We start from the raw sequence: 461,373 nt of genomic DNA, 5'->3' as shown, positions 1-461,373 counted from the left end.
GGAGGGCGAGGTCATCGGCATCCCGGTGCGCCCCAGCCTGGCCGCGTCTGCCGCGGATAAGGACGGGAATACCGCCGCGGATGCCCGCACGAAGTGGGACTTGGCGCAGTTGCCCACCATCCTCATTACCGGCGGTTCCCAGGGTGCGGCCAGCATCAATGGCGCCGTGGCGGGCGCAGCAGAGGACCTCACCAAGGACTTCCAGCTGCTGCACGCCTATGGCAAGAAAAATGATCCGCCTAAGCCGCACCCGAACTACGCCGCATTGCCGTACATCGATGACATGGCCGGTGCGCTCGCTGCGGCGGACCTTGTGGTGTGCCGTTCGGGCGCGATGACGGTGGCAGAGGTCTCTGCCGCGGGCCTTCCCGCCATCTACGTCCCGCTGCCACACGGCAATGGCGAGCAAGCGCTGAACTCGCGCGAATTGGTAGAAGCCGGCGCTGCGGTGCAGATTGCCGATGCCGAATTGGGCGCCGATCGCCTCATCGAAGAGGTCCGCGCCATCCTCGATGATCCAGAGCGCCTGAAATCCATGACGCAGGCCGCCGCCCAGTCTAAGGCGGGGGATGCGGCGAATATCATCGCTGACCGCATCGCCACCCGCGTGCAGGACGCAGAACTGCAGGCAGGAAAGAAGGATAAGTAAATGACCGATCCCGCACAGTACGATCTCAGCCGCGTCCACCTTATTGGCATCGGAGGCTCTGGAATGTCGGGTCTTGCCCGCATCCTTGCCGCCCGCGGTGCCGTCGTGACCGGCTCCGATGTGAAGGACTCCACCCCGGTGGAGGTATTGCGCTCGATGGGCGCCAAGGTAGCCATCGGCCACGCTGCGGAAAACCTCAAGCTTTCTGGCGAGCTGCCCACCACCGTCGTCACCTCCTTCGCGGCGATTCCGCAGGATAACCCGGAGCTCGTCGCAGCGCGGGACAATAATATCCCGCTCATTCGCCGCTCGGATCTGCTCGCCGCGCTGATGGAGGGCCACACCCAGGTGCTGTTGGCCGGCACGCACGGCAAGACCTCAACGACCTCGATGGCTGTCAGCGCCATGCAGCACGCGGGCTTGGATCCCTCCTTTGCCATCGGCGGCCAGCTCAACCGCGCCGGCACCAACGCGCACGGCGGCACCGGCGAGGCCTTCGTTGCCGAGGCCGATGAGTCCGATGCCTCGCTCTTGCGCTATAGCCCCGATATCGCCGTCATCACCAACGCGGAGCCGGACCACCTCGATTACTTCCACTCCGCGGATGCCTATTTCAAGGTCTTTGCGGACTTCGCGGACCTGGTCACCCCGGATACCGGTTACCTCGTCGTCTGCGCGGAGGACGAGCACGCGGCCGAGATCGGTGAGCAGGCGCTTAGCCGCGGCATCAACGTCATCGGCTATGGCGGCGCGGAAAAGGCCCGCACCACCTCCGCTCCGCTTGCCGCGACGCTGACCGCGGAGGAAACCACCGCCGCTGGCATGGCGTGTACCGTGCAGCTGTCCCTGCCCGGCGTGGAGGAATCCGTGAGCTACCAGCTGCAGATTCCCGGCCACCACATGGTGCTTAACTCCATGGCGGCGCTTATCGCCGGCGTGTTATCGGGTGGCGAGCCCAGCACCATCGCGGAGGGGCTTGCGGATTTCAGCGGCGTGCGCCGCCGCTTTGAGTACCGGGGCAGTGTGGATTGGCAGGGCGGCAGCGTCCGCGTCTTTGACGATTATGCCCACCATCCCACCGAGGTTGCCGCGGTGCTGCGGGCCGCGCGTGCCAAGGTCGCGGCCGAGGGCAATGGCGGGCGCGTCATCGCCTGCTTCCAGCCGCACCTGTACTCGCGCACCATGGAATTCGACGCCGAGTTCGCGCAGGCGCTTGCGCTTGCCGATGCCGCCGTTGTACTCGACATCTACGGCGCCCGCGAGCAACCCGTGGAAGGCATTACCTCCCGCATTATCACCAATAAGATGCCGGAGGAGATGGAGGTTATCTTCGAGCCAGACTTTTCCGCCGCAGCCAAGGACGTGGTCTCCATCGCGCAGCCGGGCGATATCATCTTGACTATTGGCGCCGGTTCCATCACCCTCGTGGCCGCGGAAATCCTCGATGAATTGCGGGCCCACTAGTGCGGGTGTCGAAGAAACTCATTTTCGGCATCATCGGCGGCTTGCTCGCCCTCGTGCTGGTGGTGGGAGCCGCGGTATGGGCACTGCCCATCTTCAAGGTGAAAAACTTTGAGGTGGAGGGCGTGCACCAGCTCGATGCCGCCCAGGTACAGGAGGCCGCGGGCGTGCCCGAGGGCGAAAACCTCTTGCGGGTGGACGCGCACGAGGCCGCCAGTGGCGTTGCGAGCCTGGACTGGGCGGATTCGGTGACGGTCTCGCGCGATCTGCCCTCGACCTTGACCATTTCCGTGCAGGAACACAAGCCCGTCGCCTTCGTGAAGCGAGACGACACCACCTACCTCATCGATGACAAGGGCGAGGAATTTACTTCCGCAGAGCCGCCTGAAGGTGCGGTAGAACTTACCGGGGACATCGACAGTGGCTCCTCCGAGGCCCAAGACGCGGTGGCTGCCATTGCCGCACTTTCCGATGACGTGCGCCACCAAGTCGCCACCCTCGAGGTCACCGATTCCTATTCTCTGCAGTTCACTACCAAGGATGATCGCCGCATTTTCTGGGGTGCGAGCGATAAAAATAACGATGATAAGGCCCGCGCCTTCGCCACCGTGCTGAAGATGGAGGGCCGAGAATGGAATATTTCTAACCCCGAATTGGTCACTACCCGCGGATAGGGTAGATACCTCGGTGGAGGCTGAGTCAGACCCGAAAATTTCCCTGCCGCGCCGCGCCCGAAGCGTATGCGCTGCAGGGTCTTTTATTTTCTCTTTTAGGTGGTGTCAATGGTGCGGAAGTGGCGGACAAAACCGCAGGCCAGCAACCCTAAAGTGGTACTTGAGAGTCCCGACACGCGTAAAATGAGCATGAAAATTACAGGTGTGTCGTTAAAGATGGAGGGGAACGCGATTCACGCTCGTGAAGCGCATACAATCCTCGTTTAATGCACGTGCAGACTTAAAGTAGCGAAAGGTGAGACCTGCTCACATGATCTCTTCCAACAACAATCTCGCGGATATCAAGGTCGTCGGCGTCGGCGGCGGCGGCGTCAACGCCGTGAACCGCATGATCGAAGAAGGCCTGAAGGGCGTCCAATTCGTCGCCATCAACACCGACTCCCAGGCGCTGATTTTCTCCGATGCCGATACCAAGCTCGACATCGGCCGCGAGGCCACCCGCGGATTGGGTGCTGGCGCCAACCCTGAGGTGGGCAAGACCTCTGCGGAAGACCACAAGTCCGAAATCGAGGATGCCCTGCAGGGCTCCGATATGGTCTTCGTTACCGCCGGAGAGGGTGGCGGCACTGGTACAGGTGCCGCCCCCGTTGTGGCTTCCATTGCGAAGAAGATGGGCGCGCTGACCGTGGGCGTTGTCACCCGCCCCTTCAAGTTCGAGGGCGCGCGCCGTACCCGCCAGGCCATGGCCGGCATCGAGGAGCTGCGCGAGGTTTGCGATACCCTCATCGTTATTCCAAATGACCGCCTGATGCAGCTCGGTGGGGAAGAGCTTTCCATCGTGGAAGCCTTCCGCGCGGCCGATGAGGTTCTGCACAATGGTGTCCAGGGTATTACCAACCTGATCACCATCCCGGGCATGATCAACGTTGACTTTGCTGACGTTCGCTCCGTCATGTCTGATGCCGGCTCCGCGCTGATGGGCATCGGCTCCGCACGGGGCGATAACCGCGCCATGACCGCCGCTGAGCAGGCCATTAACTCGCCGCTATTGGAATCCACGATGGAAGGCGCCAAAGGCGTGCTGCTGTCCATCGCCGGCGGCTCCGACTTGGGCCTGCACGAGGTCAACTCCGCGGCCTCCATGGTCGAAGAGCGTGCCGACGAAGACGTCAACCTCATCTTCGGCACCATCATCGATGACACCTTGGGCGATGAAATCCGCATCACTATCATCGCTACCGGTTTCGACGCCGAGGCCAATGCCGCCCAGGCCGCATCCGCCCAGCGCGCCCCCGAGCAGCGCAAGCCCGGCTCCCTCTTTGATAACCGTGACCGCGAGTCCGGCAACTCCGCCACCCCCGCACCTGCCCAGCCCGCCGCCGATGACTACGCACCGCGCCACTCCTATGAGCCGCGCGCCGGTCAGGGTGGCGTGGAGGACCGCCGCGCTGATGAGCGCCGCGTAGACGATCGTCGCTACGACGACCGCCGTGTGGAAGAACGCCGCCCCGAGGAGCGCCGCACCGAATCCACCGGCCTGTTTACCAACTCCGATCGCTTCCGCGAGGAGCGCCGCGAAGACTACCGCCTGTCCCGGCCAAGCCAGCGCCGCGATGACGATGGCGACGACGATCTCGATGTGCCGTCCTTCATGCGCTAAGCGCAAACCGCTACGCTGGTGTGCATGCCAGTAAACGAGGAACATCGCACCAGCCGCCCCGTCCGCATGGTTTTTACTAGCCGTGCAGGCGGGGCGTCTGCATATCCCTATGAGTCTTTCAATCTTGGCGGCCACGTCGGCGACGAGCCAGCCAACGTCGCGGCCAACCGCGAGCGCCTCTTGCGCGTGACCGGGCTCGAGAACATCGTATGGATGGAACAGCTCCACACCAATACGGTCACCATTATCGACGGCCCGCACGAGTCACCGGTTCCAGCCACGGATGCGGTGGTGACCACGCAACGCCGGCTTGGCCTTGGCGTCCTCGTCGCCGATTGCACTCCCGTGCTGCTTGTCGATGTCCCCGCCGGCGTCATCGCCGCCGCCCACGTCGGCCGGCTCGGTGCCCGCAACGGCATCGTGGTCAATACCGTGCGCGAGATGCAGAAACTTGGCGCTCAGCCGGAGCGAATCCAGGTGGTCATGGGACCCGCCGCATCCGGGAAAAACTACGAGGTGCCAGAAGAAATGGCCAACGATGTCGAACGGCGCCTTCCCGGCTCGAAGTGTAGGACCGCGAAAGGGACGTGGGGCATCGACGTGCGCGCTGGGCTTATCCGCCAATTGATGGGCCTGGGCATTACCAATATCGATTCGGATCCGCGCTGCACCATTGAGGACACGGATTTCTTTTCTTATCGCCGCGAAGGAACCACCGGCCGCCAGGCCGGTGTGATTTGGTTGGAGGCTAATCATGAGTAACCGGAAACAAGAACTGGCAGATAATCTTGCCGCAACGAAGGAACACATCAGCGCCATTGCCGCCGAGCACGACCGCCCATCACCGCAGCTATTGGTCGTGACCAAGTTCCACCCCGCAGAGGATATCGCCCTTCTAGCGGAGCTCGGGGTGGAAGATGTAGCGGAAAACCGCGAGCAAGAAGCCCGGGCAAAGGCGCAGAAACTAGACCAGCTGCGCTTTCACATGATTGGCCAGATTCAAACCAAGAAGGCCAACCACGTCGCGCGGTGGGCCGCCAGCGTGCATTCGGTGGATTCGGTGAAACTGGCCAACGCGCTTGACCGCGGCGTGAGCCTGGCCAAAGAGCGCGGCCAGCGAGAGTCCAACCTCCCGATATTCATTCAGGTTTCTGCCGATGGCGATACCTCCCGCGGTGGAGTAGTCCGCGAGGAGCTGGATGAGGTCATCGAGGCTGTCGAAGCGGCGGAGCACCTAGAATTCGCCGGGCTCATGGTGGTTCCTCCCCTCGATGCCGATGCGCAGGAGGTATTTTCTACGGTGCGCGCAGACGTGGATCGCCTGTCCGAGCGCCTCGGCCGGCAGCTTAAACTATCGGCCGGGATGAGCGCGGATATGGATGCGGCGATTGCCGCGGGGACGGATATTGTGCGTGTCGGAACCAGCATCATGGGAAAGCGCCCAGTAGGTTAAAAATATCGCAAAAGCGCATTTCACAGCGTAAATCACATGAGTCACATCATTCACATTTGCGCGCTTGAACTTGAACAAATTTAGGTCAGAGGGAGACCCAAAAATGTCATTCATTGATAGGACGAAGAATTTCTTCGGGCTTGGTCCGATGGATTTCGAAGAAGACGACGCCTACTACAACGACGAGCCGCGCTACGCGGGCAACGGAGCTGCCACTTCTGCGGCCTACGCCCCGCGCCGCGCCCCGCAGGCTTACGAGCCGGCCCCAGCGCCAGCGCCCGTCGAGGAAAAGTTCGTTCCGACTATCGTGGCAATCTCCCTGACCTCGTTCAACGACGCCGCCAAGGTGGGCGAGCCCTTCCGCGATGGCGATGCAGTGGTCTTTGAGCTTACCGATGCCGAGCGCGGCACCGCCAAGCGCTTCATCGACTTCGCCGCAGGCCTCTGCTTTGGCCTGGAAGGCCGCATGCTCAACCTGTCGAAGGGCATGGACACCCAGCGCAAGGTATTCGCCGTCGTGCCTAAGTCCGCCGATATTGCCAAGCCTGAACTAGAGCGCGCCGCCGGTCTGCGCTAGGTTCGCGGGCTAGGTATAACGACGCACATCCCATTAACCCCCGTACGGTGCGCAATGCGCACGTGCGGGGGACTATTCGATAGGCTGAGTAATCGTGACTGAAATTGGAATTATTCTCATCTTCTTGGTGAGGGTTTATACATGGGTATTGATCGCCCGGATTATTATCGAGATGATTCAATCCTTCTCGCGGCAATTCAACCCGCCGCGCTGGTTTATGATCATCGCTGAGCCCCTTTTCGCCATCACGGATCCGCCGGTCAAGGCGCTGCGCCGGGTCATTCCTCCGCTGCAGATGGGCGGAATCGCGCTGGATGTTTCCGTCCTAGTGCTGTTTTTCATCCTGTCGTTCCTGACGCTTTTCCTGCAGGTAATTTTCTTGTAGGACGACCCCGCATCACCCCGTAACCTGTGGTAGACATTGAGAGTCAGCGTTACGTCCATTATTGTGGACTTTCGGTTACAATAAAATGCGATAATCCGTATCATGAACCACATATAACTTTGTGGGGAAGGTTTAGATAAACTGGAACCGCAGCTCCTAAGGCCCTGGAACCTCCGGGGTTCTATCAACTCGAAGGGGAAGACAAGTCATGCCACTGTCACCAGCTGATGTACACAACGTCGCGTTCAGCAAGCCGCCAATTGGCAAGCGTGGCTACAACGAGGATGAGGTAGATCAGTTCCTCGACCTCGTTGAGGACGCCCTTGCCCAACTGCAGGATGAGAACGAAGACCTGCAGGCGCAGGTGAGCGATCTTAGCTCCGGCGCCAAGGCCGGCGGAGCAGGGGCTGGTGCCGCAGCCGCCGCAACCTCTGGCGCAGATGAAGAAGCTCTGCGCAAGGAGATTGAGGCCAAGCTGCGTGCTGAGTATGAAACCAAGTTGGCAGATTCCAAGTCCGAGGTCTCTCGCGCTAAGGAAGAAACCAAGAAGGCCCAGGAGCAGGTAAAGGCCGCCCAGGCCGAGGCCGCAAAGGCCAAGGAAAGCGGTGCCGATGCCACCGCAGCTGGCGCCACCGCCGCCGCTAATACCGCTGAGCTCAAGGCAGCTCGCGATGAGGCCGCGAAGGCCAAGAAGGAAGCCGAGGAGGCTCGCGCAGAGGCTAAGCAGGCCAAGGAGAAGTTGGAGTCTTCCCAGCGCGAGAACGAGAGCCTGAAGAAGTCCGCTTCCGCCGCTGGTTCCTCCAACTCGGCTGCCTCCAGCGCCGCAGCGGCCGCTGCCGGTGCTGGTGCGGCACAGGGCGCAGATGGCTTGGCTACCCCGGATACGCACATGCAGGCAGCCCGCGTTCTGGGCTTGGCCCAGGAGATGGCGGACCGCCTGACCTCTGAGGCTCGCGCAGAGTCTGAGTCCATGCTGTCTGAGGCCCGCACGGCGGCAGAAAAGCAGCTTTCCGATGCCGACTCCCGTTCCAAGGCACAGCTTGCCGAGGCGCAGAAGAAGTACGACGCTCAGGTGCAGGATGCAGAAGCCCGCTCCAAGAAGCTGGTTTCTGAGGCAGAGTCCAAGGCTCAGCAGACCGAGTCCGATGCTTCCTCTCGCGCCGAGGCCCAGATTCGTCAGGCAGAGGAGAAGGCCGCATCGCTGCAGGCCGATGCCGAGAAGAAGCACACCGAAGTCATGAACACCGTCAAGCAGCAGCAGACCGCCCTGGAGGCGCGCATCTCCGAGCTGCGCACCTTCGAGCGCGAGTACCGCACCCGCTTGAAGACCCTCCTCGAGTCCCAGCTGGAAGAGCTCGAGACCCGCGGAACCGCCGCACCAAACGGCGATGCCGGCAAGAACTAAGTAGCCGGTTGGCAGTAACTAAGCCAAAATAGTTATCCGTAGCGCCCACGCCTCTAGGGGAGTGGGCGCTATTGTGGTTTTATCCACCTCGCTATGATTGTTCCCATAGCTACTTTTAACCCCCTCTGAGAGGAACTGACATGCTCGTTGCTGCCCTCGTCCTTGCCCTTGTGGCCTTCGTGGCTTTGGTGACGTATGTCTTAAACACCGCCGATTGGGCGTTGTACCTCGTTTTTATTGCAGCGGGCTCCGGTATCGTGTTGTTTATTATCGATTGGGCGCGCAAGTACCGTGCGGATAATAACGCCCTTGAAGAAGACCTGTCTCAGGGCTGGAAGCAGAACTAGGCCCAGCGCCGTCCAGGATCGCTCAGCCTCGGTCAGACTGGGTCAGGTAGGGTCAGGCTGGTCTAGATTCGGCCATGTTCCGTCAGAAGTATTAGCTCCCGCCATTGCGGCATGCCAAAGTAGGCGCATGGCGGCGCCTTGTCTAACCGGTGGGTCCAACGCCAGTGCTAACCGCACTAACCGCACCACCCCAATTGCCCGCACCGCCCGTAATCAGCCGCACCATCTGCGGTTTACCGGGTCGCGGTTTCCTCAGTTTCTTCGGATCCCTCAGATTCCCCGTCTGAGTCGTGAATCCCGTTCCTGCGGCGGTCTCCTCCGAGGATCCACCACGAACCCCGTATAACATTTATCTAATCTGGGGGCTCCCACCGGATAGTTCCATGCCGGCGGACGAGGTGCCCGCGCAGTGGCGGGGCATTGGGATCATCGTCGTTGACCCCGTTGTGGTAGGCGCAGGCTGTGGATAAGTTACCTATGTTGGTCAATCCACCGTGCAACCACGGCTCCAAATGATGAATCTGACATTCGTCAGCGGGCTTATTGCACCGGGGCCACGGGCAGATTGGGTTTTCTGCAGCGGCCATCAGGCGTTGTTTCGCATTGGCAAAGCGCTCCGTGCGGTACAGGTTGACCGCTCCCTCATAGGGACTAATAAGCGTAATCAACCCGCGATCCTTAAGCGCGCGCTCGAGGTACTCGGCGCCGGTAAGCGTAGCGCCATTGGTCATTTGGAGTTGGATTTCCTCGCCATCGCCGTTGATGATGCGCACGTAGTCATCCAAGTTGACCAGGACATTGGTCATCACCGTGGTCTTGACGGCGGTACCGCCACCGAAAAAGGTCTGTTCCACCGCCTCGAGCGGCTTTTTGCCGCTCTCTTTTAGCGCGGCATGAAGGTCTGCAATAAGCGTGGAGCGCGCATCGATGGCCAGGGTCCACGGCGCGTTCTTGCGGCGAATGATGCGCACCCCAGGCTTAACCTTCTTCTTTTTCGCAGGTAGCTTAGATTTTGCCAGTTTTTCTAGGTCCGCCGTGCCGGCGTTGGTAGTGCAGAGCTGCTCGCGGAGAAGCCAGGCATCGAAAAGCGTGGGCATCTTGCGGGCATACTTTTCGATGATGGACAACGCCACGATGGAATGACCATTGCGCCGGGCACCGTCCATGGCTCGCCGGCGTCGGCCGGTGAATTTGGTGTTTCCGCAATAAGACTCTTTGAGCAGGATAAGCTCCCGCGCCGTGTGCTCCGGCGCACCATGCGCCCGCAGATCGTCCTCAGACAGGCCAGCGCACCCGGCGACGATATCCATCCCCGGGGCCATAGCTGCTAAGTAATTCTCGAGCGCGGTCATGCTTCATAATCTATGGCCGCGCGCAACCGCGTACAACAGGAAAATTTCTACCTGTGGATAACTTTTGTGCACAGCGTTCTTGTGGCGCTATACTGGCGGGCACATGCGATGATCCGGCCATCACCGGGGGAGCAATTCAGAAGAACGGCCATAAGGCTCAGTAGAACTGAACGGGTGGGACCGTTATCTCCTTCACCGAAACGAAGCGGAGCTTTTAGCTCAAGCAGGGTGGTACCGCGAGCCATTGGCCCGTCCCTGCATCAAGTTACAGCGTGAAGGAAGATAATGGTGAAAAAGGTTTATCCCAAGGTCGATATGACCGGCGGCTCGAGCCGCTTCCCGGACATGGAAGAAGAAGTCCAGAAGTACTGGAAGCAGGACGATACGTTCCAGGCTTCTTTGGAAAAGACCAAGGACTGCCCCGAATACATCTTTTATGATGGCCCTCCCTTTGCCAACGGCCTACCGCACTACGGCCACCTGCTGACCGGTTACGTCAAGGACATCGTGCCGCGCTACCGCACGATGGCCGGAAATTACGTCCCCCGCGTCTTCGGCTGGGACACCCACGGCCTGCCGGCGGAGTTGGAAGCGGAAAAGCAGCTGGGAATCACCGATAAAGCCCAGATCGAGGACATGGGCCTGGACAAGTTCAACGAGTACTGCGCTAAGTCGGTGCTGGAATACACCGATGAGTGGGAAGATTACGTCAACCGCCAGGCGCGTTGGGTGGACTTTGATAATGGCTACAAGACCATGGATATCAACTTCATGGAATCGGTCATGTGGGCCTTCAAGGAGCTGTATGACAAGGGCCTAATCTACAAGGGCTTCCGCGTGCTGCCGTATTCCTGGGCGGAGCATACCTCCTTGTCCAACCAGGAAACGCGCTTGGATGATTCCTATAAGATGCGCCAGGATCCCACCTTGACGGTGACCTTCCCGGTCGCGGGCGCTCGCGAGGGCACCGCGGCGGAGAAGACGCTGGCGGATTACCCCGCGCTTGCCGATGCCTCCTTCCTCGCCTGGACCACCACCCCCTGGACCCTGCCGTCCAACGAGGCGCTGGCGGTTCACCCGGAGGTCTCCTATGCACTGTTTAAGGCCACCGACGGCGAATTCGCCGGCCGCACGTTCATCATGGCCGAAAACCTGCTGGGCACCCTGGAAAAGGAACTAGGTGAGGCCGAGGTGCTGGACACCTTCACCGGCGCGCAGCTCGAGGGCTTTAAGTACGAGCCGATCTTCGGCTTCTTCCCAGACCTGCGCAATGCTTATCAGGTACTGTTGGCGGACTACGTCACCACCGAAGACGGTACGGGTGTGGTCCACCAGGCACCCGCCTTTGGTGAAGACGATATGAATACCACCAATGAATACGACATCGAGTTGGTGGTCCCAGTGAATGAGGACGGCAAGTTCACCTCCCAGGTCCCGCCATACGAGGGTCAGCTGGTCTTCGATGCGAATAAGTCCATCATCAAAGACCTCAAGGCCGCTGGGCGAGTGGTGCGCCACGTCACCATCGAGCACTCCTACCCGCACTCCTGGCGCTCGGGCGAGCCGCTTATCTACATGGCTCTGCCTGCTTGGTTTGTGAAGGTCACCGAATTCCGCGATCGCATGGTGGAGCTCAACCACAACGAGATCGAGTGGTTGCCGGAGCACATCCGCGATGGCCAATTTGGTAAGTGGCTAGAAGGTGCGCGCGACTGGAATATCTCGCGCACCCGCTACTGGGGCGCGCCCATCCCGGTGTGGATGTCCGATAATGACGAGTACCCGCGCATGGACGTCTACGGCTCTTTGGACGAGCTGGAGAGGGACTTCGGCAAGCGCCCGGAGTCGCTGCACCGCCCGCACATCGATGAGCTGACCCGCCCCAACCCGGACGATCCCACCGGTAAGTCCACCATGCGCCGCGTGCCGGACGTACTGGACTGCTGGTTCGAGTCTGGCTCCATGCCGTTTGCGCAAAAGCACTACCCGTTTGAAAACAAGGAGTGGTTTGAAACCCACTCGCCGGCGGACTTCATCGTGGAGTACTCCGGGCAAACCCGCGGCTGGTTCTACCTGCTGCACGTGCTGTCTACCGCGCTCTTTGATCGCCCGGCATTCAAGAAGGTCGTGGCCCACGGCATCGTCTTGGGCAATGACGGGCTCAAGATGTCCAAGTCCAAGGGCAACTACCCGGACGTCAATGAGGTCTTTGACCGCGACGGTTCCGATGCCATGCGTTGGTTCCTGATGTCCTCGCCCATCCTGCGCGGCGGCAACCTCATCGTCACCGAGCAGGGCATCCGCGAGGGCGTGCGCCAGGCGCTGCTTCCCATCTGGAATGCGTATACCTTCCTGCAGCTCTACGCCGAGCAGGAAGCTAAGTTCGATACGAGTTCCACGCACGTGCTTGACCGCTACATCCTGGCCAAGACCCACGATCTTGTGGCCAATGTCGATGCCGCGCTGGCGGGGACCGATATCGCCACCGCTACCGAAGAGGTTCGCCTTTTCGCCGACGTGCTGACCAACTGGTACGTCCGCCGCTCCCGCGATCGCTTCTGGGGCGGCGAGGATGCCAACCCGGAGGCCTTCAATACCCTCTACACCGTGCTGGAGACCACCACGCGCGTGGTGGCCCCGCTGCTGCCGCACGTCGCCGAGGTCATCTACCGCGGCCTGACCGGTGAGCGCTCCGTCCACCTGGCGGACTTCCCGAAGGCCGAGGACTACCCCGCGGATGCGGACCTGGTTTCTGCCATGGACGCCACTCGCGCGGTGGCATCGGCTGCATCCTCGGTGCGCAAGGCTAATAAGCTGCGCAACCGCCTGCCGTTGCCGAAGCTCACCGTGGCCTTCGCGGGCTCGCAGAGCCTGGCGGACTTCGCGGACATCATTCGCGACGAGGTCAACGTCAAAGAGGTTGAGCTTACTGATGATGTCGATTCCGTCGGCACCTTCCAGGTGGTTTGCAACGCCAAGGTTGCTGGCCCGCGCTTGGGCAAAGATGTCCAGCGCGCCATCAAGAACCTCAAGGCGGGCAACTACGAGCGCCGCGGCGATGAGGTCGTGGTAGACGGCGACATCGTCTTGAGCCCTGAGGAATACACCGAGCGTTTGCAGGCTGCGAACCCGGATTCCACGGCCCGCATCGAGGGCTTGGATGGTCTCGTCGTCCTGGATACCGAGGTCACCGAAGAACTCGAGGCCGAAGGGTGGGCCGCCGACGTCATCCGCGGCCTGCAGGATGCCCGCAAGAACTCCGGCTTCGACGTATCTGACCGCATCTCCGTGGTTCTTGCCGTGCCCGAAGACAAGAAGGAGTGGGCGCAGTGCCACGCTGACACCATCGCAGGCGAGGTACTGGCTACGGAGTTCTCCGTGGTCACCGAGCCGCTTGCGGATGCCCACGATATCCTCACCGGAGTCACCGCGACCGTAGCCAAGAACTAAGAGCGTACAGCTCCACCCCGAAGCGGCCCGGCCGGATGCTTTCTACAGCGTTCGACTGGGCCGCTTTGTTCACTTGCGAATCAGTGCGTCCAATAGGACGGAAAGTGAAAACAAGATACGAGGTGGTGTGCCAATTGCTTAGTGCATCGACACTAGGCAGATTGGACCGCCAGCCAAAGATCTTGTTGATGAGCTAACCCAACGCGAATGGAAAGTTACTGAGGAACAGGTCGGTCCAGTGCTTAGGAACATTGCTAGCGGAATCGTAGAGATCTGTGGAAACAGGGATCAGACTACATCCTGCGCATCGAGAGTTTGGGTTAGTTGCCTTTTGGAACCGGGGATGGGGCAATTAACAAATCAACTGCTGAAGATGTGCCATTGGATGGGGGTGACTGGGAGCGAAAAGAGCACCCCTAACAGTGGGGAGGAAGCAAAATTATCGACGAAAAATGCTTTGGGATCATACGCGTTTATGGTTAACTGAGGTCAAGGTTAATAACGCTAATAGCACGATAAATGTCATGCTAAGCCGTATCTGCGGGAATGTGCTTTCTTTTGAACTGTGAACCCACATCGTTGCGTATATGACCCAAAGTCGTCTGAACTCTCTGGAAGATTTGTATGAAACTCAATAAGCGTATTTTTGCTTCTGCCGCTCTGTCCGTATCCCTCGTTGCTCCTGCTGTAGCTCCAGTCGCTTTGGCTGACGAGGCGCCGACTCACACGAAGTGTGAGCAAAGGTTCCAAAAAGGCGCTGATTTCAATGGCGCTCCTGAGATTATTGTAGCTGCGCACCTCAACAAGAATTGTGGCTTGAGTCCTGAGGAAATTGGGAAGTTGAGCCCAGAGGAAGTCAAGACCGTCGCGAAAGAGCTGAAGGACTCCAAAGGAAGGCCGGCTCTAACTGAAGCACAAATTAATAATGTGAAGCAGCCAAATTCGTTTGTTGTCAAGCCGTATTTGGATGGTTTGGCAAATAAGCCGAAAAAGGAACAAGGTTCTGACGAGCAGAGCGTTGAGAAGAAAACTTCAATCTTGGCCAATGACATTGCTGCCGGTGAGCGTGAAGTAACCGGGCAGGCATTCGTCGTTGGTGCCGATAAGCAATCGGTAAAAGCTATCTTCCCAGGCGGCAAGGAAGCGACAGTTGAACTCGGAGACGGAATTGTCCTAGAAGAAGGACTGCGATTGGTGGAATTTACTATCGCTGTTCCAGAGGGTGTTGAGCTGAAGGCAGATGACCAAGTTTCCTTCGTTACGGTTCCATCGAACGGTAAAAGCACGACCATCATGGTTGGTGCCGCCGAAGAGGCTGACAGCAATGAAGAGAGCGCCCCTGATGATGCAGTGGGTAGCTCTAAAATCGGTAAGGTCTTTGGTGTAATTGCAGGCCTTGGTGGCCTGGCTGCTTTGGTTGCAGGCGCTACCCATTGGTTGAACCAGAACCAGGACTTTGCTCACTTCTTGCAGCCACTTCGCGACTTCTTGGCACAGTTCAACATCAAGTTCTAATTCCGTCTGAATTTGCTTGGGCTCATGCCTTGGCTATGATTCGGACAATAGCTAAACCGGAGCTCTCTTTGCGGAGGTGCTCCGGTTTCTTTTGGTTAATAGGGGCAGGGAAGTGGACTTTGGTTGTTTAGCTTCAGCCTCGTGCTATTTCACGTACCCAGCAATCATCCCCTATTGAGCGGAGCTTGCTACTGGCGATTGTTTCACTGCACTACAGGCGCAGCGATTGAGTGATTTCGCGCACTTTTTGGTGGTGGATATTTTGAATGGAAAACCAATATGGTTTACTAATCTTACGTTTAAAAGCGTAAATGGCGCGATAAAGATCGTGTTATCCCACTTTCTACGGAGTCTGTCCATGCTTTCCATTCCTTGAAAGCACATCTTGGCGTATGGGGCCCGTAGCTTGTAGTTCCCCTTGGAAGGTTCGTATGAAACTCAATAAGCGTGTTCTCGCTTCTGCAGCTCTCTCTACGTCTCTCGTAGCTTCTGTTGTCCCCCCAGTTGCCTGGGCTACTGATGGCCATGTCAACTGCGCACAGGATTCCGATGATGGGGGCGATCCTCATTCTGGATTCAATGTCAATGATGCAGATTATCTGCAGCCAAACTGCGAGTTGAGTCAAGGTGAAGCCTCTCAGCCTGGCGTTGAAGAAGAGTTCAAGCAATTATTGCCTTCTGAGGTTGTTGGGGGAGCAGAAGGCAGCGACGTTTCCTTCGGCGATAACGGCGAGAATCTTGCTGATGTCGAACAGCAGTCTGGGCAGCCTCTATCGGTGAATGAAGTCAAAGAGGGGGATAGGGTGATCACTGGCTCTGTATATTTGCTCCCAGGTGAGCAGAAGATAATTCAGGCGCATTATCCAAACCGGACCGTTGCAACTAAAGTGCTAAACTCTGACGAAAAGTCCGGTGAAGAAGGTAAACCTTCTGGAGGTAAAGTTGTCACCTTTACATTCGATGTTCCTGAAGACTTGCAACTAAAAGCCGGAGATGAAATAACAGTTTCCAGGCTTATTGATATCGCAGAAGAGGATGCCAATAAAGATAAACCCGTTAAAGTCATTGTTAAGGCGGCTGACAAGGGTAATGGTCAAGCTCCAGGGGGTGGCGCTGGCAACAATCCGTCAAAGCCGCCGGTTCCAGGTGGTAATGAGAATCCGCAAAAGCCGCCGGCTCCGGGTGGTGGTGAGAATCTGCCAAAGCCGCCGACTCCAGGCGGCGGTGCTGGAGAGGACGGCTCTAACTTTGGCAATATCTTTGGCGTAGTCGCTGGTCTTGCTGGTTTGGCTGCTGTGGTGGCGGGTATCGCTAAAATCTTCCACCCGAACTCAGGTCTCGTTCGCTTCTTGCAGCCGCTGCGAGACTTCTTGGCACAGTTCAACATCAAGTTCTAATCCTGTCTGAGTTACCGGATGAGCGCGGGTCCGGTGTCCTGACCGTGTCTGGGTTAGGAACTGAACCGGAGCCCCCTTCGTGGATGTGCTCCGGTTTCCTTTTGATGAATGGGCCAGGAAAGCGGATCTTGTCTGTTTAGTTCTAGTCTCGCATTATTTGGGGCACTTTGTGATCTGCGATGTGTATGTCGCCCAGGCTGAGTATCAATCTGGCGCGTGTGGTAGGGCCTGAAGTAATCCTTCAACGCCCCTGTTAAACGGGGTTCGCTACCGGAAAAGTTACGCTTTACTACAGGCGCGGCCTTCAAGTGATATCGCACACTTTTCCGGTTTGAACCTTTTGAACGAGAAACCAATATGGTTTACTAATTCTACGTTTAAAAACGTAAATGGCACGATAAGGTTCGTGTTATCCCACTTTCTGCGGTGTCCGCTCATGCTTTTATTCCTTGAAAGTAAAACGTGGCGTATGGGACCCGTGGCTTGTAGTAACCTTGGAAGGTTCATATGAAACTCAATAAGCGCGTTCTCGCTTCTGCAACTATGTCTGTGTCCCTCGTTGTTCCTGCTGTTGCCCCAGTCGCGTGGGCTAATGATACGCATGTAAGCTGCGAACAGAGCTTCCGCCCGGGAAGCGATTTTGACGGTGATGCAAACGCCAAGGTCGCGGAACACTTGAAGCGGAATTGCCATCTGACCGCAGAACAGATTTCTAAGCTCAGCATTGAAGATTTGAAGTCGGTGGCTAAAGAGCTGAAGAGGGCAGACGGTACTCCCGCCATTAGCGTTGAGGAGATTGAGCAGTTGACTACTGGGCAGGTCAACTCTGAGGCACAAAATAATAAAGCTGCTGATGAGGCCGACGAACCCGGCGAAACTCCGGGGAATGGGGCTGGTGGTGAACAGCAGTCTGCGGATACTCTAACGGTGAATGCCGTCAAAGCGGGCGCTAAGACTGTTAGTGGCTGGGTGTTTTTGCTCCCAGGGCAGAAGAAAACAATTGAAGTAAGATTCCCCAACTTCCTCACTGCAACTACCCAAGTGGAACTTCCGGAAAAATCTGGTGAAGAGGGCAAACCCTCTGTAGCCGGATATGTCCCTTTTGAAGTTGCCGTTCCTGAAGGTACTCAGCTTGAGCCAGGCCAAAATCTATTCGTTTCTCCGGCTAAAGACCCCTCCAAGCCAGGGGTCAAAGTAGTTTCCACTAAAGTAGTTGTTGAACCTGCGGATGTAGCTGAAGATGAAGGCCAAGGCCCTGAAAGCCCAGGGGGATCTGACCAATCAGGTGCCGGTAGCGAAGGCTCCGAAACCCCCGAAGACCCAGATTCTGGAGACTCTGTGGACGAATTCCCGGTTGATGTTATCGCGGAAGTAAATGACCTCAAGGAGGGAGACAAGAAGGTCACCGGAAAGCTTCGTTTGCTCCCAGGTCAAAAAGAAGAAATTGAGGCTTATTTCCCGGGCGGAGGTCATCAGTCAACTGTCGTAGAGCTACCGAAAGACCCTGCAAAGAAGGGCCAAGCATCTGAAAGTCAGCTTGTTCCCTTTGGCATCGATATTCCTGAAAGCGTTCAGCTAAAGGCCGGACAAAAGGTAACCGTTTCTCCAGTTCCTACCGTTACGGATCCGGAAACTGGTAAATCCAATAGTGTAGAGGTGGTCGTTAAGGCTGCTGATAAGGGCAGCGAGTCGCGACCCGAGCAAACCCCTGATAACGGTAAGGGCCAGACTCCAGGTAACGACGGTAGTGAGAAGCCGGGTAAGCCACAGGGCCCAGGCAACGGCGGTAGTGAAAAGCCGGGCAAGCCTTCGGTTCCGGGCAACGGCAGCGGAGGGAGCAGCTCTAACTTCGGTGCTGCCTTTGGCGTAATTTCTGGTGTGGTTGCTTTTGTGGCAGGCGTTGCCAAATTCTTCAACCAGTTCTCTGGCATTGCGCGCTTCTTGCAGCCACTGCGTAACTTCTTCTCACTGTTCAAGTTCTAATCACGCCTGAATTGGCGGATGAGCAGAGTAGTGCGGGTATGTGTCCCGGACTAGGTATCAAACAGTGACCAAACCGGAGCCCTCCATGAGGAGGCGCTCCGGTTCTGTGTTTTCGGGCTACATTTTGCGGGACTATGCCTAGCGCACTGGGCCGGGCAGGTGGGCGCGCCAGCCGTGGATCACGTTGATAAGGCAGCATGCGGCGAGCAGGGAACCGATGAGGAATAGCGCCGTGAAGCCGATGTAGGGCGCAAGGGCACTAAAGGCCATGGGGATAAAGAAGCCGGTGTAGGACACGGAATAGAACACGGCGGTAAGGCCGGCGAGGTCATCTTTTCCGGCGATGCGCTGGACCTCGGAAAGGCCGGCGACAAGTGCTAGGCCGTAGCCGGCTCCCATGATGGCGGCGCTGGTAATGCCGAGCGGGAGGGAGAGTGTGCGCGCGGCGATGGCGCCGAAAATGGTGCCGGCGGTAATGACGGCCATGGCAACGGCGGAAGCGCGGGCGGAGCGGTGGGTATCAATGACCTTGCCAAACATTTGGATGCCGACGCCGCAGCCCAGCGTGATGACGGTCATGAGGCCGGAAAAGGCGATGGGGGCATCACCGGCGGAATCGGAAAGCAGCTGCGGCAAGAGGGCATAGGCCGCGCCCGCGCAGCCGAATACCCAGGGGGCTACGGGAAGGACGATGCGGGAAAAACGGCGGTGCGCAGCAGAGGGAATATGCAGCATGTGCAGCATATCGCGGATGCTTAAATCCAAAAACGTGTCTTTGACGGTCGCGCCGCGGGGAGGGCGGGTCTCAGGGGTCTTCAACAGCCACACCGCGGTAATAACGGTGAGAAGGATGTGCAGGACATAGGCCAGGTGGGTGGGCCACGGGCCCCATTGCGCCAACACCGAGGCCAGGGCGGCGCCGATGAGGAAGCCCACGGTAAGGCACATCGATGCCTTTCGGGGACCTGCGGCGGGGTCGCCGCCGGAGCGGGTGATGAGCTCGGAAATCCAGGTGGAGCCGACCGCCATGACGATGCCCAGGGCGAGGCCGCACAGCACGCGGCCGGCGGCAATGATGAGGGGTTCTTCGGGCGCGATGGACAGCAGAAAGGACCCAGCCAGGGAGAGCGGTGCGGCGGGCAGCATCGTCGGGCGGCGGCCGATATAGTCCGACAGCGGCCCGGAGATAAGCAGCGCGGGCACGATGCCAATGACGTAGGCCGCCAGGAGGCCGTTGACGGTGACCTGCGAGAAGTGGGATTGCTCGCGGTACATCACGAGCAGGGGAGTAAATTCATTGCCGCCCCAGGCAACGGCCACCATGCTGCCTGCGACGGGTAACCAGTCGCGATTAGCGGTGTCCTGACTCATAGTTGGTCCTTCGAATTCTTCAGGTGCGAGCGGAGTGCGGAGAGGTAGTCGGGCAGGTTGGCGGTGCGGAGGGCATCGGCAAGCACGCGGTGCTGATCGACGAACGCGCGGGCCCGCGCCACATTGCGCCCAATGGCGGTGGCGGTAAAACGCTGCTGGCGCTCGCGCAGCTGGTGGCCCACGTTGGCCAGCAGGCTATTGCCGGCGCTATCCATGATGATTTGGTGGAATTGGGCATCCAGGCGCGTGTATTCGCGGAGATCCTCGGCATCCAGGGCGGCGTCCTGGGCCGCGATGTTTTCGTGCAGGCGCTTGGCGATGCCCCCACGTTCTGCCTCGTCCAGCTGGCAGATCTTTTCGGCACTGTGGGCATCGACAAGCAGGCGCGCCTCGTAGACCTCCCGGATTTCTTGGGGGCTAATCGGCACGACCAGCGCGCCGCGCTTGGGATAAAGCTGCAAAAAGCCCTCGAGCTCCAGGCGCAGGAAAGCCTCGTGGGCCGGGGTGCGGCTGACTTCAACCTCGGCCGCGAGTGCGGCTTCTGACAGCATCTGCGAGGAATCGATGGTGCCGTCGATGATCCTTTCTTTGACCAATTCATAAACCCGCTCCGCGGCAGGCTGCATGCTTGTATCGCTCATGCATACATCTTGCATACAAGTTAGTTTAAGCGTCAACCTATTCCCAATTCTGGGGTTGGCGTGGCTTAGACTGGAGGGCATGCAACGTTGGGTCTTACACATCGATATGGATGCGTTTTTCGCCTCCGTCGAGCAATTGACCCGACCGACTTTGCAGGGCCGGCCGGTGCTCGTCGGTGGGGTCGGCGGCCGCGGGGTTGTTGCCGGTGCGTCCTATGAGGCGCGCGAGTACGGCGCGCACTCGGCGATGCCGATGTATCGCGCCCAGCAATTGGTGGGCCTGCACGCGGTGGTGGTCAGTCCGCGCCGGGCGGTCTATTCGGCGGCCTCGCGCCGGGTATTTGAGATCATCTCCCAGCACGTGGAGGTGATCGAGCAGCTATCCATCGATGAGGCCTTTATGGAGCCAGAGGCGTTGGTGGGTGCGACGGCGGACGAGGTGCACCAGTGGGCGGACGACCTGCGCGCGCTCATCCGGGAGGAAACGGGCCTGCCGTGTTCCATCGGCGCGGGCTCCGGCAAGCAATTTGCCAAGATTGGCTCCGGCGAAGCCAAGCCCGATGGCACCTATGTCATCCCAGCGGATAAGCAGCTGGAGATGCTGCATCCGCTCCCAGTGGGAAAGCTGTGGGGCGTCGGGCCGGTTACGGAGGCCAAGCTCAAGGGCATCGGGGTGGAGACCATCGGCGCGCTGGCCGCCATGACCCAAAAGGAGGTGGAAATCTCCATCGGCAGCGTCGTCGGATTGCAGCTGTGGCAGCTGGCGCAGGGCATCGACGATAGGGGAGTTGCCCCGCGCGCGATTTCCAAGCAGATTTCTACGGAGCATACCTATCCCAAGGACCTGCTGACGGTACCGGATGTGGACGCGGCGATTACCCGCGCGGCCGAGGGTGCGCACCGCCGCCTGCTTAAAGATGGCCGCGGCGCGCGCACGGTGACGGTAAAGCTGCGAATGGCGGATTTCCACATCGAATCGCGATCGACCACCCTGGCCTATGCCACCGATGACCTGGAGGTATTGACCGCCGCCGCCTTCAAGCTGGCGCGCTACCCGGATGAGCTGGGCCCCATCCGCCTGGTGGGGGTGAGCTATTCCGGGCTGGAAGCCGCGCGCCAAGACGTGCTATTTCCTGAGCTCGACCGCGAAATCGTGCGGCCTGTGCTGCCGGATAGCGACTATGAAACGGGCGTGAGCGATGACTCCCCGCCACCGGCGCCGACCACCGTGGTAGTCGAAGACGATGTGGAGGATCAGTGGCACGCCACCCAGGACGTCTACCACCCGGAATTTGGCCACGGTTGGATCCAGGGCACCGGACACGGGGTGGTCAGCGTGCGTTTTGAAACCCGCGCCACCGGACCCGGCCGCACGAAATCCTTTGCCGCCAGCGACCGGGATTTGGTGCCGGCGGATCCGCTCGAGTCCTTAGACTGGCAGGACTGGTTGGAAACCCAAGACTAGGCTTCGCGGTAGCGCTTGGGGTCAGGGCTTTGCCGGAATACCTCGGCAGGATCCGTGCCGGTGGCCAGCGCCGCGGCCAACAAGATGCGCGCCTGGCTGGGGCGGAAGGCCCCCGCGTTGATCGCGCCCAGGCTGCGGAGGCTCGCCCCGCCGCCATCGCCGCCATAGGACAACGCGGTCGCGCCGTACGGGGTGCGGGTGGAAATAACGACGGGGAGGCCATCGCGGAGGGCATCGGCAAGCGCGCGGCCCATATCCCCACTCATATTGCCCGCGCCCATGGCCTCGATGACGAGGCTGGCGGCGGAAGTGCGGGCGGCATCGACAAGCACGCGCCCCGCGCCGGGGTAGGCAGGGATGATTTCTACCGGGTGCGGCGCCAAGGGCTGCGGCTGCAGCCGCGGGGTGGCATCCGGGACCCGCAGGGACTCAAAAGCGCGCAGGTCAGAGGTGTGCTGCTTGCGGGCCCCGCGCGCAGGGATGGTCATGCCGCCAAAGCGGATGAAGACGCCGGGCTGCCCGCTAAGAGCGAGCTCGCGCGCATCGCGGAGATTGCGCGGGCCGTCCGGGTGCGGGTGATCGTAGGAGCGCTGCGCGCCGGTGAGCACAATGGGCGTATCGTCGGCGCAAAAAATCTCCAGCGCCATCGCCGTCTCCTCCATCGAATCGGTGCCGTGGGTGATGATGACGCCGTCGATGTCCGCGCGGGCGGTTTGCTCATTGACCACCGCGATGAGCTCGTCGAGGTCCGCGAGCGTAATAGAAGAGGAATCGAGCTGGCGAAATTCCACCACTTCGGCGTCGATATCGGCCGCGAGCTGCGCGCCGGTGACGGTAGGGACGAGGGAACCATCCCGCACAGTGGTGCAGGCAATCGTGCCGCCGGTGGCGATGAGGGCGAGGTTAGTCATGCTTCCCAGAATAAAAGAAGACGCGCCGAGGCGGCAGGCGCGGACCAGAAAAGCTGGTGCAAATGTAAACTGATGGGAGTTTATAACCCAGACGTGAGGAGTGAGAAGTGAAATTCCGCAAATTTGGTGCCGCGTGCCTCGCATTGAGCGCGGCGGCCGCCCTGTCCGCCTGCTCTTCTGATGACGAGCAAGAAGACACCACCAAGAACAGCGAATCCAGCGAATCCGCGTCCGCCGACGGCGACTCCGCGGCCCCCGCACTGCCCACCGCCGCCGATTTGAACGCCATCCTGGCCAAGGCCACGGATCCGGAGGCATCGCAGGAAGAAAAGACCGCCACCGTGGAAGGCGGCGAATCCGCCCCGGAGATCTTTGACACCATGGCGCGCTCCAAGGAAGAATCCGGTGCGGAGTTCGCGGTCGTGGATCCGGTTTTGCCTGGCTATGATCCGCAATCCGTGCTGACCACGGTCAATTTCTCCACGGCCGATGGTCAAGAGCAGACCGCGGACCAGGTGGAGTTTATTTATGAGGACGGCACCTGGAAACTATCGAAGACTTGGGCCTGCACGCTGATTCAAAACACTGTGCCGCCTGAGCAGGTACCGGAGATGTGTGCCGATACCGGTGCGGGTGCGCTGCCGGCCGATGAGGGCAACGGAGCACCTGCGCAGGGCGATGCCCCCGCAGAAGGCGCAGAGCAGGCGCCTGCCGAGGCCCCCGTAGAAGCCCCCGCTGAGTAACTCGCCTCCCCGCTACTCGGAAAACGCTAGCTCCGTCAGGCTTGATTGCACGACGCGCAGATCTGAATCGGCGGTGCCGTAGGTTACCTTCGTATCGAAGGACACGTCACCGTCCACGGGGAGCGGTTTCGTCAGGTCTACCGTGATGCTTCCCGAGGAGTTGGTGGAAGAATCCAGCACGTCGAGTTCCTTATCCTTTAACTCCGTGCCCTCGGCTTGGCCCTCGAAGGATAAAGCACCCAGGGTGGGGCGTTGTTCCACCTCGACGGATAGCGTGACGCGGTCACCATCGATGGACTCGACCTTATAGCGGGTCGTCTGCAAGAGCGTGGATTCGCCGGTCACGCGCGAATCCACCGTCCACGTCGCGCCGGTGCCGACCTCTTCTTCCGGGAAGACGATGGGCAGCGCGGTCAGCTTCATGATCGCCTGTTCGACGGTGCCGCGCGCCTCATCGCTCGCATCCTGCGGGGCGGCCAAGCGCAGGGAATTCATCTGGCCGTTGTCTTGGCCGCGCCAGCCAAATTGGAACCCGGACGCAGAAGAGACATCGGTATCGCCGGAGTATTCCGGATCCCCTGCGGTGACAAACGCGTTGCGCGAGGCCGGCAATTGATCCTCGACGTCCTCGGTGGCTTTATCTACGGACGCCGAAAGCGGCAGGGTAGTGGTCTCCTTATCCACGTCGGCGGCCTGGAAATCGGCCGCGGCGGATTTATTCAGCAAGTCCTGCGAAAATCCCTCCGTGGCGCGGTAGGTTACCTCCTGCGAGGAATCGATGTCGTGATATTCCAGCAATTTCTTCTCCCCGGTTCCTGCCTCTTCGACGGTTAGGCGCGGGGCATCGATAGTCAGGCCGACGGGCTGCTCCACGGCGGGGCCGGGGGTCTCATAAGAACAGGCGCTTAGCGCTACGGCGACGGCGGAAAGGGCTGTAAAAACTTTGACTCGAAACACGCTTACCAAAATACCGGACGCTCCTGATTAGAATGGTGTGGGTGAGCCAAAAACGAAGGAGTCAGACAGGTCTTATCGCCGCGGTGGTCATCGCCGTGGCGGTTGTGGATCAAGCCGTAAAACAACTCATGCTGACCGTCCTGACGGAGGGTGTGCCGCACTATGTCATTGGGGACTGGTTCAGGTTTACCCTGCTCTTTAACCCGGGCGCGGCGTTTTCCATCGGTGGCGAGGGATCGACCTGGCTGTTTACCACCATTCAATTGGCGTTCGTCTTAGGCGTTGCCATCGCCGCCCCGCGCATCCACAATACGGGCCAGGCGCTGGGGCTGGCGCTCATTGCAGGTGGGGCATTGGGCAATTTTGCAGACCGCATCTTCCGCGACCCCGGCTTCTGGTTCGGTCACGTCGTGGACTATATCTCGGTCGGCTCGTTCGCGGTCTTTAATATCGCAGATGCGGCCATTACCTGCGGCGTCGTCATCTTCATCGGTGCCATGCTAATTGCGGAACGGAGGGCGGAAAATGAATAGGCAATTGCGCAGTTTTCCCATTCCAGAAGGCTTGGAGGGCATGCGTGCCGATGCCGCGCTTGCCAAGCTCCTCGGCCTCTCCCGCTCGGCCACTGCCCAGCTGTGCGCCGAAGGCGGGGTCACCGTGGATTCGCAGGAGCTGGGTAAATCCGAGCGCCTGGCGTCCGGCCAGGTGGTCTCGGTGCTGCTCCCAGAGCCGGAAAAGCCCCTGCTTCCGCGCGAGGAGCTGGTGGAGGGCATGGACGTTTTATATAGCGACGCCGATATCATCTGCGTGCACAAACCCGTGGGCGTCGCCGCGCACCCGAGCGTGGGCTGGGATGGTCCGACGGTCATCGGCGGGCTGCGCGCGGCAGGGTATAACGTGGCCTCGCTTGGCCCCACCGAGCGCCAGGGCATCGTCCACCGCCTGGACGTGGGCACCTCCGGGGTCATGGTCGTGGCCTCTTCCGGGCGCGCGTACTCGGCGCTCAAGCATGCGTTTAAGCACCGGACCGTGAAAAAGACCTATCACGCGGTGGTCCAGGGCCTGCCCGATCCGATCGAAGGCACCATCGATGCGCCCATCGGCAGGCACCCGAAATCGGGCTGGAAATTCGCCGTGCTTGACGACGGCAAGGCCGCGGTCACCCATTACCGCCTCATCGAGGCCTTTCGCGAGGCCAGCCTCATCGAGGTGCACCTGGAAACCGGCCGCACCCACCAAATCCGCGTCCACATGTCCGCCACCGGGCATCCCTGCGTCGGCGATCCCATGTACGGCTCGAACCCGCAGCTTTCTGCCCGCCTAGGACTCGAGCGCCAGTGGCTGCATGCGGTGCAGCTGGGCTTTACCCACCCCGGCACCGGGAAGTGGTTCGAGGCCCGCGCGCCGTACCCCGATGACCTGCAACAGGCCTTGGAGCGCCTGCAGGGATGAAGAAGTTTTATCGGCGGCGCCGCCTAGCGGCCTTGGCGCTGGTGCTGGTGGCGATCGTGGTGGCCCTGGTGCTTTTTGGCACGCTGGGCACGCAGGCATCCACGCGCGTGCAAGGCGATCAGCTGGGCCCGGATGGGGAGTCCCGCGCGGAGTATATTGAGCGCGTTAATTCCATGGACATCGACCCGGATGCCGCCACGTATGCGCTGGTTACCTTCGATACCGAGCTGCCGCCTGTCGCCGTCGCCGCCGCGCTGACTGATATTCCGCGCATGGACGCCATCCTTATGGGGTCGACCGCGCCCATCGCGGTGCCGGAGCCTGTTGCCGGCGAGGATCGCGCCGCGGTGATTAACCGCACCTTCGATCGCATCGGCGCCTCCTACGGCCAGCGCCCCAGCGCGGTCAGCGCCGCCGTGGTGTGGGGCACGGGCACCCAGCTTGCCGATGTCGCCTCCCTCCCCGCCGTCGCCGCCGTCGAGCCCGCGCCTGCCGATGCCGCCTGGGGCAGCTTCGCCGTGCGCCCACCCAGCTAAATTTGCCATCCTGAACGCTTCGCCGCGCGGGGTGCGGGGGTGGCGGCTTAGCATCGGGGGCATGGAACACATTCGGGCATATATTGCGGCTTTAAACTCGGCGATGGACATCCTCGCCGAGGCCGCCGATATGCCCGCCTCCGAGCTGACCGCCGCCGGAATGCCGGATGCCGCCGCCGCGTCGATAGCCCACCTTTCCCAGATCTATTTCGGGCCGACCAGCTTTACGCGCCGCCAGCGTCGCGCGGTCGAGGGGGCGCGCCGCAATGGGCATTCGCTGCCAACGCTGGAGGTCATCGAAAAGCACGCCCGCCGCGCGCCCACCCAAGCCCGGGCCTGGGCCCTGCGCGCGGAGCTTGCCCAGGTATCGGCCGATACCCAGGCGATGGACAAGCTCGCCCGCAAGAAGGTGCGCGCGCTGCGCCCGCCGCGCGAGCCCAAACCCGGGGTGCGGCTGCGCCGCCGAGCCGCCGGCAAACCATGGACGCTGACGATTACGGGCAGCTCCAGCCTCGTCGCGGAGCTGCATAACCAAGCAGGCACGCTTGCCGATGTCGCCGCCCTCTTCCACTCCGGCGCCTCCACCTCCACCGTGCGCACCAACGTGGTAATCCCGCTGGATAAGCTGAGCGCTATCGCGCAGGGCGATAAAGACGTCACGGTCACCATGACCAACGGAGCGCAGATAAGCGGCGCCGAGCTGGCCCAGCGCGCAATGGCGGAGGAAGGTTTTATCACTCTTCTCCACCCCGTGGAGGGGCCGGTGAACCTGTACCGCATGCGGCGCGGGGCAACGTGGAAGCAATTTATGATGGCCGCCGCCGAAAACCCCATCTGCCCGGCGCGCGGGTGCCACCGCCCAGCCGATGAGTGCCAAGTCCACCACATCTATAGCTGGGCCGGCGGCGGGTGGACCAATGCTAAGAACCTCACCGTAGCGTGCCCGCATCACAACGGCCGCAACGACGACGACCGCGCGGGCCGCCCCCGCAATGGCCGCTTCGAGCGCGTACACGGCGGCGTGCGGTGGATTAAACCCTGGCAGCCGCCACCGCCGGACCTCGTTGATACCGGGCCCAGATAGCCACAGCTTTGAGCCCAAGGCCCGCCCCTCAGCGGCGACTCTTGCGCACCCCTTTCCACACCGGACATTCCTGCGTACCGTTTTCCTGCGCGAGCAACCTTTCGCATTCCCCCGCGCCGCGCACTCTTGCGTGCCGCTTACCTGCGCCGCGCACTCTTGCGTGGCGCGCTTTGGCGAACGCGAATGAGATCCGCAATGTAGATGCTGACCGCTACGCCGATGATGCCGAAACCAATCCACCGGTGCGCGGAAAAGTGCTCTTGGGTGACAAAGAGCGCCCACAGCATCTGCATGATGGGGGTGAGGTATTGGAGCATGCCGATCGTCGACAAGCGCAGCGTCCGCGCGCCTTGGGCAAAGCACAATAGTGGGAGCGCGGTGATCAGACCGGCGCTGATTAATAGCAGCATGTGTGGCGTGCCTTCCGAAGTGAACGTGCCGTGGCCGGCTTGCTCGAGCCACACGATATAGGCGATGGCAATGGGGGAGACCACCAATGCCTCCGCCGCGACCGAGACCGCTGCCGAAACCCGCACCTGCTTCTTGATAAGCCCGTAGATACCAAACGATGCCGCCAATAGCAGCGAGATATACGGCGCCTGGCCGGTAAAGAAGGTCAGATACAGCACCGCGATTGCCGCCACGGCGACGGCGGTCGCCTGCCATGGGCGCAGCTGCTCCTTTAAGAAGATCATGCCGAGCGCCACCGATACCAGGGGATTGATGAAATAGCCTAAAGCGGCATCGGCCACGTGATCGGTATTAATCGCCAGCACATAGGTGCCCCAGTTGACCGTGATAAATACGCCCCCGGCGGCAAGCCAGCCCCACGTGCGCTTGTCCATGCGCACCAATTCGCGCCAGCCGCCGCTGAATATTAAAAACGCCGTGACGATAACCGCGGTCCACAACACGCGGTGGGCGAGGATTTCCAGCGGCGTGGCCGGCAGCAGGAGCGGGAAGAACGCGGGGAAGAACCCCCACATGATGTATGCGGCGAGCGTGTAGATCATCACCGCATAATATCGTCATCTTGACCGCCCCGCTAAGATGACCGCATGGCCAAAAACTCCTCCTTCGTCCACCTGCATAACCATACCGAGTTCTCCATGCTGGACGGCATGGCCAAGGTCGATATGTTGGCTGATGAGGTGGTCAAGCAAAACATGCCCGCTGTGGGCATGACAGACCACGGCAATATGTATGGATCCGACGCCTTTTACAAGCGCATGACCAGCGCCGGGGTCAAACCCATCATCGGCATCGAGGCTTACATGGCCCCGGAATCGCGCTTTAATAAAAAACGCGTGCTGTGGGGTACCCCGGACCAAAAGCGCGACGATGTCTCCGCCTCGGGCGCGTATTTGCACCAGACGATGATCGCGGAAAACGCAACCGGGCTGCGCAACCTGTTCACGCTTTCCTCGCTCGCCTCCTACGAGGGCCAGCTGGGCAAGTGGCCGCGCATGGATGCAGAGCTCATCGCCGAGCATGCCGATGGCATCATCGCCACCACCGGCTGCCCGTCCGGCGACGTGCAGACCCGCCTGCGCCTCGGTCAATTCAATGAGGCGCTTGAGGCCGCAGCCATGTGGCAAGACATCTATGGCAAGGACAACTTCTTCTTGGAGTTGATGGACCATGGGCTGGACATCGAAAAGCGCACGCGCGATGGGCTGCTCGAAATCGGCCGGAAGCTGGACCTGCCGCCGCTGGTGACCAATGACTGCCACTACGTGCTGGAATCCCAGGCTCCGGCGCACGAGGCCATGCTGTGCGTGCAGACCGGCAAGACGTTCATGGACCCGGACCGCTTCAAGTTCGGCGGTACCGGCTACTACATCAAGTCCGCCGCGCAGATGCGCGATACCTGGGATGACCTGATTCCGGATGGCTGCGATAACACCCTGTGGATTGCCGAGCGCGTGCAAGACTACAGCGAGGTGTGGGAGGAACACCCCCACGACCGCATGCCCATTGCCGATGTCCCCGAGGGCCACACCCCCACCTCCTGGCTGACCCACGAGGTGATGGAGGGGCTGCAGCAGCGGTTCCCCGGGCGCGATGTGCCGGAGGAGTATATCGAGCGCGCCAAGTACGAGATTTCCGTGATTGAGATGAAGGGCTACCCGTCCTACTTCCTCATCGTGGCGGAGCTTATTAAGTATGCGCGTTCGGTGGGCATCCGCGTGGGGCCCGGCCGTGGTTCTGCGGCGGGTGCGCTCGTGGCCTACGCGCTGACCATTACCAATATTGATCCGCTGGAACACGACCTGCTCTTCGAGCGCTTTTTGAACCCCGAGCGCCCGTCCGCGCCCGATATCGATATCGACTTCGACGATCGCCGCCGCGGCGAGATGATTACCTACGCCGCCGAGCGCTGGGGCGAGGATAAGGTAGCCCAGGTCATTACCTTCGGCACGGTGAAAACCAAGCAGGCCATCAAGGACTCCGCCAAGGTGCACTTTGGTCAGCCCGGCTTCCAGATGGCGGACCGCATCAATGGCGCGCTGCCCCCGGCGATTATGGCGAAGGACATTCCGCTGCGGGGCATTACCGACCCCGACCACGAGCGCTATTCCGAGGCCGCCGAGGTCCGCCAGATGGTGGAATCTGACCCGGATGTGAAAAAGATTTATGACACCGCGCGCGGCTTGGAGGGCGTTGTTCGCCAGGCTGGCGTGCACGCCTGTGCGGTGATTATGGCCTCCGTGCGGTTGATGGACCACATCCCGATGTGGAAGCGGCCTGCCGATGGCGCCTATATCACCGGCTGGGATTACCCCGCCTGCGAGGCCATTGGCCTGTTGAAGATGGACTTTCTGGGCCTGCGCAACCTCACCGTTATTGGCGATGCCATCGAAAACATCAAGCGCAACCGCGGCGAAGAAGTGCAGCTCGAGCAGCTGCATGCCGATGACCCCAAGGTCTCCAAGGTCTATGACCTGCTCTCGCGCGGGGATACCTTGGGCGTGTTCCAGCTGGACTCCGGCGGAATGCAGGAGTTGCTCAAGCGCATGAAGCCTACCGGCTTCAAAGACATCGTGGCCTCCTTGGCCCTGTACCGCCCCGGCCCGATGGGCGTTAACGCCCACTGGGATTATGCCGACCGCAAGAACGGGCGCAAGGAAATTACCCCGATCCACCCTGAGCTCGAGGAGCCGCTGAAGGAAATCCTGGATGAGACGTATGGTCTTATCGTCTACCAGGAGCAGATCATGCGTATCTCGCAGAAGGTTGCGAATTACACCGCCGGTGAGGCGGACGGCTTCCGTAAGGCGATGGGTAAGAAAAAGCCCGAGGTCCTGGCCCAGCAATACGATAAATTCTGGGGCGGCATGCAAGAAAATGGCTACTCAAAATCCGCCATGGATGCCCTGTGGGGGACCATCGAGCCCTTCGCGTCGTACGCGTTTAACAAGTCCCACGCCGCGGGCTACGGGTTGGTCTCGTTCTGGACTGCCTACCTCAAGGCCTACTACGCGCCGGAATACATGGCAGCGCTGTTGACCTCTGTGGGCGATAAGAAGGATAAGTCCGCCATCTACTTGTCGGACTGCCGCCACTTGGGCATTAACGTCTTGCCGCCTTCGGTCAATGAGTCCGAGGAGGACTTCCAAGCTGTGGGCGAGGATATTCGCTTCGGCATGGGCGCTATCCGCAACGTGGGCTCTGAAGTGGTCGAATCCATCATTGCCTCGCGCAAGGCAAAGGGGGCGTTTAACTCCTTTAGCGATTACCTCGACAAGATCGACCTTGCGGCGTGTTCCAAGCGCGTGACCGAGGCGCTGATTAAGGCCGGCGCCTTTGATGATTTCCAGCAGCCGCGCAAGGGGCTGATGCTTATTCACGAGGACGCCGTGGATGCCGTGCAAACCACCAAGAAAGCGGCGGATAAGGGGCAATTCGACCTCTTTGCCGGCTTCGGCGGTGGCGACGACGCCTCCTCGGAGGGCGCCTTTGCCATTGATGTGCCGGACGACTCGTGGGATCGCAAGCACGAGTTGGCACTCGAGCGAGAGATGCTGGGCCTCTACGTTTCTGGCCACCCACTCGATGGTTTCGAAGAGGCCCTAGCTGCGCAGACCAATACTCCGCTGACCAAGATCCTCAACGATGAGGTACACAATGGCCAAGAACTCATCATCGGCGGCATCATTTCCGGCGTGGACCGGCGCTTTTCTAAGCGCGATGGTTCCCCGTGGGCGATTGTCACGGTAGAAGACCACAACGGCGCGCAGGTAGAGATCTTGGTATTCAATAAGGTCTATTCGCTGGCAGCGCCGCATATCGTGGAAGACAACATCATCTTGGCGCGCGTCAACGTCAAGGTGCGCGATGAGCGCCGGTCGCTGTTTTGTTCCGATATTCGCGTCCCCGAGCTGGGCCCCGGCGGGGGTGCGAGCCTGCCGCTGCGCCTGACCATGCGCACGGACCAGTGCACGATGGAAAATATCGCCCGGCTCAAGCAAGTTTTGGTCAAAAACCACGGTGATTCCGATGTTTACCTCGAGCTTGTCGAAGGCGATCAAACCACCACGATGGTCCTAGGCGAGCACCTCCGCGTGCAACGATCCGGCAACCTCATGGGGGATCTGAAGGCCACCATGGGCGCTGGCATTTTGGGCTAGTAGAATTTGCCTGCCTCGTCCCTGCGCTCCCTCTTTCTGAGGCGAACAGGGATTGAGGTGGCGACGGGCCTCGGGCGAAGCCGCTAGGACACCTCCGCGAAAGGCTGGGCATAAAGAAATGGCCGCCGTGCACATGCAACGGCGGCCATTTTTTGGGAAATCGGAGATTAGTACTTAATTCCCAAGCGGTCAAGCGCAGCCTTCAGCGGTTCGAGGACTGCCGGGTTGAACTTGGCGATGGCGGCGTAGGTCTGCAGAATCGCAGCGACGGCGCCGGCGATGACGGCGGTCCACTGCGAGACCTTCAGGAACTTTTCTGCAGTTTCCTCGGAGGAGCCAAGCTTGGTCAAGCTATCGAGCTGCTGTTGCTGTGCCTCTTTAGTCACGCAATCTGGCTGCTTCGGCATGCCGGCGGTGCCGTAGCCATTGAGCAAGCCCTCGAGGAACTTATTTGGGTTGGACAGGTTGACTCCGCCCTTGCCCTCTTCGATGTTCTTGAGGTGCTCTTGCTTGGCAGCTTCTACTTGGGCCTTGCATTCAGCGCTGAGCCCCTTGCCGGTCTCATCTGCGGAAGCAACAGCCGGGGTGACAAGGCCCGCCGCCACAGCGGTGGCAGCGACGAGAGAGGTGCTGAGTCGTTTACGCATAGGGAAAGGCTCCTTAAAGTTCAGATTTTAGCTTGTTAAAACGTAGCAGCTTTAAGGCTAAAAATCTATGGAAGTAATTGCCGGATGGGTTCAGGAAGCATCTTATAAAATTGATCCGCCACCTGCGGCATGAAGTGCAACACCCCGCTCAACATGGCGCCGAGGGCAATGACACCGGCGATAATCCCGATACCTTTCCCGATGAAGCTGCTGCCAGAACCGTCATCAGGCAGCGACGCCCCGGGAGTATTGTCGCCATTTTCATCGGAGTCGGCGTCGTCGCCTTCAGCCTGGGAGCCGCCCACGAGATCGGCGACGGAGAAGACCGTGGTAGTGCCGGATACCTCGTTGCCGGCGATAAGGAGGGCATCGGCAGTAGGCGAGTCTTCCTTGCTAACGAACGTCAATCCCTCTGGGCCCAAGTCGCCGGCCAAGCTGGTGGCGGCGACATTATCTTCGTCGTAGTCCACGGTGAAATCGCGGTTATTGGTGTAGGTGACGAACTCGGCTTGAGCGGGGTCGGTGACGTCATAGACAAAGATGCCGCCCACACGCTCCATGCCGATGAAGGCATAGGTGCGATCTCCAACTGATCCAATCGTCAGGGCTTCCGGTTCGGGACCTTTATTATTGGAGCGATCGTCGAAGTCGGGGTCTTCGTTATCGGCATTGAAGTTAAGTCCCTCGATGTCTTTGGTGATTTCCTCGAAGTCGGAACCGGAATCGAAGACGACGTTGCCCTCGGCATCGTAAATGCTAAAGGAGCGGGACCCGAAGGAATACAGGCCATCGAAGCAGCCCTTTTCCTCATTCCACCCAGAGGCATTGCTTAACTTGAGGTTACCGGCGTATTTCTTATCCTCGATGCCTTCTGGAAGGTCGACGGAATCACAAACCTGGCCCTCTTCAACGAGCTCTTTCAGTTTGACCTCATCGGTGTAACCGCCCCAGTCGCGGGCATCGCCCTCATTGGCGGTTGCGAAGTAGGTCTGGCCGTTGGTCTGGAAGGCACCGATCGAATCCGGCATGGACAGGCCATGCACAGGGATCGTGCGCAGCTTTGCCTCGCCGTCCTTATTGGAGGGATCGAGGGGGACAACGGAGTGATCCGCGATGTGGGCGGGCAGCACCTTTTCTACGGTGGCGGAGGCGATATCGACCACGCCGATGGCGTTGTTTTCTTGCAAGGTGACATAGGCCTTGCCATCGGCGGAGGAAATATACTCCGGCTCGAAGTCGAGCGAAGGTTTGTTGTGGTGGTTTTCTGGGCCGAAGACGCGAATGGACGGGTCAAGTTCTGCATCAGGGCCGTCGAAAGCGCGGAAATCGGCGGTGCGAACATCGGCAACAGAGGGCGCCGCGACACCATCAGGCAGGGAAATCACGGATACGGTGCCTTCTGGGTCTTTTGCGTATTCGGTGCCGTCGGCGGTGAGCTCATCGGAGGGCTCGCCCTCATTCGCGGTCAAGGCATAGGCGCCGTCTTTAGTGATGTGCACGTTATCTGGCAGCGCGCCGAGCGGCACGCGGCCGAGCTCGTCGCCGGAGGCGGCATCGAAAAGCAGGGCCTCGCCGTTTTCGGTTTTGTCTGCCTGCTGCACGGCGGCGATGGCGAGGCCATCGGGGCGCACGGCCACGGAGTTGATTTCCTTATCGCCGCCGGCAGATACCGAGGCAACCTTATTGGGGTTGGTGGGATCGGAGGCATCCAGGATATCCACCTTGCCCGATTGCGCGTTCACCGTGAGAATGCGCTGGGAGGCGGCGTGGTAGGCCACGATTTCCGCTGCTGATTTGCCCATGACCCCAGCTTCATAGGAGCCAATGGGGCTGAGCTTTACCGCAGCATCGTCGGCGGAGCGTTCCAAAACATTATCGACGATATGCGCGTTGGCGGCCGGGGCGCAGCTGAGCGCAAGGCAGGCAGCCACGCCGATGGATGTGCGCTTAAACATAGAGAGAGTCCTTTCTTGTTGAGCGCTCCATTGTCTCGGGCCCACGTAACAGGCGCGCTACACCGGAATGAAATCTAGGTGAATCGGTCGAACACTAGGTAGGGCGAGTAGACTCTGCAATCATGACTGAATCGACCATCCACGCATCCGATATCCAGCAGGCACAGGCACGCATCAGCTCTGAAATCGCGCCGACGCCGCTGCAGTATTGCCCCCGGCTTTCTGCGGAAACGGGCTGTGAGGTCTATTTAAAGCGCGAGGATCTCCAGGACGTGCGCTCGTATAAGATACGCGGCGCGCTCAATAGCATCTCCAGCCTGTCGCAGGAGGAGCGGGAGAGGGGCATCGTGACGGCATCGGCAGGCAACCATGCCCAGGGCGTGGCGTATGCGTGCCGCACCATGGGGATTCCGGGCAAGATTTTCGTCCCGGAGCCCACGCCCATGCAAAAGCGCGACCGCATCCACGTGCACGGCGGCGATCAGGTGGAACTCGTAGTAGTGGGTGGCAACTTTGACGAGGCCGCGGCCGCCGCGCATGCCGATGCCGCCGAGCGCCACGCCACCTTCATCGAGCCCTTCGATGCCCGCGATACGATCATTGGCCAGGGCACCGTGGCGGCGGAGGTCTTGGCGCAGCTTTCGGCAAAGGGCGCCTCGGTCGATACCATCGTCGTTCCCGTCGGCGGCGGCGGGCTGATTTCTGGCATCACCTCTTACATGGCGGATATGGCGCCGCACGCGAAGGTGGTGGGGGTGGAGCCGGAAGGGGCGGCATCGCTAAGAGCAGCCTTCCGCAACGGCGGGCCGGTGGCACTAGAGAGCGTGGATCCGTTCGTCGATGGCGCGGCGGTCAAGCGCCTGGGCGCGCTGCCGTATGAGATTTTGGAGGCCAACCAATCGCGCCTGCACTGGGACACGGTCTCTGAGGGGGCGGTGTGCACGGACCTGCTCAACCTGTACCAGAATGAGGGCATTATCGCCGAGCCCGCCGGTGCGCTGTCCGTGGCTGGGCTGCAGCGTGTGCCGCTGGAGCCGGGTTCGACGGTGGTCTGCGTGATTTCTGGGGGAAATAATGACGTGTTGCGCTACGCCGAAATCATGGAGCGCTCGCTGGTGCACCGCGGCCTGAAGCACTACTTCTTGGTCAATTTCCCGCAGGAACCAGGCCAGCTGCGCCACTTCCTGTCTGAAATCCTGGGGCCTAGCGATGACATCACTCTATTCGAGTACCTCAAGCGCAATAACCGCGAGACCGGTGCCGCGCTGGTGGGCATCCAGCTAAGCCGCGCCGAAGACCTGGCAGGGCTGAAGGAGCGGATGGCCGAGTCCAAGATCTCGGTGCAGCACCTGCAGCCGAATACCCCCGAGTACGATTTCCTGGTGGCCTAATGCGCGATACCTATCGGCGCCCCACCGGCCAGGTAGAACACGAAATTGAGATCAAGCGCTCGCGGTTTATCACCCTGATCGGCCGGGTCACAAACGAGGAAGAAGCACGGGCGTTTATCGATGCCGCCCGCCAGCGCTTTCCCGATGCCCGCCACCATTGCTCCGCCTATGTCTACCACGTCGACGACGCGAACCCAGTGGAGCGTTCCTCCGATGATGGCGAGCCTTCCGGGACCGCTGGAAAGCCCATGTTGGATGTGGTGAACGGCTCTGGAATGCTCGATATTTGCGCGGTGGTCGTGCGCTACTTCGGTGGCATCAAGCTGGGTGCGGGCGGGCTTGTGCATGCCTATGGCGGGGCGGTCAGCGAGGCCATGGAAAAGGTCGAGGCGGTCACCCGGGCGCGCCGGGAGCTTTATACCGTGGAATGCCCGCACGCCACGGCCGGGCGCCTCGAGGCGGATTTGCGCGGGCGCGGCATCGATATCACCGATACCGAGTACGGTGCAGCCGTAACCTTTACCGTCGCCGTGCGCCCGGGTGGGCTCGATGAGCTCCAGGCGATGCTCGCCGCGCTTTCCCAAGGCGAAATCAGCGCGCGCGAAGCAGGCTCTGCCTGGGTTGAGGTAGGATCTGGGTCATGACTATGCAGCAGCGACCGAATAACCCCATTGCGCAGCGCAAGCAGCAGGTGCGCAAGCACTCCCGCAACGCCGTTATTTCCGTTGCCGGTGGCCTCGGCGCAGGAGTTGTTTTAGGTGTGCTTTCTGCTAATTTGGCCGCTTGGATGGTTTTGGGCCTTATCATCGCCGTGGTGGGTGGCGGATATAACTGGTTGAAGATTCGCAAAATCGTCAACGAGAACCACAATAATTATTAATGCCTACCCCGGAGCCAAGCGGCCGCCCCGTCCGCATTGATGCTTGGGTATGGGCGGTGCGCATGTTCAAAACCCGATCCGCCGCGGCCACCGCAGTGCGCGCCGGGCACGTGAAAATCAACGGTGAAGCGGTCAAACCCGCGCAACAAGTCGTGCCAGGCGATAGGGTGCGCGTGTGGCGCAACCACCACGAGCACGATTTGGAAGTGCTGGCTACCGTCGCCAAGCGCGTGGGCGCGCCGGTGGCGCGCACCTGCTATACCGATCACGCGCCCCCGCCGCCGCCCAAGGAGTTCATGCCATCCGTACCGGTGCGCCCCCGCGGCGCGGGCCGGCCGACGAAGAAGGAGCGCCGTGATATGGAAAAATTCCGCGGCGGGTTCCGCTAGGAGTTGGCGCGCAGCGCCTTAAGGCGCGCGTTCAGGCGGCGCCGGCGGCCGGCGCGGTCGCCGGATTCAGCGGTTGCCTCGATGTGCTGCTTGCCAAACTTATTGAGCAGCAGGTCATCGATAAGGCGCACTTGGCCGGGCCGAAAGCGATAGCGCATGGTGTCGTGGACGTGGGCAATGGCGTCATCGTCAAGCAGCTGCTCCAGCTGGTCCAAGGACCGGATATCGTTTTCCTCCAAGATTTCCGCGAGGAAGCGGTAGTGCTCCGAACGCGAAAGCGGGAAGCGATTGCCCAAAATGATGGCCAGGACGCCAGGCAGGGTTTCCGGAGTAAGCTCCACATCCGTGTCCGCCTCCGTGCGCGGGGCCTTGAGCGCGGCGATTTCATCGAATTGCTGATCGGCAAGTTCGATGAGGCCGGCGGCCAGCGTAAATAGGCGGTCGACCTCGGGCGAGGGCGGGGTAGGGCCCTGCTTATAGCGGATATCGTGCTCGAATTCCGCCCACGCGTGCTGCAGCACGGTGCGGATTTGCACCTCAAAGGTCCAACCCACAAAATCGGCGAGCTCCTCCATGGCCGCCGCGCTATCATCCGTCACGGTGAGCACCAGGTGGTGGGAACCGTAGCCAAAGCCACCGGAAATGCGGGTCTCGGCCGCCTTATCCACAGAGCGCACGACCTTGAAAGATTCGCCCAGCACGTCTAGCGCATTGGGAATGGTGGTGGAGTGGTACAAGGTGACGCGCACGCCCATGACATCGTGGATATCGTCCCACGGGGTGGGGTAGATGAAATCGCCGCCCTCGCCCCGCTTCTTGGCCTTGCGCTTGAGTGAAGACCAGGCCTTGACGCGCGTCGATACCCGGTCAAAGATGATGCCGGCGTCATTGAGCAGGTCCTCGATGGCGGTGCGAAAATCCTCCGCCGCCGTGGGGTGGCTGCGGGTCCAGGCGTGGTACTGATTGCTCAGCCGCGACATCCTGCTTTCCGCCATGGTGCTCCTCTCATAATTCGCGGGGAAATCCGTTAGACCATACTAGCGGGCGCGAATGTAAAACGGTGCGATGGCTTGGAAGTTGTTCGGCGGCGGCGCGGGCGAGGCCGCGGGCATACTCATCGGGTAAGTGGGCGAAGACAAAAACCGTCGCGGAATCCGGCACCAGGTAGGTCAAAGAATGCGAGCGCATGAGGCGGCGCATGTGTTTATCCAGCACGGTAAAGGTTTCCGGGTGAGCCAACCAAGAGGAAATCGGGGCACCGTGGGAGCGGACCTGTAGGCCGCCATAAGGCGTTGCGGCAGGCAGGGCGCAGCGAGCTGGGCGCGTCCAAAAACGCAGGCCCTGCGAGTCGAGCGCGGCGCGCTGCAGGTTCAGCGAGGCACAATTCCACGCCTGACGGGTCGAGACATCCAGGTCCGCGAGGCCGCGGTGGCTGAGCCGGCGAAAGGTGCGCTGCCCGGGAAAGACTAGCGCCATCGACAGGTTGGGGGAGAGCTGGATGGTGGCGAGGGAGTCGCAAAAGCCGTCATCGGAAAGCCGCTGGTGCTTAATCCACGACCGCGCGAATAGCGCCGGCAGCAAATTAGTGGTGGTGGGGCGGGGTGCATCGAGCGTCAAGGTCATGGCGATTTCTCCAGGGTCGTGAGTATCCGCCCTTATTGGACTGGAGAAATAGCTGGGTGGTTCCCTGCGGGTTTAAAAAGGCGGCTCGGCGTCGAGCTCCAGCTCAGAAAAGAGCTGGGCACCGGACCACATGGTGATGTCCTGGCCCTTTTCCTGCAGCTCTTCGGCGCGCTTTTCCTTGGAGGTCTTCTTTGCCCATTCGCCGACGACAAGCAGCGTGGTCTTCTTGGTGACGTTTTTGCCCACTTGCCCGCCGCGCTTGGCGATGCCCTGCCACAGCAGTCCCTTATCGTACGGCTCGAAATCGCCGGTCAGGGTGACGTGTTGGCCGTAGAGTGCGCCTTGAGGATCGGCGTCGAGGTTGGGATCTGGAATGGTATCTGGGGTGGCAACGGCCTGCCACGGCGCCCGGCCGGAAGACGCGGGCTTCTTGTTGGTTCCGGCGGAACGGGTGGAATCGCGGAAATCGGTGCCGGCGCCCAGATCGTCGCCGGAGGTGGGCGCGGTATGCGCGCGCAGAACCGGCAGGATGGCCGAGGATTCGAGCCGGCCGAGGCTAAACTCGCGGGTGGTAAAGAGATCGGTGATGCTTCCGGTATGCCCGAAGCGCTGGGCCAGCCCCGTGATGATGGTGCCGGCGGCGCGGGCGTCCTCGGTGGCATCGTGGTGGGTAAAAGAGGCACCGCCGAGGTGCTTCACGACGGTAGGAAGCTTGTGGTTGGCCACCGAGATAACACCTTGCTTGGAAGCGTCCCGGGACAAAGCGAGCGAGCAGGCCAGCGGGACGGTGGGGACATCGGCGCCGGCGGCCAGCAATCCGGAGCGCAGCGCTGAGGAGTCAAACTGGACATTGTGCGCGACGATGACATCGCTGCCGATGAAATCAAACAGCTCTGCGGCCGCTGTGGCAAAGGGCATTGCTCCTTCGACATCGGCGGCGGTAATACCGTGGATGGAGATATTGACTTCGGCAAAGTGCTCCAAGCCTGGGGGAGGGGTGCACAGCCACGACTGGGACGCGGTTTCCCCGCCATCGCGGTAACGCACAGCGCCGATCTGGCAGATGGAACCCCAATTATCATTGGCGGTTTCTACATCAACCGCGACGAAATCAAGCCCCGGGTTGCCCACGGAGGATTCTTCGCTAGAGGATGGGGCTGCGGCTTCCGCGGGTGCATCGCCCTGCTGCGCCGCCTTAATGGCGCGCGCCACGCTGTGGGGGTCTTGGTGCGGGGCGAAGGCAATGCTGCCGGCGCTGCCTAAGGACAACGAACCAAAACCGGTGGCGGTGGGTTCGTGGGCGCGCAGGTCATCGATGGCATCAAGGGCGATTTCTGCGGTGGCAGGCGCGCCCAAGCTGCGCGAGAGCAGGCTGCGGTGAAGCACGACTTTTTCCGCAGTGACATCGATCAATACGCCATGCGCGGGATACGACACGAAAATGGCCTTTCTTCTGAGGTGACTATCTAGGAGGGCTGCTGCACAGAGATCGTACTCGCTTGTGCTTGGCGGAAATCCGCCGCGGGGGTGAAGCGTTTTAATCCGCCTCGCTGTGCTGCAATCCGGCATTGATAATCCGCACGCCACGCACCAAATCGGCGCGGTAGTCCGCCGCGGTGGTCCCGCCGGTGGTTTCTAGCAGCTGGCGCTGGGATTGCTCGAGCAGCGTGGCGCCCAGGACGAGGTGCACGGCGGAAAGGGCAGCGGCCTTGCGTGCGGCGGCATCGAAATCGGGGCAGGTGGCGGAGCTAAACTGCGCGACGAGGTGATCCCAGGCCTGGGAATCCGGCTGCGAGAGGCCGGCGATGGCTACCTCCGCGCCATCGCGCCGGGCCAGGAGCAATTCGCGCAGGTGCAGGCTAATCTCTTCCAGCGTGGATCCGGCGACGGGGGCGATAATATCTTCGGCAAGAGCGGCGATGAGCGCCTGCTTATTGGCGATGTGCCAATACAGCGCCCCCGGGGCAACGCCGAGGGAGGAGGCGACGCGGCGCATGGTGACATCGGCAAGCCCATACGTATTCAATAGGGTCGTGGCGGCGTCGATGATGGCCTCGCGATGTAGTTGCACAGTGGAAATTGTACGTGTTTCGCCGCGCTAAGGAATAGCTCACAGGTACTTTTCAGACTGCAATAATGTCCCTTGCAAACTTGCATTGTTAGGATTGCGGGGACATAAGAACCCGTCGTGAGGCGGCTTCGCATTCGAAAGATTGATTCAGGAGCTCTCCCTTGTCCTTTTTGACCCCTGCTAAGAAGTCCCTTTTTGCGGTCGCTATGGTTGCCCCGCTTGCCTTAGCTGCATGCAGCTCAGATGACGAGGACGATTCGACGAAGACCGCGTCGTCTTCGTCCGCCTCCTCGTCTACTGAGACCTCCGCAAAGGAATCGGCGAAGAAGTCTGAGGACAAAGACGCCGACAAGGATAAGAAGGAAAAGGAAGAAAAGGATAAGAAGAAGGCCGCCGAGGACCCTAAGGACAAGGGCGAAGAAGGCGGCAATGAGGGCGCTAATACGAACCCCATGCACAACGGGGACGATCCCTTCGCCAACGCCCAGGACATTAAGCCCATTGAAGGCGGACAAGAAGCCAACGATGGCGATAAGCAGGCCATTGAGCAGCTGGTTCGCGGGCAGCATGAGATTGACAACGTCAAGGAATACTTTGGCTACATGCCAGCCCACGCCTGCCGGGCCGTGCGCGAAGGCGAGTCCGGGGATTTCCAGCAGTACCTCAACTACGTCGATAGCCTGCCCAACCAGTCCTTTTCCGAATACGCAAACTCCATGCGCCAGCAAGGCCAGGGCAATCCCCAGATCAACGAATTTGCCAACCAGCTAGAGGCCATTCCTACCTCCACCAAGCTGGAATCGGTCAATGACGTTGTGGTCAACGGCGATGACGCCTCCGCCACCGTGAGCGTGTCAAACTCGGAAGGTACCGATACCTCCACCGTTCGTTTCCGCCGCGAGGACGGCAACTGGACCTTCTGTAACTAAAGTGTCTTCCCGCCAAGCTCGCTTGCCCCGCACTCTCGGTTTTGGTGCGGGGCTCCTCGCGTGTTCCCTGCTCGTTTTCGGCATCTGCGGCGCGCTCTGGGGTTTTATGCGCCCCACGATGACCGGCCGCGCTGTCGAAGGTGGCGGCTATGCCATTGAAGCGGTGGGCAACGCGCAATTCGTTGCGTTTATGACCTTTGCGCTCGCTACGGGTTTCCTGGGGCTGTGCCTGGGGCTAGCCGCATTTGTCCAGCGCCGCGGGCGCGGTCTCGCGATGTTGCTGTGGGTGGGGGCATGCGCCTTCGCCGGTGCCGTGTCCTTCTACGTCTTTGGCGGCATCACCGCGACGCACCCGCCGGAGAACCCAGGCGATGTCGTGGAGTTTGCGCCGAACTTTTCTCCCGCCGTGGTCTGGGCGGTAGCGCCATTTTTGGCCATGTTTTCCTACTGGTGCACCGCGTTTATTAGCTCCGACGCGGACTGGGAAGTTGTGGGGCGAGAGGCTGCGGATGAGCCGCAACGGGAAGTTACGCCCACTTAACCGGGGAGCTGCCGCAAAATTCCCGCGCGATTTCATCGATAGCGTGCAGGATCGCATCGAGGCTCTGGCTTAAAACCCGCTGCAACTGGTCTTGGCTTAGACCCGCCCCAATAAGCGTCGGCACGTCGACGTGGACGTGGAGGCCGTCGTCGCTGGCGCGGCAGTAGGCCGTGGCACTGTGGCTTATCAAGTTCCAGTCATTGCAGATCAAAAACAAACGGGTGAACTCGTGCCCATCCGCATTGAGAGCCCACCGGCCGGTAATGATGAGGCTTGGCCCAGAGTCGAGGGTGAAGGTGCAGGCGATGGAATTGACCAGGGCAAATAGGCAGATGTCACCATCGCTATGAAAGCGGTCGATGCCTATCTGTGGCAGAGCAGCAGCGAGGAAATCCAAGGTGAACGCGGGCGGCGCGGTGGCATCGTCTGGCGCCAGCAGCAGCTCTGGTTCTTGGGCAAGGGCTGGAAATTCGCGCGTCGCGACGCTCATGAGCACCTCGGCGCCGCGGAGCGCGGCGGGCACAAACGCGGCCAATTGATCGTGGGTTGGTGCCGTCCCGGTGGTGAAGTGGCTCTGCCCACACAGCACCAGCGAGCCCGCCTCGTCATAGTCCAGCAGGGCGGTGGGGTAGAGGCAATCGGCATTCCACGTGGTGATGAAGCGGGACAGCTCGGCGGCATCGCCCAGCGCAACCGCACCCCGCGGAGTGGTGTGCAGGTGGATTACCACACCGTCGGCCTGCGACACAGACACCAAGGTGGAGCCCTCCTGCCCATGGGAGATGACGAGTTCTCCAGTAGGTAGCGCCCAATAGGAAAAATCATTCTCGCGGACGATGGCGCGCAGGTGCCGCTCAAGACTGGTGGATTCAAATTCGATCATCATGCACCGCACACTCGCCCTCGCTGGAATTTGCTTTGAGTCTATCGCCCAAGAGGGTGTTCCCGCGGCGCTTTGGGCGATAGTATATTGGTTTGTCTACAGATATAGCCCACGGTGATCAACCAGAAAGTGAGCCAGGAATGCTTCGAACCATCGATCTCCGCGGTCAACAGCTCCGCCCCGCTACGCTGCGCCGCGTCCTTCCGCGCGGCGGCACCGATGTGAATTCCGTCATGGGGACCGTCGTGCCGATGGTCAATAAGGTGCGCGATGAGGGCGCCCAGGCGGCGCTGGATTATGGGGAGCAATTCGATGAAGTGCGCCCGCCGTCCCTGCGCGTGCCTGAGGCGGAACTGCAGCGGGCCGCCGACGAGCTTGATCCCCTGGTGCGCGCGGCCATCGAGGCCTCCATCGAGCGGGTGCGCCGCGTGCATGCGGACCAAAAGCCGGAGTCGCACACCACGCAGCTGGCCCCCGGCGCCACCGTGACCGAGGTATTCCGCCCCATCGAGCGCGTTGGCCTCTATGTTCCCGGCGGCAAGGCGGTCTACCCGTCCTCTGTCATCATGAATACCGTGCCCGCGCAAGAGGCCGGTGCCTCCAGCCTGGTGGTTGCCTCCCCACCGCAAAAGGAGGACGGCGGCCTGCCGCACCCCACGGTCTTGGCCACGTGCCACATGCTGGGCGTGGAGGAAGTATGGGCCGTCGGCGGGGGCCAGGCGGTAGCTCTTTTGGCCTACGGCGATGCGGACGAAGACGTAGAGCCCGTGGACATGATTACCGGGCCGGGCAATATCTTTGTCGCCGCGGCCAAAAGGGCGGTGCGCGGGGTGGTAGGCACCGACGCGGAGGCCGGCCCGACCGAAATCGCCATCTTGGCGGATGAGACCGCGAACCCCGTCTACGTGGCCTACGATCTCATCTCCCAGGCAGAGCATGATCCGATGGCGGCAAGCGTGTTAATTACGGCATCGGAAAGCGTGGCCCAGCAGGTGCAGCAGGAGGTCGAGCGCCGCTATACGGCAACGGAGAACTCCGCCCGCGCCGCCGAGGCCTTAACCGGCGAGCAATCCGGCATCGTCCTGGTGGATTCTCTGGAGGCGGGCATCGCCGTGGCGAATGCGTATGCCGCCGAGCACCTAGAAATCCACACCGCGGATGCGCGCGCCGTGGCAGAGCGCATCAACCACGCCGGAGCCATTTTCGTCGGCGCGTATTCCCCGGTGCCCTTGGGGGACTATTCGGCCGGTTCCAACCACGTGCTGCCCACCTCGGGCACGGCGCGGTTTTCCGCGGGGCTTTCCACCCACACCTTCCTCCGGCCGGTCAACCTCATCGATTATGACCGCGGCGCCCTGGAAGAAATCGCCCCCAACGTCATCGCCTTTGCCAATGCCGAGCGCCTTCCCGCCCACGGGGAGGCCATCCGCGCCCGATTCGAGGAGAAATAAATGGCCCAGCTACATGACCTACCGCTGCGCGAGGAATTGCGCGGCGAGACCGCCTATGGCGCCCCGCAGCTGCGGGTGGCCTACCAGCTCAATACCAACGAAAATCCTTTCCCGCCTTCGCCCGCGCTTGTCGATGCCCTCGTGGACGAGGTCCGCCGCTGCGCCAGCTCGCTCAACCGCTACCCAGAGCGCGATGCGGTCGAACTGCGCACCGAGCTAGCCCGCTACGTTTCGCAGCAAACCGGCGTGGATGTCACCTACGAGCAGGTCTGGGCCGCCAACGGCTCCAATGAGATCCTGCAGCAGCTGTTGCAGGCCTTCGGCGGGCCCGGGCGCAGCGTGCTGGGATTTACGCCGTCGTATTCCATGCACCCGATCCTGTCTGCCGGTACCCACACCCGGTTTATCGAGTGCCCGCGCGATGAGAACTTCGCCATAGATATGGACCGCGCCCTGGCGGCGGTGGCCGAGCACCAGCCTGACGTCATTTTTGTCACCACTCCGAATAACCCCACCGGTGGGATAACCAGCCTGGAGGATATTGCCGCGCTTATCGATGCCGCCCCCGGCATCGTCATCGTCGACGAAGCCTACGCCGAGTTTTCTTCCTCGCCGTCCGCGACGAGCCTGTTGGAAAAATACCCCACCAAGCTCGTGGTGTCGCGCACGATGTCGAAGGCCTTCGACTTTGCCGGCGGGCGCCTGGGCTACTTCGTGGCGGACCCGGCCTTCGTGGAGGCCATCATGCTGGTGCGCCTGCCATATCACCTCTCCGTCTTATCCCAGGCCGCGGCCACTGTGGCCCTGCGCCACAGCGCAGACACCCTCGCCACCGTGGAAACCATCGCCGCCGAACGTGACATGGTGGCAGGGCGCCTGCGCGAGATGGGTTATACCGTCATGCCGAGCGAATCTAATTTCCTTTTCTTTGGCAATTTTGCGGATCAACACCGCGTGTGGGAGCAGTTCTTGGATGAAGAGGTACTCATCCGCGATGTAGGGATCGACGGGTACTTGCGCGTGACCATCGGCCTGCCAGAAGAAAATGCGGCCTTTCTGGCTGCGGCGGAAAAACTAGCGACTACAGTAGGAGCGGATACTTCAAAGGAGTGATTTATGACAAACCGTGTGGGGCGTGCCCAAAGAGCAACATCGGAATCGGACATCACCGTTTCCATCGACCTTGACGGCACTGGGAAAAGCGACATTTCCACTGGGCTGCCGTTCTTTGACCATATGCTTACCGCATTTGCCACACACGGGCTCTTTGACCTGCAGGTTAAGGCCACCGGTGACGTGGAGGTAGACGCCCACCACACCGTGGAAGATACCGCCATCGTTCTTGGTCAGGCCCTGCGCGAAGCAGTGGGGGATAAGGCCGGGATCCGCCGCTTCGGCTCCCAATTACTACCCATGGATGAGGCGCTGGTAGAGGCGGTCGTGGACTTTTCGGGCCGCGCCTACTTCGTGATGAATGGCGAGCCGGACCACCTGCAGTGGCAGGTCATCGGCGGGCACTATGCCACGGTGATTAACCGCCACTTCTTCGAATCCTTGGCCACCCACGCAGCTATTACCCTGCACGTCAACGTGCGCTACGGCCGCGATCCGCACCACGTGACCGAGGCGGAATACAAGGCGGTAGCCCGCGCGCTGCGCGCTGCCGTGGACCACGATCCGCGCCAGACCGGCATCCCTTCGACGAAGGGAGCCCTGTAGCCCGTGCAGTTTATGATCCTCATCCTGTTTCTGGTGGCAGGCCTCTTGGTAGGAGGGGCCTGGTCCGCGTATCAGCAGGGCTCGAAGTTCTTTACGGTCGTCGCCGCGCTTTTAGCCGTTATCACCGCGGCCGCGGCCATTGCCTGGATGGTTGGAGGCTTTAGTAAATGAGCGAATCTCAAGAGACCAATATTTGGAAGGTGCCCGGCTATACGCCGACGATGGTAGCCATCGCCGCCGCCTTTGGCGCTTGGTCCATCCTGCTTCCCGTGGTGCCGCTGGCCGTCATTGACTCCGGCGGTTCCGCGACCCTGGCGGGTGGATCCACCGGTATCTTCATGGCCTTTACGGTTGCCACGCAGATCATATCGCCGTGGCTGTTGCGCCGCTGGGGCTACAGGCGCGTGATGGCGCTGTCCGCCTTTACCTTGGGCGTGCCGGCCTTCGGCCACCTGTTGGGTACCGAGGCCTGGATCGTCTTGCTATTTTCCGCCATGCGCGGGGTGGGCTTCGGCGCCCTCACCGTGTCCGAATCCGCGCTGATTGCAGAGCTCTCCCCGGTGCGTCTGCTGGGCAAGGCCACCGGCATGATTGGTGTATTTACAGGCTTGGGGCAGATGATCTTCTTGCCGCTCGGCCTGTTCATGGCGGATTCCTTAGGCTACGCCTCGACCTATATCACCGCCGGCCTCATTGGCTTCTTGGGCTTTGCCATGTGCCTGCGCATCCCCAAGATCAAGGTCACCTTGGCCGAGGATAATGATGAAGAAGTCAATATCATTCGGGTTCCTACCTGGAAGCTGGTTGCGGTTCCGGCCTTGGCCTTGACCACCTTCTCCATGAGCTACGGTGCCATTTCCTCGTTCTTGTCCCCTGCGATGCAGGAGCTCGATGCCGCAAGGGGCGCCAGCCTCGCCGGTATCATGCTGTCCATCGTGGGCGGCGCGGCGATGATCTTCCGGTACTTCGCCGGCGTGGTGGCAGACCGCACTGGGGCCCCAGGCAGCCTGTACATTCCAAGCCAGATCATGGCGATCATCGGCGTCGGGACGATTTCGCTGACCCTATTTATGGAAAGCTCCATCTGGTGGCTGGTGCTCGGCGCGGTTCTATTCGGCGGTGCCTTCGGTATCGCGCAAAACGAGGCCTTGCTATCCATGTTTGACCGGCTGCCCCGCGAGCGCGTCTCGGAAGCCTCGGCCATTTGGAATATTTTCTACGATAGCGGCACCGGCTTGGGCTCGACCCTGCTCGGCGCCATGGTGGCGGGCTACGGCTACGACGGTGCCTTTGGGGCGGGGGTTGCGATCCTCATCGCCGGTTTGCTCCTTACCACGGCGGACTTCATCCTGGGCCGGACTCGCGTGAGCGAGACCAACGATATCCGCACCCGTTTGCGTCGAATGCGTAAGGTATAGCCCATGACAAAATCGGTGGTGTTATTGGACTACGGCGCGGGCAATATTCGCTCCGCCCAGCGTGCCCTCGAGCGCGTCGGGGCGGAGGTAACCGTCACGGCGGATCCTTATCAGGCCCTCGAGGCAGACGGGCTGCTGGTTCCCGGCGTGGGCGCGTTCGATGCCTGCATGACAGGGCTTAGGGCAGTGAATGGGCCAAGGGTCATCGGCCAGCGCCTAGCAGGGGAGCGGCCGGTCATGGGCATTTGTGTGGGCATGCAGGTGCTTTTCGATGCCGGCGTCGAGCACGGCATCCACTCCACAGGCTGCGGCGAATGGCCGGGGACGGTCGAGCGCCTGCAATCCGACGTGTTGCCGCATATGGGCTGGAATACCGTCGAGATGCCAGATGGCAGCGCCATGTTTGCCGGGCTTAATGCCGATGAGCGATTTTATTTCGTGCATTCCTACGGCGTTCGCCGCTGGGAATTGGAAACTGTCATTACCCGCCCGCCGCTGGTGAGCTGGTCCACACACGCTGGCGATTCTTTCGTGGCGGCGGTGGAAAATGGCGCGCTGTGGGCCACGCAATTCCACCCCGAAAAATCCGGGGATGCGGGCGCGCAGCTATTGGAAAACTGGATGCACACGCTCTAGGTAGGATGAGACCATGACTTTTACGCTTTTGCCCGCAGTCGATGTCGCCGGCGGCAAGGCCGTGCGTTTGGATCAGGGAGAGGCCGGCACCGAAAAGGTCTACGGTGCCCCGCGGGATGCAGCCCTTGAATGGCAGCGCCAAGGCGCCCAGTGGCTGCACTTTGTTGACCTCGATGCCGCCTTTAATCGCGGTTCCAACCACGAGCAGATGGCGGGGATTACCCAAGAACTCGGCATTAATGTCGAGCTTACCGGTGGCATCCGCGATGATGCCGGGGTAGAGCGCGCGCTGGCTACCGGCGCGAACCGCATCAATATTGGCACCGCCGCCTTAGAGAACCCAGAGTGGGTAGAAAAGATTCTTGGGCACTATGGCGAAAAGGTCGCCGTGGATTTGGCGGTGCGCTTAGAAGATGGCGAATGGCGCACGAAGGGCAATGGCTGGGTCTCCGATGGCGGGGATCTCTGGGAGGTGCTCGAGCGCCTCGATGCCGCAGGATGCCAACGCTTTGTGGTCACGGATGTGTCCAAGGACGGGACGCTTTCTGGGCCCAATGTGGAATTATTGCGCGAGGTAGCAATGGCAACCGATGCCAAGGTCACCGCCTCCGGTGGCATTTCCTCCCTGGCGGATGTTAGCGAGCTGGCCCGGTATGAAAATGAGGGCATCGATTCGGCGATCATCGGCAAGGCGCTATATGAGGGAAACTTCAGCCTGGAGGAGGCGCTAGCGGCGGTGGCAGAGGTAGAGCCGCTGCCCGCAGAGGTGCCCATCGATCCTTATGACCCCGAGGAAGGGTAATCAATGATGGATCCGCGCGAGTTGGTGGCCTTCGCGGAGGCGGCCGTTGACCAGGTTGAGCCCATCTTTCGATCCGGCATCGGGGCGCCGCCGGCCCACTTTAAAAGCCGGGGCGATTTTGCCACAGAGGTGGACTTGGCCATCGAAAAGCAGCTGCGCGACATACTTCAGCAGATGACCGGCATCCCGGTGTACGGGGAGGAATCCGGCGGTAGCATCCACGACACCGTGTGGGTTGTCGATCCGATTGATGGGACCGCAAATTATTCCGCGGGCAATCCCATGGCCGGTATCTTGGTGGCTTTGGTTCACGAGGGCCAGCCTGTCGCGGCCATCTCGGATTTTCCCCTCTTGGGCAGGCGCTTGGTTGCCAGCGACGGCTCGCCGCTGCGTTCTGCCGGTGGGCCGTCCGGCGGTTTCGGTGGCGGGGAAGAGTCCCCAGAATTCGATGATGCCCGTGGACACGTGGGATGTTTTTCCAACCTTCCCACTGCGGCATTCCACGAGCTGCGCGAATCCGGCTTGCGGCCGCGCATTACGGGCTCGGTGGGGCTAGATAATGCCTTCGTGGCCCAGGGCGTATTTGATGGCGCAGTGAATTTCTCGCCGCACCCGTGGGATAACGCGGCGGGAGCGCTCCTTATCAAGGCCGCTGGGGGCATCATCACGGATCCGGAGGGCAATCCGTGGACCGTGCAGTCGCGGGGTATGGTCTCTGGTACCCCGCAGGTGCACGAGACAATCCTGGAAATCCTATCTCACCACTCAAATTAACCCTGACCGACTTGTGAAGGAGTAAGCCCCGCATGGCTGTAGCCGTACGCATTATCCCGTGCCTTGATGTGGATCAAGGCCGCGTAGTCAAGGGCGTGAATTTTGCGCACCTGCGCGATGCAGGAGACCCCGTGGAATTAGCCGCGCGCTATGAGCAATTGGGCGCAGACGAGTTGACGTTCCTCGATGTATCCGCCTCCAAACACGGCCGGTCCACCATGCTCGATGTGGTACGCCGCACTGCCGATCAAGTCTTTATTCCGCTTACCGTGGGCGGGGGAGTGCGCAGCGTTGACGATGTCCGCGAGCTCCTGCGCACCGGCGCGGATAAGGTATCGGTCAATACCGCCGCGATAGGCAATCCCGTCCTTCTGCGCGAATTGGCAGAAGTCTTTGGTTCGCAATGCATCGTCCTATCAGTCGACGCGCGGCGCACCGACGCGGCGCACGCGCCGTCAGGATTTGAGGTCACGACGCACGGCGGGACGACATCGGCTGGCATCGATGCCGTGGAATGGGCCCGCACCGGCGCAGAGCTAGGTGTGGGGGAGATCCTTTTAAACTCCATGGACGCAGATGGGACGAAGGCCGGATTCGACCTCGAGCTTCTGCGCGCGGTGCGGGAAACGGTAAACATTCCCGTCATCGCCTCCGGCGGGGCAGGCGCGGCAGCTGACTTTCCACCCGCCGTCGAAGCAGGCGCCGATGCCGTGCTGGCAGCGAGCATTTTCCACTTTGGAGAGGTAGAAATTGGCGAGGTCAAAAAGGCGCTGGCAGAGTCCGGATACGAGGTGCGCCGGTGAGCAATCCCGCAGATTATGAGCTAGACCCGCAGGTTGCGGCGCTGCTCAAGCGCAATGAGCAAGGGCTCGTGCCGGCGGTTGCCCAATCCGATTCCGGTGAGGTATTGATGCTTGCCTGGATGGATGACCACGCGCTTGCCCACACGCTGGCGACGCGCAAGGGCACTTATTTCTCGCGCTCGCGCGGCGAGTATTGGATTAAGGGCGAGACCTCCGGACATACGCAGGACGTGCTCGGTGTGCGCCTTGATTGCGATGGCGATACCATCTTGCTGACCGTGCGGCAGCGCGGCGCGGCGTGCCACACTGGAGACCGGACCTGCTTCGATGCGAGAGTTCTTTTAGGGGATGATTCCTGATGACGAGGCGACTTGGCCCGCTCCTTATTGCGGTGGGCACGGCGGTGCTGTGGTTTTCTTCCCGCAGCACCTGGGTAAAAGCGGTCAGCGAGGACGATAAATCGGGCTCGGCAACCAATGAGATCGTGGGTTCCGCGTGGTCCCTAGAGCTGATGGCATTGACGCTGGTCCTCCTGGCCGGGGTGCTCGCTGGCCTGACCCTGCGCCGAATGGGGCGGCGCATCGTGGCCATTGTGTGCGCCCTCGCCGCGGCCGGCGCCGCGTGGAGCCCCATTAGCCTGCTGACCAGCGGTGCTGACGCCCAGCGCGCGCAAAAAATATTGCAGGGCGCGTCCGCGAATGAGAACGCGGTGGATTCTGCCGCAATCTCCGAGTGGGCGACCGTCATCTCGGTGGAGGTCACCAAACTTGGCCCCATCGTGGCCATTATTGGTGCGGCCCTAGCGTTCTTTGGCGCCGTCCTCCTCGCCCAGAACCCAGGCAAGGACAAGGCCAAGGCATCGAGCAAGTACGAAACCCCCGCCGCCCGCCAAGAAAAGCTGGCGGAAGATTTGGAGACCTCATCCGATTCCGGCCGCGTGATGTGGGACGCGCTCGATAGCGATATCGACCCGACCGATGTGGGCCGCAAATAGCCCCGTTCGCGCAGCGCAATTTCCGGAAACGCCTCGCATAGCGTTAATCTAAGTGTGATCTTAATCGCGCTTGGAGGGAGGTGCTCATGCCCACGCCCATAGCCGTCGATCACCTGGTCGCTGGGGTGCTTGAGGATGTCGCCGCGCGCGAAGCACGCGTTTCCTTCCAAGACATCAAGGCGCGCTCGCGGGACATGGAGCCTCCCCGCGATGCCCGCGCGGCGCTTTTAAAACCAGGGTGTTCGGTCATTACGGAGCTGAAGCGCGCCGTTCCTTATACCGGGGAAATTGCCCACGTGGGCTCGGCCGAGCAGATGGCCGAATGGGCGCGCACCTTTGAAAACTGCGGCGTGCATCTGATGGCCTGCCAAACGGATACGCGGCGCTTTAACGGTTCGCTTGAGGATATGGCGGCCGCGCGCGCTGCTATCGATATCCCGATGATGGCGCGCGACCTCATCGTGGATCCGTACCAGATTCATGAGGCTCGCTGTTTTGGCGCCGATGCAATCCCGCTGCAGGTCGAGCTTTTAGAACAAGCTCGATTGGAAGCCCTTTTGGACCGGGCGGAATCATTAGGGATGACCGCCATCGTGGAGGTGCGAACCTGCGGGGAGGTCAACCGCGCCATTAAGGCCGGCAGCAGTGTCATCGCGATCAATGCGTGGTCCCTTGCCTCTGATGAGATCAACCGGGAGGCCTTCAACGATATCGCCCCGGGGCTGCCGGAATCGCTCCTGCGCATCGCCGTGGGCGGGGTAAATAACGCCCGCAACCTTTTCCACTATGCCTCCCGCGGGGCAGATGCAGTATTGGTCGGTGAATCCGTGATGGCGGCCCAGGATCCAACCGCCTTAGCACGCTCCCTGGTGGCCGCGGGCCAGCACCCGGCGTGTCCGTCGCGTAAAAGTTCCTAGGAAAAGTGACCCCAAACTAGCTCACGGGCACGCCGATAAGGCACACTATCTACGTGCATACTCAGAATCTTGCAAATATCCCCTCCCCGCCGCAGGGCGTGGTGTGGCATCTTGGCTCCATTCCAATCCATGCGTATGCGCTGTGCATCATCGCCGGCATCCTCGTGGGCATGTGGATGACGCTGCGGCGATACACAGCCCGGGGCGGCAATCCCGATACCGTGTGGGATGCGACCATCGTCGTCATCCCCGCTGGCATCGTGGGCGGGCGGCTCTATCACGTCATCACGGATAATCAGAAGTACTTCTGTGAGACCTGCGACCCAGTCGACGCCTTCAAGGTCACCAATGGTGGCCTTGGCATCTGGGGTGCGGTGGCCTTAAGCGCCGTAGCGCTCTGGGTAATGTTTCGAATCAAAAAGATCCCGCTTGCACCATTCGCGGACGCGGTAGCGCCTGGCCTCATCCTTGCCCAGGGCATCGGCCGGTTGGGCAACTGGTTCAATCAGGAGCTCTACGGCCGGCCGACCGACGTTCCGTGGGCGCTGGATATTTACTACCGCGTCGATGAGGCGGGGGAGTACGCCCCAGTTTCCGGGCATTCTACCGGCGAGGTCATCGCTTCGGTGCACCCGACGTTTTTGTATGAGCTCATTTGGAACGTGCTGGTGTGCCTGTTCCTTCTGTGGGCGCACAAGGCATGGAAGCTGGGGCGCGGACGGGTATTCGCCCTCTACGTCGTGGGCTACACTCTGGGCCGCTTCTTTATCGAAGGCATGCGCTCTGATGAGGCCACCGAAATCTTCGGCGTCCGCGTAAACCTCATTGTTTCCGCCGTTGTCTTTATCGCAGGTCTCATCGTCTTTTTCTTACTGGACAGGCAACGCAAGGGCCCCGAAACGCCAGAGGAAGTTGACCCGCGATACTACCGCGAGCAGGCGGAAAACGGCGGCGAGGGCGACGAGAAACGCGTGGCAGCCACGCATGCTAACGGCACCTCGGGCATTGCTACCGGCCGGAAATGACCGGTTATGTGTGATCGTGTCCGATTGCCGTAGTTAAGGCGCCAAAAAATTGTGGCCTGTCGGCGCGCGAGGGAGTAGGTTGGGGGTTGTTCAATTTCCCCGATGGAATAGGCCAATAATGCTGGATAGAAGAACCAAAATTGTCTGTACTCTCGGCCCCGCGGTAGCTAGTGGGGACGGAATTTTGCGCCTTGTAGAAGACGGCATGAACGTCGCGCGCCTCAATATGTCGCACGGCGAGCATGCGGACCACGAGGCCAATTACAAGTGGGTCCGCGAAGCCACCGAAAAGACCGGCCGGAACGTAGGTATCCTGGCCGATCTTCAGGGCCCCAAGATCCGCCTCGGCCGGTTTAAGAATGGCGAAGAGCAGTGGGATAACGGCGAGATCGTCCGCATCACCGTGGACGATGTCGAAGGCACCCACGACCGCGTATCCACCACCTACAAGGGCTTGGCACAAGATGCGAAGCCGGGCGATCGCTTGCTTATCGATGACGGCAAGGTCGCCGTCGTCTGCAAGGAAGTAGACGGCAATGACGTGGTGTGCGAGGTTACCGAGGGCGGCCCCGTATCCAATAACAAGGGCGTGTCCCTGCCCGGCATGAGCATTTCTGTGCCAGCCCTGTCTGAGAAGGACATCGAGGATCTACGCTTTGCCCTGCAGCTCGGCGTGGACTACATCGCGCTGTCCTTCGTGCGTTCGCCTGCCGATGTCGACAAGGTCCACGAGATCATGGACGAGGAAGGCCGCCGCGTGCCGGTCATCGCCAAGCTGGAAAAGCCCGAGGCTGTCGATGCCCTCGAGTCCATCATCTTGGCCTTCGATGCCGTGATGATTGCCCGCGGTGACTTGGGCGTTGAGGTTCCGCTGGAAGAGGTGCCACTCTTTCAGAAGCGCGCTATCCAGATTTCCCGCGAGAACGCCAAGCCGGTCATCGTGGCCACCCAGATGCTGGATTCCATGATTGAAAACTCCCGCCCCACCCGCGCGGAGGCTTCCGACGTGGCCAACGCCGTGCTCGACGGCGCCGATGCGGTGATGCTCTCTGGCGAGACCTCCGTGGGCGCGGATCCGCACAACGTGGTGCGGACCATGTCGCGCATCGTCAAGCGCTCCGAGACTGATGGCCAGGTCCCGCCGCTGGCGCACGTCCCGCGCACCAAGCGCGGCGTGATGTCCTATTCCGCCCGCGATATTGCAGAGCGCCTGAACGCGAAGGCTATCGTTGCCTTCACCTCCTCTGGTGATACCGCAAAGCGCGTCGCCCGCCTGCACTCTGACCTGCCGCTTTTGGTATTCACCCCGGACCAGGACGTGCGCGCCCAGCTGGCGCTGACCTGGGGTGCAGAGACCTTCTTGAGCCCCGACGTCAAGTCCACGGATGAGATGATGGAGGCCATCGATAAGTACCTGCTGGACTTGGACGAGTACGACGAGAATGACTTGGTCGTCGTTGTTGCAGGTACCCCTCCGGGAATCTCCGGCAATACCAACATGATTCAGTGCCACCTTTTGGGAGAGACCATCAAGGACTAGCGCACTGAAAAGCCGCCGCGCCCCACACTCCATTGAGAGAGTGGACGCGGCGGATTATTTTTATGCCAGCAGGAGCCGGAGTTAAACGCCCAGGTACGCCAGCACCGCCGCATGGGCGGCTTGGGTGGAGGCCTTGACCGTCGGCTCATAATCCGGCAGGAAGTTGGCCTGGTGGTTGACCGGGGGATCGGCCAGCTCCGCTTCCGGGGTGCACCCTACGTGCCAAAAGACGTACGGTACGCCCCACGCCTGCGGCAGGTAACAGAAGTCTTCGGAAGCGGTCGAGGGGGAGGCGGTAACGGATGCTTCACCGAAGGTGGCCGTAAAGGCCTCGTCGATGGGCGAATACGCGGCGGCGTCATTATCGGTGACCTCGCCGTGCGCGTAGTACTCAAAGGTGGGGTCTTTTTCGCAGCCGGAGGCCATGCACTCGGCTTTTACCATGCGCTCCAAGGAGGCATAGACCTTTTCCGCCAGGGTTGGATCATAAAAGCGGGTATTGAGCACGAGCTCAGCGGAATCCGGGATGATGTTGTTTTTATCGCCGGAGTGCAGCTCGCCCACGGAGATGACGAAGAACTCGTGCGGGGCCACCTCGCGGCCCACGATGGCCTGGAGCCGGGTAACGATCATCGCCGCGGTATAGGTCGGGTCGATGGAGTTATGCGGCATGGAGGCGTGGGCGGATTTACCAAAGATGCGGATGCGTAGGGAATCGCAGCCGGCCATGATGGGGCCGGCGGTGTGGCGGACGGTGCCGGCGCGGCCGGGCATGATGTGCTGGCCTAAGCAAATATCGGGGCGTGGCACGCGCTCGGTGAGGTTATCGGCGATCATGTATTTCGCGCCCATGGATGATTCCTCCGCCGGCTGGAACAGGGCGAGGAAGGTGCCGGACCAGGTATCGCGGGAGGCATCGAGAAGCGCACAGGCACCGAGTAGGGCCGTGGTGTGCATGTCGTGCCCGCAGGCGTGCATGTAGTCATTGGTCGAGGAATACTCCGCGCCGGTGGCCTCCTTGACCGGCAGGGCATCAAAATCGGCGCGCATGAGGGCGGTGGGGCCATCGCCATTGCGGAAAATGGCGACCATGCCGTGCCCGCCAATGTTTTCTTCTACTTCGCAGTCGAATTCGGCCAACTTGGCGCGGATGCGCGCCGCGGTGCGTTCCTCCTCGTGGGAAAGCTCGGGGTGGCGGTGCAGATCTTCGTAAAAATCCCGCTGCCACGCCAGGTCAGTATCCGCAGAGTGGACCACGGAAGCGATGTTTGTGGAATAAGACATAGTTTTCATCCCTTTGGTTAGGGTAGGGTCAGCTATATGCCGACTATTCAATTCGATGTATTGGTTCCAGATGAGCAAGCGGACCGCGTGGAGGAGATTTTTACCACTGCTACCGATAAGCTGGTAGCGGACGGATCGCTTACCTCCGCCGAGGTTACTCGCCCGGCAGATCCCCAGTTCCCTGAGGGCTTGGAGGAACAACTGCAGCAAAATTACCGCGATGAACACGAAGAGCGCGACTTAGAAGGTGCGCACGCCCACCGCTATAACATCGTGGTGGCGGGAGCGACCGGCTCCGTGAACCAGCTGGCCATGGTGCTGTCGCGTTTGCTCACGCCGCACGCCGTATTGCCCAAGGATCACGTGCTGCTGGAAGATGAATTGGCACATGAGCGCCCGGCCATCTTTCCGTGGACGGTCGAGATTCGCCCTTAGCCCAGCTGCTTGACGATGTCCCTGGCAGCCCTAGCCAGCTGCTCCGGCATCCCACCTTCTTGATCTAGCTCTGCGGTGACGTGCTTGGTGCCCTGGTTGATGGCCCCGGCAACGATGCCGACGGGGGTAGAGGACTCCGCCGCAAGGTCCGCGACGGTGCCGACGACCTTGCCGGTTAAGGATTGCTCATCAAAGGCGCCTTCGCCGGTGATGACGAGGTCCGCCTGAGAAATGGCATCCGCGAGACCAAGGGCCTTCGCCACGTGGGCCCCGCCAGAGACGACGCGGGCGTGCTCATCGGTGCCCCACAGGGTGCGCGAAAGCCAGGTAAGCCCGATGGGGATGCCACCGGCAGCACCGGTAAATTCCGTTTCCGGATCCGTGCCGGTGACCTTGCACAATTGGAGCAGTGCCCCGGCAAGCAGGGCTATTTGTTCGCCCTCTGCGCCTTTTTGTGGCCCGTACATGGTGGCAGCCTGCATGGCCTTAGCCCGGGTATCGGCCAGGAGTGTGAAATCAACCATGCCCGCTTTGATGTTTAATTGCGCGGTATCGATGGAATCGAGCTGCACTAGCGGGGCGCCGCCCTTGGGCAGGGCATAGCCGCGTGCATCGTGGGCGGCAGCGCCGAGGGCAGCAAGGATTCCCGTGCCACCGTCGATGCTGGCCGTGCCACCGAGGCCGAGCACGATGGAGGTGGCGCCGCGGGATTGGGCATCGGCAAGCAGCACGCCCGTGCCATAAGAATCCGCGTGGAGGGGATCGAGCGCGTCGCGGACCGCGGGCAGCCCCGTGGCGGCGGCGACGTCGATGAAGGCCGTGTGCCCAGCGAGGAAATACTGCGCCTCGGTCAAGCGCCCCACCGCATCCGTTGTGGGTAGGGTAATGGTCTGGGTTTCTTGCCCGCCCGCCGCGGCGGCCTGGGCCAGCACTTGGGCGGTGCCTTCCCCGCCATCGGCCATCGGCAAGGTGGTGACGGTGGCGTTGGGGTAGTGCTGGCGGATTCCGTTGGCGATTCCGGCTGCGGCTTCCGTGGCGGAAGCGGTACCTTTAAAAGAGTCTGGCGCGACAACAATATGCATGCCCGCGATTATAAAGCCCGCGACCCGTTCGGCGGCTTTCCGCTAGGAATCCGAACGTTCTACAGAAAATATTTACCTTTATCGTCGCAGGTAAAAGCTGGTAAGTGGGGGAGTGAGAAATAATTGTACTTGCATTATCGGTAGATTGATAGGAAACTGGTTTCTGCTAGTCAAACTCCACGAGAATGGGATTTATACACTATGTCTGTTGATAGTCAGATTTCTGAGTACTACGACAAGCTACTCAAGCGCAACGCCGGTGAACCGGAATTCCACCAGGCAGTGTCCGAGGTGCTGGATTCCCTCAAGATCGTCCTGGATAAGGACCCACACTACGCAGACTACGGTCTGGTTGAGCGCCTGTGCGAGCCGGAGCGCCAGCTCATCTTCCGCGTCCCATGGGTTGATGACAACGGCGAGGTGCAGGTCAACCGCGGCTTCCGTGTGCAGTTCAACTCCGCGCTCGGCCCGTACAAGGGTGGTCTGCGTTTCCACCCCTCGGTAAACCTGGGCATTATTAAGTTCTTGGGCTTCGAGCAGATCTTTAAAAACTCCCTGACCGGCCTGCCCATCGGTGGCGGCAAGGGTGGCTCCGACTTTGACCCGAAGGGCAAGTCTGAGCAGGAAGTTATGCGCTTCTGCCAGTCCTTTATGACCGAGCTGCACCGCCACATCGGCGAGTACCGCGACGTTCCTGCCGGCGATATCGGCGTTGGCGGCCGCGAAATCGGCTTCCTCTTCGGCCAATTCCGCCGCCTGACCACCCAGCACGAGTCCGGCGTCCTGACCGGTAAGGGCTTGACCTGGGGCGGTTCCTTGGTGCGTACCGAGGCCACCGGTTTCGGTGCCGTCTACATCACCGAAGAAATGATGAAGACCCACGGCGAGTCCTTCGATGGCGCCAAGGTCATCGTCTCCGGCTCCGGTAACGTGGCCATCTACGCCGCCGCAAAGGCACAGGAACTGGGTGCTACCGTCGTCGCAATGTCTGACTCCTCCGGCTACATCACCACCCCGAATGGCGTGGACGTTGACCTGCTTCGCGATGTCAAGGAAGTCCGCCGTGAGCGCATCTCCACCTACGCCAAGGAAGCTGGCAACGGCGTGGAGTTCCACGAGGGTGGCAATATCTGGGACGTCCAGGCTGATGTTGCACTGCCGTGTGCGACCCAGAACGAGCTCGACGGCGAGTCCGCGAAGAAACTTGTCGAGGGTGGCGTTCGCTACGTTGCAGAGGGCGCCAACATGCCGTCAACCCCGGATGCGGTGCACGTATTCCAGGACTCCAAGATCAACTTCGCGCCCGGCAAGGCTGCTAACGCCGGTGGCGTGGCAACCTCCGCACTGGAGATGCAGCAGAACGCATCCCGCGACTCTTGGTCCTTCGAATACACCGATGACCGCCTGCGCGGCATCATGAGCAACATCTTCAAGAACATCGACAACACGGCCAAGGAATACGACCGTGAAGGCGACTACGTGGCTGGCTCCAATATCGCCGGCTTCAAGAAGGTGGCTGACGCCATGCTGGCACAGGGTGTTATCTAAACTCCCATAACCAACGGCTCCCCATTTCTCCGCATGCGCGGGGAGGTGGGGAGTTTCTGCATTGCTGCGAAAGGGCGGATTCTAGGGGTCGTTGCAACGATGACGGTTACTTTGGTTTGATACTACCGGTTTGTGTCAGGGCGTTGGTCATGACTTCGGCTGGGGTGCGCCAGTTGAGTGCTTTGCGTGGTTTGTGGTTGTGAATGTTGGCGATCATCTCCAGGTCCTCGGCGCTGTAGATGGACAGGTCACTGTTTTTGGGAAGGTTTCTCCTGAGCCTGCCGTTGGTGTTTTCGTTGCTGCCTCTCTCCCACGGCGATCCTGGATGGCAGAAGTAGATGGGAATGTCAGTGGCCATGGTAAAGGCTTTATGGCCAGCCATTTCACTTCCTTGGTCCCAGGTAATTGATGACCAGATAGCTTTATCGATTCCAGCAACAGCCTTGTGCAGGGCTGTGAATACTTCTTTGCTGGTATGCCTTCCTGGCAGGTGGCCAAGGACAACAAATCGGCTAACGCGTTCTACTAACGTGATCACCGCTGATTGGTTATTTTTACCAAGGATGAGGTCGCCTTCCCAGTGGCCTGGCAAAATACGTTCAGTAACCTCTTCTGGCCGGTCGTCGATGAGGATCATGTCGTCAACGAAGCGTTGCTGGGCCGGTGTGGTGGTGCGTGTTTGGCGTTTCTTGCGTTTCTTTCTGCCGGTAGGCAAGTCCAGGCCGAGGTCTTTGAGTCTTCCTTTGGACTGTAGATAAAAGGCGTCATAAATCGTTTCGTGACTAATGCGCATGTCCTTATCAGTGGGGTAGTCGATGGGCAGGCGATTGGAAATCTCCTCCGGTGACCATTGTGCCCGCAATTGTGTGCATACATAGTCCCATAACCTTTTGTTGGCTAGCAGTTTCGGTATTTTCGGCCGCAGCCTACGCGCACAAGCCTTTAACTGGGCGGTCTCCGCACGGTACGGGCCTTCAGCGCTGTGGTTTCTGCGTACTTCACGCTGAATTGACGAAGCACTTCGCCCTAAACGGCGCCCGATTTCCCGCAGCGGCACATGCTCACGAAGAAGGTCGGCGATAATAACGCGTTCTTCAAAGCAAATATAGCGATCACTGATGCGTTTATACGGATCCACACCGACAGGCAAGGCAGGGGGCCGAAGCCGTCCAGATTCGATGACGTCATGGCGTTGGCGCAGCGCTTTCATGAGTCTTTTATACGTGGTGGCATCCTCGCCGACAGGTATGAACTCTTTACGTGGCCCTCCGGATTTGATGAGACCTTTTTCGAAGTCTAAAGACAATCGACGATCAATTCCTACTGCAGTCCCAGCATCACAAACAGGCAAGCTCGCCAACCGAAGGCGTAAGTATTCCACCCTTAACTGTGTTTGGCGGACTTTCCGGGCATACCTCGTTAGCCGGATATGGCACCCAGCTTCTGTAGCAACGGCATACGCAGCGGTGGGATGCATCCCACATGTTTTGGCGGCTTGGTGTACCGAAAGTCCGTCTTTAACTAGTTCTACAAGCTGTAAAGCCTGGCTACCGCGACGATCAACTCGTTTGGCTTTATGTATGACTGGCAATCCATGAGCATGACAAAAATTCAAAGCATGCGCGTAATGACAGCCAAGCTCACCAGCAGCCGAACGAACACTACGCCCACTGCCAACCAAGGCGACCAAGCCACGACGATCCGACTCAGACAACGAATGAAACGGGCCAACAACTCCAGGCACAACAACACCCTCCTAAGGGAAAGTGTTGCAACGACCCTCTGAACTCAAGAAGCACCGCGGCCGCATGCACCTGTGCCGCGGGTATCTGGAGGAAAATGGGTTAATCGCACACGGGGTGCGAATCGAACTCGGAGAGCATTAGCCCTCGTTGCACCGGCCTGAGGATTCAAGGCGCGCCCTCCACACAATGCGGGGTGCTGCGTTGTAGAATTCCCAGCATGTACCGTGTCTTTGAATCCCTTGATGAATTAGTTCAGCATTTGGAGCAGGCTTCTGGCTTTCCCATGACCTCCAATTGCTTGGTCCCCCGCCATGAGATGCTGGCGCTTCTCGATGACCTGCGCAATGCGCTGCCCGTAGAAATCGACGATGCGCAGGACGTTTTAGACAAGCAAGACGAGATTATCCGCGGCGCCGAAGAGCGTGCGGATAACACCATTAATGAGGCGAATGCGCAGGCCACCGATATGGTCAACCAGGCGCGCCAAGAGGCCGATACCACGATCGCGCAAGCAGAAGAACATGCCCAGCGGCTGATGGCAGATGCCGAGGCGCGCGCCCAGTCCACCGTTGAGCAAGCCCGCGCAGATTCAGACCGCACCATTGCTCAGGCCAACGAGGAATACGAGCGCTCGGTGGCCGAGGGCCGCCAGGAACAAGAGCGTTTGGTTTCCGAATCTGAAGTTGTTCGCCGCGCCAACGAAGAAGCCAACCGGATCGTGGAGACCGCATACACCGAATCCAACCGGCTGCGCACGGAGTGCGATGACTTTGTAGATAGCAAGCTCAGCGAATTTGAAAGCTCCCTCAGCGGCCTCTTGCGCACCGTTAATTCCGATCGCTCCGCCTTGCGCGGTGGGGCCGGCGTGCGCTCTCGCGGCGGCGACTACCTGCCGTCCACCAACGCTGGTTCCTCTCGCGGTGGTGCTAGCGCCCCGCGCTATGGCGACGATGACGGTTACGAGCGCCGTTATACCGAGCGCTAAACGCTTAAACTACAAGGCACGACGCTTAAAAAGTCCTGCTGCACGGGGTACATCGCGAAAATCGCGGCACCGTGTAGCAGGACTTATTGTGCCTGTGGGAGTCTAGACCGAGCTGGGCGAGTTGGAGTGGTGCGGCGTGGGGGAGGAGGGGGCATCGGCAAGCGAGGCATCAGCAGTATTCGTAGCGGGGTGTGGGCGCTGGCTCTGGACCGCCACGAAGGCCACGATTCCCGCGCTGACCAGGCCGGGGAAGAGGAAGGTGACCAAGGCCGTGGTGAAGTAGGACGAGAGCGAGGTCATCGAGCCGCTCATAAAGTCTTGGGGGAAGAACATCGCGCTGAGGCTAATGACCGCGCCCGCGGTCAGGAACATGGCGCCGACGCTAAGCAGTGCGCAGGCAAGGGCTTCGCGCGAAAGCCACGTGATGGCGGCGGCGCTGGCGGAAAATACTAGGGCACCGGTAAGTACTGTGAGGTCGAGTCCGGAAGGGATGACCAAAATCGCGCCGGCGATAAGCCCCGCGCACAAGCTGAGGATGAGGGCGGAGGAAAGGCGCAGGCCCCTGTCGCCGTAGATGCCAGAGTGGTCGGCCTTGGGCAGGCGATGGAGGACTGTCCCAGAGATGACCAAGAAGGTGGCGGGAAGGCAGCACAACACTCCGAATCTAGGAGCGATAGCGCTCAAATCTCCTGAGGTCGCGGCCAAGTGGTAAGTCATGCCTTTAGGCTAAGGCGGCTGCGGCCTGCAGGAAAGGGAAAACCGGCAAGCCATAGCGCTTTATGCCCAAACCTTCAGTTTCTTGCCAGAAAAAGCGGCCGTGCCAGCAACTACGCGGAGTTTGCGAGGCAGGGTAGACTACCAACTGTTATGACATCTCCATTGAAGTTCGATGTGGGCGAATTATTAAACGCCCAAGGCGCTGACGCAATGCCGGAACAACGCACCCAGACGGGACCTGCACCGGAAAGGATTGGCGTGGAAATGATCGCCATCCCTAAGGGTGAAGATCTCACCGTTGCCGCGATCCTAACCCCCCTGGGGTCAGGCGTTCTGGTTGATGCGGATATCTCGGGCGTTCTCACGGGCGAGTGTGCGCGCTGCTTAAAAGAGCTCCACCCACAGCTGGATTTGCACGTGACCCAGGTCTTTGCCGCCGATGAATCTTTTGTCAGCGGCGATGACGCCGATTCTGATGATGCCGGTTCGGGCGATGAAATCCCGGAAATCGAAGACGATGAGCTGGATCTGCTCCAGGCGGTCATCGATGAAGCAGGCCTGAACCTCCCGTTCGCCCCCGTCTGCGAAGACGGTTGCGATATTCAGACCCCAGAGGGTGTGACCACCGGAATTTCTGGGGAAGAAGAGGAAGAGGAGAAGGTAGACCCGCGCTGGGCAGGTCTGGAGAAGTTCCTATGAGCCGCAAGAAGAAGCTAACCGGGCACGAGGCATGGGAGGCCGCCTTTGCGGCGGTGGACCACAGCCCGCTCTTGGAATCGCTCGGCGTTGCCTTGGAGCCGGAAAACCTGCGCTTGGCGCTTACGCACCGTTCCTTTGCCAATGAAAACGGGCACCTGCCCAATAATGAGCGCCTCGAGTTCTTGGGCGATGCCGTCTTGGGGCTCTCGGTGGCCGCGAAGCTATACGTGACGTATCCATCGCGCCCGGAATCCGATATCTCTAAGATGCGCGCGTCCATTGTCTCGCGCTATGGGCTTTCCGATATCGCGCGTGAGATTAACCTGGGCCCGCATATCTTATTGGGCAAGGGCGAGCAGTCCACCGGTGGGCGCGATAAGGATTCCATCCTTGCGGATACCACCGAGGCGATTTTCGGCGCCATTTACCGCGAGCACGGCTTTGAAACCGCCCGCGATGTCATCCTGCGCCTCTTCGCGGAAAAGATCGATAATGCCTCCGTTAGTGGCCGCCACTTGGACTGGAAGACCACCTTGCAAGAGCTGTGCGCTGAGCTAAAGGCACCGATGCCGGTCTATTCGGCTACCGCCACCGGCCCAGAACACGATCAAACCTTCAGCGCGGTTGCCACCGTCGCTGGGCTGAGCGTGGGAAATGGGCAGGGGCACAATAAGAAATTAGCGGAGCAGCAGGCCGCGCAAGAGGCATGCCAAACCCTGCGCGAAACCCCGTTGCTGGTGCAAGGGACCGCTCATAAAGAAGGCTAAATAATGCCAGAACTGCCCGAAGTGGAATCGGTGCGCCGCGGGGTGGAAACCTACGTCGTGGGTAAAGAAATTACATCGGTAGACATTGCGCACCCGCGGGCGAACCGCGGCCAAGATGAACCCCTGGCGGGTCTTGTCGTGGGCAAGGAAATCGCCGCGGTGGCCCGCCGCGGCAAATTCATGTGGCTGGAATTCGTGGGGGAGGACCCGATGGATAGCCACCGCGACGTGCTTTTTATTCACTTAGGCATGTCGGGGCAGCTGCGCATCGGCCACACTGATTCGCCGCACCGCCGCATCACGGTAGTACTTAGCGATGCCACCGAGCTGCACTTCGTGGATCAGCGCACCTTTGGGTACTGGCTGTATGCGCCCTGGTCCACGATCTCGCATATTGGTTTAGATCCCCTGGAACCCGATTTTGATATCGCCAGCGCCGCGCGCCGCCTGCGGAAGAAGAAAACCGCGGTAAAGACGGCGCTATTGGATCAAACGCTGGTATCTGGAATTGGCAATATCTACGCCGATGAAGCGCTGTGGGCGGCGCGCATTTCACCGCGCAAGAAGGCTTCGGCGCTGCGGCAGAAAGATGCCGTGGCGCTATTGAGCGCGGCACAGACCGTGATGTCTGCCGCCCTCAAAGCGGGGGGAACGAGCTTTGATTCTTTGTACGTCAACGTCAACGGTGAATCCGGCTATTTTGCGCGCTCGCTTGCGGCCTATGGCCGTGTTGGCCAGCCATGTTCCCGTTGCGGCACGCCCATAAAGCGGTGCGTTTTAGGGGGCCGCTCGAGCCATTATTGCCCCCACTGCCAATAGGGCTTTACCAGTGAGGTTCACGTTGTGCACCTTCAGGCAGTAAATTAATCCGCATGGAATTTCTCGAAAATGTCGTCACGACATTTAACGATGGCGTGTGGACATACATCCTGCCCTGGCTGCTCATTGGAGCGGGCCTTCTATTCGGTGCGCGCACCGCAGTGGTGCAGATCCGTAAGGTGCCCGATATGCTGCGCGCTGTGGTCGAGCGCCCCAAAACCGACGATGAGGATGAGGGCGCAGGAAGCGGGGGAATCTCCGCATTTAAGGCATTTACCATATCTGCTGCCTCGCGCGTGGGCACCGGCAACGTGGCTGGCGTCGCGGTGGCCATTTCGCTGGGCGGTCCTGGTGCCGTCTTCTGGATGTGGATCATCGCCCTCCTCGGCGGCGCTACCGCCTTTGTGGAATCCACCTTGGCGCAGCTGTGGAAGGTCCGCAATGGCGATACGTACCGCGGCGGGCCGGCCTACTACATGAAGCGCGGGCTGGGCTGGGGCCCGCTCGGCGTTTTATTCTCTATCGCCATCGTCTTTACCTTCGGCTTGGTCTATAACTCCTTCCAGACCAACGCCATCGCTGAGGCCGTGGCCTTTTCCTTCGGCCGCGAAGACGATGCCACCTTTGGCTCCATCATTGGCATCATCATCGCGATTGCCGCGGGCCTCATCATTTTTGGCGGCGTAAAGCGCATTGCCAATATCACCCAGGTGGTCGTTCCGTTTATGGCCCTGGCGTACCTGCTCATCGGCGGCTTCGTGGTCATTACGAACTTTGACAAGGTCCCGGGCATGCTGGGCGATATCATCGGCCACGCGCTCGGCTTTAAGGAAATCGCCGGCGCGGGCATCGGCGCCGCGATGATGAAGGGCATCCAGCGCGGCCTGTTTTCCAATGAGGCCGGCGAGGGGTCTGCCCCTAACGCCGCGGCTACCGCCACCGTCTCCCACCCGGTAAAGCAGGGCTTGGTGCAGACCTTGGGCGTGTACTTCGACACCATCGTGGTCTGTACCATTACCGCCTTCCTGATCCTGCTCGGCCCGGAAGTTGCCTACGGCGAAGAGGCCGAGGGCGTTTCCCTTACCCAGGCGGCCTTGTCCGCCGAGGTTGGCCACTGGGGCATTCACTTCGTCAGCTTCATCTTGTTCTTCCTGGCCTTTTCTTCCATCTTGGGCAATTACTACTTGGCAGAAGCCAACCTGGAATACCTCACCACCAATAAAACGGTGCTGAATATCTTCCGCCTCGTGGTGCTGTTCTTCGTCTGGTTCGGCGCAGTCGGATCCCTGCCATTGGTCTTCGCCCTGGCAGATACCGGTGCGGCGACGATGGTGATTCTGAATATCATCGCCATTGTTCCGCTATCCGGCGTGGCCATTCAATTGTTAAAGAACTTCAACGAGCAGCGCAGTAAGGGCATCGATCCGGTCTTCCACCGCGATATGCTTCCCGATGTCCCCGGTGTGGAGTGCTGGGACGGTTCTGACCCCGTGACCCGCCGCAGCGATGCGGACCGCAAAATCTTGCGCGATCGCGGCGAGGCCGATCGCTACTAATAAGGAAGGTGCAGTGACATGGAAAGAATGACGGCTTTTGTGCACGGTACCGTGCAGGGTGTGGGCTTTCGCTGGTGGACGCGGTCGCGCGCACTGGAATTAGGCCTTTCTGGGCATGCGACCAACCTGGCAGACGGCCGCGTGCAGGTTGTTGCTGAGGGCCCGCGCAAAGACTGCGAGAAGCTCTTGGAACTATTGCAGGAGCAACCGAGCACTACCCGCCGCCCCGGAAGCGTCGATCTCGTGGTCGAGCAGTGGGCGGACGCAAAGGGCGAAAGCGGCTTTGTTGAGCGCTAATAGCCAACCCAATGCTTGCTGCAGCTCGTGTCTTAAAGGCTTGCTACACTATCCCAAATGCACCTGAAATCGCTGACGCTCAAAGGCTTTAAGTCATTCGCGTCGGCGACGTCTCTCAAATTTGAGCCGGGCATCTGCGCCGTCGTCGGCCCGAATGGTTCCGGTAAGTCCAACGTGGTCGATGCCCTTGCGTGGGTCATGGGAGAAGCCAGCGCGAAAACCCTGCGCGGCGGCAAGATGCAAGACGTCATCTTCGCCGGTGCGGGCGACCGCAAGCAATTGGGCAGGGCCGAGGTTACGCTCACCATCGATAATGCCGATGGTGCCCTGCCCATCGAGTACTCCGAGGTATCCGTTACCCGCCGCATGTTCCGCGATGGCGCGAGCGAATACGAAATCAACGGGGCAAAGGCCCGGTTGATGGATATCCAGGAGCTGCTTTCTGATTCCGGCATTGGCCGGGAAATGCACATCATCGTGGGGCAGGGCAAGCTTTCTGAAATCCTGGAATCGCGCCCCGAGGATCGCCGCTCCTATATCGAGGAAGCCGCAGGTGTCCTCAAACACCGCCGCCGCAAAGAAAAGGCCCAGCGCAAGCTGACGGGCATGCAGGCCAATTTGGACCGCCTGCAGGATTTGACCGATGAGCTGGGAAAACAGCTCAAGCCCTTGGCGCGGCAGGCAGAAGCCGCCCAGCGCGCGGCAACAGTGCAGGCGGATGTGCGCGATGCGCGCCTGCGCCTGGCCGGAGATCGCATCGTCGGCCTGCGGCAGAAGCTTTCCGCTGCCGAGCAGACCGCGACGGCCCTATCCACCCAGGTGGAAGAGACCACGGCGCAGCTCGAAGAGGCGACCGAGCACCAAATGGAGCTGGAAACCCAGCTAGAGGAGGTCAATCCGCAAGCGGAAGCCGCCCAAAAACTGTGGTTTGATCTCTCCACCTTGTCCGAGCGCATTGCGGCGACCCAGCGCATCGCGGAGGAGCGGGCGGATAATGCCGGGTCCCAGGTCGCTTATGCCGGCCAGGATCCGGATGATTTAGAGGCCAAGGCGGCGCGCGCGGACGAGGAGCACGAGGAGCTCGTGGTGGCGGCGGAAGAAGCCGCGGAGCGGTTAGAAAGCATCCGGGAGGAAGTGGCGGAGCGTCGGCAAGCATTCGAGGCCGCCGAGCACGAACATATGGCACAGGTGCGTGCCATTGCGGATCGCCGCGAGGGCGTGGTGCGCCTTTTTGCCGCCGAGGAAAAGGCGGCGGGGCAGGTAGCCAGCGCGGAAGAGGAGTTGACGCGGCAGGAAGAGGCCGTGGCTTCGCTGCAGCGCCGCACCCAGAATGCGCAGGCAGAAGCTGCTGAGGTAGCGCAGAAGCTGGATAATTATGCCGCGGAGCGCCAGCCTTTGGAGGAGGCGCATACGCGGGCTGCCAGCGAGTCCGGTGCTGCCGATAAGCGCTTGGATCAGCTCCGCGATGCCCAGCGCGAGCGCGAGCGCAGTGTCTATACGCTGCGGTCCCGCATCGATACGCTGTCTCAGACCATTCCCGAGTCGGTCGAGGTGGGCGAAGAATTCCAGCCATTGGCCGCGTATATTTCCACCACCTATGAATCGGCGGTTGCGGCCGCGTTGGGCACCTTTGCGGAGGCGCAGGCAGGGCAGTTGACCGAGGGCTTGATTGCGGATTTGGAGAAGGGCCCGCGCTCAGCGCTGCTGGATGCGGCGGCGGCAGCGCCTGCGAGCTCGTGGCGCGTCGATGCCGATCTGCCGCCGCAGACCTCCTGGTTGCTGGATCACATAACGGTCCAATCTGCGGTGTCGGCGGCGTTACACAGGCTGCTTGCCGATGTCGTCCTCGTCCCCGATATTGCCCACGGCCGGCGCCTCGTCTCCGAGGATCCGCGCCTGCGTGCCGTGACCGCCTCCGGCGTTGTCATCGGCGAAGGCTGGGTCGAGGTCGGCACCGGTTCCTCGTCTACCGTGGAGGTCACCGCCCGCATCGCGGAGGCTGAAGAAGAGCTAGAGCAGGCAAATCAAGCCCTGCATGAGCTTTCCGGCACCCTGGAGGGGGCAAAGATTGCCGCCGAGGATGCCCGCGTGACGGCCGCGTCCGCCAAGGCCGCGTTGCGGGAGCACGATACCGAAGTCGATGCCTGGAAGCGCGATCATCACCGCCTGGAGAAGCAGTACGAGGCGAATAAGGCGGAGCTGGAAAAATCCGCGCAGCGCGCCACTGAGATCGAGATCCGGCTGCAGAAAGCCAACCAGGAGCTTGCCGATGCCCGCGATAGGCTCGCCCGCGTCGACGCCGACGATCAACCAGACGAGCCCTCGTCCGCCGATAGGGACGCCGCCTCGGCCGCGCTGGAAGAGGTAAAGTCCATGGAAATGGAGGCCCAAGTCGCGGCCCGATCGGCGCAAGAGCGCGTGGGCCAAGTTGCCGGCAAGGCCGATAATTTACGGCGTCAGGCCCAACACGAACGCCAGGCGAAGGCCCGCCATGAACAGGCCATGGCTCGCCGCAAGGCGCAGGGGCAATTGGCATCGGCAGTGGCGCGACACGCACAGGATTTGGCCGCGCGGGCGAACCAGCTTTTAAGTCGCGCCACCTCCGAGCGCGATGAGTTTGTACACGAGCGCAACTCCTTAAATTCCCAATTGCAGCAAGCCAAGCAGGCGGTATCGGCCGCACGCCAAAATAGCGACCGGCTAACCGCGCGGGCGCATGAAGCAGAACTGGCCCGCTCGCAGGCACAGGTGCGCCTGGATGAAGCCGAGAAAAAGATCGGCGAACAGCTGGGCATCGCCATCGCAGACCTCTTGCGCGATTTCACCCCGGGCGAAGATTTCGACCGCAGCGCCGAAAAGTCGCGGCTGCAGCAGGCAGAAAAGGATCTGAACTCGCTGGGCAAGGTCAACCCCTTGGCCTTGGAAGAATATAAGGCGCTGGAAGAGCGATACAGCTACCTGTCCACGCAGCTCGATGACGTCATCCAAGCCCGTCAGGACCTCGCCGGGGTAATTTCGGATGTGGATAAGCAAATCCTGCAGCTATTTACCGATGCCTGGCGGGATGTGGAAGCCGAATTTCCCAAGGTATTCAATACCCTTTTCCCGGGTGGAGAGGGCCGGTTGATCCTTACCGAGCCCGAAGACATGCTCACCACCGGCATTGAGGTCGAAGCCCGCCCGCCAGGCAAGAAGGTCAAGCGCCTATCGCTGCTTTCCGGCGGCGAAAAATCCCTTACCGCACTGGCCATGCTCGTGGCGATCTTCCGCGCGCGCCCCAGCCCGTTCTACGTCATGGATGAGGTCGAGGCAGCGCTTGATGATGTCAACCTGCGCCGGCTCATCGCCCTATTTGAGGAATTGCGGAAGGATTCCCAGCTCATCGTCATCACGCACCAAAAGCCCACCATGGATGTGGCCAATGTCCTCTATGGCGTAACCATGCGCGGCGATGGCATCACCCGGGTCATCTCCCAGCGCATGAATCCAGCCGGGCTCGCGCCGGGAGCCGAGCAAGCAAGCCGGGATGCGATGCGGCTTGGGGTTGATGCGCCGAACTCAGGTGGTACGCCGCAGTCAACGGAATAGAAGTTTTCGCCTCCCTTTTGTGCCGCAAGCCCGAAAGGCTGGCACTATAGAGGCATGAATTCTTTATGGTTATGGATCGGCATAGCAATCGTTGTCATTGTGCTGATTGTCGTCTTTATTGCAATTGGCAAAAAGCGCGGTGAATCCAAGAAGGTTTCTTTCGAGAAACCCAAGGAAGAAGAGCCTAAGCAGCTAACGCAGGAGCAAAAGTCCGGCAATTACCAGGCCAAGTCTGGCTTCAACTTTGCCCCAGCGGGCTCAAAAGAACCCGAAAAGGTAGCGCAGGGGAAGCCGCAGCAGGCCCAGCCACAGCAGGCTAAGCAGGAGCAGCAGCCGGAGTCCTCGGAGAAATCGGAGCAATCGGAGCCGAGCGCTACCGATATCGCCAATGCGCAGCTCAACGGCGAAGAGCCACCGGCGGCCAAGCGACCTGAACCGGCTAAGGATAAGGACGCTGCCTCCACAAAGGAGGCCAAGCAGGAAGAACCGCAGCGCCAAGAACCTGCAGCTGACGAGCAGCCGAAGAAGTCCGCAGAGCCCGCGGAATCCAAGAAACCTGCAGAAGACGGCGACGTACCCAACCAGGATAAGGACACAGGAAAAGCCGACGTCGCTGGCGATGAGGCTAAGTCCGAGTCCAAATCCGAGTCTGCTTCCACTTCGGAAGCGGAGTCCAAGCCTGCCGCGGATAAGCCTGCGGCGGATAAGACTGAAGGTAAGGGCACTGCCGGTACGGCCGCTGCCGCTGCGGCCGCAGCTGGGGGAGTCGGCTCCGCCGCTTCTGCAGCCTCTGGTGACCGCCAGGAATCCGCCGCAGATGATGCGGATAAGGAACCTGCAGATCAGGCAACTGACCAATCTGATAAGCCGGATTCCGCGCAGGCTTCCACACCTGCTTCCGGTGAGGCGGAAGCAGAGGATAAAGAAGCAAAGGGCAGCGAGCAATCCGCCCCAGCTGCAGCCGAGAAACCCGCAGCAGAAGGCACAGACGATCGGCACCGCGGCGAGCCGGACCATGAAGAAAAAGACCCAGAAGACGTTGTATCCGTCGAGGCCGCCGAGGTAGAAGACGAATCGCCGGTCTTCGATGCGGTGGTAGATGATAAAGACGCTGACCACATCGAAGAACGCGTTGATAACCGCGAGGAAGCCGAAGAAGCTGCGGCTGCCGCCGATGCACAAACGGATGCTGCAGAAGCAGCCAAAGAACAAACCCCTGTGCCTGATGGCGAACCTGCTGCGGCGGGCCAGCCCACCGAAGACATCGCTCCGGCAGGCGGCCGTCTCGGCCGGCTGCGCGGTCGCCTCTCTCGTTCCCAGAACGCCATCGGCCAGGGGCTGATGGGAATTCTTTCCGCAGGTGATCTGGACGAAGACGCTTGGGAGGAAATCGAAGATACCCTCATCATGGCGGATCTGGGCACCAAGTCCACGATGAAGGTCACCGATTCTTTGCGTGACAAGATCGCTGAGCGTGGCGTGTCGAGCGAGGAAGAGGCGCGTGCGATGCTGCGTGAATGCCTCATCGAGGCCTGCCACCCAGAAATGGATCGCTCGATTCGCGCGATGCCCAATGACGGAAAGCCCGCCATTGTCATGGTCGTAGGCGTCAACGGCACCGGTAAGACCACCACCACCGGTAAGCTCGCCCGCGTCCTCGTATCGATGGATCACAGCGTCCTGTTGGGTGCGGCAGATACGTTCCGTGCTGCGGCTGCAGACCAGCTAGAAACGTGGGGACGCCGCGTGGGCGCCGAAACCGTGCGCGGCAAGGAAGGCGCAGACCCAGCCTCCGTGGCCTTTGATGCCGTGGCCACCGGCGTGGAACAGCAGGTCGATGTCGTCTTGGTCGATACGGCCGGCCGCCTGCACACCTCGACGGACCTGATGGATCAGCTGGGCAAGGTCAAGCGCGTCGTAGAAAAGAAGACCGAGGTTGATGAGGTCCTCTTGGTTCTCGATGCCACGGTGGGCCAAAACGGCCTGGCACAGGCTCGCATTTTCCGCGAGGTCGTGGATATTTCCGGCGTGGTGCTCACCAAGCTGGATGGCACGGCGAAGGGCGGCATCGTCTTCCAAGTGCAAGAGGAATTGGGCGTTCCAGTCAAGCTTGTGGGCTTGGGTGAGGGCGCCGATGACCTTGCGCCATTCGAAGTTGAAGGATTCGTCGATGCCTTGTTAGGTGAGAAATAGGGTCTTCTCCCTCAACCGTTTTAGATAACTCCCCAGTACCTGGCTGCTCATAAAATGAAGTAGTCGCGGGTGCTGGGGAGTTTTTCGCGCCTATGTGCCTTGCAGGTATGTCCTGCGAGCATGGGGAGCCGTGGATTGCTGTGATCTGCATTGAGCTGGTGAGCAATGGTAATCTGGTAGGGCTGTATTTAGTGATTCGGTGCGAAATTCGCACCATTCCAAGACCAAGGTTCGTGAGGCAAGTATTTCGTGACGCTACTTTTTGCTGTCCTCCTCGCAGCATTGGCAGTGATCTTGGCACCGGTGACCGTAAAGGTCATGGACCGACAGGCGGGCTATCCATTAGCCGTCCTCTTTCTCATCGCAGCGGTGCTCATTGCTAAGGATTTTTCTGCCATTGCAGCGGGGGAGGAACTCAGTTTCCAAGCCACCTGGGTACGCGATTTTATTGCACCGGGGGTTGATGTAAGTTTCGCTCTGCGCGGAGATGCTTTGAGCATCTTCTTCGCCATGTTGGCTCTTGTCATTGGCGCTGTCGTGTTGACCTACTCGGCAGCGTATCTCCCGAAAAATGAGGGAAATACGAGCTTTTATACATTGATGACGGCGTTTACGCTGTCCATCTTGTTGCTGGTTCTGGCCAATGACGTTGTTGTCCTATTCCTCGCCTGGGAGCTTGTCTCCTTGGCTTCCTTCATGCTCATTGCGCGTTCTGGCTCCGGGGGAGAGGCAGGTTCACAGCGTACCTTAATCCTGACGTTCATCGGTGGCCTTACACTATTGACGGCATTGGGTATTGCCGCAGTGACCACCGGTTCGACCACCATTTCTGAGATCCTCGCATCCTCGGTATGGGACGACCGTCCAGGCGTGACCGCAAGCGTTGCCGTGCTTATCGCGGCGTCCGCCTTTACCAAGTCCGCTCAATTCCCATTCCACTTCTGGCTGCCAGAAGCTATGGCTGCTGCGACGCCAGTCTCGGCGTTCCTGCACGCCGCGGCCGTGGTCAAGGCGGGCATCTACTTGCTTATTCGCTTCTCCACGATCTTCTACGATGTCGCCGTGTGGAACTGGGTGCTCATCGTCGTCGGTATGGGCACGGCTGTTATGTCCGCGGTATTCGCGGTGCAAAAGACGGACTTGAAGAAGCTGACCGCTTATTCCACCGTGTCTCACCTGGGTTGGATTGTGGCCACCATCGGTGTCGGTACCCCGTTCGCTATTGGGGCAGCACTGGTGCACACCCTGGCACACGCGCTCTTTAAGTCCTCGCTCTTCATGCTCATCGGCGTCATTGACCATGAAGCGGGTTCGCGCGATATCCGTCGCCTTGGCCCGCTGTGGAATAAGATGCCGTGGACGTTTGGCTCTGTCGTCATCGGCGCCGCCTCCATGGCTGCGGTTCCTCCGCTGCTGGGCTTCGTGTCCAAGGAAGGCATGCTTACCGCCTTCGAGGATGCCCCCATTGGCGGCGCAGGCCAAGCAATCTTGCTTGCCGTGGCGGGTATCGGTGCGTTCTTTACCTTCACCTACTCGGCAAAGATCGTCTTCGGTGCATTCTTCGATGGGCCGCGCTCTATGGACGATGTCCACGAAGCCCCAGTTGCCCTGTGGCTTCCTGCTGCGCTACCGGGCTTTATGTCCCTGCCGCTCGTCTTCGTCCTGGGTATTTTCGATGAGCCTTTGGAGCATGCCGTTGCCGCTGTGGGCATGGAAACGCATTCTCACCTTGCGGTATGGCATAGAATCAACGTGCCATTCATCATCTCGATTCTCGTGCTGGTGGCCGGTATCGCTGGTCTCTTTGCCCGCAAGAAGATGTGGCCGGCTTTCGAGGGCCGGAACTTCATGCCGCGCAGCGGCAACGAGCTCCTGCAAAGCCTGCAGGATGGCTGCGCCAAGCTCGGCCAGGTATTGGGCAAGATGTCCGATTCCCACAACCCGTCCCGGCACATCCTGCCGATTGTCATCGTGATTATCGTCCTCGCCGGTACTACCTTGTTTGGTGAGGGCGTCGACGGCGTACCGCTGCAACCGCGCGTCGATGGTCTCGATAACCCGTGGGACCTGCTGCCGTTGGGCATCATTGCCTTGTCCGTATTCGGGCTGGTTCGTACCAAGAACCGCCTCACCGGCGCCGTCATGATCGGCATCGCAGGTACCGGCGTTACCTTGCAGATGTTCCTCTTGGGTGCACCGGACGTGGCACTGACGCAGTTCATGGTGGAAGCCCTGTCCGTGGTCGTCATGATGATGGTGCTGCGTTACCTGCCGGAGACCTTCCAGCCGGTTACTGATAAATCCCGCAGGGTAGGCTCCATCGTTATCGCCGTGTTGGCCGGTATCGCTGCCTTCCTCGGCGTGTGGGGCCTGATGGGCCGCCACGAACGTTCGGACTTGGCGCTGTGGTACCTCGACGAGGCACCGGATATCACGGGTGGCGATAACGTCGTGGCCACCATCATCGTGGAATTCCGTGCACTCGATACTTTGGGCGAGCTGTCCGTGTTGGGCATGGCCGCCGTCGTTATCGCAGCCATTACCACGACGCTGCCGCGCTTCCCGTTCAGCTCGGGTACGCGCCCAGCGCCATTCGGTCAGTCGCAGCTGAACTCCGTGCCGCTGCGCAAGGGAATCAATATTGTCATTCCTTTGCTCATCATCATGTCCGTCATCGTGTTCTTCCGCGGGCACAATTCCTCCGGCGGTGGATTCCCAGCGGCGCTCATCATGGGTGCGGCTATTGGCTTGACCTACCTGTCCCGCGGCTCCGATGAAATTGTCTTCGGCCGGATGACCCCAGTTCACCTCACCGGAATTGGCATCATAACGGCGCTATTGGCAGGCTTTATTGGCTACTGGCACGACGGCTTTGGCAATGGTGGTTTCCTCACCGCCCTGCACGGTGAAGCCTTTGGCCAGCACTGGACGACGTCCCTCATCTTCGACCTCGGTATTTACCTGGCCGTGTTGGGCATGCTCACGATGGCCATCAACGCCTTGGGCGGCTACCTCAGGCCAGGTACCGAGCGGGACTTCCTGCCGTGGATTCATGACGATGACTCGGCCCTGCCGGCCACGCCGCGCATCGCCGTTGAGGATGCGGACGATCCGTATCCAGACCCAATCAACCCGTCGACGGATCCGCTCGCTTTGCTGAGCCCCAAAGAGGCAAAGACAAAGACAAAGCAACGTCGCCGTTCTAACGCCAACCGAGGAGGGGAGAAGTAATGATTCTCGCGTTAACTATCGCCATCCTCATCGGTGGCGCCGTCTATCTCATTCAGCAACGCGGCTTGGTCCGCATTGTGTTGGGCATGATGGCATTCGGCCACGGTGCCAACCTGACTTTGTTGGCCACTGGCGTGTACTCCTACCGAGGCGAAGCCTTTCCCTCGGAAGTACCGCATGACCAGATGGCAGATCCGCTACCGCAGGCATTCGTGCTGACGGCCGTTGTTATCTCCATGGCAACCTCGACCATCTTGTTGACCATGGCCGCGATGGGTAAAAACGATGACACCGATGTGGTGGAACCCGTCGATGACAACACCATCGATCACGCATTTTCTACCTTGGGCCGCGATGCCCAGAACCGTGCGATTTTGGAAGAATCCGCGAATGAGCTCGATCGCATTGGCCGGGTAGACCACGACACTCCCGTGGCTGAGCGCGGGGTAAATAGGAAGAAGGAGGATGAAAAATAATGGCTGATGTTGTAGCCCAACTTCTTCCACTTTTCCCGGGCATTCCGCTCATTGCCGCGGCTCTTGCCTTGCTGGCGCCGTGGCGCGCCGTCCGCGATGCGATCATGCTCATCATTCCCGGGGTCGGTGTCTTCGCCGGCCTGGGACTGTTGATCTACACCATGAACAATGGGGTAGTGGCGCATACCGTGGGCCTCTACGTAGGCAATGTGGGTATTCCGCTCGTTGCGGACGCCTTCTCCGCGCTGATGATCATCACCACGATGATCGTGGCCTTTGGTGCTAACTGGTTCGCCATCGTGGGCGGGGAGACGAAATCTCGTTACTATCCGTCGCTCACCCTGATCCTTATTACTGGTGTGTGCGGTGCGCTGCTGACCGCTGACCTCTTTAACTTCTTCGTGTTCATTGAGGTCATGCTGCTGCCGTCGTACGGCCTTATCACCATGTCGGGCACGTGGTCGCGCTTGGCGGCAGGACGCGCGTTCGTCCTCGTTAACCTTTTTGCCTCCACGCTGCTGGTGGTTGGTGTCGGTTATATCTATTCCGTCACCGGCTCGGTTAACCTGGCTGCCCTGCAGGGGGCCGCTGCCGGCAACGGCCCGGTCACCGTCGCCGCGGGCATTATCCTTATTGCGATTACCGCCAAGGCCGGTGTCTTCCCGGTGCAGTCTTGGCTACCGCGTACCTATCCAGGCACGTCGGCCGCGGTGATGGGCCTTTTCTCCGGCCTGCACACGAAGGTCGCCGTCTACATGCTCTACCGGCTGTACGTGCAGCTTTTCGATCTTGAGCAGCGGTGGAACGTCCTTATCATCGTCCTCATGCTGATCTCGATGATGATCGGTGCCTTTGGTGGTCTGACCGAAAAGACCATTCGCCGCGTGCTGGGTTACCAGATGCTCAACGGCATGCCGTTCATCTTGGTGATGCTGGCCTTTACTTCGGAGGATCCGAGCCGCGCCCTGGCCGCCGGTATCATGTACACGATTCACCACATGGTGACCGTTGGCTCGTTGATCCTGGCGTCCGGTGCCATCGAAGAGACCTACGGTACGGGTGACTTGACCAAGCTATCCGGCCTCGCGCGCCGCGATACCATCATCGCCTGGATTTTTGCCGCCGGTGCCTTCTCCGTGGTGGGCTTCCCACCATTCTCCGGCATGTGGGGCAAGCTCATGATCGTCTTCGAGGTCGCCCGCAACGGCGGCGCTTGGGCCTGGATTGCTATTGCCGCCATCATCATCGCTTCCTTCGCCGCATTCTTGGCGATGTTGCGCGTCTGGCGCGAAGCCTTCTGGGGACACGATTTGCCCTCGGACAAGGTTCCAGATGAGCTCATCATCCGCAAGAAGCTGATGGCGCCTTCCGCAGCGCTCATCTTGGTCTCGCTGGGCATGTTCATTTTCTCCGGCGTGGTTATTGATGCGGTGGAAACCGCAGCCGAGCAACTGCTGGACACGACGGCTTATACTGACACCATCTTGGGCGATGATTCAGCCGCACTACCTAATATCGATGACATTCAGGAGGGCCGATAAATGCATGCCGTAGCTTATGCACTCTGGCTCATCAAGGAGATTTTCGTTGCTGGGTTCACCCTGGCGATGTCAGCATTTAAGCCCGATAACGAATACCACCCGGTGATCATCCGGTATCCACTGCGCGTTACCAGCGCCTGGGAGATTTTCTGGTTCACCTCTTCCATTACCGCAACCCCTGGCACGCTGTCGTTGGGACTGCGCGAACCACCGCGCAAGGGCTTGCCCCGCATCGTGCTAGTACAAGCGGTACAGGGTTCCGATCCTGCGGCGATTGTGGCTGACTTGGCCGATATGGAAGAGCACTTGGCACCGCGCGTGAAGAGCATCGACTATGGCGTTCCTGGGCAAGGGGATACTACGGAGCTCGATGAGGCTTTCTACGAATTCCCCTTGGATACCCTGGGTCGCTATATGCGCTCGCCGGACCTCGCGCGGGCGGAGGACACTCCGCTTTCGGAGAGCCAGGCGGACGTCGAAAAGCCCAAGCACTTCGCCCGGAAAATTCAACGCAGGAAGGAGACCGACCGATGATTGATTTTGCAACATTGTCCCCATTCGGTTGGGTTGTACTAGTGTGCGTGTTCATCATGGGCGGGGCCGCCTGGTGCGGGGTGCTATTAGCGCTGCGCACCCGCGATGAACTCACCCGCGCGGTGATGTCAGACATCGTCTTTTACGGCATGATCTGCATGTACCTCGGCTGGTCAATGATCAACAATGCCCCCTTGGCCTATGACATTGCCTTGATTGGCGCCATCGCGGCCGGTATTTTGCCGACCTTGTCTATGGCCCGCATTATTTCGAAAGGTCGGCGATAAGTCATGGCTGTTTACGAGATTATTGCTTCGGTCTTGCTCATTGTGGCCACCATCCTCGTGGTGGCAACCGTGGTCTCCTTGTGGCGCGCGCCGGATGCCTTGACCCGTGCCAACCTGATGGGCCCGACCGTGGGTTTGGCGGTACCGCTTATTATCGTCGCCAAGCTCGTGGTGGATTTTGGCCAAGATGGCTTTTCTTTGGGCCTTCTTATCAAGGGCCTCATTGCCTGCTTTGGCGTGTGGATTATCGGCTCGGTGGGCTCGTTCTACCTGGGCCGTTCCATCTATGGCGTTGCGGTTACTGACGTCAAGCACGCGAAACACAATAATGAGAAAATCCAGACCGTCTATGCAGATGAAGACGAAATCTAGGGTTGTTCTTTCCTCATGAGTAGCGCGGGTGCGTACCTTCTCCAAGGAGGTGTGCGGCCCGCGTTTCTTTTGCGCTGCCGCGGTGCTTAGCGCAGCGGGTCCTAGCTTGATTTACCGATTGCCACCGTAATTCGGGCACATTCGGAAGTTGGGCGGGGCTAGACTAGAACGCAGCATATCCGCGCCTTGCTTGGCCGCTGAACTTTACTTTTCTTCAGGAGGATTAAATGAAACTAATTACCGCCATTGTTAAACCGTTTACTCTGCCGGATATCCGGGAGGCATTAAAACAGCAGGATGTCCACGGCCTTACCGTGACCGAAAGCCAGGGCTTTGGGCAGCAGAGCGGGCACAGCGAGGTCTACCGCGGTGCCGAGTACGCCACGGACTTTGTGCCCAAGGTGAAGCTGGAGGTTTTGACCGCTGATGACCAAGTGGAAGACCTCATTGATGCCATCGTGGATGCCGCTTATACCGGCAAGATTGGCGATGGCAAGATTTGGATTACCCCGGTAGAAGACGTCATCCGCATCCGCACCGGGGAGCGCGGCGAGACCGCCCTTTAAGCACACATGGTGACAGCATCCGCTCTTCGTAGGGAGGCTTATGCCGCGGCGGTGCGCGTACTCCAGGATTTGGATCTGCCGCCGCACACGGCGCTAGCAGCAACCGGCTCTGTGGCCCGCCAGGAGATGACTCCCTATTCCGATATTGATGTCATCCTGATTTTCCCGGAGGACCACGAGCCAGACCCCAGCCAGGTAGAAAACTTGTGGTACCCGGTGTGGGATGCCAAGTATCGGTTGGACTTTGCCCTGCGTACCCCGCAGGAGTGCGCGGAGATTGCCCTGCAGGATGCCTCGGCTGGCTTCGCTCAATTGGATCTGACGTATATCGCAGGCGATAAGCCGCTTGTCGATGACGCCCGTCAGCGCCTCCTGCACGCGTGGCGGCGGCAGCTGCAGCGGGGCTTTGATAGCTTCGTCGATATCGCCATTGCCCGGTGGAACCGCTCCGGCGCCGTTGCCACCATGACCAACCCAGACTTAAAAAACGGGCGTGGGGGATTGCGCGATATTCAGCTCCTGCGCGCTTTAGCCCTGGGCAACCTATGTGATCTGCCCGCGCTGGAGGAAGAGCGGCGGCTGCTACTCGATGCCCGGACCCTGCTGCATGTCAAGGCCCGCCGCCACCGCGATATTTTGGATCCGGACTTCGCCGCAGACGTTGCCGATGAATTGGGCTTTAGCAGCCGCTATGAACTCACGGCGGCGTTGGTTACTGCGGCCTCTGCGGTCGACGAGGCGGTAGAGCGTAGCTTGGCCACAGCCCGCGGCGTTTTGGGTAGCCGCAGCGCTGGTCCGGCGCAGGGGCGAGACCGCGTGCGACGTCCCCTCGACGTGGACGTCGTGGCCGATGGCGCCGTTATCTCCCTGGCCCGCACACCCAATTGTGAAGATCCATGGTTATTGACCCGCGTTGCGGCGGCCGCGGCGCGGACGGGCTATTCCGTCTCGGCGGCGACGTGGCGAGCACTGCAAGAGCTGCCGCCCCTGCCGGAGCGATGGCCGCGGGCGGCCGTCGATGACTTTTTCGCCATCTTGTCCTCGCCGGCCCATACCCCACGGGTGGTTGCAGAATTGGATCGCTATGGGCTGTGGGAGCGTTTAGTCCCCGAATGGGGCCATGTGCGCGGATTACTGCCCAGAGAACGCAGCCACATGCATTCCGTTGATTATCACTTGGTTGCCACCGTGACGCGCTGCGCCGAGGTGCGCACATCGGTGGCCCGCCCAGATCTCCTCCTCTTGGCTGCGTTGTATCACGATTTGGGCAAGGGTCATGACCGCCCGCACGAGCAGGTAGGGGCAGAGCTGGTGGCGCGGCAGGCCGCGCGCATGCGGTTTAATCTTGCAGATATTTCCCGCGTGCAAACCGTGGTGGCAGAGCATACGAGCCTGGCGCGATTGGCGGCCACGATGGATCCGCGCTCGGATGCCGCGCGCGATGCCCTATTAAACGCCTGCCATTATGACCAATTGACCATTTCGCTGCTTGCGACCTTGTCCAAGGCGGATGCCTTATCGACGGGCCCTGGGGTCTGGTCCGCCCGCACCGCGCAGGCGCAGGGCCTTATCGTGGCCCGCGCTTTGGAAGCGAATAAGCCTCGCATAGTCACCCGCCCTTTAGTTCGCGTTCCCCAGGACGATTACGGGGTAGGCCTGGCGGTCGATTGGCAAGAGGAAGTGGTCACCGTAACTTGGTCCGGCGCCAATAAGGCAGAGTTTAAGCGCATTTTTGCGCTGATTTCCGCCTTGGGGTGGACGATTGTGCGGGCCAATTTCGTGCGCGGTGATGCTGGTGACTATCAGGCGGAATTTGTCATCCGCACCGTGCAAAAGACGCTGAGAGAGGCCGCGGAACCGGACCGGTTTATCCAGTCCTATAATTCGCGGACATATACCGAGTTTCCTGAGATCGCAGGTGAGCCCACGACGGCGGCGTTTAACGTGGGCGGAATCTTAGAGATTCGCACCGTGGAGAGGATAGGCGCGTTGGGCTATCTGGTGGAGGCTTTGCCGGAGTTTATGTGGCTGCGCCATGAGATCCTGGGTGCCACGATGATTGTGCACGTTTTCTTTGGCGCTTCGGTTTCTCGCGCCCAGGTGGTGGGGAATGTGACCAGGGCCCTGGCTAGGGACTAAGATTGAATAATTGAACTTTAGATCGATCTAATTTAAGGGAGCGCATCCGTAGTGTTTGACTCACTATCAGACCGCCTACAGTCAGCCCTGGCGGGCCTGCGCGGCAAGGGCAAATTAACTGAGGCGGATATCAACGCCACGACTCGTGAGATTCGTTTGGCATTGCTGGAAGCTGACGTTTCTCTGACGGTGGTGCGCGGGTTTATCAAGCGCATCAAGGAACGCGCCCGCGGCGCGGAAGTCTCTGAGGCGCTCAACCCCGCCCAACAGGTGGTCAAGATCGTCAATGAGGAACTCATTGAGATCCTTGGCGGCGAAACCCGCCGGTTGAACCTGGCCAAGAATCCTCCGACCGTCATCATGCTGGCCGGTCTGCAGGGTGCTGGTAAAACCACCCTGGCCGGTAAATTGGCCAAGCACCTCACGAAGCAGGGGCACACCCCCATGCTCGTGGCCTGTGACTTGCAGCGCCCAGGCGCTGTGCAGCAGCTGCAGATCGTCGGCGAGCGCGCGGAGGTCCCGACCTTCGCCCCAGATCCAGGCACCTCCCTGGATTCCAATGACCACGAGATGGGTACCTCGCACGGGGACCCGGTGGACGTCGCCAAGCGCGGTATTGCTGAGGCAAAGCAGAAGCAGCACGATGTGGTCATCATCGATACCGCCGGCCGCTTGGGTATTGATGAAACCTTGATGACGCAGGCGCGCAATATCCGCGATGCCGTCAACCCAGATGAAGTTCTCTTCGTCATCGATTCCATGATTGGTCAAGACGCCGTGCAAACGGCGGAGGCCTTCCGCGATGGCGTGGACTTTACCGGCGTGGTTCTCACGAAGCTGGATGGTGACGCCCGCGGTGGTGCAGCGCTGTCCATTCGTGAGGTCACCGGCAAACCAATTTTGTATGCCTCTACCGGCGAGAAGCTCGATGATTTCGATGTCTTCCACCCAGAGCGCATGTCCAGCCGCATCCTGGGCATGGGTGACCTGCTCTCCCTGATTGAGCAGGCGGAAGCCACCTTGGACCACCAGAAGGCCGAGGAAGCAGCCTCCAAGCTGGGCTCCGGCGAGCTCACGCTGAATGATTTCCTTGATCAGATGCTGATGATCCGCAAGATGGGTCCGATTGGCAACCTGCTGAAGATGATGCCTGGCGGCAAGCAGATGAATGAGATGGCCGCCATGGTGGATGAAAAGCAGCTGGACCGCATCCAGGCGATCATCCGCGGTATGACCCCAGAAGAACGCGAGAACCCAAAGATTCTGAACGCGTCGCGCCGCAAGCGCATCGCCAATGGTTCCGGTGTGAGCGTGTCCGAGGTCAACCAGCTCATCGAGCGCTTCAACCAGGCCAAGAAGATGATGTCCAAGATGGCCGGGCAATTTGGCATGGGCGGTGGCGGTCGCTCTGCCACCAAGAAGAAGCCCAAGGGCCGCAAGGGCAAAAACGGCAAGCGCAAGAAGGGCAAGGGCGGCGGTGGCAACCGCGGCCCCAAGATGCCGGGCGGTATGCCGGGCATGGGCGGCGGGATGCCGTCGATGGAAGAGCTACAGCAGCTGCAGCAGCAAATGGGCGGCGCCGGCGGTGCCGGTGGCCTCGGCGGTGGAAAGATCCCCGGCATGCCCAAGATGCCCAAAGGCATGGAGAATATCGACCTCGATAACCTCAACTTTGGCAAGGGCAAGAAGTAGCCGCGCAGAGTCATAAATAAAAGGTGGCCCCATTACTTCACAGGTAATGGGGCCACCTTTGTGCGTGCCATCGCGGGGGAGCGTTTACACCGGATCGTTTTCCGGGGTATTGGGGTACGGCACCGGGTTGGCGCGCCGCGTGCCACCGGTGGTGGGGGCAGCCGGCGATTCCTCTAACGCTGCCTCCGCCTCTTCGGGGGAGATTTCCGGTGCCTCTTGCTGGACCTTTTCGCCGTTCAAGAAGGGCGTGAGGGCTTCTCGGATCATCGGTATCGCGGAATCCGCGAAGGCATTGGTGATGTGGTGCATATCGCGGTAGACCATGGTGTTGCCAATGACCACCGGGCAATCGCCATTGGCGTCGCAGAACCACGGCGCGGTATCGAGGGACAGCATGTTCTCATACTGCGATAGGACTACAGCGCCTGGATCATAAGGTTGGTAGACCTGCTCGAATCGCATGCCACAGCCCACAGCATCCTCGTTGGCTACGTAGCACTCATCGAATTCGCGCGGCTCCCCGTCTTCATCGAATCCCCACGGGTTATCGCGGAAGCCCAGGAAGGGGATATCGCGCTTGGATAGTTCTTCCCAGAAGGCTTGGTAACCGGCGGGCACCGCATCGGGGCCATGCCCATATTCGTTTTGCGGGCGGGTGGTATTGGAAATAACCAGCGCTGGGTGGGCCTCGGCAATGCGGTCCATGACCAGCTCGCCCCACTCTGCGCACTCGGGGCTGACCGTGACGTCATCGCCAAGCTCGATTGGGCAGCCTTGGCGCAGGAGGGGGACGAGCTTAAAGCCCATCTCGCGGCCCAAGTGGTCGAGGGCGGAGGAGTATTGTTCCGCGTGGGATCCTCCCACCAAATAGACTTCTTTTTCGGAATTGGTATCGCCGAAAATGCACGGCGTCTTGCCGTCCCTGCGCGTTTCAAAGAAGAAATCGGCGGGCTGGCTATCGGGAACAAAGCACCAGTTTGCGGCGACCGGCGGCTGGATGCCCCCGGCCACGATGGGATCAGGTTTGATCTCTACGCCATCTGGCGGAGTGATGTCATTAATGAACGTGGTGGCGCCCGGATATTGCTTGGGGTTGAGAATCTCCGCATCGGCGATATTCAGCGTGCGCAGCCACAGCGGCTGAATGAGAAGCAGTGCGGTGACACAGCTGGCGACCACGACACCGCCGATGGCCCGACCGGCCCCGGCACGGGTGGACAGGCCGGAGATTGCCTTGTGGGCTGGAAGGTCCTCTGCCAAGGGGCGCTTGCGGTGCTGGCGCAAGGGGCGCTCGATGAAGCGGTGCGTGGCATCGGCAAGCAGCAGGGAGATGGCAATGATAATGATGCCCAGCCACCACGACGGGGTCTGCTGACCCAAGTACGAGGTGGACAAAATGAGCAGCGGCCAGTGCCAGAGGTATAGCGGATAGGCGACATCGCCTAGCCAACGCGCCTTTCCAGAAGCCATGGCCTTGGAGATCTTGCCGCCACCGCCCAAGATGATGAGCACGGCGCCGCCCAGAGGCAACAGCGATAGCGGACCTGGATAGGCGGTGGTCTCTGCGATGATGGCGCCGGTAAAGACCAACATGAAAAGGCCGAGGCCGGTAAATAGGTCATAAAAACGGGCCGGAATCTTCCAGGCGGAGCCGTAAATAGCAAGTACCGCGCCGAGGGTCAGCTCCCAAGCGCGCGACCACGTGGAGTAGTAGTTTTCCGGCGTTCCGTGCAGCCCATGGCGCGAGGCATAGGCAAAGGAAGCGATGGTCACCACGATGAGAATGGGACCGGCAATCTGGTTGACCGTGGGGAGGCGGCTGGTACGCAGCGAGGACTCCTGCGGGCGCAGCTTCATTATCGCGGCCAGAATGAGGGCGAAGGCGATGCCCATCAGGTAGAACTGGCCCTGCACGGACATCGACCACATATGCTGCAGCGGGGAAGTATCGGCGGCGGCCGCCGTGTAGTCGGCGTTTTGGCGCGCCAACTCCCAGTTCTGGTAGTACAGCATGGTTGCCGTAATTTGCTGGGTAAATTCGGTGCGCATGAGCTGCGGCGTGAAAAGGCGTACCAAGATGTACGTCACACCGATGACCAAAACGAGGCTTGGCACCAAGCGGCGCAGTGTGCGCCAGATTGGCCACCATGGGTTCAAGGACGCGTTGGGTTTTCCGGCATAGCGCAGCTGGGAGCCTAAGAAGAAATAACCGGAAAGCAATAAAAAGACATCCACGCCGCCAGAGACACGACCGACAAAGACGTGGTAGATAACTACGAGGCCAATTGCGATACCGCGCAGACCGTCGAGGTCATAGCGATATCGAAAGTTGCGTGGGGAATCTGTTGTCATAAAACGTCATTTCGTGCGCTTGTCCGTGGGAGGCACAAACGCGGCGTACTTTTAAGCCTTCAGGGTCAAAGGATTGCATTCGGCTCATAAGGGTACTCTTTAAAGGTCTCGGAAGCATAACGAGCCCAGGCTAAGCGTAGGGAAGCGGAGATTTTAAAATACTGCCTGCACACGCTAAAATGGTTCAGGTTATCGCAGCGGTGCGAATTGCTGCTGATAATGAGACGTTTCATTCTGCGTAACACCGTTCCCGTCTACGGTCGGCCGGTACGTCACGCGCAGATAAAATCCAAGGGTTGAACCGGCGCGCTAAAAGGCGCGTGTCTGAACTGCCCAGTGACTAGAAAAGGAGCCATCATGGCTGTCAAAATTAAACTGCAGCGCGTAGGTAAGATCCGCGCCGCTGAATACCGCGTAGTTATCGCTGATGCTCGTACCCGCCGCAGCGGCAAGGTCATCGAGAACATCGGCATCTACCACCCGAAGGAAGAGCCTTCCCTCATCAAGATCGACTCCGAGCGCGCACAGCACTGGTTGTCCGTTGGTGCACAGCCCACCGAGCCGGTCTTGGCACTGCTGAAGGTCACCGGTGACTGGCAGAAGCACAAGGGCCTGCCGGGCGCAGAGGGCACCCTGAAGGTTGCTGAGGAGAAGAAGTCCAAGCTGGACCTCTTCAACGAGGCATTGGCTGAGGCTAATAACGGCCCAACCATCGAGGCCATCACCGAAAAGAAGAAGGCCAAGGAAGAAGCAAAGAAGAAGAAGGAAGCTGAAGAGGCTGCTGCAGCTGAGGCTGCCGCTGCTGCTGCCGGCGAAGCAGACGCTGAAGCAGAAGCTTCTGAGGAGTCCGCAGAGTAATCTGCTCGGGTTTCTAGCGCCCTCTACCAATAAGAGGGCGCTTGCATAAACTTCATCCCCCACCTGCCATCGTTGCATTGACATACGGTGGCGAGTGGGGGACTTTGCGCGCTTGGCCAGCGCGCGGCCGCCACAGGCTAGTGCCTAATGCTCCCCATCGTGTGGGCGCAGTTCGGGGTAATTGCCATATACATCGTCCGGATCTTCAAAGTCCATTCCGCGGAGGCTGCCTGCGACGACGGGCTTGAAAAGCTTATAGATTTCCTCCCGCGGCAGCTTGGACAGGGGGCCGTCAATGGCCAGCACGGTAAACCCGTGGACGGCGGACCAGGACAGCAAGCTATTGTGCAGGAAATATTCTTTCTTGGGCGTTTGGCCTAGGGCCTGCGCATGGCGCGCCAAGAGATCGAAGTAGCGCTGAATCAGGTTCAGGTGTTCGCTTTTTGGATCATCGGGGGTGGACGGGTCCACGCCGAGCATAAAGCGCAGCGCCTTCCACTCCAGCATGCAGCGGAAGAAATTCGTTTCATCCAAGGCAAAGTCGAGGTAGGCAAAACCTATCTGCACGAGGCGATCGGGGAAGGCGAGGTCACCAGCTTCATTGGTGGTGCGGTGCAGGCGGCGCACGAGCTCATCGGTGGCGAGCTCGGCCACCTTATCGTGTAGCTCTTCCTGGTCCTTAAAGTGCCGGTAAGCGGACGTAGGGGACACTCCTGCCGCGCGGGTGACGGCGCGGATGGTAATAGCCTCAGGACCTTTTTCTTTGCCTAATTGCACGGCGATGCGCAGCAGCTCGTCGTGGAGGTTTTCGTGGTGATAAGGCTTGTTATGAGACTGCGTTGTATCCAAAATCTGTCCTAACCGTGTGTGTATTTCAATTAGCCCGTAAGCATCGTTAAAAGCATCAGTGCAGGCTGCGCGTCCGCCTGTTGTGCGGGCGAATCCGAATTAACATCCGGTTGGGGCGCGGCAACGCTATGTACTGTATAAGCCGGCAAGTGCACCATATTACCCGGGGATAGGGTGACCGTTTTCTCCCCGCAGGTGAAATTCACTTCACCGCGTATTGCCTGCACGATAATCGGGTGGGCGGCCTTGTGATCCGGCAAAGTTTGACCAGGGGCAAAACTAAAAAGGATGAGGTTGGCGCGCTCACCGTTTAAGACCCGCTTGACCCCTGGGCGATTGCGTTCAGGATCGGTGGGCGGTGCCAAGGCTACGAGGTCAAGGTCAATCAAGGGCGAGTGCGGTGCCTCCTGATGTGCACCGCGTGGCTCGGAAGTAGGGTTGGGCGAGTCGTTCATGCCACAAGCCTAATCCTTAGCGGCGGGATTGTGGGGAGCGCAGCAGAAGATAAAGGTAACGGGGCGCATGCGTTAAACTTTGCGCCATGGAATTGATGATTGGGCGCGTCATTAAGTCGCACGGAATCAAGGGAGAAGTGGTGGTAGAGCCCACCACCGATGAGCCCGAGGTGCGCTTTGCAGTGGGAGAAAAACTGCAGGGAAGGCAGGGCCGCAAGGAGCACGAATTGACCATCTCTGCGGTGCGCAGCCACAAGGGCAGGCTTTTGGTGACGTGCAAGGAAATTGCCGATCGCACCCAAGCGGATAGCCTGCGCGGCACCCAATTTTTCGCCGCCCCGTTAGAAGATGATGACGAGGGCTTTTATGATCATGAGCTCGAAGGTTTGCGCGTTATCCGCGACGGGGAAGATATCGGCGCTGTGGTTTCCGTCGTGCACGGGCCTAGCCAAGACCTCTTGGAGGTTGAGCTGGCTTCGGGCAGCTCCGCCTTGGTTCCCTTTGTCCATGCCATCGTCCCAGAGGTCGATGTGGAAGCCGGCACGTGCACCATCGAACCCCCGGAAGGGCTGTTGGACCTATGAGGCTCGATGTAGTGACCATCTTTCCGGAATATCTGCAACCGCTGCGCCACGCCCTTTTGGGCAAGGCCATCGAGCAGGGCCGCCTTGAGGTGGGCGTGCACGATCTGCGGCAGTGGGCCACGGATGCGCATAAATCGGTCGATGACTCGCCCTTTGGCGGCGGCCCAGGAATGGTCATGAAGCCTGAGGTTTGGGGCCCTGCGCTTGACGATGCCGCCCTCGGAACCACCGCCCCCACACTCGACTCCTCCCTGCCGCACCTCAACCGGCCTCGACACGACGAACTAGAGGGCGTCGAAGCTCGGGCCTATGGCGCCGATGCGGCGCACGAGGACGCCAGTGAGGATGGCGATCTCCCGCTGCTTCTGGTGCCCACCCCGGCTGGGGCGCCGTTTACCCAGGCGGATGCCCGGGCATGGTCTACCGAGGAGCATATTGTTTTTGCCTGTGGGCGTTACGAGGGCATCGACCAGCGCGTGGTGGAAGATGCAAAGAAGCGCTACCGCGTTCGGGAGGTATCCATCGGGGACTATGTGCTTATCGGCGGGGAAGTTGCGGTACTGGTGATTGCAGAAGCCATCGTCCGCCTTATCCCCGGGGTATTGGGCAATAAGCGATCACATGAGGAGGATTCCTTTTCTGATGGCCTGTTAGAGGGGCCGAGCTATACCAAGCCGCGGGAGTGGCGCGGGCTTGCGGTGCCGGAGGTCCTGACCTCTGGAAACCATGGGCTGGTGGACCGGTGGCGCAGGGAACAAGCATTGGAGCGCACGTGGCAGCGTCGCCCGGAGTTATTGGACCAGGTGGAATTGAGCAAGGCGGATAAAGCGTATGTAGCGCACTTGCGCGCACGCGAATCTGAAGGCAAGGGGCAATAATGCAGGTGAGCGTGGATCTTTCTGTGCTGATGACCCAGGAAGAATGGGAAGGATGCCAGGAAGATATGCCGCAGAAATTACGCGATGCAGGTTTTACGCCGGTAAATATTTTTGCCACCGTGGTTGCTCCATCGGCGCCGAAAGATAGCCCATTGGCTCAAGAATATGCCTTCAGCAATGGAACCGCGGCGGAAGGAACGCCGCTGTGGCGGGTCATCGTCAATGGCGATACCACAGCAGCCCTGCCCTCCGTCGCGCCCATGGTTGCCAATTGCCTACCGCCCACCGCAGCGTGGTTGGGGAGCACGGAAATTGGCCATACCGAATTCGCATGGTCGGCTGAGCCCGTATGGTGCGCAGAGTCCAGCGAAGAAAACTAGGATAATGCCCTAAGAAGACTTGTATCGGTGCTGGGCAGTGATACTGTAAGTGCAGCACACACTCGCATTTTTACTTGCTCTTCAAGGATTCTCTCGCATGACTTCTCCCAATGGAAATGACTTTGGCGGATACAACCAACAGCCGCAGTACAACCAGTACCCCGCGTATTCCCAGCCGCAACAGAGCCGCGGCGGGAATGGGGCCATGATTGCGGCGATCATTTTGGGAGTTGTGGCGCTATTGGCCGTTGCTGCTGCCGCATTCTTTTTCGTGCAGGGAAATGGCAATAAGTCCAGCGCCACCGCGCAGGAAAGCCAATTCCAGCAAAAGGTTGACTCCACCAAGGTCGATGCCAAGGACGACGGGAAGTCTGGCAGTGAAGCTACCGTGACCAAGACCGAACAGGCTCCCGCGCCCGCACCAGCACAGGCGGCTGCAAGCAGCGGCAATGGGCACTCGTGGGGCGATTACACAAGCTATTACGCGGCCACGAGCAAAACCTCAGAGGCCTTTGCCAAAAACGTCTACAACACCTTCATGAATAACTGGGTGGCCGGTGGCGGAACGAATGCCACCTTGAGCGTTTATTCTCCTACTACCGGTGGTACCTATACGATGTACTGCTCCGGCAGCTCCTCGCGGGTAAGCTGCACCGGCGGCGATCGGGCCGAGGTAGTCATCCACTAAATCGGGGCGTCTTTTACTCCTCTTCTTCCTGCTTGTAGCGTGCGGGAGGGAGAGGATTTTTGTGTGTCCGGCGGTGGCAGGCCGGGGCGGTGGACAAGGCATGCGGTAGATTGGGTGGGTCCCGTACCAAGCTTTGAAATAGAAGTGTGAGGAATCTACGTGAATATTGCGGCCACCATCGCGGCGGAGATCGGCGCTCAAGAAACCCAGGTTTCGACGGCGCTGAAACTCCTTGCGGAGGGAAATACCGTGCCTTTCATTGCGCGCTATCGCAAGGAAGTCACGGGTGGTTTGGATGACGCGCAGCTGCGCACCATCGAAGAGCGGGCCACCTACCTGCGTGAGCTAGAAGAGCGCAAAGAGACGGTCCTTGCCGCCATTGATGAGCAGGGCAAGCTTAGCGATGACCTGCGCGGCCAGATCCTTGCCTGCGATACCAAGGCGCGGCTTGAGGATTTGTACCTGCCGTATAAAAAGCGGCGTAAGACTAAGGCTGATATCGCGCGCGAAGCCGGCTTGGAAGAGCTGACCGACACATTGATCGCGCAGCCGCAGGCCCAGCCGGAGGAACTGGCGCAGGGCTATCTCACGGAAGGTTTCGCAGATACCAAGAAGGCGCTCGAGGGTGCGCGCTCCATCCTCATTGATCGCTTCGCACTCGATGCAGACTTGGTGGGTGGCGTGCGCGAGCGCATGTTTAACCAGGGTGCCATGCAGGCGCAGGTGGTAGAGGGGAAGGAAGCCGAGGGCGCGAAGTTCAAGGATTACTTCGACTTCAACGAGCCTTTTTCTTCGCTGCCTTCCCACCGCATTCTGGCGCTCCTGCGCGGGGAGAACGAAGGCGTGCTGCAGCTGCACCTGGACGCCGGTGATGACGCCGACTACGAGGACCTCATCGTGGATCGCTTCGGTCTGGATCGCAGCTCCGCGTGGCTGGGTAATGCCGTGCACTGGGGATGGCGCACCAAACTGTATGTTTCCTCCAGCCTGGATGTGCGCATGCGCTTGAAAGAAGTAGCAGAAGAAGGCGCCCTCAAGGTCTTTGCCACCAACCTGCGCGATGTGCTGCTTGCTGCCCCTGCGGGCCAGCGCGCGACGATCGGCCTCGATCCGGGCTATCGCAACGGCACCAAATGCGCCGTGGTGGATAAAACGGGCAAGGTGCTCGATACCACCATTGTCTATCCTCACCAGCCACAAAACCAGTGGTCGCAGGCGGTGCAGACCCTGTCCACGCTGTGCGCGCAGCACTCGGTTGACCTTATGGCCATCGGCAATGGCACTGCTTCTAGGGAAACGGAAAAGCTTGCGCACGAGATTGCTGACCTACTCAAGCAGGCTGGGGGACAGCGGCCGACGCCTGTCGTGGTCTCCGAATCAGGGGCATCGGTCTACTCCGCATCGCAGCTGGCGGCGGAGGAATTTCCCGATATGGATGTCTCGCTGCGCGGGGCGGTCTCCATTGCCCGGCGCCTGCAGGATCCACTGGCAGAGCTGGTGAAGATCGATCCTAAGGCCATCGGCGTGGGCCAGTATCAGCACGATGTAAACCAGACTTCGCTGGCGCGCACGCTGGATGGCGTGGTGGAAAGCGCCGTCAATGGCGTTGGCGTTGACCTCAATACGGCCTCGGCGCCGCTATTGGAGCGCGTGGCGGGTATTAACCCCACCATTGCCGCCAATATCGTGGCCTACCGCAATGACAACGGTTCTTTTGCTACCCGCAAGGAACTGAAGAAGGTGCCGCGCCTGGGGCCGAAGGCCTTTGAACAGTCCGCCGGCTTCCTGCGCATTAATGGGGGAGCGGACCCGCTCGATGCGTCCGCGGTTCACCCGGAGGCCTATCCCATCGTGACGCGGATAGCGGAGCAGACGGGGCTGGGCATCGGCGAGCTCATTGGCAATACCCGCGTGCTGGACAAGCTGGATCCCGCCAATTTCGCCGATGAAACCTTCGGTATCCCAACTGTGAGCGATATCATCGCCGAGCTGGATAAGCCCGGCCGCGATCCGCGCCCTGAGTTTAAGACCGCTACCTTTAAAGAAGGCGTGCATAAGGTCTCTGACCTTACCCCAGGCATGGTGCTGGAGGGCACGGTCACCAACGTCGCGGCCTTCGGCGCGTTTGTGGATATCGGCGTGCACCAAGACGGACTCGTCCATGTCTCTGCAATGAGCCATCAGTATGTTTCTGATCCCCATGAGGTCGTGCGCTCCGGCCAGGTGGTCAAGGTCAAGGTGATGGAGGTCGACGTCGATCGCCAGCGCATCGGCCTATCGCTGCGGCTGGATGATGAGCCGGGCCAGCCCGCGCCGAAGCGCCGCGGCGGCGACTCGCAGCGCGGATCCGGCAAGCGCGGCGGTCAAAAGCCTTCGCGCGCAGCGGGGAAGAAGGGCGGACGCAACTCCGATCGTGGAGGCTCCCGCGGGCGCCCGGCAGCCAAGGGGACCATGGCCGATGCCCTGAAGAAGGCCGGCTTCTAGCTTCTCTGTGCAGCGGCCTACCAGCACCGCAGGGTGGGCCGCTGCTTGGGGCCGCGGTGGGGAAAATATCCCCGCCAACCGCGGACGACCCGAAAAATATGACCGCCACATTACAATCGATGCGGACTCCCGCATCCAATAATGGTAAGTTTGGCAAAACTAAATAAATGGCGTCCTTCTTCTCCTGCTTCAGCGAGGTGCTCCTGGGCAGATGGGGGCAAGGGGGACGCTGAACTACTGCCATAAGGAGACAACTATGAGTCGTGCGGCCGATAGCGGTCACGGTGCCGAGGACACCGCAGCGATGCCCTCGATAAGCGGCGAGGAACACAAGGGCCGGGGAGTGCTGGGCTGGCACCGCCTCTTGGACTGGCGCCCACGCAGCGCTTTGTCGCGGGTGCTTATCGTATTCTTCCTCGTTGCGCCCATCATCGTGGCCGGAACCATGATGTGGGCCATGTGGGATCCATCCAAGTACATGCGCAATATTGACCTCGCAGTGGTCAATGAAGACGCCGGCGTGGACAAGCAGGGCAAGCACACCAACTATGGCGACCAAGTGGTCGAGGGCCTGCTAGAGACCGATTACCTCAAATTCTCTGAGGTCAACAAGGACGAAGGCGAAGAGGGTCTGGTCAAGGGCAAGTACTTGATGGTGGTGACTATCCCGAAGAACTTTTCCGAACAAGCCGTCACCATCATCAGCGATAAGCCCGAAAAACCGGAGATCAACTTCGCTACGAATGACTATTACGGCACGAATGGCTCGGTCATTTCCTCCAGCCTTATTCCGCAGGTACAAACCAGCGTGGAAAACGCCATTTCCAAAAAGTACGCCGACCAGGTTATTGAGGGCCTTACTAAGCTCAGCGACGGCCTGGGCAATGCCGCGGACGGCGCGGGGCGCCTCGATGAGGGCGCTGGAAAGCTGCAAGAGGGCGGCGGGCGCGCGGTTGAGGGCATCAACAAGCTCGACAACGGTGCGGGCAAGCTCAATAACGGCACGGCCGAGCTCCTCAACGGAACGACGCGGCTCAATGACGGCGTCGGGCGGTTGAATGATGGTGCAGGCAAGCTGAGTGATGGCGCGGCGCGCCTCGATGACGGTGCCTCCCGGCTTGCCGATGGCTCCGATAAGCTCCTTGCCGGCACCGGCCGCCTCGCCGATGGTGCGGGCCAGATCGATGCCGGGGTCAATCAACTCACCGGCATGCTCATCCCCGTGCTGAAGCAAGCCCAAGCCGTGGTACCTAGCCTTACCCAGCTGGTAGATATCTTGCGCGGGCTCGGTATGACCCAGCAAGCGGATCAGCTCTACTCGTTGGTATCCAGGCTCGATCCCGCCTCTAGTGGAAATATGGTGGGACAGCTGGAGAAGCTTTCCGCAGGCACCGGGCAGCTGCACTACAACCTGTCCGACCCGCAATCGGAATACCTCGGCGGGCTGACCACACTGAACGGCGGTGCACACCGCCTGTCCGATGGCATCAAGGAGCTGCGCGGCGGAGTTGGCAGGCTTAGCGACGGTACCTCGCAGCTGCAGGACGGTGCGACCCGCTTGCAGGATGGTGCCTCCCGCCTCCACGATGGCACGGGTGCGCTCAAGGAGGGCACCGGCCGCCTGGCTGAAGGCGGAGCCGAGCTCAAGGGCGGCTTGGACCGCCTCAAGGAAGGCTCCGGCGAGCTATCTACGAAGCTTGCCGAAGGCGCCGCCAAGGCCCCTACCATTTCCCGCCCAGAGGATTCCGCGCAAAATATAGCGGTTCCCATTAACTTCACCGCATCCAATGTCCATCCCGTGCAGACGGTGGTCAACCCAGCGGACCCGACCGAAAAGAATATTACCGGCGGCGCCTCCATGCTCTTCGTGCTCGTATTCGGCTTCCTCTTCATGCTGCTCTTGGCGATGACGCTGCCGTACTACATGGCGCGCCGGGGAGCCCGCGTCACCAGCCCGGCCCGCAGCGTATTCGGTGCCTTTGCCGCGCTGACCGGCCTGAACTTCCTCATACTGGCGTTTATGGCCCTGATGTCTTCCACCTTGGGGTGGCAGCCGGCAAGCTGGTCCATGATCGCGCTCGTGCTCGCCGCGATTTCCGCCGTGGGTGCGGCGACCTACCAGTTCTTCCTGATTACCTTCGGGCGCAAGATCGGTTCGATCTTTGCCGCCGGTGCGTTCGCCCTGGGCGTGATGGTCTTTGGCGGGGTCTGGCCGGTCCTGGCGATTCCGCGCGCGCTCAGCCTGCTGCACCCTTTCCATCCGATGTCCTACGCCAAGGACGCGTTTACCCGCGCTACCGACGGCATTCATGATGGCACCTTCTGGAGCAGCATCATTATCCTCTTTGGCATCACGGTGGGTGCCGTGGTGGCGTCGTACTTGGTCTTCCGGGCGCGATACCTGGGCACGGCAAAGATCCTCGATGAGCACCACTCCATCCTCCGCTCACCCATGCCTGCCTAAGGCGTGCTGAGTGTCCGGCTCGCCCCAGGTAGGGTAGTAAATCCGCGAAGTTGAGGAATTTGGAATTGGCCGGTTCCTATGGAAAGATAATCCATCGTTCTATGTAACGGGCACGAACCGGTCAGGCCTCCGGCCGCCAGGGTCCTCTGTCCCAAACTGAAAAGGAATATTGGTATGACCAACATTATCGACAAGGTCGATGCAGCGCAGCTGCGCGACGACATCCCGTCCTTCCGCCCCGGCGATACCCTCGACGTCAACGTCAAGGTTATTGAGGGTAACAACGAGCGTGCACAGCTCTTCAAGGGCATCTGCATCCGCCGCCAGGGCTCCGGTATCCGCGAGACCTTCACCGTGCGTAAGGTTTCCTTCGGTATCGGCGTAGAGCGTACCTTCCCGGTTCACTCCCCGAACCTCGAGTCCATCAAGGTCTCCCGTCGTGGCCGCGTTCGCCGTGCGAAGCTGTACTACCTGCGCGATCTGCGCGGCAAGAAGGCTCGCATCAAGGAGCGTCGCTAGTTCTAGCGCCCGCCCTGGGCAGCGCCTATCTCCCTTCCTTTCCTGCATGCACAGTGCCGGAAAGGGAGGGAGATTTTTATTGTGCACTCCTCGAATCATTTCGATTTCCTGTGAATCGCCCCGCAGTCACGGGAGCCAATCCAGATTGCGGGCATGCAGTTGCTAGGATCTGACGGGTGAATAACGAAAGCATCTCGCAGGGCAAAGAAGCGGCCGCGGAGGAAGCAACCACGGAGAAAAAACAAATGCCGTGGTGGCTGGAGACTCTTGTGGTCGTCGTCTCCGTGCTGGTGGTCGTGGGGCTATTCCAAAACTTCATCGGCCGCCAATACGTGATTCCCTCAGGATCCATGGAGCCGACGCTGCATGGCTGTGAGGGATGCACGAATGACCGCATCTTTACAGAAAAGGTCTCTTACTACGGCGATAAGGGCCCAGAGCCAGGCGATGTTGTGGTCTTTAAGGGCACCGACGACTGGAACGGGAGTTACGTCTCCCCACGCTCATCCAATGCCGTCATTCACGGCATTCAGGATGCGCTGAGCTTTATCTCCTTGGCGCCGCCAGATGAAAATACCCTGGTCAAGCGCGTTATCGCCACCGGTGGGCAGACGGTGTCTTGCCAAGAAGGCGATCCCGCCGTCATGGTGGATGGCAAGCCCATCAAGCAGGACTACGTGCAGGATCCGCCGACTTACCCAGTGGATGAATCGACTGGATCGGAAGCCTGCGGCGGCCCGTATTTCGGCCCTGTGAAGGTGCCCGAAGATAATATTTGGGTTATGGGGGATAACCGCACCGCGTCTGCCGATTCGCGCTACCACATGGGCGATAATTTCCACGGCACGATCCCCGTAGATAACGTGCGCGGAAAGGTGCAGTTCGTATTCTGGCCGTTCAACCGCATTGGTGGGGTCGATGACCCAGACATCCAAAGCTAAACCACAGCAACAGCGCCTGCGCACGCGCGATTTCCTTGCGCCGGTCATAGGCGGCTTCGTGCTCCTAGTCTTATTGCAGGCATTCGTCGGCCGGATGTATGTCATTCCCTCCGCGTCGATGGAACCCACGCTGCATGGTTGTACCGGCTGCGATAATGACCGCATCGTGGTGCAGAAGATGAGCTATTACTTCCACGACCCGGACCCAGGCGATGTCGTGGTATTTGAAGGACCTGAGTCCTGGAATACGGAATTTGAGGTGCAGCGCTCCGATAACGTGCTGGTGCGCGGTGCCCAAAACGCCTTGGCGTCGGTGGGGCTTTTGCCCAATGGTGAAAATATTCTGGTCAAGCGCGTTATCGCCACCGAGGGCCAGACGGTCAAGTGTGAGGAGGGCGATTCCGCGGTGATGGTGGATGGTGCACCGATAGACCAGAGCTTCACGTTGGATCCGCCCGAGATCCCGGTTGATCCCGGCTCCGGCTCGCAGGCCTGCGGCGGCCAATACTTCGGTCCCGTGACCGTTCCAGAAGGCAATATGTGGGTCATGGGGGATAACCGCACCAATTCCCTGGATTCCCGCGCGCATATCGGCGATCACCTGCAAGGCACCGTGCCGGTGGACAATGTGCGCGGCAAGGTAGAAGCCGTGGTCCTGCCCGTATCGCGCTTTGGCGGCATTGACGATCCGGATATCCAGGATGCGGCGGCTTAAACAGCAACGCACCTTTGAAGTGGCGTTGGCCAAGGCAGGGCTCGGCCCCGTCGCCGGGGTGGATGAGGCTGGCCGCGGTGCGTGCTGCGGCCCCATCACCATCGCTGCTTGCATCCTGCCCGAGCGCATCGTGGGCGAGTTGGATACCTTAACCGATTCCAAAAAGCTCACGCCCCGCCAGCGCGAAAAACTCTTTCCCATCATCAAAGACAAGGCTGTGGACTGGTCAGTGGTGCATATTGGTGCGGGGGACATCGACAAGCGTGGCATCCAACACGCCAATACCTCAGGCATGCGCCGGGCAGTAGCGCGCCTGGAACAGCGCCCAGGCTATGTGCTTTCCGATGCCCTCTTTATCCCCGGCCTCACCCAACCCCACCTGCCCATCGTTGGTGGGGACGCGGCGGCGCGGTGCATTGCGGCGGCGAGCGTGCTGGCCAAGGTAAGCCGAGATCGCCTCATGCGGGATCTAGACGAGCGCTTTCCGGGTTATGGATTGGCTGGGCATAAGGGCTATGGAACCAAGGCGCACGAGGCCGCGATTGCCGCTTTGGGGGCGAGTCCAGAACACCGCATGAGCTACAGCAATGTGCAGCGCGCGCATGCCCAATTCACTGCGCGTGCCTAGCGAAAATTGTCGTTTCTGCGCGCTAAGCTAGGGCGAGCTATCCCATATTTTGGAGGTCCACAGTGAGTGCAGAGGAACTCGAAAACTACGAGGCAGAGGTAGAGCTGTCCCTTTACCGCGAATATCGCGATGTCGTCAGCCAGTTTTCTTATGTCGTAGAAACCGAACGACGTTTCTACCTGGCCAATGCCGTAGAACTGATTCCCCATACCGCCGGGCCCGATGTGTACTACGAGGTGCGCATGTCCGATGCCTGGGTGTGGGATATGTACCGTTCCGCCCGATTCGTGCGCTATGTCCGCGTCATTACCTACAAGGACGTCAATATCGAGGAACTGGACAAGCCGGATTTCATCATGCCGGACTAGGGCACTGGGCGCCTGTCAACCCGGCGCCCGCTCCATCCCGCCGCAGCTGTGGATAACCCTTCGTGATGCCGAAGTTATTCACATCCGCGGCGGTTTTCTGGTTTTCGGGCTTGTATCCGGCCCGCATCCTGCGGTGTTCTGTGCGTGCAGCACAAACAGCACGAAAGAAAAGGACGCCGCACATGCAATTTGCATCCGATAAACACCTCGCTACGAAGCACCCCCGGCACAGGCAAGAACTGGGAAAGCGGGGAGAATCATTCGCCGCGCGCTACCTCCGCGAGCGCGGTTCCGACATCATTGCTGCCAACGTCTCCTACCGAGTGGGAGAAATCGACCTTATTGCCCGCGAGCCCGATGGCACGATCGTCTTCGTAGAGGTAAAAACCCGCTCTACCGCGAGCTTTGGCACAGCCGAGGCGGTGACCCCACACAAGCTTGCCCGCATGCGCAGGGCCGCCGTCCAGTGGCTAGACGGCAAGCCGCTGGCTACCGTACGCTTCGATGTCATTGCTCTCGTGGTCAATGGCGAGGGTTTTGAACTAGAGCACTTTACGGGGGTCGACGATGGCCCTCGGTAAATGCTTAGCAGTCTCCCTGCACGGCGTGCTCGCCCGCGTCATCAACGTCGAAGCCAACGTAGGGCATGGCCTGCCCGGAATCCATGTGGTGGGGCATGCGGATACCGCGATATCTGAATCCCGCGACCGCATCAAGACCGCCGCCGCGAATTCCCGCCTGCCATGGCCGAAAACCAAGGTCATCGTCTCCATGTCGCCGGCCTCGCTCCCAAAATCAGGCTCCCACTTTGACCTGCCCATGGCCCTTGCGATTCTCGCCGCCCACGTAGAACAGCACGGCGCTGACTACGCGCGCTCTGTGCAGTCACCCAACCGGGTCCTTGAAGAAACCCTGGTGCTCGGGGAACTGGGCCTGGACGGCACGGTTAGAGCAGTCCCTGGCATCATCCCAGCGCTTCTCGCCGCCCGCGAGGAGGGCATTTCTACGCTGGTTATTCCGCCAGGAAATGCGGCCGAGGCCACCCTCGTTCCCGATTTGAATGTGCTGGTTGCAGCCACGCTCTTTGATGCCTTTGCGTGGGCGCTAGGAGAGCGCGACCTGCCCCGCGCGGCCGAGTGCTGCTCTGATCAACCCGCACCGGCGCCCGCACAGGAGCGGCTAGATTTCTGCGATATAGCCGGACAACACCATGCTAAATGGACGGCGGAAGTCGCTGCCGCCGGTGGGCACCATCTGTTGATGATCGGCCCACCGGGCTCAGGAAAATCCATGATCGCCTCGCGCTTGCCCAGCATTCTTCCGGCGCTAAGCCCGGACCAGATGGTAGAAACCACCGCGGTCCACTCGCTCACGGGAACTCCCGGTGAAGTGGTCTCCCACGCGCCCTTCATCGCCCCGCACTCTTCGGTTACCCGTGCGGCGCTCCTTGGTGGTGGAAGCGGTCATCCTCGCCCAGGGGCGGTGAGCCTGGCCCATAATGGGGTGCTCTTCCTCGATGAGGTCAGCGAGGTAAGCGCCCCAGTCCTTGACGGCATGCGCGCGCCTTTAGAAGAAGGTCATGTCCGCCTGGCACGCGCGCAGCGGGAGATTGACTACCCGGCGCGATTCCAACTGATTATGGCTGCTAACCCCTGTCGGTGCGCCGCCGAGGATCCCTCTCAATGCACGTGCAATCCGCATGACCGGCTTCATTATCTATCGAATCTCTCCGGGCCGTTGCGCGACCGCTTGGACATGGTGGTCACCCTCTCCGGACAGTCAGCCACCATCAATGCTGAGGGCGAAGAATCCTCTGCCGCCATTGCCGAGCGGGTCGCCGCAGCCCGCGACCGTGCCCGGGCGCGCTGGGCGGCCGACGGCATTCCCGCCCGCGTCAACGGCGCCGTGCCCTCGTCCTATTTGCGCCGGCACCGCCCCGCATCTGAGTCCGCGATGATCATGTTGTCTGCCTACCTTGCCGAGGGCGAGATTTCGCAGCGCGGCATCGACCGCGTCCTGCGCGTGTCGTGGACCTTGGCCGACTTGCATGGCAGTTCCACACCCGATCTTGCGGAAGTGGGTCAATCCCTCGACCTTCGTTCGAGCCAAACGGTAGGGAGGATTTCGGCATGAGCGATCTTGATTTATCGACTCCACTTGCCACATGGGTATATCTCAATCGCGTGGTGGAAGGCCCGTCCGCCTCCTTGCAGGCCTTGCTGGAACATCATTCGGCCGAAGAGATTGCCCACGGGATTTATCACCGAGCCGATTGGATCGGGCCTCTCTTAGCGCGCACCGCCTCACGGTTTGATTGGGTGCGGCAAAAAGAAGACCTCGCCGCCGCAGAGCGCGTGGGGGCGCGATTGATCACTGCCGATAGCCCCGAGTGGCCAGCCGAGGCGTTTTCTTCTGCCTTCGGTTTCTACCAGAATGGCGCGGACGCGCCGGCCACTTTCGATGAGCAAGCAGTACCGCCGCATAGCTTGTGGGTACGCGGCTCAGCGCTTAAACCCGAGGTAGGGCAGGCCGTGGGAATCGTGGGCACGCGCGCCATTTCGCGCTACGGGTGGCAGGCAACCCAAAGTGTGGTCTCAGGCCTAGTGAACCATCAGTGGACTATCGTCTCCGGCGGGGCTTTGGGAGTAGATACCGTGGCGCATGAGACCGCCTTGCACAATGCGGGGCGCACCATTGCTGTCGCCGCGTGCGGAATCGACAAGAATTACCCGGCCCGCAATGGTGGACTCTTTGACCAGATAGCCGATAATGGCTGCATCGTCTCCGAATTCGCTCCCGAGACAGCACCCAAGCGGCATCGCTTCCTCATTCGCAACCGCCTTGTTGCGGCGCTAAGCCAAGGAATCGTGGTCATGGAAGCAGCATATCGCTCGGGTGCGCTTAATACCCTCAACTGGGCAGAAGCCTTGGGGCGCGTTGCCATGGCCGTGCCGGGGCCAATTACGACGAGTGGCTCGCTCGGGTGCCACCAGCGCATCCAAGACGGGAGGGCCCAGTTGGTCGCCAGCGCCGACGAAGTCCGCGCCCTGGTGGGCCGCGCCGGGACGGTTGATCCGGAGGCGCAGTATGAAATGAATTTTGCGGCGTCGTTAACGCAGCGATTATCGCGGAATGAGCTGCGGGTCTTTGACGCGACCCCGCCGCCAGGAAGCCCTCCGGCTACTGCTGAAGATATTGCCCGGGACGCGGGATTCCGCCTGCCCCTTACTATCCACTTATTGCTTGCCCTAGAGAAAATGTGTGTGATCGTGCGGGAGGGAAATAACTGGGTTCGCTTAGAGATGGGCTGAAAAGCAAGTAAACTCGTGGGGTATGAGTGATAAACGGAAGGCCGCAGAAAGTCGTGGCCCGGTCGGGCAAATGGACGAGGCCATCGAGGACTTTGCGGACTTCCAACTCTGCGTCAAGGGCCGTGCGGAGGCCACGGTGCGTGGCTACCGCGCGGACCTAAAAAAACTGGCCCAAGACATCGATACCTTTGCGGACTTTAACCTCAATAACCTGCGGCAGTGGCTGGGCAACGCGGTCGCAGAAGGAAAGGCGCGCGCAACGCTGGCGCGCAGGACTGCCTCAGTTAAAGCCTTTTCTACCTGGGCGGAAAGGGAAGGCTACCTCACCCGTGATGTTGCGGCACGATTGGTAACACCGAAGGTGGGCCAGCATCTCCCAACAGTCATGGCACCGCAGCAGGCGGGCGAACTTGTGGGCAACGCCGTTTCTGTCGATGAAGCACATTTTCAGCGCGATAGTGCCATTTTGGAGCTCCTTTATGCCACCGGAATGCGCGTGGCGGAATTGGTCCGCCTCGATATAGAAGACGTGGACTTTAAGCGGTCCACCGCACGGGTAACCGGTAAGGGAAATAAGCAACGGGTCGTGCCCTTTGGTGCCGCCGCAACCGATGCCCTGCAGCAGTGGATAGACGGCGGGCGCAAAGAAATGGCGCGGGGAGAAACCCAGGCCATCTTTGTAGGCAGCAGGGGAGCGCGCATTGACCAGCGCCAGGTGCGGCGCATCGTAGACAAAGCCGCCACGGTTACCGGCACAAGCGGCCTAACGCCGCACGGGGTGCGACACCTTGCGGCTACACATCTTTTAGAAGGCGGCGCGGACCTGCGCGTGGTCCAAGAGTTATTGGGACACTCGTCTTTGAGTACCACGCAAATCTATACGCATGTTTCCGCAAAGCGGCTAAAGCAGGTCTATTCCCAGGCCCACCCGCGGGCCTGAGTGATTCTTATAAAGGCTTGAGGCGGATAACCGGCATATCCAGCAGGCTTAATGGGTCAATGTAGCTGTCCTTGGCAATCCGCGCGCCCCAATGCAGTCCTGGTGTGCCGTCTACTGGGTGGCCGAGCTTTCCTATGGTTTGGCCCTCGCGCACTTCTTGGCCTTGGGTGACGCTCGCGTGCACGGGTTGATACGTGGTACGAATGCCATCTGCATGGTCTATCGAAATGACCGGGGGTCCAGCGACGGTGCCGACAAAAGCGACGGTGCCGGATTCGGCGGCGACGACGCGGCCGCCAATTCTTAGGTCCATATCGACGCCGCGGTGGCCAGCGCTCCACTTATGCTCGGGCTTATCAAAGCCGCGCAGCACCCGAACCGGGCGCGGTTTACCCGAGGCGGGATCGACGTATGCGGCAGCGGGTGCCGCGCACAGTAGCACGAGCGCACCAGTGAGGGTGGTGGCGAGGGTGGGGATAAGGGGGCATCTGCAAGCGGCATTATTGCGTGGTCGTGGAAAAAGGTTCATGGGGCACAGTGTGTAGCGCCAGGGCAAATAATGTCCTGCGAAGCGTGGGCTGGCTGTGGATAAACTGGCAGCGGTGGGGCGGAAGAAACCCGAGTGACAATCGAGGCGAAACGTCCAAAGAAACTTGTGGAAAAGTGCTTGTTCGGTTTGGAAAATCTAGCTGGCTGGGATTATTGTCTTTCATAGCAGTGTGTCCGCTGGGAGTTAACCCTCACGGAGGCATTGACTACGCGCGACGAAGTTGTTGCATCCTGCGTTAAGGGTGTGGCGGCCCGGCAGCTGACGTGGTCCTTGGAAACAAGGTGTTGGCAGGGTCTTCGTTGCTAGGGTGCGGAATAAAACACCGCACATTTGGAAAACCGAAAGACAAGTAAAAGAAAGCGAGCGAATCATGGCAGTTGTAACCATGCGCGAGCTCCTCGACGCTGGTGTGCACTTTGGCCACCAGACCCGTCGCTGGAACCCGAAGATGCGTCGTTTCATCTTCACCGACCGTAACGGCATCTACATCATCGACCTGCAGCAGACGCTGACCTACATCGATGAGGCATACGAGTTCGTTAAGGAAACCGTCGCTCACGGTGGCACCATCCTTTTCGTTGGCACCAAGAAGCAGGCGCAGGAAGCAGTTGCTGAAGAAGCAACCCGCGTCGGCATGCCTTATGTCAACCACCGCTGGTTGGGCGGCATGCTCACCAACTTCCAGACCGTGTCCAAGCGTCTGAAGCGCATGAAGGAACTTCAGGCTATGGATGAGCGCGAGGACGGCTACAAGGGCCGCACCAAGAAGGAAGTTCTGATGCTCAACCGCGAGCGCGCCAAGCTTGAGCGCGTTCTGGGCGGCATCTCTGAGATGGCCAAGACCCCGTCCGCACTGTGGATTGTTGACACCAACAAGGAGCACATCGCGGTTAAGGAAGCTCACAAGCTGAACATCCCGGTTGTTGCCATCCTGGACACCAACTGCGACCCGGATGACGTTGACTTCCCGATCCCGGGCAACGATGACGCAATCCGTTCCACCAAGCTGCTGTCCGGCATCGTGGCTTCCGCCGTCGAGGAAGGCAAGAAGGCTCGCGAGGAGCGCCAGCTTGCAGCCGCTAAGGAAGCTGCCGGCGATTCCGCAGAGAAGGAACAGCGCGATGCTGAGGCTGCTGCAGCCGCATCCGATCCTGCTTCTGCAGAAAAGGCTGAGGAAGCCCCCGCAGACAAGCCTGCACAGTAGGCCTGCCTCTTGTGAGGATTCTTTCTTAACTGCACTTAATTGAATACCCCACGCACATCTTGGTGTGGGGCAGCTAGGGAATAATTCCTGTACAAGGCTGTTTACCTAACCCCTACCACCGTGTGCTACGGCGGTGGGGGTTACTTTTATCTATGCTGGAGGCGGCTAAAACTAGCCTCCGTACAATCGCATTGATGAAGGAAACTGGGGTAGATACCCCCACCCAAAGACGGCGCGAGACCGTTTCTTCGGCTACGCTGTTTCAACGAACACTGACTGATTTTCAAGGAGGATCGCCCTAACTATGGCGAACTACACTGCTGCAGACGTGAAGGCACTGCGCGAAGCAACTGGCTCCGGCATGCTCGATTGCAAGAAGGCCCTGGAAGAAAACGGCGGCGACTACGACAAGGCCGTTGAATTCCTGCGCATCAAGGGTGCGAAGAACGTGTCCAAGCGCGCTGACCGCGAGGCTACCGAGGGCCTCGTTGCCGTATCCGGCAACACCATGGTTGAGATCAATTGCGAGACCGACTTCGTGGCAAAGAACGAGGGCTTCCAGTCCTTCGCCAAGAAGATTGTTGAAGCTGCAGCCGCAGCCAAGGCTAACTCCCCGGAAGAACTCAACAACGTAGAGATCGAGGGCCAGAAGGTCTCCGAGTTCGTTGACCAGGAGTCCGCAAAGACCGGTGAGAAGCTGCAGGCACGTCGTGCAGTCACCGTTGATGGCGACAATGTTGCTGTCTACCTGCACCAGCGCTCCGCTGACCTGCCTCCTGCAGTCGGTGTCTTGGTTTCCTACGAAGGTAACAAGGAAGGCGCACACGCTGCCGCTCTGCAGATTGCAGCTATGAACGCTGAGTACCTGAAGCGCGAAGACGTTCCTGCAGAGATCGTCGAGAAGGAGCGCTCCATCGCTGAGGCCACCACTCGCGAGGAGGGCAAGCCTGAGGCTGCTCTTCCAAAGATCGTGGAAGGCCGCCTGAACGGCTTCTACAAGTCCGTTGTTCTGCTGGAGCAGGCTTCCTTGTCCGATAACAAGAAGACCGTTAAGCAGGTTGCAGAAGAGGCCGGCACCATCATCACCGGCTTCGTCCGCTACGAGGTTGGCGCTTAAGCCTCAGCCGCTTTTTAGCCTTTAAAGCCCACGGGAGGTACACCCTCTCGGTGGGCTTTTCTGCTGTCTAGAGGCGATGGGGAAGGGGCGCCTGCCGGGCTGCGGTGCGGTGTGGGGAAGCGGGGACAGTGTAGGTAAGATGGAAAAGAAATAAATCAGCCCGCGCAAAAGGAGACGATGAAGGCGTGACTTCTGCAGACGAGAAGCGAACCGGATACAAACGAGTAATGCTGAAACTCGGCGGCGAAATGTTTGGCGGCGGCAAGGTTGGCATCGACCCAGACGTTGTCGATAACGTTGCTCGCCAAATCGCTGAAGTGGCCGAGCAGGGCATCGAAATCGCCGTGGTGATCGGCGGCGGCAACTTCTTCCGCGGTGCAGAGCTTTCACAGCGCGGCATGGACCGCGCCCGCTCTGACTACATGGGAATGCTGGGTACGGTCATGAACTCGTTGGCCCTGCAGGACTTCTTGAAGCAAAAGGGCGTTGATTGCCGCGTGCAAACCTCTATCAACATGGCGCAAATCGCCGAGCCGTACCTGCCACTGCGCGCTGACCGCCACCTTGAGAAGGGTCGCGTCGTTATCTTCGGTGCCGGCATGGGCATGCCGTACTTTTCCACGGATACCACCGCCGCGCAGCGCGCCCTGGAAATCGGCGCCGATGTCCTCTTCCTGGCCAAGGGTGTTGATGGCGTGTACTCCGACGACCCACGCACGAACCCCGATGCGGAGCTCTACACCCGAATCACTCCGCGCGAGGTTATTGAAAAGGGACTCAAGGTAGCCGATGCAACCGCCTTTAGCCTGTGCATGGACAATGACATGCCGATCTTGGTCTTCAACCTCTTGGAAGAGGGGAATATTGCCCGCGCCGCAAGCGGCCAGGTTATCGGCACGCTGGTGCAGTCCTAATTCTAAAACGGCACAGAACCTGCTACCTTTTATACAGCTACCCCTCAACGTTGAAGGATGATTCAGCCTCATGATCGATGACATTCAGCTCGAAGCCGAAGAACACATGACCGCTTCCGTCGAGCACACCCGCGAGCAGCTGGTGACCATTCGCACCGGCCGCGCGAACCCGGCGATGTTCAACGGACTCATCGCGGAATACTACGGTGCGCCGACCCCGATTACTCAGATGGCTACCATCTCCGTGCCAGAGCCGCGCATGTTGCTCATCAAGCCCTACGAGCAGTCCATGATCCAAGAGATTGAAAACTCCATCCGCAACTCGGATTTGGGTGTTAACCCCACCAACGATGGCCACGTTTTGCGCGTGACCGTTCCGCAGTTGACCGAGGAACGCCGTAAGGAAATGGTCAAGCTGGCCAAGAGCAAGGGCGAAGACGGCAAGATTGCCATCCGTAATATCCGCCGCAAGGCCATGGAACAGCTGAAGAAGCTTCAAAAGGATGGCGAAGAAGGCGAGGATGAGGTCCTTGCCGCAGAAAAGGAAATGGAAAAGATTACCGCTGGCTATGTCGAGCAGGTTGACAAGCTGGTGGAAAACAAGGAATCCGAATTGATGGAGGTCTAGGTCTTTTCCACTGCCGCCGCGCCCACCTCGGCCGGCGGCGCTTTTCTGTACGTAGTATTTTTGTATAGGAAATAGATAAGCCCCGCGACGCGCATACAACGTCAAGTGAAAGGAGCCGGTCACGGTGAGTGACGCCTTGAACCGCCGATTGCCGCAGCCGAAAAATGGCCCAGGCCGTGACTTGCCGGCGGCTATTGGAGTAGGCGTGGGGCTCGGCGCCCTCGTTGTCCTCGCCGTGTGGGCTGGCCCCTTGGCCTGGTATGCGGTGGTTGCCGTCGCCGTCGGCGGGGCCATGTGGGAAGTTCTTACCCGCTTGCGGGAGAACTCGTACTATATCCCGCGCACGCTGTTAATCATTTTGGGCCAGGCCATGGTGTGGATTTCCTGGCCGCTTGGCGCGCCCGGCCTCGTGGCCGTCTACGTTACCGCCGTACTCATTTTGATGTTCGGCAGGCTTTTCCATAACGGGCGGCATCGCCCTCCCATCAATTACCTGCGGGACATGTCCGTCGGCATTTTCGTGCTCACGTGGATTCCGCTTTTCGCGACTTTTGCAGCGATGCTGTCGTTGATTTCTACCCCGGTGGCCAGCGGCGCCGCTTCCATCGTGGTCTTCATGCTGTGCGTGGTCGCCTCCGATACGGGCGGCTATATCGTCGGCGTGATGTTTGGCTCCCACCCCATGGCACCGGCCGTGAGCCCGAAGAAATCCTGGGAGGGCTTTTGCGGCTCCATTGGCTTCGGCGTCATCGTTGGTGCGGTGTCCGTCCATTTCCTCTTGCACCATTCGGCGTGGATCGGCGCCTTGATGGGGCTCGGCCTTGTTATTTGCGCCTCATTGGGTGACTTGGTGGAATCGCAATTTAAGCGAGAGCTGGGCATTAAAGATATGTCCCACATCCTCCCCGGGCATGGTGGTTTGATGGACCGCCTTGATGGCATGCTTCCCTCTGCCATGGTTACCTGGGTGGCCATGAGCCTCATGGCAAACTTCGCGGTCTAAACCGGGTTGCAGCCACCGCGTATAAGGGTGCTGCGCATAAACCGCCCGCTTCCCGCTTCGCCACCGAAAAATCTCGGAGCAGGGAGGAGGGCGGCAGTAGAGCTCTTTTAGCCTTCGGCCTGCTTGCGCAATTGGCGGCGCAATTCAAGCATGCGCCACACACCTACTAGCGCCATGATGAGCGCGCCGCCGATGGTAAACATCAGGTAGGCAATGCCCGCTGGGAACTGCCCCGACCAGCCTAGGAAGTTCATCGGCACTTCTTGCTGGTTTTGCATGATGAAGATGATCAACACGATTAGCAAGAGGAAACCGACAATGAACGCTGCCCAGGTGCTAGCGGCGAACGAACCTTGGGCTTTTTGTGGTGCGGCAGCGGGCTCGGTGGTGCCGGCGCCGGCATCGGTGGAGACTTCCTTGCTTCCGGTTTCGGCCAAAGCGGCATTATCGCTTGCCGCGGTGGCCTCATCATCGGAAGCGGAAAAGTCATCTTCGGGGTATTTCGGAGTGGTCATATGTCCATTATTTCTGTAAACCCTTCCAAAATGCCACTTGGCTATAAATTGAGGCCTTCCCAATTGGAAAAGTACCGGTAAACCGTGGAAAGATGGGCGTTATTATGGCTCAACCAGTAAAACTTAACTTCTCCGCGCCGCGGCGCGGTCTGCCGCCCAAGCACTTTGCGGATCTCTCTGAAAGCGAGCGCATCGATAAGCTCGCAGAAATTGGCCTACCTAAATTCCGTGCTAAGCAAATTGCCAGGCACTACTACGAGCATCTCACCGACGACGTCGAAGAAATGACAGATATCCCCGCCGGCAAGCGCGAGGAGGTCAAGGAGGCCTTCTTCCCTGAGCTTATGAAGCCTATTCGTACGACTTCTACCGACGATGGGGAAACCACCAAGTCCTTGTGGCGCTTGCACGACGGCACCTTATTGGAGTCCGTACTGATGCGCTATCCCGGCCGCGCTACCTTGTGCATTTCTTCCCAGGCCGGCTGCGGAATGGCCTGCCCGTTCTGTGCTACCGGCCAGGGCGGACTAGACCGCAACCTTTCTACCGGCGAAATCGTCGAGCAGTTCCGCCATGCAGCCGCGGCGATGGCGGCCGAAGGCGGACGCTTGTCCAATGTGGTCTTCATGGGCATGGGCGAGCCGCTGGCAAACTACAAGCGCGTGGTCCAGGCGGTGCGCCAGATTACCGGTCAGGATGGAACGGGCTTTGGGCTCTCACAGCGCAATGTGACCGTATCCACCGTGGGCTTGGCACCTGCCATCCGCAAGCTCGCGGACGAAGACCTCGCCTGCACGCTCGCGGTGTCGCTGCACACCCCGGATGATGAGCTGCGCGATAGCCTGGTTCCGGTAAATAACCGCTGGTCCGTTGATGAGGTCCTCGACGCAGCACGGTACTACGCCGATAAATCCGCCCGCCGCGTGTCTATCGAGTACGCCCTTATCCGGGATAAGAATGACCAAGATTTCCGCGCCGATATGCTGGGCCGCAAGCTGCACCAGAAGCTCGGCTCCAAGGTGCACGTCAACGTGATCCCGCTCAACCCGACGCCGGGCTCGGAATGGGATGCAGCCCCCAAGGCGCGGCTTAATGAATTCGTGCGCCGCGTCCAGGCACAGGGAGTGCCGTGCACCGTGCGCGATACCAAGGGCGATGAAATCGCGGCAGCCTGTGGCCAGCTTGCCGCCGATGAACGAGAAGACATGTCGGCCTAAGAGTCCGCTGCCGCACAGCCACCTAAGCATTTTTGAATAAGTGCTTAGGTGGTTTTCTCGTTGGTGCACGCCGCGTTTACGCACCCGCTAAAACCACGAAACCGCCGAGCCCCTCGCAATAAGGAGGCTCGGCGGTTTTCCGTAGCTAGGATTACAGCGCGTGCTTGCCGGAGCTTACCTCGGCAGCGTCGGACGCGGAGTCAACGCGCAGGTGGGCTACGCGGGAAGGCTCGATATTCAACGCGCGCAGCTGGGAGTCGGTCAACTCGGTGTAGGCGCCAGAAACGGTCTTCTGGTCATAAATCCAGTCGCGCTCCAGGTGGTCGGCCGGCTTGTTATTAGAGGTGATGGTGCGCACCTGGTTGAGCTTCGGCTCGAAGGTGAAGATGAGCAGGCCCACAACCAACAGGACGGTCAGGGCGACGAGCCAGACGGTCTCCACGTGGCCCTTGTGGTTACCAAAGTTGAAACCAATCATGAAGATCACGGAGATCCAACCCGCGATTTGCACACCAGAGCGGCTGATGCGGGACCAACCGAAGCCTGCGGATGGAACATCTTCGGTAGAAACACCGTCATAAACCTGCGGTACCGGCTTGTGGGAAGACACTTGCTCTCCTTCGCTATCGCGTGTGTCCATTAATCGAGGGGGCACACCAATGCCATTTGACTGACACCTATTTTAAAACATCGTGGCTGTAAAGGCGATTAAACACCCCCGCCTGCTTGACCGGTTCCACCCCATAGCAGGGCGCGGTAAATGACCGCTAGGGTAGAGGGGTGACTACTCAGCGAATCCTTATCCTTGGCTCCACCGGCTCTATTGGCACGCAAGCATTAGAAGTAATTGCGGATAACCCAGATAAATTCGAGGTCGTGGGCATTGCCGCGGGCGGCTCTAACCCGCAGCAGATCATTGACCAGGCCCGTAGCTTCCACCTTTCGTTTGACCACATCGCCGTTGCCCAGCCTGCAGCGGCTGCGGAGGTTTCTGCGGCTTTAGGCGGCACGGTACTTTCTGGTGAAGGTGCTGCAGAAGAGCTGGTGCGCTCGGTTCCCGCCGATACCGTGCTCAATGCTCTAGTGGGATCCCTCGGGCTTAAGGCCACTTTAGCCACGCTGGACATGGGCGAGTACCTCGCGCTAGCGAATAAGGAGTCCTTGGTTGCCGGCGGCATGCTGGTCACGAAATCCGCGCGGCCAGGCCAGATCATCCCCGTGGATTCGGAGCACTCTGCGATGGCGCAATGCCTGCGCGCGGGCGAAGAGGGCGAGCTGGCCAAGCTCGTTCTCACGGCCTCGGGCGGTCCCTTCCGCGGCCAAACGCGTGAGCAGATGTGGGAGGTTACTCCGCAGCAAGCCGCGCAGCACCCTACGTGGTCCATGGGGCAGATGAATACGCTGAATTCCGCCACCTTGATCAATAAGGGGCTCGAGCTCATTGAGGCGACGCTGCTTTTTGATATTGAGCCAGAGCGCATCGATGTCACGGTTCACCCGCAGTCGGTCATTCACTCGATGGCCACCTTTAAAGATGGCTGCACCATCGCACAGGCTTCGCCGCCGTCGATGAAGCTGCCCATCTCCCTGGCGCTGAATTGGCCCCAGCGTGTGCCAGGCGCGCAGCCGGCACTTGATTTTTCCCAAGCGCATACGTGGAATTTTGAGCCGCTTGATGATGTCTCTTTTCCCGCCGTATCCCTCGCCCGCGAGGCCGCGGCGCAGGGCACTGGCGTGATTTATAACGCTGCCAATGAAGAGGCCGCGGCGGCCTTCTTGTCTGGTCGCATCCACTTCCCAGAGATTGTTGATGTTGTAGGCGAGATCCTCGGGGAGTCTTCCCAGTTTGCTGGTGTAGTCTCTACCCTCGATGAAATCCTCGCCGTAGAAGGCGAGGCTCGCAGGCGCGCGAATGCGCGCATTGACCGTTTAGCTGACTAGAAAGCTTTCTTTAATGGCAAATTTGCTGGGCATAGTGTTTTTCGCCCTTGGCATCGGGCTGACCGTGGCACTCCATGAGGCGGGGCATATGTTTACTGCCCGCGCCTTTGGCATGCGGGTGCGCCGGTATTTCATTGGCTTTGGCCCGCGCGTTTTCTCCTTCCGCAAGGGGCATACCGAATACGGCCTTGCCGCGTTCCCGGTGGGTGGATTTTGCGATATCGCCGGGATGACCGCGCAGGATGAATTCCTCACGGAGGAAGAAAAGCCCTATGCGATGTATAAAAAGCCATGGTGGCAGCGCATCATCGTCCTCGCAGGCGGTATCGGCGTCAACCTGATCCTTGGCTTTGTCATCTTGTATTTTGTGGCGATGACTGCGGGACTTCCCAACCCAGATGCCGATGTGCGCCCGCGGGTGGGGGAGGTAACCTGCACCGCTGACCAAAAAGAAAACCAGGAGCTGGAATCGTGCACCGGGAACGGGCCCGCTGGTAAGGCCGGTGTCCAGGAAGGCGATATCATTCTCGCACTCGATGGCGAGCACTTGGATTCCTTTACGCAATTGCGCGATGAGGTCATGCAGCGCCCCGGCGAGACCGTGACGCTTACCGTAGAGCGCGGCGGTGAGGAAAAAGATTTCTCCATTGAGCTAGAAACGGTCAAGCGCCTGAATCAACAGGGCGAATTGGTCGATGCCGGTTCGATCGGGCTGAGCAATGAGGTCCTCGACATCGTCGAGAAGTACTCAGCAACGCAAGCTCTTCCTGCAACCTGGCATTTCACCACCTATTCGCTCGAGGCCACGGTGGAGGGAATCAAGCAATTCCCCGCTAAGGTACCGGGAGTGGTGGCCTCCATCTTTGGCCACGAGCGGGATGTCAATGGGCCGATGTCTGTCGTCGGTGCATCGCGGGTTGGCGGCGAACTCGTAGAGCGCTCCCTGTGGGCATCGTTCTTCATGATGCTGGCGACGCTGAACTTCTTCCTCGCCCTGTTTAACCTCATTCCGCTGCCGCCCTTTGACGGCGGCCATATCGCGGTCATCTTGTACGAGAAGATCCGCGATGGCATCCGCAAGCTGATGGGCAAGCAGCCGCTGGGTCCTGCCGATTACACCAGGCTCATGCCCATCACCTATGTGATGGCGGCCCTGCTCATGGGGCTTGGCGTCGTTATCATCATCGCGGATGTGGTTAACCCGATCAGGCTATTTGGCTAGGTTTGCCCTTCCCGCGCCCGCCGCGGGAAGTGGGTGGAGAGCTCAACGTATAGTGCACATTTGCAGCGCGAGCGGGAACTTTAGCGCTTAACCATCTAGTGCTAGAGTGGGGACGTTCAACACTTATTGTGCAATAACGTTTAGCAACGAGCCACGAGCTAGAAATAAGGAGCATTCATGTCTAGTCCTATCGGTCTAGGAATTCCTGACGGGCCTCCGCCAGTATTGCACCCGCGCCGGAAGACGCGGCAATTGCACGTAGGCCCGGTGGGCGTTGGTTCTGACTACCCAATTTCGGTGCAGTCGATGACCAATACCAAGACCCATGACATCAACGGCACCCTGCAGCAAATCGCACAGCTTACTGCCTCTGGCTGCGATATCGTGCGCGTGGCCTGCCCTAAGCCGGTGGATGCGGAGGCTCTGCCGACCATCGCCAAGAAGTCCCCGATCCCGGTCATCGCGGATATCCACTTCCAGCCCAAGTACATCTTCCAAGCCATCGATGCCGGTTGTGCGGCGATTCGCGTTAACCCAGGCAATATCCGTGAGTTCGATGGGCGCGTTAAGGAAGTAGCCAAGGCCGCGGGCGATGCGGGGATTCCCATCCGCATCGGCGTCAATGGCGGTTCGCTGGATAAGCGCCTGCTAGAAAAGTACGGCAAGGCCACCCCAGAGGCACTCGTTGAGTCCGCTATGTGGGAAGCTAGCCTGTTTGAGGAGCACGGCTTTGGTGACATCGCCATTTCCGTCAAGCACTCTGACCCCGTGCTGATGGTGGAGGCCTACCGCCAGCTGGCCGCGCAGACCGATTACCCGCTGCACTTGGGCGTGACGGAAGCTGGCCCGAAGTTCATGGGCACCATTAAGTCCTCCGTCGCCTTTGGCGCCCTTTTGGCAGAAGGCATCGGCGATACGATTCGCGTTTCGCTCTCCGCCCCGCCGGAAGAAGAGGTCAAGGTGGGAGACCAGATTCTGCAGTCCTTCAACTTGCGCCCGCGCAAGCTGGAAATCGTCTCCTGCCCGTCGTGTGGCCGCGCGCAGGTGGACGTGTACAAGCTGGCGGAAGAAGTTACCGCAGGCCTCGAGGGCATGGAATTTCCCATCCGCGTTGCCGTCATGGGCTGCGTCGTCAACGGGCCGGGCGAGGCCCGCGACGCAGACTTGGGCGTGGCATCCGGTAACGGCAAGGGCCAGATCTTCGTCAAGGGCGAAGTGGTGCGCACCGTGCCGGAGGACAAGATCGTGGAAACCCTCATTGAAGAGGCAATGCGCATTGCGGATGAGGAAGGCCTCGAAGCCGTGGACGGCGCTAAGGCCGATGTCCGCGTGACGCAGTAAGCTGCGCGCCTCTACGCTAATTATTAATAGACTGCCCTGCACCTCGGTGTGGGGCAGTCTTTTTTGCTGCGTGCGCTGCTAATGTGCCAAAGCATGAAGAAGTTATTCGCACTGGTTGCTACAGTTTCGCTTAGCGCAACTGGTGTGGTTGCTTGCACCCCTAAGCCCGTATCTGCAGAGCCGGTGGCAGAAGAGTTCATTGAAGGCATGGAGAGCCGAAATAACGAGGGCTTGGCGGAGCTTACGGATTCCCCCGATGACGCCACGCAGGCCCTCGATGCTACGTACTCGGGCTTGCAGGCAGAGGGCCTCGATATTGAGCTCGAGGGGGTAAAACAGGACGAAACCGTGGCCACAGCGGATTATAAGGTCACCTGGGATTTGCCCAAGGATCGCAGCTTGAGCTATACCACGCAGATGACCTTGACCAAGGCCGAAGACGAGTGGACGGTGCGGTGGAAGCCCAGCATTATTCACCCGGACCTGGGCGCGCACCAGCATTTGGAGCTGCGCGCCTTGGAAGCCACGCGCGCCAGCGTCGTTTCCTCCAACGGGGTGGAGCTGATGAGCCCCGGGCTGAATTACCGCGTCATCGTGGATACGAGCTCGCTTTCCGATGTCCGCCCCACGGCCTCCAAGGTCAGCAGCGCCCTGGCTGCAGCGCACCGCGAGGACGACTCAATCGCGGAGGTAGACGCCAAGGAGCTCGCCGAAAAGCTTGAAAAGGCAGATTCCGCCTATTCGGTGGGGCTTTATACAGAAGAGCAGGAGTCCGTCATCCGCGCCAAGCTGGAGGGGATGGACGGCGTCCGTATTAATGAAGAGCCCGCGCTGGTGACCCGGGACCGTGGTCTTGCGCCCGATCTCTTATCGCGCGTGCGCTCGGCCGTCAATGACGAGCTCGACGGCGAGACCGGCTGGTCCATCGCCGTCGTCAATGAGAATGGTGCGGCGCTTTCCGATGTCGAAAAGCATGCGCCCGAGGCCGCCCCCTCCATCAAGGTTGGCTTGGATTATGACGTCCAACGCGCGGCCCAAGAAGCGGTGAATCAGCGCTCGGACGCCCAGGCCATGCTGGTTGCCATCCGGCCTTCTAACGGCGATATCCTGGCCGTAGCGCAGACCGAAAAGGCGGACGAGGACGGCGACGTCGCCTTGCAAGGCCAATACCCACCCGGCTCGGTTTTCAAGATCCTTACCGCCGCTGCGGGTGTAGAAAAACAAAACCTGACCACGGATACCATCGTTCCGTGCCCTGGCACGATGGATATTTATGGCCGCGTGGTGACCAACTACAACGCGTTTTCGCTCGGCAATGTGCCGCTAAGCCAGGCCTTCGCCCAATCGTGCAACACCACCTTCGCCGATATTTCCACCAAGCTGGCACCCGGTGAATTGAAGGAAACCGGCAAAAAGTTTGGCTTCGGGGTGGATTATGAAATCCCTGGGCTGACCACCACGACCGGCTCGATTCCTGAGGGCAAGGAAGTTTTGGAGCGCACCGAGGCCGGCTACGGCCAGGGCTACGACCTTGCCAGCCCGTTCGGCATGGCTATGGTTTCGGCCTCTGTGGCGGCGGGAAAGACTCCAACGCCCACCCTTATTGAGGGCCGCGAGACCAAGGCCTCGGATAAGTCGGCGCCGATCCCAGACCACGTGCTGAATAACGTGCGCGGCATGATGCGCCAGGTGGTCACCAGCGGTACCGCCCGCGGGATGCAGGCGGGCGGAACGATTTACGGCAAGACCGGTGAGGCCGAGATCAATGAAGGCTCGCACGCGTGGTTTACCGGCTACCGGGAAGAAGACGATATCGCCTTTGCCACGCTCATCGTATTGGGCGGCGGCTCCGAATCCTCGGTAGCTATTACCGATAACTTCCTGCGGAAGCTGGATGATTACCGCTCGCGCCCCAATGATGGCCCGGCCCCCAAGGTCGAGTAAGCAGCGGACACTGACTGGCCACCCCGATACTGCGTGAGCCGGTATGAGGACTACCATGGGCAATTATGAGTACTCGTGGAAAATTGAAGCCAGGTAAACCAACCCCCATCCGGCCGGTGCCAGAAGATATCGAGCGCCCGGAATATGTGTGGAAAGACGAGGTACAAGAGGCCATCGGTGAGCCTTTTGTGCAGTCCCCCGAAGTGATTGAGAAGATGCGGGAGGCCTGCAAGATCGCGGCCAACGCGCTGAAGGAAGCCGGCAAGGCCGTAAAGCCTGGCGTGACGACGGATGAGGTCGACCGCGTGGCGCACGAGTATATGTGTGACCACGGTGCGTACCCATCTACCTTGGGATACCGGGGATTTCCCAAGGGCAGCTGTGTTTCGCTGAATGAAATTGTCTGCCACGGCATTCCGGATACCACCGTGATTGAAGAAGGCGACATCGTCAATATCGATGTCACCGCTTATAAAAACGGCGTGCACGGCGATAATAACGCCACCTTCTTGGCAGGTGACGTATCAGAGGAGCACCGCCTTTTAGTAGAGCGCACCAAAGAAGCCACGATGCGCGGCATTAAGGCCGCAAAGCCTGGCCGCGAGATCAACGTTATCGGCCGCGTCATCGAGTCATATGCCAAGCGCTTTGGTTATAACGTCGTGCGCGATTTCACCGGCCACGGCGTAGGACCCACCTTCCACAATGGGCTGGTGGTCTTGCACCACGATTCCACCACGTACCGCGATATCTTGGAACCGGGCATGACCTTGACGGTGGAGCCGATGATCAATCTTGGTTCGCTGGATTACGATATTTGGGACGATGACTGGACCGTGCAAAACCGTGATGGCAAGTTCACCGCCCAGTTCGAGCACACCTTGGTCATCACCGATGATGGCAATGAAATCCTGACCATCCCAGATGAGGATTAATCGCTAGGGCCCTTCTTCAAGGCCTAGGAACGGCGAAAGCCGCCTCCTTAACCACTGCGCACGAATCTTAGCGCGTGGCCCGGGGAGGCGGCTTTTGTTATGGAGCCTTAGCTATGTGCCTTAGTCCCATTCGAGGCCCAAGAGGGCGTTTTCTACGACCTCTGGCAGGGCTGGGTGGATCCAGTACTGCTTGCGGGCAAAGTCGCGCAGGTCGATCTCGTAGGCCATTACGGTAATCAGCTGCTGGATCAGGGTGGAGGCCTGCGGGCCCATTAGGTGGGCGCCCAAGAGCTGGCCCGTCTTGCGGTCCGCAATCAGCTTGCAAATACCGGTGGTATCTTCCATGGCCCAGCCGTAGGCCACGTCGCCGAAGTTTTGAATCTTCACGGTGATATCGAAGCCCTGCTCCCGCGCTTCTTCTTCCTTCAAGCCCACAGATGCAATCTGCGGGTGGGTGAAGATGGCGGCAGGAACGTTGTCGTGCGGAAGCTCCTGCAGATCCTCCGGGTGGAGCAGGTTGTGCTGGATGGTGCGAGCTTCAGCGTTGGCGACGTGCTTGAGCATGTAGGGCGAAGAGACATCGCCAAGCGCCCAGACGCCTTCTGCATCGGTAAGGCCATGCGCATCGGTGGAAATGCGGCCATTGTCCAGCAGCTTGATGCCGGCCTTGTCCACATCCATGAGATCGCCATTCGGCTTGCGGCCGGTGGCTACCAGGATTGCGTCTGCCTCAAGGCTCTCGCCATTATCGAGCTCCAGCTTTACGCCCTTGTCGGTTTCTTCCAGCTTGGTGCCGTTAGCAATTCGCACATCGAAACGCTCGCGGGCAATTTCGTTGAAGCGCGAGGAGATATCGGAATCGAGGTGGCGCAGCAGGGTCTCGCTGCGGTTGACCACGGTGACCTTGGTGCCGAGGCCATCGAAGACGTGGGCAAATTCCATAGCGATATAGCCGCCGCCGACGATGATCAGGCTTTCTGGTTGGCGATCCATCCGCATGATGTCTTCGTTGGTGTAGTACTTCACACCGGAATTGGCGTAGACCTCAGGGATTACCGGGCGGGAGCCAGTAGCAACAACGATCTGATCGGCGCTGATGACGTGGTCGCCGGTCTGGATGCTCTTAGGGCCGACGAAGCGAGCGTGCTCGTCGTAGACGGTGATATTCGGGGTCTTGTCGCCGCGACGGTAGTCCTCGCCGCTTTGGGCGATCTGGTCAATGCGGTTGTGGAAGACGCGCTCCACAATGGAGTTCCACTCCACGTCGTTGACCTGGGCATCAATGCCAAGGCGCTCGCCTTCGCGGGCGGCGAGGGCGACATCGGCTGCGTAGACGTACATCTTGGTGGGGATGCAGCCAACATTCAGGCAGGTGCCACCGAAGCGGCCCTTTTCAATAATGGCAATTTTCTTATCGTGAAAATCGCGGTTGGCAATGGAGTTGCCGGAACCGGTGCCGATGATGATGAGGTCGTAGTGTTCCTCAGCGGCCGGAGTATTTGCTGTATCAATTGTGGTCATATCAATACCTTAATCCATGTGTCCAATTCGGGTATTTATGCTGGTGTGGGCGCTTCCACGATGGTGGGAAGCCAGGCATCGCACGCTGCGAACGCCTCCGCTAGGGGGCCGGAGAGGGATAAAAAGACATCGTGGCGCGCACCTTCGATGGAACGCAGCGTGTAGTGCGCATTGAGCTCTTTTGCCCACCGTCGGGTCTGTGCGACATCGATGATGCAATCGGCATGATTGACCGCATCGCAGTAGGGCGTTCCCAATAGCGAGCGGGTAGATTGCAGCGTCAATACGGGGACCCCGGCATTAATGCGGCCGCTGTGAATGACGTCGAAACCGTGGAAGACGGCGGCCAGCCAGCCTATATATTTCTTATGCCCGGCTAATGGTTTCAGGCTGAGGTTGTAGTCCCACTCGCCGTAGAAGTCACTGTGCACCGATTCGCCATAGGCGGTGAGGTTGCCGCCAGGCAAGGCGATCTTGGGTGCGATCTTGGCGGTGGAATATATCGCCGGCTTCAGCGCTGATACGGCCCAGCCGGGAACGCCCATCATGTCCAGCCAGGGGCTATTGAGGATGAGGCCTTTCAGGCGGGAGAAGCGCTCCGCGTCATGGCGGCGTAGAAAGTCCATCCACAGCGGCGCAATCAGGCCACCGGTGGAGTGGGCGATAACGATTACTTCGTCGTTTGTAATGGCATCGAGGGCTGCGGAAAGATCCACGTTATATAAGGACAAGTCCGAAACGTAGTGCCAGGCTTGGCCCGGGCGGTGCGAGCGGCCGCATTTGCGGAGATCGACCGCGTAAAAGTCATAGCCTTGTGCCGCGAAGTGCTGTGCGACGTGCGTGTGGAAGAAGTAGTCAGTCATCCCGTGCAGCCATACCAAGGCCGGGCGGGAAGTGGCAGAAGGTGAAGAAGAATCGGCGGGGCCCGAATCCGTGGAGCCTGCAGCCGAGCCTGGTGCATAGCGGACGAGGGTGGTGACAACGTCGCCCTCGCCATCAGGATCGGGGCCGAGGTTGAGGGTGGCTGATTGAAAATCGGGGCCGAGGATATCGGGCCCCCATGACGGAGTTGCTGTAGCCATGACACGAGTCTAGTCAACAGTTGGTCGTCGCTACGGTAGCTGCGTGACCTGCCATTATTTCGGTGAAATGTGAAGTGTATAACAGGTCGCCCCATATTGTGGTGACCAGGGTGGGGGAGAAAAACCAATCGAGAAAAGAAAAGCGTAAGGTAAGGCGTTAATGCGTGACACATCGGCAGGTTGGCTGTGCACAACAGTCGCGGTGTGGGGCGCAAAGCGCTTAAAATATATGGTGCAGAATGCGCCGATGTATATAAATTTTCAATTCGAAGAGGTTATAACACAGTGTCCTCAGCAAAGAAGACAGCACAAGTTGTAGATGAGGTCGATGTCGCACTGGTCGGTGCCGGCATCATGAGCGCCACCCTGGGCGCTATGCTCCGCGAGTTGGAGCCGAGCTGGACCCAGATGATCTTTGAGCGCCTTGATGGCCCCGCCCTGGAATCCTCCTCTCCGTGGAATAACGCCGGTACCGGTCACTCCGCCCTGTGCGAGCTCAACTACACGCCAGAAAAGAACGGCCGCATCGATATCTCTAAGGCGATTGCAACTAACGAGAAGTTCCAGAAGTCGCGCCAGTTCTGGTCCCACCAGCTCAACAACGGCATCCTGACTGAACCTAGTGAGTTCATCAACCCAGTCCCGCACGTTTCCTTCGCCCAAGGCGAAATCCAGGCGGACTACCTGAAGCGCCGCTACGAGGTACTGAGCGAAAAGCACATGTTCCCCGGCATGCAGTTCTCTGATGATGAATCCACCTTTGCGGAGAAGCTGCCGCTCATGGCGGACGGCCGCGACTTTTCCAATAAGGTCGCTATCTCTTGGACCGAAGTCGGCACCGACGTGAACTTCGGCGCCCTGGCCAAGCAGTTCCTGACCGCGGCGCGCGCATCTGGAACGGAGATCCGCTACGGCCACGAGGTCTTCGATATCGACCGCGACGGAAATGACTGGAAGGTCTATTCCAAAAATAAGCACACCGGCGATATCACCGTGGTGAAGGCGAAGTTCGTCTTCGTCGGTGCCGGCGGCTACGCCCTGGATCTGCTCCGCAAGGCAAAGGTGAAGGAAGTAGCTGGCTACGCCGGATTCCCCATTTCCGGTCTGTGGCTGCGCGCCAAGAACCCGGAGCTCATTGAGCAGCACCAGGCCAAGGTTTACGGTAAGGCAGCAGTCGGTGCTCCTCCGATGTCCGTGCCGCACCTGGATACCCGCGTTATCGACGGCGAGAAAGGCCTGCTGTTTGGCCCGTACGGCGGCTGGAGCCCGAAGTTCTTGAAGAAGGGTTCCTACCTGGATCTTTTCAAGTCCATCCGCCCGGATAATATCACCTCCTACCTGGGCGTTGCGGTACAGGAATTCGGCCTGACCAAGTACCTCATCGATGAGGTGCGCAAGGACTTCTCCGACCGCGTTGATTCCCTCCGCGAATACGTACCAAATGCGAAGGAAAGCGACTGGGAGACCGTGATTGCCGGCCAGCGCGTACAGGTCATCAAGCCTGCTGGTGCACCGCGCTTTGGCTCCCTCGAGTTTGGTACCGCACTGGTCAATAACCAGGAAGGCAATATTGCCGGCCTGCTCGGTGCCTCCCCGGGTGCTTCCATTGCCCCAGCCGTCATGCTGGAGCTACTGGAGCGTTGCTTTGGCGAGCGCATGATTGACTGGAGCGATAAGATTCGCGAGATGGTCCCGTCCTACGGCATGAAGCTGGCCAACGATGAGGATTTCTACAACGAGATGTGGGAATACACCCAGAAGACGCTGAAGCTGGAGCGCTAAAACGCCTTCGGCTTGGGGCTAAGTCCTCGGCCGCAAGCCCTCCGTGCAGAACCTACTGTGCGGAGGGCTTTGTGCTGCGCAATCCCTGAATTCGGGGTCGCAAGCAATTTAGGTACCGCAGTAGGTGAGAAAACCTGCAAGCCCATTCGGGTCGGGCTGTTCGTAGGACGGATGCGGCTGCCACGGGTGGGTCACGGCGTGGAGAAGCTCAGTAAAGGGCTGCATATCGCCTGCCTCGGCGGCGCGCAGCGCGGCTTCGACGGCCATGTTGCGGGGAATGACCCGGGGCATGGCAGCATCCACGGCATCCGGGGCGGGGTGAGTGGCTAGGTAGCTATCTAGGAAGTCTGAATCTGGGAAGAGCTCTTGGGCAGGAAGGGTGTGGTCGCGGGCGGCATCGGCAAGCGCACGGTGCGCCAGCGTGATATCCGGCCGGGATAGCTGCATCGCAGTAAGGTAGGCCGAGGCTACCTCGGTGGTGGTATCGAGGGCCGCGGCTATATCGCTGCGGCGCTGGGTGGCGAATTTCTCCTGGAACCCATTGATGGTCTCTTGCGCGAAGTCGACCCCGGCATTGATATCGGCATCGAAAAGCGGCACGAGCGATTCCGTGAGCCGGGCGAGGTTCCAGCCCAGGATGGCTGGTTGATTGCCAAAGGCATAGCGTCCCTGCTGGTCAATGCTGGAAAATACCGTATCGGGAGAGTAGGACTCCATAAAGGCGCACGGGCCATAATCAATGGTTTCGCCGGAGATGGTGGTGTTATCCGTATTCATCACCCCGTGGATAAAGCCCAAGCGCATCCACGAAGACACGGTGGCAATCTGGCGGTCCATCACGCCCTGGAAGAACTCCCGGTAGTCTGCCCCAGAATAGTGGCGCGCTATGGCATAGTCCGCGAGAGCCTGGAGGTGGCCGGACTGCGCGGCATAGTGAAAAGTACCGACCCGGATGTGGCTGGCCGCCACGCGGACCAGGACGCCCGCCGGCTGCACGTGGCCGCGCTGGATGGGCCGGCCGGTGGAAATCACGGCGAGGGAGCGCGTGGTGGGCACGCCGAGGGCATGCATGGCCTCAGAAATCAGGTATTCGCGCAGCATGGATGAAAGGGTGCCGCGGCCATCAGCACCCAGGCGGGAATAGGGGGTAAGCCCCGTGCCCTTGGCGTGGAGATCCCACAGTTTTCCGTCTTTTTCCACCTCGCCCAAGAGCATGGCCCGGCCATCGCCCATCTGTGGGTTGAAGGAACCGAATTGGAAGCCGGAATAGGCCATGGCATGCCCGCCGTCGCGGCCCAAGAGGAAATCCAGGCCCTCTGCGGAGCGCAGCCAGTCAGTATCCAGGCCCAGCTGCACTGCTAGCTCCTCATTGAGGACCACGAGCTGTGGATCCGGCTGCTCTTCGCCGTGCGTTGCCGACACTAAGTCCGGCAGGTGCTTTGCATAGTCGTGGTGTAGGTGCATTTTAGACCTCCAATTGTCCTTGCACGCGGATGTGGACGCGGCCGCCGACCCAAATATCGGTGCCGTCATCGTGAATAAAGACCTCGCCGTCTCTTCCCAGTTGGCTGCCCTGGCAGGCGGTGTAGCGGGCGGGGACGAGGCCTCGCGAGCGCATGAATTGCGCGGCACCGCCGTTGAAGGAACCGGTGACAGGATCCTCGAATTCTGCGGTAAATGCGCGCACTTCATAGGCAGCGGAATCCCTACCCGCGGTGGTATCCAGCATGCCCACCACGCCCACCTTGGGGCGAGTGGCGGCGGGCTGAACCGCGCGCACGGCCGCGGCATCGCGCAGCTGTATAATCCGCCAACCAGGCCCATTGTCCACCCAAGCGGAATCGATGACATCTTCTTCTGCGATATTCAATCCCGCGCAGGCCTCTGCCAGTTCGGCACTGCTTAATGGCCCGCCCGCGCGCAGCGGAGGGGTGGCAAAAGAATAAATACCTGCGTTCTCGCGCACGGAGACCAACCCCACCCCGCATTCCTGCACTATGGTGCCCTCCTTCTGCGGTTCATTGCCGAGCGCCCGCCAGACGGCGGCGCTGCCCAAAGTGGGGTGGCCGGCGAAGTCGAATTCCTCGTGCGGGGTAAAAATGCGCACGCGATAGTCCGCCGCGGGATCAGTGGGCTGGAGCAAGAACGTGGTTTCAGAAAAGTTGGTCCAGTGCGCGATGGCCTGCATCTGCTGTCTCGAGAGCCCATCGGCATGGGCCACGACCGCGAGCGGGTTACCGGAAAACGCCGAGGTGGCAAAGACATCGACTTCAAAGAACTGGAATTGCATGCCAGCCAGTCTAGTCAGCCCTGAGGATGAGGACGGCAGGCTGGCTTCTGCGCTAGCCTTGCCCTTATGTCTAAGCTTTGGCCGGATCGTCTGCGCGATTGGATTGGCCCGCCGTGGCGAATCATCATCCCCGTGTTCTTCGGCGTGCTCTTGCCCAATGCCGCGAACTTTTTGCACACCGATTCACCCTTCCAGGCCATCGTCGCGGTCTTGTACACCGTCGGCATTCCGCTGGCGCTGTGGCTGCATCCCAAGCTGCAAGAAAAGTCCATTTTCTTCATCGCCGGCACCATGACGCTGTGCATTTTCACGCCCTTGGCCTCCCTGGAGAACTTCCACGCCCCGATTTTCGCCTACACGGCTTTTCTCATCGGCACGCACTCGCGCAAGCGCTTGCGCTATATCTGGCTTGCCTGGATTGCCCTGGGCTCGCTGGCGGGAACCACCGCAAGCCTATTTGGGGAAAAGGTCTTCGCGGGCAGCGATATCGGCTTGGGCGATGCAACCATGAGCCCGCTGCTTGTCTATGCTGGCACGGTCCTGCTCGGCTGGCCGGTCCTCGGCTTTTTCTACCTGCTCGGCACCAATAACCGGAAGCGCCGGGAGGGCCAACAGCTGCTCATCGAGCGCGCGGAGATGGCCGGCGCCGTGGAGCGCAATCGCATCGCCCGCGAGATGCATGACATCGTCGCCCACAATCTCGCCGGCGTCATCGCGCTTGCCGATGGCGCCCGGTTCGCCGCCGCCAAAGACCCCAAGGTAGCAACGGAGGCACTCGATACCATCGCCTCTACTTCCCGCGAATCCTTAAAACAGATGCGCAGCCTGCTTTCCGTCTTGCGCGAAGAAGACGCGCGCGGGGAAACCAAGGCCCCAGGCACCTCAGACATCGCAGGTCTGTTTTCGGAAGCCCGGCGCGCCGGCTTCGATATCACCGTCTACGGCATGGAAAAGCTACCCGCCGATAGCGATGAGCTCTATCAATTCACCATCTACCGCATCGTGCAGGAGATGCTGACCAATATGCTCAAATACTCCAGCCAAAATAGGGGAACCCTGCGCTTTCGCAGCGATAGGTCGGCGCTTGTTATCGAGGGGCACAACCCCATGGCGCAGCCGGACGAGGACCACAGCCCAGGCTATGGGCTCATCGGGATGAAAGAGCGCGTGAAGGCCTATGGTGGCAGTGTGTCCACCAAGGCCGAGGATGGAACGTTTGCAATCATCGTGGAGGTACCGCATGTCTAATCCGGAACAGGAATCTGAGCCCATTCGCATTGCGCTTGTCGATGACCAACCGCTCCTGCGCGCCGGGTTCGCCATGCTGATCGGCTCGCAGGAGGATATGAGCGTGGTCTGGCAGGCCTCCGATGGCGATGAGGTACTGGACCTAGCCCGGCAAGAGCCCGTCGATATCATCCTCATGGACGTGCAAATGGCGCGGGTTAACGGCATTGCGGCCACGGAGGAAGTGCTCCCTGAATTCCCGGAGACCAAGGTCATCATGCTGACTACCTTTGATGATCACAACTTTGTCCACGGTGCAATCTCTGCAGGGGCATCGGGATTTTTGCTCAAAGACGTCGAGCCCGAAGAGCTGCTCTCAGCCATTCGCACCGTGCACTCGGGCGAGGCCGTGCTTTCGCCGCGCATTACCGCCCAGGTGCTCCAACAAGTCCGCAGCGAGGAGGGTGGGGACAGTAGGAAGGCGCACTCGGCTTCGCACACCGCCGCGGCTGCACAGCCAGGCGCCACCACCGCTACGGCCCCGCCGTCCGCGGAACTTACCCCGCGCGAGATGGATATTTTAAGGCTCATGGCGCTGGGGTATTCGAATACCGAAATATCCGAAGAGGAGTTTGTCTCCATGGCAACGGTCAAGACCCACGTGCGCCACGTGCTGACCAAGACTGGGTCCCGCGACCGCGTCCAAGCCGTGCTGTATGCCTATACCCATGGCGTGGTCACCGTAGAAGAACTGCTTTCTCATCCCCAGGGATGAACGGCTAAATCCGCCTCGAGGATGGTTACTTCGCGCCGGGAAAGCGCCAGGATAAAACCATGCTCACAGTCACACAGCTTTCCAAGAAATACGGTTCCTTTACAGCAGTAGACAACCTTTCCTTCGAGGTTCCCGATGGCCAAGTCACCGGGTTCTTAGGGCCCAATGGTTCCGGCAAATCCACCACGATGCGCATGTGCGTGGGGCTAGAAAATCCCACCTCCGGCACCGCCACATTCGATGGCACCCCATTTCGCGAACTACCCGATCCCGCCTCCACGGTGGGCACCCTGCTCGATGCCAACTGGTTCCACCCCGGCCGCAGTGCTCGCGCGCACCTGGGCTATATGGAAGCACTCCAGGGAGTATCGATGAACCACGTCGATGACACCCTGGAGCGAGTCGGGCTCGGAAAGGTGGCGAAAAAGCGCATCGGGGGCTATTCGCTTGGCATGAAGCAGCGCCTGGGCCTCGCCTGCGCCATGATGGGACAGCCCAAGCACTTGCTTCTCGATGAACCCGTCAACGGCCTGGACCCTGAAGGCGTGCACTGGATGCGCGACCGCATCCGGGAATTCGCCGCTGGGGGATGCGCCGTGCTGGTGTCGTCCCACCTGCTCTCAGAAATGCAGCTCACGGCGGACCGCTTGGTGGTCATCGGCAAGGGCAAGCTCGTTGGTGAAGGAACGGTAGAAGAATTTGTCAATGCCTCTGGTGCCTCCACCGTGGAGGTCGTGGTGGATCAACCAGAAGAACTGGCCCGCCTGCTGCACGATTCGCAGGCAGAGACCTCCTTTGATGGGGAGGTTCTGCGCATTACCGGCCTAGACCGCGACGAGGTCGGCCAATTGTGCTTTGACCACCGCATCCGTATCAGCAGCCTTGAGGTGAAGCACCCCTCCTTGGAAGACGCCTTCCTCGGTGCTACCGCAGACCACCTGGATTACCGCTCCGCATAACCCCCGTTATCCGTTATCGAAAGGCAGAGTACGAGCCATGAACACCATCGTTTCTGAATCCCGCAAGATATTTTCCCTGCGCTCAACGTGGGTCTACCTCGCTATCATCACCGTTGGCCTAACCACCGCGAACGTGCTGATGAGAGCTATCCGCACTGACGACAGCGCCCTCCAATCCTCCGACCTAGCCATCGGCGCCATCTTCGCCGTGGTCATCATGATCTTTTCCTCGGCCACGCTCGTCGGCGGAGACCTACAAAAAGGCACCGTCGCCTGGAGCTACCTATCTACCAACCGGCGTTTACAGGTGCTCTCGAGCCAAATCCTCGTCATCACCGTGGCCAACGTCGCCGCGGCGGCCCTGGCGGGCATACTCGGAATGTTATTTAACGCTGCGCTCGGCAGCTCGTATGACTTCTCTAGCTTCGTCCACTACCCGGATAATGCGGTGTTCCTTTTCACCTTCGTGGAATACATCGTCTACACCCTGCTCGCTACCGGCCTGGCATATATCCTGCGCAGCGGCACCTTTGCAGCCATGCTGCTGATAATCGAGTACTTCGTCATCGAAAGCGTGCTGACCTCAATGGATATGGGCTGGGCCAAATACATCCTGCAGATTTTGCCCGATGCCAACCTGCGCACCTTCTTCCAAGGCCAAGACACCTTCGGCCTTATGGCCCCGCAATGGGCATCCGGCGTCATTGTCTTGGCCATGGTGGTAGCGGTCCTCGGCGGGGCCGCAGCCGTCCAGCGCCGCCGCGCCGTGGTCTAGGCTCCCCGCAGGCGCTCGCGCGTTACGGGGATACGACGAGGGTAAGTTCCCGTGAGCCGTGCGGTGGTTCCTCTACCGTCATGCCGGCCGCGCGGGCGATAGCGGCGACATCGGCGGCGCTGAAGGCATCGGCAGGCGAAAGCGCCAGCTCCCGGGCCAGCAGGCCCTTGTAGTGCTTGTTAAAGTGGCTGACCACCTTGCGCGAGCCATCTGGTTGCACGCTTTCTACCCGCACCGTCACCGCCGAAGGCAGCCGGCCCAATTGCTGGTAGGTGCCCGAGCGGAGATCCACAACCAGCTCGTCGATGTTTTCTAGCGCCTGCGTTATCTGCTTGCCCCAAAAAGACTTCATGGTGCGACCGCCCAGCTTGGAACCGCCCGATAAGCGGTAATGGGGGATGGGGTCGTCCGCGCGCAGGAGCCCGAAGAGGGCATCGCCAATAGCAAGGCGGCTCCACGAGGGAAGGGTGGACGCCGAAAGTGCATCAAAAAGCACGCCAGTATAGCGCTCCACCGCTGGCATGGTGGGGGTGGTAAAAAGCTGACTATTGGATTCGGCCTCACCGCGCAGCTTCTCCGAGAGCTTCAGCGCCACCATCGCCTCATCAATGGGAAGAGACTGCAGCTCAGCGGCGATTTCGCGCCGCGTATCGGTAAGTTCTGGAAAAGATAGGTTGGCAAAATCAAGCGGCTTTCCGGTGCCGCCATGGGCCTTGGTTTCTGAAGGAGGGAGGACAATGAGCATATAGCTAGGGTAGCGATGTATATTTTGACCATGATTACCCGCCTTTCTGAACTATTTCTCCGCACCCTTCGCGAGGACCCAGCCGATGCCGAGGTCCCCAGCCACAAGCTGCTGGTGCGTGCCGGTTACGTGCGCCGCGTCGCGCCGGGCATCTACACCTGGCTGCCGTTGGGTCTGCGCACCCTGCGCAAGATCGAAGACGTAGTACGCCAAGAAATGGATGCCATTGGCGGGCAAGAAATGCTTTTCCCGGCCCTGCTGCCGCGCGAGCCCTATGAAAAGACCAACCGGTGGGTGGAATACGGCCCCAACCTATTCCGCCTGCAGGACCGCAAGAATGCCCACTTGCTGCTCGGGCCAACACACGAGGAAATGTTCGCCAACGCCGTAAAGGACATGTACTCCTCGTACAAGGATTTCCCAGTCACCTTGTATCAGATTCAGACGAAGTACCGCGATGAGGAACGACCCCGCGCCGGGGTGCTGCGCGGGCGCGAGTTCGTGATGAAGGATTCCTACTCCTTCGATATGAACGATGAGGGGCTTGATTCCTCCTATGCCCGCCACCGCAAGGCATATCAGAATGTTTTTGACCGCTTGGAAATCGATTACGCCATTTGTAAGGCCACCTCTGGCGCGATGGGCGGGTCCGCCTCCGAGGAGTTCTTGGCGCTTTCTGAGGTGGGCGAAGACCTCTTCGTGCGCTCCACCGAGGGCGATTATGCGGCCAATGTAGAGGCGGTCGTGACCCAAGCGCCCCCAGAAAAAGATATTGCGGGCCAGCCCGCGGCGAAGGAATACCGTACCCCGGATGCCGCCACCATTGAAGCGCTTGTGCACTGGGCGAAGACCGAGGACATCGCCGTCGACGGCCATGAGGTCCGAGCCGCCGATATCCTTAAATGCGTCATGGTGGAGGTAACCCACCCAGCGCTAGAGGAATCTGCAGAGAAGAAGGAATTGGCGGCCGTGTTGATTCCGGGCGACCGCGAATTGGATCCCAAGCGCCTCGAGGCGGCCTTGGAACCGGCAGAGTTCACCCTGGCCAGCGATAAGATTTTTGCGCAATACGATTTCTTGGAGCAGGGCTTTGTGGGCCCGCGCGCGCTGAACTCCAATGGCGTGAAGGTCTTTGCCGATCCCCGCGTGGTCAAGGGCTCTTCCTGGATCACCGGCGCGGATGCGCAAAACTGCTACGTCGTGGGCTGCGTGGCCGGCCGCGATTTCCACGTCGATGAGTTCGTGGAAGCAGCAGAGGTGAAAGAGGGCGATCCCGCACCGGATAACCAGGGCACCTTGGCCTTGCAGCGCGGCATCGAACTGGGTCATATCTTCCAGTTGGGCCGCAAGTACACCGAGGCCTTTGACGTGCAAATCCTCGATGAAAACGGCAAGCGCGCCATCCCCACGATGGGCTCTTATGGCATCGGCATCTCCCGCATGCTGGCCGTGCTGGCAGAACAACGCCACGATGATAAGGGCCTGAATTGGCCGGTGGCGGTGGCGCCGTATCAGGTGCACGTCGCGGTGGCGAATAAGGATGCCGCGGCCATGGAGGCCGGCGATAAGCTGGTAGAAGAGCTATCCCAGGCGGGCCTTGAGGTGCTTTTCGATGACCGCCCCAAGGTCTCCCCGGGCGTGAAGTTCAAGGACGCAGAGCTACTCGGCATGCCGTTTGTGGCCATCGTGGGCCGCGCCTTCAAAGACGGCATCATCGAGCTGCGCATCCGCGGCCAAGAAACGCTGGAGGTACCTGCGGATGAGATCGTGGACAAACTCCTCGAGTTGGTGCGGGCCTAGCTTAAATCACCGCGCTAAAGCCCGGCGCCTATAAGCACCGGCAGGGTAGCGTGGGAAGCATGAGACTTAATAAAAACGTGCTCCCCACAGCCCTTATCACGATGGGCACGCTGCATTTCCTGCGCGCCAAAACCTTCGAATCCATTGTGCCGCCGCAGCTGCCGGGCTCGCCGAGGTTGTATAACTTCGCCTCCGGCGCCTGGGAGATAGCTACCGGTTATTTGCTCACCGATCGCGCCACCCGTGAATCCGGCGGCGCCTCTGCCGCGGCGCTATTTCTTGCCGTGTGGCCGGCGAATATGTATCACGCCTGGATCGAGCGCGATGCGCGATGGCCGAAGAAGCTGTATCACATCATCCGCCTGCCGCTGCAAATCCCGTTGATTCGCTACGCATGGAAGATCGCGCAGGGTAGGGCATAAAACCTAAAAACCGACTCCCCAATTTTCCCGGGAAATAGATCCCAAGTGGAAAATGGGAGAGTCGGTTGCTTGCGTGATGCCGCGCTCAAGGCGGCATCACGCTACCGCTGTATCAGGAAGCCTATTAGCCGGCCACGGGGCCGCCGCAATTAGGCCATGCGCCAGCTCCCTGGGTGGCAAGGACGTTTTCAGCGATTTCAATCTGCTGTTCCTTGGTGGCTTGGTCAGCGGTGGGCGCGTACTGGGTGCCGCCGCTACCGGCCCAGGTTTGCTGCGAGAACTGCAGTCCGCCGTGGTAGCCGTTGCCGGTGTTGATGTGCCAGTCACCGCCGGATTCGCACGCGGCGACCTGGTCCCACGCGCTTTCCGGGGCGGCGTTGGCGGCAGGGGCGGCAATGCCCGCGATGCCCAACGTAGCTGCTGCCATAGTGAGCAAGGTCTTCTTAGTACGCATTGAGAAAGCACTCCTTCTCATTGTTTTGGCTCGTGGAATCTCCAACAAGCACGTAATCCACCAAATTACGTAGGGTCCGGAGGCATTAGCAATGAATATCGGCCTATAACTCGCTGATTTTTCACTGCCCGCCGGCCAGTGAATCTTCAGGCTGGGGGGTATCAGGCAACGCTGGGCGCTATGCGGCCTGGGATTCGGCGGCGATGCCGATAAGCCAGTTCAGCCACTCCTGGTTTGGGCTTTCCTGTTGCGCTGCGGCCACTGCGGCAGCGTGCCACTTATCCGCGTCCTGCTCCATCAAGGTATCCAGGAATGCGGCAGCGGAATCCGCATCGCCGGGAAGCGTTGTTCCACCGGAAGAATAGGCAGGCTCAGGCTGTGGAACCTCGCCGTTTTGGCTAATCGCCTCCTGCAGCTGGTCGATGCGGTGGTGATGGAGGCTTAAGAGCTTATCGATGCGCCCCTCGGCAGCAGGATCGCTATAGGCCCGCGCGAAATCCAGCCCAAAGACCTGCTCGTATTCCCACTGCAGCAAATCGGTGGCGCTTTCGCGCTGGGGTTGGGAGAGCGTGGGGATATCGGGGGCATCGCCAGGCAGCCAGGCGTTGAGCGTGATGGCCTGTTGGGTAACTATCGGCCGCGACTCAGAGCTGACTTCATCGGCGGCTTCCGTGGTGGCCGAGGCGGCCTCCTCTAGCACCTGGGAGGAATCTGTGGCAGGAGGTGCCTGCGTGGGCCGTTCCACCTCACAGCTGTGCGGGACATTGCCTTGGTCATCGGTGCCGCAGAGGCGCGCAATTTCCGCAAACAGCGCATCGGCCTGGGAGCTGCGCATATCCGCGGCTTCATCGTCGACACCTTGGAGGGCGAGGCCATCGCTCGCGGCGGCCACGGCGAGGCGCTCGAGCGCGTCTTCTGGGCGCGGGCCAAAATAGTCGACGACGGAATCGACTGCGGAACAACCCGCAAGCGCGGGCAGGGTGGCAGTCGAGGCTACACAGGTTAAAGCAATACGTCGGCGGTTCACCCAAAAGACTGTACCTCGAAGGACGTAGGCTAGTGGGCATGGCTTTCCCAGATGCACAACAATTAACTGATTTGCTCCAACCTCGCCTTGCAGCCCGCGGGCTCGACGTGGAGGATATTAAAACCACCAAGGCGGGAAAGAAATCACAGGTCATCATCCGCATCGATGGTGATAAGCGACCTAGCTCCGATGTCTTGGAAGAGGTCTCCGACGATATTTCGGCCTTCTTCGATGAGAAAGAGGAAACGGGTGAGCTGAATTTTGGCGCCGGATATACCTTGGAGGTCTCCACCCCAGGCGTGGATCTGCCGCTGACCGCACCGCGCCACTGGCGCCGCAATCAGGGGCGGAAGGTGACCTTTAATCGCGGCGATGACAAGAGCCATACCGCGCGCATCGGTGCGCTCAACACGGCCGAAGATGCCGTTGTCCTTATCACCTCTGAGAAAAACGAGGTGCATACAGAAGTGGAGCGATTGGAAAACATTGCCCACGCAGTGGTAGAAATTGAATTTGCACAGCCATCACAGCGTGAGCTAGACGCCGTGCACCAGCCATTTGCAGAAGCCGAGAGCTAACCGGCAATCGAGAGGACAGACAAGTGAATATTGATCTTGAGGCACTTCGCACTATCGAATCCGAACGACAGGTCCCCGTCAATGATCTGTTGGAGGCGATTGCGAGTGCCTTGTTGTATTCCTACCTGGATTACCGCGAATCCACCGCGGAGGGTAAGGCCGAAGGCACCAAGTCCCGGGTAGACATCGATACCACCACCGGTGCCGTCAGCGTCATCGTTACTGAGCGCGACCCCGAAACCGGGGAAGTAACCAGTGAATACGATGACACCCCGGATAACTTTGGCCGCGTGGGTGCACGCGCCGTACGCGAAGCGATTTTGCGCAAGCTGCGCGAGGCCGAAGCCGAGCGCACCTTTGATTCCTATTCGGAGCTTAGCGGGCGCGTTGTCAGTGGCATCGTCCAGCGCGATGCGCATGCCAATGCCCGCGGCATCGTCGTGGTCCAGCTCGGCTCTGAACTGGAATCGCAGGACGGCATCCTGCTTCCCGCAGAACAAATCCCCGGGGAAAAGCTGCAGCACGGTGACCGCATCAAGGCTTATGTGGTGGGGGTAAACCGCAATGGCGCCAATGTGCAGATCAACTTGTCCAGGACCCACCCGGAGCTGGTGCGCGGTCTTTTTGAACTGGAAGTTCCGGAAGTTGCGGATGGCAGCGTGGAAATGATCGCCATTGCCCGCGAAGCTGGGCACCGCTCGAAGGTCGCCGTCATCGGTCACGCGAAGGGCCTGAACGCCAAGGGTGCGTGCATCGGCCCGCGCGGCCAGCGCGTGAATAACATCATGCGCCAGCTGGGTGGGGAAAAGATCGACATCATCGATTACAGCGAGGATCCCACCGTGTATGTGGGCAATGCTTTGGCCCCCTCGAAGGTGATCAAGGTGACCGTGCTCGATAGCGAGGAGCAGGTGGCGCGCGTCATCGTCCCTGACTACCAGCTGTCCCTTGCCATTGGTAAGGAAGGCCAGAACGCGCGGCTCGCCGCCCGTTTGACCGGATGGAAGATCGATATTCATTCAGACGCGGACGCGAATTAAGGAATTGCGGATATATAGCGTAGGCTAGTAAACGGCCCAGATGCAGAAAGGGACATGAAGACGCAGCGAAAGTTAAGGAGTTCGATGTCGCAGACTCAACGGCTTCGTACTTGCATCGCTACGCGTCAACGCATGCCCGATACGGAGTTGCTGCGGGTGGTCATTGATGCCAATGATCCCCACGGCAGCCGTGCGGTGGCGGATCCATTCCGGCGGCTTCCCGGCCGCGGCGCATGGATTAGCCCCACGCTTTCTGCACTCGAGCTAGCTGAGCGCAAACATGCTTTCAAGCGCGCGCTCCGCACGTCCGCATCCGTGGACACAGGTCAGGTACGTAGGTACTTGGAAGCACAGTGCGAAAATGTACAGGGCGAAAAAGTACCGTGTGCGGAACAACCTGCACAAGATTCGTACACACCAGAGTTAAAAAGGAAGACCGAACACTGATGAGCGCACAACGATGAAGCATCAGCGATGAAAGTCCAGAACGTTTAACTAGGAGTCAGGCCAGTTTTTCGCGGCCTTGGCTCCTAGGCGATACCAAGAGGAGACAAGTGCCCGGAAAGCTACGTGTTCACGAGTTGGCAAAACAGCTCGGAGTAACCAGCAAGGAACTGCTCGCCACCCTGAAGGAACAAGGCGAGTTCGTTAAAACCGCATCCTCGACCATCGAACCACCGGTGGTCAAGAAGATGCGTGCTCACTATGAAGCACAGTCCGGTGGCGATGCCACCGAAGCTAAGGCAGACAAGACTGAGAAGGCTGCCAAGCCCGCTAAGCCCGGCCAGGGCAACGCCAAGAAGTCGGCATCGCCTGCGCCGAAGCCAGGTCAAGGTGCACAGGGCGGCGCGAAATCCGCTGCGCCGAAGCCCGGCGCCCCTAAGCCAGGTGCACAGGCACCGAAGCCATCCGACGCTGCACCGAAGCCAGGCGCAGGGTCCGCTAAGGCTGCCCCCAAGCCAGGTCAGGCAGCACCAAAGCCAGGCGCTGCCGCTGGAAAGCCAGCGCCAAAGCCTGGCCAAGGTGCACCGAAGCCAGGCCAGAACGCAGGTCAAGGCGATGCCAAGAAGTCGGGCGAGCGCCCGACCCCAGGCAACGCCATGCCGCGACCGATGCCTAAACCCGGCGGATCCCGCCGCGTGGCCAATAACCCATTTTCCACGGGTGGCGGAGACAACCGCCCAGGCCCACGCCCCGGTGGCTCCAAGGGCCAGCGCGGTGGCAACCGCCCCGGCAATAACCGTGGTGGAAAGCGCGGCGGCCGCAACGAAGGCGGTAATAACCGTCAGGGCCAGGATCAGAACCAAGGCCAGGGTGGCGGCGGTGGACGTCGTCCATCGCCTGCCATGATGCCTTCGCATCCGAACCCAGCCTCGATGCCGTCCAAGGCACCGAGCGGTGGCGGACGCGGTGGCCGCGGTCGCGGTGGCCACGGCGGACCTGGTGGTCCAGGTGGCCCAGGTGGCGGTCGTCCCGGCGGCTTCCGCGGTGGACGCGGTGGGCGTCGCGGCGGTACCGCCGGTGCATTCGGCCGTCCAGGTGGCGCACCACGCAAGGGCAAGAAGTCGAAGCGGCAAAAGCGCCATGAGTTTGAAGAGCAGCAGAAGCACGTCGTAGGCGGCGTCCGCTTGCCAGATGGCAAGGGGCAGACCGTCCGCCTGCGCCGCGGCGCTTCGCTGTCTGACTTCGCGGAGAAGATCGGTGCCGATCCAGCAGCATTGGTGCAGGCACTGTTCAACCTGGGTGAGATGGTCACCGCAACCGCATCCGTATCGGAAGATACGCTGCAGCTGCTCGGTGACGAGATCAACTACAAGGTAGAGGTCGTCTCCCCAGAAGACGAGGACCGCGAGCTGCTCGAGTCCTTCGACCTGCAATTCGGCGAGGACGAAGGCGGCGAAGAGGCCCTCGAACATCGCCCTCCAGTCGTCTCCGTCATGGGCCACGTTGACCACGGTAAGACCCGCCTGTTGGATACCATCCGTAAGACCAATGAGGCAGCCGGCGAGGCCGGCGGTATTACCCAGGGAATCGGTGCTTACCAGACCACGGTTGACGTGGATGGCGAGCGCACCATTACCTTCCTGGATACCCCTGGTCACGAGGCCTTTACCGCCATGCGTGCCCGCGGTGCGAAGTCCACCGACTTGGCCATCTTGGTTGTCGCCGCCGATGACGGCGTCATGCCACAGACGGTTGAGGCCATCAACCACGCCAAGGCTGCCGATATCCCGGTTGTCGTGGCCGTGAACAAGGTGGATAAGCCGGAGGCCCAGCCGGAAAAGATCCGTGGCCAGCTCACGGAGTATGGCTTGGTGCCTGAAGAGTACGGCGGCGACACGATGTTCGTGGATATCTCTGCTAAGCAGGGCCAGAACATCGACCAGCTGCTGGAGTCTGTCATCCTGACTGCCGATGCCGCCCTCGAGCTCACGGCTAACCCAGAGATGGATGCCCAGGGCGTGGCCATCGAGGCCCACTTGGACCGCGGTCGCGGCCCGGTGGCTACGGTCATCGTCCAGCGCGGTACGCTGCACGTCGGCGATTCCATCGTGGTAGGCGATGCGCATGGTCGCGTGCGCCGCATGCTCGATGAGTTTGGCGAGGACGTTAAGGAAGCCGGTCCTTCCCGCCCGGTACAGGTACAAGGCCTGTCCGGCGTGCCGGGTGCTGGCGATAACCTGCTCGTGGTCGATGATGACCGCGTGGCCCGCCAGATTGCCAACCAGCGCGATGCTCGTAAGCGTTCTGCTTTGCAGGCAAAGCAGCGCAAGCGCGTGTCCCTGGAGGATCTGGACAAGGTATTGCAGGAGACTTCGACCCTCAACCTCATCCTCAAGGGCGACAATGCCGGCTCCGTCGAGGCGCTGGAAGATGCCCTGTTGGATATCAAGACCGAGGACGAAGTCGAGCTCAACATCATCGACCGCGGTGTTGGTGCCGTAACGGAGACCAATATTTCCTTGGCCGCCGCTTCCGATGCCGTCATCATTGCCTTCAACGTTCGCGCGGAGGGCAAGGCCACGGAAATCGCCACCCAAGAGGGCGTGGATATCCGCTACTACACGGTTATCTACAAGGCCATCGAGGAAGTCGAGGCCGCTCTCAAGGGCATGCTCAAGCCGATTTACGAGGAACGCGACACCGGTGCGGCCGAAATCCGCGCCCTGTTCAAGTCCTCCTCGGTGGGTACCATCGCAGGCTGTATGGTCACCGATGGCAAGGTTGTCCGCAACGGCAAGGTTCGCTTGCTCCGCGATAACAACGTCATTACTACCGATGCCAAGATTGAGTCCCTGCGTCACGAGAAGGACGACGCGACCGAGATCAAGGCCGGCTATGAGTGCGGTATGGTGCTGTCCTACCCGGATATCCAGGTAGGCGATATCATCCAGGCTTATGAAGAAGTCGAGGTACCGCGCGACTAGTCGCTGCTAGTTTCGGCCCGCTGTGCGTGCCCACCTTGAGGGCCTTTCTCCACGGAGTTTGGCCATTAGGTGCGGCAGGTAGAACGGGCCGTTTCGCGTTTTCGCATGCGGGATTTTCAAGCGGTTTCCATTGGGTGCGGTGAGTTACTAAACTGGTAGTTTCTGATACCGCGACACGGTAATTTAGGAATAAATTTTTCCCCTTTAGCTTGGAGGTTCTCATGGTCGATCACGCACGTGCGGCGCGGCTAGCAAAACGAATTCAGGAAATCGTGGCTAGCGCGATTGAGCTGCAGATTAAGGATCGCCGCCTGGAGATGGTCACCGTGACCGATGCCCGCGTCACCGGTGATTTGCACGACGCTACCGTCTTTTACACGGTGCGCGGCCACGATATCGAGGCAGAACCCGATTATGACCAGGCTGAGGAAGCACTCAAGCGCGCGAAGGGGCAGTTGCGCAAGATCGTTGGCGATCAGCTCTCCGTGCGCTTTACCCCAACCCTGACGTTTGAGCTCGATACCGTCCCAGAGGCCTCCGCGCACATGGAAGAGCTTTTGGCGCGCGCTCGGGCCCGCGATGAAGAGCTAGCGAAGCTGAAGGAAAATGCCCAGCCCGCGGGTGAGGCCAACCCATATAAGACCTCCGATGAAGACGAGGCTTAAGTGACCCGCAAGGAATATCAGGACGCAGTCGATGCCATCTCCGGCGCGCAAAGCATCTGTATTATCACCCACTTGCGCCCGGATGCCGATGCCATTGGTTCGGCCACGGCACTGCTCTTAGCCATGCAGCAAAGCGGGAAGGATGCCTGCGCGGTCATCGGCCAGGATAAGGACTTTGCGCCTAACCTTTACTCCATTCCAGGAGCGGATCAGGTCAAGGTCACCCGAGAGCTACCGCAGGGCTATGACGTTTATGTCACCGTGGATTGCGGGTCGATCGACCGCACCGGCCTATTTTCCGCAGACATCGCCGAGCTGGCGGCGGCAGGGCGCGTGTTGTGCATCGATCACCACTCATCCAATCCTGGATTTGGCTCCGTGAACTTGGTTGATTCAGAGTGCGAGTCCACCACGGTGGCCATCTTGACCATCCTGGACATGCTGTCGGTGCAGATAGAAAACACCATCGCGCATTGCCTGTACGCCGGCCTTTTGACCGATACGGGTAGTTTCCGGTGGGGCAGGCCCGCCATGCACGATGTGGCCACCCGTTTGATGCACTATGGCCTGGACACCAAGCAGATCGCCACGGATTTACTCGATGCCACGACCCCTGATGATCTGCAGATGGTCGGCCGCGTGCTCGCGGGACTGCGCATTGAACATGCCGGTGAGCTGGGCATAGGTATCCTGATCGCGGGCCTAGCCGATATCGAAGGTCATTCGGACTCCGCAGTGGAATCCCTGGTGGATTTCGTGCGCGCCCTTGAGGGCACGCAGTTGGGCGTGGTCTTTAAGGAGCAGTCGCCCGGGATTTGGGCGGTATCGCTGCGTTCGACGGCGATCAACTGCGCAGCCCTAGCGGCTACTTTTGGCGGCGGCGGGCACGTTCCGGCTGCCGGGTACATGACACAGGGAAGCGAAGAAGCCATCGTTGCGGAGCTGGTGAGTGCCATCGATGAGCACTAGGCAGTCAACCCCCACGACAGTAAGCGCACGCGAGGTCTTTGGCCTCGCGTTTCCTGCGCTTGGCGTCCTGGCCGCGATGCCGCTCTACCTTCTGCTCGATACCGCAGTGGTGGGGCGCTTGGGTGCCCAGGAACTGGCTTCGCTCGCCGCGGCAACCACGATCCATACCGTGGTGACCACGCAGCTGACCTTCTTGTCCTACGGCACCACGGCCCGCTCGTCCCGCCTGTTTGGTGCTGGAAAGCGCGCCGAGGCCGTAGCAGAAGGCGTGCAAGCTACCTATGTGGCTTTAGGCGTCGGCGGGCTTTTGGCCATTATTATGTGGATCTTCGGCGGCGTATTTGCCCAGTGGCTTACCGGAGATCCCACTACCGCGGCAGGCACCGCGCTGTGGCTGCGGATCGCCGCGCTGGCCATTCCCGTAACACTCGTGGAAATGGCCGGAAATGGCTGGATGCGCGGCGTACAAAATACCAAGAAACCGCTCTATTTCACCCTCGCCGGAATGATTCCCGGCGCTATTGCCGTGCCTGCATTCGTGTACTGGTGGGGCCTTGCCGGTTCTGCCATCGCCACCGTAATGGGAATGAGCATTATCGCGAGCCTCTTCGTGCGCGAGCTGTATAAACAGCACGAAGGCTCGTGGGCATTTCGTTGGCACATCGTGCGCGAACAGCTCATCTTGGGCCGCGACTTGATCTTGCGCTCCGCCAGCTTCCAGGTGGCCTTTCTTACCGCCACGGCCGTGGTGTCCCGCGTGGGCACGGCGGCCTTGGGCGGCCACCAAATCATGATGCAGCTGTGGAATTTCATGTCGTTGATTTTGGACTCCCTGGCGATTGCCGCCCAGGCCTTGACCGGCGCGGCTTTGGGCGCTGGTTCGGCGCGCCACGCGCGCAGTGTGGGAAGCAAGGTAGTGATGTATTCCACCATCTTTTCGGCCTTCCTCGCCCTGGTTTTCGCCGCCGGGGCCGGGGTCATCCCGCGCGTGTTTACCTCCTCGCAGGAGGTCATCGATGCCATGAGCCAACCGTGGTGGATCCTGGTTGGCATGGTCATCGCCGGCGGCGTGGTCTTTGCCCTCGACGGCGTTTTGCTGGGAGCCGGGGACGCGGCATTCCTGCGCAGCCTGACCATTGCCTCGGTGCTTTTGGGATTTTTGCCCGGCGTGCTCCTCGCACATGCCATGGGCACGGGCCTTACCGGCGTGTGGTGCGGCTTGGCCGCGTTCATTTCCTTCCGCCTGATAGGCGTGGTCTACCGCTTCTATTCCATGAAATGGGCTGTAATAGCAGAGTAGTACCTGCGCTACAGTGGCTGTAGCGAGTAATAACAGCACTTTAGAAGATGAATGAGGAAGGCGGGTGGGAGCGGCAATGCCAACGTTATGGGCAGTAGCAGACCTGCACGGCGCGATCAGTGACAACTTTGCGCGCATTGCAGAGCTAGCCCCACCAGATCCCGCCGATTGGCTCATTGTGGCAGGCGATGTCGCAGAGCGCAGCGAGCTCATCGTGCGCATCTTGCGCGATTTGGCCGCGCGCTATGACACCGTTATTTGGGCGCCGGGCAATCACGAGTTATTTTCCCGTTCCCAAGACCAGTACAAGGGGCGCGAAAAATACGATCACCTGGTTGCCGCCTGCCGGGAAATCGGCGTTATCACCCCGGAGGACCCTTACCCGGTTTTTAACGGAATAACGATCGTGCCGCTTTTTACCCTGTATGACTACAGCTTCCGCCCACCGGGGACCTCGGTGGAAGAAGCAGTGCAGCAGGCGCGTGCGAAAAAGCTTGTCATGACCGATGAGGTAGCTATCGCACCTTTTGTAGATGTGCGCGCCTGGTGTTGGGACCGCTTGGCGTATTCCATTAAGCGTTTATCCCGAGTGCAGGGCCCAACCATCTTGATCAACCACTGGCCGCTGGTGCAAGAGCCCACGATGGTGCTGCGCTTCCCGGAAATCGCCCTGTGGAGCGGCTCGCGGCATACGCGCTCGTGGCCGCGGCGGTACAAGGCAGAAGCGGTCATCTACGGACACCTGCACACGCCCTCCAAGATGAATGTGGATGGGGTAGACCATATCGAAGTCTCTTTGGGCTATCCGCGCGAGTGGCGTAACCAGCCCCACCGTATCCCGTGGCCATACCCAGTTACCTCAACCTTTGGGGAGGTGGATTAATGCATTATCCCGACCTATTCCCAGAAACTACCCGGTATTGCTATGTGCGCACGGACGCCCGCGAGTCCGACCTGCTCAACTATGAGCACCTCGATCCCAAAGAGCAGTCCATAGTCTCGCGCGCGGTCGATATCCGGAAGTCCGAATTTGGCGATGCCCGCTGGTGTGCGCACCAGGCCCTGCGCGAGCTGGGCTTTACAGGCTCGAACCCGATCCTGCGCGGGGAGCGGGGCATGCCGCTGTGGCCCGAAGGTTTCATTGGATCCATGACGCATACGGAGGGACTGCGCGCAGCGGTGGTGGCCTCAACCTCGGATTTTCGCTCCATTGGCCTTGACGCGGAGCCTGCGCAGCGCCTGCCCGATCACGTCTTGACCATGATCGCCCGAGCCGGGGAAATGCCGCAGCTGCCGCGCCTAGAAAAGGCTGGGGTGCACTGCCCAGACCGCCTGCTGTTTTGCGCCAAGGAAGCCACCTATAAGGCGTGGTTTCCCATGACGCATCGGTGGCTGGATTTCGATCAAGCGGAGATCGATATCCGCGAGGATGGCACCTTCATTTCCTACATCCTGGCCCGCCCCACGCCAGTGCCGTTTATCACCGGCAAGTGGATCCTAGAAGGCGGTTATGTCGTGGTTTCCACGCTGGTTCCGGCCCTTGATTTTTCAGCCTGACCGGAAACCCGCTCAGATCTCCTCGATCAATGCCCTCAGCCACTGACTTAGAGGGTGGACGGCCGCGCCACAAAGACCGTGGCCAACCTTTTTCCCTTCTCCTTAATGAGCGCGATGGCCTGGCCATTGGGGGCTACCGCCGCATGAACCCCGGACAGCCCGCGCGGCTCTAACCATTTGCCCATCGCTAAGGCGGCGGCCTCGTCCTCGGTGACGGGCAGGACGGGGAAACTGCGCTTGAGCGCCTCATCGAGGCTTAAGGAGAGGCGGGGGTTTTCGGCAAGATCGTCGAGGAGGTGGGCATCGGCAAGCGCGAAGGGCCCCACCGTTGTGCGGCGCAGGGCGGTTAAATGCCCGCCGACGCCCAAGGCTTCGCCCATATCGCGCGCCAAGGAGCGGATATAGGTGCCGGAGGAACACTCCACGGATACATCGAGGTCAACGAAATCGCCCTCGGTGCGCAGGTCATGAATGTCAAAGCTGTGGATGGTGACCGGGCGGGCGGGAATATCTACCTCTTTGCCCTCGCGCACCAATTCATGCGCCCTCTTGCCCTTGATCTTGATGGCGGACACCGCGGCGGGCTTTTGCATAATATCGCCGGTCAATCCCGCAACTTCGGCCTCGATGGCAGAACGGTGCAGCGCGGCCGCAGGCTTGCCCCAGCTAAATTCGCCCTCGGCATCATCGGTGGTGGTAGAAGCGCCGAGGCGGATGGTGGCTGAATAAGACTTGGTGGAGGCGACCATGTGCGCGAGGAATTTGGTGCCGCGTTCGATGCCGAGGACCAGCACCCCTGTCGCCATGGGATCCAGGGTGCCGGCATGGCCGACCTTTTTGGTGTGAAAATACCTGCGTAGGCGGCTAACAACATCGTGGGAGGTCATGCCGGCAGGCTTATCAACGATGACAAGTCCGGAATGTGCGAGCGCATCAGTCATAGGGTACAAGTCTATGCTCTACGATGGATTCCGTGGATATTTGTTACGGAATCGATGACATCCCCGCGGATGTGGGGCCGACCTCGGTAACCATTGGCGTCTTCGATGGCTTGCACCGCGGCCATCAGCAGCTCGTTTCTGCCTGCGTGGAGCATGCGCGGGCGAATAATCAGGTCCCCGTCATGGTGACCTTTGACCCGCACCCGGTCTCCGTTTTCTTGCCGGAGCGCGCCCCGCTGTCCGTGGTGAGCTTCGAGCGCAGGCTGGAGCTCGCGGAGGACATGGGCATCGAGATGGTGCTTGTCATTGACTTCACTAAGGAACTCGATGGCGTGGAGCCACGGCCTTATGTGCGCGACCTCTTGGTGGGAAAACTCCATGCACAGCACGTGGTGGTGGGGGAGAACTTCACCTTCGGCGCTGGGGCCAGCGGCACCGCGGAAGCCATGCGGCAGCTGGGCGAGGAGTTTGGGTTTAGCGTCGATATCATCCCGCTGCTGGATGAAGACGGCGTGCAGATTTGTTCCACCTATATTCGCCAGAGCCTGTCCCGGGGCGCTATAGAATCGGCGAATTGGGCGCTTGGCCGCCACTTTACAGTGACCGGTCCCGTGGTTCGCGGTGCCGGGCGCGGCGGCAAGGAGCTGGGTTTTCCCACGGCCAACCAGTACTTTCCAGATACCGTAGCCATTCCCGCGGATGGGGTGTATGCGGGGTGGTTCATTGTGCATTCCGAATCGCCCCTCGACGGGGACATGCAACCTGAAGTGGCCTACGCCGCGGCGATTTCCGTGGGCACGAATCCCACCTTTGGTGATGAAGAGCGCTCCGTGGAGTCCTTTGTCTTGGATCGCGATGCCGATCTTTATGGCTATGAGGCAACCGTGAAATTCGTGGGCCACCTGCGGGATATGGTGAAGTTTCACTCCGTCGATGAGCTTTTGGAGGCCATGGCCCAGGACGTAGCTGCCGCCCGCACGGTGCTGGCTGCCGATGCCCGCGCGCAGGGCTGCAATAGCGAAGACTATTTCTTAAAGGAGAAGTAAATGAAGGCGATCCTCGATCTTGATACCGGTATTGATGATGCCCTGGCCTTGGCGTATGCCCTAGCCCACCCAGAGCTTGAGCTCATTGGGGTGACCTGCACGTATGGCAATGTCACCGTCCCACTGGCGGTGCGCAATACCCTGGCGCTGCTGGAGCTGCTGGATAGGCCCGATATCCCGGTCTTTGCTGGCCCCAGCCCGGATGGTTTCCAGCCCAGCGAGATTTCGGCCTTCATCCACGGCCAGAATGGCGTGGGTGAGGTCGCGCTTAGCCCGTCCGATAAGACCGAGGACGCCCATTCGGCCGCGGATTTCCTCGTGCAGGCCGTGCGCGATTACGGCGATGACCTCGTCATTATCCCCACCGGCCCGTCCACGACCATCGCCCAGGCCATGCTTGCCGATGCCACCTTTGCCACCAACGCCCACATCGTCATGATGGGCGGGGCGCTGACCGTTCCCGGCAATGTTTCCGCGTGGGCAGAGGCCAATATTTCCCAGGACCCGGATGCCACCGATTACCTCTTCCGCCACAGCAGCGATGTCACCATGGTGGGCCTTGATGTCACCCTGCGCACCCTCTTGACGGAAAAGGAAACCGCGCGCTGGCGGGCAACAGGAACGGCCGCGGGCGAGATTTTCGCCGATATGGTGGATTACTATATCCGCGCTTATGCCACCACGGCGCCTCACTTGGGCGGCTGCGGCCTGCACGATCCGCTGGCCGTGGCGGTAGCCGCCGATCCGTCGTTGGTAGAGGTCATTGAGACCAATATGAAAACCGATACCGAAGGCCCCACCCGCGGGCGCACCATCGCGGACGAAACTAGGCTGAGCCAGCAACCGACCGCGAAGGTCGCCTTGGGCGTGGACAACGAGCGGTTTGTCAGTGAATTTGTAGACCGCCTCGAAGAACTTTTCCGCACGGTGGGCGCCAAGTAGTGCAGCGTTTTGATTTGCCACGCTAATTGGCTGTAAGATGACCAGTTGGCTTAGCGACTGTGGTTCACGACAGTTGCGGCACGCGCAACTCGCCACGGCGGCGCTGCGCGTTGAAGAATAGTGTGGACTGAAATAAAGGAGAAATACTCATGGCATTGACCACTGAGAAGAAGGCCGAAATCCTCAAGGAGTACGGCCTGCACGAGACCGACACCGGTTCCCCCGAGGCACAGGTTGCCCTGCTGACCTCCCGCATCAACACTTTGACGGAGCACCTGAAGTTCCACAAGCACGATCACCACTCCCGTCGTGGTCTGCTGCTGATGGTTGGTCGTCGTCGTGGCCTGCTGAAGTACTTGGCAGAAAACAACGTGGATCGTTACCGTGATCTGATTTCCCGCCTGGGCCTGCGCCGCTAATTGCGACGCGGCTGCGGCCGAATTTTTCCCCTTGCCCTGCGGCAAGGGGAATTAGTGGTTTTATACCCTCTTAATCCTTGTAGGGAGCAGGGGCGTTTGTAATTGCCGTAGCTCAAAAGTGCGGAATCTCTGTTAGAATTTTCACCGTTGTCAAAAACAATGTGGAAAAGGCGGCACCGACGATCGCCTAAAACATTCAAGGAGAATTACTAGATGAGCGTTCAGAACTCCGTAGAGTTCAATATCGATGAAGAATTCGGTATTACCGAAGCTATCGCCGTCCTCGACAACGGGGACTTTGGCACCCGCACGGTACGTTTCGAAACCGGCCAGCTGGCCCGCCAGGCAGATGGTTCCGTAACTACGTACCTCGATGATGACACGATGCTGCTGGCCACCACGACTGCCTCGAACCAGCCGCGCGAGAACTTTGACTTCTTCCCACTTACCGTGGACGTGGAAGAGCGCATGTACGCAGCTGGCAAGATCCCCGGCTCCTTCTTCCGCCGCGAGGGGCGTCCCTCCACCGAGGCCATCTTGGCCTGCCGCCTCATTGACCGCCCGCTGCGCCCCACCTTTGTCAAGGGCCTGCGCAACGAAGTGCAGGTGGTCATCACCGTCCTGTCGCAGGACCCAGAAGAGTACTACGACGTCGTAGCCATCAACGGCGCGTCCGCAGCAACCCAGCTTTCCGGCCTGCCGGTCTCCGGCGCCGTCGGCGGCGTGCGCATGGCGCTTATCGCTGATGACAAGCACCCAGAAGGCCAGTGGGTGGCGTTCCCGAACCACGAGCAGCACGAGCGCGCGCTCCTTGAAATGGTGGTTGCAGGCCGCATCGTTACTAAGGGCCGTAAAGAAGACGTCGCCATCATGATGGTGGAAGCTGGCGCCGGCACCAACGTTGCTGAGCGCATTGCCGATGGCGCCCCGGCACCGCAAGAAGCCGCCGTCGCCGAGGGCCTCGAGGCAGCTAAGCCGTTCATCAAGACCCTGTGTGAGGCCCAGAACGGCCTTGCAGAGCGCACCGCCAAGGAGACCCAGGAGTTCCCGCTCTTCCCGGCTTATGAAGACGATGTCTTCGCCGCCGTGGAAAAGGCTGCTTCCAAGAAGCTGGAGAGTTTGCTGACGATCCCGGGCAAGCAGGAGCGCGACGAGGCTACGAATGCACACATGGAGCAGGTCGAACAAGACCTGCTGCCGCAGTTTGCTGACCTGGAAGAGGCAGTGGCCTCCAAGCAGATTCGCGCTGCGTATAACGAGGTCATGAAGGAGATCGTGCGCCGCAAGATCTTGACCGATGGCTTCCGCATCGATGGCCGCGGGCTGACCGATATCCGCGACCTGTCCGTTGAAGTTGACTTGGTACCACGCGCGCACGGTTCTTCCTTGTTCGAGCGCGGTGAGACGCAGATCCTCGGTGTCACCACCCTGGATATGTTGAAGATGGAGCAGCAGATCGACTCGCTTACTCCTATCGAGTCCAAGCGTTACATGCACCACTACAACTTCCCGCCATTTTCTACCGGTGAGACCGGCCGCGTGGGCTCGCCCAAGCGCCGCGAAATCGGCCACGGTGCGCTCGCCGAGCGCGCCCTGCTTCCGGTCATCCCGTCCCGCGAGGATTTCCCGTATGCCATCCGCCAGGTCTCTGAGGCACTCGGCTCCAATGGTTCCACCTCCATGGGCTCTGTCTGTGCGTCCACCCTGTCCCTCTACAACGCGGGTGTTCCGCTCAAGGCGCCGGTAGTCGGCATCGCCATGGGCCTGGTTTCCGGTGAGGTCAAGGGCAAGGAAAAGTTTGTCGCACTGACCGATATCCTCGGTGCCGAGGACGCCTTCGGTGACATGGACTTCAAGGTTGCGGGTACCTCCGAATTCATTACCGCGCTGCAGCTGGACACGAAGCTGGACGGCATTCCGTCTAAGGTCTTGGCTCAGGCGCTCGAGCAGGCCCGCGATGCCCGCGCAACCATTCTGGAAACCATGGCTGAGGTCATCGATTCCCCAGATGAGATGTCTGGCCTAGCCCCGAAGATCACCTCGGTGAAGATTCCGGTCAACAAGATCGGTGAGCTCATCGGCCCTAAGGGCAAGACCATCAACCAGATCACCGAAGATACCGGTGCTGATGTCTCGATTGAGGACGACGGCACGGTCTACATCTCTGCGGTTACCGGCGAAGCCGCAGACGCTGCGATTGAAAAGGTTAACTCCATTGCCAATCCGCAGTTGCCCAAGGTGGGCGAGCGCTTCCTCGGCACGGTGGTCAAGACCGTTCCATTCGGCGCCTTCGTTTCCTTGACCCCAGGCCGCGATGGATTGATCCACATCTCCAACCTGGGTGGGGACGAGCGCATCGAGAAGGTCGAAGATGTCGTCAACGTTGGCGATAAGGTACAGGTAGAAATCGCGGATATTGATAACCGCGGCAAGATCTCCCTGGTGCCAGTAGAGGACTAATCCCTCAGGCGCCCTTTAGAGCAGTGGCCCTGTTTCCCGAAGATGGTGGGAAACAGGGCCATTTTCTATGCCTTCGCCGTGCTTGAGTTCAGAGGGTCGTTGCAACACTTTCCCTTAGGAGGGTGTTGTTGTGCCTGGAGTTGTTGGCCCGTTTCATTCGTTGTCTGAGTCGGATCGTCGTGGCTTGGTCGCCTTGGTTGGCAGTGGGCGTAGTGTTCGTTCGGCTGCTGGTGAGCTTGGCTGTCATTACGCGCATGCTTTGAATTTTTGTCATGCTCATGGATTGCCAGTCATACATAAAGCCAAACGAGTTGATCGTCGCGGTAGCCAGGCTTTACAGCTTGTAGAACTAGTTAAAGACGGACTTTCGGTACACCAAGCCGCCAAAACATGTGGGATGCATCCCACCGCTGCGTATGCCGTTGCTACAGAAGCTGGGTGCCATATCCGGCTAACGAGGTATGCCCGGAAAGTCCGCCAAACACAGTTAAGGGTGGAATACTTACGCCTTCGGTTGGCGAGCTTGCCTGTTTGTGATGCTGGGACTGCAGTAGGAATTGATCGTCGATTGTCTTTAGACTTCGAAAAAGGTCTCATCAAATCCGGAGGGCCACGTAAAGAGTTCATACCTGTCGGCGAGGATGCCACCACGTATAAAAGACTCATGAAAGCGCTGCGCCAACGCCATGACGTCATCGAATCTGGACGGCTTCGGCCCCCTGCCTTGCCTGTCGGTGTGGATCCGTATAAACGCATCAGTGATCGCTATATTTGCTTTGAAGAACGCGTTATTATCGCCGACCTTCTTCGTGAGCATGTGCCGCTGCGGGAAATCGGGCGCCGTTTAGGGCGAAGTGCTTCGTCAATTCAGCGTGAAGTACGCAGAAACCACAGCGCTGAAGGCCCGTACCGTGCGGAGACCGCCCAGTTAAAGGCTTGTGCGCGTAGGCTGCGGCCGAAAATACCGAAACTGCTAGCCAACAAAAGGTTATGGGACTATGTATGCACACAATTGCGGGCACAATGGTCACCGGAGGAGATTTCCAATCGCCTGCCCATCGACTACCCCACTGATAAGGACATGCGCATTAGTCACGAAACGATTTATGACGCCTTTTATCTACAGTCCAAAGGAAGACTCAAAGACCTCGGCCTGGACTTGCCTACCGGCAGAAAGAAACGCAAGAAACGCCAAACACGCACCACCACACCGGCCCAGCAACGCTTCGTTGACGACATGATCCTCATCGACGACCGGCCAGAAGAGGTTACTGAACGTATTTTGCCAGGCCACTGGGAAGGCGACCTCATCCTTGGTAAAAATAACCAATCAGCGGTGATCACGTTAGTAGAACGCGTTAGCCGATTTGTTGTCCTTGGCCACCTGCCAGGAAGGCATACCAGCAAAGAAGTATTCACAGCCCTGCACAAGGCTGTTGCTGGAATCGATAAAGCTATCTGGTCATCAATTACCTGGGACCAAGGAAGTGAAATGGCTGGCCATAAAGCCTTTACCATGGCCACTGACATTCCCATCTACTTCTGCCATCCAGGATCGCCGTGGGAGAGAGGCAGCAACGAAAACACCAACGGCAGGCTCAGGAGAAACCTTCCCAAAAACAGTGACCTGTCCATCTACAGCGCCGAGGACCTGGAGATGATCGCCAACATTCACAACCACAAACCACGCAAAGCACTCAACTGGCGCACCCCAGCCGAAGTCATGACCAACGCCCTGACACAAACCGGTAGTATCAAACCAAAGTAACCGTCATCGTTGCAACGACCCCTAGAATCCGCCGTGATCACTCAGTTTTGGAAATCAAGCACGAGGCGTTTGGGGTTTTGCAAGAAGGTCACGGAATAGGGCGTTTGCTTCTTTAGCCCGATGACCAACTGCGTCTGTGCCTCGAAGGTGGTGGTGTAGTTGATCTCTTGCACGACACCGGCACCTGGGGTGATGCCAGTATCCATAAACCTTTGTTCTAACTCCGGCGTCGATGGCCACGGGGTGCCCTCGATGCCAAGGTTGAGGAAAGTGGCGCCTTTGACCTCGACCGGAAGCCCCGATGCTTGGTGGGCGGGCTGATCCGTATAGGTAGTAAACCACCCTGCTTCTCCGTCTCCTTCAAGATCAACCACGACGCGGGTAAAAGAGTCATGCGCGGCTACCCGGATCCCGGTGGGAACGAGGCCACCCAGGCCAGGAGGCAGGTGGCGCTGATCCTCGAGGGAGGGCGTGCCCATGCCGCCGAAAGCAGGTTTTGGATCATTGCCCTGCGCTTGTTGCTGATGGTGGCTTAACGGGGCGGTGTCTTCTACCGTCTTGGTTGGGTCATCGGCAGTGGTCGTTGTGGAAGGCTCTGACTTCTTTGCCGAAGACGTGGTCGATTCCGCCGTGGAACTGGTTGAGTCCTCCTGCGTAGCGAATGAGGCATCGGCGGCCTCGTCATCGCTGGGGCTAGCGCAAGCAGCCAGCGAGAGCATGCAGCTCATGCCGGCGCCAGCAGCGATAACGCGGGTGAGAGTAGATCGAGACATTCTGACCACTTCCTAGGTTGTCTACCTTGTTGTCTCTTTCAATTCTACCGGTGCACAAGTGGCCCAACTGGGGAAGTGATGCAATTGTTGTACAAGGGAAACTAGCGAAGGCGTGGCCTAACGCTTCAGCTGGACGAGCTGGATAAGGTTGCCCACGGTATCGTCAAAGACTGCGATAATGGAGGGGCCAACGTCGGTGGGCTCCATGGTAAAGTCCACGCCCTTGTCCTTGAGTTCGGCGTATTCTTTCTCCACATCCTGCGATAAGAATTGGGTGACCGGGATATTATCCGCCTTCAGCGCCTCGGTGTACGTCTTAGCGGCAGGGTGGCCCTTGGGCTCAAGGAGTAGTTCAACGCTGCCATCGCCGTCCGCGTTGGTGACCGTAAGCCACCGGAAATCGCCGTGTGTGACGTCATCTTTTACCCGGAAACCTAGGACATTGACATAGAAATCGTGGGCGCGAGCAACGTCATCTACTGGAACGGACGCAATATAAATCTGCATGACGCCCAGTCTAGCAGTGGTATTTTTGCCGTTCGGACGCCCGCCCGCCCCGGATGGGCGAGCGCGATAGGATGGGAAAGAAACAAAGGTTTAACTCAAAGTTGTTAAGAAAGTGAGGCCCGCAATGGCGATCAAAGTAGGAGTCTTGGGAGCGCAAGGGCGCGTCGGCAAGGCGATTGTTGAAGGCGTTAATGCCGAAGATGACTTAGAGCTCGTAGCGGAAATTAGCCGCGGGGATGACCTGCAGCAATTGGTTGATAATCACGCAGAGGTCATCGTAGATTTCACCCAGCCTGATTCAGTGATGGGGAACCTGGAGTTTTGCATCGCGAACGGCATTCACTGCGTGGTGGGCACCACTGGCTTTGATAAAGAGCGCTTGGACCAGGTGGAGCAGTGGACCCGCCAAGAGGGTGCTGGAAACGTGCTGATCGCACCGAATTTCGCCATCTCTGCCGTGATGACCATGGTGCTTGCCAAGCAGGCAGCGAAGTTCTTCGAGACCGCAGAGGTCGTGGAGTTTCACCACCCCACTAAGCTGGATGCGCCTTCCGGTACCGCCATCCACACCGCAGAGGCCATTGCTCAGGCGCGCCGCGACGCCGACCTGGGGGAGATGCCGGATGCGACGGAAAAGTCCCTCGAGGGCGCGCGCGGTGCGAATGTAGACGGAATCCCCGTGCATGCTGTGCGTACCCGCGGCATGGTGGCCCACGAAGAAGTCATTTTCGGCGCGCAAGGACAATCCCTGACCATCCGCCAGGACTCTTACGATCGTTCCTCCTTTACTCCTGGCGTTTTGGTCGGTGTGCGCGAGATTGCGCAGCACCCGGGATTGGTCGTCGGGCTAGACAAGTACCTGGGGCTGTAACGGTATGGCCACTGCAAGTGAGCTAAATATTCAACTGATTGCCGCTACCGAGTTTCACGCACCACAGGGAACGCAGTGGAGTGCTGATGATACGGCGACGGACGGCGAGGCCCTCGTCGAATTCGCGGGAAGGGCGTGTTATGAGTCCTTTGACAAGCCCAACCCGCGCACCGCTACGAATTCCGCCTACCTGCACCACATTATGGAGGTAGGACATACTGCGTTGTTGGAACACGCCACGGCAACGATGTACATCACGGGGCTATCGCGCTCCGCCAGCCATGAATTGGTGCGCCACCGGCATTTTTCCTTCTCGCAGCTATCCCAGCGCTTCGTGCATCCTAATGAGACGCAAGTAGCGCTGCCTAAGCTGGTGGAAGAAGATGAACAATTGCGCCGATTGGTCATGCAGGCGGTGGACGAAACCCGTTTTGTCTACGATGAGCTGCTAGAAGCCTTGGAAGAAAAGCTGGATGAGCCGAATGCGCTCCTGCGCAAGAAGCAGGCGCGGCAAGCAGCGCGCGCGGTGTTGCCCAATGCAACGGAAACCCGGCTCGTCGTTACCGGTAATTACCGCGCTTGGCGGCACTTCATTGGGGCGCGGGCGGCCGAGCACGCTGATACGGAATTGCGCGAAGTGGCGGTGGAGTGCTTGAAGCATTTGCAGGAGCAAGCACCAGCGCTTTTCGATGACTTCCATATCACCACGTTGGCCGATGGAACGCGGATGGCCACAAGCCCTTACGCTTAACACGCAGCCCCCCGATGCGGCCAAAAGGTGCCCTAGCGGGTAACCTTGACGGCTATGAGCACAGGTATGACAGCAAAGACTGGCGTTGACACCTTCGGTCGCATTGGCGTCGCCATGGTCACTCCGTTTGATCGTGACGGTGCGCTGGACGTAGAAGCGGGTCGCCGCCTGGCAGCTCATCTCGTAGACAACGGCGTGGATTCACTCATCTTGGGTGGAACGACGGGCGAGTCTCCTACCACGTCCTTGGACGAAAAGTTGGAGCTGCTCAAGGCCGTAAAAGAGGAAGTAGGAGACCGCGTCCGGATCTGTGCGGGCGCCGGAACGAATAACACCGCAACCTCGATCGAGGTTGCCCAAGCTTCCGCCGCCGCAGGAGCCGATAGCCTGCTCGTGGTGACTCCGTATTACTCCAAGCCCTCCCAAAAGGGCGTCTATGAGCATTTTGCCGCAGTTGCTGATTCTACGGATCTGCCGATTTGCGTCTATGACATCCCTGGCCGCTCGGGCATCCCAGTGGCGTCGGATACGCTCCGCCGCCTAGCGGAATTGCCGACTATCCAAGCCGTGAAAGACGCCAAGGGCGATCTTTCCGCGGCCGCAGAACTCATCCAAGAAACCGACTTGGCGTGGTACTCCGGTGATGATCCGATTAACCTGCCGTGGCTATCCCTCGGCGCTTCGGGTTTCATCTCCGTCATCGGCCACGCTGCACCTCGTGCCTTGGTAGAACTCTATGAAGCTTTCGATGCGGGCGATTTGGCCCGCGCGCAAGAAATAAATTACTCAACGCTTCTTCCACTGACCCGCGCTCAGGCGCGGTTGGGCGGAGCGACATTTGCAAAGGAAGCTCTGCGCCTGCAGGGCTTTGAAGTTGGCGATCCCCGCCTTCCTGTTACCGCCGCGAGCGAGGAGGAACGCGAGGTACTTCGCCGTGATTTGGAACAATCTGGAGTCCTTTAAGAATGACTGAACCCCGTAACCGTTCCCGCAAGGTCACCCGCAAGGCGGGTCCACCTTCGGAAACTGAGACCGCCTCCAATGAGGCGGCTTCGCCCGTATTTCAGGCCCCTGCCAATAACGCCGGCACTGCCGGAAATGAGGAGCAGGGCAACTCTGGCAAGAATAACTCTGCCGATAATAAGAACGACGGCGATAACAACGGCCGCCGCTCGCGTTCCCGTGGCGGCCGCGGCCGTGGTCGTGGCGGAAACGGCAATAATGGCAATGGCCAAGGTGGCAATAACCACGGTGGCAATGGCCAAGGTGGCAATAACCACGGCGGCAATAACAAGAACAACAACGGTGGCAACGGAAAGAACGGCAATGGCAAGGGCCGTGGCCGCAATAACAATAACCGCGGCCGCCGCAACGTGCCGAAGTCGATGCAGGGCGCTGATTTGACCAAGCGCCTGCCGGAACCGCCAAAGCAGGCGAAGGATACCCTGCGCATCTACGCCTTGGGCGGTATCTCCGAAATCGGCCGCAACATGACCGTCTTTGAGTACGGCGATGAGCTGCTCATCATTGACTGCGGCGTGCTCTTCCCATCGTCTGGCGAGCCTGGCGTGGACCTCATCCTGCCGGACTTCGGGCCGATTGAAAAAAAGATCGACAAGGTCAAGGCCCTCGTGGTCACCCACGCCCACGAAGACCACATCGGTGCCATCCCGTGGCTGCTGAAGCTGCGCCCGGATATCCCCATCGTGGCCTCCCGTTTCACTATCGCGCTCATTGCGGCCAAGTGTAAGGAACACCACCAGAAGCCGAAGTTCGTTGAGGTCAACGAAAAGTCCGATGTGACCTACGGCTGCTTCCGCGTTCGCTTCTGGGCGGTTAACCACTCCGTGCCGGATGCGCTCGGCATCATGCTGGGCACCCCGGCCGGGAATATCATCCACACCGGTGATATCAAGCTGGACCAAACCCCGTTGGATAATCGCCCGACCGACCTTCCGGCGCTGTCTCGTTACGGCGACGAGGGCGTCGACCTAATGCTGTGCGATTCCACCAACGCCACCGTGCCGGGCGTATCCGCCTCCGAGGGCGATATCCCAGCCAACTTCAAACGCTTGGTGGCTAATGCGAAGCAGCGCGTCATCTTGGCTTCCTTCGCCTCGAACGTCTACCGCGTGCAGGCTGCCATCGATGCTGCCGTGGCCAATGGCCGCAAGGTGGCCTTCAATGGCCGCTCGATGATGCGCAATATGGAGATCGCGGAAAAGATGGGCTTTTTGAAGGTCCCTCGCGGCACCATCATCCCCATCGATGAGGCCGCGAAGATGGCCCCGCATAAGACCATGCTCATTACCACCGGTACGCAAGGTGAGCCAATGGCTGCGCTGTCCCGCATGGCCCGCCGCGAGCACCGCCAGATTACGGTGCGCGATGGCGATACCATCATCTTCTCTTCCTCGCTCATCCCGGGCAACGAAGAGGCCGTCTTCGGCGTTATCAATATGCTGTCCCAGATTGGTGCCAACGTCATCACCAACCAGGACGTCAAGGTCCACGCATCTGGCCACGGCTACTCCGGCGAGCTGCTCTTCCTGTACAACGCGGCGCGCCCGCGCAATGCCATGCCGGTCCACGGTGAGTGGCGCCACCTGCGCGCCAATAAGGAATTGGCGATTTCCACCGGCGTGGCCCGCGACCGGACGGTCTTGGCGCAAAACGGCGTTGTGGTGGATCTGCGCAAGGGCCGCGCGGAGGTCGTCGGGCAGCTGCAGGTTGGCCACCTCTACGTCGATGGCGTGTCCATGGGCGATGTCGATGCCGATACCTTGGCAGACCGCACCAACTTGGGCGCCGGCGGCGTGGTATCCATTACCTGCGTGATTGATAACCGCACTTCCCGCCTGCTCGAGCACCCAACCGTGGCAACCACCGGTTTCTCCGATGATGACCGCGGTGTTGTGCCCGAGGTTGCGGAGATGGTGGAAAACACCATGAATGATCTCGCCGCAGAGGGCGAGAATGACACCTACCGGATGGTGCAAAAGCTGCGCCGCAAGGTCTCCAAGCTCATGGATTCCAAGTACAAGCGCGAGCCGGTCATTTTGCCCACCATCGTGCCGACGAATTCAGGCACGCTGCTTGCTGATGACGCCGATGTCGACGCCAGCCGCGAGTCCCTGTAGGTTCTGCTACAAAAGGATTTAATTCCGGCATAGTTTCTGTGCCCCAGCATTTCGATGACCTCGGTATGCTGGGGCACATGTCGTTTTCATCTTCCGAACGCGCCAAGATGGTCGCGCTTTTTCATCAGCTAGGTCCAGACGCCCCCACGCTGTGTGAGGGCTGGACCACGCGCGACTTAGTTGCCCACCTGTGGGTGCGCGAAAACCGTCCCGATGCCGCAGCGGGCATGTTCCTTTCGGTCCTGCAGCCCCACCTAGAAAAGGAATCCGCTAAGGTCGCCCGCCGCGATTTCGATGAGCTTGTCGATGCCTGGGGGAGGGGACCAGCAAAGTTTAACCCCGCACGTTTTCTCGATGCCCAGCAAAATTTGGGCGAACATTTCATCCACCACGAGGATATCCGCCGCGCCAATGGCCAGACCGAACCCCGTGATTTTTCTGTGGCCGTGCAGAAGAAGCTGCACCGTTTTTTGAAGATCTGGGCCAAATTGAGCCTGCGTAAATCCACCCAGCCGGTGATCCTGCAGCCGGACGGGATGCAGCGCATCGTCGTGGCAGATAAGCACGGGGTAGCCGATCGCGGCGATCGCGTGGTCCGCGTAAGCGGGGAGGTTGGCGAACTCCTCCTGTGGGCATACGGGCGCGATGTCGTACAAGTCACCATCAATGGCGACGAGTCAGCCATCAAGATGTCAACCCTGTAGGCTAGAAAAAGCCGCTTTTGTGGCCCGTGCTGCACCTTTTTAGCCCGAACTCGGGACATTTCTCGGTTAACTAGCTCTGCCACGCGTGTGGCGTATGTGATTTGTGGGGTTTTCCGGTTAAGGTAAATGACATGTCTGTCAAAAATGCCTCCTCTCGCGGATCGCGCCGGAACCAGACGCGAGCATCAAAAAGCGCGCCTGGCCGGAAAGCGAACCGGTCGCGGCCGTCTGGCCGCAGCCAGTCCAGCGCCGGTGTGCCAGAGACGCTGGAGATGACCTCGTCTGGGCGCGCGGCAGGAACGACGCAAGAGCGTACGGGGAGTGCATTTAGGGCCGTCGGCAAGGGGCTTGGCTCTGCATTTGGTGCCACCGCGCGCGGAATGGGCAATGTTGCCCGCGGCCTAGGCAATGGCCTTGCGGGCTTAAAACCGAGCCAAGATGCACTTGCAGATGGCACGGAGGATTTCGAGAGAACAAGGGAGCCACAGGAAATTTCTGATAGCGCCGGGAAAAAGAAGAAAAGTAAGGTAACTCGCGCGCGCGATATCGCAGCCGAGGAGGAGGCACAGGCTGCCGAGGAGGCGGCGACTCCTTCTCAGGGCGGGTTGCGAGTCAATAATCCGGATGCGGTTGCCCTGGTGCTCATCGGCGTAGCCATCGTCCTCGCCGCCACCGTATGGTTCGGCGTCGCCGGCCAGGTGGGCGCCTGGGTGGGCAACCTGGTGCGCTACGTCATCGGCGCCGGTGCCTGGGTGCTTCCCATTGCGCTCGTCGCGCTGGCCATCTCGCTCATGATGGAAATGGACGGTCCATCCGGGCGCATTAATCCGCGCATTGCAGGTGGCACGTCGATCATCGTGCTGGCGATGCTGAGCCTCATCCACATCTTTGCCGGTAATCCGCCGCTCGGATTTACCACCGATACAGCGGGCGGGGCCGGCGGTGTCGTTGGCTTTGCCATCGGCGGGATTCTGGATGCCGCGTTTACCTCGTATGTTGCAGTACCCCTGCTCTTCCTCGTCATCATTTACGGCGCGCTGCTGGTTACCGGAATCACCATCCGCGAGGCCTACGAGCTCGTGGCGGATTCGCTGCGTTCGGCCTTGTCCCGCTTTGGCGGCAGCGAGGCGGACTACGACGAGGCCGACGATGACGATCTCTACGGCCACGTGTCTGGCGATATCGACGATATTGCACATGGCCGCGAGCGCTCCGAGCGTCCTGCGCCGAAGCGTCGCGGCACGTCCGCCCTGCGCAAGACCGGCAGCTCTTATCCGGTGCAGTCGCTTGACGATGCCCCCGCAGACGACCACACCGTCGCCTTCAACACCCCAGTCCGTGCGGGTTATGAGCCCGTAGACCGCAGCGACGAAGAACTGGGCTATGGTGCAGATTCCCGCATGGGGGATACCGATGCCTTCCCGGCAGTAGACGATGCTGACTACGCTGACGACGCGGAATCCGCCCAACCTGCGCTGCCAGAAAGCGAGCCCACCCGCGTCTTGGGTTCTGCCACTGGCGGGTCTTCTACCGGCCGCAAGTCGCGGGCTGGCCGAGCGGCTGGTGCTGGGGCCGCTGGAGTCGCTGGGCCTGCTGGCGCCGGTGCTGCCGCTGCTTCTGGTGTGGCTGGTGCCGCAGGTGCAGCCGGCAAGGCCAAAGGCGCTGCTGCCGGTGCCGCTGCCGCTGGTGCTGTCAAGGCCGGTTCCGATGCTGTGTCTTCGGCGCACGAGGAAGCCCGGCGCCTATTCCGCGAGCGCTCTGGGCGCGATGCGGCCACCGGCGCAAAGGTGGAATCCACCGCGGCGGCGGAACAGCCTGCCACACAGCCCCAAGCGCCCGCGCCTGCGCAATTTGGCAACGACAACTATGCGGTGCCCTCTACCGATCTGCTAACCCCAGGCACGCCTGCGAAGGAACGCACCGAGATCAATGACCGCATCATCGAGGCCATTACCGATGTCTTCGAAGAGTTCAACGTCAATGCTCAGGTAACTGGCTTTAGCCGTGGCCCCACGGTGACCCGCTATGAGATTGAGCTTGGACCAGGCGTTAAGGTTTCGAAGATTACGAACCTGCAATCCAACCTGGCCTATGCCGTGGCTACCGATAACCTGCGCTTGCTCACCCCGATTCCGGGCAAGTCCGCAGTGGGTATTGAGGTTCCTAACCCAGACCGCGAAATGGTCCACCTGCGCGAGGTCTTGGATGCGCCCAGCATGACGTCGTCCCCGGATCCAATGTTGATTGGCCTGGGCAAGGACATCGAGGGCGAATACACGTCCTTTTCCGTGCAGAAGATGCCGCACTTGCTGGTTGCCGGCGCCACCGGTTCCGGTAAGTCTGCATTCGTGAACTCCATGCTGGTCTCGCTGCTTACCCGCGCCACCCCGGAGCAGGTACGCCTGATCCTCGTCGATCCAAAGATGGTGGAGCTCACGCCGTATGAGGGCATTCCGCACCTGATTACGCCCATCATTACCCAGCCGAAGAAGGCCGCCGCGGCCCTCCAGTGGCTGGTGGAAGAGATGGAGCAGCGGTACATGGATATGAAGGCCGCGCGCGTGCGCAAGATCGAGGACTATAACCGCAAGGTTGTCTCCGGCGAATACCAGGCCCCGGCAGGTTCCGAGCGCGAGGTTCGGCCGTACCCTTATATCGTCTGCGTCGTCGACGAGTTGGCGGACTTGATGATGACCGCCCCGAAGGAAATCGAGGACTCCATCGTCCGCATCACCCAGAAGGCCCGCGCCGCCGGCATTCACTTGGTGCTTGCTACTCAGCGCCCGTCCGTCGATGTGGTCACCGGCCTTATCAAGACCAACGTGCCTTCCCGCTTGGCCTTTGCCACCTCGTCCTTGACCGACTCCCGTGTCATCTTGGACCAAGGCGGCGCGGAAAAGCTCATCGGCATGGGCGATGGTCTATTTATCCCGCAGGGCAAGCGCCCAGTGCGCATGCAGGGTGCATTCGTCTCCGATGACGAGGTCATGGATGTCGTCGAGGCCGCTAAATCTCAGGCCGCCCCGAACTACACCGAGGGCGTGACCGAGGAAAAGCAGTCTGAGGCGAAGAAGGAGATCGACGATGACATCGGCAAGGACATGGATGACCTCCTCGAGGCCGTCGAGCTGGTGGTCACCGCCCAGCTGGGTTCCACCTCGATGCTGCAGCGCAAGCTACGCATCGGCTTTGCCAAGGCCGGCCGCCTGATGGACCTGATGGAATCGCGCGGCGTCGTCGGGCCATCGGAAGGCTCCAAGGCGCGCGAGGTGCTGGTGAAGCCGGAAGAGCTCGACACCATCCTGTGGATGATTAAGGGCGCCGACCCTGCCGATGCCCCCAAGGAAATCCAGGACGAGATGAACCAGGAAGAAGACGATGATGCCGGTGATTCCGCAGATTCCGCTCTTTCCGATGCCCCCGATGCGCCCGATTCCGATACGCGGACGGTGCAAGCGACCTATAACCCATCGTCCGGGGCCTTCTAAGTAGTGTAAGATGGTCACGGTCTTGGAGGGGAGTACCCCACATTCGGCATAGATCGTCAACACGGTAGCTGTGCGCTCCCGGTCGTGTCGGCCCAGCGAGGAATATCCGCTGGGCGGGGGAGACCTCCGGTCACTTTCTTAAAGTAAATTCGACCGGAGGGATCTCGCGATGAACGTCCCATTGTGGGTGTGGCTGGTCACCGGTGCGGTGATTTTAGCCTTTTTTATATTCGACTTTTATTCTCACGTGCGCAGTCCACATGAGCCCACCCTGAAAGAGTCGGGCCTGTGGACCCTTTTCTATATTTGCGTCGCCGTAGTTTTTGGCGGCGTCGTGTGGGCCGTGTGGGGCCACGAGCACGGCATCCAATTCTTTACCGGTTATGTCACAGAGCAGGCGCTTTCCGTGGATAACCTCTTCGTATTTGCGCTTATCATGGGCTCCTTTAAAATCCCGCGCAAATACCAGCAAAAGGTGCTGCTCATCGGCATCATCATCGCCCTCGTCTTCCGCCTCGTATTCATCCTGTTGGGCGCGGCGGTTATCGCGGCGTGGTCCGATATCTTCTACCTCTTTGCCATCTTCCTGCTCTACACCGCCATCAAGTTGGTCATCGATGAGATTCGGGACGCGCCGGAGACCAACCCGAACGATATGGCCATCATCAAGCTCGTGCGCAAGGCGGTAGATGTTACCCCGCAGTACCACGGGGATAAGCTCACCCACCGCGTGGACGATGGCTCTAAGAAGGGCAAGTTCGCCTTCACGCCGCTATTCGTCGCGCTGGTATCCATTGGGCTTATCGATGTCATGTTTGCCTTCGACTCCATCCCGGCAATCTACGGCATTACCTCAGAGGCGTTTTTGGTCTTTACCACCAACGCATTCGCGCTGATGGGCCTGCGTCAAATGTACTTTCTTATCGATGGCCTCTTGGACCGCCTCGTCTACCTGCCTTATGGCCTGGGCATCATCTTGGGCTTCATCGGCGTCAAGCTGCTCTTCCACGCGTTGCACGAGAATAACCTGCCGTTTATCAATGGCGGCGACAACATTGAATCCGTGCCAGAAATCTCCACGATCGGCTCGCTGGTGGTTATCGTTGGAGTCTTGGTCATCACGGTTCTTGCATCGGTTATCAAGAACATGCGCGATAAAACCCAAGGCGTAGTGGCTGTATCCCACAACCACTACGACTGGGACGAGGAAGGAAATAAGATCGTGCGCAATACGCGCGGCGATTACCTGGGCAGGGCCGAGGATCTGTCCAAGGAAGACCTACCCAACTAGGGGGAGAGCCTAGAAGCGGGCTTTAACCGGATTCCACTCGCGGAAGCTGCGGCCCTGGAGGCAGCCTTCTTGATAGAAGGGATCATCGTTCATCAGGTGGATGACATCGGCTACCTCGGTGTCATCATCGTCAAAGCGCACAATGATGAGCGCGCCTCCTTGGGAATCCGTGAACGGTCCCGAGGCCACGATGGTGCCCTCATCAAATAGTTTTCCGGTGAATTCGCGGTGGGCCGGGCGAACCTTCGCTATCTCTGGGTTGGCCGGGTTGTATTCATAATTGACTGCAAAATATTTCATACCGGACAGTATAAATTCTCGGGGGAGTGTGCCGCGAGACCATTACCCAAGCGGGTAGTATGTATAGGGTGAATCAACCCGGAGCACAGTCAGCGCAGTCCTCGGAAGTGAATCCGCAGGTCTCTAATTGGAATCTGCCAAATTTCCTCACCTGCCTGCGTATCGTTTTCATTCCGGTCTTTGCATGGCTGGTCATCGGCGGCCATCAGTGGTGGTCGTTCGGCGTCTTCGCCGCCTTAATGCTCACGGATAAGCTCGATGGCGATATTGCCCGCGCCCGCGGGTTGATTACCGATTTTGGCAAGATTGCCGACCCCATTGCTGATAAAGCGCTCATGACCACAGCGCTTGTCTGCCTCAATATCGTCGATCAGCTTTCGGTCTGGGTCACCGTCATTATTCTGATCCGGGAATTTGGCATCACCATCTGGCGCATGGCCTTGCTGCGCCGCGGAAAAGTTGTCCCAGCCTCTAAAGGCGGCAAGCTAAAGACCGTCCTGCAGTCCTTCGCCGTGGGTCTATATTTGTGGCCGCTTCCCTCGTGGATGGATATTCCTACCTCCTTCATCATGTGGATGGCCGTCGTTGTAACGGTCATTACCGGCGTGCAGTATCTCATCGATGGACAAAAGCAAAATAGCTAAACGCAATGACCTTCACAGAATCTGACCTCGTTGCCCTATTGACAGAGCGCCACGAGACCGTGGCCTTGTGCGAATCGCTGACTGCCGGCTTAGCCAGCGCTACTATCGCTTCGGTGCCAGGCGCGTCTGCCGTCTTGCGCGGTGGCCTTATCACCTATGCCACCGAGGTGAAATCTCACTTTCTGGACAAACCAGTCTCAGAGATCGAGCGCGTAGGCGTCGTCTCTGGCGAAACTGCAGTTGATATGGCTCGCGCCGCTGCTGCGGAAACCGGGGCGGATTGGGGTTTAGGGCTTACCGGCGTCGCTGGGCCCGATAAACAAGAAGGAAAAGAACCCGGCACGGTATTTTTAGGAATCTATTCCGCCGGGCGCATAGCGCAGTCTTTTTGCTTGCGTGACTTGGGCACTGAACGAAACCAAATTAGAAAGGCCACGGTAGGAGCTGCGATCGCCCAACTTGGTGCGATCATCAAAAATTTTCCTACCAGTGGGGAACAAATTTCATCGAAGGAGCGTTAAAACTTACGATGAACATTTCTACAGCAGTCCTCGACCACTCGGCGCAGACTGCCGCGGAACCTGCGGCAGCGGCACCATCGGCGCCACAACCTGCCCGTGCCCCCGAGCCACTATTGCGTGAAGCATTGGGCTTGACTCTGCGCGCATTCCGCGCGGATAAGTCAGTTACCCTGCGTGAATTGGCTAGCGTTGCCCGCGTGTCACCGGGCTACTTGTCGGAGCTCGAGCGAGGCCGCAAGGAAGTTTCTTCTGAGCTATTGGCCTCCGTGTGCCATGCGCTCGACGCGTCTGTGTCTGACGTCTTGATCGAGGCTGCCGGTTATATGGCTCTGCCGTCGATGGATGAAGAGCTCGCGCATACCGCGCCGGCTGCTTCTGAGCTTTAACGCGTGCGGGATTCTGAAAAGAATAGCCGCGGTGGATACCTGCGATTAGTAGCGGCAGAGCCCTAGGCGTTGGGTTACTATGAACACGACAACGCGACGCATTACCACATTCCCTAGAAAGGTCTAGAGCATAATGGCGAATCCATTTGTTAAGGGTTGGAAGTACCTGATGGCACTGTTCGATAATAAAATCGAAGAGAATGCCGATCCGAAAATTCAGATTGAGCAGGCCATCGAAGATGCCCAACGTCAGCACCAAGAGCTTTCGCAGCAAGCTGCGGCGGTTATTGGCAATCAGCGCCAGCTGGAGATGCAACTTAACCGTCGCCTAGCCGAGGTCGAAAAGCTGCAGGGCAATACCCGCCAGGCGCTCGAGCTTGCCGATAAGGCACGCGCCAACGGCGATGAGAGCAAGGCCGTGGAGTACGAGAACGCCGCCGAGGCCTTTGCCGCTCAGCTGGTGACCGCAGAGGAGTCCGTGGAGGACACGAAGAAGCTCCATGACCAGGCATTGCAACAGGCTGAGCAGGCCAAGCGCGCCGTAGAACGCAATAATGCCGCCCTGCGCCAGAAGGTTGATGAGCGTTCGAAGCTGCTATCGCAGCTGGAGCAGGCAAAGATGCAGGAGAAGGTTTCCGAGTCTTTGAACTCCATGAACGAGCTCTCGGCCGGCGGCAACACGCCTTCGCTCGATGCCGTGCGCGATAAGATTGAGCGCCGTTACTCTAAGGCTCTGGGGCAGGCGGAGCTGGCGGAAAATTCCGTCGAAAACCGTATGGCCGAGGTGCAGCAGGCGGGTATCCAGATGGCCGGCCACTCCCGCTTGGAGCAGATCCGTAGCGAGATGAACTCCACGAAGTCCGTAGAAGCTAACCGCACTCAGGCCATCGAGGGCAATAAGGCCTCTGGTTCCGCTGCGGATCAGGCAGCGCAGCCGACCGCGAATGATGACGCCGTCCAGGCTCGCCTGCGCGAGCTGCGCGGAGAGTAACTTCGTCATCCCGGGCTTGCTATAGCGCAAACTGCACACTAGCCTCCGATCTTTCCTTTCCCGTTTCGAGCGGTGGGGGAAGGCGGAGGCTTTTTGGTGCTAGTTGGGCATGTGCCTAAGTTTCCTTAGTCACCGACGCCGCGGGCCTGAAGGGCTTCGCCAATGGCGCGAGCGCGCCGAATGGAGCGGATGATGACGGGCGTGACAAACGCCGAGGGGGAAAAGCCAGCGCCGCGCGCCTTGCGGGCATCGAGAACCTCGTAGACCGTTTCGAACATGAGGGGGATGAGGCGGATTGTCAGGGACATCGCCAAGCTGATGTTTTCTACTGGGACGCCGAAACGATTCAGCGGCTGGAGGGATTCTTCCAGGGATTCCATGATCGCGTCGACCGTCGAGGTAAGCGTTAATAAGAAGGCCAAAATCATGGCGGCCAAGATGTTAAGGAACATCACGGCGGCGTAGTCAAAATCCTTCGCCCACCACTGGAATCCAGCTAGGGGAATGAGGATTATTAGGGGCGGCCAGAGCTGGCTCCAGGCAATCCGTGGGGGAATGCGGGCGATGAAATACGTCAATGCTGCAGCGATCACCGCGCCGCCGGCCCACGGCAAAGAGTTGAAAAAGATGCTGGTAACCAGGATAAATACCAGCAAAATGAGTATCTTCCAGCTGGGCTTCATCCGGTGGATTACCGTCGTGCCCGGAACATATACGGATAGCGGAATATTGGTTCTGCGTCGGGTCATTGGAGGTGGCTTTCTAGAGTGGCCGCTGCGCCATGAGATCTCTGTAAAAATCGATGACCTCCTGGGGAGCGCCATCGGCAGCAACCTTCTGGTCATCGATGCAGATGACACGGTCGAAATCCGTGAGGAATTCCAGATCGTGAGTAACGACGATGAGCTGCTGGTCAAGTTGCGCGAACTCGCGCTTGATGCGGTCGCGATTGCGGAGATCAAGCAGCGTCGTTGGTTCATCGGCGATGATGAGAACCGGGTCGATGACCAGCACTGCGGCTAAGGCGAGCAATTGCTTTTGTCCACCAGAAAGCGTGTGCGGGGAGCGCTCGGCAAATTCTAAGAGCCCGAACCGTTCCAGGGCGGCATCGACTCGCGCAGTACGCTCGGCCTTAGGCAGCTTGAAGCGGCGCAGGGAAAAAGCGATGTCATCGCGCACATTGGGCATAACGATCTGATTTTCGGCATCGGAAAAGACGAACCCCACCTTTTCGCGCACCTTCTTGCCCTGCTCGCTGGGATTTATGCCGTCGACGGTGACGGTACCCGCGGTGGGCCCACCCAGGCCATTGATAAGCCGAGTCAGCGTGGACTTTCCGCCGCCATTTTGACCGATGACGCCGATCCGTTGCTCGCTTAAAGTGAGGTTGATGTCATCGAGGACCACCGTCTCATCGAAGGCTACCGTGACCGAGGAAAAGTCGATGGTGGGCACTAGGAGGCCTTCCTACCCATCAGGTCCGGGAATGCGGAGTGAACACCAACGGCGATGATAATGGCCACGATGAGCTTTGCGGTGTCAACGAGGACGAACGGGCCTTGCGCCGCGATGGCCGGTCCGACGTCTAGTCCGGAGCGAACCATCAAGCCGATCGCGCCACAGGTGTATTGCACGAGAAGGCCTACGATGGCTGAGATAGCGAAAACCACGGTCATGCCGCCCTTTCCGCGCGGGGCGCGATAAGCGATGGCGCCGGCTGCGATGGGGGAGAGCACATAACCGATGATGTATCCCACGGTGGGGCCGGCAAGCGCGCGGAGCGTGGTGCCACCGCCTGCCAAAACAGGCAATGCCAAACCGATAAAGAGGAATAGCAAGCCAACGTAGCCGCCGCGTTTTCCGCCCAAGATGAGGCCGGACAAAATGAGCGCGGCGTTTTGCAAGACGATGGGCACGCCGGCGGTGCCTACGGGGATAGAAACGAAGGCTAAAACGATAACGAGGGCGGTAAATACCGCTACATAGGCAATGGTGGTTGCCACGGAGTTCTTCTGCATGGGAAAAGATTAGCACCTTGGAGAAAAACGCTGTAGACACACCAATTTGAACGTCGTTCAAGAAAGCTAATTCTGGGGTCCTGGTAAAAGTTTTGGAAATATTTCCATGGTGGTGGGTAGGATTGCGCGCATGCGATTGACGGAGTACCACCAATTGGTTGTGGATGAATTTGGCGAATCAAAAGGGGCGTGGATTAGCCATTCGCATGTTTTATCAGAGCTCAATGGAACGCCGGATGAGCTTATCGAACGTGGCGTCGATCCCCGTCGTGTCTGGATAGGGCTGTGCAATGACTTTGATGTCCCTCAAGAACGACGTCTCGGCGTAGATTACCCATCCTTATAGGCCCAAGAGAGCCTGAAAAGGCGTGTCCATTTTCGATATTCGAACAGATGTATGTACTCTAGTTGGGGTGTCGGTGTGGGCGACTACAGTGGGATCGCAATGAGGGCGGAACCATTTAGGGTTCTGCAGCAGTCTAATTAAGTGTTCACGCAGCGTCGTACGAGATAAGGATTTATAACAATGGCAACGAAAAAGAAATCATCCTCCGCCGCGACCAAGGGAGATGACCGCAAAAAGGCGCTAGACGCCGCGATGGCCATGATCGAAAAGGATTATGGCAAGGGTGCCGTCATGCGCTTGGGCGATGATGACCGCCCGCCCATCAAGGCCATTTCTTCCGGCAACACGGCAATCGACGTAGCGCTGGGCATCGGTGGCTTCCCGCGGGGCCGAATTGTGGAAATTTACGGCCCAGAGTCTTCTGGTAAGACGACGGTGGCGTTGCATGCCATTGCCTCGGCACAAAAAGACGGCGGCATTGCAGCGTTTATCGATGCCGAGCACGCCCTCGACCCCCAATATGCACGCCTGCTAGGCGTCGACACCGATAACCTCCTCGTGTCCCAGCCTGATACCGGTGAGCAGGCCCTGGAAATCGCGGACATGCTGGTGCGCTCCGGCGCCATCGACATTATCGTTGTGGACTCCGTGGCGGCGCTGACCCCTAAGGCGGAAATCGAAGGCGAGATGGGCGATAGCCACGTCGGCCTGCAAGCCCGCCTGATGTCCCAGGCCTTGCGCAAGATGACCGGTGCGCTATACAACTCCGGCACCACCGCAATCTTCATCAACCAGCTGCGCGAAAAGATCGGCGTGATGTTCGGTTCCCCGGAGACCACCACCGGTGGTAAGGCGCTGAAGTTCTATTCCTCCGTGCGCTGCGATATCCGCCGTATCCAGACGCTGAAGGATGGCCAGGACGCCATTGGCAACCGCACTAAGCTCAAGGTGGTAAAGAATAAGGTTTCCCCACCATTCAAGATCGCCGAGTTCGACATCATGTACGGCGAGGGCATTTCTCGCGAGTCCTCCATCATCGATCTCGGCGTAGAAAACGGTTTCATCCGCAAGTCCGGCTCCTGGTTTACCTATGAGGGCGACCAGCTGGGTCAAGGTAAGGAGAAGGCTCGTTCCTTCTTGAAGGATAACCCTGACCTTGCCAATGAGATCGAAAAGAAGATCTTCCAAAAACTCGGCATTGGGGAAGAGGCGGCAAATGGTGAAGAAGCTACCGCCATGGATGTCCCCGGTTCCGATGACCCATTGACGGATGAATCCGTAGATTTGGTCCCGAACGTCGACTTCGATGACGATTAAGCCTGTCCACCAACACTCCCACCGCTTAACACCCGCGCTATGAATCAACCCGCCCCTGAAAAGCTAGAGCAACTCCGCCAGGCCCTTGAAGCCTATGAAAAAGGAGAAGCCGGGGGCGGGCTTTTTGATCGGGAGGCCGAAGAGGCAAAGTCAAAGGTTCGGTCCCGCGCATTGGGCTTGCTTGACCAGCGTTCGCGGTCCCGCCAGGAATTGTATGACCGTTTGGTTCAGGCCGAATTCGCCCCTGAGGTGGTTGATGAGGTCCTCGATGACTTGGCCCATGCGGGCCTCATTGACGATGCCGCCTTTGCCGCCGAATGGGTGCGGCAGCGGCATAAGCGGAGGGGGAAATCGCGCAGCGTCCTCGACCGCGAGCTCCGGGAGAAGGGCGTAAGCCAAGAAGACAGAGACGAAGCCCTTGACCAAATTGACGCCGCCGATGAAGAGGCGATGGCCCGAGCCTTGGCGGAAAAGAAGGCGCGCAGCGTGAAATCCGTTCCTGTAGATAGGAAGGAACGGGATAAGGCCCTGCGCAGGATCGTGGGAGTATTGGCGCGCCGTGGATTCAACGAGGGGATGTCTTTGAACATTGCCATTAGCGCCCTCGAGGAACGGTGCGAGGAGCTGTCTTCTCCTTAAATCCGGCGGATGGGGCTTAGTGCCTTGTTGGCTCCAACCTTGTGACTCGCACACGCGCCCCACCCACCGCGGGCCCGCGCCCCGACGCGCCGCACTATGCGCCCATTCTGGCCCACTTGCTGTCACGGGCGCCGAGCAGCGACGGTTATGAGTTGTTCTGGGTGATGGCTAGACTATGCCGACGTGGAGCAGACAATTCCTGAAACCCGTACCTATGAAGTCCGAACCTTCGGCTGTCAGATGAATGTGCACGATTCCGAGCGCATTTCCGGCCTGCTGGAGGAAGCTGGCTACGCGGCCGCAGACGAGGCCACGGAGCCGGATCTCATCGTCTTTAACACGTGCGCAGTCCGCGAAAATGCCGACAAGCGCCTGTACGGCACGCTGGGCGCATTGAAGAAGACGAAGGAGAACCACCCAGGCATGCAAATCGCCGTGGGCGGTTGCCTTGCACAAAAGGATAAGGATACCGTCCTCGACAATGCACCGTGGGTGGATGCCGTCTTCGGAACCCACAATATGGCAGCGTTGCCCACCCTCCTCGAGCGCGCCCGCCATAACGAGGAAGCCCAGGTAGAAATCGTCGATTCGCTAGAGGCGTTCCCCTCCGTATTGCCCGCTAAGCGCGAATCCGCCTACGCGGGTTGGGTATCGGTGTCCGTGGGCTGCAATAACACCTGCACGTTCTGCATCGTTCCCTCCCTGCGCGGCAAGGAAGAGGATCGCCGGCCGGGCGATATTCTGGCCGAGGTACAGGCGCTGGTGGACCAGGGAGTTTCTGAGGTCACCCTGCTGGGCCAAAACGTCAACGCTTACGGCGTGAATTTCGCCGACCCAGAAATGCCGCGCGATCGCTTCGCTTTCTCGAAGCTGCTGCGCGAAGTGGGCAAGATCGACGGCCTCGAGCGCCTGCGGTTTACCTCTCCGCACCCGGCAGAATTTACCTCCGATGTCATCGATGCCATGGCGGAAACCCCGGCCGTCTGCCCGCAGCTGCACATGCCGCTGCAATCCGGCTCGGATAAGGTCTTGAAGGACATGCGCCGTTCCTACCGCACGAAGAAGTTCTTGCGCATCCTCGATGAGGTCCGCGAGAAGATTCCGAATGCTGCGATTACCACCGATATTATCGTCGGTTTCCCGGGCGAGACCGAAGAGGATTTCCAGGCCACCATGGACTTGGTCCGGCGCGCCCGCTTCGCCTCGGCGTTTACCTTCCAGTATTCCCCGCGCCCGGGCACCCCTGCGGCGGAGATGGAAAACCAGGTCCCCAAGGAAGTCGTCCAGGACCGCTTCGAGCGGCTCGTTGCGCTGCAAGATAGCATCCAGGCAGAAGAAAACCAGAAGCTCGTGGGCACTGAGGTGGAGCTCTTGGTCCAGGCAGAGGGCGGGCGCAAGAACGATGAGACTCACCGCATGTCGGGTCGAGCTCGCGATGGGCGCCTTGTGCACTTTAGCCCCATCGACGACAACGGTGCGGATATCTCCGCTGAGATTCGCCCAGGCGACGTCGTGCGCACCAAGGTCACCGGTGCAGGCTCGTTCTTCTTGCTTGCCGATGCCGCCGTAAGCACCCATACCCGCACCAAGGCCGGCGACATGTCGGCAGCGGGCCAAACCCCCACTACCGCTCCCATCGGGGTGGGCTTGGGGCTGCCGGGCATCGGCAAGCCTGCTGGCGCTGCCGCAGCGGATTCTTGCGGCTGCTAACCGGGGAGTAGGCTAGGGTGCCATGAGAGAGCGAAATACCACCACCGCCGCCCAGGAGGCGGCACAGGCGGAGCGCCGAGCAGCACAAACCATGGATCTGCGTGGGCAGAAAGTGACGCTGTGGATCGCTGTGGCGGCCTATATTGTCTACCTCATCGTTCCTTATGCCGGCTCTGCCCACGGGTGGCAGGCCTTAAGCTTTGGCACCACCGACGACGGGGTAAAGATCTCGCTGATGGAAACCGTCTCCGCGTGGCTCGCGCTACTCGGCGTGGGCGTGCTGACGACGGCAACCCTGCTGACCCGCCGCGCCACCCTCGGGCTGATTGCGTGGATGATGGTGACGGTTTCTTTCTTCGTTAACCTGTGGGGCTTTTGGTACCGCGGCTCCACCGCGGACGGCCCGGCCATTGGCATGTGGGTGGGCATGCTGGCGACCTTCCTGGCCTTCTTGGGCTTTAGTCTCGTCGCCCTGCGCCGCAGCCCGGAACAACGCGCGGCAGAAGAAAAGGTTCGCGCCTCGGCGGGCCAGCTGGATGAGGTAGGCAAATTCCAGTCCGATATTGCGTCCCCGCAGCCGCAGGAGATGCTTGTCGATGACCGCCGGAAAAAGGCCGCCGAGCGCCACCGCCACCAGCAGGAGGGCTAAAGGTGCAGCTCCCAGGCTGAAGATTGGGAGATTTCCCGCGCCCCGAGCCGTGCGTATAGCGCGTTCATGGCGGCGTCGCCGGCTGCGACGGAACAATAGCAGCGGCGCACCTGCGGCCACGCTCGGTTGACCTCGCGTAGGGCGGTGAGTTTTGCCAATTGTGCTAAGCCTTGCCGGCGGTGGTCGCGGTCGGTGACGGTGAGGGTCCATTCGCAGACCTCCGGATCTGCGGTCTCGTGCCGCGCCAGCTCGGTAAGCGCCACGATGTCCCCAGCATTATCGATGAGCGCCACGAGCAGCGTATGCCCGCGCCGCGAGCGCAGGCGTTGGTGCGCTTCTTCCAACCGCTGCCGGGACCACACGATGGGCTCGGTGGATAAGGTGCCGGTATCGGCATCCGCGGAGGCGACCGTTAAAAGTCGCATGACATCGTCGATGTGTTTTTCCGGAATGGCATAGTCCTGCCAGACCGCGGCCGAAAGCCCGGGCGGAAAGAGGGCAGCCGCCGGCTGTTCTGGAATATCGATGTCTAGTTGCCGCTCGCTATGGCGCCGCGTAAAGCCCAGGGATTGGTAGACCTCCGCCATTGCGTCATACTCCGGCGAAGTCTCCGGTGGGTGCAGCAGACCCACGTGCGCGACGCTGCGACCGAGCTGTTGGGTGATTTTTAAGGCGGTATCTCCCATCCAGGTAGCCACCTTTTGCCCCTTGGCATCAAGCGGTTCTCCGGGCAGCGGCAGATCGCACAGGACGCACTCGATTTCCGCGGCATTGCGCTCTTCTAAAAGCGGCAGGCTGATGTGGATAAATCCCACGTAGTCCAGCTCGGGGCTCGGTGCGGTAGCGGGAATTTGGGGCAGACCGAGCTCGGAGACGGGCCCGAGCGTCGCCGGGCCATCGACCACCGCGAAAAGGTAAGTCTGCGATTCGCCCGAACCCTGCAGGCGGTGCACCACGCGGCTAGGCGAGGTCGAGGCCGCCGCATCCCCGCTTGCTTCCTGCGCCGCCAGGTTTGCCCAGAAAACAAAGGAACGGATACAATCCGCCGGTTCAGCCTCGGCTACCTGGGTCGGGCGCGCAATCTGAACGAGGTGCACTATTTATCGTTGACGGCATTGGCAGCGGCATCGGCAAATTCCTGCCATTGCTCCGCCTGCGCGCGCAGCTCCGCGGCCTTCTTCTCCTTGCCCTTAGCCTCCGCAGCCGCGGACTGGGCCTTGAAGTCTTCCACCTTGGCCTGGAATTGGGCCACGCGAGCCTGCGCTTCAGGGTCGGTGCGCCGCCATTCGGATTCTTCCGCTTGGGTGACGCGCTTTTCTAGCTGCTCAATTTTAGATTCGTACTCGCGCACCTGGTTGCGGGGCACGAAGCCGATTTCCTCCCACTTTTCCTGCAGTTCGCGCAGCTTAGCCTTGGCCTTGTCCATGCTTTGCGATGGGTCAATCAGGCTATCGTATTCCGCAAGCAGCGCGTCCTTTGCCTTGGCGTTTTCGGCGAACTCGCGGTCTCGCTCGTCGTTGACCGCATTGCGGGCATCAAAGAAGCGGTCCTGCGCCGCGCGGAACTTCGCCCACAGCTGGTCATCGACCTCGCGCGGGGCGCGGCCGGCCGCCTTCCACTCCGCCATCAGATCGCGGTAGGCGCGGGCGGTAGGGCCCCAATCGGTGGAGTCCTGGATGGCCTCGGCGCGCTCGACGAGTTCTTCTTTCTTCTTTCGCGCGGCCGCGCGGGCGCGATCGAGATCCGCAAAGTGCGAACCGCGGCGCCGATTAAAGGAATCGCGGGCGCGCGAATAGCGCTTCCACAGGCCGTCATCGGTCTTCTTATCGATGCCCTTAATCTGCTTCCACTCTTCCAAAATGGCGCGGATGCGGTCGCCGGCGGCCTTCCACTCGGTGGAATTCTCGGCAATCTCTTCAGCCTCGGCGGCGAGCTTTTCCTTCGCCGCAATCGCATCCTGCCGGCGCTTTTCCCGCTCCGCCTGCGCCTGTTCCCCGGCCACAACGGAGTGATCAATAACCGCCGCGAGGCGGCGATCCAGCGCCGCGATATCGCCAATGACCGCAGCGGTAGGCAGGGTCTCGCGGAGTTCGGCGGCGGTCTGCTTGATTCCTGCGGCCTCGCTGGGGTTGGCGCGCAGGCGAGCCTCTAGGAGCTCGATCTCGGTGGCTAGGTCATCATACCGGGCGCCGAAGTGCTCGAGGCCCTCTTGCGCAGAGCCTGCCTGCCATTCCCCAATCTTGCGCTCGCCCTCGGGGGCGGACACGAAGACGGACCCATCGGCATCGACGCGCCCCCACTTGGCCGGATCGTTCTTGCTCGGAGATTGCACGGGCACGGGCTTGGCTGTGGGGCGGGGGCCCTTCTTGGGCATGGAACCTGGGGTAGGGGTGGGAGACATGGAAAGCCCTCCTAGACATATATCGCTGCGCGTCACGGCTGCCGGATGAAATCACTGGTTACATTACCGTGAAAAATCGCTGTGTGCCTAGAATCTATTTAATTACCTCCTCTTGGGTAGATAGTATGGAGGAATAATGTTCAATCTCATGGTTATGCCCGCCTCGCCGGCGCTGACAGTCGAGCTAGCTCCCAACGATGCCGCCTCGCGGGCGCTGCTGGCAGCGGCGCGCACGCTGGCGGTTGAAGCCGCTGCCGCCGGCATGGAGGAGGCAGAAATTATCGGATCCCGCTCCTCCCGGTGGCATACCCGCCACACGGGAAGTCTGCGCGCCTGGGGAGCCCACCAGGTACACGTGGGCGCGGGAGACTACCTGCCAGAAATCATGGCCCACTACGTCCTGTCTACGGTCCCACAGATAACGGTGCGCGATAGCCGCGACCGCCTAGACACGCCAGACCCAAAGGTACTTAGCATCGTGGTTGCGGACGGCAGCGCGGGCCTTACTGAGAGGGCACCGCTGGCGCTTATCCCCGGCGCGCAGGAGGCGCATCGGTGGTGCGAGGAGGTGTTGATGGGGGCATCGGCAAGCAGCGAGGCTGAGTGGCTGAAGCAACGCGGCGTGGAAGAGCCGGCGCTCTGGCTGGAGCTTGCCGGCTGCACGCCCAAGCGCGCGCAGGTCCGGGCGACGGACGCCACCCTCGGGGTAGGCCGCTACGTGGCAGGTTGGGAGGTAACATGCGCCCCATCGCAGTAGTTGGCCCCACCGCATCCGGCAAATCCGCGCTCGGGCTGGCCCTTGCCCATGAACTAGATGGGGAAGTGGTCAATGTCGATTCCATGCAGCTATACCGCGGCATGGATATCGGGACCGCGAAGCTTTCCCCCGCAGAGCGCGAGGGCATTCCGCACCACCAGCTCGATGTCTGGGACGTGACGGAGACTGCTTCCGTGGCGCGCTATCAGCAGGCGGCCTTGCGCGATATCGAGGACATCATGTCCCGCGGCAAGACTCCGATCCTCGTCGGCGGATCCATGCTCTATGCCCAGGCGTTGGTGGATGACTGGCAATTCCCGCCCACCGATCCGCAGGTGCGGGCCAAATACGAGGCCCGCCGCGCCGATATCGGAACCGACGCACTCCACGCGGAGCTCGCGCGCGTCGATCCGGCAGCCGCCGCCATCATCGAGGATAAAGACCCCCGCCGCACCGTCAGGGCGCTCGAGGTCATCGAGCTGACCGGCAAGCCCTTTAAAGCCAGCCAGCCGCCGAAGAACGGCCCGCCCCGGTGGGGGACCAGGTTGCTGGGGCTGCGCACGGATAGCGAGTGGTTGAACCCGCGCATCGAAAAGCGCACGCACCTCATGTTTGAGCAAGGTCTTGTCGAGGAAGTCGAGCGCCTGCAGGATAAGGGGCTTGTGGCCGATTCCACCGCGGGCCGCGCGATTGGCTATGTGCAGGTTCTACAAGCCCAGCGCGGCGAACTGACCTGGGAGGACGCCGTGGAGCGCACGATTACTGGCACCCGCCGGTACGTGCGCCGCCAACGTTCCTGGTTCAACCGCGATAAGCGCATTACCTGGCTCGATGCCGCAGGCGATACCACCGCCCAAGCTTTGTACGTGCTTGGGCGCTAGGGTAGAGGCTATGAAATTTGCCAAAGGCCATGGAACCGAAAATGACTTCGTCATCGTAGAAGACTTCGACGCCGAGGCGCCGCTCTCACCAGAGCGCGTGGCGGCGCTGTGTGACCGCCGGGCAGGAATCGGCGGCGATGGCCTGTTGCGCGTTGTGCGCGCCGGCGCCCTCGTGGACGCGGGCGAGTTGGCGGCACTTCCGGACGGGGTGGATTCCGCCGACTGGTTTATGGATTACCGCAACGCCGATGGGTCCGTGGCGGAAATGTGCGGCAATGGCACCCGCGTCTTTGCCCACTGGCTGCGCTCGCACGACTTGGTGGGCGAGGACGCATTCACCATCGGCACCCGGGCGGGCGCCAAGCAAGTAACGGTGCATTCCTGCGATGCCACCGACGCGAGCGTCACCGTGGAGATGGGCCCCGCGCGCGTGACCGGGGTATCTACCGCGTCCGTGGGCGGTGAGTCCTACGCCGGCCTCGGGGTGGATATGGGCAACCCGCACCTCGCCGCCGTCATCCCAGGCCTGGAACCGGAAGCTTTGGCCGCCAAGGAACTCACGGCGCCGGTCTACGACGAGTCCTTCTTCCCGGGTGGGGTCAACTTTGAGCTGGTGACCCCGCTGCGGGAGGGGCACGTGCATATGCGCGTCTTCGAGCGCGGGGTTGGGGAGACGCAGTCGTGCGGTACGGGCACGGTCGCGGCAGCTACCGCCGCGCTTGCCGATGCCGCCCAAGCCCTCGGCACCGTCCATGTCCACGTTCCCGGCGGCGAGGTCACCGTTGAGGTTTATGAGAACGGCACGCGCTTGACCGGCCCGTCCGCCATCGTCGCGACAGGTGAAACGAGCCTGTAGAAGCCTTAGTTTTCGTCGTCGATCTGCCGCGTGCGGTAATCCGGGCCGAGCCGGAAGGCCGCGCGGCGGGCCGCGAGCCACGATTCTTTCAGCTCGCGGGCGCGCTCATCGGTGACGCGGAGGAGGGCTTCCAAGTCCTGTGTGCGCATGCCGTGGGCGTGGATGCGGATATTGAGGCGGCGGAGGAAGCGGCGCGCCCCAGCCAATTCGTAGTGGAACGCATCGATGGCGGGGTGGGAGCAGTCGAGGTCCAGCAGTGCTGGCCGGTACAGCGTTCGATCCGCCAGCGACTCGGCCTCCGTGGAGGTTTCGAATTCTTCGAATTCGGCGATGACGTCCTGGATATCGTCCGCCGAAAGCGAAATGGAGCTGCGCAGGGCCTTTCTTTCCGCGGTATCGGGGCGCGTGCGCAGCATGAACCAGCCCGCGCCCACCAGCATGGCGGCGATGATGAGTCCGGGCAGTTTTAGCGTTACAACGATCGCGATCGCGCAAAGGACCAGGAGGATAAAGACAAGTGTCCTCCGGTTTTGTGGATCGCTAAGGAAAGGCATGGCCTAAAAAATCTAGTGCCCGCCGCAGCCGCAACCGCCGGATCCACAACCGCATCCGCCATCGCCGCAGCCGCCGGACGGCATGTCAATAGCGGCGGTGAGCAGGGCCGTACCGGATATCACAGAATCCTTGGCCGGCAATTCGCCACGGTCCGCAGGCAGGCAGAGATCGAAGGGGAAAAGCCCGTCCATGACGAGGTGCGCGAATTTCTCGCCGGTGAGTTCATTGGTGCGCCACTCGGCTTCCATCACCCGGGCGGCAAAGGTAGCCGCCGGCGTGGGGGCCTGTGCGCCGGAGCCAGAAGCGATGACGCGGGCGCCCTCGGATTCAAAGAGGGCGGGGTATACGCCGTTTTCGGCCTCGTAGGCAGCCGGGGACTCGTAGGTAGTGATATCAAGGCCCATGGCGGTCAGCGATACCTGCTGCCATTCCTGCCGCGGTTCTTCTGCCAACAGTGGCCCCTGCGCGAGGTTCGCCGTGACCTGGGCCAGCGGTGTGCCGAAGGGATCGATGATGTCCATGATCGCTAGAACGTCATTGAACATCTCCACGTGGGCAAAACCCTGCGTGACCGCATCGAAGCCGATAAAGGTGGCGTAGGGCTCTACCGCCAAGATATTAAGCTGGGCGCCCGAGGGGTCGCCGTATTGAATGAGCTGGCCACCGCGGACCTCGCCGGTAACGGCAAGGCGGTCCGTGGCGATGGCTGCCTCGACCGCGTCCTGCCAGCGTTCGAAATCCAGGCCGATCGCCTGCATTTCGGTATTCTTCTTCTGGGTAGTAGTCGTTGGCCTAGGCTGCGTCGTTTCCATAGCCACCATTGTATCGCTTTGTCCAGTAAGCCCGGAAACCGCAATTCCCGTTTTGCGGCCTAACGTGCCAAAATAGATAGCAATATGAACAAATTTTCCCCGCAGAATTCTGATAGCTCGGCGAGCAAGGACGAACTTCTCGCCCAAGCCTTCCGCGACCACGCGGACACCCCGCAGGAAACCACGCCCACCAGCGGCGATCTAGATTTGGCCGAGCGCAACGCCTTCCGCCGCGTTACCCGCGAGACCTCCATCCGCGCCGAGGACACCACCGATGGCTACGAGGTGGAATACCGAAAACTGCGCCTCGAGCGCGTCATCCTCGTGGGCGTGTGGACCGAAGGCACCGTAGCGGAGGTTGAGGCCACGATGGATGAGCTGGCCGCCCTTACTGAGACCGCCGGTGCCGACGTAGTCGAAATGATTTACCAAAAGCGCGATAAACCGGATCCTGGTACTTTCATCGGCTCGGGCAAGGTAAAAGAGCTCCACGATATCGTCGAGGCCACCGGGGCCGATACCGTCGTGTGCGATGGTGAGCTGAACCCCGGCCAGCTCACGGCATTAGAGCGCGCGCTCAATACCAAGGTCATCGACCGCACCATGCTCATCTTGGACATCTTTGCCCAACACGCAAAGTCCAAGGAGGGCAAGGCGCAGGTCTCGCTGGCGCAGCTGGAATACCTCTATACCCACACCCGCGGTTGGGGCGGCAACCTTTCGCGCCAGGCCGGCGGCCGCGCCGGTTCCAATGGCGGCGTCGGCCTGCGCGGTCCCGGTGAAACCAAGATCGAGACCGACCGCCGGCGCATCCGCACCGAAATGGCGCGCCTGCGCAAGGAACTGCGCGGGATGAAAACCGCCCGCGAGGTCAAGCGCTCCAGGCGCCAGTCCTCCACGATCGCCCAGATCGCCATCGCCGGCTACACCAACGCCGGCAAATCTTCGCTCATTAATGCCATGACGAACGCGGGCGTGCTTGTGGAAGACGCACTTTTTGCCACCTTGGATCCCACCACGCGCCGCGCCTCGCTTGCCGATGGCCGCCAGGTCGTCTTCACCGATACCGTCGGCTTCGTTCGCCACCTGCCTACCCAGCTGGTGGAGGCCTTCAAGTCCACCCTGGAAGAGGTGCTCGCCGCCGATATCATGCTGCATGTCGTGGACGGATCGGACCCGTTCCCGCTCAAGCAAATCGAGGCGGTCAATAAGGTCATCTACGATATCGTCAGCGAGACTGGTGAGCAGGCCCCGCCGGAAATCATCGTGATCAATAAGATCGACCAGGCCGATCCGCTTGTGCTCGCGGAGCTGCGCCACGTCCTGGATCATGAGGACGTCGTCTATGTTTCGGCGCGCACGGGGGAGGGCATCGACGAGCTGAGCGCGCGCGTGGAGCTCTTCCTCAACTCCCGCGATAGCCACGTTAATCTGCAGGTTCCCTTCACCCGCGGCGATGTCGTCTCGCGCGTGCACGCCGAGGGCACGGTGCGCAGCGAGGAATACACCGAGGACGGCACGCTTGTTGATGTCCGCCTGCCCGCCACCACCGCCCGCGAGCTCGCCGAATTCATCGTGGAGGAAGATTCCTAAAATTCGTGCTCCATGGGCCATAATGGTGGTTCGTGAGCATACTAGGTTGGACCGTCCACGGCGACGGTAAGAAGATTGCACCAGGCGCCGTGGTCGCGCCCGAGGAACGACTAAGTTGGGGCCGAACCATTGGCATCGGCATGCAGCACGTGGTGGCGATGTTCGGTGCTACGCTGCTGGTGCCCACCCTGACCGGATTTCCGGTCAATACCACGCTGCTGTTTTCCGGCCTCGGCACCATCCTATTCCTGCTGATTACGCGCAATCGCCTGCCGTCCTACCTGGGGTCGTCGTTTGCCTTCATCGCCCCGCTGACCGCCTCGCAGCAATACGGGATTGCGGCGCAGGCCGGATCCATTCTGGTGACCGGTTTGGTGCTGGTGGCGGTCGGATTCGTGGTCAACGCTGCCGGCAGGCGGGTGCTCGATGCGGTGATGCCGCCGGCGGTTACCGGCGCCATCGTCGCGCTCATCGGGCTTAATTTGGCGCCGAATGCGGCCGAGAACTTCGCCAGCCAGCCCTTGGTCGCAGGCATCACGCTGCTGGTTATTCTCCTAGCCACCGTCGCCGGGAGCGGCATGGTTTCGCGCCTGTCCATCCTCATCGGCGTGGTCGTCGGCTGGGTTTTCGCTGCCCTGACCGGTAATTTGGGCGAGGATGCCAAGGCTGCCATCGATGCCGCACCGTGGGTAGGCCTGCCCGAATTCCACGCCCCAGAGTTCCATCTTTCCGCGATCGCCGTGGCCTTGCCGGTGCTCGTGGTGCTGATTGCGGAAAACGTCGGCCACGTCAAAGCCGTCTCCGAGATGACCAACCGCGATTTGGACGACCTTGCCGGCGATGCCCTGATTGCCGATGGCCTCGCCTCCTCCCTCGCCGGTGGCTTCGGCGGCTCCGGTACCACGACCTACGCTGAGAATATCGGCGTTATGGCCGCCACGCGCGTCTATTCCACCGCCGCGTATTGGGTTGCGGCCCTAACCGCCATCCTATTGGCCTTCGTCCCGAAGTTCGGCGCGCTGATTTTCACCATCCCCACCGGCGTGCTCGGCGGGGCCACCCTCGTGCTCTATGGTCTTATTGGCATGCTGGGCGTGCGCATCTGGATGGATAATGAGGTCAACTTCAATAACCCGGTGAACCTGACGGCGGCTGCGGTGGCTTTGATCGCGGGCATCGGCAACCTGACCCTGACCGTGGGTGGGGTGAGCCTGGAGGGCATCGCCTGGGGCTCTGTCGGCATCATCGTTGCCTATCCCATCATGCGGCGCCTGTACGAAACCGTGGGCGAAGGCCACGATGCTAAATACTAAATTCTGTGGATAACTTTGTTGACCCTGCCGCGAAATAGCGCCGTGGCGGCAAGGTTTACCGCGTAATCCACAGGCCTACGTGCGTGCGGTCGCCTTTGCACCGGGTTGTGCGCTGTACTAGGCGGCATGAACGCACTCGACCGTTATTTAACCGCGCTGGGCCAAGGGATGGACATCATCGCCGCCGCCCAGGGCTTAAGCGAGCGCGATTTGGTGCAGCGCGGCGCCAGCGACGTCGCCGCGCGCGAGGTGGTGCATCTTTGTGATGTCTACTTTGGCCGCTGTGCCTTTAGCGCCAAGCAACGCACGGCCCGCTCGACGACGCACCCGCTCGACGTGCTCAGCCTCATCGAAAAGTTCGCGCTGCGCGCTCGCACCCAGCGCGATGCCTGGGCCGTACGCTCCGAGTTATGCGAGTTCCGCGGAAGCGCCACTGCCTTGCGCAAGCGGGCGCGCGCCCTCTTGCGGGAGCTGCAACCGCCCCGCACTCCCAAGAAAGGCGTGCGGCTCACCCGCCGGCCGCGCGGACCGTGGTCGTTGACCATCACCGGGGAATCCGCCGACGTCGCCGATATGCACTCTGCTCTTGATAACGAGCGCCCACTGGAGTCCGTTAAATCCATCTTCTTCGGCGGGAAGTCCGGAGCGCGCACCACTGCGACTACGCAGGTGGTTATCACCTTGGACGAGCTCGACCGCATCGTCGATGGCGATGGTGAGGAAATAACCCTGCAGCTCACCAATGGCTCGCGCATCAGCGGCGCTGACCTCGCGAGTCGCGTCTTAAGCGATCACGGATACATCACGCTTGTGCATCCCGTTGAGGGGCCGGTCAACTTATACCGCACGTCCCGGTTTGCCAATGCGAAGCAGCGCTTGATGGCGGCCGCCGTCAATCCCGTATGCCCCTGGGAAAAGTGCAATTATCCTGCCGATGAGTGCCAGATCCACCACCTAGACAGCTGGCAGCACGGTGGCAATACCAATGCCGCTAATCTCGCGACCTGCTGCCCGTACCATAACGGCGTCAACGATGATGACCCGCAGGCCCCGCCGCGGCGCGGGCGATTGGCCCGAATACAAGGAAAGGTCCGCTGGCTTCCGCCGTGGGCCACGAACCCCGGCAGCCCGAACGAAAACGACCGGCCGCCATCCTAAAAATCCGGGACACGAGGATTAGCGCAAAAGGATCCGCGCGCCCGTACGGATCCACAGGCTCAGGGCCAAAAATCTAAGCGACCGCGCAAATGCGCCGCGCGACCTGAATAGCCTGCGCAATGGGCACTGGGAAACGGCCTATGGATCGCAAAAGCTCCCCGCCAACAAGGCGAGGAGCATACTAGGCGTGCTTAGGCACTACTAGCGAGCGGCAGCGCTTAGGAAGCGTCGAGATCCTGCTCGATGAGGCCGGCGATCTTCTCAACGGCTTCTTCGTTATCAGAGGTGACTGTGACCTCGTCGCCCTGCTCGGCACCGAGGGCCATGATCATCAGGGAAGAAGCGGCGTCGGTTTCGTTATCGTCATCTTCTTCACCAACGAGGCTCAGGAAGATGTCCTCGTCGTATTCGCCAGCGGCGTCAGCGATGATGGAGGCAGGACGTGCGTGCAGTCCTACAGAGGAGCCAACCTTTACAGTCTTGGAAGCCATGGAAATTATCCTTTCTGTAGTTAATTTATCGTGCTCCAGTGTACGAGCGTTTGGTTTATGCCGCCACGTTCTGGGAAGCGGTTTTGGACCCTGGAGCGGCCTTTTGGGCAGCTTCCTGGACGGTCTTATTAGGCCAGAATTGCTTCATGGCCAAGACCGCGACGGTAGATACCGCCACGCCGGCAAGGATGGCTACCAGGTAGGCCCAGAACGGGTCGATAGCAAAGGCAACGAAGATACCACCGTGCGGAGCGCGCGACTCGACCGACAGCGCCATGGAGATAGCACCCGTCACGGCGCCACCAGCCATCATGGAAGGGATGACGCGGAACGGATCGGCCGCGGCGAAGGGGATGGCACCTTCGGAGACGAAGGACAAGCCGAGCAACCAAGCGGACTTACCGTTTTCCTGCTCAGCAGGGGTAAATAGCGACTTGCGGATGAAGGTTGCCAAGGACAGCGCGATGGGCGGCACCATTCCGGCGGCCATAACAGCGGCCATGATTTGCATGGAGGCTGCATCGCCGGTGGACAACCCGGCGGTGGCAAAGAGGTACGCGGCCTTGTTGACCGGGCCGCCCAGGTCGACGCACATCATCAGGCCCAAGATGATGCCGAGTACTACGGCAGAAGAGCCAGACATGGAAGACAGCCAATCTTGCAGGCCCTCCATCAGCGCGGCCAGTGGGGCGCCCAGCAAAAGGTACATCGACAGGCCAACGACCAGGGAGGTCAAAAGCGGAATGATGACCACCGGCATGAGGGAACCGAGCCAGCGCGGGACTTTCCAATTGCCAATCCACAGTGCGATAAAGCCGGCCAGCAAACCGGTGACCAGGCCACCGATAAAGCCCGCGTCGAGGGTCACGGCGATAGCACCGCCGACAAAGCCCGGCGCAATACCAGGGCGCCCGGCCAGGGCGTAGGCGATGTAGCCAGATAACGCGGCAACAATAAAGCCCATTGCAGCCTGGCCGATGGCAAAGAGCACTGCGCCTATATAGAGCCCGAATCCGGAGTTCTCGAACGACATGGTCTCGCCGTCGACGGTAATCTCATTTCCCGGCAGGTTGGACAGGGAGTAATCCGTGGAAAGCGCCTGCCAGCCATTGGCCATATCGGCGCCGCCGAAGAGGAATCCGAGGGCGAGCAGCAGGCCGCCGGCGGCAACGAACGGCACCATGTAGGACACGCCGGTCATAATCGCCTGCTGGATGCGCTTGCCCCAACCCAGCGATTTTCCTTCTTCTTCGGCGGAGGAGGATGAGGCCGTGCCAGAGACCTTGCGGGCATTCGGGTTCTTCGCCGCCGCGATGGCTTCATCGAGCATCTTGCCGGGCTCGTTGATGGCCCGCTTGACGCCGGATTCGATGACGGGTTTGCCCGCGAAGCGTTCGCGGTCGCGCACTCCGACGTCCGTGGCAAAGATGACCGCGTCGGCAGCGTCGATGGTGGACTGCGAGACCGATTCATTATTGGACGAGCCCTGGGTTTCGACGGTGAGATCGACGTCGTCGCGCTCGCCGGCGGTTTGGGTGAGGGCATCGGCAGCCATGTAGGTGTGTGCGATGCCGGTTGGGCAGGCGGTGATGGCAACGATGCGGGTAGCTTGTGCCGAAGCACCTGTGCTTGCCGATGCCCCTTCCGCAGCTCCAGCTGCAGCCTCCGCGGTGTCCTGCTTTTTCTTCTTCGTTTTTTCCGCGTTGACGACAGCGAGGATTTCCTTGACAATTTCTTCCTTCGTCGACGCGGTGCGCAGGGCCTCTAAAAAGTCCTTGCGCACGAGGGCGCGGGCAAGCTTGGAAAGAATCTGCAGGTGGGCCTTGCCACCGCCGGCGGGGGCGGCGATGAGGAAGACCAACTGGGCATCGCCGTCGGGACCGGAAAAATCCACGCCGCGGGTAAGGCGGGCGAAAGCTAGGGTCGGTTCGGTGACGGCCTCGGAACGGCAGTGGGGGATGGCCACGCCGCCGGGCACGCCGGTGCCGGCCTTGGCCTCGCGGTCGATGGCGGGCTGGGCGAGGCCTGCGACCTCGGTCGCGCGCCCGGTATCGTGCACCAAGGTGGCAAGGTTGGTGATAACGGAGTCGACGCTATCGCCAAAGTCGGCGTCAAGCGCGACAAGTTCTGTGGTGATGAGATCGGATGCCATGATGGAAGGCTCCTTTAGCTATAGAGCAGAGATGGAGGTATGGGCGGTATCGAGTTCTTCGGGGCGGGGGAATTGGGTGCCGGGCTTTGCGGCCGCAGCGGTGCCATAAGCCACCGAGAGTGCGAGGGAATCTGCTGGTCCGTGCCCCTGCGTGCGCCCCAGGAGGTATCCGGCCAATGCGGCATCACCCGCGCCAACCGTGGATTTCACCGTGGCGGGAGGCGGGGTGGCAGCCCATGCGCCTTCTGCGTTTACCAGCACGGCACCGGCGCCGCCGAGGGTGACAAGGACTTCCTTGATGCCGCGACCCACGACATCCCTTGCAGCCTCCACGACCGGGCTATAATCCCCGGCCGCAGCGGCGCGCTCGAGGGGGAGGCCATCCTGGCCGGTTAGCTGCCCTAATTCGAAGCCGTTGGGTTTGATGAGATCCGGGGCGGCGGTAGCGAGCTGCATGGCGATGGCCCTCATCGGCGCATCAGAGGTATCCACGGCGATGCGCGCCTGCGGGGCGGCAGTGCGGATCTCCTTGATGAGGTCGGTATACCAGCCAGCGTCTACGCCCTTGGGCAGCGATCCGGCAAGGGCTACCCAATCGGCAGATTGGGCATGGTGGGTAAGGGTGGAAATGAGGTGGTTTTGGGTGGCATCGGAAAGCAGCGGGCCAGGGCCGTTGACCTTGGTGGTCGTGCCATCTGGCTCGGTGATGGTGGTATTGACGCGGACGCCACCGTCCATGTCCATGTGGGCGTAGGGGAGGTGGACCTCCTGGATGAGGTTGATGAACGGATCGGCCGCGCGGGCGGGGAAGAGGGCGAGGGTTTCTTTCCCGGCGAGGTGCACGGCGTGGGCAACGTTGACGCCTTTGCCACCGGCAACCTGGGTAACACTGGCGGCGCGGTGGACATCGCCTGAGGTTAGTTGCTGATTGAGCGCCAGGGTGGCGTCAATGCTTGGGTTTGGGGTGAGCGTGAGGATCATCGAGAACTTATCCCTTTCGCAGAGTGCGTATATTGGGGGCCACACGCAGTCGGTCCGGTTGAAACTCGCGCTTAAGCCCGCCGTAAATGTTTATTCTTGCCCGATTGTGTTGGAAAGTCAATAGAAACCGTGTGGCATACATTGCATTTCTGTTGGATTTGTGATGATCTGGAAATAAATAAGCCGCTATCTTCGAAGGAAGTATCGCCATGGAAAATACGCTTCAGTCCACTGTTAAAGGAACCGGCGTTGTCGCTGGAGTTGCCTATGCAGAAGCCGTATGGGTGCGCCCCCGCCCGGACCTGCCCACTGAAGGAAGTATTGACCAAGAGGCCAGCAGCGAAGCCGAATACGATCGCTTCCTCGAGGCAGTCGATGTCGTCGCCAGCCGCTTGGAAAACCGCGCCGCAGCCGCCGAGGGTCAAGCATCGGAGGTACTGACGGCGACCGCTGGCATGGTCAAGGACCGCGGGTGGCACAAGGCCGTGCGCAAGAATATTCGCTCGGGCAAGAATGCCGAGTTCGCCACGGTGGGAGCCACGGATAAGTTCGTCACCATGTTTGAGGCGGCCGGCGGCGTCATGGCCGAGCGCACCACCGATCTGAAGGACGTGCGCGACCGCGTCATCGCCCAGCTGCGCGGCGAGCAGGAGCCTGGTTTGCCCATGGTGGAGGGCCAAGCGGTGCTTTTTGCCGATGACCTCGCGCCCGCCGATACTGCCACCCTGGATACCGCGCATATTCGCGCGCTCGTTACCGAGCTGGGCGGGCCCACCAGCCACACCGCGATCATCGCCCGCCAGCTCGATATTCCGTGCATCGTCGCCGTGGGAAATAAGCTGCGGGAGATTGAAAGCGGCACGCTGGTCTTCGTCGACGGTGCGCTTGGAACCGTGACGCTGGGTGCGGACGAGGAAGAATCCACCAAGGCGGTCGCGGAATACCGCGAGCGCGCCGCCCGCGTTGCCGAATGGACTGGACCAGCGCAAACCAAGGACGGCCACCGCGTGCAGCTTTTGGCCAACGTGGCCGACGGCAACGCCGCCCGCATTGCCTCCGACTCGCAGGCAGAGGGGATTGGCCTCTACCGCACGGAGCTGTCGTTTCTGTCCGCGAGCGAGGAGCCTTCCGTTGACGAGCAGGCAAAGATTTACAGAAAGGTCTTCAACGCCTACCCCGATTCCAAGGTCGTGGTGCGCACCTTGGATGCTGGCTCCGATAAGCCGATTTCTTATGCCACGCTGTCCTCTGAGGAGAACCCGGCATTGGGTGTGCGCGGCCTGCGCATTGCCCGCGATAATGAGTCCCTGTTGACGCGCCAGTTGGACGCCATCGCCCAGGCCGCGGAGTCCCGCGGCGACGATGCCGAAACCTGGGTCATGGCACCGATGGTGGCGACGTCGAAGGAAGCCCAGTGGTTTGCGGAGCTGTGCCGGGAGCGCGGCCTGACCGCGGGCGCGATGATTGAGGTGCCCGCAGCAGCGCTGATGGCAGATAAGATCATGCCGCATCTGGACTTCGTATCCATCGGCACCAATGACCTCACCCAGTACACGATGGCCGCTGACCGCCTGTCACCGCAGCTTGCGTACCTCACCGACCCCTGGCAGCCGGCCGTGCTGCGGCTTATCCAGCACACCTGCATTGCGGGGCACGAATACAACGTACCGGTTGGCGTGTGCGGCGAGGCCGCGGCCGATCCGCTATTGGCCTGCGTATTGACCGGCCTAGGCGTCAACTCCTTGTCTGCTGCATCGACCGCAGTCGCCGGCGTTGGTGCCCAATTGGCCGAGCTGACCTTTGACCAGTGCCAACAGCTTGCCGATGCCGCCCTCAACTCCGAAGGCCCATCCGCCGCCCGCGCCGCAGCGATGGAGCAGGTAGAAAAGTTCAACTAACGGCAAAAGGTTTCGCCCTCCCTGCCTAGATGTCAACGTAGGGAGGGCGAAGTCGTGCGCATGCTGGAGCTATTCGCTGGCGAGCACGACATCGATCTCTCGCTCGCGCAGGGCATCGACGAAGGATTCCGGCGCGCCGGAATCGGTGATGACGACATCGATATCTGCAATGGAGGCGAAGCTCACCAAGTAGTCGTTGCCCAATTTGCTGGAATCACACATGACCACGACCTTGTGGGCATTCGTGACGAAGGCAGATTTGATGGCTGCTTCTTGGGAATCGGCCGTCGACAAGCCGTGGTCGAGGGTTAGGGCATTGGTGCCGATGAAGGCGACATCGGCACGCATGAGCGCCATGGTGCGCAAGGCTGTATCGCCGACGACGGCCTGGGTGATAGCACGTACGGTCCCACCGAGGAGCTGGACATCGGGAACGCCGCTATTGGCTAGCGACAGTGCGATGGGCAGGCTATTGGAGACGATATTGAACTGCGCCTGCGGGTATTGCTGGCTGATAAGCTCGGCAAAGGTATTAATTGTGGTGCCGGCGTCAAGGAATATGCTGCCGCCGCCAGGGGGAAGGAAATCGAGCGCGGCGTGCGCGATGGCGGCCTTGGCCCCAGACGCGGAACGTTGGCGGGTATCGAGGGTGAGCTCCGCGGTCTGGAACGCCTGCGAAGCCACGGCGCCGCCGTGCACGCGGTGGACAACGCCCTCACGATCCAGTACGGCTAGGTCGCGCCGAATGGTTTCAGCAGTCACCTCGAAACGCTCTGATAAATCGGTTACGTTAACGCGACCCTCAACTGCAGTTTGGGACGCGATCTGGCGGCGTCGCTCCTCTGCGTACACGGACCCTCCTTGCTCCTCGCCTTCGGCCGGGCGGTTACTCCATCTGCGAATGCAGGCGCTCGGTGAAAGCTAACTGATGTGGGATTTCTCCCTCCATTGTGTCAAAATTCGGCGGTAATCGGACGAAAACAAAAATTAAGGTGTGCGCTGTTGTCTGGTTTGGGATAAAAGCCGCAGGTCAGTCAGCTTTATTTGCCCTAGTTGAAAGCCAACCCTAGTAGCGCTTAACTTACGGATCCGTTATTTCGGGGGTGCTTTCTCAATAAACCCCGCGCGCTTAAGTTGGCTTTTTGGGGCGCGATTGCGAGGCAGAAAGGCGTGGAATGCGTTAAAACTCGTATGGCCCTGCTCCCTATGCGGGGAACAGGGCAGCGTACGAAGTGCAAAGAGCGGGTTTCAAGAAAGCGGGCGCAGAGTGTCGGCGGCGACAACAACCGCAGGCGAACACCCGCGTGCGGCTTGGTTAAAGTAGCTGGCCGGGGCCTAGAGTTTGCGGAAGACGGATACTACCTTGCCCATAATTTCCGCATCATCGCCGTTGATGGGCGGATAGGCATCGTTGTGCGGAAGGAGCCATACGCCAGAGGAATCGCGGTGGAATTCCTTGACGGTGGCCTCGGAGCCATCGAGAAGCGCGGCGACAAACTCGCCTTCCTCAGCCACCGATTGCGACCGGATGATGACCCAGTCGCCGTTGAGGATGCCGGCATCCTGCATGGAATCGCCCACGACCTGCAGCATATAAAGCTCTCCTCCGCCGACGACCTCGTCTGGCATGGGGAAATACGTGTCGATATTTTCCTCTGCAGTGATTGGTGCACCGGCGGCGATGCGGCCAACGACGGGAATATAAGCTACGGCGGCAGACTCTTCAGGGCCGCGGGCAGAGGTATCGGGGACGTCCTTAGCCTTGCGGCCCGGCTTCTTTTCGGCGTCGTCAGTGTTGAGGTGGCGTACGTCGACCGCGCGGGGTTTATTGGGATCGCGGCGCAAGAAGCCCTTTTCCTCCAGTTGCTTGAGCTGATAGGCCACGGACGAGGTGGATTGCAGGCCGGCGGCGTCACCAATTTCGCGGATGCTGGGCGGGTAACCGCGGAGCATCACTGCATCGCTGATGACGTTAAGGATGCGGCGTTGCCTTTCGGAAAGGGAGGCGTAATCGTTCTTTGCGGTGCTTGCTTTCTTGCGGCCCATGTGCGGCTCCTAGCTAAGGGGTCTGAGGTTCTGCGTTCATAGCTTGAAAAGGGACTGGGTGACACCTGCGTGCCATAACTCATTTGTAGCACGAAAAGTACAAGCGTTCGAGATTTACGCGAAAAACTGGACAGGTTTTTGAAGTGGTGCTATAAATCGAACATAGAACCAATCTCGAACACAGGAGCGACATTGAGCTCTTGTTGTGTCAAGGGGCCGCTTTAGACTTACGGCGGTCGTCGAAAGGAAAGCAATGTCTCAACTACTTCACTCTCGCAATAACATGGTCAAACAGCGCGCGGCACGTCCACAGATCGTCCCTTCAGCCGCTATTTGGGATATTGATGATCAAAGCTGGGGCGTGCAGCATTCTCCTTCCGAAAAGGGGGAAATCAGGACTTTAAATTCCGTATATCGAACGAACCGTGAAGGTTATTCGAATACGTGGACTGATGAACGTTCCTTACCTGATTTCGCGAACAGGCCGATGGAAGAAGACGATGCGCATAGTTCGCGCAAGAATTACCTCCTCGGTGCAGTATTTGGTGCTGCCGTATTTTTCGGCACGGTTGCCGGCGGGCTGATGGGTACGAGCGCTGAAACGCCGACTGATCCTGGCGCTTCGGTACAGCAAGTAGAAGCAGCGATCGGACAGTAGTGCTGCGTGTACAAAAGCAGGCACTTCGGGGGTTTAAGGCTTAGAGCCTTTTAGGCAGCAGCTTGTCTTCCCGGCCGCAGATAAGGCCCGCTTGCTTCACGGAGACAGGCACTCGAGTAGGAGGAGTCTGGCGCAATGGTGTCAGGTTTTTGGCTTGGCCGTGGGAGGTAAACTAAACCGAGAAGCTAAATTAGCGAAAGGACTAGTGTGTACTGCCCGTTTTGCCATAACGAACAATCCCGCGTTATTGACTCGCGCGTGGTTGATGCCGGCGCATCGATACGGCGCCGGCGGGAGTGTGCTTCCTGTAAGGGACGCTTCACCACTGTGGAAAAGGCCGTACTGCTGGTTGTTAAGAGAAATGGCCTCGCTGAGCCATTTAGCCGGGATAAACTCATTCGGGGGGTTAGGCGCGCATGCCAGGGTCGCGACGTTAGCGATGATGCCTTAAAAAAGTTGGCCCAAGAGGTTGAGGAAACGGTGCGGGGGCACGGGTCCTCGCAGGTAAACGCCAACGAAATCGGGCTAGCGATCCTTGAGCCGCTGCGTGACCTAGACGAGGTTGCATATCTGCGCTTTGCCTCGGTGTATAAATCATTCGAGAGCGCGGATGACTTTGAATCGGAGATTCGTTTGATGCGGCGGCGCGATCGCGGGGACCTTTAAACTGCGCAGTGTAGGACGATTTCTCAGCAGTTATACAGCCGTTCCTGCGCAGGATCGAAGCAGTCTTAACTGGCCTTTTGGGTGCATCGTTTCGTTAGGGCCTGCCCAATGTTTACGCCGCCGGCGGCCGAGTAAGCAGATTTTTAGCTTAGGTATGGCCGGCCGGGCGGCGGGAACGTGAGGTTGGGGTGACTAGCGCAATTTATCCACTGCCTTTTGGATCCTCCGCAGGGACACCGCGTGCGCCGTGCCGAGGCGCTGGGCAAATAGCGAGACCCGCAATTCCTCGATCATCCAGTGGATGTCCTTGACCTCGCGTGTCTTTTCGCGGCCCGCGGGGAGGTTTCGGAGGCGGTTTGCCAGGTAGGCCTTGGCGTTATCGACCTCGGCCTGGCGGTCGGCATCGCGATCCGGATCGAGCGACTTGTCCTCCAGACGGATGCGCATTGCCTGAATATAGCGGGGAAGGTGGCGCAGGTGCGTGGCTCCGTGCACGGTGATGGCATTCGGTGGAAGAAGGAAATTAAGTTGCTTTTCCATATCTTCGATGGCGGGACCATCCCACTGGGAAAGTTCGGCGCGGAGGTTGGAGTACTCAGCCAAGCCAGGCGCGATCGAGACTATTGATTGCCGCACGCGGCCGGGAACCTGTGGTTTCACGGTATCCTTGAGCTCGGTAAACGCCTCGGGGGAGCGCACGGGGCCGCCGACCTCGAGCATGAGGTCGCGGATCGCCGCGACGCGGGCGTCATTGACCAGGCCGTCGGCGCCGCCATGCTGATAAGAATCCACGGCGACGCGCTGCTGCAAGGGAAGCCCCTTGACCATTTGCGCGGTCGAGACGGAAATTTCGCGCATCAAAAGCGTGAGGGTGGTAGTGACCATGGCGGCATCGGCAGCTGCCTTGGTGGGATGAACCTTAAGCTCAACGCCTTCCTTGGTGGCCACCAACGCTGGGTAAGCGGTGACCTCGTGGCCATCGACGGTGGTGGTGATGGTCTCGTCAACGGTGCCGAGGGTATCGTCGGTCCACTCGCTGACCGCGGTGGATTCTGCGGTGCGGCTTACCCGTGAGACGGACGATTTAATGTGGCCGGCCTGGCGCTCGCGCAGGGCGGCAAGGTCCCTATCGGAATCGATGATGGTGCCACTCTTGTCGATGGCCGCGTAGTTCATCCGCAAATGGTCCGGCAGCTTGTCCGGTTGGAAGTCGGAGGCGTTGATGCCGTGCCCGCCGAGCTCGCGCAGGACATCGGCAAGCTGCTGGGTAAGGGGGCCTTCGAAGGGGATGAGGCGTTCCATGGCGCGCTCGGCAAATTCCGGGGCGGGCACGACGGTGCGCCGCAGGGCCTTGGGAAGGGAACGAATAAGCTCGTTGACGAGCTCGAATCGCAGGCCGGGAACGAGCCAATCGAAGCCTTCGATATCGAGGCCGGCAAGCATGGGAACGGGCACCATGACGGTGACGCCATCAAGGGGATCGCCGGGTTCGAATTTATAAGTCAGCTCGTAATCGATGGAGCCTTTGCGCCAGTGATCGGGGAAGGAGACTTCGGTGACGTCGTGGGAGTCATCGACAAGCGTGGCTGGATCGAAATTCAGCAGATCGGGTTCCTGGCGGCGCTTTTTCTTCCACCAGGAATCGAAATGACGGCCCGTGGTGACCTTGGCGGGAATGCGCTGGTCATAGAAATCAAAGAGGGTATCCTCATCCACGATGAGGCCGCGGCGGCGGGCCTTTTCCTCGTATTCGGCCGCCTCATCAAGGGCCTGCGCGTTTGCCTTGAGGAAGTGATGATGCGCATTCCACTCGCCGGCGATAAGCGCATTGCGGATGAACATATCGCGCGCCGCGACGGGGTCCACGCGGTGATATGGCACGGTACGGTCCGCGACGATGGGCACGCCGTAGAGCGTGGACTTCTGGTGCGCGATGGCGGCCGCGCGCTTGCGGGACCACGTGGGATCGGAATAGTTGTGTTTGAGCAGGTCCGCGCCGAGCTCTTCCACCCACGCCGGATCGATGGCGGCAACGTCGCGTGCCCAAAGCCGAGAGGTTTCGACGAGCTCTGCCGCCATGACGAACTCGGGTGGCTTTTTGGCCAAGGCGGAGCCTGGAAAGACAAGGAAGCGGGTATTGCGCGCGCCGTGGAACTCCTTGGAATTGCCGTCGCGGGCGCCGATATTGGACAGCAGGCCAGATAGCAGCGCGATGTGAATATCGTCGGAGCGGCGTTCGGTGCCTTCTTGGTAATCCCACCCCAGCTGCTTGGAGACGTCTTTGAGCTGGCGGACCAGGTCGAACCACTCGCGGATGCGCATGTAGTGGAGGAACTCCTGCTTCATGCGCTTGCGGAACCTATTGCCCGATTGCTCATTGCGGGTCTGTTTGATGTAATCCCACAACTTCAGCATGGACAAAAAGTCAGAGGTCTTGTCCTTAAAGCGCGCGTGCGCCTGATCGGCTTGCGCTTGGTACTCCAGCGGGCGTTCGCGCACGTCTTGGATGGTCATGGCGGCAACAATGACGATGACATCGTGGAGGCAGCCGTTGGTATGGGCCTCGATAAGCATGCGCGCCATGCGCGGATCGAGTGGGATGCGAGCCAAGTTGCGGCCGGTTTCGGTCAGCGCCGGTTTCTTGTGCTTGTCCTGGAGCGCACCGAGCTCGTGGAGGAGGTTGAGGCCATCGCGAATGGCCTTGAACTCGGGTGGCTGGAGGAAGGGGAATTGCTCGATATCGCCGAGCTTGAGCGAGACCATCTGCAAAATGACGCTGGCCAGGTTGGTGCGCAGGATTTCCGGATCAGTAAATTCCGGGCGGCTTTGAAAATCTTGCTCGCTATAGAGACGGATGGCGATGCCATCGGCGACGCGGCCGCACCTACCGGAGCGCTGGTTGGCAGAGGCCTGCGAAATGGGCTCGATGGGCAGGCGTTGCACCTTGGTGCGCGTGGAATAGCGCGAGATTCGCGCGGTGCCTGTATCCACGACGTAGCGGATTCCGGGTACGGTCAGCGAGGTTTCGGCGATATTGGTGGCCAAAACGATGCGCCTTCCGCGGTGATTGCTAAATACGCGGTGCTGGTCCTGGTTGGATAGGCGCCCGAAGAGGGGCGCGACCTCGACATTTTTCCATTTTTTGGCCTCGATTGTTTCCATGGCATCGCGGATATCGCGCTCGCCCGGGAAAAAGCAGAGGATATCGCCGTCGCCTTCTGCCATGAGCTCCTCGATGGCCTCGGTTAAGCCATCGAGCGGGTCCTGATCCACCAGCTTTCCACCGGCCTCGAATTCGAGGGGGCGGTAGCGGATTTCTACCGGGTACGTGCGTCCAGAGACCTCAATGATGGGCGCGGGGGTGCCATCGGGTTGGGCGAAGTGCTCGGCAAAGCTTTCCGGATCGATCGTCGCGGAGGTAATGATCACCTTGAGATCGGGCCGCTTGGGCAGCAGCCGCTTGAGATATCCCAAGAGGAAGTCGATATTCAAAGAGCGCTCGTGTGCTTCATCGATAATGATGGTGTCGTATTTATTAAGGAAGCGATCGCGCTGCATTTCAGCTAGCAGGATGCCGTCCGTCATGAGTTTTACGGCGGTGGTATCAGAAACCTGGTCATCGAAGCGGATGGCGTAGCCTACCGATTCCCCGATATCTTGGTCCAGCTCGGAGGCGATGCGCTCGGCGACGGTCCGCGCGGCGATGCGGCGCGGCTGCGTATGGCCGATAAGGCCGCGGCGGCCCCGGCCGATGTCGAGGCAGATCTTGGGGATCTGCGTGGTCTTACCAGAACCGGTTTCGCCGGCGATGATGACGACCTGGTTTTTTTCAATCGCGGCGGCGATATCGTCCTTGCGGGCGCTGACCGGCAGGGAATCGGGGTAGGTGAGTGGGGGAACGGCGGCATCGACAAGCGCGAGGCGATCTGCGGCAGCCTGGATATCCTGGCCGATTTCGCGCAGGGCCTTGGGGGCGCGTGCCTTCGATAGGCGGCGCCGGAAGCTGCGGGCCTCGGCGATGGTGACGTTGTCTAATGCTGCAAAAAGTTCATCGCGGCTAGGGGCCTGCGACGTCGTGGTTTCATGCTGTGTCATGGCTAATTTATGAGCTTACCCCGGTTACGTGGAGTGGAAAAAGTTGCTAGTATGAAAATACTTGTCAAACGATACTTTTCTCGTTGCGCCCAACCCGGATACAGAAGGAAGGCACCGCTGATGAATGACAATAAATCCGGTGGAAACGACGATTTTCCACGCTATGAACCGACTAACCACCCAGAGGACCAGCCAAGCTACGGCAACCTGCCCTCCTATGGCGGTAGCCACGAGAGCTCTGGCAATCAAGGATATGCGGGCTACCAAGCACAGGACAACACCGTAAACAACGGCGGGTTTACCGGAAAACCCTCGGCCATCGATTCTATTTCGTGGGCCTTTCGTACGGTATTTAAGAATTGGAAATTGTGGATCCTCGGTAGCTTGCTCGTTGGCGTGATTGCCATCGCTTTCTCTATCTTGGGCGCGGCCGTTGCTCCCTCAGAGGGTGCGGAGGCCTTCGGTGGAGGAGCCATTGTGCAGATCGTGTCCTATGTGTTCGTGGCCGTCATTAGCCTGATGGCGCTGCGACTGGCGCTATTCCAAATCGATGATCCGCGCACTGGGTGGAACTATGTGGGCAAGAATGTGCGGTGGTGGCAGCCGCTAGCGATCATGATCATCATCGGCATTATTACCTGGTTAGTAATGTTCATCTTCGTTGGTGGTTCATTCTTCCTTAGCCCTGATATGGGGACCGGTGCCACAGAGGAAGAGGCGTTGGAATCCATGGCAGGCCTTTTCGGAGTTGTGGCTTTATTGACTCTCATCGGCCTGTTTATTCAGCCGCTTTATATGTTGATGCAGTGGTTTGCGGCCGATGGCGACGGAGTTGGCCAAGCCATCAAGAACGGTTTTAAGGCCGGTAAAGGAAACTACGGCCAGCTTTTGCTGCTAACGGTGCTTAACATGCTGATTATAATTGGCGGCTTCATCGTATTCCTTGTTGGGTTGATTGTTGCTGTACCGGTTACCTTACTGTCTACGGCTTATTTGTTCCGCCAGTGTGCAGGGCGCGCAGCCGGCCAACCTGCGTAATGGCTTTGTCATTGTTTAAGGCCACCGAGGCGGTGCTTCGGTGGCCTTAAACTTATGTGGCGGGAGTAATTGAGCCGAGGGGCCGTGGGGAATCGAAGACGCTTAAGTTTTAGCCCTCCAGCGAGCGGGCGAGGGCATTTTCATAAGCGGCGGTAATCAGGGTGCCGAATTCGCGGAACTCTTCACTGCGTGCGGCAGAGGAGCGGAAGACGAGGCCGACTTCGCGTTCTGCGGTGACATCGGGGGCAAAGTAGGCCACTCCGAGGTTCTTGCCGTGGCATTCGGTGGCCAACGCGGACTTGGGTACGAGGGTACAGCCGAGCCCACCCATGACCAGTTGCATAATAGTGGTCAATGATGAGGCGCGCGTGACGGAATTTGTTGCCTCTGCAGGGTTGACGTGGGCATGCCGGCAGAGATCGACGACTTGGTCGCGGAGACAGTGGCCATCGTCAAGCAGCAGCAGGTCCAAGTCCCGCAGCTCTGCAACTTGCACGTCTGTACGCCCGGCAATGGGGTGATCGGGCGGGCTGACGATGGCGAAGTCCTCGGTGTACAGCGAGCTGTCGACCATGCCCGTGGCCTCCGAAGGCAGGGCGAGGATGGCTAAATCGAGGTTGCCGTTGCGCAGGCGCGCGATAAGGTGCTGGGTTTGCTCTTCCACAAAGCGCGGCTCAAGCTCCGGGTAGGTCTCTGTAATCATCGCCAGTAAGTCTGGGAGGATATACGGGGCGATAGTCGGGATAACGCCAATGGTAAGCGGGCCAGACAGAGTGCCATGGGCGCCCCGGGCATGTGCGAGGAAGGTATCGGCGGCCTCAAGGGTGGATTTGGCGTAGGGCAAAAGGGTTTCGCCGGCTGAGGTTACAATGACCTTGCGGGTGGAGCGCTCGATGAGCTGGACGCCGAGCCCCTGCTCGAGCGCCACGAGGCCCTGGGAGAGGGAAGGCTGAGAGATCTCCAGCTTGGCGGCAGCGGTGCCGAAGTGCTTGTTTTCCGCCACGGTGACAAACGTGCGCAGCTGGGCAAGTGTTGGTCGATACTCTTTATTATGCATGCCTATCACTCTAACATTTATCTATAGGATTAGCTATTGACGTGACCGGAATTAATGGTATTGTCTTTGGTGTTGGGCCGGAGAGGGTCCGGCCCGTGGTCCTCGGCACAGGACTGTCGGAAACTTGAAAAAGATTACCCTTTTAAGAAGGAGTTGAAGAACATGCCTATCATGACCGTTGGCGAAAAGTTCCCAGAATTCGACCTCACCGCCCTGACCGGCGGCGACCTGCACAACGTTAACGCTAGCCAGCCAGAGGACTACTTCGAGCAGGTTTCCTTGGACAAGTACGAGGGCAAGTGGAAGGTCGTCTTCTTCTACCCCAAGGACTTCACATTCGTGTGCCCGACCGAGATCGCTGCCTTTGGCAAGCTGGACGAAGAGTTCCAGGACCGCGACACCCAGGTGCTGGGCGGCTCCACCGATAACGAGTTCGCTCACTTCAACTGGCGCGCAACCCACCCGGACCTGAAGGACGTTCCGTTCCCGATGTTTTCCGACGTGCGTCACGACCTGATCCGCGCACTGGGCGTAGAAAACGCTGACGGCGTTGCTGACCGCGCAACCTTCATCATCGACCCAGATGGCGTCATCCAGTTCGTCTCCGTTACCCCGGACGCTGTGGGCCGTAACGTTGACGAAGTTCTGCGCGTCCTCGACGCCCTGCAGTCCGAAGAGGTCTGCGCCTGCAACTGGGAGAAGAACGACCCAACGAAGAACATCGACAAGATGGACGTCGTTCAGTCCCAGCTTTAAGCATTAGTTATGAGTGATTGCTTTCCCTGCCGTTCAGGCGGGGAGGCATGCACCTTACTTGCAAGTTAAGTTACTGAGAAAAGATTTAGAAGGAGAAAGACCGTGTCTATCGAGAACTTGAAGTCAGCACTGCCTGAGTACGCCAAGGATCAGAAGCTCAACCTTGGTGCGTTGACACGCACGACCGAGCTCAATGAAGAGCAGCTGTGGGGCACCCTGTTGGCTTCGGCGGCAGCTACCCGCAATGACACCGTGATTTCTGAAATCGCGGAAGAGGCGCAAGAGCACCTCTCTGAGGAAGCTACCAACGCCGCTTACGGCGCTGCCACCGTGATGGCAATGAACAACGTTGCCTACCGCGCCAAGAGCTGGTTGGGCGATGACTACGCACAGGTCAAGTTCGGCCTGCGGATGAACTTCATCTCCAAGCCTGGCGTGGAAGACGCTAACTTCGAGCTGTGGAATATCGCCGTGTCCGCCATCAACGGCTGCGAGCACTGCTTGGGCGCCCACACCCAGAAGCTCAACGATACTGGCGCGACCAAGGAGCAGGTCTGGGAGGCCATCAAGGTTGCTTCTGTCATTCAGGCAGTCGCACAGGCCGTCCAGATTGAGGCTGCACGCTAAAAGCGCTGCTTAATTAGCCTTTGGAATAAGCCACCCCCGCGCGCTGCTTCCCTCGGTGTCCCCCATAGGACGCCGGGTACAGCGCAGGGGGTGGCTTTTATCGTTTTAGCTAACCCGCGTGTGATTAATACTCGACGCGCAACTCTGACAGGCGGACTTCGCCGGCTTCATCGGAGGCGTCCAGATCAACCGTGGCGACAAATTGATAGGCGCGATCTCCTGCTGGGTCCTTGATAATTTGCCGCACGGGCCAGCTGCGGGAGCTGGATTCTTCCAACCGGAAGTACTCGGGTCCGCGCGCCTCAGGGCCGGTATCAATGTCGTCGTATTCGTCAAAGTAGTCATCCAAGACGGCGCCAAAATCGGGGACCTCGTCCAGATAATCCAATACCTCGGCCAGGCGGTCTTCTTCCTCCAGCGCGAAGAGCTGCGCGAGGCGGAACATGTAATTGCGCACCATGATGCCAAAGGCGCGTCGGTTAGCGGTAAGGGCTGTTGGGTCTTCGACGCCAAAGGCCAGCTCGCGGTCGAGCGTATCTTGATCGATGGGGGAGTCTTCGCCGGCCATCTGCGCCCATTCATCGACAAGCGAAGAATCCACCTGGCGGATGAGCTCGCCTAACCAGACGATGATGTCTTCAATTTGGGGCGTCGTGTATTCATCGGGGATGGACTGTTTAAGGGTGCGCCAGGCATCGGTGAGATAGCGGAGGATAACGCCCTCAGAGCGGGCTAAGCCGTAAGTGGCCACCAAGTCCGAGAAGGTCATGGCATTTTCCACCATGTCGCGCACCACGGATTTCGGCCGCAGCTCGAATTCCTTTACCCACGCATTGGTTTCCGCAAAGGTATCGTAGGCCTGCTCGAGCAGCTCCTCTAGGGGTTTGGGCCAGGTAATATCCTCCACGATATTCATGCGGTCGGTGTAGTCCACCCCGTCCGCCTTGAGCGCGGCGATTTCTTCCCCGCGCCGCTTCTTCTGCTGGGCCTGCAGCACCTGCCGGGGATCATCGAGGATCGCCTCAAAGATAGAGATTACGTCAAGGTGATAGCTGTCTGCCTCTGGGTCCAACAGGGAGAGCGCGGCCAAGGCAAAGGGCCCGAGGGGCTGGTTTAGGGCAAAGTCTCGCGGCAATTCCCGCACGAGGTGGTAGGGGCGGCCGTAGATATCGAGCCCCTTCGTGGATTTTTGGACCACACCGGAATCTAGCAATCCGCGGAAGAGGTCGAGGGCGGTGAGGATGTCCTTGTTCTGCTTGCTGCGGGGATCGTGATTATCGCGCAAGAGGTGGTGCATATGCGCATAACCATCGCCGTGGCGGGCTAAGACATTGAGCAGCATCGAATTCGAGACCCGGAATTGCGAGGTCAACTGCTCCGGTTCTGCTTCCGTGAGCCGCGCAAAGGTCTTCTCGGACCAGGAGACTTCGCCCTCGCGTGCGGATTTCTTCTTGAGCTTTTTGAGCCGCTTCGGGTCATCGCCAATGCGCCTGCGGGCCTTGGCATTTTCAATCTCGTGCTCTGGGGCCTCGACGACGACGGTGCCTTCCGTGTCATAGCCCGCGCGCCCAGCGCGCCCCGCAATCTGGTGGAATTCGCGGGATTTCAAGATGCGCTGGCGTTGCCCATCAAACTTGGCCAGGCCGGTCATCAATACGGTGCGGATGGGCACGTTGATGCCCACGCCCAAGGTATCGGTGCCGCAAATAACCTTGAGGAGGCCGCGCTGCGCGAGGCGCTCCACGAGCCGTCGGTACTTGGGCAGCATTCCCGCATGGTGAATGCCAATGCCCTTGCGAAGCAACTTTGAGAGGTCCTTACCAAAGGCAGTGGTAAAGCGGAAGCCGCCGATTTCTTCAGCGATGTCCTCTTTTTCCTCTTTGTTAATGATGCCAGACAGCGAGGTCAGGGCTTGGGCCCGCTCGGCGGCCTCGCGCTGGGAAAAGTGCACGACATAAATGGGTGCCTTATTATCGGCGAGCAGCTCTTCGATGGTTTCGTGCACCGCGCTGAAAACATAGGAAAAATCCAGCGGCACCGGGCGGGTGGAGCCGGCCACTAAATTAGTCTCGCGGCCCGTGCGGCGGGTGAGATCTTCCTGCAGCCAGTCGGTATCACCGAGCGTGGCGGACATTAAGAGGAATTGCGCCTTGGGTAGCTCCAAGAGCGGCACCTGCCAGGCCCAGCCGCGATCTGGATCGGAGTAGTAGTGAAATTCGTCCATAACCACTTGGTCGATATTGGCCTCGGCGCCATCGCGAAGCGCGATATTGGCAACGATCTCAGCGGTGGCGGCGATGATGGGGGCGTTGCCGTTTACGGTGGCATCGCCAGTCATCATGCCCACGTTTTCTGCGCCGAAGATTTCACACAGCGCAAAGAACTTCTCGCTAACCAGCGCCTTAATGGGCGCGGTATAAAAACTCCGCTGCCCGCGGGCGAGGGCGATGAAATGCGCGGCGTTGGCCACCATGGACTTTCCGGACCCCGTTGGGGTCGCGAGGATGACGTTATCTCCGGCCAAGATGCCGAGCGAGGCCTCTTCCTGCGCGCGATATAAATCGATTCCCTTGCTGGTGGTCCACGAGTTAAAAGTATCCCAAATGGCCTCATCAATGAGGGACTCGGGGACTTCCGTTAAATCTGGCAGCTGTTGAGATAAGTTCACCCCCACCACCTTAGCGGCGATGGGGGCGGGTTCGTTAGATATCGTCGCCTAAGTCTCTGTCATCGTCATCGTCAGAGTCTTCGCGGTCATCGATATCCGTGTGGATAATCTCCTCGCTATCGGCTTCATCAAGCGAGGCGAGGAAGGCCTCGAACTCCTCGCTGATTTCCTCAGCGCTGGGCACGGCTTCCTCGCCCGGCATGATGGCCTGCGGGTGCTCCTGGCGGTAGCGGTCCATGAAGGCATCGTATTGCTGCTCCAATTGCTGGACCACGCCCTCAATCTCTTCCGAGCCATTGACCTGCTCATCCAGCTGGCCCTCGACGCGGGAAATATCCGCCTCAATGCTGCCCAGCGGAATATTCAGTTGAGCAGCCTTAGCCACGGAGTCAAGGAGCTCCAGGGTGGCCTGTGGGTACGGAGACGCAGCCAGGTAGTGCGGCACGTGAGCGGTATAGCCCGCTACCGTGCGGCCCTTATCCGCCAAGGCCTTTTCGATATACAGCGCCGCGGCGCCAGGAACCATCATGGTCGAATCCATCTTGACCATGCTATCCGTCAGGCGGGAGGCGGTACCGTGCGCGGTGACCACGGTGGGGCGAGTGTGCGGCACGGGCATCGGCGCGGCGTAGAGCATGATGGTGTCTTCAATATCGAATTTCTCCACCAGCTTGACCACCGCCGTGGTAAATGCTTCCCAGCGCATATCCGGCTCTGGGCCAGACAGAAGAAGGAAGGACTTGCCGGAATTATCCCGGAGCACCTTCAAACCCAAATCCATGGGTTCTACCTCGAGGGCCCGGTCATTATCGATGGTGACGGCGGGGCGGCGGGAGCGATAATCGATGAGCTCATCAGAGTTAAAGGAGGCTAGCTGGCGGTTTTCCAGCGCGGCCTTGAGGTGATCGGCGCTCGACTCAACGGCCTGGCCCGCATCGGCATAGCCGTGCATGGCAACAATCATGGTGGGGCCTTTTCCTTCACCGGAATTGTCCTTGACCACCGGAGCGGGGTACTCCAATTCGTACATGCTGCGATCTTCTTCGTGCATGATGTGTTACCTCCTTGGTCTTTTAATCTAGATCAACGACCGCCAGGACCGCACTATTCCCACACGCACTCAGGTCAGTGTTCGCGGAGTAGTTAAATAACCCATTATGCCCTAACGAGGCAACCGGCGCTAGGGCCGGTGCGGTGGGCCTGTGCATAACTGCTTGCCGATGCCCCCTTCCACCCACCTTATCCACAGATTTCGGCCCTCTGCCCGCGATGGGCTTTCGGTACTTGCCGCAGGCCCCGAAGCTAGGAGCCATGAAGATCACAACGCCACAACAGCCCATCCGTACACCCGGCGATATCCTTGCCAATATTCCAGGAATCCTCGGATTCTTCCCAGCAGAATCAATCGTCCTCATCTCCATCGAACCAACCCCAGCAGGCCGCACCATGGGGCCAGTTGCACGCATAGACCTGTCCGATGTCCCCGACGCCCTCCCAGAGATCATGAGCGCCTTTCATTGCGGTAATCCGGAAGTCGTTCTCGGCTTTATCATCTCCCAACGCGAGGAAGTAGAGCTCTGGGAGATGATCGAGGCGCTCTACCACTTCGAAGATGACAAGGGCACCGGAATCGATGCCTGCTGGCTTGTGGAAGAAATCGCTACGTCCACCGCCTACGACCTCGTCTTTGGCTTTGGCACCGGCAATGGCAAGGGCCCTATGCACGCTTGGACCGAAGGAACCATTCCCGCTATTTCCACCAGTTCCTCTATGCGCGCCTGCGTAGAAAACGGTACCTTGCCGGAGCTTTCCCGCGATGAGCTGGTCCAGCAATTTGCCCCGCACAACCCGTACTTCGGGCACGAAGAAATCGTGTCCATGCAGCGCTGCGCCGAGGAATTGTCCCGGCAAATGCGTGCCGGCCACGGGTATGGCTCAACGAATCCAACCCGGGTGGTCCAGCACCTCATCGCGGATGCGCAGTACGTATTAAGCGAGGTAGAAACCTTGGAAGAGACCCTGGATAACGAAGAATTACTCTGCGTGGGGGCAATGTGGATGTCAACGACGTGGATGCGCGACTTGGTCATCCGAGACCTCGTCGAATCCCCGCACGCGGCCGGTACCTTGCTCCTAGCCACGGCGCGCACCTTTGGCGGCACCATCCGCTATAACGCCTTGGCGCTGTTTGCAGCGACCCAGGTGGCGCAGAAATTCGGGCTTTACGCCGGTCCGGCGCTGACCGTCGCCATCGATGAGGCACCGGGCCACAATTTAAGCCAGCTCATCGCTCAGGCCTATCGCAGCGGAATGGGGGAACGCCTCATTACCAGCCTAAGCCGTGGTTGCGACGCGGCGCGGGAAGCAGCGGGGATTGATGCCGATGGCTTTGTGTAGCCCCGCGCTTTAGCGCCGCGCTTTAGCGCCGCGCCGAATGCGCCCGGTCGCCCAGCTGGCGCGTGAAATTCCACGCGTCGGTCACGATGGTTTCCAAGTCAGTGCGCTGGGGATTCCAGTCCAGCTCCCGCTTGATCTTGTCTGAGGATGCAATCAGCGTGGCTGGGTCTCCGGCACGACGCGGGGCGATCTCCGCCGGAATCTCGTGGCCGGTGACCTTCCGGCACATCTCGATGACCTGCTTGACGGAGTATCCCTCGCCGGAACCCAAGTTATAGATCCGGTGGGTGCCGGGGGCATTGCTGTGGAGGGCAAGCACGTGGGCATCGGCAAGATCGCGGATATGGATGTAGTCGCGCACCGGCGTTCCATCCGGGGTATCCCAATCCGTGCCAAACATGAAAATCTTATCTCGGTGCCCCAGAGCAACCTGCAGGACAATGGGGATGAGGTGGGTTTCAATCTCGCGGTTTTCGCCGATGGAGCCGTAGGCACCGGCGACGTTGAAATAGCGCAGGGACGTTGCCGCGAGCCCAAAGGCCTGTGCAAAAGAGGTAATCATGTAGTCGATAGCTAATTTGCTAGCGCCATAGGGGTTCGTGGGCTGGGTCGGCATGTCCTCAGTAATAGGGACCTGCTCCGGCTCGCCATAGGTGGCTGCGGTGGAAGAAAAGACGAGGCTTTTCACATCGTTATTGCGCATGGCGTTGAGCAAGCGCAGCGTGGTCACGACGTTGTGCTGCCAGTATTCGTCCGGCTTTTCCACGGATTCACCGACCAGCGAGCGGGCGGCGAAGTGGAGGACTCCCTCAAAGCCGCCTTCGCCGAGTACCTCTGCGGCCTTGTCGGCCACATCGCCTTCTACCACGCGGGCTGCGGGCGGCACGGCATCCCTATTACCCGTGGAAAAGTTATCGATGATGGTGACATCGTGGCCCTGCTCTACGAGGACTGCGGAACACACGCTGCCGACATAGCCGGCACCGCCAGTAACCAAAAGCTTCATGGCCTAGACCTCCACGCGCACGGCGTGTGCGAGATCATCTGCCAAGGTGATGACCTTACCCGAGGGAGTGGTAAGCGAAATCGTGCCGCCATTATTGACCACGGTGACCTCGGTACCGATGCGGATGCCAGCCTCTGCGAGTTCCCGGAAGGTGGCCTCATCCACCTGCAGGATCTCGTTAATCTGGATAATCTTTGCGGACTTCTCTTCGCCATCGGGGAGATCGATAGCCCGCGTCCCAATCGATGGCTCGGGGACCTGGAAGCCCAGTTCCGCCAGCGCCGGAATGGGGTTGCCAAAAGGCGAGCGGCTAGGGTCATCGAGGACCGATACCATGCGCTTTTCCACCTCTTCGCTCATCACGTGCTCCCAGCGGCAGGCCTCATCGTGGACCTTGCTGATATCGAGCCCGAGGACATCAGTAAGCAAACGCTCCGCGAGTCGGTGCTTGCGCATAACCGCCGTGGCCAATTCGCGTCCCTTTTCGGTTAGATCCAAGCTCCTGTCCGAACGAACGTGGAGGAGGCCATCGCGCTCCATGCGAGCAACGGTTTGGGATACGGTAGGTCCGGACTGCTCTAGGCGTTCCGCAATCCGGGCGCGCAGGGGAGTGATGCCTTCTTCTTCCAATTCATAAATGGTCCGAAGGTACATCTCAGTAGTATCAACGAGGTCCCTCACGTGGGCATACCTTTCTTTGAAAACAGTAATGCGTGCCGTGCGCAAAGCAGACAGCGCTTTTTACATTCTGTATCCAGACTAGCTTAAGTTGCCCTAAGTTTGCTGGAGAGATTTTAAGGAGACGAGTTCGTACTCGCCGCTTGCATAGAGAACGCGACCTCGAAAGCACACTGGAAAAATTCTCGGCGGCACAGTCGAGGTCGCGATTAAATATGGTTCAGGAGGCGAAAAGTTCTACAGCGCGTACTCGCGCAGGCGGTCGGCGCGGTTGCCATCGCGCAACTTTGCCATGACCTCACGCTCGATTTGGCGTACGCGTTCGCGGGAGAGCCCGAACCGGCGACCAATCTGGTCGAGGGTGCGTGGCACGCCGTCATCCAAGCCGTAGCGCAGGCGAATGACGTCCTGCTCGCGCTTTTCTAGCGTATCGATGACACCGCGAATATCGGAGTGGCGCATGGAGGCCACGACGGCGGTCTCAGCATCGGTAGCCTCAGCATCCTCGATGAAGTCACCCAATGGGGCTTCCTCGTCGGTGCCGACGGGCATATCGAGCGAGACGGGATCGCGGGACTGGCGCAGCAGCATCTCGATCTTGTTCTCATCAATGCCGGATTCCTCAGACAGTTCCTCATTGGTCGCCTCGCGGCCCAAGGACTGATACATCTCACGCTTGATGCGGGAAAGCTTATTGACCTGTTCCACCAGGTGGACCGGCAGGCGGATGGTGCGCGATTGGTCGGCCATGCCGCGGGTAATGGCCTGTCGGATCCACCACGTCGCGTAGGTGGAGAACTTAAAGCCCTTGGCGTAATCGAACTTTTCCATGGCGCGGATAAGGCCCAAGTTGCCCTCCTGGATGAGGTCCAATAGTGGCATTCCGCGGCCGGTGTAGCGCTTGGCCAGGGAGACTACGAGTCGAAGGTTTGCCTCCAGCAGGTGGGAGCGGGCCTTCTTGCCTTCGCGGGCCAAGATCTTCAGGTCGCGCTTTTCTGCGCGCGTCAGCTTCTCTGCATTATTGAGCTTGTATTCTGCATACAGGCCTACCTCGATGGTTTGCGCGAGTTCAACCTCGTCCTCGGCGCTGAGCAGGTCGGTCTTACCGATTCCGTTGAGGTAGACGCGTACCAAGTCCGCGGAGGGATTGTCATTGGTTTGATTGCGGCGAGACCCGCGGTCTACTTCCTGTTCCTCATCAGTAGTGGCAGTCGAAGTGCCATTGGCGGTGTTGGCAGATGGATTCGTCATCTTTTCAGCCTCCTGAAATTGTCGCCTGTTTCAAAAAGTACAACGGTGTGAGGACGCATTTAGTTCCCGCCCATCCTGAAATGTTTAAAACAGCGACGTGCCGGCCGCTTTGGTCCACCTTTTTGGGGGCGTCGGCAAGCACAGGCGCCACGTGGATGCAGTAAAACCGCTACATCCACGTGGCGGGGTAGTCTTAGCCGCGGACCTGTACGAGGTAGCGATAGACCGTGGGCTCAGATACGCCGAGCCGGGTGGCCGCCGCGGCGATGCCGCCTTTGAGGAGGAAGAAGCCAGCATCCTCGAGGGAAGCGATGACCTCTAGCCGTTCGTGGCGCTGCATCGACTCGACCGGGGTGGAGTGCGTGGAAATCGCGGAATCCAGCATGGAGTCCAAGAGGTGCTCGACGTTGGAGCGCAGCGATTCGCTATAGGGCGCCTCCGGCTTTTTCTGCGCGGGCGCTTCCGGTGCGGGAGTGGGCTGCGGCGTGGTGATGCCAGGGTAGCCGCCGAAGGCCTTCGCCTTATCGATGGCCGGCTCGGTACCGCCTATCAACGAGTTAGCCGCATCGCGGATCTGGATAAGCTCGGATAATTCCACATTGATGCAAAGCATGCCGCGCATATGGCCGGTGGCATCGCGCAGGAAATAGCTCGAGGAGCGGCAGACTTTTCCCTCGCTATTGACCGCGCGGTACCCGGTCATCATAGGAACGGCCGCGGCGTCGCCCTGTTTCATGAACCAGAGCGCAAAGTCTGTGACCGGGCCGCCTAGTTCGCGGCCGGAGATGTGTCCATTGGCAATGGCGATGATGGATTTATCGGGTACATCGAGATCATGAAGCACGATTTCGGTGTTGGGGCCCATGGCCTGACCGAGGAAATCGACGAGTGGTATGTACTGCTCGAGGAAGTTTTCTTCGGGGGCATGGCTGCTAGAAAGATTCATCAGCTGAAGCATGTCCTTATAATTCCTGTCAGATTATTGATAAGGTACCACAAAGTAACGACAAAGGAGGCGAGTACCCGGCCGTGCCTAAGTACTCGCCTCCTTTAAAGGCGCTCTTTCCGGAGCCTAGGTTGCCGGCATTAACCACATACCGGAATGGGCGGGTGCACCGCTAGGGCTAGGCCGCCCTGTGAGGTCTCCCGGTATTTGGCGTTGATGTCCTTACCGGTGTTGTACATGGTCCAGATGACCTCATCGAGGCTGACACACGGCTTGCTTTCGCGGTCCAGGGCCATGCGTGCGCTGGTAATGGCGTCTACCGCAGCTACGGCGTTGCGCTCGATGCAGGGGACTTGCACCTGGCCTAGGACTGGGTCACACGTCAGGCCCAATTTGTGTTCCATACCGATTTCGGCGGCCACGCACACCTGTTCCGGTGTCGCCCCCATCAGTTGGGCCAGCCCGGCTGCTGCCATGGAGCAGGCGACGCCAATTTCTCCTTGGCAGCCAACTTCCGCACCGGAAATGGAGGCGTTCATCTTGTAGAGCGCGGCGATGTGGTTGCAGGCGAAGATATAGTCCGCGAACATGCTCGGGGTGACTGGCTCGACGAATTCATCGAAATAGGCCAGGACCGCAGGCACGACGCCGCATGCGCCATTAGTCGGCGCGGTGACGACGCGGCCACAGGCGGCATTTTCCTCCGAAATGGCCAGGGCAAACATGTTTACCCAGCTCAAAATGTTGAGGCCATCGTGCGGGTCGGATTGTTCCAGCCTGCGCTTCAGGGCGGCGGCGCGGCGCGGTACGAGCAGGGCACCGGGGAGCGGGCCATCGGTGGTGGAGCCGCGCTTGATGCCGGTGTACATGACATCGCGGACCTTGCGCAGGTGCTCGTCGATGTCCTCATCGCTGTGCAGCGCCCTTTCATTGGCCCGACCGAGCTCAGGCAGCGTCATATTATTGGTTTCGCACAGCGCCAGTAGTTCTTCCGCGCTGGAATAAGCGAATGGGACCTCGACGGAATCCTGGGTGCGCATGGCGAAGTCTTCTTGCTTGACGATGAACCCGCCGCCCACCGAGTAGTAGGTCTTGTGCAGGATGTCTTCCTCGCCGGCAAAGGCGATAAGGCACATGCCGTTTTCGTGCATGGGCAGGTATTCATCGTGGAAGTAGAATCCGCCGTCTTTGGGGAAGCCCACCGTGTGCGTGCCACCGAGCAGGAGCGTTTCGCTCTGGTTGACCTCCTTCATGAAGGCGGAGATGCCGTCGATATCGACGGTTTCTGGTTCTTCGCCGGCCAGGCCCAACAGGATGGCCTTATCGGTGGAGTGGCCCACACCGGTCAAGGAGAGGGAGCCGTAGACGTTGGCCTGGACGCGGGTGACCTTATCCATGAGGCCTTTTTCTTTGAGTTCGTCGACGAAGGCCTTGCCGGCTTTCATTGGCCCAAGCGTGTGTGAGCTTGAGGGGCCGATGCCGATCTTGAACATATCGAAGATACTGATGAACATGGTTTTTCTCCTGGAAAATCCTGAGAAGTGGGTGCTGCTTAGAAAGCCTGCACGATGGAGTAGATGATGGTGGCCAGGGCAACGAGGCCCATGATGAAGACGAAGTAGTTGGAGGCTTTGCCCTTGAAGCGGGCGAGTGCTGGAACCTTGTGGATGGCAATCATCGGGATAAGGAACAGCATGATGGCGATGGTCGGGCCGCAGAGGGTCTCGATCATGCCGAGGATGGAAGGATCCGCCCAGGCAACGAGCCACGCGGTTACCAGCATGAAGACAAGCGTGATGGTGTCGAGCTTGTGGCTGGATTCTGCATCATCTTTATTGGCATTTTTGCTGCCTTTGACCAGGAGGCCTTCAAAGCCTTCTGCAGCGCCGAGGTAGTGGCCCAAGAAGGACTTGGCTACGGCAATCATGGCGATGATGGGGGCAATCCACTGGATGAGGGGGTTGTCAAAGTGGTTGGCCAGGTAAGACAGGATGGTGATGTTTTGTTCCTTAGCCTCGGCCATATCTGCAGGAGAAAGGCTGAGCGCGCAGGAGAAGACGAAGAACATCACGACGACGACCATGAGGATTTCCGCGCGGAGCAAGATCTTGCGGGACTTGTATTCCGCGTACTTGCCGTAGGTTTGGCGGCGGTCGACGGCGAAGGAAGAAATCATGGGCGAATGGTTAAAGGAGAAGACCATGACCGGGACCAAGAGCATCAAGGTAATGCCCATGCTGTGGCCGGAGGCTTCGCGCGCGACGCTGAGGTCGAAGCTGTCAAAGAGTGCGGTATTCCACTTGGGGATGAGGTATAGCGAGAGTAGTACCAGGATGCCGATGAATGGGTAGACCAAGTAGGACATGACGTGGACGACCACGTTTTTACCCATGCGCACGACGAGGATGAGGCCGCCGACGAGAACCAGCGAGGTAAGCCAGCGATCTGGAGGGGTGATACCTAGCTGGTGATCCAGGAAGGAGTTCACCGTGTTGGTGATGGTTACCGAGTACACCAAGAGGATGGGGTAGACGGAGAGGAAGTAGAGGATATTCATCAACACGCCGGCTTTAACGCCGAAGTGTTCTTCCACGACGTCGGTGAGATCGCCGTCTGGCTTTGAGCTGGAGAGGACCAGGCGGGTCATGCCGCGGTGGGCCCAATAGGTCATCGGCAAGGCGACGACCGTCATGATGAGAAGCGGGATGATGCCGCCGATGCCCGCGTTGATGGGAAGGAAGAGTACGCCGGCGCCAATTGCGGTGCCGAATAGGGAGAGCATCCATACGGTGTCTTCCTTGTTCCACGCTGGGGCGCCTTCTTGGCCCGCAAATGGCGTTTCTATGCCGTCAGCGGGTGGCTTTTCTTCTGCGGGTAGTTGTTCCGGAATTTGCGCGTCGTGTTCCGGGTGTTCGACTTGTCCGTGGCGCAAGAGCTTGTGGGACATTTTCTTTCCTCCTCTGCATGGGGTTGACCGAAGCTTGAGGGCTCCTGTCACCCTGGAGTGAGAAAAGATTTTCTCTCACCAGCGTGCGCGGGAAAGGGACTGAAATTATTTTTTCAGCTTGTATCCAGCCCATTCGCTTCGTTGCACGTTAAGTATAAGCCCGCGATGATGCCACGTGATAATAATTTATTGTATTCCGGGTAGGTTAATTATCACTCTGAAAAAGCTTGCGCGGCACCCAGAGATATGCATTGTTGAACAAAGTTGCCCATTGTGCGATCTAGCTCATAGATAATTCTGGGTGTGAGTGGGCGCTCGCGCAGGTAGACGCCGGATGAAGAGAAAATGCAGGAGAGGAAATTAGGTCTCGACCAAAACCGTAAATGGGCCTTCGTTGACGGAAGACACGCGCATCATAGCCCCGAATTGGCCTGATTCGACCGCGATAGCGCGCTCGCGGAGGCGCTCGATGATGTACTCGATGACCGGCTCGGCCTCTTCTCCCGGTGCAGCATCGGCCCACGATGGGCGCCGCCCCTTGGCGGTGCGGCCATACAGCGTGAACTGACTGACCACCAAGACTGGGGCTCCGGCATCTGCAACCGATGCTTCACCGTCTAGGATGCGCAGCTCCGCTATCTTGCGGGCCATCTTTTCCGCGCGCGGTTTCCAATCGGCTAAATCCTCCCGGGAGACACCGACGAGGGCTAAAAGCCCGCCGGTCTCAGGGCAGTCGATGGCGCCGACGGTCTCGCCCGCAACGGTGACAGCTGCTTCGGATACGCGGGTTAGTACTGCGCGCATGCCTGTACCTTCCTTTCCTGGGTGTTCGGAGCTATTCGGTGTGGGCAGCCGGGGAAGCATCATCCTCGAGCAGCAGATCGGCGGGGATGAGCAGGCCGTGGCGAACCATATCGATGATGGCGGGAAGCGCGGCCGCGGTCAGTTCTGCCTCATCGAAGCCGTGCGCCACCGCATACAGGCCAACGGTCTCTCCAAGGTTGAGCCCATGGGGAGATAAGCCAGCTACGATTGCTGCCAAGTGTTCATCGACTTCGTGGCTCCACCGGGGCCCATCGGTACGCGTCAAGCGGATAACCGCCCGGTTAAATCCTTGTTTATTATCCGTATCGGCTACGCTGACTTCTTCCTTGGCCACCTGTGGACGAACTTGGAAGTGCTTGCCTTCTAGCTCACCAGGAACCAAGTCGCGCAGCCAGGCCACGCGGGCGAAGTATTCCTCCACCTCGGGTCCCAATGGGTCACTAAAGTGCTGCGGCATTTCCTCGGCCAAGATATCGGAGGGCGCGTCTTCGGCAATTTTTTGAATGGCGACGAACCCAAACCCGATTCCCGTGACATCGTGGTGATGGAAATGATCCAGCCAGGCCTTTGAGCGCGCCTTGCCCTCATCGCTGCGCACATCAAGCGATTCGTCCTTGAGCCAGGTGGATACGTAGAGGGAAGGATCGGCGACATCCCGCTGAATGATCCAGGCAGCCACGCCCTTATCCGGCAGCCACGAGGCCACGCGCTGCTGCCAAGTCTGTCCACCGGTTTGTACCCAGGCGGCGAGCAAATGCGCGGTTCCGCCCGGGGTGAGGTGATCCACTGCCTGGGATACCACCAATTCGCTAGCCCCATCCAAGTTCAGGCCAGAATCGCGGTAGACATGGCCCACCTCAGGAAGGCCAACGACGAATGGGGGATTGGCAACAATGCGGTCAAAGGTGCGCCCCGCAACGGGCTCGAACCACGAGCCCTCTACAAGCTCTACCTCTGTGTTAGCCCCCGCGGCAGCGACGGTGGCGCCGGCCAAATCAAGCGCGCGCCGGTGGACATCTGTCGCGGTAATGCTGTGTGCGCACTTGAGCTGACCAAGCAACTGCACTCCCGAACCTGTGCCCAGATCGAGCACCGTTGATACCGGGCTTACCGGCGTCGATTGCAAAAGCGAGAGGCTTGCCGCCCCGACGCCCAAGACATGATCCGCGCCGGGGACGTGGCTCACCAGCGAGGCATCGACATCGGAAAAGACGAGGCGGTTGGAGCCGACGATGATATGGGGCCGGATATCGAGGGCAATGTAGATGCTGCCGCGATCATCGGAAAGTGCCACGCCGGCATCCAGGAGCTTGGCGGCAAGGCGGGCCCCGAGGGCATCGGCAAGCAGCGTGGCCGGCAGATGCTCATGCAGCAGGAAGAAGCGGATGAGCGTATCCAGCTGGGAATTACCGGCGGTGCCGCGCGCCACCGCGGCAGGCTCACCGCGGTAGAGGGCCTCCGTAAGCTCCGGACCCAAATGCCCAGCTAAACCATCGGTAGTAAAACTGGCCTGCGAAAAAGCCTCCGCTAATTCTGGGGCAAGATCGCGCAGCGCGGCGGCATCGAAATGAGGGCCAAAGGACGTCATGCTGGGAGAAGATCCTTTCCAGTCGTGCTATTCATGCGGGTTATGCGCCTAATCGGAGGCTGCATCGTCATGGTCAATAACGGAATGCTGAGATTCGATTGCTTTGGAGCCACCGCGGGAAATCTGTTGGTTCTGATACTGCGAATATAGCTGACGATTCATCGCGGGTTTATAGACATTCTTATCCCGCTTGTCCTTCTTCTCACCGCGGCTATTGCCAATGACCACGGCAATCCACGGCAAAGGAAAGGTCACGCCCACGATAATCGCCGCGAGCAACCACCAATGCATGTACAAAAAGACCCCGGCAATGAGCAGAGACGGCACGCGCAGGAATTGGAAAAATCCGTACCACAGCTCCCGGCGCCTGCGATCTTGTGCGGGCGAGAGCTTGGCATCCGTGATGAGAAAACGTTCCTTTTTGCCAAACACTTAAATTACGCACCACCCTGGAGCGCGGCGCGTAACCCTACAACAGGGGAGAGGAGAGCCGGCATTGGAGTGCGTAGAGTGTGCATGTTCTCCAAGGGTAGACGCATGACTCGCAAAGTTCGATGCTGATGCGGCAAAATGGGGTGCGTGACTACGACTACGAAGACAATTGAACGGCCAGATATTCGTGAAGACACTTCGACGACGGATAATGACACGCCGAAGTTCTTCCACTACGTCAAAAAGGATCAGATTCTCGATTCCGCGGTCAACGGAAAATACGTCGTTGCTCTGTGCGGTGAGACCTTCCCGGTAACCAAACAGGCAAAGCCGGGCTCGCCGGTCTGCCCCGATTGCGAACGCGTTTTTAAGGGTCTTCGCCGCAAGTGAGGACGTTTAAGAAGACGAACCTCCGCGCGTGGCAGCAATCAGCCCTCGATAAATTCCTCGCCACCAAGCCACAAGATTTTATGGCCGTGGCGACCCCAGGTGCGGGTAAAACCACCTTTGCTCTGCGCATCGCGACGGAGCTTATGGAAGACCGCACGGTAGAGCGCGTCATCGTCGTGGTGCCTACCGAGCACCTGAAGACGCAGTGGTCTGCCGCCGCCGCGCGGGTGGGCTTGGCCTTGGATCCTGCCTTCACGAACTCCTCTGCGGTCAATCCCAGCATGGATGGCATCGTGGTGACCTATGCCCAAGTGGGCATGCACCCCTTCAAACACCGCGCCGTTGCCTCCGCGCGGCGCACCTTGGTGATCTTGGACGAGATCCACCACGCCGGCGATGCCAAAAGCTGGGGCGATGGCGTGAAGGAGGCCTACGACGACGTCAACCACCGCCTCGCGCTGACCGGTACGCCGTTTCGCTCCGATGAATCGCCCATCCCCTTTGTGCGCTATGAGGACGATGGGGAAGGCCACAAGGTCTCGCGCGCCGACCACACTTACGATTACGGCGATGCGCTTGCCGATGGCGTCGTGCGCCCCGTCGTCTTCCTGTCCTACTCCGGTGAGGCTCGCTGGCGGGACTCCGCCGGGGAGGAGCACTCCGCGCGACTGGGTGACATCATGAACGTGGAACAAACCGCGCGCGCCTGGCGCACCGCGCTCGACCCCAAGGGCGAATGGATCCCCGCCGTGCTGCAGGCGGCGCATACCCGCTTGATGCAGATGCGGCGCAATATGCCGGATGCCGGCGGGCTCGTGCTCGCTTCCGATACCACCACCGCCCGCGCCTACGCGAAAATCCTCAAGCAACTCTCCAATACCCCAGTCTCGGTTATTTTGTCCGATGACCCAGGTTCCTCGGACCGCATTCAAGAATTTGCGGACTCCACCGATGAATGGATGGTTGCCGTACGCATGGTGTCTGAGGGCGTCGACGTGCCCCGCCTCGCGGTCGGAGTCTACGCCACGTCCGCGTCGACCCCCTTGTTCTTCGCCCAGGCAATCGGCCGCTTTGTGCGCTCCCGCATGCCTGGCGAAACCGCCTCGGTCTTCCTTCCCTCCGTCCCCGTGCTGCTCGGCCTTGCCGAGCACATGGAAAAATCCCGCGACCACGTCTTGGGCAAAGAAAAGACCGAGAAAGAAGGCTGGGACGACGAGCTACTCGAGCAGGCAAACCAGAAAAAGACCGAACCGGACATGCTGGAAAAGTCCTACGAGTCTTTAGGCGCCGAAGCCGAATTCTCTGGCCTGCTCTATAACGGCTCGCAGTTTAATACCGGCGACATGACCTCTGATGAGGAGGCCGATTTCCTCGGCATCCCCGGGCTCCTCGACGCCGACCAGGTCAAAGACCTCTTGCGCAAGAAGCAATCTGAGGAGATGGACCGCCGCGAGGCCGAGGAGAAGGCGCGCCGGGCCGCCGAGGCAGAAGAGGCCCACCGCCGCAAGATCTACGGCATGGGTCATGCGCCCGCCGCGAAGCAGCAAGAGTCCGATGCCGCAGAGGATACCGGCGTGGTGGATGAGCTCGGCGCGCTGCGCAAGGAGCTCAACACGGTGGTCTCCATCGCCGCGCAGAGCTCCGGCCGGCCGCACGGTGCCATCCACACCGAGGTCCGCAAGGCCTGCGGCGGACCGCCCACCGCGTTGTGTAGCGCGGACCAATTGCGCGAGCGTATCAATTACCTGCGCAAGTGGTAGCGCGCCTCTCCGTCGCTGGTTGGCTGCTGGCCGGCTCCGGGGTTGGTGCCGCGCTTGTTTCGCGACGCCAGCCCATAGGAGGGAAGTAGGCACATTAAAAGGCCGCACCACCGTGGTGCGGCCTTAATGCTGTGTGAGGCGGGCGAGTTTTCTAGTCGAGGTAATCGCGCAATACCTGCGAACGAGAGGGGTGGCGCAGCTTCGACATCGTCTTGGACTCGATCTGACGGATGCGCTCGCGGGTAACGCCGTAGACCTGGCCGATTTCGTCTAAAGTGCGCGGCATGCCATCGGTAAGCCCGAAGCGCAAGCGGACGACGCCGGCTTCGCGCTCAGACAACGTGGTCAGCACGTCCTGGAGCTGGTCCTGCAGCAAGGTGAAGGACACGGCATCGACGGCGATGACGGCCTCAGAGTCCTCGATGAAGTCACCCAACTGGGAATCGCCCTCATCACCGATGGTCTGGTCCAGCGAGATGGGCTCACGCGCATACTGCTGAATTTCCATCACCTTTTCTTCGGTGATGTCCATTTCCTTCGCCAGCTCCTGCGGGGTGGGCTCGCGGCCCAGGTCCTGGAGCAGCTCGCGCTGGATGCGTCCCAGCTTGTTGATGACCTCCACCATGTGTACCGGGATGCGGATGGTGCGGGCCTGGTCTGCCATGGCGCGGGTAATGGCCTGGCGGATCCACCACGTGGCATAGGTAGAGAACTTGTAGCCCTTGGTGTAGTCGAACTTTTCTACCGCACGGATAAGGCCCAAGTTGCCTTCCTGGATAAGGTCCAAGAAAGCCATGCCGCGGCCGGTGTAGCGCTTGGCCAAGGAGACCACAAGGCGAAGGTTGGCCTCCAACAGGTGGTTCTTAGCCTTTCGTCCGTCCCTAGCGATGCTACGCAGGTCGCGCTTTTCCATGGGGGAGAGCTTGGCAGCCTTATCGCCCTCCGCGCGAGCCTTTTCCATCTCGTCCATGCGGTGCTGTGCGTATAGGCCGGCCTCAATGCGCTTTGCCAAAGAGACCTCCTGCTCAGCATTCAGCAAGGCAACCTTACCGATCTGCTTGAGGTACGCGCGCACGGAGTCGGCGGAGGCGGTCAGCTGTGCATCCTTGCGCGCCTGGCGCAGGGCGACGGATTCTTCCTCATCCCAGACAGAGGACGTATCTTCTACTTCGTCCTCGTCTTCTTCTTCGCCCAACTCTTCCTGAATATCGTCTTCATCGAGGTCAGTGGGGCCATCGAATTCGTCCTCTTCGATGTCCTCATGAGTTGGGTCGAAGTCGACGTCATCCGCAGGGGCATCTTGCTCAACGGAATCGAGCTGATCCTCTGCGTCCTCAGCCTCCGACGGCGCTTTCTCCGCGGAGTTTGCAGGGGAGTCTTGCGGTTCCGCCGCAGAGGCTCGCACGGTCTTCTTGACAGCTTTCTTGGCTGATTTCTTCGCCGACTTCTTGGCGGTTTTCTTCGCCGTTTTCTTGGCAGTCTTTTTCGCCGTCTTTTTAGCTGTCTTCTTGGCGGTTTTCTTCGCCGTTTTCTTTGCCGTCTTTTTGGCGGTCTTCTTTGCAGGAGTAGATGCCTCGACAGACTTATCGTCCTCGCCGAGTGCCTGGTCTGAAGAATCAGTGGCTGCCACGTACGCCCTTTCGACTTACTACTTGATGGGAATAGCTCACCGCACCCGCACAGGGTGGCAATAGCATTAAGAAATGCTAGCGGGTGTAGGCCTTATGCAGGTCAGACACGCCCGAGAGCCATGCAATTTTGGATCGACCGCCCAGTATAGGCGATTTTTGCACAATGCCGGTAGATAGGGTTAATGCAACGGCGATTTTATGGCTCTAGGCCTTCCAATACCGCCATCGCTGCACCTACAATACCCGCACGATTTTGCAACTGTGCAGGCATAACGGGGGTATCAATGGTTAAGTGGGGTCCCCATTTGTGGAATTTGCGAGATATGCCACCCCCGATCAGGAATGCTTGCGGGTTAAATAATTTCTCGTATTCCTGCAGCACTCGATTGAGCCGAGGCGCCCACTCCTTGTACTTCAGCCCTTCGCGTTCCTTGGCGGCGGAGGACGCGATCGCCTCGGCTTCGTTAGTTCCCACCGTGAGGTGGCCAAGCTCGGTATTGGGGAAGAGCTGCCCGTTGAGGAAGAAAGCCGATCCGATACCGGTTCCCAGCGTCAAAAAGATGACTGGCCCGGTTTTAGCCAACTCGTTTCCATACGCGACTTCCGCAAGTCCTGCGGCATCGGCATCATTTAAGACCACAAAGTCAACGTCTAGATAACGCGAAAACAACTCGGTGGTATCCACGCCTATCCACTCAGGTGAGATATTGGCAGCGGAGTGCACCGTGTGGTTCGACACTACCGAGGGCAAGGTGATGCCGACGGGCTTGTCCCACTCTTTTTCGCGCACAATTTGGGCTACTACCGTGGCTACCTCATCTGGTGTGGACGGCTGTGGGGTAGGGATCTTTAGCCGCGAACCCACGAATTCACCGTTTTTGAGGTCGACTTCTGCGCCCTTAATGCCGGAGCCGCCGATATCGATGCCAAATGAGTGGCCAGTATGAGTAGTCATGCTCGCAAGTGTAGAAGAAGGCACAATGGTTAGCATGGATCATGACATAGATTTTCTGCAGTTGCGAGATTTTGCGGAATCTACCGCGATGCACGCGGCGGAACTTATCCGCACGCGCCGCGCCGACTTGGTCGCTGGAGACGGTATTGCGGCACATACTCAGACCAAGTCGAGCGCCGTCGACCCGGTGACGGAGGTCGACACCGCCACTGAGGAATTCATTACGCGCACGATTAAGGAAAGCCGCCCTGGCGATGGCTTATTAGGTGAGGAAGGCGCGAGCTTCGACGGGACGACCGGGGTCAGGTGGATCGTGGACCCCATCGACGGCACGGTCAATTTCCTTTACGGCATTCCGGACTACGCGGTGTCCATCGGTGCGGCATACGATGGCCGCCTGGTAGCGGGTGCAGTGGTCAATGTGGCGCGGAGGCAGGTGTATTCCGCAGCGGCAGGCGAGGGTGCCACGGTTACCACTGCGGATGGCACGCGGTCCTCGCTACGGTGCGGTGAACAAGATGACCCCGCCCTTTCCTTGGTTGCGACGGGATTTGGCTATGGCGCACAGCGGCGCAAGCAACAGGCGGAACTGCTGACCAAGTTGCTGCCGCAGGTCCGCGATATCCGCCGCATCGGCGCAGCCGCCCTTGATTTGTGCCGCGTGGCCGAGGGGAGCGTAGATGCCTATTTCGAGCACGGCATTAACGCTTGGGATTTTGCCGCCGGTGCTCTCATCGCCCGCGAGGCAGGAGCTAAAGTCCACCATCCAGGGCTGGACAAGGGGTCCGCCGATGGTGAATTAACCTGGGCTGCGGGGGTGAATTTGGCACCCGCATTTGAGGAACTTTTGGCAGCACATGGCGCTAAGGAAGCGATGCGGGGGTGAAGGATCTAAGAATTTCTTAGCAGCAGGATGACATATCGGTGTTTGTCCTTTACTATGCGCGATCGATAAACAACTATTCCTAAAGCAACTCGACTTATAGGGGCGTGCAGTATGGCCACCGATTATGACGCACCGCGCCGCGGTGCAGAAGACGAACTTGAAACTGACTCTTTAGAGGGACTGAAAGCAGCTGAACCCGAAAGCAATGGCATGGATGACGATGGCGAAATCGTCGAAGCATTCCAACCGCCATCAGTTGACCTCACCGGCGAGGAACTCAATGTACAGGTCGTTCCCCGCCAAGAAGACGAATTTACCTGTGGATCCTGTTTTTTGGTCCAGTCCAATAAGCGTTATTCGCACGAAGAAGATGGCATGCCTATCTGTAAGGATTGTGCCTAAACAGCCGGTATTGGCCTAGGGCTGTTATGTCCATGAGGTTTTTGGACTTGGAGTCCAGCTACTTTTTGGACTCGGAGTCTAGGGACTTTGTGGACGCGGAGTCTCCCCGCTTTTTGGACGGGGAGTCCACGGAGTTTTTGTACTGGTGCTAGCTTGGCTTCTTCCGGCGGCTTGGCCGTGGCCCAGAGAGGTTGGGTTTTAGCTCTGGGGGTTGTCGGTGCCACATGCCGACAACGTGGTTTATGTTGATTTGACCGCCGGGTGGACGCTGATTCAGTTGGATTGGTAGCGGAATTGAAAACAGTTTCTCACCGTCGTGATCAGTAAAAAATTCCACATAGTCATCGGCTACGCTGCTGTAGATGGCTCGATTTTTGAAGCGCAGCCCGACGTAGAGGCCGTGTCCCATGACGCGTACCACCCCGCTTTTGTTGATCCACAGCTTGTCCGGGATAGGCCAGAGTGGGGTTGCCCGCAAATCGTGGACACGTAGTGGAGCTACCTAGTGGTTAGGCAGCGATTTCTTTTCTGCTGGTGGTTAGGCTGGTGTGATTCTCGAAATCGACGGGGCTGACCATCCCGAGAGCGGAATGCCGGCGTCGACGGTTGTAGACGACTTCAATCCAGTAGGCAACGGCCTGACGCGCAGCATCGCGGGTTGGCCAGCGCTTCCGGTCGTAGAACTCGGTTTTCAGCGTCGACCAGAACGACTCGGCCATCGCGTTATCGAAGCACACCCCGGTACGCCCTACAGATTGAGCAATGCCCAGGTTGCGGCACACCTCCCAGAGCTTCTCGCTGGTAAATTGCGTCCCCCGGTCAGCGTGAAACACCAGCCCGTCAGCAACGTCACCACGCATCGTATGCGCCATCCGTAGGGCCCTTTCGACCAGGGAAGTATCTTGCACGCTATCCATAGCCCAGCCCAGCACCCTGCGGGAATGACCATCGCGGACCGCACATAAGTACAACCAGCCCTCGCCAGTGCGCAGGTAAGTAATATCTGACATCCACACCCGGTTAAGTTCACCGGTATCAAACATGCGCTTGACCAGGTCAGGAAGACTTGACTTACGCTTAGATTGAATCGTTGTCACCGGCACAAAAGCACGCGGTGAAATCCCTTCAATGCCCATCAGACGCATCCGCTTGGCCACAGTCTTACGATTTACACTGATCTGGTAGCGCTCGGCGAGTTCTGCGGTAATCCGCGGGGCACCATAGACCTCATCGGAGTCTTTCCAGATCTGATGAATCTTACGATCAACATCATCGTAAAAAGATGTCCGATCATCTTTACCGGATAAGCGTTGCTGCTGCATATGGGCCCATTTGTAGTATCCAGACCGAGACACTTTCAACAAGCGTGCCATGCGCTTGATACTGAAATTCGCCTTCTCCTGCTGCATCAATTCGAACTTTTCTGATCGCGTTGCTGTGCGGCGAAGAAGGCTGTCGCTTTTGACAAAAACTCGTTATCCATCTTGGCTTCTGCCAGCTCACGACGCAGACGAGCATTCTCAGCACGAAGATCCGCCTCGCTTAACCCATCAGAGGATCCTCGGCGTTGACGCTCATTTTCACCCACCGACCTAAAAGGCCAGGTGCGACACCAATCTCCTTAGCCACATGAGCAATCGGGCGTTCTGACTCGATTACCAGGTTCGCGGCTTCACGCCGGTACTCCGGCGTGTATTTCTGACGTTGTTGACTCACAATGAACATCCTCTCTTACGGACACAAAATCCGCACTAATCGGGTGTCCACTAAACGAGGGTAACCTCAAGAGTGCATTTACACCGGTAGAGCTTGGCATTACGGTTGAGGAATCGGCATGGGGTGTATCTTGCTGGATCGCCTGAGTGTCGTTACTTGGTGCCCTGTCTGAAGCTGCAACTTCAGGCAGGGCATTATCTGTCGCGACCACTGTGTCGGCTGCTAAGGCATCTGCCTGGTTGTCGGGGTGAATCCGGTGATATTGTTTCGCGATTTTTGTCCATAAAACATCTGGGTCAATCGGCTGCGTCGGTGGCTGGGCATGCGAGATAATCTCTCAGGCTTGGGCTGGGGTGATGTGCATCTTGCCCCTGAGAAGTCCTTGGTGGCGACGGCGTGTGTTGTAGAAGTTGCGGTAGTCGACAATCAGCTGTTGGACCTGCGCCAGCGTCGTCGGGGTACGAGCATCCAAAAACCTGGTCATGGTTTGGTGCGATCGCTCGTCTTTGCCTTGCGTCGTGGGAGCAAAGCCCGCACTTGATTGAACTCCCAGGCTGGCGAGCCAGCGTTCGGTTTGCGACAGCCGGCCGCGATGGTAGGTGGCAAAGGCATCACCGTTGTCAGAGAGGACTTCTTGGGGAAGTCCGTAAGCATCAATGGCTCCACTTAGCGTGATGCGGGCATCGGTGCCGTTTTCTGGAGTTCCAAAAGCTTGGGAGCCGACGTCGAAGCGGCTGGCATCGTCGACGACTTGGTAGATAGTCACTTGCGTGTGAGGCACATCGAAGAGTCTGTAGGCAAACGCATCGATCTGCCACAGTTCATTGACTTCGCCCCTGGCAAAGTGCCTGTAGGACTTACGCGGTCGTTTACGTGCATTGATGTCAGCGACGCCAGCCTCGTGCAACCATTGTGCGATTAAAGCTCGTGACGGTGGTTGGTCGTAGCCGAGTTCGTCGAGGAAGAAGTAGAAGATTGACCATGGGGCCGCAGTCTTGGCCGCGGGCTCTTAACGTACCGCGAGCTTGCAGGACCTGTTGTCGAATCTTGTCATCGTAGACCCGTCGCGGGTTCAGCGGTGCCGTGCTGTCGGGCACGATGCCAGCCCGCCCGCGTTCGGCGATACGTGCTTTGATGTTGTAGTACGTCTGCTTCGATACGCCGATGTTCTTGCAGAACTGCTGGACCGTGATGCCCTCACGGATGGGGTCGAAATCCGCTATCTTCTTGCGGAGAGTAATGGGAATTGCCATCCCCAGAGCGTGTCAAGTTGTTTGTGTGTGGGGTCGGATTATAGGTACTTGTCGAAGCGGTCGGGGAAGGCTACGGCCATTTGGTTGATGGCTTGTTTCCAGCCGGATACTCGTGCTCCTTCCACGAGCCTGCTGGCCGTAGCCGAGGCCCGTTTGCCTTGTTTCGCCCGCTTGATAGCTCGTTTGTCTTCAATATTGCAGATCATCAACCACAGCGTCTTTAACGCAGAGTCATCATTAGTAAATTGCACCCGGTTGCGCGTGGCTTTACGCAGCTGGTTGTTAAACGATTCAATCGAATTCGTCGTATAGATAACCTTCCTGGCTGCTGGAGGAAACTGTAAAAATGGCACGAATCTATCCCACGCATCCTCCCAGACCTTGACCGACTGAGGGTACTTCACACCCAGTTCAGACTCGGAAAATTCCTTCAACGCCGCTTCTGCCGTGGATTCATCAGTAGCTGTATACACCTTCTTCAATGCTGCCGATACGCTCTTGCGGTCACCATAAGATACCCACCTGTTGGCAGCGCGAATTAAGTGCACGATACAGGTTTGGACCATTGAATTCGGCCATGTTGCCTCTACTGCCTGCGGCAGGCCTTTCAGCCCGTCACAGCAGACAATAAAGACGTCTTTGACCCCGCGGTTAGATAAGTTGGCACATACGTGTGCCCAAAACGATGCGCCTTCTTCTTTGGCAATCCATAGGCCCAAAATGTGCTTGATGCCATCTAAATCCACGCCGATAGCCATATAGGCGGACTTGTTGACAACCCTGCCACCGTCGCGGACTTTAATGCGCAACGCATCCAGGAAGATAACGGGGTAGAACTCATCTAGCTGGCGGTTTTGCCAGACCATGACCTCATCGAGGACGGCATCAGTTACTGCAGAGATTGTTTCATGAGAGATATCTACCCGCAGTGCAGTAGCCATATGGTGCTGGATATCCCGAATGGTCATTCCGCCGGCATATAAGCTGACAATCATATCGTCAACATCTGTCAGCCGCCTGGAGCCTTTGGGCACCATCGTAGGAGAAAAATGTGCCGTTTCTATCTCGTGGAACATCAATGCTTACTGGCCCGTAATTAGAATCTACGGTTTTCGGATACGTCCCATTGCGGTAATTATCCGTTCCGGCACTAGCTTTAGCTGCTCTATCACCGGATGCATAGCCCAAGTGGGTATCCATTTCCGCGTTTAACCCGCGGGTAATTGAAGCTTGCAACATACCGCGAACCAGGTCATTGGCATCCGTGGTGGAAGTGCCTAATTCGTCAATAAGTTTCGCGATTTCAGGGTTAGCAAGAAGCTTCTTTTCAATCGCATCAATCTTGGCCTTATCAGCCGGATCTCGTCGTGCCACACTAGTCATTCTGGCTTATCTCCTTATGCAGGTTGGGAACCTACACACAAACCATTAGACACTCTCTCCCTGTCTGACAATGATCCGGGGGGGGTGATGCCGCCGAAGACAGTGACATACTCCAGACTGCTAATAGGAACCTGACCCAGCCCAGGTGGTATGAGGTCTCACAGTAATGTGGATGCCAGCGTGAAGTATGTCCGACCAACCCAGCGATGAAGCTCAAATAATCCAACTTCTAATTCATCGCTAGGAGGCATACACCCATGGCCTATGACTTCGTCATTGGCGTGGACGTCGGCAAATACTTCCACCACGCCTGCGTCCTCGATCCCCAAGGCAGGCAAGTCCTGTCCAAACGCATCAACCAGCATGAAGGCTCGCTACGCAAGCTCTTTGGCCAATTCCTCGCTGACGACGCCTCGGTCCTTGTCATTGTCGATCAACCCAACAACATCGGCCGGTTAACCGTCGCAGTCGCCCAAGACATGGGCGTCGACGTTCGCTATCTACCAGGACTTGCGATGCGACAGCTTTCTCGCATCCACGTCGGCAACTCCAAGACCGATGTACGCGACGCCTACGTTATCGCCCATGCCGGTCTTAACCTTCCAGATTCCTTGCGCAGTGTCGACCGCGTTGAGGACGTCTTTATCCAGCTGAAAGTTCTCAACGGTATCGACGAAGACCTCGCCCGGGCCTACACACGCCTGATTAACCAGATGCGATCCGCGCTCGTAGGAACCTATCCTGCATTCGAACATGTCCTGCGCGGACAGATGATTCACCGAAAGTGGATCCTCCACCTACTTGCAAAATACGGTGGCCCCACCAAGATTCGACGCATCGGTAGAACACGCCTGAAAGCCTTTGCACGCAAACACAGGGCACGCAATCCTGAGCCTGTCATCGATGCCATGCTTGCTGCCATCCACGAACAGACCGTATCCATTGCCGGCGCAGAATACGCCGAACTTGGCGTAGCAATGTCCGCCACAGATGCACTAGCCAAACTCGAGCATCGTAAAGAAATCGAAGCGCAGGTACTCAAGCTGATTCAGGACATTCCGCAGACCGAGATTCTTTTATCCATGCCTGGTATCGGCCCGCGTAGCGCAGCGCAGATCCTCATGACTGTTGGCGATATGTCCGACTTCCCCGATGCAGCGCACCTAGCATCCTATGCAGGGCTATCACCGCGGACGAATCAGTCAGGAACGTCTATCATGTCGAATTCGCCTAACCGGGCTGGCAACAAAAAATTAAAGAACGCCCTATGGCAATCGTCTTTTGCATCGATCAGATTCCACGAGCGTTCCCGGCAATTCTATGAACGAAAACGCAAAGAAGGCAAAAGACACAACGCCGCAGTCGTCGCACTCGCACGCCGGCGCCTCAACGTTCTCTTCGCCATGATGCGAAACGGCGAGCTTTACCGAGACATCTCCACAGTCCAGGAGGCCGCAGCAGCCTAGAACCAACAGACCCTCACCTCAAGCCGATTGCACAGCAAGCCCAATCGGCTCCTCACCGTGCCCGAAAACAACATCCACAAGGAAAAGCAGAAACCCTTCACACCCCCAACAAACTCACCCACGGAATTGACAAACTATATAGGAACACCTCCCTGGGCGATGGTGCAGGCGCGGAGAGCGCCGCTGTTGCCGATGCCGCGCCCAACACCGCGACGGTAGTAGAGTACCCGCTGCCGGTGCAGGAGTTTGCGGTGACCCGCTACGATTTGCCCGCCGGCACCACGGTTTCCACGCAGCTTCCCGGACCGGCCATCGCCCTGGCTACTTCTGGTGTGGTCACGGTAAACGACCTGGAGCTAGCCCCGGGCGAGGCCGCCTGGTTGCCGGTAACCGGCGGCGACACTACCCGCCTTAGCGCGGCCGCGGGTAAAGATTCGCAGCTCTTTATCGCGGCGGCGCGCCCTGCGCGGCAAGTAGCGCTACCGCGCCGCTGGGGACGCCGCCGCGCGACAAGTAGCACTGTCGCGCTAACCGGCGCTATTTACGACATGGTGGGGCGGCGGAACGCAGCTGCGGCGGCTAGCAGCACTACGGTGAGTGCTACCATCCAGGCCACGAAAGCCCAGACTGCGGTGCCGGGCTGGCCGGTGGCAAGGATTTCGGCGCTTGGCGTGCCGTCGATGGCGGCGCCGGCGCGGGCGGCGAAGGTAAGCGGATTCCACCGGGCGATGGGTTGAACCACACCAGCGAATTGCTCCACGGGCACGAGGCCGCCGTTAAGTGCCATGGCCGCCATGATGATGGGGGCCGGGCCAATGGCGGCCTCCGGGGTGGCGCACATCGCGCCCACCATGGCCGATAGCGAGGCGGCCACCACCGCGCCGAAGATGATGACTAACAGCACCCAGCCAAACCCGGCCAGCGTGTGAATACGCAGGCCAGAAGCCACGGAAGCCAGCAGCACCGCGCAGCCGGAGATAAGGCTGCGTAAGGAATCGAAACACCAGCGGCCGAAGATCTCCGGGCTGGTGCCGTAGCGCGTGGTCGCGATGCGGGTGGTGATACCGCGTTGGCGTTCCTTAATTATCTGCGCGGCGGCGGAGGTGCCATTCATCAGTTCGCTGGAAAGGATGAGCGCGATGGTAAGCGGTAACGCGTCGAGCGTGGCAGAGCCTTGCGAGGCCGCCATGAGGTCGCCAAACAGCCACCGCATGACCAGGAACATCAAAACGGGACCAGCCACGGTATTGGTAATTACCGCGCTATCGCGGCGGGCGGCGCGCAGGTGCCTTCCAAAATGCGTGGCGACAGTGGACAGCCAGGTGGTGTCGTGCGACACGGTGGCGGTGGTGTGGTTAGTCATGTTTCCTCCCCTGGAAAGCGGTGATAAAGCCCCATACGCCAACGACGGTCATGGCGATGAGCCAGCACAGTGCTTCGACTCCGCGCGCCCCCAGGGCAGCGCCACCTAGTAGGTTGCGGGCGGTGTCCAAGATGGGAGATAGCGGTACGTGCCGGATGATGGGGCCAATGCCGCCGGGCAGCGCATCCGCAGGCACGAATGCGGTGGAGAACATCACCATGACCAGCACGAGGTTTTGGAAGAGCAAGGACGCCGAGGTGGGCTTGGGGGCCAACAGGCAGGAGCCATCGATAAACGCGGAGAGGATGATGGTGAGGGCGGCGAAAAGGGCGATGGTAAGGATAATACGACCCGGTCCGGCAGCGTAGCGGGCACCGAGCAGGATCGTGGTGAGGACGACGATGCTGCACGACCACGCGGCGCGGGTGAGATCTGCCAGCAGCCGGCCGACGACCGTGGCCCAGGCGGGCGTCCCGGTGGCGCGGATGCGGTCGTGGATGCCGTTTTCGGCGTCACGCGTAATCGCCAAGGAGGAGCCCCCGGCGGCGAACACAATCGCCTGAATAACGCCGGCGGGCAGGAGGAAGGCGGCGTAATCGATGCCGAGTTCCGTCGAAGCCTTGGCGAAGGTGGCGTAAAAGATGACCATGAACAGGCTGGGTATTGCCACGGCGGAAACCATTACGGCCTTGTTGCGGACGGTGCGCAGGACATTGCGGTGCCACGAGGCAGCGACTGCTCCGAGCGCGTTCACTGGGAGCCTCCACCGGTGTGGGGAGCCTGCTGCGCGATGTCGCCGGACCCGGCGATAGCGAAGTAGACATCGTCCAAGGAGGGCGGAACCAAGGAGACGTCCGCGACCGAGGTGTCGTCGCCATCCCACAAGGCCAGCGCCCGGACTAGGGTGCGGTGGCCATCGGGCGCATCGACGCGCAATACGGTGTCCTCTTGGCGGCAGTCGATGCGGTGTTCTTGCAAGGTGTGGGTGAGGCGTGCGGCATCGTCCGGGCTAGACATCGTGATGAGGCACACCGTGGTGCCATAGCGGTCCTTGAGCTCGGCGGGGGTGCCTTCGTCGAGCACCTTGCCTCCGGCGAGCACGGCGACGCGGTCTGCGAGCTGGTCAGCTTCTTCCAGGTATTGGGTAGTAAGCAGGATCGAGGTGCCGTCGGCCGCCAGCCCGCGGACGGTATCCCACACGGAGCTGCGCGCGGCGGGGTCGAGGCCCGTGGTCGGCTCGTCGAGGAACAGCAGCGCGGGCGGGACAGTGAGGGAGGCGGCGATATCTAACCGCCGGCGCATGCCGCCCGAGTATGCCGAAACCAGGCGGTCGGCGGCGCCAACCAGATCGAAGCGCTCAAGAAGTTCCGCGGCGCGGGCCTTCGCATCGCTAGCTTTAAGCCCTGCCAGGCGGCCAAAGAAGATGAGGTTTTCCTTGCCGGTAAGCTCCTCATCCACTGCGGCGTATTGCCCGGTCAGCGCGATGGAAGCGCGCACCTTGGAAGGATCCGTGGCTAAGTTGTGGCCATCGATGATGGCGGTTCCGCCCGTGGCGGGCAGCAGCGTGGAAAGGACATTGACCAAGGTTGTCTTGCCGGCACCATTGGCGCCTAGGACGGCGAGGATGCCCCCGCGCGGAATGGCGAGGGTCACACCGCGCAGGATTTCCGTTCGCTTCTTGACTTTTCCCAGGCTACATCGCAGATCTTGGACATCAAGCACCAGGTCGCGGCCTTTTGCGTGGGCGCTGGTTGAGGGGACTGCGGTGGCGCTGGGGTCACCGCTAGCGGTTGCCGTGGTGGGGTTTTCTTTCATGATTCATCCCTGGATATACGTCAACGGTCTATTAGACGGCGCACCGATTCTCCTACCGCAGAAGGAAAACCGATTATTGCCCGCGAACGATGGATTGTGGTCCACGGAGCAAGCGCCTGGGGTAGTGCCAACTAATCCTTAGAAAATGATGTATGTCTAGCGGCACCGGGTCGTGCACAGCGCCCCGCAGGAGAGGGCTGCACAGGTCGGCTGATCGGCGGCGACGCTGCAGGTTGCTGCAAAGTTGAGCATACCATAATTAGGCATGGCATGCTTGACAATTAAGTCGAAGGCCTGTAAGCTACCAAGTGTGAGCTAAGAATCTGGGTATTCCGACTAGTCAGGGTCAAACCGCGTGGCTGACCGTAATTCGTATTGTGGCTCGCGCCTCTCAAGCACAAAGGAGTATCCATGGATTCTCGAGAGCAAATCGAAGATAAGATTCTCTGCGGTCAGCCCTTCCGCCCTATTGAGGACCCGGATTTCTATTACGAGATGATGGAGGCGGCGGAGAAGTGTCACGATCTCAACCAGCTTCGTCCACTTCAAACAGCGGAGAAGCAGGCAGTGATGGCAGACCTGCTTGGTGAACTGGGGGAGCGCTTAATGGTTTTCCTGCCATTTCATGTCCAATATGGCTCGAAAATCAAGGTCGGAGATGGCGTGACCTTCAATCGAGGAACGACGGTACTTGATATGGCCCCGGTGACATTTGGCAATGAGGTCATGGTTGGTCCATGGTGTTCCTTCTTTGCTGGCAATCACGCCTTAGACCCCGTAGAGCGGCAATACATGGTGTGTACCGGGGGTGCGATCACCATACAAGACCATGTGTGGCTTGGTGGCAATTGCACGGTAACTGCGGGTGTCACGATTGGGCATGGTGCAGTAATTGGTGCTGGCAGTGTTGTGACAAGAGATATTCCGCCCATGGTACTCGCAGCCGGTAATCCGTGCCGAGTCATTCGTGATATTGGCCCGGAAGATAAGCTCATGGGGGAGTCTTGGGTTCCTGAGTGGCCTAGTTGGATTACGGATTGAGACGGCTGTGAAAGTTCTCGCGGTCGTCCTGGGTTCTGAGGGTGATATGCTGCCATTTGCGCACCTTGGTGTCGCACTTCGAGATCGTGGCCACCAGTTTGTTTTGGCTGGGTTTAGCGAATTCGGCGGGAGTTTTCGTACAAACGGGGTGGACTACATCGAGTTACCCGGTGATTACCGGGCGTTAATGAAGCGCCTTTTGGGCGATAGTAAAGGCATGATGGACACTGTCTTAGGTATCCGTGAGATGATATCTGACGCCCACGTTTTCGATGTGTTAGAGCATGCCATGGATGGCGTTGACGTGGTCATGTACACCCAATTCAGTGAAGTTGCTCGGTTGTTAGGGGCTGCACGCGGAGTCCCCAGCGTTCGGGTGCAGGTTTTCCCTACCGAACCCTGCCTCCGTTACAGCCTCGTGGATCCGCGAAAACTGGACGGCTCTGTCGGAGCTCTGGTCACCCACTGGATGTCCAATACTCTGATGGCTTGGGCGATGCGCCCAGTGATAGCGGCATGGCGCCGTAGGTTGGGGCTGCGTCAGCGAGCGCTCTCCTCTCCACCAACCACGATCTACCAATTCAGTCCCGCGTTGAGTCCGCCGGCGCCGGAATGGAAAAACCACATTCACGTCACTGGCGAGTGGCTTGACCCGCACCACAGTGAACTCGCCCTAGACCCAGCAGTCGAGGAGTTTGTGGCTGCCGGCTCGGCCCCGGTTCTGGCAAGCTTTGGGAGTATGGTCTCAGATCGCGTTTATGACCTTCAACGATGGACTCGAGACGCGTGCATCGAGCATGGTCTGCGGGCGATAATCGTCGATCCCGATCATGAGCCTGGTGTGAGAGAAGGAATCCTCACCGTCGCCCGGGTCCCGTTCGCGACTGTGCTTCCGTGGTGCCGTGCAGGCATCTGCCACGGCTCACTGGGCACCACCGGGGCGATCCTGCGCGCCGGCAAGCCGTGCCTTGCGGTTGCATTCGGTGGTGACCAACACTTCCATGCCAACGCAGTTTGTCGAAACGGTGCCGGGCCGAACTATATTGACGCCCAGCGAGGCGAACTGAGTGCCCAGTCCCTGGCCTCCGGAATTGCCGATTTGGTAAGTGGAGCATACGACTCCGCAGCCCGCAGGATGCCCGAGTTGCTTGCCACAGACCCGGGTACCGTCGCAGCAGTAGAAATCGTGCTTAATCAGTCCGACCTAGCGAAAGGCGAAAAATGACAGAAATCAGCTGCGAGGGAGTCTTTCCGTTTGTGGCCGGACATCGCACTGGAACCCTCTTGTTTTGCTTCCATCACGCAGGAGGCAGCGCTTCCGTCTATCGTGGATGGGTGGGGGTCAACCCAAGCATTGACGTGGTGCCGGTGGAGCTTCCCGGAAAGGCAACCCGTCGCCGAGAGAAATGGGTAAGCGACTTTGACAAGCTCGCCGATATGTGCGCAACCGAGATAGTAGATCTGGCGGCGGGCGCGCCGATTGCGTTGTACGGCCACTCCATGGGGGCAGCGCTGGCCTACCAGGTTGCTGCCTGCCTGCAGCAGATGCATCGGCCCACTATACCGGAAGCCGTGGTGGTGGCCGCACGGCAGGCGCCCGGAGAAACCGTGCCTGGGGAATACCACTCGTCAATGGGGTTCGGTGCGCTGCGCAGGGAGTTTGAGAAGGTAGGTGGCACACCACCTGAGATCCTTGCCAATGATGATGTGATGAAGCTGCTGCTCGCTGACATTCGTCGCGATTATGTGTTACACGAGGGCTTTCACCATGCAACCACGGTGCTTCGCTCTCCTGTGCTGGCATTGGCGGGGGATAGCGACCCAGCTGTCAGCCCAGAGATGCTTTCCCGGTGGGAAAATTTTACCAGCGGTAGTTTTGAACTGAAGGTCCTGCCGGGTGGGCATTTCTTCCCGCTCGATACTGGAACCGAGTTCCTCGACCTGCTTGCCGGTTTTCTAGCGGGAATTACTGGGAACACTGCCTGGTTAGCGCGGAACAATGCGTGATTGTAACTGTTAAGTAAAGAGGCCCCGATGACCGAACAAAAACCACCCATTACATTTAGGCAAATATCTCAACCTGCCCACCGGCAGATCACGGTGTCGCTGCTATTGGCGGTGCTGGCGGCGTTTTTGTCGCTGGTGCCGGTAATCGTGCTGGTTGAGCTGGTGCGCACCGTAATGCTGTCCTTCCAGGGAGAGCCGATAGATGCGTCAAAGCTGTGGCTGCTAGTCGCGGCGCTCATGGTGGCCACCGTCCTACATGGACAGGCAACCGTGAAGAGCCTCCAGGTAAGCCACCAGGCCGACGGCCTTTTGGGCGAGCACTTACGCCAGCAGCAGATTACCAAGCTGGGTAGGCTCCCGCTGTCTTGGTTTACGCGGACACCTTCGGGGACTGTGAAAACCTACATCGAAGACGACGTCACCAAGATCCACCAGCTCATCGCCCACGCGCCGCACGATTATTCGGCCGGTGTACTCGTACCGCTATTGAGCCTGGGATACATGTTCGTGGTGGACTGGCGGATAGGCCTGCTGGGCCTGGTACCACTGCTGTTGGCAGTGGCCACCATGCCGTTTATGATGCGCGAGTTTCAAGAAAAGGCGGAGAAATTTAAGTCCAGCCAGAAGCAGCTAGACGCCGCCGTCGTAGAGTTGGTGCGCGGCATCCCGGTTATCAAGGTGTTTGTTCCGGAAGGCTACGACGAGAGCATTTTCCTTAGTCGTTCCCGGAGTTTTGGTGGGTTCTATCGCGAGTGGTTGCACGCCACCGTACACCCCACCGCTTTGATGAAGATCTTCACCTCCACCGGGTTTGGCCTGCTGGTGGTAGCCGCGGCCAGCCCGTGGCTCATCACGTCTGCGGGCGTACCAGTGGCCGATGTGCTGGCAGCGTTTTTGTTCATCAACAACATCGCCGCGCCTCTGCTTATGCTTTCGCGCACTAACATCATGTTTTCGGAGGCGAAGGCTGCCGCGGCGGATCTCACCGAGTTCTTCAACATCCCGGTATTGCCGCCCGCTGCTGGCGGCAGGGAGCCTGCAAACGCCGGAATTGAGTTGAAAGATTTAAGCTTCTCCTACGTGCCGGACACCCCGGTGCTTTCCGGCATTAACCAAAAACTTACCGCCGGCAGCATCACTGCGGTGGTGGGACCTTCCGGCTCGGGGAAGTCCACGTTAGCCGCGCTCATCCCCCGGCTATTAGACCCCACGGAGGGGTCGGTGCGCATTGGTGGCGTCCCTAGTACTGATCTCCGATCTGACCAGCTCTACCGTAGGGTAGGGTTCGTCTTCCAGGACCCTTACCTTATGCGGATGAGCGTGCGGGATAACATTCGCCTCGCTCACCCGGAGGCCACCGACGCAGACGTGGTTCGCGCCGCCCGCGCCGCCCAGATTCATGAGCGCATTACCCATCTGCCGCGCGGCTACGACTCGGTGGTGGGAGAGGACGCGCAGCTTTCCGGTGGCGAGCAGCAGCGGCTGGCTATTGCCCGGTCCATCTTGCTCGACGCGCCGATCCTCGTGTTGGATGAGGCCACCGCTTTTGCGGATCCGGACTCCGAGGCCGCGATCCAGCGGGCCATTACCGAGCTGGTGGCCGGGCGCACGCTAGTAGTTATCGCACACCGGCTCCACACGATCACCGACGCTGACCGGATCCTCATGCTGGAAAACGGTGAGGTCACCGAAGCAGGCACTCACGAAGAGTTAGTGGCGGCAGGCAAGGGCTACGCCACGATGTGGGCACGCTACCAAACCGCGCAGGCGGGCATCCAAGGGGAGGAAAAATAATGATCCGCACGCTCTATTCACTGGGCAGTCCGGCTGATCGTCGCCGTCTGGTGCTGGTCCTTACGCTAATTGGGATTTCCGCGGTGGCGTTGGCCATTGGCCTTATCCTCATTGCACTGTTTTTGGACACGCTGTTTAGCGAAGATCCCGCGCAGGCCGCAGCATGGTTGCCCTGGATCATTATCTCCGTCCTCGTCTACGCCGCCGCAGACTGGCCCACTGAGGTTATTGCCCAGGACCTGGGGCATGATTACGTGCTGCGCATCCACCGGCTTATCGCCGATCGCACGGCACAGCTACCCCTGGGCTATTTTGAAGAAGATCGCGCCGGCCAGATCGGTGTTGTAGCCACCAGCGGTGCGCTGTTTGCCGCTAACGCGCCGGCAATGATGCTGCGGCCCATGCTGCACGGTGCTGCCTCGGCCGGTTTGGCTTGCGTGTTTCTCATCGCCGTGGACTGGCGGCTGGGGCTGGTTACCGTTGCAGTGGCTGCCGTGGTGTGGTTCGCCTATAACCGCCTAATGCGGCAGTACCGCGTGGCAGAGCGCCAGAAGGGCGAGCGCAACGAGCACGGCGCCGCGGAGGTGCTGGAGTTCGCCCAGGTGCAGCCGGTGCTGCGCATGGCTGGGCCGGATTCGCTGGGGGAGCGCGCCGTGCGCGCCTCGATTCGAGAGCAGCTTAGCGCCCAGCAGCACACCCAGAAGACAGGTGAGATGATCATGGGTCGTCTGGCTTTAATCATCATGGTCGGTACCGTGGTCATTGATGCCCTGGCCACCGTGCTACTTCTCAACCACTGGCTAGAAGCAGGCACCTACATTGGCGTCATTGTGTTGGTGTTCATCCTGGCTCGCGTTGCTATGTCGGGCATACCCTACGGCGAGGGCTTGGAATCCGCGCGCAATACCTTAGATGAGATCCAAAAGATCCTCGATGCGCGGGTGTTGCCGGAGCCTGCGGTTCCGGCGGCGCCACGCGACTATGGCATCGAGTTCGATGGGGTGGGCTTTGGCTACGAACCCAACACCCCAGTGGTCCGCGACGTGAGTTTCCGCGTGGCGCCCGGAACTACTACTGCGTTGGTGGGTCCCAGCGGCTGCGGCAAGAGCACCTTGCTAAAACTTGCGGCACGCTTCTATGACGTTGACCAGGGGACCATCCGTATCGGTGGTGTGGATATTCGCGATCTTGGCTCCCGGGCGGTGTTGGATTCGCTGGCTATGGTGTTCCAATACGTGTACCTCTTCGAGGACACACTGTATGAAAACATCCGCCTGGGCTGCCACAATGCAACGCGGGAGGAGGTGCTCCGCGCAGCGGAGTTGGCCGGTGTCACCGAGATTGCCCGGCAGCTGCCGCAGGGGTTTGACACCCTGATTAGCGAGGGCGGGCAGAATCTCTCCGGTGGTGAGCGTCAGCGTGTCTCCATCGCTCGTGCGCTACTGAAGGACGCGCGGATCGTGCTGCTTGATGAGGCGACTAGCTCTCTAGACGTGCAGAATGAGCACCTTGTGATGCGCGGTATGAAAACGCTTTCTGCCGAGCGCACCATCGTCGTCATTGCGCACCGGCTGCACACCATCCGCGACGCGGACCAGATTGTGATGATGAGTCCCTCCGGCACCGTGGAGTCTATCGGCAACCACGAGGAACTCATGGAGAGTTCCCCACGCTACCGCAGCTTCTGGGGTGAAAAGAGCGACGCCACCAGCTGGAAGCTGTAGGGACTAGCTGTCGCGGCCGCGTAGATACCGCACCGTGCGCGCCAGTGCGAGATCATCGCACGGTTCGCAGGCGGTAAGGCGGCCTTTTTCCACGCGCAGGAGAAGATCGCAGCACCGCGCCACCAGCTCCATGTCATGGGTTACTACCAAAACGGTCTTGCCCTGCCGGGCTAGGGCGTCTAGCAGGTGGGCCACCCGGTGCATGCGGCACAGGTCCAGCCCGCTGGTGGGTTCATCGAAGACGATTACCTCGCGCTCACTTAGGACTGCTGAGGCGATGGCCACGCGCTGGCGTTCGCCGCCCGAAAGCGACATCGGGTGCCGGGCCCGCTTGTCCGCGAGATCAAGTGCACCAAGCACCTCGGTAAGGCGCGCTTCGTTTTTCCCATCCGGTCCACTGGTGCCGATGATTACGTCGGACTCCACGCTCTCCCCGAAAAGCTGGTGGTTTACGTCCTGCATTACTAAATAGGACTGGCGCAGGCGCTGCCGGGGACCCGAGAGCGAGCGGTTATTGATGTCCACCACGCCGGTGGCCTTAGATTCCAGGCCAGTCAGAACGCGCACAAAGGTAGATTTTCCGGCCCCGTTGCGTCCTACCACGCCGATGACTTGTCCTTGCGGCAACTCCGTGTGGCTGATGCTCAGGGATGGCTCTGTAGCCTTGGGGTAGGTGAACTGTAGCTTTTTGAGCACCATCGTGCCACTTGAAGGGCGTGGCTCGCGGGTCACCTCGGGGACCTGCTGCGCTGAGCGCAAGCCCATGCGGTACAGTTCGGCCTTGTCTAGGGTGCGAAACTCCGAGCCGCTGAGATCATGAGCGATCTGCCCGTCCTGCATAACCAGCACTCGGTCCACGATGTCAACTAGGTAGGAAAGCCGATGCTCAGCGATCAGGACGGTGCGGCCCTGTGTCTTCCACTGCGCGACGATGCGGCGCAGCTCATCGACGGCGGCGAGGTCGAGATTTGATGATGGTTCGTCTAGTAGTAGTACCTGTGGGTGCATCGCGGCCACTGAAGCGCATGCTATTTTTTGTTTCTGGCCGCCGGAAAGTGTGAACAGGTGCCGGTCGAGGAGATGAACCATGCCGAAATCTGCGGAAAGTTCCCCAATACGCTGTCGAATCTCGTTGGGCGCCACGCCGAGGTTTTCGCAGCCAAAGGCGAGTTCGCTGGCTACTTCCAGCGTGAAAAATTGCGACTTGGGGTTTTGGAACACTGAGCCTACGCGTTCGGCGATGTCGTGTGGGTGGGCATGAGTGATGTCTTCGTCGTCCAGCAGCACCTCCCCCGAAATCTGGGCGTCGCAGAACGTGTGCGCCACGCCGTTTATCAGGCGTAGCAGGCTGGACTTACCGCAGCCTGATTCGCCACACACTAGAACTAGTTCGCCCTTCGCCACGGTGAGATTTACGTGGTGCAGCACCGGCTCCGCTGTGTTTTGACCATAGGATAGTGACACATCGTGCAGCTTTATCACGGCAGCATCACTATATTTACCAGTAGTAGGATCAGGGACACGACGAGCACGCTTATGACTATTGCGTCGCCTACGCGGAAGCCTATCTCGCACAGCGTGGTTCGTCGGCGAGGCGAGCCCAATCCGCGGGTCACTGCAGACATAGCCAGCTCGTTGCCGATGCTCACAACGGACGCCAACAGTGGCACAAAGCGGTATTCGAGCATAGCGATCGGGTTGCGCAGGCCCGAGATGCCACGCATCTGCATGGCGGTGCGGATATCGCGGTATTCCTCGAGAATCGTCGGGAAGAACCGGAACATGATGGACGTGGGGATGGTCAGGGCGTCGGGGCTCCGCATGCGCTGCATCGCGGCCATGAATTCGCTGGCCGAGACGGTGCGTAGTAGGTACCAGCAGCACGTGATGCCAGGGAGGATGAGCGAAAGCCCTGCGAACCACGTAGCGCACACGTCCACGATGATGTGGCGCTCGGGCAGGGCCTGTACCACCACCGCAGGAAAGCCGGCGAGCACCGCGAAGGTGAGTGCGTATCGCAGTGCAGCGGCCACCATGCCGGAGGCGAGGAAAAGTGCCCCGGGAACGGCAATGAGCATCCACCGGGCGGTGCTGCCCAGCGCCCCACTGGACCCGGCCGGTGAGATGAGCACCGAGGACACCACGAGGATGACCAGCACCGTGGTGCGTGGGTCCAGATGGAGTCCCGCTGTGTGCGTGCCTGATCCGGGCAAAGTGGGCGACATCAGGCGATTCCTGCTCGCTGGAAGTGCTTGGTGAAGATGCGCCGGCCGAGGATCCCGCCGAGGATCCCGCAGACGAAGGTTACTATCACAATGATGAGGAATAGCCAAGTCATCTGGCCAATAGAGGTGAGGCCATCCGCGAAACTAGCACCATATTTGGTCTGCATGCCGCTGCTCTCTATGTAGCGCCGAGTGGTGAAGAAAAGCGGAATATATGATGCGGTGGGTGACACTGCTATAAAGGCATAGGCGATCACACTGTGTATTGCGCTCGTATACTTGCCGGCGCGCAAAATTAACTCGGCAAACACGGCCATGACCAAGCTGAGCAGCAGTGGCCATATGCCTAAACCAAGCAGCAGGCTGGCGAGGCCGCTGAGAAGAAGGAATATGAAGACCATGCCGGGCTTGTGCACCTTGGCCAAGAACAGCATCATCGGGATGCCCAGGATGAGGGCCTGAACGCTGGTGATCATCACGTAGGTGATGGGGGTGATGCCGATGAAGGCGATGACCACGCCGGCTACCAAGTTGATGACGAAGAAGATGCCGATGTTCATCAGGTCGGTGATGTTCAGCCGTCCTGCTTTTGCATCTTTCGGGGTGGTGTGGGGAGTACTGGGCATGATGTTTCCTTTCAGATTAGGCTGCTTGTGCGTAGCACTGGGGTGGGGGCAAGTGGCTTGTCAGGTGAGTGAAACAGGTGTGGCATGAACTCTAAATTTCGCCTTCTTCTACGTCGCTGCCGACGATGTCGGCGATCAGGTCGGACAATTCTCGGACCGTTGGATGGTTGAATACGTCACGTATGGAGATCTCTACTGACATTTCTCGACGAATCGAGTTAGTAAGCCGCACGGCCGTGAGCGAGTCGGCACCGATGGTGAAGAAGTCATCGTCGATGCTGATCTCCTTGGGCCCGAGGAGTTCTTGCAAGATGGTAATGATACCCGAATCTCGGTGATTACGAGAGCGTTCCCTTGTTTGTGGTTGTTCAAAGGTTTTTCCTTCTAAACTCTTGCGATCAATCTTGCCGTTCCAAGACCGTGGTAGCCCATCAATGCGTGATATCACGCGTGGACGCATATAGGCAGGGAGAGACTCGGCGAGGTGGTTATTGAGTGCTGCCATGTTAAAGCCCTCATGCGTAACAACGTAGAGAACAATGCCATGGTCGTTGACAGCGACGCAATCGCGGAGTTCGTTGAATTTTCGTGCTGTTGACTCGATCTCACCGAGTTCGATGCGGTAGCCGTTGACCTTAACCTGACCGTCCTCGCGCCCCAGGAAGATGATGTGACCAAGGTGATTGTAGAGGGCCTTGTCGCCCGTGCGGTACATTCGTTCGCCGGTGCGGGGGTGGGTGATGAATGATGCTGCGGTCTTCTCTGGGTCCTTCCAGTACCCCATGGCCAGGCCACGTCCGGCAATGTAAAGGTCTCCCGGCACATGCGTGGGTCGGGGGTTCAGGGCCTCATCGAGGATGTACATTCGCTGATTTGCCAGCGGCGTTCCATAGGGAATGCTGGTACGCGAGGCATCATCGACGCCTACCTCGTACCAGTTTGACCATATCGATGCCTCGGTAGCACCCCCAGCAGCGAAAACTGTGCAGTCCCGGAAGAGGGTGCTGACCTGGTAAGCGATATTTACAGGTATCCAATCTCCGCTGAGTAGTGCCGACCGTACGGAGGAACCAATGAGGCTCCGTTCGCGGAGGTGTTCCACGTACATCGAAAAAAGTGCTGGCACAGAGTTCCACAGCGTCACCGAGTGCGTAGTTACGGCATCTGCCCAGCACTGCGGATCACGTTTGTCTGCTGGAGATGGCAACACCAAGGTAGCACCCCGCGCGAACATCCCGAAGATGTCGTATACCGATAGATCGAAGTTTAGCTCTGAAATCCCCAATATCCGGTCGGTCGGAGTCACCCCGAGGCGTTCGTTGACATCGACAATCGTATTGACCGCCGACTCGTGGGTGATGGCTACTCCTTTGGGAGTGCCCGTCGTACCAGACGTGTAGATGACGTACGCAAGCGAGCTGGGTGTCGGACTCGATTCGCTTAAGGCCTGGTCACCTGGCCGATGCCGGGCGACATCGGCCAGAGTGATGACTGTGCAGTGCTCGGCTAACGCAGCGAAATCATCGTCCGGATGGTCCATCGCAACAATGGATGCACCCGCATCGTTGATGATGGAAGTGTTACGCCCCACCGGTTGGTCCACGCTCAGCGGCAAGTAGGCGCATCCGGCCTTCATTGCGCCTAGTACCGCTGCGATCTGTTGTGCGGACTTTTCCATCATGATGCCAACGAGATCACCAGGCGCCGGGTCAGTTGCAGCAATAAGCTGGGCCCACTTATCCGACTGCTCATTGAGTTGCTCGTATGTCCATTGCGTGGTGGCGTCTATCACCGCGAGGTTGTCACCATGCTCGGCAAGTCCCTTCTGATACAGCCCCAGTAGGCTCTTATCCGCTCCGGGGAGTTCCCGGTCTGTGTCGTTGATTCGATCTGCGGTGGGCGCGTTGGTCGTCGGAGCTATGGTACTGGTGGGCGCGTTCCAGAGTTCAGGGGACTCTGCGAGGTGCGAGAGAGTGGCTGTAAGGCTGGTGAAAAGCTCCGCCACCATGTCGTCGGGGAAGATCGCCTCGACCGCGTCCATATTCAGCATCAGGCCACCATCGTGTTCATAGACCTGGAGGTCCATCCATACCTGTGGCGTCTGCGATAGGCCATGATCGATTACGCCCAGGTAAGGACTCTGATCTGACTCGGGGTGCTCCACGACGCCCAGGCCACACGTGAAGACCACCGGCATGGTTACCCGAGCACCGCGTTGCTTAGTAAGCATTCGCTGCACCGACACGCCGGAGACACTGCCGTGATCGAGATTGCTGAACATGCGCCTGTGTAGCGCTGCAGCGCGGTCCCGGAACGATGGTGCACACTGGGTATCCACGCTGAGAATAGATAGGCTGGTGAAGTCGCCAACTATGTGGTCAACCTCGGGGGCGAACCGAGTGCGGTCGAACCGGGTCAGGTTGATGCTAAGTCGCGGCTCATCGCTGTACCTCGCTAGGACTTCGGCGTATACCTCGGCTAGGAATACGGCTTCGGTCATCCCCTCCTCACGTACCCGTTGCTTAATCCGGCGCCACTTCGCAGCGTCCACCAGGGCGTGGTGGCGGCAAAACTGCGAGGTATTAGCGCCGTTTGTGTCGGTCACCGGCAACTGCGGTGCAGGATAAATAGTATCCACTGCCGATTCCCAATAGGCTTGGTCACGCTTATGGATGTCGCTGTGTGACAGTTCAATCGTGGCTTCGACATAGTCTTTAAATGAATAGGGGATTGCCGGATCGAGACTGTCTACGCCGTGGTCGTAGGCCTGCTTCCACTCACGGAAAATGTGGAACATGCTCCAGCCGTCGATAAACAAGTTATCGAAACTTAAAAGCAGTCGACCCGCGTCGGGCTCGGCTACGTAGCGCACGTCAAAGCATGGCCACTGAGTGGGATCAAACTTCTGGCGGGACATTTCCTCTCGGATTTCATCGAGAGTATCCTCATTGTCGGCGTTGCCGGAGCGAATGAGGGCAATGCGGTAGCGTGGTACTTCGGGCAACACACGCTGACTCAATCCGTCCTCACACACGACGGTGCGCAGCATGGGATGGCGTTTAATCAGGGCATTGAACGCGTCTTCCACTCGCTCCGGGTCTAGGCAGGCAGTGGACATTTCAAAGTAACAGTGGCTGGAAACGTCGCCGAGTTCGATGGCTCCAGAGCTGCCGATGAGATAGGACTGCTGCACCTCAGTCAGCGGGAACGGAGCGTACTGTTCAGACCCGTGAACAATCTTGGGAAGATCCGATTGCTGGTGGGGGACTTCGGCTATCTGGTCAATTCGGGCGGCCATGTCGCGCAGCAACGGAACGTCAAAGATATTCTCTAACGGAAATTCCACGCCAAAACACTGTTCGATGGTACGGCGCAGGCGTGTTGCTGTGAGAGAATCACCACCCAAGCGAAAGTAGTCTGAGTTCACGTTGGAGCTGGTGTGCAGCAGCTCATCCCAGATATCGATGAGCCGTTTCTCGGTGGCGGTGTGCGGAAGTTCGGTGACAGCGGGCTCGTTGTCGAAGTATTCCGGCACTAATGCTGTGAGCGCTTTGCGGTCAATCTTGCCGTTGCTGGTGAGTGGAAACTTCGCTAGCTCCAGGATGCGTTTCGGTAGCATGTACTCCGGAAGGCGGGTGGCCAGTAGGTTTGTAGCCTTGGCATAGTCAGAATCGCATAGTGTGACCGATTCGTTGGAACTAGCGCGTTCGGCGATGATAAGCGCCGTCGTTTTAGTGATCTCTACATGCTCTACAGGTTTCCACCCAGTGCGCTGCAGGATTTCTTTCCAGCTGCGGGCGCTGAGTAGTACTGTACCGGTTTCGGCCCGAGCGTCCGTGGTATTGTTGGCAATAAATGCGGCGGTGATATCGGACATCGGGGAGGGGGCAGTGGGCTCTACCACCACCATCGTTGCTCCAGGGGCGCTGAGGCCCCAGGCCTCACAGAGCGTTTTCTCGATGTCCTCGCTCTGGTGCAGCGTCTGGTTGCACAGCACCAAGTCCGCCTTCGTCACTGCCTCCCCAGGAGTCGGTTGGGGCGTGCTAGTGACTCCGAGCTGGCGGTACGTGAAGGTGTTACCAACACGTTGTCCGGCATGTTCGAGGTGATGACGATAGGGATCAGCGAGCACGTATGCGCTCGTCCCCGCGATAGCCGCGTAGTCCGCAGAGGCCTCGGGCCGGCGTGACCCGATCTCAAGAATCTTGAGCTCGCTGGTTGAGTGGGTACTGCATTCACGCACAACCGCGCCGAGGACCCGGTGAACCAACCGACCCAACGGACGGGTTGCGAGGAATTGCTCCACCGACATCGAATCTGGGCTTTGGATGAACTCAGCGATACTGCGCTGCTTCTCCGCCATTACGAAGGCTTGCTCGAAGGGGGTGACAAAACGCTCTAACGCGCCGAACGACTCGTCGTCTAGAAGCAAGTCTGCGGTAGCCGGGTGTTCATCTGCTTTGCCTAGCCATGTCTGCCAGCGATTACGGTGTTCGCGGAGGTGGTTTGGGGTCCCCACGCCGGTGAGTTGCTCCTCCCAGCGTCGCATCACTGAGAAGGCATATGCGGTCTGTAAATGCTCATCGTGCTCGACGGACGTGCGGATGTCGCCCTCGGTCAGCACGTCGTTGACTTTGGCGCGCAATGACGTCGCAAACTGCTCCGGAGTAGTTCGGGCAACATGTGACGGTGTGAACTGAGCAAACGTAACCAAAGATGGTGACGATGATGCACCTTGGTGCGTGATACACACGGCACGCTCTATTGGCAGCAACGCTTCACACGCGGACTCGATCTCGCCGAGTTCGATGCGGTGGCCACGAACTTTGACTTGGTTATCCGAGCGGCCTAAAAACTCGATCGTCCCATCGGCCCAGAACCGGCCCATATCGCCTGTGCGGTACCAACGTGAGTCCTCCGAGATTACGAACTTAGTTTCGGTGAGTCCGGGGTCGCCGACATATTGTGTAGCTACGCCCAGGCCGCCAATCCACAGCTCCCCCACAGAATAATCGGGACAGTCCTGGCCATTGCTGGACACCACCCGGTACATCTGTTTGGCAAGCGGCCGACCATAGGGAATTGAGGTCCACTCGGGTGACACTACATCGAGGTCGAGACCATTGGACCAGATAGATGCCTCCGTCGCACCGCCCATAGCTAATAGGTGTGCCTGCGGGGTAACCGTGCGCATGCGCTCAGGCAGGCTGGTATCAATCCAGTCGCCAGATAGCAGAACATGGCGTATGCTGCTGAGCTTGCCCGGTGTCCGATCAGCCGCAGATAAAAGCATCTCAAACAAAGTAGGCACCGAATTCCAGATAGTTATGCCTAAACTATCCACCAGCGATACCCACTTCTTGGCGTCGCGGCGCGCATCATCTGGGATGGTTACCAGTTCGCCGCCAGCAGAAAGGAGCCCGAAGGCGTCGTACACCGAGAGATCGAAATCAAAGGAAGATACGCTTAGTAGGCGGTCTGTCGGACCAACGCCCAGGCGACGGTTGATCTCGCTAATGGTGTTCCATGCAGCACCGTGGCAAATCTCGACTCCTTTTGGTGTTCCAGTGGTCCCAGAGGTGTAGATTACATAGGCTGGGTCTTGTGGATGCAGCTGCGGAAGATTGGCTGTGCCGGTAGCGCTCGTGAAATCTACTACCTGAACTGCAGTTTCGCTCAGAACCTTATCGGGTCGGTCAGTAATCAGATGCGTTACTTGGCTTGCCCCCAAGAGAGCGGCAATACGAGATTCCGGTTGCTGTAGACTCACCGGTACATATGCTCCGCCCGCCATCATCGCGGCTAGCGCACCAATAATCTGGCGAGGACCACGCTCCACCATCACTGCAATCAAAGCGCCTCGCCCAACCCCGGAATTCACCAAAGCAGAGGCGATGGTGGTGGCTTGCTCTTCCAAATCTTGGTAGGTAATAACGTCGCCGCTTGCACTGCGAATGGCCGTGGCCTGGGGGTGGCACCGTGCAGCGGCAATCACCTCATCGACAAGGGTGGTGTCAGGCAGCCGCCAAGAGGCAACTTCGGCACGTGACGCTCGACGGGCCTGCGCTCCTGGGCTCTCTACCGGGTCTGAATGCGAGAGATCGTCGGTGATTGCCTTGTCAATCTCCATCACTAGGGTGGCGAAGAGATCGTCCAGCATCTTCTCGGGGAACAACTGTTCAACTGCGTCGCAGACGATTAGGAAGCCGTTGACGGTGGTGAAGACTTGGAGGTCAATCCACACCTGGGGGGTCTGGGAGATCATGTAGCTAATCTCTCCGAAGGTATCTATAAACTCTTGGCCAACCAGTGGGTCTCCCAGGTTGCAGGAGAACACCACGGGAGCCAAAACTTGCTCACCTCTGGAAGCACGTAGGTCTCGCAGCACCCGCACCGCCGAATACTGTGAATGTGACGAATCCTCATAGAAAGAGGCCTGTATATCCTTGAGGTCCTCGCTGAAAGTGCGGCGTGTGGACTGATCGATACTGGTGAGTGTCAGGGCGGTAAAGTCTGCGACGACATTCTTTATCGCTGTGTCTGAACCGCGGTTGAACAGAGGTACGGCCATGAGGAATTTTTTATTCTCGCTCCATTGGCCGATGGTGCGGGCGTAGGCGGTCAGCAACACCATTGCTGGGGTAGTAGCGTGGTGTTCACACACCTCACGCAAGCGCGACCAAGTTGCCGAATCGAATGATCGACTGCGGCGTACAAACCGGTGTGCTTGTTCCTCGTTGGTGCCGTGGCTCATCGGCAAGGTTGGGGCACCCGGCAACTCGGAGAGGCGATTGCGCCAGTATGCCTGGTCACGGTCGATATCGGCGACGCCTTCGCGAGCGTGTCCAGCGAGGTAGCGAGCGAAACTCCACGACGGGTCGGCGTCGGGGGCTTCACCGGTGGCGTAATGGTGGGCGAGGTCGTGCAAGATAATTTGGAAACTCTGCACATCGCACACAAGCAGGTCGATATCGAAGTGAATAACTGCTACATCCTGAGGGAGGAGGCTGACTTCTAAAGATACCACATGGCCGGTAGCTATGTCCAACAGTCGGTGCGAAAGGCGTTCGCGCGTGGATAGCAGAGCTTCTTCGCGCGTGGACTCGTCCATCTTGGTGAGGTCATGAACGAGGATGGTGGGGTGGGGCGGCTCTGGCAGCACATATTGCTTGCCATCTTCGGTGTAGCAGGCGCGCAACATCGGGTGGGAACGTAGTAGCGTCAGCCAGCTTTGTTGCAATCGGTCGATATTGATACTGCGGGATTCGACCTCTACGTAGCCGTGGGTGCCCACCCCGCCCAGTTGCTGCGAGGAATTGCGGCCAATCCAATAGGCGTATTGGACATCTGTGAGGTCAAAGGGTACGGAATCGTCGATGGGAGCGGCAAACCCATCTTTGGGGGACTCAATGGCGTCAGTGCTGTGGTTTGGTGTGGATTCTACAAGCATCTTCGCCCACTGCCTTACCGTTGGGGCGCGCATGAAATCTCCAAAGGAGACGCGGTGTCCCTGTTTCATCCAATCAGCGAGCAGACGGACTGTTGGAAGTGACTCCAGGCCGTGGGAGAGCAGGTTGTCGTCGATGCCGATTTCGGCATCTTCGCCGAGGATCTGGTGGAGCGAGGCGAGGAGTTCTTCGCGAATTTGTTCCTCTTTGATCATGGTCTTGTCCTCTCAGCTTTGTTCGGATTCACGGTCAGTAAATTGCGCTGCCGCGAGAGCACGCAGCTTTTTCTTGTCGACCTTGCCGATGTTGATCAGTGGAATTTCGTCGACAGTGATCACCTGGTCCGGCACCTTGTATCGGGCTACGCCTCGGGTGAGGAAATCATCCAGAATGGCGGAGCGGTTAACGCCTGGTTGGGCGACGATGGCTGCAACGGTGCGCTCTCCCAGTGCTCTATCTGGCATTGGGAAGACGGCTGCAGCACTAATGCCTGGAGTTCCAGACAAGAGTGTCTCGACCTCAGAAGGGGAGACGTTTTCGCCCAGGCGATTGATCTGTTCAACCACGCGCCCGCACAGCACCAGGTTGCCGTCCTCGGTAAGGTAGCCACGGTCACCGGTGCGGAAGAAACCATCCTCGGTGAAACAGTCCGGGGTATCGCGGTTTCCTTCGTAGCCGAAGAAAGTATAAGGGCCCTTTTCTAGTATCTCTCCCGGCTCGCCTCCCGGGCCATCGATTACCAACTCGTCAGCATCAGAGATGGGACGACCTTGCGTGCCAAGAATCACCGCTGGAGGGTCATCAATACGCGTGAACGTAGTGATGCCTTCACCCATGCCATAACCCTGGTGGATACGCACACCGAAACGATCCTGTATTGCCTCACCTAAGCCGTCGTTAAGCGCCGCTGCGCCAATGATAATTCGCTCCAAGGAAGAGAAATCTGCGGGAAACCACTCTGCGGCCTCCACCCACACCTGGGCTACCGCAGGAACTAGTGCAGTCAGCGTGACCCCGTGGGTCGCAATGGCCGGAAACGCCTCATCGAAGGCTGCGCTGGTGCACAGAACCACAGTGCCGCCCGAAAGCAAGGTGCCCAGAATCCCGGGCTGAGCTAAAGCGAAATCATGAGAGGTAGATAGAACCGCCAAGTATACCGTATCTGGCCCGACGCCGCAGCACTGTGCCGCCGCACGGGTGTTATATGCATACGCCTCATGTACCCGGGGAATTATTTTTGGCATGTTCGTGGTTCCGCCAGACAAAAGATTCAGCGCAACGCTGCGTGGATCCGGCCACTTAGTAGGCGGAGAACATTTGGTAGAAATCGGGGCAGTGAAGAGACCTGGCAGAACTCGGTACGAGGACTCCTTGTCGTGCGTGGGTCCGTTATCGGCCCACAGTTCTTTGAGTCCGAGCTCGCCGGGTCCCATAGCCTCTACCATGGCTACGGTGTCAAAACCGAGATGGTCGCGGCCACCGATATAAGCAACTGGGTGTAAAGACTCACACAACGCTGCAACTTCGGCCTCTCTATGCGCGGGAAGCAGCAGGGTTGGGATAGCACCCACGCGCATCAGCGCAAGCAGAGTCACCACATACGCTGCGGTGTTTGGCAGTTGCAGTAGCACGTGGTCTCCTGGCGAGAGGCCGCTTTCTCGTAGCTCCTCGGTGAACACACAAAGTGATTGCTCGAGTTGTGCGTAGGTCAGGTGTGCGTCGTCAGCGATGACAGCTACATGGTCCGAATAAATCTCGGATGATTCGAACAGTTCCTGGCACAGGCTTTTTCGGGCCAGGTGGCCGGTGCCTTCGTAATGCTTCAACACACTGTTGCGGTCGATATCGCGCCCTCTCATGCAAACTCCAAATCAATCGTGCCTGTGCCGGAACGGCAGGTGAGGCCGCCGTCGACACCAACGTGCTTACAAATGCTTAATGTCTTCTCACTGGCCGCAAAATCGATGTCGGTTATGTGGGTAATCCCGTTAGGATGCGGGGTGCTGCGATGGGTATCAATGGCAAAGGGGGTCACGAAAAGCGGGATCGCCCAGTCGTCGGGTGACAGACACCAGCAGGCGAGCCGTCTGCCAGCGGGATCCTTGCGGGAGAACGGGATTGTCAGGCTCTTGGTTTGATGAGAATCAAAAATCTCCTTTATGTGGTCAAATTCCTTGCGCTGCGCCTCCAGTACCACCCGTGAGTACCCCTGTGACATGGTGGCGAATCTGTCATAGGAGTCGACGAATTTTCCATTGCCAGTAAGGTGTAAAAGTTGGCGGAAAAACGGTGGTACGTCGGCTCGCTCTCGTATCTCCAGGTAGGGACCCTCGCAGAAATAAATAAGCGCGCTTGCAGCGTTTTTCTGTTGTCCTGGTTCAACGTCAAAGCCGCGCGAACGGAAGTAATTAATTGAGTTCTCTAGGTCGTCTGCTTTATAGATAATGTGTCCCACATTAGCCATTTCGTTGTTCCCTCTCCGTGAAGAACGGAAGTAGTGAGGGTACGTTCTCCTGTAGCAGGCAGGTGGCATGAGAACCGGCCACGGCATGTATCTGCAGGTTGCCGAGCACGGTCGCTGGCCAATCGATGTCTCCGCCTAGGCTCGGGTAAAAACCAGTTACACCTTCGGTAGGCTGCAGTACGACTACATCACCGAAATAGACATCGGGGACGTAGTCGATGGTTCCGAGTAACGAATGCCGGAAGACATCGTATAGGATGTCCAGCATCCCGCGAGTGGACTCGGAGTCTGTGTCGAATTCACGGATGCTTCGGTAGATGAGTTTGCGGCGCGCCCTGGGACTCAACACCGCCATCTTTTGGAAGAATTCCCCGATATCTGCGTATGGGCCTTCAAGGGTACACAGTTCTTCGTCACTGATATTGCGGTTGATGCCATCAAGGGTGTGCTCCAGGGCTGCTGCGAGGGTTTTGAGGTCGAAGTTCGCCCCCATTGCACTTAGGTCAGCGTTGAAAATGCACCCATAGGCGAGCTCACACAGCAGTTCATTAGTGACCCGGTGCGGGCACTGGTGGGTGCTGATGCAAGTTACCTGGCGCACGTCGCGGCCGAGTTCGGTGAGCGCCTTCGCGGTCTCCAGCGCTAACATACCGCCAATGCAGTAGCCGACCAACTGATAAGATTCCATATCCAACTCATCAAGTTCCTGGGCGTAGCTCTGGGCCAGATCCCTGATCAGCGTACGGGTTGTGTAGTCCAGGAATCGATCTGCGTCACCAGCGGTAAAACCAACGTGGGCAATCTCTGGCTGGCGTTGAAGCAGTTCGGGCATCAAGAACTCGTAGTCCTTCAGGCGGCCAGTGCCAGCGTGGATCATCACGCGGCAGAACGTTGCGTCCTTCGGCAATCGGTATACATGCAGATTTGAAGACCCAGTTGGAGAGCCACTGGCTACAGTAGACAGAGCAGTCAGTTCAGGGGAGGTATGATTAGCAGAATTAACGGCTTTTAATGCTTCGGGTTGACAGCTACTTCCTGCAGCCTGTGCTAGCGCGGAAATGCCTGCGATGGTTGGCACCTTGAGTACGCCACGCATAAGGGCGTCCCACGTGTGCTGCTGTAGGCCAGGTATTTCTTGGCGGAGCCGGGTTACCGTTTCGGCCATGAGCAGTGAGTCACCCCCAAGCGCATAGAAGTCATCATTGCGCCCAACCTCCGTGGTGTCGAGGACATCGCGCCAGATAGTCGCTATCTGCTCTTCCGTTTCGTTGCGTGGAGGATCGATCCGGTTGTTGGGGCTTCCCACCGGTTCTAAGCAGAGTTGCGCTAGGGCCTTGCGGTCTACCTTGCCATTTGAGGTTAACGGCAATTCCGGTAGTACATTGACGGAAGCCGGAACCATGTAACCCGGTAGGTGAGCACGCAGGTAGCCCAGAATGTCTTCACTGTTGAGCGTGGGGACATCGTCGTCATCGGCACCAACGATGATGAGTCGTTGCCCGCATTCGCGCAACGGGTCACTAGTGTTTGGGTACTCCGCGATGCGGTGCATCTGGGTATCCCTGAAGACCTGATCCCACTGCGCGTCCTCGATGAACACCTTGTGTGATTCCGCACGGTGGTCCGTGAAATCAACCAGATTCATCTTGATGGACACCGAGATAAGGGCTGCGTAAAGTTCAGTGATCGGCTCTACTATGACGATCACGCCCCCGGGGCGGCGCAGCTGCTTTAAGCGGGTGAATGACTCCTCGATATTTACTGAATTATGCAGTACGTTGGCGCACAAAATGATGTCGTAACCGCCGAACTCTACATCTTGCGATGTGCAGTCTGAGTTCATATCAAACAGGCCATAGGTCATGGCACCACAATGCGCGAACATTTTTTGGGCTTTATGTAGGAAGAATGTCGAAATATCGGTGAAGCGGTATTCGATTACGTTCTCGGGGAGTCGGCTAACAATTTTTTCCGTCGTAGCACCTATGCCAGCGCCGACCTCGAGGATCCTTACCGGATGATCAGCGTGGTGCTCGGCAATGCCGATCACTGCCTCTGCGGCCGCAGCATTCATCGCCTTGCTAATGCGGTTTTCGCCGTAAATGGTGCGGGCGTTATGGGTATCTCCCTCCGGGAAGAACACCTCGGTGGGACTGATCTCTCCGCGCAACTGGGAAAGAAGCGCCTCAGCTGCGTGCCGTTGGTAATTGAATAATTCCTTACTGTTATTGATTTCCGCTTCCATGTTGCCGAACTGATCCCAGGCCTCTCCGAACACGAAGAAGTCCAGGGTCTGTTGGCTGACAGTCCAACCCTCATCATCCTTAGTGGCTAAGCCTTCTCCAGTCAGAATATTGAGCCAACGGGTTATGAGTTCGCGATACTCTTCGGAGGGATGGATCGCCGCGGTGATTTCCGTAAGAGTGTGGTATTTTCCTGCAACGAGGAAAACACCGGCTTGTTGGAAAGCCGCGAGCAAAGCAGCCATCGCGGCTTCGTTTCCCAGCCGCATCCATGTGGCAAATATTCCCGTGTCAAGGCTCGTATCTGCAGGTGTCCAGCGCTGCTCAAGCATTGTACGGAGCTCCGAGTTTCTGATTTGCCCAGCATCCTTGAGCTCATCTTTGTCGCTCTGTGCATCAGTGACGAAAGCATGTAGTTTAATTGGGTCACTGGTTTCCTGGGTGAGTACTATAGCGCGTTCGACGAAGTCGTTGGATTCGAGGACTCCTTCTATCTCGCCGGTTTCCACTCGATAGCCGTTGATTTTTAGTTGATTGTCCCGACGGCCGTGAAACTCGATTACGCCGTCTGGGCGGTAGCTTCCTATATCCCCGGTAGCGTACATACGTGTGCCATGCTTTTCGGAAAAGAAAAATTTCTCTGCTGTGGAGGTTGGATCGTTGAGGTAACCGGTGGCTAGGCTTTCCCCGGAAATATGGATTTGCCCTCGCACCCAGTCCGGACACTCATTGCAGGCCTCGTCGAGCACCCACATTCCTTGGTTGGGTAACGCGGTACCATATGGTATGCTAGTTTCATTTGTGTGACAGGTCATCGGGTGGAAAATCGACCATATTCCGCCCTCCGTGGCGCCGCCGAGGCTGATGAGTTCAGCATTAGGGAAGTGGGGTGCAGCATGCGCTGGGAGAGTGCCCGGGATCCTGTCTCCGGACAGCATAACCAGGTCTAGGCTGAGGATGTTCGGGTGACGGGTCACCTCTACCTCTCGCACAAGCATTTGGAACAGTGCAGGAACAGAGTTCCAGGTATCGACGTTGTTATCAACAAGGAAATCGATCCATTTGCTGGGGTTTCGCGATTCCTCGTCTAACGGCAGGACCAAAGTGCCACCGCTTGCGAAGGTACCGAAGATGTCATACACGGATAAGTCAAAGGATAACTTCGATACCCCCAATACCGTGCGTCTTTTATTTCGGCCGAGGAGATTGTTCACGCTATCTATGGTGTTCATTGCAGCCGAGTGCGTAACGACAACACCTTTTGGAATTCCGGTGCTGCCTGAGGTGAAGATGATGTAGGCGGTTTCGGTGGGGGAAACCGGTGAGGCTATGGTGCCACTGTACTGTATCGGGCTGAGAGTATCGACGTTGATGTTGGAGATATCGGTATTTTCTTCGGAGAAATGAGAATTAGTGATGACGTTGGCAGGACGACACGCTTCTATCATTGAACGTTGGCGGATTGCGGGTTGCTCGTGATCGATCGGCACGTAGGCTGCACCAGTTGATACCACGGCAACAGCGGCAGCTATTTGCCATACTCCGTTACCTAGGACGATGGCAATGTAATCTCCGGGACCGACATCAGAGAGCTCATGCTGTAATGCCCCGACGTAGCCAGCCAGATGTTGGTAGCTGTAGGTTTTTCCGCCACACACCAGCGCTGGCTGGTGTGGGTGCTGCTGGACGTTATCCCAAAACCCGTCGTGGAGGCATCGGGTGGTCTGCTGTACGTGGGTTTTGTGAATGCGGTTACGGATGGCGATCGTCTTATCGGGCAAGTGGACTGAATCAGTTTCCTGCCACGCCGAACCGTCGTCGACCAGGCGATCGAGTAGGTCGGTAAATGACTCCCACATGTCGTCGATCAACGCCGGTTCAAAGACGTCCTCTCGCACGTCCCAGTTGACGTTGCAAGAGCCTCCGTCCTGGAATGCCTGACAGTCAATCCATACCTGCGGCGTTCGGCTTACGCCGGAGACAAGGTTGTAGGCCGGACCATTGTTGTGCGGTGTGTCTGCACCCAACGCGCTGGTGAATACTACCGGGATTACCGCGGGCTGCCCGGTAGTGCGGGCTATATCGCGCAACACGTCAACCCCGGAATACGCAGCGTGTGATAGCTCTTCGGATAGCTGCTCCTGGGTTGCGTGCACGCGCTCACTAAAGGTTCCAGTGTGCGGATGGCAAGCATGTAGGGTCATCTCGGTAAAGTCTCCGATAGTACGGTTGATTCCGGCAATGGCAGAATCTCGGTTCATCGAAGTGACATTGACGCAAAAGTCACTTGTGGAGGACCAACGGCGCAGTACATCGGCGTAGGCGGTAAGTAGCGTCGCCGAAGGAGTGACGCCGTGAGTGCTTGCTGCGTCGGTGAGCTTTGACCATGCTGCTGGCGAGCATCGCCAGGTACGCCGGGTGAAACGCACCGGCATTTCGGATGTGCGATCGGCTGAGGTCAGCGTCGGCAGTAAGGGTTTGCCGGACAACGAGGGGATGATCTCGGACCAGTACTTTTTTGCATTGGTGCGTGCAGCGAAGCCAGCGGCACTCTGGCTGTGGTGGTTACGGGAGGTGATTATATCCCGAAACGTGGTGTCCTCTAGTTCCGGTAGAACGTTACCTGCGTAGAGAGTTAGAAGTTCCTCGACCATCACCCTCACGCTTACAAAGTCGGCGATGATCATGTCCACCGAAAACTGTAGGATGCTGCATTCGTCAAATTGCAAAAGCTGGAATTCGTGCAGTGGCCAGGTGCCCAACGGGTAGCTACGGTTTTCCAATTTTGCGCGGTGACGAAGATACTCGGCGTCCGGGACATCTGGGTTGTGGCCCGCGAGGTCTACAGCTTGTAGCACCGGCAAACTGCGAGATTTAACCACCTGCAGCGAATCCGGTGGAACGACCACTGCAGAGAGCATGTCATGGCGCTGGATGAGTTCGTGCCAGGCCTGTTCAAGGCGGCTGCGATCAAGGCGTTCCGTTCGTATTTCGGCGTAGCTGTGGCACCCGGTGCCACCCAGATCATAGCCTTCGTTCTGACCGGTTGCGTATGCGCGCTGAATATCGGTCATGGGGAAGGGGGCGAACCGTGCTTGCTCATCATGCGGAACGGCCTCCCGCTCACGCAACCATGCCAAAACCTTTTCCTTATTTGACCTTAAGGCCGCGAGGTCTTCCTCGCGCAAGGAACCCTTGGGTGAACGGTAGTTGAGTCGATCGCCGTTCACCCATAGCGCTATACCGCGGGATTCAAGGTCGTTAATCAGCGCTGTGACATCCATGTTATCTCTCCTGTGTTCCGGTGGTTGGGGTTGTTTCGCTCAATGGGGGAGGTATGAGACTCCCCCAGCGGCCACATCAGACTCTCGAGACTGAGTGGTTCGGCATGCATAGCTGCTTGGACGGTACATGTGGGACCCAGTAATTGTCCGGTGCGCGCCCAGACTGCGCACAATGCCAGGAGGTATTCGGCTTCTTGCGCTTCGTTCTTGGAGCACGCCAACTTGTCATATACTTCGTTTAGAAACTCCGCAATGCCTGCAGGCCAGGTATGGTCGTAGAGGGCGACACGGGTAACGCACGGCTCGATAAGGAGATTCTCATGCAACTGTAGAGTGCTCAAACGATCATCGGCAGCAGTGCTTAGCAAGCCAGCTTGATCTCGTGGGATTGGGGTGTTTGGGTGCCAGATGATGGTTCCGTCAGTCTCGGTGAGCACCAGATTTCCGGCGTGCGTGAAAACAGTTATTCGATGCCCCACGTGAGCGAAATCGTCTGGCTTTTCTGGGTCGTTGTGATTAACCACGCGCAAGCAGAGCGGGGTTTTGCGTATCGAACCGGTGAGCGTAGTGAATATTCCGGTAACTTGGGTGTCGTCATCAAAGCTCCATGGGGTAAAACCGCCGGTAATCCTTCCGATGATATCGAGCGTTGAGAATAGAAAATGAATGCTACATTCGGCGTCTATGTGGATGATTTTGAACTGCCTGGTTAGTGTTGTTGCGATTTCCAAGTACCGGGATATGGTTGGATTCCAGCGGTAGAAGGTGTTGAGCTTGAACTGCACGTTATTTTTCGCTGCCATCCGGTAGCAATCTACAGAGTCTTTCTTGTGGATCGGGTGCTCCATCACTACATGCTTGCCACGGCTTAAAAACTCTAGGGCGAGCTGCGTGCCGGAACCGCCAACGACGCTAGATCTGACCACCACACAGGCAAGATCAAAAGCGGGGAGATCTTCGATCTTGGTACACAGAGGTACGCCTAGCTGCTCTGCCAGCCGGCGCGACTGTTCGCTGCCCTGAGATAGGATTGCTACCAGCGAAAATTTATCCGCAAGCTTTTTTATCCCGTTGATGTATATACGGCCAAATGTTGTGCCGCATACGACGACGCGTACAGTGTTCATGCGACGGGCCTTTCTAGGTTCTGAGCCGAAATACCGGGGTTTTTAAATGAAGCCTGCATCGTCGTCATCACTCCATTGAGGTGCGTCGGTAGTTGCTGTAGGGCCGACGATTTTAATGTCGACGTTGTAAGAGGCCAGTGACGAGAGGACAGTTTGAGGGGCCGGCAGCTCATAGCCCCATTTCGGCCCGGTTAGTAGTTCGTCGCGGATAACGCTTTTTGTCGCTTCCGCAACAAAAAGAGCGGTGATGAAGGTGGAGTCCGGTGCGTGGACACTGCCTGAGACGCGAACAGGGCGGCCCCGTAGGGTGCCGTGGACAGTGGCTTGGATGGCAAACCAGTGGTTCTTTCCGGCATCGAGTTTGGTCTTCGCTGCAGCTATGTCTGCGCACAAATTCATGAGCGTGGTTGGGTCTGATATGTCGGTTTGTGAGAGCGCACGTAAAAGTAACTGCTGGGTGTCCCGGTCCGGTATGGCCGTGACCCCTATGAGGCGCGGAATAGAGAAATCTTGGGCCACCTTGCGTAGCTCGTTGGTGACGAACGGGCTTGCTATGAGTCCGTCATCGCTTGGGAAAGGTTCCAGATCTTCAGCGTGGATGCTCCCAGGTTGGTAAGCCACGAGGTCGCCGTCGACAATCATCTTCCCAGGATGTCCGTAGGAGTTGTGGGTACTTAGCACCACATCGACCAGACCCGACAGCCCGCCCCGGTCGCGTCCACCAGTGCAGAGAGTTACCGATTGACAGTCGTCGATTAGGCCCGCCAGGTGGCGTAGTAATAGACCGCTGAGACCGGGGGTAGCGCCGGCGTTGACCACGCACGGACGGTTGGTGGGATAGTTGTCGAATGAGTTGGCTCCGAACGGGTCTATATAGCCCGCTGAGTCTGGTAGTGCCGACGCTACTGAGGTCTTGAGAAGACATGACGGTCCGGCGCAGTTGACGACGACATCAAGGTCACGGGAAAATTTGTTGACAGATTCCTCGTCGTGAGCGTCAACGATAGCGGTGCGCTCATCTGATGTGTGGTGAGACCGATTCCCGCAGTTCACCATATGTCCGCTAGCGCGCAACAGTGCGGCTACTTGGCGGCCTACTTCGCCATGCGAACCGAGAACCCCCACTCTTGCCGTCTCTCCTGTGCGAACCACTCAATGTCCTTTTCTTAGCGAGCACATAACGCCAGATAGCGCCTGTTTAGGTTAGGCTACCCTGCGCGGCAATGAGTTGCAATAGATAGAGGGTAAAACGGCTCTTCCCAATCTAGAGTGCGTAGCAACATAGCTACCTGGCTGGGGGTAGGGGTCGTTGGGCCGGGTCAAAAGGATAGGCAGGGGGTGTTTTGGTGGTGTCGTGGCATAGCAAGAGGCCCTAGACGGTGCAGGACCTGACCCCCATTTGGTGGACACCTGATATCCAGCCTAGTCGGGCTGGCAAGATTGGCAATCTACCACCATGTCCAGGTACTCCGAACAGTTCAAACGCGATGCCGTAGCCCTCTATGAGAACAATGAGGACCTCTCGTTGAATTCAGCATCAGCAGAGCTCGGCATCAATCGAGCCTCGCTACATTTATGGGTCAAAAAGTACGGCACCGGCAAACGTGTCCGCATAAAAGCCGTGCACGATCAATCCCAGGCGACGACTGATTCTGAGCAAATCCGCCAGTGAGACAAAAGAGAACGCGATATTCTGCGTAAGGCTGCTAAATATTTTGCTTCAAGCAGACTCACGGGAGTTCTGCTGCCAGTGTGTCTATGACCACCGAATAGAGTACTCGGCTCACGCGGATGTGCCACGTTGTAAAGCTCAATCGTTCCTCGTTCTATACACGGGTCAGCACCCGTAAAACTGCAGGTTAAAAATGTATTCTGAGGCCGTTATTGGCGCAAGGATTGTTGCGACCGGCTATTTGGTAGCAGTGTTGTGCTTGGGCCTGACTCCTGAGGTATCCACTTTCCGGGGTCAGGCCCATAAACGTCATCGTTGCGACGAACTCAAGAATTTAGCGAGCTTTTGTATGCTGCCCCGGTAGAAAGGCGCGGAGAAGCTGGTCTGGATCTTTCGAGGCTATGAGCCAGTATGGGGTGTCATCTTCAGGATCATTGAGAACCATCATGGCGTGCTCATCAATCCAGGCATGCGAGACCAAGAACGCGGCCGGATCGAATTGCGGGCCCAGTGCGTTATGGCGCGCAGACTTTGGAACGGTAATCGAACGAGAGACAACCTCATTGGGTAGCTGTGCGTCTTTGACGAGCAGCCACCGCGTGCCATCTTCATCTTGTTCTACTTGCACAACGGTCCCAGACCACGTGATGAGCACCCAGATAGCGATGGCTCCGAGCAGGACCGCGGGAATGATGGTCCACCACACAGAGCGGTTGAGTCCGGCCGTAGCTGAGGTTAAAGCCACAACGATTGCTGCAAAAATCCAGAAGTACCACGGCACCCATTGGCGTTCGCGATACAACACTTTCGGGTCAGCGGGTTGAGGAGCAGAAATATCAGACACGTCTAGGCAGTCTAGTCCACTCCAGGCGCAGAATGAACCGGCTGGGGCAGGTAGGATTGGCTAAGTGACTGATTCGAATTCGCTACCGCAGGAACTAACGCCAGTTGGAGACGTCAAAATTAAGCGCCTCGATAAAGGACTGCCGATGCCATTTCGGGCCCATCGGGGTGACGCCGGCGCCGATCTTTATGCTGCCGAGGCGCTTACCCTCCAACCTGGCGAACGCGCCCTCGTTGGCACCGGTATAGCCATGGCCTTGCCGCTGGGCACCGTGGGCTTAATCCATCCGAGGTCTGGCCTAGCAGCTAAACACGGGCTGTCCATTGTCAATACGCCGGGTACCGTGGATGCTGACTACCGCGGGGAGATCAAGGTGTGCCTGATCAACCACGATTCCCACACCCCGATCGAGATCGAGCGCGGCATGCGCATCGCTCAACTCGTGGTACAGCGTGTAGAACTAATGGATTTTAGCGAAGTAGAAGACTTGGATGAGACCGACCGCGGTACCGGCGGCTACGGATCAACCGGGGTATAGGAAGGATTACAAAATGGGTATTTGGCCATTTGGCAAAAAGAAAAACGATGACAACCGGAAGGAAGAGCCGGAGGCCTCACGGCAGTCGCAGCCGCAAGAGCCTGCCGCTGATTCCGCAGGATCGGCTTCGGCTGAATCGAATTCCTTTGCATCCGTAAAAGATACGGCTGCCGATGCCGCCGCAGCTTCGGGACAGGTGCCAACGGAGTTTGCCCACGACGCCGTAAATGGCGAAACCGGCCCCTTCGATGGCGATTCCGTCAATATCGAAGACTTTGACTTTTCTGATTCTTCCATCGGCATCCTTGACCTTGGCTCGATGCGCATTCCGCTGCCCAAGGATTCCCAGGTCCAGGTAGAAATGGGCGAACAAGGCCCGAAGATGCTGCACATTGTCACCAAGGCGGGCCGTATTACTCCCGTTGCCTTCGCAGCTCCACGCAAGCCTGGCCAGTGGGCTGAATCCGTGGAAGAAATCAAGGAAGGCATGAGCCGCGATGGGCTATCCGTCACCACGGAGCAAGGCCCCTGGGGTTTGGAAATCGTTGGCAAAAATGACAACGGTCAGCTCCGCGTCATTGGTGCCGAAGGCCCGCGGTGGATGCTGCGCTTGACTCTTGCAGCACCGACCGGCCTTGAAGAAGATTTGGCACAGATTGCGCGCGATGTACTATCGCGCACCTTTGTCTACCGCGGTGAAGATCCCATTTTGGCGGGCAATGCACTGCCGGTCATCATGCCCAAGCAGCTGGTGGAGCAGGTCAAACAAGCCATGGAAAAGCGCCAGCAGGACCAATCAGGCGCAAATTCCCAGGGGCAGGCGGCCCAAGGTCACCCAGAAAACGGAGTAGGCGGCCCCGATCCCGCAGCTGAGGCGGAAGCCGAACAGCAACTGCGCGATTTGGGCGCGCAGCCACACGAGGGGGAGAATGAATCTCCTACACATGACAAAGACAAGGGGTCTAACCCCGATACCGATAAGTAAGTAAAGCAGAACGCTACGTGAGTAACTCTTTGCCGGAGCCGCAGGCTCCACAGCTAGGCGACGACCAGGACCGCGATACTGAGCCAACTCTGTTGGAACAAATGGGAGGCCTTCCCGGACTGGTTGCGGCCACCTTGCCCATCGTCGTCCTTATTCCAGTTAATAGCCTTTACGGCCTAACCCCGGCGCTCATCTCCGCGCTGGGTGTGGCGGTAGTGATCGCCATATGGCGCATCGTTCGCAAACAGACCATTCAGCCGGCCATCTCTGGCCTTATCGGGGTGGCCATTTGCGCCGCCATCGCCTGGTTTACCGGCGATGCCAAAGGCTACTTCCTATACGGCATTTGGATGTCACTGGCCCTGTTTATCGCCGCGTCGCTATCAATTCTCTTCCGGTGGCCGGCCGTTGGCGTTATCTGGAAGGGCTTGAACGGCGATGATATGGCCTGGCAGAAGGTAAAGCTTGCGCGCAGGGCCTATTCCATTGCCACCGCCGGGTGGGCCGTTATCTTCTTAGCGCGGTTTATTATCCAGCGCGCGATTTATGATGCCGGGGAGACGACCGCCTTGGGCATTACCAGGATCGTCATGGGCTGGCCCTTGACGCTATTGGTGACCGCATTGACCGTGTGGATGGTGCGCCGCGCAGATGCCGCGGTAGAAGCGGCAGAAAATGCCGGGCTTGCCACAAGTTCAGATCGCAGTACACAAGAGTTCGAGGCAGAAAATGAATGAGTCCGCTCTATCTCGCGGAGACACCCTGGAGGTCACCATTGACCGCATGGCCCATGGTGGACTCGGCATAGGCCACGCTCCAGACGGGCGCGTCGTCTTTGTCCCTCGGGCTTTTCCGGGGGACACGGTTCGCGCAACCGCCGGTAAGGTGAAAAAGTCCTTTATCAAGGGCGAACTCGATAGCATCGTCACCGCAGGGGCTCTGCGCGTACCCAGTAGTTGCCCCGCCGCGGAGCTTGGTGCTGGGTGCTGCGATTTTGCAGAGTTGGATCCCGCAGCGGAACTAGACATAAAGATGGACGTTCTCCGCGAACAGCTGCGCCGTAGCGGCATAGAAGGGCTCGAGTCCCTCACTATTGAACAACACGACCTGCCGCCGGTACGGGGCTGGCGGACGAGGGTCAGGTTGGGCGTCGACAAGCAAGGCCGCGCCGGATTGCGGAAGTACCGCTCGAATGAGCTGGTGACTTCTGTCGGTTGTACCCAACTAGCAGATGGCTTGATTGATGGTTTGGTAGGCGACGGCGCGCGGCGTTTTACCCCGGGGGCCGAAATCGTCGCGGTTCTCGATGGCGCGGGTAACCGGCATGTGGTGGAAACGCGCAAGGCACCGCGGGGCAGGCGCGTGGAGACCATTCGCGAGGTCATCGAGGGCTCTGGCACCGTGGTCGAATACGTCAATGGCCGCGAGTTTTCCTTCCCTGCCACGGCCTTTTGGCAAGCGCATGTTGCGGCGCCGGAGATTTATAGCGCTATGGCGGGGCAGTGGCTGGCCGGCCGGAATTACCAGCAGAAGATTGCCTGGGATTTGTACGGCGGCGTCGGTTTATTCGCGCCCGCGCTATCAGAAGCCACCGGCGGAAAAGTCATTTCCGTGGACTATTCGCCCGCGGCAACGGCGACTACGCAGCCGGGGTTGCGTGATATCGATATTGCAGTCAAATCCGCGAAGGTAGAACAGGTTGCTGCGCAATTGCCCCAACCTGGTGCCGTGGTGCTCGATCCGCCGCGAACCGGGGCGGGCGAGCAGGTTATCCGCGCCGTGGCGGAGGCAAAGCCGCAGGCCGTGGTTCATGTGGGCTGCGATCCCGCAACCTTTGCCCGCGATCTATCCCTGTGGCACAGCGCTGGGTACAAGCCTGAGAAAATGGCGCTAATCAATGCCTTTCCTGGCACCCATCACTTTGAGGTTATCGCTCTTATTACCCCAGATAAGGAAGCAGATAAGCCGGCGCAGAGTTCCGTTTAACGCGAAAATACCTCGCCTGAAGTAATGAGCCGATATAAAAGAAAATACGGACCACGGGTACGGTGGATAGGAAGAACTAAGCACAGAAGGAGTTGAAGGCCGCTCCATGACTATCTTGGATACCATAAACTCGCCGCAAGACCTGAAGGCACTGCCTGCAGAAAAGTTGGAGGAACTTGCGGCGGATATTCGCCAGCGCCTCATCGATAAGGTATCGGTGACTGGTGGGCACTTGGGGCCCAATTTGGGCGTGGTGGAATTGACCATTGCGCTGCACCGGGTCTTTGATTCCCCGCGCGAGCCCATCATCTTCGATACCTCCCACCAGTCTTATGTGCACAAAATGTTGACTGGCCGCACGGCCCAATTCGATACCCTGCGCCAAAAGGGTGGCCTGTCCGGTTATACGGACCGCGGTGAGTCCGAGCACGACTGGACGGAATCCTCGCATGCTTCCGCCTCGCTATCGACGGTGGATGGACTGTCTAAGGCTTTCAAGATTCGCGGGGAAGGCCACCGCAACGTCATCGGCATCGTCGGCGATGGCGCGCTTACCGGCGGCATGTGCTGGGAAGCGCTCAATAATATCTCTGAAGATAAAAAGCGCAATGCGGTCATCGTGGTCAATGACAACGGTCGCAGCTATTCGCCCACGATCGGCGGCATTTCTGAAAACCTGGGGCGCATTCGTTCCCAGCATGGCTACGACGAGCTCATGGAGCAGGGCAAGCGCCGCTTGAAATCCATGGGGTGGGTAGGCGAGCGCGCCTTTGATGCGCTCCATGCCATGAAAGAAGGCGTCAAGTCCACGGTCTTGCCCACGGAGATTTTCCCTGAGCTGGGCATTAAATATATTGGCCCCATCTACGGCCATGACATCGATGGTTTGGTGCATGCGCTTTCCTATGCCCGCGATTATGAGGGCCCCATTATCGTGCATGTGGTCACGGAAAAGGGCCACGGGTTTGCGCCTGCGGTCAATGAGCCGAAGGATCAGATGCACTCGACGGGCGCTATCGATCCGGTAACCGGCGTAGCGAAGGGCACCAAGCAGCCGGGGTGGACGGCCGCATTTTCTGAAGAATTGGTCGCGGCGGCGGAAAAGCGCGATGACATCGTTGCAATCACCGCAGCCATGGCGGGTCCTACAGGGCTGGCTCCCTTCCAGGAGCGTTTCCCAGAGCGGTTCTTTGATGTGGGCATCGCCGAGCAGCACGCGATGGCCTCTGCCTCTGGTTTGGCTTTGGGCGGCATGCACCCCGTGGTGGCTGTGTATTCCACGTTCCTGAATAGGGCTGTGGATCAGGTGATCATGGATATTGCCTTGCTCAAGCTGCCGGTGACCATCGTGCTGGACCGTGCGGGCGTGACGGGATCTGATGGCGCCTCCCACAACGGAATTTGGGATATGTCCTTAATGAGCATTGTCCCTGGCATGCACATCGCTGCCCCGCGCGATGGTGCGCGCCTGCGCGAGCTCTTTCACGAATCTCTGGACATTGATTCTGGGCCTTCAGTCGTCCGGTTCCCCAAGGGAAACTTGCTGCCCGATATGGAAGCCGTGGATACGCTTGCCGATGGCGTCGATATCCTCTACTACGGCGAGGCCGATGCCGGTGAGGATACCCCCGAGGTTCTCATCGTTTCTATCGGTGCGATGTCTGCACGGAGCATTAAGGCCGCGCAAGAGCTGGAGAAGCAGGGGCTCAACGTCACGGTCATTGACCCGCGATGGGTCGCGCCAGTGGCAAGCTCCGTCATCGCTATGGCGGCAGATCACGATCTGGTGGTGACGGTAGAAGACGGCCTCATTCGCGGCGGCATCGGGTCCATGATTGCTGAGGCTCTCGGAGCCGCAGAGGTGGATACCCCGGTGCGGCGCCTTGGCGTTCCTGGCTACTTCCCCAAGCACGGTTCCCGCGGCGAGGTTTTGGAAGAGTTTGGCCTAAGCCCAGGGCTCATTGCTGCATCGATTACCGAGTGGGTAGACAACCTCACCGATTAGTGCGGCTGGGAAAATAGGCTCGCGATCAATGCCGGGGCAACGAGGTTGACCTGCCATGACCGCGCGCCTTCGCTTTCTAGGAAGGCGGGCACGTCTTCAGGCTGGCTGATGGTGCCGCTCCCACCAATCGCCGCCCACACGGCAGCGCGGAGGGTAGCGGGTCGCAGTAGCAGCTCCGATGGTAGCCCGAGCTCTTCGGCGATGTCCCCAACGGCGGCGCGGATTTGCTGATACTCCTCCCACAGTTCTGGATACTCCCTGGACCACACCGATTTGGAGGGAACGGTTCTTTCCTCACGGAGCGCACCCGGGCGCCCCCGCGGTGGAATATTCTGGGACTGCTGCACCGCCCGCAACCAGCGCTGCGCGGCGCCTTTGCGCCGGCGCGGAAATCCCCTGATGTGGGTGAGCTGCGGCTGCGTGCTGGGCAGGATCCGGGCAATCTCTACCAGGACCTTATTGGGCAGTACCCGCCCAGGCGCGGTATCGGTTCGCCGGCTAATATCATCGCGCAGGTTCCACAGTGATTGCGCCGCGGCGCGCTGCTTCCCATTCTTTAAGCTCGATACTCCCTTGATATCGCGCCAGGAGCCCGGCTGTGGGGAGGTGTCATGTGCATGCTTGGCGACGATTGCCGCGCACTCCTCCAGCATCCACTCCAGCTTTTCTTGTTCGGCCAAGATATCGCGCAGCGTCGTAGCTAGTTCCAGCAGGAGCTCGACATCGAGTGCGGCATAAGCGCGCATTTCTTCACTCAACTGCGGGATGGACCAGTCATCGTCGCCGTGGCCCTTTTCTAACTGGACATCGAAAAGCTCCGCGATAATGGCGCCCAAATTGGTGCGGTGAAAGCCAGCAAACCGGGCGGCCAATTCCGTATCGAAAAGGGCGCCGGGGAAAAGCCCGAGCCACCCAAGAGAGGGGAGATCCGAGGGGGCGGCGTGAATGATCCAGTGCTGACCATTGAGCACCGGGGCCAGCACCTGGGTTAACTCCGCGCGGTGGCCTTCTGGAGCAAAAAGCATCGTCCCGGCGCCGTTACGGCGAATCTGGATGAGAAAGGCGCGGTCATCGTACCGGTAACCTGAGGCGCGTTCGGTATCGATGGCAAAGGCCCCGGTGCCCGCCTGCAATCGCGCGGCCGCCTCGGCAAATTCCGCCGGGGTGGATAAGACCTTCGGAATACCCTCCTTCGGACGCTTCCGAAATTCCACCATCTTAGCGGCCGAGCTCAGTAACGCCTTCAGGCGGCAGGCCCGCGACGTTGGCTAAGACTTGTGCAAAGGCCTGCACGTGCGGTGCTAAATCTAGTCCCTCCGCGGTCCACGATGCGCGCATTTCAATCTGATAAGCGCGCGGGGGACCGCCGATCTCTCCGAAGCGGACCGAAGCGGTGGAGGTGACGGTGCCGCCGAGGTTGGTAAGCTCCGCGCCCTCTTTTTCTAAGCCTTCATTGAGCCACTGCCAGGCGACGTCCGGCAGCAACGGATCTCCTGCTACCGAATCATCCATATCGGCCTGGATATACGCCACTAGGCGCATCGCGCCCTCCCAGGCCTCTTCCGCGCCTGGGTCATGGAGGAGGATGAGGCGCCCGAAGGCATCGCCATCTGAATCGGTGGCGATAATATCGGGCTCCTCTTCCGTGCCCACCTCAAGGCCAATGGCGTGGCTAAAGGGGGCTAGCCGCTGCGGTGGGCGAATGGACCCGAGGCTAATCTCAGGGCGAAGAGCGGCCGCGTGCATGGACTCTACCGCCTGAGTAAATGCCGGCGGCGTCGTCGGCTCTTGTGCCTCGTCGTTGCGGCGTAGGGAGGTAAAGGCTGCACCATCTCCGGAGTTGCCTCCGGCATTCTTACCGGCGCTGGGCGTGGTCGATTCGGAATTACTCACCTTGATAAAGCTATAGTTTCACCACCTTGAGCTGGCGGAGGCGCGCCGATAGTGGGAGGCACACAGGGGAGAGGGATGACAATCGGTGTAACTCCAACTTATGATGGATATGTCCGAATATTCGAATAAGCTTCTGCAAAGGAGAAGGCAATGGCGAAGCTCGATTTCAAGGAACTCAACGAAGTACAGCAGTACTCCCAACACGCCGTTTTTAAGGTGATTCCAGGCGGTCTGGGCACCGAGCGCGAGGAGATTATCTCCCAAGCCCAAGAATTCTTTGCGGAGCTAGAAAAGGACAATAAGGTCACCGTTCGCGGCGTCTACGATCTGACCGCGATGCGCGATTCTGCAGACTTCATGATCTGGTGGCACGCTGAGGAATTTTCCGATATCCAAAAAGCCTTCGGCGATTTCCGCCGGGAGACCACCTTGGGCCAGGTAAGCGAGGTGACCTGGATTGGAAACGCCTTGCACCGGCCGGCCGAGTTCAATAAATCCCACTTGCCTTCCTTCATCATGGGGGAAGAGCCCAAGGAGTGGATTGCCGTCTATCCATTCGTGCGTTCGTATGACTGGTACACGATGGACGAACAAAAGCGCCGCCGCATTTTGATGGAACACGGCATGCAGGCACGCGACTACCCCGACGTGCGCGCCAATACTGTGCCGGCATTCGCGCTTGGGGATTATGAGTGGGTGCTAGCCTTTGAGGCCGACGAGCTGCACCGCATCGTGGACCTGATGTATAAGATGCGCTATACCGAAGCCCGCCACCACGTCCGCGAGGAAATTCCTTTCCACACCGGACGCCGCGTGAAGGACATCGCAGAACTCATTAAGGTTTTGCCTTAAGATGTGAAACAAAAACAGCGCTGGGAGCACCCTTTACTGGAGCGAGCTCCCAGCGCTGTCATTTGATCTCACTGCGCGTGGTAGTGAAATCCTAGTTTTCCTCGATGGGCTTTTCTTCCAGGTTCAAGGAAATAGAGTTGATGCAGTAGCGCAGGTCAGTCGGGGTATCGTAGCCTTCGCCTTCAAAAACGTGGCCCAAGTGGGACTCGCAGTTGGCGCATAGTACCTCGATGCGGCGCATGCCCAAGGAGTTATCTTCCCGTTCGATGATCTTGTCACCGGCTAGCGGGGAGAAGAAGGAAGGCCAACCACAGTGGGAATCGAACTTCTCGGTGGAACGGAATAGCTCCTCGCCGCAGGCCTTGCAGGAGTAGACACCTTCTGTGGTGGTATCGGTGTATTTGCCCACGTGCGGAGGCTCCGTACCAGCTTCGCGCAATACGTAATATTCTTCGGGGCTAAGGCGCTTTTGCCAGTCGGCATCAGCAATGAGCTTAAAATCAGTCATGACTTTAAGTTTAATCCTTTATTTGCGTTGCACGCCACCATCCGGCAACGCAGGCGAAGATGATGACGATGAGCAGGCTCCATCCCACGGTGCCGGAGAAGAAGTTCATCCACCGCCCAGCATCCGGGTGCGCGTGCGATGTCCATGACACAGGCGCCAAGAACAGGAACGCGGCCACCCATGCGCCCACTGAGTGAAAGACCGAGCGCGGCAGGACTACGGTGAATATCAGCGGGAATAGCCACATTGAATAATATTGCTGTCCTAGCGAGGACAAGAAGAAGATCCCCACCATAATCGCGCCACTCGTCGTCAGCGCCCAAAACACCGGTTCGGATTGTCGCCACCGCAATAGCCCAAGCACTGCGCAGCCGATCAAGGCAGCGAAGATTACCCACACCACCCAGTAGAGGACTGGTCCAAATTCCACATAGGCGCGTAATCCCGCCCAGGAGGAATTGGCATAATCGCGGGTCGTGGACAGATAGGGCACAAGCTTGTCCAGGTAACCGCTTGCACCGGGCACCAGGGGCCACGCGAGGAGGTTAAGCACCACTGGAATCCCCAGCCCCGCGAGGAGGTTGCGCCACTGCAGCTTGACTAGGGGCAAGAAGAGGAGGGGTGCGAATTGGGGCTTAATCAAAATGGCTAGCCCAATGGCTATGCCGGAAACCCACGCGAGCTGCGGGGTGCGCTCAGCCTCTAAGAAAGCCCACAGGAAAAGCACCATGCAGAATAAGAGCACACCGTTGATATTGGTAAACGCCAAAGTATTGGTGACAGATTCCGTGGCGAAGGCTAAAGCGATAGAGACCGGAAACACCGGCGAGGTGAGCTTTCTTCCCACCACGTGGGTCAGCAGTGCTAATGCGGCAATGATGGCAAGGGCATTGACCACGATGAAAAGCCCGCGCGCTGGGCCAAAATCGAGCCACGCTAAAGGCGATAGGAATAGCGTTGCACCCGGGGTGTAGAGATACAACGGATCCACATGGTTATAGGCCTGCTCATACACCGGAATACCGTCGACCATGCGCCTTAGCGCGCTATAGACCGTGGTGAAATCATCAGTCAGCGTCCCATTGCGCGCGACGATGAAAACGCGCTGAATGACGAGGAGAACGGCAATAGGCCATGCGGCGGCGTTTATTCGAGCAGACACGACCTTTTAGTCTACGGGTTCAGACGCGCGCGAGTATCGCAGAAACACCGTGCTATCAGTATCTGCGGCAATATTTTCTAGGTGCATTCGGCGGTGGGAGTGCGTGCCATGAAAGGTAGCCACGGGCTTTTCCACGCCGGTGGACAGGTGGGGATCCAAGGTGAGATACATCTGGTCGATGGCATCGATATGCACCAGCTGGCCGAGCATTCCTGGCCCACCCTCGCAGAGGATGCGCTGAAATCCACGCTCCCGCAATATGCGGAGGTAGTCCTGCATGGTGCCTTCACCTGCATCGATTACCTCTGCGCCTGCCGCCTCAAGAGGACCTTTCCTCGCGGACACCTCCGGGTTCTGCAGCGCCGCGTGGGGGACAAGGAAGAGCGGGGCGGTGGTGAAGTGGGTTAAGAATTTCGAGTCCGGCTCAAACTTCAAGCTTTGCGTGGGTACGGCAATGGGAGCGGGAGGCGAATCGGGAGAGTGTTGCTCTACTCCCGAATAATCTTCTGACCTGACCGTTTGCCCACCCACAAAAACAACGTCCGCCCAGCTGCGCAGGGCCTGGAAAAGCTTTCCATCGGTGTCATTGCCCATGGCCTCAGAGAGGTTGTTGATGGTGGCAGACCCGGTGAGGGTAGAAACCATATTGGCCCGGAGGGCGGGTAGGTGAGTGGGCTCGGGCCCTAAAAGCGAAGCTATGTCCATGTTCTGCCAGTGTAATGGTTGTGCGAGCCTGAAGGGCCCCCGTTAACTACACCAGCCGAATGAGCACAACACCGGTTAAGAGCAGGGCAATGCCAAGGACCTGGCGGGACTTAATGGGGGCGCCGCTTACGCGGTCAATGATGAGCGAGCCCAGCATCGAGCCAAGCAGGCCGGCGACGACGGTGAGGCCAGTACCAATCTGCGGAACGAGGGCGGCGTTGCCGAAGATGAAAAGCGCGCCCAATACACCGCCTATCCACATCCACCACGGGTTAGGTTTTCCTTCCGGGCGCTCGATGCGGGGGCGCCAGCGCAACACGATATTGACGATGACCAGGGCGGTAACGCCGACGGCGAAAGATACCAGCGCAGCACTGACTGGGGAGCCCGTGACTTGGCCCAGATGTCCGTTGATAGCGGATTGGCTAGCGGTAAAACAGCCAAAGATAAACCCGGCGAGCCGCCAGAGCCACAGGGCGGTCGCGGAATCCTCACTACTTGTTGCAGCGCTCGGGGTAGCTACCACCGCAATCACGCCGATAAGCACGATAATGGCACCGATGGCACGCACTGCTGTGAGAGAAGATTGAGGGGACTCGAAGAGCCCGAAGTGGTCAACAATGAGACCCATGATGACTTGCCCGGCAATGGGTAAGACCACAGTCTGTACCGCGCCTAGGTGCGGATAGAGAAGAATATTTCCGGTCAAAGCGACAACGCCCAGCAAACCGCCGAACCAAATCCAGAGTGGCTCGTTAAAAGCCTGGGCAATGCCGTAGTTACCGCCGGTAACGGCGGTGGCCACGATGAGCAGGGTTACCGTTCCTACGGCGAAGGAAATCATCGAGGAGGAAAACGGGGTACCGGTGGAGGCGCGAAGGCGAGTATTAACCAGCGTTTGTATCGGTAAAACCAGACCAGCAAGAATTCCCAAAAGTATCCACAACACGGGTGGACACTTTACTCAGATAAGCCAAAAAGCCTACTTGAATGGGAAAAGCCCATCTAAGCAAACGAAATTAAGCTTAGGTGGGCGGTGGTGGTCCTAACTGGGATTGAACCAGTGACCTTTCCGGTGTGAACGGAACGCTCTCCCACTGAGCTATAGGACCTTGCGGGGGATAAATCTACACCCGGTGCATTCCATTTTCCTAATTGGCTGGATGGAGGGCGCGGAAGGTGGGGTTAAAACGGATATGTCTGGGAAGGTGAGCGCGCGGGTTAAATGACAACCCTGCAATTCACACCGTCGATAAGTGAGTGATTTACGCCGCGCAATAGGTGTGCTGGGCTGGGGATTTGGAAACTAGCAGGGAGCACGATAATGTTTGTTCACGCACCGCAAAGCATTAAGCACTGCGGCGCGATGCGGATGTAGCGCAGTTGGTAGCGCATCACCTTGCCAAGGTGAGGGTCGCGAGTTCGAGTCTCGTCATCCGCTCCACGCTTTTCTAGAGGGTATTATGCCACCAAGGAAAGTGGAACTAAATGAATAGCGCGCGATTAGCTCAGTGGGAGAGCGCTTCCCTGACACGGAAGAGGTCACTGGTTCAATCCCAGTATCGCGCACAAGGACTTTGTCCTAGAAACTGGGCCTGGTTTCGCATGCGGATGTAGCGCAGTTGGTAGCGCATCACCTTGCCAAGGTGAGGGTCGCGAGTTCGAGTCTCGTCATCCGCTCCAACACTGTATTGTGTGAGGCGGTATCGCCACGGTGGAATGGCCGAGTGGTGAGGCAACGGTCTGCAAAACCGTGCACACGGGTTCGATTCCCGTTTCCACCTCAACGTCTTAATGCCTTCGGGCATTAGGCGCGATTAGCTCAGTGGGAGAGCGCTTCCCTGACACGGAAGAGGTCACTGGTTCAATCCCAGTATCGCGCACAAGGGTCACCTTGTGGCCCTTGGTGAATCTTTTGATTTACCTGCGGATGTAGCGCAGTTGGTAGCGCATCACCTTGCCAAGGTGAGGGTCGCGAGTTCGAGTCTCGTCATCCGCTCCATTCAAGCCGCCTTGTTAGCAAGGCGGCTTTTTGCATGCGGTAATCTCAAAGCTTCTGTAGTGATGGAGATCGCAGACTTTTTCGCTTTGGTGCGGAACTATGGGGATATGGTTCCCGACTATTGATAGAGACACCCTGATGACCACGATTGTCACCAAGGCATTCGGTGGGATTAGGATGTCTTTGCATGCACACGCAAAATTCAGAACTGAAGGAGCTGAAAATGAGCCATCGCGTACCTTGGTTGCGCCGCACGGCAGTGGCAGTGGGAGCTACCGCGCTTATCGCGGGCGGATCCGCCCCCGTAGCACTGGCGCACGATTCCGTCGTGGGCGGAACCGTAAAGGAGGGCGACCAGCTCGAGGAGTTTCCTGAGGAAATTACCCTGGAGTTCTCCGGCATCCCTAAAGACCAGTTCAACACCTTTGCGGTAACCAATAAGGACACTGGGGAACAGATCTTTAGCCAGGAGCCGGAGCTCGATGAACGCGATCTGACGATCACGACTCCAGATGATGTCGATCCCGGCCCAGGTAACTACCAGGTGGGCTACAACATCACCTCCTCGGATGGACACGCAACGCGCGGCGGGGTCTCATTTACGGTCACAGGTGGGGGTAGCGATGATGCTTCCTCCACCGACGCTGCAGATGCAGATGGAGCTGCAGATTCTTCAAGCGATATGCCCACCTCGGTGAAAATCATCCTGGGAGTGGGCGGTGTGCTGGCCATAGCGGCCGTTCTGGCTTTGCTGATTGCTAAAACCCGTCGAAACGACTCGAAAGGTCACAACTAATGACTAAGAAAATTTCCCACCTGATTGCCGGCGTATCCCTCAGCGCCCTGGTTCTTGCTGGCTGCTCCCCGGATAACGAGAGCGATTCCAGCAACTCGGAGTCGACTTCGGCCGCTTCTTCGACTGCAGAAACCAGTAAATCTACCGCGGCAGCGGATAAGGACCTGACCTTCGAGGACGCCGTCGTCCGCGCCAACGAAGACAAAGACATGACCGCCATCTTCGGTACGTTGGTCAACCACTCGGATAAAGACATCGAGATTACCGGTTTCTCCACGAGCCTGGACGCAGAGACGAACCAGATTCACGAGACCGTCGATGGCCAGATGCGCGAAAAATCCAGCCCCTTGGTTGTCAAGGCCGGCGAGAGCCACGAGCTTGCTCCTGGCGGTGACCACTTCATGCTGATGGGCATGAAGGAAGGCATCATGCCTGGTGATTCCCTCGAGATGACGGTCACCCTGTCTGACGGCGAGGAGCTTGACCTGGGCACCATCCAGGCCCGCACCATGGGTGCTGGCGATGAGGACTACGGCGACATGGAGGGCATGGACCACGGTCACGCAGGCCACGATCACTCCGATCACGCCGGCCATGACCACTCCGGTCACGATCACTCTGGCCACGACCACTCCGGTCACGACCACTCCAGCAAGGACGACGAGAAAGAAAACCACAAGCACTAATCATGACGGGATTCAGCAGAAGGGGTTTTCTCACCGGCGCTGCAGTGTCTACCAGCGCCATTGCGCTGGTGGGATGCAACTCGGATAAATCAACACCACACGCTGAAGCGGAGGAGAGCACTCCGCTTGCCGATGCCACCGTGGCTTTCGACGGCCCACACCAGGCCGGGATTGACACGCCGGAGCAAGCGCACCTGAACTTGGTGGGCTTTGATCTTAAAGGGGGCATCGGCAAGCAGGGCTTTGCCCGGCTCATGAAGCTGTGGACTGAGGACGCGCGAGCGCTGTGCACGGGCCAGCCGCCGTTGGGGACCTTGGAACCGGAAATGGTGCGCCAGCCTGCGAACCTCACCATTACGTGTGGGCTGGGCGAGCGCATTTTCTCCCTGCTGGGCGTGGATAAGCCGAAGTGGCTTGGCGATGTCCGCGCCTATTCCCGCGACCAATTAGAAGACAAGTGGGGCCAGACTGACATCGTCCTGCAGATTTGCAGCGATGATCCGCTGATGAATACCTATGCGCTGCGGCACATGGTGCGCTCAGGCGAGCACTATGCCGAAGTTAGCTGGCTGCAGCAGGGCTTTATCAACGCCTACGGCAGTCACGAAAAGGGCGAGACCGCGCGCAATATGTTTGGCCAAAAAGATGGCACTGTAAACCCGCGCGGCGATGAACAATTCGCGGACCAGGTCTGGATCGAGGATGGCCCGAAGTGGCAGCAGGGTGGTGCGGCCATGGTGGTGCGCCGCATCCGCATGAACCTCGATACCTGGGAAAAGCTGGACCGCTCCTCCCGCGAAAATGCGGTGGGGCGCAAGCTGGAAAACGGGGCACCGCTTACGGGTGATAAGGAATTCGACGAGGCGGACTTTAAGGCCACGGATGAGTATGGCCTGCCCGTCATTGATAAGAACTCCCACATGGCGCGCGCGACTGCGCCCAAGGACCACCCGGAGCAAAAGATTTTGCGCCGTCCCTATAACTACGAGCTGCCGCCGGATGGCAAGGATGGCCAACTATCCAATATTGGCCAAATCTTCATCTGTTACCAGCAGGATCCCACCAAGCAATTCGAACCCATCCAGGCGCGGCTTGATGAGGCGGACCTGCTGAATGAGTGGCTCACCCACATCGGTTCGGCGATGTATTTCTGCCCGCCGGGAACTAAAGGCAGCGATGGCAAAGAAACGTGGTGGGCGGAATCGCTTTGCACGCATGCTGGCCTGTAGAATGACGATCCGTAAATTTAACTAGTGGATGCGGCCAGGTATGCCGTATCTGCGTGAGCGCAAAAAGGAGCGCGAATATGGCGGAACTTATTCCCGCAGCACCGGTAAATTACGAATCCTTCACCGTGCCGGCCGGGCAAGCGGTTGGTGCGGCCCTCCGCGAGCTGAACCTTCCCAATAAGGGTCCAGAGGCAGTCGTGGTAGTCCGCGGCGTGGACGGTACCCTGTATGACCTTTCGCACACCCCGGATGAGGAATCGACATTTGTCCCGGTAGCCGCCTGTGAGGAAGATGGCCGCGCCGTCATTCGCCACTCCTGCGCCCACGTCATGGCCCAGGCCGTACAGGCCGAGTTCCCCGGCACCAAGCTGGGCATTGGCCCGTCCATTGAAAACGGCTTCTATTTCGATTTCCAGACCGCTGAGCCCTTCACCCCGGAGGATCTCAAGAACCTGGAAAAGCGGATGAAGAAGATCATCAAGGGAGGCCAGCGCTTCGAGCGTCACACCTATGCGTCTACGGCAGAGGCGGAACAGGCCTTGCAGGATGAGCCCTTCAAGCTGGAGCTTATCCAGGACAAGGGCAACGTGGACCCGGATTCCGATGAGGCCGCTGAGGTGGGTGCCGGCGATCTGACGCACTATGACAACGTGAACCCGCGCACCAACGAGGTGGAATGGTTCGACCTGTGCCGCGGCCCGCACGTTCCCACCACGAAATATATCCCAGCCTTTGCCTTGACTCGGTCGTCCGCCGCCTACTGGCGCGGTGACCAGGCCAACGCCGGCCTGCAGCGCATCTACGGCACCGCCTTTGAGTCCAAGGACGCACTGGCTGCCTACCAGACCATGGTGGAAGAGGCAGAAAAGCGCGACCACCGCCGCTTGGGCCAGGAATTAGATCTCTTCTCCTTCCCGGATGAGATTGGTTCCGGTTTCCCCGTATTCCACCCCAATGGCGCGACCGTGCGCATGGAGATGGAAAACCACTCCCGCAACCGCCACGTGCAGGCGGGATACTCCTTTGTCAATACCCCGCACATCACCAAGGGCGACCTCTTCCGTAAATCCGGCCACCTTGATTTCTACTCCGATGGCATGTTCCCGCCGATGCAGCTCGATGGCGAGTATGACGCCGAGGGAAATGCGGTCAAGGAGCCGCAGGACTACTACGCCAAGCCGATGAACTGCCCGATGCACAACCTGATCTTCGCATCCCGCGGCCGTTCCTACCGTGAGTTGCCGCTGCGCCTTTTCGAATTCGGTACGGTCTACCGCTACGAAAAGTCCGGCGTGGTGCATGGCTTGACGCGTGCGCGCGGTTTTACCCAGGACGATGCCCACATTTACTGCACCGAAGAGCAGCTGGAAGAAGAACTCACCCAGGTTCTAGACTTCATTATCTCGCTGCTTGAGGATTACGGCCTGTCCGATTTCTACTTGGAGCTTTCCACCAAGGATCCCAATAAGTTCGTCGGCTCCGATGAGATTTGGGAGCGCTCGACCGCCATCTTGCAGTCCGTGGCAGAAAAATCCGGGCTCGAGCTCGTTCCTGATCCTGAGGGCGCCGCGTTCTACGGGCCAAAGATTTCCGTCCAGGCCCGCGATGCCATTGGACGTACCTGGCAGATGTCCACGGTGCAGCTGGACTTCAACCTGCCGGAGCGCTTCGAGCTGGAATACACCGCATCCGATGGCACGAAGAAGCGCCCGATCATGATCCACCGTGCCCTCTTCGGCTCCATCGAGCGCTTCTTCGGTGTGCTTCTTGAGCACTACGCGGGCGCATTCCCAGCGTGGTTGGCACCGCACCAGGTCATGGGCATCCCAGTCGCGGATGACTTCGTGCCGCATCTGGAGGGCGTCGCCGCAAAGCTGCGCCGCAAGGGCATTCGCGCGGATGTAGATACCTCCGATGACCGCATGCAGAAGAAGATCCGCAATCACACGACGGGCAAAGTGCCCTTCATGCTGGTCGCCGGCGCCCGCGACGTGGAAGCCGGTGCGGTCTCCTTCCGTTTCCTGGATGGCACGCAGGTCAACGGCGTGCCGGTCGATGAAGCCGTTGAGCTCATCTCCACGTGGGTAGCAGAGCGCACCAACGAGCAGCCGACAGAAGAGCTCATTCGTGCCCGGCGCTAATCCGCAGAAGGGGCAAAGCGAGGAAACATTCGTCGATACCGGTGCCGGTGAGCCGGACCGGTTGGAGCGACTGTGGGCACCGTACCGGATGGCCTATATCGCGCAGCGGTCCGAGGATCCCTTCGTGGAAGCCCCGAAGGGCAGCGATGAGGACGGGCTCATCATCGCGCGGGGTGAAACGGTATATGCGCTGCTCAACTTGTTTCCCTATAACGCCGGCCACCTCATGGTGGTGCCGTACCGCAAGGAATCCGAGCTGGAAAACCTCACCGAGGAAGAATCCCACGAGCTTATGGCCTTTGCCCAAAATGCGGTGCGGGTACTCAAGCGTGTGTCACGCCCCGAGGCCATTAACGTGGGATTTAATCTGGGGCGCGCGTCCGGCGGCTCGGTGGGAGACCACCTGCATTTGCATGTGGTGCCAAGGTGGCCCGGGGATAGTAACTTTATGACTGTCCTCGATGGGACTAAGGTATTACCGCAACTACTGCAAGACACTCGTCGTGTGCTGGCAGAGGGTTGGCGTGACATGGAAGAGGAGGACTCGCGTGCTTAGCGTGCATGGGCGAAAGCCCGCCGCCGTGGTGGTGGAACCTATAGCCAAGACCTTTTTAAAGTTGGGATTGACTCCCAACGTGGTCACGGTTGTAGGCACTATTGTGACCATCGCCATTTCGGTGATCCTCATTCCTACCGGCCACCTGTTTATCGCCGCCGTATTATCCGGCCTCTTTGCCGCCTTTGACATGCTCGATGGCACCATGGCGCGCCTGACCGGTAAATCGAGCGCTTTCGGTGCCACGCTGGATGCCAGTTGCGACCGCATTACCGATGGCGCGTTATTCTGCGCCATCGCCTGGTGGCTGGTGTATACCGCAGACGCGTCCAAATGGACCGTGGCGGCCTGCCTCATTACCTTGGTATGCTCCCAGGTCATTTCCTATATCAAGGCTAGGGGAGAGGCCTCCGGTTTCACCATGGTGGGCGGCCTGATTGAGCGCCCGGAGCGCCTCATCTTGGCGCTGGGCGGAATCGGCCTTGAGGGCCTGGGCGTAGAGTACGCCGCGGCGGTATCGCTGTGGTTCTTGGCGGTTGGCTCAATCTTTACCGTGTACCAGCGCATTGCCATTGCAGCGCGCCAAGATGCCGGAGTATAACTTAAGCGACCTTGGGCGCAGCGGGGGACTATCGTTCCGGCTAGTTCGTGGATTGCGCACACACTTTTCTGGAGGATCCGGCCACCATGTGGGATAAAGAAGACGTAGCAGCCGCTGGGTATTTGGCGGGCTGGAAGGTAGTTCGCCGGTTGCCCCAGCCGGTAGCGCGCACCATCTTCCGGTGGGTCGCGGATTTCGCGAGCGATAACGGGCGCGGCATGGATGGACTGCGACGAAACCTCACCCGCGTGGTGGGGGCAGAAAACGTCACGCGCGAATTGGTGCGCGATTCCATGCGCTCGTATATGCGCTATTGGATGGAGGCGTTTCGCCTTCCCGCGATTCATTCCGATCCCCAGCTGCACGAGCGCCTCATGGGCGGCCTGGAGGGCCTTGAGCACTTTGATGCCTCCGCGCAATCTGGCCACGGCGTGATCCTGGCGCTGCCACACTCCGGCAATTGGGATATGGCCGGGGTTTTCCTGGTGGGCCATTACGGGCAATTTACCACCGTGGCAGAGCGGTTAAGGCCGGAGGTGCTTTTTGATGCCTTCGTAGATTACCGCGAGGAATTAGGCTTTGAAGTCCTGCCGCTTACCGGTGGGCCGGCTACGCCCTTTGCGCGGCTGAAGGAGGCCCTTGAGGAGGGTGGAGTGGTCTGCCTATTGGCAGAGCGCGATATCACCCGCAACGGTATCACAGTAGATTTTATGGGCGAGGAAGCCAATATGGCGGCAGGTCCTGCGCAGCTGGCCATCGAAACCGGTGCGGCACTCCACGTGGTGCATTCCTGGTTTGAAGGCGATGGCTGGGGGTTATCGGTGTCGCCAGAAGTAGAGGTCACCGATATTCAGGAGACCACCCAGCGCATGGCGGATGGGTTTGCGGCCAATATCCGGCGCCACCCCGCAGACTGGCACATGTTGCAGCCGCAATGGAATGAGGATGTGGAACGGCGCCGGCAAGCGCGAAAGGAACGTTCCCGTTAATGCGCATCGGTATCATTTGCCCGTATTCTTTTGACGAACCCGGTGGCGTGCAGGCCCATATCCTTGACCTAGCCACCGTTTTCATAGAACAGGGCCACTTTGTCCAGGTCCTTGGGCCCGCCGCGGAGTCCACGCCGCTGCCGGATTTCGTGGTCAAGGGCGGCCCAGCCTTCCCGATTGCGTATAACGGCTCGGTCGCGCGCTTGTCGGTGGGGCCAAAGGTAACCCGCAAGGTCAAGCGCTTCATCCAGGACGGGGATTTCGATGTCCTGCATATCCACGAGCCCAATTCCCCGAGTTTTTCCATGACCGCCTTGGCCGTGGCACACGGCCCGATGGTGGCGACGTACCACGCCTCGGCGGCCAATTCCCTCATCCTCACCTTGGCAAAGCCGCTGCTTATGCCCTTTTTGGAAAAGATTCGCGGCGGCATTGCGGTATCGGACATGGCGCGGCGTTGGCAGGTGGAGCAATTGGGCGGCGATCCCGTCCTGATCCCCAACGGCGTCGATACCTCCGTCTATGCGCTTGCGCGCAAGAAAAGCCAGCCCGCGCTTGCCGATGCTCCACTCGAGGTCGTCTTCCTCGGCCGCCTCGACGAGCCACGGAAGGGGCTGGATATCCTGTTAGCCGCATTGCGCCAGGTCAACAAGAATATCCGCGTTACCATTATGGGCGGCGGCCGCGCCCGCGAGGTTGAGGGCGTGGACTTTGTCGGGCGCGTCAGCGATGCAGAAAAGGCACAGGTTTTAGGCCGGGCCGATGTTTACGTGGCGCCGAATACGGGCGGGGAGAGCTTTGGCATCGTGTTGGTAGAGGCCATGGCCGCCGGTGCCGCCGTCGTGGCTTCCGATTTGGAGGCCTTTCGCGCGGTGTGCAACGCGGAATCTGATGAACCCGCGGGAGCGCTTTTCCGCACCGGCGATGCCTCCGATTTGGCGCGCGTGCTGAACCAGGTCTTGGATGATGGCGATTACCGGCGGCGCTTGGTGCGCAATGGCGTCCAACGCGCCCAGATGTATGACTGGGACCATGTTGCCGCGGCGGTCATGCAGGTTTATGAAACGGTGCAAGATGGCACGAAGGTAAGGGTGAAGCGATGATGGGGATTGAGATAACCATTGCGCTCGTCATCCTCATACTTTTAGGATCGTGGGCCATTTTTACCGCGCAGCGGCTAAACTTCCTGCACATTCGCACCGATGCCGCACTGGCGCAGCTGCAGGCGGCGCTGGACCGCCGGGCGGCGGTAACGGCGGCTGTGTCCCCAGATCTTGCCGCTTTGGCGCAAAAGGCCGAATCCACGGAGCTTTCACATGGGCATTTTGAAGCCCGCACCATGGTAGAACGCGAGCTTTCGGCGGCCATCGTGCGCGATTTTCCGGTAGGCCAGCGCCCGGCCGCCTTGGCGGATGCAGAAGGCCGCATCCAGCTGGCGCATCGCTTTTATAACGAGGCGGTCAGCGATACGCGCGCGCTGCGCCTGCGCCCAGCGGTGCGTTTTTTCCACCTCGGCGGAACCGCTAAATTACCCGAGTACTTCGACTACATGCTGGCAGATTGAAAATCTAGCCGCGCGGCACCTGCGTGGTGACATCGGTGCTCGCGTCAGGATCGGCGTCGGCATCGGCATCGGCGGTGTCGGAGCCCGGAACGTTGATTCGCCCGGTATCTGGTGAGGGCGCGGGCTCTGCGGCGGCTTCCTGGGCTTGCTCCAGGCCGCTTGCTGCCACGATGGCCTTTTCTATGCGGCGCGACAGGCTTATCTCAAGGATGAACCAAATGAGCGCGATGAGGACCATGACGAGGATGAGCACGTTGCGGGCCACGAGTACGTAGACCGGAGTAAGGTCTGCGCCCACGTACTTCCACAGGTAGTCATAGTGGAACGGGTAGACGTAGGTGCCCAGCGCAGCGGCGGCGACCGCGCATACAGCGAGCAGGCCCTGACAAATCTTGATGAGTACGAACCTGGCCGGGAGCTGCTGGCGTACGACCACCGCGAAAAGTGGGCCGAGCCAGATGATGTACTGGGGCGAAAATACCTTATTGGTGGCAATGAGCAGCAGCACCATGAGGGTGAAGAAGGCGACGGTGGTGCGCGAGGTCCACCCTCCGGCGAAGAAACGGTATAGAGCCCAGCCCAAGGCGAATACCAGCATCCCGGCTGTAGCGACGGTGCTCCACATGATGGCGGTATCCACGCCCGGGCCGGAAATCTCGAAGCTCTTGGACGGTGCATAACCTAAATGCCATTTACCTGGGTTGAGGTGCGCCTGCAAGAGCAAGTATGTCGCCGGAATGGATTCGAGTTGGAGCCCGCGCACCCCCTGATAATCCAGCGGGGAAAGGAGCCGGTCCATGCCGGAGGTGACAACCGTTAGCGCTGATAGGGCTGCGACGGAGCCGAAAAAGGACACCAGGCGGAGCCAGGAATTAGCGCTATTAAACCGCCCCACCAGCCCGGCGGCGAGGACGCCTGGCCAGAGCTTCATGGTGGTGGCGAAGCCCAAAAGGGCGGCACCGGTCTTGGGATGAGAAATAAGGAGCGCGGCGGCACCGGCGACGGCGACCGCGGGGAAGATATCGAGGCGCCATACAAAGACGTGTCCTGCGGCCGTGCCGAAGAAGACCCAGAACCAGCTTGCGAGGAAAACACGCTTATTGCGCTGGTGGTGGCGCAGCAGGAGGGCGAGGAAGGTGGCATCGACAAGCAGCGTCATGATGGTAAAGCCGATGTAGAACACGCCGCGGTCCCCACCGGTAAACCAACTTAAGATGATGGTGGGCCACGTTCCCGCATGGGGGTATTCGGTCATTAGCGTGGGATCGTCGCCATAAAGCCCAGCGAAATAATAGGCAACATCGCCGCGTGCACTGTGGTCGAGCTTCAAGAAATAGACCAATACCAAGCGGGCGAGAACCCAGCCCACCCATACTGCAGGAACTGACGCGATTCTTTTCACCCAAAACATTCTAGGAAAAAATTTGGGCAGTGGGTAGTTCGAATCAGGTTGCTAGCCACTGGGGTTGGACCGGCTAGGGAGTAGGGTGGCAAGGCAGATAAGAAGTTACGTGATATAGCGCATAGTAGGCGCATAAGGAAGGATGACTGTGGGCACCATTTCTGAGGTTTTGGCATTAGAAGGCACCCAAGAAGCGGATGTCTTTTCTGGCCCGGCGATTCCCTCGCAGATTGAGCGCACCTTTGGCGGGCAGGTGGCGGCGCAAGCGCTAGCCGCGGCGCAAAGGACTGTAGATAATAAGCAGGTGCATTCCCTCCACGGCTATTTCGTTGGACCCGGTGATACGAAAAAGCCGCTGGAGCTGCGGGTGGAAAGGCTGCGCGATGGCCGTTCCTTTGCCAGCCGGCAGGTTCGAGTCATCCAAGATGGCCGCCTCGTCTTTATCATGCTGGCTAGTTTCCACCGCGATGGTGATACAGGGCCCGAGCATCAGGATATGGCACCGCAGGCACTAAGCCCTGATGAAGCCGCGCGCCGCGGTGGCGGGGCGCCCTATTCCACCCGAATCATCTTGAAGGAGTGGACCGATTGGGATATCCGTTTGGTCCCCGATGAAGGCCGCGATGATGCCGCCGCGGAGGTAACCGGTGCCGGATACCGCCATATTTGGTTCCGCAATACCGGCGAGCTTGGAAGCGACCCCGACTTTCACCGCGCCGCCCTAACGTATATGTCCGATATGACCCTCATACGGTCGGCGCTTATTCCGCACCAGGGGGAGAAGATCCAATTGGCCAGCCTTGACCATGCGGTGTGGTTTCTCCGCCCTTTCCGCGTGGATGAGTGGCTGCTTTATGAGCAGGTATCGCCCACAGCGTCGCAAGGCACGGCTATCGCGCGCGGTAAATTATTCACTGAACAGGGCGATCTCGTTGCGCTGGTCAATCAGGAGGGCTTGACGCGGTTCCTCGATGAGAACCTAGGCAGCGGTTCCGCCCACGGTAATTGGCATAACGTCTAGAAACGCTTGCGTATCCTGGGGGCGCTTTTCCCAGTTCGTGCAGGGCACGTATAATTGTAAACAGATTTAGAACCCAATTAGAAAGGGACTTAATGTCAGGCCACTCAAAATGGGCAACTACCAAGCACAAGAAGGCTGCCAATGACGCCAAGCGCGGCAAGGAATTTGCCAAGCTCATTAAGAACATTGAAGTGGCGGCGCGAACCGGCGGTGGTGATCCTGCGGCCAACCCAACGCTCGATGACATGATTAAGAAGGCCAAAAAGGCCTCCGTCCCCAATGACAACATCGAACGCGCCCGCAAGCGCGGTTCTGGTGAAGAAGCCGGTGGTGCCGACTGGGAGACCATCATGTACGAGGGCTATGGCCCCAACGGTGTCGCAATGCTGATTGAATGCTTGACCGATAACCGCAACCGCGCGGCTACCGATGTCCGCACCGCGATGAGCAAGAATGGCGGCAACTTGGGCGAATCCGGCTCGGTTGCGTATATGTTCTCCCGCACCGGTTATGTCTTGGTGGAAAAGGGCGAGCTGAGCGAGGACGACGTCTTGATGGCGGTCCTCGATGCCGGCGCCGAAGAGGTTAAAGACCAGGGCGAGAAATTCGAGATCATCTGCGCTCCCACGGATGTTCAGGCCGTAAAGGAAGCGCTCAAGGAAGCTGATATCGAGGTCGATGACTCCGATAATGATTTCCGCGCCTCCGTCGAGGTACCTCTTGACGCTAATGACGCGAAGAAGATCTTCCGCCTCATCGATGTCTTGGAAGACTCCGACGATGTCCAGAACGTATATACCAATATGGACCTATCTGATGAGGTCCTAGCGGAGCTCAACGCAGAGTAGGGATACTGCTCTTATTAGGCACTAGCTCGGTGGCGGCTCTTCGCGGATGCGGAGATGTCGGCGCCGGGCTTTTTATTGTGCTTTATTGGGGCCCTAGGTTCTCGCCGTGTTGTAGAACATGTGTGTGTAAGACATAATAGGGAAGCAAGATTAGTAACGACGAGGCCGCGGAACGGGAGTGGGCGGGTGTGAATATCGAAGGCATGCGCGTGATGGGCATCGATCCCGGGCTCACCCGCTGTGGCCTGTCCGTAGTTCAAGCAGGGCGCGGGCGCGCGATCCTTCCCGTCTCCGTGGGAGTGGTGCGGACTCCCAGCGATAAGGATCTGACCGAACGGCTTTTGCGGCTATCCGTGGCGGCCAAGGAATGGATGGACGATTATTCGCCGGATGTGGTGGCCATAGAGCGCGTCTTCGAACGCGGCCAGGTCTCAACCGTCATGCAGACCGCGCACGTCGTAGGGGTTCTGGTACTCGCGGCCGCCGAGCGGGATATTCCGGTGTACATGTACACCCCATCCGAAGTGAAAAAGGCTATTTCTGGCAATGGGCGCGCGGATAAGAAGCAAATGACGACCATGATCACCCGTATCCTGGGGCTTACGGAGCCGCCCAAGCCGGCGGATGCGGCGGATGCATTGGCGCTGGCCGTCTGCCACTGCTGGCGGGCGCCAGCGATCGTGAGAATGGATAGTACCGGTTTAGGGCTCGGCGCAAAGACCAGCGGCGTCCGCGGGCGGGGGAAGGGTGTTCAGCCTTAGCTCGCCACACCCCCACAGGTTAAGTTTGTTCATTATTAGGTCATGTTGAAAGCGCACACAGGTAGGAAGGCACGGTAGAAAATGATTGCGGCATTGCGGGGAGAAGTCCTCCACATTGGTTTAGACCACGGCGTTATTGAATGCGGCGGGGTGGGCTATAAGTTCTTAGCCACCGCAAAGACGTTGGGAACCTTGCGCCGCGGAGAAACCGCCTTTGTGCTCACTACCTTGGTAGTCAAGGAAGACGCGTTGACCTTATACGGTTTTACCAGCGACGATGACCGCGAAATGTTCCAAGTGCTGCAATCTGTATCTGGCTTGGGGCCGAAACTCGCCTTGGCTGCGTTATCCGTCATGGGGGCAGAAGAGCTGGCCGCAGCGATTGGCGGGGAGGATGTGAAGGCGCTGCAGTCTATCCCGGGCGTCGGCAAGCGCATGGCCCAACGCCTTACCCTGGAGCTCAAGGATAAGGTAAAGCGCTTTGCTGGAACTCCCGTGCCCGATGCTGCGTCGGAGGCAACAGGTGCCGGTGGCCCAGTTGTCGATAGTGTCACTGAAGCCCTCTTGGGCCTAGGGTTTACTGAGAAGGCGGCTCGCCCCGTGGTGGAGGCGGCATACGCCGAAGCCCCTGCGGCGGATACCTCAACCTTGCTGCGTGCGGCCCTGGCCCAGTTGGGTAAGCAGGGCTAAAAGAATACGACGTCAAGAAGACACAAAGGCTACAGCATGTCCGATATTGAGCGCACCGAGTTCAATCTCCCAGAGGGGATGAGTAAGGCGCACGAATCCCAGCACAATAGTGATGTGGAAGCCACCGCTCACGCCGAAGAACACGATATCGAGCGCTCCCTGCGCCCCAAGTCCCTGACGGAATTCATTGGGCAGCCCAAGGTAAGGGAGCAGCTCTCCCTCGTGCTCACCGGCGCGAAGAACCGCGGGGTCACCCCGGATCACGTCCTGTTATCGGGGCCGCCCGGCCTGGGTAAGACCACCATGGCGATGATCATTTCGCAGGAACTCGGCACCTCGCTGCGCATGACCTCTGGGCCGGCGCTGGAGAGGGCGGGCGACCTGGCGGCGATGCTGTCCAACCTTATGGAAGGCGACGTGCTGTTTATCGATGAGATCCACCGCATCGCCCGGCCTGCCGAAGAAATGCTTTATATGGCCATGGAGGATTTCCGCATCGATGTCATCGTGGGCAAGGGGCCGGGTGCTACCTCAATCCCCCTGGAGATCCCGCCATTTACGTTGGTCGGGGCGACAACGCGAGCGGGAATGCTTACCGGTCCGCTGCGGGATCGCTTCGGTTTTACCGCCCAAATGGAGTACTACAGCACCGAGGATCTCACCCACGTGATCAAGCGTGCGGCGCATATCTTGGACGTTGCCATCGATGACGATGCCGCCGTGGAAATCGGCTCCCGCTCGCGCGGCACCCCGCGCATTGCCAACCGCCTGCTGCGCCGCGTGCGCGATTATGCAGAGGTCAATGGCACCGGACGCATCGATCTGTCCGCAGCACAAGGGGCGCTGGAGGTCTTCGACGTCGATGAAATGGGTCTGGACCGGCTAGACCGCGCCGTCCTCAATGCCCTGATTAACGGCCACGGCGGCGGGCCGGTGGGTGTGAATACCTTGGCCATCGCCGTGGGCGAGGAACCCTCCACCGTGGAAGAGGTGTGTGAGCCGTACTTGGTTCGCGCCGGCATGATCTCGCGCACCGGGCGGGGCAGGGTAGCCACCGCGGCCGCCTGGCAGCACCTCGGCCTGACGCCTCCCGATGGCGCGATTGGGCTGTTTTAGGCAAGCGTCGGCACCGCGCTGGAGCGGCCGCAGAGGTGGAACCGGCTCATGGTTTTTGTGAACGAAACGGTCTGGCATACTGGAAAGTTATGGAAATCATCTTTCTCATCATCATTGTCATTTTGTTCATCATTCCTTCCTTTATGGCGATGCGTAAGCAACGCCAGCGCCAGAACGATATGCAATCGCTGCAAAACTCCCTACAGAATGGGGATCGCATCGTCACCGCCGGCGGTGTCCACGGCGTGGTGCGGGGAACCACCGATACCAGCGTGGACCTCGAGGTTTCCCCAGGCGTTACCCTCACCTTTGACAAGATGGCGGTGGTGCGCACCGAAAGCGAGGCCCAGAAGCTTGACCGCGGTGGTGCAAACAATGCCGTAGAGGCGCAGCGCGACAACGGTGAGAACAATGATGATGATGGATTCAACGGCGGGGAAGGCGAGCAGCCCTCTAGCCGTTAAGTCCTTGTTACCGCCCGCGCCCTCTGTGGAGGAAGACGCGGGCGTATTCTGTGCATAAGCTGGGGGTTCTCTGAACCTGCAATCGGCTTATGAGAAACGTAGAACCTGACACATTTTCGCTGAATCGCGGACCCCGTTAAGGAAAATGTTGTTCCATGACGTACGATTGTGCGTTGTTAACGTGCCCGCGCCGAATCGGGCGGGCCGTATTTATTGTTTAATCACCCTGGTTTGCAGTGCACAGGAGAATATCGTTGTCCGCATCATCTCGAGGCGCTATGAAAAATAGCAACCGCCAATGGCCCAAGCGCGCCCTCGCGCTCTTTGGGCTCATCGTGGTTGTTATCTATGCGCTGGTCTTTTTTACCGGAAACCGCCAAGCCACCCCAAAGCTAGGTATCGACCTGCAGGGCGGCACCCGCGTTACCTTGGCACCACAAGGTGAAGACCCCACCCAGGATCAGCTACGGCAGGCGCGCAATATTTTGGAACAGCGCGTTAACGGCATGGGTGTTTCAGGTTCCGAGGTTGTCATTAACGGCAATACCCTCGTCATCACCGTGCCGGGCGAGGATGCGTCCCAAGCCCAGGCGGTGGGGCAGACCTCCCAGCTGTACTTCCGCCCAGTGGCACAACCCTCCGCGCCGGATCTGGAAAAGCTCGACAAAGAGCTGGAGGATATGGCTAACCGGTGGGTCAAATACGGCGTCCTAGATAAGGAAGAGGCCAATAAGAAGCTGGAAGACGTCACCAATGCCGTTGCCCAGCAAGAGGCGCAGGCGGAAGGCAAGGAACCGAAGGACGTCAAGGCGCCGAAGGTCTCCGCCAAGCCCTTGGACGAGCCTTCCAACTCCATTGAGCAGACCGAGCGCCGCGACGAAGTCACTGAGATGTTGTTGAAGGACCGCCAATCGGACGATCCGACAACGCAGGCAGCGGCCTCGTCGCTCTTGACCTGCCAAGGCTCCGCCGACCCACTGGCTGGTGCGGATGATCCGTCCAAACCTTTTGTGACCTGTGATTACGACAGCGGCACCCCTTATGTCTTGGAGCCAGCGCCGTTGCTCAACGGCGTTGAGGATGAAGACGGTACCCGTTTGACGGGTAATGAGATTGATACCAATTCCCCGATTAATGGCGGCCTGAACCCGCAGTCCGGCCAGATGGAGATTAGCTTCTCCTTCAAGACCGGCAATGGCCCGAACGGTTCCCAGACCTGGGCTGACCTCACGCGGGAGCACCTGAACGACCAGATTGCCATCACCCTTGACTCGGCCGTCATTTCGGCGCCGGTTATCCAGGGTGCGACCCCGTACGGCTCTGCTACCTCCATTAACGGTGACTTTAGCCAGGAAGAAGCCAATAACTTGGCCAATAACCTGCGTTATGGTGCACTGCCGCTATCCTTTGCCGGAGAGAATGGCGAGCCCGGCGGCACGGTAGAGTCCATTCCGCCGACGCTGGGTAAGGCCGCGCTCGAGGCCGGCCTGTGGGCAGGCTTGGCAGGTTTGATTTTGGTCATCCTGTACTCGCTGTACTACTTCCGCGCGCTCAGCGGTGTGTCCGTCATCTTCTTGCTTGGCTCCGGCCTGCTGACCTACGGCGCCATTGTGTTGCTGGGTCGTTGGATCGGGTACTCGCTCGACCTGTCCGGTATCGCCGGCTTGGTCATCGGTGTCGGTGCGACCGCGGACTCGTTCGTGGTCTACTACGAACGCATCAAGGATGAGCTCCTAGAGGGTAGAACCTTCAGGTCAGCAACGCAGAAGGCGTGGGAGCGCTCGCGCAGCACCATCGTGACCGGTAACGCGGTGACGCTGATTGGTTCTGTCATCGTCTACTTCCTCGCCATCGGTGAGGTAAAGGGCTTCGCGTTCACCTTGGGCTTGACCACGATCTTCGACCTCGTCGTGTCCTTCCTGGTCATGGCGCCGTTGATGCAGATCATCGGCCGCCGCCCAGCGGCAGCCAAGCCATCGATGAACGGTTTGGGCGGAATTTACGCGCTGATTGAAGAGCGACGCGAACGCGGCTACTACGCGGAGTCCCGCGGCGTTGCTACCGCATCGCAGGCGCGCGCCACTGACAATTCGGCATCCGCTAGCGCCGATTCGTCTGAGAGCTCAGCGCCCTCAGCAGCTGCGGAAGATGAGGAGAAATAATCATGGCCGTATCTACTAAACACAAGATTTCGCGTTTGGATCGTCTCTATGAAGACGAGCGTGGCTATGACTTCATTGGCCACACCAAACGGTGGTACGCGATTACCGCCGCGCTCCTCGTCGGCGCCATCGCCGCCATCTTGATTCGCGGGTTCACCCTCTCCCTCGATTTTGAGGGAGGTACCACCTTGTCCATGCCCGCTGGGGACTTGAAAGAGGACGAGGTAGCTACCGTCTTTGAGGACTCCACCGGCGTTGAACCCGAGCAGGTGCGCATCGTCGGCGCCGGCGATTCTGAGACGCTCGAAATCACCTCTGAGCGCCTGAGCCAAGAAGAGGTAGATAGCGCCCGGTCCGCAATCTATGAGGAATTCCAGCCAAAGGATGAAAACGGGGAGGCCACCCCGGACGCCATTGGTTCCTCCACCGTGTCCGAGTCCTGGGGTTCTTCCATTACCCAGCGCATGATTCTGGCCATGGTCGTATTCCTTGTTGCAGCGACCATCTATGTGGCGGTGCGCTTGCAAAAGATCATGGCGTTTGCGGCCATCTCGGCGCTTATTATCGATGGCATCGTCATCGCCGGCATCTACGCCCTCTTTGGGTTTGAAGTTTCTCCCGCCGTCATCATCGGTTTGCTCACCGTCTTGACCTTCTCTATCTATGACTCCGTCATCGTCTTTGACAAGGTCAATGAGAATACTGCGGGTTTGGAAGGCCAACGATCAAAGACCTATGGGGAGCTTGCCAATCTGGCGATTAACCAGACGGTCATGCGCTCTATTTCTACGTCCATCATTTCCGCGCTGCCTATTATCGCGTTGTTCATCATCGCCGTGTGGCTGATGGGCATCGGCACGCTGCGCGATCTGGCGCTGATCCAGCTCATCGGCGTTATCGAGGGCATTTTCTCTTCGATCTTCTTGGCCACCCCGTTGGTGGTGACGTTTGCTAATTGGACCAAGCGCGTCAAGCAGCACACCCAGCGCGTCATGGATTACCGCGCGGGTAAGTCTGAGGATGGTGAACCGGCGCAAGAGGGTTCTGCGAAGCGCAAGGTGGTCACGCCTTTCGATGCCGGGGCCAAGACCCGCAAGGAAGTGGCAGAAGAGCAATCCGATCACGGCAGTAGCGCCTCCGGTCATACCGGTGCTACCTGGCGCCCAGGCCGCTAATCGCCCTGAAGCACGGCATAATCAGGCAGAGTAAAGCTCGGTCTTTGAAGGAGAAAAAGGGGGTTGTGCGTACCGTGGAACGCAGACTAGGCACCACACGGTGGTGGGGTAGCCGTCCCAAAATCACGGCTATTGCGGCGGGGCTTTCCGCCCTTGCGCTGGTAGCGGCCTCGTGCAGCAGCGAGGAATCCGAGAGCGGTGACCAGGCAGCGCCCAGCGATCCGGAGTCCTATAACTACACCGGTTATATGGTCAACTCCCAGTTGGCAACGACGAATGCCGGTACCGCCTTCGGCAGCACCACCTCCGCGGCGCAGCTTTCGACGCGCCTTTATCCCGGCCTTTTCGTGCCAGGTCCCTCCGGACAGCTCATTCCCAACGCGGATTTGGTCGAGACCGAAAAGCTTCCGCCCGCAGCAGATAGCGACCAGGAAAGCGTGCGTTTGACGCTTGCCGATGACGCCACATTCTCCGACGGCGCCCCCGTCACCTGCGATGATTACCTGCTTGCCTATACGGCCGGTACGCACCCGGTGGAGTTTGCCTCGCATATGCCGCTGATGAATGACATCGCGGACATCGAGTGCGCACCGCACAGCAAGGCCTTTACGCTGACCTTCTATAAAGACCAGGGCCACCGCTGGCGCCAGATGTTTGGCCCTGGCACGGTCATGCCTGCGCACGCGCTTGCACAGAAGACGGACATGAGCATGGAGGATCTCAACGCGGCCCTGCACGCAGAAGACATGGCGGCGCTGCAGCCAGTGGCTGAGTTGTGGCGCTATGGGTTTTCCACTGCCAAGGATGATTTTGATCCCGAGCTGCAAGTGTCTTATGGCCCCTTCACAGCAGAAAAGGTCGGCGATTCTGGCGAGGTTTTCTTAAAGGCCAATGAGCAGTATCGCGGCGATAAGCCTGCCTTGGACCGGCTCGTCGTGTGGCCGAGTAGCGCCGACGCGCAGGAGCTTGAGGATAAGGGCGTACTCAAGGTGGCAGATTCCGATACTGCTGCGCCCGACTGGCTGTCCGGGAACGCGGGTGAGGACGCAGAATCCGCGGAAGGCAAAGATCCAGACCACGACTCCGCTGGGGAGGACACCGCGGGCGCAGGCAATAACGAGTTTGAGACGACCACCAAGGTGGGTCTGCAAACCGATACGCTGACGCTGTCACAGGCCGGGATCTTCGCAGAGCCCTCTGCCAGGAAGGCATTTGCCGCCTGCGTGGACCAAGCCTCGATAGCGCACAAGAGCTCCGAAATATCTGGCGTCGACGTCCCGCCGGCGTATGTCCGCACCGTGTCCGTACAGGATCCGGTGGCCCAAACGCTTGGATCGGTGGCGAAGGACCACGAGGGAACGGACATGGCTGCGGCCGGCCAGTTGAAGGGCACCACCATCAAGGTGGGCTACGTTGGCCCGGATAAGCGCTACCAGGCGATGGTCGAGGCGCTGCGCGCCTCGTGCGAACCGGCGGGCATTACCATTGAGGACGCTGCGGACGAACAGCTATCGCAGTTTTATCTCAACCCCAATCCGGAAACAGGTGAGCCCACCATTGATGCCTTCTTGGGCCCGGTCGACCCGCTGACCGAGTACTCTGCGGCAGATTCCAGCATCAAAAACTCCGTGCAGCTCAAGGAACAGGAAGAGCAGCTGTGGGACAGCGTTCCCTCCATTCCTGTTGCTGCGCAGCCGCGCGTGTTCATCGTTCACCGCGACGTGGAGGGTGTCCTGCCGTACACTGGCATCTCGGGTATCGGCTGGAATATGGACCGTTGGCACGTGCCGGCACAAGAACCTGTGGAAAAGGCTTAGCCCTTTTTCCTCTCAAATTATTTCTCGCTATTTATTTCTCAAGGAAGATGATGAGTTCCCAGTACGAATCAGCAGCACAAGCTTTGCACGACAAGGTGCGCCTCGTTCAGGATTTTCCAGAGGAAGGAATCCTCTTTGAAGATCTCACCCCGGTATTGGCCGATCCTGAGGCATTTCAGGCCGTCGTTGATGGCCTAGCGGCCGCCTGCGAGGAGTTGGGCGCGGATCTTATCGGCGGCCTGGATGCCCGCGGATTCCTGCTGGGCTCAGCCGTGGCATACAAGTTGGGCTTGGGCATTTTGGCCATTCGTAAAAAGGGCAAGCTTCCGCCGCCGGTTTATACCGAAGAATACGAGCTGGAGTACGGCTCGGCCGCGTTGGAGATCCCCGCCAGCGGCGTTGATGTGAAGGGCAAGCGCGTGGTGCTTGTCGATGACGTCCTGGCCACCGGTGGCACCCTCCACGGCGCCAAGCTGCTGCTTGAATCTGCCGGCGCCGAGGTTGCGGGTAACGTCGTGGTGCTAGAGGTTAAGGGCCTGAACGGCCGGGAGCGCTTATCGGGCCCGCCGCTTATTGTGCTAGATGACGCTGACTAAGATGGTGTGTCTAAGCTAGATCACACGATCTGGAAAGGCGCCGCAGCCAGCACTATAGGCTGTGGCATTGTGAAGGGCGGTAGAGATGGCCACTGATAAGTCAGCAAAACGCCAGGCTAATAACGGGATGCGGAGCATGTCTGCCCGCCTTGCCCGGTCACTGACCGGCGGGCGGGTCAAGATTAACCCGGTGCTCGATCCCCTCATGTCCATTCACCGGAAATTCCACCCCAAAGCGGATGCGGAATTGCTCAACGCTGCCTATAACACCGCAGAAAGGCTGCATGAGGGAGTATTCCGTAAGTCGGGCGAGCCGTATATTACCCACCCGCTAGCCGTGGCTACGATCGCCGCGGAAATCGGCATGGATACCACCACCATCGTTGCAGCACTCTTGCACGATACGGTGGAGGATACCGAGTACACGCTGGAGGATCTGACTCGCGACTTCGGGCCCGAAGTGGCCCGGCTTGTTGATGGCGTGACCAAGCTGGACAAGGTGGCCCTGGGTGCTGCGGCGGAAGCCGAGACCATCCGGAAGATGATCGTCGCCATGGCCAACGATCCGCGCGTGCTGGTCATCAAGGTCAGCGACCGTCTGCACAATATGCGCACTATGCGCTTTTTGCCGCCGGAAAAGCAGGCCAAGAAGGCGCGCCAGACGCTAGAGGTCATCGCCCCCTTGGCCCACCGGTTGGGCATGGCGAGCGTGAAATGGGAGTTAGAGGATCTGTCTTTTGCCATCCTCTATCCCAAAAAGTACGACGAAATCGTGCGCATGGTGGCAGAGCGCGCGCCCTCGCGCGATCGCGCCTTGAAGGAAATCATCAACCAAGTCAGTGCCGCCTTAAAGGAAAACGGCATCGAGGCCGAGGTAATGGGCCGGCCGAAGCACTACTGGTCCATCTATCAAAAGATGGTCGTGCGCGGCCGCGAGTTCGCGGAGATCTTTGACCTAGTGGGCATCCGCGTACTGGTGGATGACATCAATAGCTGTTACGCCGCCATTGGCGTCGTGCACTCCATTTACCAGGCCTTGCCTGGGCGTTTTAAGGATTATATTTCCTCCCCGCGCTTCGGCGTCTACCAGTCTCTGCACACCACGGTGCTCGCGGACGGCGGAGCAACACTGGAGGTACAGGTCCGCACGCACGAGATGCACTACAACGCCGAATTCGGCGTCGCCGCGCACTGGCGCTATAAGGAAACGAAGGGCAAGAATTCTGGGCACCAAGAAGAGGTGGACCAGATGGCTTGGATGCGTCAGCTGCTGGATTGGCAGAAGGAAGCGGCAGACCCCAATGAGTTCCTCGATTCATTGCGCTATGACCTGACGGCGCGCCAGATCTTCGCCTTTACCCCAAAGGGCGATGTGGTGGATTTGCCGACGGGTTCCACCCCGGTAGATTTTGCCTACGCCGTGCACACGGAGGTTGGCCACCGCTGCATTGGCGCCAAGGTTAACGGCAAATTGGTGGCGCTAGAATCGCCGCTGAAATCCGGCGACAAGGTAGAAATCTTTACTTCCAAGGATCCCAACGCCGGCCCATCGCGCGATTGGCAGGAATTCTTGGTCTCGCCGCGGGCCAAGGCGAAGGTGCGCCAGTGGTTTGCCAAGGAAAGGCGCGAGGAGCACCTCGAAGCCGGGCGCGATGCCTTGGCCTCTGAGGTGCAGCGCGGCGGCTTGCCGATGCACCGCCTGTTTACCGCCAGCTCCATGAAACAGGTCGCAGAACAGCTGCACTATTCCGATGTCGATGCCCTGTACACAGCTATCGGCGCAGGCCACGTCTCCGCACAGCACGTGGCCAACCAATTGGTGGCCATGTTCGGCGACCGCGATGATGCCGTAGATGCCCTTGCTTCCCGCACCCCACTCTCGGAGCTCGAGCAGTCCCGCGCGCAGCATACCAAGGACTCCGCCTCCGGCACGGGCATCTTGGTGGAGGGAAGCCCCGATGTCATGGCTAAGCTTGCGAAGTGCTGCCAGCCGGTGCCTGGGGACGCCATTTTTGGCTTTGTCACCCGTGGCGGGGGAGTATCCGTACACCGCGCGGACTGCGCCAACGCGGAAAAGCTCAAATCTGAGCCGGAGCGCATGCTGAAGGTGGAGTGGTCCTCTGGCACCTCTTCTACCGGCGCCTTTTCCGCCACGCTGCAGCTTGAGGCGTTGGACCGCCAGGGCCTGCTGTCTGAGCTAACGCGGGTATTAAGCGATCAGAACATCAATGTGTTGACTATGAATTCGAACCGCGGCGAGGACCAAATTGCCACGATGCGTTTTACCTTCTCCGTATCGGATACCAAACAGCTGGGGTCCTTGATGACGACGTTGCGTAATACCGAGGGCGTCTTTGACGTCTACCGCGTGACTGCCTAACCGCCTTCCCGCGCGGCTACCTCCCTGTGCGGTTGCTTGATAGAGCAACGCGCGGGCTACGCGCACGTGACGATTGCGTGAACTCTTGGCGGAGGAAAGGTAAAAGCCCAGTTCACGGGCTTTATGCTTCCTGCGAATTCGTTAAGAAAGCGGTATATATTGTCTGAATGCTTTCTACGACACAGGAGTAATTATGCAGTTCCGTCGCATTGGCCAGTTGGTGGCCGCTACCACCGTTACCGCCGTCGCGCTTTCTGGCACACACGCCCTAGCGCAGGAGGATACGACCACCATCTCGGTCACCAATATCACTGACCTGCACGGCCACTTGGAAGATGGCCTGAGCGACCCTGCTAAGGCGGGCGATGAGATTGGCGTGGCCCGCCTGCAATCGCTTATCAAGCAGGTCAACGAAGGCCAAAAGTTCAACCTCACCTCTTCGGGCGATAACGTGGGCGGTTCTGCATTCGTCTCGGCCATCTCGGATGACAAGTACACTCTGGAGGCGCTCAATGCCATGGGGATGAAGGTCACCGCAGTGGGCAACCACGAATTCGACAAGGGCACCGAGGACCTAACGGACCGTATTGAGCCAGCTTCTGACTATCCCATCCTCGGCGCCAATGTATTAAAAGACGGCAAGCCGCTCTTGGATGCCTCTCATGTGGAAGAAATCGACGGCGTGAAGGTCGGCTACGTCGGCACCGTCACCCAAAACACCAAATTCAAGGTATCTGCGGCAAAGATTCCGGGCGTTACCTTTACCGATCCCGTTGAGGCAACGAACAAGGAAGCCACCCGTTTGAAGGAAAGCGGCGAGGCGGATGTCGTGGTTTCCCTCTTCCACGAGGATGCGGAGGAATACGCACAGGGCTTTAATAAGGACGTCGATATCCTCTTTGGTGGCGATACCCACCAGACCACCCAGGGCACGGTTGAGCGCGAGGGCGCGCTGCCACTGCAGTGGGCGCAAGGCTACGAGTACGGCAAGCTGCTTAACGATGCCGATATTACCTACGACAAGGCCGCCCGCAAGGTAAAAAGCATTGAGCTCAAGCAGTACGATGCGACTGCTGCCGCGCAGGTAGAGCCGGATGCTGAGATTGCGGGCATCGTTAAGAAGGCACAGGATGAGGCCGAGGTAGAAGGCTCGAAGACCGCTGGCACAGTCGAAACCGACTTGTTCCGCGGCTCCGATGAGGGGCAAAAGTCAGGTTCCAACCGTGGTGTCGAGTCCACCCTGAATAACTTCATCGCGGAAGGGCAGCGTTATGCCATGAGCAAGCAGGTGGGCGAGGACATCGACCTCGGCGTCATGAATGCCGGTGGAGTGCGTGCCGATCTAAAGGGCGGGGACGTAACGTACAAGGACATTTTCCAGGTCCAGCCATTTGGTAATTCCGTGATTACCGCGAAGGTCTCCGGTAAGGACTTCATTACCGCCCTGGAAAACCAATGGCAAGATGGCAGCAGCCGGCCGCGCCTGGCCATGGGGCTGTCCAATAACGTCCAGGTGGTCTATGACCCAAAGGCCTCCCACGGTGAGCGCGTCAAGTCCGTCACCGTCAATGGCGAGCCCCTCGACCCGAACAAGGACTATTCCATCGCGCTTTCTTCCTTCCTCGCTTCCAGCGATACCGAGAAGGGCGGCGATGGTTACTTTGAGGCGGGCTCCATCAAGGACAAGAACGATGTGGGATACATGGACGCTCAAGCCATGATCGATTACATCGCGTCCGGCAAGTCCGAGGTCCGTAAGGGCCAGAGCCAAATTGGCGCCCATATCGATGGTGACATTGTCCCCGGCAAAGAAATCACCGTCGATCTATCCAGCTTGAACTACACCAGTGAGGGCGAGCCAATGGCTAAGACCGTCACGGCCAAGTTGGGAGATGAAGAAAAGACCGCCGATATCGATAATTCCAAGCAAGAAGGCGATGACCAATTTGGCGAACGCGGCCGTGCGCAGGTGACGCTGACCGTTCCAAAGGGCCTGACTGGCTCCCAGAACTTGGAAATAACCACCGACGCTGGCACGCAGGCGATCCTGCCATTGGAAGTGGGCGAAGCTGACGGTGACGAGGACGATTCCCCTAAGGCTCCGCAGGGCTCGTCCTCCGGTGGTGCAATCCTTGCCATCGTGACGGCACTAGCGGCAGGAATCGCTTTCATTGGTTTAAATCCCCAGGTGCTTCCGGCACCACTGCGGGCCATCTTTGATGACCTGCGCAAGACCTTTCACATCTAAATAGGAATCCAAATCCTGCGGATACACTAAAAGCGCTTTTCCTCGCTTACAGGGGGAAAAGCGCTTATTTTTCTGTGCTGTGTCTTTTAGCCTAGTAATCTCAAATGCCGTGGATATCTTTGAACGGTTTTTACGCGAGGCTACTTTTCAACTAGGAATCGAGCTGCATCGAGTTCCTGTGGTCATGTTGTCTACCTTAGGCATCTACCTTGCCTTCATGGTCTTGGTAAAGCTCTTTGGCTCCCGCGTATTGACCTCCATGACGGCCTCTGACGCGATCATCATCATTATGTTCGGCGCCGTCGCAGGCCGCGTGATCATCGGCGTTCCGCCCACATTGGCGGCGGGTGTTATTGGGCTGACAACGCTCATGGCCCTAGAAGCCGCATTCGGTACCATCCGCAAGGTGGTGAAGTGGACGCGGTTTTTGGACCGGCGGCCCGTTCTCATCGTCTTTCAGGGCGAGATGATTGACGATAATCTCACCGTTTCCCACATCACTCGCTCGGACGTATATTCCGCAGTGCGCAAGTCTGGCCTCGGCCGCATGGAAGACGTCCAGGTCATGGTCTTAGAGCCCACCGGCCACATCTCCGTAATTAAGAATGGCCAAGAAATCGACCCAGAGATATTCAATGACCTCGTCGGCTCTGGATACATCAGGCGGGCAAAGGAATCTTAAAGGGTTCTGAGCAGGGGGCGCAGAACCGGTGCGAAGGTCCATCTGGGTAGTGCTCTGGCTGCCCCAGAATATGCGAAACCGCTGTGCCCAGATTTAGGGCACAGCGGTTAAAAGCGCTTAAGAAGCGTGAAAGATTAGAAAGGAAGCTTGAAGTTCTTCATGAAGTCGTCGATGTTGAGGTACTTGTTAGCGAAAGCGAAGAGAGTACCCAATGCGCCGATAGCAGCGGTGAAGACGCCGATCCAGGCCTGGACTTCCGTAGCCTTCTCCTGAGAAGTCTTTTCGGGCTGAGGCTTCTTGTTAGCATCCTCGTTGGCGTCACCGGTGCCCTTGCCGTTAGCGTACGGCTGCGTTGCTGCGCCCTTCTCGATGGAGGAGGACAGGGTGGTGGGTACCTCAGCAGCGGTGGCCACGGCGGTGCCAGCGAAGGTGACGGACAGGGCGGTTGCGCCGGCAACGAGAGCCTTGCGGGAGATAAGCTTCATATCTTGCTTCCTAACGAGCTTGTGGTGTTCAAAGACTCCTTAGATATTAGACAGCCGTATTACGGTCTGCAACAGATCGTGCAAACTTTTATTAAAAAAGATTGTCAAAACGTATCGGGCTGTGTGGTAGTTGACGCTTAATGTTGATGGGGTGAATGGCTAGGGGAGATATTCGATCCTTAAGCGCAGGTAGAGGGTTATATTGAGCGGAGAAATGGGCCTGAAAAAATCTTCAACGTTGAGCACTGAAATGATCCGTGCACGACGCTGGGGAGTTCCCACTAACCCCTAAATGGGGTTAGTAAGTGAAGGATGCGGGAGGCAGTAGGGGGTGTTCCTATATAGTTTGGACCTGACCCCTTTTTGGTGGACACCTGATATCCAGCCCAGTCGGGCTGGCAAGATTGGTAATCTACCACCACGTCCAGGTATTGAGAACAGTTCAGGCGCGATGCTGTGGCCCCCTATGAGAACAATGAGGACCTCTCACTGAACTCAGCATCAGCAGAGCTCGGCATCAACCGTGCCTCGCTGCATTCTTGGATCACCAAGTACGGCACCGACAAACGCGCCCGCATAAAAGCAGTGCAGGATAAAGCCCAAGCAGCGAATGATTCGTGAGACGGATCCGCCAGTTAGAAAAAGAAAACGCAAAACTGCGCGAAGAACGTGACATCCTGCGCAAGGCCGCCACATATTTTGCTTAAAGCAGACTCACCGGAGTTCTGCTTCCAGTGTGTCTATGACCACCGAACCGAATACTCGGCTTATGCGGATGTGCCAAGTTTTAAAGCTCAATCGCTCCTCGTTTTATAAATGGGCCCAAACCCGTAAAAATCGCAGGTTAAAGATGTGTTCCGATGCCCTTATTGGTGCAAGAATCACAACCATCTTCGATGATGAGCACGGGCTTTATGGGGCTAAACGCATCGCTGCAAGCCTTAAGGAAGACCTGGCGTATACCCCGGTCAATCACAAGAAAGTTGCACGAATCATGAAATCCATGGGGCTAAAAGGCTTTACCAAACGCCGCCGATGCATCACTACCAGGCGTAAGCCTGGCCACCGCGTCATGCCAGATTTACTAGGCCGCAAATTTACAGCCAACGAGCCGAATCGCGTTTACGTCGGCGATATTATCTACCTTCCGTGTAAGGGAGGCACAAACATGTATTTGGCCACAGTCATTGACACTTCATTCACACAAACGTGCAGGTTATGCACTCGCAGACCACATGCGGGTCTCACTGGTCATCGATGCCCTAGCCCACGCACACGGTGTACGCGGCAGTCTTGACGGGGCTATTTTTCATTCCGATCCCGGCAGCGTGTACACCTCACAGACCTTTAGAAACTATTGCTCGTCGTTGGGTGTGCGCCAGTCCATGGGAGCGGTAGGAACGAGTGCTGATAGAAGCCCTAGCAGAATCGTTTAACGCCACCTTAAAGCGGGAAGTCTTGCGCGATAGGAAAGTTTTTGACAGTCCGATCTCCTGTCGTCAGGAAGTCTTCCGGTGGTGCATGCGCTACAACACGCGCCGGCGGCACTCCTGGTGCAATCTTGTAGCGCCGGATGTCTTTGAAGCCGAGACCTCAGCTACACTGACTAAAGCAGCATAGCTAACCCCCGACGTGTCCACTTTCCGGGGGTAGGCCCGGCTCAACAATTAGGGAGTGGAATGTACATGCTGAAACCCCTGGAAAGCATCACAATTTTTTCGGTCCTCATGGCCCTCGCGCTCTATGTATTTATTAGCATTATTGCTGCTTCGAATGACGGCTTTCCGTTTCTTGTTGGCGCATTATTTCTTCTGGCCACCGCTATCGCGGTTGTGCTTATCGGGATAAATATTTCGCTCTGGAGCCATAGGCGAGCGCGGTATTCTACATCCACGATAGGAAAAATCGGCGCGTGGATAGTTACCGCCGGAATTGTTATTGCAGTTGCTGCCGTTATCACTCAGCTGTTTCGTGCCGGTGGTTTTTGGGAACCGTTGTTTAGTGAGCTTTTATGGGTAATAACTGCAGCCACCGGATTACTTTGGCTGGGATTTATTCTTCTTATGGTTTCCGGGAGAACTCGCTAAGCCAAAACGGTGCCCCGCGAGATAAAAACGCCATGAAAATGGCCGTGTCCGGCACGTAAAGTGCGTGGGCACGGCGTTCATGTAAGCCGCAGCGATGATGGTGCGGCGGAAGGTTTACTTCTTCGCTGCTGCGAAACGCTCTGCAACGTCGTCTCAGTTGAAGACGTTCCAGACGGCCTTGACGTAATCAGGCTTGACGTTCTTGTATTGCAGGTAGAAAGCGTGCTCCCACATATCCAGCATCAGCAGTGGGGTGAAGTTCACGGAGGTGTTGCCCTGCTGGTCGGTCAGCTGCTCAACGAGCAGGCGGCCAGCAATGTGGTCGTAACCCAGCACGGCCCAGCTGGAACCCTGCAGGCCGAGTGCTGCTGCGGAGAAGTGCGCCTTGAACTTCTAGAAGGAACCGAAGTCGCGGTCGATAGCCTCCGCGAGCTCACCGGTTGGCTCGCCGCCACCGTTAGGGCTCAGGTTCCTATTAGCAGTTTGGAGTATGTCACTGCCTTCGGCGGCATCACCCCCCCCGGATCATTGTCAGACAGGGACGAAAATAAGCCATACCGAAGCCAGCGACTAGTTCCACTGCTCCTCAAAAGAAAAGCAAAAGGAACGCAGACAAACATAACCTGCCCCTGTACAGGGGCAGAGTTACGAATTCTGGGCTCCCTTAAGTGGAACTGCTAACAACGTAATGGGCATCGGCAAGCGCCGATGCCACAGACTAAGCCTTTACCGTAGCCTTTTTAATCTTTACCTCTTCAGCAGGCTTGCCGTCTTCTTGGCCTGGGTGACCGCCCTGATCGCCGGTGTCTACGCCGGCCTCGGCAATCTTGTCAAGGGTCTTCAGGCCTTCTTCGGAAATGGTGCCAAAGTAGGTGTAGTTAGGGGCAAGCTCCGAGTCGTCATAGTTAAGGAAGAACTGGGAACCGTTGGTATCTGGGCCGCTATTGGCCATAGCGACGGAACCGCGTGGGTAGACAACGGGGTTCTGTGCGTCCTTGGCATCGGTTTCATCGGCGGGGTATTCATCGGCAAACTTGAAGCCTGGGCCGCCGGAACCGGAACCGGTGGGGTCGCCGCACTGGAGCACGTTCAACACGCCAGAGGTCATGCGGTGGCAGACGGTGTCATCGTAGAAGCCGGATTCAGCCAGTTCCGAGATGGCGTGGGTGGTGCACGGCGCAGCGGCGCGGTCCAGGTCCATCTCAATCGGGCCCTGGGTGGTATCGAAGGAGACGGTGACGGTGCCCTCTGTGGAAATATCCTTGCCGTCGGGCTTCTTCGCGCCGTGGCCATCCTGGCCATTGTCCTCGTAGTTGCACTGGACGGTGGCTGGCAGGGCTTCCGCGCGCTTGCCGCTCAAGGGTTCAGCCTTGGGGGCTTCCTGCGTGGTCTGTGCCTCAGAGGTATCTTCTGCCTGGATGTCGCCCTCAGAGCCATCGCGGGTGGACAGGAAGTAGATTCCTCCGGCGATGCCAAGGATGACGACGAGCGAGGCTGCGGCGACACCAAAAGGACGAGTCTTTTGCTTGCGGTCACGGGACTTTAGCTCACGATCGAGCTTGTGCAGCGCGTCTTCTCCGCGCTTTTTATTATCTGGCACCGTGGGACAACCTTTCTAGCGATTATCGGTGACGTGTCTCAACTTGGACGATTTTAGCGGCTTTGCGGACACGGGGCTGACTTGGCTCGGGGATTGGGTTGAGCAATAAACGGTGAGCTATAGCGGCGAAGCAAAAGTATCAGTACGCTCGGGGCCATGGCTGAAGTTAAATTTTCTGACGAACCTACCCAAACCGCTGGTGAACTTCCCGCAGTAGGGGAGTCCATCCCAGAGTTCACCCTTGTTGGCACCGACCTTTCTGAGGTCACCAATAAGGATTTCGAGGGCAAGCGCCTCGTTATCTCGATTTTTCCTTCCATCGATACCGGCGTGTGCCAGCAGCAGCTGCGCACCTTTAATGAAAAGGCTGCGGGCTTGGACAACACCGTTGTCTTGTCTGTCTCCCGCGACCTGCCCTTCGCGCTGGATCGTTTCTGCGCCGCAGAGGGTATTGAGAACGTAGAAACCGCGTCCGATTTCCGCTCCGATTTTGGTGAGAAGTTCGGCGTGACCCTGCAAGGCTCCCCGCTCAAGGGCCTATTGGCACGCTCCGTTGTGGTCACCGACGCTGACCACAAGGTTATCTACAACGAATTGGTGCCAGAGGTAACCACCGAGCCGGACTACGAGAAGGCTCTTGCCGCCCTGCAATAAAGCTTGAAGCTAGCAGGTTAAATAAAACCAGCACCCAGCTTTTCCCCATAACCCACCGTGGCTGTGGGGTGAAGGCTGGGTGCTTTTTGCATGCTCGTAGGGCCTTGAAGTCAGAGGGGTGTTGCGTTCGGGGAGCGCTATGGATGTTGGTCTCGTTAGACTTAAAGCATGGAGATTCAAGGATTTACCGCGGGCCCATTTCGCACGAATAGCTATATCGTGGCGGAGGGAAAGCGCGCCTTCATCGTGGATCCAGGCATGGATTCCATGTCGCAGGTCCTAGCGCACGACTATGACTATGAAGCCATTGTGCTCACACACGGGCACATCGACCACACCCGCGAGGCCGGGGACTTGGCCCAGGAGCTTGATATCCCCGTTTATATTCATCCCGCAGATAAGTTCATGTTGGATTCTGGGGAGGGTGTTTCCGCCCAGGCACAGGAGTTATTCCAAGCTTCGAGAATGGTGCCCATTTCCGATCTCTGCGAACTCCACGGTGGTGAAGAACTGGAGCTAATCGGGCATGCATTTACTCTTCAGCACGCCCCTGGGCATTCGCCTGGGTGCGTATTGATCATTTCGGATACTTTTGCCCTTACCGGGGACGTCCTTTTTGCCGGGGGAATGGGGCGCGTCGATCTGCCGGATTCTAATGCCCAGGCCATGCTGGATTCACTGGCGGGCCCGGTGTGGGATTTGGACGATAAGCTGGACATTCTTCCCGGCCACGGGCCAACCTCGACCATGCGTCAGGAGAGGGCGACCAACCCGTTCCTGCGGAAATCCCATGGGGTAGTCTAGTGACCATGAGCGAAGAGAAGCGGTTCCAGGCACTGTCCGCACCGAAGGGTGTGCCAGATTATTACCCACCAGAGTCTGCGACTTTTTATAAGGTCCGCCAGACCATGGTGGAACAGGCGCATCTTTCCGGCTTTCAGCACATTGAATTGCCCATTTTTGAAGATACCGCGCTCTTTGCCCGCGGCGTGGGTGAATCTACCGACGTGGTCTCTAAGGAGATGTACACCTTTGCAGATCGCGGCGATCGCTCTGTGACCTTGCGCCCGGAGGGAACTGCGGGTGTGATGCGCTCGGTCATTCAACACAATTTGGACCGCGGTCAGCTCCCGGTAAAGCTGAACTACAGCGGCCCGTTCTTCCGCTATGAGCGCCCGCAGGCAGGCCGCTACCGCCAGCTTCAGCAGGTTGGCGTGGAGGCCATTGGCGTCGACGATCCAGCACTGGATGCGGAGGTCATCGCCTTGGCGGATCGCTCCTATAGGACCCTGGGGCTTTCCGGGTTCCGCCTGGAATTGACCAGCCTGGGCGACCGCAATTGCCGGCCCGCCTACCGCGAAAAGCTGCAGGAATTCTTGTTTAAGCTGGACTTGGATGAGGAGACCCGCCGCCGCGCGGAGATCAATCCTTTGCGCGTCTTGGATGATAAGCGCCCGGAAATGCAGGAGCAGCTTGCCGATGCCCCCTTGATGCTCGACTACCTCAACGCCGAGTGCCGCGAGCACTTTGAGACCGTGACGGGCATGCTGGATGATATGGGCGTTGCCTACGAAATTAACCCGCGCATGGTGCGCGGCTTGGACTACTACACCAAGACCTGCTTTGAATTCGTCCACGATGGCCTGGGTGCCCAATCCGGCATTGGCGGCGGTGGCCGCTACGACGGGTTGATGGCGCAGCTGGGCGGACAGGATCTTTCGGGCATCGGCTATGGCTTAGGCGTTGACCGCGCCATCCTCGCCCTCGAGACGGAGGGCATCACCTTAGAAGGCAGTGACTCCCGCGTGGATGTCTACGGCATTGCCTTGGGCGCTGCGGCCAAGCGCCGCATGACCGGCATCATCAATGACCTGCGGAAGGCGGGAATCGCAGCGGACATGTCCTTTGGTGATCGCGGCCTTAAGGGCGCGATGAAGGGTGCCGACCGCGCGGGCGCGCGCTTTGCTTTGGTCTTGGGAGATCAAGAACTAGAAAACGGCACCGTTGCCGTGAAGGACTTGGCCGCCCACGAGCAGCGCGACGTAGAGCTATCGCAGCTGGTTGCCATTCTGGCACGGGATCTAGAAGGCTAAGCGCAGGATCAAAAAGGAAGCACCGAGTAAATTCGGTGCCTCCTTTTTGTATGTGTTCAGCTGATTAGCACTCCACCTGGGAAACGCTAAAGCCCATCGTCTTGGCCAAGCCGCCGAGGGAGGTCTCCTTGTACTTGGAGTGCATATCGCGACCCGTATCCGCCATGGTTTGCACGGCGTTATCGAGGGTGACGTGGTGGGTGCCTTCACCCATCATCGCCATGCGGGCGGCGTTAATGGATTTCACCGCGCCAATGGCATTGCGCTCAATACACGGGATTTGTACGAGGCCGCCGACCGGATCGCAGGTGAGGCCGAGGTTGTGCTCAAGGGCGATCTCTGCCGCATTTTCCACCTGGGCTGGGGTAGCACCGAGGAGTGCCGCCATTCCCGCAGCGGACATGGACGAGGCGGAGCCGACCTCGCCCTGGCAGCCCACCTCGGCGCCGGAAATGGAGGCATTCTGTTTGATGATCATGCCGATGGCGCCGGCGGTGAGCAGGTAGCGGCGTGCTGATTCGCGGCAGAAGCCACCGTGGAAGTCGCGCGCATAGTGCAGCACTGCGGGAATGATGCCGCAGGCGCCGTTGGTGGGCGCGGTAATAACGCGGCCGCCCGCAGCGTTTTGCTCGTTGACCGCTAAGGCGAAGAGATTGACCCATTCCATGGCGGAAAAGCCAGAGTGTGGGTCATTTTTCTGCTCGAGCAGCTGCGCATACATCTTGGGGGCGCGCCGCGGCACGCGGAGGCCACCCGGCAGCAAGCCCTTGGTGGAAATGCCATCGGTCACGCATTCGCGCATGATGTCCCATACGAGGTCCAGATGGCGCAGGACATAATCCGCGCCGCCGTCGTCCTTGTGGAGCACTTCCTCATTGGCAAGGACGATTTCCCAGATGTCCTTGTCGTTGGCCTCGCACTGGTTGAGTAGTTCTTCGCCGGTGGTGAATTCATAAGGCACGGTATCTTCGACGGTTGCTGCGGCAACGCCGGCGGGTACTTCGTGGCTATCGGCCATCTCTGCGTCGAGCTCTTTGCGGGAGAGGATGAAGCCACCGCCGACAGAGAAGTACTGTTCGTCTTCAGCAAGGATGTTGCCCTCTGCGTCCCAGGCCTTAAAGATCATCCCATTGGGGTGCTGGGGTAGTGGCTCGTTATCAAAGGTGATTTCGTAGTCGACGGTGCCAGACGGGCCAGAGATGGTGCCTTCGCTGGGGATTGTGCCGCCGGCTTGCGGCTCGGCATCGATGGGAACGGTCAGCGGCTCCCAGCCGGCGAGTCCTAGGATGACGGCGCGGTCAGAGGCGTGGCCGCGCCCGGTGGCGGACAGCGAACCGCGCAGCTCAGCGGACACGCGGGCCGGATGGGAATCGAGAGAGTCGAGGAATTGCTTTGCGGCGCGCATCGGCCCAACCGTGTGAGAGGAGGATGGACCAATGCCGATGGCGAAAATGTCAGTAACGCTAATAGTCATGGTGAAAGCCTTAAGAAACCTTTCTTCGTAGCAAGAGAGTTATCAGTCCAAGAGCGTGAAAAAGAGATTTTCTCAGGCGCGGGGATTCGGATCGAACATTCTAAAATTCAAGCGTAGAGAAATATGTGACATGTATCAATTTTAGAATATGCGATAGGTATTGCGGCGCTAGTGCTTTCCGTCGTATTGGGACAAAATTTCCTCGAAAGGCAGAAATTCCTCGTCCACTCCGATTCCGGTAGGGCGGGAATGGGGGCTGGGTTTGGGGACATCGGCAAGCCCGGCGACCCGATCCGTCGGGCGGATCATCTGATCCGCAAGCTGCGTTGCGGCGCGCTCGATACGGCTGCGAATGCGCGCGCCCTCGGCGGTGCCCAGATCCTCTGTTGCCTGGAAAATGCCGGTCGGAACGACGTGGGCGTGCAGGTAATTCAACAGGGGGCGCAGCGCATAGTCCAAGATGAGCGCGTGGCGCGGGGAACCGCCCGTAGCTGCCACGATGGTGGGCAGCTCCTCCAAGGCGTGGGCATCCAAGACGTCAAAAAACATTTTGAATAGCCCGGAGTAGCTGCCTTGGAAGGCAGGGGTGACGGCAATAAAGCCATCGGCCGTGGAAAGCAGCTCTTTTGCTTCATCCAATTGGGGCGTTGGAGCCGCCCAATTGGTCATGGCTGTGGCCAATTCAGAAGCAAGGGTGCGTACCTCAATAATGTGGGTGTTTACGCCTTCACCGCGCGCGGAAATCTTCGCCTCGGTGGCTTCTGCAATGGTCTCAGCCAATTGCCGGGTAGATGATGGTTCCGAGAGCCCGGCCGTGAGGACAACCAAAGAGCGCATTGCTTAGTCCTCCTTTCCAGGGCTTACGCGAAAGTGCGGGGAATCTGGGTGCTGCTTGAGCGTGGCATGCGTTGGCGGATCCGAGGGTACATGCTCTGGTCGTCGCTGCTCAAAGCGCCGACGAAGCTCCGGTACTACTTGTGTGCCAAGAATTTCTATCTGCTTGAGCACCACTTCTTGTGGCAGCCCGGCGTGATCGATGAGGAAGAGCTGGCGTTGGTAATCGCCCACGTAGTCCGCAAATTTCAGGGTGCGCTCAATAACCTGTTCTGCAGTGCCCACGGTCAGCGGGGTGTAGTCAGTAAATTCCTCCAGGCTCGGTCCGTGCCCGTACACGGGTGCGTTATCGAAGTACGGGCGGAAGAACTTCTTGGCTTCCTCTTCAGTATCGCCAATGAATACCTGGCCGCCGAGCCCCACGATGGCTTGGTCTGCTCGGCCGTGGCCATAGGAGGCAAAGCGACGCCGGTACATGTTGACCATCTTGGCCGTGTGTTCTTGATTCCAGAAAATATTATTGTGGAAAAACCCGTCGCTGTAATAGGCGGCTTGTTCTGCAATCTGCGTAGAACGAATGGAGCCGTGCCATACAAACGGCGGGATGCCATCGAGGGGCGCCGGGGTAGAGGTAAACGCCTGCAACGGGGTGCGGAATTTGCCCTCCCAGTTGACGCTGTTTTCCCGCCACAGGCGGCGCAGCAAGTGGTAATTTTCCACGGCCAACGGGATGCCTTGGCGGATATCTTTGCCAAACCACGGGTAGACGGGGCCGGTATTGCCGCGCCCCATCATCAGATCCACCCGGCCGCCGGAAAGGTGTTGCAAAAAGGCGTAATCTTCGGCGATCTTTACCGGGTCATTGGTGGTAATCAGCGTCGTGGAGGTAGAAAGCTGCAAGCGCTCGGTCTGCGCTGCGATATAGGCTAGGTGGGTCGTCGGGGAGGACGGAACGAAGGGCGGGTTGTGGTGCTCGCCTGTGGCGAAGACATCGAGGCCCACTTCTTCTGCCTTGAGCGCGATTTCCGTAATATTGCGGATTCGCTCCGCCTCTGATGGGGTTTCGCCCGTCGTTGGATCGGTGGTCACATCTCCGACCGTGAAAATGCCAAATTGCATGGTGTCCCTTTCTACCCTTGCTGCGTACCTGTAATCATTGTACGTGACATGTCAACAATACGGGCAGGGAGATTATTCCCAGCGGGGTAAAGAGGGGGCCGGGAGTTAGCTGTAGACCCCGCGCCCCAAGGTGTCGCACTCAGCCATCCGGCCGGAATTATAACCAGCAAGGAAAGCTCGCTGGCGTTGCTCGGAGGAACCGTGCGTCCACGCATCGGGTTGGACCTGCCCGGTGGAACGGCGCTGGATATTATCGTCACCCACAGCCTGTGCCGCGGTGACCGCATCCGCAACTTGCTGTTGGGAAATCGGCTCAAGCAGAGCATCCTCGCCCTTATCCGCGTGGGAAGCCCAAATACCGGCGTAGCAATCTGCCTGTAGCTCAATCTTTACCGCGTTCGAATCCGCACCGGGGTCGTTATAGTCAGATAGCTGCAGCGTGCCCTCGAGCTGCTGAATGTGGTGGCCAAACTCGTGGGCAACGATGTACATCTGCGCAAACGGGGCATTGTGCGCACCATAGTTGCTCAGCGAATCGAAAAACGTGGTATCAAAATACGCCGATTGATCGGCGGGGCAATAAAACGGGCCAGTGGCTGAAGATGCGGTGCCGCAGCCGGAATTGGTGGAGCCATTGAAAATGACCCGGCCAGGGTTGGTGTATTCGATGCCGGCTTGCTCGGGTAGCTCGGTGGTCCAGACATTATCCACGCTCATGGCGGTAAACATGACCCGGCAGTCATCGTATTTATTGCCGTCTTCTGCCGTTTGGCAGTGATCGAAGGCGGAATCATCGGCACCGGTGTGGGTGCCGGATTGGGACTGTTCATTGCCCAACAGGGCACCAATATCGGAGGGGTTTCCTCCTAATAAGAAGTAGAGCCCGACGAGCACGACGGAGCCGATGCCGCCGCCTATAGCGAGGCCGCCGCCACCGCCGGAGGTTGCGCGCTGGCCATCGAAATCGGCACCAGATTTAAAGGTCATGTCTAGATAGTGCCACACCTTGTCGGCCGCGGCAGTGCGCAGCAGCCCATTTATTTCCGGCAGGGTTAGCGGTGCCGGGGCCGCGTGCCTGCGCGGTGGCTTAAGTGGGCTTAATAGGGGCGAAAGTGGCGGTGGGATGTAGAATTGGCCAAGTTCCTAGTCTTGTGCTTGGTTGGGCGCGCGCTGTTTACGCGTGGCTGGACCCGCAAGTAACACCATTTCAGAAGGGATTGAATTATAGTGCTGCGTACCCATTTGACCGGTGAGCTCCGCAAAGAACTGGCAGAAGAGACCGTAACCCTAACCGGTTGGGTTTCTCGTCGCCGTGATCACGGCGGCGTGATCTTCATCGACTTGCGCGATCGTTCCGGCATTGCCCAGGTGGTCTTCCGCGAATCCGATGTGGCAGAGCGCGCCCACGACCTGCGTTCGGAATACTGCGTCAAGGTAACCGGCGTGGTGGAGCCGCGCCCAGAAGGCTCCGAAAACCCGAACCTGCCTTCCGGAGACATCGAGGTCAACGTGACCGACCTGGAGGTGCTCAACAAATCCGCAGCGCTGCCCTTCCAGGTAGATGATCCTTCCGCCTCTGGCGAGGTAGGCGAGGAGACCCGCCTGAAGTACCGCTACTTGGATCTGCGCCGCGAGCGCCAGGCAAAGGCACTGCGCCTGCGCTCTGCTGCCAACCGCGCGGCCCGTAACGTGCTGGATAAGCACGATTTCGCCGAAATCGAAACCCCTACCTTGACCCGTTCCACCCCAGAGGGCGCGCGCGACTTTCTGGTGCCTGCCCGCCTGAAGCCAGGCTCTTGGTACGCGCTGCCGCAGTCGCCGCAGCTGTTCAAGCAGCTGCTGATGGTGGCCGGCATGGAACGCTACTACCAGATCGCGCGGTGCTACCGCGATGAGGACTTCCGCGCCGACCGCCAGCCGGAATTTACCCAATTGGACGTGGAGATGTCCTTCGTGGATCAAGACGATGTCATTGCGCTTGGTGAAGAGATTGTCAAAGAGCTGTGGAAGCTCATCGGCTACGACATTCAGACCCCAATCCCGCGCATGACCTATGCCGATGCCATGAAGTACTACGGCTCCGATAAGCCGGACCTGCGCTTTGACATCAAGATTGTCGAGTGCACGGAGTTCTTCAAGGACACCACCTTCCGGGTCTTCCAGAACGAATACGTCGGTGCCGTAGTCATGGACGGCGGTGCTTCGCAGCCGCGCCGCCAGTTCGATGCATGGCAGGACTGGGCCAAGCAGCGCGGCGCCAAGGGCCTTGCTTACATCACCGTCGCAGAAGACGGCACCCTGGGCGGGCCTGTGGCCAAGAACATCACCGACGCGGAGCGCGAGGGCATCGCCGAGCACGTTGGCGCAAAGCCCGGTGACGCCATCTTCTTCGCCGCCGGCGATACTAAGTCTTCCCGCGCGCTGCTGGGTGCGGCCCGCGGTGAAATCGCCAAGAAGCTCGACCTCATCAAGGAGGGCGACTGGGCCTTTACCTGGGTCGTTGACGCCCCGCTCTTTGAGCCTTCTGCCGATGCCACCGCGTCCGGTGACGTGGCTTTGGGCCACTCCAAGTGGACCGCGGTGCACCACGCCTTTACCTCGCCGAAGCCGGAGTGGATCGATTCCTTCGACGAGAACCCGGGCGAGGCCACGGCCTATGCCTACGACATCGTCTGCAACGGCAACGAGATCGGCGGCGGTTCCATCCGTATCCACCAAGAAGATGTGCAAAAGCGCGTCTTTGAGGTCATGGGCATCGGCGATGAGGAAGCACAAGAGAAGTTCGGCTTCTTGCTCGACGCCTTCTCCTACGGCGCACCGCCACACGGCGGCATCGCCTTTGGCTGGGACCGCATCGTGTCCCTCTTGGGCGGCTTTGACTCCATCCGCGACGTGATTGCCTTCCCGAAGTCCGGTGGCGGCGTGGATCCGCTTACCGATGCCCCCGCGCCCATCCCCGCCGCACAGCGCAAGGAGACCGGCGTGGACTTCAAGCCGGAGAAGAAAAAGAACGGCGAAGAGGCTAAGGCCGCGAAATCAGAGCAGGAGAACTAGCTCTTAGGCTCGCTATCACGACACCATTTTTAGGTTAAGCGGGGCGCGCGCCCTCGCCGCAGCGGACACTTGTGCGGCGAGGGTGTAGCCCCCGCTTTGTGTTGGCGGGCATACTGGATAGAACTATGGTTGATACACAGACAGTGCTTTCGGCCGATGAGGTCATTGGTGCCGCATCGGAAATGTTGTCGCGCCGCTTTGGTGGCACGCCGGAAATGTCAGACATTGAGGATTTAGGCGGATCTGGCAATGCCTTAGTCCTGCGCGCGAAGGTTGCCCCTAGCGCATTTTTGCCGCATCGCTCTGTGGTCATCAAATACAATCCGGTCACCGGCTACGGCGTGGATGACGCAGCGATGCTGCGCGAGGTCGTGGCCTACCAATTCACCACCGCCTTAGCAGAAGACGTGCGCCCTGGACCCGTGCTGCTCGCCCACGATTTAGACCGGCGCATCATTGTCCTGACGGATTTGGGTGAAGCCGAGACCCTTGCGGATGTGCTCTTAGAATCCGGCGATGAGGATCGCATTCGCATCCTGCGTTCCTTGGGCACGGCATTGGGGCATATCCACGTGGGCACCGCAGATCACGAGCAGGATTTCGAAACCCTGCTCAACCGCACCTTGCGCCATAACCCGGAATACGCCGATCACCAATCCGTGCGCGATCAATCCTTGTATCGCTCCATCGGCATTGGTCTCAATCTGCTGGATGAGGCGGGGCTTGAAGCCCCCGAAAGCTTCCGCAGTTTGGCCGATCAAGCCGCGGAATCCCTCGCCTCTGGCAAGGATAGGGCCTTTACTCCCTTCGATCTTTCGCCGGATAACATCATCGTTTCCAAGCGCCTGCACTTCTTGGACTATGAATGGGCGGGCTTTAGGAACGTGGGCTTTGACGTCGCGTGCGTTATCGCTGGCTTCCCGCAGTTCTTGTTTTCTAAGCCAATTACGGATAAGGAAGCAGATATATTTCTTGCCGCATGGTCGCGCGAGGTATCTGAGGTGTGGCCGCGCTTTGCCGATGAAGACGAATTGCACGGGCTTATCGTCGCTTCCCTCATCGGCTGGGCCTTGTCGAGCGTGACCACGATGCACGCCGGGGGAATTGAAGGATTGGTTGCACTTGCTAGCGGGGAAGCGGAGGTTGTCCATGACCCAAAGCGTTCGATCCTGCGCCCGCCGGAAAGCGGGCCTTTTAATGAGGACGAACTTTTGGTGCGCCAAGACCTCTATGAAACCTTTGACGCGCTCGCGCGCTACGCCGCCCAATGCGGGACCGCACCGTGTACGGCCATCGCGGAGTTTGGCAACTTGGTTGCCCGCCGCGTCCACGACGACTAATCACTACACCTTTTTGGGGAGCTAAAACCACATGAGCCAGGATTCTCTCTTCGGCGCCTCTCCCAATGCCGGCGGCAGCATGGGAGGCGATGGCTCGGCATCGTCTTTTCCCACGGCCAATCTCTTTGCCACGCACTCCGGTTCGCCCTTGGCCGCGCGCATGCGCCCGCAGACTTTGGAAGAGGTCGTGGGCCAGGACCACCTCCTTGGCCCCGGCAAGCCGCTGCGCCGCTTGGTCGAAGGATCCGGCGAGGCTTCGGTCATTTTGTATGGGCCGCCCGGTACTGGCAAGACGACGATTGCCTCGCTGATAGCCAGCCAGATGGGCCAAAACTTCGTTGGTCTCTCCGCCCTTGATTCAGGGGTGAAGCAGGTGCGCGAAGTCATTACCCACGCCCGCCAAGAGCTTATCCATGGCCGCCGAACGGTCCTTTTCATCGATGAGGTGCACCGCTTCTCCAAAACCCAGCAGGACGCCTTGCTGGCGGCGGTGGAAAACCGGACGGTTCTGCTCGTTGCAGCGACGACCGAAAACCCGTCATTCTCGGTCGTTTCGCCGTTGCTTTCCCGCTCGCTCCTACTGCAACTGCACTCGCTGAGCGAGGCGGACCTCAAAGGCGTAGCGCGCCGCGCGTTAGACAGCGATCGGGGGCTAGGCGAGCGCGACTTAACCATTACTGATGAGGCATTAAACCAGCTCGTCGTGCTTTCTGGTGGTGATGCCCGGCGCAGCCTGACCTACCTTGAAGCGGCCGCGGAAGCAGTCGACGATGGCGGCGAGATCACCGCGACCACGATTACGGATAACGTGAATCGGGCGGTGGTGCGCTATGACCGCGACGGCGACCAGCACTACGACGTGACCTCCGCCTTCATCAAGTCCATCCGCGGCTCCGATGTCGATGCCGCGCTGCACTACCTAGCGCGCATGGTGGAAGCCGGCGAGGATCCCCGGTTTATCGCCCGCCGCCTGATGGTTCACGCCTCAGAAGATATTGGCATGGCAGATCCCACGGCCTTGCAAGTCGCCGTCGCTGCCGCAGAGGCGGCGCAACTGATCGGCTTGCCGGAAGCGCGCATCCCATTGGCGCAGGCAACGATTCACTTGGCGACGGCGCCGAAATCGCCGTCCGTTATCGCTGCCATTACTAAGGCGCAGGCCGATGTCGCGGCCGGCAAGGTGGGCCACGTGCCGCCGCACCTGCGCGATGGGCACTATGAGGGCGCCAAGCGGCTGGGAAATGCGACGGGGTATTCCTATCCCCACGATGATCCGCGCGGGGTAGTGGAGCAACAATACCTGCCCGATGAGCTCGAGGGCACCGTATATTATGAGCCCACCGAACACGGCGCTGAGAAGCGAATCTTTGACTATATTGGCCGTTTGCGCAGGATACTTCGCGGCAAGCGCCGCTAAGTGCGAACCGGCATGGCCGGTTTTGGCCCCACCGATGGGCACAGCCTGCCCACCAGTAGGTAAAGTTGGGTGGGTTAGAAAGCTTCTTGATGGAAGATAAAAGCTTAGACAGTTAGGATTATTGCTCGTGAAGACTCATGAGATCCGGGAACGGTTTACCCAGCACTTCGTCAATTCTGGTCACGAGGTTGTCCCCAGCGCCTCTTTGATCCTGGATGACCCTAACCTGCTTTTCGTTAACGCGGGCATGGTGCCCTTCAAGCCCTATTTCTTGGGCCAGCAGACCCCACCATTTTCGCAAGGCCTTGCCACCTCTATCCAGAAGTGCGTGCGCACCTTGGATATTGAGGAGGTGGGCATTACCACCCGCCACAACACCTTCTTCCAAATGGCGGGTAACTTCTCCTTTGGCCAGTACTTCAAGGAAGGCGCCATTTCCAATGCATGGAACCTGCTGACCAAAGACGTAGAAGACGGCGGGTTTGGCTTGGACCCAGAGCGCCTATGGGTCACCGTGTACCTCGATGACGATGAGGCAGCGGAAATCTGGCGCGATAAGATCGGCGTGCCAGAACAGCGCATCCAGCGCCTGGGCATGGAAGATAACTACTGGTCCATGGGCGTGCCGGGACCATGTGGGCCCTGCTCGGAAATCTATTACGATCGCGGGTCCGAATACGGCAAGGACGGCGGCCCGATTGCGGATGATAACCGCTACATGGAGATCTGGAACCTCGTGTTCATGCAAAATGAGCGCGGTGAGGGGACCGGAAAGGGCGATTTTGAGATCGTCGGAGAGCTGCCGAAGAAAAACATCGACACCGGCTTGGGCATCGAGCGCGTCGCTTGCCTGTTGCAGGGAGTAGACAACGTCTACGAAACCGACCTGCTCCGCCCGGTTATTGACGTTGCTGAGGAGCTTACCGGCGCCACCTACGGCGAGAAGGCAACGCAGCAGGATAATATCCGCTTCCGCGTGGTGGCTGACCACTCGCGCACCGGCATGATGCTCATCTTGGATGGCGTTACCCCAGGTAATGAGGGCAGGGGCTATATCTTGCGCCGCCTGTTGCGCCGCATCATTCGCTCCGCAAAGCTGCTGGGGGCCGAGGGCGCTACCATGGAGCGCTTCATGAATACGGTCATGGATACCATGACCCCGTCTTATCCTGAGATTGCGGATAACCGCGAGCGCATCCTCCGCGTGGCCATCAATGAGGAAAAGGCGTTTTTGAAGACGCTGGAATCTGGCACCAAGCTTTTCGATGAAGCCGTGGAGGACCTGCGCTCCACCCACCGCGCGAAGACCCAAAAGGTGCTCTCCGGTGATAAGGCCTTTGAGCTGCACGATACCTACGGTTTCCCCATTGACCTCACCCTGGAAATGGCGCAAGAGGCCGGGCTCGACGTGGACATGGACGGCTTTAATGCCGCCATGGGCGAGCAGCGCCGCCGCGCCAAGGCCGATAACCAGGCCAAGAAGCACGGTCACACCGACCTCTCCTTGTACCGCGACTGGGTGGATAATAACCCCACCGTATTCACCGGCTATGAGGAACTGGTCTCGGGCGCGAACGTCATCGGCCTGGTCAAAGACGGCCAGAAGGTCAACGAGGTACACGAGGGCGATGAGGTTGAGGTCATTTTGGACCACTCGCCGCTCTACGCTGAGTCCGGCGGACAGATGGCTGACCGCGGCCGCATTTCTGCGGGCGAATCCCTCCTGGAGGTCAATGACGTCCAGAAGATTGGCAAGAAGCTGTGGGTACACAAGGCTTCCGTTACCGCCGGCGGGCTCGACCTTGGCATGTCCGTTGAGGCTTCCGTCGATGAGAAGTGGCGCCACGGTGCAACCCAGGCCCACTCGGCCACCCACCTCATTCACGCAGCCCTGCGGCAGGTGCTGGGACCCACCGCAGTGCAGGCAGGCTCCCTTAACCGCCCGGGCTACCTGCGCTTCGACTTCAACTACACCGAGCAGTTGAGCCAAGAGCAAATGGAAGAAATCGCCCTGATTACTAATCAGGCGATCGACTCCAATATGGCCGTCAACACCATCGAGACCTCGCTGGAAGAGGCCAAGGCGATGGGTGCCATGGCCCTGTTCGGTGAAAACTACGGCAACCAGGTGCGCGTGGTGGAAATCGGCGGACCATTTTCCATCGAGCTCTGCGGTGGTACCCACGTTGGTTCCTCGGCAGAAATCGGACCCGTTTCCGTGTTGGGTGAGTCCTCAGTGGGCTCCGGTGCCCGCCGCATCGAGGCCTACTCCGGCATGGATGCCTTCCGGTACTACTCCAAGGAAACCGCGCTGGTAGAGGGCGTTTCCCGCGAGCTGAAGGTGCAGTCTGAGGAACTGCCAGAGCGCATTTCTCAGCTTTCGGAGCGCCTCAAGGCCGCCGAGAAGGAAATCGAGGTCCTGCGCAAGGCGCAACTGACCGCGCGGGCCTCTGAATTCATCGACTCGGCTACCGATGTCAATGGCATCAAGACCATTACGCTCCAGCTTCCCGATGGCACTTCTGGCGGCGACCTGCGCACCGTGGCCACCGATATCCGTAACCGGATGAAGGATACGGCCGCGGTCATCGTGCTCGGTGCAGTGGATAAGGGTAAGTTCCCGTTCATTGCTGCCGCTACGGGCAAGGCGGTGGACGAGGGCGTGAAAGCAGGGGACATCGTCAAGCGCCTCGGCGGATACGTCAACGGCCGCGGCGGCGGCAAGCCAGACATGGCGCAGGGCTCTGGTACCGCGCCGGAAGGTGCGCAGCGCGGCTTTGAGGCCGTCAAGGATCTGTTGCAGTCGCGATAAGGATTCATTGTGGCAAAGGTTGAACCAGATTCCCCCGGAGTGGATGACCCAGGCGAGGGTCGCCGGTTAGCACTCGACGTGGGCACAGTGCGAATTGGCGTCGCGGCATCCAACCGCGAGGCCACCCTCGCTACCCCTGTGGAAACCGTTCCCAGGAAGACCGGCTTCAAAGACCGCGATCAAGAAGACATTGATCGAATTCTCGAGCTTATTGGGGCATATTCCGCGGTAGAAGTCATTGTTGGTTTGCCGCGTGATTTACACGGAAATGGGTCAAAAAGTGTAAAACACGCGAAAGAAATTGCGTTTCGGATTCGACGCCGCTTGAATCAAGATGAAAATATAGATAAAGTTCCACCACCAGTACGCTTGGCTGATGAACGTTTGACGACGGTAGCGGCAACCACCGCGCTGCGCGCGTCCGGCGTGTCCGAAAAGAAGGGCAGAAAAATCATTGACCAAGCTGCAGCGGTGGAAATACTACAGTCCTGGCTGGATGGGCGTGCTAACGCGCTCCGCTTGGATGATGCAGTAGCCCAGCCTTCAAACTCAGGAGACTAAACACGTGAGCCGTAACCAACAACGCCTCGGGCGATCGATGGATGATAAGTACGTCAAGCGGCGCCAGCGCGGCATCGCCGTGGTGGTCGCATCCGTCATCGTTATTCTAGGAGCTCTGATCTACATCGGAGTACGCATCGGCACTTCTTCGGCCGACTACGAAGGGGCCGGTAACGGCACCACGCAATTGGTGGAGGTCCCCGAAGGATCCTCCATGTCCGAGCTGGGACCCACGCTCGTGGAAAAGAATGTGGTCAAGACCCAAGAGGCATTCGACTCTGCGGCATCGATGAACCACAGCGCCAGCCAGATTCAACCTGGTTTCTACCGCCTGCAAGAAGAAATGAGTGCGGCGAATGCGGTAGAGGCATTGCTGGATGAAAACAACCGCGTGGACATGCTCGAGGTCCAAGGTGGTGCGACCCTGGAGGATGTCAAGGTCGTCGGCGGTGACGTGCGCTTTGGTATCTACTCCTTGATCGCCCAGGTTAGCTGCGATGACGGCAATTGCTTGGAGAAGGAAGAGCTGGAGAAGGCAGCAGCGGAAACCGATCCTAAGGAGCTCGGTGCGCCCGATTGGGCACTGGATGCCATTAAGAAGCGCGGCAATGACCCGAAGCGTATTGAGGGCCTGATTGCCCCTGGTCAGTACGTGCTCGACCCGAATATGAGCGCCAAGGATATCTTGAAGGACCTCATTACCCGCTCTGCCAAGCGCTATGAAGAAACCGACATTGAAAACCGTGCCAAGGCCATTGGTCTTTCGCCGTACGAGCTTTTGACCTCTGCCTCCTTGGTGGAGCGTGAGGCACCCGCCGGCGAATTCGACAAGGTTGCCCGCGTTATCCTGAACCGCTTGGATGAGCCGATGCGCCTGGAGTTCGACTCCACCGTGAACTACGGCCTAGAAGACGTTGAACTTGCCACCACCGATGAGGCGCGTGCGGAGAAGACGCCGTGGAATACCTACGCCAAGGAAGGCCTGCCGGATACGCCGATTTCCTCGCCTTCTGATGAGGCAATCCGCGCCATGGAAGAACCGGCCGAAGGTAACTGGAAGTTCTTCGTCACCGTGGATAAGGACGGCACCACCGTGTTCTCTGATACCTACGATGAGCACCTGGACCGCGTGGACGATGCCATCCGCTCCGGCGTCCTCGACTCGCAGCGCGAGGGCGAAGGGGCAGGTGCCGGCAACGGCGATGCCGCCTCAGATCAACCGGCTGAGTAGGCACTAGGCCGCAGCCAGAAAGGTAGTTGCTTTCCCATGCCGCGCGCCGCAGTACTCGGTAGCCCCATCGCACACTCGCTCTCGCCTATCCTGCATAACGCGGGGTATGCCGCAGTGGGGCTCAAGGAGTGGTCCTATACCCGCTTTGAGGTCACGGCCGATACCCTTGTCCCATTCTTGGAAGAATGCGGCCCCGAGTACCGCGGCTTTTCTGTCACCATGCCCGGTAAGTTCGCCGCGCTCGAGGTTGCGGAAGAACGAAGCGATAGGGCGCAGCTTATCGGGTCCGCCAATACCTTGGTGCGCACCGAACATGGGTGGCGCGCGGATAATACCGATACCGAGGGCGTGCGCGGCGCCCTGCAAGAACTCATTGGGCTCCGCCCCGTGTCTCAGGCCCTTATCATCGGCGCGGGCGGAACTTCCCGTCCAGCGCTGTGGGCTCTGGCAGAACGCGGAATCGACCAAGTCACCATCTTGAACCGCTCGAACCGCCAAGCAGAACTCCAGCCCTTGGCCGAGCGGCTCGGGCTCAATTTGCAGTATGCAACCTTTGACGATGACCTCGAGGACCTTTCCCGCTCCGCGGATTTGATTATTTCCACCGTGCCTTCGGCGGCGTTAGAGGATTATCGCTTCCAGCTTGCCCACGCCCCAGTACTCGATGTGATTTATCATCCGTGGCCTACGACGCTCGCCGCCTGCGCCGCCGCGAATGGCTACTTCACCGTGGGCGGGCACGTCATGCTGGCGCATCAAGCATTTAGCCAATTCGAGCAATTCACTGGCCTTACCGCTCCGCGCGAAGAGATGGTTGCGGCCCTGCAGGAAGAGCTTCGCCTGCGCAACCTATAACCACGCTGGGAATACGCCCATGTGCGCCGTCTTGCCATGAAGAGCGGCAAGGCGGCGCTTAGCCTTATGCCATGGGTATTTTCGGGGGAATAGTTTATGGTCTGTGGGCAGCCGCCTTGAGCTGGTGGGATATTCGCGAGCGGCGCTTGCCCGATGCGCTGACCATCCCAGCAGGGGTTCTATCGGTCACTGTTGTTAATTGGGGCGGGTTATTCTGGCCGGTGCTGTACCTCCTAGTGGCGCTGCGGGGTGCTGGCATCGGCGGGGGAGATATTAAATTGGCCCTGCCGCTGGGCATGCTCGTTGGTGCTGCGGCAGGGCCCTTGGCCGTCCTCATCGCTTGTGGTAGCGCTGCTGTGTTCACGTTGCTTGCAAGCGGTGTCGTACGTGCCAAGGGCGGCGTGCCCCACGGGCCCTCGATGCTCGTGGCCGCCGGGCTGGTCATCGCCGTGCATACCCTCTTTGAGGGGGAGGCGAATATATTGGGGTGCCTAGTTATTCCCTGTGTATAGGTGCCGTGCGATAATACCCGCATGCTTCGTTGGACTACCGCTGGTGAATCCCACGGCCAGGCACTGATCTCCATGCTGGAGCACATGCCGGCCGGAGTGCCCATTACCCGTGCTGATATTTCCCATCAGCTTGCGCGGCGCCGCCTTGGATATGGCCGCGGTGCGCGCATGAAGTTTGAAGCGGATGAGGTCACGCTGCTGGGCGGCGTACGCCATGGGCTGACCATTGGTAGCCCCATTGCCATCATGATTGGCAATACCGAGTGGCCGAAGTGGACCACCGTCATGTCCGCAGATCCCATCGATATGGACGATGAGGACGTAGCCAAGGCGATGAATTCGGGCCGGGGTGCGCCCTTGCAGCGCCCGCGGCCAGGCCACGCCGATTTCGCCGGCATGGTGAAATATAACCACAGCGAAGCCCGCCCCATCTTGGAGCGTTCTTCTGCGCGGGAAACCGCCGCACGCGTTGCCGCCGCGACTGTAGCGCGCAACTTCCTGCGGGAAACGCTAGGCGTTGAAGTCTTCTCCCAGGTGATTTCCATCGGCGCATCGCAGCCCTATGTGGGTGCTTCCCCGAGCTTTGCGGATATCGAGGACATCGACAACTCGCCGGTGCGCGCCTTTGACAAGGACGCCGAATCCGCGATGATTTCAGAGATTGAAGCCGCCAAGAAGCAGGGCGATACCTTAGGCGGCATCGTCGAGGTAATCGTCGATGGCCTCCCCATTGGCCTCGGTTCACATATCTCGGGCGATGACCGCTTGGATGCGCAGCTGGCCGGAGCATTGATGGGCATCCAGGCGATTAAGGGCGTTGAAATCGGCGATGGCTTTGAAGAGGCGCGTCGGCGCGGCTCCGAAGCCCACGATGAAATAGTCCGCACCGAGGACGGCGTGACTCGCCTGAGCAACCGTGCCGGCGGCTTGGAAGGCGGCATGACTAACGGGCAGCAATTGCGGGTCCGCGCCGCCATGAAACCGATTTCCACGGTGCCGCGTGCTTTGCAGACGATCGATATGGAATCGGGTGCCGATGCCACCGCAATTCACCAGCGCTCAGATGTTTGCGCCGTGCCGGCAGCAGGAGTTGTGGCTGAGGCCATGGTCTCCCTCGTGCTAGCGCGCGCAGTTTTAGATAAATTTGGCGGGGATAGTTTGAGCGAAACCTCCCGCGCCATTGCTGCATATGAAGAATACGTTTCGCAGCGACTCGCCTTTAACCAGGAGTAAATGATGACAACGCCAACCGATGTAACGGGACAACCGCATCCTTGCGTCGTATTGATTGGCCCGCCCGGGGCGGGAAAGTCCACGATTGGCCGCCGGCTTTCGCATGCGCTGAATTGCGATCTGGTGGATTCGGATCACCTGATCGAAATGGCCGAGGGAAAACCCTGCGGCGAGGTCTTTAGTGAGAAAGGCGAACCGGCGTTTCGCGAGCTCGAGGCCGAACATGTCGCTGAAGCCCTGCAGAAGGGCGGGGTAGTAAGCCTTGGTGGGGGCGCGGTGATGACGGCCTCTACGCGCGAGCTTCTGGAGCGCCACACCGTCGTCTTCCTCGATATTTCCGCAGAAGAAGGCGCGCGCCGCACGGCTGACGATCGCAACCGTCCGGTATTAGCGGCGGATAATCCGGTTGAACATTATCGTTCCATCGTGGAAACGCGTAGGCCCTTTTACCTGGAGGTAGCCGATTTTCGCGTGCGCACGGATGCTCGCTCCCCGCAGCAGGTCGTGGGCGATATCCTGGGCTTTTTAGAAACCCTCTAGGCGGGGCAGTTACACCTATCCGCGCAATCCTGCAGGCTGAAGCTCCGTAGAAAGGACACCATCATGCCTACCATCGCCGTTAACGGACCGAGCCCGTATGAGGTCCGCATTGGAGCGGGTCTTAGCGAAGATATCGCGCGGCGCTGCGCGGACACGGGGGCTGATAAGGCAGCAATCATCTTCCAACCGGCCCTGCGCACCGCAGCAGAAGAGCTCGCGAAATCCGTAGAAGGACAGGGCGTCACCCCCGTCTTGTGCGAGGTGCCGGATGCTGAGGCGGCCAAGCAACTGAGCGTGGTGGGAGGCGTATGGGACCGCCTTGGTGAGGCCGGCTTTAGCCGCAGCGATATCGTCATTGGTGTAGGCGGCGGGGCAACCACGGACATGGCAGGCTTTGTCGCCGCCGGATGGATGCGCGGCATTAAGGTCATTCAGGTTCCTACGACCCTTCTCGCCATGGTTGATGCCGCGGTGGGCGGGAAAACCGGAATCAATACTAAGGCCGGGAAGAACCTCGTCGGCGCCTTCCACGAGCCGGATTCTGTATTCGTCGATCTGGAGCGCCTAGAGACCCTCCCGCAGGCGGAGATCGTGGCTGGTTCCGCTGAGATCATCAAGACCGGGTTCATTCATGATCCGGTCATCGTGCAGCGCTACGTGGAGAATCCAGCGGCTTGCCTTGACCCAGGCGGTGTCCTGCCCGAATTGATTGAGCATTCCATCGCGGTGAAGGCAGCTGTGGTGGGAGAGGATCTTAAGGAAGCCGGGCTGCGCGAGACCCTCAATTATGGGCATACCTTTGGCCACGCCATAGAAAGGCAGGAAAACTATGCGTGGCGCCACGGCAATGCGGTAGCCGTAGGCATGATGTTCATTGCCCATCTTTCCCATCAGCGGGGCCTGATAGATGCGGAACTCGTGGAATTGCACCGCAGCATCCTGACCAATATCGGCCTGCCTACGACGTATCAATTCGGGAAATTCGCGGAACTATATGAGGCGATGACCCACGATAAGAAAAACCGCGACGGCAAGATCCGCTTCGTGGCGCTAACCGGAATCGGCGCGACGACGCGGATAGAGGGTCCGACGCGCGAAGAACTAGAAGCGGCATATGCCGCTATCACGGAGTAGATATGAAAATCGTTGTTCTCAATGGCCCGAACCTCAATAGGTTGGGCAAGCGCCAACCAGACGTATACGGTTCTACGACGTTAAGCGATGTTGAAAAGCTCGTGTCCGAGCGTGCGGCGAAGCACGGGGCAGAGGTCGAGTTTTTCCAGTCTAGTTTTGAAGGCGAGCTCATTGAGAAGGTCCACGAGGCCGCCGATGCCGGAAGTGCAGTCATCATTAACCCAGGTGGGCTGACACATACCTCCGTCGCCCTGCGCGACGCCCTGGCAGAGATTGCCGATGGCGCCGGTTTCGTGGAGGTGCATATCTCCAACGTGCATGCCCGGGAAGAATTCCGCCATCATTCTTATCTAAGCCCCATTGCCCGCGGCGTCATCGCCGGCCTAGGGGTCTTTGGATACTGCGCCGCGGTGGACTATCTGTGCCAATAAGCACCGGCCAGATCCATGCCCCTCGGGCGCGGATGGAAAGAAGGCTTCGAACCTAGCCACCTGCGCCGCGGAAATAGTTATAGTGGAAGAATAAATTTTTTTAAGCTTCACTACGTTCCCGCAAAGGATGATTTTATGGCACTTGCAGATACCCGTTTCAGCGATCGCCGCCGGAAGCTAGCCGCGGAATTAGCCGGTCAGCGCATTGATGCGGTATTGGTAACCCACTTGATCCACGTCCGGTACCTGTCCGGATTCTCCGGCTCCAATGGTGGGCTTTTGCTGCGCAAGGATCTCTCCGCGCTCATGGCTACCGATGGCCGCTATACCACCCAGATTGCCCAGGAAGTCCCGGATCTTGAGGCGGTCGAGGGCCGCGCTGTGGGTAAGGTGCTCCTGCAGCAATTCGACAAGGATGAGACACCGGTTCGCGTCGGCTTCGAAGCCGACTACATGTCCGTATCGGAACTGGAAGATCTGAAGGATTCCGCACCGGATGGGGTCACCTTGGTGCCGATTTCTGGAATCATCGAGGACATCCGCATCACGAAGGATCCGGTAGAGCTAGAAAAGCTCGAGGAGATTGCGGCGCTTGCTAACCAGGCGTTGGAAGACCTCATTTCCGCCGGCGAGTTGCGGGCGGGCCGTACGGAGCGCGAAGTTGCCGCCGACCTGGAATTCCGCATGCGCATCCTGGGTTCTGAGCGAGTGAGCTTCGATACCATCGTGGCCTCTGGCCCGAACTCCGCCATGCCGCACCACGGCGCGGACGACCGCGTGATCGAGGACGGGGACTTGGTCACCATCGACTTCGGCGCTCACCTGCGCGGATTTAATTCTGACTGCACCCGCACCTATGTCGTGGGTACGGCAAATGACTTTGCCAAGGAGATCTACGATGTGGTGCTGCGCGCCCAGCAGGCTGGTGTCGAGGCTGCGGTAGCGGGCACCTCGCTTTCCGATGTCGACGCCGCCTGCCGCAACGTTATCGCCGACGCCGGATACGGCGACTACTTCGTCCACTCCACCGGGCACGGCGTGGGCTTGGACGTGCACGAAGCACCCTTTGCTGCCACGACCGGTAAGGGTGAGCTGGCGCCAGGGATGACGCTGACCATCGAGCCGGGCGTGTATGTGCCGGGCAAGGGCGGCGTACGCATCGAAGATACGCTGATTATCACCGATGGAGCCCCGAAGATCATTACCGCCGCCTCCAAGGACTTTACTGAGCTGCCCGCATAGGTAGGCTTGGCCCCTGCGACTCCTCCCTTTCCGGGGAGGAGATTTTAGGGGGTACCGGTGGGCCAGCGGGTGCGGGCTATCCGGTAGGCTTATACCTTGCTTTCAACCTTTCAACCACAATATTCGGGAGTTTAACCGCAATGGCTGATACTACTGATTTCAAGAACGGACTCGTTCTCAAGATTGACAACAAGCTGATGCAGATCACCGAGTTTCAGCATGTGAAGCCGGGCAAGGGCCCAGCATTCGTGCGCACCAAGCTGAAGGACGTTGTCTCCGGAAAGACCGTGGACAAGACCTGGAACTCGGGCGTCAAGGTAGAAACCGCCACGGTGGACCGTCGCGATATGACCTACCTGTACAACGACGGCACCAGCTACGTCGTCATGGATGAAAAGACCTTCGAGCAGTTTGAGCTTTCGCCGGATAAGTTTGGCGATGCCGCACGTTTCCTGCTGGAAAACATGCGCGTGCAGGTCTCCTTCTACGAGGATGAGGCATTGTTCGCGGAGCTTCCTATCTCCGTCGACCTCAAGGTAGAGCACACCGAGCCAGGCCTGCAGGGTGACCGTTCCTCCGGCGGCACCAAGCCCGCCACGCTGGAGACCGGCGCCGAGATCCAGGTGCCGCTGTTCATTGAAATCGGCAATGTACTAAAGATCGATACCCGCACCGGCGAGTACCTGTCCCGCGTCAACAACTAGGGCCTTATCTTGTCTGATAACACTGCTAAGCGGGATATCAATCATAAACGGCATACCGCGCGCTACCGGGCGCGCCGGCGCGCAGCGGATATCATCTATGAAGCGGAGAACAGGGACGTTGATCCCGTTGCCATCGTTGAGGACCGCGTTGCCTTGGCGCGCGAGGATCGCCACGCTGTAGCCCCCATCGCGGACTACACCAAGGTCATCGTCCAAGGTGTCGCAGAAGAGCTAGACGCTATCGATGACACGATCTCGCGGTACCTTTCCCAGAACTGGGAGCTGCACCGGATCCCCGCCGTCGATCGCGCAATCTTGCGCCTTTCGGTCTGGGAGCTGTTGTTTAATCCGGACGTTCCCACCGCGACGGCCGTCGTCGAAGGCGTGGAGCTGGCCTCGCAGTATTCCCACGATCAAGCCGCACCGTATATCCACGCGGTCTTGGATGACGTCGCGCAATCTCGTTCCGAGCTGAGCCCGATGAATAACCTCGGTCAAGAGGAAGAAAGCGACGACGCGGAAGCTGAAGATTCCCAAGCGGACTCTGAGCCTTCGGCGCACGCAGATGAGCCAGAAACGCCGAAGACGCCAGAGGAGTCTGGGGAAGCATCCCCAAGTGCGGAAACGGAAGAGGACAACTCCTAACCCATTCCCAGTTTCCCAGTTCGCCGGCTTACTTAGTTTAAGAGGCAAAGAAGCCGGGGAACTGGTCATGTTTTCTACAGCGAGGTGCCGCGGGAGGTAGCCCCGGTTCGCACGCTTGATTCGGTCAACACCCAGGCGTTTGTACACTGTTTGTCATGGGTAAATTTAAGATCAAAGATGCGCTAGACCTGCGCGCCGGCAAAACCTTTCGGCTTGCAGATGTCGATCCCACGGCAACTCCGGGATTCGATGGCTCAAAGTCTGACTTAGAGGACCGCTTTAAACGCTATGACGATGAGCTCTATGATTTGCAGGAGCGCCTTTTTGCCAATGGCAGGGCGCATAGTGATGACGCACCTTCGCTCTTAGTGGTCCTGCAAGGAATGGATACCTCCGGCAAAGGCGGGGCTATTCGCCATGTCTTTTCTGTCTTTGATCCGCAGGGCACAAAGACCGTGGGCTTTGGCAAGCCGACGGAAGAGGAAATGAAACACGATTTCCTGTGGCGCATCCGCAAACACGATCCGGTTCCTGGCCAGGTCGTGGCCTTTGACCGCTCCCACTACGAAGACGTGCTGATTCAACGCGTGCACGAGTGGGTGGATGAGGAAGAGATCGATCGCCGCTTCGAGGTTATTCGTGAGTATGAGCAAGAGCTCGCCGGAAAGCGGGTAAAGATCTTGAAGGTCTTTTTGCACATCTCGCCGGAGTTTCAAAAGGACAACCTCATCGAGCGCACCGAGCGCGAGGATAAGTACTGGAAGTACGACCCTTCAGATCTTGAAGAGCGCGGCTATTGGGATAAATACATGGCGGCCTATGAAGATGCCATCCGCCGGACGGATGAGCTTTGGGCACCGTGGTTTGTGATCCCTACGGATAATAAGAAGTATGCGCGCATGGCCTTGAAATATCTTATCGTCGATGCGCTGCGGCACCTGAACCTTTCGTGGCCCGCGCCGGAATTCGATCCGGAGGCAGAAAAGCAGCGCATCCTAGATGCAGACTAGGCACTAGCCGCCCAAAAACCCGCACCGTCGCCACGCCATAGCACGCGAGTGTGCGAGGCGGGCGAAACAAGTGCGGGGAGGCGTTTAGAGAAAAGGCAGGCTAGGCGTTTCCGGACGGCGTGGAGTTGTCCTCGCCGTTATTGCCAGCCTTCGCCGCGGTTTCAGAACCGAGCTTGGCCATTTCTTCGGCGGCAGAAACCATGGCGTCCTGGCCGTTGATGACGGCATCGACGGCCTTCTTCAAAGCGGTGGTAAGTTGCTCATCGGTCATTCCGGCCGCGGCGGGAATATCGCGCTCGGTGCGGACGACGAGCATATCGTCGTGCTCAGAAATAACTGCTCGGGCGCCGAATGCTACAGAGTTGATCTGGTTGGCGGCGAGGAAGAGTCCGGCATCGGCCTTGGAGAACGAGGCATCGGTTGGCACATCGCAGCGCACGATGACAACGGAATCCAGAACCGCAAACATGGTGGGCAGGCCATTGAGGTTGGCGGTGGCTGCGTCGATTTCGCCCTCCACCTTGGTCAGCTCAATATCGAAGGTGCCCATGGCGGCAACGACGCGGTCAAGATTGACCTCGGGCAAATTGTTTTCGGTGGATGCATTAGTCATGGTTATGCTCCTCCCAGGTGACAAGCTGTGGGTAGTGCTCTTCAACAAAAGCCATGGACTGCAGCATGGAGTCCAAGGTGGACATCACGAAGGCACCGATCTGGTTGCGGGACAGGCCATGGGAAATGTTGATTTCGCGCACGCCGGAGACAGCCAGATTATTTTCGGACGATTCAAAAAAGCGCAGGGTGGGCGCGAAGTGCTGCTGGTTCCACTTATTGAGGACCATGAGCAGTTGCGGGCCTTCCGAGGCTGGGGCGTTGCCGCGCCAGACGGAGTCTGCGACGAGGACATCGTCACGCACCTGCAAGGCAATGGCGATATTGGAAAAGCCGGTGCGCAGGATTTTTACCGTCTCGCCTTCGCCGACGGTCTGTTCTTCTACGCGGTACTCGAGCTTTTCGGAGTCAAAAATCTCACCGATGCGCTCGAGGGTGACATCCTCAATGGGCGTATCGGGATACAGGGTTGGTTCTTCAGACACGTAAGTAGTCTCAATCCATGTACTAATCGGGGATAATGGTCAACCCTGCCTAGTTTACCTAACTCATAGCGCTCCTACGGCGACTCCCACAGGCTTTCGCCGCCGAGTTCGTGCGCCAAGGCTGCGTCGATGGTGGGGTAGCGGAAGGTATGGCCTATGTCCTTTAATATCTGTGGTTGCACGCGCTGGTCGGCCAAGGCGAGTTCTTGCGCGCCTTGCTTGCCCAGGAGCAGAGCGGGGCCGAATTGGGGGATCGGCAGTATGGTGGGGCGGTGCAATTCGGACCCCAAGGCGGAGACGAAGTCCTTGTTGAGCACCGGGTTTGGTGATGCCCCATTGACCGGACCCGCAAGCTTCTCATCCACGATGGCGCGAATATAGGCATCGGTGAGATCGTCTAGTGCCACCCAGCTGTACCAAAAGTTGCCGTCGCCAAAGGCGCCGCCCAGTCCCGTGGAAAACAGCGCGCGCAACAGCGGTAGCAGGCCGGAATTTCCGGACATGACGATGCCGGTGCGGATATTGACCACGCGCTTTCCGGCCTCGCGGGCGGGGGTGCAGGCTTTCTCCCAGTCCGCTGCGACATCGGCAAGAAAGCCCTCGCCGCGCTCGGCGTCCTCGGATAGCAGCTCATCGCCGCGTTCGGAACCGTAAAAACCAATGGCAGAGGCGCACACCATGGCCTGCACGGAATCGGTGGCGGCGACTAGGCGGGCGAGGTTTTCGGTGGGGCCCACGCGGGAGTCGCGGATATCGGACTTGTGGCTGTCATTAAAGCGCCCAAAGATGGGCTCGCCCGCCAGGTGTACGAGTACGTCCACGCCCTCGAGGAGATCGGGCCGCGGGTGGTGCGGGCGCCACTCGCGCTGGCCGGCCTCCGCCGTGCCGCGCACGAGCTGGATCACCGTGTGGCCTAGGGTCTGTAGCTGTGCGGTCAGCGCGCTGCCCACGCTGCCGCGTGAGCCGGTAATGGCGATGGTTAACGGCTTTTGGCCGAGCTGGGCTTCGCGCAGGCGGTTTTCAAAGGCAATATCCTGGATGAGCTGGTGCTGCCGGTAGGCGAATAACGAGTTGAGGGCCGCAGCGGGAATGCGGGTATCGACCTCGTCCGTAATCAGCGTCCCGTCTGGGTGATCGGCAAATCGGTGCGTATGGCGCCACTTGGCAAATTTGCGGATGGGGGCGTTGACGCACACATCGCTGAAGCTATAGCCGGCCTGGTAGCGCGATAGATCGTGCTGGGCCGTCCACTGCAAACCGCCCGGCAGGGAAAGCAGGGAGGTGCCATCGCCCAGATCGGTGGCCTGTTGCACGGGCTTCATGAATGCGAAAGGTGGGTTTAGGCGTGCGAGCGACCCTGGCCGGGAATGCCACTGCCAGACGTGTTCGCGGGAGGCTGGGACTACGTGCTGCGCGGAGAAACTCACTGCGTGATGCACCTCTTTCGGCTAAGCCTCACCCACGGGTGGGTAAGGTGCTAGAGTAATACGTGTCTATCAGCATAGACGTCTACAAGTTCATTGACAGGCATCCTTTAAGGACCGCACCGTGAGGCGGGGAAGGAGGTCACGATGAGTGGAACTGACGTGAACGCGAACGAATTGGAGCTTTTAAGCGCCGATGATGTCTCGCGTACCGTTGCACGCATCGCGCACCAGATTATTGAAAAGACGGCGCTCGATTCCGCGGAGGCCCCGCGGGTCATTTTGCTGGGCATCCCCTCAGGCGGAGTGCCCCTAGCGGAGCGCCTCGCGCAGAAAATACACGAGTTTTCCGGGGTCCCCGTTCCATGGGGCTCGCTCGACATCACGTTGTACAGGGACGATTTGCGCAATTTCCCGCACCGCGCCCTGCAACCGACCTCCATCCCAGATGGCGGCATCGATAATGCCACGGTCATCTTGGTCGATGATGTCCTTTATTCCGGCCGCACCATCCGCGCCGCCCTCGATGCGGTGGGCGATGTTGGTCGGCCTTCTATTATCCAGTTGGCCGTATTGGTTGACCGCGGGCACCGCGAGGTCCCCATCCGCGCCGATTATGTGGGCAAGAACCTGCCTACGGCGCGGGAAGAAGATGTCTCCGTATATATCCAAGACATCGATGGCCGCGATGCCGTAGTCCTCACCCGCTCTACGTCCGCGGGCGATGCCGCGCAGATAAGGGGAACGCACTCATGAAACACCTCATCGATAGCGCGGAACTATCCCGCGCAGAAATCATCGGCCTGCTGGATGAGGCCGATCGCTTCCGCGAGGCGCTCGATGGCCGCGAGGTCAAAAAACTGCCGACGCTGCGCGGGCGCACGATTTATACGCTCTTTTATGAAAACTCCACGCGCACGCGCTCGTCCTTTGAAACCGCCGGCAAGTGGATGTCCGCTGACGTTATCAACCTCTCGGCGTCGACCTCGTCCGTGAAAAAGGGCGAGTCCCTCAAAGATACGGGCCTGACCCTGGCGGCCATCGGTGCCGATGCCATCATCATGCGCCACCCGTCCTCCGGTGCGCCGCAACAGCTGGCCCAGTGGGTGGACCCGGATGGGCATGGTCCCGCCGTTATCAACGCCGGTGACGGTGCGCACCAGCACCCGACGCAGGCCTTGCTCGATGCCGTCACGATGCGCCAGCGCCTAGGTCTGCGCGGCGATAATGGCTTCGAGGGCCTGAAGGTAAAGATTGTGGGCGATTGCCTGCACTCGCGCGTCGTGCGCTCCAACGTGGATCTCCTGCACACCCTAGGCGCGGAGGTCACCCTCGTGGGCCCTGCGACCTTGATGCCGTGGGGCGTGGACAAGTGGCCGGTCCGCGTGTCCTATGACTTTGATGCAGAGCTTGCAGATGCCGATGTCGTGATGATGCTGCGCGTGCAGCAAGAGCGCATGGACGGCGGCTTCTTCCCGTCCCACCGCGAGTACGCGCAGCTCTTTGGGCTCTCGCAGCAGCGCGCCGCGGCGCTGCACAAGGACGCCATCGTCATGCACCCAGGTCCCATGCTGCGCGGGATGGAGATCAACTACGCCGTGGCCGATATGGATAAAACCACGGTATTGCAGCAGGTCAACAACGGTGTCCACATGCGCATGGCAGTGCTTTTTACGCTGCTGACCAATGGCGATAACGCCAGGATTTAAATCGGGCAGAGCATAAGCCACGTAAAAGGGAGAGAAAATGACTACGTACCTAGCTACCGGCCGGCTGTCCGCACCGGCCGAAAACCCACTACTGATTAAAAATATTCGCCTTTACGGGGAAGGCGAGCCCACCAACGTCCTCATCCGCGGTGGCGTTATTGACTCCATCGGGCCCGAGGTGCAGGCAGAGGGTGCCGAGACCATCGACGGCGACGGCAACGTGCTGCTGCCAGGCCTGGTTGACATGCACGTGCACCTGCGCGAGCCAGGCCGCGAGGATACCGAGACCATCGAGTCCGGCTCTAAGGCCGCGGCCAAGGGCGGGTTTACCGCGGTCTTTACCATGGCCAATACCACGCCGGTCACGGACCAGCCCATCATCGCCGAATCCGTGTGGGCAAAGTCCCAGGCACTGGGGCTTTGCGATGTCCACCCGGTCGGCTCCATCACCAAGGGCCTAGAAGGCAAGTCCTTAACGGAGTTCGGCATGATGGCGCGCAGCGATGCCAAGGTGCGCATGTTCTCTGATGACGGCAAGTGCGTGCAAAACCCACAGCTCATGCGCCGCGCGTTGGAATACGCCAAGGGCATGGACGTACTACTGGCCCAGCACGCCGAGGATGACCGCATGACCGGTGGGTCTTCCGCCCACGAGGGCGAAAACGCCGCACGGTTGGGCCTGCGCGGCTGGCCGCGAGTAGCGGAAGAATCCATCGTTGCCCGCGACGCCCTGCTCGCCCGCGATTACGGTAACCGCGTGCACATCTGCCACGCCTCCACGCAGGGCACGGTGGAACTGCTGCAGTGGGCGAAGGAACACGATATTCCGCTTACCGCAGAGGTCACCCCGCACCACCTTCTTATGACCGATGACAAGCTGCGCACCTATGACGGCCTTTTCCGCGTGAACCCGCCGCTGCGCGAACAGCGCGATACGGAGGCGCTGCGCCAGGCGCTTCTTGATGGCACCATTGACTGCGTCGCCACCGACCACGCACCGCATGGCTCCGAGGATAAGTGCGTGGAATTCGAAAACGCGCGCCCCGGCATGCTGGGGCTGGAGTCCTCGCTGGCGGTCATCGCCAAGCTCTTTGTGGAAACCGGCCTGGCGGACTGGCGCTTTATCGCGCGCGTCATGTCCGAGCGCCCCGCTGAGATCACGCGCCTGCCAGGCCACGGTCGCCCCTTGGAAGTGGGGGAGCCTGCCAATTTAACCATCGTTGACCCACAACACCACTGGGTATCCGATTCCGCGCAGCTTGCATCCAAGTCCCAGAACAACCCCTATGCGGGCGAGGAATTTGGTGCGCGAGTTACCCACACCATCTTGCGCGGCTCGGTAACGTTCGATCTGGACGCCGCTACCCATGACTAACCTTGCACACAGCACCCAATCAAGGCACAGAAAGGCCACGACGTGACTGACAAAACCCCAGCAATCCTCGTCCTTGCGGATGGGCGTACCTTCCGTGGCTACGGCTTCGGCGCTACCGGCACCACCCTCGGCGAGGCCGTATTTACCACCGCGATGACCGGCTACCAAGAAACGATGACGGATCCGTCCTACCACCGCCAGATCGTCGTCTCCGCCGCCCCGCACATTGGCAATACTGGCTGGAACGATGAGGACAACGAGTCCCACGCCAATAATATTTGGGTCGCGGGCCTGGTTATCCGCGATCTGTCCCGACGCGTATCCAGCTGGCGCGCCGAGCGCAGCTTGAGCGAGGAAATGCAGGCGCAAGGCGTCATCGGCATCCGCGGCATCGATACCCGCACCCTGGTGCGCCACCTGCGCAACTACGGTTCCATCTCCGCGGGCCTCTTCTCCGGAGAGGCCGCCACCCGGCCCGTCGAGGAACTCCTCGAGGAGGTAAAGAGCCAATCCTCCATGGAGGGCGCGGATCTTGCCGCCGAGGTATCCACCGATAAGCCCTATGTTGTTGAGGCCCAAGGAGAAAAGAAGCACACCATCGTCGCCTTTGACATGGGCGTGAAATCCGCAACGCCGCGCTACCTTTCCCAGCGCGGCATCGAGACCATCGTGGTGCCGTCTACCACCACCTTTGCAGAAGTCCAGTCCTATAACCCGGACGGCGTCTTCGTCTCCAACGGCCCGGGCGACCCGGCTACTGCCGATGACACAGTTGCCACCATCAAAAAGGTGCTCGCGGCGGACATCCCGTTCTTTGGCATCTGCTTTGGCAACCAGCTGCTCGGGCGCGCGCTGGGCCTAGATACCTACAAGATGAAGTTCGGACACCGCGGCATCAACGTCCCGGTGCGCAACCTGCTGACCGGCAAGATCGATATCACCTCCCAAAACCACGGCTTCGCGCTGCAGGCGCCAGATAACTACGACCTGGCCAATGAGGACGCCGAATTCGCCTCGGACTTCGGCCCGGCCCACATCACGCATATCTGCTTGAACGATGACACGGTCGAGGGCGTCGCCCTGCGCAATGGCATGGCCTTTTCGGTGCAGTACCACCCGGAATCCGCCGCCGGCCCGCACGATGCCAACCCGCTCTTTGATCAATTCTTAGAGCTCATGGCCAACCACACCCCGAATAAGTAGTCACCCAGGAAAAGGAAGAAATATTATGCCAAAGCGCACTGACATTAATCACGTCCTGGTCATCGGCTCCGGGCCCATCGTCATCGGCCAGGCCTGCGAGTTCGACTACTCCGGAACCCAGGCCTGCCGCGTCCTCAAGGATGAGGGCCTGCGCGTGACCCTGGTGAACTCGAACCCGGCCACGATCATGACCGACCCAGAGTTCGCCGACCACACCTACGTCGAGCCCATCGAGCCGGAATACATTGAAAAGATCCTGGTCAAGGAGAGCGAGGAAGGCCACCCCATCGACGCCGTGCTGGCTACCTTGGGTGGACAGACCGCGCTGAACGCCGCGGTGCAGCTGGACCGCCAGGGCATTTTGGATAAGTACGATATCGAGCTCATCGGTGCCGATATCGATGCCATCGAGCGCGGCGAGGACCGCCAGAAGTTTAAAGACATCGTGGCCTCGGTAGGCGGGGAATCCGCCCGCTCGGCGGTGTGCCACAACATGGATGAGGTCCACGAGACCGTCGACAAGCTCGGCCTGCCCGTCGTGGTGCGCCCGTCCTTTACCATGGGTGGCCTGGGTTCCGGCCTGGCCTTTAATAACGAGGACCTAGATCGCATCGCCGGCGGCGGGCTTGCGGCCTCGCCTGAGGCTAATGTGCTCATCGAGGAATCCATCCTCGGCTGGAAAGAATTCGAGCTCGAGCTCATGCGCGATGGCGATGACAACGTGGTCGTCGTCGCCTCCATCGAAAACGTCGATGCCCTGGGCGTGCACACCGGTGACTCCGTGACGGTGGCACCGGCGCTGACGCTGACGGACCGCGAGTTCCAGAAGATGCGCGATCTGGGCATCGACATCATCCGCGAGGTGGGCGTCGATACCGGCGGCTGCAATATCCAGTTCGCCTTGAACCCGGATGATGGCCGCATCATCGTCATCGAGATGAACCCGCGCGTATCCCGCTCCTCGGCGCTGGCCTCCAAGGCCACGGGTTTCCCCATTGCCAAGCTGGCCGCGAAATTGGCCATCGGCTACACCTTGGATGAGGTGCAAAATGACATCACCGGCGAAACCCAGGCGGCGTTCGAGCCGACCTTGGACTATGTCATCGTCAAGGCGCCCCGCTTTGCCTTCGAGAAATTCCCCGGCGCCGATGACACCTTGACCACCACGATGAAATCTGTGGGTGAGGCCATGGGCATCGGCCGCAACTACATCTCTGGCCTGAATAAGGTCATGCGTTCGCTGGAAAACAAGCCCAACGGGTTCTGGACCAAGCCGGATGAGTATTTTGCGGGCGAGCGCGCCACCGACGTGCAGGCGGTGCTCAAGGATCTCGAGCGCCCCACCGAGGGCCGCATGTACGATATCGAGCTGGCCCTGCGCCTCGGCGCTACGGTGGATGAGGTCCACGAAGCCTCCGGCGTGGACCCATGGTTCATCGCGGAGCTCGAGGGCCTGGTGGAATTCCGCCAGGAGCTTGTCGATGCCCCCGTGCTCACCGAGCAGCTCCTGCGCGAGGCCAAAGTCTTTGGGCTTTCCGATGCCCAAATTGCCGCCCTGCGCCCCGAGTTCAACGGCGAAGACGGCGTGCGCAGCCTGCGCTGGCGCATGGGCATTCGCCCCGTCTTCAAGACCGTCGATACGTGCGCCGGCGAGTTCGAGGCGCAAACGCCGTACCACTACAGCTCTTATGAGTTGGACCCCGATGCCGAAACCGAGGTGCACCCAGCACCGGAAGGCTCGAAGGGCAAGGTCATCATCTTGGGCTCTGGTCCGAACCGCATTGGCCAGGGCATCGAATTCGACTACTCCTGCGTGCACGCCGCCCTTGAGCTTTCCCGCAAGGGATATGAGACCGTGATGGTCAACTGCAACCCAGAGACGGTATCGACCGACTATGACACCGCTGACCGCCTGTACTTCGAGCCGCTGACCTTCGAAGACGTCATGGAGGTCTACCACGCGGAGGCAGCCTCCGGCGAGGTCGCCGGCGTGCTGGTGCAGCTGGGCGGCCAGACCCCGCTGGGCCTGGCAGAGCGCCTCGACGCCGCCGGCGTGCCGGTGGTGGGTACCAGCCCTGCTGCCATCGACTCCGCCGAGGACCGCGGCGAATTCGGCAAGGTGCTGGACGCGGCCGAGCTGGCAGCGCCATCGTATGGCACCGCAACCTCCTTCGAGGAGGCTCGGAAGGTCGCGGCCTCCATCGGCTACCCGGTTCTGGTTCGCCCTTCCTACGTCTTGGGCGGCAGCGGCATGGAAATCGTCTACGATGAGCAGTCGCTGGAGAACTACATCGAGCGCGCCACCGAGCTTTCGCCAGACCACCCGGTCTTGGTGGACCGCTTCTTGGACTCGGCCATTGAGATCGACGTCGACGCCCTGTGCGACGGCAACGAGGTCTACTTGGGCGGCGTGATGGAGCACATCGAGGAAGCCGGCGTTCACTCCGGCGACTCCTCGTGCGCCCTGCCGCCGATGACGCTGGGGCCAGAGGACATCGACAAGGTGCGCGAGTCCACGCGCCGCTTGGCCGAGGGCATTGGCGTGAAAGGCCTGATGAACGTCCAGTTCGCCTTGAAGGATGACATCCTTTATGTCATCGAGGCCAACCCGCGCGCCTCGCGCACCGTGCCTTTCGTCTCGAAGGCGACCGGTGTGCCGCTGGCAAAGGCCGCCGCCCGCATCATGATGGGATCCACCATCGCGGAACTGCGAGAAGAAGGACTTATCCCATCGGCCTACGATGGTGGTTCCTTGCCGCTCGATCACCCGATTGCGGTCAAGGAAGCGGTCCTGCCATTCGAGCGCTTCCGCCGGCCAGACGGTAGCCTGCTGGATACCCTGTTGTCGCCGGAGATGAAGTCCACCGGTGAGGTAATGGGGCTGGCCACCAACTTTGGTGCAGCCTATGCCAAGGGCGAAATCGCTGCCTTTGCCGTGCCACCCACGGAAGGAACCATCTTCGTCTCCGTGGCCAACCGGGATAAGCGCACCCTGATTTTCCCCATCCAGCGCCTGGCGCGCATGGGCTACAACATCGTCGCTACCGCCGGTACCGCGCAGATGCTGCGCCGCAACGGCATCGAATGCGAGGTTGCTGTCAAGGTCTCTGAGGCCAAGGAAGGCGAAGAATCCATCGTGGACAAGATTTTCAACGGCGAGATTGACTGGATCCTCAATACGCCGGCCGGCTCTGCCGGTGCGCGCCACGATGGCTACGATATCCGCGCCGCAGCGGTGCACATGGGCCTACCGCTCGTCACGGTGGTCCAGGGCATTACGGCGGCGGTGCAGGGCATCGAGGCGCTGCGCCAGGGTGATTTGCAGGTCCGCGCACTTCAGGAGCTTGAGCATGGCCCACGCAACTAAATCCTTTGGCCAGCGCTTGGAAGACGCCGGCCGCGAGCGCGGGCGGCTTTGCGTAGGCATCGACCCGCACCCGTACCTTTTAGAGAAGTGGGGGCTGGATAATACCGCGGAGGGCCTGCGCACCTTCAGCCTGCGCTGCGTCGAGGCGTTTGCAGATACCGCTGCCTTGGTAAAGCCGCAGGTGGCCTTCTTCGAACGCTTCGGTGCCGCAGGCTTTGCGGTCTTGGAAGAAACGCTGGCCGGCCTGCGCGAGGCAGGGTGCCTGACCGTGGCGGATGCCAAGCGCGGCGATATCGGCTCCACCATGGAAGGCTATGGCGATGCCTGGCTAGGCGGTACCTCGCCGCTGCGCGCTGACTCGGTGACCTTATCGCCGTACCTCGGCGTTGGGGCGCTGGGCGCGGCCATTGCCACGGCGCAAGAAAACAACAGGGGCGTCTTCGTCTTGGCCGCAACCTCTAATCCGGAGGCGCGCGCCATTCAAGCGGTTCCTGCGGGGACTGCCGACTCGATTGCCCAGGCGGTTATCGATGAGTGCGCCGCCTTTAATGCCTCAGCGCGTGAGGCTGGTGTTGCTGGAAGCGTCGGCGTTGTGGTGGGTGCGACCGTCGAGGACCCACCCCGCTTGGACGCGCTTAATGGCCCGGTGCTGCTTCCCGGCGTCGGCGCCCAGGGGGCGGGTCCCGCGCAGGTGCACTCCATTGTGTCTGCGTGCCCGCAGCTTGGGTTCGCCAATGTCTCGCGCGCCGTCTTGCAACGCGGCCCCCAGGTCGATGACCTGCGCAAAGCGGTGATCGATACCGCAGACCAATTCCGGGATTAGAACACGCGGCGGGGCCAATTAACGGCCGCGCCGTTTACCTGGTATTTTGGTCTAGGCATGTGCGTTGACGTGCTAAAACGAGCGGCCTATCTGGGTCGCCTATCGTCATCGTGTCACTAGCGGTGCTAGGATAATCAGAAGTCGGTGTGCTCGAAGGTTCAGGGTAACTTTCCGCGGTATTTCCATCGCGTTTGGCAACCGGAATCTGGTACCAAGTATCAGAAGTAATAGAAGCAATCTAATGAATCGGAGGAAACTCGTGGCCCTTCCAAAGTTGACTGATGAGCAGCGTAAGGAAGCTCTCGCAAAGGCCGCTGAGGCCCGCAAGGCTCGCGCTGAGCTCAAGGCTGCGCTTAAGCGCGGCGAGACCGACCTGAAGGACGTGCTGGAAAAGGCTGAGACCGATGAGATCATCGGCAAGACCAAGGTTTCCGCACTCCTCGAGGCTCTGCCTAAGGTTGGCAAGGTCAAGGCCAAGGAAATCATGGAAGATCTGGAGATTGCGCAGACCCGTCGCCTGCGCGGTCTGGGTGAGCGCCAGCGTCGTGCTCTGCTTGAGCGCTTCGGTTACGACGACGAATAATCACGTCTATGGCTGACGCAACTGCTCGCGGTCGCCTCGTCGTGTTGGCGGGTCCTTCCGCAGTGGGGAAATCCACCGTAGTCTCGCGTCTACGGCATGACGTCGAGGGGCTGTATTTCAGCGTGTCTATGACAACGCGCCAGCCCCGCCCCGGGGAGCAAGATGGCGTGGATTATTTCTTCGTCACCCCTGAGGCCTTTCAGGAACGCATTGATGCCGGTGAGATGCTCGAATGGGCAGATATTCACGGCGGATTGCAGCGTTCCGGAACACCCGCCCGGCCCGTAGAAGAGGCCTTGGACGCCGGTCGCCCGGTTCTCGTCGAGGTCGATTTGGCCGGTGCGCGCAGCGTTCGCAAGGCCTTGCCGGAAGCGGATTTGGTCTTCTTGGCACCTCCTTCGTGGGAGGTGTTAGTAGAGCGCCTGACCGGTCGCGGTACCGAACCGCAAGACGTCATTGATCGTAGGTTGCACACTGCGTACGAGGAACTAGCTGCACAGGATGAGTTTGATCACGTTGTGGTCAATGAAAACCTAGATGAGGCAGTGGCCGCCATTAGTGATATCCTGCGTGGATAGACTCTTCTTTTGACCATCTTCAACCAATGTAAAGGTGCATGTGACTAACGTGACCACCCCTTCTAACACTGAATCCGCGAAGTCGGAACCGGTATTTGATGACCCGATTGGCATTACGGACCCGCCAATCGATGAGCTGTTGGACAAGGTTTCTTCCAAGTACGCCTTGGTAATTTTCGCTGCCAAGCGTGCGCGCCAGATCAATAGCTACTACCAAGAGCAAGATGAAGGCGTCTTTGAGTTCGTCGGCCCACTGGTTAACCCAGAGCCCGGCGAGAAGCCACTGTCCATCGCGCTGCGCGAAATCGACGCAGGTCTGTTGGACCACGAGGAAGGCAAGTAAGTAGCGCGCTTTTGCGTGCGCACCTTGTGCCTCATTTCAGCCCCGTCCGGCCAAGCCCACTTGGTTTCACTTCTGTGGAACTAACGTGGTGGCCGGGCGGGGCTCTTGTCATGCCTGCACGGTACGATTGTGCGATGTGACTGACTTAAATTCTCCTCGCAATATCGTGTTGGGCGTTGCCGGTGGCATCGCCGCGTATAAGGCTTGCCACTTGGTGCGCAATTTCAAAGAACATGGCGATAATGTCCGCGTCGTTCCTACACTAAGCGCATTGAACTTCGTAGGGGCCGCCACTTTTGAGGCATTATCCGGAAATCCCGTCTCAACGAGTGTTTTTGAGGCGGTCGAGGACGTTCAACACGTAGCTGTAGGCCAGGAAGCCGATGCCGTGGTCATCGCCCCTGCCACGGCTGACCTCATTGCGCGCTTGGCTGCGGGCCGCGCCGATGATCTCTTGACCGCGACCGTGCTGGTGGCAACGTGTCCCATCATCGTGGCGCCCGCCATGCACACCGAAATGTGGAATAACCCAGCGACACAAGACAACGTAAAGACCCTGCGCCGGCGCGGAATTACCGTTATGGAACCAGCGCACGGGCGCCTTACGGGTAAGGATACGGGCGCGGGCAGGCTGCCGGATCCAGAACAGATTGCGGCCATCACGCGCACCGAGCTCGCTGGCTTTCACATCGATCACAGCTGGGCGGGGCTGAAGGTTGTGATCTCTGCTGGTGGCACGCAAGAAGAATTGGATCCGGTTCGCTATTTAGGAAACCGTTCCTCCGGCAGGCAAGGGTTTGCACTGGCAGAAGTGGCCGCGCACAAGGGTGCAGATGTCACTATCGTGGCGGGCAATACCGCGGAGTTGCCGGTACCGAGCGGGGCTACAATCCGGAACATCGTTTCTGCGCAAGACCTAGAAACCGCGATGCGCGAGGAATCCTGCGATGCCGATATCGTCATCATGGCCGCTGCAGTCGCGGATTACCGGCCCGCGAACGTGGCCGAGTCCAAAATGAAAAAGGGCAAGGCCGATGATGCGCTCGCGACGCTAGAGATGGTGGAAAACCCAGATATTTTGAAGTCTATCGTGGCAGCCCGCGAGGAAGGCGAGGTGCCGCAGAAGTGCGTCATCGTCGGTTTCGCGGCCGAGACTGGAGATGGCGATTCTTCGGCGCTGGATTACGCGAAAGAAAAGTTTGCGCGCAAGGGGTGCGACGTACTGATGGCCAATGAGGTGGGCCGCGGCGTGACCTTTGGCCAGGAAAGCAGCGAGGGGTGGATCCTGCGGCGAAACGAGGAACCGCAGCGCGTGGAGCACGGATCTAAGCAGGTCGTCGCGGCGCAGATTCTGGGCGCCGTGAATGAAATGATTGAACCGGGAAATTAAATATTGCGTTTATAGACCGCTTGGTCTAGGGTTGCCTTGTAATGGGTTGGGGCACAATGCCTCGGTATCGAATACGTAAATAATCTAAGGAAGTTTTTGTGACTGATAACGCTGCAGTGGAAGCTCGTCTTTTTACAAGCGAGTCCGTTACTGAGGGGCACCCGGATAAAATCTGTGACGCCATCTCGGATGCCATCTTGGATGCACTTTTAGAAAAGGATCCGGAGTCTCGCGTCGCCGTGGAAACGCTGGTTACCACCGGCCAGGTACACGTCGTGGGCGAGGTCCGCACCAACGCCTACGTGGAAATCCCGGCCCTTGTGCGCGAGACCCTAAAGTCCATCGGCTTTACCTCTTCCGATGTGGGCTTTGATGGCAATACCTGTGGCGTCAACATCGCCATCGGCGAGCAGTCGCAGGAAATCGGTGCCGGCGTGGATACCTCCACCGAGGCACGCGACCAGGGCGCGGATTATGACGAGGAAAATGACACCGCCGGCGCCGGCGACCAGGGCCTGATGTTTGGTTACGCGTCGAATGAAACCGCAGAGTACATGCCGTTGCCCATCGCCTTGGCGCACCGCCTGTCCCGCCGCCTGACCCAGGTGCGCAAAGAGGGCATCGTGGACCACCTGCGCCCGGACGGCAAGACCCAGGTGACCTTCGCTTATAACGACGATAATGAGCCTTCTCACCTGGATACGGTCGTTATTTCTACCCAGCACGATCCTGAGGTTGATAGCCGGTGGCTAGAAACCCACCTGCGCAGCGAGGTGCTGGACTGGGCCATTAAGGATGCCGGGCTCGATAAGTACTACACCGATGAGACCAACCTCTTGGTCAATCCTTCCGGCTCCTTCATCTTGGGCGGGCCCATGGGCGATGCGGGCCTTACCGGACGCAAGATCATCGTGGATACCTACGGCGGCATGGCCCGCCACGGCGGCGGTGCCTTCTCCGGCAAGGACCCCAGCAAGGTGGACCGCTCTGCGGCCTACGCCATGCGCTGGGTGGCCAAGAATATCGTCGCCGCGGGCCTGGCGGATCGCGCAGAGGTGCAGGTGGCCTACGCCATCGGTCGCGCCAAGCCGGTTGGCCTCTACGTCGAGACCTTCGGAACCGCGAAGCAGAACTTGACCGATGAGCAGATCCAGGCTGCCGTCAATAAGGTCTTTGACCTTCGCCCGGCCGCCATCATCCGCGAATTGGATCTGCTGCGTCCTATCTACGGCCAGACCGCCGCCTACGGCCACTTTGGACGTACCGACGTTGACCTGCCGTGGGAGCAGTTGAACCGAGTGGAGGAATTGCGCGCTGCCGCTGGTCTGTAGAATGTGGGCTTATGCCTAAGAAAACACCCGCCGCCCGGAAACCGGTCGCGCGGGTGTTGCCTCTTTTAGGGGTTGCCCACCTCGATCGGGGCTTTGATTACCTGGTAGATGAGGCCGAATCTGATAGCGCCCAAGCCGGGGTGAAGGTGCGCATTCGGTTTAATGGGCGCTTGGTGGATGCGATCATCGTCGAGCGCAAGCATGAGTCCGATTTTGGCGGGCAGCTGCACTTTATCGAGCGGGTCATCTCCCCATTCCAGGTTTATCCACCGCAGCTGTCCCGGCTGGTGGAAGCCCTTGCGGATCGCTATGGCGGAATTTGCTCCGATATCATTCGCTCCGCCATTCCGCCGCGGCACGCAAAGGCAGAAGAAGCGGATTTGGATACGCCGTGGGAAGAACTCGGCGCCGCCAGCGAGCCCGATTTATCCGGGTGGTCTGCCTATCAACATGGGGAAACCTTTGTTGATTCCATCCTGGGCGGGAAATTAGCACGTGCCGCGTGGCAAATCGCTCCCGGCGATGAATGGGAAGATGCACTCGCGGCCTTAGCGGTCAAGGTTGCCCTGGGTGGGGGAGGCGTCCTTATCGTGGTCCCAGACCAAAAGGTAGTGGACGCCCTTGAAAACGCCCTGCGCGGTGTTGTGGGGCCGAAACAAATCACGGTGCTCACCAATAGCATGGGCCCGCAAGCGCGCTATCGCCGCTATCTTTCGGCCTTGGTGGGGCAGGCGCGAATCGTCATTGGTACGCGCTCGGCGGCTTTTACCCCCGTGGACAACCTGCAGCTGGCCGTCATTTTTGATGATGGTAACGATAACTTGGTGGATAATATTAAGCCCTACGTCCACGCCCGGGAGGTGCTTACCACCCGCTCTGCCTTTGAAAATTGCAGCTTCATTGCGGCGAACCACTCGCGCACGGCAGAAACCCAGTTATTGGTCGACTCTGGGTGGGCACACGACCTCATTCCGAGCGCCTCAACCATAGAGGCGCGCCGGCCCGATATTTTGGCCATTGGCGTCTACGGGCTATCCATTTCTAGGGACCTGGAGGGCGGTACGACCTCTGTGCAAGCGCCGGCCTTTCAGGCAGCGCAGCAGGCCCTCGACCGCGGCGAACCAGTGCTAGTGCAGGTCCCACGCAAAGGGTATGCGCCTATTTTGGCGTGCGGAAAGTGCCATTCTCCCGCGCGGTGCCGCCACTGTAATGGCCCCTTGGGCTTGCCCCCAAGCTCCGAGCGCTCAAGCGAGGAAGCCGTCATGCCTACCTGCCGTTGGTGCGGGCGCATTGCCACCAATCATCGCTGTACCGAGTGCGGCTCGCCGCGGCTGCGCGCCATCGTTTTAGGCTCTGAACGCACCGCGGAGGAATTGGGGCGCGCCTTTCCCAATACGTCCGTCGTGGTTTCTGGCGGCAATAAGGTCGTGGGCTCAATTGAAAATGCCCCGGCATTAGTGATTGCTACCCCTGGCGCCGAGCCGCGGGTGAATGGCGGCGCCTATGGCGCGGCGCTGCTATTGGACGCGGGCACCTTATTAAACCGGCAAGACTTGCGCGCCACCGAGGACTGCCTGGCCAAATGGGCGCAGGCGGCCACCATGGTCAGGCCGCATTTTAAGGGCGGGCGCGTCATCATCGCCGCGGATCCGGAACTTCCCGTCGTCCGCCACTTCATGAGCTGGGACATGGTCGCGGCCGCGGCAGAGGAATTGCGGGCCCGGCGCGAGGTGCGCTTTCCGCCGGCCGTGCATTTCGCCGCCATCGACGGAGCGGACGCGGCCTTGGATTCCTTCGAGCAGTTGGTGGACCTGCCAGAGCACGCCGAGGTCTTAGGCCCGGTTCCGCTCCCGCCAGGGGATAGCCTCCCCGGGGAATACGATGCGGACCGCTTTGGCCCACCCCAACGCCTAGTGGTGCGCGCCCCGCTGGGGCCGCGATCGCAGTTGGGACGCGCGCTGCGCAAGGCTAATGCGGCGCGCAGCGCAAGAAAAGATGAATTGCCGCTTCGCATCACGGTCGATCCCATTCACGTGGGTTAGAAGTGCGCATAGACTTACCCGATTAGGCAGTACAAGAGAAAGGGACAAATCAGTGGCGGAATTAGACATCAGGCTCTACGGGGATCCCGTATTAAGCTCGCGGGCAGAAGAGATTACTACCTTTGACACCGGCCTGCGCACGCTGGCACAAAACATGCTAGAGACCATGGATGCCGCCGGCGGGGTGGGGCTCGCGGCGAATCAGGTGGGCATACTCAAGCGCATCTTTGTCTATGACTGTTCGCCTATCCAGGCCGGATTGCGCGGGGTTCTCATCAACCCCGTGTGGACGCCGCTGGGAGAAGACATGCAGGTTGGCCCGGAAGGATGCCTATCCATCCCGGGGATTAGCGCCGATACCCCGCGGCACAACCGGGTATTTGTCTCTGGGCGCGATGTAGAAGGCAGGCCGGTGGGGATGGTCGCCTCGGGGCTTTTGGCTCGGTGCATTCAGCATGAAACCGATCACCTTGATGGAGTGCTATTCCTGTGCCGGCTTGGCGATGCCGACCGCAAGGCCGCCATGCGTACCATCCGCGAAGCCGATTGGTTTAATAGCGCGGGGTAGGCGAGCTTCGGCAACGCAGGCAGGCTCGTTGTACCCTAGAATTTTCACCCGAGACCTCGAGGAGACTCATCCAGTATGCGGATTATTTTTGCCGGCACCCCAGAGCCGGCGGTGGCGGCATTGGAGAAATTGCTTGCCTCCAGCCACGAAGTGGTAGCGGTCATTACCCGGCCCGATGCGAAGAAGGGCAGGGGCCGCAGCCTTCACCCGAGCCCGGTAAAGGCGCTGGCGCAAGAACACGGCATCGAGGTGTTGACCCCGACCACGCTGCGGCCTGGCACGGAGGATGGCGATAACCTGCGTGAGCGCCTGGCGGAGCTGCAGCCCGAGGCCATTCCGGTGGTGGCCTATGGCAATCTCATTAGCAAGGATCTCTTGGATGTCGCGCGCCATGGCTGGGTCAACCTGCACTTTTCCCTTCTTCCCGCCTGGCGCGGCGCGGCGCCGGTGCAGGCGGCTATCGCGGCGGGCGATGATATTACCGGTGCGTCCACCTTCCGGATTGAAGAAGGCCTGGATACGGGCCCGGTATTCGGCACGGTTACAGAAGGCATCACCGGAACCGATACCGCGGACGATCTGCTCACACGGCTGGCGTATTCCGGGGCGGATCTCCTGGTCGCCACCATGGATGGGCTGGAGGCCGGCACGCTGGAGCCGCAGGCCCAAAGCGGCGAAGCCACCTATGCGCCGAAGATCTCTACCGCGGCAGCCCGCATTGACTGGGCGCAGCCTGCCTTCGCCATCGACCGGCATATCCGCGCCCACACCCCAGGCCCGGGCGCGTGGACGCTGCTTGACGATGCCCGCCTCAAGCTCGGCCCGGTGAGTCTCACCGAGGGCATCGGCAAACAGCTGCATCCGGGCGAGGCGCTGATTAGCAAGGACGCGGTGTACATCGGGACCGCGACGCAACCGGTGCAGCTGGATAGGATTCAGCCACCGGGCAAAAAGATGATGAATGCCGCCGATTGGGCGCGTGGATTAGGAAAGAACGCAGAGGTGAGGTTCCAGTGACTGGTGGATTCCGCTCCCGCAGTAAGTCCGGCGACAAGGCGCCGGAGGCTACACAACACGGCAAGAACGGCGCGCCCCAGCGCGGCAATGCGCAGGGCGGCCAAGGCAAGCGTGGTCCGCAACGCCAGGGCAACCGGGATAACCGTGGCAACCGGGGTGGCCGGGGTAGCCGGAATGCGGGCGCACAGAACGCAGGCGCGGGGAAGTCACTGGTGCACGCCGCCATCGACCAGGGCGTGGATCCGGCCCGCGCCGTTGCCTTCGATGTGGTGCGCCGGGTAAGCGAAGAGGATGCGTTTGCCAACCTTGTCCTGCCCAAGGCGCTGCGCAAGCAGAAACTTTCTGGCCGCGATGCCGCGTTTGCCACGGAGATTACCTATGGCACCCTGCGCACCTTGGGTGTGCTCGATGCGGTGATCGCGCAGTGTTCCTCGCGCGAGTTGGAGGCAATCTCGCCGGTGGTCATCGATGCCCTGCGCCTGGGCACCTACCAGGTGCTCTATACGCGCGTGGAACCCCACGCTGCGGTAGATACCTCCGTCCGGCTCGTCGTGGCGGGCGGGGAAGAAAAAGCCAAAGGGTTTGCCAATGGCATCTTGCGCACCATTACCCGGACCCCGCCGAATGAGTGGCTCAAGCGCCTTGCCCCAGAAGGCGAGGTTGCAGGCCTGGCTTTTAGGCATGCGCACCCAACGTGGATCGCGGAGTCTTTTGCCCGCGTTGTCGACCCCGAGGAATTGCCGGCTGCCTTAGCGGCGGATTCCGAGCGCCCGAGCGTGCACCTGGTGGCGCGTCCAGGCGAAATTTCCGCCGAGGAATTGGCTCTGATTACCGGAAACGAAGAAGGTACCTACTCGCCCTACGCGGTGTATATGGACTCCGGGGACCCAGGCCAATTGGAACCGGTCCAGCAGGGCATGGCCGCGGTACAAGATGAAGGCTCGCAGCTTATCGCCCGCGCCGTGTGCGAGGTGCCCGTCAGCGGTACCGACCAGGGCCGCTGGCTCGACCTATGCGCGGGCCCGGGTGGCAAGGCGGCCCTGATGGGGGCCTTGGCGCGCATCGAGTCCGCGCACGTTGATGCCGTGGAAGTATCGCCGCACCGCGCGAAACTGATTGAAAAGACGGTGCAGGGGTTGCCGGTGACCGTCCACGTGGCCGATGGCCGCAACCCGCAGGTGGGCTCGGGATTCGATCGCATCTTGGTGGACGCGCCGTGTTCAGGGCTGGGCGCTTTGCGGCGCCGCCCTGAGGCACGCTGGCGGAAATCTGAGGCCGATATTGCCGAGCTTTCGACACTGCAATTCGAGCTCTTATCCTCTGCTTTAAAGCTCGTGCGCCCGGGCGGGGTCGTGGTGTATTCCACGTGTTCGCCGGACCTGCGCGAAACCCGCGCCATCGTGGACCAGGCGGTAGAAAAGCTGGGCGCGCAGGAGCTGGATGCGCGGGATTTTATCCCGGATATGGGCAATGTAGGAAAAGAAAAATCCGTCCAAATGTGGCCGCACCGCCACGGCACCGATGCCATGTTCATGGCGGTATTGCGGCGCGGCGATGAGGAAGGGCGCTAGGATTAAAGGTATGCCTGCACCACTTATTTCTCCGTCAATTTTGGCTGCTGACTTCGCGCGGCTAGGTGAACAACTAGAGGCCATCTCGAATGCCGATTGGATCCATGTAGACATCATGGACGGGCACTTTGTCCCCAACCTTTCCTTCGGTCCGGATATTACGGCCACGGTGAAAAGGTCCACGGATAAGCCGCTTGACGTGCACCTGATGATTGAGTCGCCGGCGAAATGGGTGGAGACCTATATCAAAGCCGGTGCCACCACCATCATTTTCCACGTGGAAGCGGTTGAGGGTGAAGCAGCCGCGGTGGAATTGGCAGAAAATATTCGGGACTTGGGCGCGCGTGCCGCCTTTTCCATCAAGCCGGATACGCCCATTGAGCCGTGGCTGGATAAGCTGCACCATTTTGATGAGGTGCTGGTCATGTCCGTAGAACCGGGGTTTGGCGGGCAGAAATTCATGCCCGCCATGCTGGATAAAGTCCGCGCCCTGCGCGAAAGCATTGACCAGCAGAACCTCGATACCGTCATCGAAATCGATGGCGGCATCGACCCGGATACGATTGCCTTGGCCGCGGAGGCCGGGTGCGATTCCTTCGTGGCGGGATCGGCCGTATTCAAAAGCGATGATCCAGCGCAGGCGGTGGAAGAACTGCGCGCGCTTGCGGCGCGGTCATAATGGCCGGCGCGATGGATGAAACCAATATTCCCGGAGCATTGCTTCAGGCCATGCAGGCCGGCGCGGCGGTGCGCGGTACCACAAGCCCCAATCCTCCTGTAGGCGCGGTGATTTTGTCTGCTACCGGCGCCGTTGTGGGGCGCGGTGCGACCCAGCCGGTGGGCGGTGCCCACGCGGAAGTCATGGCGCTGCGCGCGGCCGGCGAGAAGGCCCGCGGCGGCACGGCCGTGGTTACCCTGGAGCCCTGCGCGCATACGGGCAGGACGGGTCCCTGCGCCACGGCGCTTATCGATGCCGGAATTGCCCGCGTGTTCTACCTGCATCCCGATCCCACGCCCCAAGCGGGCGGGGGTGCGCAGGCCCTGGCCGCCGCCGGGGTTGAGGTGGGCCAGCTCACCGCACCGGATGGCGTCGAAGACGCGGTGCGTGCCTGGTTGCGCGCGGTAAAGCTGCAGCGCCCGCACGTCACCCTGAAATTTGCGCAGACCTTAGATGGGTTTACCGCTGCCGCCGATGGCACGAGCCAGTGGATCACTGGGCCTAAGGCCCGCGAGTGGGTCCACGCCGATAGGGCGCGGCGCGATGCCATCATTATCGGCACCGGCACCGCGCTTGCCGATAACCCCTCGCTTACCGCGCGCTTTAGCGATGGGAGTCTGCGAGAGCACCAGCCGCGCCGCGTGGTCATCGGCAAGCGCGATCTCCAAGCCGCGGGTGAGAAGGCTTCGCACCTGCAGCGGCTGGGATTTGAGCAATATGACACCATCGAGGGCGCGCTGAAGGAGCTATATGCCAGCGGCGCCCGCGACGTCTTGGTGGAAGGAGGGGCTGGCCTGGCCCAGAGCTTTATCGAGGCTGGCGCCGTGGATACGCTGGCGGCGTATATTGCCCCCATCCTGCTCGGCCAAGGGCGTGGGGTTCTGGCGAATGCGGTGGCGCACACGCTTGCCGATGCCCCACATTTTACCACCGTGCGCACCACCAGCCTCGGGCCCGATGTCCTCATCGAATACGAGGCGCGGAATGAGCGTTAAGAGATTAGATACTTAAGAGATAAACACAAGGGGATTAATTGTTTACAGGGCTAGTACAAGAACTCGGCACGGTAGCCGCGCTCGAGCAACAGGCGGATGCGCTGCGGCTGAGCATTCGCGCGCCGCAGACGGTGAGTGATGCGCGCTTAGGAGATTCCATCGCCATCAACGGCGTGTGCCTTACCATCGCGGAATTGGATGTGGATATTTTCTGCGCTGATGTGATGCAAGAGTCATTGGACCGGACGGGACTCGGTCAGCTGAAAGAGGGCGCGCGGGTGAACGTTGAGCCGGCATTGCTGCCGACCACGCGGCTGGGTGGACACATGATGCAGGGCCATGTCGATGGCACGGCGCGCTTGGTCTCGCGCGAGCACTCGGAGCACTGGGACGTGCTGCGCTTTAGCTTGCCCCGCGATCTTGCTCGGTACGTCGTGGAAAAGGGCTCCATCGCGGTCAACGGCACGTCCTTGACCGTCAGCGCCGTAGGCGAAGATTGGTTCGAGGTCTCCCTCATCCCAACCACCTTGCGGGAGACGACGCACGGTGAATCCAAGGTTGGCGATATCGTAAACCTCGAGGTGGATGTGCTGGCGAAGTACGTGGAAAAGATGCTTCACCCCGAATCCGGAAGTGCTCAAGCAAAGGACTAGACTGCTAGGTTATGTTCGCGACTGAAGAGAGCATCCATTTTGATGCCATCGATCACGCCATTGCGGAGATTGCCGCCGGCAAGCCGGTCATCGTCATGGATGATGAAGGACGGGAAAACGAAGGGGATCTGATCTTTGCCGCGGAGCTGGCAACCCCGGAACTGGTCGCGTTTATGGTGCGGTATTCCTCCGGATACGTGTGCGCCTCGCTATTGCCGGAAGATTGCCAGCGGCTCGATTTGCCGCCGATGATGGCGCAGAACCAGGATGTGCGCCAGACGGCCTATACGGTCACCGTGGATGCGGCGACAGGCTCTACCGGAATTTCTGCGGCCTCCCGCGCGGAAACCATCCGCCGCTTGGCGGATCCTTCGACCCAGTCCAGCGACTTTACCCGGCCGGGCCACGTTGTTCCCCTGCGCGCGCGGCCCGGTGGGGTGCTGGAGCGCGATGGGCACACGGAAGCCGCCGTCGATTTGGCCCGCCTTGCTGGCCTTCGCCCTGCCGGCGTGCTGTGTGAAGTCGTATCAGAAGAAGACCCGACGGATATGGCCCGCGGGCCGGAGCTGCGCCGCTTTGCCGATAAGCACGGCCTCGCCCTGATTTCTATCGCGCAGCTCATTGAGTGGCGCCGCCACCATGAGGTGCAAACCCAGCGCGCGGTGGAAACCCGCCTGCCCACCGAGTATGGCGAATTCACCGCGATTGGTTACAGACATGACCTCGATGGCCAAGAGCATATCGCCTTGATCGCCGGTGATCCCACGCAGCTTCGTGGAGCCCGTGATGTTGTGGTGCGCGTGCATTCCGAGTGCCTGACCGGAGACGTCTTTGGCTCGCGCCGCTGCGATTGCGGCCCCCAATTGCAGGAATCCCTGCGCAAGGTGCAGGAAGCCGGCAGCGGGGTAGTCATTTACCTGCGCGGCCACGAGGGCCGCGGGATCGGGTTGGTGCACAAGCTGCAGGCGTACAGGCTCCAGGACGAGGGCTGGGATACAGTCGATGCCAACCTGGAACAAGGGCTGCCCGAAGACGCCCGCGAGTATTCCGTGGCCGGCCAGATCCTGAAGGACCTTGGGGTGGAATCGGCGCAGCTGTTGACCAATAACCCACACAAGGGAGAAGGGCTCGCCGGATTCGGCATTGAAGTCAGCCAACATACCCCGCTTACCATCGCCGCCAACGCCGATAATATTCGGTATTTGCGCACCAAACGCGACCGCATGGGCCACAATCTTCCGCAGGTGGCACAGTGGGACGCGCAGCACGAAGGAGAATTAGGTAAATGAGTAAAGAAGGATTACCGGCTATCGCCCAGGTAGATGCGCGCGGCCTCCGCGTCGCGGTGGTGACCGCGACGTGGAACGAGGAAGTCTGCGATCAGTTGCACCAGCAGGCGGTGGAGACTGCGCGTGCTAATGGGGCAGAGGTCGCGGAGTTCCGCGTCGTCGGCTCCCTGGAACTGGGCGTGGTTGTCCAAGCAGCCGCGCGGAAATTCGATGCCGTCGTTGCCTTGGGCTGCGTCATCCGTGGCGGTACTCCGCACTTTGATTACGTCTGCGATTCCGTCACCCAAGCCCTCACGCGCATCTCCTTGGATGAATCGACGCCGATTGGCAATGGGGTATTGACGGTCAATGACCAGCAGCAGGCCATCGATCGCGCAGGTTTTCCTGACTCGGCGGAAAACAAGGGCGCAGAATCCATGATTGCGGCTTTAGATACCGCGCTGCAATTGCGTAGACTAAACGCAGATTAAAGGCAGGCAGGACTTCCGGAGGAGTAAAGCACATGAATGAGGCCGCAGCCTCGAATGAATCCCACCCGCGCCGCTCTCTCAGCGATGCAGAGGTATTGGCCTATACCAGCGCGGATCCCTTCGCACGGACCACGTCGAAGCCGTGGGAGTATACCGCCAAGTCCCCGTTTTTGCGCAAGATTGCCATCGGCTGGGTCATCCTAGTCATGGCCATCCATATTTTCATGGGTGTCACTCTCGATATCTCTTTTACCGGCGCGCACGTGACCACCATCGATAAATTCGCTTTCCCCGGTGTGGGCGTAGTCATTTCCATCTTGTCCTGGATTGCGCTGAACCGGCCGCGGCTGCAGGCCAATGAGGATGGGGTAGAGGTCCGCAATATCATCGGCACGCGCTTTTACCCGTGGCAGGTGGTCTACGGGCTATCCTTCCCCGTCGGCCAGCGCATGGCCCGCCTCGAGCTGCCCGAATTTGAGGCCGTGCCCGTGTGGGCGCTGCAGTCCGGCGATAAAGATACCGTGATCACAAAAGTCCGTGACTTCCGCGATCTGGAAGCCAAATACATGCCGCAGGATTAAGCATTGGCAGATCCAACGACCTATCGCCCCGCCCCAGGAACCATTCCGACGGAGCCGGGCGTTTATAAGTTCCGCGATGAAAACAAGCGCGTCATCTACGTAGGCAAGGCCAAAAACCTGCGGGCGCGCCTGTCCAATTATTTCCAAGACATCACGCAGCTGCACCCGCGCACGCGGCAAATGGTGTTGACCGCCAGCTCCGTGGAGTGGACGGTTGTTGCCAGCGAAGTTGAAGCTCTGCAGCTGGAATATACCTGGATTAAGCGGTTCGACCCGCACTTCAACGTCATGTACCGCGATGACAAGACGTATCCCATGCTTGCCGTCTCGGTGGGAGAGGTTGTCCCGCGCGCCTTTTTCTACCGCGGCCCCCGCCGCAAGGGGGTGCGCTACTTCGGGCCCTATTCCCATGCATGGGCGGTGCGCGAAAGCCTGGATCTACTCACCCGCGTCTTTCCCATGCGCACCTGTTCAAAGGGTGTATATAACCGGCATGAGCGGCTGGGGCGGCCGTGCCTTTTGGGCTACATCGGCAAGTGCGATGCGCCCTGTATCGGGCGGGTAAGCAAGGAAGAACACCGCGAGACCGTCAATGAGTTGGTCTCGTTCATGAACGGCAATACGGCGGGCGTTAGGCGCAAGCTGGTCAAGGACATGGAGGCTGCCGCCGAAAACCTGGAATTTGAGCGCGCGGCGCGGCTGCGCGATGACCTTGGGGCCATCGATAAGATTATGGAGCAACAAGCGGTTGTCTTCGCCGATGGCACCGATGCCGATCTGATTGCGTTTAATTCCGATGAATTGGAAGCCGCCGTCCAAATCTTTCACGTCCGCGGCGGCAGGATCCGCGGCCAGCGCGGCTGGGTCGTTGAACGCGCCGGCGACCAGGCAACCTCTGAGCCCATTGAGGAGGGCCAACCCGATCCCGCCTTGCCCGCCCTGGTGCAAAACTTCCTCATCCAATTTTACTCGGATGCCGTGGAGCGCGAAGAACAAGAAGCCCGCGAAGATGCGGCTTTAGCTGCGGATGTGCCGCGGCGCGGGGTGGACCAGGAATCGCACATGGAACAGCGCCACGTCCACGTCATCCCGCGCGAGATTCTGGTCCAGGCCATGCCGGAGGAGTCCGAACAAGTGGTGTCCCTCTTGGAAGACCTGCGTGGTGCGCGCGTCGATCTGCGCGTTCCCCAACGCGGCGATAAACGCTCCCTTATGGATACCGTGGAGAAGAACGCCAAGGAGCAGCTGCGCCAGCACAAGCTGAAGCGCGTGGGCGACCTCACCGCGCGGTCTGCGGCGCTGCAGGATATCCAGGATGCTTTGGGAATGGACCAAGCGCCGCTGCGCATTGAGTGCACCGATATTTCGCATATCCAAGGCACCGATGTCGTCGCCTCCCTGGTGGTTTTTGAAGACGGTATCCCGAAGAAATCCGATTACCGGCGCTACCGCATCAAGGAAGCCGCCGGCGACGGGCATTCCAATGACGTCGGCTCCATTGCAGAAATCACGCGGCGCCGGTTTAAGCGCCACAACCAAGATAAGTTGGCGAACCCGGACGAGGAAAAGGAAGAATCCTCCTTCGCGGAAGAGAAGGTGGCGGAAGAATCCGCCGAGGCAGGCCGCCGCTTTGCCTATCCTCCTCAGCTTTTTATCGTCGACGGCGGCGCACCGCAGGTGGCCGCGGCGCAAGAGGTATTCGATGAACTGGGCATCGTCGATGTCACCCTCGTGGGGCTGGCCAAGCGCTTGGAAGAAATTTGGGTGCCAGGCGATGATGAACCGGTGATTTTGCCGCGCAATTCCCAGGCCCTGTTCTTGCTGCAGCAGATTCGCGATGAGGCGCACCGCTTTGCCATTACCTACCACCGGCAACAACGGTCTAAGCGCATGCGTTCTTCGGCGCTCGATGCAATTCCTGGTCTCGGTCCACAGCGCCGGACGGATTTGGTCAAGCATTTTGGCTCCGTCAAAAAGCTCAAGGCTGCTTCGGTGGATGAGATCTGCGAGGTCAACGGCTTCGGGCCGAAGCTGGCCCAGACCGTCTACGATAAGTTGCACGACGCACAGTAAATAAGCAGCATTCTGGCAGAAGTGTAGAGCGCGAAAACGCTAGACTGGTGTGCATGACGCACTTCGAGACTCCGCCCATCTTGATTACCGGCATGTCCGGCGGCGGGTTGAGTTCCGCCGCCAAGGTTTTTGAGGATAAGGGCTACTACGTGGCGCATAATATCCCGCCGCGCGCCATCGTGGACCTGTGGAAATTGTGCAACCAGGAAGAAACGCCCGTTGAAAAGGTTGCGGCGGTAACGGACGTGCGTTCCCGCATGTTTCCGGGGTCCCTCATGGAGACCATCGATGAGTTAACGGCATTGGGTATGAAGCCCACCGTGCTCTTCCTCGATGCCCGCGATGATGTGCTCATCCGTCGCTTCGATTCTGTGCGGCGTACGCACCCATTGCAGGGCGAAGATACCTTGAAGGTGGGCATTCAACGCGAACGCCAAGCGGTGGCCGAGATTCGGGATCGCTCCGATATCATCATCGATTCCACGAACCTCTCGATTCATGACTTGCGCCGGGCTATCGAAGCTGCATTTGGCGAATTTCAGAATACGAACCAGCACGTCACGGTGGAATCCTTCGGATTTAAAAACGGTTCCCCGCGCGATGCCGACATCGTTGTCGACGTACGCTTTTTGCCCAATCCCTACTGGATTCCGGAGCTGCGCGGCTGCCGCGGTACGGATGCGCCTGTGGCCGATTATGTCCTGTCGCAACCGGCCGCCCAGAAATTTGTGGATAATTTTGTCGCCATGTTTTCCACCATGCTCGAGGGATACCGGCACGAGGGCAAGAACTTCATCACCGTGGGCGTCGGCTGTACCGGCGGGCATCACCGCTCGGTGGCGGTAGCTGAGGACATCGCCAAGCGCCTGCGCGCCAATGACACCCTTGACGTCAGCATTTTGCACCGGGATATCGCCCGCAATTAGGGCTGAGGAGCATTAAAAACTGTATGGAACACCCTTCTCATATGGTCTGCCTTGGCGGCGGCCATGGTCTTTATCAAACCCTTTTATCCGCGCGGCGCAGCAATGCAGCGGATATTTCTGCCATCGTGACGGTTGCCGATGATGGCGGATCTTCGGGGCGCCTGCGCCGGGAATTGGATATCATTCCACCCGGTGACCTGCGCATGGCTTTGGCGGCGCTAGCCGATGACAATCGGATAGGCGAGCTGTGGGGCAAGACCCTCCAGCATCGCTTTGGCGGCAATGGCGCTATGGCAGGCCATGCCGTGGGCAACCTCATGATCGCCGGTTTGACCGGGGTTTTGGGCGATTACCAGGCCGCCTTGGACGCGGTGGCGGAGCTTACCCACTCGCACGGGCGGGTCATCCCCGTGGTCCCGCATCCCCTAGAAATTGAGGCCGATGTCTCAGGGCTTGACGATGACCCCCGGGTCATGCGCCAGGTCCGCGGCCAGGTCGCGGTGGCATCGACGCCGGGGCAAGTACGGCGGGTGCGCATCCTGCCTGAAGCACCCCAAGCGAGCCCGGCTGCGCTGGAGGCCATTAGGCAGGCTGATCTTATTACCATCGGTCCGGGATCCTGGTTTAGCTCCGTGCTGCCACATACGTTGGTGCCAGAGATCGTCCAGGCCATTTCTGAATCCAATGCTTTGCGCGTCGTCATGCTCAACCTGTCGGCCGAACCGGGAGAAACCCAAGGCTTTTCCGCGGAGCGCCACGTGCATGTGCTTGCCCGTCACGCACCGAATTTACGGATCGATCGCATCGTGGTGGATGCAGCAGCCTTGCCGAATGAGAGCGAACGGGTTTATGTGCAGCGCGCCGCGCAAGCCTTGGGGGCCCGCGCGGTATTTGCGGATGTCAGCATTCAGGATGACAATGGACAGCGATTGATGAAACACGATCCAGACAAACTTTCTTCTGTCATCGTGGATCTTTATAACGAGTACCGGCGAGCCTAGTTAAAATCAGGCCAGCCAGTCCTCAATGCGCGGGGCACGGTAAAATAAGAAAATTCAGTTTCCCACGCAGTAGTTGGTGTGCGTGGGGCCGTGCATTGCACAAGCGTCATTCGTGACTGTGACAGAGAAATGGGGCGAACTAGGTGACCACACCGTTGACCGAACAGGTCAAAGAAGAACTAGCGGCGGTAGGCGTAACCCGTCAGTCCGCGCGCGCAGCGGAGCTCGCATCGATTCTGCGCTTTGCCGGAGAGGTAGACGTCTCTGGGGACAGCATGGCCTATGAGCTCGAGCTCGATAACCAGGCTATTGCGCAGCGCATCCTCGTGGCTTTAGACGAGCTCTATGGGATCGAAGCGGAAAGCCATGTTGTTGGCCCTGCGGGGACGGCGAAGAAATCCCGCGTCATCGTGCGCATCACCAAAGGAGCGAAGGAGCTAACCCGCCGCCTGGGCCTGATCACCCGTTCCGGTCACGCCGTGGTGGGGCTTCCCCCGCAGGTCATTTCCGGCACGGTGGCAGATAGCGAGGCCGCGTGGAGGGGTGCCTTCCTTGCCCACGGCAGCCTGACGGAGCCAGGGCGTTCTTCGGCGCTGGAAGTAACCTGCCCCTGCCAAGAGGCCGCGTTGGCACTCGTGGGCTGCGCGCGGCGCCTGGGGATTTCCGCGAAGACAAAAGAGACCCGCGGCGAGGATCGGGTCGTTGTTCGCGACGGCGATGCCATTGGCGCGCTGCTGACCCGCATGGGCGCGCAAGTGACCCGCCTGTCGTGGGAAAAGAAGCGGGTAAAGCGCGAAGCGCACGACACATCGCGCCGGTTGGATAACTTTGATGATGCCAACCTGCGCCGTTCCGCACGGGCCGCCGTGACCGCCGCGGCGCGCGTGGATAGGGCGATGGAAATCTTGGGTGATGACGTTCCCGAGCACCTGGCCGATGCCGGCCGCCTGCGCGTGCAGCACCGCGAGGCCTCCTTGGAAGAGCTCGGCCGGCTGGCGGATCCGCCCATGACCAAGGATGCGGTAGCCGGGCGCATTCGGCGCCTATTGTCCATGGCGGATAAGCGGGCCGAAGAACTGGATATCCCCGATACTAACGAGTCCATCTCGGACGATCTTTTTGGTGACTCTTAGCCGCTGGGCACGATTGGCTCCGGCTCTTTGAACCACGAAAGGCGGGAAGGAAAGCACTGAGGTGCTTGTCCTTCCCGCCTTGTGTTGTGCCGCGGCCCAACCCCGTGGATGATGGGAGTGCTGGGCGGCGGGCTAAGTGCTTAAAGCCGGTGGCGGCCTAAGCCTTATGGGACCAAGAAGCCCAAGACGTTGGTCATCAAGAAGACGATGACACAGACAACGGCCAAGAACGCGATGGAGTAGCCCACGACGTTCTTCAAGATGACGGATTCCTTGCCCTCCATGGATACGGCGGTTGCCGCAATGGCCAGGGACTGTGGCGAAATCATCTTACCCACAACACCACCGGCGGTATTGGCGGCCAGCATGAGGTCAGGGTTGACGCCAATGCGGTCAGCGGCGGCGACCTGGAGGTTGCCAAAGAGCGCGTTCGCGGAGGTATCGGAGCCGGTCACCGCGGTACCGATCCAGCCCAGCACGGGAGCGAAGAGAGCGAAGATGGAACCGGCGGAAGATACGAATTCACCGATGGCGATGGTCTGACCCGAGTAGTTCATCGTGTAGGCCAAAGCGAGGACCAAGACAATGGTCAGCCCGGAGAACTTCATGCGGTTGGCAACTTCACCAAAAGCTTGCACGGGTTGGGCGAAGCTGAGCTTGTAGCTGCCGTTTTCGTTGCAGAAGTGATAAACAATGGCCACGATAATGCCGGAGAGCAAGAGCAAGGTACCGGGGTTGCCAAAGACATTGAAGCTAAAGCTGGTGTCCATGGCCTCGCCGTTGGTGCCGATGACGGTGCCATCCAGCAGCGGCCACGCGAACTTCAGCTTCCAGAAGCCGAAGATCGCCGGTGCTGCGGTCGCGATGGCAAATACGGCGGTAACGACGGCGTAGGGCAGCAGGGCCATCCAGATGCGGCGGCCATTGAGGTCGGTCGACGTTTCTGCGGCGGGCAGCTCCATGCGCTCGCGCAGCTGCGCGACGCCGCGTGGCTTCCAGACGCGGAGGAAGATGAAGGCGGCACCCAGGGAGACGATGCAGGCAATAACGTTGGTGAGCTGGTAAGCAAAGAAGGTGGCGGTCAGCCACTGTGCGGCGGCAAAGGAAATGCCGATGACCGCGGCGGCGGGCGCCGTTTCCTTCACGCCGCGCATGCCGTCCAGGATGAATGCGATGAGGAACGGAACAATCGCGGCAATGACCAAGACCTGCAGGGCGATAAGGCCGGCGATATCTTGGGTTTGCTCGGCGGTACGTCCGCCAACCTCACCGGCGGTGGTGACCGGAATACCAACCGCGCCGAATGCCACCGGAGCGGTATTGGCAATAAGAACGACCGTCGCAGCGCGCAGCGGCTTGACGCCGAGCGCCATAATCATGGTGGCGGTGATGGCCACCGGGGCGCCGAAACCCGCAAGGGCTTCAAGGAGGCCACCGAAACAGAAGGCGATGAGCATCGACTGGATGCGGATATCGCCATCGCCTAAGAGGTCGAAGGTCTTACGCAAATCTTCGAAGCGGCCCGAGGCGACCGTGATTTCGTAAAACCAAATCGCCGTAATAATGACCCAAACAATGGGCAGGAAGCCGAAGAGCCCACCGCGGACCGCGGAGGACAGTGCCATATCCACGGGCATCGAAAAGGCAACTATGGCCAGGATGATGGAGGTCGCAAGGGCAACGGCTCCTGAAGTGTGTGCACGGGCTTTAAAGCCCATCAACATAATGAAGAAAGCCACGAGGGGGAGAATTGCCACGAGCGCGGTGAGCCCAAGACTGTCTCCCACAACAGAGGTATTTATCTCAAACATTGAGTATCCTCGATTCTAACGGGGGTACTATCGCAGGCGCATTCGGTCTGCGGGGGACTTAAATTAGTTGCCCACGCGTTTCAGGCGAGAGCTAGCGCCGAGCGAATGCCCGAGTGCTACCTGGAACACAGTGAGTTAGCGTAAGCATATCGCGTCATAAACGCGGTCGTGTGATTTGGCCCAAGTTAATTTATGTCACCGTCTCTGTGGGGAGTCAGTGTGCGAGCAGGCAGCGGAATACTCCGTACAGTGATATATCACACATTAACGGTGTAAAGTCCACAAGAACCAACTTAAACGGGCTTGAACTGCCGGATAATTTGGGAGAAACAAAAATACTCGGGAAGATTGTACGCCTAGATCGGAAAACTTTCAGATACTTTTCTGGCAGCCTTGCAGCCCACTGCACGCGCTATAAAGGCTCTGTAGTATTGCGGTTGTTGGGCAAAGCCTCGGGCACCTTACTCACCCAGAGCAGTAAAGTACTCGAAGGACCCGCGGTAGGCCCATAGAAATTATTACTCGACTTTTTGAGGAGATTTACAGTGACTACCCGCGTAGGCATTAACGGCTTTGGCCGCATTGGTCGTAACTTCTTCCACGCAGTTAACCGGACCGACAACGACCTTGAGATCGTTGCCGTCAACGACCTGACCGATAACCAGACTCTCTCTAACCTGTTGAAGTACGACTCTGTACTGGGTCGCTTCGACGGCGAGATTACCTACGATGATGACTCCATCACCGTCAACGGCAACCGCATCCAGGTCTTCAACGAGAAGGACCCAAAGAACCTGAAGTGGGGCGAGCTGGACGTGGACCTCGTTATCGAGTCCACCGGCCTGTTCACCAACGGCAACGACGCAAAGGCTCACATTGAGGCCGGCGCCAAGAAGGTCATCATCTCTGCTCCTGGCAAGGAAGTTGACGCAACTTTCGTCTACGGTGTTAACTCCGACACTTACGACCCAGCTAACCACGACGTTATTTCCGCAGCTTCCTGCACCACCAACTGCTTGGCTCCTATGGCCAAGGTCTTGAATGATAAGTTCGGTGTGGAAAAGGGCCTGATGACCACCGTTCACGCTTATACCGGTGACCAGCGCCTGCAGGACGCTCCTCACAAGGACCTGCGCCGCGCCCGCGCCGCAGCCGTCAACCTGGTACCTACCTCCACCGGTGCAGCTAAGGCCGTCTCCTTGGTCCTGCCTGAGCTGGAAGGCAAGCTGGACGGCTACGCAATGCGCGTTCCGGTCATCACCGGTTCCGCAACGGACCTGACCTTCACCGCTTCCCGCGACGTCACCGTTGAGGAGATCAACGCCGCACTCAAGGAAGCAGCTGAAGGCGAGCTGAAGGACACCCTCGCATACACCGAGGATCCGCTGGTTTCCACCGACATCGTCACCTCCCCGCACGGCTGCATCTTCGATGCCGGCATGACCAAGGTCTCCAACGGCAACCTGGTCAAGGTGCTGGGTTGGTACGACAACGAGTGGGGCTACACCTCCCAGCTCGTCCGTATGACCAACCTGGTTGCAGAAAAGCTCTAAAGTTCTAATACAGAGCAGCCCTTAATGCGATACCGGCCACAACGAACGCCCCTGACGGCACGACGTTGTGGCCGGTATCCTTTTATGTAGGAACCTCAACTGCAGAGTTCACTTTAAAAGGAGTAACACATGGCTTTTAAGACCCTAGATAACCTGCTAGAAGAAGGCGTAGAGGACCGCCACATTCTGGTTCGGTCTGACTTCAACGTGCCGCTGGATGATGACGGAAATATCACCGACCCCGGCCGCATTACCGCATCTCTTCCCACCATCAAGGCTCTTGTCGATGGCGGCGCGAAGGTCATCCTTTCCGCACACCTCGGCCGCCCCAAGGGTGAGGTAAATTCCAAGTACTCCCTGGCTCCGGTCGCAGAAGCGCTGTCTGAGGCCCTAGGCCAGTACGTTGCCTTGGCCAACGACGTCACCGGCGAAGACGCCCACGAGCGCGCCAACGGACTAAACAGCGGCGATGTCATGCTGGTAGAAAATGTCCGCTTTGACCCACGCGAGACCTCTAAGGATGAGGCAGAGCGCGGCGAATTCGCCGACGAGCTCGTCGCCCTGGCTGCCGATAACGGCGCCTTCGTCTCCGACGGCTTCGGCGTTGTTCACCGCGCACAGACGTCTGTGTATGACGTCGCCAAGCGCCTGCCCGCCTACGCCGGCAAGCTGGTGGAAAAGGAATTGGACGTATTGTCCACCGTGGCCAAGGATCCAGCGCACCCTTACGTCGTCGTTCTGGGCGGCGCAAAGGTTTCCGACAAGCTCGGCGTTATCGAAGCCCTTGCCGGAAAGGCCGACAAGATCATCATCGGCGGTGGCATGTGCTACACCCTTCTGGCCGCTAAGGGCTACAACGTTCAGGAGTCTTTGCTGCAAGAGGACCAGATCGAAAACTGCAAGAGCCTGCTGGAGCGCTTCGGCGACAAGATCGTCCTTCCGGTAGACCTCACCGCCGCCAGCGAGTTCGCCGCAGACGCTGAGACCAAGGTTGTTGAGCTCGATGGCATCCCTGAGGGCTGGATGTCCCTGGACATCGGACCCAAGTCCATCGAGGAATTCGCCGACGTACTGGCAGATTCCAAGACCGTATTCTGGAACGGCCCCATGGGCGTATTCGAAATGGAAGCCTTCTCCAAGGGCACCGCTGGGGTGGCGCAGGCGATTATCGATGCCACCTCCTCCAACGGTTCCTTCTCCGTCGTCGGCGGCGGCGACTCCGCAGCCTCCGTGCGCACCTTGGGCCTCGACGAGGATGGCTTCAGCCACATCTCCACCGGCGGCGGCGCATCCCTTGAATACCTCGAGGGCAAGGAGCTGCCGGGCGTTTCCGTGCTCGAGGCATAAACCGCCTAAAACAGCTAAATACAGGCGTACACAGAAAGGATTAATTATGGCACGTACACCACTTATTGCTGGCAACTGGAAGATGAACCTCGATCACATCGAGGCCATCGGTTCCGTTCAAAAGTTTGCCTTCTCCCTGCCGGAGGATTACTACGACAAGGTCGATGTAGCCTACATGGTTCCATTTACCGATATCCGCACCATTCAGACCCTCGTTGAGGGCGATAAGCTGAAGATCACCTACGGTGCGCAGGATATCTCCAAGCACGAATCCGGCGCCTACACCGGTGAGGTATCCGGTCAGATGCTGAGCAAACTGGGCTGCAGCTGGGCAGTCGTCGGCCACTCCGAGCGCCGCGAATACCACGGCGAAACTGACCAGCTGGTCGCTGAGAAGGCCGCAGCGGCCCTGGAGAATGGCATCAGCCCCATCGTCTGCGTGGGCGAGCCACTCGACGTGCGCGAGGCCGGCACCCACGTTGACTACGTGGTGAACCAAACCCGCGATTCCCTGCAGGGACTTAGCGCCGAGCAGCTATCCAAGACGGTTATCGCCTACGAGCCCGTGTGGGCCATCGGCACCGGCAAGGTTGCCTCCGCCGATGACGCGCAGGAAGTGTGCGCCGCCATCCGCGGCCTGGTCAAGGAACTCGCGGGCGACGAGGTCGCCGAGGGCATCCGCATCCTGTACGGCGGTTCCGTGAAGGTCGATTCCGTTGCTGATATCGTCAGCAAGCCCGACGTAGACGGCGGCCTTATCGGTGGTGCTTCCTTGGTAGGAGAGGACTTTGCCAAGTTGGCTGCCAATGCCGCTAATGCCGTTAGTTAACATGCGTTAACAACCATTACAAGGTGACTTGTGTGCCGCGGGTTGGGGTGAGCCCCGCCCGCGGCATGGTGTACAGTAGGCCCTTGTGATTGCTTTGCGTAGGCAAAGCCGGAAAGTACTTCGCGCCGGTGGCTAGCGTGACTTTCGGTAGTACATCGAAGGTGCCACTGGGCGCACGTTGAGAAAAGGAAGAACCTCATGGTCTTAGCACTGGAAATCATTTTGCTAATTTCAGCTATTTTGATGTCCATCTTTGTGCTTTTACACAAGGGCAAAGGCGGCGGCCTGTCTAGCCTTTTCGGCGGCGGTGTGCAATCGAACCTGTCCGGTTCGACCGTGGTGGAAAAGAACCTAGACCGCTATACCGTCGTCATGGTGATTATCTGGTTGGCCTGCATCGTTGGCCTTAACCTTATCCAGGCCTACGCTTCTTAGGAAGCACGCGGCAGGCCACCGCTAACCACTAGCGGCGGCCAACCGCGCAAAACAGCGCCGGTACTTCAGTCCCATAACCCTTCGTAGAGAAGGGAAAGGACCGAGGTACCGGCGCTTATGCGTTAAGTGGCGGTGCCGCCGTTGCTGACTTTACAACTCCTGGGCGGCATCGTCTGCAAGGAAGAGGATCGTTTCCTTCGTCCCATGCGCACCAGCGGCTGGGCACTCCTCAGCGTCAACGCCGTCTACGATATCCTTTGCGGCAGCGGCTTTTTCCTCCCCGGCGACCAAGAGCCAGACGCGCTCGGACCTATTGACCGCCGCCAACGTAAGAGTAATGCGCTCGCTGGGGGGCTTTGGGGAATCGTGTACCGGTACTGCGAGTTCTTCCCGCTCACGGATGGCAGGTGAGTGGGGGAACATAGAGTTAATGTGGCCTTCTGCGCCCATTCCCAAAAGGTGTAAATCGAACCCTAAAGGTGCGAAGTCTTTCAACTCTGGCTCGTAGGCATTGGCGGCCGCTTCCATGGAGACCGCACCGAGGTCGAATCCGTGGATATTCTGATTAGGGATGTCGACGTGATCGAGCAGTGCGGAGCGCGCTTGGCCTTCGTTGGAAGCTGGGTCGCTGACCGGAACATTGCGCTCATCGCCAAAGAAGATGTGCACGCGGGACCAATCGATGCGCAAGGCGGGGTAGTTCTCGCCTTGCTGCTGTGCGGCGAAGTCTAAGCGCGCGAGCTCGTGCAGCAGCCCAATTCCTGCGCCCCCGCCAGTTAGTACGACTCTTGCCACGCCGTCACCATGGAGGCCACCGTTGCCGGCCTGAATACCGGCGATGGTCTCAATGAATTTGAGTGCGGCTTGGAAAATAAGGTCATCTACATCGCTGACGCGGTGAAGCGTTACCATTCGGTATCAGAATCCTTTGCAAAGAATCGGTATGAGCACGTGCGCTATTAAAGCTTACTGTAGTCTACTTCTCCCAGAGCACGCAGCGCCTGAGCATAAGTTTTATCGGCGTCGAGGTGCCGCAATTCCTCCGAGAGGATTTCGGTTTGCGTGCGCGGGCTCAAACTAACCAGCGAGTCTGGCGTGCCAGGCACGCGCACTCGCACGGTGCGCTCGTCTACGACATCCACATCCACGTGGGTCGTTTCCCGGTTAAAGCGCAGGTGGGTAACCGGGAAATAGTCACTGTTGGTTTCCTCTGCCGTGCGCTGTACCGGGACGCTGAGTCGGTCAAGCAACCAGCCCGCCGCGAAGTTGGGTGCAGGATGCCCCGCGGGGCCGGCGACCTCTACCGATAGCACCTTTTCATGGGGATGATGGTCGAGCGCCGATGCGACAACCCCGCGCCACAAGGTGATGGAGGCCCAGGACATATCGGAATCGCCGGGGGAGTAGCCATGAGAAAGCGCGCGCAGATCCTGCTCGCCCACGGTGCCTTTATGGGCCACATTCGTGATGCGACGCTGCGCCAACTTGCCCACGGGGCTTTCCGAGGGCACCTGCGGGCACACGTTGGGCCACCACGCAACCAGCGGGGTATCCGGCAGCAGGAGCGGGGTCAGCACGGACTCGGCTTGATCCGCGAGTGCCCCGTGCAATTGCATGACTACGGTTTCGGACGCACCGGCCTCACCACCGACGCGGAGCTGGGCATCGAGCTGGGTCTCGGACTTCGGGTCGCCCGGAACCACGACGAGCACGCGGGAGGGATGCTCATGAGAGGCATCGCGCACAGAGGCAAGGATTTGTTCCAGATCGTCGCCTTCTTGTGCCTCCACGATCAGGGTGAGCACCCGGCCGGTGGTGCGGGTGTAGTGCTCCTGGGCATCGACAAGCTTCTTGGCAATTTCACCGGTGGTGGTATTAGGCAATGGGATAATCATTGACTACGTCCCTTCTACGGGCGACGCCAGGAATGACCCCGGCGGCGCAGCATCTTATCGGCTGAGGTGGGTCCCCACGTGCCCGCCTTATAATCTTCGGGCTCGCCATGCTTAGACCAGTAATCGAGGATCGGATCCAAAATGGACCAGGATAGCTCGACTTCCTCATTGGTGGGAAACAGGGATGATTCATCGAGAAGCGCATCCAAGATGAGGCGTTCGTATGCCTCGGGGGACTCCTCGGTAAATGCCTCGGCGTAGGCGAAGTCCATGTTTACATCGCGGACTTCCATGGTGGAACCAGGCACCTTCGAACCAAAGCGCATGGTCACGCCCTCGTCGGGCTGAACGCGGATGACCACGGCGTTTTGGCCAAGGGCATCGGTTTCGCCATCGACAAAAGGCTGGTTCGGCGCGGCCTTGAAGACTAAGGCGATCTCGGTGACGCGACGCCCCAGCCGCTTGCCCGTGCGCAGGTAGAAAGGCACGCCTCCCCAACGCCGCGAATTGACCTCCAACGTGCACGCCGCATAGGTCTCTGTGGTGGAGGCGGGATCGAAGCCCTCCTCCTCGCGCAAGCCCTTCACGTATTCCGAGCCCTGCCAGCCGGCGGTGTACTGACCACGGGCGGTGGTTTTATTGAGCGGATGGACCGGCTGCGTAGCGCGCAGCACCTTGACCTTTTCAGCGCGCAGCGCCTCCGGCTCGAAGGAAGAAGGCTCTTCCATTGCCACGAGGGCGAGCAGCTGCAGCAGGTGGTTCTGAATGACGTCTCGGGCCGCACCGATTCCGTCATAATAGCCAGCGCGACCGCCAAGCCCAATATCTTCGGCCATGGTGATTTGCACGTGGTCGATATAGTGCGCGTTCCACATCGGCTCAAAAATCTGGTTGGCAAACCGCAGCGCCATGATGTTTTGCACGGTCTCTTTGCCCAGGTAGTGATCGATGCGGAAGACGGCCGATTCTGGGAAGACCGCGTTGACGATCTCATTGAGCTCGCGCGCGGATTCCTGGTCGTGGCCAAAGGGCTTTTCGATGATCACTCGGCGCCACGAGTCCTCCATGGAATTGGCCATGCCCACGCGTTCCAACTGGTGGCAGATATCGGAGAAGAACTCTGGCGGCACCGAAAGGTAGTATGCCCAATTGCTTCCCGTACCGCGGGCCTTATCCAGCTCGGCCAACCGCGCAGAAAGCTTGTCGAAGCCCTCATCATCGAAGGAGCCTTGCACGAACTCGATTCCTTGGGATAAGTGCTCCCACACGTCGTGGTTAAAGTCAGTGCGGGCACCGGCTTCTACCGCGCTGCGGAAATAATCGCAGAAGTCCGCGTTATCCCAGTCCCTGCGGCCATAGCCGACGAGCGTGAAGCCAGCGGGCAAGAGACCGCGGCTAGCAAGGTCATAGATGGCCGGCAGGAGCTTTTTGAAAGCTAAATCGCCGGTCACACCAAAGATGACCATGCCCGCGGGGCCCGCGATGCGTGGCAATCGTTTATCGGCGGCATTACGCAAGGGATTGACCCAAGCGGCTGAGTCCGTCACGGATTATCCTTCCTAGAGGGAAAAGCTAAGTAGTCTTTCAACTAGTGGCGGCATAATGCCCCGCCGGCTATCCGGCGGGGCTAGGACCACGGTCGTAGTTTACGCGAGTTGTTGTTTGAGGGAATCAAGGAGGTCATTCCACGCGGCGACGAACTTATCGACGCCCTCGCGCTCCAGGACTGCAAAGACATCTTCTAGGTCAATGCCCACCGATTCGAGCTGGGAGAAGACCTTCTCGGCTTCTTCGCCGGCAGTGGAGAGGGTATCGCCGTGGAAACCACCCTCCTGCAGGACCGCATCAATGGTCTTTTCCGGCATGGTATTTACCGTGTGCGGGCCAGCCAGCTCGGTCACGTACAGCGTTGCTGGGTAGTCAGGGTTCTTCACGCCGGTAGAAGCCCACAGCGGGCGCTGAATGGGCGCGCCTTCTGGGAGGCCGTTGTTGTCACCGAGCAATTCTTCCTGGAAGAGGGCGTAGGCACGCTGCGCGTTAGCGACACCGGCCTTGCCTCGCAAGGACAGGGCCTCATCGGAACCGATAGCTTCCAAGCGCTTATCCACTTCCGTATCCAGGCGGGAGACGAAGAACGATGCGACCGAGTGAATCTTGGTGACGTCCTTGCCACCCTCGGCTGCGCGCTTGAGCCCAGCCTGGAATGCGGCGATGACCTCGCGGTAGCGGGCGACCGAGAAGATCAGGGTGACGTTGACGCTGATTCCCTCTGCCAAGGCATCCTCGATAGCGGGGAGGGAGCCCTTGGTAGCCGGGACCTTGATCATCGCATTGGGGCGGTCCACCTGGTCCCACAGTTCGCGGGCCTGCTTGAGGGTTGCCGCGGCATCGTCGGAGATGCGCGGATCCACCTCGATGGATACGCGGCCATCCTGGCCGTCGGACTCGGCATAAATATCGGCAAAAAGGTCACAGGCGTTTTGTACGTCCGTAATTGCCAGGGAGTAGACGGCTTCATCGGCCGAAGCGTTCTTCTCCTTCAAGGCTGCCAGGTCTTCGTCATAGGCCGTGCCGCTGGTCATGGCGGTGGCAAAGATAGCCGGGTTGGTGGTCACACCCACGATGGACTTGGAGGAAATAATCTCCTTCAAGTTTCCGGATTCCAAGCGCTGGCGCGAGAGATCATCGAGCCACGTGGAGGTGCCCAATTGGGCAAGTTCAGAAATGTTGTTCATAGTCATTCCTTTTAGCGTCGGTGAGGTGGGCTTAGCTTTGGGCTTCGGCGATGCTTTCGCGTGCAGCATCGGCAACCGCAGCAGAGGTAAAGCCAAACTTTTCGAAGAGCTCGTCGCCGGGAGCGGAGGCCCCGTAGTGCTCTAGGGAGACGTTGCGGCCGAAAGTACCGGTGTACTTGTGCCAGGACTGAGCGAGGCCGGCTTCGACGGAAACGCGGGCCCTCACGCTGCTGGGCAGGACCGATTCGCGGTATTCTGCGTCCTGCTCGTCGAACCACTCCAAGCACGGCGCCGATACCACGCGGGCTGCCGTGCCTTCGCTTTCGAGCTGGTTGGCTGCCTCCACCGCGAGCTGTACCTCCGAGCCAGTGGCCAGCAAGATAACATCGGGCTCGTCCTTGGAGCCTTCGACCAAGGTGTAGGCGCCGCGGCGAACGCCATCGCGTGCCTTTTCCTTGGTGCCTTCCAAAATAGGGAGGTTCTGGCGGCTAAGCGCAAGTCCCTTCGGGGCTGCCTTGTATTCCATCGCTGCGGCCCAGGCCTGTGCGGTTTCATTGGCATCGGCAGGCCGGATTACAGACAGGTTCGGAATGGCGCGCAAGGCCGACAGGGTTTCTACCGGCTGGTGGGTAGGGCCGTCTTCGCCCAAGCCAATGGAATCGTGCGTCCACACGTAGTAGGTATCGGTAGACATCAGCGAGCCGAGGCGCACGGCCGGGTACTGATACTCGGAGAAGATCAGGAAGGTACCGCCATACACGCGGGTATTTCCGTGGAGGGCGATGCCGTTCATGATGGCGGACATCGCGTGCTCGCGGATGCCAAAGTGAAGGTTGCGGCCATAAGGCTGCGCGGACCACTTATTGGTGGTGATGTTTTCAGGGCCGAAGGAATCCGCGTCCTTAATCACGGTGTTATTGGACCCCGCTAGATCGGCCGAGCCGCCCCACATTTCCGGCAAGGCGGCGGCCAGCGCCTGGATGGTCGCCTCAGAGGCCTTACGGGTGGCGATCGCATCACCTGGCTCCCATACGGGGAGTTCGGCATCGAAGTTCTCCGGCAATTCGCGGGCGCTCATGCGGTCAAAGAGCGCCTTATTCTCGGCGTTGTCCGCCGCCCACGCGTCGAACTTCTCTTGCCACTGCGCGTGCTTTTTGGCGCCGCGCTCGCGCAGCTTGCGGGTGTGGGCCAAGACCTCATCATCAATGTGGAAGGTTTTTTCTGGGTCGAAGCCGAGGACTTCCTTGGTGGCGGCAACTTCGTCATCGCCAAGCGCCGCGCCGTGCACGCCGCCGGTGTTCATCTTGGTCGGGGCAGGGTAGCCAATGACCGTCTTCACGCGGATGAAGGAGGGGCGCTCCGTTTCCTGCTGGGCATTGCGCACTGCCTCTTCAATGGCAACGACGTCCTCGCCGGATTCCACGGTCTGGACGTGCCAGCCGTATGCCTCATAGCGCGCAGCGACGTCCTCATTGAAGGCGATATTGGTGTCATCCTCGATGGAAATGCGGTTGTCATCCCAGAAGACAATCAGGTTGCCCAGCTTCTGGGTGCCAGCCAAAGACGATGCCTCAGCGGTAACGCCTTCCTGCAGGTCGCCGTCGGAGGCAATGGTGTAGACGTAGTGATCAAAGGGGGATTGGCCGACCGGTGCCTCAGGATCGAAGAGGCCGCGCTCCTTGCGGGCGGCCATGGCCATGCCTACAGATGATGCCAGACCCTGGCCGAGTGGGCCGGTGGTGATCTCCACGCCATCGGTGTGGTGCACCTCAGGGTGACCAGGGGTAAGGGAACCCCAGGTGCGCAGCTGCTCGAGATCTTTCATCTCCAAACCGAATCCACCCAAGAAGAGCTGGATGTAGAGGGTCAGGGACGAGTGGCCGACAGACAGCACGAAGCGGTCGCGCCCAGCCCAATTCACATCATTGGGATCATGGTTGATAACGCGCTGGTAGAGCGTATAGGCGAGGGGAGCCAGTGACATCGCCGTGCCGGGGTGCCCGGAGCCGCAGTTTTGGACGGCATCGGCAGCAAGCACGCGCACAGTGTCGACCGCGCGAGTATCGGTGTCTGTCCAGTCGTCCGGATAACGGCGCTCGACCATAGCTTGCAGGTCTGGGGACAAATTATCTTTCGACACGGTATAAGGCCTCGCTTAAATCTAGGCGTTAATTACTGAACTCCACACAGTCTAGTTACTTTTTTGACGGCGGTGCGGAATTATTGAAAGCCGCGGGGAACCGGTAAGCTGGCATGGCTAAGCGGTGTACGGCACAGCATTAGTTACTCTCTGCGTTTCCGCTGCATTGCTACGATCCATGTGTAGCGCATTTTATATGTAAGCCATAGTGTGAATTAATTCTCCGGAACTTTTGTGCCGGAGTGTGCGACCACTACACCGTGGGCATAGCGCACTGTGTAGCGTGTGTGCTGTAGATCAACGTCTGTTCAGATAGTGGAGGAATTCCTTGGAGACCATCAAGGCCTATTTTGCGCTAACGAAGCCGAGGATTATTGAACTCCTCCTCGTGGCCGCAATTCCGGCGATGCTCCAAGCGCAACGGGGCGTTGAGGCGGTTTCTGAAAATATCTGGCTCATCATTTCCACCATTTTCGGCGGATGGATGGGCGCTGCGGCCGCCCATACCTTTAATAACGTGGTCGATTATGAAATTGACCAAAAGATGCAACGCACCCGCGCGCGCCCACTTGTGCGCGCCACGATTTCGAAGCGGAACGCGGCGATCTTTGCTTGGAGCATGCTCGTGGTGTCGGTGCTGTGGCTGGGCATCCTGGCAAATTCTTGGTTGGCGGCGTTCTTCGTCATCCTCACGAACTTTTTCTATGTATTCGTCTACACCAAGTTTTTGAAGATGCGCAATGCCCAAAACATCGTGTGGGGCGGTTTAGCGGGGTGCATGCCGGCCATGGTGGGTTGGGCAGTCATCCGCGATAACGCGCCGGCGGGAGAGCCCGACCGCTGGTGGCAGGCAATAGTCCTATTCCTCATTATCTTTTTCTGGACCCCGCCACATACCTGGGCCTTGGCCATGAAATACAAGGAAGATTACCGCAAGGCCGGGGTGCCGATGCTGCCGGTCGTGGCAACGGAACAAGAAGTAACCCGCCAAATCGTGTGGTATTCCGTTGGCACGGTCATCGTCACGCTGCTGATCGTCCCCGCGGCATCGTGGATTTACCTCATTGCCGCCGTAACTTCTGGCGCGGTCTTCTTATGGCTAGCCATCCGCCTGCACCAAGGCGTAAAGAAAGGCGCAAAGGTAAAACCCATGCGCCTGTTTATCTATTCAAATAACTACCTGTCGGTACTCTTTATTGGCCTGTCCATCGATGCCGTCATAGGTTGGGAGCCAATCGGCCGGATGCTTGGTTGGTCCGCCACCCTGTTTTAGAACCCAGTAGCACGCTGCAGCGCGAGCCCGTGTGGCTCGCGCTTTATTCTTCCTTAGTCCTGCTTTACCCGCAGAACAATAGAACCGGTGGTGCTACGCGATTGTAGGTCGCGGTGGGCCTGCTCTGCTTCTTCCAAGGGATAGGAGGCCGATACGTTGAACTTGAGGTCCCCGTCCATCACGGCCTGGACGACAGCTTGCGCACGCATCTGGAATTCGCCCTCTTGCGCCGTCCACGCGCCGAGCGAAGGACGGGTCAAGAAGATGGAGCCATGCTTATTGAGCAGCTGCGGATCGATGGGCTCAACCGGGCCAGAAGCGGCACCAAAGAGCGCGACGGTGCCGCGCGGGCGAACGGCCTCGAGCGATTCGAAGAAGGTGGCTTGCCCCACGCCGTCATAGACCACATCGACGCCGCGGCCGCCATTAAATCGACGAACCTGCTCGCCCAAACCATCGCTGTAGCGAAAGACATGGTCGGCGCCGCACTTATACGAGATCTCTTCCTTTTCATCGGTGGAGACAACCGTATAGACCGTTGCCCCCAAAGCGGATGCCATTTGGGTCAACAGCTGGCCCACACCGCCCGCACCAGCGGTAATGAGGCAGGTAGCGCCTTCGCCAAGCTCATACACGCCGTGGGAAAGGAAGTGGGCGGTCATGCCCTGTAGCAGCATGGAGGCAGCGATCTCGGTGGGGAAATCATCCGGTACAGCGACAAGGCCGTTCCGGGGGACGCAGACCTGCTCGGCATAGGAACCAAAGGCGTGGTGCCATGCCACTAGGGAGCCTTCCGCAATTTCCCCCTTGGGATCGTGGACAACGCGCCCCGTTCCCTCAAAGCCAGGGATAAAAGGCGTCTGGGCGTTATAGATACCCTCGCGGTAGTAGGTATCGATATAGTTCACGCCCGCCACGGTGACATCAACTAAGACTTCGTCCTCACTAGGCGTGGGCGCAGGAACCTCGGCGTAGCGCAGGACTTCCGGCCCGCCCGTTTCTGTGATCTGGATAGCATGCATAAGGCCATGCTATCCCACAAAGCGCAGTAGCTGCAGAAAAATTGTGCTGTCTAAATCCTAGACGGCGGCGCGTTCCTCATTTAATGATTGCTGGCGAACGGCGTATTTATCGTCGCCGGCGGGAGAGCCTGAGATGAGGTCTGGCGTGCCACCGACGCGGTGGCGCCCGTGTGCCCAGAGCAGGGCGGTAAAGCCGGTGACCACGGCGGACATACCTATGTGGAAGGGGACCGTCCACCGCGGCACGCTCAGGTAGAACTGCAAGACGCCCACGGCCCACTGGATGAGGATGCAGACGATAAGGACCCACCCTGCCTTCTTGGTCTCCTGCGGGGTGCGGTGCTTGTACAGCAGGAAGACGGTAATGGCGGTAAAGATGAGGTAGACGTACATGCACATGGCGTGGGCGATGGCCATGGACTCGGTATCCACATCCAAGCGGCCGTCCATTCCCACGCCGGAGTCGCCGGAGTGGACGCCGGAACCGGTCACCATCGTCCCGGTGATCAGGACGATCGAGAGGGCGATGGTCGCGATGACGGCGAGGATGCGAATCGCTTGCGGGAACCGCGGCTGGGCGGTGCCATCATCGGGTTCTTTGATGCGGGCATACAGCATGCAGGCAAGCCACACCAGCACCATGGAAGGCAGGAAGTGAAGAGCCACGGACCACCAGCGCAGATCCAAGTGCACGGAGATGCCGCCGATGACGGCCTGCAGGACGATGCCTGCCACGTTGAGCCATGCATAGACCCTGAGCTCAGGCCGGCGGCACGCCATATACATGGCGATGACTGCCGCGCCTGCTGCGGCGGAATCGACGAAGGTGAGTAGGCGGTTACCAAATTCTATGATTTGGTGGATTGCCGGCGCGGCGCCTTCTACCGGCACCAAGGAACCAGGCTGGCATTGGGGCCAGGTGGGGCAACCCAGGCCGGAACCGGTGACGCGGACGATGGAACCAGATACGGTGATGCCGCCTTGGCAGAAGATCAGGATCAGCGCGATGAGGCGCTGTTGCTCCACGGTAGGGACGGCTTCTTTAAAAAAGCGTTTAGTTCTGGTCCAGTAATTCACAAGGTGCATCTTACTAGAGGGTGTGTAGCGAGCCGAAACCTTTGGCTCTGTTTCGCGGGGAACTGGGTATAACTCACATTTAGCCGTCGAAACGGAACCAACGAACGGCCGCATACGACGCCACCGCTAGCCACGCGGTCAAGGAAATGAGTTCGATGCCAGGAAAGGTGGAATTGGAGGCATCGGCAAGCGCGCCCGCTAGTGCCACGGTGGGCACGATGTTGAGCAGGCCATTATCGCCCAAGCCCTGGGAGTACAGGGCCCAGCCGACGATCGCCAGCAGGATAAACCAAATGAGGTTCGCCAGCGCGAGTACGGCCTCAGAGCTAAGGGTGCCGCCAAGCACCAAACCCATGGCGGTAAAGGCGGCGACGCCGAAAATGAGCGAGACGATCATGAGCAGGATGCCGGGCGCACTGATGCGCAAACCGAGGGCAAACGCGGTGGCACCGAGCACGAGAATCTGGAATACCACCATCGTCAGCACGCCGATAATCTTGCCGCCGATGATCGCCCACGCCGGTACGCCGGAGGCGCCGGTGCGCTTTAAGGCCCCGTAGCGGCGGTCAAAGGCGAGGGAGATGGCTTGCCCGGTAAAACCAGCCGAGGTTGCCGCCACCGCGAGCACCATGGGAAAGACCTCGTGCAGCCCATGCCCGGTGGATGATTCCAGGCGGGCGGTCCCAATCAGGATGGCGAGCGGGATAATGATGCTGAGCAATTGTTGCTCCCCGTGGCGCAGCATGAGCTTGGCCTCCATGCCGCCTTGGGCAAGGATGATGGCGCCCGCACTCGCTCGTTTGGGTGCCGGGCGGAAGGTGCCGGGGGAAAACGTTGCGCTCATAATCGGGGCCTATTCCTTGAAAAATTTGAAGTGGCGATTTTAGGTACTGGTGATTCTAAGATGAAGACAGGACACAGGGTTTTATCAACTGCGCAAGTGCCTGCCTGTGAGATCGAGGAATACTTCCTCGAGGTTGCGGTGGTGGGATTCCAGGCTTCGCAAAAGCACGCCTTGGCGGGCGAGCTCGGCGGCGAGGGCGGAAATCAGTTCCGGCGAACTGGGCTGGCTCACGCGGTAGTGCAACGGCCGCGAGGCGGTCGCGGGGATCCCAATTCGCTGCAGGGCGTCCAGGTCAGCTGCGGAATTTGCGCTAAAACTAAAACCGGCGCCCTCGCCCTGGGAGGTAAGCTCTGCCGGCGTTCCCTGTGCTACGAGCGCGCCGTGATCCATGATGGCGATGTGATCTGCCAGCGATTCGGCCTCATCCATCAGGTGGGTGGTCAATATCACGGTGACCCCGTCGCGCTTCAGGGCGCGGATCAAATCCCACACGGCGAGCCGGGATTGGGCGTCCATGCCCGCGGTGGGTTCATCGAGGAACACCAGCTCGGGCCTGCCGATGACCGCGAGCGCGAGCGATAGCCGCTGCTGCTGCCCGCCGGAAAGCCGCCGATAAGGCGTGCGCGCAACGCCTTGCAGGCCCAACGTTTCGAGCAGCCATTCCGGCGGTAGAGGATTGGCGTTATAGCGCGCGGTCAATTCCAACATCTCTAGCACGCGGATGCCGGAATAAGAACCGCCGCCTTGCAGCATGATTCCCACCTTTTCGCGCACCCTATCGGGCGCGGTGCTGGGATCAAGGCCTAAGACCTTAATGGAACCGGTAGTGGGATGGATAAAGCCTTCAGACATCTCGATGGTGGTGGATTTACCAGCACCATTGGGGCCGAGCAGGCAAAATATTTCGCCGTGTGCAACGCTCAGGCTGAGCCCATTGACGGCTGCCGTGGGGCCAAATTTCTTTACCACACCATCCAAGGACAGGGCGGGGCTTTCAGCTGGAATTGCATTCACGGGTGCCTAGTTTAAGACACGGATTCCGTGTCGGCGCATTGCACCCCACCACACTCCGACTACCACGGCGAATGCGCAGGCAGCGGCGATATAGATGGAAAGCACCGTCCCAGCGGGCAGGCCCAAGCCGCGCGGAAGGACGAAAAAGCTCATCGCGCCGGTATAGGCAACGACGCTAAACCGGAAGATGTGCCGGTTCGCCCACGCCGCCAACGGCAAAACGGCCCAGAGGATGTACCACGGGTGGACCACTGGGAAGAAGATAACGAGCACGAGGGTAGAGATTCCCAGCCCGCCCACGGGGTGGATATATCCGCGCAGCGTGGCAAAGAGCATGCGGGACATGAAGGCGACGGCGACCAAGACGCCGAAACTGCGCGTGATGGTCAATATGGCATCGGTGTGGTCCCCAAGGCCTAAAAACATGCCGAGGAAACCGGCGCCCACTCCCGTGGCCGTGGATAGGGAAAGCCAGGAGCGAATCGTGGCGGCTCCGCCTTGCCCGGTAATCCACCCGAGGTTAATGCCCGTGATGATACTGATGAGCGCAATGGTGACTACGAGCACCGCGCCCTGCACGGCAATGGCTATAAATAAGGCCCTCCAGCGCGGTACGCGGGCCTGCACGTGCAGGTGGCGGGCATACGCCATGCCGATAAAGCCGAGACCAATAAAGCCGGTGACCTTGACCATGCCGGCGCAGGACAGGAAAAATCCAGAGGCTATAAGTGCTAAGTAGGCTCCCTTATTATCGTGCCCCAGCTTATCGATGCCCCTTAATCCAAGCTCCATGCCCAGCAACGACAATCCAAGCATGATGGATTCATTATGGATGCCGCCGACGAGGTGAAGGATGGTCAGCGGGTTCAAGATCCCGAGCCATAGTGCGGAGGCGGGAGAGACGCGGCATCGCTGAGCAAGCTGCGTGATGGCCCAGCCGGCCACGATGATGCCCACGATGGAAAGTAGGCGGTGGGCGATGACGCCTAAGACAATGGAATTTCCGGTGGCGATGCTGACTATGGCCGCCAGCCCCAAGGCAACGGGCCCATACGGTGACGGTGAATTTGCCCAGATAAACGGAACGGAACGCGCGAGCTCGTTGCCAGCGCCCAAGAGCTGCACCGGGCCGGCGGAATAGGGATCCATCCCTTGAGCCACGATGGAGCCATTGGCCAAATAAGAATAGATGTCTTGGGTAAATAAGGGTGCGGTGAAGATGAGGGGGATGACCCACCCAGCCCACGTGATCCACAGCTGGCGCGGGGAGACCAGCCGGCGGGAGCGATCGCTGGCGGGCTCGCCGGGTCGCGCCTGGCGCAGCGGGGTGCCCACGAAGGGGGCGAGGAAAATCCAGGCCGTAACTAAAAGCCCCACGCCCACCATGACAAGCGCAGACGAGGTCTGCAGCATGCGCGACATAAGCGAGCCGAAGGGCACATTGTCATAGGGGTTGCCCACTACAGGCAGTGCGCCTGCTCCCAAAGCGCCAAAGGCAATGAGGAGGGAACCGACGGTTCCGGCCCACCGCAAGATGAAAAAGGTGCGCTTTTGGGAGACCGTGGTGTGCTGCAGTTCCTCTGGCGCCTGGGTGATGAAATCGTAGCGAGTATCCCCGGCTTGCGCGCCGGTGCCTTCGGCGTGCAGCTGCGCGGAACGAGAACCTGCGGTGCCTAAGCGTGGCAATTCCGCCTTTACGCTCTCGAGCACTCCCCGTAGTTTCCCTTTCATGGCTTAAGACCTTACGCGAGGACCGTGGGGTGGGAAATTCACCCCCGCCGCCACGCCCGGTGACTGCAATGGTGGCATTCCGGAATGAATTAAGGAACACTAGTGTTGTCTAATGATGAAAGCGCAGTTATGGCGCTTGCGTAGCGACGGCATTTCCGGCGCGACGGAGCACGGTGACTGCAGGCAACTGACCTAAGGAAGGGAGGTTTTAGGGCATGGCTAACTCACAGCGCGCGGCAGCGGCGCATGTGGCGGTGAAAGAATCACGGTCCACGGATGGTGATACCCGCCGCCAGGTACTGCTGCTATTGCTTAAGGACGGCCCTGTAACCGCCTCTTACCTGGGTGAGCGCCTTGGTCTTTCGACCGCCGGGATCCGCCGGCATTTAGACATTCTGGTGGAAGAAGAACTAACGGAAGTTGTCGAGCGCCGTCCAGCTTCTCGTTCGCGGATGCACTCCGGAGCGGGTCGTGGGCGACCGGCAAAACACTTCCGCCTGACGGATCGTGGGCGTGCGCAATTTGGCCACGCCTATGATGAATTGGCTTCTGAAGCGTTGACCGCGCTGCGCTCTGCGGGCGGTTCAGAGGCTGTGAAGAACTTCGCTAAGGCTCGTTTTGAGCGCATCATCGCCGATGTGCGTCCCTTCGTGGACGCGGAAGAATCGGTCGAGGAAGTAGCGCGCAAACTGGCTGAAACCCTGGATAAGCACGGGTACGCCGCAACCGTGGACCGTGCGGGCCAGGGCGTGCAAATCTGTCAACACCACTGCCCGGTTGCCCATGTGGCGGCCGAGCACCCTGAACTGTGCGAGGCAGAGCAGGAAGTCTTTTCCGCCCTCTTAGGCAAACACGTACAACCTTTGGCTTCTATCGCAGATGGCCACGGAATTTGTACCACGAATATCCCCTTGACACCTGTCAAAACTAATACTGAAAGGAGCGAGTCATGACCCAGGCACAATCGGCACCTGATAACAAGATGACCGATGATGAGATCATCGATTCTATTGGTGCGTATGAGTACGGCTGGCACGACTCTGACTCGGCCGGCGCTTCTGCCGCCCGTGGCCTGAACGAGGACGTTGTCCGCGATATTTCCGCAAAGAAGGGCGAGCCCGAGTGGATGCTGAACCAGCGTCTCAAGGCCCTGAATATCTTTGATAAGAAGCCCATCCCTACCTGGGGCGCGGATCTCTCCGGCATCGACTTTGACCAGATCAAGTACTACGTCAAGTCCACCGAAGAGCAGGCGCAGACCTGGGACGACCTCCCGGATGATATTAAGGCCACCTACGATAAGCTAGGCATCCCTGAGGCAGAAAAGCAGCGCTTGGTTGCCGGCGTGGCCGCACAGTACGAGTCTGAGGTTGTCTACCACCAGATTCGCGAAGACTTGGAAAGCCAGGGCGTTATCTTCGTCGATACCGATACCGCGCTGCGCGATTACCCAGAGCTTTTTAAGGAACACTTCGGCACCGTTATTCCTGCCGGTGACAATAAGTTCTCGGCGCTTAACTCCGCAGTGTGGTCCGGCGGCTCCTTCATTTACGTCCCAAAGGGCGTGCACGTTGATATCCCGCTGCAGGCCTACTTCCGTATTAATACCGAGAACATGGGCCAGTTCGAGCGCACCCTCATCATCGTGGATGAGGATGCCTACGTCCACTACGTGGAAGGCTGCACCGCGCCTATCTATAAGTCGGACTCCCTGCACTCCGCGGTAGTTGAGATCATCGTGAAGAAGGGCGGCCGCTGCCGCTATACGACGATTCAGAACTGGTCCAGCAACGTCTACAACTTGGTGACCAAGCGCACCAAGGTGGAAGAGGGCGGCACCATGGAATGGGTCGATGGCAACATCGGCTCCAAGGTCACGATGAAGTACCCAGCCGTGTGGATGACCGGTCCGCACGCTAAGGGTGAGGTACTTTCCGTCGCCTTCGCTGGCGAGGGACAGTTCCAGGACACCGGTGCGAAGATGACGCACATGGCGCCCTACACCTCCTCCAATATCGTCTCCAAGTCCGTTGCTCGTGCCGGCGGCCGCGCTGCTTACCGCGGCTTGGTGCAGGTCAACCAGAATGCGCACCACTCCACGTCCAACGTGGAATGCGATGCCTTGCTCGTGGACAATATCTCGCGTTCGGACACATACCCGTATAACGACATCCGCAACGAGTACGTCACGTTGGGCCACGAGGCAACCGTGTCGCAGGTTTCTGAAGAGCAGCTGTTCTACCTCATGTCCCGCGGCATTGCGGAAGAAGAAGCAATGGCAATGATCGTGCGTGGCTTCGTTGAGCCGATTGCTAAGGAGCTGCCGATGGAGTACGCCCTCGAGCTCAACCGCCTCATCGAACTGCAAATGGAAGGATCGGTCGGCTAAAGAAATGGTCGCTTCGAACGAATTCAATCCGGATAAGATCACCAAGGGTGACGTCTTTACCTCTACCAACGTGGAGGATTTCCCGGTACCGCATGGCCGCGATGAGGTCTGGCGCTTTGTTTCCCTGCGCAAGCTGCGGGGTCTGCACAACGGGGAATTTGCTCAAGCGGTTGCCCAGGACGTCAAGGTAAGCGAGCACCCAGGCGTTTCTGCGGAGACTGTAGACCGCGACGATGAGCGCCTTGGCCGCGTGGGCAAGCCTTCTGACCGCGTGGCCGCCCAGGCATGGACCTCCATGCCGGAAGGTCAAGTGGTAACCGTTGACCCTGACGTGCAGGTGGAAGATCCCATCACCATTACCTTTACGGGCAAGGGCGAGGACGTGACCTCTTTCGGTGCTACCTCCATTGAGGTTGGCCACCATGCGGAGGCCACCGTTGTGCTGAAGTACGTCGGCTCGGGCACCCACGCGGATAACGTGGAGTTCATCCTTGGCGATGGCGCGCACCTGACCGTCATCGTGGATGTCGACTGGGAAAACGACGCGGTGCACCTGTCTAACCAGGTAGCCCAGGTGGGACGCGATGCCGTGCTGCGCCATAACTCCGCCATCTTCGGCGGCGAGGTCGTGCGCATTGTCCCGCGCGTAAACTTCACCGCTCCCGGCGGCGACGCCGAGCTGCTGGGTGTGTACTTCGCCGATTCTGGTCAGTACTTCGAAAACCGCATGCTCGTGGATCACTCGGTCCCGAATTGCCGCTCCAATGTCCTGTACAAGGGCGCATTGCAGGGTGAGAAGAAGAACGAGGCTCGTACCTGCTGGGTAGGAGACGTGCTTATCCGCTCCAACGCACAGGGCACCGATACCTATGAGACGAATAATAACCTCATCCTCACCGACGGTGCGCGCGCAGACGCCATCCCGAACCTGGAGATTGAGACCGGTGAAATCACCGGCGCCGGCCACGCCGCAACGGTTGGCCGCTTTGACGATATCGAGCTGTTCTACCTGATGTCGCGCGGTATTCCGGAGGCAGAGGCTCGTCGCCTCATCATTCGTGGCTTCTTCAATGAGGTCATCCACCGCATTCCGGTGCAATCCCTGTCCGAGGAACTGGAAAACCGCATTTCCGAAGAACTGGAAAAGATCTCCGCTTAACGCACTTACAGAAGGAAACCCACAAAACTATGTCTACTCTGGAAATTAAGAATCTCCACGCCCAGGTTCTGCCGAATGAAGAAAACGGCGAGCCCAAGGAAATCCTCAAGGGCGTCAACCTCACCATCAACTCCGGCGAGATCCACGCCATCATGGGCCCGAACGGCTCCGGCAAGTCCACCTTGTCCTACACCATTGCTGGTCACCCGAAGTACGAGGTCACCGAGGGTGAGGTGCTTCTCGATGGCGAAAACCTCCTCGACATGCCCGTCGACGAGCGCGCTCGCGCCGGCCTGTTTTTGGCCATGCAGTACCCAACCGAGGTGCCGGGCGTAAAGGTATCGCAGTTCATGCGCTCCGCCGTGACCTCTATCCGCGGCGAGGCCCCCAAGCTGCGCGAGTGGAATAAGGAACTTACTGAGGCTCGCGAGAACCTGAAGATTGATAAGTCCTTCATCTCCCGCTCCGTCAACGAGGGCTTTTCCGGCGGCGAGAAGAAGCGCCACGAGGTCATGCAGTTGGACATCCTAAAGCCCAAGTTCGCGGTCATGGATGAGACCGACTCCGGCTTGGACGTTGACGCGCTGCGCATTGTTTCTGATGGCATCAACCGCTACCAGGATGACACCAATGGCGGCATCTTGATGATTACCCACTACAAGCGCATCCTGAACTACGTTCAGCCTGATTTCGTGCACGTATTCGCTAACGGCCAGGTTGTAAAGACCGGCGGGGCCGAGCTGGCAGACCAGCTCGAGTCTGACGGCTACGACCAGTTCCTGCAGTAAAGACCAGCCCAGCGCTGGTTCATCCTCGATGAATCGAAGAAGTTTTATGTCTGGATTTGATGTAAACGCAATTAGGGAACAGTTCCCAATCCTGCAGCGCACCGTGCGCGGCGATAAACCGCTGGTGTACCTGGATTCGGGGGCTACCTCCCAGCGCCCACTGCCGGTGTGGAAGGCAGAGGAGGAGTTCGTTCTCCATACCAATGCCCCCGTCCACCGCGGCTCCTACCAGTTGGCCGAGGAGGCGGATAACGCCTATGAGTCGGCCCGGCAGGCCATCGCGGCCTTCGTTGGCGCGGACCGCGATGAGATTGCCTTTGCCAAAAACGCTACCGAGGCACTCAATGAGGTTGCATATACGCTTTCCGATGAGCGCGCGGGCGAGCTCTACGTGGGAGAGGGCGATACCGTCGTCATCACGGAGCTTGAGCACCATGCCAATCTCGTGCCGTGGCAGGAGCTCTGTGAGCGCACCGGTGCCACCTTGAAGTGGTACTCGTTGACTGACGATGGCCGCATCGACTTGGATTCGCTCGAGCTCGATGAATCCGTCAAGGTTGTTTCGTTTACTCATCAGTCCAATGTGACTGGCGCGGTTTCCGATGTCGAGGAACTGGTGCGCCGCGCCCGCGCGGTGAATGCCATGGTGGTGCTCGATGCCTGCCAGTCCGTCCCGCACATGCCGGTGGATTTCCACGCCTTGGATGTGGATTTTGCCGCATTCTCGGGCCACAAGATGTGTGGTCCTAATGGCGTGGGAGTGCTCTACGGCAAGGACGAATTGCTGCGCAAGCTTCCCCCGTTCCTCACGGGTGGCTCCATGATCGAGGTAGTGAAGATGGAAGGAACCACCTTCGCGGAACCGCCGACGCGCTTTGAAGCGGGAACCCAGATGACCAGCCAGGTCGTCGGCCTCGGCGCCGCGGTGAAGTTCCTCGAGGAGGTGGGGATGGATAATATCCATGCCCACGAGCAGAAGCTCACCACCTATGCCTTGGAACAGCTTCGTGAGATTCCAGGGCTGCGCATCATCGGCCCAGAAACGGCTGAGAACCGCGGCGCGGCCATCTCCTTTACCGTGGAAGGCGTTCACCCGCACGATCTGGGTCAGGTTCTGGATGACCAAGGCGTATCCATTCGCGTAGGCCACCACTGCGCGTGGCCGCTGCACCGCGCCTGCGGTGCGCAATCTACCGCGCGCGCTAGCTTTTACCTGTACAACACGGAAGCCGAAGTAGATAAGCTGGTAGAAGCCATTAAGGCCGCCCGCGATTTCTTTGGAGTTGCCTAATGAATCTAGATTCGATGTACCAAGACGTGATCTTGGATCACTATAAAAATCCGCAACACGCGGGGTTGCGCGAGCCGTTCCAAGCGGAGGTTCACCACGTGAACCCCTCGTGCGGCGATGAACTCACGTTGCGCGTCAACCTTTCCGCGGATGGCAAGACCGTTGAAGATGTGTCCTACGACGCCGAAGGTTGTTCCATCTCGCAGGCATCGACGTCCGTCATGGCGGAAGAGATCGTCGGCTTGCCCTTGGAGGAAGCCAATAAGAAGCTTGCCGAGTTTGAAAAGATGGTCACCTCGCGTGGCCAGGATGAAGGCGATGAGGACATCATCGGCGATGGTGTTGCCTTTGCAGGTGTTTCTCAATACCCGGCACGAGTTAAATGCGCGCTGCTAGGGTGGAAGGCTTTTCAGGCCGCCACCGCAGATGCGCTCAATGAAGTGGAGAAGTAAATGACCGATCCCGTAGATCCTTACCAGAACGAGAATTCGTCCTTCAGCGCAGGCGGTGAGCGGCCAGAGCAGACGGAAGAACAGCTGTCGAAGGCCTTTGACATCACCGAGTTCATGCGCGATGTCATCGACCCGGAGCTCGGCATCAACGTCGTTGACTTGGGCTTGGTCTATGACCTGTGGCTGGAAGAAGAGGACGGCAAAGAGCTCGCCATGATCAACATGACGTTGACCTCGCCGGCCTGCCCTTTGACCGACGTCATTGCGGAACAGGTTGAGGACATCGTTACCGGCAAGAAGCTTGCCGATGGCGTGCGTATCAACTGGGTCTGGATGCCACCCTGGGGCCCACACATGATTTCCGAAGAAGGCCGCGAGCAGCTCCAAGCTCTGGGCTTTGCGGTTTAATCACCACGGAATAGTGGGAAAGCGGCGGTAGTATTACCGCCGCTTTTTTGCGTGAATTAGTGCCTTGGGCTTTGATTGCTAGACTGGCTTGTCGTGATTGTGACCAATGATTTTGAGGTACGCGTAGGCGCCCGCACGCTTCTCGATGCCCCCGGACAGCATCTCCGCGTCCAACCCGGCGACCGCATCGGGCTCGTGGGCCGCAATGGTGCGGGAAAGACCACGACCATGCGCATCCTGGCAGGCGAGACCGAGCCTTATGGCGGTACTGTCTCTCGTTCGGGTCCGATTGGTTACCTTCCGCAAGATTCGCGCGAAGGCAATATCGAGCAAACCGCGCGCGAGCGCGTGCTTTCCGCCCGTGGGCTCGACGATATTAAGCGGCGGATGGCTAAGCAACAAGAGCTGATGGAAACGGCCACGGATGAGAAGTTCCGCGATAAGGCCATCCGCAAATACTCCCGCTTGGAAGAACAATTCGACTCCTTGGGCGGCTATGAGGCCGACTCCGAGTGCGCCCAAATCTGCGATAACCTAGGCCTGCCACAGCGCGTTTTAGACCAAAAGCTCAAGACACTATCGGGCGGCCAACGCCGCCGCGTGGAGCTGGCGCAGATCCTTTTTGCAGCCAGCGAAGGCTCGGGTAAATCCCAGACCACGTTGCTCCTGGATGAGCCCACTAACCACCTGGATGCGGACTCCATCGTCTGGCTCCGCCAGTTCCTGTCCAAGCACGAGGGCGGACTGGTCATGATTTCCCACGATGTCGAGTTGCTCGAGGCCGTGTGCAATAAGGTCTGGTTCCTCGACGCGGTGCGCGGCGAGGCGGATGTCTACAACATGGGCTATAAGAAATACCTCGATGCCCGCGCCACTGATGAGGCGCGCCGGCGCCGCGAGCGCGCGAATGCGGAAAAGAAGGCCTCCGCGTTGCAAAAGCAGGCCGCCAAATTGGGTGCTAAAGCCACCAAGGCTGCAGCGGCGAAGCAGATGCTGAACCGCGCCGAGCGCATGATGAATGACCTCGATGAGGTGCGCGTTGCGGATAAGGTAGCCAATATTAAATTCCCCGAGCCCGCCCCGTGCGGCAAGACACCCATGAATGCCAAGGGCCTGACCAAGATGTACGGCTCGCTGGAGGTATTCGCGGGCGTGGACCTGGCCATCGATAAGGGCTCCAGGGTCGTTGTCTTGGGATATAACGGTGCCGGTAAGACCACCTTGCTCAAGCTTTTGGCGGGGGAGGAGCGCACCGATGGCGAAGGTGGCATCGTCAGTGGCCATGGTTTGCGCATTGGCTACTTTGCGCAGGAGCACGACAATATCCACCCGGATAAGAGCGTATGGGAAAACACCATCGAGGCCTGCCCCGATGCGGACCAGCAAGAGCTGCGCGGGCTGCTGGGAGCGTTCATGTTTTCCGGCGATAAACTGCAACAGCCCGCCGGAACGCTGTCCGGCGGTGAGAAAACCCGCCTGTCGCTGGCTACGTTGGTCTCCAGCCGCGCGAACGTGCTGCTTCTCGATGAGCCGACCAATAACCTCGACCCCATCTCTCGCGAGCAGGTGCTCGACGCGCTCAATACGTACACGGGTGCTGTCGTCTTGGTAACCCACGATCCGGGCGCAGTGAAGGCGCTCGACCCTGAGCGGGTGATCATCATGCCGGATGGCGATGAAGACCTGTGGTCCGATGAGTACATGGAAATCGTCGAGCTGGCTTAAGCCTGATGAAGACGCTGATCGAGAGGATGCCCGCCTGGCGGGATAAGTTTTGGGTCATTCCCGCCGTAGCGGTAGCGGTAGCCGTCGTGGCGGCCGAAGGCATGTTGGCGCTCGACCGCAACTTCGATCTGGCGTTCTCTCGACTCTACGACGGTAGTGCGGAAAGTGCCCAGGGCCTGCTCACCGCCGTAGCAACCGCCACGCTGTCTCTGGCCGGCACCCTGTTCTTTATCACCCTGACCGCGCTTTCCGGCGTGGTGACGGTGATGGGCCCGCGCCTATTGCACGAGTTTTTAAAGGATCGTTCCATCCAGTCCACGCTGGGGATCTACCTGGCGACTTTTACCTACTCGCTGCTCTCTCTGCGTGCCGTGCGCGCCGGCGGCGAGGGCAAGCAAGAACACGTTCCCTCGCTGAATGTCGCTGTCGACATCGCCTTGGCGCTGATATGCGTGGTCTTTTTGATTTATTTCATCGTCCATATCGCGCAGTCCATTAGCATGTCTCATGTAGTGCACGTGGTGGCCCAGGATGTGGAAGAGCACATGCGGCGCCTCATTGAGCGCGGCGAAGAAGAAAAGGTTGCCAAGGCACCAGGTTCGGATTTCTATGAATCCGCCGATGCAACCCGCAGCTCCCAAACGGGCTACCTGAAATTCGTGGACTACGAGTCTATTGCCCAAGCGGCCGCCGAAGAAGAGTGCGCGGTTCACCTGGGTGTTGCCCCGGGCGATCTCGTGCTAGAAGGCGAGGTCATTGCCCACGGCGTGCCGCACATGCCGGAAAACATTGAAAAGCACATCGTGGTCACGCAGCACCGCGAGGATGCCTCTGCGCACGACCCTCGGTTTACTGCCCGGCACCTCGCGGAGATTGCCGCCCGCGCTTTAAGTACCGGCGTCAATGACCCTTATACGGTCATCGACATCATTGACCGCTTCACGCAAATCTTGGTGGTCATTGGGGACAAGCGCTTGCCCCAGGGGATTATGCATATCGATGGCGAGTTCCGCTTGGACTATCAAACCTTTAGCTACGAACAGATCATCGAGGCGATGTTCACCCAAATCCGCCGCGATGCGGCCGATAACGCCGAGATCTATCTGAGCCTGTTGGATAACCTAGCCAAGGTGGTCGCGCTGCTGCGCACCGTGGAGCGCCGTAATGTCCTAGATGAAGCGGCGGAGGCCATCTACTCCGATGCGGGCCGCCAGGTCGGCGGCGAGGTGGAATTGCGCCAGTTAGAAGATTCGTTTCAGCACTTCAAAGCAAACCTCGCCCGGTGGGAAGAATCCGAGAAGCCGGGCGAGGAGAATGAAGACTCCGAGTCCTAAGGGGAGCTTGGCGCGCTTGCCCCTAGGTGTGGAGTACTCCACACCTAGTTGCGGAATCCATGCACCGGGGCAGGGATGAAGCCGCCGCGGTTGATGAACTGCGAATTGCCCACCTGATTAACTGGGATGATCGGTGCGTAGCCCAAAAGCCCACCGAAGCTGACCTCGTCTCCTACCTTGGCGCCAGGTACCGGGATGACGCGCACGGCGGTGGTCTTATGGTTCATCACGCCGATCGCGGCTTCATCCGCAATCATGCCGGAAATCGTGGCCGCCGAGGTATCGCCGGGCAGTGCGATCATGTCAAAGCCGACCGAGCAGATCGCGGTCATGGCTTCCAACTTATCCATGGAAATGGAGCCGGACTTTACGGCATCGATCATGCCCCTGTCCTCAGAGACCGGAATGAAGGAACCGGACAAACCGCCCACGCGCGAGCATGCCATCATGCCGCCCTTCTTGACGGCATCGTTAAGCAGCGCCAATGCCGCCGTCGTGCCGTGCGTGCCCACCTGATCGAGGCCCATGTGCTCGAGGATGTGTGCCACGGAGTCGCCGAGTTCTGCCGTGGGGGCCAAGGAGAGGTCAATGATGCCGAAGGGAACGCCGAGGCGCTCGGAGGCCATATTGCCCACGAGCTGCCCGGCGCGGGTGATCTTGAAGGCCGCCTTCTTTACTTCCTCAGCCACCTGATCCAGGCTTGCGCCTTCCAAGGAGCCGAGGGCGCGGTCCACCACGCCGGGGCCGGAGACGCCAACGGAGACGACGCAGTCAGGCTCCTCGATGCCGTGGAAGGCGCCGGCCATAAACGGATTATCGCCCACGGAGTTGGCAAAGACGACGAGCTTGGCGCAGGCAATTGCGGAATTATCCTTGGTCAGCTCAGCGGCTTCCTTGATGACCTCGCCCATCTGCTTCGTCGCATCCATGTTGATGCCGGCGCGAGAGCTGGCGATATTGACCGAGGAGCACACTACGTCCGTCTCGGCCAAGGCTTCGGGGATGGAGGAAATGAGCTTTTGCTCTGCGCTCGTCGCACCCTTTTCTACCAGCGCGGAGTAGCCGCCGACGAAGTTAACGCCCACTTCCTTCGCGGCCTTATCCAGCGCCCGCGCGGCATCGACGGGGTTGCCGTCCAAGCCTGCGACAACGAGGGAAATGGGGGTGACGGAGATGCGCTTGTTGACGATCGGGATGCCGAGCTCACCTTCGATGCCCTCGCATACCTCAACCAAGCGGCCCGCTTGCTGCGTTACGAGGTCATAGATGGCCTGGCAGGTTGCCTCCATGGTCGAGCGCGTGCATCCCAGCAGGGAAATGCCCATCGTCACGGTGCGGATATCGAGACGATAGTTTTCAATCATCTCGATGGTGTCCAAGATATTGGTGGTATTAAAACGCGTGCTCATGTTAAATCTCGTTCATGGCGGTAAAGAGGTCTTCGGACTGAATGCGGATGGATTGCTGCTTTTCCTCCGCAACCGGGCGCATCCGCTCCTTGATGGTTTGGATGGATACGGCATCCGCATCGAATTCAACGCGGAGGATCATGGTGAAATAGTCACCCATAATGGTCTGCGAGACATCAATGACGTTGATGTCCAGATCAGCAAGAGTCGTGGTCACTGCGGCAATGATTCCGGTGCTATCGGCGCCGGTAACGGTCATAATGGCATACATAACCAGTATTCTATCTGGTTCGGTGGGCAACGCTCGCACCACGGTCGCGGCATGTTCTGGCACTGCTGAAAAGAACCGCTGCAGCATAAAAATCGCGCTGTTACCATGGGGCGCTATGGCTGATACCAAGAAAAAGGTTTTGTACATCGGTGGACACGGCAAGGTTGGCCTGCTGGCGGCTCCAAAATTAGCGGAAGCTGGCCACGAGGTTCACTCGCTTATCCGTAACCCAGACCAAAAGGCCGATATTGAGCAGGCCAACGCTACGCCGGTTATTGCAGATATTACCGAGCAGTCCGTTGACCAATGGGCCGAGCTATTCGCAGATTATGACGCAGTTGTATGGGGTGCCGGAAACGGCGGCCGTGGCGGCGCGGAACTGACGTGGGCCGTCGACCGCGACGGCGCATTGGCCGCCATCGAGGCCCTGGAAAAGCTGGGCAAAGACGTTCCTCAGTTCGTCATGATTTCTTATGTCGGCTCCCAGGTTGCGACGACGGACCCAGCCGATGAAAAGTGGTACGCCTATGTGGAGTCCAAGAAGGAAGTGGACAACCGCTTGGCCGATAGCTCTATCCCGCACATCATCCTGAAACCCGCTGGCCTGACGGAGGAGCCTGCGCAGGGGCTGGAATTTGTTGAGGACAAGATGCTGCAAGAAGGTCAGACCTCGTCTCGTGACCTAGTGGCAGACGTCATCGTAGAAGTATTGGGCCGCGAGGAGCTTCCAACGTCTCCAGTCGTATTCGTTGACGGCGACAAGCCAGTCAGCTCGATTAAGTAATAGTTAGCCAGGCTAGCTATGAGCCTCTCGCGCCCAGCCGTCCTGCTCGACTGCGATCCAGGCATAGATGACTGCCTCGCCCTGATGTACCTGGCGGGGCTGCATCACGCAGGCGAGATCGAGTTGGTGGGCGTGAGTACCACTGCTGGTAACGTCGCGGTCCAGCAGACAGCCGCCAATGCACGGTGGATTTTGGATCTTTGTGGATTACCGGAGGTCCCCGTCGCCCCAGGGCGGCCGGACCCGCTTGAGGTCCAGCTGACCACGACACCTGAAACCCACGGGGAGTCCGGCTTGGGTTATCTTTCCGCGCCCGATCACGATTTCGGCGAAATTCAGTGGCATGAGTTGTGGTCGAGCGCTATTGCCCGCAACCCGGGGCTACACCTCATCGTCACCGGGCCGGTAACTAACTTGGCAGACTTCGAGCGGGAGCATGGCGATGCCGTCGCGCAGTGCGGCTCGATTACCATCATGGGCGGTGCCGTTAATTATCGCGGTAATACCACGCCTACGGCGGAATGGAACTTCTGGGTAGATCCCCACGCGGCAGCACGTCATTTTTCAGCCTCAGCAGAATTGCACAGTACGCTGTGCTCGCTTGAGGTCACCGAGCAATTTCTCATCAACCCAGAGCGCTTAGCAGAAATTCAGGGGCTTCTTGGTACACACCCGATGGCGGAAAAATTGCCGGAGATCCTGCGGTTCTACTTCGAGTTCCATCAAGCGCAAGAAGAAGGCTATCAAGCCCAGATCCATGACCTTCTGGCCTGCATCATTGCGCTAAAGAAGGTGCCGTTTGAGGCTGTGGATACGACCATAGACGTGGAAGCGGATTCTGCACTGATGCGCGGTACCAGCGTCGCGGACCTCCGCAACCATTGGGGCCGGCCAGCTAATGCCTCTCTGGTGACCAGCGCGGATATTCCAGCCGCCCACCGCGAGTTCGACAGGGCGCTGCGCGCATTGAGCGCGCGTGTTGCTCTAGGCGAATAAATCTTTTACCCTAATCCGCAGCGCATACGCCACATTTTTCCTACGCTGAGGTGACATAGGCTGGGACTACAAGAGCAGTGTGCCCCAATCTCTTTTTACACATTGATGGATTAGGAATACCTCTATGCCTCAGCTTTCTCTTACCCCTGCCCGCCGGGGGATGGTCATCGCGGGTGCCGCGCTCGTCGTCGCCACCTGGATCTACTTGGTGCTTTTCCGCCCAACTGATTGGGAGTCCGTAGCGGGCTCCGCCGAAGCCTTGATCACCCTGACCGGCTACCTCATCGGTGCGGCCTTGCTGCTCGCCGGCACCGTGCCATCCCTGCCGGCGCGCACCATCGCCATCATTCCTATCGCCTTGGTCCTCAACATCGTGGTGGGCCAAATCATTGGGTCGAGTGGCATTCCGCTGTATATTGACTCCGTGGGAACCATCCTGGTGGCGGCACTGGCAGGCCCCATTGCCGGGCTTGCTACCGGTACGCTGTCTTCAGTGGTCTGGGGATTGCTCAACCCGATGGCACTCCCATTCGCTGCCGTTTCCGCGGCTACCGGCTTCCTTTCTGGCTGGGCCATCCAAAAGGGCGCGTTCACTAAGATCTGGAAGGTCATCGTCAGCGGTGCCATCATCGGCATCATCTGCGGCATGCTCGCCGCACCCGTGGCCGCGTTCGTCTACGGCGGTACGGCTGGTGTCGGTACCGGCGCGCTCACGTCCCTCTTCCGCGAACTCGGCAACTCCTTGATTGCGTCCGTTACGATGCAATCACTTATCTCCGACCCACTGGATAAGGCAGTCGTCTTCCTCATCGTGTGGGCTGCCGTGAAATCCTTGCCTAAGCGCACCCGGGAATCCTTGCAGCCTCGCTAATGTATCGCCTTCACCCGTCGACGGTCCTTACCATTGCTGCGTGCGGTTGGCTACTTATCCTTGCTGTCAATAGCCCACTAGCCTCTGCAGTGGTAGCTGGCGCAATGCTTGCCTATGGCGTGTGGGCCACGAGATCCCTTGCGATCGTCTTGGCCTCTGCAGCGCTCTGTGTTCCGGTGGCCTTATCGATGTTGGTGATCCACGCCCCCTATGGCGATAACCAACTGATTCCGCTCGTCACAAGCGATGGCCTGCTCATCGCCGCCACACTAGCCCTGCGCTTTTTCGCACTCATGGTGTGCTTCATCGTGGCGATGTCCGTACTGCGAATCTCCGATATTGCGAAATGGCTACAAGTCTCGCGCGCGGGGCACAAAATCGCCTACATCGTTGGTGCATCATTGCAGTCCTTACCGCAAGGTGCGCAAGCCTGGCGGACCGTCCGCGATGCCAACCAGCTGGCGGGAATCAAGGTGACGTGGCGCAATACCATTTCCCGGGTGGTCATCCCAGTAATTTCGTGCCTCCTGATCCAAGGCACCGAGCGCGGCCACGCCCTTGCCGCCGTGGGCTTTGATGAAGAGGGGACCAGGACCCTTTTGCGGCCGGTGCCGGATTCAAACTTGTCCCGCGTGCTGCGCTACATCGTTCCTCTGGGAACCATAGGAGTCATGGTCTTTGTATGGATATAGACGATATTCAGCCGAGTAAAGGTACCGTCGTCCAAGTACTTGTTCCTTCGGATGCCATCGCCGAAAACGTGGCGCAAGAGCTGGGCGAAAAATTCTCTACGTCTGCCATCATCGGTACTGACTCCTCCGCGCAGATGAGCTATTTGCGCGATACCTGCATCGAAGAAGTGGTCCTAGGATTAGAAAACCAAGGTGAGGACCCAGCCCGCATGCAGATGCGGGGAGAGGAAATGCTTGCGGCGGTGGGGCTTAGCGATTACGCGGAGAAAAACCCCACCCAGCTTTCTGGCGGTCAGACGCGGAGGCTCGCCGCTGCATGCGTCGCCATCCGCGAACCCGAGGTGCTCATTATGTGCGAGCCGAGCGCGGGGCTTGACCCCACATCGTCGGCGATGATGGTGCAGCTATTGCATTCGCTGCGCAATACCTGCGTTCTTGCCGTGTCATCCATGCACTGGCCCGAATTGGGCGGGGAAGTCGTAGGAGAGATCCCACAACCTGCCGCTATACACCTGCAATCGATTTCGGATTATGGGGCGCAAGAATACCTCGGGCCGCTTACTGCGCGCCGCGGACAAGAAAAGAAGCGCTGGTGGCAATCGGCGAAGCCTTCCGGCAATACCTTTAGCGTCGGACCGGTAACCATCCCCATTCGCGGCGGGGGCGTGACCTGGTTGCGCGGGGCAAACGGAACCGGAAAAACGTCGCTCCTGCGCACCGCCGCCGGCCTTGATGGGGCACAGCGCCCAGCAGAGCCTCTGGGATTGGTCCTACAATCTCCTTATGACCAGGTAATATATTCCACCTTGGGTGACTTTGTTCCCAGTGACGCGTTGAGGGAGTTGCTAGAGCTTGACGCCGATGAGCACCCATTGGATCTATCCGCTTCCCGGCTGAGGCTTGCCCAAACTGCACATGTGGTGGGGATGGGCCACGCCATCTTGCTCATGGATGAGCCCGATAGCTTGCTTTCGCTAACGGATCGGGCACTCATGCATCAACTGATTCATAGGGCGCTGGAATCAGGAACGGCAATCGTCCTTACGTGCCATGATCCAGGGTTCGTCGCAGAGATCGCGCAGTATGTCAGCGTCCAGGAAGTAGAACTTTCCAATACCGGTGGCTTGGCAGAGAGCACCGACTAACCAAGTCCGCGTTCAGCTGGCGCCTTCGCCTCCCAGTGAGAAAAGCGGAGTGACGAAGGTGGGGGGTGTTCCTATATAGTTTGTCAATCTCGCGGGTGAGGTTGATTGGGGCGGATCCTCAACTCGGGATTTTTAGGTGTGTTGTTTTGCGCGCGACTGGTAGCCGACTGGGGGTTTCCAGTCGGCTTGTTTCGTTGTTAGAGGTTAGGCTGCTGCGGCTTCCTTTGCTGGGGCGGGATCGCGGTAATATTCGTGGTTGCGCATCATGGCGTAGAGGACGTTGATTCGTCTGCGGGCGAGTGCTACGACTGCGGCGTTGTGACGCTTGCCTTCCTTGCACTTTCGTTCAAAGAATTGCGGGCCTAACCCCCGACGTGTCCACTTTCCGGGGTCAGGCCCCAAGAGCAACGTAATGGGCTCGGTTAGCGCTGTGGAGACCTAGAACTCCGAATGGATTGCTCCACCAGATCGAGGACACGCTCTAGGCCATCCGTATCCCCTAAGGCGAGCCTATTAATGAACCCATCCATGAAGGTTTCCAAATAGCACACCAGGGTATCTATATCGACATCGTCTCGCAGACGGCCTTGTTCCGCGTTGGAAGCGAGGCGGGCGCGGATAGCCTCGTCACGAATGGACTGGTGTTCTTTCCACCGAGCAGCAAACGATGGGTCCGTGCGCAAGAGGGAAGTGATCTCCAGACGCGTGGCAAGCCAATCGTGGCGTTCTGGGTGACGCAACATCTCCCGCATAACCTCGACGAGGCCGTTATTGGCCACTACTTCTGCCTGGCGTGCGGCATCCTCGCGGGCTAAAGAGAGGAATAAGGACTCCTTGTCCCCAAAGTGGTGGAATATGGCGCCGCGTGATTTCCCCGTGGCTTGTTCTAAGAGGCGGACAGTCGCGCCCTCATAGCCATGTTCGGCAAAGCACCGGCGAGCTCCGACGAGAATTTCGTGCCTGCGCCGATTTAACTCAGATTCACTCACGATTGGCATGGTGAGGTCGTCTCCTTTTAGGAATGTTTAATGCTTCAAGTTAAGTATGTTCTAAAACGAACATAGAACGACAACGAAGAAACGCGGGGCCGCAGAGCCCTCTACGGGAGAGAGCGGTGCGACCCCGCGTCTTCAAGCTCAGCGACGAGTACTAAGCCCAAGGGACTTAGTACTTTGTCGTCGCATCAAATGGCTTAGTTCTTCACCATCTGGCGCAGCACGTACTGCAGGATGCCGCCGTGGCGGAAGTACTCTGCCTCACCCGGGGTGTCGATACGTACGTTAGCGTCGAACTCGACGGCGTCGTCGGAGTCCTGCTTGGTAGCGGTGACGTGAACGGTCTTCGGGATGGAGCCGTCGTTGAATCCGGTGATGCCTTCGATGTCGAAGGTCTCCGTGCCGTCCAGACCCAGGGACTCGTGGGACTCGCCCTCAGGGAACTGCAGCGGGATAACGCCCATACCGATGAGGTTCGAGCGGTGGATGCGCTCGAAGGACTCGGTGATGACTGCCTTAACACCCAGGAGGTTGGTGCCCTTTGCAGCCCAGTCACGGGAAGAACCGGTGCCGTATTCCTTACCAGCGATAACGACCAGTGGGATGCCGGCTTCCTTGTAGTTCTCGCATGCATCGTAGATGTATGCCTGCGGTGCTCCCTCTTGGGTGAAGTCGCGGGTGTAACCACCGGTCTCATCCACCAGCTGGTTAGCCAGGCGGATGTTGGCGAAGGTACCGCGCATCATGACCTCGTGGTTACCGCGGCGGGAACCCAAGGAGTTGTAGTCAGAGCGGGACACGCCGTTCTCATCCAGGTACTGCGCGGCTGGGGTGCCCGGCTTGATGGCAGAAGCAGGGGAGATGTGGTCGGTGGTGACGGAATCGCCCAGCTTCGCAAGAACGCGAGCGCCCTTGATGTCCTCAACTGGGTCCGGTTCGGTCGGCATGCCCTCGAAGTACGGAGCCTTGCGGATGTAGGTGGAGTCCTCATCCCACTCGAAGGTCTCGCCCTCTGGAACATCCAAGTTGCGCCATGCATCGTCGCCCTTGAAGACGTCAGCGTAGTCGGCCTCGTACATCTCGCGGGAGATGGCGGACTGGATGGTGTCCTCGATCTCCTGCGGGGTAGGCCAGATGTCCTTCAGGAAGACATCGTTGCCGTCTTCGTCCTGACCCAGCGGCTGGTTGTCAAAGTCGAAGTCCATGGTGCCGGCAATAGCGTAAGCGATAACCATGATTGGGGATGCCAAGTAGTTCATCTTGACGTCCGGGGAGATACGACCCTCGAAGTTGCGGTTACCGGACAGAACTGCGGTAGCTGCCAAGTCGTTCTCGTTGATGGCTGCAGAAACTTCCTCTGGCAGCGGGCCGGAGTTACCAATGCAGGTGGTACAGCCGAAGCCGGACAGGTAGAAGCCCATAGCCTCGAGGTCCTTCCAGAGGTCTGCACGCTGGAAGTAGCCATCGACAACCTGGGAACCAGGCGCACAAATGGTCTTGACCCATGGCTTGGAGCGCAAGCCCTTTTCAGCGGCCTTACGCGCAATCAGACCAGCACCCACCATGACGGATGGGTTAGAGGTGTTGGTGCACGAGGTGATGGAGGCAATGGCCACCATGCCGTGGTCAAGGGTGTACTCGCCGCCGTTGTCAGGTTCAACGGTGATCGGGTTGGAGTGACGTCCCTTAGCACCAACCGCGGCGGATTCGCCGTGGCCCTCGCGAGACTTGTTCAAGCCACCGGTGACATCATCATCGCCAGGCGCGCCGCCCTCACCGGACATGCGCTTAGCCTCAACGGAGGAGTCGTCGACGCATACTTCGTCGGTGGTGTAGTTGGACAGATCCTTACGGAACTGCTCCTTGGCCTCCGAAAGAAGGATGCGGTCCTGCGGGCGCTTCGGGCCGGCGATGGACGGCTCAACGGTGGACAGGTCGAGTTCGATGTACTCGGAGTACTCCGGCTCCGGAGTGTCCTCTGCCAGCCACATGCCCTGGGCCTTGGCGTACTGTTCCACGCGGTCGATCTGCTCTTGCGGGCGACCGGTGAGCTCGAGGTACTTGGTGGTCTCTTCGTCGATGGGGAAGATGGCCGCGGTGGAACCGAATTCAGGCGACATGTTGCCGATGGTGGCGCGGTTAGCCAGCGGGACGGACTTAACGCCGTTGCCATAGAACTCTACGAACTTCTGGACAACGCCGTGCTCACGCAGCATCTCCGTAATGGTCAAGACGACGTCGGTTGCGGTAACGCCGGTCGGGATTTCGCCGGTCAGCTTGAAGCCGACGACCTTCGGGATGAGCATCGATACCGGCTGGCCGAGCATGGCAGCCTCTGCCTCGATGCCGCCGACGCCCCAGCCTAGGATGCCCAGGCCGTTTTCCATGGTGGTGTGGGAGTCAGTACCGATACAGGTATCTGGGTATGCCAAGCCCTCGTTGTCAAAGACAACGCGGGACAGGTACTCGATGTTGACCTGGTGGACAATACCGGTTCCCGGAGGAACAACGCGGAAGTTGGAGAAGTTCTCAGCACCCCAACGCAGGAACTGGTAGCGCTCTTCGTTGCGCTGGTACTCGATTTCGACGTTCTTCTCAAGAGCGTCGGTGGAACCAAAGGCCTCAACGATAACGGAGTGGTCAATAACCATCTCGGCAGGGTTCAGCGGGTTCACCTGGTCTGGCGTGCCGCCAAGAGCGGACACAGCCTCACGCATGGTTGCGAGGTCGACGACACAGGGAACGCCGGTGAAGTCCTGCATGAGGACGCGGGCCGGGGTGAACTGGATTTCAGTATCCGGTTCGGACTTTGGGTCCCAATTGGCAAGGGCCTTGATGTGGTCCTCGTTTACATTCTTGCCGTCCTCATTGCGCAGCAGGTTTTCTGCCAGCACCTTGAGGGAGTACGGCAACTTCTCCATGCCAGGAACCGTGTTGATGTCGAAGTAGTCGTAAGACTTACCGTTGACATCAAGGGTCTTCTTGGCGTCGAAGGAGTTCAAGCTTTCAGTCACAGGGAGCTCCATTCCTTGTTGATAAACAGTGTGTTCTGTTTTGTACTCGCCGCCTGCTGGAGTTGCGGGATAAGCAAAAGGCGTGCGACCAATTGATGGTTGCGACGAAGCCATGGGGCCCGCAGTGCCAAAGACGGCAAAGAACGCGATGGTTCACCTATTTATTGTAGAGGTAAAAACCTTCCGTTGCTCTCATTGTAACGGGACAAGCGTTCTGTTTAAAGTTATTGGCGGCTCTCGGCGCGTTAACTGCGCGAACGGCCGCGGTAACCTTTATCTTTAGAAAAGATTGGCCCAGGCACAAGCGCAGTGCACAACCCCCGATCTCGGGTGCGCAAGCCCCTGTAATAGGAAAGAAGAGGGAAGGGGATTGAATGGTTCCACATGAAGTGGACATCCCGCAGCTAGCTCAGCAGCTCAAGCAGGACGGCGTGGCCTACTCCGCCCCCTCCTTGGAATCGGATGCTCAGCTGAATGAACACGTCGCCGAACAACTGCGTGAGGGTGACGGGCTCGCTGTCGTTGATGTTTTTGTCTCCAAGGCTGCGGACGTGCGCGATATTGCACAAGAGCTTTATGACGCTACGGATCTGCAGACCGTCATCGTGCAGACCCCACGCCATGTTTCCTCGGTCAGCGAGAACTATAGCCGCGCGGATATTGAATCCACCCAAGCTCAGTTAACGCCGGGGCTCAATCAGGTCGATATCCTAGAGCGGTACTACGCGGGGCTTGAGCATAGCAGCTTTCCGATGATCGCGATCGTCGCCGCCGTCTTAATTCTCGCCCTAGTTTTTGGCGGCCTAAGTTACCGGCGCGCCTCCCAGCATCGCGAGACGCGAGGGTAAGTAGCACCCCTCAGGGGAGGCAGGAGTAGGAAGAAAAGCGGCCTTAAAACTAGCCAGCTTCCGAATACGTTTGTTCGAAAAAATAGTGGACATTTTCCGTTCTTTGAGCCTCCAGTGCGGCCCAAAATCTTCCGCCGATGCGGGCCCGAAGCTTCAAGGGTGAGTGAGTTCCCGTGGCCCGTCGCACCGAAAGGCGTGGAGAAGCCGCACCGAGATTTATGGAAAATGATCGTCAAGCGGCGGCGTCGTAGTTGGGGCATCTATAGGCCTCCGCCGGGTGGCACCGGGCGCCCGCGAATGAAGAAAACTCCACACGCCTAAAGGAGGCCAGGGGAGCGGGGGAGGGGTCGAAGTAAAGGCTTAGTGGTTGACTTCGGCCGGGGGAGTGGTTCTCGAGCGGTGAATCGGCCCTGATTTTGGCCACACCTATGGCTGGGAGGGTCGTGAAATCTAGAAATTGAAGTGATGAACATCACAATAACGGGATGGTAACAAAATCATTGCAGGTTAGGTACGCCTGTTGTGTCATGTGGTTTAACTTGACTCCACGTAATTAAGTGGAATGTGTGCGAAAAGGGCGTGTCGTGACGTATGGTTCGAGTGTCGACTCAAGGGACATGAATATCTTCTTGAGTTCATGGGCTTAGCCTTGACGGTCAATTGAAGATTCACACGGGTATGTGGGGAAGCACGCCTCGCGGGAATCGAGGAATTGGCGGTACTTGGAAGTCAATGAACCACGAGGGACCTCTCGAACGGGAGGGCAGAAAAACTTTTCACTTGAGCGATGACAATGTTCGAAAAAATAAACATCAACCCACCTTCCTTAAAAGTGGTGAGACGAGTTCGCTAGAGCTCCATCGTGTGGGTATGCGGATGTGGTTCTCCCTGAACCCTTCAACGTTGGATTCCCGGAGAAGCGGGACCCAGTCGCAAGGTTCGCGGAGGAGCGCAGTCGGGTACGCGCAGAATGAGAGAAAGAGGGAACCGAAATCACACTAGGGCCAGCATCGTGTGGCCTGTTCATGGTTTGTGGCCGCTTGCCCTCGCACGGATGAGCTCAGATTTGGAGCTGTACTTTCACTGCGCCGCGGCGAGTTGAGCCAAGGATCATAGGGCAGTTCTCACTATGCCAAGCGCAGCGTGCGAGGGGGCCTGGACTCTGTCAGCCACCCAAACTCACCGCACGCCATAAGCGAAGCTCGATGAAGATGCGCCAATCCCGGATCTCCCGGATTGGCACTGCGATGGGAGCATAGATGCTTCCCGCAAGGCTAGGGCGCTCACGCTCACAATAAACCGCGTAAGACACGTGGGAGAAGTGCACCATATACGTCGCTGGTATGGGGAAATAGTAGCGAGTGATGGGCATTGAGCCGTGAGGCAGCACAGTTAAGCATCAGTGTATAGGGCTTTAGACATGCGCACTCCCTAGGTGAAGTCTCTAGATTTTCGGGCACATGTTCCGTTTACCTCCTGGAGCCGAGTGCTGCCAGGGCGATGACGCCTACCCAGAATCCTCCGGGTAGGTAGCAATCGGATGTGGAATATTCCACTAAAGACTCAGGGCTTGCTGCTGTGCGAAATGCGCAAGCTAAGGGGCTCGGGCATTCCTATGTCCATTTACGGCTCATTGTGTCCCAATCTTAAAAAGGAAGGTGGTCCAACAAGGAGAATTCCAGTGGCCACCATTCGTTTACCGCGCATTCGGCACGTTCGCGCAATCATTGCTGCAGTCGCAGGTACCGCAGCGCTAGCACCCCTGACCGCCGTCGCTCCCGCGGGAGCAGAAGAGTACCCCGATCCCGCCCAGGCCGATGCCGATGCCTCCATCGCCCGCGCTGTATCCAATGTTGATACTCAGCAGCGGGAAGTAGATCAGCTACGGCAGCTGCTCGACCAGGCAGAGGAACAAGCGGCGGCCGCGACGGACCGCATCGCCGAGCTTTCGGCCGATCCGGAGGTTGCAGACGATGCGGCAGAACTTGACCAGGCGTATGCCGAGAAGCGCGCAGCTGAGTCGGCATTGGTCGAGCACCGCCGCAACTTGGCCCAGCGGGAAGCGCAAATGAATGCCACGCGCAACTTCGCCGAGGCCTCTTTTGCGTACCAGCAGCAGTCACGGGAAGTGACCCACCAGGGCGACCTTCCAAGTGCGCAAAATCAAGATAATAATCTTGATTTTAAGGTAGATGCGGATGCGCTTGCCGCTGATCCCGTCAAGGCCGAAGACTTGAATAACGACAAGGGTGAAGGCTTTACCGACGAAATCGTTCCGGATGAATCTCCACTACCTGAGGCGGCCAACGATGGCGCCGCTGTAGAGGGGCAGGCTCACCCGACTACCCCGAAGGCAGAGTTCGGCACCGCGCTTAACCAGGGGGCAACCCCGTCTTTTAATACGGTAGACTACGGCACCGGATCCTCGGCATCGGACGTTATGGATATTGCCGGCGAGCTCGCCGCAGCCGTCGATCAGGACGATGTGCGGGCGCTGACGGCGGGATCCGCGGACCTGTTGGGGATTGGCAGCCCGGATACGGCGCCATCGGCAAGCACCGACCCTTCCGCCCTCAGTCAGGGGCCAGGTGCCCCATCCAGCGCTGCCCCGGGCAACAGCAGCCAGATTGAAGCGGTCATCGCTCGCGCAGAATCTGTTGTCGGAACCCCATACGTGTGGGGCGGCGGCGACAATAATGGCCCCACCGGTGGCCTCCGGGACGGCGGCATTGCCGATAGCTTTGGCGACTACGGCCGCACCGGCTTTGATTGCTCTGGATTGACTAAGTACGCGTTCGCCGCAGCCGGCCTGGATCTTCCACACTATTCTGGTGCGCAGTACCAAATGGGCAATAAGGTCTCCCGCGATAACATGCAACGCGGCGACCTCATCTTCTACGGTGCCGGCGGCAGCCAGCACGTGGCGATCTACTTGGGCAATGACCAAATGATTGAGGCCCCACAGTCTGGACAGAATGTACAGGTCTCCCCTGTGCGCTGGGCTGGTGCGACCCCGGATGTCGTGCGCCTTCTCTAATTCTTACCCTTGTGGTTGCTACTATTTAGGGCATGACTGACGCACAGCATCCTGCCCAAAAATTCGACGCCCTCCTCGTTCTTTCTTTCGGTGGCCCGGAAGGAAACGAGGAGGTCGTTCCGTTTTTAGAGAACGTTACGCGGGGGAGAGGCATTCCTCGCGAGCGCTTAGAAGTAGTGGGCAAGCACTATTACCACTTTGATGGGGTAAGCCCGATCAACGGGTTGAATCGGGAAATTATCCATAACGTCGAAGGCGAGCTGAAAAAACGCGGACATAATCTACCGGTTTATTTCGGCAACCGAAACTGGCACCCCTTTGGTACGGCTACCGCAGAGAAAATGGCGGAAGAGGGGATCCGCAACGTGGCCGTCTTTGCCACCTCGGCTTGGGGCGGTTACTCCGCGTGCCGGCAATACGATGAGGACATTGCGGCGATGCGCCAGCACCTTGCAGATAAGGGGCTGCCAGAAATCGAGTTCACCAAGATTCGGCAATTTTATGATCACCCCAAGTTCATCGCGGAGATGGTCGATGCCGTCGCCGAGGCCTGGCAGCGTATCCCCGCCGAGAAGATGGACAGCGCGCGCATGCTGTTTACGGCGCACTCCGTGCCGAATGCACACGATAATGTCGGTGGCGCCGATGGAGACAAGAACCTCTACTCCCGGCAAGTAGCCGAAGCCTCCCGCTTGGTGGCTGAGCGCGCCGGAATCTCGGATTACGATTTGGTCTGGCAATCGCGCTCCGGCAATCCAAAGACGCCGTGGCTAGAACCTGACATCGTTGACCACACCACCGCAATCCATGACCGCGACGGGGTAGACGCCGTCGTGGTGTGCCCCATCGGTTTTATCTCCGATCACATGGAGGTCATCTGGGACTTGGATTCGGAGCTGCAAGCCGCCGCCGATGAAATGGGCGTACAGGTAGAGCGCGCGCGTACCGCTGGCCCGTCCCAGCGGTTTGCGGCCATGATCGTGGATCTGGTGGAAGAACTCGAGCAGAGGCAACCGTGGGAGACCAGCGGGAATGTCACCGTCCAGGGGTGTACCACCAACGGCGCGCCCTGCGCTGCGGGCTGCTGCGATATCCGCGCCCACTAAGGGGCCGGCGAGCCCCGCTCTAGCGAGCGAATTCCGCTGCTGAATAAGCCACTCCCGTCATCCGCGCCTGCCGGATATGGCGCCACAGGCGGAGAAGCTCCGGGTCGAGGCTGTGATCGTTGATCCTATCCGTAACGGTTTCGATGATCGCGGCAACGCGATCCGCGCGCGCAAAGAGCTTCGCGGCCCGGGGCGGGGTGGCCGGTGGCAGGCCGGGCGTGTCATAAAAATCGCTCAGGGTCCCCACCGTGAGCCGGGGATTATTAAGAGCGGTGGACTGGTAGCCGCTGGCCGTAATGAGATCGGCGGATTCATCCGTTGCCTTAGTCAACAATGCGTCCGCCTCGCCGGGGCTTAGCCAGGCCGGCGAGGGCAGCGGTTGATCCTCGCGGATCACCTGCCATGCCGTGTGGGATCGGCGGGGATGGGGGATGAGAACGAGCGAGGCTTCCGGATCATTGGTGCGCACCACAATGGCGCCCGCTGAACTTTGCGCGGCCGCACGGGCAGACTCTGAGCCCGCAGGAAGCGTCGGCGCTTCACCCGGGCCAGATAAAATAAGCCGGAGGAGGGGCTCCCCGCCCGCGCCTGGCTGAGAGGTGAGCTCTTGCGTTTCGGCGCGCAGCAGGGCGAGCAAATCGATGAAGGGGGATTCATCGAAGCATTCGGGGCGCCCGCCCAGTTCCGTCAGGGCATCGAGCAGCTCATCTGTTGTCTCATGTCCCCACAACCACGCAGCGAGCCAGATGGCGGAGTTTTGGAGAGGGGACCACACTTCGGCGCGCATATCCATGGCGAGCAAGTGTAGTAGATAGACTATCGGGCCATGAGTTTAGATCCTTATGGCGGAGATATTTTTGCTGGGCACCGACGCAGCAAGCCCACCCAGTATCCAGAAGTGCCGGCAGAGCCGGGCATGGTGGTAGAAGTGCGCGGTGATGATTTCGTGGGCGCCGTTTTAGGCGTAGATAAGACCGTCTTTGGTGAGGTCGTGCGGCTAGAGGACCGCCACGGTGTCGAGCGAGTATTTAACCTCATTAAAGGCGGATTCTTAGTAGAAGGTCAGCCGGTGACGCTGACGAGGTACGTGCCCAAGCAAGCACCCCGCAAATCGAATTCGGGCTCTAGGCGGGTAGAAAACGTAGAGGCCAAGGTAGCAGCGCCATCGCGCATTTGGGTCGAAGGCGTCCACGATGCCGCCATCGTGGAAAAGGTGTGGGGGCACGATCTGCGCGTCGAAGGCGTGGTCGTGGAATACCTAGAAGGCTTGGACAACCTCGAAGAAAGGCTCGCCGAATTTCAGCCTGGCCCTGGCCGCCGGGTCGGCGTGCTCGCGGACCACCTGGTCAAGGGGTCGAAAGAAACGCGAATGACCGAGTCAGTGGGGGAACACGTTCTAGTCACCGGCCATCCCTTTGTGGATATTTGGGCGGCAGTAAAACCGCAACGGGTAGGCCTGCAAGCATGGCCGGAGGTACCGCGCGGTGAAGATTGGAAAACGGGGATTTGCCGCCGCGTGGGATGGTCTGATCCCTCCGATGGGTGGCGCCACGTTTATAACGCGGTCCATTCTTTCCGGGATTTGGACTCGAGCCTTATCGGGGCGGTCGAGCGGCTGGTGGATTTTGTGACCACGCCGGAGCTGCACAAATCAGACCTTGTCTAAGCCGCCGCGGGCCGAGTTTTCTGGGCCTAGGCTAGATTGGCGCGTTCAATGAGGTTGACCGCCAATTGCCACCCGGCCATCTCGGCGCTCCAGCCCGCAGCCTGTAGCCTTTGGGACATCGCCTGTTTGGAAATGCCCAATTCTTCCGCGGCCTCATTTTGATTGAGCCCCGCCCGTACCAGCGAGGTTGCCTCGCGGCCCTCGATGGTGCGCTTATTCAGCACGTATCCAATGAGCGCGAAGGCGGCAGCGATATCGCTTGCCTCCGCGGAACGGCCGCGCTTATTGAGCTTGGTGTAGACCTGTCCCATGCGGGCGGAATTTTTCAGCGCCGCGGTGGCCACGTGGCGTGCGCTGTCCTCGTCTGCCTGGTTGCCGGGGCTGATGCCGATGCCGATGGCCCAGTCGCCATCGGCAAGCAAAGCCATGACGACCTCACACACCGCGGTGGCGGAATCGACAACGGCGCAAATATCCTCCACGCCAAGGACGTGAAACTCGCTGACGCCCTCGAGGGTGGATAGCGCGGCGGCCGAGCGCTGCACGAGCTCAGCGCGGCGCACGGAACGCCCACGGTAGCGGGCATGGACAGCGAGCACGAGGATCCTCCTTTATTGCGAGCAGTTCGTTACAGTCTACCGCTTAACCTTGACTGGACGGGAGTCGGCAGGCGCGAATCGAGTACAAGCCCGCCGATGCCGGCGAGGGCAAAGACGATAAAGGCAGCGATGATCCCAGGGCTGGCCGTACCGGTAAGCGCATCGCCGAAAAAGACGCCGATGACCGTAGTGGGAATCGAGCCCACAAACGTAGCCACCGTAAAGTGCGAAACGCTGATGGGGGTAAGCGCAGCGACGTAGTTGAGGAGGCTAAAGGGCACCCCCGCGACCATGCGCAGGGAAGCGATGGCCAGCCAACCGCGCCGCTCCAAGTGGGTATTGATGGTATAAACCGCGGGGTGGGCAAGGTGCGGCCTGATCCATTCTCCGAGCAGGCTGCGCACAATCAGCAGCGATAATACGGCCGAGATGGTGAGCGCGAATAGCGAAATGGCAAGACCCTGCCAGGGGCCGAAAAGGATGCCTGCTGCAACCGTCCAGATGGTCCGAGGCAGGGGAAATTGCGTAAATATGACATAACCTAGCGTGAAGGTAGCCGGAAACCACGCACCCAGGTGGGCAGCGGCCGTCCGCATCTGGGAGAGATCGGGAATGTCGAGCCAGACAAAAAGCGCAACTCCAGCAAGCGCGAGCGCGATGATAAGCGCCCAGCGTCGCGGTGACCACGCGCGGACTGAGCCCCACGCAGAGTGGGCGAGTTGAACGGAGAAGCTACCAAAGCTGCGTATCCAATCCCGGAAAGTGGTCATGCGTTCGTATCGTAGTCGGCGCGGCCGTGCTTTTAGAAAAGAGCAGTACTTATAGAAAAATCTCGAGGCACCGTAGGAACGATGTCTCGAGACTTCACAGTGTGCCCGGAGGGGGACTTGAACCCCCACGTCCGTTAATAGGACACTAGCACCTCAAGCTAGCGCGTCTGCCATTCCGCCACCCGGGCAGGGTGTTTGCAACCTCTCGGTTGGGCACCTCGAAACTTTATCGTGTTCGGCCTTTGGAATACAAATCGCCAGGTCGACGCTTATAAATCGGACGATCGCAAGGCGGGTAAATACATCCATGTAACTTGGGTGGCCGCAGTGCCTACATAGGAGCACGGTTTGAAACCAGCTGGACGGTGGTGGGGTGAGTGGGAGGGACATCGACAAGCGCGTGTGATCTGCGGTACAAAGGGGTACATGACTTCTTATGCAGATGACACTCGATTCCCCGGACCTGACCCGTACGCCCCGCTGCGCGATCTCCCCAGCTTTGGGCTGTCTTCTACCGACTTGGTAGAAGGCGATGAGATTCCAGAAAAGCACCGCGCGCCGGAAAGCGTGTCCCCACAGCTGGCATGGTCCGGACTGCCGGAGGGAACCAAGTCTTTAGCGGTTACCTGCTTTGACCCGGATGCACCGACCGCCTCCGGTTTCTGGCACTGGGCCGCCTTTAATATCCCCACTGATGTCTCGGAGCTGCCCACCAACGCCGGCGCGGCAGAGGACCTTGGCATCGACGGTGTTATCAGCCTGCGCAATGACTCCGGCAACCGCACCCACTTTGGTGCCAACCCGCCGGCCGGCCACGCTCCGCACCGCTACCTCTACGCGGTCCACGCCGTAGACGTAGAAACCCTCGATATCGATCCGGATTCTTCCCCCACCGTCCTCGGCTTCAACCTGCACTTCCACGCACTGGGCCGGGCAATCCTCTGGGGTTGGTACGAGGCCAAGTAATGGCGAGTTCCGCTCCTAAAAACCCAGTGACCCCACCCGCAGCGCTGCGGGTGGGCGGCGCTTTTTTGGTCGTTGCTTTTGTGCTGGTCCTGTTCGCCCTCATTTCCGTTTTTAGTGAAGGATGGGGCGCACCCTTTGTCTGGACCTACAGTAACCTCGCGATCATTATTGCAGCGGTGATGGTGGGTGCCTTCAGCACGATGAGCAAGGAGCATGCCGGTAGCCGCGCACAGATCATCGCCTTGGCGGTGGCGGTGCTCTTGATTATTGCTAGTCGCTTTCTTCCGCAACACGATTTGCTGATTCAGCAGCAGTATTGGCTGCTCTTTTATGCCGGCATGTCCGCCATCTGTGCCTTGATTTTGCGACGCAGCGTCATGGCGACCTCCTAAGCGGGCCTATAAATAAGCAATGCCACGTGTGGAAACACGTGGCATTTTCTTTATCTAATGAGCTGCTAGTTTATTGCCTTCCACGGCAGATTGGAGCCTACGGCCTCAGAGATATTGCTTAGGCCATGGGCGCGAATCTGCTTGGCGATGCCCCTGTGAATGTCCCGAATCCAGTCCGGCCCGCCGTATATGAGCCCGGTATAGCCCTGGAGGAGGCTGGCACCGGCGGCAATTCGCTCCCACGCCTGTTCCGGGGTGGTAATCCCACCGACGGAAATAAGGACAAGTTGCGTTCCCACACGCGCGTTCAGCCGGCGGAGTACCTCTAAGGAGCGCTCGGCCACCGGTGGGCCGGAAATACCACCGGCGCCAAGGGCTTCTACCTCCGCGCGGGGAGTGTTCAGTCCCTCGCGGGAGATGGTGGTATTGGTGGCGACGATGCCGGCAAGGCCCAGTTCCACGGCGAGATCGGCAACGGCATCGACATCGGCATCCGAAAGGTCCGGCGCGATTTTTACCATGACGGGGACATCGGTGGATTCTTGCACGGCGCGCAGGATGGGGCGAAGCGATTCGACCGCCTGCAGGTCCCGCAACCCAGGGGTATTGGGGGAAGAGACATTGACCACCAGGTAGTCCGCCAGACCGCCTAAAACGGACGCGGAGCGGCGGTAATCATCCACGGCGCGTTCGGCTGGGGTGACCTTGGTTTTGCCGATATTAATCCCGATGACGTCGTTGTACCGGCGCTTGCGCAGATTCTCTGCCACGGCCGCCGCACCCTCATTATTAAAACCCATCCGGTTTAAGATGGCGGCATCTTCTTTGAGGCGGAAGAGGCGGGGAGTCGGGTTGCCCGGCTGCGCCTGCGCCGTGACGGTGCCCAGCTCGGCATAGCCGAAACCAAGCGGCGACCAGGCATCGGCGGCAGCGGCGTTTTTATCAAACCCAGCCGCCAGGCCAAGCGGGCGCGGGAAGGTGATCCCGCATACTTCCTGTGTCAAGACCAGATCGTTGACCGGCAGGATGCGGCCAAGCGCGCGATTGGCAGGCCCTGCCGCGTGCAGGCCGTGGAGGCCAGAGTTGATAATGCCGTGGATGCGCTCGGGGCTTAAGCGAAACATCCCGCGTAGCGCCAGCTGATAGGCGCCTTTGCGCAGCGAATCGAAGGTCGAAACCATGGATTAAGACTCCTTTGCCTTTGTCAGGTGTGGATCCGCCACGAACTGCAGCCCCTGGCCGGATGCGGAGGCAACCACGATGGTGCCATTGGAAAGAGCGGAAATATTTTGGGCATCGGCAAGCGTGGCAATCTCGCCGCGGGATTCGGGAACGCCCTTGTCAATGGAATAGGCGTGCGCGATGTTGTTATCGGTGGTGGTAACCCACGCGAGCTCGCGCGAGTCATCCCAGGCCACCGCCCACGGGGTGCCATCGACCACGCCGTATTGGTGCAGGCGGACGACGTCATCGGAGGTATAGACCGCGATCCGGCCGCCCTCGGTATCGGAGGCGAGCACGACGCCGTTATTACCCACCGCGATTTGGCCGACACCCTGGCCAGCGCGCAACCGGCCGCCGGCGCGGTCATTGGGCCAATCGATATTCTGGATGGTGGAATCCGAACGCTGAATGCGCACAATCCCGTCATCGCCGTCCGCATTGGGAACGGCGAGCATCTGGTCCGAGCCGGCCTCGACGGAGATTTCGCCGTCCCGCGTGCCATCCTTGTACCGGCCGACCACAGCGGAGTCGCTCGCGGTGACAAAGACTTCGCCGGTGGAAAGTTGGGTCCCAGCGGTGACCTGGAAGTCTTCCTCCATCTTGATTTCTTCCGGTGACTCCGGCGCAGAAGGATCAATGAGTAGGACCTTATCCGGGCAAGCCAAGACGAATCCAGATTCGGAGGAGCTCAAATCGCCGCAGGTGGAATCGACATCGATGCTCTTGGCCTTCTTGGCGGCAAAGTCATCCTGGCTGCCAATGCGCACCTGGTCCGCGGTGCGAACGGCAATCGTATCCTTCACCGCGGCCAGATCCGTGATGTCTTCATCGAGGTCGATGACCGTACCGGCAGGATCGGTGTCGCTCGGAGAAGCGGCTGGGGTGGCGTTGCCCTTCACTGCGGTTTCGGGATCACCGCCTACGCCCACGGTGGAATCGCAGGCGGCCAGCGCAGCAGTGGAGAGTGCTAGCAAGCTGGATAGTACGAGTGTGGAGCGGGATCGTGATTTCACGGATACTTATCCTAACAGCGCGCGTTGCGATTTCCCGAAGCCGTGCGCGGCGGTAGTGTATGGCGGGTGATTTCTGATACCGCGACCGAAGCAGTTTCTTGGGCACAAGTTATCGTTTTATCCATTGTGCAGGGGCTTACGGAGTTTCTCCCGGTAAGCTCCTCGGGGCACCTGCGCATTGTTTCCGAGCTCTTTTGGGGCAACGATGCCGGTGCTTCCTTTACAGCCGTCATCCAGCTCGGCACCGAGCTTGCCGTGCTGGTTTATTTCGCCCCGATGATCTGGCAAATCCTCTCCGGATGGCTGCGTGGGTGGACCAACCCCGCCTCGCGCGGACAGGACTGGCGCATGGGCTGGATGGTCATCGCCGGATCCATTCCCATCGGCGTTATCGGGTTGGTTTTTGAAGATGCCATCCGCGGTGCGCTGCGCAACCTGTGGATCACCGCCGCGATGCTGATCCTTTTCTCCTTCGTCTTCATCGCCGCAGAGCGCGTGGGCTCCAAAAAGCGCGGTTATGACGAGCTCACGATGAAGGATGCCATCATCATGGGCCTGTGCCAGTGCTTGGCGCTGGTTCCTGGCGTTTCGCGTTCGGGCGGCACCATTTCCGGTGGTCTTTTCTTGGGCCTCGACCGCGAGGTGGCCACGCGCTTTAGCTTCCTCTTGGCCATTCCGGCAGTGCTGGCTTCGGGGCTTTTTTCGCTTCCCGATGCCTTCGCGCCCGAGGCCGGTCAAGCCGCGTCCGGTATGCAGCTGCTCGTCGGCACCGGCATTGCCTTTGCCTTAGGCTACGCGTCGATTGCCTGGTTGCTGAACTTCGTGGGCAACCACTCCTTTGCATGGTTTGCGGCCTACCGCATCCCAGTAGGCATCCTCGTGATGATTCTGCTGGCCTTGGGAGTCCTACAGCCCATTTAAAGCACCCCATAAGTTCGCGTTAGGATAGGTGCCATGCATTCTTGGCCAACACCTTCTTATAGTCGCGTCCCAGGCGATGCGGCGCAGCTCTATCTCTACGATTCCGCGAATCAAACCAAGGCCCCCGTGCAGGTAAAGGGGGATACCGCCACCATGTACGTGTGCGGCATTACCCCGTATGATTCGACCCACTTGGGCCACGCAGCCACCTATCTCACTTTCGATCTGATTTACCGGCAGTTCCTGGACGCTGGCAAGAAGGTCAATTACGCGCAAAACATCACCGACGTCGATGACCCACTCTTTGAGCGCGCGGAGCGCGACGGCGTTGATTGGCGCGAACTCGGCACCTCCCAGATCGACCTTTTCCGCTCCGATATGGAGCTTTTATCGGTCATCCCGCCACAGCACTTTATCGGCGCTATGGAGGCGGTCGATGAGATCGTGGATATGGTGCAAAAGTTGCTGGATAACGGCGCCGCTTACGTGGTCGATGACCCGGAGTACCCGGATGTATATGCCTCCATCGATGCCACCGAGGAATTTGGCTACGAATCCAATTACTCGATGGAACAGATGCAGGAATTTTTTGCCGAGCGCGGCGGCGACCCCGACCGCCCAGGCAAGAAGCACCCCATGGACGCCCTGATTTGGCGCGCCCACCGCGAAGGCGAACCGGCGTGGAAGTCTCCCTTCGGTCCAGGCCGCCCTGGCTGGCACATCGAGTGCTCTGCCATCGCCACCAACTACTTGGGCAGCACCTTTGATATTCAAGGCGGCGGCAGCGATCTGAAGTTCCCGCACCACGAATTTTCCGCCGCGCATGCAGAGGCCGCATTGGGCGTAGACCGCATGGCGCAGTTCTATGTCCACACCGGAATGATTGGCCTCGACGGCGTGAAAATGTCCAAGTCCCTGGGCAACCTGGTCTTCGTCCACAAGCTCGTGGAGCAGGGCGAGGATCCCTCCGCCATTCGCCTTGGCGTATTCTCCGGCCATTACCGCGCCGAGCGGGACTGGTCCGATGAGGTGCTCGACCAGGCCAAGGCCCGCCTGGCCACCTGGCGGACCGCCCTGGAGGCCCCTGGGGCCCTGTCGGCTGCGGAGGATGCGGTAGCGGGGCTTCGCCAAGCGCTTGCCGATGACCTCGATACCCCCACCGCGCTGCGCGCCATCGACAATTGGGCAGGCAGTGACCGTGGCGAGGACGAGGAAGGGGCTGCGCAGTTGGTGCGTACCGCACTTGATTCGCTGCTCGGCGTGCGGGCCTAGCCAACTTAGGGCAATATCGACAGCATGAGCATTCGCGCAGATTTCCAACCCACCGTTGATGAGTTCATTGCTGATCTGAAGTCCTTTGCCACCGGTGATTACCTCAAGGATGAGGAAAAAGAGTTCTGGGAGGCGCCGTTTAACGCGGCGGTGCTACCAGAACTTAAAGGCCACCTCGAGCAGATGCTGGACGGGCTAGACGGGCTGCCGGATGATCCTGATGGCGGCCAGCTCGCCGCGGTGCTGAATAAGACCGTTAAAAAACTCGCCACCTTTAATCGCAAGCAACACGATGCCGTGGTGGAGCCGGAGGAAAAGGAAGAAATCGCCGAGCTTATGTACAACGCCTCCGCGGCAACCGGTGCCGATGATGAGGCGCTATCACAGATTCCCGAGTTGGACTTCTAAGCCTCTTTACGGCGCCAGCCCGCTGTGGGTAGATTCCTAAGGTGAAGTTGATCGATCACCGCGCAGCGCGAATATCCTCGTTGAGCCTTAATTCTATGCCGGAAAAGCCGGTGGAGTGTGTATGACCACAGTGAGTAATTCCCAGCTTTTGTCCCGTCCAGCGGCGATTTTCTGGGATATGGATGGCACCTTGACCAACTCGGAGCCCTTATGGGGCGAGGCGACGTACTATCTTTCGGAAGTGCTGGGAAAACGCCTTACCCCCAACCAACGCCTGGATACGGTGGGAGCTACTTTTACGACGACGCTGCGCATTTGTGCCGACAACGCTGGGGTTGTCTTGGGCGAAGGCGATGTCGAGGCCTACCGGCACAAGATGTTTGATTATATGAAGACTCTTTTTGCCGGCCGCCTCGAAATCTTTCCTGGCATCCCTGAGCTTTTAACTTCGCTGCACCACGACGGCATGCCGATGATGGTTACGACGAATACGGACCGCGACGTTGCAGACGCCGCCATTGCGGTCATCGGCAGCGAGTATTTCGTAGACACTATTTGCGGCGATGAAGTTCCCACCGGCAAGCCTGCCCCAGACATGTACTTGGAAGCGGCTCGGCGCCTGCAGCTTAATCCAGCTCAGTGCCTCGTATTTGAGGATTCCCCGGCAGGTATGCGCGCTGCCGTGGCCGCGGGATGCACCGTTATCGGTCTGCCAGAAGATGAAGGAGTGGAAGTACCGGACGGGGTAGTAGAAATCTCTCGGCTGCGCGATTCTCGCCACCTCGCCGGCGCGCTCCACACGGATGTCTACGAGTGGTTCCGGGTTATCCAGGAAATGAAATAAAACCCTTCGCATTGTCTGCTTACCTGTGGAACAATAGTTAGCCGTGAAGGATTTTGAGACACTTTTTGCTGAGCTACTAAACAAAGCAGACCAGAAGCCTGAGGGCTCTGGGACCGTCCAGGCGCTGGAAGAAGGCGCCCATCATATTGGCAAAAAGATCATCGAAGAGGCAGGCGAGGTATGGATCGCCGCCGAATACCAGTCCGATGAGGAACTGGCGGAAGAAATGTCGCAGCTTATCTATTGGACGCAGGTCATGATGATCAAGCGTGGCCTGCGCCCTGAAGATATTTATAAATACCTATAACTTGTTGCCACCTGCGGTGGAGCAAAATTCCTGGAGAACAGCATGATCAAAATTGCAGTACCAAATAAAGGGTCCTTATCGGAGGCGGCTTTAGAAATCCTTGGTGAGGCCGGATACAAGGGGCGCGGCCACTCCAAAACCCTGAACGTGGTGGATCTGGATAACGGGGTGGAGTTTTTCTTCCTCCGCCCGAAGGACATCGCGATCTATGTTGCTCGCGGTGTGCTCGATCTAGGGATTACGGGGCGCGATTTGGCGCTCGATTCCAATGCCCAATTTAAAGAGGTCCTCTCGCTCGGCTTCGGCGACTCGACATTCCGCTACGCCGCACCCCAAGGAGTGGGGTGGGATATCTCTCACCTAGAGGGCAAGCGTGTGGCGACGTCGTACCCGAATTTGGTCCGCCAGGACCTGGCGGAGAAGGGAATTTCCGCCGATGTGATCCGCCTAGACGGGGCGGTGGAAATCTCCATCCACTTGGGCGTGGCCGATGTGATTGCTGATGTCGTGTCAACTGGTACTACGCTGCGGCAGCAGGGCTTGGCGCCCTTTGGTGAACCCATCGTCACCTCAGAAGCCGTGGTTATCAAACGCCACGATGCAGAGGTGACGCCGGAAGAGCAGGTCGTCTTGGGCCGCATCCAAGGCATCTTGCACGCCCGCACCTACCTCATGATTGACTACAACATCGCGGAAGAAAATCTGGACAAAGCAGCTGGTGTTACTCCGGGTCTGACTGGACCCACGGTCTCACCGTTGGCGCGGCAAGACTGGGTAGCGGTGCGTGCGATGGTTCCGCAGAAGGAAGCCAACCAGATTATGGATCGACTTTCCCAACTCGGTGCGGAGGCAATTTTGGCTTCCGATCTCCGCATTGCCCGCTTTTAGGGGGAGTATTAAATTCTTGGTCGTCCCAACTGGGGCGAAACGTGGCTACCATTGGCGCTTGAGAACATTTACTCGGACATCATTCTCGACAGGCAAAGGAGCCGCGCCATCATGGCAAAGTCGTCTAAGAAAGAAGAAAAAGACACTAAGTCTGCCGCAAAGGAAGGGCAGGAAAAGCAGGAGGATAAGACCACTCATTCTGCACAGAAAAAGGTAGCTGAGCAGAAGCAGCCAAAGACGTCGAGCAAAAACACTCGTACGGAGACCGACCTGATCGGTGACTTGGAAATTCCTGCTGATGCCTACTTTGGTGTCCACACCGTCCGCGCGATGGATAACTTCCAGATTTCCTACGTGACCATTAACACCATTCCGCACTTCATCCGCGGCATGGTGCAGGTCAAAAAGGCCGCTGCGATGGCCAACCGTCGCCTGCACGTGCTTCCAAAGAAGAAAGCAGAGGCCATCATCTGGGCTTGTGACCAGATCTTGGACGAGGGCCGCTGCATGGACCAGTTCCCGCTCGATGTATTCCAGGGCGGCGCCGGCACCTCGTTGAACATGAACACCAATGAGGTCGTTGCCAACCTGGCGCTTGAGCACTTGGGGGAGGAGAAGGGCTCCTACGACATCATCAACCCCAACGATGACGTCAACATGTCCCAGTCCACCAACGATGCTTACCCAACTGGCTTCCGTCTGGGCCTGTACGCTGCCATCGATGACCTCGTCGTGCGCATCGACAGCCTGCGTTCCGCATTCCAAGACAAGGGCAATGAGTTCCAAGACATCCTGAAGATGGGCCGCACCCAGCTACAGGATGCCGTCCCCATGACCTTGGGCGATGAATTCAAGGGCTTTGCCAATAACCTGAACGAGGAGCAGGCCGTTCTGCGCGACGCACAGAGCCGCTTGCTGCAGATCAACCTCGGCGCCACCGCCATCGGCACCGGCGTTAACACCCCAGCCGGCTACCGCCACCAGGTAACCGCCGCTCTGTCTGAAGTCACCGGCCTGGAGATGAAGACTGCAAGCGACCTGATCGAGGCCACCTCTGACTGCGGTGCCTACGTATTCTTGCACTCCGCCATCAAGCGCGCTGCCATGAAGCTGTCCAAGATCTGTAACGACCTGCGCCTGCTGTCCTCCGGTCCACGCGCTGGCCTTGGCGAAATCAATCTGCCGGCCCGCCAGGCAGGTTCCTCCATCATGCCGGGTAAGGTCAACCCAGTTATCCCAGAGGTGGTCAACCAGACCTGCTTCAAGGTCTTCGGCAACGACCACGTCGTGACCATGGCCGCAGAGGCAGGTCAGCTGCAGCTCAACGTGATGGAGCCGGTCATCGGTGAGGCGCTGTTCCAGTCCATCCGCATCATGGGCAACGCGGTTGATGCGCTGCGCGAAAAGTGCGTCACCGGTATTACCGCTAACGCCGATGTGTGCCGCCAGTACGTGGAGAACTCCATCGGTATCGTCACCTACCTGAACCCATTCATTGGCCACCACAACGGTGACGAGATTGCCAAGGAATCCCTCAAGACCGGCAAGGGCGTCAAGGAACTCGTCCTGGAAAAGGGCCTTCTGGATGAGGCAACGCTGAACAAGGTGCTGTCGGTAGAAAACCTCATGCACCCAGAATTCCGCGGCCAGCTTTTCTTGGACGAAAACTAAGTAAGCCCGCGAGCCATAGCGCAACATTCCGCACACACCGTGCTCACTCTTCCCGTGGAAAACGGGAGGGGAGTACTCCACGGTGTGTGCGGCCTCTTTCGTCTATGCCCGAATTGGTGTCTCCCGCTTCCATAGCGCAGTGCCATGGAAATATACCGAACGGTTTATAACGCGAGGTAGAACACATGTGGGAACCGACACAAACGGGCATATTGTGTCAATAAAACAACACATTCAGGGCAAAATAGAAGTGTAAGGGTGGTCCACGACCGGCAGGTCAAGGCGGGTCCACTACGTGTAGTTGAGAACGTGTGGAGTGTATCCATGGTTATTGTTCATATTGTCATCGTTCTCGCGGCCATTATCTTGGGTGCGAGAATTGGGTCCATAGGTATCGGCATGGCCGGTGGCCTGGGCGTTCTCCTTTTGGGTGTTGCGGGAGTTCCCGTAACTAGGGAAGACATTCCGTTCGATGTCATCGCCATCATCATGACGGTGATTGCGGCCATCGCCGCCATGCAAAAAGCCGGCGGCATGGACTATTTGGTTCACGTGGCCGAGAAGTTCCTGCGCAAAAACCCTAAGAAAATTACGTACTACGCACCCATCGTGACGTGGCTGATGACGGTCCTTGCCGGTACCGGCCACACCTCCTTTTCCACGCTGCCGGTGATCGTCGAGGTGGCCAAGGAGGGCAAGGTTCGTCCGTCGCGCCCGCTGTCTATCGCGGTCGTCGCCGCGCAGATGGGTATCTGTGCCTCGCCAATTTCGGCCGCGGTGGTCATCCTGGCTGGCCTGCTTGAGCCCATGGGCGTGGGGTACCTTCAGGTGCTCGGCGTGCTGATTCCAGCTACCTTCCTGTCCATCTTCCCGGCAGCGTGGCTGGCCAATAGGTTTGGCAAGGAACTGGAAGATGACCCCGTCTACCAAGAGCGCAAGGCGCAGGGCTTGGTCAAAGAGCCGATTGGTGCTAGCAAATATGAGCCAAAGGAAGGCGCTAAGTCTTCCGTCGTTATCTTCCTTATCGCCATCGTTATCGTCATGGCATGGGCTACCATTTCTTCCGAGCAGGTTGGTCTCATTACGGATCCCACGTTGCCGCGCAATGAGGCGATTATGACCGTCATGCTTTCGGCCGCAACGATCATCGTGCTCAAGACCAAGATTCCGGCAGCTGACGTCCTCAACACCCCGGTATTTAAATCGGGCATGTCTGCCTGCATCTGTGTGCTGGGTGTCGCGTGGTTGGGAACCACCCTCATCAACCACTACTTGGACGATATTCAGGCCTTGGCTGGCGACGTCATCGAAGCTTCGCCATGGTTGCTGGCAGTAGTGCTCTTCTTCGCCGCAGCCCTGCTGTACTCGCAGGCCGCCACCACCAAGGCACTCATGCCCGCCGCCTTGGCGCTGGGAGTAGGCCCGGTTACCGCCGTGGCCGCATTCCCGGCAGTATCTGCCCTGTTCATCCTGCCTACCTACCCAACGTTGCTGGCAGCAGTCGAAATGGATGATACGGGCACGACCAAGATCGGCAAGGCCGTCTTTAACCACCCATTCCTCATCCCCGGCGTGGTCAGCATTGTCGGTTCCGTGCTCTTGGGCTACGCACTCGGCGCGGTAATCATCTAGCGAGTCCTTCAATTCGCATTCCCAGTGGCGTCTTCTCCGCAGAGAGGGCGCCACTTTTATGTGGCAACCCCACCCGAAGAATGTTGTGTCTCACACTTCTTACCCCATGCGACTTGGCTTATGTCAGAAATCGGTAGGGTAGGTGCTATGACTACGCAGCCATCCGATGTTGAAATCGCACAAGCCCATAACCTGCAGCCGATTGCGGAGATCGCAGCCAAAGCAGGTATCCCTGAAGATGCAGTAATTCCCTTTGGTTCCACGAAGGCCAAGGTGGATATCACCAAGGTGGACTACGCCAAAGACAAGCGCGGCAAGCTCGTGCTGGTGACAGGAGTCTCCCCAACACCTGCCGGCGAGGGAAAATCCACGGTGCTTATCGGCTTGACCGATGCCTTGGACCAGATTGGAAAGAAGGCCATCGTGGCCCTCCGCGAGCCCTCCCAGGGCCCGGTAATGGGCATCAAGGGCGGCGCTGCGGGCGGCGGTTACGCCCAGATTGTGCCGATGGAGGATATCAACCTGCACTTCACCGGTGACTTCCACGCCATTGCCGCGGCAACGAATACGCTCGCCGCCATCATCGATAACCACATTCACCAGGGCAACCAGCTGGGCATTGACCCTCGCCGTGTCACGTGGCAGCGCTGCGTCGACGTGAACGACCGAGCATTGCGCAATGTGGTGACCGGCCTCGGCGGATCGGCACACGGCGTGCCGGCAGAAACGGGCTTTACCATTACGGCGGCCTCCGAGATCATGGCCATTTTGTGCTTGGCGACGAGCCTCGATGACCTCAAGCAGCGCCTAGGCGATATTACCGTCGGCTTTACCTATGACCAGCGCCCAGTAACCGCGCGCGAGCTCGATGCGGAAGGTGCGCTGACCGCATTGATGCGCGATGCCTTGAACCCGAACCTCGTGCAAACCCTCGGCGGGGTTCCCGCACTCGTGCACGGTGGTCCCTTCGCCAATATCGCGCACGGCTGCAACTCCTTGCTGGCGACGCAGACCGCCCTGCAGTTCGGAGATATCGTGCTGTCTGAAGCCGGCTTCGGCGCGGATCTTGGCGGCGAGAAGTTTATGGATATCAAGTCCCGGTTTGGTGACCTGGACGTGGCCGGCGCGGTGGTTGTGGCGACGATCCGCTCGCAGAAGTACAACGGAGGCGTTGCCAAGGACAAGCTCACCGAGGAAAACCTTGAGGCGCTGCAGAAGGGTATCGTCAACCTTGAGCGCCACGTAGAAAACCTGCGCAAGTTTGGGATCAAGCCTGTCGTCGCGCTGAACCTCTTTTGGTCCGATACCGAGGCGGAGCGCCAGTTTATGCGCGATTGGGCCAAGGACTTCGGCGTGGCCTTGGAAGAGGCCAACGTCTGGGCCGAAGGCGGCGCGGGAGCGACGAAGCTGGCCGAGACCTTGCTGGAGAACCTCGAGGGCGGCGCGCAGCAGCTCTACGATCCGGAAGAAGGCATCGAGGCCTCCATCGAGACCATCGCCCGCGAGATCTACCGCGCGGACCGCGTGGAATACGGCTCAAAGGCTGTGAAGGACTTGCAATACATCAAGGACAATGGCTGGGATAAATTACCCGTGGTCATTTCCAAGACGCAGTATTCCTTCTCGGATGAAGCCACGGAACTTGGTGCTCCTGAGGGACACACATTGCACGTGCGCGAGTTACTGCCGCGCACCGGTTCCGGGTTCATCGTGGTGCTGACCGGCAACGTGATGACCATGCCGGGCCTGCCTAAGAAGCCGGCGGCCAATAATATTGACGTCGCCGCCGATGGCACGGTATCCGGACTGTTCTAAAAGGATTTAATCCGCCGCGGAGCCCGGCCACCCCGGGTACTCCGGCGGCGTGCCGCCAAATTCAGGGCAGATCGCCTGATGCGCGCACCAATCACAGAGCTTGGAGCGCTTCGGGCGAAAATCCCCGGCGCGCCCATCGGCTTCAATCTTGGCCCACAGTTGGCCTAGATCGCGCTCGAAGTATTCGAGTTCCTCCTGGGTAGGAGCTAAAAACATCGAATCCAGCACCTTGAGATACATCAGCCGCAGCTGGTGGGGGATGGTGCCCAGCAGGCGCCAGTACACCAGGGCATAAAACCGCATCTGGAATTGGGCGCTGTGGGAAAAGCGCGGTGCCGGTTTCTTTCCCGTCTTATAATCCACGACGCGCACCTCGCCGGTGGGCGCGCGGTCCACGCGGTCAATAAACCCGCGCACGGGTACGCCATTGGGCAGGACCGTATTGACATACATCTCGGTTTCTTGGCAGTCGAAGCCCTGCGGGTTTTCCATCTGGAAATAGCCCTTGAGCAGCTCGCGGGCCGCGACGAAGAAGTCATACGTTTCTTCTTCGGGCACGAGCTCGAGCAGTTCAGCGTCCTTTTCTGTCATCGCGGCCCAGCTTGGTTTAATCATCTTTACCGCTGCCGGGTAGGTGCGCTCTTCACGCGGGAGTTTATGCGTTTCTTCTAGGACCGCGTGGACCAGGGTTCCCTTAACTTGGGCGATGGTCTTGGGCTCGGGAATCTTGTCGATGGCCCGGAATCGATAGAGCAGCGGGCACTGCTGGTAGTCGGAGGCGCGCGAGGGTGACAGGGCAAGAGGGCGGGGAGTAGATGAAGTAGCCATGGTGTATCTAGCCTATCGCCGATAGTTTCGTGGCAAGCTAGAAGGTATGAGTTATACCGATAAGTTCCTTGATTTTCTGGCGGCCTCGCCGTCGTCGTACCACGCCGCGCATGAGGTAGCGCGCCAGCTGCAAGAATCTGGTTTCCAGGTCCAGGATGAGCGCGAGGACTGGTCGGCCGCACCGGGCGGGCACGTCATGGTCCGCGGCGGCGCGGTTACCGCGTGGTACGTGCCGGAAGGCGCCGATAAGAACTCCGGTTTCCGCATCGTTGGCTCGCATACTGATTCGCCGGGGCTGGCGCTTAAACCAACACCCGATTTTTCCGCTGCGGGCTGGCAGCAGGTCGCGGTAGAAATCTACGGCGGCGCCTTGCTGCACACGTGGTTTGACCGCGAACTTACCGTCGCCGGCCAGGTTGTGACCACGGATGGGCGCCAGCACCTGGTGAATACGGGGCCAGTCCTGCGGCTTCCTTCGCTGGCTATCCACTTGTACCGCAAGGATGAGTTCAAGCCGGACCGCCAAAAGCACATGCAGCCGGTGCTGACGGTCGGCGATGAAGAGGCGTCGATCCTGCAGGTGGTGGGGGAGCAGGCGGGCATCGCTAAGCAGGATATTGCTTCCTTCAACCTGATTACCGCCGATGCCGCCCGGGGCGCGGTCTTTGGCGCGGGCGAAAAGTTTATCGCGGCCGGCCGCATGGATAACCTGTCTTCGGTGCACGCCTCGCTCGAGGCTATGCAAAGCGCTGCGCAGGACTATGATGGCTCCGATATTTTGGTCATGATGGCCTTTGACCACGAGGAAGTGGGCTCGAGTTCCCGCTATGGTGCCGCCGGACCGATCCTGCAGGACGTGCTAACCCGCACCGCCCGCGCGCTGGGGGCCAATGAGGAAGAGCGCTTCCAGATGTTCGCGCGTTCTAGCTGCGTGTCTGCCGATGCCGCGCACTCGGTGCACCCCAATTACGCGGATAAACACGACCCCACCCACCAGCCGATCATTGGGCAAGGCCCAGTGACCAAGATCAACGGCAACCAGCGCTACGCCTCCGATGCCCAGACGATTGCGCTGTGGGAGACCGAGTGTGCCAAGGCTGGGGTTCCGGTGCAGCGTTTCGTGGGCAATAACGATGTGCCGTGCGGCTCGACCATCGGGCCGATTACCGCAACGCGGCTGGGTATCGACACCGTCGATGTGGGCGTGCCGATGCTTTCGATGCACTCCGCGCGCGAGATGGTGGGCGAGCAGGACCAAATATGGCTCTCGCGGGCTCTTGAGGCATACTTGAAGGGTTAGTACCCACAACCTCGAGGAGTTTTGCGGCATGGCTTATTCTGGCCCCTTTTCCTATGGCGACCGCGTGCAGCTGACGGACGCCAAGCGGCGCCACTACACGGTCATTTTGAAAGAAGGAGGCCAGTTCCATTCCCATAAAGGCATAATCAACCACGATGACATCGTGGGGATGGATGAAGGTTCCGTCATCGAGTCCACCTTGGGCTCGTCCTTCCTGCTCTTCCGCCACCTCATGGTGGATCACGTCCTCTCGATGCCGCGTGGCGCCGCCGTGATCTACCCCAAGGACGCCGCGCAAATCTTGGTCGAGGGCGATATTTTCATGGGCGCCCGCGTGCTGGAGGCTGGTGCGGGCTCCGGCGCCTTGTCGATGTCCCTCCTGCGCGCCGTGGGCCCCGAAGGCCACGTCTATTCCTACGAGATCCGCGAGGACCACTTGGAGTACGCGGTCGATAACGTCGAGGAATACTTTGGATCCCGCCCCGAGTGGTGGTCGCCGCGCCTAGGCGATCTCGGCGATGTCACCGCTGAGGACCTCGGCGGCCCCGTCGACCGCATCATCTTGGACATGCTGGAGCCCTGGGAGAACCTGGAGACCGTGCGCGATCTGCTGATCCCCGGCGGCGTATTCATGACCTATGTGGCAACGGTCCCGCAGCTGATGAAGGTCATGGAGGGCATCCGCGAGCTGCAATGCTTTACCGAGCCGAAGGCGTGGGAATCCCTGGTGCGCGAGTGGAAGGTAGAAGGCCTAGCCACCCGCCCGGAGCACCGCATGAACGCGCATACCGCATTCCTTATTTGGACCAGGCGGCTTGCCGATGGCGTCACCCCGCCGCGCCCCCAGCGCCGCGCCCGCAAATAAGGTGCACAGTTTTAAGTACACGGGTGTAATTAATTACTAAAGTGGCCTCGCTCATAGCTGCTCGCGCGTTAAAGTGGTGTGCATGGATGAAGCCACGGATAATAAGCGGCAACTCAGCCAGCTTGCTGCGCGCAATCAAAAGCTGGTGGAGCTATTACAGAAATCGCGCGCCGAGCTCGAGCAGTTATTTGCTGAGGTCAACGCCCTTGCGGAGCCTGCCTCTACCTACGGTGTGTTTTTGGCCTATTCGCCGCACCAAAGCGAGGTGGGCACCACCGCGGAGGTCTATACCAACGGCCGAGTAATGCAGCTCAAGGTGTCTCCCAACGTGGAGCCGGGCAGCCTGCAGGTGGGCCAACAGGTCCGGCTGGGCGATGGCTTCGTGGTCGTCGAAGGCTGCGCTCCTACGAGGACTGGCGAGCTTGCCACCGTGGTCGAGCGCTTGGACCAGCGCCGCGCCGTCGTGGCTAATTCTGCGGGGGATAACCGCGTTGTTCTGCTCGCACAGGCGCTGCAAGAAAGCGTGCGCGCGGGCGAGGTGGTGCTGTTAGATACCAAGGCTTCCGTGGCCGTGGAAAAGGTGGATCAAGCAGAGGTTTCGCAGCTTTCGCTGGAAGAAGTACCCGATGTGCGTTACGAGGATATCGGTGGCTTGGACGAGCAGATTTCCCAGATCCGCGATTCCGTCGAGCTGCCCTTTATCCACCCCGAGCTCTACCGGCAGTATGGCTTGCAACCGCCCAAGGGTGTGTTGCTTTATGGCCCACCGGGCTGCGGAAAGACGCTCATTGCTAAGGCCGTGGCGAACTCCCTGTCTACCCAGATGGGGGGAGACGGATCCAGCTACTTCCTCAATGTCAAGGGCCCAGAGCTGCTGAATAAGTACGTCGGTGAGACCGAGCGCCGCATCCGGCTTATCTTTGAGCGCGCACGCGAGCTCGCCCAGGCCAGCGCGGATCGCCCCGTGGTCATCTTCTTTGATGAGATGGAATCGATTTTCCGCACCCGTGGATCCGGGGTTTCGTCCGATATGGAGACTACCGTCGTTCCTCAGCTGCTGACTGAGCTCGATGGCGTGGAGGGCCTCAGCAATGTGGTCATCATCGGCGCCACCAACCGGGAAGAGCTCATTGACCCCGCCATCATGCGCCCGGGCCGGCTGGATATGAAGGTGCGCATCAATCGGCCTACCAAGCGCGGCGCGCGCGAGATTTTCGCCCGCCACTTCGATCCGTCCATTCCACACGAGGGCGATATCGACGAGCTCATCGGCGATGCCGTGGATGAGCTCTATAGCGATAGGCCTTTTGCGCAGCTGCACTTTAGCAATGGGCAGCGCCAGGTCCTGCACTACCGCGATTTCGTTTCCGGCGCGATGATCGCCAATATCCTGGCCCGGGCTAAGAAGCTGGCCATCAAGGAGGCGTTATCGCACCACGGTGCGCAGCGCGCCGCGGAGGAAGGCGATGGGGGCGTTAAAGGGGGCATCGGCAAGCAGCACCTGCGCACCGCCATCGCCGCTGAGCAGGAGGAATCGGAATACATGCCAACCTCGACCAACCCCGAGGAATGGAGCAAGATCGTTTCCGCGGATCACGGCGGATCGCGTGTGACCAGTGTGGAACTTTTGAGTGGAAGGAGCTGTACGTGGCCCGTGTGCTAGGAACGGAAACGGAATACGGTATTTCTACGCCGGATTCGCCGGAGTATTCCCCAATCATTACCTCGACCCATGCGGTGGTGGCCTATGCCGCGCTGTATACGGGTGCGCGTTCCCGCTGGGATTTTGCGGAAGAGCACCCCTTGCGGGACTCGCGCGGTTTTGATCTCAAGCGCTACGATACGGTGCCCGTGGTAGACCCCAATGCGGTTGGTGTGGCCAATGTTGTCACCCCGAGCGGGGCGCGGTTCTATGTGGACCATGCCCACCCCGAGTATTCCGCTCCGGAGTGCACGAATGCGTGGGACGCAACGCTCTATGACGCCGCCGGCGATCACACGTTGCTGCAGGCCCGGGATGCTGTGGCGGAGCTGACGGCACAGGGAAACTCCGTCTTGGCGGACCGGCAGCCGTGCCCGCCGCTGCGGTTGTACAAGAATAACGTCGATGGCAAGGGCGCCAGCTACGGTTCGCATGAGAACTATCAGTATGCTCGCAGCACCGATTTTTCGGTCATGGCCCAGGCGCTGATTCCCTTCTTCGTGGCCCGGCAGGTCGTCATTGGTGCTGGGCGCATGGGGCGCGGGGAGTTTGGCGAGGAACCGGGGTTCCAGATTTCCCAGCGCGCGGATTATATTGAGCAGGAAATCTCCCTGGAAACCACCCTCAACCGTGGCATTATCAATACCCGCGACGAGCCCCATGCCATCCACGATGATTTTGGCCGCCTGCACGTCATCATCGGCGATGCGAATATGTCGCAGACCTCGACGCTGCTGAAATTGGGCATGACCTCGCTGGTGCTCGATGCCATTGAGGCCGGCACGGACTTTAGCGATCTGCGCCTTGCCGATGCCGTCGCGGAGGTCCCCCTGGTAAGCCGCGACCTCGAATTGCGCCACCGGCTCTCGCTTGCCGATGGCCGCACGCTCACCGCCCTCGAGCTGCTCGCCGAATACCGTCGCCGCCTGCAGCCGGAGACCGACGCCGATCACAAGGTGCTAGCGGCCTGGGACGAGGCAGTAGAGCTGCTTGCCGATGACCCCCTCAAGGCCGCCCACCTCCTAGATTGGGTGGCCAAGTACCGGTTGATCAAGAGCTACCTCGACCGCGGCATCGCCCCAGATGATCCCAAGCTGCGCCTGATCGACCTGCAATACGCGGAAATCGATCCCGAGAAGTCGCTGCACCATGCGCTGGTGCGCAAGGGGCAGATGCGCCAGCTCTTTACCGCTGAAGACCTACACCACGCTGCGGCCGAGCCGCCCGCCGACACCCGAGCATATTTCCGCGGGCGCATAACGCAGAAATTCGGCGAAGACATCATCGCCGCCAGTTGGCAAAGCCTCACCCTGCGCCGTGGTGCTACGGACGGGCGCTCCCGCAATGGCGTCTGGGCCACCGTGGCCATGGATGATACCCGCGGCCTTACCCGCGCGGACTGCGAAGGCATTATCGAGGGCGCCAGCAGCGTAGAGGAGTTACTTGAAGGGCTTGCTGCCATCGGCATCCAGCCCGAGTATCGTAAGTAATGATCACCTAATATGACGAAAGGATGACACCGTGTCCACTTCGAATCGCCAGGTTTCTAGCAATAATGGGGGAAATGGCCCCGAGTCAGAGGAAGAATTTACCGCAACTCAGCTCAATATCAACACTTCTGGAACCGATGATCTCCTGGATGAGATCGATGGCCTGCTAGAAAATAACGCGGAAGAATTCGTCCGCTCCTACGTCCAAAAAGGTGGACAGTAGGCGTGGAATCCACCCGTCCTGTTTTTGCCCGGCGGATCATGGGCATCGAAACCGAGTACGGCCTGTCCACCGCGACGCCGAAGAGCCAGCGGGCATTAAGTCCGGATGAGGTTGCGCGCGTGCTCTTTCGGCCGATCGTGGAAAAGTACGCCTCGTCCAATATCTTTGCCACCAATGCCAGCCGCCTGTACCTCGACGTCGGCTCGCACCCTGAGGTAGCCACCGCCGAATGCGATAGCCTCAGCCAGCTCATCGCCCATGAATGCGCCGGTGACCGCGTGATGAACCGCCTAGCCCTGCAGGCAGAAGACGCTTTGGCCGAAGAAGGAAACGAGCGCGCGGTCTACCTTTTTAAGAACAACGTCGATTCCGCCGGGCACTCCTTTGGCTGCCACGAGAATTACCTCATTAGCCGGCACATGGTCCTCAAAGACCTGGGCGTGGCGCTCTTGCCGTTCTTGATTACCCGCCAACTTATCTGCGGGGCGGGAATGGTACAGCCTGCCAAGGGCGATCACCCCGCGCAATTCCTCTTATCCCAGCGCGCCGATCAGGTATGGGAGGGCGTATCGTCCGCGACCACCCGTTCCCGGCCCATCATCAATACCCGCGATGAGCCGCATGGGGATTCCAAGCGCTTCCGCCGCATGCACATCATCGTCGGCGATTCCAATATGGCAGAGCCCACCATCGCACTAAAGGTCGGCTCCACCCTGCTCATGTTAGAGATGCTGGAGGCAGGCTTCGAGCTACCCGAGCTCGAGATCGCAGATCCAATCCACCACATTCGCTCCATTGCGCGCGATGTGACCGGCTCAACGCCGTTGCCGCTTGTTAGCGGGGGAACCATTACAGCCTTGGAGGTCCAGCAGCAGCTTTGCGCGCGGGCCCGCGATTGGCTTGCTCACCGCGAAGACGCCGGCACGCCCACGGCGGAATTGGAGCGCGTCGTTGACCTGTGGGAGCGCATCCTGCGCGCCATCGAGACCGGAGATTTTTCTGGCGTAAACCGCGAGATTGATTGGGTGATCAAGCTCGAGCTGCTCGAGCGCTACCGCTCCCGTTTGGGCGGTGACTGGGCGCATCCGAAGCTGACGCAGGTTGATATGACCTATCACGATATCCGGCCCGGGCGAGGCTTATACGATGTCCTGCTGCGCCGCGGGATGGTCGAGCGCTGGATCGATGATGAGTCCATCGAGCGTGCGGTATCTGCTGCGCCGCCGACCACGCGCGCGGCGCTGCGCGGAAAGTTCCTTGCTGCGGCCGAAGAATGCGGCGCGCACGTGACCGTGGATTGGACGCGGCTGAAGGTCAACCGCCCAGAACCGCGCACCGAGGAACTGCTCGATCCCTTCGCGTCCACAGATCCGCGCGTTGAGGCATTGCTAGACTATATGCACGATAATCACGCCTAGGGCGTGCACATTGAGCACTGGGGAGAGTAGACAACGTGGTGGCATCACGATCCACGCCGAGCCGGCAGGATGCGGCGGTAGAAAGGCTCACCAACCTATCCTTTGCGCTGCAAGGAGCGGCGAATTCGGGTGGTTCACCGGACCGCTCCGCGGCCTGGATCCGCAGCCACGTCGCAGGTTATAGCGATAAATCCGACGAGGCTTTTACCAAGGCGCTGGCTCGCGATATCGCCACCTTGCAACGCGCCGGAGTCCCCATCGTGCACACCGGTGGAGAAGACGGCGCCTCGTACCGCCTCGACCAAAGCAATTATCAGCTCCCGCCGGTGGAATTTTCACCGGAAGAAGCGATGGTGCTTGGCATCGCAGGGGGAGTGGGAACCCCTGGTGGCTTGAGCGATTTCTCCCTGTCCGGGTGGACCAAGATTGCCGCCTCGGGTGCTTCCCGGAACCTGGAGGGCGCGCCCGTTTATACCGCGGTCAATGACATCACCCGCCTCGCACCCGAGGTCATCACCTTCGTCCTGGCCGCCGTGCGTAATAAAGTCCGCATTACCTTTGCCTACCGCCCCCATCCGGCAGCAGAGACCGTGCGCCGCACCATGGATCCCTGGGGAGTGGTCAACCATCAAAGCCGCATCTATATCGTTGGCTTTGATGTGGACCGCGCCGCCCCGCGCGTCTTCCGCGCCTTAAGGCTTTCCGATATCAAAAGGTCCCACCAGCCGGCTGAGCACATCGAGCCGACGGTGGACATCGACAAGCTCGTCAAAGAGGCGCTACAGCGTGGCGAAAAGGTGGAAGCGACCCTGCATATCCCTGAAGGTCAAGCCCAAGAGCTAGAAAGCGCGGGGGAGCGCACCGCCGAAGGCACCGTAGTGCTGACCGGGGTCCAAAAAGATTGGTTGGTGCGCACCGCTGCCGGCTATGCCCCAGAAGTAAAAGTGCTCGATCCCCCTGAGGTGCGCACTGACATCATTAACCTTTTGCGCACAGCCGCCAACCACAACGGAGCTGAGTAAACCAATGGCCGATGGATCTCATAAACTGCAAGCGCTCGTCCGGTCGCTCAACCTCATCCCGTATTTTCAAAACCATCCGGATAAAACCCCGATGGAGGCGGCCGCGGATTTGGGGATGGACCCAGGAGAGCTCAAAGATGCCGTGGACCGGCTATTTTGCTCTGGGACCGGGCGCAATACCGAAGAGCTCATCGATCTCTCTTTCAGCTACCGCGATGGGGTCACCATCTACAACGACCAAGGGCTGGGACAAGCATTGCGGCTTACCCCAACCGAGGCCGGCGCACTCCTGCTTACCCTAGAATCCCTCGAGGCTATGCCCGGGCTGCTGGATGCCAGAGCGATTAAGTCGGCCGCGGAAAAATTGCGCTCCATTATGGATGAGCGCACGCTGAGCATTTATGACACATTATCGACGGTGGACCCGCAAGAATCCGATATCCAGGCAACCTTAAACCGCGGGCTCAATGAAAAACGGCGCATCCGGATGCGCTATTGGAGTGCTTCATCTAATAAGGAAACCGAGCGCCTAGTTGATCCGGCCCGGATCTTCATCGTGGATGCGGAGCCTTATCTCGCGGCGTGGGAGGAAGAAAAGCAGGGGCACAGGACCTTCCGCATCGACCGCATCAAGCATGCCGAGTTGACCGAGGAAACCGCTCATCCGCGCCTCAAGGAGCTGGATTTCGACGCTGCGGCACCCTTTAATTTAGGTACGGCGGATTCCGTGGAATTAGTCATCCGTGAAGAATTCACCTGGTTGGCAGAATACTACGACATGCAACTAGGCAAACGCCTTGAAAACGGCACTATAGCTGCGACAATGCAGGTGGGATCGGTAGATTGGGTGGTTCGTTTTGCCCTCGGGCAGGCCGATAGGTTACGCGTTATAGCCCCGCAATCTATTGTGAATCTCATTGCGGAACGCGGGAATGCCGCGTTAAAGGGCTATACTTAATTTTTAGTTACTGCACGCACATGCGTCTTACACGTGCCCCGCGACTATTCCCCGCGAAGGGAGCGCCCGCGGCGGCTACCCGGCGCAGGCAAAGAAGAACCGAAAGAGGATCTTATGACCTTAGGACCATTGGAAATCGGCCTGATTGTTCTTGTCATCATCTTGCTATTTGGCGCGAAGAAATTGCCCGATCTTGCCCGTTCCATGGGTCGTTCGATGCGCATTTTCAAATCCGAGGTCAATGAAATGCAATCGGAGGACTCCAAGCGCTCTGAGGCGCAAGCTCAATTGAGCCAGAAGCGCCAGCAGTCCGATGAGGAGTTCTGGAACCGCCCGGATATGCAGCCTGGCCACCAGCAGGGAAACTCTTCCTCTCAGAATTAACGCCCACCTGCTAAATACGCGAACACGCCCTGCTTATGTACTCTTCGGCCGTGCTGGGGTGCGGCCAGAGAACTCGAGTGGGCAGGGTAGTGTTCGTTCTTGTGCGTTGAAAGAGCCAAATTGATGTCCTCACAGTCCCACCCTGCCGGCGAACCAGGAACCCGCGTGCGCCGCAAGCGGCGAGGTTTTTCACGCAAGCCCAAGAACCCTACGGGCGAGATGACCTTGGTGCAGCACCTGCAAGAGCTGCGGCGAAGGATCATTATTTCCTTGTTGGCCTTGGTTATCGGCGCGATCATCGGTTTCATTTGGTACCAGCAGGCGCCCTTCCGGATTCCGCCGCTGGGAGAGATTCTGCGCGAGCCTTATTGCTCTTTGCCGGAAGATAAGCGGGCCAATTTCAATAACGATGGCGAATGCCGCTTGCTTGCCACCAGCCCCTTCGAGATGCTGATTTTGCGCCTGAAGGTCGGCACCTTGGCAGGCACGGTGCTTTCATCCCCGGTCTGGCTCTACCAGGTGTGGGCATTCATCGTCCCTGGGCTGCATAAGAATGAGCGCCGCTATACCTTAAGCTTCGTCGCTGTGGCCGTCTTCCTGTTCTTGGTGGGCGCCATCTTGGCCTACTTCATCTTGTCCGTGGGCCTAGAATTCCTCATCGGCATCGGCGCCGAGTATCAAACAGCAGCATTAACCGGTGAGCGATACTTCTACTTCCTCTTGGCGCTCTTGCTCATCTTCGGCATCAGCTTCGAGATTCCGCTGTTGATCGTCTCGCTCAACCTCATTGGCGTCTTGGAATATAACCACGTCAAGGACAAGCGCCGCATTATCATCGTCGCCGTGATGATCTTCGCCGCCTTCGTGACTCCGGGCCAAGATCCCTTCACGATGGTGGTCTTGTCCGCCTGCCTCTTGTTGCTCATTGAGATTGCATTCCAGTTCTGCCGCGTTCACGATAAACGCCAGAACCGGGAGCGCCCTGCGTGGATGGATCTCGATGATGAATCCGCGTCCGCGCTTGATGAGGGTCCCACGGGCGTGGGCGGGCCCGCGCCTGTCGATGCCCCCTCGGGAGTGTATGCCTCGCCAAAGCCCGCGGCACCCAGCGCGTCATCGCAGACTGTCCGCGCGGAAAAGGGGGCATCGGATAGCACTTCGCAGCAGGCTGGGGATCGCAAGGGGCCGCACCGGCCTACCAATGAAGGCGGCTTTTTCGACGATGTGCTTTAAGCACGGGTAGCCTTGTGAGATATGACTGAAACTCACCTGGATACCTTTGCCGCCGGCCTCCCATACCCCTTGGATGAGTTCCAGGTGCAGGGGTGTGAGGCGGTGGAAAATGGTCAAGGGGTGCTCGTTTGCGCCCCAACTGGCGCAGGTAAAACCGTCGTTGGCGAGTTCGCCGTGTCTTTGGCCTTAAGCCGCGGCACGAAGTGCTTTTATACCACCCCGATTAAGGCGCTGAGCAACCAGAAATACCACGACCTCGTTGTTGAGCACGGCGAGGATGCCGTCGGTCTGCTTACTGGCGATGTCTCCATTAACTCCGATGCCGAAATCGTGGTGATGACCACTGAGGTGCTGCGGAATATGATCTACGCGGATTCGCCCGCGCTGGATAGGCTTACCCACGTGGTCATGGATGAAATCCACTTCCTTGCAGATGCCTCCCGCGGCGCGGTCTGGGAAGAAGTCATCTTGAACTTGGCGGATCACGTTTCCATCATTGGGCTATCTGCCACCGTGTCCAATTCCGAGGAATTCGGTGAATGGCTCGCTACGGTCCGGGGTGATACCTCGGTCATCGTGACCGAACACCGGCCCGTCCCGCTCGATCAATGGATGATGTTGGGCCGCAAGATTTATCCGCTCTTTGAGCCGGAATCCGGCGGCCAGGTCAATTCTGAGTTAGAGCGCCGCATTCAGCGCTTGGAGGCAGGCGATAGCGATGATGGACGCGCGGACTATAAATCCGGCAAGGGTTTTCGCGCGAGGGCGCGCCACAAGGGCGGTGGGCACAGCGAATTTCACGGGAAGGCAGGCGGGCGTTCCGGGGCCTCCCGCCCGCAGGATCGCTACCGTCCCTTAGGGCGCCCAGAGGTGCTCAAGGTGCTGCAATCGCAAGATATGCTGCCCGCGATTACCTTCATCTTTTCCCGCGCCGGTTGCGATGGCGCGCTCTATCAGTGCCTGCGCAGCAGGATGGTGCTGACGACGCAAGAAGAAGCAGAAGAGATCAAGGCCATCGTCGATGCCGGCGTTGAGGGCATTCCGGAAGAAGACTTGCAGGTCCTGGATTTCCGGCGGTGGCGCGAAGCGCTCTCCCGTGGTTTTGCCGCCCACCACGCAGGGATGCTCCCGGCGTTTCGCCACATCGTAGAAGATCTCTTTGTTCGCGGCTTGGTGCGCGCCGTATTCGCTACCGAGACCCTTGCCTTGGGCATTAATATGCCCGCCCGCACGGTGGTGCTTGAAAAGCTCATCAAGTTCAATGGCGAAGCACACGTGGACCTCACGCCAGGCCAATACACGCAGCTGACTGGGCGCGCTGGCCGGCGTGGAATCGATACCCTGGGCAACGCGGTCGTGCAGTGGGCACCTGCCATGGATCCGCGTTTTGTCGCCGGTTTGGCATCGACCCGGACGTATCCGCTTATTTCCACGTTTGCGCCAGGCTATAACATGGCCATTAACCTGCTGGGTATGCTTGGTTTTGAGGACTCGCTGCGGCTGCTGGAAAAGTCCTTTGCACAGTTTCAAGCCGATGGCTCCGTGGTGGAAGAAACCCGAGAACTTGAACGAGCGGAGCATCGGGTGCGCGAATTGCGGGAGCAGCTTGACGATGCCGTCGATGCACTCGCACCACCAGCCAAGGACGGCGAGGATCCCGCCGAGGTGCTCATGGATTATATCCGGTTGCGCCGCGAACTGACGGCGGAAGAAAAACAATCCAAGGTTAATAAGGAACACCAACGCACCCAGGAAGTAGTCGCGGTGCTAGCCCGCCTGCAATTGGGCGATGTCATCGCGCTTGCCGGAAAGAAAAGGCCCACCCTTGCAGCGGTGGTCACCCCGGCCAACCAGACTGAGGATCCACGCCCGTGGGTCACCACGGAATCCGGCTGGTCAGGCCGCATCGATGCCACTGGGATTAATAATCCACCGATTCAGCTGGGCCGCATTAAGATCCCGAAGCCGGTGCGCAAAAACCCGCGGCGCAATACCAAGTACATCCAGGATGTCTTCCGCCGCGAGAAGTTTGACCGCCCGAAGCGGATGAAGTCGAAACCACGCCTGCGACCAAATAAGCGGGTGGGCGAGTTGCGCGATGCCATTCGCGAGCACCCTGCGCACGACTGGCCCGCCACCGATAGGGAGCAACTGGCCGGCGTGGCACAGAAGTTGGCGCGGCGCGAGCGCGACCTCGAAAAGCTGCAGGCCAAGGTGAATAAGGCGACCGATACGCTGGGCCGCACCTTTGAACGCATCGTGGATCTGCTCGCGGAGATGGACTATGTCGAGTTCTCTGGTGCGGGCAGCGATCGCACGCCGGTCATCACTGAGGAAGGTGAGCGCCTAGCCAAGATTCATAGCGAATCCGATCTGCTTGTTGCCCAATGCCTGAAGCGCGGCATTTGGGATGAGCTGGATCCAGCGGAATTGGCCGGCGTTGCTTCCCTGTGCTGCTTTGAAAACAGGAAGGCCACTGGGGGCCAGCCGGAGGCGGCAACGGACCGCATGGCCGATGCCATGAATGCGACCTGGCGTATCTATACCGAGCTCAGCGCAGATGAACGCCGCCACCGGCTGCCGCCAACGCGCGAACCCGAAGCCGGCTTTGCACTAGCCATTCACCAGTGGGCGGCGGGTGCGTCCTTGGGCTATTGCATGGCGGCGGCCAATGAGGCGGGCGCGGAGCTTACCCCCGGTGATTTCGTGCGGTGGTGCCGCCAAGTTGTGGACCTACTGCAGCAAATCGCCAAGACTGGCTACGATGGCCAGATTCAGCGCAACGCGCGCCGCGCAATCGACGCTATTCAGCGCGGGGTCGTCGCGATCGGGGCCTAAGCTAGCGCGTCCTACTGGCTAGTAGACTGTGGGGCATGACTACTCAGGCTTTTTCTCCCGAAGTGTATTCGCGCCGGCTCGCGGCCGCGCAAGAAGCGGCCGCCCAGCAGGGCATTGACCTTTTGCTGATTGGCACCGGCCCCGATTTCGCCTACCTGACGGGTTCGTGGGTATCGTCCCATGAGCGCCTGACGGTGCTGGCCGTTCCCCAAAGCGGCACGCCGTGGATCGTCTCGCCGAATACGGATATCACGGATATTAAATCGGCGCCCGTCGGCAAGCTGGATGTGGAGCTGCGCGGGTGGAATGACGGCGATAATCCCTACGAGCTCGCCCTCAAGGGCGCTGCGTCGATCAAGAAGGTCGCGCTGGGCCAATCCCTAACGGCGGATCATATTTTGCAGTTCCAGGGGCTCGTGCCTGAGGCGGACTACGTCCTTGCCACCTACGCGCTCGCGGAGCTGTTTACCCGCAAGGACGAAGCGGAAATCGCGGAGCTGCGCAAAGCCGGCCAAGCCATCGACGCCGTGCACGCCAAGGTCCCCGAGCTCCTGCATCCCGGCCGCACCGAGGCCGAGGTGGCCCGTGAATTGGAAAAGCTCATCCTCGAAGAGCATTCCATCATTGACTTCGTCATCGTAGGTTCCGGCCCGAATGGCGCCAATCCGCACCACAGCTTCTCCGACCGGAAGCTGGCTGCGGGCGAGCCCGTTGTCGTGGATCTCGGCGGTACCTTGCCCTCCGGCTACCACTCCGATTGCACCCGCACCTACGTCGTAGGCGGCGATCTCAGCCAGGCGCCGCAGGACTTCCAGGACGCCTATGCCGTGCTTTACGATGCCCAGGCGGCCGCCCGCGCCGCCGCCAAGCCCGGCAGCACGGCCGAAGAAATCGACGGGGTTGCTAGGAAGGCCATTGCCGATGCCGGCTGGGGCGATAAATTCGTCCACCGCACCGGCCACGGTATTGGTCTCTCGACCCACGAGGAGCCCTTTATCATGGAGGGCAATGACCTAGCGCTGGAAGAGGGCATGGCCTTTTCCATCGAGCCGGGCATTTACCTGGAGGGAAAGTGGGGCATGCGCCTCGAGGACATCGTGGTACTTACCAAGGATGGCTACGAGTCCCTCAACGTCGTCGAACGCGAAGTGCGCTAAGTGGCTGGCGTACTGATCCTGGGCGGGCGCAGCGATATCGGCGGCGAAATCGCCCAGCGCGTGGCCCGCGGCAACGACATCGTCCTCGCCGCGCGCGGGACGCATGGGCTTGAGGAGATTACCTCCCAGCTAGAAGCCGCTGGTGCGCGCAGCGTCCACCAACTGTCCTTTGATGCAGAGGACTTTTCCCAGCACCGCCAGATCTTTGCCGAGGCCAAGGAACGCGTCGGCGCGATTGAACTTACCGTGGTCGCCTTTGGCATCCTGGGGGATCAAGATAGGGCGGACACCGATCCTGTCCACGCGGCACAGATCGCCACCATCGACTACACCGCCCAAGTCTCCGTGCTCACGGTGGCGGCGCAGTCGATGCCGCGCGGCCATATCGTGGCCTTTTCCTCCATCGCTGGGTGGCGGGCCCGCCGCGCCAATTATGTCTACGGTTCCACCAAGGCTGGCCTGGATGCTTTTTGCCAGGGCCTTGCGGACAGGTTGCACGGCAGCGGGCTCGGGCTGATTACCGCGCGCCCCGGGTTCGTCATCGGGTCCATGACCCAAGGAATGAAACCGGCCCCACTATCGGTGCAGCCAGGCGATGTCGCCGATGCCGTCGTTGCCTGCATAGATAACGACGACCGCCGCGGTCAGGCGCGCAGCCACACCCTGTGGATCCCAAGGGCGCTGCAAGCCTTGGCATGGGTTATGCGGTTGGTGCCCCGACCGATCTGGCGGCACATGCCGCGTTAGTCGGCCTCGCCTTCCCGCAACAGGGGCGAGTTGATGTCGAAGATGAAACCGCGCGGGGCGAGCACGCGGAGGACGACCTCGGCATCGCCCTCCGCGATGTCGTGAAAGACTAAGCCACCCCACGGGGTGACGGTGATGGCCACCTCGAGCTGGCCGATAAGCTGCGCGAACTGTGCCGGGATGGCGCCTTGGTGGACGCCCGCGCCAAGGTCGACCACGCCATCTGCCTGGTGCTCGTCCAGCCAGCCAATCGGCCCTGGTTCCGCGTTAAGCTCCGAGCCACTTGCCCCAGTGCCCTTCGTCTCGGTGCTTTGCGCACCGAGGCGTTGGAGGTGGGCTGCGGCATCGGCAAGCGAGAGGCCTGCGGTAGGGCTGTTGGTGGCGGGGGACTGGATGATATCCAAGGTGGCATCGTCAAGCAGCCGCATACTAACCTGCACGGAAGAAACCGGCAGATCGTCGGCGGGAGCGGTAATAGCGAGCGACTCCAAGCCGGGCTGTTCGGTATTCAGGTGCGTGGCCAGCTCGCGCGCGGCCTGCTTCGCCGCGGCAGAAAGGGGAGAGGCCAGCATAGGAATGTGGAAGCTCTGCAACTCCAATTTATCCAGCTCAGCCGCAAGCTGGGCCTTGTCTGTAACTCCCCGCAACTCGATGGCGGAGTTGGGGCGGATATAGACGCTGCCATCGGCCCAATGCGCCGCGCAATAACCCAAATGGATCCAATCATTGGGGCTGGTAAAACCGCCCACAACGTGCAGGCGCAGGCAGGTGCCGGACTCGGGGTGCTGGAAAAATTCGGGGTAATGCATAGCTTGCCAGTCTAGCCTGAGTGTTGCCAGCATATCGTCAGCATTGCTCGTTAAACTGGAAGCTATGCCGATTTTATATCTCGTCCTCTATATGCTGGCGGAAACCTTAGCGTTCTGGGCCGTCGCCGAGTGGATTGGCGTCTTTTGGGCGCTCATTGCCCTGTTCATCACGATGTTCTTTGGCATGTCCATCGCCGGCATCGAGGTGCGCCGGCTGATGGGTAAACAGGTAGAGCAGGCCGGTGACGGGACCTACTACGTGCGCGATGACAACGTAGGAAAAACCGCCGGCAACGTGGGATTGACCTTGGCCGGTGGCATGTTGCTGTCCCTGCCCGGGTTCTTGACCAGTTTTCTGGGGATTCTGCTCATCTTCGCCCCAACGCGGTCGCTGTTTCGAAAGTTTATGGCCGTATCCATCTACCGCAAGGTGGAGAAGATGGGTGTGCGCATTTACGAGGCATCGCCCATGGCGCAACAGCACGATAGCTATGGCAACTTTGGTTCCTTTGGGCAGGCCTCGGGGCAATCCTTTGGCCAGTCCTCTGGTCAGAGCGATTCCCACGAGGTAATCGATGAGGAAGAGCTGCGCAACTGGTCCGAGAACTTGGACCCTGATGACTTCGGTCCCCGCGGCGGCGATGATAATTCGCAGGGTGGAAAATAAGTGGCGGTATTTTTCGCCCGCCTGGTCATAGCGGGCATTTCTGGTGCGCTGACCTTTACCGCCGTTGAGCCGCGCGGCTGGTGGTGGGGCGCGATTATTGGCATCGCCCTGCTGTATGTGAGCCTGATGCCGTGGCGTGAGCGACAGGTGCGCGGATCCGTAGGCGCGCTTTTGGCGGTGACGCACGGGTTGGTCTTGTACCTGCTGAGCCTGCCCTGGATTGGCGAGTTGGTAGGGACCGTGCCCTATGCAGCACTTTCTATCTGGCTTTCGGTCTATGCCATCTTTTTAGGCATCTTCGGGGCCGCTGTGGCTCGGTGGCGATACGGATTTTTGGTCTTTCCCTTCGTATACCTCGCCGTTGAGGTCCTGCGTTCCTCGGTTCCCTTTGGCGGTTTTCCTTGGGTCAAGCTGGCGTGGGGGCAAATTGAAGGCCCCCTAGCCAACCTCGCCCCGTGGGGTGGGACCTCGCTGATCACGGCGGCAACGGCATTGTGCGCCTGCGGCCTGGCCGGCTTGTTGCTGCGCGGCGGGCGGGTGAAAGTGGCCGCTGGCGCCGCGCTCATCCTCCCGCTCATTGCGGGACTCGCGGCTGGGCGCGGCATCGATCCCGCAGATACCAAGGTTGGCGAGACCAAGGTGGCCGCCATTCAAGGCAACGTGCCGCGCAGCGGTTTAGATTTCGCCGGGCAACGGCGGGCGGTGCTGAATAACCACGTCCAGGAAACGGAGAAGCTAGCCCGCCGCGAAGACGATATAGATCTGGTGATCTGGCCGGAAAATTCTTCCGATATCGATCCTTTCCGCGACGGCGAGGCGGCCCAAGCCATTAGCGGGGCCGTCGATGCCATTGACGCTCCAGTGCTAGTCGGTACCGCCACCCGCGATGAGGTGGGCGCGCGCAATACCATGCAAGTCTTTACCCCTGGCCATGGTGTGGGCGATCACCACCATAAGAAGTATCTGCAGCCGTTTGGTGAGACAATGCCCATGCGGGATTTCTTTGCGCATTTCTCGGACTACGTCGACCTCGCCGGGGATTTCAAGGCAGGGGACGGGCCCGGTGTGGTCTCCATGAATTCCGTCGCGGTAGGTGTGGCGACCTGCTACGAGGTCTCCTTCGATAACGCCTTCCACGAGTCAGTCAAAAACGGTGCGAAGATTCTGACGACGCCAACCAATAACGCAACGTTCGGCTTTTCCGATATGACGTACCAGCAGCTGGCCATGAGCAGGCTGCGCGCTCTTGAAACCGACCGCGCCGTCGTGGTTGCAGCCACCTCCGGGGTCTCCGCACTCGTGCACCCAGACGGCAGCGTAAGCCAATCCACGGAGCTCTTTGAGCCCGCGGCACTGGTAGAAAGCCTGCCGCTGAAAACCGGCGAAACATTTTCGGTGCGCTACGGTTCGCTCATGCAGTGGCTGATGGTTATTATTGGTACCGTCTGCGCACTCATTGCCGTGCGTACCAACCGATTGGGTCGTACACCTCGCGGTGTCGGCGCTAAAGAAAAGTAGGAGCATTAATTACTGTGAGCACTCTTGATTCTGCGACGCTGGTTATCATCCCAACGTATAACGAGATTGAAAACCTTCCCTTGATTACCGGCCGCGTCCGCGAGGCGCTGCCAGAGGTTCACATCCTCGTTGTGGATGATAATTCCCCCGACGGCACCGGCGAGAAGGCCGACGCTTTCGCAGCAGAAGATGACCACATTCACGTGCTGCACCGCGAGGGCAAGGGCGGCCTTTTGGGCGCTTATATCGCCGGCTTCGAGTGGGGCTTGGAGCGCGATTACCAGGTCCTTTGTGAGATGGATGCTGATGGCTCCCACGCCCCAGAGCAGCTGCACTTGCTGCTGGAGGAGATTGACAAGGGCGCGGACCTCGTCATCGGTTCCCGCTACGTGCCAGGCGGCGAGACCGTCAACTGGCCGGCATCCCGCGAGTACCTGTCCCGCTTGGGCAACCTCTATATCTCTTTCGCACTCGGCACCGACCTGTCCGATATGACCGCAGGCTACCGCGCCTTCCGCCGCGAGCTGTTGGAAGACATCGACTTTGACGAGCTCTCCAAGGCCGGCTACATCTTCCAGGTGGACTTGGCCTTCCGCGCGGTCAAGGCTGGATACGATATCCGCGAGGTGCCCATCACCTTCACCGAGCGCGAGTACGGCGAATCCAAGCTGGATGGCTCCTTTGTCAAGGACTCCCTCTTCGAGGTAACCAAGTGGGGCGTGGCCCACCGCGCGGAACAGGTGAAGGACTTCGCCGGCGAGGTGTCCAAGCTGGCGGACCACGAGGTCAAATACGGCTCCGTTCACAATGCCGGCCAAAAGGCCCGCAATGGTGTGGGCTGGGCCACCAATTTGGCCAATGAGCTGGGATACTTGGTCAAGCACCAGGTGGGCCAGCTGACTAAGAAGAAGTAATCTAAGCAGCATAAAGCCCGTACCCCAACGCCACTGTGGCGGTCAGGGTACGGGCTTTAATTAATTCCGCTTGAGCCTTTAAGACTTCTTCTGCTGCTCCTGCTCCTTGAGGAGGCGAGCAGCGGTCCGACGGCGGGAACGCAGGTGGTTAATGCGCTCTTCCAAAAGCTCATCGAGCTCCTCGATGGAGCGACGCTCCCGCAGCATATCCCAGTGTGTGCGCGGTGGCTTGATGGGCTTAGCTTCCACGCCTTCACCCTCTACGAGGTGGCCCAGTTTGCCATTCTTGCACATCCATTCTTCAGGGATTTCTGCCTCATGTGCAAAGGGCACCTCATAAATCTCACCATCATCCGTGCGGTATTTCACTATCTGGCGCGGTGCGAGGTCGTGGTCGCGGTCAGTTTCGTAGCTGACTGCACCCATACGGCTGCCACGGAGTACGCGATCTGCCATGCAACATCATCCTTTTCAAAGAGATCCCTGATTGACGGCGATAGTTTCGCCTAAGAGCTATTTATTATAACGAACACCCACGCAGTATTGTTCCCAGCCCGCCGTTTAATGGACTAAAGTGTATCGAGTGATCCGTACAGCTAGTCGTGAAAGCAATGTCGGTTCCTGCCAATGGTGTGGAAAGGATATTGACCAAGGCGGTAGGGGACGACCACGTAAGTTTTGCAGCGCCTCGTGCAAACAGCGTGCTTATGAACAAAGAAACAATGTCAGTGGCACGGATATTCCAGCCGATGCAGTAATCTTAAGCCCAGATAAAGTGCAAGGTTTGCGCGACGGCCTTTTTGAATTGCGGTGTTCCGCAGAAGACATTCATACCGCCGCAGAAGAAGGCGCGAGCGCGGAAGAGCTTTCCAGTTTGTGTGAGGAGCTTATTTCGCTGGCTCGGCGTTTAGAAGGACTTCGATAGTAGATGAAAAAGCTTTTTTATAACCGGAAACTTGTTGTTTCCATTTTCGTGGTTTTAATCCTCGTGCTTACCGCCGTAGCGATCGGCCCGATTGTGTACTCGCTTTTCAAAAGCGGCGGCGTCAAGACGGAGCCCGTGACTGCCGATGGCGCCAAGGCAGCCTCAACGCCGCTCGACGGTTCCTGGTCCGTGGCCAAGGGGCGCGCCGATAACCACACCTCGGTGGGCTTTACCTTCGACGAGGTGCTGCCCGCGGAAAGGACGTCCACCTCCGGATCGACCACGGGGGTCACCGGCCAGGCGAAGATTTCCGATTCCACGCTCGAATCCGCCACCATCACGGTGAATATGGATGCCCTCACCACGGACAAGAAGGTCCGCGACCAAAACATGAAGACCAAGCTCTTTAAGACTTCAGACTTCCCAGAGTCTTCCTTCACGCTTACCAAGCCCGCCTCGCTTGCCGATGTCCCCGAAGACGGCACCATCGGCTCCGTTAAGCTCACCGGTGACCTTACGATCAAGGACAAGACGCAGGAGATCACCCATGAGTTCGATGTCCTGCGTGACGGTGACGATATCGTCATTGGCGGCGATATTCCGATCAACCGCCTGGACTACAACGTGGAGACTCCAGACATGCTGGCAGCCAAGGTCGCCGAGGACGGCGAGATCAACCTGCGCATCTCCTTAAACAAGGACTAAGAATTAGGACTACATCGTGAATTCTCGACGCTTAATTTCCGCCCTGTGGTTCCGCCTCATAGTCGTCATAGCTTTCTCGATTTTCGTCGCAGTCCAGCAAATGTGGCTGGTCACTGCGGTTGCAGCATTGCTGGCGGTATTAACCATCTGGCAGCTATGGAATGCCTATAAAAACCAATAGAGGACCAAGGCGTCACCCCTTTGATTAACGTCACCGTGACTAAATTTCGGGGTATAAGTGGTCCTAACGCAGCGGCAGGAAGTCCCGCGATCGTCGCCCGCACACACAATCGGGCGTTTGGGCCGTCGGGGTTTTCGCTACACACCCCAGGCAAGCCTTCGCGGATTCGCAACGTCGGCTCGCTTCAGGCATTCAAAGGCTGCTCGGCAAAGCCTGGGCCAACTTATCCGCAGAACCTGCAAGCCTTAGCGCGCCGCATCCAAAACAAAGAGGGCGGTCAAAGCTCCGGACAGAACCGCGAACACGGCAGTCAGGATCGTACGCAATCCAAGCACGCTCAAGCCGCTCTCAGCTTAACTTGCAGATCTCCACAATTGTCCGATAATGTACATTATGTCATTTTAGATCCGTGGAAGTCCCTCCCATCGTGCAGAGGCCCGTCAAATAAGAATGTTCAAGCCACTCACAGCGCAAAATGTTCCAAATTGACAAATAGTGCCCTCCAAATGCCCTAAATTGGCCCACTATTTGTCAAAACGCATCTAAGCATCCACATAGAACCTGAACCCACAGCACACAACACCAAACGTGCACCGCCGAAAGCCAACACATATGCTGGAGCTCATGACTATTCAACGCGTTGTTAAAAAGCCTTCCCGCGCCGCCCTGTTCCTAGTCTTGGACATTGCGGAAGGCGGCGAGCAAGCCACCCGGGACATGCTCTCCGCTTTTAGCGATACCTTCAAGTCCGTCAATTTCCGCCACAATGAGGGCGAGCTTTATACGGTCGTCGGCATCGGCGCGTCTATGTGGCCGCGCCTTACCAGCGCTCCCCGCCCGGACAAGCTCAAGGAGTTCGAGCCGCTCGAGGGCACGTACAAGGCGCCTTCCACACCCGGCGATATTCTGCTGCATTTCCGCGCGAATACCTATGACCTCTGCCACGAGATGGCGCGCCAGGTCCTGCGCCAGCTAGGCAATGCCGCCACCGTGGTCGATGAGACCCAGGGCTTCAAGTACCTGGACCAGCGAGATCTCCTGGGCTTTGTGGATGGCACCGCCAATCCCCTCCCCGAGGAAGCTTTAGAGACGGTGCTGCTTGCCGATGACGCCGATTATCCCCACGGCTCCTACGTCACCGTGCAAAAGTACACCCATGACCTCGATAAATGGAGCGGTATCAGCACCGAAGAGCAAGAACGCGTTATCGGGCGCACCAAGGCCGATGACGTGGAGCTCGATGAGGATGTGCAGCCCTCCAATTCCCACGTGTCTCTCAATGACCTCGAGGAAGATATCTACCGCGAGAACATGGTCTTCGGTTCCTTTGCCGCAGGTGAGATGGGCACGTACTTCATTGGATATGCCAAAGACCCAGAAGATATCAACGAGCGTTTGCGCAATATGTTCATCGGCGATCCTGAGGGAAATTACGACCGGATCCTGGACTTCTCCACGGCCCTGACCGGTACGAACTTTTTCGTCCCGAGCGTCGACCTGCTAGACGAATTCGACGAGCTCCCGCAATAAAAATCCTAACGGCGCCCGCCGCGATTGCGGTGGGTTAGGCCAAATTGGACGGAATCGATCATCCCGAGCGTCATGAGCGCCTCGCGAAGCGCAAATTGGAAGGTCCATAACCTGCGGAAAACCGGATCAAAGCCGGCAGCGGCGGCCTCGCGAAGGTGCCCATCAAAAAAGGATCGCTGCTGGCGCAGGGACTCAATATAGTGGCTACCCACGTGCGTTTCGGACACGATGCGCAGGTGAGAGTTCTTATCAACGAGCCGGTGGACATCCATGGTCAGCGGGTAGTCGAGGCCTGGCCAAATATAGGCCCGCATGGCCTGCAACGATGCTCGGGCAGCATCTGACATGGATTCGGTGGCCACGGTGGATTGAAAAGCCGCCCGCCCGTTTGCGGTAAGGAAGCGATCGAGGACTCGGATATAGGCCTTGCGCTCGCGCGGGCTCAATTGCTCGAATTTTTCCACGCTGATAATCGCGTCGTAGTGCCCGCGCCACTGCTTGGGGCTCGGAACGGAATCCGGAATCCGCTCTACGTGGATAGAATCTTCCGTTCCGGCAAAGACAAGCGCCTCGCGCATCTGGGTGATTTGTTCGACATCGCTGGTCAGGACGTCGACTGTGGCGCGGCGTTTGGTAGCGCGTATCGCGGCCTGCATCCCGGCAGCGGGATAGACCAGAAGGTGGGTACCGGCGCCGGTGCGGGTGGCATCGAGGAGCCAATCTGCCGCCCTGCGCTGCGCCTCACCCAAGTCATCCCGGTCCACGTTGGTGGGCTCGCTGACGGTGGTGACATCGACAAAGTGGCTCTTCGGCTCCCTGCCGCCGGCCTTTGGGCTAAAGCTTTCGACCGTTTCCCGGATCGTCGTCGGCACGCCGCTGGAGAAAATCCCGCCGACGTGGCTGAGGCCATCGCCGGCATAGAGGCGCACCAGGTCGAGCGGCAGCTCCCCTGGCTCAGAATCGCGGACGCTTACCCCTTGCGGCTTGGGGAGGTATCCCACCTGCAGGAGCTTGCCCAAAACCTTTACCAATTGGGCGGAGGATTCGACGGTCCACTCGCCTGCCATGTAGCTTTCGGCAAAGCCCAACCATCCGGTAGCGGCGATCCGCTCGAAGAGCGCATCGTGGCCCACCTTTAAATCGGGGCCGCCCGCTGCATCGAGTTCCAGTTCCAAGCCGGCATTATCGCAGGCCTTGGCAAATTCCGCCTCGGCCCGGCGGGATTTTAGCGTCGCCCAGCGCTGCGATGGCACGGTCGCGATATTGGGCCATGCCTCCGCGTCGATGGAGCGTAAATGCTCGGGGGTGGAAAAACTCATGGTTTGAGGAGCGCTCCTGGGTGCAAGGGGTCACGGTGTGGGCTTATTTTAGCCAGTTTCTGAGCGGTTTCGGTCAAGACGCTCCGCAGGAAAGTAAACCCGAAACGCATGTAAATGGGTATCAAGTATGCACGTTATGTGACGAGCGTTTACACTATACGGGTACTTAAATTAAGCTTTCTCGAGGAAGGTCGCATTAATTCCATGACTGATACCCCTTATCGTCCAAACGGAAGCCGTCACCACGTTGTCGTGGTTGGCGGTGGATTCGGCGGTCTTAACACTGTGAAGAAGTTGAAGAACGCCGATGTTGAGATCACCCTCATCGATAAGAAGAACCACCACCTGTTCCAGCCGATGCTCTACCAGGTGGCAACCGGCATGATTTCCGCAGGTGAGGTTGCTCCCTCGACCCGCCAGCTGCTGCGCAACCAGGATAATGTGGACTTTGTCAACGGCAACGTGACCGACATTAACCTTGAAGACCAGACGGTTACGGCCGAGCTCGATGATTTTTCGCGCACCTACTCCTATGACTCCCTCGTCGTCGCCGCTGGTTCCAGCCAGTCGTACTTTGGCAATGACCACTTTGCGGAGTTTGCCCCAGGCATGAAGACCCTGGATGATGCCTTGGAGCTGCGTTCCCGCATCATTTCGGCCTTCGAAAAGGCTGAGCTTACCGATGACCCCGCAGAGCGCGAGCGCCTCCTCACCTTCATCATCGTTGGCGCCGGCCCGACCGGTGTGGAGCTCACCGGCCAGATCGCGGAGTTGGCTAACCGCACGCTAAGCGATGTCTACTCCACCTACGGCACCTCCGCCGCCAAGATTTACCTGCTTGACGGCGCGCCACAGGTGCTCCCGCCGTTTGGCAAGCGCCTGGGCCGCCGCGCCCAGCGCACCCTGGAGAAGGAAGGCGTCAACGTTCGCCTGAACGCCATGGTCACCGATGTCAACGAAGACTCCGTGACCTACAAGAACATGAAGACCGATGAAGAGGTCACCCTCGAGGGCGCGACCAAGATCTGGTCCGCCGGTGTTGCCGCTTCCCCGCTGGGCAAGATGGTCGCTGACCAGGCCGGCGTCGAGGCTGACCGCGCCGGCCGCGTCTCCGTCAACGATGACATGACGGTTGGTGACTTCAACAACGTCTACATCATCGGTGACATGATGTCTCTGAACCGCCTGCCGGGCTTGGCACAGGTGGCCATCCAGGGCGGCGAGCACGTCGCCAAGCTCATCGAGACCAAGGTGGACGAGGAATCCACGGCCGATGAAAAGGAACCTTTCGAGTACTTCGACAAGGGCTCCATGGCCATCGTGACCCGCTTCAATGCCGTCGTGAAGCTGGGCAAGACTGAATTCTCCGGCTTCCCAGGCTGGTTGGCGTGGTTGGCCCTGCACCTGACCTACGTCATTGGCCTGCGCAGCCGCTTGGCCGTATTGGTCAACTGGGCAGCTAATATCCTCTCCCGCAACCGCGGCAACCTGGAGATTACTACCCAGCAGCGCATCGCCCGCAACCTCATCGACGAGGCAGAAGAAAAGAACTAAACTTTCTTCGGCACCGGCCGCCGTCCCACTACCCCACCTTCGGGGCTGTAGGCGGCGGCTTTTGTGGTTTTCGTTCCTATTTTCCCATTTTTGTTAGGCTTGGACATTACAACATGGGGTGCCACGCACCGTGGCTGAGATACACCCATCGAACCTGCACTTAGTTAGAGCTAGCGAAGGGATTGTTGTGGACTTATCATTTCTGCGTGCCCACGATGCGGTGCGCGATACCGCTCCACTTATTCAGTGCTTGACCAATAAGGTCGTCAGCAATATTTCTGCCAATGCGCTTTTGGCCATCGGCGCCAGCCCAGCAATGGTAGATACTCCGGAAGAGTCGCAAGATTTTGCGAAGATCGCCAGCGGTCTGCTCATCAATTGCGGAACGCCGAATTCCGAGCAATACGCCGGCATGCGTGAGGCAATCGCCGGTGCGACCGCGGCCGGAAACCCGTGGGTCCTTGACCCCGTTGGTGCGGGTGGGCTGGAAAAGCGCACCGAATTTATGCATGAAGTCTTGCCGCAGCGCCCGACGGCGATTCGCGGCAACGCCTCCGAAATCATCGCCTTGGCAGGAACCGGAGCCGGCGGGCGCGGCGTGGAATCTACCGATGGCGTGGAGGCGGCGCTGGAACCGGCGCTCAAACTTTCCCGCGAAACCGGGGCCGTTATTGGCGTATCCGGCCCCACGGATCTCATCGTGCAGGCAGGCGAAAGGCCGCGTGCGGTAAGCCTCGAATCTGGGCACCCGATGCTGCAAAACGTCATCGGCACTGGGTGTTCGCTAGGCGCCATCTGCGCGGCTTACCTGGCAGCATGGGAGGATCCATTCGCGGCTATCATCGCCGCGCATGCGCATGTAGGAGCCGCGGGCAGCGTTGCCGCTGAGACATCCACGGCACCTGGCTCCTTTGCGGTTGCCTGGCTCGATGCGCTGCATGAGCTCACCACTGACGCCATCGAAGAGCGCATCTCTGCCTCCGAGGTCGCGGACGTTGCGGGGCTAGCATGAGCATCGATTGGACGCTGTATCTCATCACCGATCCTAAGCTCGCCGGCGGGCGGGACAAGGTCATACCCATCGTGCAAGAGGCGGTGCGTGGTGGGGCTACCGTCGTGCAATTGCGCGATAAGGAGGCCAGCGACGAGGAAGTCGAGGCTACCGCCCGCGAGCTCATGAAGGTCTTGGGCGACGTACCGCTCTTTATCAATGACCGCGTCGAGGTAGCGGCCAAGGTGGGCTGCCACCTGCACATTGGCCAAGACGATATGGACTTCTCCCAGGCCCGCGCGCTGCTCGGCCCTGATAAGTTCATCGGGCTTTCGGTGGGCACGCGGGAAGAGCTGGACGCCATTGACCCGCAGGAGGCCCCCGATGTCATTGGCATCGGCCCAGTTCACTCGACGGCGACCAAGAAGAATGCACCCGCGGGAATCGGCGCCGAGGCCGCTAGGCACCTTGCCACCGCGGCGCGCGAACGCGGCATCGAGTCCGTCGCCATCGGCGGCATCAAGGCACACAATGCCCACGAACTTTCCGGAAGCGACTTCGCAGGGATCTGCGTGGTCAGCGACATCATGGCTGCCGATGACCCGGCAGCGGCAGCACACAACCTAAAGGAGGCCTACCGTGGCTAAAGGTACCTACCCCCGAATTCTCTCGATTGCTGGAACCGATCCCACAGGCGGAGCCGGCATCCAAGCCGATCTGAAGTCCATCGCCGCCGCGGGCGGGTATGGAATGAGCGTGGTCACCGCGCTGGTGGCCCAAAATACCCAGGGCGTGCGCAGCGTCCACGTCCCGCCGCTGGATTTCCTCCAAGAGCAGCTGGATTCGGTCCGCGAGGACGTAGACATCGACGCCATTAAGATCGGCATGCTTGCCGATGCCAACATCACCGACCTCGTATCCACCTTCCTCGACCGCATCGACCCGTCCGTCCCCGTGGTCTTGGACCCAGTCATGGTGGCCACCAGTGGCGACCGCCTCTTGGCCCCCGAGGCAGAAAAGGCGGTGCGCGAGCTGTGCTCCCGCGCTGATGTCATCACACCCAACCTCAAGGAGCTGGCCGTACTGACACAGACGGAGGAAGCCACGGATTTGGACCGTGCCATCGAGGTGGCTACGGCGTGGGCCGCTGAGGCGGATACGGCGGTCATCGTCAAGGGCGGGCACCTTGACTCGCCGATTGCCGATAACGCCGTGGTCACCGGCGATGGCACGGTTCACCGCGTGGAATCGGCCCGAGTGCAGACCAAGAATACCCACGGCACTGGCTGCTCCCTCTCCTCTGCCCTCGCAACGCGGCTTGGTGCAGGCGATGATGCCGAAACCGCCCTTGAGTGGTCCACGGATTGGCTGCACGAGGCGATTGCCAATGCGGATGCGCTGGCCGTTGGCAAGGGCAGCGGGCCGGTAGACCACCTGCACCGCTCGCAGCGCTTGATGCGGGCTGCATCCTCGGTCCCGCTTCCTCACCTGGCTGGGCCTTTGGAAGAGGCGGAAAACCCAGACCAGCCGCGCGTTGCGCCCGCAGGACCGTACACGCAGCGCCTGTGGAATATCGCTGCGGATCACTGGGAGCAGGTAAAAGCACTCCCCTTTATTCAGAAGCTAGGTTCCGGTGCGCTCGCCAATGATGCTTTCAGCTTCTACCTCGATCAGGATTCGCAATACCTGGCGTCCTACTCGAAGGCCCTGGCCCGCCTCGCCAGTCAGGCGCCCGATACCGCGCAGCAATTGCACTGGGCGCAGGGCGCTTACGAGTGCCTCGCGGAAGAGGCTGAGCTGCACCGCGGGTGGTTGAAGGATTCTGCTACTACCGCGCCATCGCGGGTCACCAGCGCCTACACGGATTTTCTCATCCGCAGCACCCATACGGACGACTACGCCGTCGGCATCGCGGCCGTACTTCCCTGCTACTGGCTGTATGCAGAGGTAGGCCTGCATTTGGCGGAGTTCGATTCGCCCGATCACCCCTACCATGCCTGGTTGGAGGTCTACGGCGGCGAAGATTTCCTTGCCGGGGTGCGCGAGAGCATCAAGATTGTGGAGGAAACCCTGGAGAAGGCGGATGAGGCCACCCGGACCCGCGCCGAGCGCGCCTTTATCAGCGCCAGCATCCACGAGGTCGATTTCTTCGACCAAGCGGACCGGCGCTTTTAAAGCCTTAGGCCAAGAGGTCCGCGCCAGGCCTAGATAGCACGGCGACCAAGAAGGTGGAATGCTCCGAAAATAGCTTCATGTCCCAAGAGGAAAACGTGAAGTCAACGCGGTAGCCCACCTTCTGCGCCATATCGAGGAAGTCCTGGAAATCCCAACCGCGGCCTTCCCCAAAGCCGGTGACGAAGCGCCCGCCGGGGGCCAGCGAGTTAAAAATATTCCGCAGGGCTTCCTCGCGGCCGTCCACGGCCAAAAAGCCCATGACGTTTCCTGCGGAAACAGCCAAGTCAAAGGGGCCTTCAGGAACCTCTTCCGTGCACAGGTCCCCGACGAACCACTCGCCGTCGGGGAAGTCATGTTCAGCGTGCTCGATCAAAATGGGGTCCACGTCAATGCCCACCACGCTGTGACCACGGCGTAGCAATTCCCCGCCGACGCGGCCGGTTCCGCAGCCGGCGTCGAGGATGGTGGAATTGCGTTCTACCATGGCATCGACAAGCCGGGCCTCCCCATGAATGTCTTTGCCCTGCGCCTCAAGCATCTTCCATTTGCGGGCGAAATTATGGGAGTGGGCGGGATTGGCTTCGGTAACTTCTTTCCACGTAGGCATAGATTCGATTATATTACCCACCGTCGGTGTAAGCTTTACCCGCTGCGTAAAACGTGGCCCGTTTTACTACTTGATTGCGTTACTATCCGCACTACCGTGCAAAGGAGGCTGAAACGATGCCGTCCGTACCCACGCCCTTTAGGGGCCGAAAGAAATCCACACCTCCTAATCAGCCCTCCTTCCCGCCGGTTCCCGCGGAGCGCGCCATTGAGCACTGCCGCGTCTTCGTCGATGGTGAGGCCCTGCCCGGCGAGTATTCCGCGCATTCCGCCTTGGAAACCGTGGCGGAATACGGCCGCGGGTTCGTCTGGGTGGGTCTGCATGAGCCCTATGAATCCCAGATGACGAAGATCGCTTCGCAATTTGGCATCCACGAGCTCATCGTGGAAGACGCCGTCATGGCCCACCAGCGTCCGAAGCTGGAGCGCTACGATGACCAGCTCTTTGTGGTGGCGCGCTCAGTGAATTACCGCGACCACGATGAGGTGAAAGATAAGCGCCAGATCATTTCCACGGGCGAAATCCAGATGATTATGGGCTCTAACTTCATCATTACCGTTCGCCACGGTGCGAAGCTGCCCAATCTGGCCTACACGGTCGAAGACGAGCAGGACCTGGTGGAGCTCGGGCCCGTCGCCATGGCCTGGAAGATCCTGGACATGATGGTGGACCGCTACTCCGAGGTCGCCCGCCTGATTAGCGATGAAGTCGATGAACTCGAAGAGGAAATCTTTACCCCGAACCTGAAATTCGATGTTGACCGCATTTATATGTTCAAGCGCGAAGTCTTGGAGATGAAACACGCCATTTATCCGCTCTCTGCGGCATTAAAGGCGATGGTCTCGGATCACAAGGATCTCATCTCTAAGCAGATCCGGTCCTACCTGCGCGATGTCTATGACCACGAGCTCGTGGTCAATGATTTGGTCGCCAGCTTCGATGAACGCCTGACCTCGCTTATCGATGCCTCGGTGGCCAAGGTCACCATGCAGCAAAACTCGGATATGCGCACGATCTCCGCGGTCGTCGGCATGTGGGCCGCGCCGACCCTCGTCGCCGGTATTTACGGCATGAACTTCGATATCATGCCGGAGCTTCACTGGGCCTTTGGCTATCCCATGGCAATCATCATCATGGTCGCTGTCGTTGGCGGCCTGTGGGCGTGGTTCCGGAAGAACCACTGGCTCTAGCTGCGCTTATCCATAATCATGGTGCGCAGCGTGGTGCGTGCAATGAGGGTGTCTCCTTGGCGCATCTCTACGCTCCACACGTGGGTGCGCGTGCCCAATTGAATGGGGGTGGCCACCGCTTCTAGCTCGCCCTCCCCTGTCGCCTTGATGAAGTCCGTGGAGTTATTGACGCCCATCGCCGGGGCATCGGCAGCCGCGACGCTGGCAATGGAGGCGACAGTTTCCGCGATGGTGCAATATAGCCCGCCATTAGCCACGCCCCACGGCTGGTGATGCTGAGAAGTCACGGTAAGGCGCGCGCGGGCCTCGGTTGGGCCAACGCGGTCGAAGGTAAGGCCGATGAACTCAGCAAGCCCGCCGTTAACCGAATTTAGTTTCTCCAGTTCCTCCTCGTTGAGCAGGCGCGTGTGCGCGGTATGAAGCAAATCATTGAGTATCTGGGTATCTGACATAGTCTTCAAGCTTAACCGCCAGCGCGGCGAAAGCGCGGCGGTGACGTAGGATAGGCACCATGACTGAAAAGAACGAACTCGCGCACATTGGTGTTGTCGGCCTAGCGGTAATGGGCTCCAACCTGGCCCGCAACTTTGCCCGCAATGGCAATACCGTCGCCGTCTATAATCGCAGCCCGGAAAAGACCCACGCCCTCATTGAGGCCCACGGTGATGAAGGAAACTTTATTCCTTCCGAGTCCATCGCGGATTTCGTGGCCTCCTTGGAGCGCCCCCGCAAGGCCATCATCATGGTGCAGGCGGGCAAGGCCACCGATGCGGTCATCGATCAGCTTGCCGATGCCATGGATGACGGCGATATCATCATCGATGGCGGCAATGCGCTGTTTACGGATACCATTCGCCGCGAAAAGGAAGTGGCCGAGCGCGGTAAGCACTTCGTGGGTGCGGGCATTTCCGGCGGTGAGGAAGGCGCCTTGAACGGCCCGTCCATCATGCCTGGTGGTCCGGCCGAGTCCTGGGAGACCTTGGGCCCCATCCTGGAGTCCATCGCCGCCGAGGTGGACGGAACTCCGTGCGTGACCCACATTGGACCGGATGGCGCCGGCCACTTCGTCAAAATGGTTCACAACGGCATCGAATACGCCGATATGCAGGTCATCGGCGAGGCCTACCAGCTGCTGCGCTACGGCGCGGGCATGGAGCCGGCCGAAATCGCGGAGATTTTCAAGGAATGGAACTCCGGCGACTTGGATTCTTATCTCATTGAGATCACCGCCGAGGTACTCGCCCAGAAGGATCCGGATACGGGCGCCCCGCTTGTCGATGTCATACTGGACGCCGCCGGCCAGAAAGGCACCGGCCGCTGGACCGCCATCAACGGCCTCGAATTGGGCGTGCCGATTACCGGCATCGCCGAGTCCGTCTTCGCCCGTGCACTGTCTTCTTCCAGCCAGCAGCGTGCCGCCGCGCAGGAGGGACAGCTTCCGGCCGGCGAGAACGCGGACTTCGACATCGACAAGGATGCTTTCATCGAAGACGTTCGCCGTGCGCTGTACGCCGCCAAGCTCATCGCCTATTCCCAGGGCTTCGATGAGATCAAGGCCGGTTCCGCGGAATTTGGTTGGGATGTCGATCCGCGCGATCTGGCCACCATTTGGCGCGGCGGCTGCATCATCCGCGCCAAGTTCTTGGACCGCATCCGCGAAGCATTTGATAATAACCCAGAACTTCCCGCCCTCATCCTGGATCCTTATTTGAAGGGCGAGCTGGAAGATCTCATCGAGCCGTGGCGCCGCGTCGTCGTCGCGGCAACCCAAATGGGTCTACCCGCTCCGGTCTTTGCCTCTTCGTTGTCGTACTACGACAGCCTGCGCGCTACGCGCCTGCCCGCCGCCCTTATCCAGGGCCAGCGCGACTTCTTTGGAGCGCACACCTTCAAGCGCACCGATAAGCCTGGCACCTTCCACGTCGAGTGGTCCGGCGACCGCAGCCTGACGCAGACGGACTAAGTACTGCAAATAAAAGGGGAGGACCTGCACGGTGCAGGCCCTCCCCTTTTTCGTCTCTGGATTTAGACCAAGCCCAGCCACGACCAGTAGGTGGCAGACAGCAGCAGGATGAGCAGGTACCCGACAATGGTCAGCGGGATACCGGAGCGCAGGAATTGCTTGGTGCTAAAGGCACCGGTGCCATAGGCCAGCATGTTCTGCGGCGCCGAGACAGGCAGCAAGAATCCGAAGCAGATGACGAACTGTTGGATGACCACGAAGCCGATGCCGCCGTTGGGTACATCCAGCGTGGAGGCCAAGGCAATAAAGACCGGGATGAGTGCGGAGGCCAGCGACGTCGCTGAGGCAAAGCCCAAGTGGATGAGGATATTAAATAGCGATACCAGCGCAATCGTTGCCAGAATCGGCAGCGAATCCAGCCCCATCAATCCGAAGGTCTTTTCTGATAACCACGTGGCAGCGCCAGTATCCAGCAGGAAGGAGCCAAGGGAAATACCAATGGCAAAGACGATGAGGGTACCCCAGCTCACGGACTTCTGCGCCTCTGGCCAGGTAAATACGCCGATCTTGGGCAGCAACATCAAGGCGACGGCCACCGCGGTAATGACGGCCGAGCTAATCGGGTGCAGCAGTCCCTCCGTGGCCCAGAAAAAGAGCAGGAGGAGGGAAAACCCGATAAGCCTTTTCTCTTCCGGTGAGGTGGGCCCAAGGTCCTCTAGCTGCTTGGCGATGAGCTCCTTTCCTCCCTCAATGCGCTCCGTTTCCGGTTTGATGACGGCGCGCATGATGAAGTACAACGCAACGGACATCAGGATGGACCAGGGCGCGGCCCAAATAAACCACTGCCCCCAGGAGACCGACTGCCCCATTTGATCCTCGATAAAGCCCACCGCTACGAGGTTTTGTGCGGCTGCGGTTTTAATACCTACATTCCAGATCGAGACGGCCTGCGCTGCGGTAATGACGAGTAGGGCACCCAGCTTCGACTCATAGGACAAGCCGAAGGCGGCTACCATACCGAGCAAGATAGGCACCACGGCGCCCGCACGCGCGGTGGCAGAGGGAACGAAGAAGGCCAAGATGATGGCGATCGCGATGGCGCCGATAACGATGTGGGAGGTCTTCTCCCCCGCGATCTTCAGCACGTACAGCGCAATCCGTTTATGCAGGCCCGTAGCCTGCATCGCTCCGGCCAAGATCAGCGCCGCGGCCACAAGCGCTACCGCAGACGAGGAAAATCCTGCCATCGCGACCTTGAGGGCATTAGAGCTGCCATAGATACCATCGGATTCTGGATCCGGCCCAAGCCCCAAAAGCAGCGAGATAAGGCCGACGATCAGCAAGGCGCTCACCGGATAGCTCACGGCCTCAGTCACCCACATGATCACCGCGAAGGCCAGCATGCCTAGGGCCACTTTAGCGGGCCAGTCGAGTCCCGGGATCGGGATAAGTAAGACGGCCGCTAGAGCCAGGAAGGCCAGCGCGAACCACACGGCATCAAGGTGAAATTTCTCCTTTTTCGTGGGTTCGGTAGATTCCTGCGGCGAGGAGTGGGAAGAAGAACTGGCTGTGGATGCTTGTGCTTGAGCCATGGAGACGACTCCTTAACAGTTCGTTGTGGCCCTGGGATGGGCCGGTGAGTGGAGGAATAAATTGTGTGTGCTTCCCAGCACGACCTTCCACGTTAGGTAATAACCAGTGAAATACCTAAAGTAGAGCCCTATTTTTGCTATGGCATTTCTCACTCATAAAGACGGTGCCCAATCGTGCGCTAGCCGATGCGGGATTTTGCGCACCCACCAGTTAGAATTGCCCAACGATGACTACTTTTGCCGAACTCGGCTTACCTCAGCGCGTGGTTCACGTTTTGAACGACCAAGGAATCACGGAAGCATTTCCCATCCAAGCCGCAGCCATCCCGGATGTACTCGCGGGCAAGGACGTACTCGGCCGCGGGCCTACCGGATCCGGAAAGACCTTTACCTTCGGGCTTCCCACGCTGGCCCGATTGGCTGGCTCGGGTGCCTCGACCCCCGGCCACCCCCGTGCGGTCGTCCTCGCCCCCACCCGCGAGTTGGCGACGCAGATCCAACAACGCCTCGATGAGCCGGCCGCCGCATTAGGGCTGCGCGTCCTCGCGGTGGTCGGCGGCGTCAATATCAACCACCACATCCGGTCTTTGGCGCGCCCAGTGGATCTCTTGGTCGCTACACCTGGTCGCGCCCAGGATCTCATCGCCCAAGGCAGGTTGTCCTTTGACAAGGTGCAGATCACCACTTTGGACGAGGCGGACCAGATGGCCGATATGGGGTTTCTTCCCCAAGTGCGCAAGCTCTTAAACTACACCCCGCCCACCGGTCAGCGGTTGCTTTTCTCCGCGACCCTCGACGGAGACGTCAATAAGCTCGTCGAGCAATTCCTGCACGATCCCGTAGTCCATTCCACCGCACCGGTGACCGCGGCGGTGGAATCGATGTCGCACCACCTGTTTTTCGTCGGGGATCGCCCCGCCCGCAACGAGGTGGTTATGCGCATCGCCGCGCGCGCGGGCAAGACCATTATGTTCATGCGAACCAAGCACGGCGTGGATAGGCAGGTGAAAAAGCTAAGGCGCGCCGGCATCAACGCCTATCCACTCCACGGGGATAAGGGCCAAGGTGCGCGCACCCGCGCCATTTCTGGCTTTGCCGATGGCTCCATTCCAGTCCTCGTTGCCACCGATATTGCGGCGCGCGGCATCGACATCGCAGACGTTTCCCTCGTCGTTCACGTGGATCCGCCGGCAGAACACAAGGCCTACCTGCACCGCGCAGGGCGCACGGCCCGCGGCGGCGCCACAGGCACGGTGGTTACCCTGGTCACCGATGAACAGCGTTCAGAGGTAGCTGCCCTCATCAAAAAGGCTGGTGTGAGCGCTACCGAACACGATATTTCCCACCGCGATAACCCGGCCGGCGCTCCCGAGCTGCGCACGGTCACCGGCGCCCGCAAACCCCACGGACCAGCCCTTCCCCCACCGGGCCAAGACGGTTCGCACGGCTCGGGCCAGCAACAAAAGAAACAACCCCCACGCCAGCAGAAGAAACCGGTTGGTGGTGCCAGGAGGGGTAAGGGGCGGCGTCGTTAAGCGCTGGCGCAATAGAAAGGAGGATAGGCCCGTGCAGGTTTTATCTACCGCTGACTGGACCGCCCGCATGGATGAGCACGAGCGGCGGGCAACGGACCGCCTGGAGCGGTTTCGCCATCCCGGCAGCTATCATCCCGTGTTTGATTTCCTCTTTGAGTATTACCCGGTGCGCCCATCGTATCTGAAGCGTTGGCACCCAGGCATCGGCACGGCGCTCGAGGGTGACGCGCCCCAGGCTAGCTGGCGCGATTACCGCGAGACTGCGGACGGCGTCACCGTGGACGTGGAATCCTACATGCAACGCCGCGGCAGCTCCGTTGACTATATTCTGGATCTGCTGCGGCGCTCTGCCACCAACCCGGTGCACTTTGATTGCTTTGGCCTGCATGAATGGGCGATGGTCTACCACACCGATTCCCCGCGCCACGATCTCCCGCTGCGCTTAGGCGCCGAAGGGACCAACCGCGTCGTGGATACTCACTCCCTCAAGTGCTCGCATTATGATGCCTTCCGTTTCTTTACCCCGCCGGCGCGCCCGCTCAATCTGACGGTGCTCTACCGCGAGGATCAACCAGCCAACGACCAGGCAGGCTGCGTGCACGTGAGCATGGATCTTTATAAATGGGCATGGAAGCTGGGGCCCTTGGTCCCAGGTGATCTCTTCCTCGATTGCCTGGATCTGGCTATCGATGCCCGCATCCTTGACATGGAGGCCTCCCCGTACGATTGCCGCGACTGGGGCCTTGGGGTAGTGCCCATTGAAACGCCGGAGGGAAAGGCAATATACGTCAATCGTCAACGCGGCTTGGCCCAGCGCGCCCAACCGCTGCGTGAGCGGCTTGTCGCAGTAATGGAAACGGCTTACTCCCAGATACACTAGGTTAAACGCATCACGCGATGGTTCGGGAGACTTTGGAGAAAGGCATTACATGGCACGGCACTCAAACGGGGAAAATAAATTCGCGATCGCCGGATGGGTTGTCGCGGTTGCCATCATCGCGATCCTTGCCGTCATTGCACTGGTGGTTTTCTTAATGCGTGTAGGCGATGACTCCAACGACACTACGGCCGCCGAGACCACCTCCGAATCCGCTGTAGAAAGCAGTACCGCGGCTTCTTCTACTCCTGCTACGTCGGGCACCGATGCTCCGCAGCCATCGGAGGAGAGCGGCGCCAAAGATTCCAGCTCTCCGGCTTCCACTTCCACCGTGGAACTGGCACCCAATACCCTCCTGCTCGTTGATACTTCGGCGAATATGACCGCGATGTTTGATGCAACGCAACAAGCGCTTTCGGGCACCGCGGGAAAACTGAGCCAGAATAATAGCCAGGTTGCCCTCTGGAACTATTCGTCTCCTATCTCGGAAGCCGCCACGGTGGGCTACCGGGATAATCTTGGATTCGGCAACGGCGCTGCGGTGCCGGAGACGCTCGCGGCATTCGGCACCGGTGGCGTGCCGCAATCGCGCAGCGCCACAATTGCCGCGCTGAACACCGCAGCGGATCAAGCCGCGGGCACCAACCAGAAGGCACGGGTCGTCCTCGTTACTACCGGCACCGAGCTCGACATGGACGAAGCCCAATTTGCCGCCGCCCTTGACAGCGCGAAGTCAGACAACGTAGAGCTATCCGTTGTTCACGTGGGTCCAGGGGCAGTCGATGAACAGCTAAAAAACGGCGCAGACAACTTCACCAGCGTCGATGCGGGCACGCAGGAAGATTTTAATGCGGCAATGGATAAGGCCGCTGGGGTTTAACGGAGACTCTGGTAAACAAACCCCACTCCAGCAGCCGCCCGGATTGAACTACCAGCCCGAACCAACGCCGCAAACCGCGCCACTACCCCAGAACCCGGATCCTATTTCGACTCCACACAATCACCCAACCCATGTCAGGTGTTTCCACGACCACTAGAAACCAAGGACGCGCCGTGTTCCAAACCCTCCAGCTTTGGGGCTACTGCCTGGCATGCGGGGCGCATCGACATATTTTCCGCCAAGATGCAATCTTCCACGAGACGGACCGCACGGTCCTTGGCATCCTAGTCAAATCTTCTTGGCATATTCCAGGTTTTCCCATCTACTCAAACGGAACAAAACCTGGGACCTTTCAGTCTGCCGGTGGTGCATGCGCTACAACAAGCGCAGACGACACTCCTAGTGCAATCTTATGGCTCCTGATGTTTTTGCCGGGACTTCAGCTACACTGGCTAAAGTTGCATAATTAGCCACCGACGTGTCCACTTTCCGGGGATCAGGACCCATGTCTCTTGTCCACCCCTCATTTCGTAGGTTATCAGACAATTTCAGCTACAACCCCGTAATTATTTCCTTCCTCGCTCTATTAGAAAGACACTTCCATGAGAACCGTTAGCCCCGTACTCGAAGTTCAAGCAGTTACTGTTAAGGCGACCCCAAGGCATAGCTCCCCTCTAGCGTTGCCACTAGATTTTGAGCTTACTCGCGGGCAAAAGGCATTATTGTCAGGTCCTTCTGGATGCGGCAAGACCACATTTCTGAACGCAATCGTAGGCTTGCACCCCCTCCATGAAGGAAACGTAGTGCTACTTAACGAGTTCAACATATCTAAGACCTCAGTATCGACCCGCCAGAAATTACTCCGAAGCGATATTTCCTACGTTGGCCAAGAATTAGTAGCTTTCCCAGGCCTTACGGTAAAAGAATATTTAGAATTCAATCTACAAATTTGTAAGAAAGAAGTGACTTCAGGGTTCTATGTCGGAATTCTTGAATCGTTAGGTGTAGAACACACTGTAAACCAGATGCTGAATGAACTTTCAAAGGGTCAATTACAGAGAGTCATGATCACTGGTGGACTCATACGACAACCTAAATTACTTCTACTTGACGAGCCGAGCAGTGCGTTAGATAGCGACTCAAGGGACAGCTTATTCCGTGTCGTTGACGATGCGGTGCACGAGGGAACGGGTGTTCTCATGGTGTCACACGATCCAGTCGTCGAAAGCTTCGTTGATTCTGTAATCACTATGGAAAAGGACGATGCAAACCATGAATAAGAATTTGCAAAAAATTGGGACGTCGATCGTCGGCGAGGCCAAAATATATTTCTTTGTCCTTGCACTAGCGCTCGGAATCACCACCAGCTTTGTTCTTGTTTTAGGTTCAGTTTGGTCGCGATTGATTGATGAGTTTCCGGATGACCAATTCAAGTTTATTGGTGGCAATATGCTCTTTTGGGCAACATTTGTCGCCATCGCCATGAACATTCCGCTTGCAGTTCTCGGGTCTTTACTCCTTCGCGAGCAATCCATAACGCTTATACGCTTTGGACTGGGTCGGCGTCACTTTATCCGCATAATGCTTGGGCAAATGTGGAAGCCGTTCGTCGGCGCCTTACTCCTCACAGTCGTGCTTTATTTACCATTTTCTGCACTGTTAGAATGGCTTCCTGATGACAACGGAGCTCCATTAATCAGTGTCAGTGCATTTGGCGTTCCTACTTTTTTCGGCATTGTTCTCGCAATAATCAGCCTCTTCATTCCACTAACTATCTCGGTATTGTTTCTGAGTACGAATTTAGTGACGAGGGTGAACAATAGCTTCAGAACTTTACGATCCATCAAACGCTGGCTCTTGCCGGGGATTTTCGCTTTAGGCGGGACCGCATTAATTATATTCGGAATAGTCTATGAAAACGGACAACAAGGTGGAATTCTTTTTACGGTAGGGATACTGCTTGTTGGTTCTACTCTTGTTCCCCAGGCAGCTCCGCGTATTGCACTCAACCTTACGACACTCGTTTCAAGGTTATCCTCGTACCGTCCCAGCCCCATTTTGAGTAAATCTGTGACTTCTGAATACCGGTCACGTTTTTCAGGTATCTCGTTATTCCTGTTCCTCATTGCAAGCATCCCTGCATTACTTTTCAGCGCATCTGGTATGCAAGCCCGCGCCATGGGAGAAGGCGGCATTGCGCAGTGGGACTTCTGGGTGCTCATGGCCGTGCCTCTAGCCTTTACGCTACTAGCGATTATCTCCGCAAGTCTCATACTTAGCCAATTGCTCAACCGTAGCCTACATAAATTCCTCAAGCTAGGGATTATGAGTCGTGAATACCATTTCGCATTACTTCTCACACTTGCTTCAATAGTTTTTTCTTCGCAGGTATTAGTGCTTATTGGCGTGTTTTTTCTAGGACTACTCATGATGTTCGTCTGGAATATCAGTTTGATTGAGATGTTGAGTGAGTTATATTGGCAACCACTAATATCTGTGTTTATTCTCGTTATGATTTTTGTGCCACTTTTGTATCTGGGATTCTCTGGTGTAAAGGGCAAAGAGACTCAAACCACTTTGGCATCGAGGAAATAGCTTAAAAGGAATCTCTCGCCTAAGTGAAGTCCCAGGTTTTGTTCCGTTTGAGTAGATGGGAAAATCTGGGACACTTCAGCTATCAACAAGGCTACCTAACTGACTGTCAGGGTAGACACGAACGGCCACAAGCCGTGTGCTTGGCATATGAATCCAAATCAATGAAGGGGCATCGTTTTGGCTCATGCCTGTGCTGAGCTGGCGAACCAGGATGGGTTCCATGAGGATCACAAGGACGCGTGTCAAGCGTTGAAGCAGATATACGCGGCTCAAAACAAATCGCAAGCCCTGCAGGCCTGGAGGAGTTTGCGTTTGCGGAGGAGCTACAGCCAAGGACGTTTAGTGTGAATACATCATTACGTTGCAAGTCATCGAGTGCTCATCTGAGTACGGATCAGCAATTCGGATAAATCAAAGCCGTGGACATGATCTCGAGGTGATCCTGTGAACTGGGCTAGCCTGTTATAGACGTCTTTTACACGTGATGATGGGTTCTGGGACCTATTTTTGCAGAAACCTGCGCAGGAGAAGATATTCTATCTCGACGGCGCCCCTTTAGATGATGCCTATGATATCCGGTTTGCTCTATTTAGGAAGGCTGACGGAAGAATCAAGGAGGCATTCACGAACTCGATACCAATAACTTTTCCATTTTCGTCGATATCTATCTCTATTTCTCCTTCCATTTCTGCTATAGTTATTGCTGATATCTGCCGTTCAGAGAGGGTGCCTGGCTGCGCTATGGCTAGATAGGCTGCATCAGCTTCTGGGTCATAATCAATATTCATAATTACCCTTTCGTGACAGTAATCACATTTACGCTTTTTGTTATCTACATCAACTCGAATGCAGTTGCCTTTAAATACTGTAGTGTTCCCATTACCCTTGCTTGCTCTGCCTGTTTTTATAACGTGCTCAACTAGCTCTTTATTGATCTTCCGCTTAGCCATCTGGGTCAACGCATGACGCATGAGATTTCCACCTTTGATTCCCAAGAATGGGATCCAAAAAGGATCTGCTATTACGGAAAACTGCGTTGAAGAATTTGGTGAAATATGTTGAACTACCGTACTTTGACGATTTTCATACCATGTATGAACTGAGAACCCTGTCACATCTATAGCCCAAGGCGCATCAAGAGCACCTGAGAGATCGGAAAGCTCCCCCGCCTTCATTAGTGACTGCAATTGAAGCACCGCTGGGCGAGGCCGAGTATTCATCTAAACCTAATGATTTAAGTTCCTTATTAGGTAGGGAGGCCTTTCCCTTTATCGCCCACAGTGTGATTACGTAGCAACAAACCAAAGTAACCATCATCGTTGCAGCGACCCCTAGAATCCAGGAGCCAAACCTTGGTATAAAAACTCCCTCCACCCCCGTGAGCTGAGGTCTGGAGGGAGAACTTATAGGGGACTTAGGAGCTCTTGCGGTTGCGGCGAGCGGCGAGCTCATCCAAGCCAACCACGTTGTCATCGGGCAATTCCTCGATGCGCTCTGCGGGGAAGGACGTAATCGTGCCGGACAGTTCCTTCAAGATTCCCGGGACTGCGATGCCGAAGACGCCCTGGCCGCCGGCGAGAAGGTCAATGACCTCATCATTGGAGCGGCACTCGTACACGGTGGTGCCATCAGAGACGAGGGTGAGTTCCGCCAAGTCATTGACACCGCGGTCGTGCAGCGATTCCACGGCCAGGCGGATGTTCTGCAGGGAGATTCCGGTATCGAGCAAGCGCTTGACAATCTTGAGGACCAAGACGTCCTTAAAAGAATATAGGCGCTGCGAGCCCGAGCCGCGGGCGGTGCGAATGGAGGGGTTGACCAGGTTGGTGCGTGCCCAGTAGTCCAACTGGCGGTAGGTGATGCCAGCAACCTGGCAAGCGATGGGCACGCGGTACCCCACTTCTTCGTCCGGTCCCACATCAAAGAGGGATTCTTGGACGTACTGGGACTCGGACTGAGTGTCCTCGGTGATGCTCACGTAATTACTCCAATGGGGTTTGTTGGAAGCTCTAAAGATCAATTAAATGCCAAGCGCACACCCTCGTCAAGCGGTGCTTGCTTAACCTTCGAGTACAACTTTAGACTTTAAAAACCACATTGTCACCATTAGTCACACGCGTGTCATTAATTTTTTTCGTCTTCTTCCCCCGTGTGGAAATCGGATTCATCCATGCCAAGGCTGCGCATCATCTCTTCGAAATCGGCATCGGCCTGCGCGTTTCCGGATGCAGAGGTGCTTTCCTCGGTGGAGGAGGCATCGCTATCTTCCCAGTCCTGCGTGGGGGTAGGAAGCTCGAGGTCGAAGTATTCCTTGATGTCGTCCTCGCTGGCGAAGACGGATACCTGCGCCAAGAGCGCAGATTCGGCAACGATGGGCACCTTAAAGTACTCGGCTACCGCCAAGGCATCGCTTACACGCGCATCAAAAACTTCACCTTGCGCGGTCTGAATATCCACCATGAAGGTGCCTTGATGATGGTTGACAATCTCGATGGCTTCGACGCCACCTGCAGCCTCCAAGACCTCGCACAGAAGATCGTGGGTCGTGGGGCGGTTCGGGCGCTGGTCAGCAAAAACGGCGGCCAATTGGATTCCGTCTACGGCCGAAAGCCAGACGGGAATGAGGCGATTTTCTTCGGGCCAACGCAGCAGTGCGCAGACATCATCTTCTGGCCCAAGCTGGTGAATGCCGTGAAATTCAAGGGTTACATCACTCATAGCTACCACTCTCCCACACGGGAGGCGGCCATGGTGAGTTAGGCGTTAAATTCGTGGCGCAAATCCGTCTTTACCAAGGTGGCATGCAAGGAAACCACTAGCGCCGTCATCTGCTGGGATAGTTCTTCTGCCTGCTGGTGTGCGGTATCGGAATTCGAGTGCGCTACGGGGGCTGCGACTTGGGAGATTAAATCCGCCTGGCGGCGGGCGCTATTGCGCAGGGACTTCAGCTGGCTAGAGCTAAACCCGAAGGCCTGCAGTGCAACTGCGGCAGAGGCAATGGCCACGTCATCGGTATTGAAAAATCCTGCGGCATCCGGCTTAATCAGCTTGTCCTTGATAAAAGAGGCAATATCCGCCTCTGATGCCCCCGCCTGCTCTGCTACCTCGGCATCGGTCAGGCGCGTTACCGCGGGTGCTTTGAACTGCTGCGGGGACAGCAAGGTCTCCGCATTGCCAGCAGAAACAATGGCGGTGACCTGGCCGGAATCCATTGCTTCCAGCTGCTCGCGAATGACCTTGAGCGGGGTGTAGTTATCCCGCTGTGTGGTCAAGATGTAGCGCAGCCTATCCACGTCTTCCTGCGTGAACCGGCGGTAGCCGGAGGCGGTGCGCTGGGGAGAAATCAGCCCCTCTGATTCGAGGAAGCGGATTTTGGACACAGTGACATCAGGAAATTGCTGATTCAGCGTTTCTAAGACCACGCCAATGGACATGGTCTTAGCCTTCTTCGTGTTCGGGCTCTTGCGGCGAGCTGATGCCGCCGCGGATTCTGCTGCGCTCACTGTGTCTATCTCTTTAAAAGTGTCTCAGTAGTCGTTGGATATAAAAAGGAGACTAAACCGCTTTAACCAAGGACGGCAAAACGGTTTGTCTGCTGCAGTTTTAGTCCTGCTTGGTGATGAATACGAGGCGGAATTTACCGATTTGAATCTCATCTCCAACCTCGAGCGCCTGCGAATTGCGCGGCTCGCGGTTGACGTAGGTGCCGTTCAAGGATCCCACGTCTACTACCTCGAATTGGCCGTCATCGTTCTTGCGGAATTCAGCGTGGCGGCGGGAAACGGTGACATCATCCAGGAAGATATCTGCCTCCGGGTGGCGCCCCGCCGTGGTGGTGTCCTGGTCAAGCAAGAAGCGGGCACCGGCGTTGGAGCCGCGCTTGACGACGAGCAACGCCTGGCCATCTTCCAGGTTTTCCGTACCTACCGCAGAGGTATCGGTTCCCTTGGTGCCATTTTCCATTTCCTTGAGCAGGTCAGCGCGGAATACAGAGGTGGTCTCCACCTGTGGTTCCGGGGTTCCGGTGTTCTCGCTCATTGTTACCTCCGGGGATTAGTTTTGAGTTACTTATACCAATAATAGCGACTCTTCGGAGTCTGTGATCTCTCAGTGGGCAATTATTTCACCGGAAAATGTTTCCGATGCCGCTCAACACGGAATTTCCCTGCCCCGCAAGGGGGTTATCAGAGACCATATAGGTCCACGTTGCGCTGGGACGGTTCAATCCTGAGTCTGCAAGGTGTGCCCCCTCAGAGTCAATAGGCACCTGTCTGAAGGTCTCTACTGACTGATCCACCGCCCGCTGCGCCAAGTCCTTAAACTCGCGCACCGCAATGCGGTGATACTCGTCAATTGGGGTCTCGCGCGCGATGGCGCGCAGGTGAATGGATTCGCGCACATCATCGAGCAGCTCGAGGTGATCGGCCCAGCCCATGTCCAAGTGATACAGCATGATCTCCCGCGCCGCCTGAATTCGTACTGCCTCCGGGAGATCCGCAAGCTCGCTCGCCCGCTCTGGGGCGCGCTCGGCTAGTTCCTGCCAGGCTTGGTCCGTATCCAATAGCGTTGCACGGCGCTTATCGATGATGATGCGCTGATCCGCCAAGAGCTGGTTATACTTCCAGGTCTGGGCGTGAATCTCTAGCAACTGGCCCTCTGTCACCCGCTGGCAATGGGCTACGAAGTCATGCACCCGTTTGGATTCGATGAGCCCGCCAGGGCCAGGTTGCGCGCTGACCTTTTCCCCAGCTCCGCCTTGTTGCACCACATCATCTTCCAGGGAGACGAAAAATAGCGCCAAGCCTGGGTCCCCTTGGCGCCCTGCACGCCCGCGCAGCTGATTATCGAGCCGCGCGGTGCGGTGCCGAGAGGTTCCGATCACGGCAAGGCCCCCGCGCTCGGCCACCTCATCGTGATCGGCCTCATCGGCGCCACCGAGCTTGATGTCGGTACCGCGGCCGGCCATTTGTGTGGAGACGGTTACCCGCCCCACATCGCCGGCTTCGGCAACAATCTGTGCTTCTTCGCGGTCATTTTTGGCGTTGAGCACGTTGACTTCGATATCGCGTTCGCGCAAGGCCTCAGCCAAATTTTCTGATTCCGCCACGTCTTGGGTTCCCACAAGCACTGGTTGACCAGCATCGTGCAGGCGGGCAATTTCTTCGACGATGGCCGCCGACTTCTCCCCTATGGTGGCAAAAATGCGGTCCTGCTCATCGAAGCGCCGCAAGGGCTTGTTCCGATCGATGACGGAGACGTGCAGGTCATAAAATTGCCGCAGCTGGTCGGTGGCCTCTACCGCAGTACCCGTCATTCCGCAGACCAGCGGGTACCGGCGCATGAGTTCTTGCAGGGTAATCGTATCGAGGATGCGCCCGCCCTCAGAAACTTCCAAGCCCTCTTTGGCCTCTACCGCTGCCTGCAGCCCGTCGGGCCAGCGTTGCAAATCGGCGACGCGGCCACGGGAGGCATCGATAAGCTGCAGCTTGCCGTCCACCACGATGTAGTGAATATCGCGGATCAACAGCGCCTTTGCGTGCAGCGCCAAGTTGACCTTGACTAGGACGGTACCGATAGTGTCCTCGGAATAAAGGGAATCGATGCCGAGCTCTCGCTCTACGCGGGCTGCGCCGACATCGGTAAGCTGCACCGTGCGCCCGTCATCCGAGATGACGTACTCGTGGTTCTCCCGGAGGCGGGAGACCACATTGGTAATTTGCCCGGTGGGCGCTTCACCGGGGCGATTTCCGGCCAAGACCAGCGGCACGAGGGCCTCGTCCACCAAGACGGAATCGGCCTCGTCCACCAAGGCGACATCCCCAAGAGCCTGCACCGTCTGTGCACGTTCGGTGATCTGATTATCGCGCAGCAGGTCAAAGCCCAATTCATTGACGGGGGCGTAAATAATATTCTGCGCATAAGCCGCGCGGCGCTC

409 protein-coding genes, 8 tRNA genes, 8 pseudogenes and 1 riboswitch (2 of these 426 only partly in view) are annotated in these 461,373 nt (G+C 59.3%); of the genes and pseudogenes, 293 read left to right on the top strand and 132 right to left on the bottom strand.

From position 1 onward, the window contains the following. From murG to ACP8IT_RS08155, 10 genes are all read left to right on the top strand, one after another. Nucleotides 1-649 carry the 3' portion of an undecaprenyldiphospho-muramoylpentapeptide beta-N-acetylglucosaminyltransferase gene (murG, locus tag ACP8IT_RS08200; RefSeq protein ID WP_005283867.1) on the top strand. 461 nt of this gene lie to the left of the window's left edge, so only the last 649 of its 1,110 coding nucleotides appear in the window; its start codon lies off the left edge, out of view; its stop codon occupies nt 647-649. Then, the gene (murC, locus tag ACP8IT_RS08195; RefSeq protein ID WP_490289890.1) at nt 650-2,113 is read left to right on the top strand and encodes a UDP-N-acetylmuramate--L-alanine ligase; all 1,464 of its coding nucleotides are present in this window, start codon (nt 650-652) and stop codon (nt 2,111-2,113) included. It begins immediately after the preceding gene. Beyond that, nucleotides 2,113-2,784 (top strand): cell division protein FtsQ/DivIB, encoded by a 672-nt coding sequence (locus ACP8IT_RS08190; RefSeq protein ID WP_005278429.1) that lies wholly within the window; start codon nt 2,113-2,115, stop codon nt 2,782-2,784. Before murC ends, ACP8IT_RS08190 begins: the two co-directional genes overlap by 1 nt. A gap of 310 nt (nt 2,785-3,094) precedes the next feature. Then, a complete protein-coding gene (gene ftsZ, locus ACP8IT_RS08185; protein ID WP_023017237.1) occupies nt 3,095-4,444 on the top strand; it encodes a cell division protein FtsZ in 1,350 nt (449 codons plus the stop codon). Nucleotides 4,445-4,468: 24 nt separating this feature from the next. Then, nucleotides 4,469-5,206, top strand: coding sequence for a peptidoglycan editing factor PgeF (gene pgeF, locus ACP8IT_RS08180; protein ID WP_490289889.1), 738 nt, complete (start codon nt 4,469-4,471; stop codon nt 5,204-5,206). Next, nucleotides 5,199-5,897, top strand: a complete 699-nt coding sequence (locus tag ACP8IT_RS08175; RefSeq protein WP_126319402.1) for a YggS family pyridoxal phosphate-dependent enzyme — start codon at nt 5,199-5,201, stop codon at nt 5,895-5,897. The genes pgeF and ACP8IT_RS08175 overlap by 8 nt, the downstream gene beginning before the upstream one ends. 103 nt (nt 5,898-6,000) lie before the next feature. Then, on the top strand, nt 6,001-6,474 hold the full coding sequence (locus ACP8IT_RS08170) for a cell division protein SepF (RefSeq protein WP_005283848.1): 474 nt from the start codon (nt 6,001-6,003) through the stop codon (nt 6,472-6,474). 94 nt (nt 6,475-6,568) lie between these two features. After that, a complete protein-coding gene (locus tag ACP8IT_RS08165; protein ID WP_005278444.1) occupies nt 6,569-6,859 on the top strand; it encodes a YggT family protein in 291 nt (96 codons plus the stop codon). 208 nt (nt 6,860-7,067) lie between these two features. Beyond that, nucleotides 7,068-8,264 (top strand): DivIVA domain-containing protein, encoded by a 1,197-nt coding sequence (locus ACP8IT_RS08160; RefSeq protein WP_023017240.1) that lies wholly within the window; start codon nt 7,068-7,070, stop codon nt 8,262-8,264. Nucleotides 8,265-8,404: 140 nt separating this feature from the next. Continuing rightward, entirely contained in the window at nt 8,405-8,611 is a 207-nt protein-coding gene (locus ACP8IT_RS08155) for a zinc-binding dehydrogenase (RefSeq protein WP_284609075.1), read from the top strand. A 353-nt stretch (nt 8,612-8,964) separates the two neighbouring features. On the opposite strand, the gene ACP8IT_RS08150 is transcribed toward ACP8IT_RS08155, so the two are convergent. Next, on the bottom strand, nt 8,965-9,963 hold the full coding sequence (locus ACP8IT_RS08150) for an HNH endonuclease signature motif containing protein (RefSeq protein WP_302527129.1): 999 nt from the start codon (nt 9,961-9,963) through the stop codon (nt 8,965-8,967). A 285-nt stretch (nt 9,964-10,248) separates the two neighbouring features. On the opposite strand from ACP8IT_RS08150, the gene ileS reads away from it, so the two are divergent. The 4 genes from ileS (at nt 10,249) to ACP8IT_RS08130 (ending at nt 18,308) form a co-directional block, all read left to right on the top strand. Next, entirely contained in the window at nt 10,249-13,413 is a 3,165-nt protein-coding gene (gene ileS / locus ACP8IT_RS08145; RefSeq protein ID WP_490289887.1) for an isoleucine--tRNA ligase, read from the top strand. Nucleotides 13,414-14,037: 624 nt separating this feature from the next. Continuing rightward, nucleotides 14,038-14,928: a hypothetical protein gene (locus ACP8IT_RS08140; protein ID WP_490289886.1), complete on the top strand. Its 891-nt coding sequence runs from the start codon at nt 14,038-14,040 to the stop codon at nt 14,926-14,928. A 431-nt stretch (nt 14,929-15,359) separates the two neighbouring features. Continuing rightward, nucleotides 15,360-16,325 (top strand): intracellular motility protein A, encoded by a 966-nt coding sequence (locus tag ACP8IT_RS08135; protein WP_490289885.1) that lies wholly within the window; start codon nt 15,360-15,362, stop codon nt 16,323-16,325. A gap of 507 nt (nt 16,326-16,832) precedes the next feature. Next, the gene (locus tag ACP8IT_RS08130) at nt 16,833-18,308 is read left to right on the top strand and encodes a hypothetical protein (RefSeq protein WP_490289884.1); all 1,476 of its coding nucleotides are present in this window, start codon (nt 16,833-16,835) and stop codon (nt 18,306-18,308) included. A 138-nt stretch (nt 18,309-18,446) separates the two neighbouring features. Here the strand turns inward: ACP8IT_RS08130 and ACP8IT_RS08125 are convergent, their stop codons facing one another. Together ACP8IT_RS08125 and ACP8IT_RS08120 are read right to left on the bottom strand one after the other, a co-directional pair. Then, complete coding sequence (locus ACP8IT_RS08125; RefSeq protein ID WP_490289883.1) at nt 18,447-19,679, bottom strand: MFS transporter; 1,233 nt, start codon at nt 19,677-19,679, stop codon at nt 18,447-18,449. Then, nucleotides 19,676-20,320 carry a GntR family transcriptional regulator gene (locus ACP8IT_RS08120; RefSeq protein WP_490289882.1) on the bottom strand — a complete coding sequence of 215 codons (645 nt, stop codon included), beginning with the start codon at nt 20,318-20,320 and terminating at the stop codon, nt 19,676-19,678. Before ACP8IT_RS08120 ends, ACP8IT_RS08125 begins: the two co-directional genes overlap by 4 nt. 79 nt (nt 20,321-20,399) lie before the next feature. On the opposite strand from ACP8IT_RS08120, the gene ACP8IT_RS08115 reads away from it, so the two are divergent. Then, on the top strand, nt 20,400-21,785 hold the full coding sequence (locus ACP8IT_RS08115) for a DNA polymerase IV (RefSeq protein WP_490289881.1): 1,386 nt from the start codon (nt 20,400-20,402) through the stop codon (nt 21,783-21,785). On the opposite strand, the gene ACP8IT_RS08110 is transcribed toward ACP8IT_RS08115, so the two are convergent. Beyond that, the gene (locus ACP8IT_RS08110; RefSeq protein ID WP_490289880.1) at nt 21,782-22,696 is read right to left on the bottom strand and encodes an asparaginase; all 915 of its coding nucleotides are present in this window, start codon (nt 22,694-22,696) and stop codon (nt 21,782-21,784) included. The genes ACP8IT_RS08115 and ACP8IT_RS08110 overlap by 4 nt on opposite strands. A 107-nt stretch (nt 22,697-22,803) precedes the next feature. Here ACP8IT_RS08110 and ACP8IT_RS08105 point away from each other — a divergent pair, with 107 nt between their 5' ends. Beyond that, the gene (locus ACP8IT_RS08105) at nt 22,804-23,439 is read left to right on the top strand and encodes a WKL family lipoprotein (protein ID WP_005283813.1); all 636 of its coding nucleotides are present in this window, start codon (nt 22,804-22,806) and stop codon (nt 23,437-23,439) included. 12 nt (nt 23,440-23,451) lie between these two features. Here the strand turns inward: ACP8IT_RS08105 and ACP8IT_RS08100 are convergent, their stop codons facing one another. After that, a complete protein-coding gene (locus ACP8IT_RS08100) occupies nt 23,452-24,396 on the bottom strand; it encodes a hypothetical protein (protein WP_005278474.1) in 945 nt (314 codons plus the stop codon). Nucleotides 24,397-24,428: 32 nt separating this feature from the next. Here ACP8IT_RS08100 and lspA point away from each other — a divergent pair, with 32 nt between their 5' ends. The 4 genes from lspA (at nt 24,429) to ACP8IT_RS08080 (ending at nt 27,468) form a co-directional block, all read left to right on the top strand. After that, entirely contained in the window at nt 24,429-24,929 is a 501-nt protein-coding gene (gene lspA / locus ACP8IT_RS08095; protein WP_005278476.1) for a signal peptidase II, read from the top strand. Then, nucleotides 24,922-25,848: an RluA family pseudouridine synthase gene (locus ACP8IT_RS08090; protein WP_005278479.1), complete on the top strand. Its 927-nt coding sequence runs from the start codon at nt 24,922-24,924 to the stop codon at nt 25,846-25,848. The genes lspA and ACP8IT_RS08090 overlap by 8 nt, the downstream gene beginning before the upstream one ends. Next, a complete protein-coding gene (locus ACP8IT_RS08085) occupies nt 25,845-26,384 on the top strand; it encodes a hypothetical protein (protein WP_490289879.1) in 540 nt (179 codons plus the stop codon). The genes ACP8IT_RS08090 and ACP8IT_RS08085 overlap by 4 nt, the downstream gene beginning before the upstream one ends. 61 nt (nt 26,385-26,445) lie before the next feature. Then, nucleotides 26,446-27,468 (top strand): HNH endonuclease signature motif containing protein, encoded by a 1,023-nt coding sequence (locus tag ACP8IT_RS08080; RefSeq protein ID WP_490289878.1) that lies wholly within the window; start codon nt 26,446-26,448, stop codon nt 27,466-27,468. A 137-nt stretch (nt 27,469-27,605) separates the two neighbouring features. Here ACP8IT_RS08080 and rarD read toward each other — a convergent pair whose 3' ends face one another. Beyond that, nucleotides 27,606-28,481 carry an EamA family transporter RarD gene (gene rarD, locus ACP8IT_RS08075; protein WP_284628683.1) on the bottom strand — a complete coding sequence of 292 codons (876 nt, stop codon included), beginning with the start codon at nt 28,479-28,481 and terminating at the stop codon, nt 27,606-27,608. A 45-nt stretch (nt 28,482-28,526) separates the two neighbouring features. Between rarD and dnaE the strand changes: the two genes are divergently transcribed. Further along, nucleotides 28,527-32,099: a DNA polymerase III subunit alpha gene (gene dnaE / locus ACP8IT_RS08070; RefSeq protein WP_490289877.1), complete on the top strand. Its 3,573-nt coding sequence runs from the start codon at nt 28,527-28,529 to the stop codon at nt 32,097-32,099. A 167-nt stretch (nt 32,100-32,266) separates the two neighbouring features. Here the strand turns inward: dnaE and ACP8IT_RS08065 are convergent, their stop codons facing one another. Together ACP8IT_RS08065 and ACP8IT_RS08060 are read right to left on the bottom strand one after the other, a co-directional pair. After that, on the bottom strand, nt 32,267-32,746 hold the full coding sequence (locus tag ACP8IT_RS08065) for a hypothetical protein (RefSeq protein ID WP_005278493.1): 480 nt from the start codon (nt 32,744-32,746) through the stop codon (nt 32,267-32,269). A gap of 65 nt (nt 32,747-32,811) precedes the next feature. Continuing rightward, a complete protein-coding gene (locus ACP8IT_RS08060; protein WP_278722833.1) occupies nt 32,812-34,701 on the bottom strand; it encodes a choice-of-anchor I family protein in 1,890 nt (629 codons plus the stop codon). 122 nt (nt 34,702-34,823) lie between these two features. Between ACP8IT_RS08060 and ilvA the strand changes: the two genes are divergently transcribed. From ilvA to ACP8IT_RS08040, 4 genes are read left to right on the top strand one after another with little or no spacing between them, the layout of a single operon-like run. Beyond that, a complete protein-coding gene (gene ilvA, locus ACP8IT_RS08055) occupies nt 34,824-36,092 on the top strand; it encodes a threonine ammonia-lyase IlvA (RefSeq protein ID WP_023017264.1) in 1,269 nt (422 codons plus the stop codon). After that, the gene (locus tag ACP8IT_RS08050; RefSeq protein ID WP_005283783.1) at nt 36,092-36,736 is read left to right on the top strand and encodes a YigZ family protein; all 645 of its coding nucleotides are present in this window, start codon (nt 36,092-36,094) and stop codon (nt 36,734-36,736) included. Before ilvA ends, ACP8IT_RS08050 begins: the two co-directional genes overlap by 1 nt. Then, complete coding sequence (locus tag ACP8IT_RS08045; protein ID WP_005278507.1) at nt 36,733-36,972, top strand: hypothetical protein; 240 nt, start codon at nt 36,733-36,735, stop codon at nt 36,970-36,972. The genes ACP8IT_RS08050 and ACP8IT_RS08045 overlap by 4 nt, the downstream gene beginning before the upstream one ends. Beyond that, the gene (locus ACP8IT_RS08040; RefSeq protein WP_023017265.1) at nt 36,972-37,361 is read left to right on the top strand and encodes an RNA-binding S4 domain-containing protein; all 390 of its coding nucleotides are present in this window, start codon (nt 36,972-36,974) and stop codon (nt 37,359-37,361) included. The genes ACP8IT_RS08045 and ACP8IT_RS08040 overlap by 1 nt, the downstream gene beginning before the upstream one ends. Here the strand turns inward: ACP8IT_RS08040 and ACP8IT_RS08035 are convergent. The 4 genes from ACP8IT_RS08035 to ACP8IT_RS08020 form a co-directional block, all read right to left on the bottom strand. Further along, the gene (locus ACP8IT_RS08035; RefSeq protein ID WP_023017266.1) at nt 37,358-38,356 is read right to left on the bottom strand and encodes a GTP pyrophosphokinase; all 999 of its coding nucleotides are present in this window, start codon (nt 38,354-38,356) and stop codon (nt 37,358-37,360) included. The two genes, ACP8IT_RS08040 and ACP8IT_RS08035, sit on opposite strands and share 4 nt — an antisense overlap. Nucleotides 38,357-38,366: 10 nt before the next feature. After that, nucleotides 38,367-38,984 carry a hypothetical protein gene (locus tag ACP8IT_RS08030; RefSeq protein WP_237800491.1) on the bottom strand — a complete coding sequence of 206 codons (618 nt, stop codon included), beginning with the start codon at nt 38,982-38,984 and terminating at the stop codon, nt 38,367-38,369. A 72-nt stretch (nt 38,985-39,056) separates the two neighbouring features. Continuing rightward, entirely contained in the window at nt 39,057-40,421 is a 1,365-nt protein-coding gene (locus ACP8IT_RS08025; protein WP_490289876.1) for an exonuclease domain-containing protein, read from the bottom strand. 100 nt (nt 40,422-40,521) lie between these two features. Then, the gene (locus ACP8IT_RS08020; protein WP_023017269.1) at nt 40,522-41,055 is read right to left on the bottom strand and encodes a TetR family transcriptional regulator; all 534 of its coding nucleotides are present in this window, start codon (nt 41,053-41,055) and stop codon (nt 40,522-40,524) included. Between the two features lie 161 nt (nt 41,056-41,216). Here ACP8IT_RS08020 and ACP8IT_RS08015 point away from each other — a divergent pair, with 161 nt between their 5' ends. Both ACP8IT_RS08015 and ACP8IT_RS08010 read left to right on the top strand, forming a co-directional pair. Next, on the top strand, nt 41,217-41,984 hold the full coding sequence (locus tag ACP8IT_RS08015) for a hypothetical protein (RefSeq protein WP_023028949.1): 768 nt from the start codon (nt 41,217-41,219) through the stop codon (nt 41,982-41,984). A gap of 1 nt (nt 41,985) precedes the next feature. Then, a complete protein-coding gene (locus ACP8IT_RS08010) occupies nt 41,986-42,525 on the top strand; it encodes a hypothetical protein (protein WP_490289875.1) in 540 nt (179 codons plus the stop codon). On the opposite strand, the gene ACP8IT_RS08005 is transcribed toward ACP8IT_RS08010, so the two are convergent. Further along, entirely contained in the window at nt 42,512-43,411 is a 900-nt protein-coding gene (locus ACP8IT_RS08005; protein ID WP_490289874.1) for a YbjN domain-containing protein, read from the bottom strand. The genes ACP8IT_RS08010 and ACP8IT_RS08005 overlap by 14 nt on opposite strands. Before the next feature lie 137 nt (nt 43,412-43,548). On the opposite strand from ACP8IT_RS08005, the gene hisD reads away from it, so the two are divergent. The 14 genes from hisD (at nt 43,549) to pyk (ending at nt 55,487) form a co-directional block, all read left to right on the top strand. Further along, a complete protein-coding gene (gene hisD / locus ACP8IT_RS08000) occupies nt 43,549-44,859 on the top strand; it encodes a histidinol dehydrogenase (RefSeq protein ID WP_490290600.1) in 1,311 nt (436 codons plus the stop codon). Continuing rightward, nucleotides 44,860-45,972, top strand: coding sequence for a histidinol-phosphate transaminase (locus ACP8IT_RS07995; protein ID WP_490289873.1), 1,113 nt, complete (start codon nt 44,860-44,862; stop codon nt 45,970-45,972). Nucleotides 45,973-45,975: 3 nt separating this feature from the next. After that, entirely contained in the window at nt 45,976-46,578 is a 603-nt protein-coding gene (hisB, locus tag ACP8IT_RS07990) for an imidazoleglycerol-phosphate dehydratase HisB (RefSeq protein WP_237791747.1), read from the top strand. Between the two features lie 3 nt (nt 46,579-46,581). Then, a complete protein-coding gene (locus ACP8IT_RS07985; protein WP_023017276.1) occupies nt 46,582-46,749 on the top strand; it encodes a hypothetical protein in 168 nt (55 codons plus the stop codon). Next, a complete protein-coding gene (locus tag ACP8IT_RS07980; protein ID WP_490289872.1) occupies nt 46,746-47,996 on the top strand; it encodes an MFS transporter in 1,251 nt (416 codons plus the stop codon). Before ACP8IT_RS07985 ends, ACP8IT_RS07980 begins: the two co-directional genes overlap by 4 nt. A gap of 3 nt (nt 47,997-47,999) precedes the next feature. Next, entirely contained in the window at nt 48,000-48,632 is a 633-nt protein-coding gene (gene hisH / locus ACP8IT_RS07975; RefSeq protein ID WP_278722843.1) for an imidazole glycerol phosphate synthase subunit HisH, read from the top strand. Between the two features lie 13 nt (nt 48,633-48,645). After that, complete coding sequence (priA, locus tag ACP8IT_RS07970; protein WP_284610100.1) at nt 48,646-49,434, top strand: bifunctional 1-(5-phosphoribosyl)-5-((5-phosphoribosylamino)methylideneamino)imidazole-4-carboxamide isomerase/phosphoribosylanthranilate isomerase PriA; 789 nt, start codon at nt 48,646-48,648, stop codon at nt 49,432-49,434. 3 nt (nt 49,435-49,437) lie between these two features. Continuing rightward, a complete protein-coding gene (locus ACP8IT_RS07965) occupies nt 49,438-50,208 on the top strand; it encodes an inositol monophosphatase family protein (RefSeq protein ID WP_284830854.1) in 771 nt (256 codons plus the stop codon). A gap of 32 nt (nt 50,209-50,240) precedes the next feature. Further along, nucleotides 50,241-51,011, top strand: coding sequence for an imidazole glycerol phosphate synthase subunit HisF (hisF, locus tag ACP8IT_RS07960; RefSeq protein ID WP_284897776.1), 771 nt, complete (start codon nt 50,241-50,243; stop codon nt 51,009-51,011). Continuing rightward, nucleotides 51,008-51,370: a phosphoribosyl-AMP cyclohydrolase gene (gene hisI / locus ACP8IT_RS07955; protein ID WP_284897777.1), complete on the top strand. Its 363-nt coding sequence runs from the start codon at nt 51,008-51,010 to the stop codon at nt 51,368-51,370. The genes hisF and hisI overlap by 4 nt, the downstream gene beginning before the upstream one ends. Further along, nucleotides 51,370-52,005: a TIGR02234 family membrane protein gene (locus tag ACP8IT_RS07950; RefSeq protein WP_490289871.1), complete on the top strand. Its 636-nt coding sequence runs from the start codon at nt 51,370-51,372 to the stop codon at nt 52,003-52,005. The genes hisI and ACP8IT_RS07950 overlap by 1 nt, the downstream gene beginning before the upstream one ends. Before the next feature lie 86 nt (nt 52,006-52,091). Next, nucleotides 52,092-52,922: an indole-3-glycerol phosphate synthase TrpC gene (locus ACP8IT_RS07945; RefSeq protein ID WP_005278561.1), complete on the top strand. Its 831-nt coding sequence runs from the start codon at nt 52,092-52,094 to the stop codon at nt 52,920-52,922. Between the two features lie 53 nt (nt 52,923-52,975). Next, nucleotides 52,976-53,947, top strand: a complete 972-nt coding sequence (lgt, locus tag ACP8IT_RS07940) for a prolipoprotein diacylglyceryl transferase (RefSeq protein WP_490289870.1) — start codon at nt 52,976-52,978, stop codon at nt 53,945-53,947. Between the two features lie 121 nt (nt 53,948-54,068). Further along, nucleotides 54,069-55,487 carry a pyruvate kinase gene (gene pyk, locus ACP8IT_RS07935; RefSeq protein WP_284637024.1) on the top strand — a complete coding sequence of 473 codons (1,419 nt, stop codon included), beginning with the start codon at nt 54,069-54,071 and terminating at the stop codon, nt 55,485-55,487. Between the two features lie 81 nt (nt 55,488-55,568). Here the strand turns inward: pyk and ACP8IT_RS07930 are convergent, their stop codons facing one another. Next, nucleotides 55,569-56,771: an amidohydrolase gene (locus ACP8IT_RS07930; protein ID WP_302527103.1), complete on the bottom strand. Its 1,203-nt coding sequence runs from the start codon at nt 56,769-56,771 to the stop codon at nt 55,569-55,571. Nucleotides 56,772-56,807: 36 nt separating this feature from the next. Between ACP8IT_RS07930 and ACP8IT_RS07925 the strand changes: the two genes are divergently transcribed. Beyond that, nucleotides 56,808-57,206, top strand: coding sequence for a hypothetical protein (locus ACP8IT_RS07925; protein WP_302527102.1), 399 nt, complete (start codon nt 56,808-56,810; stop codon nt 57,204-57,206). On the opposite strand, the gene ACP8IT_RS07920 is transcribed toward ACP8IT_RS07925, so the two are convergent. Next, entirely contained in the window at nt 57,203-58,288 is a 1,086-nt protein-coding gene (locus ACP8IT_RS07920) for a glycerate kinase (RefSeq protein ID WP_490289869.1), read from the bottom strand. The two genes, ACP8IT_RS07925 and ACP8IT_RS07920, sit on opposite strands and share 4 nt — an antisense overlap. A gap of 201 nt (nt 58,289-58,489) precedes the next feature. Between ACP8IT_RS07920 and gdhA the strand changes: the two genes are divergently transcribed. Continuing rightward, nucleotides 58,490-59,836: an NADP-specific glutamate dehydrogenase gene (gene gdhA / locus ACP8IT_RS07915; RefSeq protein ID WP_023022958.1), complete on the top strand. Its 1,347-nt coding sequence runs from the start codon at nt 58,490-58,492 to the stop codon at nt 59,834-59,836. A 106-nt stretch (nt 59,837-59,942) separates the two neighbouring features. On the opposite strand, the gene ACP8IT_RS07910 is transcribed toward gdhA, so the two are convergent. After that, nucleotides 59,943-61,142: an IS30 family transposase gene (locus ACP8IT_RS07910; RefSeq protein ID WP_490289838.1), complete on the bottom strand. Its 1,200-nt coding sequence runs from the start codon at nt 61,140-61,142 to the stop codon at nt 59,943-59,945. Nucleotides 61,143-61,798: 656 nt separating this feature from the next. Here ACP8IT_RS07910 and ACP8IT_RS07905 point away from each other — a divergent pair. After that, nucleotides 61,799-62,566: an SPFH domain-containing protein gene (locus ACP8IT_RS07905; protein ID WP_023030534.1), complete on the top strand. Its 768-nt coding sequence runs from the start codon at nt 61,799-61,801 to the stop codon at nt 62,564-62,566. 102 nt (nt 62,567-62,668) lie between these two features. On the opposite strand, the gene ACP8IT_RS07900 is transcribed toward ACP8IT_RS07905, so the two are convergent. Next, a complete protein-coding gene (locus tag ACP8IT_RS07900) occupies nt 62,669-63,283 on the bottom strand; it encodes a hypothetical protein (RefSeq protein WP_005283706.1) in 615 nt (204 codons plus the stop codon). Between the two features lie 150 nt (nt 63,284-63,433). Between ACP8IT_RS07900 and ACP8IT_RS07895 the strand changes: the two genes are divergently transcribed. From ACP8IT_RS07895 to ffh, 16 genes are all read left to right on the top strand, one after another. Further along, nucleotides 63,434-63,982: a YceD family protein gene (locus ACP8IT_RS07895; RefSeq protein WP_005278584.1), complete on the top strand. Its 549-nt coding sequence runs from the start codon at nt 63,434-63,436 to the stop codon at nt 63,980-63,982. Then, nucleotides 63,979-64,749, top strand: coding sequence for a ribonuclease III (rnc, locus tag ACP8IT_RS07890; RefSeq protein ID WP_005283703.1), 771 nt, complete (start codon nt 63,979-63,981; stop codon nt 64,747-64,749). Before ACP8IT_RS07895 ends, rnc begins: the two co-directional genes overlap by 4 nt. Before the next feature lie 3 nt (nt 64,750-64,752). Then, entirely contained in the window at nt 64,753-65,568 is an 816-nt protein-coding gene (mutM, locus tag ACP8IT_RS07885) for a bifunctional DNA-formamidopyrimidine glycosylase/DNA-(apurinic or apyrimidinic site) lyase (RefSeq protein ID WP_284624068.1), read from the top strand. Nucleotides 65,569-65,621: 53 nt separating this feature from the next. Further along, nucleotides 65,622-67,124: an alanine/glycine:cation symporter family protein gene (locus ACP8IT_RS07880; RefSeq protein ID WP_005278593.1), complete on the top strand. Its 1,503-nt coding sequence runs from the start codon at nt 65,622-65,624 to the stop codon at nt 67,122-67,124. Nucleotides 67,125-67,142: 18 nt separating this feature from the next. Continuing rightward, nucleotides 67,143-67,421 (top strand): acylphosphatase, encoded by a 279-nt coding sequence (locus tag ACP8IT_RS07875; protein ID WP_005278595.1) that lies wholly within the window; start codon nt 67,143-67,145, stop codon nt 67,419-67,421. Between the two features lie 57 nt (nt 67,422-67,478). Next, nucleotides 67,479-71,009: a chromosome segregation protein SMC gene (smc, locus tag ACP8IT_RS07870; protein ID WP_490289868.1), complete on the top strand. Its 3,531-nt coding sequence runs from the start codon at nt 67,479-67,481 to the stop codon at nt 71,007-71,009. Nucleotides 71,010-71,063: 54 nt separating this feature from the next. Further along, the gene (gene ftsY / locus ACP8IT_RS07865; RefSeq protein WP_023028933.1) at nt 71,064-73,202 is read left to right on the top strand and encodes a signal recognition particle-docking protein FtsY; all 2,139 of its coding nucleotides are present in this window, start codon (nt 71,064-71,066) and stop codon (nt 73,200-73,202) included. Nucleotides 73,203-73,451: 249 nt separating this feature from the next. After that, on the top strand, nt 73,452-76,433 hold the full coding sequence (locus ACP8IT_RS07860) for a DUF4040 family protein (RefSeq protein ID WP_490289867.1): 2,982 nt from the start codon (nt 73,452-73,454) through the stop codon (nt 76,431-76,433). Next, nucleotides 76,433-76,909, top strand: coding sequence for a sodium:proton antiporter (locus ACP8IT_RS07855; RefSeq protein WP_005278605.1), 477 nt, complete (start codon nt 76,433-76,435; stop codon nt 76,907-76,909). The genes ACP8IT_RS07860 and ACP8IT_RS07855 overlap by 1 nt, the downstream gene beginning before the upstream one ends. Then, the gene (locus ACP8IT_RS07850) at nt 76,909-78,450 is read left to right on the top strand and encodes a monovalent cation/H+ antiporter subunit D family protein (RefSeq protein ID WP_005278607.1); all 1,542 of its coding nucleotides are present in this window, start codon (nt 76,909-76,911) and stop codon (nt 78,448-78,450) included. Before ACP8IT_RS07855 ends, ACP8IT_RS07850 begins: the two co-directional genes overlap by 1 nt. Then, nucleotides 78,451-78,984 carry a monovalent cation/H+ antiporter subunit E gene (locus tag ACP8IT_RS07845; protein WP_284642116.1) on the top strand — a complete coding sequence of 178 codons (534 nt, stop codon included), beginning with the start codon at nt 78,451-78,453 and terminating at the stop codon, nt 78,982-78,984. Beyond that, nucleotides 78,981-79,271: a cation:proton antiporter gene (locus ACP8IT_RS07840; protein WP_005278611.1), complete on the top strand. Its 291-nt coding sequence runs from the start codon at nt 78,981-78,983 to the stop codon at nt 79,269-79,271. Before ACP8IT_RS07845 ends, ACP8IT_RS07840 begins: the two co-directional genes overlap by 4 nt. 3 nt (nt 79,272-79,274) lie before the next feature. Continuing rightward, a complete protein-coding gene (locus ACP8IT_RS07835) occupies nt 79,275-79,643 on the top strand; it encodes a Na+/H+ antiporter subunit G (protein WP_126319319.1) in 369 nt (122 codons plus the stop codon). A gap of 227 nt (nt 79,644-79,870) precedes the next feature. Next, a complete protein-coding gene (locus ACP8IT_RS07830) occupies nt 79,871-80,209 on the top strand; it encodes a P-II family nitrogen regulator (protein WP_005278617.1) in 339 nt (112 codons plus the stop codon). A gap of 6 nt (nt 80,210-80,215) precedes the next feature. After that, nucleotides 80,216-82,348 carry a [protein-PII] uridylyltransferase gene (locus tag ACP8IT_RS07825; RefSeq protein WP_490289866.1) on the top strand — a complete coding sequence of 711 codons (2,133 nt, stop codon included), beginning with the start codon at nt 80,216-80,218 and terminating at the stop codon, nt 82,346-82,348. Nucleotides 82,349-82,399: 51 nt separating this feature from the next. Beyond that, the gene (gene ffh, locus ACP8IT_RS07820) at nt 82,400-84,040 is read left to right on the top strand and encodes a signal recognition particle protein (protein WP_005278622.1); all 1,641 of its coding nucleotides are present in this window, start codon (nt 82,400-82,402) and stop codon (nt 84,038-84,040) included. An 84-nt stretch (nt 84,041-84,124) separates the two neighbouring features. Here the strand turns inward: ffh and ACP8IT_RS07815 are convergent, their stop codons facing one another. After that, a complete protein-coding gene (locus tag ACP8IT_RS07815) occupies nt 84,125-86,392 on the bottom strand; it encodes an acyltransferase family protein (protein WP_490289865.1) in 2,268 nt (755 codons plus the stop codon). Between the two features lie 357 nt (nt 86,393-86,749). On the opposite strand from ACP8IT_RS07815, the gene rpsP reads away from it, so the two are divergent. After that, nucleotides 86,750-87,250, top strand: coding sequence for a 30S ribosomal protein S16 (rpsP, locus tag ACP8IT_RS07810; RefSeq protein WP_005283672.1), 501 nt, complete (start codon nt 86,750-86,752; stop codon nt 87,248-87,250). Nucleotides 87,251-87,394: 144 nt separating this feature from the next. Here rpsP and ACP8IT_RS07805 read toward each other — a convergent pair whose 3' ends face one another. Both ACP8IT_RS07805 and ACP8IT_RS07800 read right to left on the bottom strand, forming a co-directional pair. Beyond that, entirely contained in the window at nt 87,395-88,099 is a 705-nt protein-coding gene (locus ACP8IT_RS07805) for a TetR/AcrR family transcriptional regulator (RefSeq protein ID WP_490289864.1), read from the bottom strand. Between the two features lie 29 nt (nt 88,100-88,128). Then, a complete protein-coding gene (locus tag ACP8IT_RS07800; protein ID WP_302527095.1) occupies nt 88,129-88,554 on the bottom strand; it encodes a cupin domain-containing protein in 426 nt (141 codons plus the stop codon). 86 nt (nt 88,555-88,640) lie between these two features. Here ACP8IT_RS07800 and rimM point away from each other — a divergent pair, with 86 nt between their 5' ends. From rimM to ACP8IT_RS07725, 15 genes are all read left to right on the top strand, one after another. Next, nucleotides 88,641-89,138 carry a ribosome maturation factor RimM gene (gene rimM / locus ACP8IT_RS07795; RefSeq protein WP_034654099.1) on the top strand — a complete coding sequence of 166 codons (498 nt, stop codon included), beginning with the start codon at nt 88,641-88,643 and terminating at the stop codon, nt 89,136-89,138. After that, nucleotides 89,135-90,016 carry a tRNA (guanosine(37)-N1)-methyltransferase TrmD gene (gene trmD / locus ACP8IT_RS07790; RefSeq protein ID WP_490289863.1) on the top strand — a complete coding sequence of 294 codons (882 nt, stop codon included), beginning with the start codon at nt 89,135-89,137 and terminating at the stop codon, nt 90,014-90,016. The genes rimM and trmD overlap by 4 nt, the downstream gene beginning before the upstream one ends. 65 nt (nt 90,017-90,081) lie before the next feature. Further along, a complete protein-coding gene (locus ACP8IT_RS07785; RefSeq protein WP_490289862.1) occupies nt 90,082-90,396 on the top strand; it encodes a hypothetical protein in 315 nt (104 codons plus the stop codon). 97 nt (nt 90,397-90,493) lie between these two features. Beyond that, nucleotides 90,494-91,084: a hypothetical protein gene (locus ACP8IT_RS07780; protein WP_005278646.1), complete on the top strand. Its 591-nt coding sequence runs from the start codon at nt 90,494-90,496 to the stop codon at nt 91,082-91,084. A gap of 159 nt (nt 91,085-91,243) precedes the next feature. Further along, nucleotides 91,244-93,568, top strand: coding sequence for a Tex family protein (locus tag ACP8IT_RS07775; RefSeq protein ID WP_490289861.1), 2,325 nt, complete (start codon nt 91,244-91,246; stop codon nt 93,566-93,568). A 256-nt stretch (nt 93,569-93,824) separates the two neighbouring features. Continuing rightward, complete coding sequence (locus tag ACP8IT_RS07770) at nt 93,825-96,032, top strand: YhgE/Pip family protein (protein WP_490289860.1); 2,208 nt, start codon at nt 93,825-93,827, stop codon at nt 96,030-96,032. A 174-nt stretch (nt 96,033-96,206) separates the two neighbouring features. Beyond that, nucleotides 96,207-96,551 carry a 50S ribosomal protein L19 gene (gene rplS, locus ACP8IT_RS07765; protein ID WP_005278655.1) on the top strand — a complete coding sequence of 115 codons (345 nt, stop codon included), beginning with the start codon at nt 96,207-96,209 and terminating at the stop codon, nt 96,549-96,551. Nucleotides 96,552-96,796: 245 nt separating this feature from the next. Beyond that, the gene (gene lepB / locus ACP8IT_RS07760; RefSeq protein WP_239269541.1) at nt 96,797-97,492 is read left to right on the top strand and encodes a signal peptidase I; all 696 of its coding nucleotides are present in this window, start codon (nt 96,797-96,799) and stop codon (nt 97,490-97,492) included. Next, nucleotides 97,470-98,207: a signal peptidase I gene (gene lepB, locus ACP8IT_RS07755; RefSeq protein ID WP_490289859.1), complete on the top strand. Its 738-nt coding sequence runs from the start codon at nt 97,470-97,472 to the stop codon at nt 98,205-98,207. Before lepB (ACP8IT_RS07760) ends, lepB (ACP8IT_RS07755) begins: the two co-directional genes overlap by 23 nt. Then, nucleotides 98,185-98,835 carry a ribonuclease HII gene (locus ACP8IT_RS07750; protein ID WP_198010383.1) on the top strand — a complete coding sequence of 217 codons (651 nt, stop codon included), beginning with the start codon at nt 98,185-98,187 and terminating at the stop codon, nt 98,833-98,835. The genes lepB (ACP8IT_RS07755) and ACP8IT_RS07750 overlap by 23 nt, the downstream gene beginning before the upstream one ends. Nucleotides 98,836-98,897: 62 nt before the next feature. Beyond that, nucleotides 98,898-99,203 (top strand): DUF2469 domain-containing protein, encoded by a 306-nt coding sequence (locus ACP8IT_RS07745; RefSeq protein ID WP_005278666.1) that lies wholly within the window; start codon nt 98,898-98,900, stop codon nt 99,201-99,203. Nucleotides 99,204-99,385: 182 nt separating this feature from the next. Continuing rightward, on the top strand, nt 99,386-99,784 hold the full coding sequence (locus ACP8IT_RS07740; RefSeq protein ID WP_278722863.1) for a YraN family protein: 399 nt from the start codon (nt 99,386-99,388) through the stop codon (nt 99,782-99,784). After that, nucleotides 99,771-101,336, top strand: coding sequence for a YifB family Mg chelatase-like AAA ATPase (locus ACP8IT_RS07735; RefSeq protein WP_490289858.1), 1,566 nt, complete (start codon nt 99,771-99,773; stop codon nt 101,334-101,336). The genes ACP8IT_RS07740 and ACP8IT_RS07735 overlap by 14 nt, the downstream gene beginning before the upstream one ends. Then, nucleotides 101,333-102,514 (top strand): DNA-processing protein DprA, encoded by a 1,182-nt coding sequence (gene dprA, locus ACP8IT_RS07730; protein ID WP_023017308.1) that lies wholly within the window; start codon nt 101,333-101,335, stop codon nt 102,512-102,514. The genes ACP8IT_RS07735 and dprA overlap by 4 nt, the downstream gene beginning before the upstream one ends. A gap of 22 nt (nt 102,515-102,536) precedes the next feature. Beyond that, nucleotides 102,537-103,454 carry a tyrosine recombinase XerC gene (locus tag ACP8IT_RS07725; RefSeq protein WP_490289857.1) on the top strand — a complete coding sequence of 306 codons (918 nt, stop codon included), beginning with the start codon at nt 102,537-102,539 and terminating at the stop codon, nt 103,452-103,454. Between the two features lie 7 nt (nt 103,455-103,461). Here ACP8IT_RS07725 and ACP8IT_RS07720 read toward each other — a convergent pair whose 3' ends face one another. Continuing rightward, entirely contained in the window at nt 103,462-103,983 is a 522-nt protein-coding gene (locus ACP8IT_RS07720) for a M23 family metallopeptidase (RefSeq protein ID WP_490289856.1), read from the bottom strand. A gap of 391 nt (nt 103,984-104,374) precedes the next feature. Between ACP8IT_RS07720 and rpsB the strand changes: the two genes are divergently transcribed. From rpsB to ACP8IT_RS07695, 5 genes are all read left to right on the top strand, one after another. Further along, nucleotides 104,375-105,208: a 30S ribosomal protein S2 gene (rpsB, locus tag ACP8IT_RS07715; protein ID WP_005278684.1), complete on the top strand. Its 834-nt coding sequence runs from the start codon at nt 104,375-104,377 to the stop codon at nt 105,206-105,208. Between the two features lie 304 nt (nt 105,209-105,512). Then, nucleotides 105,513-106,325: a translation elongation factor Ts gene (gene tsf / locus ACP8IT_RS07710; RefSeq protein ID WP_490289855.1), complete on the top strand. Its 813-nt coding sequence runs from the start codon at nt 105,513-105,515 to the stop codon at nt 106,323-106,325. Between the two features lie 227 nt (nt 106,326-106,552). After that, nucleotides 106,553-107,239 (top strand): UMP kinase, encoded by a 687-nt coding sequence (gene pyrH, locus ACP8IT_RS07705; RefSeq protein WP_005278688.1) that lies wholly within the window; start codon nt 106,553-106,555, stop codon nt 107,237-107,239. A 70-nt stretch (nt 107,240-107,309) separates the two neighbouring features. Further along, nucleotides 107,310-107,867, top strand: coding sequence for a ribosome recycling factor (gene frr / locus ACP8IT_RS07700; RefSeq protein ID WP_005278690.1), 558 nt, complete (start codon nt 107,310-107,312; stop codon nt 107,865-107,867). Between the two features lie 124 nt (nt 107,868-107,991). Further along, entirely contained in the window at nt 107,992-108,870 is an 879-nt protein-coding gene (locus tag ACP8IT_RS07695; RefSeq protein ID WP_005283618.1) for a phosphatidate cytidylyltransferase, read from the top strand. Between the two features lie 107 nt (nt 108,871-108,977). Here the strand turns inward: ACP8IT_RS07695 and ACP8IT_RS07690 are convergent, their stop codons facing one another. Then, nucleotides 108,978-109,385 (bottom strand): LapA family protein, encoded by a 408-nt coding sequence (locus ACP8IT_RS07690; RefSeq protein WP_490289854.1) that lies wholly within the window; start codon nt 109,383-109,385, stop codon nt 108,978-108,980. A 104-nt stretch (nt 109,386-109,489) separates the two neighbouring features. Between ACP8IT_RS07690 and rlmN the strand changes: the two genes are divergently transcribed. Next, nucleotides 109,490-110,602 carry a dual-specificity RNA methyltransferase RlmN gene (gene rlmN, locus ACP8IT_RS07685; RefSeq protein WP_284630337.1) on the top strand — a complete coding sequence of 371 codons (1,113 nt, stop codon included), beginning with the start codon at nt 109,490-109,492 and terminating at the stop codon, nt 110,600-110,602. A gap of 151 nt (nt 110,603-110,753) precedes the next feature. Here the strand turns inward: rlmN and ACP8IT_RS07680 are convergent, their stop codons facing one another. Beyond that, complete coding sequence (locus ACP8IT_RS07680; RefSeq protein ID WP_005278706.1) at nt 110,754-111,242, bottom strand: DUF2631 domain-containing protein; 489 nt, start codon at nt 111,240-111,242, stop codon at nt 110,754-110,756. Between the two features lie 140 nt (nt 111,243-111,382). On the opposite strand from ACP8IT_RS07680, the gene dxr reads away from it, so the two are divergent. The 5 genes from dxr to map all read left to right on the top strand — a co-directional run bounded on the left by dxr (nt 111,383) and on the right by map (nt 117,985). Next, nucleotides 111,383-112,543: a 1-deoxy-D-xylulose-5-phosphate reductoisomerase gene (gene dxr, locus ACP8IT_RS07675; protein ID WP_490289853.1), complete on the top strand. Its 1,161-nt coding sequence runs from the start codon at nt 111,383-111,385 to the stop codon at nt 112,541-112,543. Nucleotides 112,544-112,556: 13 nt separating this feature from the next. Continuing rightward, entirely contained in the window at nt 112,557-113,765 is a 1,209-nt protein-coding gene (locus ACP8IT_RS07670; protein ID WP_023028915.1) for a M50 family metallopeptidase, read from the top strand. A 177-nt stretch (nt 113,766-113,942) separates the two neighbouring features. Then, entirely contained in the window at nt 113,943-115,106 is a 1,164-nt protein-coding gene (ispG, locus tag ACP8IT_RS07665; protein ID WP_023017313.1) for a flavodoxin-dependent (E)-4-hydroxy-3-methylbut-2-enyl-diphosphate synthase, read from the top strand. A gap of 93 nt (nt 115,107-115,199) precedes the next feature. After that, entirely contained in the window at nt 115,200-117,050 is a 1,851-nt protein-coding gene (locus ACP8IT_RS07660) for a penicillin-binding transpeptidase domain-containing protein (protein WP_034667330.1), read from the top strand. 65 nt (nt 117,051-117,115) lie between these two features. After that, nucleotides 117,116-117,985 carry a type I methionyl aminopeptidase gene (gene map / locus ACP8IT_RS07655; RefSeq protein ID WP_005283598.1) on the top strand — a complete coding sequence of 290 codons (870 nt, stop codon included), beginning with the start codon at nt 117,116-117,118 and terminating at the stop codon, nt 117,983-117,985. 120 nt (nt 117,986-118,105) lie between these two features. Here the strand turns inward: map and mtr are convergent, their stop codons facing one another. After that, a complete protein-coding gene (gene mtr, locus ACP8IT_RS07650) occupies nt 118,106-119,506 on the bottom strand; it encodes a mycothione reductase (RefSeq protein WP_005278725.1) in 1,401 nt (466 codons plus the stop codon). Nucleotides 119,507-119,541: 35 nt separating this feature from the next. After that, nucleotides 119,542-120,588 carry an alpha/beta hydrolase gene (locus tag ACP8IT_RS07645; protein ID WP_284609137.1) on the bottom strand — a complete coding sequence of 349 codons (1,047 nt, stop codon included), beginning with the start codon at nt 120,586-120,588 and terminating at the stop codon, nt 119,542-119,544. A gap of 285 nt (nt 120,589-120,873) precedes the next feature. On the opposite strand from ACP8IT_RS07645, the gene mqo reads away from it, so the two are divergent. Continuing rightward, on the top strand, nt 120,874-122,370 hold the full coding sequence (mqo, locus tag ACP8IT_RS07640; protein WP_005278731.1) for a malate dehydrogenase (quinone): 1,497 nt from the start codon (nt 120,874-120,876) through the stop codon (nt 122,368-122,370). A 108-nt stretch (nt 122,371-122,478) separates the two neighbouring features. Here the strand turns inward: mqo and ACP8IT_RS07635 are convergent, their stop codons facing one another. Together ACP8IT_RS07635 and ACP8IT_RS07630 are read right to left on the bottom strand one after the other, a co-directional pair. Continuing rightward, nucleotides 122,479-123,834, bottom strand: a complete 1,356-nt coding sequence (locus ACP8IT_RS07635; RefSeq protein WP_490289852.1) for a protein adenylyltransferase SelO — start codon at nt 123,832-123,834, stop codon at nt 122,479-122,481. 1 nt (nt 123,835) lies between these two features. Next, the gene (locus tag ACP8IT_RS07630) at nt 123,836-124,660 is read right to left on the bottom strand and encodes a PhzF family phenazine biosynthesis protein (RefSeq protein ID WP_490289851.1); all 825 of its coding nucleotides are present in this window, start codon (nt 124,658-124,660) and stop codon (nt 123,836-123,838) included. A gap of 66 nt (nt 124,661-124,726) precedes the next feature. Here ACP8IT_RS07630 and ACP8IT_RS07625 point away from each other — a divergent pair, with 66 nt between their 5' ends. The 4 genes from ACP8IT_RS07625 to ACP8IT_RS07610 are packed head-to-tail and all read left to right on the top strand — an operon-like array spanning nt 124,727 to nt 128,396. Continuing rightward, nucleotides 124,727-125,908: a sensor histidine kinase gene (locus tag ACP8IT_RS07625; RefSeq protein WP_005278739.1), complete on the top strand. Its 1,182-nt coding sequence runs from the start codon at nt 124,727-124,729 to the stop codon at nt 125,906-125,908. Beyond that, complete coding sequence (locus ACP8IT_RS07620) at nt 125,901-126,662, top strand: response regulator (RefSeq protein WP_005283584.1); 762 nt, start codon at nt 125,901-125,903, stop codon at nt 126,660-126,662. Before ACP8IT_RS07625 ends, ACP8IT_RS07620 begins: the two co-directional genes overlap by 8 nt. 59 nt (nt 126,663-126,721) lie before the next feature. Continuing rightward, on the top strand, nt 126,722-127,621 hold the full coding sequence (locus tag ACP8IT_RS07615; RefSeq protein ID WP_490289850.1) for an ABC transporter ATP-binding protein: 900 nt from the start codon (nt 126,722-126,724) through the stop codon (nt 127,619-127,621). Nucleotides 127,622-127,658: 37 nt separating this feature from the next. Beyond that, entirely contained in the window at nt 127,659-128,396 is a 738-nt protein-coding gene (locus tag ACP8IT_RS07610) for an ABC transporter permease (RefSeq protein ID WP_490289849.1), read from the top strand. Nucleotides 128,397-128,418: 22 nt separating this feature from the next. Here the strand turns inward: ACP8IT_RS07610 and yaaA are convergent, their stop codons facing one another. Further along, nucleotides 128,419-129,141, bottom strand: a complete 723-nt coding sequence (gene yaaA, locus ACP8IT_RS07605; RefSeq protein WP_005278749.1) for a peroxide stress protein YaaA — start codon at nt 129,139-129,141, stop codon at nt 128,419-128,421. 30 nt (nt 129,142-129,171) lie between these two features. Between yaaA and ACP8IT_RS07600 the strand changes: the two genes are divergently transcribed. Together ACP8IT_RS07600 and ACP8IT_RS07595 are read left to right on the top strand one after the other, a co-directional pair. Then, nucleotides 129,172-130,941: a proline--tRNA ligase gene (locus ACP8IT_RS07600; protein WP_490289848.1), complete on the top strand. Its 1,770-nt coding sequence runs from the start codon at nt 129,172-129,174 to the stop codon at nt 130,939-130,941. A gap of 59 nt (nt 130,942-131,000) precedes the next feature. Continuing rightward, on the top strand, nt 131,001-131,363 hold the full coding sequence (locus ACP8IT_RS07595; protein WP_005283569.1) for a DoxX family protein: 363 nt from the start codon (nt 131,001-131,003) through the stop codon (nt 131,361-131,363). Between the two features lie 124 nt (nt 131,364-131,487). Here the strand turns inward: ACP8IT_RS07595 and ACP8IT_RS07590 are convergent, their stop codons facing one another. After that, entirely contained in the window at nt 131,488-131,817 is a 330-nt protein-coding gene (locus ACP8IT_RS07590) for a transglycosylase family protein (RefSeq protein WP_005278755.1), read from the bottom strand. A 178-nt stretch (nt 131,818-131,995) separates the two neighbouring features. Further along, a complete protein-coding gene (locus ACP8IT_RS07585) occupies nt 131,996-132,844 on the bottom strand; it encodes a DUF4439 domain-containing protein (protein ID WP_490289847.1) in 849 nt (282 codons plus the stop codon). A 38-nt stretch (nt 132,845-132,882) separates the two neighbouring features. Between ACP8IT_RS07585 and rimP the strand changes: the two genes are divergently transcribed. The 9 genes from rimP to ACP8IT_RS07540 all read left to right on the top strand — a co-directional run bounded on the left by rimP (nt 132,883) and on the right by ACP8IT_RS07540 (nt 142,381). Then, nucleotides 132,883-133,422 (top strand): ribosome maturation factor RimP, encoded by a 540-nt coding sequence (gene rimP / locus ACP8IT_RS07580; RefSeq protein ID WP_490289846.1) that lies wholly within the window; start codon nt 132,883-132,885, stop codon nt 133,420-133,422. Between the two features lie 23 nt (nt 133,423-133,445). Continuing rightward, nucleotides 133,446-134,462, top strand: coding sequence for a transcription termination factor NusA (nusA, locus tag ACP8IT_RS07575; RefSeq protein ID WP_005278763.1), 1,017 nt, complete (start codon nt 133,446-133,448; stop codon nt 134,460-134,462). Nucleotides 134,463-134,546: 84 nt separating this feature from the next. Next, nucleotides 134,547-134,909 carry a YlxR family protein gene (locus ACP8IT_RS07570; protein WP_005278765.1) on the top strand — a complete coding sequence of 121 codons (363 nt, stop codon included), beginning with the start codon at nt 134,547-134,549 and terminating at the stop codon, nt 134,907-134,909. Between the two features lie 107 nt (nt 134,910-135,016). After that, nucleotides 135,017-137,890 carry a translation initiation factor IF-2 gene (gene infB / locus ACP8IT_RS07565; protein WP_490289845.1) on the top strand — a complete coding sequence of 958 codons (2,874 nt, stop codon included), beginning with the start codon at nt 135,017-135,019 and terminating at the stop codon, nt 137,888-137,890. Between the two features lie 221 nt (nt 137,891-138,111). Continuing rightward, a complete protein-coding gene (gene rbfA / locus ACP8IT_RS07560) occupies nt 138,112-138,555 on the top strand; it encodes a 30S ribosome-binding factor RbfA (RefSeq protein ID WP_005278773.1) in 444 nt (147 codons plus the stop codon). After that, a complete protein-coding gene (locus ACP8IT_RS07555) occupies nt 138,556-139,524 on the top strand; it encodes a DHH family phosphoesterase (protein ID WP_005278777.1) in 969 nt (322 codons plus the stop codon). It begins immediately after the preceding gene. Continuing rightward, a complete protein-coding gene (locus ACP8IT_RS07550) occupies nt 139,514-140,824 on the top strand; it encodes an MATE family efflux transporter (protein WP_023017326.1) in 1,311 nt (436 codons plus the stop codon). The genes ACP8IT_RS07555 and ACP8IT_RS07550 overlap by 11 nt, the downstream gene beginning before the upstream one ends. 76 nt (nt 140,825-140,900) lie before the next feature. Beyond that, a complete protein-coding gene (locus ACP8IT_RS07545) occupies nt 140,901-141,707 on the top strand; it encodes a metallophosphoesterase family protein (protein ID WP_490289844.1) in 807 nt (268 codons plus the stop codon). Beyond that, nucleotides 141,707-142,381 (top strand): 4'-phosphopantetheinyl transferase family protein, encoded by a 675-nt coding sequence (locus ACP8IT_RS07540; RefSeq protein WP_490289843.1) that lies wholly within the window; start codon nt 141,707-141,709, stop codon nt 142,379-142,381. The genes ACP8IT_RS07545 and ACP8IT_RS07540 overlap by 1 nt, the downstream gene beginning before the upstream one ends. Nucleotides 142,382-142,428: 47 nt before the next feature. Here ACP8IT_RS07540 and truB read toward each other — a convergent pair whose 3' ends face one another. Further along, entirely contained in the window at nt 142,429-143,322 is an 894-nt protein-coding gene (gene truB / locus ACP8IT_RS07535; protein ID WP_490289842.1) for a tRNA pseudouridine(55) synthase TruB, read from the bottom strand. Between the two features lie 23 nt (nt 143,323-143,345). Here truB and ACP8IT_RS07530 point away from each other — a divergent pair, with 23 nt between their 5' ends. From ACP8IT_RS07530 to ACP8IT_RS07510, 5 genes are all read left to right on the top strand, one after another. Next, a complete protein-coding gene (locus tag ACP8IT_RS07530) occupies nt 143,346-144,368 on the top strand; it encodes a bifunctional riboflavin kinase/FAD synthetase (protein ID WP_490289841.1) in 1,023 nt (340 codons plus the stop codon). Continuing rightward, entirely contained in the window at nt 144,369-145,310 is a 942-nt protein-coding gene (locus tag ACP8IT_RS07525; RefSeq protein ID WP_490289840.1) for a nucleoside hydrolase, read from the top strand. Nucleotides 145,311-145,459: 149 nt separating this feature from the next. After that, nucleotides 145,460-145,729, top strand: a complete 270-nt coding sequence (gene rpsO, locus ACP8IT_RS07520; RefSeq protein ID WP_005278802.1) for a 30S ribosomal protein S15 — start codon at nt 145,460-145,462, stop codon at nt 145,727-145,729. 213 nt (nt 145,730-145,942) lie between these two features. Further along, a complete protein-coding gene (locus tag ACP8IT_RS07515; protein WP_490289839.1) occupies nt 145,943-148,189 on the top strand; it encodes a polyribonucleotide nucleotidyltransferase in 2,247 nt (748 codons plus the stop codon). 568 nt (nt 148,190-148,757) lie between these two features. Then, a complete protein-coding gene (locus tag ACP8IT_RS07510; protein WP_490289838.1) occupies nt 148,758-149,957 on the top strand; it encodes an IS30 family transposase in 1,200 nt (399 codons plus the stop codon). A 41-nt stretch (nt 149,958-149,998) separates the two neighbouring features. Here ACP8IT_RS07510 and ACP8IT_RS07505 read toward each other — a convergent pair whose 3' ends face one another. Both ACP8IT_RS07505 and ACP8IT_RS07500 read right to left on the bottom strand, forming a co-directional pair. Then, nucleotides 149,999-150,730: an AMIN-like domain-containing (lipo)protein gene (locus ACP8IT_RS07505; protein ID WP_302525739.1), complete on the bottom strand. Its 732-nt coding sequence runs from the start codon at nt 150,728-150,730 to the stop codon at nt 149,999-150,001. Between the two features lie 117 nt (nt 150,731-150,847). Then, nucleotides 150,848-151,237: a VOC family protein gene (locus tag ACP8IT_RS07500; RefSeq protein WP_474896495.1), complete on the bottom strand. Its 390-nt coding sequence runs from the start codon at nt 151,235-151,237 to the stop codon at nt 150,848-150,850. A 124-nt stretch (nt 151,238-151,361) separates the two neighbouring features. On the opposite strand from ACP8IT_RS07500, the gene dapB reads away from it, so the two are divergent. The 7 genes from dapB to ACP8IT_RS07465 all read left to right on the top strand — a co-directional run bounded on the left by dapB (nt 151,362) and on the right by ACP8IT_RS07465 (nt 161,482). Then, nucleotides 151,362-152,108: a 4-hydroxy-tetrahydrodipicolinate reductase gene (dapB, locus tag ACP8IT_RS07495; protein WP_005278809.1), complete on the top strand. Its 747-nt coding sequence runs from the start codon at nt 151,362-151,364 to the stop codon at nt 152,106-152,108. Nucleotides 152,109-152,112: 4 nt separating this feature from the next. Then, nucleotides 152,113-152,859: an FAD-dependent thymidylate synthase gene (gene thyX, locus ACP8IT_RS07490; protein ID WP_490289837.1), complete on the top strand. Its 747-nt coding sequence runs from the start codon at nt 152,113-152,115 to the stop codon at nt 152,857-152,859. Between the two features lie 54 nt (nt 152,860-152,913). Further along, the gene (gene dapA, locus ACP8IT_RS07485; protein WP_034654087.1) at nt 152,914-153,822 is read left to right on the top strand and encodes a 4-hydroxy-tetrahydrodipicolinate synthase; all 909 of its coding nucleotides are present in this window, start codon (nt 152,914-152,916) and stop codon (nt 153,820-153,822) included. 2 nt (nt 153,823-153,824) lie between these two features. After that, nucleotides 153,825-155,999 carry a ribonuclease J gene (locus ACP8IT_RS07480; protein ID WP_490289836.1) on the top strand — a complete coding sequence of 725 codons (2,175 nt, stop codon included), beginning with the start codon at nt 153,825-153,827 and terminating at the stop codon, nt 155,997-155,999. Between the two features lie 65 nt (nt 156,000-156,064). Then, complete coding sequence (locus ACP8IT_RS07475) at nt 156,065-156,703, top strand: TIGR03085 family metal-binding protein (protein ID WP_005278818.1); 639 nt, start codon at nt 156,065-156,067, stop codon at nt 156,701-156,703. Nucleotides 156,704-156,975: 272 nt separating this feature from the next. Next, the gene (locus ACP8IT_RS07470; RefSeq protein WP_490290599.1) at nt 156,976-160,191 is read left to right on the top strand and encodes an FtsK/SpoIIIE family DNA translocase; all 3,216 of its coding nucleotides are present in this window, start codon (nt 156,976-156,978) and stop codon (nt 160,189-160,191) included. Between the two features lie 169 nt (nt 160,192-160,360). Further along, a complete protein-coding gene (locus ACP8IT_RS07465; RefSeq protein ID WP_126319249.1) occupies nt 160,361-161,482 on the top strand; it encodes a TerC family protein in 1,122 nt (373 codons plus the stop codon). A gap of 9 nt (nt 161,483-161,491) precedes the next feature. Here the strand turns inward: ACP8IT_RS07465 and ACP8IT_RS07460 are convergent, their stop codons facing one another. After that, a complete protein-coding gene (locus tag ACP8IT_RS07460; RefSeq protein ID WP_490289835.1) occupies nt 161,492-161,782 on the bottom strand; it encodes a YciI family protein in 291 nt (96 codons plus the stop codon). A gap of 59 nt (nt 161,783-161,841) precedes the next feature. Here ACP8IT_RS07460 and pgsA (ACP8IT_RS07455) point away from each other — a divergent pair, with 59 nt between their 5' ends. The 4 genes from pgsA (ACP8IT_RS07455) (at nt 161,842) to ACP8IT_RS07440 (ending at nt 164,324) form a co-directional block, all read left to right on the top strand. Next, nucleotides 161,842-162,426: a CDP-diacylglycerol--glycerol-3-phosphate 3-phosphatidyltransferase gene (gene pgsA / locus ACP8IT_RS07455; protein ID WP_023017340.1), complete on the top strand. Its 585-nt coding sequence runs from the start codon at nt 161,842-161,844 to the stop codon at nt 162,424-162,426. Between the two features lie 5 nt (nt 162,427-162,431). Next, nucleotides 162,432-162,947 carry a nicotinamide-nucleotide amidohydrolase family protein gene (locus ACP8IT_RS07450; protein WP_490289834.1) on the top strand — a complete coding sequence of 172 codons (516 nt, stop codon included), beginning with the start codon at nt 162,432-162,434 and terminating at the stop codon, nt 162,945-162,947. 8 nt (nt 162,948-162,955) lie between these two features. Next, on the top strand, nt 162,956-163,333 hold the full coding sequence (locus ACP8IT_RS07445; protein WP_005278839.1) for a helix-turn-helix domain-containing protein: 378 nt from the start codon (nt 162,956-162,958) through the stop codon (nt 163,331-163,333). A gap of 133 nt (nt 163,334-163,466) precedes the next feature. Next, nucleotides 163,467-164,324, top strand: coding sequence for a PspA/IM30 family protein (locus tag ACP8IT_RS07440; protein WP_023017343.1), 858 nt, complete (start codon nt 163,467-163,469; stop codon nt 164,322-164,324). Between the two features lie 125 nt (nt 164,325-164,449). Here the strand turns inward: ACP8IT_RS07440 and ACP8IT_RS07435 are convergent, their stop codons facing one another. From ACP8IT_RS07435 to ACP8IT_RS07425, 3 genes are read right to left on the bottom strand one after another with little or no spacing between them, the layout of a single operon-like run. Beyond that, nucleotides 164,450-165,073, bottom strand: coding sequence for an energy-coupling factor transporter transmembrane component T family protein (locus ACP8IT_RS07435; protein WP_023017344.1), 624 nt, complete (start codon nt 165,071-165,073; stop codon nt 164,450-164,452). Nucleotides 165,074-165,086: 13 nt separating this feature from the next. Next, entirely contained in the window at nt 165,087-165,779 is a 693-nt protein-coding gene (locus ACP8IT_RS07430; RefSeq protein WP_490289833.1) for an energy-coupling factor ABC transporter ATP-binding protein, read from the bottom strand. Next, on the bottom strand, nt 165,779-166,342 hold the full coding sequence (locus ACP8IT_RS07425) for a biotin transporter BioY (RefSeq protein WP_284643184.1): 564 nt from the start codon (nt 166,340-166,342) through the stop codon (nt 165,779-165,781). The genes ACP8IT_RS07430 and ACP8IT_RS07425 overlap by 1 nt, the downstream gene beginning before the upstream one ends. A 130-nt stretch (nt 166,343-166,472) precedes the next feature. Here ACP8IT_RS07425 and ACP8IT_RS07420 point away from each other — a divergent pair, with 130 nt between their 5' ends. From ACP8IT_RS07420 to ACP8IT_RS07400, 5 genes are all read left to right on the top strand, one after another. Beyond that, a complete protein-coding gene (locus ACP8IT_RS07420; protein WP_023017347.1) occupies nt 166,473-166,688 on the top strand; it encodes a DUF3046 domain-containing protein in 216 nt (71 codons plus the stop codon). 180 nt (nt 166,689-166,868) lie between these two features. Beyond that, a complete protein-coding gene (recA, locus tag ACP8IT_RS07415; RefSeq protein WP_023030598.1) occupies nt 166,869-168,005 on the top strand; it encodes a recombinase RecA in 1,137 nt (378 codons plus the stop codon). Nucleotides 168,006-168,044: 39 nt separating this feature from the next. Continuing rightward, nucleotides 168,045-168,644, top strand: coding sequence for a recombination regulator RecX (gene recX, locus ACP8IT_RS07410; protein ID WP_302527070.1), 600 nt, complete (start codon nt 168,045-168,047; stop codon nt 168,642-168,644). 183 nt (nt 168,645-168,827) lie between these two features. Beyond that, entirely contained in the window at nt 168,828-170,354 is a 1,527-nt protein-coding gene (gene miaB / locus ACP8IT_RS07405; RefSeq protein ID WP_490289832.1) for a tRNA (N6-isopentenyl adenosine(37)-C2)-methylthiotransferase MiaB, read from the top strand. A gap of 22 nt (nt 170,355-170,376) precedes the next feature. Then, complete coding sequence (locus ACP8IT_RS07400) at nt 170,377-171,003, top strand: Rv2732c family membrane protein (protein WP_490289831.1); 627 nt, start codon at nt 170,377-170,379, stop codon at nt 171,001-171,003. Here ACP8IT_RS07400 and ACP8IT_RS07395 read toward each other — a convergent pair. Further along, a complete protein-coding gene (locus tag ACP8IT_RS07395) occupies nt 171,000-172,100 on the bottom strand; it encodes a GNAT family N-acetyltransferase (protein WP_490289830.1) in 1,101 nt (366 codons plus the stop codon). The two genes, ACP8IT_RS07400 and ACP8IT_RS07395, sit on opposite strands and share 4 nt — an antisense overlap. Then, a complete protein-coding gene (locus ACP8IT_RS07390; protein WP_005278868.1) occupies nt 172,100-173,404 on the bottom strand; it encodes a DUF349 domain-containing protein in 1,305 nt (434 codons plus the stop codon). Before ACP8IT_RS07390 ends, ACP8IT_RS07395 begins: the two co-directional genes overlap by 1 nt. A 136-nt stretch (nt 173,405-173,540) precedes the next feature. Here ACP8IT_RS07390 and ACP8IT_RS07385 point away from each other — a divergent pair, with 136 nt between their 5' ends. From ACP8IT_RS07385 to dapF, 3 genes are read left to right on the top strand one after another with little or no spacing between them, the layout of a single operon-like run. Next, a complete protein-coding gene (locus ACP8IT_RS07385) occupies nt 173,541-174,161 on the top strand; it encodes a hypothetical protein (protein ID WP_490289829.1) in 621 nt (206 codons plus the stop codon). Continuing rightward, nucleotides 174,143-175,042, top strand: a complete 900-nt coding sequence (miaA, locus tag ACP8IT_RS07380; protein ID WP_490289828.1) for a tRNA (adenosine(37)-N6)-dimethylallyltransferase MiaA — start codon at nt 174,143-174,145, stop codon at nt 175,040-175,042. The genes ACP8IT_RS07385 and miaA overlap by 19 nt, the downstream gene beginning before the upstream one ends. Nucleotides 175,043-175,052: 10 nt before the next feature. Continuing rightward, the gene (gene dapF, locus ACP8IT_RS07375) at nt 175,053-175,898 is read left to right on the top strand and encodes a diaminopimelate epimerase (protein ID WP_284899599.1); all 846 of its coding nucleotides are present in this window, start codon (nt 175,053-175,055) and stop codon (nt 175,896-175,898) included. 5 nt (nt 175,899-175,903) lie between these two features. On the opposite strand, the gene ACP8IT_RS07370 is transcribed toward dapF, so the two are convergent. Both ACP8IT_RS07370 and ACP8IT_RS07365 read right to left on the bottom strand, forming a co-directional pair. After that, entirely contained in the window at nt 175,904-176,452 is a 549-nt protein-coding gene (locus ACP8IT_RS07370) for a hypothetical protein (RefSeq protein WP_023017356.1), read from the bottom strand. A gap of 12 nt (nt 176,453-176,464) precedes the next feature. Continuing rightward, nucleotides 176,465-177,274, bottom strand: coding sequence for a hypothetical protein (locus tag ACP8IT_RS07365; RefSeq protein ID WP_490289827.1), 810 nt, complete (start codon nt 177,272-177,274; stop codon nt 176,465-176,467). Nucleotides 177,275-177,349: 75 nt separating this feature from the next. Here ACP8IT_RS07365 and hflX point away from each other — a divergent pair, with 75 nt between their 5' ends. The 3 genes from hflX (at nt 177,350) to ACP8IT_RS07350 (ending at nt 181,329) form a co-directional block, all read left to right on the top strand. Continuing rightward, on the top strand, nt 177,350-178,858 hold the full coding sequence (gene hflX / locus ACP8IT_RS07360; RefSeq protein ID WP_023028879.1) for a GTPase HflX: 1,509 nt from the start codon (nt 177,350-177,352) through the stop codon (nt 178,856-178,858). Nucleotides 178,859-178,890: 32 nt separating this feature from the next. Further along, nucleotides 178,891-180,171 carry a uracil-xanthine permease family protein gene (locus ACP8IT_RS07355; protein ID WP_490289826.1) on the top strand — a complete coding sequence of 427 codons (1,281 nt, stop codon included), beginning with the start codon at nt 178,891-178,893 and terminating at the stop codon, nt 180,169-180,171. Nucleotides 180,172-180,297: 126 nt separating this feature from the next. Next, complete coding sequence (locus ACP8IT_RS07350) at nt 180,298-181,329, top strand: HNH endonuclease signature motif containing protein (protein ID WP_284636192.1); 1,032 nt, start codon at nt 180,298-180,300, stop codon at nt 181,327-181,329. A 218-nt stretch (nt 181,330-181,547) separates the two neighbouring features. Here the strand turns inward: ACP8IT_RS07350 and ACP8IT_RS07345 are convergent, their stop codons facing one another. Genes ACP8IT_RS07345 through ACP8IT_RS07335 form a run of 3 tightly spaced genes read right to left on the bottom strand, consistent with a single transcriptional unit; the run spans nt 181,548 to nt 184,953 of the window. Continuing rightward, nucleotides 181,548-181,820 carry an HPr family phosphocarrier protein gene (locus tag ACP8IT_RS07345; protein WP_005278890.1) on the bottom strand — a complete coding sequence of 91 codons (273 nt, stop codon included), beginning with the start codon at nt 181,818-181,820 and terminating at the stop codon, nt 181,548-181,550. Nucleotides 181,821-181,875: 55 nt separating this feature from the next. After that, nucleotides 181,876-183,972 carry a PTS fructose transporter subunit IIABC gene (locus tag ACP8IT_RS07340; protein WP_490289825.1) on the bottom strand — a complete coding sequence of 699 codons (2,097 nt, stop codon included), beginning with the start codon at nt 183,970-183,972 and terminating at the stop codon, nt 181,876-181,878. Nucleotides 183,973-183,990: 18 nt separating this feature from the next. Next, a complete protein-coding gene (locus ACP8IT_RS07335; protein WP_490289824.1) occupies nt 183,991-184,953 on the bottom strand; it encodes a 1-phosphofructokinase family hexose kinase in 963 nt (320 codons plus the stop codon). 209 nt (nt 184,954-185,162) lie between these two features. Between ACP8IT_RS07335 and ptsP the strand changes: the two genes are divergently transcribed. Then, nucleotides 185,163-186,851 (top strand): phosphoenolpyruvate--protein phosphotransferase, encoded by a 1,689-nt coding sequence (gene ptsP / locus ACP8IT_RS07330; RefSeq protein ID WP_490289823.1) that lies wholly within the window; start codon nt 185,163-185,165, stop codon nt 186,849-186,851. Between the two features lie 69 nt (nt 186,852-186,920). Here the strand turns inward: ptsP and ACP8IT_RS07325 are convergent, their stop codons facing one another. Both ACP8IT_RS07325 and lexA read right to left on the bottom strand, forming a co-directional pair. After that, nucleotides 186,921-187,703: a DeoR/GlpR family DNA-binding transcription regulator gene (locus tag ACP8IT_RS07325; RefSeq protein ID WP_005278900.1), complete on the bottom strand. Its 783-nt coding sequence runs from the start codon at nt 187,701-187,703 to the stop codon at nt 186,921-186,923. Between the two features lie 483 nt (nt 187,704-188,186). Next, nucleotides 188,187-188,897: a transcriptional repressor LexA gene (lexA, locus tag ACP8IT_RS07320; protein ID WP_005278903.1), complete on the bottom strand. Its 711-nt coding sequence runs from the start codon at nt 188,895-188,897 to the stop codon at nt 188,187-188,189. Nucleotides 188,898-189,150: 253 nt separating this feature from the next. Between lexA and ACP8IT_RS07315 the strand changes: the two genes are divergently transcribed. Continuing rightward, on the top strand, nt 189,151-189,555 hold the full coding sequence (locus ACP8IT_RS07315) for a hypothetical protein (RefSeq protein WP_023017362.1): 405 nt from the start codon (nt 189,151-189,153) through the stop codon (nt 189,553-189,555). Nucleotides 189,556-189,762: 207 nt separating this feature from the next. Further along, nucleotides 189,763-190,221, top strand: a complete 459-nt coding sequence (gene nrdR / locus ACP8IT_RS07310; RefSeq protein WP_023017363.1) for a transcriptional regulator NrdR — start codon at nt 189,763-189,765, stop codon at nt 190,219-190,221. A gap of 192 nt (nt 190,222-190,413) precedes the next feature. Here nrdR and hrpA read toward each other — a convergent pair whose 3' ends face one another. Further along, a complete protein-coding gene (gene hrpA, locus ACP8IT_RS07305) occupies nt 190,414-194,316 on the bottom strand; it encodes an ATP-dependent RNA helicase HrpA (RefSeq protein ID WP_490289822.1) in 3,903 nt (1,300 codons plus the stop codon). Nucleotides 194,317-194,367: 51 nt separating this feature from the next. Here hrpA and ACP8IT_RS07300 point away from each other — a divergent pair, with 51 nt between their 5' ends. Next, a complete protein-coding gene (locus ACP8IT_RS07300; RefSeq protein WP_232215127.1) occupies nt 194,368-195,354 on the top strand; it encodes a hypothetical protein in 987 nt (328 codons plus the stop codon). Nucleotides 195,355-195,463: 109 nt separating this feature from the next. Here the strand turns inward: ACP8IT_RS07300 and ACP8IT_RS07295 are convergent, their stop codons facing one another. Next, complete coding sequence (locus ACP8IT_RS07295; RefSeq protein WP_284609171.1) at nt 195,464-196,411, bottom strand: LysR substrate-binding domain-containing protein; 948 nt, start codon at nt 196,409-196,411, stop codon at nt 195,464-195,466. Nucleotides 196,412-196,573: 162 nt separating this feature from the next. On the opposite strand from ACP8IT_RS07295, the gene ACP8IT_RS07290 reads away from it, so the two are divergent. Together ACP8IT_RS07290 and ahpD are read left to right on the top strand one after the other, a co-directional pair. Beyond that, on the top strand, nt 196,574-197,167 hold the full coding sequence (locus tag ACP8IT_RS07290) for a peroxiredoxin (RefSeq protein ID WP_023017366.1): 594 nt from the start codon (nt 196,574-196,576) through the stop codon (nt 197,165-197,167). 102 nt (nt 197,168-197,269) lie between these two features. Next, nucleotides 197,270-197,794, top strand: a complete 525-nt coding sequence (ahpD, locus tag ACP8IT_RS07285; RefSeq protein ID WP_005278916.1) for an alkylhydroperoxidase, AhpD family — start codon at nt 197,270-197,272, stop codon at nt 197,792-197,794. 124 nt (nt 197,795-197,918) lie between these two features. Here the strand turns inward: ahpD and ACP8IT_RS07280 are convergent, their stop codons facing one another. Then, nucleotides 197,919-200,462, bottom strand: a complete 2,544-nt coding sequence (locus tag ACP8IT_RS07280; protein ID WP_490289821.1) for a DEAD/DEAH box helicase — start codon at nt 200,460-200,462, stop codon at nt 197,919-197,921. 34 nt (nt 200,463-200,496) lie between these two features. Continuing rightward, nucleotides 200,497-201,513 (bottom strand): PAC2 family protein, encoded by a 1,017-nt coding sequence (locus ACP8IT_RS07275; protein WP_005278919.1) that lies wholly within the window; start codon nt 201,511-201,513, stop codon nt 200,497-200,499. A 260-nt stretch (nt 201,514-201,773) separates the two neighbouring features. Here ACP8IT_RS07275 and ACP8IT_RS07270 point away from each other — a divergent pair, with 260 nt between their 5' ends. Next, entirely contained in the window at nt 201,774-202,859 is a 1,086-nt protein-coding gene (locus ACP8IT_RS07270) for a DUF4192 domain-containing protein (protein WP_349887745.1), read from the top strand. Between the two features lie 22 nt (nt 202,860-202,881). On the opposite strand, the gene galE is transcribed toward ACP8IT_RS07270, so the two are convergent. The 9 genes from galE to ACP8IT_RS07225 all read right to left on the bottom strand — a co-directional run bounded on the left by galE (nt 202,882) and on the right by ACP8IT_RS07225 (nt 212,532). Next, nucleotides 202,882-203,865, bottom strand: coding sequence for a UDP-glucose 4-epimerase GalE (gene galE / locus ACP8IT_RS07265; protein WP_005278922.1), 984 nt, complete (start codon nt 203,863-203,865; stop codon nt 202,882-202,884). 3 nt (nt 203,866-203,868) lie between these two features. Continuing rightward, nucleotides 203,869-204,546 carry a metal-dependent transcriptional regulator gene (locus ACP8IT_RS07260; RefSeq protein ID WP_023017369.1) on the bottom strand — a complete coding sequence of 226 codons (678 nt, stop codon included), beginning with the start codon at nt 204,544-204,546 and terminating at the stop codon, nt 203,869-203,871. Between the two features lie 234 nt (nt 204,547-204,780). Further along, nucleotides 204,781-205,794 (bottom strand): sigma-70 family RNA polymerase sigma factor, encoded by a 1,014-nt coding sequence (locus ACP8IT_RS07255; RefSeq protein WP_005278926.1) that lies wholly within the window; start codon nt 205,792-205,794, stop codon nt 204,781-204,783. A gap of 193 nt (nt 205,795-205,987) precedes the next feature. Further along, entirely contained in the window at nt 205,988-206,752 is a 765-nt protein-coding gene (locus ACP8IT_RS07250; protein ID WP_005278928.1) for a helix-turn-helix transcriptional regulator, read from the bottom strand. Nucleotides 206,753-206,880: 128 nt separating this feature from the next. After that, complete coding sequence (locus ACP8IT_RS07245) at nt 206,881-208,254, bottom strand: L-serine ammonia-lyase (protein WP_005278930.1); 1,374 nt, start codon at nt 208,252-208,254, stop codon at nt 206,881-206,883. Between the two features lie 38 nt (nt 208,255-208,292). Further along, nucleotides 208,293-209,687: an SLC5/6 family protein gene (locus ACP8IT_RS07240; RefSeq protein ID WP_005278931.1), complete on the bottom strand. Its 1,395-nt coding sequence runs from the start codon at nt 209,685-209,687 to the stop codon at nt 208,293-208,295. A gap of 360 nt (nt 209,688-210,047) precedes the next feature. Further along, nucleotides 210,048-210,491, bottom strand: coding sequence for a D-aminoacyl-tRNA deacylase (gene dtd, locus ACP8IT_RS07235; protein WP_490289820.1), 444 nt, complete (start codon nt 210,489-210,491; stop codon nt 210,048-210,050). A gap of 31 nt (nt 210,492-210,522) precedes the next feature. Continuing rightward, nucleotides 210,523-212,100 carry a DUF7782 domain-containing protein gene (locus ACP8IT_RS07230; protein ID WP_490289819.1) on the bottom strand — a complete coding sequence of 526 codons (1,578 nt, stop codon included), beginning with the start codon at nt 212,098-212,100 and terminating at the stop codon, nt 210,523-210,525. Between the two features lie 48 nt (nt 212,101-212,148). Then, nucleotides 212,149-212,532 (bottom strand): DUF3099 domain-containing protein, encoded by a 384-nt coding sequence (locus tag ACP8IT_RS07225; RefSeq protein WP_023017374.1) that lies wholly within the window; start codon nt 212,530-212,532, stop codon nt 212,149-212,151. 138 nt (nt 212,533-212,670) lie between these two features. Between ACP8IT_RS07225 and ACP8IT_RS07220 the strand changes: the two genes are divergently transcribed. Then, a complete protein-coding gene (locus tag ACP8IT_RS07220; RefSeq protein WP_005278940.1) occupies nt 212,671-212,922 on the top strand; it encodes a DUF3039 domain-containing protein in 252 nt (83 codons plus the stop codon). Further along, on the top strand, nt 212,919-214,682 hold the full coding sequence (locus ACP8IT_RS07215) for a DEAD/DEAH box helicase (protein ID WP_023030626.1): 1,764 nt from the start codon (nt 212,919-212,921) through the stop codon (nt 214,680-214,682). Before ACP8IT_RS07220 ends, ACP8IT_RS07215 begins: the two co-directional genes overlap by 4 nt. A 151-nt stretch (nt 214,683-214,833) precedes the next feature. Here ACP8IT_RS07215 and ACP8IT_RS07210 read toward each other — a convergent pair whose 3' ends face one another. Beyond that, nucleotides 214,834-216,312 (bottom strand): RNA polymerase sigma factor, encoded by a 1,479-nt coding sequence (locus ACP8IT_RS07210; protein WP_237799479.1) that lies wholly within the window; start codon nt 216,310-216,312, stop codon nt 214,834-214,836. Between the two features lie 197 nt (nt 216,313-216,509). After that, nucleotides 216,510-217,268 carry a polyphosphate--glucose phosphotransferase gene (gene ppgK / locus ACP8IT_RS07205; RefSeq protein ID WP_490289818.1) on the bottom strand — a complete coding sequence of 253 codons (759 nt, stop codon included), beginning with the start codon at nt 217,266-217,268 and terminating at the stop codon, nt 216,510-216,512. Between ppgK and ACP8IT_RS07200 the strand changes: the two genes are divergently transcribed. Both ACP8IT_RS07200 and ACP8IT_RS07195 read left to right on the top strand, forming a co-directional pair. Next, nucleotides 217,267-218,154: an inositol monophosphatase family protein gene (locus ACP8IT_RS07200; protein ID WP_490289817.1), complete on the top strand. Its 888-nt coding sequence runs from the start codon at nt 217,267-217,269 to the stop codon at nt 218,152-218,154. The genes ppgK and ACP8IT_RS07200 overlap by 2 nt on opposite strands. A 111-nt stretch (nt 218,155-218,265) precedes the next feature. Next, a complete protein-coding gene (locus ACP8IT_RS07195) occupies nt 218,266-218,556 on the top strand; it encodes a DUF4193 domain-containing protein (protein WP_005278945.1) in 291 nt (96 codons plus the stop codon). A 148-nt stretch (nt 218,557-218,704) separates the two neighbouring features. On the opposite strand, the pseudogene ACP8IT_RS07190 reads toward ACP8IT_RS07195, so the two are convergent. The 4 pseudogenes from ACP8IT_RS07190 to ACP8IT_RS07175 all read right to left on the bottom strand — a co-directional run. Beyond that, nucleotides 218,705-219,019 (bottom strand): annotated as a pseudogene (locus ACP8IT_RS07190) (transposase); the annotation flags it as partial. A 46-nt stretch (nt 219,020-219,065) separates the two neighbouring features. After that, nucleotides 219,066-220,281, bottom strand: a pseudogene (locus tag ACP8IT_RS07185) (IS3 family transposase). A 49-nt stretch (nt 220,282-220,330) separates the two neighbouring features. After that, nucleotides 220,331-221,525, bottom strand: a pseudogene (locus ACP8IT_RS07180) (DDE-type integrase/transposase/recombinase); the annotation flags it as partial. 38 nt (nt 221,526-221,563) lie between these two features. Continuing rightward, nucleotides 221,564-222,908, bottom strand: a pseudogene (locus tag ACP8IT_RS07175) (IS256 family transposase). Nucleotides 222,909-223,165: 257 nt separating this feature from the next. On the opposite strand from ACP8IT_RS07175, the gene ACP8IT_RS07170 reads away from it, so the two are divergent. Beyond that, a complete protein-coding gene (locus tag ACP8IT_RS07170) occupies nt 223,166-224,374 on the top strand; it encodes an IS110 family RNA-guided transposase (protein ID WP_474897980.1) in 1,209 nt (402 codons plus the stop codon). Nucleotides 224,375-224,915: 541 nt separating this feature from the next. Here the strand turns inward: ACP8IT_RS07170 and ACP8IT_RS07165 are convergent. Genes ACP8IT_RS07165 through ACP8IT_RS07155 form a run of 3 tightly spaced genes read right to left on the bottom strand, consistent with a single transcriptional unit; the run spans nt 224,916 to nt 227,552 of the window. Further along, a complete protein-coding gene (locus ACP8IT_RS07165) occupies nt 224,916-225,737 on the bottom strand; it encodes an ABC transporter permease (protein ID WP_014303356.1) in 822 nt (273 codons plus the stop codon). Next, the gene (locus ACP8IT_RS07160) at nt 225,730-226,491 is read right to left on the bottom strand and encodes an ABC transporter permease (RefSeq protein WP_014303357.1); all 762 of its coding nucleotides are present in this window, start codon (nt 226,489-226,491) and stop codon (nt 225,730-225,732) included. The genes ACP8IT_RS07165 and ACP8IT_RS07160 overlap by 8 nt, the downstream gene beginning before the upstream one ends. After that, a complete protein-coding gene (locus ACP8IT_RS07155) occupies nt 226,488-227,552 on the bottom strand; it encodes an ATP-binding cassette domain-containing protein (protein ID WP_014303358.1) in 1,065 nt (354 codons plus the stop codon). The genes ACP8IT_RS07160 and ACP8IT_RS07155 overlap by 4 nt, the downstream gene beginning before the upstream one ends. 411 nt (nt 227,553-227,963) lie before the next feature. On the opposite strand from ACP8IT_RS07155, the gene ACP8IT_RS07150 reads away from it, so the two are divergent. From ACP8IT_RS07150 to ACP8IT_RS07130, 5 genes are read left to right on the top strand one after another with little or no spacing between them, the layout of a single operon-like run. After that, nucleotides 227,964-228,593 carry a sugar O-acetyltransferase gene (locus tag ACP8IT_RS07150; protein ID WP_462311117.1) on the top strand — a complete coding sequence of 210 codons (630 nt, stop codon included), beginning with the start codon at nt 227,964-227,966 and terminating at the stop codon, nt 228,591-228,593. A gap of 7 nt (nt 228,594-228,600) precedes the next feature. Next, nucleotides 228,601-229,818, top strand: coding sequence for a glycosyltransferase (locus tag ACP8IT_RS07145; RefSeq protein ID WP_490289816.1), 1,218 nt, complete (start codon nt 228,601-228,603; stop codon nt 229,816-229,818). Continuing rightward, on the top strand, nt 229,815-230,600 hold the full coding sequence (locus ACP8IT_RS07140; RefSeq protein WP_023018093.1) for a thioesterase II family protein: 786 nt from the start codon (nt 229,815-229,817) through the stop codon (nt 230,598-230,600). Before ACP8IT_RS07145 ends, ACP8IT_RS07140 begins: the two co-directional genes overlap by 4 nt. Nucleotides 230,601-230,627: 27 nt before the next feature. Then, nucleotides 230,628-232,394, top strand: a complete 1,767-nt coding sequence (locus ACP8IT_RS07135; RefSeq protein ID WP_474897992.1) for an ABC transporter ATP-binding protein — start codon at nt 230,628-230,630, stop codon at nt 232,392-232,394. After that, a complete protein-coding gene (locus tag ACP8IT_RS07130) occupies nt 232,394-234,118 on the top strand; it encodes an ABC transporter ATP-binding protein (RefSeq protein ID WP_014303363.1) in 1,725 nt (574 codons plus the stop codon). The genes ACP8IT_RS07135 and ACP8IT_RS07130 overlap by 1 nt, the downstream gene beginning before the upstream one ends. 3 nt (nt 234,119-234,121) lie before the next feature. Here the strand turns inward: ACP8IT_RS07130 and ACP8IT_RS07125 are convergent, their stop codons facing one another. From ACP8IT_RS07125 to ACP8IT_RS07080, 10 genes and pseudogenes are all read right to left on the bottom strand, one after another. Next, nucleotides 234,122-235,582 carry an ABC transporter ATP-binding protein gene (locus ACP8IT_RS07125; RefSeq protein WP_227917020.1) on the bottom strand — a complete coding sequence of 487 codons (1,461 nt, stop codon included), beginning with the start codon at nt 235,580-235,582 and terminating at the stop codon, nt 234,122-234,124. 14 nt (nt 235,583-235,596) lie between these two features. Further along, nucleotides 235,597-236,343, bottom strand: coding sequence for an energy-coupling factor transporter transmembrane component T (locus tag ACP8IT_RS07120; RefSeq protein WP_014303365.1), 747 nt, complete (start codon nt 236,341-236,343; stop codon nt 235,597-235,599). Beyond that, entirely contained in the window at nt 236,343-236,969 is a 627-nt protein-coding gene (locus ACP8IT_RS07115; RefSeq protein ID WP_014307391.1) for an MptD family putative ECF transporter S component, read from the bottom strand. Before ACP8IT_RS07115 ends, ACP8IT_RS07120 begins: the two co-directional genes overlap by 1 nt. 91 nt (nt 236,970-237,060) lie before the next feature. Continuing rightward, nucleotides 237,061-244,632 (bottom strand): non-ribosomal peptide synthetase, encoded by a 7,572-nt coding sequence (locus ACP8IT_RS07110; protein WP_070684482.1) that lies wholly within the window; start codon nt 244,630-244,632, stop codon nt 237,061-237,063. Nucleotides 244,633-244,644: 12 nt separating this feature from the next. Continuing rightward, nucleotides 244,645-246,276 carry an AMP-binding protein gene (locus tag ACP8IT_RS07105; protein ID WP_014303368.1) on the bottom strand — a complete coding sequence of 544 codons (1,632 nt, stop codon included), beginning with the start codon at nt 246,274-246,276 and terminating at the stop codon, nt 244,645-244,647. Then, on the bottom strand, nt 246,273-246,881 hold the full coding sequence (locus tag ACP8IT_RS07100) for a VOC family protein (RefSeq protein ID WP_014303369.1): 609 nt from the start codon (nt 246,879-246,881) through the stop codon (nt 246,273-246,275). Before ACP8IT_RS07100 ends, ACP8IT_RS07105 begins: the two co-directional genes overlap by 4 nt. Beyond that, nucleotides 246,874-252,408 (bottom strand): amino acid adenylation domain-containing protein, encoded by a 5,535-nt coding sequence (locus ACP8IT_RS07095; protein ID WP_490289815.1) that lies wholly within the window; start codon nt 252,406-252,408, stop codon nt 246,874-246,876. Before ACP8IT_RS07095 ends, ACP8IT_RS07100 begins: the two co-directional genes overlap by 8 nt. After that, nucleotides 252,390-253,535, bottom strand: a complete 1,146-nt coding sequence (locus tag ACP8IT_RS07090) for a Gfo/Idh/MocA family oxidoreductase (protein ID WP_014303371.1) — start codon at nt 253,533-253,535, stop codon at nt 252,390-252,392. Before ACP8IT_RS07090 ends, ACP8IT_RS07095 begins: the two co-directional genes overlap by 19 nt. Nucleotides 253,536-253,577: 42 nt before the next feature. After that, a complete protein-coding gene (locus ACP8IT_RS07085) occupies nt 253,578-254,177 on the bottom strand; it encodes a hypothetical protein (protein ID WP_232218841.1) in 600 nt (199 codons plus the stop codon). Between the two features lie 291 nt (nt 254,178-254,468). Then, nucleotides 254,469-254,660 (bottom strand): annotated as a pseudogene (locus ACP8IT_RS07080) (NAD-dependent epimerase/dehydratase family protein); the annotation flags it as partial. 331 nt (nt 254,661-254,991) lie between these two features. On the opposite strand from ACP8IT_RS07080, the gene ACP8IT_RS07075 reads away from it, so the two are divergent. Continuing rightward, complete coding sequence (locus ACP8IT_RS07075) at nt 254,992-255,207, top strand: transposase (RefSeq protein ID WP_474898002.1); 216 nt, start codon at nt 254,992-254,994, stop codon at nt 255,205-255,207. A gap of 334 nt (nt 255,208-255,541) precedes the next feature. Here the strand turns inward: ACP8IT_RS07075 and ACP8IT_RS07070 are convergent, their stop codons facing one another. Continuing rightward, entirely contained in the window at nt 255,542-256,012 is a 471-nt protein-coding gene (locus ACP8IT_RS07070; RefSeq protein WP_474902698.1) for a DUF3093 domain-containing protein, read from the bottom strand. Between the two features lie 103 nt (nt 256,013-256,115). Between ACP8IT_RS07070 and dut the strand changes: the two genes are divergently transcribed. The 5 genes from dut to dxs all read left to right on the top strand — a co-directional run bounded on the left by dut (nt 256,116) and on the right by dxs (nt 261,565). Next, nucleotides 256,116-256,589, top strand: coding sequence for a dUTP diphosphatase (dut, locus tag ACP8IT_RS07065; RefSeq protein WP_023017381.1), 474 nt, complete (start codon nt 256,116-256,118; stop codon nt 256,587-256,589). 13 nt (nt 256,590-256,602) lie between these two features. Continuing rightward, on the top strand, nt 256,603-257,574 hold the full coding sequence (locus ACP8IT_RS07060; protein ID WP_490289814.1) for a DUF3710 domain-containing protein: 972 nt from the start codon (nt 256,603-256,605) through the stop codon (nt 257,572-257,574). Between the two features lie 29 nt (nt 257,575-257,603). Further along, nucleotides 257,604-258,311, top strand: a complete 708-nt coding sequence (locus tag ACP8IT_RS07055; protein ID WP_005278951.1) for a DUF3159 domain-containing protein — start codon at nt 257,604-257,606, stop codon at nt 258,309-258,311. Then, nucleotides 258,304-259,560: a class I SAM-dependent RNA methyltransferase gene (locus tag ACP8IT_RS07050; protein WP_490289813.1), complete on the top strand. Its 1,257-nt coding sequence runs from the start codon at nt 258,304-258,306 to the stop codon at nt 259,558-259,560. Before ACP8IT_RS07055 ends, ACP8IT_RS07050 begins: the two co-directional genes overlap by 8 nt. Nucleotides 259,561-259,666: 106 nt before the next feature. Continuing rightward, the gene (dxs, locus tag ACP8IT_RS07045) at nt 259,667-261,565 is read left to right on the top strand and encodes a 1-deoxy-D-xylulose-5-phosphate synthase (protein WP_490289812.1); all 1,899 of its coding nucleotides are present in this window, start codon (nt 259,667-259,669) and stop codon (nt 261,563-261,565) included. Here the strand turns inward: dxs and ACP8IT_RS07040 are convergent. Both ACP8IT_RS07040 and ACP8IT_RS07035 read right to left on the bottom strand, forming a co-directional pair. Then, complete coding sequence (locus ACP8IT_RS07040; RefSeq protein WP_490289811.1) at nt 261,562-262,782, bottom strand: HRDC domain-containing protein; 1,221 nt, start codon at nt 262,780-262,782, stop codon at nt 261,562-261,564. The two genes, dxs and ACP8IT_RS07040, sit on opposite strands and share 4 nt — an antisense overlap. Before the next feature lies 1 nt (nt 262,783). Then, nucleotides 262,784-263,458, bottom strand: a complete 675-nt coding sequence (locus tag ACP8IT_RS07035) for a DUF3000 domain-containing protein (protein WP_023022634.1) — start codon at nt 263,456-263,458, stop codon at nt 262,784-262,786. 150 nt (nt 263,459-263,608) lie between these two features. Here ACP8IT_RS07035 and hemQ point away from each other — a divergent pair, with 150 nt between their 5' ends. Beyond that, complete coding sequence (hemQ, locus tag ACP8IT_RS07030; RefSeq protein WP_023017388.1) at nt 263,609-264,310, top strand: hydrogen peroxide-dependent heme synthase; 702 nt, start codon at nt 263,609-263,611, stop codon at nt 264,308-264,310. 91 nt (nt 264,311-264,401) lie between these two features. Here the strand turns inward: hemQ and msrB are convergent, their stop codons facing one another. From msrB to ACP8IT_RS07005, 5 genes are all read right to left on the bottom strand, one after another. Continuing rightward, nucleotides 264,402-264,818, bottom strand: coding sequence for a peptide-methionine (R)-S-oxide reductase MsrB (gene msrB, locus ACP8IT_RS07025; RefSeq protein WP_005283348.1), 417 nt, complete (start codon nt 264,816-264,818; stop codon nt 264,402-264,404). A gap of 10 nt (nt 264,819-264,828) precedes the next feature. Further along, a complete protein-coding gene (locus ACP8IT_RS07020; protein ID WP_126319179.1) occupies nt 264,829-265,980 on the bottom strand; it encodes a glycosyltransferase family 87 protein in 1,152 nt (383 codons plus the stop codon). Nucleotides 265,981-265,986: 6 nt separating this feature from the next. Then, nucleotides 265,987-266,685: a dihydrofolate reductase family protein gene (locus tag ACP8IT_RS07015; RefSeq protein ID WP_237800533.1), complete on the bottom strand. Its 699-nt coding sequence runs from the start codon at nt 266,683-266,685 to the stop codon at nt 265,987-265,989. A gap of 46 nt (nt 266,686-266,731) precedes the next feature. Next, on the bottom strand, nt 266,732-267,634 hold the full coding sequence (locus tag ACP8IT_RS07010) for a DMT family transporter (RefSeq protein WP_237800534.1): 903 nt from the start codon (nt 267,632-267,634) through the stop codon (nt 266,732-266,734). Between the two features lie 88 nt (nt 267,635-267,722). Next, nucleotides 267,723-267,797 (bottom strand) — tRNA-Val (locus ACP8IT_RS07005). Nucleotides 267,798-268,053: 256 nt separating this feature from the next. Here ACP8IT_RS07005 and ACP8IT_RS07000 point away from each other — a divergent pair. The 15 genes from ACP8IT_RS07000 (at nt 268,054) to ACP8IT_RS06930 (ending at nt 277,249) form a co-directional block, all read left to right on the top strand. Next, nucleotides 268,054-268,129 (top strand) — tRNA-Gly (locus ACP8IT_RS07000). Between the two features lie 53 nt (nt 268,130-268,182). Beyond that, a tRNA-Val gene (locus ACP8IT_RS06995) sits at nt 268,183-268,254 on the top strand. A gap of 38 nt (nt 268,255-268,292) precedes the next feature. Further along, nucleotides 268,293-268,368, top strand: a tRNA-Gly gene (locus ACP8IT_RS06990). A gap of 30 nt (nt 268,369-268,398) precedes the next feature. After that, nucleotides 268,399-268,469, top strand: a tRNA-Cys gene (locus ACP8IT_RS06985). Between the two features lie 27 nt (nt 268,470-268,496). After that, nucleotides 268,497-268,568: transfer RNA gene (locus ACP8IT_RS06980), tRNA-Val, on the top strand. A 43-nt stretch (nt 268,569-268,611) separates the two neighbouring features. Then, a tRNA-Gly gene (locus tag ACP8IT_RS06975) sits at nt 268,612-268,687 on the top strand. 223 nt (nt 268,688-268,910) lie between these two features. Next, complete coding sequence (locus tag ACP8IT_RS06970; protein ID WP_490289810.1) at nt 268,911-269,483, top strand: copper resistance CopC family protein; 573 nt, start codon at nt 268,911-268,913, stop codon at nt 269,481-269,483. Further along, nucleotides 269,483-270,169: a copper chaperone PCu(A)C gene (locus tag ACP8IT_RS06965; protein WP_490289809.1), complete on the top strand. Its 687-nt coding sequence runs from the start codon at nt 269,483-269,485 to the stop codon at nt 270,167-270,169. The genes ACP8IT_RS06970 and ACP8IT_RS06965 overlap by 1 nt, the downstream gene beginning before the upstream one ends. 2 nt (nt 270,170-270,171) lie before the next feature. Further along, complete coding sequence (locus ACP8IT_RS06960) at nt 270,172-271,398, top strand: Dyp-type peroxidase (protein WP_284640833.1); 1,227 nt, start codon at nt 270,172-270,174, stop codon at nt 271,396-271,398. 77 nt (nt 271,399-271,475) lie between these two features. Continuing rightward, nucleotides 271,476-273,539, top strand: coding sequence for a threonine--tRNA ligase (thrS, locus tag ACP8IT_RS06955; RefSeq protein ID WP_023017395.1), 2,064 nt, complete (start codon nt 271,476-271,478; stop codon nt 273,537-273,539). Next, nucleotides 273,526-274,095, top strand: a complete 570-nt coding sequence (locus tag ACP8IT_RS06950) for an HIT family protein (protein ID WP_023028855.1) — start codon at nt 273,526-273,528, stop codon at nt 274,093-274,095. Before thrS ends, ACP8IT_RS06950 begins: the two co-directional genes overlap by 14 nt. Continuing rightward, on the top strand, nt 274,088-274,696 hold the full coding sequence (gene pgsA / locus ACP8IT_RS06945; RefSeq protein WP_490289808.1) for a phosphatidylinositol phosphate synthase: 609 nt from the start codon (nt 274,088-274,090) through the stop codon (nt 274,694-274,696). The genes ACP8IT_RS06950 and pgsA (ACP8IT_RS06945) overlap by 8 nt, the downstream gene beginning before the upstream one ends. An 86-nt stretch (nt 274,697-274,782) precedes the next feature. Beyond that, nucleotides 274,783-275,685: a phosphatidylinositol mannoside acyltransferase gene (locus ACP8IT_RS06940; RefSeq protein ID WP_490289807.1), complete on the top strand. Its 903-nt coding sequence runs from the start codon at nt 274,783-274,785 to the stop codon at nt 275,683-275,685. Then, on the top strand, nt 275,685-276,788 hold the full coding sequence (locus tag ACP8IT_RS06935) for a glycosyltransferase family 4 protein (RefSeq protein WP_023028853.1): 1,104 nt from the start codon (nt 275,685-275,687) through the stop codon (nt 276,786-276,788). The genes ACP8IT_RS06940 and ACP8IT_RS06935 overlap by 1 nt, the downstream gene beginning before the upstream one ends. Continuing rightward, on the top strand, nt 276,788-277,249 hold the full coding sequence (locus tag ACP8IT_RS06930; RefSeq protein ID WP_237799537.1) for a hypothetical protein: 462 nt from the start codon (nt 276,788-276,790) through the stop codon (nt 277,247-277,249). The genes ACP8IT_RS06935 and ACP8IT_RS06930 overlap by 1 nt, the downstream gene beginning before the upstream one ends. A gap of 4 nt (nt 277,250-277,253) precedes the next feature. Here ACP8IT_RS06930 and ACP8IT_RS06925 read toward each other — a convergent pair whose 3' ends face one another. Continuing rightward, complete coding sequence (locus tag ACP8IT_RS06925; protein ID WP_490289806.1) at nt 277,254-278,651, bottom strand: DUF2029 domain-containing protein; 1,398 nt, start codon at nt 278,649-278,651, stop codon at nt 277,254-277,256. A 142-nt stretch (nt 278,652-278,793) separates the two neighbouring features. Between ACP8IT_RS06925 and ACP8IT_RS06920 the strand changes: the two genes are divergently transcribed. The 13 genes from ACP8IT_RS06920 (at nt 278,794) to ACP8IT_RS06860 (ending at nt 294,611) form a co-directional block, all read left to right on the top strand. Beyond that, a complete protein-coding gene (locus ACP8IT_RS06920) occupies nt 278,794-279,672 on the top strand; it encodes an acyl-CoA thioesterase (RefSeq protein ID WP_490289805.1) in 879 nt (292 codons plus the stop codon). Nucleotides 279,673-279,764: 92 nt separating this feature from the next. Next, entirely contained in the window at nt 279,765-280,520 is a 756-nt protein-coding gene (locus ACP8IT_RS06915; protein ID WP_284640846.1) for a YebC/PmpR family DNA-binding transcriptional regulator, read from the top strand. A gap of 188 nt (nt 280,521-280,708) precedes the next feature. Continuing rightward, nucleotides 280,709-281,281, top strand: coding sequence for a crossover junction endodeoxyribonuclease RuvC (gene ruvC, locus ACP8IT_RS06910; RefSeq protein ID WP_005283305.1), 573 nt, complete (start codon nt 280,709-280,711; stop codon nt 281,279-281,281). 81 nt (nt 281,282-281,362) lie between these two features. Next, nucleotides 281,363-281,971, top strand: a complete 609-nt coding sequence (gene ruvA / locus ACP8IT_RS06905) for a Holliday junction branch migration protein RuvA (RefSeq protein ID WP_023017402.1) — start codon at nt 281,363-281,365, stop codon at nt 281,969-281,971. A gap of 36 nt (nt 281,972-282,007) precedes the next feature. Further along, nucleotides 282,008-283,087, top strand: coding sequence for a Holliday junction branch migration DNA helicase RuvB (gene ruvB, locus ACP8IT_RS06900; RefSeq protein ID WP_239268274.1), 1,080 nt, complete (start codon nt 282,008-282,010; stop codon nt 283,085-283,087). A gap of 89 nt (nt 283,088-283,176) precedes the next feature. Continuing rightward, nucleotides 283,177-283,551 carry a preprotein translocase subunit YajC gene (gene yajC / locus ACP8IT_RS06895; RefSeq protein WP_490289804.1) on the top strand — a complete coding sequence of 125 codons (375 nt, stop codon included), beginning with the start codon at nt 283,177-283,179 and terminating at the stop codon, nt 283,549-283,551. Nucleotides 283,552-283,829: 278 nt separating this feature from the next. Beyond that, nucleotides 283,830-285,713: a protein translocase subunit SecD gene (secD, locus tag ACP8IT_RS06890; protein ID WP_490289803.1), complete on the top strand. Its 1,884-nt coding sequence runs from the start codon at nt 283,830-283,832 to the stop codon at nt 285,711-285,713. Between the two features lie 2 nt (nt 285,714-285,715). Further along, nucleotides 285,716-286,888: a protein translocase subunit SecF gene (gene secF, locus ACP8IT_RS06885; RefSeq protein WP_490289802.1), complete on the top strand. Its 1,173-nt coding sequence runs from the start codon at nt 285,716-285,718 to the stop codon at nt 286,886-286,888. 74 nt (nt 286,889-286,962) lie between these two features. Continuing rightward, nucleotides 286,963-288,705 (top strand): ABC transporter substrate-binding protein, encoded by a 1,743-nt coding sequence (locus tag ACP8IT_RS06880; RefSeq protein WP_490289801.1) that lies wholly within the window; start codon nt 286,963-286,965, stop codon nt 288,703-288,705. Nucleotides 288,706-288,755: 50 nt separating this feature from the next. Continuing rightward, nucleotides 288,756-289,301 carry an adenine phosphoribosyltransferase gene (locus ACP8IT_RS06875; protein WP_023017406.1) on the top strand — a complete coding sequence of 182 codons (546 nt, stop codon included), beginning with the start codon at nt 288,756-288,758 and terminating at the stop codon, nt 289,299-289,301. 85 nt (nt 289,302-289,386) lie between these two features. After that, complete coding sequence (locus ACP8IT_RS06870) at nt 289,387-291,681, top strand: RelA/SpoT family protein (protein ID WP_490289800.1); 2,295 nt, start codon at nt 289,387-289,389, stop codon at nt 291,679-291,681. 193 nt (nt 291,682-291,874) lie between these two features. Next, nucleotides 291,875-293,929: a bifunctional metallophosphatase/5'-nucleotidase gene (locus ACP8IT_RS06865; RefSeq protein ID WP_490289799.1), complete on the top strand. Its 2,055-nt coding sequence runs from the start codon at nt 291,875-291,877 to the stop codon at nt 293,927-293,929. A 109-nt stretch (nt 293,930-294,038) separates the two neighbouring features. Beyond that, nucleotides 294,039-294,611, top strand: coding sequence for a DUF421 domain-containing protein (locus ACP8IT_RS06860; RefSeq protein ID WP_420361743.1), 573 nt, complete (start codon nt 294,039-294,041; stop codon nt 294,609-294,611). Between the two features lie 134 nt (nt 294,612-294,745). Here ACP8IT_RS06860 and ACP8IT_RS06855 read toward each other — a convergent pair whose 3' ends face one another. Then, nucleotides 294,746-295,096, bottom strand: a complete 351-nt coding sequence (locus ACP8IT_RS06855) for a hypothetical protein (protein ID WP_490289798.1) — start codon at nt 295,094-295,096, stop codon at nt 294,746-294,748. 456 nt (nt 295,097-295,552) lie between these two features. On the opposite strand from ACP8IT_RS06855, the pseudogene ACP8IT_RS06850 reads away from it, so the two are divergent. Further along, nucleotides 295,553-296,716: pseudogene (locus ACP8IT_RS06850) on the top strand (IS3 family transposase). Nucleotides 296,717-296,781: 65 nt separating this feature from the next. After that, nucleotides 296,782-297,183 (top strand): hypothetical protein, encoded by a 402-nt coding sequence (locus ACP8IT_RS06845; RefSeq protein ID WP_490289797.1) that lies wholly within the window; start codon nt 296,782-296,784, stop codon nt 297,181-297,183. Between the two features lie 153 nt (nt 297,184-297,336). Here ACP8IT_RS06845 and ACP8IT_RS06840 read toward each other — a convergent pair. Together ACP8IT_RS06840 and ACP8IT_RS06835 are read right to left on the bottom strand one after the other, a co-directional pair. Continuing rightward, nucleotides 297,337-297,657: pseudogene (locus tag ACP8IT_RS06840) on the bottom strand (superoxide dismutase); the annotation flags it as partial. A gap of 244 nt (nt 297,658-297,901) precedes the next feature. After that, on the bottom strand, nt 297,902-298,783 hold the full coding sequence (locus ACP8IT_RS06835; RefSeq protein WP_284631510.1) for a peptidylprolyl isomerase: 882 nt from the start codon (nt 298,781-298,783) through the stop codon (nt 297,902-297,904). Nucleotides 298,784-298,939: 156 nt separating this feature from the next. Here ACP8IT_RS06835 and tpx point away from each other — a divergent pair, with 156 nt between their 5' ends. From tpx to hisS, 3 genes are all read left to right on the top strand, one after another. Further along, nucleotides 298,940-299,437, top strand: coding sequence for a thiol peroxidase (gene tpx, locus ACP8IT_RS06830; protein WP_005279015.1), 498 nt, complete (start codon nt 298,940-298,942; stop codon nt 299,435-299,437). A gap of 168 nt (nt 299,438-299,605) precedes the next feature. Continuing rightward, the gene (locus ACP8IT_RS06825; protein WP_490289796.1) at nt 299,606-300,241 is read left to right on the top strand and encodes an MBL fold metallo-hydrolase; all 636 of its coding nucleotides are present in this window, start codon (nt 299,606-299,608) and stop codon (nt 300,239-300,241) included. A 5-nt stretch (nt 300,242-300,246) separates the two neighbouring features. Continuing rightward, nucleotides 300,247-301,530: a histidine--tRNA ligase gene (hisS, locus tag ACP8IT_RS06820; protein ID WP_490289795.1), complete on the top strand. Its 1,284-nt coding sequence runs from the start codon at nt 300,247-300,249 to the stop codon at nt 301,528-301,530. A gap of 64 nt (nt 301,531-301,594) precedes the next feature. Here hisS and ACP8IT_RS06815 read toward each other — a convergent pair whose 3' ends face one another. From ACP8IT_RS06815 to ypfJ, 4 genes are all read right to left on the bottom strand, one after another. Continuing rightward, nucleotides 301,595-303,004 carry an L-serine ammonia-lyase gene (locus ACP8IT_RS06815; protein ID WP_490289794.1) on the bottom strand — a complete coding sequence of 470 codons (1,410 nt, stop codon included), beginning with the start codon at nt 303,002-303,004 and terminating at the stop codon, nt 301,595-301,597. Nucleotides 303,005-303,172: 168 nt separating this feature from the next. Next, nucleotides 303,173-303,841 carry an FMN reductase gene (locus tag ACP8IT_RS06810; protein ID WP_302527039.1) on the bottom strand — a complete coding sequence of 223 codons (669 nt, stop codon included), beginning with the start codon at nt 303,839-303,841 and terminating at the stop codon, nt 303,173-303,175. A gap of 3 nt (nt 303,842-303,844) precedes the next feature. Then, nucleotides 303,845-304,957, bottom strand: a complete 1,113-nt coding sequence (locus ACP8IT_RS06805; RefSeq protein WP_490289793.1) for an LLM class flavin-dependent oxidoreductase — start codon at nt 304,955-304,957, stop codon at nt 303,845-303,847. A 105-nt stretch (nt 304,958-305,062) separates the two neighbouring features. Beyond that, on the bottom strand, nt 305,063-305,944 hold the full coding sequence (ypfJ, locus tag ACP8IT_RS06800) for a KPN_02809 family neutral zinc metallopeptidase (protein ID WP_490289792.1): 882 nt from the start codon (nt 305,942-305,944) through the stop codon (nt 305,063-305,065). A gap of 240 nt (nt 305,945-306,184) precedes the next feature. Here ypfJ and aspS point away from each other — a divergent pair, with 240 nt between their 5' ends. The 16 genes from aspS to ACP8IT_RS06720 all read left to right on the top strand — a co-directional run bounded on the left by aspS (nt 306,185) and on the right by ACP8IT_RS06720 (nt 323,678). Further along, nucleotides 306,185-308,011 carry an aspartate--tRNA ligase gene (gene aspS / locus ACP8IT_RS06795; protein ID WP_237799512.1) on the top strand — a complete coding sequence of 609 codons (1,827 nt, stop codon included), beginning with the start codon at nt 306,185-306,187 and terminating at the stop codon, nt 308,009-308,011. Between the two features lie 125 nt (nt 308,012-308,136). Continuing rightward, nucleotides 308,137-309,351: a phosphotransferase family protein gene (locus tag ACP8IT_RS06790; RefSeq protein ID WP_023017421.1), complete on the top strand. Its 1,215-nt coding sequence runs from the start codon at nt 308,137-308,139 to the stop codon at nt 309,349-309,351. 31 nt (nt 309,352-309,382) lie between these two features. Then, entirely contained in the window at nt 309,383-310,768 is a 1,386-nt protein-coding gene (locus tag ACP8IT_RS06785; protein WP_023017422.1) for a replication-associated recombination protein A, read from the top strand. 127 nt (nt 310,769-310,895) lie between these two features. After that, on the top strand, nt 310,896-313,580 hold the full coding sequence (gene alaS / locus ACP8IT_RS06780; protein WP_237799513.1) for an alanine--tRNA ligase: 2,685 nt from the start codon (nt 310,896-310,898) through the stop codon (nt 313,578-313,580). Between the two features lie 9 nt (nt 313,581-313,589). Next, nucleotides 313,590-314,141: a Holliday junction resolvase RuvX gene (ruvX, locus tag ACP8IT_RS06775; protein WP_237799514.1), complete on the top strand. Its 552-nt coding sequence runs from the start codon at nt 313,590-313,592 to the stop codon at nt 314,139-314,141. Between the two features lie 37 nt (nt 314,142-314,178). Further along, nucleotides 314,179-315,372: an endolytic transglycosylase MltG gene (mltG, locus tag ACP8IT_RS06770; RefSeq protein WP_034658197.1), complete on the top strand. Its 1,194-nt coding sequence runs from the start codon at nt 314,179-314,181 to the stop codon at nt 315,370-315,372. A gap of 36 nt (nt 315,373-315,408) precedes the next feature. Beyond that, complete coding sequence (locus ACP8IT_RS06765; RefSeq protein ID WP_126319133.1) at nt 315,409-316,227, top strand: shikimate dehydrogenase; 819 nt, start codon at nt 315,409-315,411, stop codon at nt 316,225-316,227. Between the two features lie 71 nt (nt 316,228-316,298). Continuing rightward, nucleotides 316,299-316,739 carry a prepilin peptidase gene (locus tag ACP8IT_RS06760; protein ID WP_490289791.1) on the top strand — a complete coding sequence of 147 codons (441 nt, stop codon included), beginning with the start codon at nt 316,299-316,301 and terminating at the stop codon, nt 316,737-316,739. A 21-nt stretch (nt 316,740-316,760) separates the two neighbouring features. Continuing rightward, complete coding sequence (aroC, locus tag ACP8IT_RS06755; protein WP_126319129.1) at nt 316,761-317,972, top strand: chorismate synthase; 1,212 nt, start codon at nt 316,761-316,763, stop codon at nt 317,970-317,972. Further along, nucleotides 317,973-318,512, top strand: coding sequence for a shikimate kinase (locus tag ACP8IT_RS06750; protein WP_126319127.1), 540 nt, complete (start codon nt 317,973-317,975; stop codon nt 318,510-318,512). It abuts the gene before it with no gap. A 63-nt stretch (nt 318,513-318,575) separates the two neighbouring features. Next, nucleotides 318,576-319,646, top strand: coding sequence for a 3-dehydroquinate synthase (gene aroB / locus ACP8IT_RS06745; RefSeq protein WP_490289790.1), 1,071 nt, complete (start codon nt 318,576-318,578; stop codon nt 319,644-319,646). Nucleotides 319,647-319,648: 2 nt separating this feature from the next. Continuing rightward, nucleotides 319,649-320,077: a type II 3-dehydroquinate dehydratase gene (gene aroQ / locus ACP8IT_RS06740; RefSeq protein ID WP_284609428.1), complete on the top strand. Its 429-nt coding sequence runs from the start codon at nt 319,649-319,651 to the stop codon at nt 320,075-320,077. Nucleotides 320,078-320,212: 135 nt separating this feature from the next. Next, nucleotides 320,213-321,319 carry an aminopeptidase P family protein gene (locus ACP8IT_RS06735; RefSeq protein ID WP_284609429.1) on the top strand — a complete coding sequence of 369 codons (1,107 nt, stop codon included), beginning with the start codon at nt 320,213-320,215 and terminating at the stop codon, nt 321,317-321,319. Nucleotides 321,320-321,459: 140 nt separating this feature from the next. Then, nucleotides 321,460-322,023, top strand: a complete 564-nt coding sequence (gene efp, locus ACP8IT_RS06730; RefSeq protein WP_023017433.1) for an elongation factor P — start codon at nt 321,460-321,462, stop codon at nt 322,021-322,023. A 9-nt stretch (nt 322,024-322,032) separates the two neighbouring features. Next, nucleotides 322,033-322,668, top strand: a complete 636-nt coding sequence (gene nusB / locus ACP8IT_RS06725; RefSeq protein ID WP_490289789.1) for a transcription antitermination factor NusB — start codon at nt 322,033-322,035, stop codon at nt 322,666-322,668. A 155-nt stretch (nt 322,669-322,823) separates the two neighbouring features. Further along, nucleotides 322,824-323,678, top strand: a complete 855-nt coding sequence (locus tag ACP8IT_RS06720; protein WP_490289788.1) for a PPK2 family polyphosphate kinase — start codon at nt 322,824-322,826, stop codon at nt 323,676-323,678. 100 nt (nt 323,679-323,778) lie between these two features. Here the strand turns inward: ACP8IT_RS06720 and ACP8IT_RS06715 are convergent, their stop codons facing one another. From ACP8IT_RS06715 to ACP8IT_RS06705, 3 genes are all read right to left on the bottom strand, one after another. Continuing rightward, a complete protein-coding gene (locus ACP8IT_RS06715; RefSeq protein WP_490289787.1) occupies nt 323,779-324,291 on the bottom strand; it encodes a YbjN domain-containing protein in 513 nt (170 codons plus the stop codon). After that, nucleotides 324,284-324,775: a YbjN domain-containing protein gene (locus tag ACP8IT_RS06710; protein ID WP_005283185.1), complete on the bottom strand. Its 492-nt coding sequence runs from the start codon at nt 324,773-324,775 to the stop codon at nt 324,284-324,286. Before ACP8IT_RS06710 ends, ACP8IT_RS06715 begins: the two co-directional genes overlap by 8 nt. 74 nt (nt 324,776-324,849) lie before the next feature. Further along, entirely contained in the window at nt 324,850-326,202 is a 1,353-nt protein-coding gene (locus ACP8IT_RS06705) for a TIGR01777 family oxidoreductase (protein ID WP_490289786.1), read from the bottom strand. A gap of 144 nt (nt 326,203-326,346) precedes the next feature. Here ACP8IT_RS06705 and pyrR point away from each other — a divergent pair, with 144 nt between their 5' ends. The 25 genes from pyrR to whiA all read left to right on the top strand — a co-directional run bounded on the left by pyrR (nt 326,347) and on the right by whiA (nt 353,938). Next, nucleotides 326,347-326,955 (top strand): bifunctional pyr operon transcriptional regulator/uracil phosphoribosyltransferase PyrR, encoded by a 609-nt coding sequence (pyrR, locus tag ACP8IT_RS06700; RefSeq protein WP_284771923.1) that lies wholly within the window; start codon nt 326,347-326,349, stop codon nt 326,953-326,955. Continuing rightward, on the top strand, nt 326,952-327,908 hold the full coding sequence (locus tag ACP8IT_RS06695; protein WP_490289785.1) for an aspartate carbamoyltransferase catalytic subunit: 957 nt from the start codon (nt 326,952-326,954) through the stop codon (nt 327,906-327,908). Before pyrR ends, ACP8IT_RS06695 begins: the two co-directional genes overlap by 4 nt. Nucleotides 327,909-327,945: 37 nt before the next feature. Beyond that, nucleotides 327,946-329,283: a dihydroorotase gene (locus ACP8IT_RS06690; protein ID WP_490289784.1), complete on the top strand. Its 1,338-nt coding sequence runs from the start codon at nt 327,946-327,948 to the stop codon at nt 329,281-329,283. A gap of 42 nt (nt 329,284-329,325) precedes the next feature. Continuing rightward, on the top strand, nt 329,326-330,486 hold the full coding sequence (gene carA / locus ACP8IT_RS06685; protein ID WP_490289783.1) for a glutamine-hydrolyzing carbamoyl-phosphate synthase small subunit: 1,161 nt from the start codon (nt 329,326-329,328) through the stop codon (nt 330,484-330,486). A gap of 25 nt (nt 330,487-330,511) precedes the next feature. Then, the gene (gene carB, locus ACP8IT_RS06680; protein WP_284899536.1) at nt 330,512-333,853 is read left to right on the top strand and encodes a carbamoyl-phosphate synthase large subunit; all 3,342 of its coding nucleotides are present in this window, start codon (nt 330,512-330,514) and stop codon (nt 333,851-333,853) included. Next, complete coding sequence (pyrF, locus tag ACP8IT_RS06675) at nt 333,837-334,676, top strand: orotidine-5'-phosphate decarboxylase (protein WP_490289782.1); 840 nt, start codon at nt 333,837-333,839, stop codon at nt 334,674-334,676. Before carB ends, pyrF begins: the two co-directional genes overlap by 17 nt. Before the next feature lie 259 nt (nt 334,677-334,935). After that, nucleotides 334,936-335,259, top strand: a complete 324-nt coding sequence (gene mihF, locus ACP8IT_RS06670) for an integration host factor, actinobacterial type (RefSeq protein WP_023017443.1) — start codon at nt 334,936-334,938, stop codon at nt 335,257-335,259. A gap of 8 nt (nt 335,260-335,267) precedes the next feature. Continuing rightward, complete coding sequence (gene gmk, locus ACP8IT_RS06665; protein WP_005283138.1) at nt 335,268-335,837, top strand: guanylate kinase; 570 nt, start codon at nt 335,268-335,270, stop codon at nt 335,835-335,837. A gap of 40 nt (nt 335,838-335,877) precedes the next feature. Continuing rightward, complete coding sequence (gene rpoZ, locus ACP8IT_RS06660) at nt 335,878-336,180, top strand: DNA-directed RNA polymerase subunit omega (protein WP_005279075.1); 303 nt, start codon at nt 335,878-335,880, stop codon at nt 336,178-336,180. Nucleotides 336,181-336,316: 136 nt separating this feature from the next. Beyond that, complete coding sequence (gene coaBC / locus ACP8IT_RS06655) at nt 336,317-337,570, top strand: bifunctional phosphopantothenoylcysteine decarboxylase/phosphopantothenate--cysteine ligase CoaBC (RefSeq protein WP_490289781.1); 1,254 nt, start codon at nt 336,317-336,319, stop codon at nt 337,568-337,570. A 98-nt stretch (nt 337,571-337,668) separates the two neighbouring features. After that, nucleotides 337,669-338,901, top strand: coding sequence for a methionine adenosyltransferase (metK, locus tag ACP8IT_RS06650; RefSeq protein WP_490289780.1), 1,233 nt, complete (start codon nt 337,669-337,671; stop codon nt 338,899-338,901). A gap of 11 nt (nt 338,902-338,912) precedes the next feature. After that, nucleotides 338,913-340,943 (top strand): primosomal protein N', encoded by a 2,031-nt coding sequence (locus ACP8IT_RS06645; protein ID WP_490289779.1) that lies wholly within the window; start codon nt 338,913-338,915, stop codon nt 340,941-340,943. Between the two features lie 52 nt (nt 340,944-340,995). Next, nucleotides 340,996-341,511, top strand: coding sequence for a peptide deformylase (gene def, locus ACP8IT_RS06640; protein ID WP_023030694.1), 516 nt, complete (start codon nt 340,996-340,998; stop codon nt 341,509-341,511). A gap of 75 nt (nt 341,512-341,586) precedes the next feature. Then, complete coding sequence (gene fmt / locus ACP8IT_RS06635) at nt 341,587-342,528, top strand: methionyl-tRNA formyltransferase (protein ID WP_284631533.1); 942 nt, start codon at nt 341,587-341,589, stop codon at nt 342,526-342,528. Continuing rightward, complete coding sequence (locus ACP8IT_RS06630) at nt 342,525-344,099, top strand: RsmB/NOP family class I SAM-dependent RNA methyltransferase (protein ID WP_490289778.1); 1,575 nt, start codon at nt 342,525-342,527, stop codon at nt 344,097-344,099. The genes fmt and ACP8IT_RS06630 overlap by 4 nt, the downstream gene beginning before the upstream one ends. 10 nt (nt 344,100-344,109) lie before the next feature. Then, nucleotides 344,110-344,778, top strand: a complete 669-nt coding sequence (rpe, locus tag ACP8IT_RS06625; RefSeq protein ID WP_039885664.1) for a ribulose-phosphate 3-epimerase — start codon at nt 344,110-344,112, stop codon at nt 344,776-344,778. Between the two features lie 11 nt (nt 344,779-344,789). Next, complete coding sequence (gene ribD, locus ACP8IT_RS06620) at nt 344,790-345,812, top strand: bifunctional diaminohydroxyphosphoribosylaminopyrimidine deaminase/5-amino-6-(5-phosphoribosylamino)uracil reductase RibD (RefSeq protein ID WP_490289777.1); 1,023 nt, start codon at nt 344,790-344,792, stop codon at nt 345,810-345,812. A gap of 38 nt (nt 345,813-345,850) precedes the next feature. Continuing rightward, complete coding sequence (locus tag ACP8IT_RS06615; RefSeq protein WP_490289776.1) at nt 345,851-346,465, top strand: riboflavin synthase; 615 nt, start codon at nt 345,851-345,853, stop codon at nt 346,463-346,465. Nucleotides 346,466-346,476: 11 nt separating this feature from the next. Beyond that, nucleotides 346,477-347,754 carry a bifunctional 3,4-dihydroxy-2-butanone-4-phosphate synthase/GTP cyclohydrolase II gene (locus tag ACP8IT_RS06610; protein ID WP_490289775.1) on the top strand — a complete coding sequence of 426 codons (1,278 nt, stop codon included), beginning with the start codon at nt 346,477-346,479 and terminating at the stop codon, nt 347,752-347,754. Beyond that, complete coding sequence (ribH, locus tag ACP8IT_RS06605) at nt 347,751-348,224, top strand: 6,7-dimethyl-8-ribityllumazine synthase (RefSeq protein ID WP_284609441.1); 474 nt, start codon at nt 347,751-347,753, stop codon at nt 348,222-348,224. Before ACP8IT_RS06610 ends, ribH begins: the two co-directional genes overlap by 4 nt. A 32-nt stretch (nt 348,225-348,256) precedes the next feature. Next, nucleotides 348,257-348,805, top strand: a complete 549-nt coding sequence (locus ACP8IT_RS06600) for a PH domain-containing protein (protein ID WP_005279101.1) — start codon at nt 348,257-348,259, stop codon at nt 348,803-348,805. Between the two features lie 3 nt (nt 348,806-348,808). Further along, nucleotides 348,809-350,878 (top strand): excinuclease ABC subunit UvrC, encoded by a 2,070-nt coding sequence (gene uvrC / locus ACP8IT_RS06595; protein ID WP_005279102.1) that lies wholly within the window; start codon nt 348,809-348,811, stop codon nt 350,876-350,878. A gap of 44 nt (nt 350,879-350,922) precedes the next feature. Continuing rightward, nucleotides 350,923-351,804, top strand: a complete 882-nt coding sequence (rapZ, locus tag ACP8IT_RS06590; protein WP_172596749.1) for an RNase adapter RapZ — start codon at nt 350,923-350,925, stop codon at nt 351,802-351,804. Nucleotides 351,805-351,827: 23 nt separating this feature from the next. Further along, entirely contained in the window at nt 351,828-352,805 is a 978-nt protein-coding gene (locus tag ACP8IT_RS06585) for a gluconeogenesis factor YvcK family protein (RefSeq protein ID WP_490289774.1), read from the top strand. 155 nt (nt 352,806-352,960) lie between these two features. Further along, nucleotides 352,961-353,938 (top strand): DNA-binding protein WhiA, encoded by a 978-nt coding sequence (gene whiA, locus ACP8IT_RS06580; RefSeq protein WP_084538544.1) that lies wholly within the window; start codon nt 352,961-352,963, stop codon nt 353,936-353,938. Between the two features lie 164 nt (nt 353,939-354,102). Here the strand turns inward: whiA and ACP8IT_RS06575 are convergent, their stop codons facing one another. Continuing rightward, nucleotides 354,103-355,749: an L-lactate permease gene (locus tag ACP8IT_RS06575; protein ID WP_490289773.1), complete on the bottom strand. Its 1,647-nt coding sequence runs from the start codon at nt 355,747-355,749 to the stop codon at nt 354,103-354,105. Nucleotides 355,750-356,294: 545 nt separating this feature from the next. On the opposite strand from ACP8IT_RS06575, the gene gap reads away from it, so the two are divergent. From gap to secG, 4 genes are all read left to right on the top strand, one after another. Further along, nucleotides 356,295-357,302, top strand: a complete 1,008-nt coding sequence (gap, locus tag ACP8IT_RS06570) for a type I glyceraldehyde-3-phosphate dehydrogenase (RefSeq protein WP_023028837.1) — start codon at nt 356,295-356,297, stop codon at nt 357,300-357,302. A 129-nt stretch (nt 357,303-357,431) separates the two neighbouring features. Further along, a complete protein-coding gene (locus ACP8IT_RS06565) occupies nt 357,432-358,649 on the top strand; it encodes a phosphoglycerate kinase (protein ID WP_005283081.1) in 1,218 nt (405 codons plus the stop codon). 46 nt (nt 358,650-358,695) lie between these two features. Further along, nucleotides 358,696-359,478, top strand: coding sequence for a triose-phosphate isomerase (gene tpiA, locus ACP8IT_RS06560; RefSeq protein WP_005283078.1), 783 nt, complete (start codon nt 358,696-358,698; stop codon nt 359,476-359,478). Nucleotides 359,479-359,676: 198 nt separating this feature from the next. Next, nucleotides 359,677-359,913 carry a preprotein translocase subunit SecG gene (gene secG, locus ACP8IT_RS06555; protein WP_005279116.1) on the top strand — a complete coding sequence of 79 codons (237 nt, stop codon included), beginning with the start codon at nt 359,677-359,679 and terminating at the stop codon, nt 359,911-359,913. A gap of 150 nt (nt 359,914-360,063) precedes the next feature. On the opposite strand, the gene pgl is transcribed toward secG, so the two are convergent. From pgl to tkt, 5 genes are all read right to left on the bottom strand, one after another. Next, a complete protein-coding gene (gene pgl, locus ACP8IT_RS06550) occupies nt 360,064-360,825 on the bottom strand; it encodes a 6-phosphogluconolactonase (protein ID WP_490289772.1) in 762 nt (253 codons plus the stop codon). Between the two features lie 47 nt (nt 360,826-360,872). Further along, the gene (locus ACP8IT_RS06545; protein WP_284897430.1) at nt 360,873-361,808 is read right to left on the bottom strand and encodes a glucose-6-phosphate dehydrogenase assembly protein OpcA; all 936 of its coding nucleotides are present in this window, start codon (nt 361,806-361,808) and stop codon (nt 360,873-360,875) included. 14 nt (nt 361,809-361,822) lie between these two features. Further along, nucleotides 361,823-363,355, bottom strand: a complete 1,533-nt coding sequence (zwf, locus tag ACP8IT_RS06540) for a glucose-6-phosphate dehydrogenase (RefSeq protein WP_237800863.1) — start codon at nt 363,353-363,355, stop codon at nt 361,823-361,825. A 99-nt stretch (nt 363,356-363,454) separates the two neighbouring features. Further along, complete coding sequence (gene tal / locus ACP8IT_RS06535) at nt 363,455-364,543, bottom strand: transaldolase (protein ID WP_490289771.1); 1,089 nt, start codon at nt 364,541-364,543, stop codon at nt 363,455-363,457. 31 nt (nt 364,544-364,574) lie between these two features. Further along, nucleotides 364,575-366,647: a transketolase gene (gene tkt / locus ACP8IT_RS06530; RefSeq protein WP_490290598.1), complete on the bottom strand. Its 2,073-nt coding sequence runs from the start codon at nt 366,645-366,647 to the stop codon at nt 364,575-364,577. Between the two features lie 364 nt (nt 366,648-367,011). Between tkt and ACP8IT_RS06525 the strand changes: the two genes are divergently transcribed. After that, nucleotides 367,012-367,956, top strand: coding sequence for a heme o synthase (locus tag ACP8IT_RS06525; protein ID WP_490289770.1), 945 nt, complete (start codon nt 367,012-367,014; stop codon nt 367,954-367,956). Between the two features lie 53 nt (nt 367,957-368,009). Here the strand turns inward: ACP8IT_RS06525 and ACP8IT_RS06520 are convergent, their stop codons facing one another. From ACP8IT_RS06520 to mptB, 5 genes are all read right to left on the bottom strand, one after another. Further along, nucleotides 368,010-368,978 (bottom strand): quinone oxidoreductase family protein, encoded by a 969-nt coding sequence (locus ACP8IT_RS06520; protein WP_490289769.1) that lies wholly within the window; start codon nt 368,976-368,978, stop codon nt 368,010-368,012. Nucleotides 368,979-369,035: 57 nt separating this feature from the next. Further along, nucleotides 369,036-370,064 (bottom strand): COX15/CtaA family protein, encoded by a 1,029-nt coding sequence (locus tag ACP8IT_RS06515; RefSeq protein WP_490289768.1) that lies wholly within the window; start codon nt 370,062-370,064, stop codon nt 369,036-369,038. Between the two features lie 70 nt (nt 370,065-370,134). Further along, nucleotides 370,135-370,899, bottom strand: a complete 765-nt coding sequence (locus tag ACP8IT_RS06510) for an ABC transporter permease (RefSeq protein WP_005283056.1) — start codon at nt 370,897-370,899, stop codon at nt 370,135-370,137. An 84-nt stretch (nt 370,900-370,983) separates the two neighbouring features. Beyond that, nucleotides 370,984-371,913 (bottom strand): ABC transporter ATP-binding protein, encoded by a 930-nt coding sequence (locus ACP8IT_RS06505; protein ID WP_490289767.1) that lies wholly within the window; start codon nt 371,911-371,913, stop codon nt 370,984-370,986. Between the two features lie 6 nt (nt 371,914-371,919). Further along, entirely contained in the window at nt 371,920-373,644 is a 1,725-nt protein-coding gene (mptB, locus tag ACP8IT_RS06500) for a polyprenol phosphomannose-dependent alpha 1,6 mannosyltransferase MptB (protein WP_490289766.1), read from the bottom strand. A gap of 215 nt (nt 373,645-373,859) precedes the next feature. Here mptB and ACP8IT_RS06495 point away from each other — a divergent pair, with 215 nt between their 5' ends. The 9 genes from ACP8IT_RS06495 to ACP8IT_RS06455 all read left to right on the top strand — a co-directional run bounded on the left by ACP8IT_RS06495 (nt 373,860) and on the right by ACP8IT_RS06455 (nt 383,190). Beyond that, entirely contained in the window at nt 373,860-374,597 is a 738-nt protein-coding gene (locus tag ACP8IT_RS06495; protein WP_005279134.1) for a helix-turn-helix transcriptional regulator, read from the top strand. Next, nucleotides 374,594-376,033 carry a Fe-S cluster assembly protein SufB gene (gene sufB / locus ACP8IT_RS06490; protein WP_005279136.1) on the top strand — a complete coding sequence of 480 codons (1,440 nt, stop codon included), beginning with the start codon at nt 374,594-374,596 and terminating at the stop codon, nt 376,031-376,033. Before ACP8IT_RS06495 ends, sufB begins: the two co-directional genes overlap by 4 nt. Before the next feature lie 4 nt (nt 376,034-376,037). Continuing rightward, nucleotides 376,038-377,192 (top strand): Fe-S cluster assembly protein SufD, encoded by a 1,155-nt coding sequence (gene sufD / locus ACP8IT_RS06485; RefSeq protein ID WP_490289765.1) that lies wholly within the window; start codon nt 376,038-376,040, stop codon nt 377,190-377,192. 29 nt (nt 377,193-377,221) lie between these two features. After that, nucleotides 377,222-377,980 (top strand): Fe-S cluster assembly ATPase SufC, encoded by a 759-nt coding sequence (gene sufC, locus ACP8IT_RS06480; RefSeq protein ID WP_005279139.1) that lies wholly within the window; start codon nt 377,222-377,224, stop codon nt 377,978-377,980. Between the two features lie 46 nt (nt 377,981-378,026). Continuing rightward, complete coding sequence (locus tag ACP8IT_RS06475; RefSeq protein ID WP_490289764.1) at nt 378,027-379,271, top strand: cysteine desulfurase; 1,245 nt, start codon at nt 378,027-378,029, stop codon at nt 379,269-379,271. Further along, nucleotides 379,271-379,723 (top strand): Fe-S cluster assembly sulfur transfer protein SufU, encoded by a 453-nt coding sequence (gene sufU / locus ACP8IT_RS06470; RefSeq protein ID WP_005279143.1) that lies wholly within the window; start codon nt 379,271-379,273, stop codon nt 379,721-379,723. Before ACP8IT_RS06475 ends, sufU begins: the two co-directional genes overlap by 1 nt. Further along, nucleotides 379,724-380,131: a metal-sulfur cluster assembly factor gene (locus ACP8IT_RS06465; protein ID WP_005279145.1), complete on the top strand. Its 408-nt coding sequence runs from the start codon at nt 379,724-379,726 to the stop codon at nt 380,129-380,131. A 93-nt stretch (nt 380,132-380,224) separates the two neighbouring features. After that, nucleotides 380,225-381,856, top strand: coding sequence for an ABC-F family ATP-binding cassette domain-containing protein (locus ACP8IT_RS06460; protein ID WP_023030716.1), 1,632 nt, complete (start codon nt 380,225-380,227; stop codon nt 381,854-381,856). Nucleotides 381,857-381,861: 5 nt separating this feature from the next. Further along, nucleotides 381,862-383,190 carry a DUF2254 domain-containing protein gene (locus tag ACP8IT_RS06455; protein ID WP_490289763.1) on the top strand — a complete coding sequence of 443 codons (1,329 nt, stop codon included), beginning with the start codon at nt 381,862-381,864 and terminating at the stop codon, nt 383,188-383,190. Nucleotides 383,191-383,234: 44 nt separating this feature from the next. Here the strand turns inward: ACP8IT_RS06455 and ACP8IT_RS06450 are convergent, their stop codons facing one another. After that, nucleotides 383,235-384,599, bottom strand: coding sequence for a PFL family protein (locus ACP8IT_RS06450; protein WP_237800844.1), 1,365 nt, complete (start codon nt 384,597-384,599; stop codon nt 383,235-383,237). Nucleotide 384,600: 1 nt separating this feature from the next. Further along, nucleotides 384,601-384,870, bottom strand: a complete 270-nt coding sequence (locus ACP8IT_RS06445) for an ACT domain-containing protein (protein ID WP_034654051.1) — start codon at nt 384,868-384,870, stop codon at nt 384,601-384,603. Between the two features lie 115 nt (nt 384,871-384,985). Here ACP8IT_RS06445 and ACP8IT_RS06440 point away from each other — a divergent pair, with 115 nt between their 5' ends. From ACP8IT_RS06440 to ACP8IT_RS06420, 5 genes are all read left to right on the top strand, one after another. Next, a complete protein-coding gene (locus tag ACP8IT_RS06440) occupies nt 384,986-385,654 on the top strand; it encodes an SDR family oxidoreductase (protein ID WP_023017472.1) in 669 nt (222 codons plus the stop codon). Between the two features lie 18 nt (nt 385,655-385,672). Further along, complete coding sequence (locus ACP8IT_RS06435) at nt 385,673-386,650, top strand: nucleoside hydrolase (RefSeq protein WP_490289762.1); 978 nt, start codon at nt 385,673-385,675, stop codon at nt 386,648-386,650. 124 nt (nt 386,651-386,774) lie between these two features. Beyond that, on the top strand, nt 386,775-387,521 hold the full coding sequence (locus ACP8IT_RS06430; protein WP_490289761.1) for an ECF transporter S component: 747 nt from the start codon (nt 386,775-386,777) through the stop codon (nt 387,519-387,521). Beyond that, entirely contained in the window at nt 387,521-388,213 is a 693-nt protein-coding gene (locus ACP8IT_RS06425) for an energy-coupling factor transporter transmembrane component T family protein (protein ID WP_284631553.1), read from the top strand. The genes ACP8IT_RS06430 and ACP8IT_RS06425 overlap by 1 nt, the downstream gene beginning before the upstream one ends. Next, complete coding sequence (locus tag ACP8IT_RS06420; protein ID WP_490289760.1) at nt 388,204-389,358, top strand: ATP-binding cassette domain-containing protein; 1,155 nt, start codon at nt 388,204-388,206, stop codon at nt 389,356-389,358. Before ACP8IT_RS06425 ends, ACP8IT_RS06420 begins: the two co-directional genes overlap by 10 nt. A 204-nt stretch (nt 389,359-389,562) precedes the next feature. On the opposite strand, the pseudogene ACP8IT_RS06415 reads toward ACP8IT_RS06420, so the two are convergent. The 3 genes and pseudogenes from ACP8IT_RS06415 to can all read right to left on the bottom strand — a co-directional run. Beyond that, nucleotides 389,563-389,703, bottom strand: a pseudogene (locus ACP8IT_RS06415) (IS110 family transposase); the annotation flags it as partial. Between the two features lie 77 nt (nt 389,704-389,780). Beyond that, the gene (locus tag ACP8IT_RS06410) at nt 389,781-390,356 is read right to left on the bottom strand and encodes a TetR/AcrR family transcriptional regulator (RefSeq protein ID WP_005279159.1); all 576 of its coding nucleotides are present in this window, start codon (nt 390,354-390,356) and stop codon (nt 389,781-389,783) included. A gap of 194 nt (nt 390,357-390,550) precedes the next feature. Beyond that, a complete protein-coding gene (gene can / locus ACP8IT_RS06405) occupies nt 390,551-393,367 on the bottom strand; it encodes an aconitate hydratase (protein WP_023017477.1) in 2,817 nt (938 codons plus the stop codon). 374 nt (nt 393,368-393,741) lie between these two features. Between can and ACP8IT_RS06400 the strand changes: the two genes are divergently transcribed. The 3 genes from ACP8IT_RS06400 (at nt 393,742) to ACP8IT_RS06390 (ending at nt 398,358) form a co-directional block, all read left to right on the top strand. Further along, nucleotides 393,742-394,215, top strand: a complete 474-nt coding sequence (locus tag ACP8IT_RS06400; protein WP_490289759.1) for an Rv1476 family membrane protein — start codon at nt 393,742-393,744, stop codon at nt 394,213-394,215. 1,681 nt (nt 394,216-395,896) lie between these two features. Further along, nucleotides 395,897-397,252 carry an NlpC/P60 family protein gene (locus ACP8IT_RS06395; protein ID WP_490289758.1) on the top strand — a complete coding sequence of 452 codons (1,356 nt, stop codon included), beginning with the start codon at nt 395,897-395,899 and terminating at the stop codon, nt 397,250-397,252. 32 nt (nt 397,253-397,284) lie between these two features. Continuing rightward, nucleotides 397,285-398,358 (top strand): ferrochelatase, encoded by a 1,074-nt coding sequence (locus tag ACP8IT_RS06390; protein ID WP_126319059.1) that lies wholly within the window; start codon nt 397,285-397,287, stop codon nt 398,356-398,358. 19 nt (nt 398,359-398,377) lie between these two features. Here the strand turns inward: ACP8IT_RS06390 and ACP8IT_RS06385 are convergent, their stop codons facing one another. After that, complete coding sequence (locus ACP8IT_RS06385) at nt 398,378-399,151, bottom strand: Rv1486c family protein (RefSeq protein ID WP_284610218.1); 774 nt, start codon at nt 399,149-399,151, stop codon at nt 398,378-398,380. Between the two features lie 33 nt (nt 399,152-399,184). Here ACP8IT_RS06385 and ACP8IT_RS06380 point away from each other — a divergent pair, with 33 nt between their 5' ends. Beyond that, on the top strand, nt 399,185-400,024 hold the full coding sequence (locus tag ACP8IT_RS06380; RefSeq protein WP_023017483.1) for a DUF3097 domain-containing protein: 840 nt from the start codon (nt 399,185-399,187) through the stop codon (nt 400,022-400,024). A 26-nt stretch (nt 400,025-400,050) separates the two neighbouring features. Here the strand turns inward: ACP8IT_RS06380 and ACP8IT_RS06375 are convergent, their stop codons facing one another. From ACP8IT_RS06375 to ACP8IT_RS06365, 3 genes are all read right to left on the bottom strand, one after another. After that, nucleotides 400,051-400,623 (bottom strand): MarR family transcriptional regulator, encoded by a 573-nt coding sequence (locus ACP8IT_RS06375; protein WP_237800822.1) that lies wholly within the window; start codon nt 400,621-400,623, stop codon nt 400,051-400,053. A 29-nt stretch (nt 400,624-400,652) separates the two neighbouring features. Further along, a complete protein-coding gene (locus ACP8IT_RS06370; RefSeq protein ID WP_490289757.1) occupies nt 400,653-401,393 on the bottom strand; it encodes a TVP38/TMEM64 family protein in 741 nt (246 codons plus the stop codon). A gap of 102 nt (nt 401,394-401,495) precedes the next feature. Then, nucleotides 401,496-401,581, bottom strand: a tRNA-Leu gene (locus ACP8IT_RS06365). Between the two features lie 238 nt (nt 401,582-401,819). Here ACP8IT_RS06365 and ACP8IT_RS06360 point away from each other — a divergent pair. Together ACP8IT_RS06360 and ACP8IT_RS06355 are read left to right on the top strand one after the other, a co-directional pair. Next, entirely contained in the window at nt 401,820-402,359 is a 540-nt protein-coding gene (locus tag ACP8IT_RS06360) for a YbhB/YbcL family Raf kinase inhibitor-like protein (RefSeq protein ID WP_023022376.1), read from the top strand. Then, on the top strand, nt 402,359-402,751 hold the full coding sequence (locus ACP8IT_RS06355) for a hypothetical protein (RefSeq protein ID WP_490289756.1): 393 nt from the start codon (nt 402,359-402,361) through the stop codon (nt 402,749-402,751). Before ACP8IT_RS06360 ends, ACP8IT_RS06355 begins: the two co-directional genes overlap by 1 nt. A gap of 65 nt (nt 402,752-402,816) precedes the next feature. On the opposite strand, the gene ACP8IT_RS06350 is transcribed toward ACP8IT_RS06355, so the two are convergent. Together ACP8IT_RS06350 and ACP8IT_RS06345 are read right to left on the bottom strand one after the other, a co-directional pair. After that, nucleotides 402,817-403,932, bottom strand: coding sequence for a quinone-dependent dihydroorotate dehydrogenase (locus ACP8IT_RS06350; protein WP_490289755.1), 1,116 nt, complete (start codon nt 403,930-403,932; stop codon nt 402,817-402,819). Nucleotides 403,933-403,935: 3 nt separating this feature from the next. Beyond that, nucleotides 403,936-404,988 (bottom strand): NHL repeat-containing protein, encoded by a 1,053-nt coding sequence (locus ACP8IT_RS06345; protein WP_490289754.1) that lies wholly within the window; start codon nt 404,986-404,988, stop codon nt 403,936-403,938. Between the two features lie 66 nt (nt 404,989-405,054). Between ACP8IT_RS06345 and ACP8IT_RS06340 the strand changes: the two genes are divergently transcribed. The 9 genes from ACP8IT_RS06340 (at nt 405,055) to ACP8IT_RS06300 (ending at nt 414,746) form a co-directional block, all read left to right on the top strand. Then, on the top strand, nt 405,055-405,909 hold the full coding sequence (locus ACP8IT_RS06340) for an undecaprenyl-diphosphate phosphatase (protein ID WP_034654042.1): 855 nt from the start codon (nt 405,055-405,057) through the stop codon (nt 405,907-405,909). 33 nt (nt 405,910-405,942) lie between these two features. After that, nucleotides 405,943-407,181: a cysteine--1-D-myo-inosityl 2-amino-2-deoxy-alpha-D-glucopyranoside ligase gene (gene mshC, locus ACP8IT_RS06335; RefSeq protein WP_284609463.1), complete on the top strand. Its 1,239-nt coding sequence runs from the start codon at nt 405,943-405,945 to the stop codon at nt 407,179-407,181. A 24-nt stretch (nt 407,182-407,205) separates the two neighbouring features. Then, complete coding sequence (locus tag ACP8IT_RS06330) at nt 407,206-407,589, top strand: hypothetical protein (RefSeq protein ID WP_005279186.1); 384 nt, start codon at nt 407,206-407,208, stop codon at nt 407,587-407,589. Between the two features lie 121 nt (nt 407,590-407,710). After that, complete coding sequence (locus tag ACP8IT_RS06325) at nt 407,711-408,433, top strand: HAD family hydrolase (protein ID WP_490289753.1); 723 nt, start codon at nt 407,711-407,713, stop codon at nt 408,431-408,433. Between the two features lie 43 nt (nt 408,434-408,476). Continuing rightward, nucleotides 408,477-408,740: a phosphoribosyl-ATP diphosphatase gene (locus ACP8IT_RS06320; RefSeq protein WP_005279188.1), complete on the top strand. Its 264-nt coding sequence runs from the start codon at nt 408,477-408,479 to the stop codon at nt 408,738-408,740. A 42-nt stretch (nt 408,741-408,782) separates the two neighbouring features. Continuing rightward, nucleotides 408,783-409,628 (top strand): ATP phosphoribosyltransferase, encoded by an 846-nt coding sequence (gene hisG, locus ACP8IT_RS06315; RefSeq protein ID WP_490289752.1) that lies wholly within the window; start codon nt 408,783-408,785, stop codon nt 409,626-409,628. Nucleotides 409,629-409,739: 111 nt separating this feature from the next. Then, complete coding sequence (gene aspA, locus ACP8IT_RS06310; RefSeq protein ID WP_023017492.1) at nt 409,740-411,299, top strand: aspartate ammonia-lyase; 1,560 nt, start codon at nt 409,740-409,742, stop codon at nt 411,297-411,299. A gap of 324 nt (nt 411,300-411,623) precedes the next feature. Beyond that, entirely contained in the window at nt 411,624-412,931 is a 1,308-nt protein-coding gene (locus ACP8IT_RS06305) for an anaerobic C4-dicarboxylate transporter (RefSeq protein WP_284899507.1), read from the top strand. A 147-nt stretch (nt 412,932-413,078) separates the two neighbouring features. After that, a complete protein-coding gene (locus tag ACP8IT_RS06300) occupies nt 413,079-414,746 on the top strand; it encodes a formate--tetrahydrofolate ligase (RefSeq protein ID WP_284901917.1) in 1,668 nt (555 codons plus the stop codon). A gap of 6 nt (nt 414,747-414,752) precedes the next feature. Here the strand turns inward: ACP8IT_RS06300 and ACP8IT_RS06295 are convergent, their stop codons facing one another. Then, complete coding sequence (locus ACP8IT_RS06295) at nt 414,753-415,574, bottom strand: RecB family exonuclease (protein WP_005279193.1); 822 nt, start codon at nt 415,572-415,574, stop codon at nt 414,753-414,755. A gap of 46 nt (nt 415,575-415,620) precedes the next feature. On the opposite strand from ACP8IT_RS06295, the gene ACP8IT_RS06290 reads away from it, so the two are divergent. The 13 genes from ACP8IT_RS06290 to ACP8IT_RS06230 all read left to right on the top strand — a co-directional run bounded on the left by ACP8IT_RS06290 (nt 415,621) and on the right by ACP8IT_RS06230 (nt 430,911). Beyond that, nucleotides 415,621-416,874, top strand: a complete 1,254-nt coding sequence (locus tag ACP8IT_RS06290) for a M18 family aminopeptidase (protein WP_490289751.1) — start codon at nt 415,621-415,623, stop codon at nt 416,872-416,874. Between the two features lie 28 nt (nt 416,875-416,902). Beyond that, nucleotides 416,903-417,739 (top strand): tRNA (adenine-N1)-methyltransferase, encoded by an 837-nt coding sequence (locus ACP8IT_RS06285; protein WP_284771882.1) that lies wholly within the window; start codon nt 416,903-416,905, stop codon nt 417,737-417,739. An 82-nt stretch (nt 417,740-417,821) separates the two neighbouring features. Next, nucleotides 417,822-419,402, top strand: coding sequence for a proteasome ATPase (gene arc, locus ACP8IT_RS06280; RefSeq protein WP_237791911.1), 1,581 nt, complete (start codon nt 417,822-417,824; stop codon nt 419,400-419,402). Continuing rightward, the gene (dop, locus tag ACP8IT_RS06275; RefSeq protein ID WP_490289750.1) at nt 419,387-420,931 is read left to right on the top strand and encodes a depupylase/deamidase Dop; all 1,545 of its coding nucleotides are present in this window, start codon (nt 419,387-419,389) and stop codon (nt 420,929-420,931) included. Before arc ends, dop begins: the two co-directional genes overlap by 16 nt. A gap of 31 nt (nt 420,932-420,962) precedes the next feature. Next, a complete protein-coding gene (locus ACP8IT_RS06270) occupies nt 420,963-421,154 on the top strand; it encodes a ubiquitin-like protein Pup (protein ID WP_005279201.1) in 192 nt (63 codons plus the stop codon). Nucleotides 421,155-421,192: 38 nt separating this feature from the next. Next, the gene (pafA, locus tag ACP8IT_RS06265) at nt 421,193-422,572 is read left to right on the top strand and encodes a Pup--protein ligase (RefSeq protein ID WP_237800896.1); all 1,380 of its coding nucleotides are present in this window, start codon (nt 421,193-421,195) and stop codon (nt 422,570-422,572) included. A gap of 35 nt (nt 422,573-422,607) precedes the next feature. Next, the gene (locus ACP8IT_RS06260; RefSeq protein WP_490289749.1) at nt 422,608-423,594 is read left to right on the top strand and encodes a helix-turn-helix transcriptional regulator; all 987 of its coding nucleotides are present in this window, start codon (nt 422,608-422,610) and stop codon (nt 423,592-423,594) included. 4 nt (nt 423,595-423,598) lie between these two features. Continuing rightward, nucleotides 423,599-424,552 (top strand): helix-turn-helix transcriptional regulator, encoded by a 954-nt coding sequence (locus ACP8IT_RS06255; RefSeq protein WP_284624135.1) that lies wholly within the window; start codon nt 423,599-423,601, stop codon nt 424,550-424,552. Nucleotides 424,553-424,666: 114 nt separating this feature from the next. Next, nucleotides 424,667-424,936: a Sec-independent protein translocase subunit TatA gene (tatA, locus tag ACP8IT_RS06250; protein WP_005279210.1), complete on the top strand. Its 270-nt coding sequence runs from the start codon at nt 424,667-424,669 to the stop codon at nt 424,934-424,936. A gap of 123 nt (nt 424,937-425,059) precedes the next feature. Continuing rightward, a complete protein-coding gene (gene tatC / locus ACP8IT_RS06245; RefSeq protein ID WP_490289748.1) occupies nt 425,060-426,169 on the top strand; it encodes a twin-arginine translocase subunit TatC in 1,110 nt (369 codons plus the stop codon). A gap of 21 nt (nt 426,170-426,190) precedes the next feature. After that, nucleotides 426,191-429,007, top strand: coding sequence for a DEAD/DEAH box helicase (locus tag ACP8IT_RS06240; protein WP_490289747.1), 2,817 nt, complete (start codon nt 426,191-426,193; stop codon nt 429,005-429,007). Between the two features lie 35 nt (nt 429,008-429,042). After that, complete coding sequence (locus ACP8IT_RS06235) at nt 429,043-430,164, top strand: M24 family metallopeptidase (protein WP_284610230.1); 1,122 nt, start codon at nt 429,043-429,045, stop codon at nt 430,162-430,164. Beyond that, the gene (locus tag ACP8IT_RS06230; protein ID WP_490289746.1) at nt 430,165-430,911 is read left to right on the top strand and encodes an SDR family oxidoreductase; all 747 of its coding nucleotides are present in this window, start codon (nt 430,165-430,167) and stop codon (nt 430,909-430,911) included. Here the strand turns inward: ACP8IT_RS06230 and ACP8IT_RS06225 are convergent. Then, nucleotides 430,908-431,720: a precorrin-3B synthase gene (locus ACP8IT_RS06225; RefSeq protein WP_490289745.1), complete on the bottom strand. Its 813-nt coding sequence runs from the start codon at nt 431,718-431,720 to the stop codon at nt 430,908-430,910. The two genes, ACP8IT_RS06230 and ACP8IT_RS06225, sit on opposite strands and share 4 nt — an antisense overlap. A gap of 64 nt (nt 431,721-431,784) precedes the next feature. On the opposite strand from ACP8IT_RS06225, the gene ACP8IT_RS06220 reads away from it, so the two are divergent. From ACP8IT_RS06220 to ACP8IT_RS06210, 3 genes are read left to right on the top strand one after another with little or no spacing between them, the layout of a single operon-like run. Next, entirely contained in the window at nt 431,785-432,387 is a 603-nt protein-coding gene (locus tag ACP8IT_RS06220) for an FxsA family protein (RefSeq protein ID WP_490289744.1), read from the top strand. Then, nucleotides 432,388-433,905, top strand: a complete 1,518-nt coding sequence (lnt, locus tag ACP8IT_RS06215) for an apolipoprotein N-acyltransferase (RefSeq protein ID WP_490289743.1) — start codon at nt 432,388-432,390, stop codon at nt 433,903-433,905. Between the two features lie 14 nt (nt 433,906-433,919). Next, complete coding sequence (locus ACP8IT_RS06210; RefSeq protein ID WP_034667320.1) at nt 433,920-434,819, top strand: polyprenol monophosphomannose synthase; 900 nt, start codon at nt 433,920-433,922, stop codon at nt 434,817-434,819. A 78-nt stretch (nt 434,820-434,897) separates the two neighbouring features. Here ACP8IT_RS06210 and ACP8IT_RS06205 read toward each other — a convergent pair whose 3' ends face one another. After that, nucleotides 434,898-435,275 (bottom strand): RNA polymerase-binding protein RbpA, encoded by a 378-nt coding sequence (locus ACP8IT_RS06205; RefSeq protein WP_490289742.1) that lies wholly within the window; start codon nt 435,273-435,275, stop codon nt 434,898-434,900. 127 nt (nt 435,276-435,402) lie between these two features. Here ACP8IT_RS06205 and ACP8IT_RS06200 point away from each other — a divergent pair, with 127 nt between their 5' ends. The 4 genes from ACP8IT_RS06200 to ACP8IT_RS06185 all read left to right on the top strand — a co-directional run bounded on the left by ACP8IT_RS06200 (nt 435,403) and on the right by ACP8IT_RS06185 (nt 438,160). Continuing rightward, nucleotides 435,403-435,744, top strand: coding sequence for a hypothetical protein (locus ACP8IT_RS06200; protein WP_081443662.1), 342 nt, complete (start codon nt 435,403-435,405; stop codon nt 435,742-435,744). Nucleotides 435,745-435,747: 3 nt separating this feature from the next. After that, complete coding sequence (locus ACP8IT_RS06195) at nt 435,748-436,449, top strand: YceI family protein (protein WP_490289741.1); 702 nt, start codon at nt 435,748-435,750, stop codon at nt 436,447-436,449. 16 nt (nt 436,450-436,465) lie between these two features. Next, nucleotides 436,466-436,630: a hypothetical protein gene (locus tag ACP8IT_RS06190; protein WP_490289740.1), complete on the top strand. Its 165-nt coding sequence runs from the start codon at nt 436,466-436,468 to the stop codon at nt 436,628-436,630. A 624-nt stretch (nt 436,631-437,254) separates the two neighbouring features. Further along, nucleotides 437,255-438,160 carry a Dyp-type peroxidase gene (locus ACP8IT_RS06185; RefSeq protein WP_490289739.1) on the top strand — a complete coding sequence of 302 codons (906 nt, stop codon included), beginning with the start codon at nt 437,255-437,257 and terminating at the stop codon, nt 438,158-438,160. Nucleotides 438,161-438,165: 5 nt separating this feature from the next. Here ACP8IT_RS06185 and ACP8IT_RS06180 read toward each other — a convergent pair whose 3' ends face one another. Next, nucleotides 438,166-439,479, bottom strand: a complete 1,314-nt coding sequence (locus ACP8IT_RS06180) for a class I SAM-dependent methyltransferase (protein WP_490289738.1) — start codon at nt 439,477-439,479, stop codon at nt 438,166-438,168. A 204-nt stretch (nt 439,480-439,683) separates the two neighbouring features. Between ACP8IT_RS06180 and ACP8IT_RS06175 the strand changes: the two genes are divergently transcribed. From ACP8IT_RS06175 to ACP8IT_RS06160, 4 genes are all read left to right on the top strand, one after another. Next, nucleotides 439,684-441,033 (top strand): NAD(P)/FAD-dependent oxidoreductase, encoded by a 1,350-nt coding sequence (locus tag ACP8IT_RS06175; protein WP_035108480.1) that lies wholly within the window; start codon nt 439,684-439,686, stop codon nt 441,031-441,033. Nucleotides 441,034-441,137: 104 nt separating this feature from the next. Then, a riboswitch (TPP riboswitch) is annotated at nt 441,138-441,233 on the top strand. Beyond that, nucleotides 441,221-442,045, top strand: a complete 825-nt coding sequence (gene thiM / locus ACP8IT_RS06170) for a hydroxyethylthiazole kinase (RefSeq protein WP_490289737.1) — start codon at nt 441,221-441,223, stop codon at nt 442,043-442,045. It overlaps the preceding riboswitch by 13 nt. Then, nucleotides 442,042-442,671, top strand: coding sequence for a thiamine phosphate synthase (gene thiE / locus ACP8IT_RS06165; RefSeq protein ID WP_490289736.1), 630 nt, complete (start codon nt 442,042-442,044; stop codon nt 442,669-442,671). Before thiM ends, thiE begins: the two co-directional genes overlap by 4 nt. Further along, on the top strand, nt 442,664-444,199 hold the full coding sequence (locus ACP8IT_RS06160) for a bifunctional hydroxymethylpyrimidine kinase/phosphomethylpyrimidine kinase (RefSeq protein ID WP_490289735.1): 1,536 nt from the start codon (nt 442,664-442,666) through the stop codon (nt 444,197-444,199). The genes thiE and ACP8IT_RS06160 overlap by 8 nt, the downstream gene beginning before the upstream one ends. Before the next feature lie 4 nt (nt 444,200-444,203). Here the strand turns inward: ACP8IT_RS06160 and ACP8IT_RS06155 are convergent, their stop codons facing one another. Beyond that, nucleotides 444,204-444,806: a class I SAM-dependent methyltransferase gene (locus ACP8IT_RS06155; RefSeq protein WP_023028800.1), complete on the bottom strand. Its 603-nt coding sequence runs from the start codon at nt 444,804-444,806 to the stop codon at nt 444,204-444,206. Nucleotides 444,807-444,922: 116 nt separating this feature from the next. Between ACP8IT_RS06155 and corA the strand changes: the two genes are divergently transcribed. Next, complete coding sequence (gene corA, locus ACP8IT_RS06150; protein WP_284831790.1) at nt 444,923-445,996, top strand: magnesium/cobalt transporter CorA; 1,074 nt, start codon at nt 444,923-444,925, stop codon at nt 445,994-445,996. Here the strand turns inward: corA and ACP8IT_RS06145 are convergent. Continuing rightward, complete coding sequence (locus tag ACP8IT_RS06145; RefSeq protein WP_284770686.1) at nt 445,993-446,448, bottom strand: PaaI family thioesterase; 456 nt, start codon at nt 446,446-446,448, stop codon at nt 445,993-445,995. The two genes, corA and ACP8IT_RS06145, sit on opposite strands and share 4 nt — an antisense overlap. A 59-nt stretch (nt 446,449-446,507) precedes the next feature. Between ACP8IT_RS06145 and gndA the strand changes: the two genes are divergently transcribed. Beyond that, nucleotides 446,508-447,959: an NADP-dependent phosphogluconate dehydrogenase gene (gndA, locus tag ACP8IT_RS06140; protein WP_490289734.1), complete on the top strand. Its 1,452-nt coding sequence runs from the start codon at nt 446,508-446,510 to the stop codon at nt 447,957-447,959. Nucleotides 447,960-448,021: 62 nt separating this feature from the next. On the opposite strand, the gene ACP8IT_RS06135 is transcribed toward gndA, so the two are convergent. Next, on the bottom strand, nt 448,022-449,551 hold the full coding sequence (locus tag ACP8IT_RS06135; RefSeq protein WP_490289733.1) for an SLC13 family permease: 1,530 nt from the start codon (nt 449,549-449,551) through the stop codon (nt 448,022-448,024). Nucleotides 449,552-449,778: 227 nt separating this feature from the next. Between ACP8IT_RS06135 and ACP8IT_RS06130 the strand changes: the two genes are divergently transcribed. The 5 genes from ACP8IT_RS06130 (at nt 449,779) to ACP8IT_RS06110 (ending at nt 455,438) form a co-directional block, all read left to right on the top strand. Beyond that, nucleotides 449,779-451,086, top strand: a complete 1,308-nt coding sequence (locus ACP8IT_RS06130) for a DEAD/DEAH box helicase (RefSeq protein ID WP_490289732.1) — start codon at nt 449,779-449,781, stop codon at nt 451,084-451,086. Nucleotides 451,087-451,153: 67 nt separating this feature from the next. Next, a complete protein-coding gene (locus ACP8IT_RS06125; protein ID WP_490290597.1) occupies nt 451,154-451,966 on the top strand; it encodes a 3-methyladenine DNA glycosylase in 813 nt (270 codons plus the stop codon). 49 nt (nt 451,967-452,015) lie between these two features. Continuing rightward, nucleotides 452,016-452,843, top strand: a complete 828-nt coding sequence (locus ACP8IT_RS06120) for a vWA domain-containing protein (protein WP_490289731.1) — start codon at nt 452,016-452,018, stop codon at nt 452,841-452,843. A gap of 602 nt (nt 452,844-453,445) precedes the next feature. Next, complete coding sequence (locus ACP8IT_RS06115; RefSeq protein ID WP_284899482.1) at nt 453,446-454,123, top strand: ABC transporter ATP-binding protein; 678 nt, start codon at nt 453,446-453,448, stop codon at nt 454,121-454,123. Further along, complete coding sequence (locus ACP8IT_RS06110) at nt 454,116-455,438, top strand: hypothetical protein (protein WP_490289730.1); 1,323 nt, start codon at nt 454,116-454,118, stop codon at nt 455,436-455,438. Before ACP8IT_RS06115 ends, ACP8IT_RS06110 begins: the two co-directional genes overlap by 8 nt. A gap of 566 nt (nt 455,439-456,004) precedes the next feature. Here ACP8IT_RS06110 and ACP8IT_RS06105 read toward each other — a convergent pair. From ACP8IT_RS06105 to secA2, 6 genes are all read right to left on the bottom strand, one after another. Then, nucleotides 456,005-456,658, bottom strand: a complete 654-nt coding sequence (locus ACP8IT_RS06105; RefSeq protein WP_490289729.1) for a DUF2283 domain-containing protein — start codon at nt 456,656-456,658, stop codon at nt 456,005-456,007. Nucleotides 456,659-456,852: 194 nt separating this feature from the next. Beyond that, nucleotides 456,853-457,416 carry a MerR family transcriptional regulator gene (locus ACP8IT_RS06100; RefSeq protein ID WP_005282882.1) on the bottom strand — a complete coding sequence of 188 codons (564 nt, stop codon included), beginning with the start codon at nt 457,414-457,416 and terminating at the stop codon, nt 456,853-456,855. Between the two features lie 146 nt (nt 457,417-457,562). Beyond that, entirely contained in the window at nt 457,563-458,156 is a 594-nt protein-coding gene (locus ACP8IT_RS06095; protein ID WP_490289728.1) for a bifunctional nuclease family protein, read from the bottom strand. A 38-nt stretch (nt 458,157-458,194) separates the two neighbouring features. Then, complete coding sequence (gene ftsR / locus ACP8IT_RS06090) at nt 458,195-458,941, bottom strand: transcriptional regulator FtsR (RefSeq protein WP_023017530.1); 747 nt, start codon at nt 458,939-458,941, stop codon at nt 458,195-458,197. A gap of 100 nt (nt 458,942-459,041) precedes the next feature. Beyond that, complete coding sequence (gene odhI, locus ACP8IT_RS06085) at nt 459,042-459,476, bottom strand: oxoglutarate dehydrogenase inhibitor Odhl (protein WP_005279257.1); 435 nt, start codon at nt 459,474-459,476, stop codon at nt 459,042-459,044. Nucleotides 459,477-459,561: 85 nt separating this feature from the next. Then, nucleotides 459,562-461,373, bottom strand: the 3' portion of a protein-coding gene (secA2, locus tag ACP8IT_RS06080) for an accessory Sec system translocase SecA2 (RefSeq protein ID WP_490289727.1). It continues 480 nt past the right edge of the window; 1,812 of the gene's 2,292 nt are visible here — the last part of the coding sequence; its start codon lies beyond the right edge, outside the window; it ends in the stop codon at nt 459,562-459,564.

This window comes from Corynebacterium sp. LaCa_23, assembly GCF_058182375.1.
This window is presented reverse-complemented; position numbering and strand designations above follow the sequence as displayed.

Excerpts from the sequence above, each read along its gene's own strand:
- ACP8IT_RS07505 (WP_302525739.1), bottom strand. The coding sequence starts at position 150,730 with ATGTCTCGATCTACTCTCACCCGCGTTATCGCTGCTGGCGCCGGCATG.
- tatA (WP_005279210.1), top strand. The coding sequence starts at position 424,667 with ATGACCTTAGGACCATTGGAAATCGGCCTGATTGTTCTTGTCATCATC.
- hisG (WP_490289752.1), top strand. The coding sequence starts at position 408,783 with ATGATCAAAATTGCAGTACCAAATAAAGGGTCCTTATCGGAGGCGGCT.
- ACP8IT_RS07465 (WP_126319249.1), top strand. The coding sequence starts at position 160,361 with ATGAACGTCCCATTGTGGGTGTGGCTGGTCACCGGTGCGGTGATTTTA.
- ACP8IT_RS07110 (WP_070684482.1), bottom strand. The coding sequence starts at position 244,632 with ATGATCAAAGAGGAACAAATTCGCGAAGAACTCCTCGCCTCGCTCCAC.
- ACP8IT_RS06355 (WP_490289756.1), top strand. The coding sequence starts at position 402,359 with ATGGCGAGTTCCGCTCCTAAAAACCCAGTGACCCCACCCGCAGCGCTG.
- ACP8IT_RS06235 (WP_284610230.1), top strand. The coding sequence starts at position 429,043 with ATGACTACTCAGGCTTTTTCTCCCGAAGTGTATTCGCGCCGGCTCGCG.
- ACP8IT_RS08030 (WP_237800491.1), bottom strand. The coding sequence starts at position 38,984 with ATGACCTTGACGCTCGATGCACCCCGCCCCACCACCACTAATTTGCTG.
- odhI (WP_005279257.1), bottom strand. The coding sequence starts at position 459,476 with ATGAGCGAGAACACCGGAACCCCGGAACCACAGGTGGAGACCACCTCT.
- secF (WP_490289802.1), top strand. The coding sequence starts at position 285,716 with ATGGCCGTATCTACTAAACACAAGATTTCGCGTTTGGATCGTCTCTAT.
- ACP8IT_RS06390 (WP_126319059.1), top strand. The coding sequence starts at position 397,285 with ATGACTGACGCACAGCATCCTGCCCAAAAATTCGACGCCCTCCTCGTT.
- ACP8IT_RS07780 (WP_005278646.1), top strand. The coding sequence starts at position 90,494 with ATGACTTCTCCCAATGGAAATGACTTTGGCGGATACAACCAACAGCCG.
- ACP8IT_RS07945 (WP_005278561.1), top strand. The coding sequence starts at position 52,092 with ATGCCCACGCCCATAGCCGTCGATCACCTGGTCGCTGGGGTGCTTGAG.
- pyrR (WP_284771923.1), top strand. The coding sequence starts at position 326,347 with ATGAGTGGAACTGACGTGAACGCGAACGAATTGGAGCTTTTAAGCGCC.
- trmD (WP_490289863.1), top strand. The coding sequence starts at position 89,135 with ATGAGGCTCGATGTAGTGACCATCTTTCCGGAATATCTGCAACCGCTG.
- aroC (WP_126319129.1), top strand. The coding sequence starts at position 316,761 with ATGCTTCGTTGGACTACCGCTGGTGAATCCCACGGCCAGGCACTGATC.
- ACP8IT_RS06495 (WP_005279134.1), top strand. The coding sequence starts at position 373,860 with ATGGCTAACTCACAGCGCGCGGCAGCGGCGCATGTGGCGGTGAAAGAA.
- ACP8IT_RS07525 (WP_490289840.1), top strand. The coding sequence starts at position 144,369 with ATGAAGGCGATCCTCGATCTTGATACCGGTATTGATGATGCCCTGGCC.
- ACP8IT_RS06370 (WP_490289757.1), bottom strand. The coding sequence starts at position 401,393 with ATGACCACTTTCCGGGATTGGATACGCAGCTTTGGTAGCTTCTCCGTT.
- ACP8IT_RS07680 (WP_005278706.1), bottom strand. The coding sequence starts at position 111,242 with ATGGACACACGCGATAGCGAAGGAGAGCAAGTGTCTTCCCACAAGCCG.
- corA (WP_284831790.1), top strand. The coding sequence starts at position 444,923 with ATGCCGTCCGTACCCACGCCCTTTAGGGGCCGAAAGAAATCCACACCT.
- ACP8IT_RS06300 (WP_284901917.1), top strand. The coding sequence starts at position 413,079 with ATGACTACGCAGCCATCCGATGTTGAAATCGCACAAGCCCATAACCTG.
- ACP8IT_RS07785 (WP_490289862.1), top strand. The coding sequence starts at position 90,082 with ATGCCGCAGAAATTACGCGATGCAGGTTTTACGCCGGTAAATATTTTT.
- ACP8IT_RS07445 (WP_005278839.1), top strand. The coding sequence starts at position 162,956 with ATGAACATTTCTACAGCAGTCCTCGACCACTCGGCGCAGACTGCCGCG.
- ACP8IT_RS08085 (WP_490289879.1), top strand. The coding sequence starts at position 25,845 with ATGAAGAAGTTTTATCGGCGGCGCCGCCTAGCGGCCTTGGCGCTGGTG.
- ACP8IT_RS06715 (WP_490289787.1), bottom strand. The coding sequence starts at position 324,291 with ATGACTAATGCATCCACCGAAAACAATTTGCCCGAGGTCAATCTTGAC.
- ACP8IT_RS06115 (WP_284899482.1), top strand. The coding sequence starts at position 453,446 with ATGAGAACCGTTAGCCCCGTACTCGAAGTTCAAGCAGTTACTGTTAAG.
- ACP8IT_RS06380 (WP_023017483.1), top strand. The coding sequence starts at position 399,185 with ATGAGTTTAGATCCTTATGGCGGAGATATTTTTGCTGGGCACCGACGC.
- ACP8IT_RS06810 (WP_302527039.1), bottom strand. The coding sequence starts at position 303,841 with ATGCGCTCTTTGGTTGTCCTCACGGCCGGGCTCTCGGAACCATCATCT.
- ACP8IT_RS07600 (WP_490289848.1), top strand. The coding sequence starts at position 129,172 with ATGATTACCCGCCTTTCTGAACTATTTCTCCGCACCCTTCGCGAGGAC.
- ACP8IT_RS07595 (WP_005283569.1), top strand. The coding sequence starts at position 131,001 with ATGAGACTTAATAAAAACGTGCTCCCCACAGCCCTTATCACGATGGGC.
- ACP8IT_RS08040 (WP_023017265.1), top strand. The coding sequence starts at position 36,972 with ATGCCTACCCCGGAGCCAAGCGGCCGCCCCGTCCGCATTGATGCTTGG.
- ACP8IT_RS06430 (WP_490289761.1), top strand. The coding sequence starts at position 386,775 with ATGCCTCAGCTTTCTCTTACCCCTGCCCGCCGGGGGATGGTCATCGCG.
- ileS (WP_490289887.1), top strand. The coding sequence starts at position 10,249 with ATGGTGAAAAAGGTTTATCCCAAGGTCGATATGACCGGCGGCTCGAGC.
- ACP8IT_RS08110 (WP_490289880.1), bottom strand. The coding sequence starts at position 22,696 with ATGACTAACCTCGCCCTCATCGCCACCGGCGGCACGATTGCCTGCACC.
- ACP8IT_RS07570 (WP_005278765.1), top strand. The coding sequence starts at position 134,547 with ATGTCGCAGACTCAACGGCTTCGTACTTGCATCGCTACGCGTCAACGC.
- sufB (WP_005279136.1), top strand. The coding sequence starts at position 374,594 with ATGACCCAGGCACAATCGGCACCTGATAACAAGATGACCGATGATGAG.
- ACP8IT_RS07040 (WP_490289811.1), bottom strand. The coding sequence starts at position 262,782 with ATGGTGGAATTTCGGAAGCGTCCGAAGGAGGGTATTCCGAAGGTCTTA.
- ACP8IT_RS07645 (WP_284609137.1), bottom strand. The coding sequence starts at position 120,588 with ATGGCTACAGCAACTCCGTCATGGGGGCCCGATATCCTCGGCCCCGAT.
- ACP8IT_RS06565 (WP_005283081.1), top strand. The coding sequence starts at position 357,432 with ATGGCTTTTAAGACCCTAGATAACCTGCTAGAAGAAGGCGTAGAGGAC.
- ACP8IT_RS07460 (WP_490289835.1), bottom strand. The coding sequence starts at position 161,782 with ATGAAATATTTTGCAGTCAATTATGAATACAACCCGGCCAACCCAGAG.
- ACP8IT_RS07920 (WP_490289869.1), bottom strand. The coding sequence starts at position 58,288 with ATGCATATTGTTGTCGCGCCAGACTCTTTTAAAGGTACCGCTTCCGCC.
- ACP8IT_RS06125 (WP_490290597.1), top strand. The coding sequence starts at position 451,154 with ATGGATGAGCACGAGCGGCGGGCAACGGACCGCCTGGAGCGGTTTCGC.
- efp (WP_023017433.1), top strand. The coding sequence starts at position 321,460 with ATGGCTGATACTACTGATTTCAAGAACGGACTCGTTCTCAAGATTGAC.
- ACP8IT_RS08135 (WP_490289885.1), top strand. The coding sequence starts at position 15,360 with ATGAAACTCAATAAGCGTGTTCTCGCTTCTGCAGCTCTCTCTACGTCT.
- ACP8IT_RS07480 (WP_490289836.1), top strand. The coding sequence starts at position 153,825 with ATGACTGAACCCCGTAACCGTTCCCGCAAGGTCACCCGCAAGGCGGGT.
- ACP8IT_RS07850 (WP_005278607.1), top strand. The coding sequence starts at position 76,909 with ATGGCTGATGTTGTAGCCCAACTTCTTCCACTTTTCCCGGGCATTCCG.
- ACP8IT_RS07390 (WP_005278868.1), bottom strand. The coding sequence starts at position 173,404 with ATGTCTCCCACCCCTACCCCAGGTTCCATGCCCAAGAAGGGCCCCCGC.
- ACP8IT_RS07540 (WP_490289843.1), top strand. The coding sequence starts at position 141,707 with ATGCATTATCCCGACCTATTCCCAGAAACTACCCGGTATTGCTATGTG.
- mtr (WP_005278725.1), bottom strand. The coding sequence starts at position 119,506 with ATGACCACAATTGATACAGCAAATACTCCGGCCGCTGAGGAACACTAC.
- ACP8IT_RS06960 (WP_284640833.1), top strand. The coding sequence starts at position 270,172 with ATGACGGGATTCAGCAGAAGGGGTTTTCTCACCGGCGCTGCAGTGTCT.
- smc (WP_490289868.1), top strand. The coding sequence starts at position 67,479 with ATGCACCTGAAATCGCTGACGCTCAAAGGCTTTAAGTCATTCGCGTCG.
- ACP8IT_RS07155 (WP_014303358.1), bottom strand. The coding sequence starts at position 227,552 with ATGAAAGAAAACCCCACCACGGCAACCGCTAGCGGTGACCCCAGCGCC.
- ACP8IT_RS07140 (WP_023018093.1), top strand. The coding sequence starts at position 229,815 with ATGACAGAAATCAGCTGCGAGGGAGTCTTTCCGTTTGTGGCCGGACAT.
- ACP8IT_RS07815 (WP_490289865.1), bottom strand. The coding sequence starts at position 86,392 with ATGACAACAGATTCCCCACGCAACTTTCGATATCGCTATGACCTCGAC.
- priA (WP_284610100.1), top strand. The coding sequence starts at position 48,646 with ATGACTTTTACGCTTTTGCCCGCAGTCGATGTCGCCGGCGGCAAGGCC.
- ACP8IT_RS07095 (WP_490289815.1), bottom strand. The coding sequence starts at position 252,408 with ATGGATGTCACAGCGCTGATTAACGACCTTGAATCCCGCGGTATAGCG.
- ACP8IT_RS08065 (WP_005278493.1), bottom strand. The coding sequence starts at position 32,746 with ATGCGTAAACGACTCAGCACCTCTCTCGTCGCTGCCACCGCTGTGGCG.
- yajC (WP_490289804.1), top strand. The coding sequence starts at position 283,177 with ATGGAAATCATCTTTCTCATCATCATTGTCATTTTGTTCATCATTCCT.
- ACP8IT_RS06825 (WP_490289796.1), top strand. The coding sequence starts at position 299,606 with ATGGAGATTCAAGGATTTACCGCGGGCCCATTTCGCACGAATAGCTAT.
- ACP8IT_RS06645 (WP_490289779.1), top strand. The coding sequence starts at position 338,913 with ATGCCTAAGAAAACACCCGCCGCCCGGAAACCGGTCGCGCGGGTGTTG.
- pyrF (WP_490289782.1), top strand. The coding sequence starts at position 333,837 with ATGGCCCACGCAACTAAATCCTTTGGCCAGCGCTTGGAAGACGCCGGC.
- ACP8IT_RS07290 (WP_023017366.1), top strand. The coding sequence starts at position 196,574 with ATGCCTATCATGACCGTTGGCGAAAAGTTCCCAGAATTCGACCTCACC.
- ACP8IT_RS08080 (WP_490289878.1), top strand. The coding sequence starts at position 26,446 with ATGGAACACATTCGGGCATATATTGCGGCTTTAAACTCGGCGATGGAC.
- ACP8IT_RS06155 (WP_023028800.1), bottom strand. The coding sequence starts at position 444,806 with ATGCCTACGTGGAAAGAAGTTACCGAAGCCAATCCCGCCCACTCCCAT.
- pgsA (WP_023017340.1), top strand. The coding sequence starts at position 161,842 with ATGTATAGGGTGAATCAACCCGGAGCACAGTCAGCGCAGTCCTCGGAA.
- ACP8IT_RS07385 (WP_490289829.1), top strand. The coding sequence starts at position 173,541 with ATGTTCAATCTCATGGTTATGCCCGCCTCGCCGGCGCTGACAGTCGAG.
- dnaE (WP_490289877.1), top strand. The coding sequence starts at position 28,527 with ATGGCCAAAAACTCCTCCTTCGTCCACCTGCATAACCATACCGAGTTC.
- thiE (WP_490289736.1), top strand. The coding sequence starts at position 442,042 with ATGAGCATCGATTGGACGCTGTATCTCATCACCGATCCTAAGCTCGCC.
- hrpA (WP_490289822.1), bottom strand. The coding sequence starts at position 194,316 with ATGACACAGCATGAAACCACGACGTCGCAGGCCCCTAGCCGCGATGAA.
- ACP8IT_RS08005 (WP_490289874.1), bottom strand. The coding sequence starts at position 43,411 with ATGATGATCGAATTTGAATCCACCAGTCTTGAGCGGCACCTGCGCGCC.
- ACP8IT_RS06220 (WP_490289744.1), top strand. The coding sequence starts at position 431,785 with ATGCCGATTTTATATCTCGTCCTCTATATGCTGGCGGAAACCTTAGCG.
- lexA (WP_005278903.1), bottom strand. The coding sequence starts at position 188,897 with ATGGGCCGCAAGAAAGCAAGCACCGCAAAGAACGATTACGCCTCCCTT.
- hisF (WP_284897776.1), top strand. The coding sequence starts at position 50,241 with ATGGCTGTAGCCGTACGCATTATCCCGTGCCTTGATGTGGATCAAGGC.
- ACP8IT_RS08090 (WP_005278479.1), top strand. The coding sequence starts at position 24,922 with ATGAATAGGCAATTGCGCAGTTTTCCCATTCCAGAAGGCTTGGAGGGC.
- mptB (WP_490289766.1), bottom strand. The coding sequence starts at position 373,644 with ATGAAAGGGAAACTACGGGGAGTGCTCGAGAGCGTAAAGGCGGAATTG.
- ftsY (WP_023028933.1), top strand. The coding sequence starts at position 71,064 with ATGAATTCTTTATGGTTATGGATCGGCATAGCAATCGTTGTCATTGTG.
- thrS (WP_023017395.1), top strand. The coding sequence starts at position 271,476 with ATGGCGGAACTTATTCCCGCAGCACCGGTAAATTACGAATCCTTCACC.
- ACP8IT_RS06225 (WP_490289745.1), bottom strand. The coding sequence starts at position 431,720 with ATGCATTACCCCGAATTTTTCCAGCACCCCGAGTCCGGCACCTGCCTG.
- recX (WP_302527070.1), top strand. The coding sequence starts at position 168,045 with ATGAATCAACCCGCCCCTGAAAAGCTAGAGCAACTCCGCCAGGCCCTT.
- ACP8IT_RS06965 (WP_490289809.1), top strand. The coding sequence starts at position 269,483 with ATGACTAAGAAAATTTCCCACCTGATTGCCGGCGTATCCCTCAGCGCC.
- ACP8IT_RS06855 (WP_490289798.1), bottom strand. The coding sequence starts at position 295,096 with ATGAAGCTTATCTCCCGCAAGGCTCTCGTTGCCGGCGCAACCGCCCTG.
- ACP8IT_RS07830 (WP_005278617.1), top strand. The coding sequence starts at position 79,871 with ATGAAACTAATTACCGCCATTGTTAAACCGTTTACTCTGCCGGATATC.
- mutM (WP_284624068.1), top strand. The coding sequence starts at position 64,753 with ATGCCAGAACTGCCCGAAGTGGAATCGGTGCGCCGCGGGGTGGAAACC.
- ACP8IT_RS07425 (WP_284643184.1), bottom strand. The coding sequence starts at position 166,342 with ATGCAGAAGAACTCCGTGGCAACCACCATTGCCTATGTAGCGGTATTT.
- lspA (WP_005278476.1), top strand. The coding sequence starts at position 24,429 with ATGGTGTGGGTGAGCCAAAAACGAAGGAGTCAGACAGGTCTTATCGCC.
- murC (WP_490289890.1), top strand. The coding sequence starts at position 650 with ATGACCGATCCCGCACAGTACGATCTCAGCCGCGTCCACCTTATTGGC.
- rpsO (WP_005278802.1), top strand. The coding sequence starts at position 145,460 with ATGGCATTGACCACTGAGAAGAAGGCCGAAATCCTCAAGGAGTACGGC.
- ACP8IT_RS06935 (WP_023028853.1), top strand. The coding sequence starts at position 275,685 with ATGCGCATCGGTATCATTTGCCCGTATTCTTTTGACGAACCCGGTGGC.
- ACP8IT_RS06350 (WP_490289755.1), bottom strand. The coding sequence starts at position 403,932 with ATGGTTTCGACCTTCGATTCGCTGCGCAAAGGCGCCTATCAGCTGGCG.
- hisH (WP_278722843.1), top strand. The coding sequence starts at position 48,000 with ATGACAAAATCGGTGGTGTTATTGGACTACGGCGCGGGCAATATTCGC.
- recA (WP_023030598.1), top strand. The coding sequence starts at position 166,869 with ATGGCAACGAAAAAGAAATCATCCTCCGCCGCGACCAAGGGAGATGAC.
- ACP8IT_RS07845 (WP_284642116.1), top strand. The coding sequence starts at position 78,451 with ATGCATGCCGTAGCTTATGCACTCTGGCTCATCAAGGAGATTTTCGTT.
- frr (WP_005278690.1), top strand. The coding sequence starts at position 107,310 with ATGATCGATGACATTCAGCTCGAAGCCGAAGAACACATGACCGCTTCC.
- ACP8IT_RS07075 (WP_474898002.1), top strand. The coding sequence starts at position 254,992 with ATGTCCAGGTACTCCGAACAGTTCAAACGCGATGCCGTAGCCCTCTAT.
- ACP8IT_RS08130 (WP_490289884.1), top strand. The coding sequence starts at position 16,833 with ATGAAACTCAATAAGCGCGTTCTCGCTTCTGCAACTATGTCTGTGTCC.
- ACP8IT_RS07245 (WP_005278930.1), bottom strand. The coding sequence starts at position 208,254 with ATGTTCATCAGTATCTTCGATATGTTCAAGATCGGCATCGGCCCCTCA.
- pafA (WP_237800896.1), top strand. The coding sequence starts at position 421,193 with ATGGGCATCGAAACCGAGTACGGCCTGTCCACCGCGACGCCGAAGAGC.
- ACP8IT_RS06180 (WP_490289738.1), bottom strand. The coding sequence starts at position 439,479 with ATGAGTTTTTCCACCCCCGAGCATTTACGCTCCATCGACGCGGAGGCA.
- rpe (WP_039885664.1), top strand. The coding sequence starts at position 344,110 with ATGCCTGCACCACTTATTTCTCCGTCAATTTTGGCTGCTGACTTCGCG.
- ACP8IT_RS07895 (WP_005278584.1), top strand. The coding sequence starts at position 63,434 with ATGACATCTCCATTGAAGTTCGATGTGGGCGAATTATTAAACGCCCAA.
- ACP8IT_RS07515 (WP_490289839.1), top strand. The coding sequence starts at position 145,943 with ATGAGCGTTCAGAACTCCGTAGAGTTCAATATCGATGAAGAATTCGGT.
- pgeF (WP_490289889.1), top strand. The coding sequence starts at position 4,469 with ATGCCAGTAAACGAGGAACATCGCACCAGCCGCCCCGTCCGCATGGTT.
- ACP8IT_RS07950 (WP_490289871.1), top strand. The coding sequence starts at position 51,370 with ATGACGAGGCGACTTGGCCCGCTCCTTATTGCGGTGGGCACGGCGGTG.
- ACP8IT_RS07610 (WP_490289849.1), top strand. The coding sequence starts at position 127,659 with ATGAACACCATCGTTTCTGAATCCCGCAAGATATTTTCCCTGCGCTCA.
- ACP8IT_RS07105 (WP_014303368.1), bottom strand. The coding sequence starts at position 246,276 with ATGAGAGGGCGCGATATCGACCGCAACAGTGTGTTGAAGCATTACGAA.
- ACP8IT_RS07015 (WP_237800533.1), bottom strand. The coding sequence starts at position 266,685 with ATGGACATAGCTTCGCTTTTAGGGCCCGAGCCCACTCACCTACCCGCC.
- dapF (WP_284899599.1), top strand. The coding sequence starts at position 175,053 with ATGAAATTTGCCAAAGGCCATGGAACCGAAAATGACTTCGTCATCGTA.
- ACP8IT_RS07170 (WP_474897980.1), top strand. The coding sequence starts at position 223,166 with ATGGCCTATGACTTCGTCATTGGCGTGGACGTCGGCAAATACTTCCAC.
- ACP8IT_RS06475 (WP_490289764.1), top strand. The coding sequence starts at position 378,027 with ATGTCTGGATTTGATGTAAACGCAATTAGGGAACAGTTCCCAATCCTG.
- ACP8IT_RS06790 (WP_023017421.1), top strand. The coding sequence starts at position 308,137 with ATGGTTGATACACAGACAGTGCTTTCGGCCGATGAGGTCATTGGTGCC.
- ACP8IT_RS06440 (WP_023017472.1), top strand. The coding sequence starts at position 384,986 with ATGGCTGATACCAAGAAAAAGGTTTTGTACATCGGTGGACACGGCAAG.
- ACP8IT_RS06930 (WP_237799537.1), top strand. The coding sequence starts at position 276,788 with ATGGGGATTGAGATAACCATTGCGCTCGTCATCCTCATACTTTTAGGA.
- ACP8IT_RS08050 (WP_005283783.1), top strand. The coding sequence starts at position 36,092 with ATGCGCGATACCTATCGGCGCCCCACCGGCCAGGTAGAACACGAAATT.
- ACP8IT_RS07880 (WP_005278593.1), top strand. The coding sequence starts at position 65,622 with ATGGAATTTCTCGAAAATGTCGTCACGACATTTAACGATGGCGTGTGG.
- ACP8IT_RS07475 (WP_005278818.1), top strand. The coding sequence starts at position 156,065 with ATGCTGGGGCACATGTCGTTTTCATCTTCCGAACGCGCCAAGATGGTC.
- gndA (WP_490289734.1), top strand. The coding sequence starts at position 446,508 with ATGACTGAAAAGAACGAACTCGCGCACATTGGTGTTGTCGGCCTAGCG.
- ispG (WP_023017313.1), top strand. The coding sequence starts at position 113,943 with ATGTCTAGTCCTATCGGTCTAGGAATTCCTGACGGGCCTCCGCCAGTA.
- ACP8IT_RS07340 (WP_490289825.1), bottom strand. The coding sequence starts at position 183,972 with ATGGCATCCGATCTCATCACCACAGAACTTGTCGCGCTTGACGCCGAC.
- lepB (WP_239269541.1), top strand. The coding sequence starts at position 96,797 with ATGCCGTGGTGGCTGGAGACTCTTGTGGTCGTCGTCTCCGTGCTGGTG.
- ypfJ (WP_490289792.1), bottom strand. The coding sequence starts at position 305,944 with ATGACCTTTAAATCTGGTGCCGATTTCGATGGCCAGCGCGCAACCTCC.
- ACP8IT_RS07365 (WP_490289827.1), bottom strand. The coding sequence starts at position 177,274 with ATGGTGGCTATGGAAACGACGCAGCCTAGGCCAACGACTACTACCCAG.
- ACP8IT_RS06465 (WP_005279145.1), top strand. The coding sequence starts at position 379,724 with ATGACCGATCCCGTAGATCCTTACCAGAACGAGAATTCGTCCTTCAGC.
- hflX (WP_023028879.1), top strand. The coding sequence starts at position 177,350 with ATGAACAAATTTTCCCCGCAGAATTCTGATAGCTCGGCGAGCAAGGAC.
- ACP8IT_RS07335 (WP_490289824.1), bottom strand. The coding sequence starts at position 184,953 with ATGATCCTCACGCTCACCCCAAACCCAAGCATTGACGCCACCCTGGCG.
- ACP8IT_RS06915 (WP_284640846.1), top strand. The coding sequence starts at position 279,765 with ATGTCAGGCCACTCAAAATGGGCAACTACCAAGCACAAGAAGGCTGCC.
- ACP8IT_RS06095 (WP_490289728.1), bottom strand. The coding sequence starts at position 458,156 with ATGAGTGATGTAACCCTTGAATTTCACGGCATTCACCAGCTTGGGCCA.
- ACP8IT_RS07195 (WP_005278945.1), top strand. The coding sequence starts at position 218,266 with ATGGCCACCGATTATGACGCACCGCGCCGCGGTGCAGAAGACGAACTT.
- ACP8IT_RS07050 (WP_490289813.1), top strand. The coding sequence starts at position 258,304 with ATGAATGAGTCCGCTCTATCTCGCGGAGACACCCTGGAGGTCACCATT.
- pyrH (WP_005278688.1), top strand. The coding sequence starts at position 106,553 with ATGCTGAAACTCGGCGGCGAAATGTTTGGCGGCGGCAAGGTTGGCATC.
- gmk (WP_005283138.1), top strand. The coding sequence starts at position 335,268 with ATGGCTGACGCAACTGCTCGCGGTCGCCTCGTCGTGTTGGCGGGTCCT.
- ACP8IT_RS07835 (WP_126319319.1), top strand. The coding sequence starts at position 79,275 with ATGGCTGTTTACGAGATTATTGCTTCGGTCTTGCTCATTGTGGCCACC.
- tatC (WP_490289748.1), top strand. The coding sequence starts at position 425,060 with ATGTCCTCACAGTCCCACCCTGCCGGCGAACCAGGAACCCGCGTGCGC.
- hisD (WP_490290600.1), top strand. The coding sequence starts at position 43,549 with ATGCTTCGAACCATCGATCTCCGCGGTCAACAGCTCCGCCCCGCTACG.
- ACP8IT_RS08115 (WP_490289881.1), top strand. The coding sequence starts at position 20,400 with ATGCAACGTTGGGTCTTACACATCGATATGGATGCGTTTTTCGCCTCC.
- ACP8IT_RS07530 (WP_490289841.1), top strand. The coding sequence starts at position 143,346 with ATGGATTCCGTGGATATTTGTTACGGAATCGATGACATCCCCGCGGAT.
- sufD (WP_490289765.1), top strand. The coding sequence starts at position 376,038 with ATGGTCGCTTCGAACGAATTCAATCCGGATAAGATCACCAAGGGTGAC.
- rarD (WP_284628683.1), bottom strand. The coding sequence starts at position 28,481 with ATGATCTACACGCTCGCCGCATACATCATGTGGGGGTTCTTCCCCGCG.
- hisB (WP_237791747.1), top strand. The coding sequence starts at position 45,976 with ATGACAAACCGTGTGGGGCGTGCCCAAAGAGCAACATCGGAATCGGAC.
- ACP8IT_RS07130 (WP_014303363.1), top strand. The coding sequence starts at position 232,394 with ATGATCCGCACGCTCTATTCACTGGGCAGTCCGGCTGATCGTCGCCGT.
- dtd (WP_490289820.1), bottom strand. The coding sequence starts at position 210,491 with ATGCGCGCAGTACTAACCCGCGTATCCGAAGCAGCTGTCACCGTTGCG.
- hisS (WP_490289795.1), top strand. The coding sequence starts at position 300,247 with ATGAGCGAAGAGAAGCGGTTCCAGGCACTGTCCGCACCGAAGGGTGTG.
- ACP8IT_RS06765 (WP_126319133.1), top strand. The coding sequence starts at position 315,409 with ATGCCGCGCGCCGCAGTACTCGGTAGCCCCATCGCACACTCGCTCTCG.
- ACP8IT_RS06520 (WP_490289769.1), bottom strand. The coding sequence starts at position 368,978 with ATGCATGCTATCCAGATCACAGAAACGGGCGGGCCGGAAGTCCTGCGC.
- ACP8IT_RS07420 (WP_023017347.1), top strand. The coding sequence starts at position 166,473 with ATGCGATTGACGGAGTACCACCAATTGGTTGTGGATGAATTTGGCGAA.
- ACP8IT_RS06400 (WP_490289759.1), top strand. The coding sequence starts at position 393,742 with ATGGTTCCACATGAAGTGGACATCCCGCAGCTAGCTCAGCAGCTCAAG.
- ACP8IT_RS06515 (WP_490289768.1), bottom strand. The coding sequence starts at position 370,064 with ATGCACCTTGTGAATTACTGGACCAGAACTAAACGCTTTTTTAAAGAA.
- ACP8IT_RS07545 (WP_490289844.1), top strand. The coding sequence starts at position 140,901 with ATGCCAACGTTATGGGCAGTAGCAGACCTGCACGGCGCGATCAGTGAC.
- ACP8IT_RS06695 (WP_490289785.1), top strand. The coding sequence starts at position 326,952 with ATGAAACACCTCATCGATAGCGCGGAACTATCCCGCGCAGAAATCATC.
- tpx (WP_005279015.1), top strand. The coding sequence starts at position 298,940 with ATGGCTGAAGTTAAATTTTCTGACGAACCTACCCAAACCGCTGGTGAA.
- ACP8IT_RS07120 (WP_014303365.1), bottom strand. The coding sequence starts at position 236,343 with ATGTCGCCCACTTTGCCCGGATCAGGCACGCACACAGCGGGACTCCAT.
- ACP8IT_RS07620 (WP_005283584.1), top strand. The coding sequence starts at position 125,901 with ATGTCTAATCCGGAACAGGAATCTGAGCCCATTCGCATTGCGCTTGTC.
- ACP8IT_RS07855 (WP_005278605.1), top strand. The coding sequence starts at position 76,433 with ATGATTCTCGCGTTAACTATCGCCATCCTCATCGGTGGCGCCGTCTAT.
- ACP8IT_RS07295 (WP_284609171.1), bottom strand. The coding sequence starts at position 196,411 with ATGCATAATAAAGAGTATCGACCAACACTTGCCCAGCTGCGCACGTTT.
- ACP8IT_RS08155 (WP_284609075.1), top strand. The coding sequence starts at position 8,405 with ATGCTCGTTGCTGCCCTCGTCCTTGCCCTTGTGGCCTTCGTGGCTTTG.
- ACP8IT_RS06970 (WP_490289810.1), top strand. The coding sequence starts at position 268,911 with ATGAGCCATCGCGTACCTTGGTTGCGCCGCACGGCAGTGGCAGTGGGA.
- yaaA (WP_005278749.1), bottom strand. The coding sequence starts at position 129,141 with ATGCTCATTGTCCTCCCTCCTTCAGAAACCAAGGCCCATGGCGGCACC.
- ACP8IT_RS07905 (WP_023030534.1), top strand. The coding sequence starts at position 61,799 with ATGTACCGTGTCTTTGAATCCCTTGATGAATTAGTTCAGCATTTGGAG.
- ACP8IT_RS06285 (WP_284771882.1), top strand. The coding sequence starts at position 416,903 with ATGGCTTATTCTGGCCCCTTTTCCTATGGCGACCGCGTGCAGCTGACG.
- aroB (WP_490289790.1), top strand. The coding sequence starts at position 318,576 with ATGCCTACCATCGCCGTTAACGGACCGAGCCCGTATGAGGTCCGCATT.
- ACP8IT_RS06870 (WP_490289800.1), top strand. The coding sequence starts at position 289,387 with ATGGCCACTGATAAGTCAGCAAAACGCCAGGCTAATAACGGGATGCGG.
- ACP8IT_RS06410 (WP_005279159.1), bottom strand. The coding sequence starts at position 390,356 with ATGCCAATCGTGAGTGAATCTGAGTTAAATCGGCGCAGGCACGAAATT.
- ACP8IT_RS07275 (WP_005278919.1), bottom strand. The coding sequence starts at position 201,513 with ATGCACGAAGAAGATCGCAGCATGTACGAATTGGAGTACCCCGCTCCG.
- tal (WP_490289771.1), bottom strand. The coding sequence starts at position 364,543 with ATGAACAACATTTCTGAACTTGCCCAATTGGGCACCTCCACGTGGCTC.
- ACP8IT_RS06330 (WP_005279186.1), top strand. The coding sequence starts at position 407,206 with ATGAGCATTCGCGCAGATTTCCAACCCACCGTTGATGAGTTCATTGCT.
- gdhA (WP_023022958.1), top strand. The coding sequence starts at position 58,490 with ATGTCTGTTGATAGTCAGATTTCTGAGTACTACGACAAGCTACTCAAG.
- ACP8IT_RS06120 (WP_490289731.1), top strand. The coding sequence starts at position 452,016 with ATGGCACGGCACTCAAACGGGGAAAATAAATTCGCGATCGCCGGATGG.
- ACP8IT_RS07670 (WP_023028915.1), top strand. The coding sequence starts at position 112,557 with ATGGCAAATTTGCTGGGCATAGTGTTTTTCGCCCTTGGCATCGGGCTG.
- truB (WP_490289842.1), bottom strand. The coding sequence starts at position 143,322 with ATGACTGATGCGCTCGCACATTCCGGACTTGTCATCGTTGATAAGCCT.
- ilvA (WP_023017264.1), top strand. The coding sequence starts at position 34,824 with ATGACTGAATCGACCATCCACGCATCCGATATCCAGCAGGCACAGGCA.
- ACP8IT_RS08045 (WP_005278507.1), top strand. The coding sequence starts at position 36,733 with ATGACTATGCAGCAGCGACCGAATAACCCCATTGCGCAGCGCAAGCAG.
- ACP8IT_RS07720 (WP_490289856.1), bottom strand. The coding sequence starts at position 103,983 with ATGAACCTTTTTCCACGACCACGCAATAATGCCGCTTGCAGATGCCCC.
- ACP8IT_RS07345 (WP_005278890.1), bottom strand. The coding sequence starts at position 181,820 with ATGGCTTCCAAGACTGTAAAGGTTGGCTCCTCTGTAGGACTGCACGCA.
- ACP8IT_RS07840 (WP_005278611.1), top strand. The coding sequence starts at position 78,981 with ATGATTGATTTTGCAACATTGTCCCCATTCGGTTGGGTTGTACTAGTG.
- ACP8IT_RS06575 (WP_490289773.1), bottom strand. The coding sequence starts at position 355,749 with ATGTTTGAGATAAATACCTCTGTTGTGGGAGACAGTCTTGGGCTCACC.
- ACP8IT_RS07900 (WP_005283706.1), bottom strand. The coding sequence starts at position 63,283 with ATGACTTACCACTTGGCCGCGACCTCAGGAGATTTGAGCGCTATCGCT.
- ACP8IT_RS07995 (WP_490289873.1), top strand. The coding sequence starts at position 44,860 with ATGGCCCAGCTACATGACCTACCGCTGCGCGAGGAATTGCGCGGCGAG.
- ACP8IT_RS07230 (WP_490289819.1), bottom strand. The coding sequence starts at position 212,100 with ATGACGTCCTTTGGCCCTCATTTCGATGCCGCCGCGCTGCGCGATCTT.
- ACP8IT_RS07630 (WP_490289851.1), bottom strand. The coding sequence starts at position 124,660 with ATGCAATTCCAGTTCTTTGAAGTCGATGTCTTTGCCACCTCGGCGTTT.
- ACP8IT_RS07100 (WP_014303369.1), bottom strand. The coding sequence starts at position 246,881 with ATGGCTAATGTGGGACACATTATCTATAAAGCAGACGACCTAGAGAAC.
- ACP8IT_RS06785 (WP_023017422.1), top strand. The coding sequence starts at position 309,383 with ATGAGCCAGGATTCTCTCTTCGGCGCCTCTCCCAATGCCGGCGGCAGC.
- ACP8IT_RS08160 (WP_023017240.1), top strand. The coding sequence starts at position 7,068 with ATGCCACTGTCACCAGCTGATGTACACAACGTCGCGTTCAGCAAGCCG.
- ACP8IT_RS06750 (WP_126319127.1), top strand. The coding sequence starts at position 317,973 with ATGATGACAACGCCAACCGATGTAACGGGACAACCGCATCCTTGCGTC.
- ACP8IT_RS07965 (WP_284830854.1), top strand. The coding sequence starts at position 49,438 with ATGATGGATCCGCGCGAGTTGGTGGCCTTCGCGGAGGCGGCCGTTGAC.
- ACP8IT_RS08120 (WP_490289882.1), bottom strand. The coding sequence starts at position 20,320 with ATGAGCGATACAAGCATGCAGCCTGCCGCGGAGCGGGTTTATGAATTG.
- ACP8IT_RS07115 (WP_014307391.1), bottom strand. The coding sequence starts at position 236,969 with ATGCCCAGTACTCCCCACACCACCCCGAAAGATGCAAAAGCAGGACGG.
- ACP8IT_RS07315 (WP_023017362.1), top strand. The coding sequence starts at position 189,151 with ATGTCTCAACTACTTCACTCTCGCAATAACATGGTCAAACAGCGCGCG.
- mshC (WP_284609463.1), top strand. The coding sequence starts at position 405,943 with ATGCATTCTTGGCCAACACCTTCTTATAGTCGCGTCCCAGGCGATGCG.
- dapA (WP_034654087.1), top strand. The coding sequence starts at position 152,914 with ATGAGCACAGGTATGACAGCAAAGACTGGCGTTGACACCTTCGGTCGC.
- map (WP_005283598.1), top strand. The coding sequence starts at position 117,116 with ATGAGTACTCGTGGAAAATTGAAGCCAGGTAAACCAACCCCCATCCGG.
- ACP8IT_RS06815 (WP_490289794.1), bottom strand. The coding sequence starts at position 303,004 with ATGACTATTAGCGTTACTGACATTTTCGCCATCGGCATTGGTCCATCC.
- ACP8IT_RS07590 (WP_005278755.1), bottom strand. The coding sequence starts at position 131,817 with ATGCGTACTAAGAAGACCTTGCTCACTATGGCAGCAGCTACGTTGGGC.
- ACP8IT_RS07925 (WP_302527102.1), top strand. The coding sequence starts at position 56,808 with ATGCCGACTATTCAATTCGATGTATTGGTTCCAGATGAGCAAGCGGAC.
- ACP8IT_RS06690 (WP_490289784.1), top strand. The coding sequence starts at position 327,946 with ATGACTACGTACCTAGCTACCGGCCGGCTGTCCGCACCGGCCGAAAAC.
- ACP8IT_RS06255 (WP_284624135.1), top strand. The coding sequence starts at position 423,599 with ATGGCCGATGGATCTCATAAACTGCAAGCGCTCGTCCGGTCGCTCAAC.
- ACP8IT_RS07090 (WP_014303371.1), bottom strand. The coding sequence starts at position 253,535 with ATGAACACTGTACGCGTCGTCGTATGCGGCACAACATTTGGCCGTATA.
- ACP8IT_RS06135 (WP_490289733.1), bottom strand. The coding sequence starts at position 449,551 with ATGGCTCAAGCACAAGCATCCACAGCCAGTTCTTCTTCCCACTCCTCG.
- ACP8IT_RS07165 (WP_014303356.1), bottom strand. The coding sequence starts at position 225,737 with ATGACTAACCACACCACCGCCACCGTGTCGCACGACACCACCTGGCTG.
- ACP8IT_RS08125 (WP_490289883.1), bottom strand. The coding sequence starts at position 19,679 with ATGAGTCAGGACACCGCTAATCGCGACTGGTTACCCGTCGCAGGCAGC.
- ACP8IT_RS06295 (WP_005279193.1), bottom strand. The coding sequence starts at position 415,574 with ATGGCTACTTCATCTACTCCCCGCCCTCTTGCCCTGTCACCCTCGCGC.
- ACP8IT_RS06385 (WP_284610218.1), bottom strand. The coding sequence starts at position 399,151 with ATGGATATGCGCGCCGAAGTGTGGTCCCCTCTCCAAAACTCCGCCATC.
- ACP8IT_RS06940 (WP_490289807.1), top strand. The coding sequence starts at position 274,783 with ATGTGGGATAAAGAAGACGTAGCAGCCGCTGGGTATTTGGCGGGCTGG.
- ACP8IT_RS06760 (WP_490289791.1), top strand. The coding sequence starts at position 316,299 with ATGGGTATTTTCGGGGGAATAGTTTATGGTCTGTGGGCAGCCGCCTTG.
- ACP8IT_RS07740 (WP_278722863.1), top strand. The coding sequence starts at position 99,386 with ATGCAATTTGCATCCGATAAACACCTCGCTACGAAGCACCCCCGGCAC.
- ACP8IT_RS06175 (WP_035108480.1), top strand. The coding sequence starts at position 439,684 with ATGACTGATACCCCTTATCGTCCAAACGGAAGCCGTCACCACGTTGTC.
- ACP8IT_RS06325 (WP_490289753.1), top strand. The coding sequence starts at position 407,711 with ATGACCACAGTGAGTAATTCCCAGCTTTTGTCCCGTCCAGCGGCGATT.
- ACP8IT_RS07690 (WP_490289854.1), bottom strand. The coding sequence starts at position 109,385 with ATGACCACTCCGAAATACCCCGAAGATGACTTTTCCGCTTCCGATGAT.
- ACP8IT_RS06545 (WP_284897430.1), bottom strand. The coding sequence starts at position 361,808 with ATGATTATCCCATTGCCTAATACCACCACCGGTGAAATTGCCAAGAAG.
- ACP8IT_RS07435 (WP_023017344.1), bottom strand. The coding sequence starts at position 165,073 with ATGACCCGACGCAGAACCAATATTCCGCTATCCGTATATGTTCCGGGC.
- ACP8IT_RS07800 (WP_302527095.1), bottom strand. The coding sequence starts at position 88,554 with ATGAACGACTCGCCCAACCCTACTTCCGAGCCACGCGGTGCACATCAG.
- ACP8IT_RS06185 (WP_490289739.1), top strand. The coding sequence starts at position 437,255 with ATGACTATTCAACGCGTTGTTAAAAAGCCTTCCCGCGCCGCCCTGTTC.
- ACP8IT_RS07770 (WP_490289860.1), top strand. The coding sequence starts at position 93,825 with ATGAGTCGTGCGGCCGATAGCGGTCACGGTGCCGAGGACACCGCAGCG.
- rimM (WP_034654099.1), top strand. The coding sequence starts at position 88,641 with ATGGAATTGATGATTGGGCGCGTCATTAAGTCGCACGGAATCAAGGGA.
- ACP8IT_RS07825 (WP_490289866.1), top strand. The coding sequence starts at position 80,216 with ATGGTGACAGCATCCGCTCTTCGTAGGGAGGCTTATGCCGCGGCGGTG.
- ACP8IT_RS06145 (WP_284770686.1), bottom strand. The coding sequence starts at position 446,448 with ATGTCAGATACCCAGATACTCAATGATTTGCTTCATACCGCGCACACG.
- lepB (WP_490289859.1), top strand. The coding sequence starts at position 97,470 with ATGACCCAGACATCCAAAGCTAAACCACAGCAACAGCGCCTGCGCACG.
- ACP8IT_RS06360 (WP_023022376.1), top strand. The coding sequence starts at position 401,820 with ATGACTTCTTATGCAGATGACACTCGATTCCCCGGACCTGACCCGTAC.
- ACP8IT_RS06420 (WP_490289760.1), top strand. The coding sequence starts at position 388,204 with ATGGATATAGACGATATTCAGCCGAGTAAAGGTACCGTCGTCCAAGTA.
- miaA (WP_490289828.1), top strand. The coding sequence starts at position 174,143 with ATGCGCCCCATCGCAGTAGTTGGCCCCACCGCATCCGGCAAATCCGCG.
- ACP8IT_RS06425 (WP_284631553.1), top strand. The coding sequence starts at position 387,521 with ATGTATCGCCTTCACCCGTCGACGGTCCTTACCATTGCTGCGTGCGGT.
- ACP8IT_RS07500 (WP_474896495.1), bottom strand. The coding sequence starts at position 151,237 with ATGCAGATTTATATTGCGTCCGTTCCAGTAGATGACGTTGCTCGCGCC.
- ACP8IT_RS06805 (WP_490289793.1), bottom strand. The coding sequence starts at position 304,957 with ATGCAATTTGGCATTTTCACGGTCGGAGATGTGACCACCGATCCAACG.
- msrB (WP_005283348.1), bottom strand. The coding sequence starts at position 264,818 with ATGACTGATTTTAAGCTCATTGCTGATGCCGACTGGCAAAAGCGCCTT.
- dprA (WP_023017308.1), top strand. The coding sequence starts at position 101,333 with ATGAGCGATCTTGATTTATCGACTCCACTTGCCACATGGGTATATCTC.
- ptsP (WP_490289823.1), top strand. The coding sequence starts at position 185,163 with ATGGAAAATACGCTTCAGTCCACTGTTAAAGGAACCGGCGTTGTCGCT.
- secD (WP_490289803.1), top strand. The coding sequence starts at position 283,830 with ATGAAAAATAGCAACCGCCAATGGCCCAAGCGCGCCCTCGCGCTCTTT.
- carB (WP_284899536.1), top strand. The coding sequence starts at position 330,512 with ATGCCAAAGCGCACTGACATTAATCACGTCCTGGTCATCGGCTCCGGG.
- ACP8IT_RS06600 (WP_005279101.1), top strand. The coding sequence starts at position 348,257 with ATGAATGAGGCCGCAGCCTCGAATGAATCCCACCCGCGCCGCTCTCTC.
- ACP8IT_RS07350 (WP_284636192.1), top strand. The coding sequence starts at position 180,298 with ATGAACGCACTCGACCGTTATTTAACCGCGCTGGGCCAAGGGATGGAC.
- ACP8IT_RS07270 (WP_349887745.1), top strand. The coding sequence starts at position 201,774 with ATGAAGATCACAACGCCACAACAGCCCATCCGTACACCCGGCGATATC.
- tpiA (WP_005283078.1), top strand. The coding sequence starts at position 358,696 with ATGGCACGTACACCACTTATTGCTGGCAACTGGAAGATGAACCTCGAT.
- ACP8IT_RS06585 (WP_490289774.1), top strand. The coding sequence starts at position 351,828 with ATGGAACACCCTTCTCATATGGTCTGCCTTGGCGGCGGCCATGGTCTT.
- rplS (WP_005278655.1), top strand. The coding sequence starts at position 96,207 with ATGACCAACATTATCGACAAGGTCGATGCAGCGCAGCTGCGCGACGAC.
- ruvB (WP_239268274.1), top strand. The coding sequence starts at position 282,008 with ATGTCCGATATTGAGCGCACCGAGTTCAATCTCCCAGAGGGGATGAGT.
- ACP8IT_RS07220 (WP_005278940.1), top strand. The coding sequence starts at position 212,671 with ATGGGGTGCGTGACTACGACTACGAAGACAATTGAACGGCCAGATATT.
- ACP8IT_RS07200 (WP_490289817.1), top strand. The coding sequence starts at position 217,267 with ATGCTCGCAAGTGTAGAAGAAGGCACAATGGTTAGCATGGATCATGAC.
- aroQ (WP_284609428.1), top strand. The coding sequence starts at position 319,649 with ATGAAAATCGTTGTTCTCAATGGCCCGAACCTCAATAGGTTGGGCAAG.
- ACP8IT_RS07470 (WP_490290599.1), top strand. The coding sequence starts at position 156,976 with ATGACCTCGTCTGGGCGCGCGGCAGGAACGACGCAAGAGCGTACGGGG.
- ACP8IT_RS07980 (WP_490289872.1), top strand. The coding sequence starts at position 46,746 with ATGAGCGAATCTCAAGAGACCAATATTTGGAAGGTGCCCGGCTATACG.
- tkt (WP_490290598.1), bottom strand. The coding sequence starts at position 366,647 with ATGGTCGAGCGCCGTTATCCGGACGACTGGACAGACACCGATACTCGC.
- arc (WP_237791911.1), top strand. The coding sequence starts at position 417,822 with ATGGATGAAGCCACGGATAATAAGCGGCAACTCAGCCAGCTTGCTGCG.
- ACP8IT_RS07930 (WP_302527103.1), bottom strand. The coding sequence starts at position 56,771 with ATGTCTTATTCCACAAACATCGCTTCCGTGGTCCACTCTGCGGATACT.
- ACP8IT_RS06435 (WP_490289762.1), top strand. The coding sequence starts at position 385,673 with ATGAGCCTCTCGCGCCCAGCCGTCCTGCTCGACTGCGATCCAGGCATA.
- ACP8IT_RS06450 (WP_237800844.1), bottom strand. The coding sequence starts at position 384,599 with ATGAGCACGCGTTTTAATACCACCAATATCTTGGACACCATCGAGATG.
- ACP8IT_RS07400 (WP_490289831.1), top strand. The coding sequence starts at position 170,377 with ATGAGAGAGCGAAATACCACCACCGCCGCCCAGGAGGCGGCACAGGCG.
- ACP8IT_RS06845 (WP_490289797.1), top strand. The coding sequence starts at position 296,782 with ATGCTGAAACCCCTGGAAAGCATCACAATTTTTTCGGTCCTCATGGCC.
- ACP8IT_RS06110 (WP_490289730.1), top strand. The coding sequence starts at position 454,116 with ATGAATAAGAATTTGCAAAAAATTGGGACGTCGATCGTCGGCGAGGCC.
- ACP8IT_RS06875 (WP_023017406.1), top strand. The coding sequence starts at position 288,756 with ATGAGTTCCCAGTACGAATCAGCAGCACAAGCTTTGCACGACAAGGTG.
- ACP8IT_RS07135 (WP_474897992.1), top strand. The coding sequence starts at position 230,628 with ATGACCGAACAAAAACCACCCATTACATTTAGGCAAATATCTCAACCT.
- ACP8IT_RS08170 (WP_005283848.1), top strand. The coding sequence starts at position 6,001 with ATGTCATTCATTGATAGGACGAAGAATTTCTTCGGGCTTGGTCCGATG.
- ACP8IT_RS06735 (WP_284609429.1), top strand. The coding sequence starts at position 320,213 with ATGGCACTTGCAGATACCCGTTTCAGCGATCGCCGCCGGAAGCTAGCC.
- hemQ (WP_023017388.1), top strand. The coding sequence starts at position 263,609 with ATGGCGAAGCTCGATTTCAAGGAACTCAACGAAGTACAGCAGTACTCC.
- ACP8IT_RS07635 (WP_490289852.1), bottom strand. The coding sequence starts at position 123,834 with ATGCACCTACACCACGACTATGCAAAGCACCTGCCGGACTTAGTGTCG.
- rpsB (WP_005278684.1), top strand. The coding sequence starts at position 104,375 with ATGGCAGTTGTAACCATGCGCGAGCTCCTCGACGCTGGTGTGCACTTT.
- ACP8IT_RS07550 (WP_023017326.1), top strand. The coding sequence starts at position 139,514 with ATGAGCACTAGGCAGTCAACCCCCACGACAGTAAGCGCACGCGAGGTC.
- ACP8IT_RS07625 (WP_005278739.1), top strand. The coding sequence starts at position 124,727 with ATGTCTAAGCTTTGGCCGGATCGTCTGCGCGATTGGATTGGCCCGCCG.
- ACP8IT_RS06720 (WP_490289788.1), top strand. The coding sequence starts at position 322,824 with ATGGGTAAATTTAAGATCAAAGATGCGCTAGACCTGCGCGCCGGCAAA.
- ACP8IT_RS07450 (WP_490289834.1), top strand. The coding sequence starts at position 162,432 with ATGACCTTCACAGAATCTGACCTCGTTGCCCTATTGACAGAGCGCCAC.
- ACP8IT_RS07085 (WP_232218841.1), bottom strand. The coding sequence starts at position 254,177 with ATGATTGTCGACGGCGACCTCGTGGCTTACCAACCTGGGAGCATCCAC.
- ruvA (WP_023017402.1), top strand. The coding sequence starts at position 281,363 with ATGATTGCGGCATTGCGGGGAGAAGTCCTCCACATTGGTTTAGACCAC.
- ribH (WP_284609441.1), top strand. The coding sequence starts at position 347,751 with ATGAGTAAAGAAGGATTACCGGCTATCGCCCAGGTAGATGCGCGCGGC.
- pgl (WP_490289772.1), bottom strand. The coding sequence starts at position 360,825 with ATGGTAACGCTTCACCGCGTCAGCGATGTAGATGACCTTATTTTCCAA.
- ACP8IT_RS07875 (WP_005278595.1), top strand. The coding sequence starts at position 67,143 with ATGGAAAGAATGACGGCTTTTGTGCACGGTACCGTGCAGGGTGTGGGC.
- dapB (WP_005278809.1), top strand. The coding sequence starts at position 151,362 with ATGGCGATCAAAGTAGGAGTCTTGGGAGCGCAAGGGCGCGTCGGCAAG.
- ACP8IT_RS06920 (WP_490289805.1), top strand. The coding sequence starts at position 278,794 with ATGACTGTGGGCACCATTTCTGAGGTTTTGGCATTAGAAGGCACCCAA.
- dxs (WP_490289812.1), top strand. The coding sequence starts at position 259,667 with ATGACTATCTTGGATACCATAAACTCGCCGCAAGACCTGAAGGCACTG.
- rimP (WP_490289846.1), top strand. The coding sequence starts at position 132,883 with ATGGCTTTCCCAGATGCACAACAATTAACTGATTTGCTCCAACCTCGC.
- ACP8IT_RS06205 (WP_490289742.1), bottom strand. The coding sequence starts at position 435,275 with ATGGCAGATCGCGTACTCCGTGGCAGCCGTATGGGTGCAGTCAGCTAC.
- ACP8IT_RS08175 (WP_126319402.1), top strand. The coding sequence starts at position 5,199 with ATGAGTAACCGGAAACAAGAACTGGCAGATAATCTTGCCGCAACGAAG.
- rbfA (WP_005278773.1), top strand. The coding sequence starts at position 138,112 with ATGGTCGATCACGCACGTGCGGCGCGGCTAGCAAAACGAATTCAGGAA.
- ACP8IT_RS08060 (WP_278722833.1), bottom strand. The coding sequence starts at position 34,701 with ATGTTTAAGCGCACATCCATCGGCGTGGCTGCCTGCCTTGCGCTCAGC.
- ACP8IT_RS06290 (WP_490289751.1), top strand. The coding sequence starts at position 415,621 with ATGAGTTATACCGATAAGTTCCTTGATTTTCTGGCGGCCTCGCCGTCG.
- ppgK (WP_490289818.1), bottom strand. The coding sequence starts at position 217,268 with ATGACTACTCATACTGGCCACTCATTTGGCATCGATATCGGCGGCTCC.
- ACP8IT_RS07060 (WP_490289814.1), top strand. The coding sequence starts at position 256,603 with ATGGGTATTTGGCCATTTGGCAAAAAGAAAAACGATGACAACCGGAAG.
- rpsP (WP_005283672.1), top strand. The coding sequence starts at position 86,750 with ATGGCTGTCAAAATTAAACTGCAGCGCGTAGGTAAGATCCGCGCCGCT.
- ACP8IT_RS07240 (WP_005278931.1), bottom strand. The coding sequence starts at position 209,687 with ATGTCCCACAAGCTCTTGCGCCACGGACAAGTCGAACACCCGGAACAC.
- ACP8IT_RS07255 (WP_005278926.1), bottom strand. The coding sequence starts at position 205,794 with ATGACGAATCCATCTGCCAACACCGCCAATGGCACTTCGACTGCCACT.
- ACP8IT_RS06105 (WP_490289729.1), bottom strand. The coding sequence starts at position 456,658 with ATGAATACTCGGCCTCGCCCAGCGGTGCTTCAATTGCAGTCACTAATG.
- ACP8IT_RS06305 (WP_284899507.1), top strand. The coding sequence starts at position 411,624 with ATGGTTATTGTTCATATTGTCATCGTTCTCGCGGCCATTATCTTGGGT.
- ACP8IT_RS07735 (WP_490289858.1), top strand. The coding sequence starts at position 99,771 with ATGGCCCTCGGTAAATGCTTAGCAGTCTCCCTGCACGGCGTGCTCGCC.
- galE (WP_005278922.1), bottom strand. The coding sequence starts at position 203,865 with ATGAAGCTTTTGGTTACTGGCGGTGCCGGCTATGTCGGCAGCGTGTGT.
- mltG (WP_034658197.1), top strand. The coding sequence starts at position 314,179 with ATGGATGATAAGTACGTCAAGCGGCGCCAGCGCGGCATCGCCGTGGTG.
- rnc (WP_005283703.1), top strand. The coding sequence starts at position 63,979 with ATGAGCCGCAAGAAGAAGCTAACCGGGCACGAGGCATGGGAGGCCGCC.
- ACP8IT_RS07440 (WP_023017343.1), top strand. The coding sequence starts at position 163,467 with ATGGCGAATCCATTTGTTAAGGGTTGGAAGTACCTGATGGCACTGTTC.
- fmt (WP_284631533.1), top strand. The coding sequence starts at position 341,587 with ATGCGGATTATTTTTGCCGGCACCCCAGAGCCGGCGGTGGCGGCATTG.
- ACP8IT_RS06610 (WP_490289775.1), top strand. The coding sequence starts at position 346,477 with ATGTTCGCGACTGAAGAGAGCATCCATTTTGATGCCATCGATCACGCC.
- thyX (WP_490289837.1), top strand. The coding sequence starts at position 152,113 with ATGGCCACTGCAAGTGAGCTAAATATTCAACTGATTGCCGCTACCGAG.
- ACP8IT_RS06195 (WP_490289741.1), top strand. The coding sequence starts at position 435,748 with ATGAAAAAGCTTTTTTATAACCGGAAACTTGTTGTTTCCATTTTCGTG.
- ACP8IT_RS06865 (WP_490289799.1), top strand. The coding sequence starts at position 291,875 with ATGCAGTTCCGTCGCATTGGCCAGTTGGTGGCCGCTACCACCGTTACC.
- tsf (WP_490289855.1), top strand. The coding sequence starts at position 105,513 with ATGGCGAACTACACTGCTGCAGACGTGAAGGCACTGCGCGAAGCAACT.
- ACP8IT_RS06240 (WP_490289747.1), top strand. The coding sequence starts at position 426,191 with ATGACTGAAACTCACCTGGATACCTTTGCCGCCGGCCTCCCATACCCC.
- ACP8IT_RS08140 (WP_490289886.1), top strand. The coding sequence starts at position 14,038 with ATGAAACTCAATAAGCGTATTTTTGCTTCTGCCGCTCTGTCCGTATCC.
- ACP8IT_RS07250 (WP_005278928.1), bottom strand. The coding sequence starts at position 206,752 with ATGCTTCAGCTGATGAATCTTTCTAGCAGCCATGCCCCCGAAGAAAAC.
- ACP8IT_RS07300 (WP_232215127.1), top strand. The coding sequence starts at position 194,368 with ATGAAAATACTTGTCAAACGATACTTTTCTCGTTGCGCCCAACCCGGA.
- ACP8IT_RS07150 (WP_462311117.1), top strand. The coding sequence starts at position 227,964 with ATGGATTCTCGAGAGCAAATCGAAGATAAGATTCTCTGCGGTCAGCCC.
- ribD (WP_490289777.1), top strand. The coding sequence starts at position 344,790 with ATGGATGAAACCAATATTCCCGGAGCATTGCTTCAGGCCATGCAGGCC.
- ACP8IT_RS06510 (WP_005283056.1), bottom strand. The coding sequence starts at position 370,899 with ATGAGCGCAACGTTTTCCCCCGGCACCTTCCGCCCGGCACCCAAACGA.
- ACP8IT_RS07370 (WP_023017356.1), bottom strand. The coding sequence starts at position 176,452 with ATGCCTTTCCTTAGCGATCCACAAAACCGGAGGACACTTGTCTTTATC.
- ACP8IT_RS08150 (WP_302527129.1), bottom strand. The coding sequence starts at position 9,963 with ATGACCGCGCTCGAGAATTACTTAGCAGCTATGGCCCCGGGGATGGAT.
- ACP8IT_RS07725 (WP_490289857.1), top strand. The coding sequence starts at position 102,537 with ATGAGTGATAAACGGAAGGCCGCAGAAAGTCGTGGCCCGGTCGGGCAA.
- ACP8IT_RS06130 (WP_490289732.1), top strand. The coding sequence starts at position 449,779 with ATGACTACTTTTGCCGAACTCGGCTTACCTCAGCGCGTGGTTCACGTT.
- aspA (WP_023017492.1), top strand. The coding sequence starts at position 409,740 with ATGGCAAAGTCGTCTAAGAAAGAAGAAAAAGACACTAAGTCTGCCGCA.
- ACP8IT_RS06445 (WP_034654051.1), bottom strand. The coding sequence starts at position 384,870 with ATGTATGCCATTATGACCGTTACCGGCGCCGATAGCACCGGAATCATT.
- ACP8IT_RS07615 (WP_490289850.1), top strand. The coding sequence starts at position 126,722 with ATGCTCACAGTCACACAGCTTTCCAAGAAATACGGTTCCTTTACAGCA.
- ACP8IT_RS06455 (WP_490289763.1), top strand. The coding sequence starts at position 381,862 with ATGAAGACGCTGATCGAGAGGATGCCCGCCTGGCGGGATAAGTTTTGG.
- sufU (WP_005279143.1), top strand. The coding sequence starts at position 379,271 with ATGAATCTAGATTCGATGTACCAAGACGTGATCTTGGATCACTATAAA.
- rlmN (WP_284630337.1), top strand. The coding sequence starts at position 109,490 with ATGGCTCAACCAGTAAAACTTAACTTCTCCGCGCCGCGGCGCGGTCTG.
- ftsZ (WP_023017237.1), top strand. The coding sequence starts at position 3,095 with ATGATCTCTTCCAACAACAATCTCGCGGATATCAAGGTCGTCGGCGTC.
- sufC (WP_005279139.1), top strand. The coding sequence starts at position 377,222 with ATGTCTACTCTGGAAATTAAGAATCTCCACGCCCAGGTTCTGCCGAAT.
- secG (WP_005279116.1), top strand. The coding sequence starts at position 359,677 with ATGGTCTTAGCACTGGAAATCATTTTGCTAATTTCAGCTATTTTGATG.
- ACP8IT_RS07660 (WP_034667330.1), top strand. The coding sequence starts at position 115,200 with ATGAAGAAGTTATTCGCACTGGTTGCTACAGTTTCGCTTAGCGCAACT.
- ACP8IT_RS08035 (WP_023017266.1), bottom strand. The coding sequence starts at position 38,356 with ATGGCGGAAAGCAGGATGTCGCGGCTGAGCAATCAGTACCACGCCTGG.